Source organism: Pedobacter cryoconitis (genome assembly GCF_001590605.1).
In the GTDB taxonomy this organism is placed as follows: Bacteria; Bacteroidota; Bacteroidia; order Sphingobacteriales; family Sphingobacteriaceae; genus Pedobacter; species Pedobacter cryoconitis_A.
Map to the genome: position 1 here is coordinate 4,036,582 of NZ_CP014504.1, position 461,373 is coordinate 4,497,954.

The 461,373-nt window shown below is 38.8% G+C and carries 407 protein-coding genes, 11 tRNA genes and 1 riboswitch (2 of these 419 cut by a window edge); of the genes, 180 read left to right on the plus strand and 238 right to left on the minus strand.

Annotated elements, in window-relative coordinates; genetic code table 11:
- The 8 genes from AY601_RS16715 to AY601_RS16750 all read left to right on the plus strand — a co-directional run.
- Nucleotides 1-504: the 3' portion of a fumarylacetoacetate hydrolase family protein gene (locus AY601_RS16715; RefSeq protein ID WP_068403117.1), read on the plus strand. It extends 108 nt beyond the left edge of the window; 504 of the gene's 612 nt are visible here — the last part of the coding sequence; the start codon falls outside the window, past its left edge; its stop codon occupies nt 502-504.
- Between the two features lie 5 nt (nt 505-509).
- A complete protein-coding gene (locus AY601_RS16720) occupies nt 510-2,231 on the plus strand; it encodes a M23 family metallopeptidase (protein ID WP_068403119.1) in 1,722 nt (573 codons plus the stop codon).
- Between the two features lie 2 nt (nt 2,232-2,233).
- On the plus strand, nt 2,234-2,698 hold the full coding sequence (gene bcp / locus AY601_RS16725) for a thioredoxin-dependent thiol peroxidase (protein WP_068403121.1): 465 nt from the start codon (nt 2,234-2,236) through the stop codon (nt 2,696-2,698).
- Nucleotides 2,699-2,909: 211 nt separating this feature from the next.
- Entirely contained in the window at nt 2,910-3,755 is an 846-nt protein-coding gene (locus AY601_RS16730) for a transketolase (RefSeq protein ID WP_068403123.1), read from the plus strand.
- A gap of 64 nt (nt 3,756-3,819) precedes the next feature.
- Complete coding sequence (locus AY601_RS16735; protein ID WP_068403125.1) at nt 3,820-4,776, plus strand: transketolase family protein; 957 nt, start codon at nt 3,820-3,822, stop codon at nt 4,774-4,776.
- 3 nt (nt 4,777-4,779) lie between these two features.
- Nucleotides 4,780-5,340 (plus strand): RNA polymerase sigma factor, encoded by a 561-nt coding sequence (locus tag AY601_RS16740; RefSeq protein ID WP_068403127.1) that lies wholly within the window; start codon nt 4,780-4,782, stop codon nt 5,338-5,340.
- 82 nt (nt 5,341-5,422) lie between these two features.
- The gene (locus AY601_RS16745; RefSeq protein ID WP_068403129.1) at nt 5,423-6,229 is read left to right on the plus strand and encodes a hypothetical protein; all 807 of its coding nucleotides are present in this window, start codon (nt 5,423-5,425) and stop codon (nt 6,227-6,229) included.
- 10 nt (nt 6,230-6,239) lie between these two features.
- Nucleotides 6,240-6,683: a hypothetical protein gene (locus tag AY601_RS16750; protein ID WP_068403130.1), complete on the plus strand. Its 444-nt coding sequence runs from the start codon at nt 6,240-6,242 to the stop codon at nt 6,681-6,683.
- Here AY601_RS16750 and AY601_RS16755 read toward each other — a convergent pair whose 3' ends face one another.
- The 3 genes from AY601_RS16755 to AY601_RS16765 all read right to left on the minus strand — a co-directional run bounded on the left by AY601_RS16755 (nt 6,684) and on the right by AY601_RS16765 (nt 12,419).
- Complete coding sequence (locus AY601_RS16755) at nt 6,684-7,604, minus strand: DUF58 domain-containing protein (protein ID WP_068403132.1); 921 nt, start codon at nt 7,602-7,604, stop codon at nt 6,684-6,686. It abuts the gene before it with no gap.
- 118 nt (nt 7,605-7,722) lie between these two features.
- Entirely contained in the window at nt 7,723-9,222 is a 1,500-nt protein-coding gene (locus AY601_RS16760) for a SusD/RagB family nutrient-binding outer membrane lipoprotein (protein ID WP_068403134.1), read from the minus strand.
- A 44-nt stretch (nt 9,223-9,266) separates the two neighbouring features.
- Nucleotides 9,267-12,419, minus strand: a complete 3,153-nt coding sequence (locus tag AY601_RS16765) for a SusC/RagA family TonB-linked outer membrane protein (protein WP_084359323.1) — start codon at nt 12,417-12,419, stop codon at nt 9,267-9,269.
- 216 nt (nt 12,420-12,635) lie between these two features.
- Here AY601_RS16765 and AY601_RS16770 point away from each other — a divergent pair, with 216 nt between their 5' ends.
- A complete protein-coding gene (locus AY601_RS16770) occupies nt 12,636-13,226 on the plus strand; it encodes a TetR family transcriptional regulator (protein ID WP_068403136.1) in 591 nt (196 codons plus the stop codon).
- On the opposite strand, the gene AY601_RS16775 is transcribed toward AY601_RS16770, so the two are convergent.
- The gene (locus AY601_RS16775; RefSeq protein WP_068403137.1) at nt 13,223-13,504 is read right to left on the minus strand and encodes a CBU_0592 family membrane protein; all 282 of its coding nucleotides are present in this window, start codon (nt 13,502-13,504) and stop codon (nt 13,223-13,225) included. The genes AY601_RS16770 and AY601_RS16775 overlap by 4 nt on opposite strands.
- A gap of 78 nt (nt 13,505-13,582) precedes the next feature.
- Between AY601_RS16775 and AY601_RS16780 the strand changes: the two genes are divergently transcribed.
- Entirely contained in the window at nt 13,583-14,074 is a 492-nt protein-coding gene (locus AY601_RS16780; RefSeq protein ID WP_068403139.1) for a hypothetical protein, read from the plus strand.
- A 136-nt stretch (nt 14,075-14,210) separates the two neighbouring features.
- On the opposite strand, the gene trxA is transcribed toward AY601_RS16780, so the two are convergent.
- The 3 genes from trxA to AY601_RS16795 all read right to left on the minus strand — a co-directional run bounded on the left by trxA (nt 14,211) and on the right by AY601_RS16795 (nt 19,639).
- The gene (trxA, locus tag AY601_RS16785) at nt 14,211-14,528 is read right to left on the minus strand and encodes a thioredoxin (protein ID WP_068403141.1); all 318 of its coding nucleotides are present in this window, start codon (nt 14,526-14,528) and stop codon (nt 14,211-14,213) included.
- A 72-nt stretch (nt 14,529-14,600) separates the two neighbouring features.
- Nucleotides 14,601-19,034: a DNA polymerase III subunit alpha gene (gene dnaE, locus AY601_RS16790; protein ID WP_068403143.1), complete on the minus strand. Its 4,434-nt coding sequence runs from the start codon at nt 19,032-19,034 to the stop codon at nt 14,601-14,603.
- 116 nt (nt 19,035-19,150) lie between these two features.
- Nucleotides 19,151-19,639, minus strand: coding sequence for a lipocalin family protein (locus AY601_RS16795; RefSeq protein WP_068403145.1), 489 nt, complete (start codon nt 19,637-19,639; stop codon nt 19,151-19,153).
- A 248-nt stretch (nt 19,640-19,887) separates the two neighbouring features.
- Between AY601_RS16795 and mdh the strand changes: the two genes are divergently transcribed.
- The 6 genes from mdh to AY601_RS16825 all read left to right on the plus strand — a co-directional run bounded on the left by mdh (nt 19,888) and on the right by AY601_RS16825 (nt 24,979).
- Nucleotides 19,888-20,826 carry a malate dehydrogenase gene (gene mdh, locus AY601_RS16800; RefSeq protein WP_068403147.1) on the plus strand — a complete coding sequence of 313 codons (939 nt, stop codon included), beginning with the start codon at nt 19,888-19,890 and terminating at the stop codon, nt 20,824-20,826.
- A complete protein-coding gene (locus AY601_RS16805; RefSeq protein WP_068403149.1) occupies nt 20,826-21,260 on the plus strand; it encodes a retropepsin-like aspartic protease in 435 nt (144 codons plus the stop codon). The genes mdh and AY601_RS16805 overlap by 1 nt, the downstream gene beginning before the upstream one ends.
- 47 nt (nt 21,261-21,307) lie before the next feature.
- Nucleotides 21,308-21,994 (plus strand): response regulator transcription factor, encoded by a 687-nt coding sequence (locus AY601_RS16810; protein WP_068403151.1) that lies wholly within the window; start codon nt 21,308-21,310, stop codon nt 21,992-21,994.
- Entirely contained in the window at nt 21,991-23,355 is a 1,365-nt protein-coding gene (locus AY601_RS16815) for a HAMP domain-containing sensor histidine kinase (RefSeq protein WP_068403153.1), read from the plus strand. Before AY601_RS16810 ends, AY601_RS16815 begins: the two co-directional genes overlap by 4 nt.
- 175 nt (nt 23,356-23,530) lie before the next feature.
- A complete protein-coding gene (locus tag AY601_RS16820; protein ID WP_068403155.1) occupies nt 23,531-24,022 on the plus strand; it encodes a hypothetical protein in 492 nt (163 codons plus the stop codon).
- 24 nt (nt 24,023-24,046) lie between these two features.
- Nucleotides 24,047-24,979, plus strand: coding sequence for a bestrophin family protein (locus AY601_RS16825; RefSeq protein ID WP_068403157.1), 933 nt, complete (start codon nt 24,047-24,049; stop codon nt 24,977-24,979).
- 135 nt (nt 24,980-25,114) lie between these two features.
- On the opposite strand, the gene gyrB is transcribed toward AY601_RS16825, so the two are convergent.
- On the minus strand, nt 25,115-27,073 hold the full coding sequence (gene gyrB / locus AY601_RS16830; RefSeq protein ID WP_068403159.1) for a DNA topoisomerase (ATP-hydrolyzing) subunit B: 1,959 nt from the start codon (nt 27,071-27,073) through the stop codon (nt 25,115-25,117).
- A gap of 228 nt (nt 27,074-27,301) precedes the next feature.
- Between gyrB and AY601_RS16835 the strand changes: the two genes are divergently transcribed.
- Nucleotides 27,302-27,916 (plus strand): OmpH family outer membrane protein, encoded by a 615-nt coding sequence (locus tag AY601_RS16835; protein WP_068403161.1) that lies wholly within the window; start codon nt 27,302-27,304, stop codon nt 27,914-27,916.
- An 80-nt stretch (nt 27,917-27,996) separates the two neighbouring features.
- On the opposite strand, the gene AY601_RS16840 is transcribed toward AY601_RS16835, so the two are convergent.
- Nucleotides 27,997-28,407: an RNA-binding S4 domain-containing protein gene (locus tag AY601_RS16840; RefSeq protein WP_068403163.1), complete on the minus strand. Its 411-nt coding sequence runs from the start codon at nt 28,405-28,407 to the stop codon at nt 27,997-27,999.
- 78 nt (nt 28,408-28,485) lie between these two features.
- On the opposite strand from AY601_RS16840, the gene AY601_RS16845 reads away from it, so the two are divergent.
- The 6 genes from AY601_RS16845 to miaA all read left to right on the plus strand — a co-directional run bounded on the left by AY601_RS16845 (nt 28,486) and on the right by miaA (nt 34,216).
- Complete coding sequence (locus AY601_RS16845; protein WP_198163543.1) at nt 28,486-29,304, plus strand: 2,3,4,5-tetrahydropyridine-2,6-dicarboxylate N-succinyltransferase; 819 nt, start codon at nt 28,486-28,488, stop codon at nt 29,302-29,304.
- Nucleotides 29,304-30,422: a glycosyltransferase family 4 protein gene (locus AY601_RS16850; RefSeq protein ID WP_068403165.1), complete on the plus strand. Its 1,119-nt coding sequence runs from the start codon at nt 29,304-29,306 to the stop codon at nt 30,420-30,422. Before AY601_RS16845 ends, AY601_RS16850 begins: the two co-directional genes overlap by 1 nt.
- Before the next feature lie 41 nt (nt 30,423-30,463).
- Nucleotides 30,464-31,030, plus strand: a complete 567-nt coding sequence (locus AY601_RS16855; protein WP_068403167.1) for an L-threonylcarbamoyladenylate synthase — start codon at nt 30,464-30,466, stop codon at nt 31,028-31,030.
- Between the two features lie 68 nt (nt 31,031-31,098).
- Nucleotides 31,099-32,514 carry a CCA tRNA nucleotidyltransferase gene (locus tag AY601_RS16860; RefSeq protein ID WP_157287980.1) on the plus strand — a complete coding sequence of 472 codons (1,416 nt, stop codon included), beginning with the start codon at nt 31,099-31,101 and terminating at the stop codon, nt 32,512-32,514.
- 130 nt (nt 32,515-32,644) lie between these two features.
- Nucleotides 32,645-33,295, plus strand: a complete 651-nt coding sequence (locus AY601_RS16865; protein ID WP_068403169.1) for an IS1096 element passenger TnpR family protein — start codon at nt 32,645-32,647, stop codon at nt 33,293-33,295.
- A 9-nt stretch (nt 33,296-33,304) separates the two neighbouring features.
- On the plus strand, nt 33,305-34,216 hold the full coding sequence (miaA, locus tag AY601_RS16870) for a tRNA (adenosine(37)-N6)-dimethylallyltransferase MiaA (protein WP_068403170.1): 912 nt from the start codon (nt 33,305-33,307) through the stop codon (nt 34,214-34,216).
- Nucleotides 34,217-34,301: 85 nt separating this feature from the next.
- On the opposite strand, the gene AY601_RS16875 is transcribed toward miaA, so the two are convergent.
- The 21 genes from AY601_RS16875 to AY601_RS16975 form a co-directional block, all read right to left on the minus strand.
- Complete coding sequence (locus AY601_RS16875) at nt 34,302-34,616, minus strand: DUF3467 domain-containing protein (RefSeq protein ID WP_068403172.1); 315 nt, start codon at nt 34,614-34,616, stop codon at nt 34,302-34,304.
- Between the two features lie 102 nt (nt 34,617-34,718).
- Nucleotides 34,719-39,011, minus strand: a complete 4,293-nt coding sequence (rpoC, locus tag AY601_RS16880; RefSeq protein WP_068403174.1) for a DNA-directed RNA polymerase subunit beta' — start codon at nt 39,009-39,011, stop codon at nt 34,719-34,721.
- 87 nt (nt 39,012-39,098) lie between these two features.
- Complete coding sequence (gene rpoB / locus AY601_RS16885) at nt 39,099-42,902, minus strand: DNA-directed RNA polymerase subunit beta (RefSeq protein ID WP_068403176.1); 3,804 nt, start codon at nt 42,900-42,902, stop codon at nt 39,099-39,101.
- Between the two features lie 153 nt (nt 42,903-43,055).
- The gene (gene rplL, locus AY601_RS16890; protein WP_068403178.1) at nt 43,056-43,430 is read right to left on the minus strand and encodes a 50S ribosomal protein L7/L12; all 375 of its coding nucleotides are present in this window, start codon (nt 43,428-43,430) and stop codon (nt 43,056-43,058) included.
- A gap of 67 nt (nt 43,431-43,497) precedes the next feature.
- Nucleotides 43,498-44,019, minus strand: coding sequence for a 50S ribosomal protein L10 (rplJ, locus tag AY601_RS16895; protein WP_068403180.1), 522 nt, complete (start codon nt 44,017-44,019; stop codon nt 43,498-43,500).
- Nucleotides 44,020-44,021: 2 nt separating this feature from the next.
- Nucleotides 44,022-44,720 carry a 50S ribosomal protein L1 gene (gene rplA / locus AY601_RS16900; RefSeq protein WP_068403182.1) on the minus strand — a complete coding sequence of 233 codons (699 nt, stop codon included), beginning with the start codon at nt 44,718-44,720 and terminating at the stop codon, nt 44,022-44,024.
- A gap of 23 nt (nt 44,721-44,743) precedes the next feature.
- Complete coding sequence (rplK, locus tag AY601_RS16905) at nt 44,744-45,187, minus strand: 50S ribosomal protein L11 (RefSeq protein ID WP_037443979.1); 444 nt, start codon at nt 45,185-45,187, stop codon at nt 44,744-44,746.
- Between the two features lie 69 nt (nt 45,188-45,256).
- The gene (gene nusG, locus AY601_RS16910; RefSeq protein WP_041878241.1) at nt 45,257-45,799 is read right to left on the minus strand and encodes a transcription termination/antitermination protein NusG; all 543 of its coding nucleotides are present in this window, start codon (nt 45,797-45,799) and stop codon (nt 45,257-45,259) included.
- Between the two features lie 9 nt (nt 45,800-45,808).
- Entirely contained in the window at nt 45,809-46,006 is a 198-nt protein-coding gene (secE, locus tag AY601_RS16915; protein WP_068403184.1) for a preprotein translocase subunit SecE, read from the minus strand.
- Between the two features lie 13 nt (nt 46,007-46,019).
- Nucleotides 46,020-46,090, minus strand: a tRNA-Trp gene (locus AY601_RS16920).
- A 123-nt stretch (nt 46,091-46,213) separates the two neighbouring features.
- Nucleotides 46,214-47,401 carry an elongation factor Tu gene (tuf, locus tag AY601_RS16925; RefSeq protein WP_068403186.1) on the minus strand — a complete coding sequence of 396 codons (1,188 nt, stop codon included), beginning with the start codon at nt 47,399-47,401 and terminating at the stop codon, nt 46,214-46,216.
- A gap of 127 nt (nt 47,402-47,528) precedes the next feature.
- Nucleotides 47,529-47,600, minus strand: a tRNA-Thr gene (locus AY601_RS16930).
- 80 nt (nt 47,601-47,680) lie between these two features.
- Nucleotides 47,681-47,753 (minus strand) — tRNA-Gly (locus AY601_RS16935).
- 16 nt (nt 47,754-47,769) lie between these two features.
- A tRNA-Tyr gene (locus tag AY601_RS16940) sits at nt 47,770-47,852 on the minus strand.
- 41 nt (nt 47,853-47,893) lie between these two features.
- Nucleotides 47,894-47,966: transfer RNA gene (locus tag AY601_RS16945), tRNA-Thr, on the minus strand.
- A 175-nt stretch (nt 47,967-48,141) separates the two neighbouring features.
- Nucleotides 48,142-48,489 carry a ribosome hibernation-promoting factor, HPF/YfiA family gene (hpf, locus tag AY601_RS16950; RefSeq protein WP_068403188.1) on the minus strand — a complete coding sequence of 116 codons (348 nt, stop codon included), beginning with the start codon at nt 48,487-48,489 and terminating at the stop codon, nt 48,142-48,144.
- A 15-nt stretch (nt 48,490-48,504) separates the two neighbouring features.
- Nucleotides 48,505-49,389: a tyrosine-type recombinase/integrase gene (locus AY601_RS16955; RefSeq protein ID WP_068403189.1), complete on the minus strand. Its 885-nt coding sequence runs from the start codon at nt 49,387-49,389 to the stop codon at nt 48,505-48,507.
- Nucleotides 49,390-49,535: 146 nt separating this feature from the next.
- On the minus strand, nt 49,536-49,730 hold the full coding sequence (rpsU, locus tag AY601_RS16960) for a 30S ribosomal protein S21 (RefSeq protein ID WP_041878250.1): 195 nt from the start codon (nt 49,728-49,730) through the stop codon (nt 49,536-49,538).
- A 172-nt stretch (nt 49,731-49,902) separates the two neighbouring features.
- On the minus strand, nt 49,903-51,075 hold the full coding sequence (locus tag AY601_RS16965; protein WP_068403192.1) for an acyl-CoA dehydrogenase family protein: 1,173 nt from the start codon (nt 51,073-51,075) through the stop codon (nt 49,903-49,905).
- Nucleotides 51,076-51,237: 162 nt separating this feature from the next.
- Nucleotides 51,238-51,768, minus strand: a complete 531-nt coding sequence (locus AY601_RS16970) for an adenine phosphoribosyltransferase (RefSeq protein WP_068403194.1) — start codon at nt 51,766-51,768, stop codon at nt 51,238-51,240.
- A 2-nt stretch (nt 51,769-51,770) separates the two neighbouring features.
- Nucleotides 51,771-52,673, minus strand: coding sequence for a ComEA family DNA-binding protein (locus tag AY601_RS16975; RefSeq protein WP_068403196.1), 903 nt, complete (start codon nt 52,671-52,673; stop codon nt 51,771-51,773).
- A gap of 239 nt (nt 52,674-52,912) precedes the next feature.
- Between AY601_RS16975 and AY601_RS16980 the strand changes: the two genes are divergently transcribed.
- Nucleotides 52,913-54,664 carry a lysophospholipid acyltransferase family protein gene (locus tag AY601_RS16980; protein WP_068403198.1) on the plus strand — a complete coding sequence of 584 codons (1,752 nt, stop codon included), beginning with the start codon at nt 52,913-52,915 and terminating at the stop codon, nt 54,662-54,664.
- Nucleotides 54,665-54,831: 167 nt separating this feature from the next.
- On the opposite strand, the gene AY601_RS16985 is transcribed toward AY601_RS16980, so the two are convergent.
- Nucleotides 54,832-55,971: a redoxin domain-containing protein gene (locus tag AY601_RS16985; RefSeq protein ID WP_068403200.1), complete on the minus strand. Its 1,140-nt coding sequence runs from the start codon at nt 55,969-55,971 to the stop codon at nt 54,832-54,834.
- A gap of 142 nt (nt 55,972-56,113) precedes the next feature.
- On the opposite strand from AY601_RS16985, the gene AY601_RS16990 reads away from it, so the two are divergent.
- On the plus strand, nt 56,114-56,425 hold the full coding sequence (locus tag AY601_RS16990; protein ID WP_068403202.1) for a nucleotidyltransferase family protein: 312 nt from the start codon (nt 56,114-56,116) through the stop codon (nt 56,423-56,425).
- A 163-nt stretch (nt 56,426-56,588) separates the two neighbouring features.
- Here AY601_RS16990 and AY601_RS16995 read toward each other — a convergent pair whose 3' ends face one another.
- The 12 genes from AY601_RS16995 to rpsT all read right to left on the minus strand — a co-directional run bounded on the left by AY601_RS16995 (nt 56,589) and on the right by rpsT (nt 72,926).
- On the minus strand, nt 56,589-57,818 hold the full coding sequence (locus AY601_RS16995; protein ID WP_068403204.1) for a hypothetical protein: 1,230 nt from the start codon (nt 57,816-57,818) through the stop codon (nt 56,589-56,591).
- Nucleotides 57,819-57,820: 2 nt separating this feature from the next.
- Nucleotides 57,821-58,144: a hypothetical protein gene (locus tag AY601_RS17000; RefSeq protein ID WP_068403206.1), complete on the minus strand. Its 324-nt coding sequence runs from the start codon at nt 58,142-58,144 to the stop codon at nt 57,821-57,823.
- A 177-nt stretch (nt 58,145-58,321) separates the two neighbouring features.
- Complete coding sequence (locus tag AY601_RS17005; RefSeq protein ID WP_068403208.1) at nt 58,322-61,633, minus strand: TonB-dependent receptor; 3,312 nt, start codon at nt 61,631-61,633, stop codon at nt 58,322-58,324.
- A gap of 300 nt (nt 61,634-61,933) precedes the next feature.
- Nucleotides 61,934-63,340: a hypothetical protein gene (locus tag AY601_RS17010; RefSeq protein WP_068403210.1), complete on the minus strand. Its 1,407-nt coding sequence runs from the start codon at nt 63,338-63,340 to the stop codon at nt 61,934-61,936.
- A gap of 79 nt (nt 63,341-63,419) precedes the next feature.
- Nucleotides 63,420-66,224 carry a TonB-dependent receptor gene (locus tag AY601_RS17015; protein ID WP_068403212.1) on the minus strand — a complete coding sequence of 935 codons (2,805 nt, stop codon included), beginning with the start codon at nt 66,222-66,224 and terminating at the stop codon, nt 63,420-63,422.
- A gap of 135 nt (nt 66,225-66,359) precedes the next feature.
- Entirely contained in the window at nt 66,360-66,884 is a 525-nt protein-coding gene (locus AY601_RS17020) for a DUF962 domain-containing protein (RefSeq protein ID WP_068403214.1), read from the minus strand.
- Nucleotides 66,885-66,948: 64 nt separating this feature from the next.
- On the minus strand, nt 66,949-68,511 hold the full coding sequence (gene rny, locus AY601_RS17025) for a ribonuclease Y (protein WP_198163544.1): 1,563 nt from the start codon (nt 68,509-68,511) through the stop codon (nt 66,949-66,951).
- A 253-nt stretch (nt 68,512-68,764) separates the two neighbouring features.
- Entirely contained in the window at nt 68,765-69,055 is a 291-nt protein-coding gene (locus AY601_RS17030) for a cell division protein ZapA (protein ID WP_041878266.1), read from the minus strand.
- Nucleotides 69,056-69,086: 31 nt separating this feature from the next.
- A complete protein-coding gene (locus AY601_RS17035; RefSeq protein ID WP_068403216.1) occupies nt 69,087-69,377 on the minus strand; it encodes a hypothetical protein in 291 nt (96 codons plus the stop codon).
- 54 nt (nt 69,378-69,431) lie between these two features.
- Nucleotides 69,432-71,831 (minus strand): phenylalanine--tRNA ligase subunit beta, encoded by a 2,400-nt coding sequence (gene pheT / locus AY601_RS17040; protein ID WP_068403218.1) that lies wholly within the window; start codon nt 71,829-71,831, stop codon nt 69,432-69,434.
- Between the two features lie 83 nt (nt 71,832-71,914).
- Entirely contained in the window at nt 71,915-72,613 is a 699-nt protein-coding gene (radC, locus tag AY601_RS17045; RefSeq protein WP_068403220.1) for a RadC family protein, read from the minus strand.
- Nucleotides 72,614-72,671: 58 nt separating this feature from the next.
- Entirely contained in the window at nt 72,672-72,926 is a 255-nt protein-coding gene (gene rpsT / locus AY601_RS17050; RefSeq protein ID WP_041878275.1) for a 30S ribosomal protein S20, read from the minus strand.
- A 681-nt stretch (nt 72,927-73,607) separates the two neighbouring features.
- Between rpsT and AY601_RS17055 the strand changes: the two genes are divergently transcribed.
- From AY601_RS17055 to rodA, 9 genes are all read left to right on the plus strand, one after another.
- Nucleotides 73,608-74,861: an AAA family ATPase gene (locus tag AY601_RS17055; RefSeq protein WP_068403222.1), complete on the plus strand. Its 1,254-nt coding sequence runs from the start codon at nt 73,608-73,610 to the stop codon at nt 74,859-74,861.
- Entirely contained in the window at nt 74,858-75,439 is a 582-nt protein-coding gene (locus tag AY601_RS17060; RefSeq protein WP_068403224.1) for a DUF4276 family protein, read from the plus strand. The genes AY601_RS17055 and AY601_RS17060 overlap by 4 nt, the downstream gene beginning before the upstream one ends.
- A gap of 266 nt (nt 75,440-75,705) precedes the next feature.
- The gene (purN, locus tag AY601_RS17065; RefSeq protein WP_068403226.1) at nt 75,706-76,284 is read left to right on the plus strand and encodes a phosphoribosylglycinamide formyltransferase; all 579 of its coding nucleotides are present in this window, start codon (nt 75,706-75,708) and stop codon (nt 76,282-76,284) included.
- A gap of 73 nt (nt 76,285-76,357) precedes the next feature.
- On the plus strand, nt 76,358-77,884 hold the full coding sequence (gene purH / locus AY601_RS17070; RefSeq protein ID WP_068403228.1) for a bifunctional phosphoribosylaminoimidazolecarboxamide formyltransferase/IMP cyclohydrolase: 1,527 nt from the start codon (nt 76,358-76,360) through the stop codon (nt 77,882-77,884).
- Between the two features lie 84 nt (nt 77,885-77,968).
- Entirely contained in the window at nt 77,969-78,991 is a 1,023-nt protein-coding gene (locus AY601_RS17075) for a rod shape-determining protein (protein ID WP_068403231.1), read from the plus strand.
- Nucleotides 78,992-79,099: 108 nt separating this feature from the next.
- Nucleotides 79,100-79,939: a rod shape-determining protein MreC gene (gene mreC / locus AY601_RS17080; protein ID WP_068403233.1), complete on the plus strand. Its 840-nt coding sequence runs from the start codon at nt 79,100-79,102 to the stop codon at nt 79,937-79,939.
- The gene (locus AY601_RS17085; protein ID WP_068403235.1) at nt 79,929-80,444 is read left to right on the plus strand and encodes a rod shape-determining protein MreD; all 516 of its coding nucleotides are present in this window, start codon (nt 79,929-79,931) and stop codon (nt 80,442-80,444) included. The genes mreC and AY601_RS17085 overlap by 11 nt, the downstream gene beginning before the upstream one ends.
- Nucleotides 80,444-82,381, plus strand: a complete 1,938-nt coding sequence (gene mrdA / locus AY601_RS17090; RefSeq protein ID WP_068403237.1) for a penicillin-binding protein 2 — start codon at nt 80,444-80,446, stop codon at nt 82,379-82,381. The genes AY601_RS17085 and mrdA overlap by 1 nt, the downstream gene beginning before the upstream one ends.
- A gap of 4 nt (nt 82,382-82,385) precedes the next feature.
- On the plus strand, nt 82,386-83,651 hold the full coding sequence (gene rodA / locus AY601_RS17095; RefSeq protein ID WP_068403240.1) for a rod shape-determining protein RodA: 1,266 nt from the start codon (nt 82,386-82,388) through the stop codon (nt 83,649-83,651).
- Here the strand turns inward: rodA and AY601_RS17100 are convergent.
- On the minus strand, nt 83,644-84,852 hold the full coding sequence (locus tag AY601_RS17100; protein ID WP_157287983.1) for a hypothetical protein: 1,209 nt from the start codon (nt 84,850-84,852) through the stop codon (nt 83,644-83,646). The two genes, rodA and AY601_RS17100, sit on opposite strands and share 8 nt — an antisense overlap.
- A 101-nt stretch (nt 84,853-84,953) precedes the next feature.
- On the opposite strand from AY601_RS17100, the gene AY601_RS17105 reads away from it, so the two are divergent.
- A complete protein-coding gene (locus AY601_RS17105) occupies nt 84,954-85,529 on the plus strand; it encodes a thymidine kinase (protein WP_068403244.1) in 576 nt (191 codons plus the stop codon).
- 15 nt (nt 85,530-85,544) lie between these two features.
- On the opposite strand, the gene AY601_RS17110 is transcribed toward AY601_RS17105, so the two are convergent.
- Nucleotides 85,545-87,071, minus strand: coding sequence for a hypothetical protein (locus AY601_RS17110; protein ID WP_068403247.1), 1,527 nt, complete (start codon nt 87,069-87,071; stop codon nt 85,545-85,547).
- Nucleotides 87,072-87,450: 379 nt separating this feature from the next.
- On the opposite strand from AY601_RS17110, the gene AY601_RS17115 reads away from it, so the two are divergent.
- Nucleotides 87,451-87,717, plus strand: coding sequence for a helix-turn-helix domain-containing protein (locus AY601_RS17115; RefSeq protein WP_068403249.1), 267 nt, complete (start codon nt 87,451-87,453; stop codon nt 87,715-87,717).
- Nucleotides 87,718-87,766: 49 nt separating this feature from the next.
- Here the strand turns inward: AY601_RS17115 and AY601_RS17120 are convergent, their stop codons facing one another.
- Nucleotides 87,767-88,519 (minus strand): hypothetical protein, encoded by a 753-nt coding sequence (locus tag AY601_RS17120; protein ID WP_157287985.1) that lies wholly within the window; start codon nt 88,517-88,519, stop codon nt 87,767-87,769.
- A gap of 166 nt (nt 88,520-88,685) precedes the next feature.
- The gene (locus tag AY601_RS17125) at nt 88,686-89,438 is read right to left on the minus strand and encodes a hypothetical protein (protein WP_068403253.1); all 753 of its coding nucleotides are present in this window, start codon (nt 89,436-89,438) and stop codon (nt 88,686-88,688) included.
- A gap of 562 nt (nt 89,439-90,000) precedes the next feature.
- Between AY601_RS17125 and AY601_RS17130 the strand changes: the two genes are divergently transcribed.
- The 5 genes from AY601_RS17130 (at nt 90,001) to AY601_RS17150 (ending at nt 98,452) form a co-directional block, all read left to right on the plus strand.
- The gene (locus AY601_RS17130) at nt 90,001-90,585 is read left to right on the plus strand and encodes an RNA polymerase sigma factor (RefSeq protein WP_068403255.1); all 585 of its coding nucleotides are present in this window, start codon (nt 90,001-90,003) and stop codon (nt 90,583-90,585) included.
- A gap of 63 nt (nt 90,586-90,648) precedes the next feature.
- Nucleotides 90,649-91,698, plus strand: a complete 1,050-nt coding sequence (locus AY601_RS17135; protein WP_068403257.1) for a FecR family protein — start codon at nt 90,649-90,651, stop codon at nt 91,696-91,698.
- Nucleotides 91,699-91,859: 161 nt separating this feature from the next.
- Entirely contained in the window at nt 91,860-95,423 is a 3,564-nt protein-coding gene (locus AY601_RS17140; protein ID WP_068403259.1) for a TonB-dependent receptor, read from the plus strand.
- Between the two features lie 27 nt (nt 95,424-95,450).
- Nucleotides 95,451-97,238 carry a RagB/SusD family nutrient uptake outer membrane protein gene (locus AY601_RS17145; RefSeq protein WP_068403261.1) on the plus strand — a complete coding sequence of 596 codons (1,788 nt, stop codon included), beginning with the start codon at nt 95,451-95,453 and terminating at the stop codon, nt 97,236-97,238.
- A gap of 74 nt (nt 97,239-97,312) precedes the next feature.
- A complete protein-coding gene (locus AY601_RS17150) occupies nt 97,313-98,452 on the plus strand; it encodes an acyltransferase family protein (RefSeq protein ID WP_068403263.1) in 1,140 nt (379 codons plus the stop codon).
- 72 nt (nt 98,453-98,524) lie between these two features.
- Here the strand turns inward: AY601_RS17150 and AY601_RS17155 are convergent, their stop codons facing one another.
- From AY601_RS17155 to AY601_RS17180, 6 genes are all read right to left on the minus strand, one after another.
- The gene (locus tag AY601_RS17155) at nt 98,525-99,595 is read right to left on the minus strand and encodes a dipeptidase (protein WP_068403265.1); all 1,071 of its coding nucleotides are present in this window, start codon (nt 99,593-99,595) and stop codon (nt 98,525-98,527) included.
- 11 nt (nt 99,596-99,606) lie between these two features.
- Complete coding sequence (locus tag AY601_RS17160; protein ID WP_068403267.1) at nt 99,607-100,719, minus strand: D-TA family PLP-dependent enzyme; 1,113 nt, start codon at nt 100,717-100,719, stop codon at nt 99,607-99,609.
- A gap of 1 nt (nt 100,720) precedes the next feature.
- Nucleotides 100,721-101,194, minus strand: a complete 474-nt coding sequence (locus AY601_RS17165) for a RidA family protein (RefSeq protein WP_068403269.1) — start codon at nt 101,192-101,194, stop codon at nt 100,721-100,723.
- Between the two features lie 10 nt (nt 101,195-101,204).
- Nucleotides 101,205-102,518 (minus strand): gluconate:H+ symporter, encoded by a 1,314-nt coding sequence (locus AY601_RS17170; protein ID WP_068403271.1) that lies wholly within the window; start codon nt 102,516-102,518, stop codon nt 101,205-101,207.
- Between the two features lie 132 nt (nt 102,519-102,650).
- Nucleotides 102,651-103,277 carry a gluconate 2-dehydrogenase subunit 3 family protein gene (locus AY601_RS17175; protein ID WP_068403273.1) on the minus strand — a complete coding sequence of 209 codons (627 nt, stop codon included), beginning with the start codon at nt 103,275-103,277 and terminating at the stop codon, nt 102,651-102,653.
- Nucleotides 103,278-103,288: 11 nt separating this feature from the next.
- Nucleotides 103,289-105,028, minus strand: coding sequence for a GMC family oxidoreductase (locus AY601_RS17180; protein ID WP_068403275.1), 1,740 nt, complete (start codon nt 105,026-105,028; stop codon nt 103,289-103,291).
- Between the two features lie 586 nt (nt 105,029-105,614).
- On the opposite strand from AY601_RS17180, the gene AY601_RS17185 reads away from it, so the two are divergent.
- The 9 genes from AY601_RS17185 (at nt 105,615) to AY601_RS17225 (ending at nt 116,693) form a co-directional block, all read left to right on the plus strand.
- Nucleotides 105,615-107,435, plus strand: coding sequence for a type VI secretion system Vgr family protein (locus tag AY601_RS17185; RefSeq protein WP_068403277.1), 1,821 nt, complete (start codon nt 105,615-105,617; stop codon nt 107,433-107,435).
- Nucleotides 107,436-107,451: 16 nt separating this feature from the next.
- On the plus strand, nt 107,452-108,741 hold the full coding sequence (locus tag AY601_RS17190) for a hypothetical protein (RefSeq protein WP_068403279.1): 1,290 nt from the start codon (nt 107,452-107,454) through the stop codon (nt 108,739-108,741).
- A gap of 12 nt (nt 108,742-108,753) precedes the next feature.
- The gene (locus AY601_RS17195) at nt 108,754-113,331 is read left to right on the plus strand and encodes an RHS repeat-associated core domain-containing protein (RefSeq protein ID WP_068403281.1); all 4,578 of its coding nucleotides are present in this window, start codon (nt 108,754-108,756) and stop codon (nt 113,329-113,331) included.
- 3 nt (nt 113,332-113,334) lie between these two features.
- Nucleotides 113,335-113,772: an SMI1/KNR4 family protein gene (locus AY601_RS17200; RefSeq protein ID WP_068403284.1), complete on the plus strand. Its 438-nt coding sequence runs from the start codon at nt 113,335-113,337 to the stop codon at nt 113,770-113,772.
- A gap of 61 nt (nt 113,773-113,833) precedes the next feature.
- On the plus strand, nt 113,834-114,265 hold the full coding sequence (locus AY601_RS17205; protein WP_068403285.1) for a hypothetical protein: 432 nt from the start codon (nt 113,834-113,836) through the stop codon (nt 114,263-114,265).
- 82 nt (nt 114,266-114,347) lie between these two features.
- On the plus strand, nt 114,348-114,665 hold the full coding sequence (locus tag AY601_RS17210) for an HNH endonuclease (protein WP_068403287.1): 318 nt from the start codon (nt 114,348-114,350) through the stop codon (nt 114,663-114,665).
- A gap of 20 nt (nt 114,666-114,685) precedes the next feature.
- Complete coding sequence (locus AY601_RS17215; RefSeq protein ID WP_068403290.1) at nt 114,686-115,276, plus strand: hypothetical protein; 591 nt, start codon at nt 114,686-114,688, stop codon at nt 115,274-115,276.
- Nucleotides 115,277-115,325: 49 nt separating this feature from the next.
- The gene (locus tag AY601_RS17220) at nt 115,326-115,919 is read left to right on the plus strand and encodes a hypothetical protein (protein ID WP_068403292.1); all 594 of its coding nucleotides are present in this window, start codon (nt 115,326-115,328) and stop codon (nt 115,917-115,919) included.
- 288 nt (nt 115,920-116,207) lie between these two features.
- Nucleotides 116,208-116,693 carry a hypothetical protein gene (locus tag AY601_RS17225; protein ID WP_068403294.1) on the plus strand — a complete coding sequence of 162 codons (486 nt, stop codon included), beginning with the start codon at nt 116,208-116,210 and terminating at the stop codon, nt 116,691-116,693.
- A gap of 221 nt (nt 116,694-116,914) precedes the next feature.
- Here the strand turns inward: AY601_RS17225 and AY601_RS17230 are convergent.
- From AY601_RS17230 to AY601_RS17245, 4 genes are all read right to left on the minus strand, one after another.
- Nucleotides 116,915-116,987 (minus strand) — tRNA-Phe (locus AY601_RS17230).
- Between the two features lie 116 nt (nt 116,988-117,103).
- On the minus strand, nt 117,104-117,484 hold the full coding sequence (locus AY601_RS17235) for a DUF779 domain-containing protein (protein ID WP_068403296.1): 381 nt from the start codon (nt 117,482-117,484) through the stop codon (nt 117,104-117,106).
- A gap of 2 nt (nt 117,485-117,486) precedes the next feature.
- Nucleotides 117,487-118,554: a 2,3-butanediol dehydrogenase gene (locus tag AY601_RS17240; protein ID WP_232324619.1), complete on the minus strand. Its 1,068-nt coding sequence runs from the start codon at nt 118,552-118,554 to the stop codon at nt 117,487-117,489.
- Between the two features lie 37 nt (nt 118,555-118,591).
- Nucleotides 118,592-120,085, minus strand: coding sequence for an aldehyde dehydrogenase family protein (locus AY601_RS17245; protein ID WP_068403298.1), 1,494 nt, complete (start codon nt 120,083-120,085; stop codon nt 118,592-118,594).
- Between the two features lie 171 nt (nt 120,086-120,256).
- Between AY601_RS17245 and AY601_RS17250 the strand changes: the two genes are divergently transcribed.
- The 3 genes from AY601_RS17250 (at nt 120,257) to AY601_RS17260 (ending at nt 123,607) form a co-directional block, all read left to right on the plus strand.
- Nucleotides 120,257-121,177, plus strand: a complete 921-nt coding sequence (locus AY601_RS17250) for an AraC family transcriptional regulator (RefSeq protein ID WP_232324620.1) — start codon at nt 120,257-120,259, stop codon at nt 121,175-121,177.
- A 129-nt stretch (nt 121,178-121,306) separates the two neighbouring features.
- A complete protein-coding gene (locus AY601_RS17255) occupies nt 121,307-122,134 on the plus strand; it encodes a porin family protein (protein ID WP_068403300.1) in 828 nt (275 codons plus the stop codon).
- Nucleotides 122,135-122,179: 45 nt separating this feature from the next.
- Nucleotides 122,180-123,607 carry a hypothetical protein gene (locus tag AY601_RS17260; protein ID WP_157287989.1) on the plus strand — a complete coding sequence of 476 codons (1,428 nt, stop codon included), beginning with the start codon at nt 122,180-122,182 and terminating at the stop codon, nt 123,605-123,607.
- 12 nt (nt 123,608-123,619) lie between these two features.
- Here AY601_RS17260 and AY601_RS17265 read toward each other — a convergent pair whose 3' ends face one another.
- A complete protein-coding gene (locus AY601_RS17265) occupies nt 123,620-124,093 on the minus strand; it encodes a hypothetical protein (protein WP_068403304.1) in 474 nt (157 codons plus the stop codon).
- A 419-nt stretch (nt 124,094-124,512) separates the two neighbouring features.
- Nucleotides 124,513-124,585: transfer RNA gene (locus AY601_RS17270), tRNA-Phe, on the minus strand.
- A gap of 211 nt (nt 124,586-124,796) precedes the next feature.
- On the opposite strand from AY601_RS17270, the gene AY601_RS17275 reads away from it, so the two are divergent.
- The 3 genes from AY601_RS17275 to AY601_RS17285 are packed head-to-tail and all read left to right on the plus strand — an operon-like array spanning nt 124,797 to nt 127,749.
- Nucleotides 124,797-126,092: a 4Fe-4S dicluster domain-containing protein gene (locus tag AY601_RS17275; protein WP_068403306.1), complete on the plus strand. Its 1,296-nt coding sequence runs from the start codon at nt 124,797-124,799 to the stop codon at nt 126,090-126,092.
- 27 nt (nt 126,093-126,119) lie between these two features.
- Nucleotides 126,120-126,920: a (Fe-S)-binding protein gene (locus tag AY601_RS17280; RefSeq protein WP_068403307.1), complete on the plus strand. Its 801-nt coding sequence runs from the start codon at nt 126,120-126,122 to the stop codon at nt 126,918-126,920.
- A complete protein-coding gene (locus AY601_RS17285; protein ID WP_068403309.1) occupies nt 126,910-127,749 on the plus strand; it encodes an MBL fold metallo-hydrolase in 840 nt (279 codons plus the stop codon). The genes AY601_RS17280 and AY601_RS17285 overlap by 11 nt, the downstream gene beginning before the upstream one ends.
- Here AY601_RS17285 and AY601_RS25400 read toward each other — a convergent pair.
- A complete protein-coding gene (locus tag AY601_RS25400; RefSeq protein ID WP_084359325.1) occupies nt 127,673-128,149 on the minus strand; it encodes a hypothetical protein in 477 nt (158 codons plus the stop codon). The genes AY601_RS17285 and AY601_RS25400 overlap by 77 nt on opposite strands.
- Before the next feature lie 51 nt (nt 128,150-128,200).
- Here AY601_RS25400 and AY601_RS17290 point away from each other — a divergent pair, with 51 nt between their 5' ends.
- Nucleotides 128,201-128,680 carry an ABC transporter ATPase gene (locus tag AY601_RS17290; protein ID WP_068403311.1) on the plus strand — a complete coding sequence of 160 codons (480 nt, stop codon included), beginning with the start codon at nt 128,201-128,203 and terminating at the stop codon, nt 128,678-128,680.
- A gap of 28 nt (nt 128,681-128,708) precedes the next feature.
- On the opposite strand, the gene mtgA is transcribed toward AY601_RS17290, so the two are convergent.
- Nucleotides 128,709-129,437 (minus strand): monofunctional biosynthetic peptidoglycan transglycosylase, encoded by a 729-nt coding sequence (gene mtgA, locus AY601_RS17295; RefSeq protein ID WP_068403313.1) that lies wholly within the window; start codon nt 129,435-129,437, stop codon nt 128,709-128,711.
- Between the two features lie 104 nt (nt 129,438-129,541).
- On the opposite strand from mtgA, the gene tal reads away from it, so the two are divergent.
- A complete protein-coding gene (gene tal / locus AY601_RS17300; RefSeq protein WP_068403315.1) occupies nt 129,542-130,639 on the plus strand; it encodes a transaldolase in 1,098 nt (365 codons plus the stop codon).
- Nucleotides 130,640-130,674: 35 nt separating this feature from the next.
- A complete protein-coding gene (locus AY601_RS17305; protein ID WP_068403317.1) occupies nt 130,675-130,968 on the plus strand; it encodes a hypothetical protein in 294 nt (97 codons plus the stop codon).
- 59 nt (nt 130,969-131,027) lie between these two features.
- Here the strand turns inward: AY601_RS17305 and rplI are convergent, their stop codons facing one another.
- The 4 genes from rplI to AY601_RS17325 all read right to left on the minus strand — a co-directional run bounded on the left by rplI (nt 131,028) and on the right by AY601_RS17325 (nt 134,744).
- A complete protein-coding gene (gene rplI, locus AY601_RS17310; RefSeq protein WP_068403319.1) occupies nt 131,028-131,471 on the minus strand; it encodes a 50S ribosomal protein L9 in 444 nt (147 codons plus the stop codon).
- 9 nt (nt 131,472-131,480) lie between these two features.
- Nucleotides 131,481-131,744: a 30S ribosomal protein S18 gene (rpsR, locus tag AY601_RS17315; RefSeq protein WP_008244392.1), complete on the minus strand. Its 264-nt coding sequence runs from the start codon at nt 131,742-131,744 to the stop codon at nt 131,481-131,483.
- Nucleotides 131,744-132,106, minus strand: coding sequence for a 30S ribosomal protein S6 (gene rpsF, locus AY601_RS17320; RefSeq protein ID WP_037444035.1), 363 nt, complete (start codon nt 132,104-132,106; stop codon nt 131,744-131,746). The genes rpsR and rpsF overlap by 1 nt, the downstream gene beginning before the upstream one ends.
- 166 nt (nt 132,107-132,272) lie before the next feature.
- Nucleotides 132,273-134,744 carry a TonB-dependent receptor gene (locus AY601_RS17325; RefSeq protein ID WP_084359327.1) on the minus strand — a complete coding sequence of 824 codons (2,472 nt, stop codon included), beginning with the start codon at nt 134,742-134,744 and terminating at the stop codon, nt 132,273-132,275.
- Nucleotides 134,745-134,943: 199 nt separating this feature from the next.
- On the opposite strand from AY601_RS17325, the gene AY601_RS17330 reads away from it, so the two are divergent.
- Nucleotides 134,944-136,785 (plus strand): DNA polymerase III subunit gamma/tau, encoded by a 1,842-nt coding sequence (locus AY601_RS17330; RefSeq protein ID WP_068403321.1) that lies wholly within the window; start codon nt 134,944-134,946, stop codon nt 136,783-136,785.
- Here the strand turns inward: AY601_RS17330 and AY601_RS17335 are convergent.
- A complete protein-coding gene (locus tag AY601_RS17335; protein WP_068403323.1) occupies nt 136,777-137,202 on the minus strand; it encodes a hypothetical protein in 426 nt (141 codons plus the stop codon). The genes AY601_RS17330 and AY601_RS17335 overlap by 9 nt on opposite strands.
- A 129-nt stretch (nt 137,203-137,331) precedes the next feature.
- Here AY601_RS17335 and AY601_RS17340 point away from each other — a divergent pair, with 129 nt between their 5' ends.
- From AY601_RS17340 to AY601_RS17350, 3 genes are all read left to right on the plus strand, one after another.
- Nucleotides 137,332-138,567, plus strand: coding sequence for an isocitrate dehydrogenase (NADP(+)) (locus AY601_RS17340; protein WP_068403325.1), 1,236 nt, complete (start codon nt 137,332-137,334; stop codon nt 138,565-138,567).
- A 229-nt stretch (nt 138,568-138,796) separates the two neighbouring features.
- A complete protein-coding gene (locus tag AY601_RS17345; RefSeq protein ID WP_068403327.1) occupies nt 138,797-140,110 on the plus strand; it encodes a PQQ-dependent sugar dehydrogenase in 1,314 nt (437 codons plus the stop codon).
- Entirely contained in the window at nt 140,111-142,168 is a 2,058-nt protein-coding gene (locus AY601_RS17350) for a TonB-dependent receptor (protein WP_068403329.1), read from the plus strand. It begins immediately after the preceding gene.
- 45 nt (nt 142,169-142,213) lie between these two features.
- Here the strand turns inward: AY601_RS17350 and AY601_RS17355 are convergent, their stop codons facing one another.
- Nucleotides 142,214-142,555 carry a single-stranded DNA-binding protein gene (locus AY601_RS17355; RefSeq protein WP_068403331.1) on the minus strand — a complete coding sequence of 114 codons (342 nt, stop codon included), beginning with the start codon at nt 142,553-142,555 and terminating at the stop codon, nt 142,214-142,216.
- 223 nt (nt 142,556-142,778) lie between these two features.
- Here AY601_RS17355 and AY601_RS17360 point away from each other — a divergent pair, with 223 nt between their 5' ends.
- From AY601_RS17360 to AY601_RS17375, 4 genes are all read left to right on the plus strand, one after another.
- Nucleotides 142,779-143,141 (plus strand): hypothetical protein, encoded by a 363-nt coding sequence (locus AY601_RS17360; protein ID WP_068403333.1) that lies wholly within the window; start codon nt 142,779-142,781, stop codon nt 143,139-143,141.
- A gap of 119 nt (nt 143,142-143,260) precedes the next feature.
- A complete protein-coding gene (locus tag AY601_RS17365; RefSeq protein WP_068403335.1) occupies nt 143,261-143,974 on the plus strand; it encodes a YqjF family protein in 714 nt (237 codons plus the stop codon).
- Nucleotides 143,975-143,993: 19 nt separating this feature from the next.
- Complete coding sequence (locus AY601_RS17370; protein ID WP_068403337.1) at nt 143,994-144,632, plus strand: hypothetical protein; 639 nt, start codon at nt 143,994-143,996, stop codon at nt 144,630-144,632.
- Nucleotides 144,633-144,674: 42 nt separating this feature from the next.
- Nucleotides 144,675-145,871, plus strand: coding sequence for an MFS transporter (locus AY601_RS17375; protein ID WP_068403339.1), 1,197 nt, complete (start codon nt 144,675-144,677; stop codon nt 145,869-145,871).
- On the opposite strand, the gene lgt is transcribed toward AY601_RS17375, so the two are convergent.
- Nucleotides 145,861-146,718 carry a prolipoprotein diacylglyceryl transferase gene (gene lgt / locus AY601_RS17380; protein WP_084359329.1) on the minus strand — a complete coding sequence of 286 codons (858 nt, stop codon included), beginning with the start codon at nt 146,716-146,718 and terminating at the stop codon, nt 145,861-145,863. The two genes, AY601_RS17375 and lgt, sit on opposite strands and share 11 nt — an antisense overlap.
- Nucleotides 146,719-146,869: 151 nt before the next feature.
- Nucleotides 146,870-147,490: a DUF4254 domain-containing protein gene (locus AY601_RS17385; protein ID WP_068403341.1), complete on the minus strand. Its 621-nt coding sequence runs from the start codon at nt 147,488-147,490 to the stop codon at nt 146,870-146,872.
- A 941-nt stretch (nt 147,491-148,431) separates the two neighbouring features.
- Here AY601_RS17385 and AY601_RS17390 point away from each other — a divergent pair.
- The 12 genes from AY601_RS17390 to AY601_RS17440 all read left to right on the plus strand — a co-directional run bounded on the left by AY601_RS17390 (nt 148,432) and on the right by AY601_RS17440 (nt 162,782).
- A complete protein-coding gene (locus AY601_RS17390) occupies nt 148,432-149,307 on the plus strand; it encodes a UPF0489 family protein (protein ID WP_068403343.1) in 876 nt (291 codons plus the stop codon).
- Nucleotides 149,308-149,321: 14 nt separating this feature from the next.
- A complete protein-coding gene (locus tag AY601_RS17395) occupies nt 149,322-151,154 on the plus strand; it encodes a S41 family peptidase (RefSeq protein ID WP_068403345.1) in 1,833 nt (610 codons plus the stop codon).
- A gap of 168 nt (nt 151,155-151,322) precedes the next feature.
- The gene (locus AY601_RS25765) at nt 151,323-151,496 is read left to right on the plus strand and encodes a hypothetical protein (RefSeq protein WP_157287991.1); all 174 of its coding nucleotides are present in this window, start codon (nt 151,323-151,325) and stop codon (nt 151,494-151,496) included.
- A gap of 410 nt (nt 151,497-151,906) precedes the next feature.
- The gene (locus tag AY601_RS17400) at nt 151,907-153,121 is read left to right on the plus strand and encodes a radical SAM/SPASM domain-containing protein (protein WP_198163545.1); all 1,215 of its coding nucleotides are present in this window, start codon (nt 151,907-151,909) and stop codon (nt 153,119-153,121) included.
- Nucleotides 153,122-153,128: 7 nt separating this feature from the next.
- Nucleotides 153,129-155,027, plus strand: a complete 1,899-nt coding sequence (locus AY601_RS17405) for a S8 family serine peptidase (protein WP_068403349.1) — start codon at nt 153,129-153,131, stop codon at nt 155,025-155,027.
- Between the two features lie 3 nt (nt 155,028-155,030).
- Nucleotides 155,031-155,861 (plus strand): cupin-like domain-containing protein, encoded by an 831-nt coding sequence (locus AY601_RS17410; RefSeq protein WP_068403351.1) that lies wholly within the window; start codon nt 155,031-155,033, stop codon nt 155,859-155,861.
- A gap of 8 nt (nt 155,862-155,869) precedes the next feature.
- Nucleotides 155,870-156,439 (plus strand): 2OG-Fe(II) oxygenase, encoded by a 570-nt coding sequence (locus tag AY601_RS17415; RefSeq protein ID WP_068403353.1) that lies wholly within the window; start codon nt 155,870-155,872, stop codon nt 156,437-156,439.
- Entirely contained in the window at nt 156,426-156,683 is a 258-nt protein-coding gene (locus AY601_RS17420) for a hypothetical protein (RefSeq protein ID WP_068403355.1), read from the plus strand. Before AY601_RS17415 ends, AY601_RS17420 begins: the two co-directional genes overlap by 14 nt.
- A 38-nt stretch (nt 156,684-156,721) precedes the next feature.
- Nucleotides 156,722-158,536, plus strand: coding sequence for a hypothetical protein (locus AY601_RS17425; protein ID WP_068403357.1), 1,815 nt, complete (start codon nt 156,722-156,724; stop codon nt 158,534-158,536).
- A complete protein-coding gene (locus tag AY601_RS17430) occupies nt 158,536-158,907 on the plus strand; it encodes a hypothetical protein (protein WP_157287993.1) in 372 nt (123 codons plus the stop codon). Before AY601_RS17425 ends, AY601_RS17430 begins: the two co-directional genes overlap by 1 nt.
- Before the next feature lie 31 nt (nt 158,908-158,938).
- Complete coding sequence (locus AY601_RS17435) at nt 158,939-161,347, plus strand: outer membrane beta-barrel family protein (protein WP_068403361.1); 2,409 nt, start codon at nt 158,939-158,941, stop codon at nt 161,345-161,347.
- The gene (locus tag AY601_RS17440; RefSeq protein ID WP_068403363.1) at nt 161,322-162,782 is read left to right on the plus strand and encodes a condensation domain-containing protein; all 1,461 of its coding nucleotides are present in this window, start codon (nt 161,322-161,324) and stop codon (nt 162,780-162,782) included. The genes AY601_RS17435 and AY601_RS17440 overlap by 26 nt, the downstream gene beginning before the upstream one ends.
- On the opposite strand, the gene AY601_RS17445 is transcribed toward AY601_RS17440, so the two are convergent.
- The 3 genes from AY601_RS17445 to AY601_RS17455 all read right to left on the minus strand — a co-directional run bounded on the left by AY601_RS17445 (nt 162,751) and on the right by AY601_RS17455 (nt 167,173).
- A complete protein-coding gene (locus AY601_RS17445) occupies nt 162,751-164,589 on the minus strand; it encodes a hypothetical protein (RefSeq protein ID WP_068403365.1) in 1,839 nt (612 codons plus the stop codon). The two genes, AY601_RS17440 and AY601_RS17445, sit on opposite strands and share 32 nt — an antisense overlap.
- Before the next feature lie 8 nt (nt 164,590-164,597).
- Nucleotides 164,598-166,265, minus strand: coding sequence for an ABC transporter ATP-binding protein (locus AY601_RS17450; RefSeq protein WP_068403367.1), 1,668 nt, complete (start codon nt 166,263-166,265; stop codon nt 164,598-164,600).
- A gap of 161 nt (nt 166,266-166,426) precedes the next feature.
- Nucleotides 166,427-167,173 (minus strand): glycosyltransferase family 2 protein, encoded by a 747-nt coding sequence (locus tag AY601_RS17455; protein ID WP_157287995.1) that lies wholly within the window; start codon nt 167,171-167,173, stop codon nt 166,427-166,429.
- 391 nt (nt 167,174-167,564) lie between these two features.
- Between AY601_RS17455 and AY601_RS17460 the strand changes: the two genes are divergently transcribed.
- The 6 genes from AY601_RS17460 (at nt 167,565) to AY601_RS17485 (ending at nt 173,547) form a co-directional block, all read left to right on the plus strand.
- The gene (locus tag AY601_RS17460; RefSeq protein ID WP_068403371.1) at nt 167,565-167,744 is read left to right on the plus strand and encodes a hypothetical protein; all 180 of its coding nucleotides are present in this window, start codon (nt 167,565-167,567) and stop codon (nt 167,742-167,744) included.
- Between the two features lie 17 nt (nt 167,745-167,761).
- Entirely contained in the window at nt 167,762-169,849 is a 2,088-nt protein-coding gene (locus AY601_RS17465; protein WP_068403373.1) for a cysteine peptidase family C39 domain-containing protein, read from the plus strand.
- Nucleotides 169,842-171,182, plus strand: a complete 1,341-nt coding sequence (locus AY601_RS17470; protein WP_068403375.1) for a glycosyltransferase — start codon at nt 169,842-169,844, stop codon at nt 171,180-171,182. The genes AY601_RS17465 and AY601_RS17470 overlap by 8 nt, the downstream gene beginning before the upstream one ends.
- A gap of 25 nt (nt 171,183-171,207) precedes the next feature.
- Nucleotides 171,208-172,515 (plus strand): condensation domain-containing protein, encoded by a 1,308-nt coding sequence (locus AY601_RS17475; protein WP_068403377.1) that lies wholly within the window; start codon nt 171,208-171,210, stop codon nt 172,513-172,515.
- Nucleotides 172,516-172,525: 10 nt separating this feature from the next.
- The gene (locus AY601_RS17480) at nt 172,526-172,960 is read left to right on the plus strand and encodes a cysteine peptidase family C39 domain-containing protein (protein ID WP_068403379.1); all 435 of its coding nucleotides are present in this window, start codon (nt 172,526-172,528) and stop codon (nt 172,958-172,960) included.
- A gap of 125 nt (nt 172,961-173,085) precedes the next feature.
- Entirely contained in the window at nt 173,086-173,547 is a 462-nt protein-coding gene (locus AY601_RS17485; protein WP_068403381.1) for a hypothetical protein, read from the plus strand.
- Nucleotides 173,548-173,563: 16 nt separating this feature from the next.
- On the opposite strand, the gene AY601_RS17490 is transcribed toward AY601_RS17485, so the two are convergent.
- Both AY601_RS17490 and panB read right to left on the minus strand, forming a co-directional pair.
- Nucleotides 173,564-174,250 (minus strand): RluA family pseudouridine synthase, encoded by a 687-nt coding sequence (locus AY601_RS17490; RefSeq protein ID WP_068403383.1) that lies wholly within the window; start codon nt 174,248-174,250, stop codon nt 173,564-173,566.
- A gap of 2 nt (nt 174,251-174,252) precedes the next feature.
- The gene (panB, locus tag AY601_RS17495) at nt 174,253-175,068 is read right to left on the minus strand and encodes a 3-methyl-2-oxobutanoate hydroxymethyltransferase (RefSeq protein WP_068403385.1); all 816 of its coding nucleotides are present in this window, start codon (nt 175,066-175,068) and stop codon (nt 174,253-174,255) included.
- Between the two features lie 260 nt (nt 175,069-175,328).
- Between panB and carA the strand changes: the two genes are divergently transcribed.
- The 5 genes from carA to AY601_RS17520 all read left to right on the plus strand — a co-directional run bounded on the left by carA (nt 175,329) and on the right by AY601_RS17520 (nt 180,196).
- Entirely contained in the window at nt 175,329-176,441 is a 1,113-nt protein-coding gene (carA, locus tag AY601_RS17500) for a glutamine-hydrolyzing carbamoyl-phosphate synthase small subunit (RefSeq protein ID WP_068403387.1), read from the plus strand.
- Between the two features lie 99 nt (nt 176,442-176,540).
- Nucleotides 176,541-177,308, plus strand: a complete 768-nt coding sequence (locus AY601_RS17505) for an ABC transporter ATP-binding protein (RefSeq protein ID WP_068403389.1) — start codon at nt 176,541-176,543, stop codon at nt 177,306-177,308.
- 12 nt (nt 177,309-177,320) lie between these two features.
- Nucleotides 177,321-178,412, plus strand: a complete 1,092-nt coding sequence (locus tag AY601_RS17510; protein ID WP_068407667.1) for an ABC transporter permease — start codon at nt 177,321-177,323, stop codon at nt 178,410-178,412.
- Between the two features lie 110 nt (nt 178,413-178,522).
- Nucleotides 178,523-179,815: a phosphopyruvate hydratase gene (eno, locus tag AY601_RS17515; RefSeq protein WP_068403391.1), complete on the plus strand. Its 1,293-nt coding sequence runs from the start codon at nt 178,523-178,525 to the stop codon at nt 179,813-179,815.
- Nucleotides 179,816-179,896: 81 nt separating this feature from the next.
- On the plus strand, nt 179,897-180,196 hold the full coding sequence (locus AY601_RS17520; protein ID WP_068407670.1) for an FtsB family cell division protein: 300 nt from the start codon (nt 179,897-179,899) through the stop codon (nt 180,194-180,196).
- Between the two features lies 1 nt (nt 180,197).
- Here AY601_RS17520 and AY601_RS17525 read toward each other — a convergent pair whose 3' ends face one another.
- From AY601_RS17525 to AY601_RS17565, 10 genes are all read right to left on the minus strand, one after another.
- Nucleotides 180,198-180,809 (minus strand): trimeric intracellular cation channel family protein, encoded by a 612-nt coding sequence (locus tag AY601_RS17525; RefSeq protein WP_068403394.1) that lies wholly within the window; start codon nt 180,807-180,809, stop codon nt 180,198-180,200.
- A 13-nt stretch (nt 180,810-180,822) separates the two neighbouring features.
- Entirely contained in the window at nt 180,823-182,904 is a 2,082-nt protein-coding gene (locus tag AY601_RS17530; RefSeq protein ID WP_068403396.1) for a hypothetical protein, read from the minus strand.
- Between the two features lie 183 nt (nt 182,905-183,087).
- Entirely contained in the window at nt 183,088-183,831 is a 744-nt protein-coding gene (fabG, locus tag AY601_RS17535; protein ID WP_068403398.1) for a 3-oxoacyl-[acyl-carrier-protein] reductase, read from the minus strand.
- A 135-nt stretch (nt 183,832-183,966) separates the two neighbouring features.
- Nucleotides 183,967-185,022: an agmatine deiminase family protein gene (locus tag AY601_RS17540; protein WP_068403400.1), complete on the minus strand. Its 1,056-nt coding sequence runs from the start codon at nt 185,020-185,022 to the stop codon at nt 183,967-183,969.
- The gene (locus AY601_RS17545) at nt 185,006-185,881 is read right to left on the minus strand and encodes a carbon-nitrogen hydrolase (RefSeq protein WP_068403403.1); all 876 of its coding nucleotides are present in this window, start codon (nt 185,879-185,881) and stop codon (nt 185,006-185,008) included. The genes AY601_RS17540 and AY601_RS17545 overlap by 17 nt, the downstream gene beginning before the upstream one ends.
- Nucleotides 185,882-186,025: 144 nt before the next feature.
- Nucleotides 186,026-186,241: a cysteine-rich CWC family protein gene (locus AY601_RS25405; protein ID WP_084359331.1), complete on the minus strand. Its 216-nt coding sequence runs from the start codon at nt 186,239-186,241 to the stop codon at nt 186,026-186,028.
- 77 nt (nt 186,242-186,318) lie between these two features.
- Entirely contained in the window at nt 186,319-188,697 is a 2,379-nt protein-coding gene (locus AY601_RS17550) for a ribonucleoside-diphosphate reductase subunit alpha (protein ID WP_068403405.1), read from the minus strand.
- A 77-nt stretch (nt 188,698-188,774) separates the two neighbouring features.
- Nucleotides 188,775-189,746, minus strand: coding sequence for a ribonucleoside-diphosphate reductase small subunit (locus AY601_RS17555; protein ID WP_068403407.1), 972 nt, complete (start codon nt 189,744-189,746; stop codon nt 188,775-188,777).
- A gap of 384 nt (nt 189,747-190,130) precedes the next feature.
- On the minus strand, nt 190,131-190,529 hold the full coding sequence (locus tag AY601_RS17560; protein WP_068403408.1) for a septal ring lytic transglycosylase RlpA family protein: 399 nt from the start codon (nt 190,527-190,529) through the stop codon (nt 190,131-190,133).
- A gap of 136 nt (nt 190,530-190,665) precedes the next feature.
- A complete protein-coding gene (locus tag AY601_RS17565) occupies nt 190,666-191,142 on the minus strand; it encodes a methionine-R-sulfoxide reductase (protein ID WP_068403410.1) in 477 nt (158 codons plus the stop codon).
- A 132-nt stretch (nt 191,143-191,274) separates the two neighbouring features.
- On the opposite strand from AY601_RS17565, the gene AY601_RS17570 reads away from it, so the two are divergent.
- Nucleotides 191,275-191,793, plus strand: a complete 519-nt coding sequence (locus AY601_RS17570; RefSeq protein WP_068402976.1) for a helix-turn-helix domain-containing protein — start codon at nt 191,275-191,277, stop codon at nt 191,791-191,793.
- Nucleotides 191,730-192,632: an IS3 family transposase gene (locus AY601_RS17575; RefSeq protein ID WP_157287972.1), complete on the plus strand. Its 903-nt coding sequence runs from the start codon at nt 191,730-191,732 to the stop codon at nt 192,630-192,632. The genes AY601_RS17570 and AY601_RS17575 overlap by 64 nt, the downstream gene beginning before the upstream one ends.
- Before the next feature lie 73 nt (nt 192,633-192,705).
- On the opposite strand, the gene sucD is transcribed toward AY601_RS17575, so the two are convergent.
- The 3 genes from sucD to truA form a co-directional block, all read right to left on the minus strand.
- On the minus strand, nt 192,706-193,578 hold the full coding sequence (gene sucD / locus AY601_RS17580) for a succinate--CoA ligase subunit alpha (protein WP_068403412.1): 873 nt from the start codon (nt 193,576-193,578) through the stop codon (nt 192,706-192,708).
- 844 nt (nt 193,579-194,422) lie between these two features.
- On the minus strand, nt 194,423-196,192 hold the full coding sequence (locus AY601_RS17585; protein ID WP_068403413.1) for an ABC transporter ATP-binding protein: 1,770 nt from the start codon (nt 196,190-196,192) through the stop codon (nt 194,423-194,425).
- Nucleotides 196,193-196,194: 2 nt separating this feature from the next.
- A complete protein-coding gene (gene truA / locus AY601_RS17590; RefSeq protein WP_198163546.1) occupies nt 196,195-196,947 on the minus strand; it encodes a tRNA pseudouridine(38-40) synthase TruA in 753 nt (250 codons plus the stop codon).
- An 84-nt stretch (nt 196,948-197,031) separates the two neighbouring features.
- Here truA and AY601_RS17595 point away from each other — a divergent pair, with 84 nt between their 5' ends.
- A complete protein-coding gene (locus AY601_RS17595; protein WP_068403415.1) occupies nt 197,032-197,490 on the plus strand; it encodes a DUF4293 domain-containing protein in 459 nt (152 codons plus the stop codon).
- Between the two features lie 147 nt (nt 197,491-197,637).
- Entirely contained in the window at nt 197,638-199,539 is a 1,902-nt protein-coding gene (locus tag AY601_RS17600; protein WP_198163547.1) for a DEAD/DEAH box helicase, read from the plus strand.
- Between the two features lie 240 nt (nt 199,540-199,779).
- Here AY601_RS17600 and ggt read toward each other — a convergent pair whose 3' ends face one another.
- The 5 genes from ggt to AY601_RS17625 all read right to left on the minus strand — a co-directional run bounded on the left by ggt (nt 199,780) and on the right by AY601_RS17625 (nt 206,061).
- On the minus strand, nt 199,780-201,483 hold the full coding sequence (gene ggt, locus AY601_RS17605) for a gamma-glutamyltransferase (RefSeq protein ID WP_068403417.1): 1,704 nt from the start codon (nt 201,481-201,483) through the stop codon (nt 199,780-199,782).
- Between the two features lie 328 nt (nt 201,484-201,811).
- Nucleotides 201,812-202,129, minus strand: coding sequence for a hypothetical protein (locus tag AY601_RS17610; RefSeq protein ID WP_068403419.1), 318 nt, complete (start codon nt 202,127-202,129; stop codon nt 201,812-201,814).
- 107 nt (nt 202,130-202,236) lie between these two features.
- Nucleotides 202,237-203,235 (minus strand): NAD(P)H-dependent glycerol-3-phosphate dehydrogenase, encoded by a 999-nt coding sequence (locus AY601_RS17615; RefSeq protein ID WP_198163710.1) that lies wholly within the window; start codon nt 203,233-203,235, stop codon nt 202,237-202,239.
- Between the two features lie 75 nt (nt 203,236-203,310).
- The gene (locus AY601_RS17620; RefSeq protein ID WP_198163548.1) at nt 203,311-204,663 is read right to left on the minus strand and encodes an efflux RND transporter periplasmic adaptor subunit; all 1,353 of its coding nucleotides are present in this window, start codon (nt 204,661-204,663) and stop codon (nt 203,311-203,313) included.
- A gap of 24 nt (nt 204,664-204,687) precedes the next feature.
- On the minus strand, nt 204,688-206,061 hold the full coding sequence (locus AY601_RS17625) for a TolC family protein (RefSeq protein WP_232324621.1): 1,374 nt from the start codon (nt 206,059-206,061) through the stop codon (nt 204,688-204,690).
- 89 nt (nt 206,062-206,150) lie between these two features.
- Between AY601_RS17625 and AY601_RS17630 the strand changes: the two genes are divergently transcribed.
- Nucleotides 206,151-206,768: a polysaccharide deacetylase family protein gene (locus AY601_RS17630; RefSeq protein ID WP_068403425.1), complete on the plus strand. Its 618-nt coding sequence runs from the start codon at nt 206,151-206,153 to the stop codon at nt 206,766-206,768.
- A 284-nt stretch (nt 206,769-207,052) separates the two neighbouring features.
- Complete coding sequence (locus tag AY601_RS17635; protein WP_068403427.1) at nt 207,053-209,320, plus strand: aconitate hydratase; 2,268 nt, start codon at nt 207,053-207,055, stop codon at nt 209,318-209,320.
- A gap of 60 nt (nt 209,321-209,380) precedes the next feature.
- On the opposite strand, the gene AY601_RS17640 is transcribed toward AY601_RS17635, so the two are convergent.
- Both AY601_RS17640 and AY601_RS17645 read right to left on the minus strand, forming a co-directional pair.
- On the minus strand, nt 209,381-210,718 hold the full coding sequence (locus AY601_RS17640) for a GH1 family beta-glucosidase (protein WP_068403429.1): 1,338 nt from the start codon (nt 210,716-210,718) through the stop codon (nt 209,381-209,383).
- A 97-nt stretch (nt 210,719-210,815) separates the two neighbouring features.
- Nucleotides 210,816-212,648, minus strand: coding sequence for a MutS-related protein (locus tag AY601_RS17645; RefSeq protein ID WP_068403431.1), 1,833 nt, complete (start codon nt 212,646-212,648; stop codon nt 210,816-210,818).
- A 108-nt stretch (nt 212,649-212,756) separates the two neighbouring features.
- Between AY601_RS17645 and rlmH the strand changes: the two genes are divergently transcribed.
- Complete coding sequence (rlmH, locus tag AY601_RS17650; RefSeq protein ID WP_068403434.1) at nt 212,757-213,230, plus strand: 23S rRNA (pseudouridine(1915)-N(3))-methyltransferase RlmH; 474 nt, start codon at nt 212,757-212,759, stop codon at nt 213,228-213,230.
- Nucleotides 213,231-213,526: 296 nt separating this feature from the next.
- On the opposite strand, the gene AY601_RS17655 is transcribed toward rlmH, so the two are convergent.
- On the minus strand, nt 213,527-214,060 hold the full coding sequence (locus AY601_RS17655; protein ID WP_068403436.1) for a DUF5606 domain-containing protein: 534 nt from the start codon (nt 214,058-214,060) through the stop codon (nt 213,527-213,529).
- Nucleotides 214,061-214,063: 3 nt separating this feature from the next.
- Nucleotides 214,064-214,525 (minus strand): peptidylprolyl isomerase, encoded by a 462-nt coding sequence (locus AY601_RS17660; protein WP_068403438.1) that lies wholly within the window; start codon nt 214,523-214,525, stop codon nt 214,064-214,066.
- A 227-nt stretch (nt 214,526-214,752) separates the two neighbouring features.
- Here AY601_RS17660 and AY601_RS17665 point away from each other — a divergent pair, with 227 nt between their 5' ends.
- A complete protein-coding gene (locus tag AY601_RS17665) occupies nt 214,753-215,961 on the plus strand; it encodes an asparagine synthetase B (RefSeq protein WP_198163549.1) in 1,209 nt (402 codons plus the stop codon).
- 3 nt (nt 215,962-215,964) lie between these two features.
- On the opposite strand, the gene AY601_RS17670 is transcribed toward AY601_RS17665, so the two are convergent.
- The 3 genes from AY601_RS17670 to lpxK are packed head-to-tail and all read right to left on the minus strand — an operon-like array spanning nt 215,965 to nt 219,993.
- A complete protein-coding gene (locus AY601_RS17670) occupies nt 215,965-218,148 on the minus strand; it encodes a putative porin (RefSeq protein ID WP_068403442.1) in 2,184 nt (727 codons plus the stop codon).
- Nucleotides 218,148-218,963: a purine-nucleoside phosphorylase gene (locus tag AY601_RS17675; RefSeq protein ID WP_068403444.1), complete on the minus strand. Its 816-nt coding sequence runs from the start codon at nt 218,961-218,963 to the stop codon at nt 218,148-218,150. The genes AY601_RS17670 and AY601_RS17675 overlap by 1 nt, the downstream gene beginning before the upstream one ends.
- Complete coding sequence (gene lpxK, locus AY601_RS17680) at nt 218,935-219,993, minus strand: tetraacyldisaccharide 4'-kinase (RefSeq protein WP_068403446.1); 1,059 nt, start codon at nt 219,991-219,993, stop codon at nt 218,935-218,937. The genes AY601_RS17675 and lpxK overlap by 29 nt, the downstream gene beginning before the upstream one ends.
- A gap of 169 nt (nt 219,994-220,162) precedes the next feature.
- On the opposite strand from lpxK, the gene pruA reads away from it, so the two are divergent.
- Nucleotides 220,163-221,791, plus strand: coding sequence for an L-glutamate gamma-semialdehyde dehydrogenase (pruA, locus tag AY601_RS17685; protein WP_068403448.1), 1,629 nt, complete (start codon nt 220,163-220,165; stop codon nt 221,789-221,791).
- A gap of 69 nt (nt 221,792-221,860) precedes the next feature.
- On the opposite strand, the gene can is transcribed toward pruA, so the two are convergent.
- The 3 genes from can to AY601_RS17700 all read right to left on the minus strand — a co-directional run bounded on the left by can (nt 221,861) and on the right by AY601_RS17700 (nt 224,532).
- Nucleotides 221,861-222,574 carry a carbonate dehydratase gene (gene can / locus AY601_RS17690; protein ID WP_068403450.1) on the minus strand — a complete coding sequence of 238 codons (714 nt, stop codon included), beginning with the start codon at nt 222,572-222,574 and terminating at the stop codon, nt 221,861-221,863.
- A 5-nt stretch (nt 222,575-222,579) separates the two neighbouring features.
- Nucleotides 222,580-224,175 carry a SulP family inorganic anion transporter gene (locus AY601_RS17695; RefSeq protein WP_068403452.1) on the minus strand — a complete coding sequence of 532 codons (1,596 nt, stop codon included), beginning with the start codon at nt 224,173-224,175 and terminating at the stop codon, nt 222,580-222,582.
- Nucleotides 224,176-224,253: 78 nt separating this feature from the next.
- A complete protein-coding gene (locus AY601_RS17700; protein ID WP_232324753.1) occupies nt 224,254-224,532 on the minus strand; it encodes a hypothetical protein in 279 nt (92 codons plus the stop codon).
- 256 nt (nt 224,533-224,788) lie between these two features.
- Here AY601_RS17700 and AY601_RS17705 point away from each other — a divergent pair, with 256 nt between their 5' ends.
- The 4 genes from AY601_RS17705 (at nt 224,789) to AY601_RS17720 (ending at nt 229,846) form a co-directional block, all read left to right on the plus strand.
- Nucleotides 224,789-226,021 (plus strand): porin, encoded by a 1,233-nt coding sequence (locus tag AY601_RS17705; RefSeq protein ID WP_068403457.1) that lies wholly within the window; start codon nt 224,789-224,791, stop codon nt 226,019-226,021.
- A 112-nt stretch (nt 226,022-226,133) separates the two neighbouring features.
- Nucleotides 226,134-227,678, plus strand: a complete 1,545-nt coding sequence (locus AY601_RS17710; RefSeq protein ID WP_068403459.1) for an acyl-CoA carboxylase subunit beta — start codon at nt 226,134-226,136, stop codon at nt 227,676-227,678.
- 47 nt (nt 227,679-227,725) lie between these two features.
- The gene (locus tag AY601_RS17715) at nt 227,726-228,841 is read left to right on the plus strand and encodes a M42 family metallopeptidase (protein ID WP_068403461.1); all 1,116 of its coding nucleotides are present in this window, start codon (nt 227,726-227,728) and stop codon (nt 228,839-228,841) included.
- A gap of 105 nt (nt 228,842-228,946) precedes the next feature.
- Nucleotides 228,947-229,846 carry a nucleotidyltransferase family protein gene (locus tag AY601_RS17720; RefSeq protein WP_068403463.1) on the plus strand — a complete coding sequence of 300 codons (900 nt, stop codon included), beginning with the start codon at nt 228,947-228,949 and terminating at the stop codon, nt 229,844-229,846.
- A gap of 163 nt (nt 229,847-230,009) precedes the next feature.
- Here the strand turns inward: AY601_RS17720 and dnaK are convergent, their stop codons facing one another.
- The 33 genes from dnaK to AY601_RS17880 form a co-directional block, all read right to left on the minus strand.
- Complete coding sequence (gene dnaK, locus AY601_RS17725; RefSeq protein WP_068403465.1) at nt 230,010-231,923, minus strand: molecular chaperone DnaK; 1,914 nt, start codon at nt 231,921-231,923, stop codon at nt 230,010-230,012.
- A gap of 184 nt (nt 231,924-232,107) precedes the next feature.
- On the minus strand, nt 232,108-233,292 hold the full coding sequence (locus tag AY601_RS17730) for a class I SAM-dependent methyltransferase (RefSeq protein ID WP_068403467.1): 1,185 nt from the start codon (nt 233,290-233,292) through the stop codon (nt 232,108-232,110).
- A 152-nt stretch (nt 233,293-233,444) separates the two neighbouring features.
- Complete coding sequence (rplQ, locus tag AY601_RS17735) at nt 233,445-233,981, minus strand: 50S ribosomal protein L17 (protein WP_068403469.1); 537 nt, start codon at nt 233,979-233,981, stop codon at nt 233,445-233,447.
- 83 nt (nt 233,982-234,064) lie between these two features.
- Nucleotides 234,065-235,057 carry a DNA-directed RNA polymerase subunit alpha gene (locus AY601_RS17740; protein WP_068403471.1) on the minus strand — a complete coding sequence of 331 codons (993 nt, stop codon included), beginning with the start codon at nt 235,055-235,057 and terminating at the stop codon, nt 234,065-234,067.
- An 80-nt stretch (nt 235,058-235,137) separates the two neighbouring features.
- Entirely contained in the window at nt 235,138-235,746 is a 609-nt protein-coding gene (gene rpsD, locus AY601_RS17745; RefSeq protein WP_068403473.1) for a 30S ribosomal protein S4, read from the minus strand.
- Between the two features lie 65 nt (nt 235,747-235,811).
- Nucleotides 235,812-236,201, minus strand: a complete 390-nt coding sequence (gene rpsK / locus AY601_RS17750) for a 30S ribosomal protein S11 (RefSeq protein WP_041878538.1) — start codon at nt 236,199-236,201, stop codon at nt 235,812-235,814.
- 21 nt (nt 236,202-236,222) lie between these two features.
- The gene (gene rpsM, locus AY601_RS17755; protein WP_068403475.1) at nt 236,223-236,600 is read right to left on the minus strand and encodes a 30S ribosomal protein S13; all 378 of its coding nucleotides are present in this window, start codon (nt 236,598-236,600) and stop codon (nt 236,223-236,225) included.
- Nucleotides 236,601-236,681: 81 nt separating this feature from the next.
- Nucleotides 236,682-236,798: a 50S ribosomal protein L36 gene (rpmJ, locus tag AY601_RS25410; protein ID WP_010599887.1), complete on the minus strand. Its 117-nt coding sequence runs from the start codon at nt 236,796-236,798 to the stop codon at nt 236,682-236,684.
- A 1-nt stretch (nt 236,799) separates the two neighbouring features.
- Nucleotides 236,800-237,018: a translation initiation factor IF-1 gene (gene infA, locus AY601_RS17760; RefSeq protein ID WP_008244555.1), complete on the minus strand. Its 219-nt coding sequence runs from the start codon at nt 237,016-237,018 to the stop codon at nt 236,800-236,802.
- A 71-nt stretch (nt 237,019-237,089) separates the two neighbouring features.
- Nucleotides 237,090-237,875, minus strand: coding sequence for a type I methionyl aminopeptidase (map, locus tag AY601_RS17765; protein WP_068403477.1), 786 nt, complete (start codon nt 237,873-237,875; stop codon nt 237,090-237,092).
- 6 nt (nt 237,876-237,881) lie between these two features.
- Nucleotides 237,882-239,222: a preprotein translocase subunit SecY gene (gene secY, locus AY601_RS17770; protein ID WP_068403479.1), complete on the minus strand. Its 1,341-nt coding sequence runs from the start codon at nt 239,220-239,222 to the stop codon at nt 237,882-237,884.
- A gap of 13 nt (nt 239,223-239,235) precedes the next feature.
- Complete coding sequence (gene rplO, locus AY601_RS17775; protein ID WP_068407681.1) at nt 239,236-239,682, minus strand: 50S ribosomal protein L15; 447 nt, start codon at nt 239,680-239,682, stop codon at nt 239,236-239,238.
- Nucleotides 239,683-239,789: 107 nt separating this feature from the next.
- Entirely contained in the window at nt 239,790-239,969 is a 180-nt protein-coding gene (gene rpmD, locus AY601_RS17780) for a 50S ribosomal protein L30 (RefSeq protein ID WP_068403481.1), read from the minus strand.
- A gap of 4 nt (nt 239,970-239,973) precedes the next feature.
- Nucleotides 239,974-240,492, minus strand: coding sequence for a 30S ribosomal protein S5 (gene rpsE, locus AY601_RS17785; protein WP_068403483.1), 519 nt, complete (start codon nt 240,490-240,492; stop codon nt 239,974-239,976).
- A gap of 17 nt (nt 240,493-240,509) precedes the next feature.
- Nucleotides 240,510-240,872, minus strand: a complete 363-nt coding sequence (gene rplR / locus AY601_RS17790) for a 50S ribosomal protein L18 (protein WP_420480563.1) — start codon at nt 240,870-240,872, stop codon at nt 240,510-240,512.
- Entirely contained in the window at nt 240,869-241,426 is a 558-nt protein-coding gene (rplF, locus tag AY601_RS17795; protein ID WP_068403489.1) for a 50S ribosomal protein L6, read from the minus strand. The genes rplR and rplF overlap by 4 nt, the downstream gene beginning before the upstream one ends.
- A gap of 18 nt (nt 241,427-241,444) precedes the next feature.
- Nucleotides 241,445-241,843: a 30S ribosomal protein S8 gene (gene rpsH / locus AY601_RS17800; RefSeq protein WP_041878531.1), complete on the minus strand. Its 399-nt coding sequence runs from the start codon at nt 241,841-241,843 to the stop codon at nt 241,445-241,447.
- 133 nt (nt 241,844-241,976) lie between these two features.
- Nucleotides 241,977-242,246 carry a 30S ribosomal protein S14 gene (gene rpsN, locus AY601_RS17805; protein ID WP_041878530.1) on the minus strand — a complete coding sequence of 90 codons (270 nt, stop codon included), beginning with the start codon at nt 242,244-242,246 and terminating at the stop codon, nt 241,977-241,979.
- Nucleotides 242,246-242,818: a 50S ribosomal protein L5 gene (gene rplE / locus AY601_RS17810; RefSeq protein ID WP_068403493.1), complete on the minus strand. Its 573-nt coding sequence runs from the start codon at nt 242,816-242,818 to the stop codon at nt 242,246-242,248. Before rplE ends, rpsN begins: the two co-directional genes overlap by 1 nt.
- On the minus strand, nt 242,818-243,159 hold the full coding sequence (rplX, locus tag AY601_RS17815; protein WP_068403495.1) for a 50S ribosomal protein L24: 342 nt from the start codon (nt 243,157-243,159) through the stop codon (nt 242,818-242,820). Before rplX ends, rplE begins: the two co-directional genes overlap by 1 nt.
- A gap of 1 nt (nt 243,160) precedes the next feature.
- Nucleotides 243,161-243,529 (minus strand): 50S ribosomal protein L14, encoded by a 369-nt coding sequence (gene rplN, locus AY601_RS17820; protein WP_041878524.1) that lies wholly within the window; start codon nt 243,527-243,529, stop codon nt 243,161-243,163.
- 1 nt (nt 243,530) lies between these two features.
- Nucleotides 243,531-243,785 carry a 30S ribosomal protein S17 gene (gene rpsQ / locus AY601_RS17825; protein WP_037442595.1) on the minus strand — a complete coding sequence of 85 codons (255 nt, stop codon included), beginning with the start codon at nt 243,783-243,785 and terminating at the stop codon, nt 243,531-243,533.
- Between the two features lie 13 nt (nt 243,786-243,798).
- A complete protein-coding gene (rpmC, locus tag AY601_RS17830) occupies nt 243,799-244,008 on the minus strand; it encodes a 50S ribosomal protein L29 (RefSeq protein WP_068403496.1) in 210 nt (69 codons plus the stop codon).
- Between the two features lie 74 nt (nt 244,009-244,082).
- Entirely contained in the window at nt 244,083-244,505 is a 423-nt protein-coding gene (gene rplP / locus AY601_RS17835; protein WP_068403497.1) for a 50S ribosomal protein L16, read from the minus strand.
- 38 nt (nt 244,506-244,543) lie between these two features.
- Complete coding sequence (gene rpsC, locus AY601_RS17840) at nt 244,544-245,404, minus strand: 30S ribosomal protein S3 (RefSeq protein ID WP_041878513.1); 861 nt, start codon at nt 245,402-245,404, stop codon at nt 244,544-244,546.
- Nucleotides 245,405-245,409: 5 nt separating this feature from the next.
- Entirely contained in the window at nt 245,410-245,772 is a 363-nt protein-coding gene (gene rplV / locus AY601_RS17845) for a 50S ribosomal protein L22 (protein WP_037442604.1), read from the minus strand.
- A gap of 7 nt (nt 245,773-245,779) precedes the next feature.
- Nucleotides 245,780-246,046 (minus strand): 30S ribosomal protein S19, encoded by a 267-nt coding sequence (gene rpsS / locus AY601_RS17850; protein WP_008244581.1) that lies wholly within the window; start codon nt 246,044-246,046, stop codon nt 245,780-245,782.
- A complete protein-coding gene (gene rplB, locus AY601_RS17855; protein WP_068403499.1) occupies nt 246,046-246,870 on the minus strand; it encodes a 50S ribosomal protein L2 in 825 nt (274 codons plus the stop codon). The genes rpsS and rplB overlap by 1 nt, the downstream gene beginning before the upstream one ends.
- 23 nt (nt 246,871-246,893) lie before the next feature.
- Nucleotides 246,894-247,184 carry a 50S ribosomal protein L23 gene (gene rplW / locus AY601_RS17860; protein ID WP_068403500.1) on the minus strand — a complete coding sequence of 97 codons (291 nt, stop codon included), beginning with the start codon at nt 247,182-247,184 and terminating at the stop codon, nt 246,894-246,896.
- 1 nt (nt 247,185) lies between these two features.
- Nucleotides 247,186-247,815 (minus strand): 50S ribosomal protein L4, encoded by a 630-nt coding sequence (rplD, locus tag AY601_RS17865; RefSeq protein WP_068403503.1) that lies wholly within the window; start codon nt 247,813-247,815, stop codon nt 247,186-247,188.
- 4 nt (nt 247,816-247,819) lie between these two features.
- Nucleotides 247,820-248,437 (minus strand): 50S ribosomal protein L3, encoded by a 618-nt coding sequence (rplC, locus tag AY601_RS17870; RefSeq protein WP_068403505.1) that lies wholly within the window; start codon nt 248,435-248,437, stop codon nt 247,820-247,822.
- Nucleotides 248,438-248,620: 183 nt separating this feature from the next.
- Complete coding sequence (locus AY601_RS17875) at nt 248,621-249,007, minus strand: DUF1634 domain-containing protein (protein ID WP_232324622.1); 387 nt, start codon at nt 249,005-249,007, stop codon at nt 248,621-248,623.
- An 8-nt stretch (nt 249,008-249,015) separates the two neighbouring features.
- Nucleotides 249,016-249,852: a sulfite exporter TauE/SafE family protein gene (locus AY601_RS17880; RefSeq protein WP_068403510.1), complete on the minus strand. Its 837-nt coding sequence runs from the start codon at nt 249,850-249,852 to the stop codon at nt 249,016-249,018.
- Nucleotides 249,853-250,023: 171 nt separating this feature from the next.
- On the opposite strand from AY601_RS17880, the gene AY601_RS17885 reads away from it, so the two are divergent.
- Together AY601_RS17885 and AY601_RS17890 are read left to right on the plus strand one after the other, a co-directional pair.
- A complete protein-coding gene (locus AY601_RS17885; RefSeq protein ID WP_068403513.1) occupies nt 250,024-251,379 on the plus strand; it encodes a Fic family protein in 1,356 nt (451 codons plus the stop codon).
- Nucleotides 251,380-251,485: 106 nt separating this feature from the next.
- Nucleotides 251,486-252,109 carry a hypothetical protein gene (locus AY601_RS17890; protein WP_068403516.1) on the plus strand — a complete coding sequence of 208 codons (624 nt, stop codon included), beginning with the start codon at nt 251,486-251,488 and terminating at the stop codon, nt 252,107-252,109.
- A gap of 76 nt (nt 252,110-252,185) precedes the next feature.
- Here AY601_RS17890 and AY601_RS17895 read toward each other — a convergent pair whose 3' ends face one another.
- The 6 genes from AY601_RS17895 to AY601_RS17920 form a co-directional block, all read right to left on the minus strand.
- Entirely contained in the window at nt 252,186-253,508 is a 1,323-nt protein-coding gene (locus AY601_RS17895) for an outer membrane beta-barrel protein (RefSeq protein ID WP_068403519.1), read from the minus strand.
- 297 nt (nt 253,509-253,805) lie between these two features.
- Nucleotides 253,806-254,111 carry a 30S ribosomal protein S10 gene (gene rpsJ, locus AY601_RS17900; RefSeq protein WP_008244591.1) on the minus strand — a complete coding sequence of 102 codons (306 nt, stop codon included), beginning with the start codon at nt 254,109-254,111 and terminating at the stop codon, nt 253,806-253,808.
- Nucleotides 254,112-254,173: 62 nt separating this feature from the next.
- Complete coding sequence (gene fusA, locus AY601_RS17905; protein ID WP_068403523.1) at nt 254,174-256,288, minus strand: elongation factor G; 2,115 nt, start codon at nt 256,286-256,288, stop codon at nt 254,174-254,176.
- Nucleotides 256,289-256,304: 16 nt separating this feature from the next.
- Nucleotides 256,305-256,772, minus strand: coding sequence for a 30S ribosomal protein S7 (gene rpsG, locus AY601_RS17910; protein ID WP_041878496.1), 468 nt, complete (start codon nt 256,770-256,772; stop codon nt 256,305-256,307).
- A 16-nt stretch (nt 256,773-256,788) separates the two neighbouring features.
- Nucleotides 256,789-257,202, minus strand: coding sequence for a 30S ribosomal protein S12 (rpsL, locus tag AY601_RS17915; protein WP_008244597.1), 414 nt, complete (start codon nt 257,200-257,202; stop codon nt 256,789-256,791).
- Nucleotides 257,203-257,422: 220 nt separating this feature from the next.
- Nucleotides 257,423-257,644 (minus strand): VF530 family DNA-binding protein, encoded by a 222-nt coding sequence (locus tag AY601_RS17920; RefSeq protein WP_068403525.1) that lies wholly within the window; start codon nt 257,642-257,644, stop codon nt 257,423-257,425.
- 171 nt (nt 257,645-257,815) lie between these two features.
- Here AY601_RS17920 and AY601_RS17925 point away from each other — a divergent pair, with 171 nt between their 5' ends.
- Nucleotides 257,816-258,460 (plus strand): hypothetical protein, encoded by a 645-nt coding sequence (locus AY601_RS17925; RefSeq protein WP_068403528.1) that lies wholly within the window; start codon nt 257,816-257,818, stop codon nt 258,458-258,460.
- 32 nt (nt 258,461-258,492) lie between these two features.
- Nucleotides 258,493-259,824, plus strand: coding sequence for a mechanosensitive ion channel family protein (locus AY601_RS17930; protein WP_068403531.1), 1,332 nt, complete (start codon nt 258,493-258,495; stop codon nt 259,822-259,824).
- Here the strand turns inward: AY601_RS17930 and AY601_RS17935 are convergent.
- The 8 genes from AY601_RS17935 to AY601_RS17970 form a co-directional block, all read right to left on the minus strand.
- Nucleotides 259,821-261,194: an AMP-binding protein gene (locus tag AY601_RS17935; protein WP_068403534.1), complete on the minus strand. Its 1,374-nt coding sequence runs from the start codon at nt 261,192-261,194 to the stop codon at nt 259,821-259,823. The two genes, AY601_RS17930 and AY601_RS17935, sit on opposite strands and share 4 nt — an antisense overlap.
- 35 nt (nt 261,195-261,229) lie before the next feature.
- Nucleotides 261,230-261,463: an acyl carrier protein gene (locus tag AY601_RS17940; protein WP_198163550.1), complete on the minus strand. Its 234-nt coding sequence runs from the start codon at nt 261,461-261,463 to the stop codon at nt 261,230-261,232.
- Nucleotides 261,464-261,520: 57 nt separating this feature from the next.
- On the minus strand, nt 261,521-262,927 hold the full coding sequence (locus AY601_RS17945) for an MATE family efflux transporter (RefSeq protein ID WP_068403541.1): 1,407 nt from the start codon (nt 262,925-262,927) through the stop codon (nt 261,521-261,523).
- Nucleotides 262,927-264,753: an IucA/IucC family protein gene (locus AY601_RS17950; RefSeq protein WP_068403549.1), complete on the minus strand. Its 1,827-nt coding sequence runs from the start codon at nt 264,751-264,753 to the stop codon at nt 262,927-262,929. The genes AY601_RS17945 and AY601_RS17950 overlap by 1 nt, the downstream gene beginning before the upstream one ends.
- 2 nt (nt 264,754-264,755) lie before the next feature.
- On the minus strand, nt 264,756-267,218 hold the full coding sequence (locus AY601_RS17955; RefSeq protein WP_068403552.1) for a GNAT family N-acetyltransferase: 2,463 nt from the start codon (nt 267,216-267,218) through the stop codon (nt 264,756-264,758).
- A 355-nt stretch (nt 267,219-267,573) separates the two neighbouring features.
- Entirely contained in the window at nt 267,574-269,544 is a 1,971-nt protein-coding gene (locus tag AY601_RS17960) for a M1 family metallopeptidase (RefSeq protein WP_198163551.1), read from the minus strand.
- Between the two features lie 30 nt (nt 269,545-269,574).
- The gene (locus AY601_RS17965) at nt 269,575-270,312 is read right to left on the minus strand and encodes a hypothetical protein (protein WP_157287998.1); all 738 of its coding nucleotides are present in this window, start codon (nt 270,310-270,312) and stop codon (nt 269,575-269,577) included.
- A 140-nt stretch (nt 270,313-270,452) separates the two neighbouring features.
- Nucleotides 270,453-270,800, minus strand: a complete 348-nt coding sequence (locus AY601_RS17970) for an ArsC family reductase (protein WP_068403557.1) — start codon at nt 270,798-270,800, stop codon at nt 270,453-270,455.
- Nucleotides 270,801-270,960: 160 nt separating this feature from the next.
- On the opposite strand from AY601_RS17970, the gene AY601_RS17975 reads away from it, so the two are divergent.
- From AY601_RS17975 to AY601_RS17995, 5 genes are all read left to right on the plus strand, one after another.
- A complete protein-coding gene (locus AY601_RS17975; RefSeq protein ID WP_068403560.1) occupies nt 270,961-272,463 on the plus strand; it encodes a sensor histidine kinase in 1,503 nt (500 codons plus the stop codon).
- Nucleotides 272,464-272,466: 3 nt separating this feature from the next.
- Nucleotides 272,467-273,150 carry a LytR/AlgR family response regulator transcription factor gene (locus tag AY601_RS17980; protein ID WP_068403564.1) on the plus strand — a complete coding sequence of 228 codons (684 nt, stop codon included), beginning with the start codon at nt 272,467-272,469 and terminating at the stop codon, nt 273,148-273,150.
- A 184-nt stretch (nt 273,151-273,334) separates the two neighbouring features.
- Nucleotides 273,335-276,814: a response regulator gene (locus tag AY601_RS17985; protein ID WP_068403567.1), complete on the plus strand. Its 3,480-nt coding sequence runs from the start codon at nt 273,335-273,337 to the stop codon at nt 276,812-276,814.
- Between the two features lies 1 nt (nt 276,815).
- A complete protein-coding gene (locus AY601_RS17990; protein ID WP_068403571.1) occupies nt 276,816-277,652 on the plus strand; it encodes a CheR family methyltransferase in 837 nt (278 codons plus the stop codon).
- Between the two features lie 29 nt (nt 277,653-277,681).
- The gene (locus AY601_RS17995; protein ID WP_068403574.1) at nt 277,682-279,283 is read left to right on the plus strand and encodes a response regulator; all 1,602 of its coding nucleotides are present in this window, start codon (nt 277,682-277,684) and stop codon (nt 279,281-279,283) included.
- Nucleotides 279,284-279,302: 19 nt separating this feature from the next.
- On the opposite strand, the gene pth is transcribed toward AY601_RS17995, so the two are convergent.
- The 4 genes from pth to AY601_RS18015 form a co-directional block, all read right to left on the minus strand.
- Nucleotides 279,303-279,863, minus strand: a complete 561-nt coding sequence (gene pth / locus AY601_RS18000; protein ID WP_068403577.1) for an aminoacyl-tRNA hydrolase — start codon at nt 279,861-279,863, stop codon at nt 279,303-279,305.
- A gap of 143 nt (nt 279,864-280,006) precedes the next feature.
- Complete coding sequence (locus AY601_RS18005; RefSeq protein ID WP_068403580.1) at nt 280,007-280,585, minus strand: 50S ribosomal protein L25/general stress protein Ctc; 579 nt, start codon at nt 280,583-280,585, stop codon at nt 280,007-280,009.
- A gap of 29 nt (nt 280,586-280,614) precedes the next feature.
- A complete protein-coding gene (locus tag AY601_RS18010; RefSeq protein WP_068403583.1) occupies nt 280,615-281,556 on the minus strand; it encodes a ribose-phosphate pyrophosphokinase in 942 nt (313 codons plus the stop codon).
- Between the two features lie 73 nt (nt 281,557-281,629).
- Nucleotides 281,630-281,700 (minus strand) — tRNA-Gln (locus tag AY601_RS18015).
- Nucleotides 281,701-281,931: 231 nt separating this feature from the next.
- Between AY601_RS18015 and AY601_RS18020 the strand changes: the two genes are divergently transcribed.
- Both AY601_RS18020 and AY601_RS18025 read left to right on the plus strand, forming a co-directional pair.
- Nucleotides 281,932-285,000 carry a protein O-mannosyl-transferase family gene (locus AY601_RS18020; RefSeq protein ID WP_068403586.1) on the plus strand — a complete coding sequence of 1,023 codons (3,069 nt, stop codon included), beginning with the start codon at nt 281,932-281,934 and terminating at the stop codon, nt 284,998-285,000.
- A gap of 156 nt (nt 285,001-285,156) precedes the next feature.
- Nucleotides 285,157-286,071, plus strand: coding sequence for an Rpn family recombination-promoting nuclease/putative transposase (locus AY601_RS18025; protein WP_068403589.1), 915 nt, complete (start codon nt 285,157-285,159; stop codon nt 286,069-286,071).
- 66 nt (nt 286,072-286,137) lie between these two features.
- On the opposite strand, the gene AY601_RS18030 is transcribed toward AY601_RS18025, so the two are convergent.
- The 11 genes from AY601_RS18030 to AY601_RS18080 form a co-directional block, all read right to left on the minus strand.
- A complete protein-coding gene (locus tag AY601_RS18030) occupies nt 286,138-287,100 on the minus strand; it encodes an acetyl-CoA carboxylase carboxyltransferase subunit alpha (protein WP_084359333.1) in 963 nt (320 codons plus the stop codon).
- A 126-nt stretch (nt 287,101-287,226) separates the two neighbouring features.
- Nucleotides 287,227-288,774, minus strand: coding sequence for a S10 family peptidase (locus tag AY601_RS18035; RefSeq protein WP_068403592.1), 1,548 nt, complete (start codon nt 288,772-288,774; stop codon nt 287,227-287,229).
- A 128-nt stretch (nt 288,775-288,902) separates the two neighbouring features.
- Nucleotides 288,903-290,252, minus strand: a complete 1,350-nt coding sequence (locus tag AY601_RS18040; protein WP_068403596.1) for an MFS transporter — start codon at nt 290,250-290,252, stop codon at nt 288,903-288,905.
- Nucleotides 290,253-290,301: 49 nt separating this feature from the next.
- A complete protein-coding gene (locus AY601_RS18045; protein ID WP_068403599.1) occupies nt 290,302-292,059 on the minus strand; it encodes an alpha-amylase family protein in 1,758 nt (585 codons plus the stop codon).
- Nucleotides 292,056-294,377: a glycoside hydrolase family 65 protein gene (locus AY601_RS18050; RefSeq protein ID WP_068403602.1), complete on the minus strand. Its 2,322-nt coding sequence runs from the start codon at nt 294,375-294,377 to the stop codon at nt 292,056-292,058. The genes AY601_RS18045 and AY601_RS18050 overlap by 4 nt, the downstream gene beginning before the upstream one ends.
- A 2-nt stretch (nt 294,378-294,379) precedes the next feature.
- A complete protein-coding gene (gene pgmB / locus AY601_RS18055; protein WP_068403605.1) occupies nt 294,380-295,060 on the minus strand; it encodes a beta-phosphoglucomutase in 681 nt (226 codons plus the stop codon).
- A gap of 1 nt (nt 295,061) precedes the next feature.
- The gene (locus tag AY601_RS18060; protein WP_068403608.1) at nt 295,062-296,915 is read right to left on the minus strand and encodes a glycoside hydrolase family 13 protein; all 1,854 of its coding nucleotides are present in this window, start codon (nt 296,913-296,915) and stop codon (nt 295,062-295,064) included.
- A 103-nt stretch (nt 296,916-297,018) separates the two neighbouring features.
- Nucleotides 297,019-298,056 carry a SusE domain-containing protein gene (locus AY601_RS18065; RefSeq protein WP_084359335.1) on the minus strand — a complete coding sequence of 346 codons (1,038 nt, stop codon included), beginning with the start codon at nt 298,054-298,056 and terminating at the stop codon, nt 297,019-297,021.
- Between the two features lie 19 nt (nt 298,057-298,075).
- Nucleotides 298,076-299,656: a RagB/SusD family nutrient uptake outer membrane protein gene (locus AY601_RS18070; RefSeq protein WP_068403614.1), complete on the minus strand. Its 1,581-nt coding sequence runs from the start codon at nt 299,654-299,656 to the stop codon at nt 298,076-298,078.
- Nucleotides 299,657-299,690: 34 nt separating this feature from the next.
- The gene (locus AY601_RS18075) at nt 299,691-302,675 is read right to left on the minus strand and encodes a SusC/RagA family TonB-linked outer membrane protein (protein WP_068403616.1); all 2,985 of its coding nucleotides are present in this window, start codon (nt 302,673-302,675) and stop codon (nt 299,691-299,693) included.
- Nucleotides 302,676-303,097: 422 nt separating this feature from the next.
- On the minus strand, nt 303,098-304,126 hold the full coding sequence (locus AY601_RS18080) for a LacI family DNA-binding transcriptional regulator (RefSeq protein ID WP_068403617.1): 1,029 nt from the start codon (nt 304,124-304,126) through the stop codon (nt 303,098-303,100).
- 387 nt (nt 304,127-304,513) lie between these two features.
- Here AY601_RS18080 and AY601_RS18085 point away from each other — a divergent pair, with 387 nt between their 5' ends.
- On the plus strand, nt 304,514-305,164 hold the full coding sequence (locus AY601_RS18085; protein ID WP_068403620.1) for a DUF6266 family protein: 651 nt from the start codon (nt 304,514-304,516) through the stop codon (nt 305,162-305,164).
- 8 nt (nt 305,165-305,172) lie between these two features.
- Here the strand turns inward: AY601_RS18085 and AY601_RS18090 are convergent, their stop codons facing one another.
- The 9 genes from AY601_RS18090 to AY601_RS18130 form a co-directional block, all read right to left on the minus strand.
- Nucleotides 305,173-305,559 (minus strand): VOC family protein, encoded by a 387-nt coding sequence (locus AY601_RS18090; RefSeq protein ID WP_068403622.1) that lies wholly within the window; start codon nt 305,557-305,559, stop codon nt 305,173-305,175.
- A 342-nt stretch (nt 305,560-305,901) separates the two neighbouring features.
- Entirely contained in the window at nt 305,902-307,353 is a 1,452-nt protein-coding gene (locus AY601_RS18095) for a M20/M25/M40 family metallo-hydrolase (protein WP_068403624.1), read from the minus strand.
- 72 nt (nt 307,354-307,425) lie between these two features.
- Nucleotides 307,426-308,397 (minus strand): polyprenyl synthetase family protein, encoded by a 972-nt coding sequence (locus tag AY601_RS18100; protein ID WP_068403627.1) that lies wholly within the window; start codon nt 308,395-308,397, stop codon nt 307,426-307,428.
- An 80-nt stretch (nt 308,398-308,477) separates the two neighbouring features.
- Nucleotides 308,478-309,446, minus strand: coding sequence for a YpdA family putative bacillithiol disulfide reductase (locus tag AY601_RS18105; protein ID WP_068403629.1), 969 nt, complete (start codon nt 309,444-309,446; stop codon nt 308,478-308,480).
- Nucleotides 309,447-309,453: 7 nt separating this feature from the next.
- On the minus strand, nt 309,454-310,869 hold the full coding sequence (locus tag AY601_RS18110) for an MBL fold metallo-hydrolase (protein WP_068403631.1): 1,416 nt from the start codon (nt 310,867-310,869) through the stop codon (nt 309,454-309,456).
- A gap of 19 nt (nt 310,870-310,888) precedes the next feature.
- Nucleotides 310,889-311,905 carry an asparaginase gene (locus AY601_RS18115; RefSeq protein ID WP_068403633.1) on the minus strand — a complete coding sequence of 339 codons (1,017 nt, stop codon included), beginning with the start codon at nt 311,903-311,905 and terminating at the stop codon, nt 310,889-310,891.
- A gap of 6 nt (nt 311,906-311,911) precedes the next feature.
- The gene (locus AY601_RS18120; RefSeq protein WP_068403635.1) at nt 311,912-312,679 is read right to left on the minus strand and encodes a TatD family hydrolase; all 768 of its coding nucleotides are present in this window, start codon (nt 312,677-312,679) and stop codon (nt 311,912-311,914) included.
- Nucleotides 312,680-312,749: 70 nt separating this feature from the next.
- On the minus strand, nt 312,750-313,742 hold the full coding sequence (locus AY601_RS18125; protein WP_068403637.1) for an FKBP-type peptidyl-prolyl cis-trans isomerase: 993 nt from the start codon (nt 313,740-313,742) through the stop codon (nt 312,750-312,752).
- Between the two features lie 166 nt (nt 313,743-313,908).
- Complete coding sequence (locus tag AY601_RS18130) at nt 313,909-314,919, minus strand: DHH family phosphoesterase (protein ID WP_068403639.1); 1,011 nt, start codon at nt 314,917-314,919, stop codon at nt 313,909-313,911.
- A 149-nt stretch (nt 314,920-315,068) separates the two neighbouring features.
- On the opposite strand from AY601_RS18130, the gene AY601_RS18135 reads away from it, so the two are divergent.
- The 3 genes from AY601_RS18135 to AY601_RS18145 all read left to right on the plus strand — a co-directional run bounded on the left by AY601_RS18135 (nt 315,069) and on the right by AY601_RS18145 (nt 316,535).
- Nucleotides 315,069-315,488, plus strand: coding sequence for a nucleoside-diphosphate kinase (locus AY601_RS18135; protein ID WP_068403641.1), 420 nt, complete (start codon nt 315,069-315,071; stop codon nt 315,486-315,488).
- 82 nt (nt 315,489-315,570) lie between these two features.
- Entirely contained in the window at nt 315,571-316,293 is a 723-nt protein-coding gene (locus tag AY601_RS18140) for an FKBP-type peptidyl-prolyl cis-trans isomerase (RefSeq protein ID WP_068403643.1), read from the plus strand.
- A gap of 56 nt (nt 316,294-316,349) precedes the next feature.
- A complete protein-coding gene (locus AY601_RS18145; RefSeq protein ID WP_068403645.1) occupies nt 316,350-316,535 on the plus strand; it encodes a hypothetical protein in 186 nt (61 codons plus the stop codon).
- 3 nt (nt 316,536-316,538) lie between these two features.
- Here the strand turns inward: AY601_RS18145 and AY601_RS18150 are convergent, their stop codons facing one another.
- Together AY601_RS18150 and recF are read right to left on the minus strand one after the other, a co-directional pair.
- On the minus strand, nt 316,539-316,829 hold the full coding sequence (locus tag AY601_RS18150; RefSeq protein ID WP_041880746.1) for a DUF721 domain-containing protein: 291 nt from the start codon (nt 316,827-316,829) through the stop codon (nt 316,539-316,541).
- Nucleotides 316,822-317,925: a DNA replication/repair protein RecF gene (gene recF, locus AY601_RS18155; RefSeq protein ID WP_068403647.1), complete on the minus strand. Its 1,104-nt coding sequence runs from the start codon at nt 317,923-317,925 to the stop codon at nt 316,822-316,824. Before recF ends, AY601_RS18150 begins: the two co-directional genes overlap by 8 nt.
- Before the next feature lie 199 nt (nt 317,926-318,124).
- Between recF and AY601_RS18165 the strand changes: the two genes are divergently transcribed.
- The 3 genes from AY601_RS18165 to ytxJ all read left to right on the plus strand — a co-directional run bounded on the left by AY601_RS18165 (nt 318,125) and on the right by ytxJ (nt 319,904).
- On the plus strand, nt 318,125-318,796 hold the full coding sequence (locus AY601_RS18165; RefSeq protein ID WP_068403651.1) for a tetratricopeptide repeat protein: 672 nt from the start codon (nt 318,125-318,127) through the stop codon (nt 318,794-318,796).
- 73 nt (nt 318,797-318,869) lie between these two features.
- Complete coding sequence (gene ribH, locus AY601_RS18170; protein ID WP_068403653.1) at nt 318,870-319,361, plus strand: 6,7-dimethyl-8-ribityllumazine synthase; 492 nt, start codon at nt 318,870-318,872, stop codon at nt 319,359-319,361.
- Between the two features lie 210 nt (nt 319,362-319,571).
- Complete coding sequence (ytxJ, locus tag AY601_RS18175) at nt 319,572-319,904, plus strand: bacillithiol system redox-active protein YtxJ (RefSeq protein WP_068403655.1); 333 nt, start codon at nt 319,572-319,574, stop codon at nt 319,902-319,904.
- On the opposite strand, the gene AY601_RS18180 is transcribed toward ytxJ, so the two are convergent.
- Nucleotides 319,894-320,298 carry an OsmC family protein gene (locus AY601_RS18180; RefSeq protein WP_068403657.1) on the minus strand — a complete coding sequence of 135 codons (405 nt, stop codon included), beginning with the start codon at nt 320,296-320,298 and terminating at the stop codon, nt 319,894-319,896. The genes ytxJ and AY601_RS18180 overlap by 11 nt on opposite strands.
- Nucleotides 320,299-320,497: 199 nt before the next feature.
- Here AY601_RS18180 and lipA point away from each other — a divergent pair, with 199 nt between their 5' ends.
- The 3 genes from lipA (at nt 320,498) to AY601_RS18195 (ending at nt 322,875) form a co-directional block, all read left to right on the plus strand.
- Nucleotides 320,498-321,376 carry a lipoyl synthase gene (lipA, locus tag AY601_RS18185; protein ID WP_068403659.1) on the plus strand — a complete coding sequence of 293 codons (879 nt, stop codon included), beginning with the start codon at nt 320,498-320,500 and terminating at the stop codon, nt 321,374-321,376.
- 67 nt (nt 321,377-321,443) lie between these two features.
- The gene (locus AY601_RS18190; protein ID WP_068403660.1) at nt 321,444-321,995 is read left to right on the plus strand and encodes an RNA polymerase sigma factor; all 552 of its coding nucleotides are present in this window, start codon (nt 321,444-321,446) and stop codon (nt 321,993-321,995) included.
- Nucleotide 321,996: 1 nt separating this feature from the next.
- Nucleotides 321,997-322,875, plus strand: a complete 879-nt coding sequence (locus AY601_RS18195) for an anti-sigma factor (RefSeq protein ID WP_068403662.1) — start codon at nt 321,997-321,999, stop codon at nt 322,873-322,875.
- Here AY601_RS18195 and AY601_RS18200 read toward each other — a convergent pair.
- A complete protein-coding gene (locus tag AY601_RS18200; protein WP_232324623.1) occupies nt 322,868-324,364 on the minus strand; it encodes an NAD(P)H-hydrate dehydratase in 1,497 nt (498 codons plus the stop codon). The two genes, AY601_RS18195 and AY601_RS18200, sit on opposite strands and share 8 nt — an antisense overlap.
- Before the next feature lie 12 nt (nt 324,365-324,376).
- Entirely contained in the window at nt 324,377-327,220 is a 2,844-nt protein-coding gene (uvrA, locus tag AY601_RS18205) for an excinuclease ABC subunit UvrA (RefSeq protein WP_068403664.1), read from the minus strand.
- Nucleotides 327,221-327,408: 188 nt separating this feature from the next.
- On the opposite strand from uvrA, the gene AY601_RS18210 reads away from it, so the two are divergent.
- Nucleotides 327,409-327,852, plus strand: coding sequence for a PepSY-like domain-containing protein (locus tag AY601_RS18210; protein WP_068403666.1), 444 nt, complete (start codon nt 327,409-327,411; stop codon nt 327,850-327,852).
- 66 nt (nt 327,853-327,918) lie between these two features.
- Here the strand turns inward: AY601_RS18210 and AY601_RS18215 are convergent, their stop codons facing one another.
- Both AY601_RS18215 and AY601_RS18220 read right to left on the minus strand, forming a co-directional pair.
- Nucleotides 327,919-329,370, minus strand: a complete 1,452-nt coding sequence (locus tag AY601_RS18215; protein ID WP_198163552.1) for a Gfo/Idh/MocA family oxidoreductase — start codon at nt 329,368-329,370, stop codon at nt 327,919-327,921.
- 198 nt (nt 329,371-329,568) lie between these two features.
- On the minus strand, nt 329,569-330,288 hold the full coding sequence (locus AY601_RS18220) for a lytic transglycosylase domain-containing protein (protein ID WP_232324624.1): 720 nt from the start codon (nt 330,286-330,288) through the stop codon (nt 329,569-329,571).
- A 294-nt stretch (nt 330,289-330,582) separates the two neighbouring features.
- Between AY601_RS18220 and AY601_RS18225 the strand changes: the two genes are divergently transcribed.
- Both AY601_RS18225 and AY601_RS18230 read left to right on the plus strand, forming a co-directional pair.
- Nucleotides 330,583-332,019, plus strand: a complete 1,437-nt coding sequence (locus tag AY601_RS18225) for a pseudouridine synthase (RefSeq protein ID WP_068403672.1) — start codon at nt 330,583-330,585, stop codon at nt 332,017-332,019.
- Between the two features lie 13 nt (nt 332,020-332,032).
- Nucleotides 332,033-333,145 (plus strand): lactonase family protein, encoded by a 1,113-nt coding sequence (locus AY601_RS18230; RefSeq protein ID WP_068403675.1) that lies wholly within the window; start codon nt 332,033-332,035, stop codon nt 333,143-333,145.
- Between the two features lie 129 nt (nt 333,146-333,274).
- On the opposite strand, the gene bshA is transcribed toward AY601_RS18230, so the two are convergent.
- The 3 genes from bshA to tilS form a co-directional block, all read right to left on the minus strand.
- Nucleotides 333,275-334,420, minus strand: coding sequence for an N-acetyl-alpha-D-glucosaminyl L-malate synthase BshA (gene bshA, locus AY601_RS18235; RefSeq protein ID WP_068403677.1), 1,146 nt, complete (start codon nt 334,418-334,420; stop codon nt 333,275-333,277).
- A 132-nt stretch (nt 334,421-334,552) separates the two neighbouring features.
- The gene (locus AY601_RS18240) at nt 334,553-335,035 is read right to left on the minus strand and encodes a hypothetical protein (protein WP_068403679.1); all 483 of its coding nucleotides are present in this window, start codon (nt 335,033-335,035) and stop codon (nt 334,553-334,555) included.
- Nucleotides 335,036-336,370: a tRNA lysidine(34) synthetase TilS gene (gene tilS, locus AY601_RS18245; RefSeq protein ID WP_068403681.1), complete on the minus strand. Its 1,335-nt coding sequence runs from the start codon at nt 336,368-336,370 to the stop codon at nt 335,036-335,038.
- 187 nt (nt 336,371-336,557) lie between these two features.
- Between tilS and AY601_RS18250 the strand changes: the two genes are divergently transcribed.
- Nucleotides 336,558-339,212 (plus strand): OstA-like protein, encoded by a 2,655-nt coding sequence (locus AY601_RS18250; RefSeq protein WP_084359337.1) that lies wholly within the window; start codon nt 336,558-336,560, stop codon nt 339,210-339,212.
- Here AY601_RS18250 and rdgB read toward each other — a convergent pair.
- Both rdgB and AY601_RS18260 read right to left on the minus strand, forming a co-directional pair.
- On the minus strand, nt 339,181-339,765 hold the full coding sequence (gene rdgB, locus AY601_RS18255) for an RdgB/HAM1 family non-canonical purine NTP pyrophosphatase (protein ID WP_068403683.1): 585 nt from the start codon (nt 339,763-339,765) through the stop codon (nt 339,181-339,183). The genes AY601_RS18250 and rdgB overlap by 32 nt on opposite strands.
- Nucleotides 339,762-340,445, minus strand: a complete 684-nt coding sequence (locus tag AY601_RS18260) for a hypothetical protein (RefSeq protein WP_068403685.1) — start codon at nt 340,443-340,445, stop codon at nt 339,762-339,764. The genes rdgB and AY601_RS18260 overlap by 4 nt, the downstream gene beginning before the upstream one ends.
- Before the next feature lie 110 nt (nt 340,446-340,555).
- Here AY601_RS18260 and AY601_RS18265 point away from each other — a divergent pair, with 110 nt between their 5' ends.
- Genes AY601_RS18265 through AY601_RS18275 form a run of 3 tightly spaced genes read left to right on the plus strand, consistent with a single transcriptional unit; the run spans nt 340,556 to nt 343,539 of the window.
- Entirely contained in the window at nt 340,556-341,146 is a 591-nt protein-coding gene (locus AY601_RS18265; RefSeq protein ID WP_068403687.1) for a hypothetical protein, read from the plus strand.
- A gap of 60 nt (nt 341,147-341,206) precedes the next feature.
- The gene (locus AY601_RS18270) at nt 341,207-342,574 is read left to right on the plus strand and encodes a peptidylprolyl isomerase (protein WP_068403689.1); all 1,368 of its coding nucleotides are present in this window, start codon (nt 341,207-341,209) and stop codon (nt 342,572-342,574) included.
- Between the two features lie 2 nt (nt 342,575-342,576).
- Nucleotides 342,577-343,539, plus strand: a complete 963-nt coding sequence (locus AY601_RS18275) for an AAA family ATPase (RefSeq protein WP_068403691.1) — start codon at nt 342,577-342,579, stop codon at nt 343,537-343,539.
- Nucleotides 343,540-344,231: 692 nt separating this feature from the next.
- On the opposite strand, the gene AY601_RS18280 is transcribed toward AY601_RS18275, so the two are convergent.
- The 7 genes from AY601_RS18280 to mutL all read right to left on the minus strand — a co-directional run bounded on the left by AY601_RS18280 (nt 344,232) and on the right by mutL (nt 352,342).
- Nucleotides 344,232-345,122 (minus strand): glycerophosphodiester phosphodiesterase family protein, encoded by an 891-nt coding sequence (locus AY601_RS18280; RefSeq protein ID WP_232324625.1) that lies wholly within the window; start codon nt 345,120-345,122, stop codon nt 344,232-344,234.
- A 146-nt stretch (nt 345,123-345,268) separates the two neighbouring features.
- Entirely contained in the window at nt 345,269-346,126 is an 858-nt protein-coding gene (locus tag AY601_RS18285) for a nuclear transport factor 2 family protein (RefSeq protein WP_068403693.1), read from the minus strand.
- Between the two features lie 52 nt (nt 346,127-346,178).
- A complete protein-coding gene (gene cysS, locus AY601_RS18290; protein WP_068403695.1) occupies nt 346,179-347,639 on the minus strand; it encodes a cysteine--tRNA ligase in 1,461 nt (486 codons plus the stop codon).
- 72 nt (nt 347,640-347,711) lie between these two features.
- Entirely contained in the window at nt 347,712-348,821 is a 1,110-nt protein-coding gene (locus tag AY601_RS18295) for an endonuclease/exonuclease/phosphatase family protein (RefSeq protein WP_068403698.1), read from the minus strand.
- A complete protein-coding gene (locus tag AY601_RS18300) occupies nt 348,821-349,687 on the minus strand; it encodes a rhomboid family intramembrane serine protease (protein WP_068403700.1) in 867 nt (288 codons plus the stop codon). The genes AY601_RS18295 and AY601_RS18300 overlap by 1 nt, the downstream gene beginning before the upstream one ends.
- Complete coding sequence (locus tag AY601_RS18305; RefSeq protein WP_198163712.1) at nt 349,680-350,417, minus strand: rhomboid family intramembrane serine protease; 738 nt, start codon at nt 350,415-350,417, stop codon at nt 349,680-349,682. The genes AY601_RS18300 and AY601_RS18305 overlap by 8 nt, the downstream gene beginning before the upstream one ends.
- 2 nt (nt 350,418-350,419) lie before the next feature.
- The gene (gene mutL, locus AY601_RS18310; RefSeq protein ID WP_068403704.1) at nt 350,420-352,342 is read right to left on the minus strand and encodes a DNA mismatch repair endonuclease MutL; all 1,923 of its coding nucleotides are present in this window, start codon (nt 352,340-352,342) and stop codon (nt 350,420-350,422) included.
- Nucleotides 352,343-352,462: 120 nt separating this feature from the next.
- On the opposite strand from mutL, the gene AY601_RS18315 reads away from it, so the two are divergent.
- A complete protein-coding gene (locus AY601_RS18315) occupies nt 352,463-354,298 on the plus strand; it encodes a serine hydrolase domain-containing protein (protein ID WP_232324626.1) in 1,836 nt (611 codons plus the stop codon).
- Nucleotides 354,299-354,436: 138 nt separating this feature from the next.
- Nucleotides 354,437-354,509, plus strand: a tRNA-Thr gene (locus AY601_RS18320).
- 55 nt (nt 354,510-354,564) lie between these two features.
- Here AY601_RS18320 and AY601_RS18325 read toward each other — a convergent pair.
- On the minus strand, nt 354,565-355,527 hold the full coding sequence (locus tag AY601_RS18325; protein WP_068403706.1) for an isopenicillin N synthase family dioxygenase: 963 nt from the start codon (nt 355,525-355,527) through the stop codon (nt 354,565-354,567).
- Between the two features lie 335 nt (nt 355,528-355,862).
- Between AY601_RS18325 and msrA the strand changes: the two genes are divergently transcribed.
- The gene (gene msrA, locus AY601_RS18330) at nt 355,863-356,462 is read left to right on the plus strand and encodes a peptide-methionine (S)-S-oxide reductase MsrA (RefSeq protein ID WP_068403708.1); all 600 of its coding nucleotides are present in this window, start codon (nt 355,863-355,865) and stop codon (nt 356,460-356,462) included.
- A 290-nt stretch (nt 356,463-356,752) separates the two neighbouring features.
- Here msrA and AY601_RS18340 read toward each other — a convergent pair whose 3' ends face one another.
- Nucleotides 356,753-358,072, minus strand: coding sequence for an SGNH/GDSL hydrolase family protein (locus tag AY601_RS18340; protein WP_068407700.1), 1,320 nt, complete (start codon nt 358,070-358,072; stop codon nt 356,753-356,755).
- 20 nt (nt 358,073-358,092) lie between these two features.
- A complete protein-coding gene (locus AY601_RS18345) occupies nt 358,093-359,307 on the minus strand; it encodes an OmpP1/FadL family transporter (RefSeq protein WP_068403711.1) in 1,215 nt (404 codons plus the stop codon).
- A 273-nt stretch (nt 359,308-359,580) separates the two neighbouring features.
- On the opposite strand from AY601_RS18345, the gene AY601_RS18350 reads away from it, so the two are divergent.
- Nucleotides 359,581-360,213, plus strand: coding sequence for an NAD(P)H-dependent oxidoreductase (locus tag AY601_RS18350; protein ID WP_068403713.1), 633 nt, complete (start codon nt 359,581-359,583; stop codon nt 360,211-360,213).
- Between the two features lie 335 nt (nt 360,214-360,548).
- Nucleotides 360,549-363,272 carry a carboxypeptidase-like regulatory domain-containing protein gene (locus AY601_RS18355; RefSeq protein ID WP_068403715.1) on the plus strand — a complete coding sequence of 908 codons (2,724 nt, stop codon included), beginning with the start codon at nt 360,549-360,551 and terminating at the stop codon, nt 363,270-363,272.
- A 12-nt stretch (nt 363,273-363,284) separates the two neighbouring features.
- Here AY601_RS18355 and AY601_RS18360 read toward each other — a convergent pair whose 3' ends face one another.
- The 4 genes from AY601_RS18360 to AY601_RS18375 all read right to left on the minus strand — a co-directional run bounded on the left by AY601_RS18360 (nt 363,285) and on the right by AY601_RS18375 (nt 366,178).
- Nucleotides 363,285-363,713, minus strand: a complete 429-nt coding sequence (locus tag AY601_RS18360; RefSeq protein WP_068403718.1) for a CBS domain-containing protein — start codon at nt 363,711-363,713, stop codon at nt 363,285-363,287.
- 67 nt (nt 363,714-363,780) lie between these two features.
- Nucleotides 363,781-365,370, minus strand: a complete 1,590-nt coding sequence (locus tag AY601_RS18365) for a PspC domain-containing protein (protein ID WP_068403720.1) — start codon at nt 365,368-365,370, stop codon at nt 363,781-363,783.
- Between the two features lie 4 nt (nt 365,371-365,374).
- Nucleotides 365,375-365,710: a PadR family transcriptional regulator gene (locus tag AY601_RS18370; RefSeq protein WP_068403722.1), complete on the minus strand. Its 336-nt coding sequence runs from the start codon at nt 365,708-365,710 to the stop codon at nt 365,375-365,377.
- A 132-nt stretch (nt 365,711-365,842) separates the two neighbouring features.
- Complete coding sequence (locus AY601_RS18375; RefSeq protein ID WP_068403724.1) at nt 365,843-366,178, minus strand: hypothetical protein; 336 nt, start codon at nt 366,176-366,178, stop codon at nt 365,843-365,845.
- 252 nt (nt 366,179-366,430) lie between these two features.
- Here AY601_RS18375 and AY601_RS25960 point away from each other — a divergent pair, with 252 nt between their 5' ends.
- Nucleotides 366,431-366,589, plus strand: a complete 159-nt coding sequence (locus AY601_RS25960) for a hypothetical protein (RefSeq protein ID WP_198163553.1) — start codon at nt 366,431-366,433, stop codon at nt 366,587-366,589.
- Between the two features lie 61 nt (nt 366,590-366,650).
- On the opposite strand, the gene AY601_RS18380 is transcribed toward AY601_RS25960, so the two are convergent.
- The 4 genes from AY601_RS18380 to AY601_RS18395 all read right to left on the minus strand — a co-directional run bounded on the left by AY601_RS18380 (nt 366,651) and on the right by AY601_RS18395 (nt 371,802).
- Nucleotides 366,651-367,793: a putative sensor domain DACNV-containing protein gene (locus AY601_RS18380; protein ID WP_068403726.1), complete on the minus strand. Its 1,143-nt coding sequence runs from the start codon at nt 367,791-367,793 to the stop codon at nt 366,651-366,653.
- Between the two features lie 22 nt (nt 367,794-367,815).
- The gene (gene rlmF / locus AY601_RS18385; protein ID WP_068403728.1) at nt 367,816-368,763 is read right to left on the minus strand and encodes a 23S rRNA (adenine(1618)-N(6))-methyltransferase RlmF; all 948 of its coding nucleotides are present in this window, start codon (nt 368,761-368,763) and stop codon (nt 367,816-367,818) included.
- A gap of 77 nt (nt 368,764-368,840) precedes the next feature.
- Complete coding sequence (locus AY601_RS18390) at nt 368,841-370,250, minus strand: alkaline phosphatase (RefSeq protein ID WP_068403730.1); 1,410 nt, start codon at nt 370,248-370,250, stop codon at nt 368,841-368,843.
- 139 nt (nt 370,251-370,389) lie between these two features.
- The gene (locus tag AY601_RS18395; protein ID WP_068403732.1) at nt 370,390-371,802 is read right to left on the minus strand and encodes a sugar MFS transporter; all 1,413 of its coding nucleotides are present in this window, start codon (nt 371,800-371,802) and stop codon (nt 370,390-370,392) included.
- A 195-nt stretch (nt 371,803-371,997) separates the two neighbouring features.
- Here AY601_RS18395 and AY601_RS18400 point away from each other — a divergent pair, with 195 nt between their 5' ends.
- The 4 genes from AY601_RS18400 (at nt 371,998) to AY601_RS18415 (ending at nt 373,372) form a co-directional block, all read left to right on the plus strand.
- Nucleotides 371,998-372,345, plus strand: coding sequence for a diacylglycerol kinase family protein (locus AY601_RS18400; protein ID WP_068403734.1), 348 nt, complete (start codon nt 371,998-372,000; stop codon nt 372,343-372,345).
- A 1-nt stretch (nt 372,346) separates the two neighbouring features.
- The gene (recO, locus tag AY601_RS18405) at nt 372,347-373,072 is read left to right on the plus strand and encodes a DNA repair protein RecO (protein WP_068403736.1); all 726 of its coding nucleotides are present in this window, start codon (nt 372,347-372,349) and stop codon (nt 373,070-373,072) included.
- Between the two features lie 104 nt (nt 373,073-373,176).
- Nucleotides 373,177-373,254, plus strand: a tRNA-Val gene (locus tag AY601_RS18410).
- Nucleotides 373,255-373,294: 40 nt separating this feature from the next.
- A tRNA-Val gene (locus AY601_RS18415) sits at nt 373,295-373,372 on the plus strand.
- Nucleotides 373,373-373,499: 127 nt separating this feature from the next.
- On the opposite strand, the gene AY601_RS18420 is transcribed toward AY601_RS18415, so the two are convergent.
- The 3 genes from AY601_RS18420 to AY601_RS18425 form a co-directional block, all read right to left on the minus strand.
- A complete protein-coding gene (locus AY601_RS18420; RefSeq protein WP_250636836.1) occupies nt 373,500-374,027 on the minus strand; it encodes a transposase in 528 nt (175 codons plus the stop codon).
- Nucleotides 373,984-374,346: a transposase gene (locus AY601_RS26160; protein ID WP_250636837.1), complete on the minus strand. Its 363-nt coding sequence runs from the start codon at nt 374,344-374,346 to the stop codon at nt 373,984-373,986. Before AY601_RS26160 ends, AY601_RS18420 begins: the two co-directional genes overlap by 44 nt.
- Before the next feature lie 115 nt (nt 374,347-374,461).
- Entirely contained in the window at nt 374,462-374,827 is a 366-nt protein-coding gene (locus AY601_RS18425) for a transposase (RefSeq protein WP_068395501.1), read from the minus strand.
- 575 nt (nt 374,828-375,402) lie between these two features.
- Between AY601_RS18425 and AY601_RS25770 the strand changes: the two genes are divergently transcribed.
- A complete protein-coding gene (locus tag AY601_RS25770) occupies nt 375,403-375,579 on the plus strand; it encodes a hypothetical protein (RefSeq protein WP_157288002.1) in 177 nt (58 codons plus the stop codon).
- A 67-nt stretch (nt 375,580-375,646) separates the two neighbouring features.
- On the opposite strand, the gene AY601_RS18430 is transcribed toward AY601_RS25770, so the two are convergent.
- Nucleotides 375,647-376,378, minus strand: a complete 732-nt coding sequence (locus AY601_RS18430) for an RDD family protein (protein ID WP_068403737.1) — start codon at nt 376,376-376,378, stop codon at nt 375,647-375,649.
- 83 nt (nt 376,379-376,461) lie between these two features.
- Between AY601_RS18430 and AY601_RS18435 the strand changes: the two genes are divergently transcribed.
- The 6 genes from AY601_RS18435 to AY601_RS18460 are packed head-to-tail and all read left to right on the plus strand — an operon-like array spanning nt 376,462 to nt 382,608.
- Nucleotides 376,462-377,421: a stage II sporulation protein M gene (locus AY601_RS18435; RefSeq protein WP_068403739.1), complete on the plus strand. Its 960-nt coding sequence runs from the start codon at nt 376,462-376,464 to the stop codon at nt 377,419-377,421.
- On the plus strand, nt 377,414-378,289 hold the full coding sequence (locus AY601_RS18440) for a hypothetical protein (RefSeq protein ID WP_068403740.1): 876 nt from the start codon (nt 377,414-377,416) through the stop codon (nt 378,287-378,289). The genes AY601_RS18435 and AY601_RS18440 overlap by 8 nt, the downstream gene beginning before the upstream one ends.
- Before the next feature lies 1 nt (nt 378,290).
- Entirely contained in the window at nt 378,291-379,097 is an 807-nt protein-coding gene (locus AY601_RS18445; protein ID WP_068403742.1) for a DUF4129 domain-containing protein, read from the plus strand.
- Nucleotides 379,098-379,102: 5 nt separating this feature from the next.
- Nucleotides 379,103-380,272, plus strand: a complete 1,170-nt coding sequence (locus AY601_RS18450; protein WP_232324627.1) for a DUF4350 domain-containing protein — start codon at nt 379,103-379,105, stop codon at nt 380,270-380,272.
- A 2-nt stretch (nt 380,273-380,274) separates the two neighbouring features.
- A complete protein-coding gene (locus AY601_RS18455) occupies nt 380,275-381,252 on the plus strand; it encodes an AAA family ATPase (protein ID WP_068403746.1) in 978 nt (325 codons plus the stop codon).
- 12 nt (nt 381,253-381,264) lie between these two features.
- Entirely contained in the window at nt 381,265-382,608 is a 1,344-nt protein-coding gene (locus AY601_RS18460) for a DUF58 domain-containing protein (protein WP_068403749.1), read from the plus strand.
- Between the two features lie 16 nt (nt 382,609-382,624).
- On the opposite strand, the gene AY601_RS18465 is transcribed toward AY601_RS18460, so the two are convergent.
- Nucleotides 382,625-383,578 (minus strand): bifunctional helix-turn-helix transcriptional regulator/GNAT family N-acetyltransferase, encoded by a 954-nt coding sequence (locus AY601_RS18465; protein WP_068403751.1) that lies wholly within the window; start codon nt 383,576-383,578, stop codon nt 382,625-382,627.
- Between the two features lie 179 nt (nt 383,579-383,757).
- Here AY601_RS18465 and AY601_RS18470 point away from each other — a divergent pair, with 179 nt between their 5' ends.
- The 5 genes from AY601_RS18470 (at nt 383,758) to AY601_RS18490 (ending at nt 390,724) form a co-directional block, all read left to right on the plus strand.
- Entirely contained in the window at nt 383,758-384,690 is a 933-nt protein-coding gene (locus AY601_RS18470) for a universal stress protein (protein WP_068403753.1), read from the plus strand.
- Nucleotides 384,691-384,907: 217 nt separating this feature from the next.
- A riboswitch (SAM riboswitch) is annotated at nt 384,908-385,016 on the plus strand.
- A 133-nt stretch (nt 385,017-385,149) separates the two neighbouring features.
- Complete coding sequence (locus tag AY601_RS18475; protein WP_068403755.1) at nt 385,150-388,317, plus strand: SusC/RagA family TonB-linked outer membrane protein; 3,168 nt, start codon at nt 385,150-385,152, stop codon at nt 388,315-388,317.
- Between the two features lie 5 nt (nt 388,318-388,322).
- Nucleotides 388,323-389,756 carry a SusD/RagB family nutrient-binding outer membrane lipoprotein gene (locus tag AY601_RS18480; RefSeq protein ID WP_068403758.1) on the plus strand — a complete coding sequence of 478 codons (1,434 nt, stop codon included), beginning with the start codon at nt 388,323-388,325 and terminating at the stop codon, nt 389,754-389,756.
- 106 nt (nt 389,757-389,862) lie between these two features.
- Nucleotides 389,863-390,270, plus strand: coding sequence for a ribonuclease domain-containing protein (locus AY601_RS18485; RefSeq protein WP_068403760.1), 408 nt, complete (start codon nt 389,863-389,865; stop codon nt 390,268-390,270).
- Nucleotides 390,271-390,274: 4 nt separating this feature from the next.
- The gene (locus AY601_RS18490) at nt 390,275-390,724 is read left to right on the plus strand and encodes a barstar family protein (RefSeq protein WP_068403762.1); all 450 of its coding nucleotides are present in this window, start codon (nt 390,275-390,277) and stop codon (nt 390,722-390,724) included.
- A 103-nt stretch (nt 390,725-390,827) separates the two neighbouring features.
- Here the strand turns inward: AY601_RS18490 and AY601_RS18495 are convergent, their stop codons facing one another.
- From AY601_RS18495 to AY601_RS18505, 3 genes are all read right to left on the minus strand, one after another.
- Nucleotides 390,828-393,083 carry a GH92 family glycosyl hydrolase gene (locus tag AY601_RS18495; RefSeq protein WP_068403764.1) on the minus strand — a complete coding sequence of 752 codons (2,256 nt, stop codon included), beginning with the start codon at nt 393,081-393,083 and terminating at the stop codon, nt 390,828-390,830.
- A 92-nt stretch (nt 393,084-393,175) separates the two neighbouring features.
- Entirely contained in the window at nt 393,176-394,786 is a 1,611-nt protein-coding gene (locus tag AY601_RS18500; RefSeq protein ID WP_068403766.1) for a SusD/RagB family nutrient-binding outer membrane lipoprotein, read from the minus strand.
- Between the two features lie 24 nt (nt 394,787-394,810).
- Nucleotides 394,811-397,903, minus strand: coding sequence for a SusC/RagA family TonB-linked outer membrane protein (locus AY601_RS18505; protein WP_068403768.1), 3,093 nt, complete (start codon nt 397,901-397,903; stop codon nt 394,811-394,813).
- 200 nt (nt 397,904-398,103) lie between these two features.
- Between AY601_RS18505 and AY601_RS18510 the strand changes: the two genes are divergently transcribed.
- From AY601_RS18510 to AY601_RS18525, 4 genes are read left to right on the plus strand one after another with little or no spacing between them, the layout of a single operon-like run.
- Nucleotides 398,104-398,736 (plus strand): RNA polymerase sigma-70 factor, encoded by a 633-nt coding sequence (locus tag AY601_RS18510; RefSeq protein ID WP_198163554.1) that lies wholly within the window; start codon nt 398,104-398,106, stop codon nt 398,734-398,736.
- Nucleotides 398,737-398,789: 53 nt separating this feature from the next.
- On the plus strand, nt 398,790-399,857 hold the full coding sequence (locus AY601_RS18515) for a FecR family protein (protein ID WP_068403773.1): 1,068 nt from the start codon (nt 398,790-398,792) through the stop codon (nt 399,855-399,857).
- A 43-nt stretch (nt 399,858-399,900) separates the two neighbouring features.
- Nucleotides 399,901-403,230, plus strand: a complete 3,330-nt coding sequence (locus AY601_RS18520; protein ID WP_068403775.1) for a SusC/RagA family TonB-linked outer membrane protein — start codon at nt 399,901-399,903, stop codon at nt 403,228-403,230.
- The gene (locus tag AY601_RS18525) at nt 403,227-404,825 is read left to right on the plus strand and encodes a SusD/RagB family nutrient-binding outer membrane lipoprotein (RefSeq protein ID WP_068403777.1); all 1,599 of its coding nucleotides are present in this window, start codon (nt 403,227-403,229) and stop codon (nt 404,823-404,825) included. The genes AY601_RS18520 and AY601_RS18525 overlap by 4 nt, the downstream gene beginning before the upstream one ends.
- A gap of 8 nt (nt 404,826-404,833) precedes the next feature.
- Here AY601_RS18525 and nusG (AY601_RS18530) read toward each other — a convergent pair whose 3' ends face one another.
- The 3 genes from nusG (AY601_RS18530) to AY601_RS18540 all read right to left on the minus strand — a co-directional run bounded on the left by nusG (AY601_RS18530) (nt 404,834) and on the right by AY601_RS18540 (nt 408,867).
- The gene (gene nusG, locus AY601_RS18530) at nt 404,834-405,343 is read right to left on the minus strand and encodes a transcription termination/antitermination protein NusG (protein WP_157288005.1); all 510 of its coding nucleotides are present in this window, start codon (nt 405,341-405,343) and stop codon (nt 404,834-404,836) included.
- Between the two features lie 347 nt (nt 405,344-405,690).
- A complete protein-coding gene (gene tkt / locus AY601_RS18535; RefSeq protein ID WP_068403782.1) occupies nt 405,691-407,700 on the minus strand; it encodes a transketolase in 2,010 nt (669 codons plus the stop codon).
- Nucleotides 407,701-407,913: 213 nt separating this feature from the next.
- The gene (locus tag AY601_RS18540; RefSeq protein ID WP_068403784.1) at nt 407,914-408,867 is read right to left on the minus strand and encodes an endo-beta-N-acetylglucosaminidase H; all 954 of its coding nucleotides are present in this window, start codon (nt 408,865-408,867) and stop codon (nt 407,914-407,916) included.
- A gap of 311 nt (nt 408,868-409,178) precedes the next feature.
- On the opposite strand from AY601_RS18540, the gene AY601_RS18545 reads away from it, so the two are divergent.
- Nucleotides 409,179-411,149, plus strand: a complete 1,971-nt coding sequence (locus tag AY601_RS18545) for a glycoside hydrolase family 97 protein (RefSeq protein ID WP_068403786.1) — start codon at nt 409,179-409,181, stop codon at nt 411,147-411,149.
- Here AY601_RS18545 and AY601_RS18550 read toward each other — a convergent pair.
- Nucleotides 411,139-412,491 carry an aminopeptidase P family protein gene (locus AY601_RS18550; RefSeq protein ID WP_068403788.1) on the minus strand — a complete coding sequence of 451 codons (1,353 nt, stop codon included), beginning with the start codon at nt 412,489-412,491 and terminating at the stop codon, nt 411,139-411,141. The genes AY601_RS18545 and AY601_RS18550 overlap by 11 nt on opposite strands.
- Before the next feature lie 303 nt (nt 412,492-412,794).
- Between AY601_RS18550 and AY601_RS18555 the strand changes: the two genes are divergently transcribed.
- The 7 genes from AY601_RS18555 to AY601_RS26170 all read left to right on the plus strand — a co-directional run bounded on the left by AY601_RS18555 (nt 412,795) and on the right by AY601_RS26170 (nt 422,476).
- Nucleotides 412,795-413,337 carry an RNA polymerase sigma-70 factor gene (locus tag AY601_RS18555; RefSeq protein WP_068403790.1) on the plus strand — a complete coding sequence of 181 codons (543 nt, stop codon included), beginning with the start codon at nt 412,795-412,797 and terminating at the stop codon, nt 413,335-413,337.
- 68 nt (nt 413,338-413,405) lie between these two features.
- On the plus strand, nt 413,406-414,362 hold the full coding sequence (locus AY601_RS18560; protein ID WP_068403792.1) for a FecR family protein: 957 nt from the start codon (nt 413,406-413,408) through the stop codon (nt 414,360-414,362).
- A 93-nt stretch (nt 414,363-414,455) separates the two neighbouring features.
- On the plus strand, nt 414,456-417,845 hold the full coding sequence (locus AY601_RS18565; protein ID WP_232324628.1) for a SusC/RagA family TonB-linked outer membrane protein: 3,390 nt from the start codon (nt 414,456-414,458) through the stop codon (nt 417,843-417,845).
- Nucleotides 417,846-417,864: 19 nt separating this feature from the next.
- Complete coding sequence (locus AY601_RS18570) at nt 417,865-419,388, plus strand: RagB/SusD family nutrient uptake outer membrane protein (protein WP_068403794.1); 1,524 nt, start codon at nt 417,865-417,867, stop codon at nt 419,386-419,388.
- A gap of 14 nt (nt 419,389-419,402) precedes the next feature.
- The gene (locus AY601_RS18575) at nt 419,403-421,253 is read left to right on the plus strand and encodes an alkaline phosphatase (RefSeq protein ID WP_232324629.1); all 1,851 of its coding nucleotides are present in this window, start codon (nt 419,403-419,405) and stop codon (nt 421,251-421,253) included.
- A 117-nt stretch (nt 421,254-421,370) separates the two neighbouring features.
- Complete coding sequence (locus AY601_RS26165; protein WP_068403796.1) at nt 421,371-422,264, plus strand: C1 family peptidase; 894 nt, start codon at nt 421,371-421,373, stop codon at nt 422,262-422,264.
- A 29-nt stretch (nt 422,265-422,293) separates the two neighbouring features.
- The gene (locus AY601_RS26170; RefSeq protein ID WP_198163555.1) at nt 422,294-422,476 is read left to right on the plus strand and encodes a C1 family peptidase; all 183 of its coding nucleotides are present in this window, start codon (nt 422,294-422,296) and stop codon (nt 422,474-422,476) included.
- Nucleotides 422,477-422,573: 97 nt separating this feature from the next.
- Here AY601_RS26170 and AY601_RS18590 read toward each other — a convergent pair whose 3' ends face one another.
- On the minus strand, nt 422,574-422,816 hold the full coding sequence (locus tag AY601_RS18590; RefSeq protein ID WP_232324630.1) for an isoleucyl-tRNA synthetase: 243 nt from the start codon (nt 422,814-422,816) through the stop codon (nt 422,574-422,576).
- Between the two features lie 227 nt (nt 422,817-423,043).
- Here AY601_RS18590 and ileS point away from each other — a divergent pair, with 227 nt between their 5' ends.
- From ileS to AY601_RS18605, 3 genes are read left to right on the plus strand one after another with little or no spacing between them, the layout of a single operon-like run.
- Entirely contained in the window at nt 423,044-426,436 is a 3,393-nt protein-coding gene (gene ileS / locus AY601_RS18595; protein ID WP_068403802.1) for an isoleucine--tRNA ligase, read from the plus strand.
- Nucleotides 426,437-426,441: 5 nt separating this feature from the next.
- Nucleotides 426,442-426,825, plus strand: coding sequence for a TraR/DksA family transcriptional regulator (locus AY601_RS18600; RefSeq protein WP_041885291.1), 384 nt, complete (start codon nt 426,442-426,444; stop codon nt 426,823-426,825).
- A complete protein-coding gene (locus tag AY601_RS18605; RefSeq protein WP_068403804.1) occupies nt 426,825-427,427 on the plus strand; it encodes a lipoprotein signal peptidase in 603 nt (200 codons plus the stop codon). The genes AY601_RS18600 and AY601_RS18605 overlap by 1 nt, the downstream gene beginning before the upstream one ends.
- Nucleotides 427,428-427,760: 333 nt before the next feature.
- On the opposite strand, the gene AY601_RS18615 is transcribed toward AY601_RS18605, so the two are convergent.
- Nucleotides 427,761-428,399 carry a hypothetical protein gene (locus AY601_RS18615; protein WP_068403809.1) on the minus strand — a complete coding sequence of 213 codons (639 nt, stop codon included), beginning with the start codon at nt 428,397-428,399 and terminating at the stop codon, nt 427,761-427,763.
- Nucleotides 428,400-428,657: 258 nt separating this feature from the next.
- Between AY601_RS18615 and AY601_RS18620 the strand changes: the two genes are divergently transcribed.
- Nucleotides 428,658-429,359, plus strand: a complete 702-nt coding sequence (locus AY601_RS18620; protein WP_068403811.1) for an SIMPL domain-containing protein — start codon at nt 428,658-428,660, stop codon at nt 429,357-429,359.
- Nucleotides 429,360-429,543: 184 nt separating this feature from the next.
- Nucleotides 429,544-429,852: a hypothetical protein gene (locus tag AY601_RS18625; protein ID WP_068403813.1), complete on the plus strand. Its 309-nt coding sequence runs from the start codon at nt 429,544-429,546 to the stop codon at nt 429,850-429,852.
- Nucleotides 429,853-429,933: 81 nt separating this feature from the next.
- Here AY601_RS18625 and serS read toward each other — a convergent pair whose 3' ends face one another.
- Nucleotides 429,934-431,205: a serine--tRNA ligase gene (serS, locus tag AY601_RS18630; protein WP_068403820.1), complete on the minus strand. Its 1,272-nt coding sequence runs from the start codon at nt 431,203-431,205 to the stop codon at nt 429,934-429,936.
- Nucleotides 431,206-431,249: 44 nt separating this feature from the next.
- On the opposite strand from serS, the gene rsmI reads away from it, so the two are divergent.
- The 3 genes from rsmI (at nt 431,250) to lnt (ending at nt 434,326) form a co-directional block, all read left to right on the plus strand.
- Entirely contained in the window at nt 431,250-431,960 is a 711-nt protein-coding gene (gene rsmI / locus AY601_RS18635) for a 16S rRNA (cytidine(1402)-2'-O)-methyltransferase (protein ID WP_084359343.1), read from the plus strand.
- A 63-nt stretch (nt 431,961-432,023) separates the two neighbouring features.
- Nucleotides 432,024-432,680, plus strand: coding sequence for a PH domain-containing protein (locus AY601_RS18640; RefSeq protein ID WP_068403829.1), 657 nt, complete (start codon nt 432,024-432,026; stop codon nt 432,678-432,680).
- A 17-nt stretch (nt 432,681-432,697) separates the two neighbouring features.
- Nucleotides 432,698-434,326 (plus strand): apolipoprotein N-acyltransferase, encoded by a 1,629-nt coding sequence (gene lnt / locus AY601_RS18645; RefSeq protein WP_068403831.1) that lies wholly within the window; start codon nt 432,698-432,700, stop codon nt 434,324-434,326.
- A gap of 39 nt (nt 434,327-434,365) precedes the next feature.
- Here the strand turns inward: lnt and AY601_RS18650 are convergent, their stop codons facing one another.
- The 3 genes from AY601_RS18650 to AY601_RS18660 form a co-directional block, all read right to left on the minus strand.
- Complete coding sequence (locus AY601_RS18650; RefSeq protein WP_068403836.1) at nt 434,366-435,484, minus strand: hypothetical protein; 1,119 nt, start codon at nt 435,482-435,484, stop codon at nt 434,366-434,368.
- A gap of 310 nt (nt 435,485-435,794) precedes the next feature.
- A complete protein-coding gene (locus tag AY601_RS18655; RefSeq protein ID WP_068403838.1) occupies nt 435,795-437,432 on the minus strand; it encodes an NAD+ synthase in 1,638 nt (545 codons plus the stop codon).
- Nucleotides 437,433-437,438: 6 nt separating this feature from the next.
- Entirely contained in the window at nt 437,439-438,113 is a 675-nt protein-coding gene (locus AY601_RS18660) for a porin family protein (protein WP_068407708.1), read from the minus strand.
- 113 nt (nt 438,114-438,226) lie between these two features.
- On the opposite strand from AY601_RS18660, the gene gldB reads away from it, so the two are divergent.
- Together gldB and AY601_RS18670 are read left to right on the plus strand one after the other, a co-directional pair.
- Nucleotides 438,227-439,258, plus strand: a complete 1,032-nt coding sequence (gene gldB / locus AY601_RS18665; protein WP_068403840.1) for a gliding motility lipoprotein GldB — start codon at nt 438,227-438,229, stop codon at nt 439,256-439,258.
- A 4-nt stretch (nt 439,259-439,262) separates the two neighbouring features.
- On the plus strand, nt 439,263-440,063 hold the full coding sequence (locus AY601_RS18670) for a patatin-like phospholipase family protein (RefSeq protein WP_068403842.1): 801 nt from the start codon (nt 439,263-439,265) through the stop codon (nt 440,061-440,063).
- On the opposite strand, the gene AY601_RS18675 is transcribed toward AY601_RS18670, so the two are convergent.
- The 7 genes from AY601_RS18675 to AY601_RS18705 are packed head-to-tail and all read right to left on the minus strand — an operon-like array spanning nt 440,058 to nt 446,974.
- Nucleotides 440,058-440,780 carry a 2-phosphosulfolactate phosphatase gene (locus AY601_RS18675; RefSeq protein WP_068403844.1) on the minus strand — a complete coding sequence of 241 codons (723 nt, stop codon included), beginning with the start codon at nt 440,778-440,780 and terminating at the stop codon, nt 440,058-440,060. The two genes, AY601_RS18670 and AY601_RS18675, sit on opposite strands and share 6 nt — an antisense overlap.
- A gap of 19 nt (nt 440,781-440,799) precedes the next feature.
- The gene (gene gcvT / locus AY601_RS18680) at nt 440,800-441,879 is read right to left on the minus strand and encodes a glycine cleavage system aminomethyltransferase GcvT (protein WP_068403846.1); all 1,080 of its coding nucleotides are present in this window, start codon (nt 441,877-441,879) and stop codon (nt 440,800-440,802) included.
- Nucleotides 441,880-441,920: 41 nt separating this feature from the next.
- Nucleotides 441,921-443,123 (minus strand): glycosyltransferase family 4 protein, encoded by a 1,203-nt coding sequence (locus tag AY601_RS18685; RefSeq protein ID WP_068403848.1) that lies wholly within the window; start codon nt 443,121-443,123, stop codon nt 441,921-441,923.
- A gap of 17 nt (nt 443,124-443,140) precedes the next feature.
- A complete protein-coding gene (locus AY601_RS18690) occupies nt 443,141-443,752 on the minus strand; it encodes a ribonuclease HII (protein ID WP_068403850.1) in 612 nt (203 codons plus the stop codon).
- A gap of 21 nt (nt 443,753-443,773) precedes the next feature.
- Nucleotides 443,774-444,883 carry an ABC transporter permease gene (locus tag AY601_RS18695; protein ID WP_068403856.1) on the minus strand — a complete coding sequence of 370 codons (1,110 nt, stop codon included), beginning with the start codon at nt 444,881-444,883 and terminating at the stop codon, nt 443,774-443,776.
- Nucleotides 444,883-446,019: a glycosyltransferase family 2 protein gene (locus tag AY601_RS18700; protein WP_068403859.1), complete on the minus strand. Its 1,137-nt coding sequence runs from the start codon at nt 446,017-446,019 to the stop codon at nt 444,883-444,885. Before AY601_RS18700 ends, AY601_RS18695 begins: the two co-directional genes overlap by 1 nt.
- Nucleotides 445,997-446,974, minus strand: coding sequence for a lysylphosphatidylglycerol synthase domain-containing protein (locus tag AY601_RS18705; protein ID WP_068403861.1), 978 nt, complete (start codon nt 446,972-446,974; stop codon nt 445,997-445,999). Before AY601_RS18705 ends, AY601_RS18700 begins: the two co-directional genes overlap by 23 nt.
- Before the next feature lie 45 nt (nt 446,975-447,019).
- On the opposite strand from AY601_RS18705, the gene ruvC reads away from it, so the two are divergent.
- A complete protein-coding gene (gene ruvC, locus AY601_RS18710; protein WP_068403863.1) occupies nt 447,020-447,583 on the plus strand; it encodes a crossover junction endodeoxyribonuclease RuvC in 564 nt (187 codons plus the stop codon).
- Between the two features lie 30 nt (nt 447,584-447,613).
- Entirely contained in the window at nt 447,614-448,258 is a 645-nt protein-coding gene (locus AY601_RS18715) for an FkbM family methyltransferase (protein WP_068403867.1), read from the plus strand.
- A gap of 105 nt (nt 448,259-448,363) precedes the next feature.
- Here the strand turns inward: AY601_RS18715 and AY601_RS25415 are convergent, their stop codons facing one another.
- The 10 genes from AY601_RS25415 to AY601_RS18760 form a co-directional block, all read right to left on the minus strand.
- Nucleotides 448,364-448,579, minus strand: a complete 216-nt coding sequence (locus tag AY601_RS25415) for a hypothetical protein (protein WP_084359345.1) — start codon at nt 448,577-448,579, stop codon at nt 448,364-448,366.
- A gap of 85 nt (nt 448,580-448,664) precedes the next feature.
- Nucleotides 448,665-449,450, minus strand: a complete 786-nt coding sequence (locus AY601_RS18720; RefSeq protein WP_068403869.1) for a 5'-nucleotidase, lipoprotein e(P4) family — start codon at nt 449,448-449,450, stop codon at nt 448,665-448,667.
- A gap of 114 nt (nt 449,451-449,564) precedes the next feature.
- Nucleotides 449,565-450,446, minus strand: coding sequence for an ATP synthase F1 subunit gamma (atpG, locus tag AY601_RS18725; protein WP_068403871.1), 882 nt, complete (start codon nt 450,444-450,446; stop codon nt 449,565-449,567).
- A 56-nt stretch (nt 450,447-450,502) separates the two neighbouring features.
- Nucleotides 450,503-452,077: a F0F1 ATP synthase subunit alpha gene (gene atpA / locus AY601_RS18730; RefSeq protein ID WP_068403873.1), complete on the minus strand. Its 1,575-nt coding sequence runs from the start codon at nt 452,075-452,077 to the stop codon at nt 450,503-450,505.
- A gap of 44 nt (nt 452,078-452,121) precedes the next feature.
- On the minus strand, nt 452,122-452,670 hold the full coding sequence (atpH, locus tag AY601_RS18735; protein WP_068403875.1) for an ATP synthase F1 subunit delta: 549 nt from the start codon (nt 452,668-452,670) through the stop codon (nt 452,122-452,124).
- Nucleotides 452,671-452,695: 25 nt separating this feature from the next.
- A complete protein-coding gene (atpF, locus tag AY601_RS18740) occupies nt 452,696-453,190 on the minus strand; it encodes a F0F1 ATP synthase subunit B (protein ID WP_068403877.1) in 495 nt (164 codons plus the stop codon).
- 82 nt (nt 453,191-453,272) lie between these two features.
- Nucleotides 453,273-453,479, minus strand: coding sequence for an ATP synthase F0 subunit C (gene atpE / locus AY601_RS18745; protein ID WP_041879754.1), 207 nt, complete (start codon nt 453,477-453,479; stop codon nt 453,273-453,275).
- 38 nt (nt 453,480-453,517) lie between these two features.
- Nucleotides 453,518-454,648: a F0F1 ATP synthase subunit A gene (atpB, locus tag AY601_RS18750; RefSeq protein WP_068403878.1), complete on the minus strand. Its 1,131-nt coding sequence runs from the start codon at nt 454,646-454,648 to the stop codon at nt 453,518-453,520.
- 14 nt (nt 454,649-454,662) lie between these two features.
- Nucleotides 454,663-455,052 carry a hypothetical protein gene (locus AY601_RS18755; protein ID WP_068403879.1) on the minus strand — a complete coding sequence of 130 codons (390 nt, stop codon included), beginning with the start codon at nt 455,050-455,052 and terminating at the stop codon, nt 454,663-454,665.
- A 107-nt stretch (nt 455,053-455,159) separates the two neighbouring features.
- Entirely contained in the window at nt 455,160-455,378 is a 219-nt protein-coding gene (locus AY601_RS18760) for an AtpZ/AtpI family protein (protein WP_068403881.1), read from the minus strand.
- 167 nt (nt 455,379-455,545) lie between these two features.
- Between AY601_RS18760 and AY601_RS18765 the strand changes: the two genes are divergently transcribed.
- The 3 genes in view from AY601_RS18765 to uvrC are tightly spaced (at most 2 nt apart) and all read left to right on the plus strand, a layout consistent with a single transcriptional unit that may run on beyond the window.
- The gene (locus tag AY601_RS18765) at nt 455,546-458,569 is read left to right on the plus strand and encodes a tetratricopeptide repeat protein (RefSeq protein ID WP_198163556.1); all 3,024 of its coding nucleotides are present in this window, start codon (nt 455,546-455,548) and stop codon (nt 458,567-458,569) included.
- Nucleotides 458,570-458,571: 2 nt separating this feature from the next.
- On the plus strand, nt 458,572-460,797 hold the full coding sequence (locus tag AY601_RS18770) for a penicillin-binding protein 1A (RefSeq protein WP_068403890.1): 2,226 nt from the start codon (nt 458,572-458,574) through the stop codon (nt 460,795-460,797).
- Nucleotides 460,798-461,373: the 5' portion of an excinuclease ABC subunit UvrC gene (gene uvrC / locus AY601_RS18775; protein ID WP_068403892.1), read on the plus strand. It continues 1,230 nt past the right edge of the window; 576 of the gene's 1,806 nt are visible here — the first part of the coding sequence; the start codon lies at nt 460,798-460,800; its stop codon lies beyond the right edge, outside the window.

Below are 461,373 nucleotides of genomic sequence, written 5' to 3' on the forward strand. Positions count from 1 at the left end.
AAAGACAATAAACCTTTTTATATCCCTGAATTCTCTTCCGATGTACATTATGAACTGGAAGTTGTTTTGAAGATCAATAAAGAAGGAAAACATATTGCAGAGAAATTCGCAGCTAATTATTATGATGAAATTGGTCTGGGTATTGATTTTACAGCGCGCGATCTTCAATCTGCATTGAAAGAAAAAGGATTACCCTGGGAACTGGCTAAAGCTTTCGACAATTCGGCTGCGGTAAGTCATTTTATTCAGAAAACTGAGCTTGCAGATATCAATGCGATACCGTTTGAACTTAAGGTAAATGGAGAAAGCCGTCAAAATGGGAATACAGAAAATATCCTGTTCTCTTTTGATAAAATTATAGCTTTTGTTTCTCAATACATCACGCTGAAAAAAGGAGATTTGATTTTCACAGGAACTCCTGAAGGTGTTGGCCAGGTTCATCCGGGCGACAAACTGGAAGCATGGATGGGCAAGGAACAATTTCTGAATTTCGATATAAAATAAGTTTAATGATCAAAAAAAGTATATTCCTGTTTGTTCTGGTTGTATTTGCAATCAGTACGCAGGCCCAACAAATTTTCAGTAACAATAAATATCCACTGGTAGATTTCCGTACGCCGCTGGATATTGTTCCTCCGGCATTAGCGGGTTCTTTTGGTGAGCTTAGAGGGAACCACTTCCACTCTGGAATAGATTTCCGTACCAATCAGCGTGAAGGCTATCCTGTTCATGCAATTGCTGATGGCTATGTTTCCAGAATGAGAGTTCAGAACAGTGGGTTCGGCCAGGCTATATATCTGGTGCATCCCAATGGATATACTTCTGTTTATGGCCATATATCCCGTTTTGCGCCTAAAATTGCAGAAGCGGTAAAGGCTTTGCAATATCAGAAAAAGACTTTTGAGCTGGACGAGTTTCCTGCGGCAGAATCACTTCCTGTACATAAAGGCGATGTAATCGCTTATTCGGGAAACCGGGGCAGTTCCGGAGGCCCGCACCTTCACTTTGAAATCAGGGATTCTAAAACAGAAAACACGATTAATCCACAGCTTTTCGGAATTCAGATCCCGGATAATATTCCGCCGGTTATTTATGCTTTATACGTTTATAAACTAAATAAAAAACCTTTTAGTGAATATACACCTAAAACTTTTTTGCAGGTAACTGGTGGAGCAGGAAAGTATAGCTTAAGTAAAGCTGAACCATTGAATATCAGTGGTGAAGTTGGATTCGGAATTACTGCTACAGACAGACATAATGGGGCTTCTGGAATTAATGGGGTGTATTCTATTGAGCTGGAAGTAGATGGAAAACCTGTTTTCACGTCTTCTTTAGAGAAGTTTGCTTTTGAAAACAGTAAGGCGATTAATTCGCATATTGATTATACGGCTTTTATGACGACCAAAAGGAGTATTCAGAAAAGTTTTGTAGATCCGGGAAATCCTTTGCAGATCTATAGCAACCTGGTCAATAGTGGCCGGATTGAGTTTAAGGATCAGCAGGTGCATGAGCTGAAATACACGGTAACGGATGCGAAAGGCAATAAAAGTATTTTGCCATTTAGCGTAAAATCTGATGGACAGGCATTAATTTCGACGCCGGACCAGCCTGATGGTATCCCTTTCTTTTATGCGAAAGAGAATGAGTTTGCAGCGGATGGTGTTAAAGTCGTTTTACCGAAAGGGACTTTATACAATGATTTCAATTTAGTTTATAAGGTTAAGCCAGAGCCAGCAAGAGGTGCTTATTCACCGGTTTATCAAATTCACAATAACCTGACTCCTTTGCATATTGGTTTTGATTTATGGATCAAGGCTGATGCCCGTTTAGGTGCATTAAAAGATAAAGCGGTGATTGTCAGTGCTGGTGGTGCATCGCAAGGTGGTTTTTTTGAGAATGGTTACGTGAAGGCAACTCCCCGTAATTTCGGCAGTTTCTACATTGCTGTCGATACAATAGCTCCAACAATTATCCCGGTTAACATCGCTGATGGCAAAAACATGGCGGGCATAGCTAAAATGGTTTTTAAAATACGTGATAACCTTTCTGGTATTAAAAGCTTTAATGGCTATATTGATGGCAATTGGGTTTTGATGGAATTTGACACCAAAACTGCTACCTTATGGCATTCTTTTGATGAGCGCACAGCAACGGGAAAACATCAGTTGAAATTAGTGGTCGAAGACATGAAAGGAAACAGTAAAACGTATTCAATTAATTTTATAAAATAATTATGAGTGAATTAAAAGAAGGTCAGAAAGCCCCTGAGTTTACCGCAGCGGATCAGGATGGAAATACAGTCTCTCTGGACCAGTTTGCAGGTAAAAAAGTGGTTTTATATTTTTACCCAAAAGATGATACTCCTGGCTGTACAGCTGAGGCTTGTGATTTCAGGGATAATTACCAGGGATTAAAAGCGAAAGATATTGTGGTACTGGGTGTAAGTGTTGATGATGAGAAGTCACACCAGAAATTTGCGGCTAAACATAGCCTTCCTTTTACCTTACTGGCTGATACTGATAAAAAGATTGTGGAAGCTTATGGGGTATGGGGAGAAAAGAACATGTATGGTAAAAAATATATGGGCACTAACCGGACTACTTTCGTAATTGATGAGCATGGTGTGATTACACATATCATTAAAAAAGTTGACACCAAAAATTCAACTGCACAAATTCTTGAATTATTAAATAATTAGGAAGCTTTTTTATTTAAAAAAGTTTCAAACGCTGTAAACGCACAATATCACATTTAAATGGTTTTTCAGGGCTTTTACATTCAATAATAAATGATATCAATAAACTATATTTGCTATCAATAGGTAAACAATTTAAATGGAGCGGACAGGATTAAGTAATTATTTTAATCCTGTCCGCTCCATCTGACAAAAGAAGACAATAAATAAATAGATGAAACATACAATCAATGAATTAGAGGACATTGTTTCTCAGGTACGAAGAGATATTGTAAGAATGGTACATGGCTGCCAGTCTGGACACCCGGGTGGATCACTTGGTTGTGCAGAGTTTTTGACAGCTTTATATTTTGAAACCATGAACCATTCCACAGATTTTAAAATGGATGGTGCAGGCGAAGATTTATTCTTCCTTTCTAATGGTCACATTTCTCCGGTATTTTATAGCGTGCTTGCCCGTTCTGGTTATTTCGAAGTTAGCGAACTGGCTACTTTCAGAAAATTAAACTCCCGTGTTCAGGGTCACCCGACTACGCATGAAGGATTACCTGGTATCAGGATTGCTTCAGGATCTTTAGGTCAGGGTATGTCTGTTGCAATCGGCGCAGCTTTAACAAAGAAATTAAATAAGGATCATTCTTTAGTTTTCAGTTTACATGGAGATGGTGAGTTACAGGAAGGACAAAACTGGGAAGCTATTATGTTCGCTCCTCATAATAAAGTTGATAACCTGATCTCTACAATTGATTATAACGGACAACAAATTGATGGTCCTACGGAGAAAATATTATCATTAGAGAACTTACAGACTAAATTCGAAGCTTTCGGATGGCATGTAATCACTTCTAATGGAAATAACATGGAAGATATTGTTAAAGCTTTGGAATATGCTAAATCACTTACGGGTAAAGGCAGACCAATCTTAAACTTAATGAGTACTCAGATGGGTTATGGTGTAGATTTCATGGTAGGTTCACATAAATGGCATGGTACTGCGCCTAATGATGACCAACTTGCTTCTGCTTTAAGTCAGAACAAAGAAACACTAGGGGATTATTAATTCATAACCATTAAACTGCGCCCGTCTTGTTTAGGATAGCGGGCGATAAAAAAGATATCATATAATGAAAAAATATACATATTCAGAAAAAAAAGATACCCGTTCTGGTTTTGGTGCTGGTTTACATGAAGCTGGTCAGAAAAACCCGAATGTGGTTGCACTTTGTGCAGATCTGAAAGGCTCTTTGAAAATGGATGCTTTCGCAGATGAATTTCCTGAAAGATTTATACAGATCGGAATTGCTGAAGCAAATATGATCGGAATTGCTGCAGGTATGACTATTGGTGGAAAAATCCCTTTTACAGGTACTTTCGCTAACTTTTCTACAGGAAGAGTTTATGACCAGATCAGACAATCTGTTGCTTATTCTAATAAAAACGTTAAAATCTGTGCTTCTCATGCTGGTTTAACTTTAGGTGAAGACGGTGCAACCCACCAGATTCTTGAAGATATAGGTTTGATGAAAATGTTACCTGGAATGGTGGTCATCAATCCTTGTGATTATAATCAAACTAAAGCTGCTACTTTAGCTATCGCTGAGTATGAAGGCCCTGTTTATCTGCGTTTCGGCAGACCTAGTATTCCTGTATTTACTGATCCTGATCAAAAATTTGAAATCGGTAAAGCATGGATGGTCAACGAAGGTACTGATGTAACTATCGTTGCAACCGGACATATGGTTTGGAAAGCAATTGAGGCTGGTGAGCAGTTAGCTGCTTTAGGTATTGATGCAGAAATTATAAACATTCATACCATTAAACCGTTAGATGAAGAGGCAATCTTAAAGTCACTTCAGAAAACAGGTTGTGTAGTGACTTGTGAAGAGCACAATAAATTTGGTGGATTAGGTGAAAGTGTTGCGCGTTTATTGTCAACTGAACTTCCTTCTCCACAAGAATTTGTGGCTGTGAATGATAGTTTTGGCGAAAGCGGGACACCGGATCAATTGATGACCAAATATGGACTGGATACAATCAACATTGTTGAAGCAGTACAAAAAGTTATAAAAAGAAAAAAATAATCGATGAAGCAGGTTGAAGATGATGAAATAATAGCGAAATTCTCTGAAGAGCGCACACGCAATGAAGCCTTTAACCTGCTTATCACAAAATACCAGGAAAAAACTTACTGGCATATCCGCCGCCTTGTTATTGACCATGATGATGCGGATGATCTTGTCCAGGAAGTTTTTATCAAAGTCTGGAAGAATCTTTCCAAATTCAGAAGTGACTCTAAATTGTATACCTGGATTTACAGGATCGCAACAAATGATTGCATTACCTTTTTAAATAAGAAAAAACAGCGCAACAATATTCCGCTGGACGATGTTTCTGCTGAATTGTCTGAAAGTCTTGTTGCTTCTTCTTATTTCAATGGAGATAAAATCCAGATGAAGTTGCAACAGGCATTATTGACACTACCAGAGAAACAGCGGCTTATTTTTAATATGAAATACTACGACGAACTCAAGTATGAAGAAATTTCTGATATTCTGGGCACGTCTGTAGGTGCTTTAAAAGCTTCCTTCCATATTGCTGTGAAGAAAATAGAAGTTTTTATGCTAAATGAAGACATTACCTTTTAAACCTTTTGTGATTTTAAGCATCCATATAGCAGGTAAATTCAGGAAGACCTGATGTTAGCCTGCAATAGCTAAATTATTTACAATGAAACACGATATAGAAGACAATGAATGGAAACAAGAGGCACCTTATCTCGCCTCTCTTGAAAAAGAAAATCCGTTCAGCGTTCCACAGGAATATTTGAATACCTTACCTGAGTTGATTCATGGCGCAATTTACGCTGATGAGCTTAAGGAAGCTATTTCTATGTCCGGATTTATCGTACCTGATCAATATTTCAACATTTTACAGGACTCTATTTTTGCCGAAGCAACAGGTAACGGTTTACAAGATCTCCCAAAAGCTGATGGTTTCCATACGCCTGATTTATATTTCCAGAAATTACAGGCCAATGTCCTTGCAAAAACTGCAGACTTAGCGGTTAAATCTAAAGCTATTGAACAGGATCTGCCCGCAGATTTCTCTGAAACCGGCCTTTATGCTAAAACGATTAGGAATAATGCTTCTGCAGAAAACAATACCGCTACCAAGAATGGCCCTAAATTCATTCGTTTATGGAGTAGCGACTTGGTTAAGTATGCTTCAGCAGCTTGTTTTATCCTGGTGACTGCATTCGGGCTTTATCTGAATCAGCAAAATTTTAATACGGAAAGCAAAAGTGCTGAACTGGTTACTGAGCAGGCATTATATGATATAAATGAACAGGATATTATTGATCATATCGAAGGAAATAACGTAGATGTATCAAATGATCATACTGCTGTATCCAACAAAAATACCGCTATATCAAATGACAATACCGCTATATCAAATGACAATACCGCCAACGCGGATCTGGAAACTTATATTCTAAACAATTATTCTCAAAGTGATCTGTCCTCAGCATTATAATTAAGATACCATGAAACACATACTTGCCATTGCCCTTTTATCATGTATTCCTTTTCTAGCATCTGCACAAAGAAGTGAAGGAAAAAGTAAGGAAATACAAGCTTATAAAAATACTTATCTTAAAGAAAAATTAGAGTTGACCCCGGAAGAAGCTAAAATATTCTGGCCAATTTATAGCTCAATGCAAAGTGAGCAATCAGAATTACGTCAGGAGCGCAGAAAAAACATGATCAGCTTCAGAAAGAGTACGGAGATTGAAAACCTTTCAGATACAGAAGTAGAAAGTCTGATTAATAATGAGCTTAATTTTAAACAGAAGGATTTAAATATTGACCGTAAATATTATAATAAACTAAAAAGCAGTTTGCCAATCAAAACTGTGGGTAAATATTACCGTGCAGAGCAGACTTTTAAAAGAGAGCTATTAAGCAGATACAGAGAAGGTAAAAAGTAATTAATTCATTTTTTGCCTTTTGATCAGGTAGGCGGCCAATACGCCTGAAAAGCCTGCCGCTATATCAGCATCAATCAGGTCTATTTTATATTGTGCACATTTTAACGTCAACAGCTGACGATAATCGCCATAGGATTTCAAATAAGCTTCTTTAACGCTAGCTGCATTTGCTTTAAGTAATTCTCCCGTTTCCAGATCTACAAATTGATAAGGTCTGTTCTCAAAATCGAAGTCCACTTCTTTAGCTTTATCACTTACATTGAAAATGATAACTTCATGCTTATTAAATTTCAAGTGCTGCAGCGCGGAGAATAAGTCTTCCTGATTGTCATCTGCCCCATTTGCAGTTAAAAGATCAGTAAAAATAACCACCATAGAGCGCTTGTGAATTGATTCTGCTACTTGGTGCAGACATGTACTTAATTCTGTCCCTACGTTGAGCTTAGGGGCTTTCAGCGCTTCTTCTAAGTGCGTAAATAAATACTTCTGGTGCATAGTTGTCGATCTTGCTAGTGTATTTAAAACCAGCTGATCTGTAAACAGGCTTAAGCCAAAGGCATCTCTTTGTTTTTTGAGGAGTTCAATCAGGGCGGCTACTGCTTGTACGGAAAAGGTAAGTTTAGTGTAATCTCCTTGCGGAAAGTACATAGAGGAAGAAGTATCAATTACAAACTGGCAGCGCAGGTTAGTCTCTTCTTCATATCTTTTGGTATAAAGTTTATCAGTTCTGGCAAATAACTTCCAATCAATATTCCTGACATTATCACCATTGTTATAGGCTCTGTGTTCAGCAAATTCGACAGAAAACCCATGAAAAGGGCTTTTGTGCAATCCCGTAATAAATCCTTCTACAACCTGTTTAGCGAGTAACTCCAGGTTGCTGTTCAATTGATATTCCGACTGGTCTGTATGCATGCCCATTTTGTAAATTTAACAAAAGAAGTGCAAGAGCATATTTAAATTCGTCTTCTAATTTATTTAAAACCAACATTTTTTTGGTGAGCGAGCTATTATAATCAGCCAGCTCACCAAAAATTAATTATTGTAATAACCACATCACTCCATTGATGTCATCTCCACCAGGATACTGACGTTTGATAGCATTATCTACATTTACGCCATTATTATTCAGTTCTGCGGTTGGATACATCCATCTTTTAGGTATTTTTCCACCATTCAGTATACCTGCCCCAGCGGTTTCAAAAGTAGGGAACCCCGTACGCCTTTGTTCATAAAATGATTGCCAGCCTGTATTCATAAAAGTATTGATATACCGTTGCATAATTACTTGAGGTAGTAATGTTCCTGATTGCAGCGTAACAGCAGGCTGTTTCAAATAAGTTTCGATATCATCCAGCGTATAGGCAAGATCTCCCTTGTACCTGGAAAAGAGCATTGCGCTTCTAATTCCACCGGTATAAAATTTGTTAATGTCTCCGGTTATCCAGCCCCTTGCAACTGCCTCTGCCAAGATAAATTGCAGCTCTGGGTAGCCGATTGCAACACTTGGCTCATTCACAGCATCATAAGCATATCTGCGGTTAATAGCTGAGGCATTTCCAGTAGTCATCTTCTGCACATTATCAGCAACCGGAGCACTACCAATCAAACCAGTATAAGCATTAAAATCTTTGGGTGAAAGACCCGCAGTAACCGAGTTAGGGGTTTGGGTGGCGTAAACAAAAAGACGAGGGTCTTTCAGGTCTTTTAACATTTTAACAAATGAATCATCAAGATAATAATCTGTTTTTAAGCTGTTGTTATTGTTATACGGATAACGGTTTCCCACGATATCATAATAGGTAAGCTTCGCATTATCATCATTAGAAGTAAGCAATGGATATTTAGATGGATTAGACACTATATCATTGAACCGTTGTTTGATATTGAGTTTAGTATTCGCTTCTTTTTTTGAAAGGCTCATCAATACCCTTAGAGAAAAGGTATTAATGGCTTTTTTCCATTGTGTGATATCTCCATTGTAAATGATATCATTATTGATAGTTCCTCCTGAAGCAGACAGCGAGTCACTCGCCAATTTTAAGTCATTCAAAACTTGCAAATAGATATCTTCCTGCGCATCGTAAACAGGTCTGAGGGCTCCATCAGAAAAATTGTTATTTAGTGCCTGCATGGCCTGAGCATAGGGAACATCTCCAAAAGTAAGGGTCATCCCTACGATATAATAGGACCTGAAGAATTTCCCCAGGTATTTATAATTCGGCTTGCCGATACGGGCAGCTTCCTGTTCCATTTTAACTACCTGCGCTATATTTTTATAAGAGAAGTCTGCTCTTTGCCAGCCGTAATTCTGTGTCGTACTGGAACTTTGCGCGTAAACCAATTGACGTGTAGCCAAACTTGCCTCCGTGGTAATGGTAGCAAAAGCTGTTTGTTCAATATTCGCTAACTCCAGAGAAGGATCTGCCTGAGTTGGTGTATTAGGGTTTATTTGATAATAATCGAACTTTTTGCAGGATGATAAAGTAATACTCACTAAGAAAATAATACCAGATAGATATAAATAACTTTTTTTCATGATATAAAATGATTGATGACTATTGAATGTCATTGATGAGTGGATTAAAACTTAAAATTAAAGTTGAAGCCAATACTTCGCATAGAAGGTGTTTGCAAATTGTCGCTTTCTGCATCCGGATCTACATTAGGTATTTTGGCCAGAATGAACAAGTTGTTTCCAATAAAAGAAACTGAAGCCGCCTGAAATACTTTTTGCTTTTTTATCCATTTTTGAGGAAGTGTATAGGTCAGCGCTATTTCACGCATCTTTAAATAAGTACCACTGTAGTAGAAATAATTATTTTCTGAGCTGCTTCCCGTCCCCGTGTTGTAAGCAATGTAATTTACCGGGGTTGTATTAGGTGCGTACTGTCTGTCATCGCTGGTGATATTCCCATGGTTGTCATATGTCGCTTTTCCAGAAGTAACCACTACCCCTTTTCCTACATAAGTACTTTTCCCGGCATTGGCATCATCACGGTACTGATTCACAGTACCCGGAGCGGTTCCGCCCCACCACATTTTATAATTAGTAGTGGAGTATATAGAGCCACCGATACGCCCGTCAACAGCAATACTGAGTGAGATATTTTTATATTTAAACGTATTTTGCCAGCCGTAGATCCAGTTTGCATCCGCATAGCCAATACTGCGTTGGTATGGATCATTTAATGGCATTCCATTAGTATCGTAGATGATCTTTCCATCAGGTGTTGTCTGATATAATGAAGTGAAAATCTTATCAGCCCGCTCTCCTGCTTTCAGGTTACCGATATATCCGTCCTGACTAAGGGTAGCTTCTTTAAGCCAGCGGTGGCTGTTACTGAAATTAAAACTACTTTCCCACTCAAATGAGGATGTTTTTACCGGGGTTCCGCTAATCATAAATTCCCACCCTTTTCTTTGGTATACATTTGCATTTTGAAGCAGTGAGCTATAACCGCTGGTCTCTGAAATCGGAACCAGCTGAAAATTATTATATTCTTTGTTCTGGAAATAAGTAACGTCAACATTTAAGCGGTTTTTAAAAAGGCCTAATGCAACACCCGACTCCCATGACAGCACTGTATTCGGAATAAGACCTGGCATTTTGTAACTATCCGGCCAGTTCAGTGAAGAGGTCCCGTTCCATTTATTACCAATATTATAGGTTTGTATTTGCGCATAAAAGTTGTTCGGATCTGTGGTAATCGATCCGCTGTTTACTTTGGCCACAGAGGTACGCACTTTTAAAAATGAAATAGTTTCCGGCAATTTTAACGCATCTGACAAAACTGCTGAGATACTTCCTGACGGATAAAAATAGGCACTGTTGTTTACTGGTAGTGTCGAGGTCTGATCTCTCCTGCCTGTGAATGATAGATAAAGGAAACGGTACATTTCCAAATCGGCCATGGTATACAAACTATTTATTTGTCGTTCCTGAAGGTAATTAGACCCCTTCAATGGATTAGTGGAGTTAGCTAGATTATAGAATCCAGGAATGTTAAGCCCATCTGTAGTTGTGGCGATTCCTTTGGTATTGTTATAAGAGTTTGCCGCCCCCCCGATTACAGATAAATTAAAGTTATCATTAAACTTATGTTTATAGCTTAAAATCAAATCTGTAGTAATATCGAAATGACTGCTTTTGGTATAGGTATAGTCCCCTTTTGAAAGGGTTCCATATCCAATATAACTATATGGATATCTTGAATCTTCATCTGTTCCATACTGGTTAAAACCTGAGCGTATTTTAGCAGAAAAATCACGGGCAATCTGATAATTCAAGGAGAAATTCCCAAAAGAATTATCTTTTCTATAACCATTCAGTTGTTCGTTCGTAATAAAATAGGGATTGTTATACCAGGAAAGATTATAGTTTCTTTGCTGCATACCCTCTTTACCTTTTAACCAGTAGTTCTTAAGATCGCGTATATCCAGATCCGGACCAATCCACAGCAAAAGATTATAAAGGATATTGGTGGGGCCATAACCTGTAGAGGGATAGTTATTAGAGAATTCTCTATTGTAAGTAAGCCTTCCATCCATGGTTAGTTTTGGTGTCAGGTTATAATTTCCAGCTACCGAAAAGGAAGAATTGTTTACTCCAGTATTTGGCATTGTACCTTTTTGATAGATATTTGCAGCTGATACTCTGAAGGAGCCATTCTCACCGCCTGTAGATACTGTTACTGAATTACTGGAAAGCATTCCTGTACGAAAGAAATTTTTAATATTGTCTTTTCCTCTTGAAATCCATGGTAGTGGAACCAATTTGCCAGTTAATGGGTCCGTAGGACTATTGTATTGAGGAGTTTCATAATAACCGCTTGGGGTACCTGGATCTTTCTGATCCAGTTTAGGTCCCCAGATCCATCCACCACCTTCTGTACCTCCGCCAGATCCATCAACATAAGCATATTTTCCATTATTTCCACCGCCATATTGGGTCTGTACTTTTGGTACTACGGTATATCCGGTTTGGAACATGGTAGAAGAGTTAATCTCCACGCTTGTCTTTCCTTTTTTACCTCTTTTAGTGGTATACATAATCGCACCATTGACCCCAATTGAGCCATAGAGTGCCCCCGCAGCTGTACCTTTTAATACAGTGATACTTTCGATATCATCTGCATTAATTTTATAAGGATCAGCAGTGGGATCCGGAATACCATCGATAACAATTAATGGTGTCTGGCCCCTTAGTGAAATGGCGGGTTTTTGAAAAAGGTCGGTTGTATTGGAAATATTTAATCCTGCTACCTTTCCTGCTAATGCACCTATAGCTGTAGGGCTTTTGACCTTTTCCAGGGTTTCACCTTTGACTTCCTGTACAGCATAACCGATAGCTTTCTTTTCTTTCTTGATACCTAATGCAGTGACAACAACCTCTTTCAGATTACCATTATCGAACTTTAGAATTACGTTTAGCTGTGTTTGACCGCGAAGGCTTATTTCTTGCGGTATATATCCAATATAAGAAAATACCAGTATCGCATCAGGATTGATACCAGATAGCGTATAAATACCGTTTGCATTGGTTGCCGATCTTAGCGTTGTACCCTTTATCAGGATATTTACTGCCGGTATTGGTGTTTTGGTTTCTTCATCCAAAACCTGACCCTTTACTGTGATGTTCTGTGCAAAGCTATTCATTGCAGTAAACAAAAGAAACGACAGCAATAAATGAATTTTAATTCTGCTGAAGCTTATAAAAAGTATTTTTTTTCTCATACTGTCCAAGTTTAATTTGCTATAATTTTCATTTTCAAAATGACTATAATTTTCAGCTAAGGTCTCCGTTCAATGTTAGGAAAACAATAACAGCTTATTATTAAATTAACTAAACGTTCGTTTAATCTATTTTCAAAAAACTGTTTTTTAAAGAAGTATATTCATTTCTTTTTATAACTCTTTTTTTAGTAGTTTGCCCATCGAAAATAATTTTACATGGGCAGAAAAAGCATTAAAGAAGTAAGACAATTAGAAATTATAAAAGCTTTTTACAAGCTGGCTAAGAAAGAAGGTTACGAAAACAGTTCGATTGCGAAAATTGCCAATGAAATGGGTGTAAATCCGACCCTGATTATCCACTATTTTAAAACAAAAGAAAGTCTTACCTATGCGTTGTTAGATTATATATTAGACAGGTATCTGTTAATATATAGTATTAAGGAAAAAGGAATGCTTTCCGATCTTCACAAAATCATAGAAGCTCTTTTTTCTAAAAAATGGAACCTGCTATTTGATGATGGATTATTCTATGCATTTTATGCGCTGGCATTCAGGAATAAGAAGATTAAGGCAAAATATAAAATCATCCTGGATTCACTTCGTAAAACGCTGACTTCAATTATTGAACGCTGTAATGAGCAGGGTTTAATCAACGTAGCTGATCCAAAAGTTGCTGCGGACATGATTTTTGTATTGGTTGACGGTTCTTATTTTTACCTTTCATTGGAAGATGATAAAACTATCTATTCAGAAAAGCTAAGTTTTTATAAAAATAAGTCTTATGAGATTCTGGGCATAAAACCTTAATCCTTTTTAATTGACTTTTGAGTTTTCAAATGCCGTCCTAATGCATAGATTGCAATAAACATCCACAGTATATTAGCAGCAGCATTTGGAATATCCTGGCTATCTACTGCCGATGCAACTAAAAAAAGCCCCCCGAAAACATTTAGTAATTGAAAACTGATGGATTCAGCTTGAACAACTTTTGCACTTAAGAGTAAATAACCTAATGTACATAAGGCCATCCCTAACCAACCAATACTTGTTAATATAATATGCAACATCATAGTTTCTTTGGCCATAAAGTTGCTTATTTAAATTAGAATTCAGATTGACTAAATTATCTAAATTTAAACAGGTTTAACTTGCCATTCATAAAAATGAATATCTCCTCAAATCCCATTAAAACTGAGTCACCACTTCACCGCTTATGGTTAAGAGGCATTGTTATCTTCTATTCTTTATTATTCGTCTGCGGATTAATTTCATCGGGCTATTTTTTGGGAGGTATCGTAGAATTAAAGCCTATTCCGATGCTTGGTTTATTAAAGTATATTTTATTATGTATCCTTTTCCTGGTGCTTTTGATTAATGCCTTAAGGGCTATCACATTGAATCCGTCACACCTGGCCAGGCTATCAAGTAGTACTGGAAATTTTAAATGGCTATTCACGCTGGCTGTTGTACTTTGTATTGCTGGAAAGGCAGGTTTATTTGATTTGAGCAGAGCACATCCTGTTGAAATCTCTTATATCCAGATTGGCGTATTAACTGTGATTGCCATTTTCTGCTATTGGAGCGACGGATTGCTAAAGGGAGAGGACGCTACAAGGGAAGAAATTGAGGAAGAGGACTTGCCCGAAGAGCTTTAAAATGCAAATTTCAAAAATATCCTGTAAAAGCATAAATTCTAAAATAGCCTTCAAAAACATAATCCCTAAATAGCCTGTAAAAGCAAAAGCCGTTTCTAAACAAATAGAAACGGCTTTTTCATATATATCGGGTTGACTACAATTGCTTATCCAATTTACCAGCTAATACTGATTTTGGAACTGCACCAACTTGTTTATCAACTACTTCACCATTTTTGAAGAATAACAACGCAGGGATGTTACGGATACCGAACTGAGTAGAAATCTGTGGGTTATTATCCACGTTCACCTTACCCACTACTGCTTTTCCTTCGTATTCTTTTGAGATTTCATCTACTACTGGACCTACCATGCGACATGGACCACACCATTCTGCCCAAAAGTCTACTAAAACGGGTTTATCTGATTTCAACACAACTTCCTCGAAGTTAGCGTCTGTGATTTCTATAGCCATATTTCTTATTTTTATTTATACAAAGATATAATCAATTGTAATGCCACCATATTTTCTAATGCCAAAATGACATTAGTTCAACTTATAACTCACCACATTCAGCGCTTTCAGCTGTTCCAAAAATGCATTATCAGGGTTGATTTTCAACGACTTAGAAGGAAGATCAAGCGAAACATTTTGTTCCCGGTCGTACACAACAAAATTCAATTGACAATTTTGTTGTTCTGTATTTTCCTTATTTTCTTCAATCATCGCCAGAATCTGAGTAATAATCTGATCATTAATTCCCTGAATTGGAATCTGTATGGTGATACATTTAGCCAGTTTATCTCTTAAATCTGATAAAAGGGCTATAGAAGTGATTTTAAACTCCCAGTCACCTTCTTTACGGAAGCGTTCTCCCACACGGCCACGGATTTGCAGGAAATAACCATCGGTCATAAATTGCTTGAATTTCACGAAGTCTTCTCCAAATAAAGCAAGTTCGCAACTGTCGTTATAATCTTCAAACACAATAGTACCAAAAGGTTTACCGGTTTTAGTCATCCGTTGTGCGGAGATTACAACCAGTCCGCCGACTACCAGTTCCCTGTTTTTGAGTTGCTCAAACTCTGCCAATACGTCTTCATTTGTATCTCCCATCCGTATTTTATTGACAACAGACAGGTGACGGACGTTGTGCTGGCAGAATTCTTTCAGCTCTAATTTATAGTTATCAAGCGGGTGCCCGCTCAGGAAAATCCCGATTGCATCCTTCTCGTATTTCAGCCGGTCTATTAAAGTCCATTCTGGAGCAACAGGTAAGGTAGGTTCATTGATCATATCTGCAACCGTACCGCCAAACAGCGAAGATTGTGCAGATGATTCACTGTTCTGGAAATCATTGGAATACTTGATCAGCTTTTCAATACCGTTGAGCTTATCGTTAATCCCTACAAAGAAGAATTGTGCACGGTGGAAACCGAAGCTATCAAAAGCTCCACTATAAACGAAACTCTCATAGGCTTTCTTATTCACTGTACGGGTATTGGAGCGTCTGGCAAAGTCATAAATACTATTGTAGAATCCACCATTCGTGCGTTCTTCAATGATACTTTCTACGGCTTTCTCCCCTACTCCTTTAATTCCGGAAAGACCAAAACGTACTTCTCCCTGGGGGTTTACAGAGAACTTCAAAATGGATTCATTCACATCCGGGCCAAGTACTCTTACGCCCATTTGTTTACATTCTTCCATGAAAAAGGCTACCTGCTTAATATCACTCATATTATTCGTCAGTACCGCAGCCATATATTCTGCCGGGTAATGTGCTTTCAAATAAGCAGTCTGGTAAGCAATCCAGGCGTAACAGGTAGAGTGAGATTTGTTGAAGGCGTAAGACGCGAATGCTTCCCAGTCTTTCCATATTTTCTCCAGTGTAGCCGGTGCATGTCCTTTTTCTGCTGCCTGGGCGACAAATTTAGGTTTCATCTTATCGAGCACATCTTTCTGTTTTTTACCCATTGCCTTCCGCAGTACATCGGCTTCACCTTTAGTAAAACCAGCAAGTTTCTGTGACAAAAGCATCACCTGTTCCTGGTATACTGTAATTCCATAGGTTTCCTTCAGGTATTCTTCGCAGGCGTCCAAATCGTACTTGATTTCTTCCTCTCCGTTTTTCCTGCGGACAAAACTTGGGATATATTCCAGTGGCCCTGGACGATACAATGCATTCATGGCAATCAAATCTCCGAATACGGTAGGCTTTAATTCTTTCATGTATTTTTGCATCCCGGTAGACTCGTACTGGAAGATACCGATGGTTTCTCCACGCTGGAACAACTCATAAGTCCTGACATCGTCAATAGGAAATTCGTCGGGGTCAAGCTGAATACCGGTTCTTAAGCGAACCAGTTTAACGGTATCTTTAATCAGGGTCAGTGTTTTCAGCCCCAAAAAGTCCATTTTCAACAGTCCGGCACTTTCTACCACAGAGTTATCAAACTGGGTGACGTACAGATCGGAATCTTTGGCCATGGCCACAGGCACATAGTTGGTGATATCGTCTGGCGTAATGATTACCCCGCAGGCATGTATACCGGTATTTCTTAATGAACCTTCCAGTATCCTGGCTTGTTGTATCGTTTCGGCACTTAAGCTTTTGGAGTCAGCAATATCTTTCAGCTCTACAACTTTCTCATATTCGTCTGCACGTAAAGCTCCCCGGAGTGATTTCTCATCGAGGTTAAAGATTTTGGCAAGCTTCAGGTTAGGGATAAGCTTCGCTATTTTATCAGCTTCAAAAAGTGGCAGGTCTAATACGCGGGCTGTATCTTTAATAGAGGACTTAGCCGCCATTGTACCATAGGTGATGATCTGCGCCACCTGGTTTGAGCCATATTTCTTGATGACATAGTCCATGACACGGCCCCTGCCCTCATCATCAAAATCGATATCAATATCAGGCATCGATACCCGGTCAGGATTCAGGAAACGCTCGAAAAGGAGGTCATACTTGATCGGGTCAATATTAGTGATCCACAGACAGTAAGCGACTACAGATCCCGCAGCCGAACCACGTCCCGGGCCAACAGATACATCCAGATTTCTGGCTTCCCTGATAAAATCCTGTACAATCAGGAAGTAACCCGGATAGCCTGTTTTCTCAATGGTCTGAAGCTCAAAGTCCAGACGTTCTATAATTTCGGGCGTAAGTTCTCCGTATCTTTTTTCTGCCCCAACAAAAGTAAGGTGGCGTAAATATTTATTCTCTCCTCTTTTACCTGCGTCATCTTCATCTTCCTGCACTAAAAATTGTTCAGGAATATCAAATTTAGGTAAGAGTACCTCTCTGGCAAGTTTGTAGATCGATATTTTGTCTACTATTTCCTGAATATTTAAAATTGCTTCCGGAAGATCCGCAAACAGCTTTTTCATCTCTTCTGAAGATTTGAAATAATATTCCTGGTTAGGTAAGCCGTAACGGTATCCACGTCCCCTGCCTATAGGTGTTGCCTGCTTTTCTGCATCTTTTACGCAGAGTAAAATATCGTGTGCGTTGGCATCTTTTTTATTAATGTAATAGGTATTATTGGTCGCAATTAGCTTAATATCATGCTTTTGAGCTAAGGAGATCAGCGTTTTATTGACTACGGTTTCATCATCCTGGTTATGGCGCATAATCTCCATATAGAAATCGGCACCGAATAGTGATTTCCACCAGATTAATGCTTCTTCAGCCTGGTTTTCACCCATATTCAGGATTTTACTGGCTATTTCACCATACAGGTTTCCGGAAAGCACAATGATGTCTTCTTTATATTGTTCGATGACATTCCGGTCAATCCTCGGGATATAGTAAAATCCCTTCGTATAGGCGATGGAAGACATTTTAGCCAGATTGTGGTAACCTGTTTTATTCTTAGCGAGCAGTACCATTTGATAACCGTTGTCTTTACGGGATTTATCAAGGTGATTTTCACAGACAAAGAATTCGCAGCCTACAATCGGTGTAATGGGTAATTCTGCTGGTTCTTCTCCTTTTTCTATGGCTGCATTATTTCTGGCTTCAACACCTTTATTATGGTTCAGTACCTGGTTCACAAAATGAAAGGCACCCATCATATTGGCGTGATCAGTCATGGCCACGGCAGGCATTTTATCTGCTGCTGCTGCTGCGATCAGGCCTGGAATATTAATGGTAGACTGCAAGACTGAAAACTGCGTATGGTTGTGCAGGTGGACAAATGTTGCGTCTTTAAGTTCTTGCTGGTTGTCTTTTAAGTCTTGTTTTGATAAGCCCGGGCCTTCTGCTTTGGCTTGTCTTTTCCTGATTTCATCAGAGGCCGCTTTAAGGTTAATGTGCTGAATGCCTGCACTTGGTATGACTGCTGGTTGGCTGGCGATAAAGGAACGGATATACTCCTGATCAGCTTGGAGCTGTTCGGGGGTAAAAACCTCCATTTTAACCAATTGAAGGAAACAACGTGTAGTCGCTTCCACATCTGCTGTTGCGTTGTGTGCTTCTGCAAATGGAACGCCAAAAAGGTAGCTGTGTAATTCGGTCAGTGTCGGCAGTTTGAACCTGCCCCCTCTACCACCTGGAATCTTTAATAAGTTGGCGGTAACTTCTGTACAGGTATCCAGAACAGGCATTTGGGCCATGGGGCTTTCTATACCCAACCGGTAAAATTCAGCGCCCATAATATTGACGTCAAAGCCGATATTCTGTCCGACTACAAATTTAGCTTTGGACAGGGCAATGTTGAATTTCTCTACTGCTTCACGGATATCAATACCTTGTTCTGTGGCTAATTCTGTAGAGATACCGTGGATACGTTCTGCATCGTATGGAATGTTAAATCCATCGGGCCTGACCAGAAAGTCCTCATGTTCAACCAGGTTTCCTAATGCATCGTGTAACTGCCAGGCAATTTGAATACACCTTGGCCAATTGTTCGTATCGGATACGGGTGCATTATAATTGGCAGGAAGACCTGTAGTTTCGGTATCAAAAATTAAATACATAGAAGGGTAATTATGAATCGCTGTTCTCTGGTTATTATTCCTCAAACAAAGCGAGGTACAAAATTACGTTTTTTTAAGAAGCGGTTGAAATTTACCTGATAAAATTGTTGCTGGATTCAGGAAGATTGTACCTGACTTCTGGGTGCTGCTGGCTTATGTTCCTGTGAGACAAGCTTTGAAGTCTCATAACCTTTTTGTGTGCACCGGCCGATAATTTCATTCAGCAGTTCATCTGCCATTTCTGGCTTGCGGGAAAGGATGCAAAGGTGTTTAAGTTTGGGATGCCCGACAACAGCGTAAGAATAATCTGCAGCGAGTTCAATGATCCAGTAGTCGACTTTTAATGGCCATACAAACTGTGCTTTAAGTTGTGCGTTGCTGGTTCCCCGGACAACGATCAGTTTGGAACGGACATACTTGGTTCCTTCGTCTGGTGGTAATTTATAGGTCGTAAAAACAGCGTAATAACCGTCAGGATGTATCACATACGTCTCCGTAGTTTCATGCCAGTGCTTGTCCATAAAGGTGGGTATTGAGCATAGTGAATACCATTTACCTGCATAAGACATAATATCAACTTTTTCAACAGGTTTATTCTCTAACATAGCGTTCCCTCATTAATACGGTAAGAATATCTGTTTAGATGCAATGATCAAAATCAATTTACAAATCTAAACAGACGTTAAGCAAATGTAAATTCTTTCTCATAAAACCACGAAGGTCTGATAAAGTTTTAAAAAGCATTTTAAACTTTATCCAAGAATATGTTGAAATTTTCTGATAATGCCTTAAATTTTATAACTTGGGCAAGAAGATCTAATGAAGGTTTTATTACAATTTAAAAATTGAATCCATGAAGATAACAGTTGTTGGTGCAGGAGCAGTTGGTGCTACTTGTGCAGATAATATTGCTAGAAAAGAGTTAGCTGAAGAATTAGTTTTATTAGATATCAAAGAAGGTTTTGCTGAAGGCAAAGCGATAGATATGATGCAAACTGCTGCATTATTAGGTTTTAATACAAAAATAACCGGTGTAACGAATGATTATAGCCAGACTGCAGGTTCTGCTGTTGCTGTAATTACTTCTGGTTTACCACGTAAACCGGGAATGACCCGCGAAGAGCTGATTGGCATCAATGCGGGCATTGTTAAAGGTGTAGCAGAAAATATATTAAAGTTCTCTCCGGATGCGATCATCATCGTGATTAGTAATCCAATGGATACGATGACTTATTTATCACTTAAATCGTTGGGACTGCCTAAAAACAGGATCATTGGTATGGGTGGTACTTTAGATAGTGCAAGGTTTAAATATTACCTGAGTGTAGCGTTAAACTGTAATTCAAATGATTTACAGGGATTTGTGATTGGCGGACATGGGGATACGACAATGATCCCGTTAACGCGTTATGCGACTTACCAGAGTTTACCGGTAACGGATGTTTTATCTGCTGAGGTGTTAGCTAAAGTTGCTGCCGACACAATGGTGGGTGGAGCAACATTAACTGGTTTGTTAGGGACTTCTGCCTGGTATGCGCCTGGCGCTGCTGGTGCTGCGCTGGTAGAGAGCATTGTTCGTGATGAGAAAAAACTATTTACTTGCTGTGTTGCACTGGATGGGGAATATGGACAGACTGACATTTGTTTAGGTGTACCTGTAATTGTTGGTCGTAATGGCTGGGAGAAAATTATAGATTACAACTTGAATGAGGAAGAAAAAGTAGCCTTCAATAAGAGTGCTGATGCGGTGAGAGCAATGAATAACGTGCTTAAAGAAATGAAGCTTATTTAATGCGTACTGTTACAGTCCCTCTTACTTTAATAAACTTAAATGATGACGGTTTCCACCTCCTGGTGGAAATCGTTGTTTTTGGTAAAAAACATTGGGCAGTCGTAGATACCGGGGCTTCAAGGTCAGTATTCAATAAGACTTTTATTGAACAGTATAGCGATGCTGTGGTTGAGCAGGAAGAAGAAACCAATGCGACTACACTGTTTACGACTTCAAGTACGATACAGGCAGTAATCCCGAAATTAAAAATCGGTAAGCTGCTGATTAAATCTTATCATGCGGTAGCATTGGATCTGGAAACGGTAAATGATGCTTATGAATTAATGGGACATCCCCGGATTGTAGCGATTATCGGCAGTGATATCTTCCTGAAATACCAGGCTAAGATTAACTACAAAAAACTGAAAATTCTATTTTCTTCTAAACCAGGCTGATTTCCACCACAATCTGCTTAAATTTGTCTGGATAAAAATACCTGCTTATGAAACTCCTTATTGTTGAAGACGAGCCTAATGTGGTGTCAGTTCTGAAAAGAGGGTTAAGCAGTGAAGGCTTTGAGCTAAGTGTAGCACCTGATGGATTTATTGCGCTGGAAATGGTTTCGGCACATTCTTTTGCGTTGATTATACTGGACATTATGCTTCCGGGAATCAATGGTCTGGATTTGTGTAAACAAATTAAGAAGAATTATCCGCAAATACCTATTATTATGCTGACTGCACTAAGCAGTACGGAGAATATCGTTACAGGGCTTGACAATGGGGCTGATGATTACCTGGTGAAGCCTTTTAAAATTGCTGAACTGAGTGCGAGGATCCGCATGTTGCTGAGACGGCATTCCGGGCTTCAGCAGGCGGATGAAATCATTACTGTTGGTGATTTACAAATTAATATTTCTGGTAAAACGGTAACCAGGGCTGATCAGGAAATTACATTAACGGCAACTGAATATCGTTTGCTCCAGTTTTTTGCCAGGAATAAGAACAAGACCTTATCCAGAATAGATATTTTGGAGAATGTATGGGATATTGATTTTAATATGGGCACAAACGTGGTTGACGTTTACGTCAATTACTTGAGAAAGAAAATAGATAAGGGCTTTAGCACTACGCTGTTGCATACTGTTGTGGGTTTAGGCTACCTGCTTAAAGAAAAATCATCGTCATGAATTTAAATACCCGCATTACTTTCTTATTTGCCGTTTTATCGGCAGTTATTATCTCTTTATTGAGTGGGTTTGTGTGGTATTTTGCAAATGAGTTTGCTTTTGAGGATTTCTACAAGAGATTGGAAGCGCGGGTAAAAATAGCGATTCAGACTAAGGCTGCAGCTGGAACAAATACGGTGGAGTACAATGAGGTACGCCAGAAATATCTGGAACGGCTCCCTCAGGAAGAGGAACAAGTTTTTGCTGCGGATAAAGCCAGTAAAATAGCTTTTGACAAAAAGGTAAATCTCCCTTCCAGTTTTTATAAAAATATTGAATCTGGTATGATGGCCCGTTACCGGAATGAAAACGTATTTTATGCGGGTAAGTACTTTAAAAATGGGCCAAATGGTTATATCGTCATCATTTCTGCAAAAGACCCATATGGGTATAGAGAACTTAAGGATTTACAGAAAATCCTGTTTGCGGGCTTCTTTCTTTCTGTTGCCTTATCGTACTTTGTAGGAAGAAGGTTCTCTGACTTCACTTTTAAACCAATCAGAGAGTTAATTAAAAAGGCGAAGGGGATTAGCGCAGAGAATTTGCACCAGCGCCTGCCTCCTATTAAGGGGAATGATGAAATCTCCGAGATTTCACAGACTTTTAATGATATGCTGGACAGGCTGGAAACTGCTTTTGAGACACAGAATAATTTTATAAGCAATGCTTCTCATGAGTTAAGAACACCTTTGACTATTATTAGCGGGGAAGCTGAATTGACAATTGCCAGGGATGGTCACCGGGATCCTGAGCTTCAGAAATCCCTGGCCACTATACAGGCTGAGTCTGAAAGGCTGGAAAATATACTGACCAGCTTGTTAAGTTTAGCACAGTCTGGTTTTGATGGGGAGAAACAGCGTTGGGAGGAAATAAGGCTGGATGAACTGATCTGGGATGTAAAGGCTTCTATTGACCTGGTTAATCCGGATAATCAAATCCAGGTGGATTTCTCTAAGCTTCCGGAAAACCCGGAGAGTATTAATCTAAATGGAAATCTGAACCTGATTAAACTGGCAGTAACTAATATTGTCAACAATGCGTGCAAGTATTCTGATAACAGAGTGGTTGAAGTCGGTTTATCGGTTACGCGTACTAATATTGTGATTAGTGTGAAGGATCAGGGCATCGGCATTCCTGAGGATGAGTTACAGCATGTTTTTGAGCCTTTTTTCCGTGCTTCTAATACGACTGATTATAATGGATATGGGGTAGGCCTGCCTTTATCATTAAATATTATCCGTTTGCATAAGGGAAGTATTGCGATTAAGACTGTCCAGGAATCCGGGACCGAAATGAACATTTTATTGCCCCGTTCGCGTTAATCGCGATATTCTGTTCTTAAATAAGCTCCTGTTTAACAGAACATTGTCTTCATAAAGTCATTCTGTCTCTCTATCTCGTCTTTCTTGCAATTCTAATCTCGTTCTAATCTCACTCTTATCCGGCTGTAATGTATGGGCTGTACTATTGTATCATTAACTAATCAAAAGATACAATATGAAAACAGTCTTAATTCCTACAGATTTCAATGAAAATTCAGTTTATCTCTCAGAGAACATCCTGAAAAATTTCAAAGATGAGCCAATCAGGATTTTATTCTTTCATGCTTATAAACTGACAGATTCTATCTCTGATTTATTAATGCTTTCCAGAAGAAGTACTGAGTACGGACAAATTCCGGAATCTTTCCACAGGGCGTGTTATGATTTCAAAAAAACACATCAGGCCCAGATAGACACTATCGGTGTAGAATATTTTTATGGCAGCACAATGGCCGCCTTCAGAAATTTTGCTGAAGCAAATGAGGTGGATTTCATCTACTGTCCTGAAACTTATAGCTTCCGTCAGATATCAAAGTATAGTATCAATCCTGATGTATTCTTAAATAAATCTGGTATCCCGATACTTCAGGTTATTCAGGAAGATGAAGCACCTGTAAAAATAAAGAAAGCAATTGTGCTTGAGCATGAAGCTGCTCAGCTTGTCTAGTTATGACCTTTTAAAACACACTATATGTTATTAAAGAAAAATGTCCCGCTAACCTACATATTTGGGAAAATATATAAAGATTTGATTTTAGTAACTGTGTATGCCGTTGGTATCGTCATACTTTATGAAAACTTTCATTTCACCAGAATCTCTATACCAATCGCTGTACCTGCACTTTTGGGTACAGTAATCTCACTTTTACTAGCATTCCGGTCTAACCAGGCTTATGACCGCTGGTGGGAAGCGCGGATTCTCTGGGGTGGAATTGTGAATGATTCAAGATCATTAACCAGACAGGTGCTTTACTTTATTGATGATCCTTATTATTCTGCAGAAATACAGCTGTTTAAGGAGCGCTTTGTGAAAAGACAAATTGCCTGGGCTTATGGTTTAAGTCAATCGCTTAGAAATACGAATCCGATACTTGGACTGGACAAATTTATGAAACCTGATGAACTGGATTTCGTCAGCAGATATAAAAATGTACCGATGTCTATTTTGGAACTGCATGCACGTGATATTAAAATCGCTGTTAAAGAAGGCTGGATCAATACTTATCAGCAGATAGAGATTGACAGGACTTTAACAAATTTATGTGACCGTATGGGTGGTTCTGAACGGATAAAAAACACAGTATTCCCGGTTACCTATAGTAAGTATATCAATATGACGATCTACTTATTTATCATCATGCTGCCATTCGGGTTAATTGAGTTCTTTGGATACATCGAGGTGCCGGTAGTGATCGCAATTGCAGCAGCTTTCTTATTAATTGAGAAAATGGCTATTCATTTGCAGGATCCTTTTGAGAACAAGCCTACGGATACACCTACAACAACTATTTCAAAAACTATTGAAAGAGATTTATCTCAGATGCTGAATGATGCGCATTACCATGAAGATAAAATGAATGCTATGGAGCCTGTTCACAATCCAAAAACCTATTATATTTTGTAGTAGAGCTATAATAAAGGCTGATAATAGCGTCTTATTTCCATAATAAAAAGGGGTGGTTGTGAGCGCCAGTGCTGTGCACTGGCGCTCACAACCACCCCTTTTATCTTTTATGTTTTTTATATTCAGACTAAAAACTTAAGCGTCAATCTTCGCGTATTTAGCGTTTCTTTCGATGAATTCTCTTCTTGGTGCAACTTCATCTCCCATTAACATAGAGAAAGTATGGTCACACTCTGCAGCGTTTTCAATTGTAGCTTGCATTAAGGTACGGTTAGCTGGGTTTAATGTAGTATCCCAAAGCTGTTCTGCGTTCATCTCACCCAAACCTTTATAACGCTGGATGTGAACACTTTCTTCTTTACCTTGCCCTTTTAAGCGTTGTACTGCTGCATCACGCTGTTGATCATTCCAGCAATATTCCTGCTCTTTTCCTTTTTTAACAAGGTAAAGGGGGGGTGCTGCGATGTAAACATAACCGGCTTCAATTAATGCTTTCATGTATCTGAAGAAGAAAGTCAGGATCAGTGTAGTAATGTGTGATCCGTCAATATCCGCATCCGTCATGATCACTATCTTATGGTAACGAAGTTTAGTAATGTTTAAAGCTTTGTCATCTTCAGGAGTACCTATACTTACACCGAGTGCAGTAAACATATTCTTGATCTCGTCGTTTTCGTAGATTTTATGCTCCATTGCTTTTTCCACGTTCAGGATTTTACCTTTTAGCGGAAGAATAGCCTGGAAGTTACGGTCACGGCCTTGTTTTGCAGTTCCACCCGCCGAATCTCCCTCGACAAGGTATAATTCACATTTTTCAGGATCACTGTCTGAACAATCGGCTAGTTTACCTGGTAAGCCAGATCCGCCCATTACACTTTTGCGCTGAACCATCTCACGTGCTTTACGCGCTGCTGCACGTGCTGTAGCTGCCAGAATCACCTTGTTGACAATCATTCTGGCTTCTTTTGGATATTCTTCCAGATAGATACCCAATGCTTCACCAACAGCAATATCCACAGCTCCCATAACCTCAGTATTACCTAGTTTGGTTTTGGTCTGCCCTTCAAATTGCGGCTCTTGTACTTTTACTGAAATTACAGCAGTCAGACCTTCACGAAAGTCATCACCGGTAATCTCAAATTTAACGTTTTTAAGTAAACCAGACTTGTCAGCGTATGCTTTCAGGGTACGGGTTAAACCTCTTCTGAAACCGGCAATGTGTGTACCACCTTCATGTGTATTGATATTATTTACGTAAGAGTGTACGTTTTCAGCGTAGCTGTCATTGTACTGCAAAGCAAGCTCTACCGGTATACCATTTTTAATTCCCTCTACATAAATAGGCTCAGCAATCAGTGAAGGACGACCTCCGTCCAAGAACTGAACAAATTCTTTTAAACCACCTTCAGAAAGGAAAAGTTCAGTCAGGAAATTACCCTGGTCATCCACTTCACGCTCATCTGTTAAGGTTAGGCTGATCCCTTTATTTAAGAAAGATAATTCTCTTAAGCGCGAAGCCAGTGTATCGTAACGATATTCTGTAGTCTGGGTAAAGATCTTGTCATCTGGTGTAAAAGTGATTACAGTACCTCTTTTATCAGTTTCACCTACAGTTTTCACATCGTACTGTGGTTTACCTTCACGGTATTCCTGTACCCAGATTTTTCCTTCACGGTGTACTTCTGCTTTTAAGTGTATAGATAGTGCGTTTACACAACTTACCCCTACACCGTGCAATCCACCGGAAACTTTATAAGTGTCTTTATCGAATTTACCACCGGCATGCAGTACAGTCATTACAACCTCAAGCGCCGATTTTTGTTCTTTTTGCATGATCCCTGTCGGAATACCACGACCGTTATCCTCAACTCTGATAGAATTATCTTTAAGAATATTTACCGTAATCGTATTGGCATGTCCTGCCAGAGCCTCATCAATAGAGTTATCTACTACTTCATAAACCAAATGGTGCAACCCTTTAACACCCGTATCACCTATATACATTGAAGGGCGCTTACGCACCGCTTCTAAACCTTCTAATACCTGTATATTATCTGCCGAATAATTTGACTTTGAATCTTTTTCTTCGCTCATAAATGTTAATAAAAAATAAGATTCAAAAATAACCAATTATGGCCAATTAAAGGCAAATGTGGATAACTATTTGATCAAAAAACTACATTAATGACCCAAAAAAAACAAGTTATTTAGGATACTAAATTGGAAATTTTATATTTGCTAAAATTTACTCCGTCAGTTTAATCCATAAATGGACGCTGAAGCTGGAAAAGAATTAAAAACAACACTATAATACACGCATAAATGAACAGAACATCCTTCAAACTAAGCACACTGGCTACCGCTGTAGCATTAGTTTCAGTATTGGCTTCTTGCCAGAGTAAAGACAACAAAGCTGCGACTGATACTGCGGTTAAAACTGACGTTGCCGGATCAGCAGCAGTTAAAGCTAACGAGCCTATCGTTTATGTAAATTCGGATTCGTTATTAACTAAGTACCAGTACTTTAAAGATCTTAAGACTAAATTAGATGCTAAATCTAAAGCTGCTCAGACTGATCTTGCTTCAAAACAACAGGCTTTTCAACGTGAAGTTGCTCAATATCAGCAAACTCAAAATACATTACCTGCTGACCAAAGAGCGACTACTGAGCAAAGATTAGCACGTAAACAACAGGAATTACAAGCTTATCAGCAAAATGCTGGTGCTGCTTTACAAAATGAGCAAGGTGCTGAGCAAGAAAAATTATACAACAAAATTGCTGATTATCTAAAAATCTATGCCAAGGGTAAAGGTTATAAAATGGTGTTGACTTACCAGAAAGGTAACAGTGCTATTTTATTCGCTGACGCTTCTTTAGATGTTACAAGTGAAGTGATCACTGGTCTTAACGAAGGTTACAAGGCTGATAAAAAATAAGCTGCTATAGCTCCATAAAAAAGCCCTGGTAGTTTTTGAACTATCGGGGCTTTTTTGTGGAAATATATTTTGACACCTTATTATTCGTCTTTTTTGTCTTCGTCGAAAAGGTTACCTTTTAAATCATCAATCTCTCTTCTGTCTCTTTTGGTTGGCCTGCCTGCACCTCTGTCCCGGATTAAAACGGGTGAGTGGAACATGCTTTTATAACCCTGTGTTTCTTCGAGTGGGGTAATGTCTTTATATTTCGTAACCGCGATCTTGGATTCAACTCTGGTATAAAGGAGTTCGACTACCTCGATGATCTTTTTTTCGATTCCTTTAGAGACCTGGTAAATGTCACCTGGTTTCACAACTACAGAGGCTTTCACATTCTGACCGTTAAATTTAACGCGGCCAGCTTTACACGCCTCAGTTGCTAAAGTTCTTGTTTTAAACAATCTTATTGCCCACAAGTATTTATCTATCCTTAATTTTTCCTGCTCTGCCATAAAAAATCAAAAATACATAAGTAAAAGATCGCTCAATACATAAAATTGATTTATTTTGTGAAAAAATAAAAATTGATAATGATTAAAGAATTGAAAAAGTTAATAGAGGCTGCTTGGGAAGACAGAACTTTATTAGAATATACTGAATATTGTGAAGCGATCGAGACTGTTGTGATGCAGCTGGATAAAGGAGAAATCCGCGTTGCTGAGCCAATTCTAAATTCATGGGGCATCAATGAATGGATAAAGAAAGCTGTTATTCTTTATTTCCCTATCAGAGAAATGAAAGAAATTGAAGTTGGCCCTTTCGTATTTCATGATAAAATGAAATTGAAAACCAATTATAAAGAATTAGGAGTGAGAGTTGTGCCTGGTGCAAGTGCACGTTATGGTGCATTTTTAGCTAAAGGAGTAATTTTAATGCCTTCTTATGTGAACATCGGTGCTTATATTGATGAAGGTACAATGGTAGATACCTGGGCTACTGTAGGTTCTTGTGCACAAATCGGAAAACATGTACACTTAAGTGGTGGTGTTGGTATTGGTGGTGTTTTAGAGCCAATTCAGGCTGCTCCGGTTATTATCGAAGATAACTGTTTCATCGGTTCACGGGCTATCGTTGTGGAAGGTGTACGTGTAGAACGTGAAGCTGTTTTAGGTGCAAACGTTGTATTAACCGCTTCTACTAAAATTATTGATGTTACAGGAAGTACTCCTGTTGAATATAAAGGTATCGTTCCTGCAAGATCAGTAGTGATTCCAGGAAGTTATACTAAAAAATTCCCTGCTGGCGATTACCAGGTCCCATGTGCTTTGATCATCGGAAAACGTAAAGAATCTACAGATAAAAAGACTTCACTTAATGATGCATTAAGAGAAAACAATGTAGCTGTCTAATGAATATTGGTTTTGATGGAAAAAGAGCTGCCAATAATTTTACTGGTTTAGGTAATTATAGCAGATCACTTGTTTTACAGTTATCAGAATTTTTCCCTCAAAACCAATATCTTATTTACAGTCCTAAGGTAAAGCGCCATGGGCAGATTTCTTCTTTTTTTGAAAAGCAGAATATCCACCTGGTGTTACCTGAAAAGTCTAAGTTCTTATGGAGGACTTTTGGCGTAAAAAAGCAATTAGTGAAAGATAATATTGCTATTTATCATGGTTTAAGTAATGAAATCCCTGTTTGGATATCTCCGGCTATCCGGACTGTAGTTACTATTCATGATCTTATTTTCTTGCGTTATCCGCAGTATTACAAATTCATAGACCGCACTATTTATAATTTCAAAAGTAAATACGCTTGTAAACATGCGGATCGTATCATTGCGATCAGTGAGCGCACTAAAAATGATATTATTACGTATTACCAAATCGATCCTTCAAAAATAGAAGTGCTTTATCAAACCTGCGACGATTCTTTTAAAAAAATTATTGGTCAGGAGTTTAAAGATTCGATACGCGAAAAGTATCAGCTACCTGAAAAGTATATCCTCAATGTAGGAACAATCGAACCAAGAAAGAATTTACTGGCTGTGGTACAGGCTTTACCTGCTATTGAGCCGGAGTTCAAATTGGTAGTGGTTGGTAAAAAACAGGCTTATGCGGAAAAAGTTATTGCTGAGATTGAAAGGCTGGGTCTTGGAGATCGCGTTATTTTCCTGAAGGATATCCCATTCACAGACCTTCCTGCTATCTATCAGCTCGCTACTGTATTTGTTTATCCATCTTTTTACGAAGGGTTTGGTATCCCGATCATCGAGGCTCTTTATAGCCAGATACCCGTTGTTGCGGCAATTGGTTCTTGTCTGGAAGAAGCGGGCGGACCACATAGTTTGTACATAGATCCGAATGATGCAGCTGCATTAGCAAGGGCAGTAAATTCAGTTTTAACTGATCCAGCGCTGGCCGGCAAGATGAAAGAGGAAGGTTTGAGCTATGCACAGCGATTCAATACTGCTGATTTAGCCCGTCAGCTGATGGATTCTTACAGCAGCATGATCGCTAAAGATTAAGAACGCTCTGAATACCGGAGATTATTTAATAAATTTACGGCATGCTAAAAACGGAAATTGACAAGGCTTTAACGGTCTTGAAAAATGGAGGCGTAATCCTCTATCCTACAGATACAGTATGGGGTATAGGTTGTGATGCGACAAATGAAGCTGCAGTCGAAAAAATTAATGCGATTAAAGGCCGCTCTGCTGCTCAAAGTTTTATTGTCCTGGTGGATAATGATTCGAAAATACAAAGTTATATAGATGAAGTGCCTGAGGTTGCGTACGATCTGATTGAATTTGCGGAACATCCATTAACCATTATCTTTTCGGGGGCAAAGAATTTAGCTAAAAATGTAATCAATACGGATGGTAGTGTGGGCATAAGAGTGGTTAAACATGATTTTGCGCAACAGTTAGTACAACGTTTCAGAAAGCCTGTTGTTTCTACCTCAGCCAATCTTTCAGGTCAGCCTACTCCACAGTTTTTTGATGAGATAAACGAAGAGATTAAAGCTGCTGTGGATTATGTGGTAGACTGGGAGCAGGAACTCAAAGTCAGCAAAAAGGCATCTACAATTATGAAATTAAGTCCATCTGGTCAATTTTCCTTCATAAGAAAGTAAGTTTTAGTACTTTTGCGGACGCTATTGAAAGCATCATGAGTTTACAAGCTCAAAACAATATATAATTAGTGAAAAAAAATCTAGAACATCCTGTTTTTAAGGTAATGGCTGGTATTGCCGATGAAAATCATATCGAAGCCTATGTGATTGGTGGATACGTACGGGATATTTTTCTGAAAAGACCATCAAAGGATATTGATGTAGTCGTACTGGGAAATGGGATCGAATTTGCTGAACTTACCGGAAAACAACTAAAGAGTAAAGTTGCCGTTTTTAAAAACTTTGGTACGGCTATGTTAAAATACCGTGAGCTTGAAGTTGAATTTGTTGGTGCAAGAAAAGAGTCTTACCGTGCTGATTCCCGTAAACCTATCGTCGAAAACGGTACGATTAAGGACGATCAGTTGAGAAGGGATTTTACAATCAATGCTTTGGCAATCTCCTTAAATAAAGAGAATTTCGGGCAGTTGGTAGATCCTTTTAATGGTATAGAGGATTTGAATAATAAATTAATCCGTACTCCACTGGATGCTGAAATTACATTTTCAGACGATCCTTTACGGATGATGCGGGCTATCCGCTTTGCGACGCAGCTGAATTTCAGTATTGATGAACAGGCGTTAGCTGCAATTGCAAAACAAAAAGAAAGGATCAGTATTGTTTCAAAAGAGAGAATTACAGACGAACTGAATAAAATCATCCTCTCCCCTGTTCCTTCAATAGGCTTCAAATACTTATTCGATACAGGCTTGCTTGCTATCATCTTTCCACAAATGGCTAATTTATATGGCGTAGAAATCATTAAAGGAAAAGGGCATAAAGACAATTTTTACCATACCTTGCAGGTACTGGATAATATCTGTGAAGTTACAGAGGACCTTTGGTTACGCTGGGCAGCGATTCTTCATGATATCGCTAAACCACCAACTAAACGTTTTGAAGAGAATCATGGCTGGACTTTTCATGGTCATGAGGATAAGGGAGCGAGAATGGTCCCCCAGATCTTCTCACAGTTGAAGTTGCCCATGAACGAGAAGATGAAGTTTGTTCAGAAGATGGTTCAGCTACATTTGCGCCCTATTGTTCTGGCACAGGAAGTGGTGACGGATTCTGCGGTAAGACGTGTATTATTTGATGCGGGTGAAGATATTGAAAGCCTGATGTTACTCTGCAATGCGGATGTAACTACTAAAAATGAGTATAAAGTAAAAAAATACCGGAATAACTTTGAGCTGGTTAAGCAAAAGCTGAAAGATGTAGAAGAGCGGGATAAAATAAGAAACTGGCAACCTCCTGTTTCAGGAAATGATATCATGGAAGTATTCGGCCTTGCTGCCGGTAAAGAAGTGGGCATGATTAAAAATGCAATCCGCGAAGCAATTCTGGAGGGCGAAATAACAAATTCACCTGGTGACGCGTTAGCGTTTATGTTGCGCAAAGGAAAAGAATTTGGATTAATCCCCGTTACAGAACAACCCAAATAATTAATGTTACCACTGGGGTTATAGTTCTTAGAATTATGGCCCAAAATGGCATCATATCTCATAAAATGAATATGTTCCAAGGAAATACATATTTTATTTTATAATTTTATAATATAGAAATACAGCACAAATGGCAATTTATAGATTCAGACTTAGTTTTGACGATTACGATGAAGTAATCAGAGAGATCGATATCAAATCAACGCAAACTTTTGAAGATTTACATAAAGCACTACACCGTACTACTGGTTATAATGCAGAAAAATCTTCTTCATTTTATGTAAGTTCTGATCATTGGATCAAAGGTGATGAAATCGCCTATCTTCCAACGCAAAAGAAAACCGATCGCGGTGTGAGCTTAATGGAGAAGTCCAAGCTTAGTGCTTTTATTGAAGATCCACATCAGAAATTTTATTATATCTATAATTTTGACCGTCCTTATGAGTTTCATGTAGAGTTGATCAAGATTATTTTGCAGACAGATCCTAATATAGAATATCCTATTCTTTTCAAAAGTATAGGAGAAGCGCCTAAGATCTTTGATGCCAATAATATCCCAACTGAAGTGGTAACGAATAGTCCTGTTTCAAATGATTTCGATTTTCTGAACGAGATGGATTTTGTTCCTGAGGATACAGAAGAAATTGAAGCGATGGATGGCCGTGGTATTACTACCTCAGAAAAAAGTGAAGATGCTGATGAAGACGATTCAGATTCGGATGATTTCTCCGAAGATGAGGATTATCATGAAGATGAATACAATAGCAAAGAAGACTACTAAGCCATATCAATGGCAAAAAATAAAACATTAATTGTAATTGCAGGGCCAACGGCAATAGGTAAAACAGCTTTAGCTATTACGCTGGCCCAACATTTTACAACAGAAATCATCTCTGCTGATTCCAGACAGTTTTTCAAAGAGATGTCTATAGGAACTGCAAAGCCTCATGCAGATGAGCTTGCTGCCGCCAAACATCATTTTATTGACTCCCATTCTATCAATACTTTCTTTAGTACCGGAGATTTCGAGAAACAGGCCTTAGGGTTATTAGATGAAATCTTTACCAGGCACGATCTGGCAATTATGGTTGGAGGATCAGGTCTATACCTGGATGCTGTAACCAAAGGGCTCGACGAATTGCCGGATACGGATATGGAAATCAGAAGTCAGCTGAACAAGCTGTTTGAAACGGAAGGATTGGAACCTATCAAAGCACAGCTTGAAGCAGCAGATCCGGAATATTATGCGAAAGTGGACCAGGCGAATACGCAACGTCTCATCCGCGGACTGGAATTTTTCCTGTCTACAGGAAAAAAGGTGTCTTCATTTTTCACGAACAGCAGGAAAGAGAGATCTTTTAATATTATAAAGATCGGGTTAAACATGGAAAGGCCGCTTTTATATGAGCGTATTAACCATCGGGTAGATATCATGCTTCAGGAAGGCCTTTTAGAAGAGGTCGAATCCCTGAAAGATTACAGAGAACTCAACGCCCTAAAAACTGTGGGTTATGCAGAGCTTTTCGACTACCTGGATGGTACGATTAGTTATGAAGTTGCTGTGGATAAGATCAAACAAAACACCAGGCGGTTTGCAAAGCGTCAGCTGACGTGGTTTAGAAGGGATACACAAATCCATTGGTTCTCCCCTGATCAGCCGGCAGAAGTCATCAATTTCATCGAGGAATCCATAAAAACATAAAATTAAGGAGAAAACAGGCAGAAAATTGTCCTCTCCTTATTTAGTAAAAACGAAGCTCCTTAGTTTAAGAGGAAGCCTTATTCAACTAAGCTTGTGCTGTTGGCCCTCCAAAATTCATTGGAAATCCTGATGGCTCCTCCTGAGTTTTGATCCTCCCATTAATTGATTCGAACTTCTCTATATTATCCTGCATTGCGCTCATTAATCTCTTGGCGTGTTCAGGAGTTAAAATGATTCTTGATTTCACTTTTGCCTTTGGTACTCCTGGCATTACCCTGATAAAATCCAGTACGAACTCCGTATTAGAATGTGTGATTATTGCAAGGTTTGAAAATATACCTTCTGCTATCTCCTCAGAAAGTTCAATGTTAATCTGATTATCGTTGTTCTCGTTTTCCATACTACAAAACTACTTCTTTAATTCCTTAGCATGGTAGCTATATTAAAAAAAAATCCCCCCTGACAAGATCAGGGGGGATTAAAAAAAAATTAACTATTCAAATTATGCTTCTATTTCTTCTTCTTGTTTCGAAGCTAATAATTTGTCATACTCTTCTTGTGAACCAACGATAATACGTTCGTATCCACGAACACCAGTACCTGAAGGAATCAAGTGACCAACGATTACGTTTTCTTTCAATCCAAGCATGTTATCACGTTTACCTGCAATTGCAGCTTCGTTCAATACTTTTGTAGTTTCCTGGAAGGAAGCTGCAGAGATGAATGATTTAGTACCTAATGATGCACGTGTAATACCTTGTAACACAGAACTAGCAGTTGCTGATCTTGCATCACGAACTTCGATCTGTTTCAAGTCTTTACGTTTCAATTGAGAATTTTCGTCTCTTAATTTACGCAGAGAAAGAATCTGACCTGGTTTAACAGTGTTTGAATCACCAGCATCAATAACAACTTTCTTGTCATAGATGTCATCGTTTTCAATCATGAAGTCCCAACGATCTACAGAGTTATTTTCTAAGAATGTAGTATCACCCGGATCTTCAATATGAACTTTCTGCATCATCTGGTGTACAATAACCTCAAAGTGTTTATCATTGATTTTCACCCCTTGTAAACGGTAAACTTCCTGGATACCATTCACTAAGTATTCTTGTACAGCAGCAGGACCTTTAATTGCCAAGATATCCGCAGGAGAAATCGATCCGTCTGATAATGGCATACCAGCTTTCACGAAGTCATTGTCCTGAACCAGGATGTGTTTAGATAATGGTACAAGATATTTCTTGATCTCACCATCTTTTGATTCGATAGTCATCTCACGATTACCACGTTTCACACCACCTAAAGTTACTACACCATCAATCTCAGTTACTACAGCTGGATTAGAAGGGTTACGTGCTTCGAACAATTCTGTTACACGTGGTAAACCACCCGTAATATCTCTTGTTTTTCCTGTAGCACGAGGGATTTTAACTAAGATCTGACCAGTTTTAACTGCTTCTCCATCATCGATAGAAACGTGAGCACCAACAGGAATGTTATACTGTCTGATTAATTCACCTTTTTTATCTACTACTCTTACTGATGGATTTTTAGTTTTATCACGTGTATCGATAATTACTTTCTCACGGTGACCAGTTTGCTCATCTGACTCTTCACGGAAGGTAACACCTTCAATAATTGCATCAAATTCGATTTTACCGGCAAACTCTGAGATAATAACCGCGTTATATGGATCCCATGAACAAATCTTATCTCCTTTTTTAATTTCAGCTCCTTCTTCAACATATAAGAATGAACCGTAAGGGATATTATTGGTCATGATAACTTTACCAGTACCTTTTTCTACGATTTTGAATTCACCTGAACGGCCTAAAACAATTTGTTTCACACCTTGCTCACCTGTATCATTTGCTACAGTACGAACGTTTTCAAATTCTATGATACCATCAAACTTCGCATTGATCTGAGATTCAGCAGCAATGTTCGATGCGGTACCACCCACGTGGAACGTACGTAATGTTAACTGTGTACCCGGCTCACCGATAGACTGTGCAGCAATTACACCGACAGCTTCTCCACGTTGAACACGTTTACCTGTTGCAAGGTTACGGCCGTAACAAAGCGCACAAACACCTCTTTTGTTTTCACATGTCAATACTGAACGTATTTCCACGCCTTCTAAAGGAGACTCTTCGATTGCTTTTGCGATGTCTTCATCAATATCCTGACCAGCACCTACTAATAATGCACCATCCAGAGGATTAAATACATCATGAAGTGAAATACGACCTAAAATTCTGTCATATAATGGTTCAACGATATCTTCGTTATCTTTCAACGCAGTAGTATACATACCTCTTAAAGTACCACAATCAGCAGCGTTCACGATCATATCCTGAGCAACGTCATGTAAACGACGGGTCAGGTAACCAGCATCTGCAGTTTTTAACGCTGTATCCGCCAAACCTTTACGCGCACCGTGGGTAGAGATAAAGTATTCTAATACTGATAGTCCTTCTTTAAAGTTCGAAAGAATCGGATTCTCAATAATTTCACCACCCGAACCTGATTTCTGAGGTTTTGCCATCAGACCACGCATTCCGCAAAGCTGACGAATCTGCTCTTTAGATCCACGTGCTCCAGAGTCAAGCATCATATATACCGAGTTAAATCCTTGGTTATCGCTAGATAACTGAGTCATCACGAATGATGTTAAACGGTTGTTGATACGAGTCCAGATATCGATAATCTGATTATAACGCTCGTTGTTGGTAATGAATCCCATGTTATAGTTATTCCTTACCTCTTCAACTTCAGCAGAAGCTTGCTCTAAAAGAACTTGTTTCTCTGCAGGGATATTTACATCCTGTAAGTTAAACGATAGTCCACCTCTGAATGCCATTTGGAAACCTAATTCTTTGATATCATCCAAGAATCTGGCAGCGCGTGACATACCGGTAACTTTTACTACATCACCGATAATATCTCTCAGTGATTTTTTAGTCAGCAATTCATTGATATAACCAACTTCTTCCGGAACCATTTGATTAAATAGTACACGACCGACAGTAGTTTCAGTTAGTTTATTAACAATATTTCCGTCAGAATCTTTAACATTTACCTTTACTTTGATAAATGCGTGAAGATCGATACGTTTCTCATTGTAAGCAATGATAACTTCTTCCGGAGAATAGAATGAGAAATCCTGTCCGTTAACCACACGGTTTTCGTCAGTTCTGCGGCCTTTAGTAATGTAATAAAGACCCAAAACCATATCCTGAGAAGGTACAGTAATCGGAGTACCGTTTGCAGGGTTCAGAATGTTGTGCGCAGCTAACATCAATACCTGGGCTTCCAAAATAGCAGCATGACCTAAAGGTAAATGCACAGCCATCTGGTCACCGTCAAAATCGGCGTTGAATGCAGTACACACTAACGGGTGTAACTGGATTGCTTTTCCTTCCACCAATTTAGGCTGGAAAGACTGGATACCCAATCTGTGCAGCGTAGGTGCACGATTCAGTAATACAGGGTGACCTTTTAAAACGTTCTCAAGAATGTCCCAAACCAATGGGTCTTTTCTATCTACAATTTTCTTTGCAGATTTAACTGTTTTCACGATTCCACGTTCGATCATCTTACGAATGATAAACGGTTTGAAAAGCTCAGCAGCCATATCTTTAGGTAAACCACATTCGTGTAATTTAAGGTTTGGACCTACAACAATTACCGAACGCGCAGAGTAATCCACACGTTTACCCAATAAATTCTGACGGAAACGACCTTGTTTACCTTTCAGGATATCTGAAAGAGATTTCAAAGCACGGTTACCTTCAGTTTTAACCGCATTTACTTTACGTGAGTTATCGAATAACGAATCTACAGCTTCCTGTAACATACGTTTTTCGTTACGTAAAATAACCTCTGGTGCTTTAATCTCGATCAAACGTTTTAAACGGTTGTTACGGATAATCACACGACGGTACAGATCATTTAAATCTGAAGTAGCGAAACGACCACCTTCAAGAGGTACTAACGGACGTAATTCCGGTGGAATAACAGGAACAATTTTGATAATCATCCATTCTGGATTATTTTCAATACGTGTTCTTGCACCACGGAAAGCTTCCACAACTTGTAAACGTTTTAATGCTTCGTTTTTACGTTGTTGAGAAGTCTCGTTTGCAGCCTGGTGACGTAAGTTATAAGATAAAGTATCTAAGTCAATACGTTTCAATAAATCTTCTAATGCTTCAGCACCCATTTTGGCGATGAATTTATTAGGATCTTTATCGTCTAAGTATTGGTTTTCTTTAGGTAATTTATCAAGAATATCAAGGTACTCTTCCTCAGTAAGGAAATCCATATACTGGATACCTTGTTCTTCCATCAAACCAGATTGAATAACTACATAACGCTCGTAGTAAATAATCAAATCTAATCTTTTGGTAGGAAGGCCTAATAAGTAACCAATTTTGTTTGGCAGTGAACGGAAATACCAGATATGCGCAACAGGAACCACCAAGTTGATGTGACCCATACGCTCTCTACGCACTTTTTTCTCCGTTACCTCAACACCACAACGGTCACAAACAATACCTTTATAACGGATACGTTTGTATTTACCACAGTGACATTCGTAATCTTTTACCGGACCAAAAATACGCTCGCAGAACAAACCATCACGTTCAGGTTTGTAAGTACGATAATTAATAGTCTCAGGTTTTAACACCTCACCACTAGAGCGCTCTAAAATAGCCTCCGGCGATGCCAAACTAATGGTAATCGAGGTGAAATTGCTTTTTAATTTATTATCCTTTTTGTAAGACATAGCTCTGTTGTTTGAATTTGAAAATTTAAAAAGTCAGAATGGGCTCCTGCTTTAACAGGTCCCATTCCGACATTAAAAAATTCAACATTAGTCTAACGTAATATCTAAACCTAATCCGCGCAGCTCATGTACCAGTACATTGAATGATTCCGGTACACCTGGAGTCGGCAGGTTTTCGCCTTTTACAATTGCTTCATAAGTTTTGGCTCTACCGATTACATCATCAGACTTCACAGTCAGGATCTCTTGTAGAATATTAGCCGCACCAAATGCTTCTAATGCCCAAACCTCCATCTCACCAAAACGCTGACCCCCGAATTGAGCTTTACCACCCAATGGTTGTTGTGTAATTAATGAATATGGTCCGATTGAACGGGCGTGCATTTTATCATCAACCATGTGACCCAATTTCAGCATGTAGATAATACCTACTGTAGTTGGCTGGTCGAAACGCTCACCTGTTAAACCATTATGTAAATAGGTTCTTCCTGAAGCAGGAACACCAGCTTTAGCGATCCACGCTTCAACTTCATCATGCTTGGCACCATCAAAGATCGGAGTTGCAAATTTCACACCCAATTCTTTACCGGCCCATGCCAATACAGTTTCGTAGATCTGTCCAAGGTTCATACGTGAAGGTACACCCAGTGGGTTCAACACGATATCAACAGGAGTTCCATCATCAAGGAACGGCATATCTTCATCACGAACGATACGGGCAACAATACCCTTATTACCGTGACGACCAGCCATCTTATCCCCTACTTTTAGTTTACGTTTTTTAGCTACATAAACTTTAGCCATTTGCACAATACCTGAAGGCAATTCATCACCAACACTGATGGCAAATTTATCACGTTTATATGCACCCAGTTCTTCATTTACACGGATACCATAGTTGTGGATTAAAATTTTGATCTGATCATTTTTATCGTCATCAGTAGTCCATTTGTATGGATTAATGTGAGCGAATTCAAGATCAGCTAAACTTTTCTGAGTGAACTTAGCACCTTTAGGGAATAATAATTCCTTGTAAACGTTGAAAATACCCTGAGAAGTTTTACCATTTACAATCTGGAACAATTTGTCAACCAACTCATTTTTAAGATTGGTTGTAGCCAGATTATATCTCTTATCTAATTTCTCTATCGCTGCTTTTTCTTCAGCTTTAGTAGTTTTCTTAGCTCTTGAGAATAATTTAGTATCAATTACAACACCTCTGATCGAAGGAGGGGTTTTCAGGGATGCATCTTTCACATCACCTGCTTTATCTCCAAAGATAGCGCGTAATAATTTCTCTTCCGGTGAAGGATCAGACTCACCTTTTGGTGTAATTTTACCAATCAGGATATCGCCTTCTTTAACCTCAGCACCGATACGAATGATACCGTTTTCATCTAAATCTTTAGTAGCTTCTTCAGAAACGTTAGGGATATCTGGTGTTAATTCCTCTTCTCCACGTTTCGTATCACGTACTTCCAATTCAAACTCTTCAATATGCAATGAAGTAAAGATGTCTTCACGAACAATACGTTCACTGATTACAATCGCATCCTCAAAGTTATATCCCTGCCAAGGCATGAACGCTACTTTAAGGTTCCTGCCTAAAGCAAGTTCACCATTTTCAGTTGCATAACCTTCACAAAGTACCTGCCCTTTAACAACTTTCTGACCTTTTTTAACAATTGGTTTTAAGTTGATACAAGTATTCTGATTGGTTTTCTTGAATTTAATTAATTTATAAGTTTTGCTATCACCTTCAAATGATACTAAACGATCTGCATCGTTTCTTACATATTTGATAGTAATTTCGTTAGCATCTACATATTCAACAACACCATCACCTTCAGCATTGATCAATGTTCTTGAGTCACGTGCAACACGACCTTCCAGACCAGTACCAACAATCGGAGCCTCAGGACGTAACAATGGTACGGCCTGACGTTGCATGTTGGAACCCATCAGGGCCCTGTTCGCATCATCATGCTCAAGGAAAGGAATCAATGAAGCAGCAATCGATGTAATCTGATTAGGTGCCACGTCCATTAAGTCTAATTTCTCAGGCTCAATAATCGGGAAGTCACCCTCGTAACGTGCTTTAACACGTGCAGTGGTGAAATTACCTTTATCATCATAAGCAGCGTTTGCCTGTGCGATAGTTTTACCATCTTCATCTTCTGCAGAAAGATAAATTACATCTTCATCTACAGCAACGATACCGTCTCTTACGATCTTGTATGGCGTTTCTATAAATCCTAATGTATTGATCTTCGCATGTACACAAAGAGATGAAATCAAACCAATGTTTGGTCCCTCTGGTGTTTCAATCGTACACAACCTGCCGTAGTGGGTATAGTGAACGTCACGCACCTCGAAACCAGCTCTTTCACGGGAAAGCCCACCTGGGCCTAATGCTGAAAGACGACGCTTGTGCGTAATCTCTGCAAGAGGATTTGTCTGGTCCATAAACTGTGACAACTGGTTTGTACCAAAGAATGAGTTAATAACCGACGATAAAGTACGGGCATTAATTAAGTCTGTTGGTGTGAAAACCTCATTGTCACGAATGTTCATCCGCTCACGGATTGTACGCGCCATACGCGCCAGACCTACACCAAACTGAGCATATAACTGCTCACCTACTGTACGTACACGACGGTTTGACAAGTGGTCAATATCATCAACCTCTTCTTTGGAGTTGATTAATTTGATCAGGTATTTAACAATTGCAATAATATCTGCTTTTGTTAATACTTTAACATGATCAGGAGTATCCATCTTCAACTTACGGTTGATGCGGTAACGACCTACATCTCCTAAGTCATAACGTTTGTCTGAGAAGAATAAACGCTCAATGATACCTCTTGCAGTTTCCTCATCAGGTGGTTCTGCGTTACGCAAAGCACGATAGATGTTTTCAACAGCCTCTTTTTCAGAGTTTGAAGTATCTTTTTGTAATGTATTATATATAATAGTATAATCAGCCTGACTAGCACCATCATCTTTAGATAAGATAATAGTTTTAACGCCAGCGTCAATGATCATATCAATATGCTCGTCTTCTAAAACAGTATCCCTGTCTAAGATCACTTCGTTACGATCTATCGAAACTACTTCACCAGTATCTTCGTCTACAAAATCTTCAACCCATTTTCTTAAAACTCTCGCAGCAAGCTTACGTCCGATATATTTTTTCAAACCAGATTTGCTAACCTTAACCTCATCAGCCAGGTCAAACAATTCAAGGATGTCTTTATCAGAATCGTAACCAATTGCACGTAAAAGTGTGGTAACCGGGAATTTTTTCTTACGGTCGATATAAGCATACATGACGTTATTTACGTCAGTAGCAAACTCGATCCAGGATCCTTTGAAAGGAATCACACGCGCAGAATAAAGCTTGGTTCCGTTAGTGTGACGGCTCTGGCCGAAGAACACACCTGGAGACCTGTGTAACTGAGAAACAATTACACGCTCTGCACCGTTGATTACGAATGTACCTTTAGGAGTCATATATGGAATAGTACCCAGATATACATCCTGAATGATAGTTTCAAAATCTTCGTGCTCCGCATCATTACAAGACAATTTCAACTTTGCCTTTAAGGGAACACTATAAGTTAACCCACGGTCAATACACTCAGGTATATCATAACGTGGTGGGTCAATAAAATAATCAAGGAATTCCAAAACGAAAATATTTCTGGAATCAGTGATTGGAAAGTTTTCAGCAAATACTTTAAACAAGCCCTCTGTGTGACGGTTGTCTGAAGTAGTTTCTATCTGGAAAAATTCTCTGAATGATTGCAACTGTACATCTAGAAAATCCGGGTAATCTATGATGTGCTTACTACGTGCAAAATTTACTCTTTGGTCGACTTTATTTGCCAAGGTACTAAAGTTAATTTAGTTTAAGAATAAACTATTTGTTTGGTTTGCCGTGAACATCTCACCAACCAAACTTAGATGAAATGTATATAAACAGGTATAGACTCCGACTGTACAGTCGGAGTCTATGTTTAAAGTTATATTAAAATTAAGTGATTACTTAATCTCAACTACAGCTCCAGCTTCTTCTAATTGTTTTTTCAAAGCTTCAGCTTCGTCTTTAGAAACACCAGTTTTTAATTCTTTTGGTGCACCGTCAACTAAGTCTTTAGCTTCTTTCAAACCTAATCCAGTTAAGTCTTTAACCAACTTAACAACTGCTAATTTAGCACCACCAGCTTCTTTCAAGATAACATCGAAAGTAGATTTTTCTTCAGCTGCAGGAGCAGCATCACCAGCAGGACCTGCAACAGCAACTGCAGCAGCAGCTGGTTCGATACCATACTCGTCTTTAAGGATTTGAGCTAATTCGTTAACTTCTTTTACTGTTAAGTTTACTAATTGCTCAGCAAACGCTTTTAAATCTGCCATTTTATAGAGTTTTTAAAATTTGACGTGAAAAATAATTTATAATAATATGAAACTTATAAGGTGTTCCTTAACCTTCTCTTTCCTGAAGAGTTTTAACAATTCCTGCGATTTTACCACCACTAGATTTAAGTGCTGAAATAACATTTTTAGCTGGCGATTGTAGCAAGCCAATGATGTCTCCAATAAGCTCTTCTCTTGATTTCAAGCTTACTAATGCATCTAAATGATTATCTCCAACATAGATTGCTGTGTCAATAAACGCAGCTTTCAACTGTGGTTTGTCAGATCCTTTTCTCAAGGCTTTGATCAGCTTAGCCGGACCATTACCTGTTCTTGAGAATAATATTGCTGACTGGCCTTTTAATGCTTCAAAAATACTTGAATTGTCGCCTTCTAGTCCTTCGATCGCTTTTCTGATCAAAGTATTTTTAGCAACCTGCATTTCAATACCGCTTTCGAAACATTTGCGACGGATGTTGTTAATTTTCTCAACAGATAAGCTTGATGTATCAGCAATATAAAAATTGCCAAAGTCCTGCATCTTCTCTTGAAGAGCCGAAACTACTTCGTGTTTTTCTTCTCTGTTCATAATTAGATCCCTGCTACTGATTTTGTTTCGATTGCGATTCCAGGACTCATTGTAGAAGAAACATGAATGCTCTTAAAATAAGTTCCTTTAGCAGCAGATGGTTTAAGCTTAGAAATTACTTGAAGAACTTCTAATGCATTTTCATATATTTTTTCTGCTGGGAATGATACTTTTCCTACCGAAGCATGAATGATACCACTTTTGTCAACTTTAAAATCAATCTTACCGCCTTTTACGTCAGTTACTGCTTTACCAACTTCGTTAGTTACAGTACCTGATTTTGGGTTTGGCATAAGGTTACGTGGACCTAAAACGCGGCCCAGTTTACCTACTTTAGCCATACAAGCAGGAGTAGTGATAATAATGTCAACATCAGTCCATCCACCTTCAATCTTGGCAACATATTCGTCTAAACCTACGAAATCTGCACCTGCCGCTTTAGCTTCGTCTTCCTTATCAGGATTACAAAGAACTAATACACGTACAGTTTTACCTGTACCGTGTGGTAAAGTAGCGATACCACGGACCATTTGATTCGCTTTACGCGGATCAACACCTAAAGCGATGTCGATATCAACCGAAGCATCAAATTTAGTAGTCGTGATTTCTTTTACCAAAGCAGCCGCATCCTGTAAAGAATACGTTTTACCAGATTCTAGTTTAGCATGTGCCTTTTTTTGATTTTTTGTTAATTTAGCCACTGTTGTAAACTGTTTTTTGTTAATTAATTTGTCCAGGGTGCATCGCCGCTAACGGTGATTCCCATACTGCGTGCTGTACCGGCAACCATACTCATTGCCGACTCGATAGTGAATGCATTTAAATCAGTCATTTTATCTTCAGCAATTGACTTAACCTGATCCCAAGTCACCGAACCAACTTTCTTACGGTTGGGCTCAGCAGAACCACTCGCTAATTTAGTAGCATCCTTTAACTGGATAGCAACCGGCGGGGTTTTGATGATAAATTCGAAAGACTTGTCAGCATAAACAGTAATTACAACAGGTAATACTTTACCAGGCTTATCTTGGGTACGAGCATTAAATTGCTTGCAAAATTCCATGATATTAACACCTTTAGCACCTAATGCAGGTCCTACTGGTGGTGATGGATTTGCAGCTCCTCCTTTGATTTGTAATTTAACAAGCGCACTGACTTCTTTTGCCATTTTCTGATTTGTTAATTGTAATACTCAATGTTAAAATGTTGGAAGCATGTAACATTTAAGATCTTTATTCTATTCTTTTTCTACTTGCATATAGTTAAGCTCCAGTGGAGTTTTTCTTCCGAAAATCTTAACCATTACTTTTAGTTTTTTCTTTTCTTCGTTAACCTCTTCAATCACACCAGTAAAGCCATTGAAAGGACCGTCCATTACTTTAACGTTCTCACCAACATAATAAGCTACATTCATAGTCTCACCCTGCTGACTCATTTCATCTACTTTACCCAGGATACGGTTAACTTCTGCCTGACGCATTGGAACCGGGTTTCCACCTTTATCCCCTAAGAAACCGATTACGCTGTTCACATTTTTGATAATGTGCTCTAACTCACCGTCCAAAGTTGCTTCAATCAAAACATAACCAGGATAAAAGTTGCGCTCTTTTGCAATCTTCTTTCCTTCTTTCATCTGGTAGTATTTTTCCATAGGGATTAATACCTGCGGAACGAGATGAGAAAAACCTAAACGACTGATCTCTGAATCGATGTATTGTTTTACCTTCTTCTCTTTTCCGCTTACCGCCCTAACTACATACCATTTTAGCTGATCGTTCATTTAGTTCTATTAATTAGAAAGTGATTTATAAAAAGTATCTAGCACAAAAGTAGATCCCTTATCCATTGCAAAGATAACCACTGCAATAATAAACGAAGCTACCAAAACCAGCACTGCAGAATTTTGCAATTCTCCCCATGTAGGCCAGGTAACCTTCTGGGTCATTTCCTCATACGATTCTTTAATAAATTGAACTATGCTAGCCATATCTAAGTTTTTGCACGGGAACAAGGATTCGAACCCTGATCAAAGGTTTTGGAGACCTCTATTCTACCGTTGAACTATTCCCGTGTATAAGAATCAACCTCTGAAGGTTAATACAAACATTTGTTAGAACAAAGTACCCAGACTATGACGTCCGGGCACTTTGTATTATTATTTAATTGCTTAGCGACCCGAAGGACGGTTAAGTAATTATTTTACAATTTCAGTTACCTGACCAGCACCTACTGTTCTACCACCTTCACGGATAGCGAAACGAAGTCCTTTTTCCATTGCGATTGCGTTGATCAATTTAACATTGATTGTAACGTTATCACCTGGCATAACCATTTCAGTTCCTTCTTGAAGAGTGATCTCTCCAGTAACGTCTGTGGTACGGAAATAGAATTGCGGACGGTATTTGTTAAAGAATGGAGTGTGACGTCCACCTTCAGCTTTTGATAATACATAGATCTCAGCTTTGAAATCTGTGTGAGGAGTTACAGAACCTGGTTTACAGATAACCATACCACGACGGATATCAGTTTTCTCAATACCACGTAACAATAAACCTACGTTATCACCTGCTTCACCATAATCAAGGATCTTACGGAACATCTCAACACCTGTTACAGTTGATTTAAGATTTTCTGCACCCATACCCAAGATCTCAACAGGATCTCCAGAGTTGATTACACCACGCTCAATACGACCAGTTGCAACAGTACCACGACCAGTGATCGAGAATACATCTTCAACAGGCATTAAGAAAGGAAGTTCAGTCAAACGTGGAGGGATTGGAATGTAGCTATCTACAGCATCCATTAATTCCATGATTTTACCAACCCATTTCTCATCGCCATTCAATCCACCTAAAGCAGAACCTTGAATAACTGGGATATCATCACCTGGGAAATCATAGAAAGATAATAATTCACGAACTTCCATCTCTACTAATTCTAGTAATTCAGGATCATCAACCATATCCACTTTGTTCATGAAAACCACCAATGAAGGTACACCTACCTGACGAGCCAATAGAATGTGCTCACGAGTTTGTGGCATAGGACCATCTGTAGCCGCTACAACGATAATAGCACCATCCATTTGCGCCGCACCTGTAACCATGTTTTTCACGTAATCCGCGTGACCTGGACAGTCAACGTGAGCATAGTGACGGTTAGCAGTTGAATACTCAACGTGTGCAGTGTTAATAGTGATACCTCTTTCTTTTTCCTCTGGAGCAGAGTCAATCGAATCAAATGAACGCGCCTCAGATAAACCAGCATCAGATAACACTTTAGTGATAGCTGCTGTTAAGGTTGTTTTACCGTGGTCAACGTGACCGATAGTGCCGATGTTTAAGTGCGGCTTGCTGCGGTCAAACTTTTCTTTTGCCATGTTTTTATACTTATTAGTAGGTTAACTTTTATTTTTAATTATTGTTTTGATACAATTCAATACAAAAAACCTTGTTCATTCTGAGCATAATGCCAGATTTAACAAAGCTTTTTTATCTTTATTCCTGAGCCAACGATGGGACTTGAACCCATGACCTCTTCCTTACCAAGGAAGTGCTCTACCGCTGAGCTACGTCGGCTTTTTTATTCTCTTCACAATCTTCAATACCGGTCCGGCATTTAAACTGTGACCATTATGCCGACTGCTCTTTGAATCAAGAGCGAAAGACGAGGTTCGAACTCGCGACCTATAGCTTGGAAGGCTATCGCTCTACCAACTGAGCTACTTTCGCTTTTATTATTATAAAGTGGGGGGAGAAGGATTCGAACCTTCGAAGTCTCGCGACAACAGAGTTACAGTCTGTCCCATTTGGCCACTCTGGTATCCCCCCATTCCTCCTAAACCGCCACATCTTAAATGCGGGTTTAAAAGAGCCTCCTATCGGGATCGAACCAATGACCTACTGATTACAAGTCAGTTGCTCTACCAGCTGAGCTAAGGAGGCTTATTATTATTTATTAAACATTCACAGAACAAACCAACTCTTTATGGGTTAACCCCTGTTCCGAATTGGAATGCAAATCTACAAGAATATTTTATAGTTGCAAAACTATTTTGAAAAAAAAACCAGCAGACTGTATTCTGCTGGTTTTATATTTAAAATTTCCAAAAATAGATACCTAATAATCAGACACTTCATCGGCATTTAATACGGCCTTAAACTCAGAAACTTTTATTCTGTTTTTTTCTTTATGTTTTGTTATTTGCTTTTTTAACGACTCAATTGACAAATCTGTCGCTTCTTCGAAAGACTTGCATTGCTCCTTTGCGAATAAAATTCCACCAGGAACCATCAGTTTGATCTCACTTATTTTGTTAGCCTCATCGTCTACATTCTCCAATTTTAAATAAACTTCCCCACTTATGATCTGGTCGTGGAACTGTTCCAGCTTGTCAACTTTCTTTTGAATAAAGTCTAATAATTTGTGATCTGCATTGAAATGGATTGATTGAACTGTAATTTTCATGTTGTCCTCCTTTTTTTATGCCTTTGGATGGGCCTGTTTATATATTGATTTTAATCTTTCTATAGAATTATGCGTGTATACCTGGGTGGCCGCTAAGCTGGCATGTCCAAGTAATTCCTTGATCGCATTTAAATCTGCTCCCCTGTTCAGCAGGCTTGTTGCATACGAGTGCCGTAATACATGGGGACTTTTTTTATCCTGTGTGGATATATATGTCAAATAACTTTTTACAATCTTATAAATAAAGACCGGGTAAACTGCTGTTCCTTTATTAGTAACGAACAAGTCATCCGTTTTGTTATTAAATTTCTGTAACGATTTCAACTCAATATACTCTTTAAGCTGATTAATAAGTTGTTTGGTCACAGGAATAATTCTTTCTTTTTTTCTTTTCCCCAAAACCTTGACAGATTCCTGGTAAAAATCAATGTCTGTTTCTTTCAAACCTAAAAGCTCTGCTAAGCGCATCCCTGTCCCGAAAAGCACTTCAATGACCATTTTATCACGAACAGAAGAAAAAGTCGCGTCAAAGAACTCTCCTGAGTCCAGCAGGTGGTCCAGCTTCTGTTCCTCTATAAACACCGGCAACCGCTCAGGTGTTTTAGGAGCTTTGATTAATGACATTGGACTGGTGGAGATAATTTTCTGGCGATAAAGATATTTATAGAACCCCCGCAAGCTTGATAATTTTCTGCCAATAGAGTTGGACCCAACTTTATCTTCCATCAGGTGAACAATATAGTCCCTTATATGTACATATTTAGCCTCTTCAGGCTGCATCTCATAAGTTTGTTCAATATATTCATTAAACTGTACCAGGTCCGTTCTATAGGCGAGTACAGTGTGTGGAGAATAGCGCTTCTCGTGCTGAAGGTAGTTTAAGTAGGATTCTACTGACATTAATTACAATTATTATCCTTTTAGCGCCTGTTTTAAATTAAAACAGGCGCTATAAAAGTCAATGTACGGAATTACTACCTAAAAAGAAAGCGCCACCGGAAAAATCCAGCGGCGCTTTAAAATATTTAAAATTAAAAGGGGAAGAATTAAATCTTTCCTTCTAAGTGCATATTTTCTTTATAAATCGCGTGCTTAACTAATGTACGACGAGCTACAGATTTTTTCTCGTATGCCTGACGGCTACGTAGTTCTCTCAATACACCAGTTTTTTCAAATTTCTTTTTGAAACGTTTAAGGGCTTTATCAAGTGATTCGCCGTCTTTAATATTAATTATGATCATAACGTTAAAATACCTCCTCTCGTTGTTTTAAGGATTGCAAAGGTAGAACATAAAACCTTATAAAACAAGCACAAAAAAATCCAGTATGCTTTCGCCTACTGGATTGGTAAAATATATTTGGTTAGAATATGTCGTATTGTATTTAAACAGCTTTTTTAGGTTTAGGCTGTTATTATTTATTTAAGATTTCTCTCGCAATTACAATTTTCTGGATCTCCGAAGTCCCCTCCCCGATTGTACATAACTTGCTGTCACGGTAAAACTTCTCTACCGGGAAGTCTTTCGTATACCCATAACCACCAAAGATCTGTACAGCTTCAGTAGCAGCCCTTACAGCAACCTCTGAGGCAAAGTATTTTGCCATAGCAGACTCTTTAGTCATTTTCTGACCACGGTTCTTTAAATCGGCAGATTGTCTGATTAACAATTCAGCTGCTTCAATCTCAGTAGCCATATCAGCCAGTTTAAAACTGATGGCCTGGAAACTTGAAATTGGCTGTCCGAACTGGTGTCTTTCCTGAGCATAGGCCAATGCTGCTTCATAAGCACCTTTAGCAATACCCAATGACAATGCAGCAATAGAAATTCTTCCACCATCCAGCACTTTCATAGCCTGTTTAAAGCCTTCACCTACATTGCCCAATAAATTAGCTACTGGTACACGGCAGTTATCAAATATCATTTCTGTAGTCTCAGATGCACGCATCCCTAACTTATTTTCTTTTTTACCAGCTGAAAAGCCCGGAGTTCCGCGTTCTACCACAATCGCAGAAATACCTTTAGAATCCCCTTTTTCACCTGTTCTTACCATCACTACAGCGATATCGCCTGATTTACCATGGGTAATCCAGTTTTTCGCGCCATTCAACACATAATGATCACCATCCAATGTGGCAGTAGTCATCATTCTCAGTGCATCAGATCCGGTATTCGCTTCTGTTAATCCCCATGCACCAATCCATTCGGCGGTTGCCAGTTTAGGCAGCCACATCATTTTTTGTTCTTCCGTTCCAAATGCAAGGATATGACCTGTACATAAAGAATTGTGTGCAGCAAGCGATAAACCTATAGATCCGCAAACCTTGGCTACTTCGACAATTACGTCTACATATTCCTGGTAACCGAATCCTGATCCACCGTAAATTTCAGGCACGAGTACACCCATCATTCCCAGCTCACCCAATTTCTTGAAAACCTCAACAGGAAAAGTCTGTGCTTCGTCCCATTCCATTACATGAGGACGGATATTCTTTTCCGTGAAATCTTTAACCATGCTTCTGATCATCAACTGATTCTCTGAAGTACTAAAATTGAACCCTGTATTTTGTGCTAACGTTTCTTGCATGTTTTATATTTGAATACGGCAAGTATAGAGAATATAAGCCCAAACAAGCAGTTGAATATTTGCCCGGAAACAGAACGAAACAGTATTTAGTTCATTTTACAGTATAGCATAAGAACTGAAGCCCTAAAACAGCAGCATTTTTTTTTTAACTATTTCAGCAGATTAATAAGAGGCTAATGCGAAATTGTTCTCAGAAAAGGCTTTTAGTCTGTCTTTTCCATTTAAAAAACCGAGTGCAATGATAAACGAGTAACCTGCAACTACCGCATCCAGTTTCTGAATCAGCTTAGAAGCAGCAACCACAGTACCACCCGTAGCTAACAAATCATCATGGATCAGCACATGCTGTCCTGGCAGAATAGCATCTTCATGTACTTCGAGTGTAGCACTGCCATATTCCAGGTCGTAAGACTGCTGAATAGTTTTGTGTGGCAATTTCCCCGCTTTTCTGATCGGTACAAAAGGAACATTCAGCAAATTTGCCAAAGCCATTCCAAACAGAAAACCTCTGCTTTCAATTCCGGCAACCACATCAATCTTAACTGCTGAAAGCTGCATGGCAAGGGCTGTAGTAATTTCGCCGCATAAAACTGCATCTTTTAAAATTGGTGTAATGTCTTTAAAAACGATACCTGGTTTCGGAAAATCGTTTACATCGCGTACAATCTGTTTTATTTTTGTTTCCATTGTCATGATTAAAAAGAAATATAAGGGGCCAGCTTCTCTATAGTTTCAGCAGATAATATTGCCACCTTTCTTAAGTCTGCAATATTACCATAATTTCCGTGTTGTTTTCGAAACTGAATGATTGCATTGACCTGTTTATACTTTAAATAGGGGTGATTTTTCAAATCATCAAACAATGCAGTATTGAGGTTAATTCTGGTCAGTGCCTGATCGTCCAGACTAAGCTGATCTTTAATCTCAGCATACTTTAAACTATCCAGCCCATATACCTCCAGCAGCTGTTCCTTTTTATAAAACCCACCAAGACGCTGCCGGTAATTGAAAATCCTTCTGGCAAATGCCGGTCCAACTCCCCTGACCTCCATCAATTGCAAAGTATCAGCAGTATTCAATGGTATAAATACAAATTTCTGCTGTGCAGGATAACGTTTCGCAGGATATTCAGGATTCTGCCGCTGTTGCTGCCTGTCGTGTTCCGGCCCGATACTTATATAAGGTATAAGCTTTTCATACATTTCCGGACTGATGACATACATCTTCTGCAGATCTTCTTTTTTAAAATACCTGCCTCCCTTCTCTTTATACCTGGTCATTACACCAGCCTGTTTTGCCGATAAACCTAACCGCTGCCAATCATCTGTATCAATCAGATTAGGGTCAAAATTAAAAAGGGCTGATTGAAGTGCCGGAGTTGTCAGCTTCTGCTGTTTGACTGCGTTCTCCTTTTCCGATTTCATCAGGATTAATTTATTGATGGCTGATCTTTCTGTCTCCGGATCTACCTGCTCCGGAAAAAAGAAGATATCAATAACAGGAATCGCCCTGATCAGTAAGATCAGCACAACCATAGCCAGCAAGCCATTATACTCCCGCCTGGAGAAATTGAAATACGAACTTAACCACTTTTTCATCTCCGCTCAATGTACTTCCCTTATTCAGGAACCTGGTTAACTTTCTGAATAAAATTCTTCTTTCGCTTATTTTCCAATAAGATGAGGCAATTATGACGGCAAAAAGGAAGCCTAAACGTGCTATCAGATAAATTTTAAACTTTTCTAAAAATATAAATCTTATTTTTGAGATTGATTCAGGAACATATTTAGCTGTCTATCGCAAATATGCTCTCAATTCTCCCCTTTTAAAAACAAATATGAAGATCATAACAACCAAAGAATTTGCAAAGGCTACTAAAATTGATAAACTCGGTGTTCCGGGACTTGCAGATTTACTGATGGAAGTCATGAAATTGAACGATATTAATAAAGTTTTCTCTCAAAACCAGCATTTCAATGGTTTGGAGTTTGTAGATAAAATACTGGAAACTATAGGGGTGTCAATTGATTTCGATGAAGATGACCTGAGAAATATTCCAAAGACAGGTGGTTTTATTGCGATTGCAAACCATCCATATGGCGGGATAGAAGGACTTGCATTGGTTAAACTATTATGTACTGTGCGCCCGGAAGCTAAAGTAATGGTAAATTTTATCCTTCAGAAAATCCCTAATTTAAATGAGTTTTTTGTTGCCGTTAATCCTTTTGAAAATGTACAGCACTCTTCAAGCATCAGCGGATTAAAAGCAACATTTGATCTATTGCAGAACGGGGTACCTATTGGAATCTTCCCTGCAGGTGAAGTCTCAACCTTTAGCCTGGACAAACAAGAAATTACAGACCGCTTATGGCATCCTGTAGTTGGAAAGCTTATCGCCCGTGCAAAAGTACCAGTAGTCCCAATTTATTTCCATGGCAATAATGGGGTATTGTTCAATATCCTGAGTTTTATTCACCCTACCCTGCGTACGGCGAAATTACCTTCAGAATTCCTGAATAAACAAGGACTGAAAATAAAAGTCAGAATAGGGAAACCCATTCATATCGAAGATATTTCTTACCGCAACAACACTAATAAATTACTTGATTTTTTACGTGCACGTACTTATGCCCTTGGTACAAGTATAGAACAGGAAAAGAAATTGTTCAATCCAATTAATCTTTTCAAAATCAAGAAGACTCCGGAGCCAATTATTGAAGAAACTCCAAGAGCAAGTATTGTGGAGGAAATTGAACAGCTGGAAACATACAGGGTGTGGACGGAGAAAAATTATGAAGTATACATTACCCCTTCAGCTAATATTCCAAATATATTAAGGGAAATAGGCCGATTAAGAGAAATAACTTTCAGAGAAGTCGGCGAAGGTTCTAATAAAAAGATAGACCTTGATAATTATGATATTTATTATCACCACTTATTCATCTGGGATGTAGATCAGAAAAACATCGTTGGTGCTTACCGGATTGGTAAGGGAGACGAGATTCTGAATACTTTAGGCAAAAGAGGATTTTATCTTTCTGAGCTCTTTAAAATAAGAGATCCATTCTATCCTGTATTAAGACAGGGGATTGAACTGGGACGTTCATGGATCCGAAAAGAATATCAGCAAAAAGCATTACCGTTGTTCTTGCTATGGAAAGGTATCTTAAAATATCTTTTAGATAATCCGCAGTACCGTTATATGTTTGGCCCGGTTAGTATCAGCAATAACTTTTCTAAGTTCTCTAAATCATTGATTGTTGATTTCATTACCAAGAATCACTTTGATTATGAGTTGGGACAATATGTAAGACCAAGAAATAAATTCAAGGCAGATTTATCAGCGATTGATAAAGACCTGCTAATTGAAAGTAGTGATTCTTTAAAAGATCTTGATGTCTTGATATCTGATATTGAAAATACGCATATTAAAATCCCTGTGTTGTTAAGACAATACCTTAACCTCAATGCGAAGATTATCTGCTTTAATATAGATCCGAAATTTTCAGATTGTCTGGATGGATTCCTCGTGGTGGATATGCAAAGTATCCCACCAGAGATGCTGGAGAAAATTGGTAAAAACTTTTAAAAACAAATAGCCCGGACATCCACCCGGGCTATTTTGTTATCAACTAAACCTAAACTTGATAAATACTAACCAAATATTTACATCACAAATATAGAGGTGATATGTTAAGTCAGGATTAAGGATTAGTTATTTGTATTAAACATTTCTATACATTAATAACATCTCTGTTATTTCATATATTCAGCCAGCTGATATTGCAATTCGACTCCATTTAAGTCCCTGGTGACGATTATTCCATCAGGATCAATCACAATACTTGCCGGAGTTCCCTGAGTGCCATAAAGCTTTGAAGTAACGAGTGACCCGGATTTTAATCCCCAGACCTGTATCCATGGGAGTTTATTTGCTTTCACTTCTTTTGCCCAGGTTTGTTTTCTCTTTTCAGGATCTAAAGAAATACTGATAATTTTAAATTTCTTCTGCTTATATAATCCGGCAGCTTTAATCATTTTATAGTTTTCTGCTTTGATCAGGTCATTACCTGTAACCCAGAAATACAGAACCACATAATTGCCGCGATAAGAAGACAACTTTACCACTTTGCCGTTCACATCAGATAAAGTAAAGTCTGGCGCAGGCGTGCCGACAGCACCCTGGCTCATGGTCTGAATGCGTCTGCCGATACGCTGCCCTTCTGGTGTATTCCGGAATTTCGCATCAATAGACCTGTAAGCAATACCAGTTTTGCTCATATTCTTTCCATAACCCATATCAATAATATCAGTCAGGGCGTACAGGCTAAAGTAAGATTGAGGGTTTTCATGGATAAACTGTAACTGCTTTTCAAAGCGCGCTGCTTTGAATTGATGCATGTATTCATCAAATTCTTTAAAAAATGGATAGGAACGCCACAAATAAGGAGAAATCCTGTTCCTGTAATTTTTATAAGCAGCAGTGACTGTACCTCCGATAAACTTGTTATACGCCATATACGCGTCATTGATCTTTGAACCGGTAACCTGACCACGTATCAAAGAATCCTGAGCGGTAACTTTAATTTCAGAATTGTCTAAAAACAGACCTAACTCATCCGTATTATTTTCCAGACCAATACTATCTTTTCCAACACCGTATCTGTCTAAACTTAAGTAAGCGAGTCCTGGCTTTTTTGCAATGCCTTTAAATTGAAAGATGCCATTATTTACAACTGCTGAATCCAGTATTTTAGCTTGATAAGAATCCAAATACACTTTTGCAGGTCCATGGAGACCTTTGATTTCTCCCTTGATTGTAAAACCTTTCTGTTGAGCAGCAGCTCCACTTATTCCAACACTAAAAACTAATAACCTTAAAAATATACGCTTCATAAAATGGGTAACTATAACTAAAATGAAATGAATAAATCATCATTTCGGGGCCAATATAGCAGAAACTTACAGAGATTAACTAATTTCCAATACTCCAATATGGGATTTTTATTTAAGTTAAATCTTTTGATTAACTTTGGATATGCAGACGAAGGTTCAAAATAAACAATCCTTATTTTCTTTACTAAAAGCTAACAGCCACAAGTTAAGATCATTTGGCGTGTCTAAATTAAGCGTATTCGGCTCCTTTATTACCGGTAGGCTCCATGCAGATAGTGATGTCGACCTTTTAGTCGAATTTGAACCTGAGCAAAAGACCTATGATAACTTTATGGACTTATCTTTCTTTCTGGAAGATTTATTAGGAAGAAAAGTCGAAGTTGTAACCCCTCAGTCACTTAGTAAGTATATCGGTCCTCATATTCTAAATCAGGCAGAATATGTTCCACTTTAACATCCTAAGCTTAATTTAAATATTTTTATATAACAAAAAATCCTTAACTATTAATTTAGATAAGGATTTTTTGTTATATCTTCCATAAAAGAGATGTTATCCCATTCATTAATGCTATTTTCTATCATCTCATTGAGATCATAAAAATTTCATTTACCAAATGCTAATCATTCCAATTATTAAACATCTCAGAGTAACCAACCTGAGATGGATTTTCAAGTGAAGTAATCTTAAATTGGTAGAAAAAACTATTCCCAGCTGGTATACTATTATCCCCAGGTCTGGTAAAATAACCATTATTTGGAGTAGATTCAGTTAGCCTTTTAACAAGAATACCTGAACCATCATATAAATCAATTGATACATTAGTTGCACTTATTCTATCTGGTAACCAGTTAGCAGTAAGCCTTTCACTATAAGAACCTGAACTATCCGGCCTGAATATCCAAAAAGCATTTGGGAAAGCATTTGGAAAACTACTATCAAAAAGGCCGGCATGATCATTAACAAAGTGAAAAATACCACTTCTTCCAGTTTTATGACCCGATACATCTTCTATTACAATATAGAACCTATACATCGGGATATAAGCGAAAGGCAGATCTAACGAGGAAAAATCAACAGCATAACTACCTGTGTTTGGGATTGTTTTTTTCATCCGAATAGCTGGCTTATCAAGAAATGATGAATATAGAGATATAGTAACTTCATTTGAAGTCAATTTTGAGGCATTCCATTTCAAATTTAACTGTTCAGCAGGTAATTTAATCCCAATAGGATTAAGTTCTATCAAAAGATGATTCACTGACTGATCACCGTTACCTGGCACATCATCACTCAAACGACGCGCCGGATAAGTTATCAGATCAAAGATATCAACTGTAACAGGTGCATAAAATATACCAATCATATTATTTGATAGATACTTCGTCAAAGTTTTCTTCTGATTGCTATCATAATATGTTAACTTAATCATTAGGGAGCCTGTTGTTATTTTCGCTGGTAATTCAGCAGTTAAAGCTTTATCATACTGTAAATATGCATAACCTGAGTCCCAGTCTGTTGCTCCCTGCTTAAAATCCTTATTGGTAATTTGCCTTGGAGCAGAAATCTCCTGATATGTTCCGCATACTCCACAATTAGAATACACCAATGTAACAGTTGAAGTTGGGTCTTCGTAGCTACCATTAGCTAATAGATTCCTACTTAACATGACCTCAAATTTAAAAGCCGTTTTCACATTCGCATCTGTTACTTTCAACTGCCCTGATACTTGGTAAGCTGCCTGAATTTTAAACGAATTCAATGCTACATCAGCTTTTGAGATGAAAGCATTAACAATAACCAAAGCAAACAGAAGAAAGGCTTTTTTAATTAGGTTTAAACTTTTCATAATTATTTCCCGAAAGTTGATTGGTAAACATTTGCAGAAGAATAGTCAGACTTAACCTGATCCCTGGTAAACTTATGTCCTCTTATGATGAACTCGTTGATCGCGCTATCATAACTGATTTCTTTCTTATCTACGTTTAAGGTTATAGACAAAAATTTAATTAAACTTTCATTAGAAACAGAGTTAATTTCTGTCTTTACTTCGGTATTTGTATTCTCTGCTACGGGTTGTTCTGTTTTCTTACAAGACGAGCCAACCACAATAGCTAATATTAACATAAAAGCCACTTTCATTAATGAGAGCTTTAAAATAGATTTATTTTTCATAGTTTATTTTTCTTACAATGTAAAAACATCTTATTAAGGCTTCATTAAGACAAAATTAACATATCAGTAAAAACAACATATTTAACAGAAAACAAAAAAAATTCTAACAAATAGTCTTTACATAAAAAAGGCGTGTTATCTATTGATAACACGCCTTTTTTATGTAAAGACTATTTGTTAGAAGCTGTATCTCAAGCCAAATTGCATTTGGAATCTTGATGCAAAGAAGTCTTTTGAATAACTACTTGCATTATCTTTATTAAATGTATAAGTCGGATAAGTAGTAGCTGTTCCAGCTGTTCCTGGTTTCAAACCTATACTTGCCATTGAGTTATACGTGTTAGGAGAGAAATACTGAACTCCCCAGTCTTTGTTTAATAAGTTTGTTAAGTTAACGATGTCATAAGTGAATGTTAAAGTATGTTTATGCTTTCCGCTTTCTACGATTCTGATATCCTGAGTAAAACGGAAGTCAAGTTGCGTATTCCAAGGTGTACGTGCTGCATTTCTTTCTGTGAAATTACCTCTTCTTGTTTTAAGATATTTATCACCATCGATATAAGAATCAAACGCTGCTGCTTGTGCCACTGCTGAAAATGCCGGAGTTCCTGGTGCTGTAGATGTTGCGGGTACGGCTGCTATATCTTTAAAGAAATTAACAGTTTCACCAGCTTTAGGAATATAAGCCAGACTTACGTTCTGACCAGTTCCATTAATCGTAGTATTCAGGAATCCATAAGAGTAAGGGGAACCTGATTGTGCACTATAGAACAAAGAAAAACTTGATACATATTTATTCGCCTTATCCCATGCAAATCTATAATTAACTGTAGATATGATACGATTACGTACATCAAAGTTAGAAGTCGCTAACTGAGGATTGTTAGGGCTTAAAGCCTGGTTCAACTGCCAGTTAGATTCCATTGAATTTCTGATACCGTTAGTCAAATCTTTAGACTGTCCATAAGTATAAGCCGCCATTACATCTAAACCGAAAGGGAAAGATTTTGAAACCTGACCAGTCACACTGTAACGGTATCCTTTACTTGTATTAGAAAGCAAGTAAGCATTAGTATATAGAGGATTAATTGGAGTCTTTGCATAAATTGGTTGTTGATGTTGCGTATCGTAAACCAAATAAGTAGGGTTATCAGTAATATTGATCTGTTGGAATTTCAAATCATTGATAACTTTAGTATAAATACCTTCTACTGTAAATTTCCATTGGTTCTCAGTTTTATAATCAAAAGCTAAACTGCTTCTCCATGTTTTAGGCATTTTGAAATTGTTATCAATTAAATCTACCTGAGTTGCACCATTTGGATCATTAACATTAATTGGTTTACCATTTTTATCAACTTGTTTAGAAACAAATCCGGCTTCACCATTTCCATTCAAAGCATCTCTGATTGGATCAGTTCCTGCTGTATATGCAATTTTAGTCTTATCGTTATCATATGCACCATAAGTTACCCCGTTATTGTAATAAGCATAACCTAACCATGCAAAAGGAACTCTACCTGTGAATAAACCACTACCACCACGCATAATTAAACTTTGGTCGCCCAATACGTCGAAGTTAAATCCAACACGAGGAGAGATTTGAATCTGACCGAAGAAGCTATTTTTAATCTCGTTCGGTTTTGTATAAGTAAAAGTTGTACCATAGTTAGCATCTACAGGAGAACCAGTAGTTTTTGAACTTAAAGGTTGTTTGTTTGGCATATCAGCTAAATCAAATCTCAAACCATAAGTTAATTTGAAACGATCAGATACTTGCCATTGATCTTCACCATAAACACTATACATATTTAACTTGAACTGTGCTGGTGGATTAGCTATAATGTTATCCCTTGTATTGTCAGCATAATTGTAGTTGGTACGAACACGGTTAGGAATGCCATTCAGGAAATCATTTACACTACTATAAGATACACGACCATTCCAGGCATTCACGAAACCATAAGTGATATTATATAACTCATTGTGCGTACCAAAAGTAAACGTGTGTTTTCCTTTAGTTAAAGTAAAGTTGTCAGTAAATTCAAATGTTTTTTGTTTCATATTGAAAATACTCGCTTCACGGTCTGTACCCAAAAAGATAGTTCCACCATTTGCTCCGCTAATTTCAATCTGCGGCAAAGCAGGATTAGAAGTTGGCGTTCTATAATCATGGATATTTGAATAACCAACTACTAAGCTGTTAGACATTTCATTATTAATTCTGCTTTTTAACTCAGCAACAGTAGAACTTTGATTATTTGTTTGTTTATAATCAATACCACCAAATCTAAAGTTTGACTGATCACGCTCTAAATTCGTCGCTTCAGAAGTAATGGTGTTGTTACGGATAGTCAATTGATTTTTATCATTGATATTCCAGTCTACACGATTGAAGAATTTATTTGATCTGGCATAGATATTATAGTTTCCAAAAGAACCAGCATCAATACCATATTTGTTCTTCATCAGATCAGAGATTTTCTGCGCCTGATCTAAAGTCAGAACTTTCATGTCAGGAGAACCAGCACCTAAGATCACAGGATCCTGACGACGGGTAATCTCCTCATTTGTAAAGAAGAATAATTTATTTTTAATAATAGGGAATCCCAATCTGAAACCAGTCTGGTAATCATGAAAAGCAGAAGGCTCTTTTGAACCATCACCAGCTTTGTTTTTACCAATCAAATCAGCATTACGACCGTAACCATAAACAGATCCCGATACATCATTGGTACCAGAACGCGTTACCGCATTCACACTACCACCAGTAAAGTTACCAATCTTAACATCGTAAGGAGCTAATAACACCTGAACATCCTGAATCGCATCAATCGATACCGGGTTTGTTCTTGTACTGCTACCTGGCATACCAGAACTTCCGCTCTGACCACCTAATGAAGGACTGAAACCAATGGCATCATTATTAATCGCACCATCAATAGTTACGTTATTGTATCTGAAGTTGGTCCCCATGAAAGAGTTATCTTTACTGCCTTGTGGAGTTGTACGGGTTAAATCCGTTAAGCTTCTGCTTACAGTTGGCATATTTTTGATTTGCTGCTCACCAATCTGAGTACCCGAACCAATTTTAGTACCGCCTTTTGTACCTTTAACAGTTACTTCACTCAATTGTTGTCCTTCATCTGTTAAGGTGAAGTCTAAGCGCTGGTCAGTACCCAGACCAAGGCTGTTAATGTCTTTTTCCTGTTTATTATAACCTACATAAGTTACAGTGATTTTGTAAGGTCCACCAGGATTTAAGTTATTGATACGGAAGTATCCATCAGATCCTGTAACCGCACCATATTTAGTTCCGGTTGGAACATGTAAAACTAAAACACTGGCTCCGGGAATAGTCTGTCCCTTTGCATCTTTAATTTTACCGTTAACGCTTGATGTCGTTACCTGAGCATTTACTCCTAACCCCATAAAAAGGAGAAAAGTAAGCATCACGCAGGAGAGATTAATTGTTAGAAATTTTTTCATTTTTCTTGCTTCTGTTTTTTTTGTAAAACTAGGGCAGCAATGTGACGTTAATATTAATTTCACATTAAAGCGACGCAGGTTTAATGTTAAATTAAGATTGGATTAAAACGGGATTAAAAAATGTGATTAAAGGGTCAATAAAACGGTTTATACAGCATATAATCTTAACATGTAAACAACAAGAAGCCTTAAAGTAATATTGTGTTAATATTAAGCTTGTGTTAAGTAGCCCATAAAACGCAAAAAAGAGCTGATCATAATGACCAGCTCTTAGAAAATATTAGTATTAATCTAATTCAATTAGAATGACGCGCCTGTTGAAGCTACAGATCCTGATTTTAAAGTAAAATTAGGAGCAGTAAGACTAAATGGAGCTGACAATAAAGCTGAAGCAGCTGTCTCATCAATTATTGTGTTCGCATTTGCAGTAAGGTAAGTTTTCAATAAATCTACACTTGCAAAAGAACCGTTGTTTGGAAGACCAACTTCCACATCTCTACCTGCAGTATACGATTGATAGATATTAGTTTTAATTAATGATGAACCATCTGTTAATGCATCACTGGTTTCTTTGTTACGAACATCTATACCATATTTGAAACCTATAAAAATAGAATTTGCAAGAATCATTTTCGATCCGCGTCTCCACATATTAGCATATTCATGTTTATCGTCAATTTTACCCACGTTTCCAGGACCAATTAAAGTCAGATTAGAAATAACCGGACGTGTTTTTGGCGCAACAACAAAGTCTTTTTCAGAGTTATCAGATTCAATACCATTAGACTGACCACCCTGGTCTGCTAATGCAGGATCACGCTGACCTGCTAAAAACTGAAGTTTTCCGGAGAAACCATTGTCAAAGTCAAACACATCATCAACGTTAGCGGTCGATATCAGGTGTTTCGCATTTACTGTTCCACCAAACCACTCAAATGAATCATCACCAGAGTAAGCAACCTGTATATAATCAACAGTTGTTGCACTTCCAACAGATCCAAATGTTACACCATTGATTTCATTCGAAGGCTGAAATGCGATACCAGGAAATTCAACACGTACATATTTTAGCACACCTGAATTATCAGCAGCATCAGTACCACCATGATTACCGAATGGAGCAGTTAAACCACCTTCAATTAAACCAGTACCACCTGGTATATTATTTGTCGACTTTCCTAAAACAATTATTCCACCCCAGTCACCAGGAGCTCTTTCACCAACAGCTTTATTAGAAGTAAATACAATTGGTTTAGCAGCGGTACCTTCTGCAATTAGTTTACCACCACGGGTAACAACAAGTGTACCTTTAGAAGTTTGATCTCCTCTGATCACAGTTCCTGCAGGAATTGTTAAGGTAACACCATCTGTTACATACACAAAACCAGATAATAAGTAGACCTTACTTGCGTCCAGTGTTCTGTTCGCAGTAATACTTCCAGCTAACGTCTCTGTTGCAGCACCATAAACCGTAGTTTTTGGTGTGAAATTTGCCCAGCCAGCGGTCCAGTCTGTTGTTCCAAAAGCACCTCTGTAGGTTACTTTTTCAAAAAAAGAATCAGCTAAAAGAGCATTTGATGGACCTGAATTTACTGGTGGGTTAACAATAGGATTAACAGGATTATCAGTACTTTTTGAACAGCCGGTAAAAGTTGCAGTACCAGCCATTAATAAGGCAACTATGCCTAAGTTTAATTTGTTTCTCATTTTTTTCAGTGTGATAATTAGAATTTATAAGGCTATTTTGTTTTCAGTTTAGAGTTATTAGTATTAAATCAGGTTTAGTCTATTTGATTCTATAAGAGAAACCAAGTGTAATAGTCGAACCAAAACGATCAGAAATATTTATATGATCAGTTTTTGCATCAAACCCAGCATTTGGATCTGTTCCTCTTGGCTTTTGATAAAATATGGCTTTGTTATTTAGGATATCGCTATAATTCAATTTGACCTCAGCTCTTGACTTAGCAAACTTTTTTGAAATCTGAAGATCGAGTACGTTTCTTGATTTCTCATAAATATCTGGGTCCTGCACATTCCCTACGGCCCAGATCCGTTTTCCAATTCTGTTATACAACAAGCTAACGCCCATTGAATTTTCTGCTTTTGAATTGTATTGCACACCCGCATTGATTAAATATGGGGATTGACCTTGTAAAGGGCGTTCGCCTGTTTTATTTACTGTTTCAGATACTTTTACTTTCGATTTCATATAAGATGCATTCGTACTGAAAGTAAAATCATTAAATCGTTCACCTATAAAATCCAAAGACCTTCTGAATTCCATTTCTATCCCATACAATGTTGCGGATTCAGAATTGGTATAGCCAAAAGTTCTTCCTGAAGTACCCAGCTGCAAGCTTTGTTCTATAGGAAGGTCAAAGTGTTTATAGAATGCAGATACTGAAAATACCTGACCGGACGAAGGGTAAACAGCGTAGCCAAGGTCCACATTAGTAGTTTTAGACTGTTTCAAATCAGGATTACCAACAACTGAAACGTTTTTATTAAAATCATAAAAACTAAATGGAGCAATCTCTCTAAACTCTGGTCTCCCTACAGTTTGTGAGCCAGATAGACGAATATTAGCCTTCTCCGTCAGGTTATAAATTAAGTTTACGGAAGGCAGCAAGTTGGTGTAAGTAGTATCAACTACTAATGGGGTAAAAGTATTGTCAGCGCTGGTTAACTTTTGATGGTACGATTCTAATCTCGCACCAATACCTAATCTTAGTTTTTCAGTAAGATAACCGTCAAACATCACATAACCCGCATTTAAAAATGAATTCGCATTGTACTGATCAGCACCGTTTGTAATCTCATTCAGTACAAAACCATTCTCTCTGATATTCTCAGGAGCAAAAATCTGATCCTGAGGTAGATTTAGCAAAGAAGTATCAAATGTGCCATTTCGAGAAAATCCAATTACCCTTGCTGCAAAATCACGTTTTCTATACTGTCCAAAATAACCAAACTTGATCTTGTTATTATCCTGGAACCACTTTACCGGCACTGTAATATCAAATGATCCACCATATAAGTTTTCATTCAATTTAGAAGAGAAATTACCACCGAATCTGGGGTCAGCCTGTCCTGAAGAAGGAATACTGGCCCTGGTATAACCTGGCTGTCCATTTTCCTCCTGGTATTCCATTCTTTTAAAACCTGGTTCTTTTCTATCCGTATTTGCAAAATTCAGATTCCAGTCTAATTTAATTTTGCGCTCTTCAGACAACAAGTGATTACCTGTTAACTGATTTGAGATTAATGACCTTTGCAACAGATAATCAGCAGTTCTTAGAAACTTAGTTTGAGAATCATCAAAACCTTCACGAGAAGTGAATTGGTTTTCAAGGACCTTGTTATAGATGTTTTTTAATGCGATTTTATTATTGCCCCATGAATAGGCAAAATTTGCAAGTCCACCGATATTTGTATTATAACTATATACTTTATCATTAAACTGATCACCTAAAGCATCTCCCGCATAAGCTTTTTGCTCACTCTCTTTCAATCTTTCATCATAACGATATGAAAGTGACAATACAGTACCAAACTGGCTATCATCTTTAAATCTTTTTGTTGTACCGTAATTCGCCTGAAATATTGGCCCCAATATTGATTTCACGCCACCGTATCCCCAATTATTCGCGAATTGTTTTGACATGGATACCCTGTCAGCAACAGGCAAATTTAAATAATCTGACCTCGATGGAAATGAAGAAGGAATATTTCTGTCCTTATGATAAGTACCAAAAACTCCGTTTCCACCATTGGTAGTTTTCAAAAAATCTTTAAAAGTTGACTGTGTATTGAAAGATGTCCCTAAAGAAAGGTTAAGGAATTTGTTATCTGGAAAATCTTTAGTGGTTATCTGTACAACGCCTCCTGAAAAATCTCCGGGAATATCGGCAGAAGCAGTTTTATTGACAACAATTGCATCAATTAAATTGGCTGGAAGAATATCAAATGAAAATGCTTTTTTATCAACTTCTGTATTTGGTAGTACAGCATTATTAAGCATAGCTGAATTATATCGGTCCGATAAACCTCTGACGATAATAAATTTGTTATCCTGTATACTTGCGCCACTAACGCGTTTTAACACATCTGACGTATTTCTATCAGGACTCTTTCTGATCAGCTCAGCAGAAATACCACTCGAAATACTCAGGTTAGCTTTCTGATTTGCATATAATGTGCTTACAGATTCCTGACGAGCTTTAGAAGTTATCACGACTTCATTTAAGTCCTGAGAATTTGATTCCTCCATTACGATGTTAATCGTAGTGGCAGAATTTGCGCCAACCGCTATCTCAGTAATTTCTTTTGTGGCATACCCTACATAAGATGCTTGTACAGTATATTTACCTGGAGCCAGGCCTTCGATAATATATCTTCCCTCTACATTTGTGGAAAGACCTTTCGATGTGTTTTTTATTTTAACGGTAACACCAATAAGAGTCTCACCAGTCTTTTTATCAGTTACAGTACCTGCTATTTTACCGGTACTTTGTGCAAATCCTGCCGCACTTATAAATACGCAAAATAACGTAATTATAGCTTCTTTAAGTTTTAGTTGTAATTTCAATTTTGCCTTGATTAGTGTACAGGCAAAAGTATTACCACAATATTAACAGCAAGTAACCTGAAAATTACCATTAGTTAACCATAAGATCAACCCAGCATTAACACCTAGGCTGGCCAGTATTTAAAAACGGTTTATTTAGTATTTTAATCCCATTTTAATGCAGATAAAGTGCAATAACCAAATAGGACCTATTAACAAAAACTTAACATCCTGTAAAAATGAAGGTTTCTTTCCTTCGATTTTATGACCGATGAATTGTCCAATCCAGGAAAGCACAAAAATTACTGCACAAACCAGCCACAGTGCAGGTCCACCAGCCAATTCCCACTTCTCCAGTTGTACAATTATAGCAGCAGCAGCAAAGATTAATAAGATCATCAAATAAGAAAGTACCGGCGACAGACGGTAATAATAATATCCTGAAAAAGCAATCACAAAAGAAGCCCAGTTCACAAAACCATTATACTTTCCAAGGAAAGCCAGATGTGGAAAAGGGATAGCCCAGATCATTCCCAATAAGCTAAATACGATCAAAGGCACACAAACCCAGTGAATCAATTCGTTAGAAGGATTCTGATGACTTTCTGAGTAGGTATCAAATAGAATATCCACTTCCTTTTTACGCTCCAATTTTTCCACCGGGGATTTCTGCTTCTTCATTGTATAAAAATAAAAAAAGCGATAGAATAATCTATCGCTTCGGTAATAATATTTATTGAGCCATTTATTTAGCAAAGGCAACCGAACGGGTTTCTCTGATTACAGTAACTTTAATCTGACCAGGATAAGTCATCTCCGTTTGAATACGGTTAGAAATATCCGCTGCCAGTAATTCTGCCTGCTGATCAGTTACTCTCTCACTCTCAACTACCACTCTCAATTCTCTACCAGCCTGAATAGCAAAAGTTTTCTCTACACCAGGATAAGAAAGAGCCAGCTCTTCTAATTCTTTTAAACGCTTGATATAACTTTCAACAACCTCACGTCTTGCACCAGGGCGGGCACCAGAAATTGCGTCACAAGCTTGTATGATCGGCGAGATCATAGAAGTCATCTCGATTTCATCATGGTGAGCTCCGATTGCATTACAAATTTCAGGATGTTCCTTATATTTTTCTGCAAGCTGCATTCCTAAAATAGCGTGAGGCAATTCAGGGTTATCATCAGGTACTTTACCTATATCATGCAGTAATCCTGCACGTTTAGCCATCTTAGCATTCAAGCCTAATTCTGCTGCCATTGTTGCACAGAAATTAGCAACCTCACGGGAGTGATGCAGTAAATTCTGTCCATAAGAAGAACGGTAACGCATACGTCCAACCATTCTGATTAACTCAGGGTGCAGACCATGAATCCCTAAATCAATAACCGTGCGTTCACCTATTTCTACAATTTCATCTTCAATTTGTTTCTTCGTTTTTGCGACCACCTCTTCAATACGTGCCGGGTGAATACGTCCGTCAGTTACCAGACGGTGTAAAGCTAAACGGGCAATCTCTCTTCTTACCGGGTCAAATCCTGATAAAATAATTGCCTCAGGTGTATCATCGACAATGATCTCAATACCAGTCGCTGCTTCAAGTGCACGGATATTTCTACCTTCACGACCAATTACACGGCCTTTAATCTCATCACTTTCGATATGGAAAATAGAAACTGTATTTTCTATCGCTGCTTCCACAGCTGTACGCTGTATAGTTTGGATCACGACTTTTTTAGCTTCTTTAGTTGCAGTTAACCTCGCTTCATCCACAATATCCTTTACCTGGATCATTGCCTGAGTTCTGGCTTCCTGCTTCATGTTTTCTACCAACTGGTTTTTTGCCTCTTCAGCACTTAATCCGGCGATAGTTTCCAGTTGTTTCACATGCTGGTTTTTCAGCAAGTCAACCTCTTCTTGCTTTTTAAGCGCAATGTCAGTCTGTTTATCCAGGTTTTTCTTGCTGTTATCCAGTTCCTGTTCCTTGCGGTTCATGTTTTCCAAACGCTGGTTCACAGATTGTTCCTTCTGTTTAATCGCGTTTTCTCTTTGATTTACCTGGTTATTTTTTGCATTTACTTCCTGCTCATGTTCAGTTTTCAATTGTAAAAACTTCTCTTTAGCTTCCAGCAACTTGTCTTTCTTTAAGATCTCTGCATTACTTTCTGCTTCTTTCAAGATCTTCTTCACTTTTGACTGTGCAGCAATCTCCTGTTTTTTCAACAGGTTGCGCAGTAAATATCTGCCAACCAGTATTCCAACAACTAAGCTGGCCAGTACATATCCAATTATTCCTATTATTTCCATTTTAATTTATATATATAAACGTGCATAAACATAACCTATGCTCATGCAAGCCTCTCCTTACCTTTCTTAAATTCTGACTTAAAAAAAAACCGTTGTTCAATTTTAAGTTTCCTGCGTTGCCGCTCTAAATACATGCAGTGATTAACAGCAACTGATCCCAGCCACCTGCCTGTATTTAAAGATTACGAAACATGAAACAAAAAATTCAACAACGGTTAAATTCCTTTATACGCTTTGAAATTACGGACCGATCCTATTTGGTAAAGAAATCGTTCAGTAAACTATCTAATTCTTCAACTTTTTCAGCTACTGCAGTATCTTGATCCTGCACTTTATTTTCTACCCTTAACACAGCTGTTGCATAATGCAATACTGCCATAGATAGCAAATCCTGTTTATCTCTGACCGCATAATTTTCCTGATAGTCCTTTATACGCTCATTAATAATTTTGGCTGCCCGCCTTACAATTTCTTCCTCTTCCATATTCACCTTTAAAGGGTAAATGCGGTCCGAGATAGTTATTTTTATCGAGATTTCTCCCATTTCTTAGCTTTGTTTCAATTTCGTGTAATCCCTATTTTTTAAGCAACACTACACATTTATCGATTTCACGCACAAAATCGTTAATTTTTTGCTTTATATCAAGTGTCTTCTCGCTTGTCCCTTCAATACTCTTCGCCAATTTAAGCACCCTCATCTTCTCATCCAAATCTGAGTTCTTAATTTTCGCCGCATTCAAGGCTAACTTAACAGATGAATTCTCCTGCTTCAACAACTCGTTTTCCTCTTGTAATGCATTACAAAGCTCGATAAGCCGGGCCGCTTTATGTAATACTGAATCTAATTGTTCTGCAACCGAAGACATCTTTTATTTAAAAATTGATAGTATTTATATTATTCCTAAAAGTAACAAATAAAATTACTTTCTTATCTCTGCTTTCGCACTTTGGGCTAAGTTAGCGATAATCTTTTGCATAACTGCATCAATTTGCTTGTCAGTCAAAGTCTGCTGATCATCCTGTAAAGTAAAGTTCAATGCATAAGACTTCTTATTTTCCGGTAGTTTATCACCAACATACACATCAAAAATCTGCACATTCTTCAGCAATTTCTTCTCTGTTTTGAAAGCAATTGTTTTCAAAGCTTCAAAGGTGACATCCGTATCTACCAGCATAGAAAGATCTCTTCTTACCGCAGGATATTTAGGAATCTCTTTGCTGATTACTTTATTCTTTCTGACAATATCCAATAATAAAGCCCAGTCAAAATCTGCATAATAAACATCCTTATCTACATCCGTTTGTTTTTTATCTGCTGCAGTTACCGCACCGAAAGAAACAATTGCCTGTGGCCCTCTGAAATACTTCAACCCGAAAGCAAAGTTCTCATCACTAATTTCTTCTGTCTGGTAATTTGTAATTCCCAATCTGCCAATTACCGCATCAACTGCAGCCTTTAAGTTGTAAAAACTCACCGGAGCAGGCTTTTGATTCCACTGCTCTGTTGCATCCGAACCAGAAAGCACCAATAACAATCTTGGGTGCTCTACATATTTTTCATTTATCAAATGATAAGTTTTACCAAATTCATAAAACTTAACATCCCCGTTTTTTCTGTTCTGGTTATAAGCAACGCTCTCCAGTGCCGGCATCAGTAAACTCTGACGCATTACATTCAGGTCTGAACTTAAAGGATTCAGAATCTGTACCACTTCTTCCGTATTTTTAGAATAGGTGCCTTTAGTTAAAGAGTTACACCAGATTTCTAAATAACCGTTAGCCGTTAACATATCTGCAACCACATGTTGTGTCTGCTCTCTGTCTGGCTTGGCAGAGAAGGTAAGTGAAGCATTCACTTTATTTGGGATCTCTATATTATTATAGCCGTAAATTCTCAATACCTCTTCAGTGATATCACACTCACGTGTAACATCTACCTTAAAGCTCGGAACTTTTAAAGATAAGCCTTCAGCTGTTTCTGAAGCAACCGTAATACCTAATGAGGTAATGATCGCTTTAATTTCCTCATCCGGAATAGCTGCACCAATCAGCCTGGTAATATTTTTATAGCTAACCTCTAAATCAAACGGAGCAACCGGCGCTGGATATATATCTGAAACTACAGAAGAAATCTCTCCACCTGCCAGTTCCTGAATCAACAAGGCAGCATATTTTAAAGCTGTAACTGTCATTTCAGGATCAGTACCACGCTCATAACGGAAAGAAGCATCCGTTTTTAAAGTATGCCTTTTCGCTGTTTTACGTACCGATACCGAATTGAAATAAGCACTCTCTAAAAATATATTTTTAGTTTCTGCACTCACTCCAGAATTCTTACCACCATAAACACCTGCAATCGTTACTGGCTTCTCTGCATCACAGATCATCAGATCTTCAGCAGATAACTTACGTTCTACGCCATCTAAAGTAACAAATGGAGTTCCTTCAGCAACCTTTTGTACAATGATCTTTTTTCCTGACAGCTGATCTGCATCAAAAGCATGAAGCGGCTGGCCTAAACCATGCAGCACATAATTGGTAATATCTACTATATTATTAATTGGACGGATGCCGATTACTTTTAATTTATCCTGTAACCAGTCCGGAGAAGTTTTAACCGTTACCCCACTGATCGAAACACTGCTGTATCTCGGGCAGGCAATTGGATCGGCAACTTCAACAGCAACTGTTAAATTCTCATTTGCTGTTTTAAAAGAAACAATAGCTGGCATTTTCAAATCAATTCTCAGGTAAGCCGCTAAATCTCTGGCTACCCCTAAATGTGAAGCTGCATCAGCTCTGTTTGGCGTTAATCCAATTTCAAAAAGGTAATCATCTTCCATTTTGAAATAATCTTTAGCTGGCTGACCGATCAGTGCGTCTTCTGCAAGGACCATAATACCAGCATGAGAACCACCCAGACCAATTTCATCTTCTGCACAAATCATCCCTTCAGAAACTTCGCCTCTGATTTTTGATTTATTGATTTTAAAAGGTTCGCCTTCATTCGGATAAACAGTAGTCCCTACCGTTGCTACAACAACTTTTTGTCCTTCAGCAACATTTGGTGCACCGCATACAACCTGAATCGCTTCTGCAGCCCCAACATTTACCGTAGTAACCCTCAGCTTGTCTGCATTGGAATGTTGAACGCATGTAAGCACATGGCCAATCACTAATCCTTCCAGACCACCCACCACTGGTTGTACTTTTTCAAGGCTTTCCACTTCCAGACCGATATTGGTCAGAATCAATGAAAGCTCCTGTGGATTAAGGTCAGTTTGTATGAATTGTTTAAGCCAGTTGTATGATATCTTCATGTTATATTTTCTTCTAAAATGCAAAGATATAAAATAATGCTTTGCTGTATATTGATTAGCCCATAAACATGGAAGAATTGACACTAAATAATTTCTTCATCTGCCATGCTATAGAACTTTTTATTGGTAATAATGAGGTGATCAAGCACAGGGGTGTCTAATAAAAGACCAGCTTCAACCAGTTTTTTAGTGACTTCAATATCCTCTTTACTAGGCTTACAGTTACCCGAAGGATGATTGTGCGCAAGGATGAGATAAGCCGCCTTCATGGCAATTGCTTTTTCAAAGATGATTTTCGGATCAACAGTTGTACTCGCCTGTCCCCCTTTGCTAATCATGTGTTTGCAGATTACAAAGTTGGCTTTATTTAAAATCAGCATCCAGAACTCTTCATGATCCAGATCTGCCATTACAGGGCGCAATAAATCAAATGCATCATTGGAAGAGTGGATCTGAGGGAATTCCTCATGAGGTTTTTCTTTTCTGCGGCGACCAAGTTCAAGTGCTGCAATAATGGACAATGCTTTAGCCTCTCCTATCCCCTTAAACAAGATTAGTTCCTGGAAGGATGCTTTAGCTAGTAAATCGAGGTCATTCCCATAATTAAGCAGTATCCGCTGACTCACCTCTACGGAGGTTTCCGTTTGATTTCCCGAACTGATCAGGATAGCAATCAGCTCTGCATCCGATAAATGCCTGCGGCCATTCAGAATTAGTTTCTCGCGTGGACGGTCGGCAGGCGCCAATGATTTAATTCCTATTTTCTGTTCATATTTTACCATAAACAAAAAAACGGGATAAGCCAAAGCCTATCCCGTTTACAATATTGTAAAGCTATTACTATTTTAAGCCGTTAACAAATTTAGTTAACTTAGATTTGTTGTTTGCAGCTTTGTTTTTGTGAATAACATTTTTCTTAGCTAAACGATCTAACATAGAAATCACTTTAGGCAATAACTCCTGACCTGATTTTTTATCTACAGATGCACGTAATCTTTTAACAAAAGTACGAGTAGTTTTTGCTTGGTATCTGTTACGTAAACGTTTAGTAGCGTTTGCTCTGATTCTTTTTAAAGATGATTTATGATTTGCCATTTTCTAGTATAATAATATTTTTATATGTAAAGGTCTGATCATTACAACAAACCCTGTTTATCCTTTTTTCGGACTGCAAATATAGAACTTATGTTTTTAATATGCAAAACGATATTACAAATATTTTAAATATTCTTGATTATACTATAATCTGATTATAAGATTCTTAAATATTGATTCACCATATTTTGCAAAAATACAGTATTACATTAGTTGTGATATCACAATCATGCAGTTTATTATATAACAAACTATATAATTATATTATCTGTCTGTGTGATTCATATCAACTACAGTTTCATCTTCCATGACATCAAGTAATCTTACTATAAAACACCTATTGTGCAGGGGTACTGTAGGGGTTGTGTTGTAGGTTGAAGTAGCCTTGAACTAGCATTGAAGTAGTATTGAAGTAGCCTGAGGTACTTCAAGGGTAGTCGAACCCTGCTTCAACCCTACTTCAATGTATACCACAACCCCTACAGTACTATACCAGAATGTCAAGTCAAATCAGGAATAGACATAGACATATCCGTCACAGGAGAAAAAAGATAGGTACTAAAAATTCTGGAAGAATTTATGTGAAGATAGTCAGGCCTGTATTTTTTTAGTTCAAGCATTCACAGCTATAATTAGTAAATTGGGGGACAATATTTTAAATTTGTAGAAAACCTAATATCAATGCCAGAAAACGAAAATCTTCCATCCTTGTTTCTTGACGAATTACATGTCAAAGGTTTTAAATCTATTGAGGATTTAGAGGCTAGGCTAAATCCAGGGTTGAATATTCTTATAGGAAAAAATGGCGCAGGAAAGTCTAATTTTCTAGAATTTCTTGATTCAGCAATAGCTACTATTTATAAAAAAAAAGGATTTTCCTTTCAATCTGCATTTCTGAAACTCAATGACAGAAACAACAATAGATTCGATCTTAACATCAGAAAACCAACTAAGAAAAATCTATTAGGAGAAAGTAACCGAGTCAATGATGAGTTGTATCACCATAGCTTATTCATCAATGACTCCATAGTATTTGACAGTTATGACGAAGAAATCATTGGCAAAGAATTTGATTTTAATGGCAAAAAAATAAAATCAAGCAGAAGCATAAATACTATCCTTTTAAAGCTGGGTCATAGCTTTATATCCCCACTTTATATCCGCTTCAATCTTACAGAGCAACTGGATGGAATTGCAACACCGGGAATTATACAAATCCCCTTGATTTACGATTTTATCGATTGGGAGTTTGGCAAAACTACTCGCTTTTTAACAGATATAATCGATAATGCTTCGTATAGTTTCCAGAATACTTATGAAGATAAACTTATGGCATTACCAGAAGATAGAGATACTTTTGAGAGAGAAAAAATCATTCAGAGCGTAGATGTATCCTGGTTCTTGGAAAATCTGATTATTCCTGAAGAATCTATCGGGAACCTCATACGCTTTTCACCTATTCAGGGATTAAGATTTAATGAAGGTATTAACATTTATAGAGACGAGAAATCCATCACAGCAGAAAACATTAAACTGGAATTCCTTATTAACGAGCGCTGGATTCCCTGGTCACATCTTTCTGATGGAACTAAACGGTTATTCTATTTAATTACGGAAATCACTAACAATAAGACAGGTCTAATCCTCATAGAAGAGCCTGAACTTGGCATTCATCCACATCAGTTTGATCTCCTCATGCAATTTATCAAGGAACAATCCTTACAAAAGCAGATCATCTTATCCACTCACTCGCCAAAAGCGCTGGATCATCTGGAAGAAGACGAACTGGATAAAATTCTCATTGCTGTATACGATCGTGAAAAAGGAACACAACTTCACCATCTCAATCCAGAGCAAATACACAAAGCAAAAACCTATATGAACGAAGTGGGTTACTTAAGTGATTACTGGTCACTTTCAGATCTAGAAGAATGATTAGAGTCGGCTTGGTAGGAGAAGATCCAAATGACACCTCTTCATTGAAGATATTATTGAATAAGAAATATAGTGGCCGCGTACATTTTCAACCTTTATTGAAACGTATCAGAGGTCACCAATTAGACAGCATAAAGACGAAAAGAGCTGTTGGAGCAGAAATGTCATTGAATAAATGCAGTTTCATTTTATTTATTCGGGATTTAGATGGCCTCCATACTCAAAAAGATCTATTACAACTCAAAAACGAATGGTTTTCTTCACTCAATCAGGTTTGTGGAAATCAAAATATCTTTCTACTTAACATCTGGGAACTAGAAGCCATGATCTTTGGCGATATTGAAACATTTAATTCCAAATATGGTACTACGATCAAAGCAGACAAAAACCCTATGATGATTTCGAACCCTAAAGAAGAATTGAAGAGAGCTACCTATAAGGGGCGCAAGCGATTTGAAGAATCTCACTGTCCGGAAATATTTGAGGCTCTTGACTTTGATCGTGTGGTATCTAGATGTGATTTTTTTAGAGATTTCATAATTCAGTTTGAAAGAAGACTGGAAATTAGATCAAAATAATCAGCTACTTAGGTTAAAAAATGAATATATTCTCATTAAACCCTTTCATTCAATACTCAAAATACTATTTTTGACAAAAAACTACTTTATATGGATTCAACGCTATCCCTAATGAAAACCGGCGTAGCCAGCTTGAATACCATTAAATAACAATAAACAACTAATGAAAACCGGCGTAGCCAGCTTGAATACCATTAAAGAACAATAAACAACTAATGAAAACCGGCGTAGCCAGCTTGAATACCATTAAAGAACAATAAATACTAATGAAAAAACGTATAGCAATCTTTGCCTCCGGTTCGGGTTCTAATGCCCAGAAAATTATGGAACTGTTCAAACACAGTCCTGAAGTAGAAATTGCGCTGGTATTGACCAACAACCCTGATGCATACGTTTTACAACGTGCAGATAATTTTGAAATTCCTTCTCACATTTTTGACAGAAAAGAATTCTATCAGACCGAATCTATCATCAATTTATTAAAAAATCTGGATATAGACCTGATTGTTCTGGCTGGTTTTCTCTGGCTGATTCCTCAAAACCTGATTGCAGAATATCCCGGCCGTATTATCAATATCCATCCTGCCATACTCCCTAAATTTGGCGGTAAAGGAATGTATGGTGATCATGTGCATAAAGCAGTACTGGCAGCAGGAGAAACTGAAGGCGGCATCACAATTCATTACGTAAATGAAAATTATGACGAAGGAGAATACATCTATCAGGCCAAATATAAAATTGATAAAGATGACAATTTGGAAATGGTAAAATTCAAGGGGCAACAGCTTGAACACCAACATTATCCCCGTATTGTGGAGAGTATTTTGAAAAAGATAAAAAAATAAGGTACTTTTTATCATTTCTCTCTGAAATTTATCGCTTAAAAATCATAATTTTGCGGCTCAAAAATCACACCCAATGAGTCAACAAATAAAGATCAAAAACGCTTTAATCTCAGTATATTACAAAGACGGTCTAGAACCACTTGTTCGCTTGCTTGCACAGCAAGGTGTTCAGTTGTTTTCTACAGGTGGAACAGAACAGTTCATTAAAGACTTGAATTTACCTGTTACAGCTGTTGAAGATCTGACAGGCTATCCCTCTATTTTAGGCGGAAGGGTTAAAACTTTGCATCCAAAAGTTTTCGGTGGTATCTTAAACCGCAGAAACCTGGCAGCAGACAAAGTACAGATTGAAGCATATGAAATTCCTGAAATCGACCTGGTTATTGTTGATTTATATCCTTTTGAAGAAACACTGAAAGCTGGTGGTTCTGAAGAAGAAATCATTGAAAAAATTGATATTGGCGGTATATCTCTGATCAGGGCTGCTGCAAAAAACTTTAATGATGTAGTGATCCTTGCTTCAAAAGATGACTATGCAACCCTTCAACAACAATTAGAAGAACAAAATGGGGAAACTTCTTTAGCACAGCGTAAAGCTTATGCTAAAAAAGCATTCCACACTTCTTCTCACTACGATACAGCAATCTTCAATTATTTCAATACTGAAGAGCCGCTTACTTTATTCAAACAAAGTATCAATACTGCAAAAACTCTTCGTTACGGAGAAAATCCACATCAGCAAGGTGTTTTTTACGGAAATCTGGATGAAATGTTCACCAAATTAAACGGAAAAGAACTTTCTTACAATAACCTGGTTGACGTTGATGCAGCAGTGAGTTTGATCGATGAATTTATCGAACCTACTTTCGCCATCTTAAAACATACCAACGCCTGCGGGATTGCTTCGAGAGAAACGATCGGACAAGCCTGGGACGATGCTTTAGCCTGTGATCCTGTATCTGCATTTGGTGGTGTACTGATTGCAAACCGTGAAATTGATTTAGCTACAGCGACCGAAATCAACAAATTGTTTTTTGAAGTGCTGATTGCTCCTTCTTACGAATCTGCTGCGGTTGAACTGTTCAAAGCAAAGAAAAACAGGGTAATTCTTCAGCGCAACCCTGTTGAATTGGGTAAAAAACAATTCAAAACTTTATTGAACGGTGTGATTGAGCAGGATAAAGATTTAATTATCGAAGGAACTGATCAAATGGTTACCGTTACAGAGAAATCACCTTCAGCTGCGGAGCTAAAAGATCTTTTTTTCGCAAATAAAATTGTAAAACATACTAAATCCAACACAATTGTGTTTGTAAAGGATAATACTTTACTGGCAAGTGGAGTTGGACAGACCTCAAGAGTTGACGCTTTGAAACAGGCAATTGTAAAAGCAGATGCTTTCAACTTCAGTTTAATCGGATCGGTAATGGCTTCAGACGCCTTTTTCCCATTCCCTGACTGTGTTGAAATCGCTGCCGGAGCAGGTATTACGGCTGTCCTTCAACCAGGTGGTTCAATTAAAGATGCGGATTCCATTAACATGGCGAACGAAAAAGGTATCGCAATGGTTACCACTGGCATCAGACATTTTAAGCACTAATTTTTTAACTGCGAATACAATAAAAAGACGTAGTTTTACATTAAATAGTATATAGAATTTTTAATAATAACTTATCACCTATAAATGGGTTTATTTAACTGGTTCACACAAGAGGTTGCCATCGATTTAGGCACCGCCAACACCCTGATAATACACAATGACAAAGTGGTTGTTGATGAGCCTTCAATAGTTGCTTTTGACAGACAAACAAATAAAATTATCGCAATAGGCCGTCAGGCGATGCAGATGGAGGGTAAAACCCATGATAACATCCGTACCGTAAGGCCACTGAAAGATGGTGTTATCGCCGACTTTAACGCTGCAGAAGCAATGATCAAAGGTATGATCCGTATGCTGAATGGTGGAAAAGGCTGGATGTTCCCATCTTTGAGAATGGTAATCTGTATTCCATCAGGGATTACTGAAGTTGAAAAACGTGCAGTAAGAGATTCGGCAGAAATTGCCGGTGCAAAAGAAGTTTACTTAATTCACGAACCAATGGCAGCTGCTGTAGGTATTGGAATTGACGTAGAAGAACCGATGGGTAATATGATTATCGATATCGGTGGTGGTACTACTGAAATCGCTGTAATTGCACTTTCTGGTATTGTATGCGATCAGTCTATCCGCGTTGCGGGAGATAACTTCGATTCAGATATCGTAAATTATATCCGTCGTCAGCACAATATTATGATTGGTGACCGTACTGCGGAGAAAATCAAAATTGAAGTTGGAGCTGCTTTACCTGAATTATCAGATCCACCAGCAGATTTCGCGGTACAGGGAAGAGATTTAATGACAGGTGTACCGAAACAAATTACGGTTTCCTACACTGAAATTGCACACTGCCTGGATAAGTCAATCTCTAAAATTGAAGAAGCAATTCTGAAAGCATTAGAGATTACCCCACCAGAACTTTCTGCGGATATTTACCAGACTGGTATTTACCTGACAGGTGGAGGAGCGTTATTACGCGGACTGGACAAACGTGTAGCAGCTAAAACTAAACTTCCGGTACACGTAGCAGAAGATCCATTACGTGCGGTTGTCCGTGGTACTGGTATCGCACTGAAAAATATCGGTAGCTATAAATTTTTAATGCAATAAATTAATCATTACATACAGTATAAAAAAATGTGAGCCGCTTGTATAAAGCACTCACATTTTTATCATTAAATAAAATGAGGACTGTATTTCAATACAGAATGAAGAAATATGCGTAACCTTTGGATTTTCATAAATAGATACAACGCATTTTTTCTGTTTGTCATCTTTTTCACCATTGGCATCATCCTTACTGTTCAAAACAATGCTTACCAAAGAAGTGTAACGCTTAATTCTACTAATGAGGTTGTTGGACATGCCTATGATCGGCTTAATGTATTCAAAAAATACATGAACCTGGGCACCGTAAATGATAGCCTTGCCGTTGAAAATGCAAGACTTCATACTGCACTGCTTGCCCTTAAAAATATAGACAGCGCCAAAAATACACTGGTTAAAGATACCGCTACTCACGTGCAGTATACTTATCTGGCAGCCAGAGTGATCAAAAACTCTGTCACCCTGAGAAATAACGTCATTACGATTAATAAAGGGGCTTTAGACGGGATAGAAAGCGGGATGGCTGTCATCTCTGCCGGTAAAGGGGTAGTCGGGATTATCCGCGATGTATCGCCACACCTGGCTACGATAGAATCTTTGCTGAATAAAGACGCGAAAATCAGTGTCAGCATCAAATCAACAAAAGCATTAGGTTCACTGGTATGGGGTGACCGGAATTCTGATTACAGAACAGCGTTTATTAAAGACGTTCCCAACCACTTTAAAGTAAAACTAAAGGATACAGTCATCACTTCTGGTTTTGGCTCCTTCCCTCCTGGCATACAGGTAGGAACGATCAGTAACAGAGGGATCTCTACCGGAGATAATTTCCTGACTATACAGATTAACCTTTTTAATGATTTCAGCACTTTGCAATATGTGTATGTGATCAAAGATAAATTGGCAGAGGAAGAAAAAGCATTAGAATCAAAATTGCCGAATGAACAGTAGAATCATATTAATCAATATCTTAAGGTGGTTCATTCTGCTTTCCATACAGATTCTTTTGTTAAGGAACCTGAGTTTCTATGATCTGGCTACTCCTTTCACCTATATTTTGTTTTTACTGCTGCTACCTTTCGGTATTCCTAACCCTATTCTATATCTCATCGCTTTTGGGACAGGCTTAACACTGGATGCTTTCTACGATACCTTGGGTGTACATACTGCAGCCTGTGTAACGCTGGTCTTTGTGCGGATTCTGTTTATTTCTGTCACGGTAAGCCGCGAGAATTTTGACGAACCCGAACCAACTTTAGGTAACATGGGCTTTAAATGGTTTGGCTTATATGCTTTACTTTGTACCTTTTCGCACCACCTTGTGCTTTTCTTATTAGAAGCTTTTAAATTAACAGAACTCTCGTATACTTTGTTAAGATGCCTGCTTAGCGGTATCTTTACTTTATTTACTGTTATATTGATAGAATTTATCTTCTATAATAGAAAAATGCGCTAATGGAGAATCTTTTCAACCGAAAATATATTATACAAGGTCTGTTTATAGTAGTTGCACTTATTTTATTAGGGCAGCTTTTTTATATACAAGTAGCCAGTGACCGCTATTTTTTATCCGCAAACAGTAATGTATTGCGGAAAAAATATACTTTCCCTGCTCGTGGGGTCATTACAGACCGGAACAATAAAGTATTGGTTCAAAATGAACCGGTATATGATCTGATGGTCACCCCCAGCCTGGTTAAACCCTTTGATACGCTTGCTTTATGCAGGATTATTGGTATTGATATGGCTGGATTTCATAAAAGGTTTAATAAGGCCAGAAACCAATCTAAATACCAGCGTTCTGTATTTGAGAAACAATTATCTGTACAAACCTATGCTGCTTTACAAGAGAGACTCTCCCGGTTTATTGGGTTTGAAACACAAAACAGAACAGTAAGGCATTATCCTGACAGTGTGGCCGGACAATTTTTTGGCTATGTAAAAGAGGTTTCAGACAAAGATATTGAGGAAAGTGACGGCTATTACCGTCCGGGTGATTATATCGGGAAATCGGGTGTAGAACGTCAATATAATGATGTACTCCGCGGAGAACGTGGTGTAGAGAATACGATTTATAATGCCAGGAATGTCCCTCAGGGAAGTTATCTGAATGGTAAATTTGATACACTGGCCATTTCCGGAGAAACATTAGTGTCTTCACTGGACATTGATATTCAGAAGTTAGGAGAACAATTGCTGAAAAATAAGGTGGGAAGTATCGTAGCAATTGAGCCGAGTACTGGTGAAGTGCTGGCTTTTGTCAGCAGCCCTACTTACGACCCCAACCTGATGGTAGGCAGGCAGCAGGGCAATAATTATATGGATATTTTCCGTTCACCTAACAGACCTTTTTTAGTCAGGCCGCTTTCAGGTTATTACTCTCCGGGTTCTTCTTTTAAACCACTCGATGATTTAATTGCGCTGCAGGAAGGTGTAATTGATCCGAATACGACTTTTAACTGTCCTGGGGGCTATTGGGCAGGAAATCACTTTGTAAGTTGCGAACACGTAGATGGGAATATCTCCCTTCGTAAAGGATTGGCAAGATCTTGTAATACTTATGCTTGTTATGTATTTCAAAAGCTGATGACGCAAAAGAAGTACAAAAATAAAATTGAGGCTTATGATTCCTGGTCTGCAAAAGTGCGTAAGTTTGGTCTGGGTTCCAAACTCGATCTGGATATGCCTTTTGAACGTAAAGGACGGATATTTACTTCAGAAGAATATACCAAAAGATTTGGTAAACATTGGGGATATACGACTGTAATCTCCTTGGCAATTGGACAGGGTGAGATGAGTGCTACACCTTTACAGATGGCTAATATCATGGCGATCATTGCGAACCGCGGCTATTATATCAAGCCTCACCTGGTTAAAGGTATCGGAGAAAAGAAGGATGTAAAAAAAGAATACCTGGTTAAAAATTCTGTAGATATTGATGCAGCACACTTCGAACCGGTTATTGATGGGATGCAAGACGCAGTTAATGCATCTTATGGTACAGCGCGGGCTTCAGCGATCCCAAACATTCTTTTCTGTGGAAAGACCGGTACGGTACAGAATCCGCATGGAAAAAATCACTCTGTGTTTGTTGGTTTTGCTCCGCGTGATAATCCAAAAATAGCCATTGCCGTAATTGTAGAGAATGCGGGTTTTGGTGGGGTTTATGCAGCGCCTATCGCCAGTTATATCACAGAAAAATATTTAACAGGCAAGATTTCTGGGGGAAGATTAGCGCAGTCAGAGGCGATGAAGAAACTTGTAGTTTTACCTGACGTACCTAAACCGAAAATTAAATGGGCCCCTAAGGGTGCAGATTCTGCTGCTAAACCGGTGGCATTGCCTGCTTCACCAGAAAATAAAATTGTAAGTACTCAAACAACTATTAACTAAGCAAATGACTACGCAACAAGGCAGCCGCTTTTTCTTCAATGTAGATTGGATCACCATTTTGATTTACACGGCCTTATGTACTATTGGCTTCGTTAATATTTATGCTTCCCTTTATAATCCTGAAACGTCTACATTCTTTAACTTTAGCAGTAACTACGGGAAACAATTAATTTATATCATCACAGGCTTAATGCTGGGATTCTCTATCCTGCTGCTTGATGCCAAATTCTTCAGTGTATTTTCACCCGTAGTTTATGGGATTACGATGTTACTGTTGATGGCCGTGCTGGTTGTTGGCCGTAAAGTGGCAGGTAACCAGGCCTGGATTCCTCTGGGTGCTTTCAGGTTGCAACCTTCTGAGCTGGCTAAATTCGGAACTGCCTTGCTCATTGCCAGATATGTCGGGAATTTCAACCCCAAGTTTACTGATGTCAAATCTATTTTCTTTGCGGGCCTGATTATAGGCTTTCCGTTATTCCTGATTATGCTTCAGCCAGATACGGGCTCTGCATTGGTATTTCTTGCCTTTATGTTTCCTTTGTACAGGGAAGGCCTATCAGGTTATTTCCTGTTGATTTTTCTCGGGATGATCGTGCTGTTTATTGCCGATTTTCTGGTCCCTTCTTATATCCTGATCCCAATCATAGCTGTGGTGGGAGGTTTCTTTATTTATCAGAACAGACGAAAACAGAAGATGATGTTTTCGATGATCCTGACCACGATTGTAGCCATTGCTTATTTATTTCTGGTTAAGGTTGCTTATGAAAAGGTTCTGGAGCCACATCAGCGTACACGGATTGAAATCATGCTCGGTCTTAAAACAGACCCTAAAGGAGCTGGTTATAATGTGATCCAGTCCAAGATCGCCATTGGAGCGGGACAACTAACCGGAAGAGGTTTTCTGGAGGGCACACAAACTAAATATGGCTATGTGCCTGAACAAAGTACTGACTTTATCTTCTCAACAATTGGAGAGGAATGGGGATTTATGGGTTGTGCTGTAGTTATCGGATTGTATATATTTTTACTGCTCAGAGTAATCAACCTGGCAGAAAGGCAGCGCTCTACCTTTTCCAGGGTCTATGGGTATTGTGTAGCCAGCATTATTTTCTTCCACGTTTTTATAAATATAGGGATGACTATTGGTATCATCCCGGTAATCGGTATTCCATTGCCATTTATCAGCTATGGCGGGTCATCGTTATGGAGTTTTACCGTATTACTTTTTATCTTCCTGAAACTGGATTCCAATAGAATGGGCTTTATTTAACAGTAAAGCGCTGGTTTAACAATTCATAAAACTGATCCACTGTTTCTTGTTTCGATGCCCAGTTATTCTTCACTGCATAACTGCTTTGTAAAAATTCGTCCGCGCTTTTAAAATCAGGCATTTTGTTAACCAGATCTATCGCTTCTGCATAGGCAAGGTTATAACCATTAAACAAATCTTTGATGTAACGCATCTTATCATTCAGACTGATGGCTTGTTTCAGGTCTTTAATCTGTACTCTGCTGCTCCCAGAATTAATATTCCTGGCACTGGTATTACCAGACAGGATATCATTTAATGTAGGCTTTGCTATAGGCTTTTCAGGCTCAATTGCTGCCTGGTTTTGCACAGGTGAGAATAATTCTTCCTGAACAGGCTTAGTTTCAAATGTAAAAATTGGTTCTTTAACTGGCTCCGGTTTATCAACTGAAACTGGTTCTTCTATAACCTCTTCTTTGATATGCTCAATAATAGGAACTGGTTCTTCTTTAACAGGTTCTATAACAGGTACAGGCTCTTCTTTTACCGGCTCTTTTACAGGAATAATCTCTTCTTCCGGCTCAGGTTCTGGCTTAGGTACTATTTCGGCAGCAGCCTGTACAACTTCTTCTTCCTTCACCTCCTGATGAAAAACTGGCTCTGCCTCAACTTCCTCTACCTCAGGCGCCAGGAAAGGTTCTGAGACCAGGAATGGCTCAGGCCCTACCTCATCATCTTCTGGCAACTGTATCCCCAGACTATCCATTTCCCTGAGCTTTTGTTTCTGTGCAATAATCAGCTCTTCTTCCTTGCTCAATGGCCTGTCAAATATGGCATCAACTGATTTTTCTTCGAACTCGAATTTATCGGTAGATGGCTTCTCATTTAAGATGAACTCAAAATTCGAAGGTTCGTTATCCAGTTTAAAAATATCATCATCCAGTCTGGGCCTGGCAGGCAGAATTTCATGCGTAGAAGAAAAATCTTCTGCAGGCACCTCTTTTTTGATTTCGGCAGCGCCGGACAATATCCGGGGGGCAGTACCGCTATTTATTTTCTTAATAATATGGACATGGTCAGACAAGAAACTGGCATTTGCCAGGAAAAGTTCAAGCTCCAATTCATTGAGTTCACGGGGATTTTGAGCAAGATATTGGTACTGGTCATTTAACTCATTAAGTATCTGCCCTATCTTTTTGAATATGTCCTCCTGGTTCATCATAGTTGTATAACGTAAGAATTGGTAATTTATGTTGATAACTAAACACTCAAAAGTACTACAAAATTTCGATATTCGCCGGTCATTACACCCCAGAATACAGCATGTTATTTAGCGAACAAAATTACAGCAGAGGAGAATATGGCGGCAGCATTGAAGTAATTTGCGGCTCCATGTTTTCAGGCAAAACGGAAGAACTGATCAGAAGATTAAAGCGCGCAGAGATTGCTAAACTAAAAGTAGAGATCTATAAACCTGCAACAGACACCCGTTACGATGAAACCGCAGTCGTATCCCATAATTACAACTCTATTGAAGCTACTCCTGTAGCACACTCTTCTGCAATCCTATTGCTGAAATCTGACACACAGGTTGTTGGCATTGATGAGGCGCAATTTTTTGATGATGAATTACCTGAGGTTTGTAATAAACTTGCGAATAAAGGGATCAGGGTAATTGTAGCTGGTCTGGATATGGATTTCAGTGGTCAGCCTTTCGGCCCCGTTCCTGCCTTAATGGCCATCGCAGAATTGGTTACAAAGGTAAATGCAGTCTGCGTAAGATGCGGAAGCCCCGCCATGTACTCTTTTCGCAGGGTAGCCAGCGACGCTAAAATCCTGCTCGGAGAAAAAGAAAGTTACGAGCCAAGATGCAGAGCTTGTTTCCATGCAAGAGATTAACCTAAATTTCCAGGCTTAGCGAGCAAGATGCGGTTTCACCAGGTAGATATCCCCGTCTTTGAAACTATATTGCTTCAGTACGTCTGCTCTTTTTCGCAAAGCAGCCAGATTGAGCAGATCAGGATCATTTATGGAGTGGAACCAGATCACATATACAGCATCCCTGGAAAAGAAATCTTTAATATCCTCGTCCTCAATCCAATGTGGCAGTGAGGCAGCTCTTAAACCACCGTTAAAGTATACTGCTTCTGCCGCATTAGCGTATAACTTATGTTCAGGTTTAAAAACTGAAGCATGCTTTCTGAGGAATGCGGCAGTCTGAGACTTTTTCCAGGAGTCGTCTGTATAACCGGAAATACCGTATTCACTGACTTCCTGGTACATCCCATAAAGCTTAACAAGCTCATTGGCCTGAAAAGCTATCAGCACAACGCCTGTACAGCCTAAAGCTATGCGGCGCTTTACCACAGGAAGCCCGATCATTGCTTTTGGTATCCAGCAAGTTAGTGTAATCAGCATTGGAATAAATACTGGAGATATAAACCTGTTATTTATTTGCTCAAAATGTGAAAGCGTCGAAATTCCGATAATAAAAACGGTATAGACTATAAAAAATGCAGCAAAGCAGTTCTCTGCAGTGGTATAAGCTATAGCAAGCCAGGCCCGCTTCAAATATATTGCACAAACTATCATGAACAGGACAATAGCCGTAATCATATAGGAACCTGGGTGCGTATCCAGCGCAGGGAGCCACCAGCAAATCACCTTCCCATAATAGAAAATATTATCTCCTAAAGAGGTAATCCCGGATTCCCTGGGCCCGGTAAGCGATTCTGCCACTATGGTATTGCGGACCAGATTGGCGACCAGCAAAGTGATAGAAAGAAAACCGAATAAGAAACAGTGCAGTATTTTTTTCTTCCATTCCAGCGAACGGTCAAAGACCATCAGCATTAAACCGGTTGCAATAACTGTAATACCTGCATATCTGGTTACACAGGTTATTGCAGCAATGAATGCACAAAAGAGTAAGGCAACTATTGAACGCGTCCTTAAATAGCCTCTAAAGGCTATCAGGAACAAAATTGACAGCAGAATAAATAATGTTTCAGACCAAAACATGCCATAAACATCAAATAGTGATGGGCTGATGGCAATAGACAAGAGTATCACGATTTTATAAATACGGTTTTTCTCCTGAAATGACTCCATCAGGTTACCGGTACAAAAAATGACCAGTGCAAAAAGCAAAGCATTCAACCAGGGGCCCGCAGCAACCGGGTCAATTCCGGAAAGGAAAGCTGCTACACTTAAAAATAAAGGATAAAATACAGGAAAGTCAATTATTGGATTTAAATTGTAATCCAGTAAAGCTCCATATTCAGGGATATTTCTGGCGACACTTACATAAACAATAGAGTCGGGTGAGATTCCAATTCCACCATGTCCGGTATAAATCAAGAGCAGGATAAAGCCAAGCAGCGCAACAAGAAGGCTATCCAGATTTTTAAAAGCTGATAAACCAGCCAGGATCTTATTCATTTAAATAGAGTAAAGCTTTTTTGTAACAAATATAGTGAGAAACGATCAGATATTGTTTTTTTGTATGTGATTAGGCGGCCGGATTAATTATTCTGGAAAAATTTGTAATAATTAGCGGATATTATACAGTTAAAGTTTTTTTCTGTATCTTATCCTCTGTTATTTTACATCACCAGCTGCCTGTTTAGAACTTAAATTGTTTTAGAAAAATTAATCTCCTATGTGCTTAATAATAAGGGTTTACAAATTTTGAAATAGATTAAATTAGGCAACATTATATTGTCAGATTTCAATAATTTAACTTATAAAATAGAAACACGTCATATTTACACTTATTTATGTAAATTATAAATGGGAATATAAATTACTTAGTTGGCAAATGGAAGGAAAGGTAAAACTAGATCTTATTGAACAGCATGTGGTTGATTTCGTCAGAAAATTAAGAGCTGATAAGAAATTAAGACAGGAAGATATTGCCTACATTATTGGGGTTAAAGCATCTTTCATTGGCAACGTGGAAAACAGTGGAAATCCGGCTAAATACAATTTGAAACACATCAATGTATTTGCTGATCATTTCGGATTGTCGCCCAGAGATTTTCTGCCATCTACAGCGCTGCTCGAGAAAAAAGACAAAAAAGTATAGTCCGTCAGTTGAAAGGTTTGATACGTCTCCAAAGATTTTATTAAACCTTTCAATTGATGTTTTTCCGCAAAGAGTTATACCATTCTTTATAGAACGCTCTGTAAACAGCAATACGTTTGTCCAGGTTTTCTTCTTTCTTTAGCCGGTCATCGAGCAGAAGTAACTTTTCGCCATACCGCTTATGAATTTCCTGGTGAATGGGTATGCTGTTCTTTTTGTCGCCAAGGCTTAGCCGAATCATCCCAAAAAGTGACATACAAGAATTCGTTTCCACAAATTCTATCAGATTTATCGCCCTTTCATTGGCCATAGAAATATTATTCATGAAATATTGCAAGACCTGGACTGCTTTAACACCATTCATCCTGCACAGCAGATTAAAATCAAAAGTCAGCGCTAAAGATTGGTCATCATCCAGTGGAAAGTTTCGGGGATAGTTAACCAGCGGTGACATATCAATCTCCCATTCTCTCATCAGGTTAAAACTTTCTTTCATCTTATCGACCGTTGTCAGGTATGGATTCTCATTCAGCTCGCCCAGCATTAAAATATATTTCAGGGATATCCGTTTTACCTTCCTGTCTGTAACTGCTTTTACCTCTGCATTTACCTCTTTTTTACAATCAATTACGATACTCGTGGCCCATAAGGATACCGCTTCCATTTCACCCCCGTTAAACGCATAAAAAGACACCCTGTTTACAAAGTATTGTAAGACATCTTCTAGTTTAAGATTGTTGATGGCACAGGCCACCCTGAAATCTTCAGTGTAGGCTAACGTATCCAGTCCTTTTGAGTCCATATTATTTATTTTATTTTCCTCACAGGCATAAAGATGTCCATGACTCAAGAGTTTTAATTTTGCTGATTTGCTGCGCCGCACAATTGTTCCCTTGTGAGCAGTCAAAGATGTAACTCACTTGTTCCCTGTTCATACAGCCCATCAAGGGAGGAATAACCGGGTTTGATTAATTGATGTTTTGATTTAGTGCATTATACCACGCTAGATAAAATTTATTATAATTTCTTACTTTGTTTTCAAGATTACTTTCCCCCTCTTGCTTTTCGTCCAGTTTCTGTAATTGAGCGGCGTATTTTTTATACAGGTCCTGCTGAGGCAATATTTTGTTTCTGAAACTTTCATGGTTACTGCTCAGCAGCAATAAGAAAGCTGTACTGGGATCAGTCTTAACGACCTGATGAAGATTTAAAGCCCGCTCTCTTGCTAGAGATACCTGGTTGATAAAATACTGAAGCAGCTCTTGTATTTTGGTGCCGTTCATCCTGCACACTAAATTAAAGTCAAATGTAAGCTCAAGCAAGTAACCATCACTGGTTTGTATCTCCAGTTCATAATCTGTAATAGGAAGCATTGCTAAAGACCATTCTTTCATTAAGGAAGCAATCTTGTAATGCGCTATGATTTTGTAAGTTCCACTGCTCATATTTAATGCAGTCAGTTTCTTGATGTATTTTAAACAAATTTCTTGTATTCTATGGTCATTTACTGGCTGCGGTTGCCCGCCATGCACTTCTTTAAAATCAATACATGCAGTCGTAGCCCAGAAGTACATCGGATCCATATTACCACCTATGAATGCATAAAAAGAGACATAACTAATAAAATACTGCAGCAACTCCTCAGGCTTCAGGTTATTTATTTTACAGGCAATTTTAAATTCCTGAGTATAATTGAGTTTAATTTGTCTTTTTGTCTCCATCTTTCTTGTTCATTATGATTTAAACATAAAAACAGGTTTCTTTCTTCCAGGAAGATGAAACTTTATTCGGTCTGCAAAAACCTTCAAAATAGCCTTTTTAAGTTCAAAGGGTAACTTTAACCTCTAAAATAATATTTTTGATTAAAAACACAGAAACTTAGGATATGTTTTTTTCAAATCAAAATATTTTTAACTCTAATTGACAAAAAATTTCCTTAAAAATGTTATTGGATTTCAGCCAATTGTTAAATGATTTTGACAATATTATTTATACTTTGAATTTTCCAGGAAATACCAGCAGTTGATAACTTGTTATTGTTTAGGACATTATTACTGATTAAATTACTAACTTAAGGCCTTGATAATTAAGATTAATTGCTTTTATGGGACGTCTGCTTAGATTAATGCCCAAAACAGCGTTTTTTAAGCATAAAGACAATCATTTTTGCTATTTCTTAATATATTTAGAATAATTTTTAGCAAAAACCGTTAAACAAACACACCAACAGGTGTTTAAGCCAATCAAATGTTTAATTAAATTTTATTGCCAGGTATAATTTAAATGAAATATAAAAGTCTCTCTGATAATTCGTTGGTAGATCTGTTAAAAGATAGCGATGGGCTGGCTTTTAAAGAAATCTATACGCGGTATTGGATGGGGATTTACAAAGCGGCTTATGTCAAGGTATACCATAAAGAATTAGCAGAAGAACTGACGCAGAATCTCTTTGCAGATCTTTGGAGGAGAAGAGAAAGTATTGCGGTTAACGCGCTGGACTGCTATTTATTCGGAAGCCTGAAATACAGTATTATTAATCATTACAAATCGCAGCTGGTTAAAGAAAAGTATCAGGACCATGTGAATGGCCAGCAATCCCCTATTACCAGCAGCACCGAAGATCTCGTGCTGGTCAATGATCTTTCTAAAGCGCTGAACCAGGGAATTGCACTCCTGCCAAAAAAGACAGGGGAAGTATTTAAATTAAGCAGGATTGATAACCGTTCTACCAAAGAGATTTCCCAGCAGTTGAATATTTCAGAAAAAGCAGTGGAATACCACATTACACAATCGCTGAAAAGTATGCGCTTTCATTTAAAGGAGTACCTGTTTTTATTACTCACTTTCGTTTTCTTTCATAAAATTTAAATTTCTTTTATTTTTCTTTAGGGATAGGGCCACTTAAATGTACATATAGTTTAAAGGCACCAAATGAAAAGACAAGCCCTTCATTCATTATTAGAAAAATACCTGGAGAACAAATGTTCTCAGGATGAGTTAATCGTGATTGAAAAATTGTATGGTATGCTGGACCGGGATGACCTGGAAGAGATTTATCCCGATGAGTTACAAACACTTGAACAAAAACTATGGGACAGAATTAACCTGGAAACAGGTAGCAGTGACCAAACTCATCTTTCAACTCCGCATCCGGGCCTTTTAAAACGTATGCCGATGCTAACCTGGTTTGCTGCTGCTGCGCTCGTTGCATTTACCTTAATTACTGGTTATTTATTTCTGAACAATCATCAGGATCCGCAATTTTTAAAGTTCCAGGCGCTAACCAGTATCCTGGAAAAGAAAAACAATACTTCTGCCCCGCTGCGAATCAATCTGGAAGATGGTAGCGTTGTAATCCTGCAACCTTCTTCTTCTTTGACTTATCCAGCGCATTTTTCAGCAAAGACCCGGGAAGTATCTTTAAAGGGAGAAGGCTATTTTCTGATCAGTAAGAACCCACACAGACCTTTCTTTGTCTATAATAAAAATGTAATTACCAGGGTAGTTGGAACCAGTTTCATTATCAAGTCCAATCCGGCTACTGAGGAAACACAGGTGATTGTAAAAACCGGAAAAGTAATGGTTTGCCTCAATAAGGATCAGCATTTAAATCTTAAACATCTTTTTAATCAGCATAAAAAAGTAATCCTGACACCAAATCAAAAGACAACTTATAAAAAGGATGATGATGATTTTGAAACGACTCTGGTGGCCGATCCTCTGCCTATCCTGCCAGCGGGGAGTCAAAGTAAGTCCAAAGCGGCCTATGTCTTTGAAGAAGCTCCGTTAACAGCGGTACTGAATCAATTACAGACTACCTATGGGATTGCATTCATCATTGAAGACCAGGAGCTTTACAACAATACGTTTACAGGAGATATTTCCAGGCAGAATTTATATCAGAAGCTAGACCTGCTGTGCCATACCATAAAGGCACATTATGAAATATCAGGGACCAAAATAATTATTAAAACAAAATAACCGATCAATTAACCTAACCAAAAATCAAAGTAGCCTATGGACCGATTGAAAATCTACTAACTAAATTCCTCAAAAAAAGAGGCTGACAAAGTTCCCCAACATTGCCAGCCAATAATCTCTGTACGAAATTTTCACATTAACGAACAAAAACTTCTAAAGGTATGAAAAAAAAGCGATTTGTTGCTTTAATCAAAACAGCAATGCGGATATCCATGACACAAATTTTTCTTGGCATTTTATTTACCTGCACGTCCTTCGCCAAGAATGTGACGGGGCAGGAAATATTAAATAAGGAAATTTCAATTCATATTAACCAAGGCCAGATCAAGCAGATACTGACCGAAATACAACTGCTCACCAAGGTAAACTTCGTCTACAGTTCCACGATGATCAAAGCGCAGCGTAAGGTAACGGTAACTGCGGTAAACAAGCCTTTAGGGCAAATACTGAACGAGACGCTGAATCCTTTGAATATTTATTATAAAGTGGAAGACAACCAGATTCTGCTTTATGAGAAAGACTTTTCAGCGTTAACAGCTGGTGTGCTGACTAATCAAAACCAGCTCACAGTAAAGGGTAAGGTAACTTCTGATAAAGGGGAACCATTACCAGGGGTAAGTGTCAATGTCAAAGGAACTAAAATAGGCACAACAACCGATGCCAATGGAAGCTATGCGATTGTTGCAACCGCGCCGGATGCCATATTAGTCTTCTCTTATATTGGTTTTACGGCCAAAGAAATGCCTGTAAATGGGCGTACAACCTTAAACGTACAGCTTGCTGAAGAACTTACTTCTTTAGGAGAAGTCGTAGTGGTGGGTTATGGCACGCAAAGAAAGAAAGATCTGACCAGTGCAGTATCTGTAGTGAATGTAGGGTCAATGATTAAACAGCCAACTGCATCGGTCAACAATCTGCTGCAGGGTCAGGCATCTGGTGTAACGGTATTAGGCTCAGGACAACCCGGAGAAGAGCCGCAGGTAAGGATCAGAGGTGTGAATACCTTTGGGAATAATAATCCGCTATATGTAGTGGACGGTGTACCTACGCAAAGCATTGCCGATCTGAACCCGAACGATATTGAGACTATGCAGGTATTGAAAGATGCCGGATCAGCTTCAATTTATGGGTCAAGAGCAGCAAATGGTGTAATTGTTATTACCACTAAAAAGGGTAAGGGTAAAGTAACGGTAACTTATGATGCTTATTATGGTACGCAGCGCCCAAAGGAAGGTAATGTATGGAATATATTAAACCCTCAGGAAATGGCAGATCTTAAGCATATGGCGATGACCAATTCGGGAGCAACAGATTTTGTAGATTCCTTATACGGAAGCGGCCCAACCTATGTACTGCCTGATTATATTTTACCTGCAGGTGCTAAAGAAGGTGATCCAAGAGCCGATCCTTCCCGTTATAAACTAAAACCATTTTACACTTCTGCTGACGAATACAATAACTTTTATCGGATTTCAAGGGCGAATAAAGAAGGAACAGACTGGTATCACGAAATATTCAGACCTGCATCTATTACCAGTCAGAATGTGGCTATTACAGGAGGATCTGATCAGGGGAGTTACCTTTTCTCTGCCAATTATTTCAATCAGCAGGGTACTTTACTGAATACTTACCTGAAAAGATATACGATCCGTTCTAATAGTCAGTATAATGTGAGTAAACATGTCCGTGTGGGTGAAAACCTGGCGTATTCCATTACCAATAATCCGCAGATTGCAGGTTTAAGTGGTGACAATGCTATTGGTCATGCTTTCAGAGAACAGCCTATTATTCCTGTCAGAGATATCATGGGTAACTTTGCCGGATCTTATGGTGGTAACTTGGGTGATGCTTATAATCCGGTAGCGATGCAGGAACGTACTAAGGATAATAAATCCCAACAGAACAGGCTATTCGGGAATATTTTTGCAGAGGCTGATTTAACAGACTTTTTGACGATAAGATCTCAGTTTGGCGGAGAAAACTATTCAGGTGCTACCCGTACATTTGTATATCCGCAGTATGAGAATTCAGAAAACTCAACAACCAATTCGTATTCAGAATCTGCTTTGGATGGGTATAATTATAGCTGGACCAATACATTATCTTTTAATAAGACATTTAATAAACACCGGATTAAAGCGGTAGCAGGAACAGAGTTTTTCAGAGAAAATACACACGTTTCTACAGGTTCTAACCAGGGATATTTTTCTTTTGATCCGGATTACACCAATCTCTCGACCGGAAGCGGACCGATGAAAACAACGAGTGAGCGGACAGCTAATACTTTATTCTCCCTGATTGGAAGAGTAGATTATAGTTATAATGATAAATATCTGATTGGTGCAACGCTACGCCGCGATGGTTCTTCGAAATTTCTTCAGCATGTATATGGCTGGTTCCCTGCGGTAAGTGCGGGATGGAGAATTTCTCAGGAAGGTTTCCTTAAAAATGTAAAATGGATCACTGACCTGAAAATCAGAGGTGGTTATGGCATCATGGGAAATCAGCTGAATGTAAGTGGCGGTAATTCGTTCACAACTTTCGGAAGTAAAGTAGGTACCTCTTATTATGCCATTGGGGGAGGAAACAACATCGTTTCAGGATTCTATCAGAATCAAACTGGTAATCCAAATGCCAAATGGGAGAAAAATATCAATTCAAACTTTGGTTTTGATGCTACGTTATTTGGTGGACATATTGATATCTCCGCTGATTATTACCGCAAAAACATCAAGGATTTGTTGTACAATCCTGAAATGATCGCTACAAGTGGTGCAGCAAAGGTACCTTTTGTCAATATAGCACAAATGAAAAACAATGGTTTTGACATCTCGGTTTCCGGAAATACCCAGGTTAGCAGTTCGGTCAAATTGAATGCTACTGCAACAATCACGACTTACCACAATGAAATCCAGAAGATCTCTGGCGGTTCTGATTATTATGATGTAGATGCGCGTCGTTTTGATGGAAGTAATATTATCCGTAACGCAGTAGGACACCCGATTAGTCAGTTTTTTGGCTATAAAGCAGATGGCTTCTGGAATTCTCAGCAGGAGGTGGATGAGGCGAATAAAAAAGCACAGGCAACTACGGGTAATGCCAATGATGTATACCAGACTGATATAGGTGTGGGCCGTTTTAAATATGCAGATGTGAATGGTGATGGCCGTATTACTGCAGAAGACCGTACCTTTCTGGGCAATGCAAATCCTTCTTATAGTTATGGGTTAAATTTAGGGCTGACTTATAAAAACTGGGACTTTAGTGCATTTTTATATGGTGTTCAGGGCAATTCTATCTGGAATCAGGTTAAATGGTGGACAGATTTTACGCCATCCTTTGGAGGTGCTAAAAGCAAAACAGCTTTATATGATTCCTGGACTCCACAAAATCACAATGCAAAAGCACCAATTCAGGAAACAGCGAATTCATTCAGTACCAATGCGGTTCCGAACTCATACTTCGTAGAAAACGGTTCTTACCTGAGATTAAAAAATGCACAGATTGGTTATTCGTTCAATTCAGCAAGATTGCAGAAAATAGGTGTAAGTAAACTAAGAGTTTACCTGTCGGGAGCAAATTTGTTTACGGTTACCAAATATTCTGGTGTTGATCCGGAAATAGGAACATCGAGTGAAACCGGACAGCAGACAGCTTATGGTGTTGATGATGGCTCTTATCCTAGTCAGCGCACTTTCTTAGTCGGCTTAAACTTATCCTTTTAATCACCTTTTGGTTTAAAAAATATTAAGATGAAAAAATCTACATTTATTTTATTGACTGTACTGGTTTTGACAGGACAATCATTCTATTCCTGTAAAAAGGCTTTACAACAACCTCCGCTAGGTTCAGTTTCTGAAGAACTGGTAGCGAATAAAAACGGAGTAAACTCCTTACTGATTGGCGCATATGCGGCTTTATATGGGATGCAGGGAGAAAACCAGAGTTTAGGTGGCGGCGAAGCCTGGCAAGGCTCACCAAGTAACTGGGTTTTTGGATCAATTGCTGGTGGTGATGCTTCCAAGGGGAGTGATGGCTCTGATCAGCCCGCTATTGACCCTATTGCCAACTTTTATTCTGATGCAAACAATACTTATTATAACGGCAAATGGAAAGCGCTGTATGAAGGTGTTTCCAGGACGAATAATGTGTTAAAGTTTCTGGCAAAAGCGACGGATATCACACCAGAAGAAGGAAAAATCATCGCTGGACAGGCCAGGTTTTTAAGAGCTCACTTTTATTTTGAAATTAAGAAGTTCTGGAACAATGCGCCTTGGATCGATGAAACTATCACCGATTTCAATCAGCCGGTCAGTACTGAGTTATGGGCCAAAATTACAAGTGATTTCAAATTTGCTTATGAAAATCTTCCTGCAACGCAGGGTGAAATAGGCAGAGTCAATAAATGGGCGGCAGGTGCTTATCTGGCCAAGTCTTATTTGTACCAGAAGAAATATGCTGATGCTAAAGCAATATTTGATGTAGTTATTTCATCAGGAGTAACCAGCAGCGGTAAGAAGTATGATTTGAATGCTTCATTCGAGGATAATTTTATGCCTGGCAAAGAAAATAATCCGGAAGAAGTATTCACCATACAGATGGCTGCAAATGCAGATCCGTCCGGGCCATCAAGTGGCAATAATGGAGACATGCTGAATTTTCCTTATGGGGGCAGTCCTTTTGGGTGCTGCGGATTCTTTCAGCCTTCTGTTGATTTGGTAAACAGGTTCCGGACTAATGAAACTACGGGCCTTCCTTATCTTTCCAATTACAATGACTATGCGGTTAAAAACGATATGGGCGTTGGTGGAGGTACAGCTTTTGTACCTGACCAGGGAACTTTAGATCCAAGGATAGACTGGACAGCCGGCAGACGTGGTATTCCTTATCTGGACTGGGGAAATTACCCGGGTGCAGCGTGGATCAGAGATCAGAGTTACGGCGGGCCTTATGGACCCAAGAAAAATATTTACTGGCAAAAAACTGCAGCAACTGATGCAGATAAAACGACCTGGGCACCTGGGTCAGCTATCAATTACCTGGTCATCCGCTTTGCCGATGTTTTGTTACAGGCAGCCGAATGTGAAGCACAGGCAGGAAGTCTGGCTACGGCACAGCAATATGTAAACAGGGTAAGAGCCAGAGCTGCGAATAAAGAGGGTTGGGTTTATAAGTACACAGATGATGCTAATCCGCTTGGAGGATTCTCCGATGTTCCTGCAGCGAATTACAAAGTAAGTGAATATCCTGCCGGCGATTTTGCCAGTCAGGGTCAGGCTTATGCGCTGAGTGCAATTTATTATGAACGCAAAATAGAACTGGCGATGGAAGGACACCGCTTTTTTGACCTGGTACGCTGGGGTATTGCAGAGAAAGAACTGAATGCCTATTTCACTTTCCAGGGCAAGATAACTTCTGATGTACGAAGGGGAAAATTCACGTCCGGAAGAAATGAGTATTACCCTGTACCTCAACGTCAGATTGACCTGAGTATTCAGGGCGGCACAAAAATACTGACACAAAATCCTGGATATAATTAGCCAGAAAATTCATTCAGGAACTCCCTATATTTAAGGAAGTTCCTGTTAAAAAAAGGAATAAATCTATTAAGCCTATGAAACCACTAACCGAGCGTTTTCTTTCCCTGGATGTATTCCGTGGCATGACTTTATGTTTCATGATCATTGTAAATTCTCCCGGAAAAGGCGCAACACCTTTTGGCATACTTGAACATGCCGCGTGGCATGGGTTCACCCCTACCGACCTGGTTTTCCCTTCGTTTCTTTTTGCAGTAGGGAATGCGATGAGTTTTTCTATGAAAAGATTCAGCCAGATGGACAATTCCCAGGTGCTGCTGAAAATATTTAAACGTACTTTTCTAATTTTCCTGATTGGTTTCCTGATCTACTGGTTCCCGTTTTTCAAACATGATAACCATGGACATATCATATTTGCAGACATCAGAGATACCCGTATTCTGGGTGTTTTACAAAGAATAGCGCTATGTTTTGGAATTGCTTCGCTAATGATCCATTACCTGTCAGGAAAAACTGTCATCTGGATGAGCGTTCTCTTTCTGGTAGGCTATTGGGTTTGTTTATTAGTTTTTGGTGATCCTGGTGCTGAACTAACGATGACAGGGAATGCAGGGTATTACCTCGATAAATTCGTGATGGGAACTTCCCATATGTATCATGGTGATCATCTGAATGGGCAACATATTGCCTTTGATCCTGAAGGGATATTAAGTACAATTCCATCTATCGTGAATGTAATTATCGGATACTTTGCCGGTAAATTTATTCAGGAAAAAGGGAAAGGGTATGAAAGTATTGCCAAGCTTTTCCTGGTTGGAAGTTTATTCGTCTTCATTGCGGTGTGCTGGAATTCAGTACTACCTATCAACAAAAAATTATGGACTAGTTCATTTGTACTGGTAACCACCGGACTTGACCTGATGATTATTGGTGTACTGCTCTATATTATTGAGGTGAGACAAGCTACTCAATGGACTAAATTCTTCGTGGTTTTTGGAAAAAACCCGTTGTTCATTTATATCGTTTCAGACTTATTATTGATTATTATCGACTTACTCTTCCCACAATCACATTTTAGCACGTGGATAAATGTTAATTTCTTCCAGGTCATTGCACCAGGGCCTATCGGCTCCTTATTATTTGCAATCAGCTTTATGCTAGCATGTTGGCTGGTAGGGTATATACTGGACAGACGTAAAATCTATATCAAAGTCTAGGCTGTTAATTTCAGCGCTAACAAGTTATCCACATAAAATGTGGATAACTTGTTTATAATTGACCCGGTTCACTTAATGCCATGCTTTTCTGAGGAACCGCAGCCAGTTTCCCTGCATCAGGTTTTTAATATCCTCTGCTGTATACCCTCTTTTTGTTAAAAGCGCTGGTATCTTCTGCAGATCTGCAATACTTTCCACATCATAAGGGCATTGTTCTGTTCCGAATGCACCATCCAGATCTGAACCGACCCCTACGTGCAAAGTATTACCTGCGATCTGGCAGATATGATCTAAATGATTCACCATAACTTCGAGATTACAGTTCATACCTCTTGGGGTTGATTGTCCGCGAACCCAATTTGGTACCATCATCCAGGCATCAAGCGCTAAGCCGATAACTGCACCCCGGGTAATTAAGGCTTTAATTTGTCCATCGCTGTATTGACGGTTGTGATTTACTAAAGCTCTGCAATTGTTATGAGATGCCCATACGTGTCCGTTAAAATGATCCAGTGCCTCCCAGAAACTGTCATCGCATAAATGGGTAGCATCCAGAATGATGTTTAAACGTTCCATCTCTTTGAGCAGCTCATGACCTTTTGGGCCCATAAAGCCTGTGGCATCTGTACCTTGTGCGTATCTTCCGGGACCATAATGTGCCGGGCCAACTGCGCGAAGACCGTTGGCATGGGCGCGTTCCAGCTGTTGAATGGTGATTATGGAATCTGCTCCTTCCAGACTTAAAATATACCCAATAGGTTTTTTCTCGTCATCCTGCCCATTTTCCCACAACTGCACATGCTTTTCAAGAGTCTCCAGGTTATTGATTTGTACCATTTCCCCGGCTTCTTCCATGGCCTTATACCAGGCCAGTTGTCCCTGGGTTTGTGCCCAGGCTTGTTCTGGTGAATGCCAGCCAGGTAAATTATTTCCAGGGGCAACGTAACGTGCAATCTGGGTAGCAACGACCAAACCTATCTTACCTTTTCTAAGCTCCGGTAAAGAGACCACAGCTTTGCCGCGATCGGGTTTGTCTGTGAGCCCTTGTTCTCTGTCATTGATCGCAGAAATTGGTAAACGCAGATCGCGGTTCCATTCCAGCGCATTCATACTTAAATCCAGGTGTGCATCTATAGTAAACATCAGCTTAAAAATTAAATATTAATCTTCCTCTCCCGTGAAATAACCTTCCACTCTCCTGCTAGTTTATGATTGTTAATGAGCGTTGCATTGCCGTAAAGTGCTACTGTAGGACAGATATGCACGGGTAAACCATACAGGACATCCCCGATCTGGAAACCATGGTCTGCTCCTGCTTCCAGTAACAGATGTTCTTCACTCTGGCTTACGGCTTCTGCTGTGGGTGCATTTAAGAAATGAACCCTCTTTTTTAATGGGGTTTCTGCTGCAACAGATTTATGTCCGAGGTCTACGGTAATTTTTGTAGCAGAAGTCAGCGAAATTACCCTGGTGATGACCAGGGCTGCAGGCAGATAGTCTTGTTCTGCAAAAGCATCCTGATATCCTTTATCCCACAGCACAAATGTCCCCGGACTGCATTCTATAAAGTCCAGCTTCGCATAAACCGGAAAAGTAGGTGTTCCTCCGGCTATAATGACCGGTTCTGCCATCCCTTTCCCAACAATCTGTTTGGTTAATTGATCAATAGGCGCTAATATAATTGCTGCCTGCTTTTCTCTTAATACGTAATCTGCGTCATGAATGTGACCATCATAAGCATGAAGCCCTGAGATCTCCACACCTTTTTCGGCTGTTGCAGCTTCATAAAGTGCTAACGCATGCCCATCTGGTCGTATACCAGTTCTGTTCATCCCAACGTTAAGGTCAAGAAAAACACGTATGTTCACTCCTGAAACTATTGCCTTATGGCCAATCTCTTTCAGAGAGAATTCATTATCGATCAGACAGGAGAATACAGTATCCGGATAGGTTTTGATCAATTGAATAAACCGGTCTATCTTCGGTCCTACAGGTTGATAGGCTAACAATACATCCGGTGTTTGACAAAGACCAAGCATCTCTGCCTCAGCAATAGTTGCACATTTAAATTTAGTGATTCCGGCTGTTAGTAATTGTTGCGTGATCTCTATTGTTTTATGGGTTTTAACATGTGGTCTTAACCTGTTTATGTCACTAATGCTTTGCTTTAATAGTTCAATATTTGCAGTTATTCTCTCCTGATAAAATACCAGGGCTGGCGAGTCCAGCTGATCCACTTCATCAATTAAATACCAGTCCGCTGCCATATTACTCCTGTAATTCAAACATTGCTTCAATTTCTACCGGAATATTATCAGGCAATGAGCCAAAGCCTACAGCACTGCGTGTACCTATCCCGTTTTCTTCTCCCCATACTTGTGCAAATAATTCACTGCAGCCGTTGATAATAAAGGGATGTTTTTCGAAGTCTGATGTACAATTGACCATGCCTAAAACTTTGATTACCCTCTTTACCCGGTTCAATGTACCCAGGTTCGTTTTAATGGTGGATAACATGGTCAGCCCAACTTGTCTTGCTGCCAGCTTACCTTCTTCCTGAGTAAGATCAGCACCGATACGGCCAATAATCAGGCTTTTATCATCATTAACAGGCCCGTGTCCGGACAAGTAAAGGTATTTACCATCAATCAAATATGGTTTATAAACTCCAAGAGGTGTAGGTGCCGGTGGCAGCGTTAACCCTAGTTTTGCAAATTGCGCTTCTGCACTTAAGTTTTCCATTGTATATTTTTTAGATAATTTGATTTAATAAAAGTACCCCGATCAGTCCAACTGTTCCAACTATGGATTCCATCAGTGCCCATGATTTAAACGTATTTTTCAGGCTGAGGTTGAAATATTCTTTAAACATCCAGAATCCGGCATCATTTACGTGAGAGAACATCAGGCTTCCTGCTCCTACGGCAAGTACCATCAGATTCGGGTTTGTATTCGTTGCAACCATCAGGGGTAAGATAATGCCTGCAGTAGTTAAGCCAGCTACCGTAGCTGAACCTACACAAAACCTGATAACAGCGGTGATGAGCCACCCAAGGAACAAGGGTTGCATGTGGAGTTCCTTTAACATTACTGCAATTTGTGCACTTACCCCACTATCTACCAGTACCTGTTTTAATGCGCCAGAGCCACCAATAATCAGCAGAATAAGGGCCACATCTTTAATGGCTTCTCCATAGAGCTCCATGATATAGGTCATTTTCTTTCCCTGGAAAATACCAAGCGTCAGTGTTGCGGTAATTAAGGCAATCAACATCACCACATTTGATTCTCCGACAAGTCCCATCAGGTTGTTTAGTCCGGGCGCCTGCTTAGCGGAGAAGGATAATACCGCAGCAACCACGAGTAATAAAACCGGTAAAAGAGCAGTAAAAAAACTATTGAAAGTACCTGGCAGTTCGTGTTCTGGTTTATCAACAGGAACAAAGCTTTTTAATGGAGTGGAAGGAATATTTTTTAGTGTTCTGGCAAAAAGTGGGCCGCCAATCACAATTGCGGGTATGGCTACGATCAGACCGTACAATAAAGTAAGTCCCATGTTTGCTTTGAATTGTATCACTAAAGCAGATGGAGAGGGATGTGGTGGAAGAAATCCATGGGTCACAGAAAGGGCAGCCAGCATGGGGAGACCGATATAAATTGCCGGCAGTTTATATTTATAGACTACGGAAAAGATTAACGGAATCATTAATACGAATCCTATTCCGTAAAAAAGGGGGATACCAATTAAAAATCCAGTGACGACTACACCCCATTGAATGTATTTTTCTCCGCAGATATTCATGATCACAGCAGCAATCCGCTGGGCTGCTCCACTATCGGCAACCAGTTTCCCAAGCATAGCGCCTACGGTAATAATGATAAGTAATGAACCCAGCACATCACCTATTCCTTTTTCGACAGAGCCGGCAATTTTATTTAGCGGAATACCCAGCGCGATGCCGGCAATGATGGAAACGATCAGGAAAGAAAGAAAAGCATTGATCCGCATGACGGACACCATTACAATTAATAACAGGATACAAAGCAGTACAATAATCAGGGTCATTCAGCTCTTTTTAGATCAGATAAGATACAAAGTTTAACTGTAGCAGGAGAGGAAATTCCAATAAAAAAGAGGCTGTTAACACTCCTGAATTTATCCTCAGAAATTTAACAGCCTCCTGAAAATGAGGTTGAATTAAACGTTTTCCATTCCGTACTGCTTCAATACATCGGCAGGCACTCCAGTCCATTTATTGGGTACATTACCTACATATCCTAAATCTTTGACACCCATTTCTGTCGTAAAAAATCCAGAGGCCGTCAAATCTCTCATCAAACTGAAAAATGCTGCTCCCTGTTGCATTCCAGGTTTAACTTTTTTGGGGTAAGCAATATCTTCTACCATTTCAATACGCTGTTTTTCGGATGCGTCTTTGAAGGTTTGCTGAAAACGGTTAAGGCATTGGATATCCAGCCATTTTAATCCGCCACGCATAGGTATCTGGTGACTGGGAATATCTTTAACAATAAATTCAATAAATTCAGGCACTTTAGCATCTGTTGCACTCCCTGATTTCCCATCCTTCGGAATGATAATATCTGAGAGGATTGCAATAGTGGCCATCTCATGTGCATTGAAGAACTTTGCTGCATTTAAAGCATTGTCTCTTTCTACTTCGAAAGCTTCTCTGCCTGGTTGAGCAGCAGCTTTTTCATCTGCTGCTTTATCTATTTTAAGCGCTCCTGGTTTACAAGCTTCCAGCAATACTGCTGAACTTATAGCCGTTAAGCCTAAGGCTTTGAGTGATTCACGTCTGTTCATGTCTATTTTGGTTAGCTCAGGTTTAATTTTTTCTTTTCTGCCAGGATATATTCTGCTGTACGCATCGATAGCGCCAGAATAGTCCAGGTTGCATTTTTATCACCTTGTTGTACAAATGGGGCAGCATCCACAACAAACAGATTCTTACAATCGTGTGCCTGGCACCATTTATTTAAAGCAGATTTCTTTGGGTCATCTCCCATTCTGACCGTACCTACTTCATGGATAATTTTACCCGGAGCCTCCAGTCCATAATTATCTTCAGCGCTATGAACTTTTGAAGTCACAATAGCACCCATGGTATGCATCATTTCCTGGAAGGTTTCTTGCATGTGTTTGGCTTGTTTAACTTCTTCCACAGCCCATTTATAGTTAAAACGTAATACAGGGATACCGTATTTGTCCACTACTTTAGGATCTATTTCACAGTAGTTTGATTCTCTGGCTATCGCTGTTCCACGACCAGCCATACCTACTTGTGTACCGAAGAAGCGTCTGTAATCATCTTTTAAAGCGACACCATATCCACCTGCTTCTTTCATTTTGCCGTCTCTTGCGGGTACAGCGCCGTTCATGTTCTCTATACCACCACCAAAGCCGTAACCTGGCATATGTAATCCACCACCGTATTCAATATGGTAACCACGCGGAAAGTCCAGTTTTTTATTGTCAAGCCACCATGGAGAATAAATATGAACACTACCTACTCCATCTTCGTTATAACGTTTACGGTCCATGAGTTGTGGCAGAAACCCGCTTAAACTCGCACCTGTTGAGTCATGCAGATATTTACCGACTACATTACTATTATTTGCCAGACCGTTAGGGTGAGCGACAGATTTAGAGTTTAGCAACAATCGTGCGGATTCGCATGCACTGGCTCCAAGGATAACTATTTTTCCTCTAACCTGATGTTCTTCCATTGTAGTTTTGTCTACATAAGATACACCAGTAGCCAGACCACCTTTGTCTGTGAGTACTTCACGTACCATTGCATTGGTGATTACAGTCAGATTCCCTGTTTTTACTGCTGGTATAACCAGGCAGGATGAAGAAGAGAAGTCACCGTAAACTTTACAGCTTCTGCCGCATTGACCACAGTAGAAACAAGGTGCACGATCTTTATTATTTGGTAACGCTTCTGTTAATACTGACCCGCGGCCCGGAATAACGGTTACGCCATTCTTTTTAGCTGCTTTTTTAATAAACAGTTCATTTAATCTGGGTTTTGGCGGCGCCATGAAAATACCGTCTGGCTCGCTTTCTATACCTTCTACAGTTCCGTAGATTCCGATTAACCGGTCTACTTTATCGTAAAATGGTTTGATCTCTTCATAAGTAATAGGCCAGTTGTCTGTCAATCCGTCTTTACACTGAAAATCCTCAGGTCCCATTCTCAGAGAGATACGTCCCCAGTGATTGGTTCTTCCACCCAGCATCCTTGAACGGAACCAGGCAAATTCGGAATTGTTCTTTTGTGTGTAAGGTTCTCCGTCAAGTTCCCAACCTCCATAAGCAGCATCAAAATCTCCAAATGGGCGTACAGTTCCTGCACCACGTCTTGGAGATTCCCATGGCCATTTTAGTTGCTGCGCATCCAGACGTGGATCAAAATAAGCACCTGCTTCAAGCATCAGTACTTTTTGACCGGCATTGGCCAGCACATATCCTGCCATACCTCCACCCGCACCGGACCCAACTATTATGGCGTCATATTCGACGTCTGACTTTTTAATTTGAAATTCGTTCATACTACCTGCTTTTATTATTAAATGGTTTTAGCTCGTATTTGGCGTATGTAATTTAGTATTAAAATCTAAATTTTGGAATTTTTATCAAATAAGTTACTGATGATCGATTCTGTCTCCGGATGAAATATTGTTAGTTATATAGTTTGCTGTTGTATAGTAACTTAGTCAATATTAAAAACTCAACATAGCTTAGAAATAAATAATTAAGACATCAAACTGCGTTTGAGACAAATTTTGATCTAAAATCTCACATCACACTGATTACCAAGAAATAATGGCAAGGTATTTGACGTTATTCTGACAAACAACCAAATACATTTAAACCAATAGTTATGGCTTTCAAAGCAACCTCAGACTTTTTGGACAGGAAGTACCATGTACTTCAATTTGCCTGTTTCCTAAATCAGGATAAAGGTTTTTCTGATATCAAGGATCGCATCAGGATGACAATGCATTAACCTCCTACTAAATTTAAATCCTTCTTAAGTGCATTCACATGTGCTGTCGATATTACGAATTACCATCCGCCAGCATGAATCACAATTGAATCAAAAAAACATTAATCATCTTTCCAAACTCAAAGAAAATGGAAAACAAAGTAAAAGTTAATATTAGCATAGAGGGTACGCCTATAACTACCTTCTCGAGTTTTAATTTAAACCAGCGCTTTAATGAGCATCATACTTTTGAATTGCGATTTAATCAGGATCAAATTGAATTGCCAGGTTCATTATCATTAAACCGTTCAAAAGACTTCATCGGTAAAAACCTGGCTATTGAATTTGGTGACATCCCTGGCAAAGAAAATCGGTTCTCTGGCATTATTACCAATGTAAAAATCGCACAAAAACATGGCTTTATGGGAGATATTATTGTAAGTGGTTTCAGCCCGACAATTTTACTTGACCGCGGCCCCGATCTTGGTTCTTACCTGGGTAAGGATTTAAGTGCTATTATTTCTCAGGCAACAAAAGAAGTACCTGCAAATGATCTTCAAATACAGGTAAATCCGAGCCGTAAAGGTCCTATCGATTACCTGATCCAATATAGAGAAAGTGACTTCGATTTCATCAACCGCCTTTCGGCACAGTACCATGAATGGTTTTTCTATAACGGTGCAGCTCTTGTATTTGGAAAACCCGATGATTTCAAAGCAATAGAATTAGTTTATGGCCGGGATCTGAGTAGCATCCAGTATGGAATGCAAATTGCGCCTCTAAAATATAAAAAATTCGCTTATAACCCTAAACAGGATGAGTTGCTTGCAGCAAACGGAGAAGGTCAGAGTTCCGGCCCTCCTGATCTCGCACATGCAATTACAGCTTCCAACTCTGTATATAGTAAAACTTATAATCAACCACTGATTACACGGGCCGATAATAAAATGGAGATTGACAGTTTTGTGAAAAATGAACAGGATTCAATCAAGTCTGGCCTTGTAAATATTAAGTGCGAAGGAGATAATCCCCAGGTTTGTATTGGAGGTATTGCAGACATTAGTATGAGCGTCCGTAAGTTAAATGACTTTTCCTTAGAAGATTTTGGCAAGTTTTTAGTGACCAGTGTTTCTCATTCTATTGATGGTGTTGGCCGTTATAAGAATAATTTTGAGGCTATTCCTTCAGATACTGAGCGAGTGCCGGTCAATCCTCTGCAAAATCCTCAGCCTGATATGCAGCTTGCTAATGTAATAGAAAATAATGACCCTGATGGCCATGGACGTATTAAAGTCAAATTCAAATGGGCTTGTGATTGTAATGATGTCACAGAATGGCTTAGAGTGGTTACACCAGATGCAGGGAGTTCAGAAAAAGTAAGTAAAAACAGGGGATTTGTGTTTATCCCTGAAATTGGTGACCAGGTAGTTATTGCTTTCGAAGAAGGTAATATAGCCCGCCCGATTGTGATGGGAAGTGTATTCCATGGTAAAAGTGGTAGTGGTGGCAGTGGTAGTAATAACAGCAAAAGCTTAACTTCTAAAAGCGGCCATACGATACAACTGGATGACGGTGCAGGAATTACAGTAAAAGATAAAGATCAGAATTTCATTGTGCTGGACGGTGCTGGTAAGGCACACTTTGAAACCAAAGAATCTATTTTAATTCAATGTGGGGAGAGCAGTATTCTGATGGACAAGGCAGGAACCATTATTATTAAAGGTAAAAACATTTTAACATTGGGTGAAAATATAGGGCAGTCTGCCACGGCCAGTATTGGTATTGGTGTTGGGCCTAAAGATGCTACGCCGACTTCAGGAATAGGCATTGAACCAACAACACTTGATATAGGTACTGATACTTTGTCAATGAGTGGAAAAACAGAAGCTAACCTGGCTTCTCCCGCAAAAGTAACGATCGGTGGTCAGGGTGAGACCAATGTAGTTAGCGGAACAATCAACCTTAATTAATTTTATCATAGCTTCCATGAACCCGATACAACTGGAAATGTTAAAGATAGACCGGCAATGGCAACAGGTTGTCAGGCAAAACCCGCTCGAAACACTGTTCCTCTGTCTTGGAGAAAGACATGAGGTGAATTTATTTGAGGCTTATTTTAAATACCAGCTGACTGAAGAAAGCAGAACAAACGATATGTTCCTGATCCATTATCAGGATTTCAATAGTAGTAAAACTTATGGACAAAGCCTTGTTAAAGAATGGAAAGAGGTTTTTGACCTCTGGCAAGAGGATACAAGCAAAGGTATAGTTTGGGAAACTGAACTGACGGAAGAGGCCAAAAAACAGGAAACGGATGCTTATTTACCAGTAATAGCTCTGATTCGTCTTTGTAATCTTTATCCTCATTTGAAGATGAAAAAGATATATGTACAGCTTGCTCCGACTGTAATTAACGATGTGCCTGGTCTTTCTACCTGGGTGAATGAGTGGTGTAAATGTATCCAAGAGGTTAAGAATACACAGATTAAGCTGGTTTATACAGAACATCATCTGCACCGTACATTGAAAAAGCTGAAACAGGGAATAGAATTCAGGCTGAATATTAACATCACTCAGCTGATGCAAAATACAGCGGCCCATAGCAACAGAACGAAAAACGATCCCGAAACCGATTTTCAGCAGCAGATATTAATTGCTAGTAATTACCTGACCGAGGGTAAACATGAACAGGCGAATGCAGTATTGGAAAGAGCGATACAGATTGCCATGAAACAGGGTTTACATGAAGCTGTAGTTACCGCAAGGATTATGTTAGCACAAAGCCTGGCTGTAAAAAAGCATAAGAGCGCGGCGCATGAACAGTATAAATTAGCTATACAAACGGCTGGTGAGGCTACCTTATTAGGTGCACATATCCATATGAGTTATGGTAGTTTTCTGCTCGGCCAGACTGGAAAAGATGAGGCGATAGCATATTTTGAGAAAGCAATTAAAATAGCTGAGGGAATTGGAAATGATTTTATCGCGATGGAATGTACCCGATTGATTGGACAGCTATCAGAAAACAAATTGACGGGTTCGGGAAAAGCAATGGGCTATTACAACAGGTGTCTTGAAATAGGGAGAAAAATGCCGCTTGAAAAAAGAAGGCAGAGTTCGATGGCTTATACAGCAGCCATTATAATTAAAAAATATGGAGAAAATAGTCCTGAAGGCAAAAAGCTGGATCAGGACATGCGAAGAGATATAGGAGAAGATTGGAAATCAATGTCTGAAATGCCAGAAAATCATGCAGACCCATTATCGAAAGGATAAAATTATATTCTGATGAAAAAGATTAAAGCAACTAAACCGGATAAGTCTGCTGACAGATCAATCAGCCTGTCTGCAAGTATAACTAAAGCCGAACCAAAAAGTGACGGCGGAAGTCTAAGCGCGGGCAATTCTACGCCTGCCGTAATAAGCCCTTTAAAGTTGATTAAAGCCGAAAAGGTTGGTGGAAGTAATAAAGCTGTTCAGCATGTCAGCAAACATTTTGATATAGTTTTGGCTGTAGATTTTCATTGGACAACCATCCCTATTCCTCCTTCGTTTGGAATTATTCCATTACCACTACCCCATCCATTTCTGGGGATGGTATTTGATCCCATGGATTATCTGCGTTTTAATATCCCTGTACCTGCATTTGCACAAGGGCTGATTGGTATGCCAAGCATCCCAATGGGTGGTAGTGTTTTTGTACATGGCCGGCATAAAGCAACCACAACGACAACGGTAATGGGCGTACTGTTACCTTTCAGACATATCACTTCTCTTCCTGTTTATTTCATTGTGAATATTGCCGGATCTCCGCATGAGGGAGAGGTTTACTGGGGTTCCACAACGGTAAAAGCACAGGGTTCTGAATTAAGTGGTTCAAATCCGGGCCAGGTACTGACCTGCTGGTGTCCGCCAATGGGCTTAAAACCATTGCCTACTGTACCAGCTAAATTAAAAAAGAATCCACTGGCCTATTTTGCTTTTTACAGTGATTTATTGAGTATGTATGTGCAGATCAATACGGGTAAACCGGTATTGGTTGGAGCAGAATTCAAACCTCATCAGTATACACTCAAAGAATATGTAATGAGATTTGCAGCGATAGGTTTGATGCGGGGGCTAACTAAGATCGGTGGAAAATTGCTGACAGGGCTTAATCATATTCTTCAGAATATGTTCGGTGGCAAGTTCAAAAATAATCCTTTATCCAAAATACTTTGTTTCTATGGTCTGGAACCTGTTAATTTCGTTACAGGAGCTATGTTTTTTGAATGGACAGATTTTGAGCTGCCGGGAGGCCACACTTTACAATGGAACAATGTCTGGCGTAGTGATAAACCTTATGCGGGAATGATGGGCAACCAGGTTTATAACAATTACGATTTGTATATCTATCCTGATGCCGAAGCGGGAGTTGCGGGTTTCAGTCATCCTTCGGAAAACATGGTTATGCCGATGCCCTATATCGAACCTTATTCTGGAAGACAATATGACCGGACGCAGAAAATCTGGATGGAAAGACCGGATGAGCAAACATGGATTTTGACGATTAACCAGGATATTTATACTTATAAAGTATTTAAAAGTGCAGATTATGGTGAAATCTATCGGGTTGACCACATTGCTTATACGAATGGCAGTTCTCTTTCTTTTCAGTATAGAAACGGTTTGTTATCGGTTATCACAGACGATTCGGGCAGAAAGCTTGAAATGGAGCATACTGAAAATGGCGCTGCCATTGCTGCTGTATTTTATAAATACAAAAACACCAACCAGCTAATGGTCCGCTATGCTTATGATGAGCAGGGCAATATGATCAGGGTTTATGATCAGGCTGATCAAAGCATCAATTTTGATTATGATGAAAATAACCGGGTGATCAAAAGGGTTAACCGTAACGGCATGCAGTATTTCTGGCGTTATGATAGCCTTGGCAGGGTTATCCACACCGAAGGGCAAGATGGATTTATGAGTGGTACACTTCGCTATTTCCCTGAAGAAGGTTATAATGAGGTTCATTATCACAGTGGCAAAACGGAGCGTTATTTTTATGACGAGGATGATCTGGTTTATAAAAAAACAGATGCCATGGGCGGTGAAACCTGGTATGAATATAACCGTTATAATGAACGGAAAATGATAGCCAGCCCCGAAGGAAGAGTGATCGGTTATGAGTATGATGAAATGGGAAATATTACTACTTATCATATGCCGGATGGTGAAGCTTATACTTACCAATATGATTTACAACATAATCTTATCTTGCGCAGTGATCCTGCAGGGATGACAGAAACATGGACTTACAATGAACATAATCAGTTGCTGAGACATGTACAAAAAGATGGACGTATGCTGGAATTTTTCTATGTTGAAGGACAGCAATTACCTGTTTCCTGCAAAGATAACTCCGGACTTGAAATTCTTTGGACTTACAACAGACAGCATCAATTGATTGAAGCGGTTACGTCTGACGGGAATAGCCGCCGCTGGGAATATGATGATTATGGCAGATTGATCCGTTTTAGTCCAGACGGGTATAAAACCACCACATGGGAAAGAGATGATATGGGCCGGGTAACGGCAGTGAAATATTTTGGTGAGGAAGCGTTGAAATTCAGATATGATGCCTATGATCTTCCTGTTTATGCCAGTGATGGAAATGAAGAATGGCGTATGGATTACACGCCTATGGGTAGTTTAAAAACTCAAACCCGAAGCAGCCGTTTATCGGGCGAAACAGCTCAGACACTGCGTTTCACTTACGACAAATGGGAAAACTTAAAAGGAATTACGAATGAAAAAGGAGAAATATACAGCTTTTTAAGGGATGCAAATGATGATGTTATACAGGAAAATGGTTTTGATGGACAAGAGCAACGATATGTGCGTAACCGTGATGGGCAGGTTATTAAAACTTTACAACCTGATGGAAAAGCAGTGTATCACAATTATGATCTGGCTGGAAGACTGGTTTACAGCAAGTATGAAGATGATACTTATCAAGCCTTTCAATATGATAAGTTAGGTTTACTGATTGCAGCAGAAAACGAACTTTCTTCTGTTAATTTTAGTCGCAATCCATTAGGGATGGTTACCCAGGAAATTCAGGATGGACATAGTATCAGTTATCAATATGATGTTTTTGGTAATCTGGTAAACCTGAAGAGTTCTCTGGGGGCAGTAGTTGATTATCAGTATGACGCGATGGGTTATCTGAGTAATATGGCAGCTAAATGTGAAGGAGGCCCTGAATGGACTGCTGGAATCAGCAGAAATAAAAAAGGACAGGAAGTCCTCCGTAGTTTAAGCGGTGGTGTGACGGCAACTTTTGATTATGACCATGAAGGCCATCCGATCAGTCAAAAAGTAGAAGCTGCTAAGTCTATTACGTCTTATAAGCAATACGGCTGGGGACCAAATGATAAGCTGAATACTTGTCTGAATAGCATTACCGGTGGTAAGGTAAATTACAGATATGATACGTTTGGCAGTCTTTCTTCGGCAACTTATAGTGATGACGGAAAAGTTGTTTATAAGAATCCTGATGCTACCGGAGATTTGTACAAAACAGCTAACCGTAGTGACAGAAGATATGATAAAGGTGGAAAATTGCTGAAGGATGATCAGTGGTATTACCGTTACGATGCCCATGGAAATCTGGTTCAGAAAAGTAAACGAAATATAAATGGACTGGAAAGATCTGTGGTTACAGAACCGGAAGGGAACAGCTTATTTGAGAAGAAACTGAACTGGGGGATTGTTGATCCGAATAGTCCGGTGGCAGACCAGATTACCGGACTGACTGACGCACCTCCGGGATTACCAGAATGGCAGATTGGTGACTGGGCTTATGCATGGACGGCTGGAGGGATGATGAAGGCAGTGAAAAACCCTAAGGGAGAAGTAATTCATTTTGAATATGATGCACTGGGAAGACGACGAGCGAAGATAGTTGGCGAAAAAATATACCGTTACGTTTGGGATGGTAATTTGTTACTCCACGAATGGAACTATCCGCTGGCAGAAAGGCCAAATCTGGTAGTTAATGAAGATGGATTGCTGAGTTACGATAAGGATGAACCGTTGGGTGAAGAGCTGATTACGTGGGTATATGATCAGAATATATTTACTCCAAGTGCGAAACTGGTTAATGGAGAACGATATTCTATTGTCAGTGATTATCTGGGTACACCAGTCCAGGCTTTTGATGATACAGGTAAAAAAGTATGGGATTGTGAACTGGATATTTTTGGAAAAATACGTAAACTTACGGGGGATAAAGGATTTATTCCCTTCCGGTATCAGGGGCAATATGAAGATCAGGAGACTGGTTTGTATTATAATAGGTTTAGGTATTATGATGCAGAGATAGGAAAGTATATCAGCAAGGATCCGATTGGGCTAAATGGAGGAATGTCTCTATATAGTTATGTACATGATATAAATAGCTGGATTGATGTTTTGGGATTATCAACAAACCCTGGTAGCTTTACAACATTTACTGATAGTAAGGGCTTAACACTTACTGTTAATGGTTATACTGACATAAGTCATTTAAATGATGCTCAACTTAAAGCATTGTATTATGCGAATAAGGGTTCAGGTAGAGGCCTGTCTCCGAAAGATGCAAAGGGCAATGTAATAGTCCTACATCATTACAAACAAAAACCAGAAGGCCCAATTGTTGCTATGCCACAACATCAGCATGACAAACCACACACTAACCCTGGGCAACATCCAAATGGGAAGACTAAAGGTGGTGGCTTAACCGCTGATGAAAGAATTGCATTTAATGATTGGAAAAAGGATTACCACGCTAACCTAGCAGAGACTGAAATGAAATCTAGAGGACTAAAATATAAATAAAATATGAACGAGAACTTAATCAAAAGAATAGAAGATTTTTTATTCGATAAGGATAATTCATTATTCTTAGGCAAACCTGCAGAAGATAAAATAATTACTGATGCAGAGAAAAAACTAAATGTAAAATTTGACAAAGATTATATTCAATTCATTAAATTATTTGGAGGCAGTTTTGTTGGACTTCCTGTATATGCTTTCTCAAATTCAGAGATGCTATCAGGCCAAACAGTAGTCGACCTAACAAATGAATTTAGAGAATCTTATGAAGTTGATGACAGATGCCCAATTATACAATCAAGTTATGTCATTTCTGTTGAAGGCAATGGTGATCCTATAATGATTAATCCTTCGGGAGAAGTTTTAATTTACTACCATGATGATGATTTAGTGGAAACAATAGCCCCTTCATTTGAAAAATTGATAGAGAACAACCTGAATTGATCCTAAGTTCTAGAATTTAAAAATCTGAAGCAAGAAATTAAACGCATTGTAAGTCTAAAATATGTTATCAGATAAAATAAAGAATTTTTGCAAAAGCAAAAATTGGTGGTATGAGGAATTTACACAACAATATTCCAATGTAATATTAGATTTAGAAATCTCTTTAGATTCAGATTTTGCACAGTTCTATTTGCATGCAGAACAGGGGCCAACATTTTATAGCAGGAAAAAGGAACTCTATCAAATTTGTTGGTCTTCAATTAACTCATCGTATATGGATCAAATAAATCATTTACAAAAAGTATTGGCCATACCACATGAATATATTCCTCTTGACAGTTTTGAAGGTGAGGGTGGTTTTTTTTATAATCGAAAAACAGAAGAGGTCATAGAAATAGCATTAGGAGAAAAGTTGAAAGATTTTTTAGATGGTAAATTACTTCCTCAATGGAAAACCATTAATAGTTTCCTTGAGTGGTATTTTGAATTATAGCGAGCTCAATCTGTTTTTCCTACCGTAGCCATTCGATTATTTATGTTAGCTTATAAAAAGAGATAGCAAAATGTAATTAATCATGAAAAATAAACCCCTTAATAAAATGTCTAAATTTCATGATGTAATAAATGAATTTGATGTCCTGCAAAACAATTATGAATTTGACAATTTAACAGGTGGCAAAAAAGATTTTGATTTAGTACATGAAAGATTAAAGGAAAGCGGCGAGTTAAAATCAAAAGCCGAAGCTAAAAGGTTCTTAAAAGAGAATGGTTTAACAGCTCACCATCATCAGGATATGAGAACGATAGAATTGATTCCATCTGACTTACATAATAATGTGCCACATGAAGGGGGCGCATCTAAATTGAGAAAAATTACCGGAGCCTATCATTAAGCTATTAAAGCATAGAATATATGAAAAATAAAATAGAAGAACATTTTGATGAAATTGGAGGAGTTACATTTAATGCATCCAATCAAGTCTCATCTAAAGAATTTGAGCACGAAATAAATATATTGGAAGAATATTTCTCCTCTAAAATTAATAATGTTTTACTTGAAACATGGTTTCAGTATAACGGACAAATTTTTAAAGAGAGTATTGGGATCGAAGTGAAAGAGAATATTCCAATCTTGGGAGATTCGAAATTTATAGACTTTGGACGCTTTTTTTCCATTGTAAATAGAGGTGACAATGTTTTCGGGATGATTAAAAGCAATGATGATATATTTAATAAGCATTTCCTCCCTTTTTCGGAAGCACTAGAGGGTGATTTTTTTGCTTATAACATTATTGATAAAGGAGTATATTATATCCTACATGATTTTAATGAGAATGAAAAACCTAATTACAAAGTCTCTGATAGCGTTGAAAACTTCTTTTTATCCCTAAAGAGAGAGACCCAAGATCAACTAGAAGAAAACAATACTCCAAAATTAGTGAAAGAAAAAGTTTCATCTTCTCTATTGGATAAATTGAAAAAATTCAAAAAAGACAATCCATAGGTGTTTATTAATAATATCCACTAATAAAGAATAGACGTATAAATAATTTATGAAATCTATTAAGCCAAAAGAATCAGCCTTTATATATAATCCAAAAGGTAATGAACTAACCTTAATAGCAGACCTGAGATTTAATTATGATTTAAATTGCCGAAGATTTCTATTAGATGAAAATCCTTACGGTGAACCATCCCTAGTAGAAATATCTGATGTCAAAATCAATGAAGAATCAACAGTATTATCTTTTCATGCATTTTATCGAAAGAAAGAAGTTGATTTTAGATTAGAAAGCACCAATAGTCGTGACAATATAATTTTTCAAACAATTGCAAATTTTGACCTTTCATTTAATGGTAAAGAAGATCTTGATAAAGTTCAATTATTTTTCAAAGGCGGAAAATTCAACGAGTTAGAAACCCTAAAACAATCATCAGATTATGAATTAATTTCATCATTAACAATATTTAATGACAATGATGAAATTGTATTAATTAAACAGAATCCATGGGGTAGGTTTAAAGTAGGTGCTATCGAACTCACAGATAAACAGCAAATAATTTACAAATTGGAAGATGGTTCAAGTGGTATATATCAGGTAGATATTAATCCTGAAGTTTACAGTATCTTCTCTAAATTAATTTAATATTTCTATTGACAGTTTTGAAGGTGGAGGTGGTTTCTTTTACAATCGAAAACAGATAGCCCAATTGTTGCCATGCCACAACATATTGAGAAACTATTTCTCGAATTGAGTGGAGAAATGAAGACCTTCTTTGAGAAATTTGGATTAAAAGAAACTAAGGATAAAGTGTGGGAATTATGGCCATCCCGAAAAATATATACCACTCACTAGCTTGAATAAGAAGACACATGGAAAACATTTAATGAATTTTTAGAATCCACTCCCCCCACTATAGTCATCAGACTAAATATGAAATATAAACTCTTTGCCGAACTAAACGGATTTGTTATTTACAATCCATTACTACTAGAAGATTACTTAGATAAAAATTCTTTAGATAAAAAAGATGTTTTCAAACATTTTACAGAAACTGAACATGGTGACATAATTACCAGAGAAGGAATCGCTATTCCAATAATCGGACTTCCTGATGATTATTATAACTTTCAGATAGGGAATAAAACAACCGTACAAAATAAAATGATTGATTCTTCAGGCTGGATATTCAATGGTCAAAATGGAATAGTTAGAATAATTGGGATTGGTTACTTTAAAGATATGAGCGCTATAAACGAAATCAATAGTCTGAATTTTAGAATGGAAGAAGGTTGGAAAGAATTAAGTATAATAAGTTATTATGACGATGAGCCAGGATTTATACTAGAATTTGAGGCTGCTGACCATAAGCCAGATTTCTCCGGAGATCTCGAAACTAATTATGGATTTGAGTGGTAAGAAACAGATTTATTATTAGAATTATTAAGTCAAAAGGCAATGAGTTAGGTAGATTTCAAATGAAACCGTCCGAAACGTCTGTCAAACAACTATGATCAATTCAACAAAAAAACTGTCGAACTTCCCTGTATTTTATAGTCTGCATTACAAAAAGTGACAGAAAAATACTTTAAAAATCAAAAAAGCCTGTTTTCATTATAAAAACAGGCTTTTTGTAGAAGTGGTGTGGGCCGGGATCGAACCGGCGACACAAGGATTTTCAATCCTTTGCTCTACCGACTGAGCTACCGCACCATCCTTTTATTAACATGATTTCGATCATGCTCCACCTCGGTTGGTGGGCTGCAAATGTAGTTTCTTTTTTTGGATTTCAAAATGGTTAGTGCATTTTATTTAAAAAAAATGCATTTTTATTCATCTGAGTCAGAATTCACAGGCTCCAGTGTCTTCAACTCTTCTTCAGTAAACAGCCTTGAATGTATAATAAATCCAACATCCAGCGTTGATTCAAGGGAGAAACCGGCGGCTCTCCCTTCAATAACATCTACAGTAAGCTGGGTATGTTTCCAGTATTCAAACTGATCTCCAGCCATATAAAACTTACATCCTTCAATTTCTCCAAGGCAAACATCATTAGATCCGATCAGAAAACCTCCTTTTTCAAAACAATGTGGATAGGATCCCTCACAACATCCTCCGCTCTGATGAAAAAACAGCTCACCATATTCAACTTTCAATTGATTGATTACACCTATGGCTTTTTCTGTAACTAAGATTCTCTTGCTGCTCATGATTATTTAGCAATTTTAACCAATATTTTCACCTGTGTAGGATTGTTCAGCAATGCTTCAAACCCTTCTTCTACGATATTTTCAAGCTCAATTCTTGCAGTTACTAGTTTTTCAACAGGCATTCTGCCAGTATGAATCAGCTGAATCACTTCAGGAAAGATGTTCCGGTAAGCTATAGTACCCTTAATGGTAATTTCACGCACAACCAGATCAAAAGCATTCGTGGTGACCGGTTTTCCAAAAAGAGCGACTAATAAAGCAGTACCTCCATTTTTCAAACTAGCAATTCCAGCATCATAAGTTGCCTGCACACCTGCCGCATCAATATAAATATCCGCACCGCCAGCAGTTAATTGCTTAACCTGAGCTGATACATCCTTTTCTTTTCCGTTGATGACCTGGGTAGCACCAATTTCAAGCGCTTTCTCTAAACGTTTTTCGGCAACATCTACAACAATCACGGTTGCAGCACCTGCTGCAATTGCAGCCTGTACACAGAGTAACCCAATCGGCCCGGCTCCAAATATAACACAGGACTGTCCGAGCTTTAATCCACTGCTTTTTACCGCATATACAGCTACCGCAGCTGGTTCAACTAATGCGCCTTGCTCAAAACTCATGTGGTCCGGAATAGGATGTACCATATAATCTTCTACGACAACAAACTTCGCAAAACCACCGTTCGAAGTTAGTCCGATAAAACCCAGAGGTTCTGACAGATTATACTCACCAGTCACAATAAAGGGACTTTCAGGATTTCTAAAAAGAGGCTCTACTACTACACGGTCCCCTATTTTCACTTGCTTAACTTCTTCTCCAACCTCGGTTACCACGCCAGAAAATTCATGGCCTAAAGTGGTTACGCCGATATGTCCGTTTAAAGGATAGGGCACATCTGCAGGAATCAACATCGGCCCGTGCGCATACTCATGCAAATCAGAACCACAAATACCTGCGTACTGCACTTCTATTTTCACTTGTTTACTATCCGTTGAGGGTATAGGGGCATCTTCTACTCTAATATCTTTAGCAGCATACCAACGGGCAGCTTTCATAACAGGAACCGACATATAAAAAAATTGTTTAATAATAATTCAATAAACTAACCTAAAAGAATCCTAATCTGTTCTTGTCATAAGAGATCAGCATATTCTTAACACTTCTGTAATGGTCCAGCATCATTTTATGGTTTTCTCTGCCAAATCCGGATTTTTTATATCCGCCAAATGGTGCATGGGCTGGATAAGAGTGATATTGGTTCACCCATACACGACCAGCCTGGATAGCACGTGGCACCTGATATAACTCATGCGCATCACGTGTCCATACGCCGGCACCTAACCCATATAAAGTATCATTTGCAATTTCAATAGCTTCTTCGACTGTTTTAAAAGTAGTTACGCAAAGCACCGGGCCAAATATTTCTTCCTGAAAGATCCGCATCTTATTGTGCCCTTTAAAAATAGTTGGTTCGATATAATATCCTGTTTCCAACTCACCTGGTAATTTATTGATACCTCCGCCGGTCAAAACTTCCGATCCTTCTTCAATTCCTATTTTGATATAAGATAATATTTTTTGATACTGCTCATTGGAGGTTTGCGCACCCATCATACTTTCTTTATCCAGCGGATTCAGTGTTTTAATGGCTTTTGTACGTTCAATAACGCGGCTGATAAACTTATCATAAAGCCCCTCCTGTATTAATAACCGGGACGGACAGGTACAAACTTCTCCTTGATTCAATGCAAACATCACTGCTCCTTCTACTGCTTTATCAAAGAATTCATCATCCTGGGCGCCTACAGAATCAAAAAATATGTTTGGCGATTTACCGCCTAGCTCCATTGTCGATGGGATAATGTTTTCTGCAGCATACTGCATAATTAAACGGCCGGAAGTGGTACTACCTGTAAAAGCAACTTTAGAAATTCTCGAAGAAGTAGCAAGGGGTTTTCCAACTTCCAGGCCATAGCCATTGACAATGTTTAACACACCGGGAGGAAGAATATCACCAATTAACTCCATTAAAATAATGATAGATACTGGAGTTTGTTCTGCTGGTTTAACGACTGTACAGCAACCCGCAGCTAATGCCGGCGCTATTTTCCAGGTGGCCATTAGTAAAGGGAAATTCCAGGGTATAATCTGTGCTACGACACCTATTGGCTCGTGCAGCACGATACTTACTGTATGTTCATCATGTTCTGCTATAGTGCCTTCTTCACCTCTGATTACTCCTGCAAAATATCTGAAATGATCTACTACCAAAGGCAAATCTGCCGCTAGTGTTTCTCTGATAGCCTTCCCGTTATCAATGGTTTCGACTGTAGCAAGGTATTCTAAGTTATCTTCTATTTTCTGCGCAACTTTCAACAGGATATTACTCCTGTAGGTCGGAGAACTTTTACTCCAGGTTTTAAAAGCTTCATGTGCTGCATCGAGTGCCAGCGCTACGTCTTCTTTACTTGATCTTGCTGCTTTTGTAAATACTTTCCCGTCTATAGGGGATATGTTATCAAAATAGATGCCTTTTACCGGCGGCACAAACTTGCCTCCAATAAAATTATCATAATGGGATTTAAATGCCGGTCTTTCCATGAGGGTATGAATTTATGATTTGGTTAATACAAACGTAATGGCTAATCGGGACCGATGGTAGGACAATTGTTGCAAGTAGTAGCATTATCGTTGCAGAAAGAGTGTGCGAGCGTCTTGAAATAAACTTATATTTGGGTATACGCCCTTATTACTAACCAAATTTTACTGATCATGATGCAGCATAAATTAAATCTTGTGGAGTTGAGTAAGGAAGCGAATTTACAAACCTTGGTAGAAAACAGAACCGCTTATACACTGGAACGCTGTGAACTGAATGTGTTTGAAACTTATTCTGAGTCGTATAAGGTACCTTTGAGCTTTAGTGATTTTGTAATCACAAGCATGCTGCGCGGTAAAAAGATAATGCATCTTTGCGATCGGCAGGGTTTCGATTATTTGCCGGGAGAGACTGTTATTGTCCGCCCTTCACAAATGATGGAAATAGATTTCCCCGAGGCTTCTGGTCAGAATCCTGCACAATGTATTGCGCTGGCCATAGATAATGATCAGATTAAACGGACTATCCGTTATCTGAATGAGTATTTTCCTAAAGCTACTGCCGGTGAGGAGTGGTCGCTAAATTATGAAGAATATCATTTCTACAACAATGAAGAGATTTCTTTTCTGATCAATAAGATTATCAGGATTTGTGCCGAGGGATCTAAAGAAAAGGATGTACTGGCAGACCTGACCTTAAAGGAACTATTGGTCAGGATTATGCAAACTCAAAGTTTAAAAACGATTGGCCGTACTGGCAATGATACGAATCATAATCCTCTGGCTTATGTAATTGGTTACATCAGGGCTAACCTGAGTGAAAAATTAAGTATTCATAGTTTAAGCAGCAAGGCTTGTATGAGCAAAGCCACTTTTTACAGATTATTCAAGCGGGAATTGGGTATCAGTCCAAACGATTTTATTCTGACAGAAAAGATAAACCGCGCAAAACAATTGCTGGCCAGCCCTGGTTCAAAGATTGCTGCAATCAGCTATGAACTTGGTTTCAGTGATGCCAATTACTTTATCCGCGTTTTCAAAAAACTGGAGGGTATCACTCCCGGAAGTTATCAATTGCAATTTTCAGCATTATAATATTGCGGTTCTATTATTATAGGGTTATAGGATAAGATCTCAAAAATTATTTATTACAAACAAAAAGCCACTTTAATAGATAATTCAATACATTTACGGCCTAAGAAAATAAACCACTTAACGCTCAAAATGTTATCTCCTATTAAAATTAAATTTATTGCTCAGGCAATTTTAAAATTACCAGTCCTTTTTCTTTTAACAACAACATTAATATTTTTTCTTACCAATATTGCTTTGGCACAGGAAAGTGAGAAAAATGATAACCCTATCAAATTCCAGGATTCTTTAAAAAACAGACTTGAGGTTGGTATTGCCGCAGGTTTGAGTTTAAACCACTTTAGTAAAGGACAACCTCAAACAGGCTCAAATACAGGCTATACTGCCGGAATTTCAGTTAACTATAAATTAGTCAAAGGAATAAGTCTGCAATTGGAGGTCAATTCGCTACAACAAGGCGGAAGCATGATTCGTTTCAAAGATGACACCAGATTTGATTTACCAGAAAGTTTTGAGACTAAAAATGTTAAAAACAGTTCCTATAAACTAAATAGTATTGAAATCCCTTTTTTAATTAATTACACCTTTAAGATTAAACCGTTATGGAAGCCGTCCATATATGTTGGCGGAAGTTATGCTTACACCTATAATATAAACGAGAGTTATCAAAAAACGGGAAATCTCCTTCCAGGTGAAGATATCATTGCAACGGTCACTGCTTCACAGAATGCGACCAATTTGTTTAACGCTTCAAGATTCAACCTGATAGCCGGTGCAAATTTAAAATTGCCATTAACTTCAAGGCTCCTGCTCCTTATAGATATGAGATATTTAAATGGTTTGTCATCAGCCAGGGATAAATATTCTTATATGGAGAAAGTTGGTTTTGGAACGAATATCAGAACGAACTCCTTCCTTACAAAATTAGGCATCATTATGCCTCTGTCATCTCTTAAATAAGAGTTTCATTTCCTCAAAACTTACTTAAATAAATAAGCGTAATATATGAAGTCAAAATTTACTATTTTAACAGTTATGGCGTTCGCTATTCTGATTGCTGGCTGCAGCAAGGATAAGTTTAACGAGAACGATGCCATCAATGCCCAGAAAGACCTGCTGAATTTAAAATATCAGCATGAACTTGATCTTGAAACACTGAAACAAAAAGGTGCTACTGCTATGCAGCAGTTAATTAATACAGCTGCACTTGAGCAGGTAAAACTTAACGACAGTTTAAAAATAAAGAGTGCTATCGCTGCAAAAAAGCAGGATTATAGTTTAAGAGTTGTAGATGTTATCTCTAATGCTCCATTGTCGGATGCTGATGTTACTGTTTCTTCTGAAGGAAAAATATTCGCAGCAAAAACAAATGCGCAAGGTATAGTTACTTTTACTGCTTTGTATTTATTTCCGTCAAGTACTTTTCTGATTTCAAAATCTGGTTATGCTGCAACCCAGATTTCACTATATCTTGCTGCTGCTGGAAATGTGAAATTGTGGAATACTACGGATTTATCAAATGAGATCACTGGTAGTCTTTATATTGAAACAGACTTAACAAACAATACTTCGGAGAAAGTGGGAGCTAAAGTATTAGTTACAGCTGCTGCTAATATTCCAACGAATTCTTCATCAGAGACTTATACTGTTTATTTTCCAACGTACACTGATGCAACTGGTACTTACAGTATTAAAGTCCCTGCCGCTCCAAATGGATATACACTTTCTTTTGAGCAAATCACTGCTGATCAAAGACTTTATGTGAATGCAACTGAAGACGATGCTATAACCTCATTTCCAAGTAGCTTGCCTAGGTTAACTACAGTAAAGACCTATTTTAATGTAAATAATTTCAATGCTCCAGTTCCAACAGTATATAACTCTTATTACTTTAAAGTTGCAGCTGACAAGACTGGTAAAACATTGTATATTCCAGGAAACACCTATTATAATTATTACAATCAGGTGCTATTATCTTCTGCAGGTGATAAATTTCAAGTAGAAAAACTTAATATCACCAATACACAAAATAATAATAATCCAGATTTTAGTATGTTCACCTACGATGCTAATGCTAAAATTAATGTAGAAATAGTTGACGTAACCGGGAATACTATAACATCAGCCCCTAAATTAATGGCTACCACAGGATCGAATGGAAAGATAGCTTATACTTACTCTCCTGAGGGTGGCAGTGGCTATGTTCATCTTAAAAGAGATGATGCTGGCGTTTTAGTTCCTGGTGCCAAAGGTGTTGTTTTAAAAGCTGTCTCCTATGACTCTTATAACTATGTATTAAGCAATTACAGCAATATAAATAGCGTAACAAACAGAGGGGTAAGCAATACTTATTTGCTAAATAATAAAGGAGATAAAAAAGTTGTCAACTTTTACTACGGTTCTGGCGATAGCAGAGTAAAACAAGTTTACTAGTTAGTAAGACATTTAGTTTAATATAAAAAAAGAGGATGTGTCCTCTTTTTTTATGCTTCGTTTTACAGCAGTAAAAGTTTCTCCTGTTGAACCTGTATAAAACACAAAAAGCCTCTGAAAACAAAAAAGCTCCTGATTACTTTGATAAGAGATCGGCCAACGCTTCAGCGGAATTCTTAGGGGGAGGAAAGATCCTGATTTTTCCAGGCTTGCTACTTTGACGAAAGTTCTCTGATGCCTTTGGGTTTCCATTGCTTGTTTCCTTGTGCCCAGTACAGAACTTTTGAAACAACCTGTACGCCAAACTGCTGCTTTAAAAATGAAATCGTCCAGGATTCCCTTTGAAAATTTACCCGTTAAACTTCCCATAATAAATAAATAAATGCCTTTCCACCAATGTAAGCTATTCGCGTTAAAGATTATCCTGATGCGTAAAAAATGTCCGTAATTGTCCGCAGCTGTCTGCAATTGTCCGCAGTTGTCCATGGGTTAGTCAAAGGGAAAATTATAATTTCATTAATCTTCAACTAGTTATGGTTTGGTTGTGCCTGAGTGGTGGTCGGGATGACACCGGGTTGTAAACAGGCTGTAAGCATGGCAGGTCCATGTTGTTTCAACTAGTTGTTTTGACTTGGACTTGCCATGGACTCAACTTGCTCTTACCTTGGTCTTACCCTAACGAGTACCCGACCAGTACTCAGGCAGTACCCGGACGATACAGCTTTATTATTTAGCTATTTTGAATTTATTTACGAACAGCCCGGCCTTGTTTCCCCTGAGTCATTCCCATGCAAATTGAAAGCTTGATCCGTAAAAGTTTACTTCTGTTGAACCTGTATAAAACACAAAAAACCTTTGAAAACAAAAAAGCTCCATTTCATACGAAATAGAGCTTTTAGAAGAAGTGGTGTGGGCCGGGATCGAACCGGCGACACAAGGATTTTCAATCCTTTGCTCTACCGACTGAGCTACCGCACCATCTTATTTAAACATGTTTGATCATGTTCCCCTCGGTTGGGAGTGCAAATGTAGTTTCTTTTTTCGAATTGCAAAACTTTTTCTGAAAATAATTTAAAAACCCCTCAGAATTATTTAAAACGGCTCTAAATTTGAAATAATTATGCAAGCATAGTATTTTTTCTCTGCTAATTATTTTAACTTAGCATGACTGTAAAAGATTAACCAAATAATGATTTCACAAATTCTATTTATAGCAATCACTTTAGCGGCCATCGCCTTATTCAGTTTCAACCTGAAAAAGGTCATCCGTAACATCAGAATTGGTAAAGCGGCAGACCGTACCGACCAGCCTCAAAAAAGATTGATGACCATGATCAGAGTTGCCCTTGGGCAAAGCAAGATGGTGGTACGTCCGATTCCTGCTGCACTGCATTTTGTAGTCTACATTGGTTTTGTGATTATCAATATCGAAGTACTCGAAATTATGATTGATGGAATGTTTGGCACTCACCGTGTGTTTAATGGGCTGGGCGGCTTGTATAACTTTTTGATAGGCTCATTTGAGATCCTGGCTTTAGGGGTATGGGTTGGTTGTGCTATTTTCCTGATCAGAAGAAATATTTTAAAACTGAAAAGATTAAACAGTCCTGAACTGAAAGGCTGGCCAAAATCTGATGCCAATTATATCCTGATCACAGAAATCCTGTTAATGACAGCATTCCTGTTGATGAATGCGGCAGATGCTAAACTACAAGCTTTAGGTGCACATCATTATATCACTGCTGGTGCTTTTCCTGTGAGTCAGTTTCTGCAAAATCTATTGCCAGGCAGCGAAAGCAGTCTGATCGCTATAGAAAGAGGTTGCTGGTGGTTTCACATTATAGGTATCCTTGCCTTCCTGAACTACTTGCCTTATTCCAAACATTTCCATATCCTGTTTGCCTTTCCCAATACTTATTTCTCTAATTTGGAACCAAAGGGTGAATTTACGAATATGCAGAGTGTAACCAATGAGGTCAAAGCAATGCTGGATCCATCCTTCACTCCTCCTGAGGCTGAAGCAGGCCGGTTCGGTGCAAAAGATGTAAATGACTTATCATGGGTAAACCTGATGAATGCTTATACCTGTACCGAATGCGGACGTTGTACAGCTGTATGTCCTGCCAACATTACAGGCAAACTGCTTTCTCCACGCAAAATCATGATGGATACGCGTGACCGCATGGAAGAAGTAGGTAAAAATATTGATAAAACAGGCACCGGTTTTGAAGATGGAAAGTCACTGATTGATGATTATATCACCAGAGAAGAATTATGGGCTTGTACAAGCTGTAATGCTTGTGTAGAGGCCTGTCCTATCAATATAGATCCGCTGGCAATTATTACAGACCTGAGAAGGTATGCGGTCATGGAAGAATCTCAGGCTCCCGCAAGTATCAATGCAATGCTTGGAAACATTGAAAACAATGGTGCGCCATGGAAATATTCTCCGGCAGATCGATTGAACTGGGCAAAAGAAAGTTAAATTTTAATCTATTACTCAAGCTGAATAATGAGCGAGAAACTAAATATAGAAGTGCCTACCATGGCAGAAATGATTGCCAGGGGCGAAGAACCTGAAATTCTATTCTGGGTAGGTTGTGCAGGTAGTTATGATGAACGCGCACAAAAAACAACACGGGATATTTGTAAAATCCTTCACCATGTAGGTATTAAATATGCCGTATTGGGAACAGAAGAAAGTTGTACAGGCGACCCTGCCAAGCGTGCTGGAAATGAATTCTTATTTCAGATGCAGGCGATGACCAATATCGAGGTATTGAATGGTTACAATATCAAAAAGATCGTAACAGGCTGTCCGCATTGCTTCAATACTATTAAAAATGAGTATCCGGGTTTAGGGGGTAATTATGATATTATTCACCATACCCAGCTGATTCAGGAGCTGATCAATGATGGCAAGCTGAAAGCTGAAGGAGGCGAAAGTTTTAAGGGTAAAAAAATCACCTATCATGATCCTTGTTATTTAGGCCGTGGTAATGGTATATATGAAGCGCCAAGAAAAGCTTTAGAGGTTTTAGATGCACAATTAGTGGAGATGAAACGTTGTAAATCTAATGGTCTTTGTTGTGGTGCCGGTGGCGCTCAGATGTTTAAAGAGCCAGAAAAAGGCAATAAAGATATCAATATCGAGAGAATTGAAGAGGCATTGGAAACAAACCCAAGCATTATTGCAGCAGGCTGTCCTTTCTGTATGACCATGCTAAGTGATGGCGTTAAAATGAAAGATCAGAATCAAAATGTCCAGGTATTAGATATTGCAGAAATTACAGTAAGAGCAAATGGGTTGTAATCCCCTTTTTATTACGTCAATAAATTCAGGCAGCAATGGCAATTGTTATTACGTAGGTAATGCGCAGGAGGCCGTGCTGATTGATGCTGGAATATCCTGCCGCGAAACTGAAAAACGGATGCTGCGGCTGGGTTTATCTATGGGCAAAGTGAAAGCTATTTTCATTTCCCATGAACATGGTGACCACATCCGTGGCTTAACTGTCATGGCGAAGAAATACCGTATCCCGGTTTATATCACTCCGGGAACAATAGGTAATAGTAAACTAGAATTGCCAGAAGATTTAATCAACTCATTTTTTAGCCACCAGGTAGTCCAGATCGGATCGTTGCAAATCACGTGTTTTCCTAAAATTCATGATGCAGCAGAACCGCATAGTTTCATGGTTTCGTGCGGGGAAATTAATGTTGGTGTGTTTACTGATCTTGGTATAGTTTGCGAACAGCTTACCCTCCATTTCAAACAATGTGATGCAGCCTTTCTCGAAGCGAATTATGATGAAGATCTTTTACACCATGGTAATTACCCTTATTACCTTAAAAAAAGGATTAGTGATGGTTTTGGTCACCTGAGTAACAAACAAGCCTTAGAACTATTCACAACATCCCGCCCGGCCAAGCTGACACACTTATTGCTTTCACATTTATCAAAAGATAATAACAACCCAGTTTTAGTAGAGAATCTGTTCAAAGAACATGCACAAGATACAATGATTGTTGTGGCTTCGCGTGATATGGAAACCCCGCTGTTTACTATTGGCGGATCTTCTGGCTCATCTGTTGAAATTTCTCCATTAACTGATTCAACTCCTCTGGTTCAATATTCTTAAGTGGTATGGCCATAAAAGTGGCCATACTATCAATATCATTACCTTTGGTATCATTATAAGTCTGTACAATAACATCATCACCTTTTGTGTGTAAAATTAAGCTTCCGGACTGTGATGTCCCTGCATAATCCAAATCCTTGTATTTTAAAAAGTTAAAAGAGAAATATTCTATCTTTCCATTGTTAAAAAAGCACTTATAACGACAGAAACCACTGTTAGTAATCCGTAGTTCGTACTTCTTTATACTCCCTCCTTTAGCCTCTTTATTGTAGTGATCTTCTAATTTTTGCTGAACATATATAGCTTCTTCTTCTATTGGGCTATAGGATGAAAAGGAAAGAAAAACAGCACATAACAACGTATACGCACTAATTTTTAAGAAGATTGTAAACTTTTTCATCTCAATTGCTATTTGGGTAAATCAATTTAAATAAAATGTTAAATTTGTGATATGAGTTTTTCTCCACAATCAAAAGTTTGGATCTATCAGAGCGATCGTGAATTCAGTGACCAGGAGGTTAGTGCAATTCAGCAACAGTTGGACGGTTTTACTGCACAATGGAAAGCCCATGGCCACCAGTTACAGGCAAAAGCAGAAATCAGGTACAATTATTTTATTATTTTCACAGTAGATGAAGCTACAGCTGGCGCTACAGGATGTTCTATTGATGCATCGGTACGCATCATTAAAGGAATTGAAACCGAATATGGAGCCGATTTATTCAATCGCTTTAATATGGCTTACAAAGTTGACGGGAAAGTAATTGTTGTCAATAAGGAAGATTTCGAAACACTAATCAGTATTAAGCATATAACGCCAGATTCTATTGTGTTTAACAACATGGTTCAGACATTGGAAGATTTCCAGACCAAATGGGAAGTTCCTTTCAAGGATAGCTGGCATAATAAAGTTTTCGCGGACTTACTTTAATCCGCGAAAACTAATATCCAGTAAATGCCTACTTAAATTTTACCGGGCCAAGGTTTCTTATATTTTTCATAATCAGATATTGTTTGTGTCTGATATACAGCGTGGGATGCGAAGGTGTCCAGCGTAACGGGTTAGGGAAACAGGCTACAATTAATGCAGCTTCAGATCTGTTTAGTTGTCTGCATGATTTCCCGTAATAGCTTTGAGAGGCCGCTTCCGCACCATAAATACCATCTCCCATCTCAATTACATTCAGATAAACTTCCAATATCCGCTGTTTGCTCCACATCATTTCAATCAGTACTGTAAAGTAGGCTTCAAAACCTTTACGTACCCAGGATCTGCCTGGCCATAAAAAGACATTCTTGGCTGTTTGCTGGGATATCGTACTTCCGCCTTTAACCTTGGTGCTATCTCCTTTATTAGCACTGTATGCTCTGCCAATAGCTTTCATATCGAAGCCCCAGTGATGCAGAAATTTCTGATCTTCGCCAGCAATAGCTGCACGTTTGATCTGGTCTGACATTTCACTAAGTTTCACCCAGTCCTTCTCTGTTTTAAAGGTTTTACCATCAGATTTACGTTCAATGTTACGCAAGATCATTAAAGACGTAAAAGGAGGGTTAATAAAGCGGTAAGCCAAAACCCAGAGGACCGTACTCAGGAAAAACCATAAAATACATTTCCCTATTAATATGGGTAAATTCCTGAAGTCGAATTTTCTCTTTTTAGTGCTTTTGCCACGTTTTACAGCCATCGCTCAAAGGTAAATAAAAATAGAGATTTGTCATGTCAGTGCATATATTTAAAGCAGAATAAACATTAATACGATTTACTTGTTTTGGATTAAAACAATACAATATGGAAGCGAATAAAGTAAAAAAAATACATGATTATGGTCAGAGTATATGGCTGGACTTTATTGACCGTGATATCATCAAATCTGGTAAGTTAAAAGAATTGATTGAAATTGATGGCGTAAGGGGGCTAACTTCTAACCCAGCCATATTTGAAAAAGCGATTAGCAGCAGTTCAGATTATGATGCAGATATTGCTGAACTTTCAAAAGAGAATATAAGCAACGAAGATATTTTTTACCGTCTTGCAATTAAAGACATCCAGCAGGCAGCAGATCTATTACTGCCAGTGTATAATGAAGAAGTGGAAGGTGCTGATGGTTATGCAAGTCTGGAGGTTTCTCCACTCCTGGCACTTGACACCGAAGGTACAATTAAACAAGCTTTACAGCTTTGGAAGGAAGTAGACCGTAAAAATGTAATGATCAAGATTCCTGGTACACAACCAGGATTAGCAGCCATTAAGAAATCTATTGCTGAAGGACTGAACGTTAATGTGACCTTATTATTTGGTCTGGAACGCTATAAACAGGTTACAGAAGCTTACCTGGAAGGCTTGGAGGAACGTGCAGCGAGAAACGAAAGTATTAAAGAAATTGCGTCGGTCGCTAGCTTCTTTTTAAGCCGGATTGATGTACTGGTTGATCCTATATTGGAAGAAAAGCATTTGGGTGAGTTAAAAGGTGAAGTCGCCATTGCTTCTGCAAAAAAAGCATATGAGATTTACCAGCAGGTTTTCAGTGGAGAAAGATGGGAAAAACTAGCTGCTCTTGGCGCGAAACCTCAACGTTTACTCTGGGCAAGTACAAGTAGTAAAAATCCTGCTTTTAAGGACACTAAATACGTAGAAGCACTGATTGGCCCCAACACGGTAGATACTATTCCTATGGAAACGCTGGAAGCTTACCGTGATCATGGTGACCCTGAAAGCCGCCTTGGCATTGATCTTGATGGCGCTTCTGCTATATTGGCACAACTACGTCATGCAGATATTGATCTTGCTAAACTTACCCAACAACTGGAAGATGAAGGGATAGAAAAATTCAATGCACCTTATGAGAAATTATTAAATGCGATTGAAAAGCAAAAACAATTGGCTTAATAACTAGATTTGCGCTTATATTCAGATCAAAAAAAATGAAGTTTACAGCATCAAGGCTCTCAGAGGGAAACAAGGTTTTTCCAGCAGAAATCTATTTAGAAGAAAACAGTATTGAAATAAAAGTACCGGGCTTATTTAGCGGAGACTCTAAATACCTGAATTACGAAGACATTACTTCAATTGAGGTCGACTCCCCAATGATTGGATTTGCAACTTTACGCTTATTTGTGAATGGCAATAAGGTAGAAATTCACGGTTTCTCTAAAAAAGATATCAAAGAGATCAGGAAAGTAATTGATGAAAACAGATCTAAAAGAAGAAGAGTTTAAAGCATAAAAAAAGCGTTCCGATAATCGGAACGCTTTTTTTATGTTCGTTTAAGATGAGATTACTCAGCTACAACTGCGAAAGGAACTTTAACTTTCACTTCTTTGTGTAAGTTTAAGTTAGCGATATATTCACCAACAAATTTAGGTTCAGTTTCGAAAGTGATACGGCGACGGTCAACATCAAAACCTTGTTGTTTTAATGCATCAGCAATCATAATAGTGTTTACTGCACCAAAGATTTTACCAGTTTCACCAGCTTTAGCACCGATACTCAATTTAACATCAGCTAAACGAGTTGCGATACCTTCAGCATCTTTCTTAATTTTATCTTGTTTAAACGCTGCTTGTTTTAAGTTCTCTGCTAATACTTTTTTAGCAGATGGAGTAGCTAAAGCACCGAATCCTTGTGGGATAAGGTAGTTACGTCCGTAACCTGGCTTTACGTTTACAATATCATCCTTCTCTCCAAGAGATTTGATGTCCTGTTTTAATATAATTTCCATGTTCAGCTCTTATTTTAATTGGTCAGCAACGAAAGGTAACAAACCAATGTGGCGAGAACGTTTAACCGCCTGAGCCACTTTACGTTGAAATTTCAATGAAGTACCGGTTAAGCGGCGAGGTAAAATTTTACCTTGATCATTGATGAATTTTAACAAAAAGTTTGCGTCTTTATAATCAATATATTTAATACCATTCTTTTTGAAACGGCAATATTTTTTTCTGTTATCGTCCACTTTTGGAGCGGTAACATATTGTATCTGATCTTTAGCCATTATGCTGCAGCCTCCTCTTTCTTAGGTTTTTTGTTAAAAGCACCACTGCGTTTCTTCTCATTATAAGCAACCGCGTGACGGTCTAATCTAATGGTAAGGAAACGAAGAACACGCTCATCGCGTTTTAGTTCTAATTCCAATTTGTTAATTAATTCACCTGAAGATTTGTATTCTGTAAGGTGGAAAAATCCGCTTGCTTTTTTTTCAATCGGATACGCTAATTTTCTCAAACCCCAATTGTCCTCTTGAACAATTTCGGCACCGCTGTCAGTGATGATTTTGCTGAATTTCGCTAATGCTTCTTTCGCAACTTCTTCTGACAACAACGGGGTTAGAACGATAACAGTTTCGTACTGATTCATTGTTATGATTATTTTATGTTAAATCCTGTGTTAAACAGGGATGCAAACTTAGGAATAATTTTCTACAATTCAAAACATTTAAAGCTTGCCAAACAGGTAATTAACACCAATCTGGTAGCGCCGCATATTAATGCTCTATTTCGTAACCTTTTTGAAAATTTAATATTTAAAATGAACAAATTACTTTAACACCAATACTCCTTCCCATGCCTTGTATTCCTCTGTATCCATTTGATGACTGCTCGTAATATTCAAAATATTTAAGCCGGCTTAAATTAGATTGATAAGTTTCATTAAATAAATTATTGACTTGTACTTGAACCTGCAGCGGATGTTTTTTTGAATAATTAATTGTCGCTCCGGCAGCTACATTAAAAAGTAAATAGGAAGAGGTAGCAGTTTCTGTATCATTCAATGCCAAATAACGGTTTTGCGCGCCATTATATTCACCTTCTGCCCTAAAATTCATTGCCGGAACCAATTTGGAATTAAGTTTGATATCCTGACTTATACTACTTAATAACCTGACAGGCGGAATAAGTGGTAAATACTCCCCTCCTGCTTTCTTATCTTTGAATATCACTTTTCTATTAAATCCATAAATCATTGAAAATGAATTATCAAATGAAAAGCCTTTCCATGATTCCGGGTGAAGATTAAAAGTAGTCTCAAATCCATAAAGCTGCGCAGACGACTGCTGATATTGATAAGTTTTATCTCCCTGGGCACTGATAATCGGATTTCCTGCAGCATCCAGTAACTGGCTCAGGTAAATATAATTCTGAATATTATTATTGAAAACACTAAACGACATAGATAAATCTTTAAGTGTAATATCTGCACCAATATCTTCCTGCAAAGAGAACTCAGGCTTGAAATCCCGGTTTCCTAAGTAAATAATATGTGCACCAGGATCTAGCCCATTAGAAGCAAATTCCGTAATACTTGGTGCACGGTACCCTCTGGCAATATTAGCTTTCAAACTAACCTGATCATTCAATTGATAAGTCGTTCCTAAACTCAGTGAGATCCCTCCAAAAGATTTATCAAAAGAAGGGAACTGCAAATTTGCATTTGGATCTTCTTCAGGGGAAACATGCTGACCAAAACCTGTTTGTGCATTTGTTGAAGTATAAAAATCATTTGCCTTTAAATAACGGAGATCAGACCTCACACCACCACCGATTGTCCATCTATCATATTTCCATTTTGCAAACACATAGGCTCCTGCATCAAACAAGCTATAGTCTGGGATAGGAAAATCGGTTGCATTCTTATTTAAATTGTTCTGGTACATTCCATTTATACCAAAAGTAAATTCCGTGTTTAATATTTTAGGCGCATTGTATTTTACGCCATAATTTAAGGTATTTAACCTCACAAACATTCCCGCCTGATCTGGCATAGTCGGATGATTATACTCTCTTCGGATGTTTTGCTGGAAAGCTAACATTACATCAATATCCCCTTCACCAAGCGCATAATGGTTATTGTTATAAATACGGTAATGTTGAATATGCTGATGCAAAGGACTAAGCGCATAAGAATTTAATAGTGCATCAGAAACAATGGGACGGTTCTTAATATCATCCAGATCCCCCTCATAGATTTGATGTGTAAATTTCCTGGTCAGCGAATCACGACTGCCGTCAGGAATCCCTTGAATATTATCGTAAAGAGTCAGATTAAGTGTGGAATTACCTTTACTTGTCTGATAACGAACTGTACCAGAAGCATTTGTTTCTCTGAATCCCGTATTGTAAACTCTCCCATCTATAGCATTGCTGTAATTTTTAGCGATACGATAAGAACCCCGCAATGCAAAAGCCCAATGATTTTTCGAATAAAACAGTCCAACACCATTTCCAATCAAACCATTATTACTTTGGTATTCAGACAAGACCTTACCATGCAAAAGACCATCATCAATTCCTGGCATCGAAGACATCAGGCTAACTACACCAGCAAGCGCATCACTGCCGTACATTAAACTGGCCGGCCCTTTAATAACTTCAGAACGCTCAATATTATAGGCGTCTACTTCGATGCCGTGTTCATCACCCCATTGTTGCCCTTCCTGGCGAATTCCATCATATAAGGTTAATACCCTGTTATAGCCAAGCCCCCTGATAAAAGGTTTCGAAATATTAGGCCCTGTTTTCACAGCATTAAGTCCTGGTACATTTCTTACCAAAACATCTATAATATTACTTTCTGAAGACTGCTCTATCTTCTTTTTAGAAACCGATACGATAGGTACCGGATTTTCTTTCGTAAGTGTTGCTCTGGAAACACCTGTTACAACGACCTCATTCAGCGCATCTGACTTTGTATCCAATAATATTTCATAATACTTCTTATTGGTATCAATTGATATAGAGTCTGATTTGTATCCGAGGTAAGAAATTAAAAGTTTTCCAGTATTTTTTTGCTGAGGAACAGCTAATTTGAATCTCCCCTGCCGATCAGCAACAGCAGATCTTTTAGAATTTTTGAGCTTTATAGTACTTCCCCCGATAGCTTCATTGCTATTGACATCTTTAATTACGCCGGAAATTTCTATGTCCTGCGCCATCCCCCTGACAGAAAAAAGCAGAAACAAAATGAGCATGAATCCTTTAAATATTAGTTTTAGCATAATCACAATGTATTTTTAGTTTCAGCAAATCTAATAAATTAGATTTAACTAATTTTAATAATTATGTATTTCTAAAAATAAAATAAAAGAAAGCTAATTCCCACTAAAGTTCCAGATAACTCCCGTAATCATGTCGGGTTCATTTTATTTTGCCCAAAATCCCTTCTGCTCCATAAAAATTTTATAATTTCGCAGTGAAATGGAAAATTTTATTGTCTCGGCCCGTAAGTATCGTCCAGCAACGTTTGAAACTGTTGTAGGACAAAACCACATTACCGGAACTTTAAAAAATGCGATCAAAAATAATCAGCTCGCCCAGGCATTTCTTTTTTGCGGGCCAAGGGGAGTGGGTAAAACAACTTGTGCAAGGATCCTTGCCAAGACAATTAACTGTACTAATTTAACGATTGATGTTGAAGCCTGCGGAACTTGTGAATCATGTGTTTCATTTCAGACTGGTCACTCATTCAACTTTCATGAGCTGGATGCTGCATCTAACAACTCAGTAGACGACATACGCAGCCTGATTGAGCAGGTCCGTATCCCTCCTCAAGCTGGTAAATACAAAATTTATATTATAGATGAGGTTCACATGCTTTCTGCAAATGCATTTAACGCGTTTCTGAAAACATTGGAAGAGCCGCCTTCTTATGCCATATTTATACTGGCAACAACAGAAAAGCATAAAATCTTACCAACTATCCTTTCACGTTGTCAGATTTTTGACTTCAACAGGATCCAGGTAGATGATATTTCCAGTCACCTGAATAAGATTGCTATCCGTGAACAAATTACTGTAGAAGCAGATGGGCTGCATATTATTGCCCAAAAAGCAGATGGTGGTTTACGCGATGCACTCTCTATGTTTGATCAGATTGTAAGTTATACCAATAAGAACCTGACTTATAAAGCTGTAATCGATAATCTGAATATTCTGGATTATGACTACTATTTTAAGCTAACTCAATATCTTAACCATGCAGACGTAAGTTTAGCACTGGTCTTATTCGATGAGATTCTGAACAATGGTTTTGATGGAAACAATTTCATTAATGGGCTGGCAAGTCATCTCCGGAATCTATTAGTCAGCAAAGATCCGCAAACAGTAAAACTACTGGAAGTCAGCGAGAATATTAAACAGAAATATATTACACAAAGTCAGGAAATACAAGTATCGTTTATTCTTACGGCACTTAACCTGGCTAATCAGTGTGATCTTACCTATAAGAACAGCAAAAATCAGCGGCTGCAAGTTGAATTGGCACTGATTAAGATGTGTCATATTCCATCAGTCCTGCAACTCGCACAACTGCCCCATACTGCATCCACAACAGCAACTGACACAGATCAGACTAAAAAAAAAACTGATGTAAAAACTGCACCTGTAGTGAATGTGGAAAGGCCTGAGCCTCTGCCACCTCCTGCAGGAATGTCCGCTAAACCAGTAGAAACGCCTGTTAAACCAGCTCCTTCAATACCTCCGGTTATTCCTGCTGAAGTTAGCCGGGCTTCAGTAACCCCTAATCTGAATTCTGTTAATAAAATTGCTTTAAAGCCGAATCCTTTAGGAAATATGACTGGAGGAACGATGATACCATCTCTTACCTCCCTTACCAACGCAGCCGGTGGTATAGAAAGTAATGAACCAAAATTCGTATTTGGTGAAGAGAAGGAACCATTCACTCATGAAGAGTTAATGGTACTCTGGAAAGAATATATACAAAAGATTAAAGAAGAAAATAAAATCAACTTCTATACTATACTGACTACAAATGATCCGGAGCTAACCAGTCCCGAACAAATCACAGTATGTATTACTAACCTCGCACAGGAAAGTATCCTTCAGAATGAGCTGGTAGAATTTCTGAATTTCCTGAGGACCAGACTAAAGAATTACAGTGTAGGAATCGTTACTAAAAGGGTAGAAAATAAGATTGAAAACCGGTTATACACCAGCATTGAAAAATACCATTACCTTTTAGAAAAGAATCCTAAACTGGAAGACATGCGTAAACGCCTCAATCTGGATCTGTTACCTTAATTCAGGCTCATCATTTTTCGGATAGCCTTCTTCATCCAGATCTGTACGTTCATCTTCTGGTGTTCTGGCTAAAAACTCATCTTCAGCATTGACTTCTACAATATTTCCGTTGTCAATATGCATCCCCTGATTATCCAGCTCAGCTTTTCTCTTTTCTGCCTGGGTCGCGTACTCATCTCCTACATAAGGATTGGCCTCATCGTAATCTGAATTTTCATCCCCGCCATTCTCTGCTGTAGTATCGTATGGAAGCGGATGATCATAATCCTTATCCGGACCTTTTACATCAAGTTCATAACTATTTTTCTCTTTGTCAAAAGATAACTGGTTAAAATCTTTTGTCTCTCCTAAGTCAGAATTATGAAGTTTATCTCCAGATCCTTTACCTTCACCTGCATTATTTGCGTCTGTAACCATAGCTTAATGTTTTATGTCAATATAACGTTACTTAATCTTCATTTGTTTTGGTAATTTACGCGAAAATGAGGCTATAAACTCAAAATTTATATCTTTGTTTTTTTATAAAGTTAAAATTGAAACCATAATATGTCTGTACAAAAAATTAAAGTAGACCAGCCAGTTGTAGAGTTAGATGGTGATGAGATGACCCGTATCATCTGGAAATTCATTAAGGATAAACTGATTTTACCTTATCTTGATCTTGATATCAAATATTATGATCTTGGTATAGAATACCGTGATGAGACTAACGATCAGGTAACTATTGATTCAGCTGAAGCCATTAAAAAATACGGTGTAGGTATTAAATGTGCTACCATTACTCCTGATGAAGACCGCGTAAAAGAATTTAATTTAAAACAAATGTGGAAATCACCAAACGGAACCATCCGTAATATCTTAGATGGTACTGTTTTCCGTGAGCCAATTGTGATGAGCAATGTTCCTCGTTTAGTGCCAAACTGGACTGCACCGATCTGTATCGGCCGTCATGCTTTTGGTGACCAATACCGTGCTACTGATTTAGTAACTAAAGGAAAAGGTAAATTAACTTTGACATTCACTCCTGAAGACGGTGGTGAAGTTCAGTCATTTGATGTATATAATTTCCAAGGTGACGGTGTTGCTTTAGCAATGTACAACACTGATGAGAGTATCCGTGGTTTTGCACATGCTTGTTTCAACCAGGCATTAATCAAAAAATGGCCTTTATACTTATCTACAAAAAACACTATTCTTAAAAAATATGATGGTCGTTTCAAAGATATCTTCCAGGAGATTTATGAAAATGACTTCTTAGCTAAATTTAAAGAAGCAGGCATTACTTATGAGCACCGTTTAATCGATGACATGGTAGCTTCTGCCTTGAAATGGAATGGTAACTTTGTTTGGGCTTGTAAAAACTATGACGGAGACGTTCAGTCAGATACAGTTGCACAAGGATTCGGTTCATTAGGCCTAATGACTTCAGTATTAGTTACACCAGATGGAAAAACTATGGAAGCTGAAGCAGCGCATGGTACAGTGACCCGTCACTACCGTGATCACCAGGCTGGTAAACCAACTTCTACCAACCCTATTGCTTCTATCTTTGCATGGACAAGAGGATTGGAATTCCGAGGTGTATTAGATAACAATCAACCATTAATCAACTTCTGTCACGCTTTAGAGCAAGTTTGTATTGAAACTGTTGAAAGTGGAAAAATGACTAAAGATTTAGCTGTTTGTATCCATGGTAACAAAGTAGAGCATGGTAAACACTACTTATACACTGAAGAATTCTTAGCTGCGATTGATGAGAACTTACAATCGAAACTAGCTTAATTACTGACGTAGTCTAATTTTTATTTTAAAAAGTCCTGTTCTTCATTGAGCAGGACTTTTTTATGCCCCCTATAATAGCTAAAACAACTTTAATACTTAAATTCACAAATCACATTGAAATATATTTTTTTCATAAAACATCCTTTCGATTAACTTGTTAACAAAATAGCTTTAGCAAGCACCTGATTATCATTAATTTAATATATGCACTCTTAAAAACCAGATTCCAATGAAAAGATATCTTCTCCTGCTGAGTACTGTCCCATTCATACTTTCTTGTAATTCGCAAACAAAAACGACAACAAAGACAGATACAGTGCCTACTGATACCACTACAAATGCGCTGAACCTACCGGCGCCAGATACCGGCGCTTCGAAAACCAAATTCAGTAAAGTAATAGGATGGCCAGCAGAAAAAACACCTGTAGCACCTGCAGGGTTTACCGTTACTAAGTTTGCAGGAAATATCAAAAGTCCAAGAAACATTTATGTAGCTCCTAACGGTGATATATTAGTTGTACTTTCTAACTCTGAGCGTAACACCAAAGAGAAAATTGCCAATGCTTTAACTGGCAAAGACAAAGCAGAAGTAAGCGGCTCAAGCGCAAACACCGTAATCTTGTTCAGAGACACTAATAAGGATGGTAAATTTGATTTGCAGACCACGTTTTTGTCTGGACTGGATCAGCCTTACGGTGTTTTGATTATTGGTAACTCATTTTATGTAGCCAATACTGACGGCCTGTATATATATCCTTACAAAACTGGTGACACCAAAATTACGGCAAAAGGCAAAAAAATTGTGGAGCTGCCAGCTGGTGGATATAACAATCACTGGACAAGAAACCTGATTACAAATGCTGATCATTCTAAAATATATATTACAGTAGGATCTGGAAGTAATGCAGGTGAAAATGGCATGGAACACGAAGTACGCCGTGCTAATATTCTGGAAGTCAATCTTGACGGAACTGGTGAAAAAATATATGCAGCAGGATTAAGAAATCCTGTAGGTGTAGCATGGGCACCCGTTACCAATGTATTATGGACTGCAGTGAATGAGCGTGATGGACTTGGAGACGATCTTGTACCTGATTATATCACCAGTGTTAAGCCAGGATGCTTTTACGGCTGGCCATATTCTTATTACGGTCAGAACGAAGATCCGAGATTAAAAGGTCAGCATCCTGAGCTGGTTAAAGCTGCTCTTGTTCCTGATGTCGCAGTGGGTTCACATACCGCATCTTTAGGGCTGACATTTTATACAGCGAAAAAGTTTCCTGAAAAATACCAGAACGGAGCTTTCATTGGTCAGCATGGCTCATGGAACCGCTCCGTATTAGCAGGTTACAAAGTAGCTTTTATTCCTTTTAAAGACGGGAAGCCAGCCGGAAAATTAGAAGATTTCCTAACAGGTTTCATTGCGGATGAAGCTAAAGGTGAAGTTTATGGCCGCCCGGTTGGTGTAGCTGTTGCAAATGATGGTGCACTATTGGTTGCAGATGATGTAAGTGGTGTGGTTTGGAGAGTCGCAGCCAAATAGATGAAGCAATTCATTACGCTCTTGCTTCTGACCTTAACTTTAACGGGCTTTAGTCAAATTAAACCAGATACAACCAAGAAACTTGAAGAAGTCGTTATCCGGCCTTATTTCACAGTACAGCCCTTGTTAAGAACAACAGGGGCTGTTGCTATTTTAGATAGAAAAGTGCTTGATCAGCAACCGAACAGCTCCTTGGTCACTGCTGTAAATACCATACCAGGAGTGCGCATGGAAGAACGTTCTCCGGGAAGCTACAGGTTATCTATAAGAGGAAGCTTGTTACGTTCTCCCTTCGGAATCAGGAATGTGAAGATTTACTTCGATGAATTTCCCCTGACTGATGCAGGTGGCAATAGCTATCTGAATGCACTCGACCTATCCGGCATACAAAATATTCAGGTATTGAAAGGTCCTCAGAGTAGTATTTATGGCGCCAATTCAGGAGGCGTTGTATTAATAGCTCCCAATACGCTGACTACAGACAGCACCCAGTTTTCATTAAATCTTACTGGTGGCTCATTTGGCTTATTCCATGAAAATTTGAATTTAGGTAAAAGATGGAAAAATTACACCCTCAGCATTAACCAGTCTTATCAGAGAAGCGATGGTTTCCGGGACCATAGCAAAATGGAAAGGAAATACTTCCAGATACATCAAAAATTGGACTATGCACCCAAATCAAATCTGACAGCTCTATTATTTTACAGTGACTTGCAATATGAAACCCCGGGAGGGCTAACAGCTGCAGAATATGAATTAAACCCAAAAGCAGCAAGACCGGCATTTGGAAAAACCAGAAGTCCGGCAGAGCAGCAAGCAGGGATTTACAGCAAGACATTTTATGCAGGCGTAACGAACAACTGGCAATTGAATTCAAAGTTTAAACATGTCCTTTCTGCTTTTACTTCTTATACAGATTTCAAGAATCCATTCCTTACAAATTATGAACACCGTAAAGAATTCACAATTGGAATCCGGACATATGTGGAATACTTTAAAAAATCAGAAGATATAACCTGGAGAGCTAATTTAGGTTTAGAAGCTGCAAAAACGGCTTCAAACATCAATAACAGAGATAATGACTACGGAATTCCAGGCAACTTACAAGCTTCAGACCGGTTAAAAGCTGCAACAAATTTTAGTTATGCACATTTAAATGTGGATATCTTTCAGAAACTTTTACTCGAATTCTCAGTCAGCGGAAACTTATATCAGTATAAATATGAACGGATAGCCCCTGTTCCAGCCCCTCAGAAAACCAAGAACTTTGACTTGCAGTTTATGCCAAGAGCAGCACTCTCCTACTTGCTAAATAAAGAGCTATCGTTACGCGGATCCGTTAGCCGGGGTTATTCACCACCAACACTTGCAGAAATAAGGGCATCTGACAATGTGATCAATATCGACCTGCAACCAGAGAGCGGATGGAATTATGAAACAGGGATTAGATACCAGACAGAAAATCGCAGGATATCCCTGGATCTTAATGGTTTTTATTATCAGCTAAAAAACGCGATAGTCCGCAGACTAAACGAAAATGCGACAGAGTTTTTCATTAATGCAGGCGGAACAAAGCAATGGGGACTTGAAGCGTCAGCCTCAGCCTGGTTGATCCTGCCAAATAAAAATACTGCAATAAGAGGACTGTCAATTAAAAGTGCCTATACACTGAGCCGTTTTAAATTCGATCATTATCTGGACCGTACCGTAGACCTTTCCGGGAGAAATCTCACTGGTGTACCCAAAAACATAATTGTTACCTCGATAGACCTTCAGCTGCCAAAAGGATTCTATATTTTCCTCCAGCACAACTATACCTCAAGAATTCCGCTAACCGATGCCAATACCATTTATGCCAGAGACTACCATCTGGTACAAAGTAAAATAGGATGGAAAGGACTACATATCGCAAACACCCAGGTAGAAATCTTTGCTGGTGCAGACAATCTGCTCAATCAAAATTACAGCCTTGGTAACGATCTGAATGCTGCCGGAGGAAGATATTTCAATCCTGCTGCAACAAGAAGTTTCTATGCCGGATTAAATATTCATTTTTGAAAAAACTATTCCCTCCATCTCCATCAGACAGAGGGAATAGTCACCTTATAATTCATACTTGTCAACTACTTCAAGCTTATGGATTATGATTTCGGTTGTGTATCTCTGATCACCATTCTTATCTGTATAAGTCTGAGCACTCAATTTCCCTTCAACCTGCATGGCCATCCCCTTTTTCACGATATTTTCCACAAGTTCCACTTTTTGATTCCAGAAAATCAGATTAAACCATTGAGTTTGATCTACTGCTTCTCCTAAACCATTTTTGAAAAACTCATGTACTCCAATACTTATCCTGGCCATCTTTTTCCCTGTAACAAAACTTACAATTACCGGATCCGTAGCTGCATAACCAGTTAAACGTACATTATTTCTTACTCTATCCATATTTCAATTTTTAAGCAGCAGACACCTCTTGTCCACAATCAGTTCTAAAATCATGGCAACACATGAATATTCTCCACAGTAAAAGAAATCCTCCTGCCATTAAATCAAATATGAGAAGAAGAACATCTATTAGTCGTTCATTAAACGTTTATTATCGGGTAACTAAATATTAAAAAGAGAAATATTTAACCACAAACTAACAAAAACGAATTAATTTGCGTTGATGAAATATTGCCAGGATTGTGGAACTATACTCAAAGGGCGTACAGATAAAAAATTTTGTGATGATTATTGCCGGTGTCATTATAACAATGATATCAATAGGGACCGGGAGCAGGATTTCAAAAAGATCAACAGTATTCTGAGAAAAAACGCCAATATTCTGGAAAAATTAGTTGGACAAGGAATCAGAATCTCAACACCTCATCTGCTTTCTGCAGCTGGTTTCAATTTTACCTTTTTTACACACCAATTAAATGAACAAAATGGAGAAATATGCATTTACTGTTATAATTATGGATATGTTAAAATAAATGAGGGACAATTAGTGATTAAACAAGTCACTCATTCACTGTCTTCTAACTAAAAAAAGTGAAATAATGCCGAAATAGTGAAATTCCAATGACAGGTTATTTCAATGTTAGTACCTCAATATCATTTAGGTTTAGTACTTTGGTCTATCAATCAATTTAGACCAAACCTTTAATGAGCTTTTTAACCGCAGAATGGAGAAAGTTAGCAATTGCTAATTATGCCATCGATCAAGAAATCCTACGCCCTTACTTGCCAGCAGGTACGGAACTGGACATTTGGAATGACACCTGTTATGTAAGTTTAATAGGTTTCCTTTTTAAAAACACTAAACTACTGGGCTTCAGCGTTCCTTTTCATGCCAATTTTGAAGAAGTTAACCTGCGTTTCTACGTGAAGTACACAGAAGGCGACACCGTCAAACGCGGCGTAGTCTTCATTAAGGAAATAGTCCCTAAATTTGCACTTTCCGTAGTAGCTAATACCGTTTATCATGAACATTATGAAGCCATGCCGATGACCCACAAGTGGTCTGAAACTGAGGATGAGCGGGAAGTAGAATATAGCTGGCGGTGTAAAAATGAATGGCAGGTCTTCTCTGTAAAAGCGAACAAAGCCTTGTCTGAAATTTTACCGGACAGTGAAGCCGAATTCATTACCGGACATTATTGGGGTTATACCAAATGTAATGAAACACAAACTAATGAATACGAAGTAAAACACCCTAAATGGGCACAATATAAAGTTAAAGAATTTAAAATTGCAGTAGATTTTGCACATACTTATGGTCCGCAATTTGACTGTCTGAACCATCAGCAACCAGTTTCAGTGATGCTGGCAGAAGGATCAGATATCTCTGTGGAGGGCAAAAAAGGAATTCAGGGTTAGAAACCCTATTTAAATATTTATGATCAATACATCAGACCTTCAATTGTTGCCAGACAACAAAAAACTACAATCCGCCTGCAAAGCTATGGCCGTATTGGATGCCATACTTTGTCAGGACTGGACTTACCGTTACTACTCTTATAATAGTCAATGGAGCGAGGATGAGGAATTTTTTGAAATGCGCAACGGAGAAGGTGATCAGCTACTGGTTTTATTCAGAAATGAAGGAGCCGTAATTAATGGTTATTTCTCTGAAACAGCACAAGGGGAAAAAGACAAATTAACTGATCAGCTTCCTGAAGTATTCCATGAATTCATTTTTGGGGAACCTGTAAATTCCGCCGGAACAACATTTTCAGTATGGCAACTAAACGGTCAGCCCTGGAAAACAGGGATCCCTGCCGAAAACGACGACCATTCAGCAGAACTGCTTAGCCCGCTGGACGCAAAACCTGCTACTTATGTTAAATGGGCAGCTGATTATTTTAAAGGAAGTTATGTAGAAAGTGGAATTCCCCTAGATACCGTAACCAGGATTTTTAACCAGGAACCACTAACTAAAGAGATGGTTTGTTCTTTGGTTAACGACCTCGAAGACTGGGATCAGCTGATAGAAGATCTGATAGAAATTTCATATCCATATCATATAAATCTGTAAACCAATGCAATTGGCCCTAACAATCTTATCTTTGCGGCCAATATGAAATTACTGAAGTTAATTACTAACACAAAAATAAGCCTGATCACACTTTGCCTGGGTGGTATCAGCCTGGGAATGACAGAATTCATGATGATGGGGGTTTTGCCGGATGTCGCTAAAACCCTCAGCATTAGTATTCCCTCAGCAGGGAACTTAATCTCTATTTATGCACTGGGTGTGATTATCGGAGCTCCGGTAATGGTTGCCGTCCTTGGCAAATATCCTCCTAAAAAGGTTTTGATCGGACTGATGATTACCGTAGCCAGCGGTAACATCTTGTTCAGCTTTGCTCCTACTTACGGGCTTCTGCTTGCAGCACGCTTCCTGGTTGGCTTACCACATGGTGCATTTTTTGGTATCGGCGCGGTAGTCGCCAGCAGATTAGCAGATCCGGGAAGCGAAGCCAAATCAGTATCGGTTATGTTTGCCGGTCTTACGATAGCCAATATAATTGGTGTACCTCTGGGTACATTTATCGGCCATAATGTGAGCTGGAGGATCTCCTTCCTTTTAGTCTCTGTCATTGCCCTGATCACCGCAGCAAGTATCAAATTATGGTTACCAGTACTCCCATCACAATCAGAAACCAAATTTTCAGACAGTCTTAAAGTATTTAAAAAACCAGAACTCTGGATCATTATCGGAATTTCTGCAATAGGAACAGGAGGCTTATTTGCCTGGATCAGTTATATCGCACCACTAATGACCGAAGTCGCACATTTCAGCAGCAATATGATCACTCCAATCATGGTCATTGCAGGTTTAGGAATGGCGGTTGGGAACTTCATTGGAGGCCGTCTGGCAGACAAGTTTTCACCACTCAAAACAACCAGCTATTTATTACTGGCTATGATCGTTACCCTTATTCTTGTTGCCTTATTGAGTCACATTAAAATTGCAGCCATCTTATTGACCTTCATTACAGGAGCACTAGCCTTCGCAGTTATTGCCCCCATGCAAATGCTCATGATCGGTGCAGCAAAAGGAGCAGAAATGTTAGCCTCTTCTTCTATGCAGGCAAGTGCAAATACAGGAAATGCTTTAGGCGCATTTTTAGGCGGTATGCCAATTGCAGCCTATGGTTTTACCTCTCCACAATATGTAGGTGCAGGATTAGCCTTCGGCGGATTTTTACTGTGTATGTTACTCACCTCATTGTTTAATAACAGAACGAAATTGAAAACTGCTATTGCTTAGCAGTTTTCAATTTCGTTACTTCTTCTTTCATCGGCCTCTGCTCTTCTTCTCCCCTTTTAAGGTACATAATAACCATACCCGTTAAAATGAATGGAATACTCAGCAACTGGCCCATATTCAAAAGCATGCCTGCTTCAAAAGCAGATTGATCTTCTTTGATAAATTCAATCGCAATCCTGAAACAGAAGATCAAAAAGATGACCATTCCAAAATAAAACCCATAAGCTCTCGGATATTTCTTCATCATCAGGTAAACAAAGCCAAAGATTAACAAATAAGCGATAGCTTCATATAATTGTGCTGGATGGCGTGGAATATTATCATCTCTGAGAAAAACAAAAGCCCAGCTCACCTCAGTTGGCTTGCCAATAATCTCTGAATTCATTAAATTACCCAACCGGATAAAAGTACCAGCCAGTGGTACTACCAATGCTACCTGATCCAACAGAAACCACAATTTCACTTTGAACTTTCTGCTAAACAAGATTAAGCTCAACATAATTCCTATTCCACCACCATGACTCGCCAGCCCAAGGAAACCTGTAATACGGAAATGTGGCGTAAACGTAACAGGAAGAACTGCTTCTAATGGATGCTGAGAAAAATAAGCAAAATCATAAAACAGAACATGACCGAGGCGTGCGCCGATAAGCGTTCCTAAAACAACATATATGGTTAAAGAATCCATGAGTTCAACATCAATTCCATATTTAATAAATTGTTTCTTCAATACAATATAGCTGGAAACAAATGCAAGAAGGAAAAACAAAGAATAATACTTTAATGCAAAAAATCCTAAATCTATTATTGAATCACCGGGATTCCATATAACGGTAGCTATGCTCATATCTGCTCAATTTTTTTGTTAACGCCTGCAAATATAGACCATATAATGACATATGCAATAACGTTGCAGAATAGCAATCAAATCAACGCGAACTCCATTATAAGATTATATCCCTCTATGCAATTAGCTTGAATAAATTCAGAATTCCAGTTCATACTCCTCTTTTGTATAGAATAGGGTTTAGATCAGCATCGTTATACATCTTCATTTGCTTATAAACTTTCATAATCTTCCTTCCCTCCTCAATATCATTTAATAATTCATTTAGACTATGGCAAAGATCAACGTCTTGGACTAATAAAATACGTAGTTTTTCCTCACAATTAAACACATGTTGTTCTGTTGCATCTATTCTTATTGCTTCTTCTTTCATGTGATAGATTTTCAAAGAAAGAATGGATAATCTGTCAATCGCCCAAGCCGGGCTTTCTGTATTGATTCTGGCGTTTCCTTTAGGATTGATTTGAAAATATTTAGAATAAAAATAATCATCAATTTCCTCTACAAGGTTTGTTCTTTTTTGATTGGAAGCATCAATTTTGCGTTTCCAATCTAAGCCTAAAGCTGGATCTATCAATGGGTTACGAACTTCATCTTCCATATGCCATTGAACCAAGTCTATCCAGCACTTGAGGTACAACAAGTGCTCAAGAGTATGAATAGGATAAGGGTTTTCCACTGACTGGTCAATTTCATTTTTGTAGTGATAGTCTTGAATTGCACTAATGAAGATATTTTTACAGAGATCACTTATTCTGGTATTTAATTTCATTTAAGTTATTTTTAATTCACCTACAATATAACAATAAGATTAACAGATATACAAATACTTACCACAGAAATCAGCTTCTATATTATTGTTTTAAACAGCCATTCACCCTAATAATATTTACTTATAATACAATATTATTGGAATTAGCTTATAAAATCAAGTTTTTATTGCCCTTATAGATAATTACAATTGAAAATACAGATAGAGATCTTTGGTAATTCTCATTCATTTCCTATCCAAATATTTCTCTTCCCCAGATTAAGTGCATCTAAATATTAGTCTTACAAAATTTGATTTATATTTTTTCTTATTTATAAGTTTATCATAAACACACCAATATAAATATATTTTTCATTTACTCAAAATATACTTGCTCAAAATGATATTTATCGGGAAACAGATAATACAAATACTTCAATTATTTGTTTGGTTTCCCATGAAACAAGATTGATCTATAAGATTTAAAAGAAAAATAAAAAAAAACATAACATATTAGAAAATAATAAATCAAAAAAACAATATTTTTTGTCACAAAAATCAACAGTAAGATGGTTGGTATATCAAAAAGCTACATTCAGATAAAACTCCTATCAATATTGCATCTCCTATAGACATTGTATATACAATTCTAATCCGTAAGACACAGATTTACTGCTATAAGCAAAATAAAAAAATATTAAACATCAGCTTTACAAAGACAAATAAAAGCAATAAAAAAAGCTTTTATTTGACATAAGGAAATCTTTTTGTTTAATTTAAGAAATAATAATTTATTATATTAAATTAACTATCATAATTAAAAGATATATTTTATATAATCAGAAATCAATGTAATAATATAATAATAAACGTAATGCTATTATTACATTATGATTAAAAATATTATTTGTATAACTAACTTATTTTTTTTAAACTTGTGATAGACAACCATCTATAAGCCAATGAAAATACCTACAATTATCCTTGAAGAACATCATGAGGCTTTTATTGCATGGACGCTCGCTACTAAAAAAGGAATTATTTCTAAAAGGAATACATTGTTGCATTTTGACGATCATTCAGACCTTAGAACTCCACTCTTAAATACTGCTGCGACAGACATCTTGGCTAAAGACGAGGCTGAGATTAAAGCATTCGCCTACCAGGAATTGAATATTGATACTTTTATTATCCCAGCTATCTATCTTGACATTATTGACAATTTTATTTGGGTAAGAAGAGATATGCCAAAGATTGGAAATTTTGAAATGTATATAAGGTCTTATAATGATCAGGCGAAAAAATTCATCTCAGATAAATACACCCCCACCGCCTCAAGTAGCACTTTTAAAACATATAATTACTCCAAGTTTGATTTCACTGGCTTCAAAAACTCAAAATTTGACAAACAAGCTGACATCTTATTAGATATTGATTTAGATTATTTTTCCTGTTGTGAATCTCCTAACAAAGAAGTGGTAATGGAAACAACTAAACAGGAATATGATGACTTTACATCCAACAAATACCATACTCTAAATTTCACAAGCTCAACAGTAAATGCGGTTCAGTATAAAGGAAGTCATTTTTTCATCTTTAATAAAACCGACTACCACTATCCCAGCTCACGGGAACTAAACGAAGTGGAAATCAACGAACAAATAAAAGATCTAGTAGGGGCATTAGAGCTGTCCCGGATAAAGCCCAGGTTAATTACCATTTGCAGATCCAGACATAGCGGTTTCACACCTGCTCATCAGTGGCAAATGATTGAAAACAATCTGCTAAAGGAGCTTGATCAGCTCTATGATATGAAAAAAATGGGTATAGACTTTTAAAATCAGGAATATCTATGTGTAAGCAGAAAAACTTATTAGCCATCATCTTTCTTCTTTTCGGAACTGTTCAGCTTTGCTTTTCGCAGACTTATGCCTATTATAAAACCAGGAAATACATAAAAAATTATACTTGGTTACCTGATTTCAAACTAAAAGCTTCAGGCCTGCAATTTCCTGTTTTTGATGATATGGAGAGTCTTGGTCAAAGTTTTCTTCTCCCAAATCAGTCTATACTTAATTTCAAAACAAAGTCCGATACACCAGAAAAAATCTCCTCACTAAATCTTGTCCTCCGTTTTTTTGTACAGAATGTAAGTATCGCAGAGTTTAAAATAACCGATAATCAATCTCATGAATTAAAGAGGACCGTTAAATTTATCAGTCAGGGCTACCAACCACCGCTTTTCCTAAATTTCGACTCATTATCAGCCTTTGACAAAAAAAACCTGAAAATTGCAATCACCTTTCAAAATCTGAACACTAAAAACTTAGCTAGATTTATAGTTGGCGATGCCTGGCTTGGAGATAGTAAAATCGAAAAACACCTTTCTCCATCCAAAACCTTTATGGATTTGCCTTACAGCAACCCCAGGAGCACCTCATCTGTTCAACTTACTCCCTTTGAATCAACCGGGCAATACCTACATTTCCCAACTGATCAATACGAGGAACACTATAAATCAAACGTCTTTATTGAAGATTCCTTACGTAAACCTGAAGAGATTCTAAATGACGTATTTTTTTCTCTGCTCAGAAGTTATCCATTTTATAACGAAAGAAATTTAGACAAAAATCAAATACTTACTAAAGCAGAGGCACTGCTCAGGGAAAAATCATCACTCTGCGATAAAGTTGCTAAAATCAGCCACTTCTTAAATACAGAACTTAAGGATCCACATTTCTCTATCCAGTCAAAATGTTCTTTACAATCGGATAAACCATTGATTACCCCCATATATTGTTACAATTTCAATGACAGAGCTATTGTTTCGGCTATCCTAGATACAGAGTTAGAAGAAAAAATCCCCCTTGGGAGTGAAATACTAGAGATTAACGGCAAAAGGATCAGCTTAAGCAAAGAGTTTACAGTTGACCATCTGCATCAGTTATTAAAGAAAACCCCCGGCGAAAAAATGATAGTTAAACTCATTAATCCCGCAGGCATAACAGATGAAGTAAATTATAGCTTAAAACCTATGTATAGTACCTCAAAAAAATATAGCGGAAACAAGGGTGATACCTATACCTTTTTAAATGATTCAACTACATATTATAAAATCAACAGTATCAATGATCAGACTATCAATACTTTCATTTCTAATCTGGATAGCATAAATACTAAAAAGAACTTAATTCTTGACTTCAGGAATTGTGGCGGAGGTGATTTCCTTGCCGGAGCAAGATTTTTATCTTCTTTTATTCAGAAACCATTTAAATACTTTGATTTTGAAAAACTGAATTCAAACAAATTAGACTCTGTTATAGTAAACAGAAATCTTTCTCCTTCAAATTTCAGAGAGAATGGTAGAATAGCGGTAATTATCAATAAAAATAGTGCTTGTGTTGCAGAATTACTTGCTGGTTGTTTAAAGAAGGAAAGAGCTAATGCCAAGATTTTTGGCAGTGAAAGTTCAATTGGTGCACTGGCATTTACTTACCAAGTAGTCTTACCAAATGAAGAAATCTCATTTACTACAAATGCCATTAGCTATGGGAAAATTTTAATTAATGGAAAGTCGATAGAAACAAAGGGAATTGTTCCTGATGTACTGGTAAAACTGGAGAAAGTAGAGGACTTGGCTCCATATGAGGACAAGGTTTTGCGTGCTGCAGTAAATGGGATCTAATCAAAAAACTACTTAGTAAATACTGTTACCCCTATTCTTAGGAAAAAAGGCACATAAAAAACAAATTATTTCTTGTATAACATTTTTAATACAAGGAAAAAAAATAATTAAATAGATTAAAAATATTACCTTTAATTAACCAATTTTTCAACCTTTAATCCTTAAATCATGGACAAAGAACAATTAAAAGCAGAATTACTAAGAAAAGAATTAGTAAAACCTAATTCGACAGAAGAAAGACTAGCAATGGAAGTAGAATCACTTTGTGAAACCTTCGACTGCACAGGAAACTTTGGAAGAGCCGATGGAAATATCGGCAGTGATAATGATATCTTATTTTAAGATTCATTAGCGAATACAATAGCATTTAATATGCTATTGTATTCATTCATTGCGACCATTTCACTGTAGTGTTTATTCATATTTAAAACTGTGACTATTGTTTCTTTATAATTCTTAATAAAGAATTCAGATAAATAGTAATCATTAACTTTTGATATCAACTAATCAAATTAATTATGCAACTTCTTAAATCCAGCCCATATAATGTTCTGATCCCAGTCGATGACAGGGAAGAGTTTTTAATCTTTAATACACTTACAGGAGGTATCGAAATATTGAATGCTGAAGAGGGGAAACTGATGTCAGAGATCTCTTGCTTACCCTATTTTCAAAAAGAAGTTTATACTGATCATCTACTGCTACTGGAATACTTATTCTCCAAAGAATATATCATTGATTCTGAAAAAAATATGATTGAAATCTTTGAAAAAAACAGCAACGATTACCAGTTCAAAAATGCCGGAACAATCTATCTCACTATCGGCACAACAATTTCATGCAATATGGGATGCTCCTATTGCTTTGAATTTGTTAAGCCTAACCATACCCTGAAAGATGATAAAGTTAAGAAACAAACTATCATCTATATTGATGAAATTATACGGAAAGCGGAACAAAAAATCCATACCCTTTCAATCACGTGGTATGGTGGAGAACCACTACTTAATGTAAAGGCCATTGAAGATATGTCTGTTGGGCTAATTGAACTGGCTAAAAAACACAACCTGATATATAATGCAAAAATAATAACAAACGGGATTTATTTAACAGAAACTAATGTCCAAAAGCTGATTGACAATAAAGTTCAATTAATGCAGGTAACAATAGATGGAGCAAGAGCAATTCATGATAAAAAAAGACCGCTTAAACAAAAAAACGCAAAAAATTACTACAGAATATTAGAAAATCTTTCTCAAATACCAGAAGGTATTAATGTATTAGTGAGAATTAATGTTGATAACGAAGTGGCTGACTCAACCCCCGACATGTTAGATGATTTTCAAAGTTTTGGTATTTGGCCTGATAAGTATAAACAATTTAGTTTTGATCCCGCTTGGCTCAGATCCTATGAGGAAATCACCTTAAATGAAGAAGAAAAAGACAATAGGATGCATGTTGACGCCTTTTTTGATTTTAAACAAAATTTCCGTTTGAATTTACTCGAACGCTTTAACCGCTGGGCTAACCAGAACCAGGTTAAAGCTGCTAAATTGAAATGGGATCTTCCATCCTATCAATCTACCTGTGCAACATGGGCTTCTCCAATCAGTCTTGTTGTTGACCCAAATGGTTTCATTCATAAATGCTGGGAAACTATTCACGATGATAAACAGGCTCCAAGTTCTGTTTTTGATGCTTATGACCCCAATATCTTTGCTAAATACAGTGCTTTTAATCGCTACTCACATAATGATGTCTGCAGAAACTGTAAATATTTACCAGTTTGTGATAAGATTTCCTGCTCATATGAGGCGATTAAAAACACAGTACCTCAGTGTACTGAATGGAAATATAAAACGGAAAGTTATATCAGGGAGCAATATCTTAGAATGATCAACAATCCAGAGTCAATCAATGCTCCTACCGCAGCAGCAGCAGTAAATACCGGTCACTCAAATAAATAAGAATTAATTGAAAATTGGAATAATTGATACGGGAGTAGATCATACTCACAAACGGTTTAATCATCATCATATTACCGGAATAACTCTGTCCGAAAATCTTAGGAAAGAGATTAAACTGGTAAAAAACAGCTTTAAGGATATCAAAGGGCATGGTACAGGTATTTTGTCAATAATTGTGCAACATGCACCCTATGTGGAGACTGAAGTAGTAAAACTGGAAGCAGAAAACGGACGGATTAGTGAGAATTTACTGGTGCAGGCCATTAACTATCTCTTAAACAATAAGGAGATAGAACTGATTAATATCAGCATGGGCATCAAGACTAACAATCCTTCCAAAGAATTGAGGCTAGCCTGTGACAGAGCATCAAAACAAGGAGTGATTCTGGTTGCAGCAGTTCACTACTTACATGATAAGTTATGTTATCCCGCTCATTTTAGTTCAGTACTTGGCGTAGGGCAAGGAATTGTGGAGACTAAACACAAATTCAGAAAGCTTGATAACAAATCAGCAGACATTCTGGCCAAAGGTGGGTTCCAAAGAGTGGCTTATCCGGAAAATGCCTTTAGATTCAGTGTAGGTACGAGCCTTGCCACTGCTCACTTTTCTGGAATAATCTGCAAAGCTAAGTTAGAAAACCAATGGAATGACCTGGACTCTTTAAATAGCTGGATTAAACGAAATTCGGATAATTCGATTATCAGTCTGACTAAACACGACTCTAAAATAAGAAAATTAAATAAAACTGAGACGCCAGTATTCTCTGCGGAAGAAATTTATAATTCTTTAAAACCAGCTGCAGGAATTTTAAATATAGCTATCTATCCATTTGAAGAGAAAGAAATGCAGTCTATTTTAGAATTCCCTCAACTATTCCCATATCAGCTTACACTAGCAGTCGGAAATTTAAGATCGATCAAACTAAATCAAAGCATAAGTCTGCTGGAGAACCTGGGTGTCCCCTACACTTTTGGAGAATTAGAAGATGCGGCTTATAACACATTTGATACTGTTATAATAGGCTATTTCCTGGATAAACTACTTGATCAGAACTCTTATCAGGGTTATTCATTGATTAAAGAATGTGTAAAGAGAAATAAAAATTTCATTGTTTGGGACCTGGCAATCAAAGACTTAATCCACTCAGTAATCTCAGATTCGGGCGGGGAGTATACCGGGAGTATTTTTGTTACTGCCTTTCGGAGACAGGACCAGGAGAACCTCTGTGCTTCGATGGAGCACCAGGTTTTAAAATCTCCTTCAATCTGCGTAGTTGGAACAAATAAAAAGCAAGGTAAATTTACTACCCAGTTAATCTTAAAAGAACTTCTCAGGGAAAATGGCTATAAGGTATCTCATCTATCTACAGAACCACAGGGAATAGTATTAGGAGCCGATTTCGTCTTTCCGATTGGCCACAAAAGCACAGTTGATGTGGACATCAGGGAGTGGAATAAATCTTTACGCTTTTTAACCCAGGTAATCGAAGAACATACTAAGCCAGATATCATTATTACAGGGAGCCAGGGTTCTATTTTACCTAAATACCCTATGAATGATTCTAATGCAGCAGAGATGCTAAGTTATGTTAAAGCATTTTATCCAGATACACTCATTTGCACAATCAGTCCTAATGATACTCTCGACTATATCAAAAAAACTACCGATGTAATTAAAGCTTTTGTCGATTGCGAGGTTCTGTTCTATGTTTTAACTCCATTTGAATATACAATTCATTTCAACAACCAGGTCCGTGTTTCATATAGAATGCTTGACGAAGATGAATATCAAAGTAAGCTTAAATATTTCAATGAAAATTTGAATGCCCCAGCATTCAACATCAAGGACAGGAATAACAGTCAAAAAATAATAGACATTATTATAAACAAATTTTCAAAAGGGTAAAAGATGCAGAATTTAATAGATTTATTAAGAAAAACGACTTCGGTAGCAACTGATGATGTTGCTCAATTAACCAAGAAAAACTTCAATGATAATTACGGATATGCTGGTAAACCTGTCAATTTTACAAATGCCTTTCAGGATATGCCAATTAAAATTAAGTGGACCCATGAATATCTGTCAAAGACCTTGGTTAAGCAGGAAAAAATAGAAAATACAAATGATGAGTCAGCTCCTTTATATATATCCTATGCCGATTATCTAAATATTTCTGAGCCTCATTTATATTTTAAAACCAGCGGTCTGCTAAGCGCTGAAATTAAAGAAGATTACCATATTCCCGAAGCATTTAATTGTTGGTACTCCAATACAAAATTAGGAGCACCCAAGACAAATCTGAGTTGGATCTATGCTGGTAATGCAGGAACCGGGAGCCAGATCCACCGGGATATCTGGTGGAGCAGTGCATGGAACTATCTTTTAAAAGGTAAAAAATTATGGTTGATTTATCCTGCTATTTACTCAGAGGCTATCAAAAAAAATATTTCAGAATATCAGATTAATCCCAACCTGGAAGATTGGAGCGAGGTAATTAATCTCCCTTACAAACCTTTAACTTGTATCCAAAATGCAGGTGACATGATATTTGTACCTGGAGATTGTTATCATCAGGTAATTAACCTGGAATGGACACTATCACTGACTGAGAACTTTATCAATGAAACAAATTATGACCTGGTAAGGACCTATTTCAGAAACAGCGGCAACCGGGATAATTTAAGTAAAATTGAAATGATCGTCAGAAAAGGATTTGAACAATTAGAAGCACAAAAATAAATACCGTTATGCAAAAGAAGATTGAAATAATTGACGGCAAAGAAATACACATAATCGACGATATATTTTCAGTCGCAGAAATTGAAGCTTTTTATGAATATGTAAACAGTCTTTCCTTTAGAAAACGGGAGAAGAGTTTATCATACGATGAGTTTCCAATTTTTAGCACAGATTTTATCCCGGCTACATTCGAAACCGAGACCTTTATTGGAAAAAAATCGAGAGAAATCTTAAACCAGATTAATAGTGCCGGCAAAGATTATGAGATGTGTCGTTCCTATATTAATCTGTGTGCATATGGAGATGTAGAGTATCCGCATTTTGACTGTGATCCTGATCAATCGGATATTACTGTTCTCTATTACGTAAACAAATTCTGGGATTATAAATATGGTGGAGAAACCATCTTTTATGAAAATAAACAATCACGTCTTGCCATCTTACCAACTCCCGGCAGGATTGTCATCTTCCCCGGCAATATAGAGCACATGGGAACCATACCTACACGAATCTGTAAATTGTCAAGATATAGTCTGGCAATGAAATTTAGAAAAAAAAAGAATCATGATAAAAACTAGAGATAGAGTAGTTACCATATTAAATGAAGTAATCGAGAGTGATTACGCTGAATTAAACAAACTGGAAATTAGCGATGACGAAAAACTAAGAGCAATAACTTCAGAATCTATGGTTGCCCTGATTTTTGTAACCACACTCGAAGATGAATTCTCCATAGAATTTAACGATGATGAAATAGACATCGCCTTTTTCAACAGCATTGATTATTTAGCAGAAACAGTCGACGGCCATTTAAACCAATAAATTTAAACAAATACCTTCTTCTTCCATCCCATAAATCTATGATAAGAACAACATCCTTAAAAATTTCTTCTTTTTGCATTGTAACTAAGACTATAAATGAACATAAAACCCCGTCATTTATATTTTTTAATTGCAAACTAAAGAAATGGGTTGTTCTTGATCCTTTAAACAAAGAACTGATTGAAACAGGTCAGTTCGGGAAACTTAACGAAGGTTTACTCTATGAGCTGATTTCCAGTGGAATCCTGATCCATGAGAGCCAGGAGGAGAAAAGCAGTCTGATTGAAAGATTGAAAGTATTTGATAGATTAACCATTCTTGTTGACGAGAATTTAGATGAACAATTTATCAACGATCTGAATGCTTTTACAGTCCTGCAAGGAATAACGCAGCTGGCTTTTCTATTTACCCGTGGAGGCGATGAAACTACAGAAACCGTCTCTATTATTAAACAAGCTTTTAATCAGAATGAACGATTAAAAAAAATACGCTATTTCACTCTTGAATTAAGCTGCCATGATCATCAATACATCAACTTAAGTGAATATAAGGATGATATAAATCCGGTTCCTGAAAGAGTTCATCTGCAGCAAATAATAACTAAAAGATCCTCGGAAGCTGGCTTTGAAAAAAGTGACATTACACAATATTCCTGTTATACTTACAATGAGGGTTTCTTTTCGGATAATTTTTCAAAAATAAATTTCATCAGAAATACTTACTCACTGTCATTAATAAATTCCAGTTGTAGCTATCTAAAGGAGCTACCCTTCTCCGGCCTGGTGTGTGACAGTTCACGCCTCAAAACGATAACTAAACAAATTGAGATTCATCCTGACTGCAAAAATTGTCAATTATTGGTAGGTTGTGGGGGCTACGCTACTGATCAGAACATTGTATGTCCTTCTTACAAAAACACAATCCAACATTCTATCAATAATTTTGTTCATATCGATAATCAGCCTGCAGATGAGGAATCTCCATATTTTGGGGTAAGGAACAGAGTTCACATCAAACAACAAGTAGATCTTTTATTGGAGAATCTCATTAAAACGAATACTGCTGAATTAAATAAACCATACATCAACGTCATCATAGAGGAATATAATCAGGCATTTCAATTGTCAAAAAACAATTTGACGAATCTATCAGTTTCTTGTGCCACGGAAGCCGACAAAATGGCTTCAATATTCAAGGAAGGATCTTTCGAACAGGATTTTATTCAAACCTCCTGTACCTCTGCTAAATCTTATTTAGAATATAGAAAAAAAAAATATGCCGAAAGTACTCAGATCATCGAAAAGGGGCTAAACCATGCTGTGAATTTATTATTATACCCAAATTCAGAGATTGCATTTCTGGTTATATATCAGATGTTAACTAACAAAGCTAAAGTAGCCCTTATTAATAAGGATTTTTATAACTGGAAAAAATACGTACTGGAATGTATTCATTTAATACTGAATAAGGAACAACCAGCCTCCTGTCCTGCAATAGACTTTTCTTCATTTAGTTCATTATCAACCCCTGTACTGAATGCTATAGTAATGGAAACCATTGAAAGAATACTTTTGATGAATATAAAAGATCCGGAATTTAAACATGGACCAGAATTAATCTTAAGTATTGCAGTAAATAATCAGGACAATCTGTTAAACATTCAAATTTCATCATGGGTTAGCATAATGAGAGATTTTGTTAATATAAATGAAATATATTTCTCTGATAATTTCCATATATTTATGTCATCTGCTAATGAATTAATTAGCATCAAGCCACTAAAACTTTATTTAAAAAGTTATCTGAAGAAACGCAACCCGGAACTGCTTAAAAAACTTAATACAACTCGATAATGATAAATCTTAAATACTACATCATGTGCGGAGTTTTGCTGCTGCAATTCCCAAATTACACTAAAAAATGGAATGGCAGCGATCTGCCTGGCCATAGTTACGCAACTTTTGAGGATTTCAATGGTAAGCAGGACTTTAAAATTAAGTTTGACAAGGATGACAGTTTTATTCTTAAGTATACAACAGATTTGAAAAAAGGCCAGCTTAATCTCGAAATTAAGTCATCGAACAAAACTATTTTCAATAAAGATCTTACGGGATCACAATCAGGTGAATTGAGAATTGAGAATATTAAAGGTGACAAGTACAAATTCATCTTTAAAGCTAAACATGCCGACGGCAGTTATGATATCACCTATAAAAAACTTTAATACTTAATAGCCCGTATCTGACCAATAATCAATGAAGAGCCTTTACTTTCTATTTTTTTTTATTTGCTTCTCCTGTACGTTATCTGCACAAAGCTTTAATTTATCAGGCCAGGTTATCAGTAATGGAACTCCCGTCAGGCAGGCTACTGTAATCCTTAGAAATGCTAAAGACAGCACATTAATTAAGGGGATAAACAGTAATCAAGATGGAAGATTTAGTTTCCAGAATCTCCAGAAAAATGATTTTATCCTAATTATTTCCAGTTCAGGATTCAGATCTCAAAACAAAAGAATCTCTTTGTCAGGTGATTTGACTTATAATTTTAACCTTCAAGCTGATACTTTAGTATTAAAGGAGGTGAAAATTGTTTCAAAAAAACCATTTATGACCAAAAGCCTTGATAAAACAATTATAAATATTGAGAATAGTGTTTACCAACATGCAGAAAATGGATATAGCCTGTTTAATGTGATCCCTGGTGTGGTGACAGACAAAATGGGCATAAATTATGGTGGTCAGCGATCGGTTTTAGTATATATTGACGATAGAAAACTCTACTTGCAAGGTGACGACTTAATGCGTTATCTTAAATCTATACCATCTGAAGACATTAAAACCTATGAAATCAGAACTGTTTCAGGTGCAGAATATGAAGGAAACAGCACTGGAGTAATCATCAACATTACTTTAAAAAAGAATACAAAATATGGATTAACTTCAACACTTACATCAGGTTTTGAACAAACACGATACGGACAGTTTAACAATGGCATCCTGCTAAACTACAAGACAGGGAAGTTCAATTTAAAATTGAATTATAATTATTTCACAGGAAAAAGCTTTTCCGATGACAATCAGGATCAGTTATATTACGATACCGGTATACGTTCAGTACAATCAAACAAATATTTAGATAACTATGTTCATTTAAATAATTTCACTTTTGGGATTGACTATGTACTTTCTAAAAATCAGCTGATTTCAGTAGATTATCAATCAATGATTATTAATGCCTCTTCTATTACCAATGCTATAAATGACACCTATTCTTCTATTAAATCGAATACCGTAGATTCATTTTTTCTTACCAAAAACAATAAATACATCTTATTAAAAAATCGACAGGCAAATTTTTTATACCGCATCAATTTAGATTCGCTTGGAAGTAAAATCGATATGACTTATAGTTATGTGGGCTACAGGAATATAATGACTTCAGACCTAGCCAATACTTTTTTTTATGGGAACAATACTGAAATCAGAGAGCCACAATATTTAAAATTCATTAATCCTACCGAGATAGACCTGTCAACAGGAAGCATCAGCATCATAAAGACACTAAAAAAAGATATAAGTTTACAATTAGGTGCTAAATACAATTATTCTCACACTGATAATCAGATCACCTACTATGATGGTAGTCCTCCTGGTCAAATCTTAAATGAGCAAAGATCAAATGCTTTCGTTTATAATGAAAAAATATTTGGCTTATTTGGGACCTTTTCCAAAACTTTAAAAATCTGGAGTTACAAATTAGGTTTGCGGGGTGAGTACACCAGCTATAATGGAAAAAGCACTGCACCTAACAGTAGCATTGGTGCACTAAAGTTTCTGGATAATAAACGATGGGACTTCTTTCCCTCTCTATTTGTACAGGCAAAACCAAGTCAGGAGCATGTATTTTCATTTGCCTACTCCAGGAAAATTGTCAGACCTTCTTACAATACGCTGAATCCTTTCGAAGATGTATCCGATCCTTATAATGTTTCCAGGGGTAACCCTTATTTAGTACCCTATTTTACACATACCTTCGAGTTTAATTATATCAAAAATTCAATTCATAATTTCACCTTATTTTATACCAATACAAGGAATATTATTAATACTTCTTATTCTGCCGAAAACAGGGTTATCATAGAATCTTATGCCAATCTAAATAATGAGCAGAAATTAGGGTTATCATATAGTACCACCATAAAGCCAACCTCCTGGTGGGAGATTGCACCTTATGGCAGCATAACTTATACCTGTATCTATGTAAAAAATCAGGAAAAATCTTATGCAAAACTTTCTCCTAATATATTTATCACTAATAGATTCTCACTGAAGAATGGATATTATGCTGAAGTTAATGGCAATTATGTCTACAACAATTTCTTTAGTATCTATGACTTATTACCTCAAGGCAAAATAAATTTTGCATTCAAAAAATCTTTTTTGAATGACAAGCTATCCGTCAATTTAAATCTGAATGATCCATTTAATCTGACAAGAATTGGATATGATGTAAATGAAACAACATTTCGAAGAAATATACGAAGAACACTCTCAACAAGATCTATAGCCATTGGCATCTCCTACACTTTCTCCAGGGGAAAAAAGAAGATTACGGAAATCTCAAAAGAACTAAATAATGACGAAGAAAAAAGCAGGCTATAATGACATATTAACCGAATCAAGACAATCGATCATGAAAGAAGAAGTATACGAAGCATCAGATGCTCAGTTACAATCCTGGTTAATTCAACACAAGAACAAAACGATAGGCAAAGCAACAGAACACTTAGCCCTCAAATTTGTAAAACAGGGAATCAACATCCCCGCTCTTGAAAAATCTATCGCCTCAATTATCAAAAGACATGAAAGTCTGCGTACTTCTTTCGGGCTCTGCGGGGATCAGCTGATTCAAAAAATTGCGCCTTATGATGAGGACAATTTTAAAATTGAAATTCATGAGATAAAAAGACTTGAAAGTCAAGACCATACGATCAATTCAATTACGGAAAAGGGCAACAAATGTCTGGATGATCTTCATACAGTTCCCTTACTGAAAATGTATATTTTTCATTTACCTGATGAAACTTATCTATTTAAATTATTTCTCAACCATATCATAGCAGATGTTCCATCATTAAGCTTGTTAAAAGATGAGATTAATTCATTTTACAAGTCATATGTAAGTAATCAGGAATTACAGCTACAAGACTTAAAAATCCAGCTTAAGGATTATATTAAACATCAGAACAGAATTTTCACCAGTAAAAAGGAAAGTTATAAGAAATTTTGGAACGACAGGATAGGCAGTTTATCCAGAGTAATTGATTGGGGTTTCGCTTTCGATAAATATACGCGTTCTACAGGACATACAATTAACTGTCCTAAAATCAAAGATAATATATCCATTTTCGATGCACTCGAAAATGGTTTAACAGCAGAATTTGGCCTGTACCTGGACAAAGTCTTTTATGACGGCTTAGAAAATATTTCCTTACATTATCAAACAGGTATCAGCTCCTCATTGTATACCTCATTGTTCATTCTCTTTTATCTTATTGATAACCAGGAAAGAGTACTCATAGCTTCGCCTGTATCTTTAAGAGCATCCACTCCCGGAATTTCTTCTGTAATTGCCAATTTCGATGCGGGAATTTACCTCAGAAGTGAGTTAAATGAAGATCAGCAATTCTCTAAATTTTTAACCAGAACGTATACTGATTTCATTAAATCCTATCGCCATGCAATTACGAATTACGAAAGTCTTGATCTCAACGCACAGCTCCTAAGAACTAATTGTACTGCCTATTTAAACTTCCAGCATAAAGGCATTATTGGGAAACCAAATAAAACTGCTTTTTCAGAAGGACATCGCATCAATGGGAGTTCACTTTATATGTTAACCTATGAGGTAACACAAACCGAAGATGGATATAATTGCACCTGGTATTATAATACGTCTATTTTCCCTTCCGGGTTTATAGAATGGATGGCTTTAGTTCATAAAAAAATCCTGACAGCAGTAATCCAAAATCCGGATATAACTATCAGAGAACTTAAAAGTCATTTTAATTTCTCTGATTCAGAAAGCCTTCTGTGAACAACCCAGAACTTAATTCAGGATAATTTTTCTTCAGAAATCCAAACAGGTGCTGAACAGACATTTGCTTTAAAGGTTGAGATATTGAATTGTATTCAGCATATCCAGAAGGAACTTTATTGAGTTTTACCAGCTCAAAACCATCATCAGATTTCACCAGAACAGCACATTTAACTTGCGAATTAAACCACCAATTATTCGGGTGATAGGCAATGTCAAAATCCATAAAATTACCGGTATATACAAGCATCAATGGAATGTTTTTTTTTTCTATAATCTTGTTTTTTCTCAAATAACGGAATATGCCATTTGCCAGATGCATCATCCCGGTACAAGGACTAATAATTGCAATAACAGCGTCATCACATAATAAACTCATATCCATCCGGATTCCGGTTTGAGTTGCAACAACAATTTTATCCATTGCTACGCTGGATAACCTGTTTTTTAATGTTTCCATCAAGCCAACACCCTTTTCATCGAAAAGAAGAATTTTGGCGACTGTATGAAGTGCCATATTATTGATCAGATCAATCTGTATTTCAGGATTGAGCATCTTATAGGGGGAACTGCTATTAAAAATTAAGACAACTATCTTCTCTCCTTTTTTAACGCTATGTGACCTAAGCCATAGCGCAGCATTCAATCTTTCTTGTTTCTGTATCTTAATTTCGGACTCACTGCTAGACTTTGCTGCTTTTATATTACTGATTAAGTCTGTTCTGGGTTGTCTATTCTCAAAAAACAACTTATAATGTAAATCTGAATACCATTCTATTTCATTGCCATTTTTATTAGAATAATTAAACATTGGAGTACCTTCAAATTTACTTTCATAATTCTCTTTCACATAAGACAAAAAACGAATAGTCAAATCACTATCATAAAGAATAATATCGTAATCACGGAAGTTAACATCGTCCCACTTTGCATATTTAAAACTTAAGTTCTCATCGAGGGAGAGTCCGAAAATCTTATTAAAAAAATTGATCTTTCTTTGATCTCTGCAAATCACCGTAATTGATCCATCCGGAAAAACCTTTTTAATATTGATATTGATGTTTTGAAGCCAAAAACACGAATCTCCGATGTAAAAGCTCCTTTTATGATCATCAATCAATAAAATCCTATTAAAAGTATGACCCGGATGATTGATGTTAGTAATAGAAATATTTTTAATAAGGTCAACAAATTTTTCTTCTTGTTTAGGCAAATCAAAACCAGTATAATCTGTATTAACTGCTTTTTTAAACTTCGCTATTCCCTCTAATTTATTCCTATCAAATGATGGGTAAAGCGCATCAATGAGCGAAGTTACATAAGGCAAAAAAACAGGGATCAGATCAGTTGAAGAAGTATCAACTAAAGAGAACAATCTGGGAAAGTTATTTCCATTCAAAAACTCAAACAAATAATTTTCCTGAATATGATCCAGCACAACCTTTTCATATAATGGATGACAAAGAATAAAATCATATACAGTAAAGTCAACATTTTCCCATGACTCTTCATAGATAAACTCATCAATAAAGCCCGGAAGTTGAGAATCTGTCTTCCACATCGAACTATAATTAAAGCTCTCTGCACTGCACAGATGTATTTTATACTGCTGGTTAGTATCAATCGAATTTTTAAAAACATAACAGATCATATAGATCTGACTGATCATTTTATGCTCAATATTTTCATTGACAATTTGATCAAGAAGGTTATTAATAATCAAAAGATTAAAATTACCGAATTTAATTTTGCTAAAATCCTGATCCTTTAAACATTGGAAAGCTGAAATGTCGTTGATTTGTTCCATTGATCTTTTTAATTAATGTATAACTCTTTTGAGATATCATAAACATGATCAAAAGACTTAACTGATGAAAGACGATGAGTAATAATAATAATAATTGAATCCTTATAGTACAGTTTTAATTTCTCTATAATTTCCATCTCTAATTTTGAATCCAGGCTTGAAGTCGCTTCATCAAAAATAATCAATGACGGTCTTTTCAGAAGAGCTCTTACAATAGAAATACGTTGCTTTTGTCCGTCAGAAAGAATTGAGCCATTATCATTAATAAGCGTATTTTCTCCTAACTCTAAATCTTCCAGCACTCCCTTAAACCTTCCGCATTCTATTGCAAAATCAATGTCCTCTCTCGAAGCAGAAAAATTTCCATAAAGTAAGTTCTCCAGGATATTCCCACTAAATAACTGGTTTTCCTTTTCAATTAATCCCACATGTGAAGTCCAATCCCGAATCTCTTTTATTTTAACAGTTTGATTTACAACAATTTCACCTTCATTTGGTTCAAGAAATCCACAAAGCAAATTGATAATTGAACTCTTCCCAGATCCACTTGGGCCAATTATCCCATAGATCTTACCTATTTCAAAGGTCATATCAACATTTTCAAGCACCTTTTTTCCTTCAAAATTTAATGAAAGATTATTTAAAGTTAGCGTTTCAAGTTTTTCTAAACTATTTGCTTCAACTTTCCCTGCCTCAATTGTCTTTTGTTCTACACCTATATACTCTATTACTCTTTCCATAGACACCAGGGCTTTAGTCAATTGATCATAACTTTTCATAATATTGATTGTAGGCGCGTATAATCGATTCAAATATTGAATGAAAGCAATTAATGCCCCAATGGTCATTGCTCCTTTAAATACGTCCTTTCCTCCCATAATCAAGACTATAATAGGCCCTATGGCAACAAAAAAAGTAATGATATTACTATTCAGACTTGAAACTTTAACACTTGTTAAATAAGCACCAAGTAACCCTGATTGAATTTTCGATAGTTTCTGAAGCTCATAAAATAAAGTATTGAAGCTTTTAATCACACGAATGTTCTTAATACGCTCAATAAAAAAAACATTTAACTTTTCTTCCATGTGCTGTACTTTCATGAAACTTGCCTGAAGGAGAGGTGTGAATTTTTTTAAACTATATAAAATTACCGGAAGACATAACAGACTAATCAGCGTTAGTTTTAGATTAAGAATTCCCAGCATCACTACTATTCCGATTAACGTTAAACCATCATTCAAAAGCAGTATAATCAGTGACGATAGTGCATTTTGAATGTTTTGTACATCATTCATGAAAATGTATAAAATTTCCCCCGAATTAACATGTTTGTAAAAGTTTACAGGTCTGTTGAATAAATTATGCAGCATGTCATGCCTGATATCTGATACAATTTTCTGACTTATTTTGACTTGAATAATATCACTAAAGATGGTTGAAACAATCCTGATTATATAAATCCCCACTAATACAGAAAGTAATACAACTAAATCATCCAGATTACCATGAGGAAAGATGTCATCAATAATTATTTTTAAGGCATAAGGTGTTGCCAGAGAACCTATGCTACTGATGATTAACAACAATATCAAAGAAATTTCCCAAGCTATATAAGGTCTGAAATATTTAGAGAACTTTTTTATTAAATTTCGGGAAGTCATTTGCTTATTCATGCTAATCAATTGATTTTACAGGCTGAATTTTAATGCAAAACCATAGAAACACTCGAATAGCGCTATAGTCTGCTGGTCAATCAAATACCTGGTACAACAATACATTTCAATATATGACAATTCTTATCACAAGAATTTCACAAAACATTCCTGGTCGATGTCTACCAGTTCATTGGCTTCCATCCCCGGTTTTCAATCCAATACTTAAAAAGATTCTCCCGCTCTTCTATAAAACCCTTCTTTTTCCAGGTAGCAAAATCATCATAGCCATAATGTTTCCTTATATTTCCAGAAACATTTATTACATCCTGTAAAGGAACCATAGTTTTAATTCCACCCAATAAAAGGCAAGAAACGGAAAGATGTATATCTTCTCCCGTAGTCGTTGTAAAGGGTCTGATACCCCAAAAATAAGTGAGCCATTCTGACTTAAAAAACCAACTGTTACAGCCAAAATCCACATTAGTATTGGCTACAGAATAATTCTCAGCATATTCGTCATAATTATCTCCAACAAAATATTTCCGAATGTATTGCTTTTTCCGGCCTTTGGGTCTTTCAGGTTTAAAATTGTCTTTGGGAACAATTCTTCCCGTAGCCGAGATGATACTATTCTTTGCCAAACATAACTTCATGCAGTTCTCCAGCCAGCCGGCAGATGGAATCACATCATCGTCTAAAATGTATACATAAGGAGTCTTTACATGAAGCGCCAGGCTAAATCTCCCAAAATATCCAAGGTCATCTGTATTCATCTGGTATTTGACTAGAGGAAACTTGTCACATAAAGTGAAATCGGGCAATACATTAGATTCACAATGGTAAATCCAGATAGCAGTTGGAACAATTGTCTGAGATAAGAGCGCGCGAATTTGCTCTTCTATATTATTACGCCTCCAAATTGTCATAATAACTGTAATCATTTTTTAAATCTGTATATAACTTTTAAAACCTAGTTCAAGTTTAAGAAAATATTTTTACATTAGACTATTGATATTTAAATAAAATATCCTTAAAAATTAAATATTTTAAAACAATATAACATATCAAAACTTTATAAAATTAATTTGAATTAAAATTAACCAGCAGGACAATCAAAATGGTAAAGTCAATAAGAGTTCAATTTCATCTAATCTGATTTTCAGTTTTAACTACTCTTAAGGCTGAAATAACCAATTTAGTCACTAAAATAATACACTTAAAATTGTTTCTTAAAAGCAGTCAATTGATTACCTTAACAACAACCTGATTTAGTCTGAACAGATACCAGATAAACAACTAAATATAAACTAAGTTAATATGGAAGATTTAAAAATTAAATTATCGCTAGAAGACTTTAAAGAGTTAATTCAGAATACAGAAGATATGAAGGAAGACAAGAAACTACTGAACATTAATGAAATAGTTCTACAGAATAGAATTGTTGATGAAGACACAATAGACTGGAGTCCTTGGTTTAAAGCTATTTATGGAAGATGATTTATTTAAGGACTTAAATGGCTCGAATCAAAAGAAAATGGAAAAGAATAAGTTTTGTCGTAAAAAATAAGTCAGAAGCTGGAGATGCCTGTATTTTATGGCTCTTACGTTACTATAATGGCTTTGCTAGTCAACAAAGATTTGTCACTAATGCTAACCGTCAAAAAGATTCAGATTCTATAAAAGACCTGTTAAGGCTGGCCAAAACCACAGGTTTTGATGTAGAGTGCTGGCAGGCTGGTTTTGATGCCCTGGATTCAATTCTTCATCCTGTTATCCTTGTCGTCAATGAACCAGAGCTTGGTGATAACAGTTACATGGTGTTATGTAAAGTTATTTCGCATAAAACCGGTATTTCTTATATGCTCTATCACCCTATGAAAGGAATGCTTTCTCTTCCCAAAGCAGAGCTCGAACAATTATGGCTTTCTAAAATCTTTTTGTCAATGGATCTGGTCAGCCGGTCATCAGCTGCTCTGGAAAGAAAAAAAACATGGAAATGGATACTGGATTCCATAACAGGTAAATGGCCATTGTTTATTTTGTCAGTTCTGGCAAATGTGATTAAGGTTGCAGCGGGGATTATACTATTTTTCATTGTCATATCTCTCATTGATCTTTGGCCACATAACAATGCGCTACCTATCAAAACTTTAATTACAATTTCCGCACTGATGCTGACTATTCTGTTTTCAGAGATACTTCATAAGAATCTAAAAAATGTAACCACCCATCTGCATTTCAGCAATCAACTCAATAATTTCACTGCAAATATTTTCAATTCTTCAACAGGCATTTTAAGAGAGAGAGTTAATGAAAGTTTATTAAGTAGATACTTAGATATCACAGCCAGCAAAATTCAGCTTTTCACCTTGCTGCATCTCTCCTTTTCTGCTACAGTAATACTTCTTATCATCAGCTCTTATTTATCCCTTATTTCGTTGCAAACAGTAAGTTGTCTATTCGCATTAACATTGATTATCTATCTTATAACAGATAAAATGAAAGGTGGTATTACAAATAAACAGCTCAAACTTTCTATGCATAGGGCTGCACTGGTCAGCAGTTTTAATACCATGCTCGAAAGCATGAGTACTATCAAGACTTCAAATCGTGAAAGTGAATTTCTTCTCAAAGCAAATAAAAGAAATTATGATTACCTGGATCAGCTTTATAATTTGAAAAAGTTACAGAATAAATTTGACATCATTAAAGGGCTCGCATTTTTCTCTGTATTATTCTCCATTCTTATTATAAATCTATTGTATTTACAGAGTGGTGAACTCTTGCCAGGTCAGTTTTTAGCATTAATGGCATTAGCACTGCTATTTTCTTTTACACTAAACAACCTATCCTCAGGCCTTTTAAAATACCATGAAATAAAAACAGCTCATTTTAACGCCAATTTCGATCTGCAAGCCCCACCGGTTAAAGCTCAAAAAAAGAGCCCTTCTCTCCATTTACAAGATCTGGAGTCCGTCGAAATCTATACACTTGGAAACGACACCCATTATTTTAAAGCACTAAAAGGAAAAGTAAATTATTTTCATTTTGATGATATGGCTCAAAGATTGGATTTAGTGAGTGCTTTTGACCAATTTAAAACATCAGAAAATTTTGAGATTATCGTTAATAATGTGGTCAGATATCAGGAAATCGAATTAGATATCAGAAAAAAATCTATTGCAGTAGTGCTTTCCGAACCCTTTATTTTTAATGATTCTATAGCTGGTAATATTGCTTTCAGTGATGTGAACCACATTCAGGAAGCAGTATTAAATTTTATATTTAAATATGGTTTAGATAATTATGTCAAGCGATTTCCAGAGTCTCTGGCAACTATTATTGGTACTTCGGGGTATGAATTAGAGATCCGGGATAAAATCATCATTGCCATCGCCAGAGCGCTCTACCGGGGTGCCGGGTTACTGATCATAGACGAGGTGTTTTTAGGAATAGAAGAGTACAATCAGGATGCATTAAATGACTTCTTAGACAGAATAAAGGATGATATAATTGTAATTGTATTAGCCAAAATTAACCCTGATACAACATTCTGCCTGAAAGAAAACTCAGAAAAAAATAAGCCAGGCAGTTATGAATAAAGTACTGATCATACAATACCCTTCCCTGAGCCACCTCAATGCTTCATTTAAAATTGCTAAGATCCTGAAGAATAACGGCTATGAGGTATTTTATTTTATGCCGAAGGACTTTTATAGTCATGTCAACAACAACAATTTCCACTTTTACAGTTCAGATACCTTTCCATTTGGTGTCGATGCCGATATTTCCTTTGCCAAACAGATGGAAATTGATTATGATTATTTCGATAAACTTAAAAACAAATGCAGTACTTTATTTTATGACCTTAGAAAAGGTGAATTAAATACTGCTGTTGATACAATTAAGCCAAACGTAATCATTGCTGATACCTTTGCAGGTACTGACTTCCTCTTATTATATCAGAAAATAAGAATGTTACGCATCAAATTTTTTTACCTGGAAACCATGCTATCCAGCATCGGAAGCGCCAACCACCCTTATTTAAACAGCAGATCAATGCCAGATCAGAAAATCAGTGTCCGTTTCGAACATTTTCTGAGGGTAGCATCCAAAAACATGAGACAGATTTTCGATAAGATTTTATATCTCGGACAGGATGAATACTCTGTTTTAAATAGAAAAATAAAAGCTGAAGGGCTGCCTGCCCATTATCAGATAGACAAATCAAATTTCTTTGACATTATCTTCAAGAATATTCCCAGCTTATTAACTTCACCTATTGAGCTGGAGTACTTTAAAATTCCTCAATATGAGAACCATCATTATCTCGGACTTTTTGTAGATAAAAGCCGCGTTGATATGTGTATTGACGATCGTTTAAAAGCTATTGTCTCAAAGGAAAGACCCGTCATATATATATCATTCGGTACTGTATTTGGTGAACACCGCTCACGTGACATATTTTCTCTGATGAAAAAACTTAATGCAGTAGCAGCACAACTACCTGATTTTGATTTTATTTTTTCTTTAGGAAAAAAGAAATGGGAGGAGGAACACTTGAAACAACTATCAAATATCCACATCTTTTCCTATGTTCCTCAATTGTGGATGCTGGAAAATTCAAAGGTATTCATCACTCATGGTGGTCTGAATTCTGTTAAAGAAAGTATTGCTATTGGCATCCCGCTTCTGGTTTACCCAGTAGACATTGATCAGATCGGAAATGCGAGAAAGATCATGACCAAAAAGATTGGACTTTATGGAGAACTAAAAAAAGATTCTGTTAAAATGATCAAAAATAAAATCGAGAGACTGCTTGGCACAAATGATTACAGAAATAACATGGAAATTATCAGGTTCAACATCGACAACAAATACAATGAAGAAGAATTAATCTTAAATCTAATTGATCAATATGATCCTATCGTATAATGAGCATAAGAATAATTAAAAATCTATGAGCAATGCAAATCATTTAGTAAGTCCAAAACAAATTGCTGCATTTGAGCTTTACGACCGGCTGGGCAGCGAGTATTTACATATAGGTATTGGAATAAGAAATAAAGATCGTCTCAGAGTGGAGAAGGCCTGGCATTCCTTAATACACCAAAGAGAAATTCTACGCTCTTTGCTTATTTATCAGGATAGTTGTTTATATAGAAATGTGCTTCCTATGGATAAAGAACAGTTTCAGCTTGAATTTGAAATTGTTGAGCAAGGAGATGAATTAGAGAGAATAGTTACGCAAAGAATAAGGGTATTGAATAAATATCCTGTAAATAACAAAAGACTGTTTTATGGAGTTGTTTATGAATTTGAAGACAATTACGTAATTATCCTGTTTATCAACCATATTATCGGTAACACCGCAGCTCTTGGCATATTAAAAGAGGATTTCATAACACTATACAAAGATAATTCTGCTATTATCCAGCTACATTCTTTTGAAGATTATGTATTAAATCAAGTATCGAGATTACGCAAAGGCTTTTTAGCTGAATATGATTTTCATAAAAATAAACTTAATGCAATTATACCTGGAATGGTTAAAGCAAACGGGTTAGCTGTCGACCTGAGAGATAATCAGTCTTTTATCAATTCTATAACGGTTAAGACTTTTGACCACAGAAAATACTTTCTACACACGCCTAAAAAAAAACCTGAAGGATCTGTATTTTGCCAGCTGTCATCTTATTTGATGATTCCAAACTATAGGGGAATCAAATGTCATAAGTTTAGTTTATATACTGTGGTTGTAGCTTCCTATTTAAAAGCCATGAATGAGTTTTATACAAACGGCTATTATTTCCAATTTTTAATGGATTATAAAAACAGTAAATATGCATTACGGCAAATCGGTGATTTCTCAGGAGATTTTTATATGACCAACATACTTTCTGTTTTAGAAGGAGCTGATCTTCTTTCAAAAGTGCAGATGGAATTATTTAAAACGTATAAAGCACATGCTATTTACAATTATCAAATGTTTGATATCGATGTCGGTGGTTTATTCTCAAATTGCAATATGCTGGTAAATTACACTCCTTTAAATGTTGTAAATGAAGATGATCCCGTAGAAGACCTTGTGGAAATCAGTTATGATTATGTGAGGGCACATAATGCAAATTTCGAACTTAGTGTAGACACAAATGGTTTTATGAGCTATAGAATTTTATTTAACGAACAAGTACATACCAAAAGTTTTATTGATGATTTCAATACCTTGTGGAGATTAAATATGCAAAGTTTTTTAACACTCTTCTAAGCATCTGTCTATGTATAAAAATGCGACTCCCCTTCCTTACCCTTTCTATAAACAACAACAAGACAATGAATGCGCTTTGTCCTGTTTAAAAATGGTCTCCGAATTTTATGGAAAACAAATCACCTTTGAGTACTTAAGAGAACTTGTGCAAATGGATCCCGAAGGGATTTCCATTTACAATGTCGTTAAATCCCTTAATTTACTGAATTTCAAATCACTGGTAGTAAGTGCAACCTATTTTTCTTTATTAGAAAAAGCAATTCTCCCTTGTATCATGCTATGGAAAAGTAATCATTATGTAGTCATTTACAATATAACTGATGGCTATGTCAATTTTGCAGATCCAAATACGGGATTATTAATGATGGATATAAAAGATTTTTCCGGACTGTATAAAGACTCAGAAAAGGAAGAATGGATCATACTTTTAGAACCAAGATCTTAACCATTATTGAGTTTAACATCACTAACTGTAAAAGAAGCATTAACTAAGCTGCATTACAAAATTTATTCAATACTCGTGATTTTGCAGGAAGAAATCGTAATTTTATAAAATATACCTATACTGCCATGAAAAAAATATGTTTATTATTAACAATATTAACGGGTTTTATGGCTGCTTGCACGAATAAAACTACAGCACAAAAAGTAGATAGCCTGGCCACAACCCCAGATACCAATGCTTCCAAAGCAAAAGTATGCTATGCCTATATTAAAAATAAAGACACTGTTTCTCTTTCCTTAATTACCACAGGAAATGCAGTAGCAGGCAATTTAAACTATAATTTTTATGAGAAAGATAAAAATGCCGGCACTATCACAGGAATAATTAAAGGAGATACCATCATTGCAGATTATACTTTTCAATCTGAAGGATCAACCTCTTATAGACAAATCGCTTTCGTCAAAAAAGGAGACCAGTTGTTAGAAGGTTACGGCCCAACGCAGGAAGCAGATGGCAGAACAGTATTTACCAATTTAGCGGGCTTAAAATACGGGGATATTACCTTATCACCAGTAGCCTGTAAATAAGAAACGTTTTGAATCCTTAAAAAGACTCAAAACGCTCCCAAAATCCGTCTACAGGAAGTTTGGCAAAGATATTTACCGGTTCTTTTTTAACCGGGTGAAGGAATTGCAATCTTCTGGCGTGTAAACAAATACTTCCTTTACGGCTGCCACGGGGGTAGCCGTATTTATTATCCCCAACAATCGGGCAGCCTAAAGTCGAAAGCTGAACCCTGATTTGATGGGAGCGTCCTGTTAAAGGATCAACCTCAATCAGATAATATCCGCCCAGTTCACCAAGCAGCCTGTAACTTAATTCAGCACGCTGACTTCCGGGAACTTCGGTATTATGCGGCGTAACCACATTTGTTTTTGGGTTTTTAACCAGCCAGTGGACCAGCGTTCCCGAAATATTTGCCGGACGATTGCGTACAACCGCCCAATAAGTTTTCTTGACCTCCCTGTTTTTAAAAATGGCATTCATTCTTTCCAGCGCCTTACTTGTTTTTGCAAATAAGATCACTCCGCTTACCGGACGGTCCAAACGATGTACCACACCTAAAAATGCACTGTTAGGCTTATTATATTTTTTGGCGATGTACCTTTTCACCATATCTTCCAATGGCTCATCCCGAGTTTCATCGACCTGAACAATATCACCTGCACGTTTACAAATCGCAATCAGGTGATTATCTTCGAAAAGTACATCTTTATCAGTTACCGACATTTTTAGTATTGCTCTTTTTCATTTGGAAAGTCATTCGCTTTCACATCCTTAATATATGCTTTTGCAGCACCTAAAATTCCGTCATATAAATTAATATACTGACGTAAAAAACGTGGTTTAAAGCCTTTAGTTAAACCGATCATATCGTTTACCACTAAAACCTGTCCATCACAATGTGGTCCTGCACCTATACCGATAACCGGAATATGAAGGCTCTCAGCTACTTCTTTAGCCAGGGCAGCAGGTATTTTTTCCAATACAATTGCAAAACAGCCAGCATCCTGTAAAGCCTGCGCATCAAGTTTCAGCTTTTCAGCTTCTTCTTCACCTTTAGCTCTTACAGTATACGTCCCGAATTTATAGATGGATTGTGGAGTTAAACCTAAATGGCCCATTACAGGAATTCCTGCAGTGATAATTCTTGAAATAGAATCTACCACTTCAGTACCACCTTCCAGCTTTACACCATGGGCACCTGATTCTTTCATGATCCTGATCGCAGAGCTCAAAGCCTCTTTTGAATTACCCTGGTAAGAACCGAAAGGAAGATCCACTACGACAAAAGCGCGTGTTGCACCTCTAACGACACCCTGAGCATGATAAATCATCTGGTCCAGTGTAATCGGCAAAGTTGTTTCATGGCCCGCCATTACGTTTGAAGCTGAATCACCAACCAATAAAACATCAAGTCCTGCATCATCCAGAACCGTAGCCATGGAATAATCATACGCAGTTAACATCGATATCTTTTCACCACTCTGTTTCATCTCTTGCAGAATGTGGGTCGTAATACGCTTTACTTCTTTGTGTATAGACATAAATTTATGCTTTTAGGGGAGCAAAATTAGGCTATTCAATTGAGAAAATTACCCTAAAACCAATTATATAAGGGATATCTAACGTAACAATTCAATCCTGATAAAAAAAATATGGATTTAAAAGATGAAAAAGCTATCTTTGTATCCCGAAATGAACGGGTTAAACAACAGCACATTTGTTAATCAATATAGCGACCTCAAAACCGCAAATCTTCATTCATTAATCCCTTTTTTAAACTTTATTTTTCATTTTAATTACGATGACTAACTACACCAAGTTACCTGCTATCCTGTTATTGGCTGACGGTACTGTTTACCACGGTAAAGCTGCCGGAAAGATTGGTACAACGACAGGAGAGATTTGTTTCAATACAGGAATGACGGGTTATCAGGAAATTTTCACTGATCCATCTTATTTCGGACAAATCATGGTCACTACGAATGCCCATATTGGTAATTATGGAATTCATAAAGAAGAAATCGAATCTGATTCGATTAAGATTGCAGGTCTGGTTTGCAAGAATTACAACATCGGCTATAGCCGTAAAGAGGCAAATGAATCTATACAGGATTATTTCCAGGATGAAAACATCGTTGGGATTTCTGATATCGATACCCGTGCTTTAGTAAGGAAAATCAGAGATCAGGGAGCAATGAATGCGATTATCTCTTCTGAAATTACTGACATTGAAGAATTGAAAGCTAAATTAGCGCAAGTGCCTTCTATGGACGGACTTGAATTATCTTCACAAGTTTCTACTAAAGAACCTTATTTCTACGGCTCACCAGATGCGACTTATAAAGTAGCAACCCTGGATTTCGGAATCAAGAAAAACACATTACGTAACTTCGACGAAAGAGATTTATACGTACAGGTTTTCCCTGCAAAAACGACTTTTGAAGAAATGGACAAATGGGGAGCTGATGCTTACTTCGTGTCTAACGGCCCTGGCGATCCATCGGCAATGCCTTACGCTATTGAAACTGTGAAACAAATTCTGGCTTCGGACAAACCACTTTTCGGTATCTGTTTAGGTCACCAGTTATTAGCACAAGCTAACGGAATTGGTACTATGAAAATGTTTAACGGCCACAGGGGATTAAACCACCCGGTAAAAAATATTATTAAAAACCATTGCGAAGTAACTTCTCAAAATCATGGTTTCGGTGTAATACCGGAAGAAGTAAGAAGTTCTGACAAAGTGGAAATTACCCATATCAACTTAAATGATCAGTCGATCGAAGGAATCCGTGTGAAAGGCAAAAAAGCATTCTCGGTACAATATCACCCGGAATCTTCACCTGGACCGCATGATTCACGTTATCTGTTTGATGACTTTGTGAAGCTGATCAAAGGCGAAATAAGCTGGTAGACTGGTAATCACCGGTTCTAACCATCATTTTACCGACATTTTAAAAAAGGATTGAGTCACATCAATCCTTTTTACATTAAACCTTGTTACATTTATCTTATGGATAAAACGAATACCATTATCAGTGTCCGTAATCTGGTAAAAAACTATGCTGACTTCACAGCAGTCAAAGGGATTAGTTTCGACGTCTATGAAAATGAGATTTTCGGACTGCTTGGCCCTAATGGTGCAGGAAAAACGACTACATTAGAAATTATCGAGACGCTGCGGGAAAAAACTTCCGGAGAAATCACAGTAGATGGATTTTCTGTAGATAAAGATGCCAATGAAATCAAAAGGATTATTGGTGTACAATTACAGGCCGCAGGTTATTACCCAAACCTGAACCTGGTGGAACTCATGGAACTCTTTGCTGGTCTTTATGGAGTAAACATCAAACCTATGGAGATGCTGGAGAAAGTAAACCTTCAGGATAAAGCCAAAGCAAAATTCAAAGCCCTTTCAGGCGGACAAAAACAACGCTTCTCTATTGCAACAACTTTACTGAATTCCCCGAAGATTATCTTCCTGGATGAGCCAACAACGGGACTTGACCCCCAGGCACGCCGTAATCTGTGGGACCTTATTATTGATATCAGGAACAATGGGACTACAGTTGTGCTGACCACCCATTATATGGATGAGGCAGAGCAATTGTGTGACCGTGTCGCTTTTGTAGAACATGGAGAAATCATTGCCCTTGACACGCCTGATAACCTGATTGATCAGTTAATCAGCAGCGGGTTCGAAAGAAAGAAAGAAGTTAAAAAAGCTAACCTCGAAGATGTATTTATCAATCTTACAGGCCAGGAATGGCGTGAAGGCTAAATGAGCTCAAAAATGAACAAATCATATAACAATACTAAAGCGACACTGGCCCTTGCCAAAGCAAGTTTCAGGTCTATTACCCGCAGCCCTTCGGCTGTAGTTTTCACCCTTGCCTTTCCACTGATTTTTATCCTGGTATTTGGTTTCCTTGGCGGCGGCGGAGTTAAACTAGATCTTGCCATAGCTCCAGGATCGGATATGCAAAACCCAGTGATTATCGCCCTGCAACATACTTCTGTAATCCATTTAATTACTGATAAAAGCGAAGTTGAGCTTCAGCAGCGGTTAGAAAAAGGAACGGTTGCCGGGGTAATTGATGTCCATAAAAACATCGTGGATCAACCAGCCTATCTGGCAAACGTAAAATATACTTCTGCATCGATGGATAAAGGAAATATCCTGAAGTCGATCCTGAATAACCTGATGTATACTTTAAATACGAAAGATTTGAAGCCATCAGTCGCAGAGCTGAAAGAGAGTACTGTTCATGGCAGAACTTACCGTACCATAGATTTCATCCTTCCGGGTCAGCTTGGCTTTTCTTTGCTGAGTACAGGTGTTTTCGGAACAGCTTTCGTTTTCTTCAGCTTAAGACAAACCCTGGTGATCAAACGCTTTTTTGCCACCCCGGTAAAAAGATCGAGTATTATCCTTGGTGAAGGCCTCGCCAGAATAGGTTTCGCCTTAATTGGTGCATTGTTTATTATCCTGATCGGCCATTTCTTTTTCCACTTCACACTCATCCACGGGGTCACGACAGTGATTAATATGCTCCTGCTTTCCACCATTGGTGTCATTGTGTTTATGGGCTTCGGTTTTGTCGTATCCGGTATCGCAAAAAGTGAAAGCACGATCCCTCCTATCTCAAATATTATTACCTTACCACAATTTTTATTATCTGGTACGTTCTTCTCTATAGAGAACTTCCCAAACTGGCTGCAACCAATTAGCAGGGCCTTACCACTCACCTATCTGAATGATGCGATGAGACAGGTTGCTTTTGAAGGCGCCGGACTATGGGATGTGAAACAACAGATTTTAATCATGGTAATCTGGGGAATAGGAATATACGCGGTAGCGGTGAAGGTATTCAAGTGGGAATAAAATTATAGGGAAATCAATCCTGATAATTTATAATTTTATTTTAACTTTGATCATCACCTGGTAATTGTATTATTTACACTAAGGAGATAAAAACACTTAAAACAACTAAAATGAGTTTAATTATTGATGTTCATGCAAGGCAAATCCTCGATTCTAGAGGTAACCCTACTGTTGAAGTAGAAGTAATCACTGAAAATGGCCAAATGGGCCGTGCTGCTGTACCATCTGGTGCAAGTACTGGTAAACACGAGGCTGTTGAGCTAAGAGACGGAGATAAGAAAGTTTACATGGGCAAAGGTGTATTAAAAGCCGTTGAGAACGTGAACAAGAAAATAGCTAAAGAACTTCAGGGTATCGATGTTTTTGAGCAAAATCTGATTGACAAGGCAATGATTGACCTTGATGGTTCAGAAAACAAAGGAAATTTAGGAGCTAATGCAATCTTAGGCGTTTCTTTAGCAGTAGCTAAAGCAGCAGCTGCAGAAAGCAGACAACCATTATACCGTTATATCGGTGGTGTAAATGCAAATACATTACCAATTCCAATGATGAACATCTTAAACGGTGGTGCACATGCGGATAACAAAATCGACTTCCAGGAATTCATGATTATGCCATTGGGAGCCAGCAGTTTCTCTGAAGCATTACAAATGGGAACTCAGGTATTTCACCACCTGAAAGACGTATTAAAGAAAAAAGGTTATTCAACAAATGTTGGTGATGAAGGTGGTTTCGCACCAAACATCGGTTCAAACGTTGAGGCAATTGAAACTGTTTTAACAGCGATTGAAACTGCTGGTTTCACTCCTGGTAAAGATATCTGGATTGCTATGGATGCAGCTGCATCTGAAATGTACGATTCAAAAACTAAAACTTACAACTTCCATAAATCATCTGGTGAGAAATTAACTTCTGACGAAATGGTTAAGTATTGGGTAGATTGGGCTAATAAATACCCAATTATCTCTATTGAAGATGGTTTAGATGAAGATGACTGGGATGCATGGGAAGCTTTAACTTTAGCTATCGGTAACAAAGTACAGTTAGTAGGTGATGATTTATTTGTAACTAACGTTAAACGTTTACAACAAGGAATCGATAAAAGCATTGCAAACTCTATCTTAGTTAAAGTAAACCAGATCGGTACTTTGACTGAAACTATCAACGCAGTATCATTGGCTCAAAACAGTGGTTACACGTCGGTCATGAGTCACCGTTCAGGAGAAACTGAAGATACAACCATCGCTGATTTAGCAGTAGCTTTAAACTGTGGTCAGATCAAAACTGGTTCAGCTTCACGTTCTGACAGGATAGCTAAATACAACCAATTATTACGTATTGAAGAAGAATTAGGTTCTGCAGCACGTTTCATTGGAAAAGATTTCAAATTCTTGAAAAAATAAGCTGATTTTTCAGTTTGAATAGAAAAAGCATAGTCGGAAACGGCTATGCTTTTTTATTTTATAATTTATATCTTTGTTTATATGAACAGATTACTGGAAATCTTTCGCAACAAATACTTTCTCTCTACCGCGGCATTCGCAGTATGGATGTTATTCTTTGATAAGAATGATATGCTTTCGCAATATGAGTACCGCGCAGAAGTACACAAGCTGCAGGAAGAAAAAGATTTCTACGAAAAGCAAACTGCTCAGGTGAAGAAAGATCTGAACGAACTGAATACCAATCTGAATACTGCTGAAAAATTTGCAAGAGAAAAATACTTCATGAAAAAAGACAATGAAGATGTTTTTGTGATCATTAAAGCAACCCCTAAAGACTAAACTAATAGCCAAATCTCGGCAGCGAAAGCTTATAACGAACGACCACCACCCTGAGTGCGAAAATAAAACCGATCACCAATACTTTCGCTACATCTGCTTTCAGGTTAAAGAACAATAAGGTAAAATATAAGATCCCACCCAGAATACAGGCAGTCGCATAAATCTCTTTTTTAAAGATCAGAGGAATCGTATTCAGCAAGGTATCTCTGATTACCCCACCAAAACAGCCTGTAATTGTACCCAGTGCGATACAAATCCCCGGACTCAAACCAAAGGCTATCCCCTTTTGAATCCCAAGGATAGTAAATAAACCCAGTCCCATGGAGTCAAACAAAAATAAGGTTACAGTAAAACGCTTCCGATGTCTTTTCAAAACTATGGTGAGTAATGAAGTGACCAAAATCAGCAAACAATAATTTACATCTCTCATCCATTTAACCGGGGTATCGCCCAAAAGTAAATCCCTGACTGTACCACCACCAATAGAAGTTACAAAAGCGATAATCAGTACCCCAAAAGGATCAAGGCGCCGCTGTATAGCAGAAAACGAACCCGAGATCGCAAAAGCGATGGTCCCTAAAATTTCTATAACCTGAGAGGTCGTGAATTCCATAAATTAACCTTTATTACAGCGCCGAATTTCTTTTACGTACAAACCATTCTATGCTGAGCAGGGCCATAATCAGCACAAACAGACTTTTAAAGTTAATCAGTTCCTCATACTTACGATCCTCATAACTCAGCGTTTTCAACTGATTACTTTGAAGCAAGTCATCCTTAATTTTTAAAAGCTGGTCTGGAAGATACAATTTTCCATTGGTCTGGTTAGCTAACTGATACAATAATTGATGATTTGCCAGGGTCTGCTGGAATTCGGCAGTTAATGTATTGACAAAAAAAGAGCCTTTATCCTGATAGTGCTGATTGCCCAATGTTGTACTCGCAGTATAACTGTAATTCCCCGGAGGCAATACACCCGCATCCAGCTGATAAGAGGATTCATACCTGGAAAAAGTAAAATTATAAGTCTTGCCTTTTTCATCTTTTAATAACAAATTAACATCAGGTGTATTGACTGGCTGATAGCTATCATTGTATAATGACGCATTCAACAATACACGATCATTCTCTTCAAAAGTATTTTTAACCGGCCTGATTTTGAATTTTCTCTTGTCATCCTTCACAGAAAGATATTGCACGACTTTACCTATCAGCTCATTGAATACCGGAGTTTGTGGATTTTCACGGGCTTCTGATAGCTTCCACTTCCATAAACCTTCTCCAATCAGATACCCTGTCTTACGACCGTTATCATTCATGAAAAATAATTGCGGACGATCAGTTTTTACTTTTCCATTCCGCTGATCCAGTACAACCTGCTGCGTTCCTAAAATCTTATACATACCAGACGGTGACTGTAAAGGATCAAAATTTTCAATGACCTGACGAGAAACAGGGTCCAGATCGAATATAGAAAGGTTTTGATCAATAGCACTATATTGATATTGAGGGGTAGCATTTCCAGAAAAGCTAACCTGCTGCTGCACCTGATTAAATCTGCCCGGATTACTTTGCATCCCCACCACATACCAGATCGGAACTTTCTCTGTCTTTATTTTCGCCAGAAAGCTGCCAGCGTCAAATTGATTATCCGGCAATTGATAAAGAATAACCAATCCGTAAGCCTTCGGATCAATCTTCAACAGCGCATCATTCAAGACCACCGAAACCTCATGATGTTTATTTAAGCCAATCGCCTGCTTTAAAGCTGCCAGATCCGGATGCGGGCCTGCCGCAGCAATCAATATCTTTTGACGCGCATCAATCACCTCAACTAAAGTCTGATAAACATTATTTTTAATGGAAATTTCACTGGTAACAGGGGCCAATGCAATGGTATATTTGTGCTGACCAATTTTTGAAGCCTTTAAATTAACCGGAATGTTTTTCGAAAATTGAGACGAAGTTACCTGGATACTCTTTTCGTATACCTTTTTCCCGTCTTCCAGCACTGTCAGCTGAATTGGGATCCCTTCACATTGGAATGCCTGCACTTGTACCTCCATCATGAAATCATTATCCAGGTAAACGAGTTCATTAACATTTACTGAACTGATCAATATATCTTTCTTAGGTATGGTATCTCCCAAAGCAATCGTATAGACAGGTGCTTTCAATAAAGTTAACTCCTGTGCCGGATTCCCCCCCCGGTTAAAAATCCCATCAGTAGCTATAATTACTGCGCCAACATTTTTATTGAGAAGTTCATCATTGAGTTTATTAATTAACTGTGCAGCGTTAGTAAGTTTACCCTTATAGCTAAAATCAAGCCCGCTAACCACACGATCACTAAAACTATAGGTCCTAACCTCATATTTTTTAGAAAGTTCAGTCTGAAGCTGCTGAAGAGATTTCCTGTATTTCAGACTATCAAATCCCGCTGGTTTAAAAGCAGTAATAGATGCTGAGTTATCCTGTGCAATAATTACAATTGGTTTTTCCAGCGTGTAACTTGTCTGTTTAATCAATGGGGAAAATAAAAGCCACAGGATCAAGGTGAATGTCACGGCCCTGATAATTGCTAAACCTATCCTCACCAGACGGGTCAGATTCTGGTTCTTTCCATAAAGCAACCATGCAAAAAATAAACCGGCTGTCAGACAGCCAGAAAATGCAAGGAAACTATAGAAATTAAAAGTATCGTTCATAGGTCAGGCTAAAGATGCTGAATTTTTAAAAACTGGCTGCATAATTCTTTAGAAAAATCAGTTTCATCTACCTGTTTTACCAGCATTTAACCTAATTTCATCTCAATAAAAAAGGGTAAAACCTCTTCCTGTAACAGAAAAGTCTTTACCCCCTTTAAATAATTTTAATTGCTTAACCTGCGCTTATAACATACCGCCGCAAACAGACAATACCTGCCCGGTTACGTATGCACTCATATCAGAAGCAAGGAATACGCAAACATTTGCCACATCTTCTGGCTCACCTGCGCGTTTCAATGGAATACCTTCTTCCCAGCCTTGCACAACTTTAGGATCCAGTATGTCAGTCATCTCTGTCCTGATAAATCCTGGAGCAACAACGTTAGTACGTATATTTCTTGAGCCCAATTCTTTCGCAACCGATTTAGAGAAACCAATAATACCAGCTTTAGAGGCTGCATAATTAGCCTGACCAGCATTTCCCTGCACACCGACTACCGAGCTCAGGTTAATGAAAGATCCTTTACGGGCCTTCATCATCACTTTTGAAGCTGCTTTAGTAACATTAAATACAGACTTTAAGTTTACATTGATCACATCGTCCCAGTTTTGTTCACTCATGCGCATCAACAAGCCATCTTTAGTAATCCCAGCGTTGTTCACAACGATGTCAAGCGTACCAAATTCAGCAACGATATCACTAATTAGTTTTTCTGCTTCATCAAATTTAGAAGCATCAGAACGGTATCCTTTGATTTTAGTACCGAAAGATTGTAATTCCTGCTCTAAAGCTTCTCCTTTTTCTACTGAAGACAGATAAGTGAAAGCAACATTCGCACCCTGTTCTGCAAACTTCTCCGCTATTTTGCGGCCTATTCCTTTTGAAGCACCAGTAATTAATGCTGTTTTTCCTTCTAATAGTTTCATCTTGGTTGTATATTGATTTTTGTAAGATGGAGCCTTTGATGATTAAAATAATTATTGCCCTGCGGGTTTAATAATTATTTTAATTATGTCGGGTTCATCTAATTGTATATTGTTTTTTTGTAAAATTTAAGCTTTTTAAACTGCTGGTTCCTGCTGGCTTAAGCAATGGAAACTACCTAACCCCCAGATAATATCTGTAGAATCAATCCCCACTACTTTGCGGTCAGGGAAAGCTCCTCTGATAATATCCAATGCAATTTCATCATTTACATCCCTGAAAGTAGGTACAATTACCGCAGCATTTGCAATGTAAAAATTAGCATAAGAAGCTGGTAAACGGGTATCTTCATGAATCACTGGTGATGGCATTGGTAACTGGATGATATTTAAAGGCTCACCATTCAATAGACGCATCGCTTTCAGCTCTTCCAGATTTTCCTTTAAAAGGATATAATTCTCATCCAATGGATTTGACTCTACTACAGTTAATACCGTATTTGCATTCACAAAGCGGGTAATATCATCAATATGGCCATCTGTATCATCACCTACAATACCATCTCCAACCCACAAAACCTGTTCTGCGCCATAACATTCTTTCAGATACTCTTCAATCTGTTCCTGGTTCAAATGTGGATTTCTGTTTGGATTTAACAGACAAGCTCTGGAAGTTAAAATCGTTCCTGCACCGTTAAACTCCACAGACCCACCTTCCATTACAATACCCGGGTTGAATACCGGCAAACTAAAATGATCTGCAATACGGGTAGGTATAACGTCATCTAACTCGTAGGGAGGATATTTCCCGCCCCATGCATTATAACCCCAGTCAATCACTACTTTTTGCTGCTCCGCTTTTGGGTTCAACAAAAAAGCAGGCCCATGATCGCGGCACCAGGCATCATTGCTCGGATTGAAATAAAATTCGATCTGCGCTAAATCCGCACCCTCTTCCTGCAATTTTGAAATCGCGAAAGCTTTAGTTGCTTCATCATTGACATTGATTCTTACTTTTTCTCCCTGAGCTACGATTTTGATAAACTCACAATAAGGTGCGTAAATCATATCAATTTTGCCAGGCCATGAAGCCTCTTTATGCGGCCATGTTAACCAGGTAGCCTCATGTTTAGCCCATTCAGCAGGAAAGCTATATCCGGCTTTCTTCGGAGAATTATCAAATAGACTCGTCATCTATATATCTTTTGGTAATTGGTGAATAAGTATCAATTCTTCTGTCACGTAAAAATGGCCAGTGTGTTCTGTAACGGTCAGATTTAGACAAGTCAAGCTCTACTACTTTCAATTCTTCCTGATCATGTGTTGCCTGGTATAAAAGTGAACCAAAAGGATTGGATACAAATGACCCTCCCCAGAAAGATACACCAGCTTCTTCACCAACACGGTTAATGCTGACTACTGGTACACCATTCGCGATAGCATGTGAACGCTGAATGGTCTGCCATGCATTGTATTGTTCTTTATTCGTTTCTTCATCCTGTGTAGTTGCCCATCCTATTGCAGTTGGGTAAACTAAGAAATCAGCACCCATCAGTGCAGTGATTCTTGCAGCTTCAGGATACCATTGATCCCAGCAGATCAGGACACCAATTTTCGCATATTTGGTTTTGAATACTTTATAACCTAAATCACCAGGGGTGAAATAGAATTTTTCATAAAACCCAGGATCATCCGGGATATGCATTTTACGATATTTACCTAAATAGGCCCCATCTGCATCCAGAACAGCAGTCGTATTATGATATAATCCTTCCGCTCTTTTTTCAAACAGAGAAGCAACAATGACTACATTTAATTCTTTGGCAACGGCCGATAAAACATCGGTAGACGGGCCAGGGATAGTTTCTGCTAATTTGAAGTTCTCATACTCTTCAACATCACAGAAATATAGGGAGGTAAAAAGCTCCTGCAGGCAAACCACCTGGGCGCCCTGGGCCGCTACTTCACGGATCTTTACAATTGCTTTATCTAAATTTTCTTGTTTGCTACTGGTGCAGGTCATCTGCACCAATCCAACTTGTACTTTAGCCATTCTTTGAATTTTTGTGACTGCAAAGTTAACAGAAAAAAAATTCTGTACTTCATTATTCTGAAAAGGGATTCTCAGACAGCACTAAGCACTAAAAATAAGCCTTTTGGCAAAGGCTCCCCAGGCCATTCCGGGCAGGAAGATATTTTAAGTAGCTGGATTTGAAGTTAGTGAATCCCTGTATTCCTGTTGTAATTCAAACAGGCATTTAGCACAAAGACAACTGTCATAATGTTCACTGATATACTGTACTTCATTCAGATCAAGATATACCACACTGCACTGACATTTAGTGTAAGAGTTAGCCTTGCACTCAATTGGCACACCGCAACGTTCGCATGGTATAATTTCGTGTTTAGCCATTAAAAAGGGTCTTATACAACAAAAGTACGGTAATTTGACTTACCGTACTTTATGCCTTTCATTTTATGAGATTTAGATTATCCTGAGCAGCTGATGCAGCCTTCTTCCATAGAACAAACAGGACCGTCAGTAATTTCTTCCACTACCTGGTCAATATGTGCCGGAATTACAGGTTCCATATTTTTACCCGCCTGGTTTTCTACAGTGAATTTCACCGCTTGTGACGCAGCCTGAGTACGCAAATAATACATTCCTGTTTTTAAACCTTTTTTCCATGCATAGAAGTGCATTGAAGTCAGTTTAGAAGTATTAGGTGCATTGATAAACAAGTTTAGAGATTGCGACTGGCAGATATAAGCACCACGATCGGCAGCCATATCAATGATACTGCGCATTTTAATCTCCCAAACTGTTTTATACAATTCTTTGATATAATCAGGGATTTCAGCGATGTCCTGAATAGAACCGTTAGCTAAAATAATTCTGTCTTTCATTGCTGGTGTCCATAAACCCAAAGCAACTAAATCTTTCAATAAGTGTTTGTTAACCACGATGAATTCGCCGCTCAATACACGTCTTGTATAGATGTTTGAAGTATAAGGTTCAAAACATTCATTGTTCCCTAAAATCTGAGAAGTTGAAGCTGTAGGCATTGGCGCAACCAGTAAAGAGTTACGTACACCATCTTTAACTACTTGTTTACGCAACGATTCCCAATCCCAGCGGTTACTTGATGGCGTTACATTCCAAAGATCAAACTGGAATTTACCCTGTGATAAAGGAGAACCTTTGAAAGTTTCATAAGCTCCGTCTTTAACAGCAAGATCGTGCGAAGCGGTCATTGCAGCAAAGTAAATAGTTTCAAAGATTTCTTTGTTCAGTTCTCTTGCACCTTCACTTTCGAAAGGTAAACGCATTAAGATAAACGCATCTGCAAGCCCCTGTACCCCTAAACCGATAGGTCTGTGGCGCATATTAGAGTTTCTTGCTTCTTCTACCGGGTAAAAGTTATAATCAATGATTTTATTCAGGTTTAAAGTAGCCTGATAAGTTACATCATATAATTTCTGGTGGTCAAATTCTCCATTGATTACATATCTTGGTAAAGCCAGTGAAGCTAAGTTACATACCGCAACTTCGTCTTTAGAAGTATACTCAATAATCTCCGTACACAAGTTAGAACTTTTGATAGTTCCTAAGTTCTGCTGGTTAGATTTACCGTTTGCGGCATCTTTATATAACAAGTAAGGTGTACCGGTTTCAATTTGTGAATCCAGGATAGCGAACCATAATTCCTGTGCTTTGATCGTTTTACGGGCGCGGCCTTCTTTTTCGTAACGTGTATACAACGCGTTAAATTCTTCTCCCCAGCATTCTGCAAGACCTGGTGCTTCATGTGGACAGAAAAGGCTCCATTCGCCATTTTCTTCAACACGCTGCATAAATAAATCGCAAACCCAAAGTGCATAGAACAAGTCACGTGCACGCATTTCTTCTTTACCGTGGTTTTTACGCAAATCAAGGAAAGCGAATACGTCAGCATGCCATGGCTCTAAATAGATAGCGAAAGCACCTTTACGCTTACCTCCACCCTGATCTACATAACGTGCAGTATCATTGAATACTTTTAACATCGGTACGATACCATTACTGGTTCCGTTTGTTCCGCTGATATAAGAACCTGTAGCTCTTACGTTGTGGATACTCAACCCGATACCACCTGCGCTTTGTGAAATTTTAGCAGTTTGTTTTAAAGTATCATAAATTCCTTCGATACTATCATCCTGCATGGATAATAAGAAGCAAGATGACATTTGAGGTTTAGGTGTCGCTGCATTAAACAAGGTTGGTGTCGCATGGGTAAACCAGCGCTCACTCATCAGGTTATAAGTAGCAATTACACTGTCAATATCACCTTTGTGGATCCCTACAGAAACACGCATAAATAAATGCTGTGGACGTTCTACAATTTCACCATTAATTTTTAACAGGTACGATTTTTCAAGGGTCTTGAAACCAAAGTAATCGAAACCAAAGTCACGGTCATAAATGATTGTGCTGTCCAATAAATCAGCATGCTCCTGGATAACTTCCCAAACGTCTTCAGCGATTAAAGATGCTGATTTTTCAGTTTTAGGATCTATATAGCGATATAACATTTCCATCGTCTTTGAAAACGACTTTATGGTATTCTTATGTAAATTTGACACGGCTATTCTAGAGGCTAATAAAGCATAGTCCGGGTGTTTAGTGGTTAAAGAGGCAGCAGTCTCAGCAGCAAGATTATCTAATTCTGAGGTTGTAACACCATCATACAATCCTTCAATTACTTTCTTGGCTACATCTATAGGATCAACAAGTTCTACATTAAAGCCGTAACATAACTTTTCGATCCGGGCAGTGATCTTATCAAACCGCACCGCTTCTTTGCGACCATCTCTTTTTTCTACAAACATATATTATTAGGTTTTATGCTGCTTATTCTCGTTGTTCAAAGCAATTCCGAACATAGGCAACAGTTTATATTCTTTGATTAAAAATCATCATCCAGAGAGAAAGCCGAAGCTTTGTCTTCTGAAGACGTTAACACACCGCTTTTCTGGTAATCTCCAACACGTTTTTCAAAGAAGTTGGTTTTTCCCTGCAAGGAGATCATCTCCATAAAATCAAACGGATTAGTAGCGTTATATATTTTATCATATCCCAATTCACTTGACCATCTGTCGGCCACGAATTCAATATACTGAGACATTAATTTGGCATTCATTCCGATCAGTGCAACTGGCAGTGCATCTGTCACAAATTCTTTTTCTATTTCAACGGCATCTTTGATGATCCCATGAACGGCTTCCTGAGAAAGTCTGTTTTTTAACATTTTGTAAAGCAGGCAGGCAAATTCACAGTGCATACCTTCATCTCTGGAGATCAGCTCATTGCTAAAGGTAAGACCTGGCATTAAACCGCGTTTCTTCAACCAGAAAATTGAGCAAAAACTTCCGCTGAAAAAGATACCTTCTACCGCTGCAAAAGCGACCAGACGTTCTGCGAAGTTTCCTCCGTCAATCCAGCGCAATGCCCATTCTGCTTTTCTCTTTACACAAGGTACAGTATCAATAGCATGGAACAGTCTGTCTTTCTCCGCTTCATCTTTGATATAAGTATCAATTAATAAGGCATAAGTTTCAGAGTGGATATTTTCCATCATAATCTGGAAACCATAAAAGCAACGCGCTTCTGGTAACTGGACTTCACTCATAAAGTTGACTGCAAGGTTCTCATTCACAATTCCGTCGCTGGCTGAGAAAAATGCCAGGATGTGAGAGATAAAGTGGCGCTCTCCATCATTAAGATTATCCCAGTGTTTTTGATCATCAGACAGATCAATCTCTTCGGCCGTCCAAAAACTAGCTTCACTCTTTTTGTACATTTCCCAGATTGCCGGATATTTAATCGGCAAAAGTACAAAGCGATCTTTGTTCTCTTTCAGTAATACTTCTTCTTCCATGGATATATTATAAGGGTAATAAACGATTGTCAATAGGTATTAGTCTTCTTCATTAGTCTTTTCAGCAGACTAGCTTCAATAAATCAAAAGTTTCACCTAAAATCAGGTCTGATATTTTAGCATAAAATATTAACTACTAAACCTTTATCTAACAAAATATTGATAATAATGTCAGAATTTTTGTTAAAACAAATATAAACTTTGAGGCTTTTAAACGTTAGCAATAGTTCTTAACAAGCGGACGTAGTTATCCACACTGCGAGACAAAAATTACAGTTAATTTACTTTATAAAGTTGTTATTGTTTTCTGTTGTTATCAATGAGGATTAGAAAAACTGTTGATAACATTCGCAATTCTGACCATTGCTGCCTGATATTCAGGATTTAAGAGGATTTATCGTAGCTGATTTTAACTTTGGACTGTCCTTTTCTGAAAAAACCGAGGTCTTTGGCAGCTTGTTCCGAGACATCGATAATATATCTTTTTGTAAAAGGGCCTCTGTCATTGATTTCCACATCTACTGATTTTCCTGTCTCAACGTTGGTGACCGTGACTATCGTACCGAATGGAAGTGAGCGGTGAGCGGCTGTTAATTTACTTCGCCGGTATTTAGCGCCGCTTGTAGTTCTTTTACCTTCAAACTTCCTGTGATAATAGGTTGCCATTCCTGTTTTTATTCGCGTTGAACCGTCTAAAGCTGTACTGTCCAGCGCTGTAGTATCTCCCTGTGCGTCAACTTGCAAGAACAAGAATATACTCAATAAAAGCAAACAATATCTCATATTTAATTTTGTTGGTGAACTTTCAAAGGTAAGTAAAAAAAGTACATACCACCAAACTAAAAATGCCCAATGAGCTGATCATCGGGCATTTACGCAAATTAATAAGTCTATTTACAGGTTTAAATACCTTTAAAAGCTATTTATCAGGAACAAAATTCATTGAAATGGAGTTCACGCAGTTTCTTGTGTTTTTTGCAGTAAATCCTTCTCCCATGAACACGTGTCCAAGGTGTGCTTTACAATTTGCACATACAATTTCGGTACGTGATCCATCTGCATCAGGAATCCTGATTACAGCACCTTTGATCTCGTCATCAAAGCTCGGCCACCCACAAGAAGATTCAAATTTTGATTCAGAACGGTAAAGAGGTGCATCACAGCGTTTGCAAGTATAGGTACCTTTTGCCGTGTTTTTTAAAAGCGTCCCTGTCCCCGGATATTCTGTGCCTTTATGCACAATTACATCTTCTTCTTCTGCGGTTAATTTATTCCATTCCATTTTTCCGTTGGTTTTTGAAGGTGATTCTTTTTGTTGTTTCTGCGCACAGGCCATTAAACTGCAAATGCAGACAAGCCCGGCTACTAATATCGATTTACTGATGATCGTTTTCATACTTTATATACGTTTAACGGCCTGCTTCAGTTTTTAGCACAAAAATAATGCAAGCTGACAAATACGTGATAAAAAAAAGAGGCTCGTTTTACACTGCCCCCAAAAAGTTAGACACTATTTGGGGGCATTTTTATGGCTAAATACAGAAAACACGAATCGGCTTTTAAACTGAAGCTTGTTAACGCTCATCAGCGTGGGGCTTCGATTCATACATTATCGACTAAATGGACAGTATCCACGTCCCAAATCAGAAAATGGATTGATCATTATAAAACAGCAGGCCTCTCAGGGTTATTGAGAAAATCCAATCAAGAATACAGTAAGGAATTTAAGTTAAAGGTTATTCAATCGTATCTGGAGAAAGGATTATCTTTGCGGGACTGCTGTCTACATTATCAGATTCCTTCTATTGGAATAGTAAGCTCCTGGGTAAAAATACATAAGCACTTGGGTGATGACGGCTTAACTGCTCAACAGAAAGGCCGTAAAATTATGAAAGGAAATAAGCCTCAGAAAAAAACCGAAAAGGCATTAACCAGGCTGGAAGAGCTTGAAAAGGAGAATCTATATTTAAAAGCGGAGAATGAATTGCTAAAAAAGCTCGAAGCCTTAACTCAGAAAAAAGAAGCCCCGCAAAAGAAGCAGCGTTAGCCATTGAAGAGTTAAGGCATAAATATCCACTAGCACTATTACTGGATATATTTAAAATGGCCAGGAGCAGTTTCTATTACCACTTAAAAACCAAATCAATATTGAGAAAGCATGATACTGCCCAAGATCAAATTAAAAAGATCTATCATCGTCACAAAGGAAGGTATGGTTATAGAAGGATCACTTTAGAAATGAAAAATAAGGGGTGCATTATCAATCATAAAACAGTCTCAAAATTGATGGGTAGGCTAGAGCTGAAATCACTGATTAGAAGAAAGAAATATAGATCTTATAAGGGTGAGGTAGGTAAAATCGCACCCAATTTATTGAATCGCAATTTCTCATCATCACAGCCTTGTCAAAAGTGGGCAACTGATATTACAGAGTTCAAGGTAGGTGATAAAAAACTATACTTATCTCCGATTATAGAGTTATTTAATGGGGAAATTATTAGCTATAACTTATCTGAATCTCCAAATTTTGAGCAGGTATCACTGATGATGAAAGATGCATTTAAAAAAATTGATAGCAACACAAATCTGATTTTACACTCAGATCAGGGATGGCAATACCAGATGAAAAAATATCAGCAAATGTTGAAGAAGAAAGGCATTAGACAGAGTATGTCCAGAAAAGGTAACTGCCTGGATAATGCTGTTATTGAAAACTTTTTTGGCATCATAAAATCTGAACTTTTCTATCTCAAAAAGTATAACAAGATAAATGATCTTAAACAAGATATTGAAGAATACATTGAATATTATAATAACGATCGAATAAAACTCAATCTAAAAGGAATGAGCCCGATAAAATATCGAGCTCATTATATTAATAACTAATTTTTAACTTTGTCCAACTTTTTGGGGTCAGTTCATTTTGACACGAACCTCTTTCATATTAATTTTAGAAGGATTATTTCTTCAGTAATTCTGCCATAGCTTCACCGATTTCAGCAGGACTTTCTACTACACGGATTCCACATTCTGCCATAATTTTCATTTTAGCAGCAGCAGTATCATCAACACCACCAACGATAGCACCAGCATGGCCCATTTTACGTCCCGCAGGAGCAGTTTGGCCAGCGATAAATCCTACTACTGGTTTTGTACCATGTTCTTTGATCCAAAGCGCAGCTTCAGCTTCCATACCACCACCAATTTCACCGATCATGATGATACCTTCAGTTTCAGGATCATTCATTAACAATTCAACAGCTTCTTTAGTCGTTGTACCGATAATCGGATCTCCACCAATACCGATTGCTGTAGTGATCCCTAAACCTGCTTTCACTACCTGGTCAACTGCTTCATAAGTTAATGTTCCTGATTTAGAAACAACACCTACTGTACCTTTTTTGAAGATAAAACCTGGCATGATACCAACTTTAGCTTCATCAGCAGTAATAACACCCGGGCAGTTAGGACCGATTAAACGGCAATCTCTTCCAGTAATATATTCTTTAACCTGAATCATATCCTTTGTAGGGATACCTTCAGTAATACATACAATAACTTTTATTCCAGCTTCAGCAGCTTCCATAATGGCATCTGCAGCAAATGCAGGTGGAACAAAAATAATAGATACATTAGCTCCAGCTTGATCAACCGCATCTTTAACCGTGTTAAAAACCGGTCTGTCTAAATGAGTTTGTCCGCCTTTACCAGGTGTAACCCCGCCAACTACGTCAGTTCCGTATTCTATCATTTGTGAAGCATGGTAAGTACCTTCATTTCCGGTAAAACCTTGTACAATTACTTTTGAATCTTTATTTACTAAAACACTCATGTATCTATAATTTTTTATGCAAATCTAAGATTATTGAATGGAATGGCAAATGCATTTGGAATTATAATGAAAAGAAAGTGTTGGGGAGAGTGCGTGGGAGGGGAAACAATAAAAACCGACAACATATTTTCCGCCTTACGTTCCCCGAAGAGGGGATCCGAGGCCGGGAAACACGTTATCGGTTTTTTATTGTTTTTCTCACTTAACTGTAGGGGGAAGTTGGATTGTTGTTGCAAAAATAATTTAGTTAACTGGTTAGTTGATTAATTAAGACAGACTTGTTGGATTGCTTTCAGGATTGCTATTAGCGTTACTCGTCCGATCGTTTCTTACCCGCTAGAAATAACTTTTTCCCAATTCTGGTTCCACAAAAAACATCTTTTATATTCCTTTAATCATAAAATACTTTGTCTTTATGCCTGTTTACGGGCATTCAGGTGTGTTTCTGGACTATTCAGGTACTGGTCTGCATTGTTTTAACGCTGATTTTAAGTTGGTTACTGGCTATATTCTCCAGCAGTTTGAAGCGGGTTTGATACGGGTTTGAAGCGGGTTTGATACGGGTCGAGGCGTTTCAAACCCGTATCAAACCCGTATCAAACCCGTATCAAACTGCAACCAGACTCTACCAGTCACCTTGTTAAAAGGTAATTGTTTTACAATCAAACTAACTGTCTGTCAGGCTAGTACACAAACCAACTATGTATCTGAAAATAAGGCCTATAGTAATATTTATTAAACAAAATCAGGCTTCTTTATTAAATAATAACATGGCACCAAACAGTAACACCAACAAAGAATGGAGCGCCGTAAGGGTTAGACAATCACTATCCGTTGGAAAACCTTATTTAGCGATACCAACGGAGTGGAACTGCAAATCGTACAGCTTTTTGTAATACCCATCAAGTTTCAGCAACTCCTGGTGATTACCAATTTCTTTAATCTCTCCTTTATCAAGCACGATAATCTGATCTGCTTTTTGTATCGTTGATAAACGGTGTGCAATTACGATGGAAGTACGGCCTTTCATCAGTTTATCAATTGCAGTCTGAATTAGCATTTCGGTTTCTGTATCTACGGATGAAGTGGCTTCATCGAGCACAAGAATAGAAGGATTATAAACCAATGCCCTGATGAACGAAATCAGCTGTGCTTGTCCGGCAGAAAGTGTGGCCCCGCGCTCCATCACATTGTACTGATAGCCTCCTGGAAGCCTTTCAATGAAGTCATGTGCACCTACTTTCTGAGCAGCATCAACCACTTCATCCATCGTGATGGCAGGATTATTTAAAGTAATATTATTGAAGATCGTATCGGAGAACAGGAAAACATCTTGTAATACAGTAGCGATATTGTTTCTTAAATAGTTTAATTCGTAGTCGTTGATACTTACACCATCAACTTTGATCTCACCTTTCTGGATCTCATAAAAGCGGTTCAGGATATTTATAGTAGACGATTTACCTGCACCGGTTGCGCCAACCATCGCCACAGTCTGCCCTGCTTTTACCTCAAAGGAGATGTTTTTTAAGACATAATTTTCATCGTTATAGGCAAACCAAACTTTATCAAACTTAATATTACCGGCCATTTTCTCTGGCTTGTAAGTCCCGTTGTTTGTGGTCAGTTCTTTGGTATCTAAAACTTTAAATACGCGCTCTGCTCCTACCATTCCCATTTGAAGCGTGTTGAATTTATCCGCAAGCTCGCGGATTGGCCTGAACAGCATACTGATATAGAGGATAAACTCGGCAATTGTACCAGGCGTAACATCAAGGGGTTTGGCTAGAATACTTTTTGCACCATACCAGACTAAAAGGCCAAGTGACATTGCTGAGATAATTTCTACAACCGGGAAAAAGATGGAGTAATACCAGTTGGAGCGAATGTTTGCATCACGGTAACGTGCATTGATTTTCCTGAATTTACGGAATTCCTGGTCTTCTCTTGCAAAGTATTGAATGATAGAAATACCAGTAATATGTTCTTGCAAATAGGTATTTAAATTGGATACTTCAGTCCTGATTTCCTGGAAAGCCGATTTGATAGATTTCTGGAATACAGAAGTCGCCATAATCAAAAGAGGCATGGGTAAAAGCACAATTACCGTTAATTCCCAGTCAGCATAAAACATAACAGCAATAATCGCAATGACCTGCAGAATATCACCGATGATCACAATCAGTCCTTCTGAGAAAATATCAGAGATGGTTTCCAGATCTGAAACGGTACGGGTTATCAATTGTCCTATCGGCGTTTTATCAAAGTATTGCAGCCTGAGTTTAGTGATATGATTGAATACATTGATTCTCAGATCACGGATGGCCGACTGCCCCAGCGTATTGGTCAGCAAGGTATGACTGTACTGAATGACACTTTGTACAACCAGTAAAAAGAGCATCAGCATGGTCATCATCACCAGGCCGCTGTGCTCCCCTTTCAGAATATAATTATCCAGGGTATATTTGATCAGGAAAGGTCTTACTGGTGCAATTAATGCAAGTAGTATCGTTAAAATAACTGACCAGATAAATATGCTGCGGTATGGTTTAACGTACTGAAAAACTCTTCTCAATAAGCCTACGTTTAACGCATCACCTGTAATTTTCGACATAATTAGTTTACAAAAGGATAAATGACATTAACCAGGTAAAGTCCACAGGCAGGTACTGACTGCCCGGCATTACTCCGGTTTTTACTTCCTATAATTTCTTCCAGCTGCGCCAGACTGATTTCTTTTTTTCCAATCAGAATTAAGGTACCTACAATAGCCCGCACCATATTTCTAAGGAAACGATTCGCAGAGATCGTAAATATAAGACCACCATCGATTTCACGAAAGTAAGCCTCGGTAATTTTACAATTATTTGTAGCTGTAGAGGTATTGGATTTACTAAAGCTGGTAAAATCTGTATAGTTCAGGAGTTGGGCAGCAGCAATATTCATGGCTTCGATATCCAGTTTACCTTTGTATAACCAGGAACGGTTCAATTTAAAGGGGTCTTTATGAAAATGAAAATGGTACTCATAAGATCTTGCTGTGGCATCAAAACGTGCGTGTGCAGTTTCTGATACTTTAAAGATTCTTTTAATAGCAATGGGATATGGTAAAAGGGAATTTACACTTCCCACGGCATTCGCAGCTGCTTCTTCTGTTACATTTTGTAAATCTGCATGTGCAAAAAACTTACTGGCATGAACGCCGGCATCTGTCCTGCCACAGCCCAGTGTTTCAACAGGTTGCCTGAAGAAAACGGTTAATGCCCTGTCCAGTTCCTGCTGAACGGTTATTGCGTTTGGCTGCGTCTGCCATCCATGGTAAGCTGTTCCATCGTAGGCTAATTCTATAAAAAAACGTTGTATATTCAATGTAATGCAAAAATACTTTTTTCCGCTTAACAAGACAGTCGTTTAATGTCTTTTAATATATTTGTTGGAAATTATTAAATTGATATGATACAAAGGGTTCAATCCATCTGGTTATTTTTAGCAGCACTTACGTTGTTTTTAGTACTAATTCTTCCTGTTTTAATTATACATGGCGCTCCGGGAGATTTAACATTCCAGATTGGTGGCATTTATGAGAAAGTAAACAATATCAGCCAGAAAACGGAATCCTTTACTGCCCTTTTTGGTGCAACAATCGCTGTCGGCCTGATTTGCCTGGCAAACATTTTCACTTTCAAAAACAGAACCTTACAGAAACGGATTATCTTGCTGACTATAGTTTTAATTCTCGCTTTAGCAGCATGGACTGCAAGTTACGCAATGCAGATTCCCCGGCTTTCAGCAGGATTTACCTTAAGTGCGGGTGCTTATTTACCTGTTCTTTCGCTTATTTTTTGTGCCCTGGCTATCAGAGGTATCAATAAAGATGATCAATTAATACGCTCGGCAGATAGATTGAGATAGTCTTTTTATAAGTTATTTTTTTACTTAAAGGTCAAACAACCTAACCATTAACAATCAAAAAGTTAGACTTATAATTATTATTTGGTTATGTACCAAACAAATACCGAAAATTAAGCTTACCTTTGCGGCTTAATAAATAAAGTTAAAATGATAAACCCATTTAAATTATTGGGGATAAGTGATGACGTTGTTAATGCCGTAAAGGATTTAGGTTTCGAAAATCCAACACCTATTCAGGAGCAAGCTATTCCTGTGCTGTTAGAGGGCAATAATGATTTTGTTGGTTTGGCCCAAACAGGAACAGGAAAAACAGCAGCATTTGGTTTGCCGCTGATTGAACTGATTGACTTCAAGATGAATAAGCCTCAGGCTTTAATTCTATGCCCTACCCGGGAGCTTTGCTTGCAAATTGCCAGCGACATCAAAAATTACTCAAAAAACACGCCTGGTGCTAGTGTTGTTGCCGTTTACGGTGGCGCGAACATTGTGCAGCAATTGCGTGAAATTAGAAACGGTGTACAAGTAGTTGTAGCTACACCGGGTCGTATGTTAGACATTATCGGTCGTAAGGCTATAGATTTCAGTAGTGTGAAATATGTAGTTCTTGATGAGGCTGACGAAATGCTGAACATGGGCTTCCAGGAAGACATTAATGATATCTTGTCTACTACACCTGACGACAAAAAAACCTGGTTGTTTTCAGCTACTATGCCTCCTGAGGTTAGAAGAATAGCTAAAAACTACATGGACAACCCTACTGAGTTGACTATGGGGACCAAAAACACTGGTAACGTAAATATTGAGCATGAGTACTATGTAGTACGTGCCAGAGATAAATATGCTGCCTTAAAACGTATTGTAGATTTCAACCCTGAAATTTTCGCAGTAGTTTTCTGTAAAACCAAAATGGATACACAGGATGTTGCTGAGAACCTGATTAAGGATGGTTACAATGCTGATGCTTTGCATGGTGACTTATCACAACAACAACGTGATAAAGTTATGCAACGCTTCCGTGACCGTAACATGCAGTTATTAATTGCTACAGATGTTGCAGCACGTGGTATCGATGTAAATAACGTAACTCACGTTGTTAACTATTCATTACCTGATGAAATTGAAAGTTATACCCACAGAAGTGGTCGTACAGGAAGAGCTGGTAAATCTGGTATTTCTATCTGTATCATCAACTCTAAGGAAACTGGAAAAATCCGTCAGATTGAAAGAATCATCGGTAAAGCATTTACTAAAGCTGAATTACCTACAGGATTTGATGTTTGCGAAAAACAACTTTTCTCATTGGTTCACAAAGTTCACAACGTTGAAGTAAATGAAGCACAAATTGAGCAGTACATTCCAAGAATCATGGATGAATTTGCTGAATTAAGCAAAGAAGAAGTGATCAAACGTTTTGCATCTTTAGAGTTTAACCGCTTTTTAGAGTATTACAAAAATGCACCTGATTTAAATGCAGCTGCTACTGATGAGCGTGGTGAACGTTCTGAGCGTGGTGCAAGAGGTGCTAGAAACAGTGATTTTACCCGTTTGTTTATCAACGTAGGTTCGGTAGATGAATTTACAAGAGGTGATTTATTATCTTTTGTTTGTAACAATGGTAAAATCAGTGGAAAAAACATTGGTAAAATTGACCTTAAAGGTGTGTATTCATTCTTTGAAGTTGAAAATGCTATTGTTGATTCATTGTTCGCAAATTTCAAAGACATCCAGTTCAATAACAGAAGTGTTAGAATTGAAAAATCTGGCGACGCTCCTGAAGGTGGCGAAAGAAGATCTGGTGGTGGAGAAAGAAGAAGCTATAGCGGTGGTGGCGACAGAAGAAGTTCTGGCGGCGGAGAAAGAAAAAGCTATGGTGGTGGTGAAAGAAAGAGTTATGGCGGTGGCGGTGGCGAAAGAAAAAGCTACGGTGGCGGTAATTCTGGTGGAAGCGGAAGACGTGAAGGTGGAAGCAGTGCTGGAGGTTTCAGAGATTTCTCTGGTAAACCACGCGAAGGTGGAAGCGGAACGGGCGAAAGAAGACGCAGATCTTAATCACAACCCAAATATAAAATTTAGCAGCCCGATTTATCGGGCTGTTTTTTTTTGCGGGGTTTTTCTGGGGGAAATAAAAAAAGCTTTGCTACATGCCGACGGCGCTACTTGCCTGAAGGGGCAAGATAACGCCGTCGGCACGTTAGCATAGACTTTTCTTTATTTCTCACCGGCTACTAGTCAGCCCAAATAAATAACCCCGCTATTCGCAAGAATAGCGGGGTTATTTATTTGGGCTGACTAGTAGCCGAGGCCTTTGTCGTTACCTCTTGGGTCTGCTCCTGTTTCCAAGGTTCCGTCTGATTTAATCAGGATGGCGTCAACACGTCCCATTGGTTCACGTTCTGTGATTTTATAGCCTTTGTATTCTAATTTAATTCTTGTAGCATCATCGATAGCACCTTTTTCCACGAAAACTTCATCTGGCAACCATTGATGGTGAAATCTTGGAGCTGCAACTGCCTGCTGCATGTTTTGCCCGAATGCCAATACATTTAGGATCGTTTGGAAAACTGAAGTGATGATGGTTGATCCGCCGGGTGTACCGACTACCATTCTTAATTTCCCATCTTCTTCAATAATGGTAGGCGTCATTGAGCTCAGCATTCTTTTGCCGGGAACAATAGAATTTGCTTCTCCACCAACTAAACCGTACATGTTTGGAGTACCTGGTTTAACGGAGAAGTCATCCATTTCATTGTTCATGATGAAGCCTCCACCATCCACAATAACAAGCGAGCCATAAGATCCGTTTAAGGTCGTTGTAGCTGATACCGCATTACCTTCATTGTCTACGATGGAATAATGGGTAGTTTGCTCGCTTTCTTTTAAAGGAAGGGTCCCGGGTTTAACCTCGGAACTTGGGGTAGCTTTGTTAAAGTTGATTCCCTTGGTTCTTGAATGGATGTAATTGGCACTTAAAAGGGCAGTCTGAGGGACTTTAAAGAAGTCCGGATCGCCTAAGTAAGTTGCACGGTCTGCATAGGCTCTGCGTTCTACTTCAATCATTAACTGAACTGTAGAATCTCTTTGAAAGCCCCATTTGCTTAAGGGGTAATCACTTACTTGTTTGAGCATTGTAATTAATGCAATACCACCACTGGATGGTGGAGGCATAGAGATTACTGTATAATTTTTGTATTTGCCTGAGACGGTTTTTCTCCATACGGACTGGTACTCTTTTAAGTCTTTTGTGGTGATTACTCCATTGGTGTTTTGCATTGAGGCTACAATTGCAGCTGCCACTGGTCCTTCATAAAAGCCTTTTCTGCCGTTATCTCTGATTAGTTTCAGTGTTTTTGCCAACTGTGGTTGCCTCAATAAGTCACCGGCTTTCCATAAATCATTTTTCACGAAGGCCACTGGTTTCTTGTTGTATTTTAAGAATCTTTCTTTATGACTGTTTAATTCTGAAGCTTGCTGCGCAGTGATCTGGAATCCATTCTGTGCCAGGTCTATGGCAGGCTGAATATCTTTTTTCCAGCTTAATTTACCGTATTTGTTATAGGCCTTTACCATTCCGTCAACAGTCCCGGGAATTCCTGAAGCTAAGGTACCATACAGGCTTTTATCTGTAATTGCGTTACCCTGAGCATCCAGGTACATATCTCTGGAAGCTTTTTCAGGGGCTTTTTCTCTATAATCCAACGCATCTGAATCTCCACCTTTACCCCTGTAAACCAGGAATCCTCCGCCACCAATATTTCCCGCATTCGGATAAACTACAGCCAAAGCGAATTGTACGGCTATTGCTGCGTCAATTGCATTTCCACCACGCTTAATAATCGCAACGCCGACTTTAGAGGCTTCGGGATGCGCTGTAACAACCGCAGCATGTTTGAATTGGTTTAATTCCTGCCCGCTTGCGTTTGCCGTCAGGGAAACTATGAGTCCCAGACAAAGAGGGGCCAGCAGCAGGTTTGATATTGATGTTTTTGATTTCATGGTTAGCATAAATTATAAAAAATCCTGCCGGTGGGCCTTTAGCCTGTTTAAACTGAAACAGGCTCTCCTGCAGGAAAACGTATTAAATTTAAAGAATTATATCGGAATTAAAAGTTAAGGGAGAGCCTGGTCAATACATATCTGCCCAGAAAACCGAATTGAGGAGCCTGGTTAGGGTATACTATACCTGAAGTTCCCTGAGTGCATTCAGTAAAGAATAGTTGATTGTTTAATGAATAGTTGATAAAAAAGAGACAAAAAAAATCCGGACCTGACGGTCCGGATTGAAGTTATTTTATAGTCTGACTTATTTGCCAGTTGGTTTGTCTTATTTGCCAGCTGGTTTATCTTTGATTTGTGAGGCTTTAAGATAAACTTTAGCTCCTTTTTTATTGATGTAATATTTACGGTTTTTTCCGTTGATATAAACATCTGAACCATCTGGTGCAATTTTACCTTTATAAGTTTTGTCGCCTACTTTTGAAACGCCTTTTACCGCTACTTCTGCTGTTTTATTACCAACCGATGAAGCTGTATGTTCGATTTTCTCCCCAACTGTTTTCTTTTTTTCCTGCGCCTGAGTAGAAAGAGAAATTGTACCCACCAATGCCAGGGTTAATAAACCCACTAGATATTTCTTGTTCATATGATATGATTATTTTAAGTTTTCCATTTGTAGTTAACTAGCTTCCCCTTTGGTCGCTGAAAAACACACAAGTATAATCCATATAACAATCTGATAATTATATTGTTTTAATTTAGTTGCTCGGTCAGTAAAGCCATTTCAATTTGCGGAGAATGACGCTCATAGAGTATCGCATATACTGCACGGCAGATTGGCATTTCAACTTTATATTTTTTGTTGACCACATGCATACAGCTTGCTGCATAATAGCCTTCAGCAATCATATTCATCTCCAATTGCGCAGATTTAACAGTATAGCCCTTCCCTATCATATTACCGAATGTCCGGTTACGGCTGAATTGAGAATAGGCAGTTACCAGCAGATCACCCAGGTAAGCAGACTCTTTGATATCACGGCTTATAGGATGTACAGCCTCTACAAACCGGTTGATCTCACGAATTGCATTAGAGATCAAAACAGCCTGAAAGTTATCACCGTAGCCTATTCCATGACAAATCCCACTGGCTACTGCATAAATATTTTTCAATACTGCAGCATATTCAGTACCGAAAATATCATCTGATATGTTGGTTTTGATATATCTTGTATTCAATAATTTAGAAAAGCTGCCGGCAGTTTCCAGGTTAATGGATGCTATAGTCAAATAAGATAATTTTTCCAATGCAACTTCTTCTGCATGACATGGCCCGCTGATCACCAGAATATCATCCAAAGGAACATTAAATTTATCATTCATAAACTCACCGATAATCTGGTTTTCATCAGGAACGATTCCTTTGATGGCTGAAACAATCTTTTTACCTGCCAGCATTTCCGGGGTAACCCCACTCAGCGATTCTTTAAGAAAAGCAGCCGGTACATTCAGAATGATATAATCTGCTTGTTTAATAATATGGCAGATATCATTAGAGATATTATCTTCTGGTATTCTAAGCTCAACAGAACTCAGGTATTTTGGATTGTGTTTGTACTGCTTCAGGTGTGCAATTGATGCGGTATCACGCAGCCACCAATAGATCTCTTTTTCGGTAAGATTATCTGAAAGCATTTTTATGACCGCAGTTGCCCAACTACCGCCACCAATCATTGCGACTCTTGGTATCATCATATATAAATAAAAAATCCCGGCTTAATGTTTTAAACCGGGACAAATTACTTAATTTATTGCGAACAGCCTGTCTTACTTCTTCTCAGATTTAGAAACTGACTGATCTTTAACATCTTTTTCTACTTTCATTCCGTCTTTCAATTTGTTCTGAACGGTTGAGTATGGCCCACTTACAATCTCAGTTCCTTCTTTCAATCCGCTTTTAACCTGGATATATTTATCGTCCTGGATACCAGTTGTCACCTCGACTTTTTTCACTTTACCATCAGCATAGGTATATACATATTGTTTAATGGCTTTGTCGTTCAGCTTACTTTTCTGTTTCCCGTCAGCAGGATCTTCCTCTTTGTCTTCTTTACCAACATCTTTTTTAAGGCCTTCTACAAAGACAGCCATGATAGGGACTGATAAACTTTTTACGGAAGAGCTTTCGATATCAACTGTCGCTGATAAACCTGGTCTGAATGGAGATGGAAGATCTTTTGCCCCACCTTTAATTCCTGTATAGGAATCTGCCGAGATACGGACTTTTACTACGAAATTAGTCACCTGATCAACTGTTGTTGTGGCTACGGCAATATCTTTAGAAGAACTGGCTATTTCAGTAACTACACCTTTAAACTTCTTATCATCAAAAGCATCAACCTGAATTGCTGCATTGTCACCCACATTTACCCGGTTAATATCATTTTCATTCACATCAACATTGACCTCCATTGTACTCAGGTTAGAGATTCTCATCAACTCTGTACCAGCAAACTGAGCCGTTCCCAATACCCTGTCCCCAAGTTCTACAGATAATTTAGAGATCACACCGTCAACTGGTGAAAATACAGTAGCTTTTGCCAGGTTGGCACTCGCTTCCTGAACTCCTGCGCCTGTTTGTGCCAGGTTATACTTCGCAGCAATCAAAGATTGCTTTGCACCGTCCAAATTCGTTTTACCCGTCACATAAGCCGCTTTAGCAGCATCAAATTCTGAAACTGAAATCACTTTCTTTTTGAACAATTCTACATTACGCTTGTAGATAGCTTCCTGATTGACAAAATTAGCCTCAGCTTGTTTGAGCTGCTGCGCTGCCGATCCTACAGAAGCTTTCTGTGCGCTAAAAGTTGCACTGGCTCTATCCAAGCCAGATTTCAATACGTCTGGTCTGATTCTAAACAAAAGCTGACCTTTTTTAACGATATCTCCTTCTTTAACACGCAATTCCACAACCTCACCTGATACCTCAGAACTTACTTTAACCTCTGTTTCCGGTTTAATTTTACCACTTGCAGTAACGGTTTCAATGATATTTCTGGTTTTCGCTTTTTCTATCGTAACTTTTTCAGCTTTATCACCGCCTATCAATCCGGTCAATTTACCGGCAATTAATAAGACAATAAGCGCTCCTACGGCGATGAGTATGTATTTTAGTTTCATTTCTATTTTATTTATGGTCTGAGCTTAAAAGGTTATCTGTTTGCCTAAGTAATAATCTATAACTTTTGATTTAAACAGTAAGTCGTATTTTGACTGGATAAAATCAACTTCTGCTTTATTTCTGTTTGTTCTTGAAGTATTGTAATCTAATGAATTTACCAAACCTACTGCATAACGTTGTTCAATTACGTTAAAAGCATCTTTTTGGGCATTAAAAGTATTTTCGTTTGACTTATATCTGCTGTCGGCAGCTCTTAAATCGGCCACTGCCTGAGCAATCACCTTATTCAAATTGTTCTTGGCAAGCTGCTCACTGATTTTACTCGTTTCGTAAGAGATCTTTGCTCTTTTCACATTTGATCTCACGGTATAGCCATTGAAGATTGGAATAGAAAGTGAAAAGCCAACATTCTGATAAAAGTTATTGCTGATCTGGTCATTTAAATGTGAATCGGCAGGAAATCCTACTGTTTTTGTACCCAGTGTGTAAGAATATCTTGATCCAAGGCCAGCACCTACTGCAAGTTTAGGATAATAAGATCCTTTAGCCACATCGACTGCTTTTTCAGCAGCTCTTCTGTTTAATTCTGCCAGTTTAATATCCGGAAAAAATGACAATGAAGTATTGTAAACATCATTCACGTCATAGATTTTTTGCGCTTCTGCGATATCTTTAATCGTTGGCTTAACTACGGTATAATTCTGAGAGTCAGGGCGCATTTCCATTAACTGAGAAAGTGTCAGGTATGAAATAGTTAACTGGTTTTGCGCATTGGTTACATTCAGTTCGGCTGTGGCTGTCTGTGCCTTTGCCTGTGAAATATCTGCCAGCGTTTTATTTCCGGCTTCCAGCAAAGATTGCTCGCGTCTTTGTGTTTCTTGTGCAACCAGCAGTTGTTCTTTGGAAGCTTTTAATAAATCAGTGTTAAATACTACTTGAAAATAAGAAGTTACCACTTGTAAAACAAGATCATTCTTAATTTTGTCCAGGTTACTGTTTCCTGCTTCCAGTAAGATTTTGTTCTGACGGATCTGATTAACCTTACTAAAACCGGCAAATACATCTACCTGCGCACTCAGGCTTCCGTCTCCGGAATAGAAATTCTGTGTAATTAACTGATTCGTTGCAGGGTTCAGACTTCTACCGTAATTCAGCGTATTGTTTATGGCGCCGTTCAAACTTGGATAAAGCGCTGCTTTTGACTGTTCCAGATTTACAGCTGCAGTAGACACATTTAATGATGATTGTTTAATATTCAGGTTATTCTCCAGCATACGATCAATCGCATCCTGAATGGTTAGCGTCTCCTGTGCGTGCAGGTTAGCAGACATACCTATCGTCACCAAACTAAAAGTAACAGCGAAGGTTAATTTTGACAGCATATTTTTAGTAAACATTTTCATTGGTTTTGTATTTTTCTTAAATAAACAACTTATCGATTTTATCAATTTCTTTACAACCATTTGTAATTTCTTACATTTGATCAATGTATCTGGTTAAATCACCTCTTTTATTAAAATGGTATTATCCATCCTTAGTCTGGAACAAAAGCCGGTCTGACAAAGTCGTTTATTTAACCTTTGACGACGGACCTATACCTGTTGTTACAGACTTTGTTTTAAATACTTTAAAAAGCTTCAATTGCAAGGCTACTTTCTTCTGTATTGGTGACAATATAAACAAACATGCCCAAATTTTTGAACAAGTTAAAAGCGAAGGCCATGCGATAGGAAATCACACCTTTAACCACTTAAAAGGCTGGAAAACTGAGGATAACATTTATATTCAGAATTTCGAATCCTGTCAGCAGCTCACCAATACGCATTTGTTTCGTCCGCCTTACGGGAGAATAAAAAAATCTCAGATCAAAGCATTGCGCAAAATTAACCCACAGCTTAATATCATTATGTGGGATGTACTGAGCGGAGACTTTGATGTGAATCTTTCTCCTGAAAAATGTTATGAAAACGTGATCAAAAACACGACGAACGGCTCTATAATCGTATTCCATGACAGCCTGAAAGCATTTGACAGGTTAAAGGTTGCTTTACCGGCCACCTTAAAATTTTTAACCGCTCAAGGTTATAAGTTCCATACGCTTTAATTTTCCTTAGGCTTTACGAAGTTCAGGCCAAAAGCGGAAAAGGGTTAAAAAGACATTCAAACAGCTATTTGAAACTTAGCTGTTCCTATTGTTGTCCATAAATGAACATTATCGTCCGTTAATGGACAGCCTTCAGCGAATGGAGCCAGAGGGAGAAGCATTCATTTTATTTAGAACATGTATAAATAATATAATGAACTTACATAGGTTAGCCTCAGCCTGTTTTTTTTTGTAAATTCGCTACAAATAATTTAAATTATATTACCTTTTAACACATATTATCAATGGCTTTTGATATAGAAATGATCAAAAAGGTGTATGCAAACTTTGGTCCCCGAGTTGAGGCGGCCCGTAAATTAGTAGGCAGACCTTTAACACTCTCAGAAAAAATCTTATATACTCACCTTTGGGATGAAAAAACAAATACTTCTTACGTAAGGGGTACTGATTATGTAGATTTTGCTCCTGACCGTGTAGCTATGCAGGATGCAACTGCCCAAATGGCATTATTGCAGTTTATGCAGGCTGGCAGACCGAAAGTTGCTGTGCCTTCAACGGTACACTGTGATCACTTGATCACTGCAAAATTTGGCGCAGAGCAGGATCTTCCTGCTGCAAATACAGAAAGTAAGGAAGTTTTTGATTTTCTTGCTTCGGTATCCAATAAATATGGTATCGGTTTCTGGAAACCAGGTGCAGGTATTATTCACCAGGTTGTATTGGAAAATTATGCATTTCCAGGTGGAATGATGATCGGAACAGATTCACATACTGTGAATGCTGGCGGTTTAGGTATGGTTGCAATTGGTGTTGGTGGTGCTGATGCTTGTGATGTAATGGCAGGCTTACCATGGGAGCTTAAGTTCCCTAAATTAATTGGTGTAAAGTTAACCGGTAAATTAAGCGGCTGGTCTTCACCTAAAGATGTAATCTTAAAAGTGGCTGGTATCCTGACTGTAAAAGGTGGTACTGGTGCTATTGTTGAATATTTTGGCGAAGGTGCAACGAATATGAGCTGTACTGGTAAAGGTACCATTTGTAATATGGGTGCTGAAATCGGTGCAACGACTTCAACTTTCGGTTATGATGAGAGCATGGAACGTTATTTACGTGCAACCAACAGAGCTGATGTTGCTGATGCTGCCAACGCTGTGAAAGAACACTTAACTGGTGATGCTGAAGTTTATGCTGATCCTGCTAAATATTTTGACCAGGTAATTGAAATTGACTTATCTACACTTGAACCTTATCTGAACGGTCCGTTTACTCCGGATTTAGCGACTCCTATTTCAAAAATGAAAGAGGTTGCTTTAGCTAACGGATGGCCGATGAAAATTGACGTAGGTTTGATCGGATCTTGTACAAACTCTTCTTACGAAGATATTTCAAGAGCGGTAAGTGTAGCAAGACAAGTTGCGGAAAAAGGCTTAACAGCTAAATCTGAATATTGTATTAACCCTGGATCTGAACAAATCCGTTTCACGATACAACGTGATGGATTTATGGAAGTATTCAAACAAATAGGTGCTAAAGTATTTACAAATGCTTGCGGGCCTTGTATTGGAATGTGGGACAGAGTAGGTTCGGAGAAACAAGAGAAAAACACAATCGTTCACTCTTTCAACCGTAACTTCGCTAAACGTGCGGATGGTAACCCGAATACTTTTGCTTTTGTTGGTTCTCCGGAATTGGTAACTGCTTTAGCTATTGCTGGTGACTTAAGCTTCAACCCATTGACAGATACTTTAACCAATGCAAATGGTGAGCAGGTAAAACTGGATGAGCCTACTGGATTTGAATTGCCTCCAAGAGGTTTTGCTGTTGATGACGCAGGTTATCAGGAACCAGCAGCTGATGGAAGCGGTGTTCAGATTTTAGTTTCGCCAACTTCTCACAGGTTGCAATTGCTTGATCCTTTTACTCCATGGGAAGGTAAAGACCTTACAGGTTTAAGATTACTGATCAAAGCGAAAGGAAAATGTACAACTGACCATATTTCTATGGCTGGCCCATGGTTAAAATTCCGTGGTCACCTGGACAATATCTCTAATAACATGCTGATCGGTGCAGTAAATTATTTCAATGATAAAACTGATACCGTTAAAAACTTGTTAACTGGTGAATATGGTCCTGTTCCTGCAACACAACGTGCTTATAAAGCAGATCATATCGGAACTATTGTAGTTGGAGATGAAAACTACGGTGAAGGTTCTTCACGTGAGCATGCGGCCATGGAGCCTCGTCACCTTGGTGTTCGTGCTGTATTGGTTAAATCTTTTGCACGTATCCATGAAACTAACTTGAAAAAACAAGGAATGTTAGGTTTAACATTCGCGAACAAGGAAGATTATGATTTGATCCGTGAGGATGACGTAATTGATATTGTAGGTTTAACAACTTTCACTCCTGATGTACCTTTAACCATTGTGTTAAACCATGCAGATGGCACGAAAGAAGACTTCAAAGTTAACCATAGTTATAATGCGCAGCAGATTGACTGGTTCAAAGCTGGTGGTGCGTTGAATATTATTCGTAAGCAAGTAGCTCAATAATACACTATAACATTATAAAAAAAACCTCCCGTCTTATGGCGGGAGGTTTTTTTTATAATGTTATTTTCCCAGAAATTCCTGCCACCAGTACCCTGATGATTTGATAGTCCTTTGCTGTGTTTTAAAATCATTATGGACTAAACCGAACCTGGCATTAAAGCCCTCTGCCCATTCAAAGTTATCGAGCAGTGTCCAGGCCATATAACCAGTAATGTTGATGCCTTCCTTTTTAGCGCGCAGAACAGCCAGCAGATATAGCCTGAAGTATTCAATTCTTTCGGTGTCATCTATTGCACCTCCTGTTAGCTTATCATTGAAGGCAGCTCCATTTTCTGTAATGACCAGGTTTTTGACCGAAGGATAAGAAGCAAACTGTTTGATTATATTATAAAAGCTATCTCCGTTAATTTCCCAGCCCATGGCGGTATGTGGCTTCTTCCTGTTTTTAGCTTTCACTTCCCACGCTTGTACAACCGGTATAAACGCGTTGTATTTAATCGTCAGCGGAAAATAGTTTTGTAATCCAATAAAATCAAAATCAAATGTCAGACGTTCAGTATGCCGCCAGGTAGAATGTGAAATTGCAAATTTTTCCATGACCTCCCAATCTTGTCCTGGATACCCCATTCCTAATGCAGGCTCTATAAATAACCGGTTCATCAGGCAATCTACCCTGGAGGCTGCCAGAATATCGGCATCACTTTGTGTATAAGGAATGATTTCTGAACAGGAATAGGTAGTTCCGATATTTGCACCGGACACTTCTGCCCTTAAGATCCGTCCTCCATCTGCCTGTGCAATTGCAGTATGATGTACGGCAGAGAAAAAGTTAGTCAACCCTGTTTTTCCTGGTGCATGTACCCCGAGCATATATCCCAAAGAAGTAAAGCCAAAAGGTTCATTTAATACAATCCAGTTTTTCACTTTATCTCCATAAGTTCGTGCACAAAGTGTAACAAAAGCATTAAATGCCGTATTAATGCTAAATGCGGTCCATCCGCCTTCTTCTTCTAAAGCTTCGGGCAGATCCCAGTGGTAAAGTGTGATGTAAGGAGTGATGCCTTGTTCCAGACATTCATCTATTACATTATGGTAGAACCTGATCCCTTCTTCATTAACAATTCCTTTCCCAAATGGAAGCACCCTTGGCCAGGAGATAGAAAACCGGAAGACTGAAAATCCAAGCAATTTAACCAGTGCAATATCTTCATGATAGCGGTGATAAAAATCACAAGCCATTGCCGGACTATGTCCTTTTTTGATTTTACCTGATCTTTTAGCAAAGTTATCCCATATAGACGGTCCTTTCCCATACATGTCTGCAGCGCCTTCAATTTGTAAAGCGGCAGTAGCCACGCCCCACGAAAAATCATCACCGAAATCGGATGCTTTAATCATATGTGAATTCTATAACAGGCAATATGAGAATTTGATGTTAACTTCATGTTATATTTACAGTAAAGTTATCAGCTGATTAATTTTACCGCCCTGGCTTTTAAGCCTCCACCTCGTCAGGATTGAAACTTAACCCTATTTCCTTTAAGAGTAAAGCAGCGTTAAATGTTTTACAGGCTCCTTCTTTTAATTTGTAATCAAAGTTCATCTCCCCTTCTGCCAGCTGAATATCAAAATGATAGTTTCTTACCAGGCCAGCATACTTTTCAATCATTTCCGATAATTGAAGATCATGTGTAGCAAATAGTGCCGGCGTTTTTCTGAGGATCATTTGCTGAATAAAAACTTTTGATCCCAGGTATTTATCTTTACTGTTTGTTCCTCTCAGCATCTCATCGATCAGTACTAATGGGTGTGCTAATGAGGTCACTCCTTCCAGGATCATTTTCAGTCTGTTCAACTCTGCTTTAAAAGTTGAAGTCTGGTCATTGAGTGAATCTTTAATCCGCATATAAGTTAAGATTTCAAAGATGGAGACCTTCATGTATTTAGCACACACAGGAGCGCCCGAAAATGCCAATACCATATTGATACCAGCCGTGCGCAGAAACGTGCTCTTACCTGCCATATTTGAGCCGGTGATGATATCAACTGTTGGCTGGTTATTAAAACTATAAGTGTTAACTATCCGCTTATTTTCTGCAATAAGCGGATGCCCCAGTTCTTTGGCCTCAAAATGAAAAGCGTCTGAGATTACCGGAAAAGTAAGCTCTGGTTCGTTGTAATTGAAAGTAGCAAAGGAAATCAATTCTTCAAACTGACTGATAGTATACAGTCCTTTGATCAATTGATCTGAAGAATTAACAAACCATTTGTCCAGCTGGATGGCACATCTGAAATCCCACAATAGGAATACATTAAAAATAGTGCCGACAACCATATTTAACCGCACGTCAAATGAATTGATAATGCTTGATAGTTTTTTGATTTGCGCACTTAGTGGTACAGCTACTGTAAGCTCAGTAAAGAAACCTTTAATATATTTACTTTCCCATTTGAGTTCTTCTGTCCATTTCACTGTTCCTGAAATTGCATTGAGTAAACTTGCGCTACCACTAAATCCGGAATGAACCAGGTTGATCTTTTTACTGAAGTAAAAGCATAAAACAACATTAACAAAAGCGTATAGTCCTAATCCCTCCCAATAGAAGCCACCATATAAAGAGCCGAGAATAATCAATCCAGCAGATATAAAAGGTACTATCATTGTATATAGTCTCAACAAAGGACGCTGTGTAAATTTCAACTGATCCGGCATCTGGTGTTCCAGTTTATGACCGATTATTTCAAGCTGTTCCGGTTTATGATTCTGAAGTCCTGCTCTAAAGTGGAAAGTCTGATCAATATGCCTGGTTAATTCAATAATTGCCTCCTGACGCTCCATAATAAGTGCTGGCGTGGCAGGTTTATTCAAACTATCTGCTAATAATTTCATCCCATTCACTGTGTTTGAACGGTTGATAAATGCATATAAAGAGGAATGCCCATAAATATCCAGGTCTGAAGCATAAGGGTGATATTCGTCTTCAAAGTGCTTGCCTTCTTTGTACTTATTTTTACCTGTCAGGATGAGATTGACTTCATTCTGAAATACAAAAAGCATTTTCTCTGCATAATTCAGCTCTTGCTCTTTAGCAGTCTGGCGCTTCACAATTGCCATAAAACATAATACAGGAATACACATCAGGATACCAATCAACCAATGATAGCCGAAATAGATCGTAATACTAACTAAAAGTATTTCAATTATAAATAATCCTAATCTGGATAACGATATGTTATTGAGTGCTTTATTGATTGCTTTAATTTGTTCTTCCTGAGTTGCAACGTTATTTTGATAGTCCTTTAAAATACTATCTTTAGATTTTACCATATCTTTGAGTCCTGTTTTTATTAGAAGCGCTTAATTTTCAGCACCTCATGGTTCCTTAATCCGACCGCTTCTAATATAGGGATTACTACATTAGCACATTAATTTTGAATGAAAATAACTTTACTCGTTGTCGGAAAAACAGAGGATAAATATCTGATCGAGGGTATTGAAAAATATCTTAACCGGTTAAAACATTACATTGGTTTCAGCCTCGTTGTGATCCCTGATGTGAAGAACACCAAGAATTTAACAGAAGCGCAGCAGAAGGGCAAGGAAGCCGAGTTGATCCTGAAACAAATCAGCAATCTGGATACTGTTATTTTAATGGATGAAAAAGGAAAAAAATATACTTCCGTTCAGTTTTCAAATTATCTGAACAAACAAATGATCGGGAGTGTTCAGCATATGATATTTGTGATTGGCGGGCCTTATGGTTTTGACGAAAGTGTCTATAAAAGAGCAAATGGAAGTATCTCTCTATCAGACATGACATTTTCACATCAAATGGTCCGTTTATTTTTTGTTGAACAGTTATATAGAGCATTTAGTATCTTAAAGGGCGAACCTTACCACCATGAGTAGCAACGCCTGTTTATTCTGAAGGGGCTTTATGGAATATTTCATTTTTTGCATCATCATCATAAGCTATTTAAACTAAGAAAGGAATTTTATGCAACCAGGAGATTTTAAAAGAAAATACAGATTCAGAAGCAGGGGTAATGGTAACCGGTGGGGATTTACAATTGCCATCATCATCTCTATACTTGCATTTCTGCTGATCGTATATTATTTGTAAGCAATAGTTAGCGTGCACAGCGAAATTTTGCACATAAAAAAACCGGATGTTAAACATCCGGTTTTTTTATGATATGGAATTCTTAAACTCCTTTTTTACTTGTCATGCTAGCTTTTTTAGCTGGCTGAGATGTTTTAACCGGAGCTTTAGCATTTGAAGGTTTAGGCGTAGCCTTAACTTTCTTATCATCTGCAGCTTTAACCGCCTCACCACCTTCAACAGCTCCGGGAGCAGTTTCAGTGAACAAAGGAAGATCCTTCAATAAGTGGTACCAGGTAACGATTTTCTTCATATCTGAAGTATAAACTTTCTCCTGATCGTGTGTAGGTGCAACCTCAACGAATAATGCTCTTAAAACAGCAGCATCCGCTTTAGCGTCAGCAACTTCACCTTTTAATGCAGCAATATTTGCTAAAACGTCAACTAGTTTCAAATCTTCATCTTCACCATAGATAGTAATATCCTCTAATGAAGCCAGTTTAGTAGAAGAGATACTAGTTACAATTTTAACTTTCTGAGCATCTAAGCTTTCCAGTACATAACCTGCTTTATTTTGTCCAACAAGTTTAAATAAACCTGGTCTGCCAGATACGGCTACAATTCCTCTTAAATTCATATCTTAATCTTCTATCACTTCTATACCTAAAATCTTATCTCCTTGTTTGAGATCATCAACAATGTCTACATTTTCAACCACTTTACCAAAGCAAGTATGGTTTCTATCTAAATGCGCAGTGTTTGATCTGCTGTGACAAATGAAGAATTGTGAACCTCCAGTGTTTCTGCCAGCATGTGCCATAGATAATACACCGCGTTCGTGATGTTGATTTCCACCATCAAGCTCACAGTCAATTTTGTAACCAGGGCCACCAGTTCCAGCTAAATGAGCTGTAGCAGCGTCTTTGGAATTTGGACATCCTGCTTGTACTACGAAATCAGGAATTACACGGTGAAAAGTGATTCCATCATAAAACCCTTCATTTGCCAGCTTTTTAAAGTTTGCAACTGTGTTAGGGGCATCTGTGTCATAAAACTCGACAGTCATGTCGCCTTTTTCTGTTTTTATTATTGCTTTGCTCATATTCTTTTTTGTAATGGTCAAATTTAGTAAATTGAAACGACTAGATAAACTAAAGGTTCAAAAACCTATTCAACCTATAAATGTATATATAATGATTCATTTTAACGTTTAATAGTCGTAAAAATTTTAAATCAGCTATCTAAAGTTTAGATTAGTACCTGGCCTGCTAACTTATGATTTTAAAAAAGAGTTTCCTTCTGTTGTTATTGTTGACTTTAACCCTGGTAATGAGAGCTTCATCGATTCTGATTAATATGGATGAAGATCAGAAAAACCATCTCAAAGCTTATGGTATTGCTTACTGGAGTATTAAACAGCAGGCAGATGTAAGTTGGTTATTGAATTACAGGGGCGGCAGTTTTCTGATTAAATATAACAAACTGATAGAAGATGAATGTAAAACCAGGGGAGTTTCTTACCAGGTCATCGCCGATGGCAAGGTTACGGCTATACTGAACGAGATCAGTGATCCTGCTGTAAATATGGAAATGGTTAAGCTGGAAAAAGCACCAAAAATTGCCGTCTACTCTCCCAAAAGTAAATTGCCCTGGGACGATGCCGTAACGATGGTTCTCACCTATGCAGAGATTCCGTACGACGTTGTGTATGATGACGAAGTATTAAAAGATAAGTTAACTGGTTATGACTGGCTGCACTTACACCACGAAGATTTTACCGGACAGTACGGTCGCTTCTGGAGTGCCTTTCAGAATGCAACCTGGTATAAAGAAGATGTCAGAAATCAGGAAGCAACAGCTAAAAGAAACGGGTTTAGTAAAGTATCTCTGATGAAACTCTCTGTAGCCAGGAAAATGACTGAATTCTGTGCAGGCGGAGGTTTTCTTTTTGCCATGTGCTCTGCTACAGACAGTTTTGATATCGCCCTGTCTGCAGCGGGTGTAGATATTTGTGCCGCTATGTTTGATGGGGATGCAGAAGATCCAAATGCACAATCCAGGCTCGATTTCAATAAGACACTCGCCTTTAAAGATTTCAGACTGGATCCGAATCCTGCAAACTACGAGTTTTCTGATATTGATGTCACACAGACCAGAAGCCTGAATCAGCAAAATGATTATTTCACTTTATTTGAATTTTCAGCAAAGTCAGATCTCGTGCCGACTATGCTGACCCAAAACCATGACCGCGTAATTAAAGGGTTTATGGGCCAGACTACAGCTTTTAGAAAGAGCCTGATTAAACCCAATATTACTGTTTTGGGAGAAAATAAAGGGGCAGCAGAAGTCCGTTACCTGCATGGTGATATTGGAAAAGGACAGTTTACTTTTTACGGAGGACACGATCCCGAAGATTATCAACATGCTGTGGGTGATCCACCCACAGACTTAAACTTGCATCCCAATTCACCGGGATATCGTTTGATTCTAAATAATGTCCTGTTTCCTGCGGCAAAGAAAAAGCATCAGAAAACCTGATCATTAATCGTAGAAGTTCCAGCTTAACCCTACCTGAAGTGACTTGTCTTGCATCGGGTACCTGTTCACCGTATAATATCCTTTAGACTGGATTCCCTGGTTAAGGTATGCGTATTTAACAAAGATATTAGCTTTTCTTAAGCTCGCTCTTACCCAGATATCAACAATTGGATAACTATCAAATTTGACTGGTTTATAGGGAATAGCGGCATCGGGAGCTGACTGGCGAATATAAAACTGGCTCACCGATGGGGAATAGGAGTAATTTACATATTTTGTATTATACCTTACGTCAACTCCAAACTCTGTATTTAGAACCTTAAATACCTTCGCCTTCATATACAAACTATTGAAAGTATAAAAATCTGGTGTTGGCATAATATCTGGTTTACTTGTTTTCTGATAAACAACATAGCTATCCAGGTTGAACCTGCCGAAGGTGAATTTCTTTCCTACCGTTACTTTTAACACACTGATACTTCCTGATTCTTGTGCCGGCAGAATAGTCAGGGAGTCAACAGTTGTATTTTTCTGTACAAAATACAGGTAGTTATTAATCATATAATATTCTGCACCAGCATCCAGTCCCAGCTTCTCATTGATATATTTAAAAGACAGATTCACTGTTTTCGTTCTGTTAAAAGGGCTGGCCAGTATCACAATATTGGGCGAAGCTAAAGGGTTAGCAGCTTTAAGCTCAGCGAGTTTCGGATCAACAGCTGCATTGGTCCAGCCGAAGTGGTTTCCATAATGGGTATCGTAAATTTCTTCTGGTGATTTGTTCTGAATATATCCTCCTAAAACTATCCTGCCCAGGTTATGGCTAACCAGTACATTACTTTTGGCTTCATACATAAAGTCTCCGGCCTGTCTGCCTTGAAAGATTTGCTGTACATCAAAGTTCAGATCTATCCGGTTGCTGAATCTATAACCTGCAGACCCCAAAAGTGTCACATTCTGGAATGTTTTGGCATAGTTGGAGAAGTACTTATTGTCAATTGTTACCGTTTCTGAGGTAACGACTCCAGCTGCATTGGTAAAATTATAAGTATTTGTCTGCGGGAGCACCCCTACTATTTGTGAATAGTTATAAAAATCGTGGCGGATACCTGCGTCTAGTTTCAATTCATTTTTGATAACAGAACTGGATTTTCCACGCAGAAAGAAACTGTAGATAAACTCATTTTGTATATGTTTTACAGTAGTACTATCATTGGTATAGGAAAGGTCACGCATACCTGAGGGTAAAACAGTGTGGTCATCTGCTTCCCTTTTCTGAAAAGCATAAGAATCCTTATCATATTTGATCGTATAGGTAATCTTATTGGTAGGAAGTACTTTTTTAGAGATTTCCTGATCCAGGCTATCAATACGGCCAACAAAATAGGTTTGTCTCAGAAAGAATGTATTCTTCCTGTAGATTTGCCTGGCAGAACTCAACCTCACCGACTGAGACATCCGGTCTATGGAAAGGTTATTAGTGCCAAAGATATTATCATTGATAATTGAACCGTTTTCATAAGCCTTCAGCGTATTAAAGATAGCATTTGCATAAAGTGTATATCTTTTATTTGGCGAAGTATACCAGCTAAAAAATGTACCATTCAGTACATCTCCTCTTTGCCTTTGATACAACCCATTAGCCCCTATCCGGTTATAACTCGCACCAACATTAAAATTCTTTTTAATGTTTTGAGTGTGCATTACCCTAAAAAGCTGCTCTGCCTCACCACTATATTGTCCGGCAAAATAAATATTACTAAAAGGGGAACGTGCCTGATAATATCTAATGTCATCGTTTCCCATCGCATACCAGTCAAGCGAGTGGAATCCCGGATTAAAACCAATCGTTTTGATCGGCTCAAATAAAAGATCTTTAGCGGCAAGACCTATATTTCCAGTATTGATGGTCGGTCTTCTGGGCTGAGCAATCGAACTGAAATTCTGCATTCCTCTTAAACTTGTATCCAGCGCAAGTGTCTGAATACTGTCTTTAGTTAGTTTAAGCGTAGTATAACGAACAAAACGCGAGGTAAAAATAACAGAGTCTTTACTGTTTTCCAGTTTACTTCTTAAGGAATCTAATTCTTTATTTTGATTCACTGAAGTCTTAAGGTCCTGAGCAAAAGATTGCTTTGCCCCAAACAAGACACAGCTTAAAAGAAATAAAACAATGGTTTTATACATTATAAAGAAAGAATTAGCTGGCTTAATATTTTCGTCATTTTAGGTTCAGCTGCGCGTGCTGTTTCCAGTATTTCTTCCAGGCTTACCGGAACTAAAACATCACCAAAACCTTCATCAGTCAGTACAGAAATTGCAAAAACCGGAATGCTCATATGGTTCGCAACAATAACTTCTGGAACAGTACTCATTCCTACGGCATCACCACCTATAATGCGCAAATAATTATATTCTGCTTTTGTTTCCAGATTTGGCCCTGTTACTGAAACATAAACGCCCTGGTGACAAGTAATCTTTTCTGCTGCTGCAATTTCCATTGCACGTTTAATAAAGTCTTTTTGATAAGGCTGGCTCATATCAGGAAACCTTGGTCCCATGTCACTATCATTTCTTCCACGTAGCGGACTTTCAGGTTGTAAGTTGATATGATCATTAATAATCATCAAATCACCTTTTTTAAAATCAGCATTCAGTGAACCAGCTGCATTCGAGATAAACAGGTGCTGAATTCCAAGGGCTTTCATCACTCTGATTGGAAAAGTAATCTGCTGCATGGAATATCCTTCATAATAGTGTAATCTGCCTTGCATAGCAATGACCTTTTTACCATTAAGATTTCCAAAAATTAGTTTTCCAGAGTGGAATTCTAAAGTCGAAATAGGGAAATTAGGAATATTAGAATACATCAGACTGAATTCTACATCGATCTCGTTCACCAGACCACCTAATCCGGTACCCAGTATTATTCCGATTTCCGGCTGGAAATTATTGCATTTTAACTTGATGTATTCAACGGTCTCGTGTAGTGTCTGAAACATATTTTAGGATCTTTTGGTCAAATGTTTTTTTGTGGGCCGCCTCAATATTTATATGAATAGGCAAATAAAATACAGGCAAATTTAATAGTAATTCTTTGATTGTAACATCAAATAAACGTTGTGCATCCTTTTCTGTTGTGATAATAATTTTTTCTTTCGCAGAATCATGATGAAATGCCTCTGCCAATTTACGCAAATTCCCTAAACTGAATGCGTGATGGTCGGGATAATCATGATGTTCAATGGCAGAAGAAAAACCTGACAGATAATCAAATAGTGGCTTTGGATTGGCAATACCAGTCAGTAAGAAAATTTTTTTACCCTGCAGCGATTCCACATTTAAGACCGTAGTAGTGAAAAGACCTGTCAGGCTTTTATAGTTTATAGCAGAGAAAAAAAGATGAGCGGCTGCTCCCTTATCAAAATGCGCTGCACATTGTTTTTTCTGCTGTTCGGTGATCTTCAGAGGTGATTTAGTAACCAATAAAATATCTGCGCGTTTATATCCCCAAAAAGGCTCTCTCATATTACCTGCTGGCAATAAGAATTGCGTGCTCAATAATTTCTGAAATTCGAAAAGCAGGATACTGAACCCAGGATTTAACCTCCTGTGCTGAAAGGCATCATCCAGTATAATTACGTCATGTGCGTCTTTCAATTGCTTTATTCCTTTTACCCTATCCTCACATACTGCGACGGTTACTTGTGGAAACTTGTGATAAAACTGTAAAGGCTCGTCTCCTATTGATTTTGCAGTGGCTGTCTGATCTGCATATAAAAATCCTTTCGTTTCCCGCCCATATCCTCTGCTTAAAATAGCAATTTTATAATCGCCAAGCAAGTGTACCAGGTATTCGGTGACCGGACTTTTTCCAGAACCACCTACAACCAGGTTACCTACACAGATAACAGGAATATTGAACCGGGTAGATTTGAAAAGCCCCCAATCATAGAGCTTATTTCTAAAAATAACCACTACGCCATAAAGAACAGAAAAAGGAAGTAATAATAACCGGACGTATTTTATCATGCTATAGATTCAGAAGCGGCCTGAATGAGTATGCTAAATTGAAACCGCCTTTCAAAAATAAGAATTATTTTCTCCGCGCTATGGTCTGTTAGCAGAATATCATATAGTAGAATGGATTGACAGGCAATAAAATAAAAAACTATCTTTGTGCAAACAACAATATTATATCATGCTCAAAGGATTTTTTAACGTACCAACACCTGAGAACGAACCTATTTTAGGTTACGCACCAGGAAGTAAAGAACGTGAATTATTGAAAGCTGCTTTAGCTGAAGCACGTTCAAAAAAAGGTGACATCCCAATGTATATCGGGGGCAAAGCAGTCCACACTGATAAAAAAGGAACAGTTACTCCACCGCACGATCACCAACACGTTTTAGCACAATATAGCATAGGCGACAAAACTCATGTACAACAGGCAATTGATGCGGCATTAGCTGCAAAGCCTCAATGGGAAAACTTGCCATGGGAACAACGTGCAGCTATATTTTTAAAGATCGCTGAGTTAATCTCAGGCCCGTATCGTTATAAATTAAATGCAGCAACAATGCTTGGTCAATCAAAAAATGCTTACCAGGCAGAAATTGATGCAGCTTGCGAGCTGATAGATTTCTTACGTTTCAACGTAAGTTATATGGCTGACATTTATAAACAACAACCTCCGGTTTCACCAAAAGGTGTTTGGAACAGAGTTGAACAACGTCCTTTAGAAGGTTTTGTTTTCGCTTTAACCCCTTTCAACTTTACTGCTATTGCGGCAAACCTGCCAACATCAGCAGCATTGATGGGTAACGTTGTTGTTTGGAAACCTGCCGATACTCAGGTTTATGCAGCTAACTTATTGATGGAGATTTTCAGAGAAGCAGGCCTGCCTGATGGAGTAATCAACTTAGTTTATGTAGATGGTCCGGAAGCTGGAGAAGTAATCTTCAATAGTCCTGATTTTGCTGGTATTCACTTTACAGGCTCAACTGCTGTATTCCAGAACATCTGGAAAACTATCGGTACTAATATTCATAAATACAAAACATACCCTCGTATTGTAGGTGAAACTGGTGGTAAAGATTTTATCCTGGTTCATGGTTCTGCAGATGCTGAGGTTTCAAGTACAGCGATTATACGTGGTGCTTTTGAATACCAGGGACAGAAATGTTCTGCTGCTTCAAGAACTTATATCGCGAAAAGTTTATGGCCAAAAATTAAAGAATTGATGCTGCGTGATCTTGCTACCTTCAAAATGGGTGGAACTGAAGATTTCAGCAATTTTATCAATGCAGTGATTGACGATCGTTCTTTCACTAAACTGGCAAAATATATTGATCAGGCAAAAGCTGACAAAGGTGTAGAAATCATTGCTGGTGGAAACTACGATAAATCTAAAGGTTACTTTATTGAGCCAACAGTTTTAGTGGTTGATGATCCTAAATATACAACCATGAGCGAAGAGTTATTCGGTCCTGTATTGACTGTATATGTATATGATGATGCAGATTTTGATCAGGTATTAACGCTAATTGACACGACTTCGGGTTATGCTTTAACTGGTGCTGTGATTGCTCAGGATCGTTATGCTATTGATAAAGCATCTTATGCTTTACGTAATGCAGCTGGTAATTTCTATATCAATGATAAATGTACTGGTGCTGTAGTTGGTCAGCAGCCATTTGGCGGTGCCAGAGGTTCAGGTACAAATGATAAAGCGGGTTCAATGATTAACTTATTACGCTGGGCTTCTCCACGTACCATCAAAGAAACATTCGATCCACCAAAGGATTACCGTTACCCATTCATGGGCTAATCAAAATAAAAAAAGCCGGTAATTAATTTAACCGGCTTTTTTTATAATATTAAATCTCGTTCGAACTATCTATTTAGATTCAACAGGAGATTTTACAAGAGCTTCAACTTTAGGCTTAATCAGACCATCTACCTTAAATACTGCAGAAATATGGTCATTGGATTCTGTAGTTACCCCCAAATCTTTGATTAATCCGGTTTCCAAACTGTAAACCCAGCCGTGGATACCTAATTTTTTTCCATCTCCCCATCTGTTCTGAACAATAGATGTTTTGGTCAGGTTAAATACACCTTCTATAACATTCAGCTCTACGAGTCTGTCTGTACGTTTTTTATCATCTGAAATCCTGTCCAGTTCATGATAATGTAAACGATAAGTATCTTTTATATTTCTTAACCAGTTGTCAATAATTCCGAATTGCTTGTTGCTTAATGCGGCGGCAACACCACCACATCCGTAGTGACCGCAAACGATAACATGTTCTACTTCTAAAACATTTACAGCATAATCCAATACACTTAGCATATTCATATCTGTATGTACCACCACGTTTGCAATGTTGCGGTGAACAAAGATATCGCCAGGATTGGTATTGGTAATCTGGTTAGCAGGCACCCTGCTGTCTGAACAGCCGATCCATAAAATTGGCGGCTTCTGTCCGGAAGATAAACGGTCAAAAAAAGCAGGATCTTCAGCTAAAGTTTTCGCTACCCAGTCTTTATTACCTTGTAATAGTCCTTCGTAAGTTATATTGTGATTGTGGGATTCTAATTTTGCACACATAATATTTATATTTTATGAATATCTTCAATAATTTTGTCAGTTATTTTTGGTACTATATAATGCTCTTTGATCTCAACTAAGGTAACTATAATCCCCTTTGTATAAGCATTATGTTTGAAATTGTAAATGGTTTCCAGTACATCCGGATGGATATATCTGGAGTTGCTTCCATCAATAATAACATTGGTTTCCTGAGGGATTTTTGTCAATACAACTTGTATGGCTGCTTTGTTCAGAAATGAAACTTCTTCAGACAGTTTAATTCTCAGATTTTTCTTGTTCCCTTCTTCATGAATCTTGTAAAAGAATGGATTACGCATATTGGTCCGCAGTAAATAAAATACAGACAACAACATACCGATGGCCACCCCTTTTAATAAGTCAGTTAATAAAACGGCAACGACTGTAATCACAAATGGAATAAATTGATCCCATCCTTTGTGATACATATGTTTAAACAGGCTTATTCTTGTTAGTTTATAACCAGTTACTAAAAGGATCGCTGCCAGACAGGCAAGCGGAATCATATTAATCAATCCTGGTATAAAAAGGAAGGACAACAGTAACCAGCAACCATGTAAAATGGCAGACATTTTTGTCTTTCCACCAGCATTTACGTTTGCAGAACTTCTTACAATTACAGAGGTCATAGGTAAACCGCCAAACATACCGCTTGTCATATTTCCTATTCCCTGCGCAATCAGCTCTCTGTTGGTTGGTGAAACCCTTTTTACAGGATCAATCTTATCCACAGCTTCGATACTCAGCAAGGTTTCTAAACTTGCCACAACAGCTATCGTTAAAGCAACAATCCAGACTTCCTTATTTGTAATTGCAGAGAAATCCGGCATGGTAAACAGGTTCGAAAATTCACCCCATCCTCTTACAACTGGAATATTAACCATTTGCTCTGCTCTTAAAGCAAATCCTGTTTGCTGAAAAAACAGAGTCATTCCTATACCTAGTATAACAACCAGTAAAGGAGCCGGTACAGCACTCAGCTTTTTGAATTTTGGCCAGAAAATCAGAATAGCAATTGAAAGCACGGTAATGATCATTGCTGCCGGATTGAGCATTTTTAGCGCCTGTCCTACAATATTAAACATAGAACCACTGCTTAAGCTTTCATCCAGAAAATCTTTATCTACACCTAATGCGTGTGGCAGTTGCTTTAAAATCAGTATCAGTCCAATTGCAGCAAGCATTCCTTCAATTACACTCGAAGGAAAATAGTTTCCGATTGTACCCGCTTTAATTAAACCGAGCACTATCTGCATTAATCCTGCCAGCATAACTGCAAGTAAAAACACCTGATAACTGCCCAGATGAGCTATAGCGCCAAGTACGATGACGGTCAAACCAGCAGCAGGGCCACTCACGCTTAATTGAGATCCACTGAAACTAGCAACAACGATTCCCCCTATAATACCAGTAATCAGACCGGCAAACAATGGTGCGCCCGAAGCCAGGGCTATGCCCAGACACAAGGGCAGGGCCACTAAAAACACGACTATACTCGCCGGGAAATCGCGCTTTAAATTCTTTTTTAAGATATATTTCTTCAATCCAGCCTTTGAGGAGATTGAGTTTCCATTCTGCATAACATTAATGCTAATTATTACTTATAATTATTTAACTACGGTTACTCCCAGTGGGTTTAACCGTTTAATCAATAAAAATTAGCAAAAGTTAGGCGGCGGAGTGGGTACCGAGGGATGATAGGGATCTACATACCGTTTGAAGTGATCAATATAACAGTTCCTGATTCCAAAATCTATCAATAATGGGACGTAGGTATACGTGTTATGAAAATCAATCGGTTTGTAGTCGATAAATTTGAGTAAAGACTTTCCTGAATCACCATCAGAACTATGTTCCTGCTCTAATTGCAGAATAACACTTTTGATAGTATTCTTATCTATATGACCAATAAATACTGGTGCAGCAGAAATAATCATCTTCACTGTGAAGATGCTTATGAAGGCTATAACAATATGTAATCGATACTTATAAAAGGACATTCTGTGTGTTTTCAGCTTTTTTTACTTTCCAAATGTAATACCCAGGAGCACTTATTATCAAAAAAATATGTAAAAAAAATGTAATTAAGTTTTCAGGAGCATTTTTCAAGCTCAAAATTCCCAGATTCCCTGTGGATTAATTTAGCATTAACTGTATTTTCGCAGTTCCTAAACCTGATCCCAATATATACTTATGAAAAGATATCTGCTAACCCTGGTTTTATTTTATCCGCTGTTAGTCCTCAGTCAAAGCAATAATGCACCTTCTTCTTATGATATCCATGATATTAAGATCACTGGTTATCTTCAGACACAGTTTCAAAAAACACAATCCCCGGGGATTTCTTCTTTTTCGGGTGGAGATTTTGCAGAAAACTCAGACAATCGGTTTATTATCCGCAGAGGTCGTCTTAAAATTGACCGGGTTGATAAATATTCCAGTATAGTCTTTCAAATCGATGCAACACAAAATGGCGTGCAATTGATGGATGCCTTTATTCAACTGCACCAACCCGACAATAAGCGTTTTCAACTAACCGCTGGTCTTTTTAACAGACCTTTTGGCTATTCAATTGTCTATTCTTCTGGCTATAGAGATTTCCCTGAGCGTTCCAGAGTTTTTCAGACCATTATGCCACGTGAACGTGATATTGGTGCAATGTTATCGTATCAGCCAATTAAAGAACTTCGCTTTTTGAACATAGACGTCGCTGTAGTTAATGGAAGCGGTCTTTTTGCAAGGGACTATGACTCTAAAAAAGATGTAATTGGTAATCTTTCATTCAAGTTTGACAGTCTGGCCAATAAAAAACTTCATATTGGTTTTGGCGGATCAATTTATAAAGGTTCAGTACGCAACGGCACCGAGTCTTACTATACGGATAATGGAAATGGATTTACTAAAAATACAGATCCATCCTACAAAGGCGCTAATTTAAAAAGGAATTATTATGGTGGAAATGTGCAGATCCAATACGATAATACCTTTGGAACAACCAGTCTGAAAGCTGAATATGTTGCCGGCGTACAACCAGGAGTAGCTGCTTCAAGCTCCATTAGTGGTGCACTGGCCAGTCAGAGTTTTTCTACTCAGCCAGCTACAGACCTTTACCTGCGTAATTTCACAGGCTGTTATATTTGGCTTACACAGCAAATCTTAAAAAGTAAGTTTAGCGCTTTGCTTGCTTATGATGTATATGATCCGAACAGCAAGATGAATGAAGATCAGATTGGCCTGGATAACAATACGACTGCGGGTGATATTAAATTCAGTACCCTGGGTTATGGAATGACTTATTTATTCAGTTCACGTTTAAAACTTACAGTTTATAATGAGCGGGTGATCAACTCCCCTACACAATTGACAAATTATAATAAAGATATCAGGGATGATGTCTTTACCACACGCTTACAATATCGCTGGTAATCCGGCCTCCATTTAAAATCCGTCTTGTTTCAATAGAAAATAAGTGATAAACAATTTTAATTTATAAATTTAAAAACGTTCCTATACATTTATAAAAACTGAGTTTAATTCCATGGATAATAAGATAAAATTACTACAGGATAAAATAGAACAGGCACATGCAGGCGGAGGCCCGCAAAGAATAGATAGTCAGCATAAAAAAGGTAAACTAACCGCAAGAGAACGTATCCATTTTCTAATGGATGAGGGTTCTTTTGAAGAGATCGGGATGTTTGTGACCCATAGAAGTACAGACTTTGGTATGGAGACAGAAAAGTACCCTGGTGACGGTGTAGTAACCGGTTATGGAAATATCAATGGCAGACTAGTTTACATCTTTTCCCAGGACTTTACCATCTTCGGAGGGTCACTTTCCGAAACTCACGCAGAAAAAATATGTAAGATTATGGAGATGGCCCTGAAAACAGGAGCTCCTTTAATCGGATTAAATGATAGTGGTGGTGCACGTATTCAGGAAGGCGTGGTATCATTAGGTGGATATGCTGATATCTTTTACCGGAATGTACAAGCATCAGGGGTGATCCCTCAACTTTCAGCAATTATGGGCCCCTGTGCCGGAGGTGCTGTTTACTCTCCAGCAATTACCGATTTTACCTTGATGGTAGAAAACACTTCTTATATGTTTGTAACCGGCCCTAATGTGGTTAAAACAGTTACACACGAAGAAGTAAGCTCAGAAGAACTGGGCGGGGCAAGCACACATGCTACAAAATCAGGAGTTACTCATTTTTCTTGTGTAAATGAGCTTGACGCCATTAACCATATTAAACAACTACTGAGTTATATGCCACAAAATTGTGAGGAAACTCCCGCAATTTTAGCTTATAAACCAGATCAGGATGAATCCAGAGCATCCTTAAATAAAATTATCCCTGACAATGCCAACCAACCTTATGATGTAAGGGGTGTCATTGATCAGCTCAGTGATTCCGGAAGTTTCCTGGAAGTACATAAAGATTATGCAGAAAATATTGTAGTCGGTTTTGGCCGTCTTGCAGGCAGAAGCATTGGAATTGTAGCCAACCAGCCAGCCTATCTTGCGGGGGTATTAGATAACAATGCCTCAGTCAAAGCAGCACGTTTTGTCCGGTTCTGTGATTGCTTTAACATTCCGCTATTGGTACTGGAAGACGTTCCTGGTTTCCTTCCAGGTACAGATCAGGAATGGAATGGTATTATCAAAAACGGCGCGAAATTATTGTATGCATTCAGTGAAGCTACAGTACCAAGAATTACAGTAATTATCAGAAAAGCATACGGCGGTGCCTATGATGTCATGAACTCCAAACACATTGGTGCAGACATGAACTATGCATGGCCAACAGCCGAGATTGCTGTAATGGGTGCAAAAGGTGCAGCGGAGATTATTTTTAAGAAAGAAATAACCAGTGCAGCTGATCCAGCTGCTAAATTATTGGAGAAAGAAAAGCTATATGCCGAAATCTTCGCTAATCCATACCGGGCAGCAGAACGCGGCTTTATAGACGAAGTGATTGAACCTGCAGACACGAGGATCAAATTAATCAAGGCATTTAAAATGCTGGAAAATAAAGTAGTGAATAACCCACGTAAAAAACACGGAAATATTCCGTTATAAATAGAACTCTATTATAATAAGTTAAAGTTGATCATAAATATATAAAGATGGCTAAAAAGAAAGACGAGAAGCAGAAACATGTATCTGTCGTAACTAAGAAATCACTCCAGTTTTTTGAAGAATATATTAATAACCCATCCCCTACGGGATTTGAATACCCAGGTCAGAAACTTTGGTTAGATTACCTGAAACCTTATATCGATGAAAGTTTTATCGATAACTACGGAACTGCTGTTGGCGTAATCAACCCAAAAGCAGAATATAGAGTGGTCATTGAAGCTCATGCTGATGAAATTTCATGGTTTGTAAACTATATCACGAATGACGGATTAATTTATGTGATCAGAAATGGAGGTTCAGATCATCAGATTGCCCCATCTAAGCGTGTAAATATCCACACCGATAATGGATTAGTCAAAGCAGTATTCGGCTGGCCAGCGATCCACACACGTGGTGCAGGAGAAAAAGAGGAAGCACCTGCTTTAAAGAACATTTTCCTGGATTGTGGTTGCACTACTAAAGAAGAAGTTGAAGCGCTAGGTGTACATGTAGGTTGTGTAATTACTTATGAAGATGAATTCATGGTATTGAATGACCGTTATTATGTAGGCCGTGCTTTAGATAACCGTGCAGGTGGATTTATGATTGCAGAAGTAGCACGCTTACTGAAAGAGAATAAGCAGAAATTACCCTTCGCTTTATACATTGTAAATTCTGTACAGGAAGAAATAGGTTTAAGAGGCGCAGAAATGATTGCACACCGCATTAAGCCTCATGTAGCTATCGTTACCGATGTTACCCATGATACCTCTACACCAATGATCAATAAAATAACTCAGGGAGATTTAGCCTGCGGTAAAGGCCCTGTTGTATCTTACGCACCAGCTGTACAAACAAACCTGAATAAATTACTGATTGAAACAGCGGAGAAAAATGACATTCCATTCCAACGCCAGGCTTCATCACGTTCTACAGGAACTGACACTGATGCTTTCGCTTATTCAAATGGTGGTGTACCTTCAGCACTAATTTCGCTGCCATTGCGTTATATGCATACCACTGTTGAAATGATTCATAAAGAAGATGTAGATAATGTGATCAGCCTGATCTACCATTCTTTATTGAATATAAAGAAAGACCACGATTTTAAATACAATAAATAAGATTTATCTTCACAGCCTATTCAGCGTGTTTGATTTTTCAGACACGCTTTTTTATGGCAGCCCCTATATACAGGGGCACCTTTTTGAACTAAAAAATAAGAATCAATGAAACCTACGTTATTAATACTCGCAGCCGGTATGGCAAGTCGCTATGGCAGCATGAAACAAATTGATGGTTTTGGTCCGAACGGAGAGACCATAATTGACTATTCTATCTATGATGCTATCAAAGCTGGCTTTGGTAAAGTAGTGTTTATTATCAAAGAAGAATATGTAGAAAACTTCAAAGCTATATTTGATACTAAGCTTGAAGGTAAAATAGAAACGGATTATGTGTTTCAGAATTTCGATCTTAAACAATATGGAATTGATATTGAAATAGAAAGAAGTAAACCATGGGGAACAGCGCATGCCGTTCTTGCAGCAAGACATGCTATAAAAGAGCCATTCTGCGTAATCAATGCAGATGATTTTTATGGACTGGATGCCTATGAGAAAATGGTTAAGTTTTTAACTACCGAAGTTACCGGCAGCAACTACTCCATGATTGGTTATGAAATTGGTAAAACTTTATCAGATTACGGATCAGTATCCCGTGGCGTATGTAAAGTAAGCGCAGACGGTTACCTGGAAGAAATCATAGAACGCACAAAAGTACTTCGTGAGGGAGAAGCTATCGTTTACGAAGAAGACGAAAAACAATATCCTTTATCATTAGATACCCGTGTATCCATGAACTTCTGGGGATTCACACCTGAAATGTTTAAAATATCCGAAGAACTTTTCAGAGACTTTGCACATGCGAACAAAGACAACCCTAAAGCAGAATTTTTCATTCCATTGGTAGCTGATAGCTTATTAAGCTCAGAGACTGCAGATTTTAAAGTTGTTCCTACAGATAGCAAATGGTTTGGTGTAACTTATAAGGAAGATAAACCGATTGTACAGGCTTCTATAGATCAACTCGTTAAAGACGGTGTGTATCCTGAAAACCTGTGGAAATAATATACCGCGCTTTATAACAATAAAGCTATCAGAAGCCCTTAAATTAAGTTTTAAGGGCTTTTATTTTGCCGTATATTATTCTTATTGGTGTAAAAAAAACACAAGACATAAAAAAAGAGGATAACCTTTCAGTTACCCTCTTTTTTATATAATTACGATTAGATTATTTCTTATCGTCTTTTACTTCTTCGAAGTCAACATCAGTAACGTTGTCAGCAGCATCAGCTGTTTGACCGTTTGACTGAGCACCACCTTCAGCAGGTGCACCACCGTCCTGACCAGCTTTGTACATCTCTTCAGATGCTTCATTCCAGGCTGCTTGTAACTCTTCCTGAGCTGCATCAATATCAGCGAAACTTCTTGCAGCATGTGCCGCTTGTAATTTAGCTAAACCAGCTTCAATCGGAGCTTTTTTATCAGCAGAGATTTTATCACCGAATTCTTTCAATTGTTTCTCAGTAGAGAAAATTAAAGCATCAGCACTGTTGATTTTATCAGCTTCTTCTTTAGCGATTTTATCAGCATCAGCATTTTGCTCAGCTTCTTCTCTCATTCTTTTGATTTCTTCTTCAGTTAAACCTGATGAAGCCTCAATACGAATTTTTTGCTCTTTACCAGTAGCTTTATCTTTTGCACTTACGTGTAAGATACCATTCGCATCAATGTCAAAAGCAACTTCAACCTGAGGAACACCACGTGGAGATGGAGGTATACCGTCTAAGATAAAACGGCCAATCGTACGGTTCTGAGCAGCCATTGGACGCTCACCTTGTAAGATGTGGATTTCTACCGAAGGCTGGTTATCTGCAGCTGTAGAGAAAGTTTCTGCTTTTTTAGAAGGAATAGTAGTATTCGCTTCAATTAATTTAGTCATTACACCACCCATAGTCTCAATACCTAAAGAAAGAGGAGTTACGTCTAATAACAATACATCTTTAACCTCACCAGTTAAAACACCACCTTGAATTGCAGCACCGATAGCTACAACCTCATCAGGGTTTACACCTTTAGAAGGATCTTTACCGAAGAATGCTTTTACTGCTTCCTGAATAGCTGGAATACGAGTAGAACCACCTACTAAAATGATTTCATCGATATCAGAAGTTTTTAAACCAGCATTTTTCAATGCAGATTTACAAGGCTCGATAGTACGTTTGATCAAATCAGCAGCCAATTGCTCAAATTTAGCACGGCTTAAAGTTCTAACCAAGTGTTTTGGTCCGCTTGCATCAGCAGTGATATATGGTAAGTTAACTTCTGTAGAAGTAGTGCTTGAAAGCTCAATTTTAGCTTTTTCAGCAGCTTCTTTCAAACGTTGTAATGCCATTGGATCCTGATTAAGGTCCATACCATTCTCAGTTTTGAATTCAGCAGCTAACCAGTCAATAATAATGTGGTCAAAGTCATCACCACCTAAGTGCGTATCACCGTCAGTAGATTTTACTTCAAATACACCATCACCTAATTCTAATACAGAAACGTCATGAGTACCACCACCACAGTCAAACACAACAATTTTCATGTCTTTATGTGCTTTGTCCAAACCGTAAGCTAAAGCAGCTGCAGTTGGCTCGTTGATGATACGTTTAACTGTTAAACCAGCGATTTCACCAGCTTCTTTAGTAGCCTGACGTTGAGCATCGTTGAAATAAGCAGGAACAGTAATAACTGCTTCTGTTACTTCATGACCTAAAAAGTCTTCCGCAGTTTTTTTCATTTTTTGCAAGATCATTGCAGAAATTTCCTGTGGAGTGTATTTACGGTCATCAATTTCAACACGTGGAGTATTGTTGTCACCCTTAACAACTTTGTAAGGTACGCGGCCAGTTTCTTTAGCAACCTCAGCAAAGCTGCTGCCCATGAAACGCTTGATTGAATAAATTGTTTTTGTTGGGTTAGTGATTGCCTGGCGTTTTGCAGAATCACCTACTTTACGTTCACCATTTTCTGCAAAAGCAACAATGGATGGCGTTGTACGTTTCCCCTCACTGTTGGCTATAACTACAGGTTCGTTACCTTCCATTACGGCTACGCAAGAGTTTGTTGTTCCTAAGTCTATACCAATAATTTTTGACATGCTATTTTATCTTTGTTTATGTTATGAATTCTTATTTCCTAATTCTATTTAACAAGCAATGTGCCAATTGGCATTTGTCAGTTAAACAGGCACTGCTTTTTAGATTTTGGTTAAAATGTAAATGAAAACCTTTTACAATTCTGACAGGTTGTCATAATTGACATTTTTCATGGCTGCAAATGCATCAAAACTTGACTAATGTTTCAAGATGATGATACTCAATGCCAAAATATTCTTTTATCCGTTTAATCTTCTCCAGAATCTCTTCTTTATCCACCGCTTGTTCTTTGTTTTTCACCCCTACAACCAGTACATTTTTTGGGGTATGTGCATCTGAAATAAATTCAAATACCTTCGTCTTGTATCCAAAATATTCCAGGATCAATGCCCTGATACCATCAGTTACCATTTCTGCCTGACGTTCTAAAAAGATACCATACTTCGTTAAAAAGTCCAGTTCATTTATAGCCTTTCCTTTTTCTATCTGTCTTCTGATTTGCTTATGGCAGCAAGGTGCAACAACAATAAGTTCTGCATTCCCTTTGATGCCTTTATAGATTGCATCATCAGTAGCCGTATCGCAGGCATGTAAAGCAATTAACAGGTTGATCTCTTCAGCTGCATAATCTTCTATAGTACCCTGAACAAAATCCAGTCCCTTAAAATTTGACTTCGAAGCTATTTTATTACACAGATCCACCAGGTCCTGACGATATTCCACACCAGTTACCTGCGCTTCGATCTTTAAAACATTAACCAGGTAATCATATAAAGCAAAAGTAAGATAACCTTTACCCGATCCCATATCTACTACCTTTTTAAACTTGCCGGCAGGCAAAGTCCGGATCAGCGGATCCAATAAAGCTACATACTGATTAATCTGTTTATACTTATCCTGTGCATTCTTATAAACAGTACCTGTTGCATCAGTGATATTTAACTCCTGCAAATAATTTTTACCAGCAGGCTGAATCAATCTTTTCTTCTCTTTATCATGAGTGAGTACAACCGGAGCTGCAGTCTTGATCAGCCTTTCTCTAACCGTGATCACACCCTTTTTATCATGTTCAACAATTACTTCTTTCTCCGTGCTAAAAAAAGTACAAATTCTAAAATCATTGCTGATAAAATGACTGATTCTGGTTAAGCCATCTTCGATCGAGAAGTTCTTTACAATATCCCTGGTTTTATTCCGGTAAGTAAAAGAAAGCATTTCTACTTTTTTAATCTTTATCCGGCGTACATATACATTCTTTAATTCCTTGTCATTGCCCTGGTAATTGCCAAGAGAAATCTTTATAAATGAATTAGCCGGGATACTGTCCGCTAACTGCTTATGGAACTCCTGAAGAATAGATTGATTGGACATAAATTATAGATTTAGAGCCTATTTAAATTTAGGCATACTTATAGTAATCACACACATATAGATGGTACATAGATCATATACATATGTAAATATAAAAAGAAAAGCCCTGTCCAACTAAGAACAGGGCTTTCTGTATTTGATGAGGAAGAATATTATTCTCCTTTATCTTCTTTTGTTTCTTCAGCTGCAGGAGCCTCAACAACAGCTTCATCAGCAGCAACTTCTGCTTGAGCAGGAGCTTCAGTAGCGTCAGCTTTCTTAGTAGTAGCTTTACTTCTGCCACGACGTGTTGTTTTCTTCTCTTCAGTAGCAACTTCTTTACCGTAAACTTCGTTGTAATCAACAAGTTCGATGAATGCCATCTCAGCATTATCACCTAAACGATTGTTTAACTTGATAATTCTGGTATAACCACCCGGACGGTTAGCAACTTTAGCAGCTATATCACGGAACAATTCAGTAACTGAATCTTTGTCCTGTAAATAACTAAAAACTGTACGACGAGAGTGTGTAGTATCGTTTTTAGATTTAGTGATCAAAGGCTCAACATACATACGCAAAGCTTTTGCTTTTGCTAAAGTAGTAGAGATTCTTTTGTGTTTGATCAATGATGAGGCCATGTTAGCCAACATCGCTTTACGATGGGACTTAGTTCTGCCTAAGTGATTGTGTTTTTTACCGTGTCTCATTTTTTTTCTATTCAGTGTGCACCGTCTCTTCTGAATTAAAGAGGGAATTACACACTATTAACAATATTGTTATTTGTCTGTTGTTATTCTTCGTCCAGTTTGTATTTACCTAAATTCATACCGAATGATAAGCTTTTAGATTTTACTAATTCCTGGATTTCAGTTAATGATTTCTTACCGAAGTTTCTGAATTTTAACATATCAGCTACATCATAAGAAACTAAATCAGCCAATGTACGGATATCCGCTGCTTTTAAGCAGTTTAATGCACGAACTGATAAATCAAGATCAACTAATTCAGTTTTAAGGATTTTACGCATATGTAAAATTTCCTCATCAACTTCTTTAGTTTCTTCTTTAGCCTGAGACTCTAATACTAAGTTCTCATCAGAGAACAACATGAAATGCTGAATTAGAATTTTAGCTGCTTCTTTTAATGCTTCTTCAGGATGAATAGATCCATCAGTAGAAATATCTAAAATTAATTTTTCATAATCTGTTTTTTGTTCAACACGATAATTTTCAATCGTGTATTTTACATTTTTCATTGGCGTAAAGATCGAATCAATCGCGATTACACCAACTACAGCATCATTAATTTTATTTTCTTCAGCCGGAACATAACCACGTCCTTTATTGATAGTTAATTCTACCTCTAAAGTAACCGATTTCTCCATATTACAAATTACGAATTCCGGATTAAGGACTTCAAAGTTGTTAGAGAACTTAGTTATATCGCCTGCTAGAAATTGATCCTGGCCATTAACTACAATAAAGACTTTTTCAGATTCACCTGAATCACCAGCTTTTTTAAAACGAACTTGTTTCAAATTAAGGATAATTTCAGTTAAATCTTCTACAACACCTTTCATTGTAGAAAATTCATGTGATACGCCAGAAAAACGAATACTTGTAATGGCATACCCCTCTAAAGAAGAAAGTAAAATTCTTCTTAAGGCATTACCAATTGTTACACCGAAACCGGGTTCTAAAGGACGAAATTCAAATATACCATCGAAATCCGTTGATTTCTGCATGATGACCTTATCGGGTTTCTGAAATGCTAAAATTGCCATTTATAATGTTTTTAGATCGTTATTAAAATTATGTAACGTAAAATAGTTAAAGCCTGTATAAAAGGCTTTAACTAAATTTATTACTTAGAGTACAACTCTATAATAAGGTTTTCTTTGATATTTTCTGGAATCTCGTCGCGATTCGGATAAGTTAAGAACTTACCGCTTAATTCCGATGCATTCCAATCTAACCAATTAAACTTATTGATTACTCTTCCTGCTACTGAATTAGTGATGCTTTCAAGAGTTTTAGATTTCTCACGAACTGCAATAACGTCACCAGCTTTCAATTGATAAGAAGGGATATTTACTACTTCACCGTTCACTGTTACGTGTTTATGGCTAACTAACTGACGAGCAGCAGAACGAGTAGTTGCAATACCTAATCTATAAACTGTATTATCTAAACGAGCTTCTAATAATTGTAATAAGTTATCACCTGTGATGCCCTGACGGGAAGATGCTTTAGTAAACAAGTTACGGAACTGACGTTCTAATACACCATAAGTATATTTAACTTTTTGTTTCTCCATTAACTGTACTGAATATTCAGACTGTTTACCTCTTCTTTTAGACGCACCGTGCTGTCCAGGAGGATAGTTTTTTCTATCTAATACTTTATCAGGACCAAAAATTGGTTCTCTGAATTTACGCGCGATTTTGGATTTTGGTCCTGTATATCTTGCCATTTCTTTTTGTTTTAAAGTATCATACAGCCTTAAACTGTAGACTCTTAGCTTTAAAAATTAATAAATTAAACTCTTCTCTTCTTAGGAGGACGACATCCATTGTGTGGAAGCGGTGTAATATCTTTGATTGAGGTTACTTCGATACCAGAGATTTGCAATGTTCTAATTGCAGACTCACGACCTGAACCTGGACCTTTAACAAATACTTCTACTTTACGCAGACCTAAATCAAAAGCTACTTTACCACAATCAGATGCAGCTTGTCCGGCAGCGTATGGAGTGTTCTTTTTAGAACCCTTGAAGCCCATTTTACCAGCTGAAGACCATGAAATAGTTTGACCGTTATTATTTGTCAGGGTAACAATGATATTATTAAAAGTCGCATTGATATGTGCTTGACCTACTGGTTCAATAACAACAATACGCTTTTTGGTTACTTTTTTACTCTTAGCCATAATTATTATTCGTTACTAATTTTATTTAGTAGCTTTTTTCTTGTTAGCAACTGTTTTTCTCTTGCCTTTACGAGTACGAGAATTGTTCTTAGTACGTTGTCCACGTACCGGTAAACCTTTTCTGTGACGTAATCCGCGGTAACAACCAATATCCATTAAACGTTTAATGTTTAACTGAACTTCAGAACGTAAAGCACCTTCTACTTTAATTCCGTCGTTAATGATTGTACGTATCGCTGATAACTCTTCATCAGACCAGTCTTGTACTTTTTTGCTAAAATCGATACCTGCCTCAGTTAATATACGCTGAGCAGTTGATCTGCCTACACCAAAGATGTAAGTTAGTCCAATTTCGCCTCTTTTGTTTCTTGGTAAATCTATACCTGATATCCTTGCCATATTTGTACTAAATGTTTGATTAATTGACGACAGATTGAGTAACCTGTACATTCAATCTAATCATACCTCAATAATTTTTTCTTAACCTTGACGCTGCTTGTACTTAGGATTTTTCTTGTTGATTACGTAAAGTTTACCTTTACGACGAATAATCTTGCAATCAGCGCTGCGTTTTTTAATTGATGACCTAACTTTCATTTTATTTATATCTATAAGTAATCCTGCCCTTTGACAAATCGTAAGGCGACATCTCTAATTTTACTTTGTCCCCAGGTAATATCTTAATGTAGTGCATCCTCATTTTACCTGAGATATGAGCAATAATCTCGTGACCATTCTCCAGCTCAACGCGGAACATGGCATTTGATAATGCTTCTCTTATTACACCGTCTTGTTCAATCGAGGCTTGTTTAGCCATATAATATTGATTTTTACTTGATTAGCTGCTATTAAACAGGGTTGCAAAATTAAATAAAAATATTTAATTATTTACCTTTTTTCTTTTAAAACTTCTTCAATAAATGAAAAGGTCGATAAAACGTCTGCTTTGCCCTTTTTAACAGCAATTGTGTGCTCAAAATGTGCTGACGGTGAATTATCACGACTGGTAACAGTCCATCCATCAGACCAAAACTTTACATTAGCAGTACCGGCGTTAATCATTGGCTCTATGGCAATTACCATTCCTTCCTCTAATTTCATCCCTGTGCCCCGTTTACCATAGTTTGGTACTTCGGGCTTCTCATGTAATTTAACGCCAACACCATGACCAACAAGCTCTCTCACCACACCAAAACCGTTCTCCTCTGCTAAAGACTGTACCGCGAACCCTACATCACCGATACGGGATCCGACAATAGCTTTATCAATGGCACGTTTTAAACATTCCTGAGTGATATCAACCAGCTTCTGACGCTCAGGGCTAATCTCTCCGATAGAGAAAGTATAAGCCGAATCACCAAAGAAGTTGTTTTTAATAACACCACAATCGACAGAAATTAAATCGCCTTCCTGTATCACATAATCACCTGGAAATCCATGAACAACCTGCTCATTTGGAGAAATACAAAGTGAATACGGAAATCCGTTATAGTTTAGAAATGCAGGGATTGCTCCGTTATCTTGTATATAAGTCTCCGCGAGTTTATTTAACTGCATTGTTGTAACCCCTGGTGCAATGATCTTTGCGACTTCTGCAAGCGTCTTAGACACCAATAATGAGCTTTCCCTGATTAGCTCAACTTCTTCGGGAGACTTATAATAAACCTTAGACATTCAATATTAAATTACAGCATTGCTACTGCTTGTATTTGCAGCGGCTACACCTGTACGACCTGTTACTCTTCCTGTTTTCATTAATCCATCATAATGACGCATTAATAAATAACTTTCAATCTGCTGCAAAGTATCCAGCACAACACCCACTAAGATCAGCAGTGATGTACCACCATAGAAATGCGCGAATTCAGATTTGATACCGAATTTTACTGCAATCGATGGAAGGATAGCGATAATAGCTAAGAATACTGAACCTGGAAAGGTGATCTTAGAAATTACATCATCAATATAAGATGAAGTTGCCAGCCCTGGTTTGATGCCAGGAATGAAACCGCCATTTTTCTTCATATCATCAGACATCTGTACCGGATTAACAGTAATCGCAGTATAGAAGAATGTGAAAGCAATGATTAAAAATGCAAACGTTAAGCTGTAAGCCAGTGAAGTAGGATCACTAAACTGGATTAACCAGGTATTCTGCAATTTAGGAAAGAACTGGGTTACTGTGGTTGGGATAAACATCAATGCCTGAGCAAAGATGATTGGCATTACACCAGCAGCATTCACTTTCAATGGAATATATTGTCTTACGCCACCGAATTGTCTGTTACCAACAATACGTTTTGCATATTGAACAGGAACCTTACGGACACCCTGAACAATAAGGATAGTAAACATTACCACAGCAAACAATGCAACGATTTCCAGAACAAGCGCGATTAAGCCACCATCTCCAACAAATCTTGAACTGATCTCCTGTTGTAAAGCTATCGGAAGACGTGCGATAATACCAACCATAATGATTAGTGAAATACCATTTCCTATACCTTTATCAGTAATTTTCTCCCCTAACCACATCACAAACAAAGTACCGGCAGATAAAACAAATGTTGCAAGCACAAAGAATAAAGTGTGGTCAATCAGAATTGCTTCTGGTGGGACCTGAGTCTTTACATAACCAACAGCCTGAACAGCTGTAATAGCTACAGTTAAGTAACGGGTAATCTGATTTAGTTTATTTCTGCCACTCTCTCCTTCTTTTTGCATTTTCTGGAAAGAAGGAACAGCGATACCTAATAACTGAACTACAATTGATGCAGAAATGTAAGGCATTACCCCAAGAGCAAGAACAGATACGCGGGAGAATGAACCTCCAGCAAACATATCAAGCAGACCAAGGATACCAGATTTCTGATTATCGCCTAAAGCTGTTGCATCCACACCTGGTAAAACCACGTGAGAAACGAACCTGTAGACCAAAAGAATTACGAGCGTAAATACGATACGCTCTTTTAATTCTTGAATTTTCCAAATATTACTTAAAGTAGTAAAGAGCTTCTTCATTAATTATAATTAATTACAATTTTTCTATTGAGCCTCCAACAGCTTCAATAGCTTTCTGTGCAGTTGCAGAAAAAGCATGTGCTTTAACTTCGATTTTAGATTTTACTTCACCACGACCCAAGATCTTGATCAGATCATTTTTGTGTGCTAAACCATGATCCTGCAAAGTAGCGAAATCAATAGTCGTTAAGCTGAATCTTTCTGCTAAACCTTGTAATACGTCTAAGTTAACGCCTACATATTCAACACGGTTAATTGGTTTGAAACCAACCTTAGGTACACGACGTTGTAATGGCATTTGACCACCTTCAAAACCGATTTTAGTTTTGTGACCAGAACGCGATCCAGCACCTTTATGACCACGAGTGGAAGTACCACCACGACCAGAACCAGTACCACGACCTATTCTTTTACTATTTTTAGTAGAACCTGATGCAGGTTTTAAATTACTTAAGTTCATTTTGAAACTTATTGTGCTGCCCTTCGCTTTCACTAATCAGGGCAACGGTTAAACATATACAAAGGTTGCAAATTAGCAAAATTAAACTAATTTACAACCTCTGCGAATTATATACTTTCGATAGCTACTAAGTGATTCACTTTTCTTATCATTCCAATGATAGCAGCATTAGCCTCAACTTCTACAGAATGGTTTATTTTTCTTAAACCTAATGCCTGAATAGTTCTTTTTTGACGCTCGCTTCTGTCAATGATACTTTTTACCTGGGTTATTTTGATCTTAGCCATGTTCTTATCCGTTAAAAACTTTGTTTAAATCAACACCACGTTGCTGAGCGATGGTATAAGCATCACGCATTTTTGTTAAAGCATCTACTGTTGCTTTTACCACGTTGTGAGGATTTGATGAACCTTTTGATTTTGCTAATACGTTGTGTACACCAGCACTCTCTAAAACAGCACGCATTGCACCACCCGCGATAACACCTGTACCTACTGCAGCTGGTTTGATTAATACAAAACCACCTGAGAATTTACCGATTTGTTCGTGAGGAACAGTACCGTTTAACAAAGGAACTTTTACCAAGTTCTTTTTAGCATCATCGATACCTTTAGCAATTGCTTCAGTTACCTCTTTTGCTTTACCTAAACCATAACCTACGATTCCGTTTTCATCTCCAACAACTACGATAGCTGAGAAACTGAAAGTACGTCCACCTTTGGTTACTTTGGCAACACGTTGTATACTAACTAAACGGTCTTTTAATTCGACCTCGCTAGTCTTAACTCTTTTTATATTGATAGTTGACATTCTTATCTATTTTCAGATTAAAATACTAAACCAGCTTCACGGGCACCTTCTGCCAACGATTTTACGCGACCATGGTATAAATAGCCATTTCTATCGAAAACAACTTCTTTAATGCCAGCTGCGATTGCTTTTTCAGCTACTAATTTACCTACAGCTACAGATTGCTCTGATTTGTTACCATTACTAGAAAAATCTTTAGATAATGATGATGCTGATACGATTGTGCTTCCAGTTACGTCGTTAATGATTTGAGCATAAATTCCTTTATTGCTTCTATAAACTGATAAACGTGGACGGCTTTCAGAACCGGTAAGTCTTTTTCTGATTCCTTTTTTTATACGATCTCTACGAGATAATTTTTTCCCTGCCATGATGATTATTTTTTAGAAGCTGATTTACCTGCTTTTCTTCTTAACACTTCGCCTACAAACTTGATACCTTTACCTTTATATGGCTCTGGTGCACGTAACGAGCGTATTTTCGCTGCTACCTGACCGATCAGTTGTTTGTCAATACTTTCTAAAATGATTTTAGGAGTCTGACCTTTTTCTGAAGTCGTAGTAACTTTAATCTCTTCCGGCAATTGGAATACATAATGGTGAGAGAAACCTAAAACAAGATCAAGTGTATTACCTGTGTTAGTTGCGCGGTAACCCACACCAACTAATTCCTGAGAGATTTTGTAACCTTCTGTTACACCAATAACCATATTGTTTAACAATGAACGGTATAAACCATGCAATGCTTTGTGTCTTTTTTGTTCAGTCGGGCGAGTTACAGTAACTACACCGTCTTCCTGAGAAACAGTGATGTCTACATCAACTGCTTGTGTTAATTCACCTTTTGGGCCTTTTACAGTTACTAAATTGTCTTTATCAACTGTAATTGTTACTCCAGCAGGTACACTAATTGGGGCTTTTCCTATTCTTGACATTTTGCTATCCTCCTTTAATTAATAAACGTGACACAAAACTTCGCCACCAATGTTTAGTCTGGCCGCTTCTTTATCTGTCATCACTCCTTTAGAAGTAGACAAGATAGCGATACCTAAACCGTTCAATACTCTCGGCATATTATCAACGCCTGCATACTGCCTTAAACCTGGCTTGCTGATACGCATCAATGTGCGGATAGCAGGGATTTTAGTTATAGGATTGTATTTCAAAGCGATTTTAATCGTTCCCTGAACTGTTGTTTCCTCAAACTTGTAGTTGGCAATGTAACCTTTGTCAAAAAGTACTTTAGTAATTTCCTTTTTAAGATTTGATGCAGGAATTTCTACAATTCTGTGATTTGCCTTAATGGCATTTCTTACTCTTGTAAGATAATCTGCTATTGGATCTGTATTCATCTTTGTTGATTTGTGATAGTGGTTTCCTTTCCGAACAATTCGGAGCGACCTTCCATCGGTTAATTTTTCTATTTAAACGCATAACGTTAGAAGTTAAACGCATATGCGTAAAACTCTCTAACGTAAAACGATTTTACCAGCTTGCTTTGGTAACTCCAGGAATTTTTCCTGCTAATGCCATATCACGGAATGTAACCCTTGATATACCGAAAGTACGCATGTAACCACGTGGACGGCCAGTTAATTTACAACGGTTGTGTAAACGTACTGGTGATGAGTTTTTTGGTAACTTATCTAATCCTTCGAAATCACCTGCAGCTTTTAATTCTGCACGTTTATCTGCATATTTAGCTACCAATCTCTGGCGCTTAATTTCGCGAGCTTTTACACCTTCTTTTGCCATTATTGATCTGTATTAAGGGTTTGGTTTTTAAACGGTAATCCAAATTGCTTTAAAAGTTCCAATGCTTCAACATCAGTTGTTGCTGAAGTTACAAAGGTAATATCCATACCTAAAATCTTAGAGATTTTGTCGATGTTGATCTCAGGGAAGATGATTTGTTCAGTAATACCTAATGTGTAATTACCTTTTCCATCAAATCCTTTATCATTGATACCTTTGAAATCACGGATACGCGGTAAAGCTACGGAAATTAAACGATCTAAAAACTCAAACATGTTATTGTCACGTAAAGTTACACGTACACCTACTGGCATACCTTTACGTAATTTAAAGTTTGAGATATCTTTTTTAGATTTCGCTCCAACTGCTTGCTGACCTGTGATTGTGCTCATTTCTAAAATAGAACTGTCCATAATCTTTTTGTCAGTTACAGAGAAACGACCAACACCCTGGTTGACAGCTATTTTCTCTAACTTAGGAACTTGCATTACGCTTTTGTAATTGAACTTCTCTTTAAGAGCAGCTACAATTTCCTCTTTGTATTTAGTCTTTAATCTTGGTATGTAAGTCATTATTTGATCTCCTCTCCTGATTTTTTAGATACCCTAACTAATTTCCCATCAGCATTAAGCTTTCTGCCAACACGCGTAGTTTTTCCTGATTTAGGATCAATTAACGCAACGTTAGAAATATGAAGAGCAGCCTCTTTTTTAATGATACCTCCGTTAGGATTAGCAGCATTCGGTTTTGTATGTTTAGACACAAGGTTAACACCTTCTATCAGTATCCTGCTTTTAGTAATTAATACTGAAAGCACTTTACCTTCCTGGCCTCTTGAATCACCAGCGATAACCTTTACTAAATCTCCTTTACGGATTTTAATTTTTGGTTGAACAGTTACTTTATTTTTCATTTTATAATACCTCCGGTGCTAATGATACAATCTTCATGAATTGTTTCTCACGCAGTTCTCTCGCTACCGGGCCAAAAATACGTGTTCCACGCGGCTCATCTTGTGCATTTAATAAGACTGCTGCATTATCGTCGAAACGGATGTAAGAACCATCTTTACGTCTGATCTCTTTCTTTGTTCTTACAACAACTGCTTTAGAAACGGTTCCTTTTTTAATGTTACCTGAAGGCAATGCACTTTTAACGGTAACAACGATTTTGTCACCAATAGAAGCGTATCTCTTTCCGGTTCCACCAAGTACACGGATAACCAATACTTGTTTTGCGCCGCTATTGTCGGCTACGTTTAATCTTGATTCCTGTTGTACCATGTTATTTAGCCCTCTCTAAAATTTCCACTAATCTCCAGTTCTTGTTTTTACTCAGCGGACGAGTCTCCATGATAAGTACTGTATCACCAATACCACAATCGTTTTTCTCGTCATGAGCCATAAATTTGGTAGTTTTCTTAACAAACTTACCATAGATCGGGTGTTTCACTTTACGTTCTACCGCTACAACAACAGATTTATCCATTTTGTTGCTTACCACCAACCCGGTTCTTGTTTTTCTTAATTGTCTTTCCATTTCGACTCTAAAGTTATTTAGTTTCACTAGCTGACTCAGCATTACGCTTAGTCATTTCAGTATTTAATCGGGCGATGTCTTTTCTTACCTTAGTGATACGGGTAGGATTCTCTATAGCCGAAATTGTATGTGCAAATTTTAACTTAACTAAGTTTTCTTTTTCTTCTGCAATCCTGACTACTAGTTCTTCTTTTGAAAGCCCTGTGATTTCTGAGTTCTTCATTTTATTAATTTTTATGTTCTGGGTCTAGCGGTTATAAAAACAAGTTACTTACAACATTGACCCCAAAACTCTTTTTATGCTTCTACGTAATCTCTACGTACTACAAACTTGGTTTGGATAGGTAATTTTTGAGCAGCTAATCTCATTGCTTCTTTAGCAACTTCTAACGATACACCTTCAGCTTCAAAAATGATGCGTCCTGGTCTAACAACAGCTACCCAGTACTCTGGAGCACCTTTACCTTTACCCATACGTACTTCAGCTGGTTTCTTAGTAACCGGTTTGTCCGGGAAAATTCTAATCCACACTTGGCCTTCACGTTTCATGAAACGAGTTACCGCAATACGGGCTGCCTCTATCTGACGACTTGTAATCCAGGTCGCCTCTAAAGATTTAATCCCGAAAGACCCGAATGATAATTCAGCTCCACGTGTAGCTAAACCCTTCATTCTGCCCTTTTGCATCTTTCTGAACTTCGTTCTTTTTGGCTGTAACATTTTATCTTAATATTATCGTAAAACGATCTGTTAACTAATTATTTACGAGGACCTCTGTTAGGAGTATTTCCGCCTCTATTATCTCTACCTGGACCGCCTTGACCTGGACCACCCTGACCTGGACCTCTTCCACGACCACCTTTGTTGTCGTTTCTTCTGTCACCACCGCCACGGTTATCTCTGTCTCTGCCACCTGCACCAAAAGCACCTTCAGGTCTGCCACCTTTACCAGGAGCGTTACTTACTGCACCAATGTTTGGAGAAAGATCACGTTTACCATAAACTTCGCCTTTACAGATCCATACTTTAACACCAATCTTACCATAGGTAGTTAATGCTTCAGCTAATGCATAGTCAATATCAGCACGGAAAGTATGCAAAGGAATTCTTCCCTCTTTATACTGCTCGTTACGAGCCATCTCTGCTCCGCCTAAACGACCTGAAGTCATTATTTTGATACCTTCAGCACCCATACGCATTGTTGATGCGATAGTTGACTTCATGGCTCTACGGAAAGAGATCCTTGCCTCTAATTGTTTTGCTACACCTTCTGCTACCAGTTGTGCATCAAGCTCAGGACGTTTGATCTCAAAAATGTTAATTTGAATTTCCTTTTTAGTCAATTTCTTTAACTCTTCTTTGATCTTATCAACCTCAGCTCCTGCTTTACCGATCACGATACCCGGACGTGCAGTGTGGATAGTTACAGTGATACGTTTTAACGTACGTTCGATAACTACTTTAGCTACTCCTCCTTTTGCGATACGCACAGAAAGATATTTTCTTATTTTTTCGTCCTCAACTAATTTGTCAGCATAGTTGTTGCCACCGAACCAGTTAGAATCCCAACCTCTGATGATTCCTAACCTGTTTCCTATTGGATGTGCTTTTTGTCCCATTTCTACTAATTAGTTTGAGTTTCAACGTTTTTACTATCTACTATCAAAGTTACATGGTTAGAACGCTTACGTATTCTGTAACCACGACCTTGAGGTGCTGGTCTCAGTCTTTTCAACTGACGGCCGCCACCAACCATTATCGTTTTCACGTATAATTGGTTTTCTTCAGGGCGAGAACCTTCATTTTTAGTTTCCCAGTTTTTGATTGCTGATAACAAAAGTTTTTCAACTCTTATTGCCGCTTCTTTATTGGTAAATTTTAAAATATGTAATGCTTTCTCAACACGCTCACCTCTGATAAGATCTACAACCAAACGCATCTTACGTGGTGAGGTTGGACAATTGTTTAATTTCGCTACTGCTTCCATCTCTTAATTATTTTTTCTTTTCAGAGTGACCCCTAAATGTTCTGGTTGGAGCAAACTCTCCCAGCTTGTGACCAACCATGTTTTCTGTTACGTATACCGGTATAAATTTATTACCGTTATGCACTGCAAATGTATGACCCACAAAATCTGGTGAGATCATTGATCTGCGTGACCAAGTTTTAATGACAGACTTTTTGCCTGAATCATTCATAGATACTACTTTCTTCTCTACGTTATGGTCAATATAAGGTCCTTTTTTAATCGAACGAGCCATTATTTCTTCCTTTTCTCTATGATGAAACGATTTGAGTATTTTTTAAGTTGACGGGTCTTGAAGCCTTTAGAATACATACCATTCCTTGATCTTGGCTGACCACCTGATGAACGACCTTCACCACCACCCATTGGGTGATCGACAGGGTTCATCGCAACCGGACGTGTTCTAGGACGACGTCCTAACCAACGTTTACGACCTGCTTTACCTAATACTTCATTTGCGTGATCTGAATTTGAAACAGATCCGATAGTTGCTAAACAAGTAGTCAAGATTAATCTTGTCTCACCTGATGGCATTTTCAATGTAGCATATTTACCATCACGCGCAGCTAATTGTGCATAAGCACCAGCACTACGAGCCAATTGAGCACCACGACCCGGATGAATCTCCACGTTGTGTACAATTGATCCCAAAGGGATATTTGATAATTTTAAAGCGTTTCCAACTTCTGGAGTCGCTGTATCACCTGATAATACTTTTTGCCCAACTTGTAAGCCTTCTGGTGAAATAATGTAACGCTTCTCACCATCAGCATAATGTAATAATGCGATACGTGCAGTACGGTTTGGATCGTATTCAACAGTAGCAACTGTTGCAGGAATATCAAACTTATCACGTTTAAAATCAATTAAACGGTAAGATTTTTTGTGACCACCACCCATGTAGCGCATAGTCATCTTTCCTGTATTGTTACGTCCTCCCGATTTCTTAGAAGAAACAACCAATGATTTTTCGGGCTTGGTTGCTGTAATCTCCGAAAAACTGGCCCCAACTCTAAAGCGGGTACCCGGAGTGACTGGTTTAAATTTTCTTAAGCCCATAGTTATAAAATATTCAATTCTTATTAAATGTTCGCGTAATAATCAATTGTTTCACCTGCTGCCAGAGTAACAATCGCTTTTTTGTATTTCGGGCTACGACCCGTAACTAAACCACCTTTTGTATTTCTTGATTTTAACTTTCCGTTTACAATCATAGTATTGATTGCAAGGATGTTAACACCATACATTTTTTCGATAGCTTGTTTAATTTGCAATTTGTTTGCTTTGTGTTCAACCTGGAAAGTAAAGCGGCTTGACTTTTCTGTAAGTGCAGAAGCTTTTTCGGTTAGTATTGGTTTTTTTAAAAATTCCATATTACTTGGCAAATGCCTCCTCCAATGTTTTAACAGTGTTTGCAGTTAATAAAAGTTTACCACAGTTTAATACATCATATGTATTGATCTGATCAACAGTAATTACTTTTACTTTCTGGATGTTTCTGCTTGATAAATAAATATTGTTATCCTGAACAGGTAAAACCAACAAAGTTTTCTCACCAGTTAAGCTTAACGCATTAACTAAAGCGATGTAATTTTTAGTTTTGATTGAATCAAAAGTAAAATCTTCTAAAACAAGGATGTTTGAATCCTGAGCTTTATATGACAACGCAGATTTACGTGCCAGTGATTTTAATTTTTTATTCAGTTTAAAACTGTAATCACGTGGTTGAGGACCGAATACACGACCACCACCATTAAACAATGGAGATTTGATACTACCCGCACGAGCACCACCAGTTCCTTTTTGTTTATACAATTTACGTGTTGAACCAGCGATTTCATTACGTTGTTTAGACTTGTGAGTACCCTGACGTTGATTAGCCAAATACTGTTTAACATCTAAATAAATTGCATGATCGCTAGGTGTTACACCAAATACCGACTCAGGAAGTTGCACCTTGGCACCTGTCTCTTTTCCTGAAATGTTTACTACATTTAATTCCATCTGCTTACTTGTCTAAGATTACGTAAGAACCTTTAGCTCCTGGAATGGAACCACTAACTACAACAAGATTTTGATCTGCATAAACTTTCAAAACCTGTAAGTTCTGAACCTTCACTCTATCTCCACCCATTCTACCTGCCATACGCATACCTTTAAATACACGTGCTGGATACGAAGCCGCACCCAATGAACCTGGCGCACGCATTCTGTTATGCTGACCGTGAGTTTGTCCACCCACACCCGCAAATCCATGGCGTTTCACAACACCTTGAAAACCTTTACCTTTTGAAGTACCAACTACATCAACAAAATCGCCTTCAGCAAAAATGCTAACCGTAACAGTATCGCCTAAATTCAACGATTCCTCAAACGGTTCAAATTCTACCAACTTACGTTTTGGAGTTGTGCTTGCTTTCGCAAAGTGGCCTTTTAAAGGCTTGGTGGTGTTCTTTTCTTTAGCTTCATCGAAGCCTAACTGAACTGAAACGTAACCGTCTTTCTCTGCGGTCTTAACCTGTGTAACTACACAAGGCCCAGCTTCGATCACCGTACATGGAATGTTTTTTCCATCGGCGTCGAAAATGCTGGTCATTCCTACTTTTTTTCCAATAATACCTGACATTTTCTTTTTTAAATTTAACACCCATCGAAGCAGTAGGGCTTCGTTCAAGGTGGATACACATCCCCATTAAGGGAGGGCAAAAATAGGAAATAAATCTTAATGATCAAATAGTTAGCGAATTTATTTTGTAAATAAATGCTATTATTTTTGGAGAGATCGGATAAAACGCAGTTAAGCCATTAATTATCCTACCAGCTTGTTACTCAAACTGATCAGAATTACGCACAATACAAACACGCCAATCAGCACATACAAATAATCGCGCTCGATCAGGAAGCCGAAAATCGAAAAAACGACCCGTGTAACCGGCGTAAAAATCAGGAGTAAAGTTCCGGATTGTATGATGGCCTTTCCATCTAAAACACTTAAGCCCTGAAAGATAGCCAGAATTGAAGAATATTTTGTCTTCGAAGGATTAAAAACACTGTAATCAATGATTTCACGGCTATATCCGCTCAAATAGATCACTCCGCCAATGAAAACCACCAGCATTGAAGCAATCACCCCTACCCTGAGCAAAGTACCCAGAATAACTTGTATATCTTTATCCGCGAAATAATGTTTACCCATTTGCTTCATTACAGTTTTCCCGCTAATCCATTGTAAATCATTTGCAGCGCCAGGAAAGTGACCACGACGGCAAATATAACTTTAAGTTTATCAGTATTGGTCTTCACCAATAATTTAGACCCCACTGTAGCCCCTGTAAGCACGCCTAAAGTAACCGGCATTGCTATCCCCGGATCAATCTGTCCCCGGTGCAAATAAACGATTGCACTCGCAGCAGCGGTTACGCCCATCATGAAATTACTGGTAGTTGTAGATACTTTAAATGGTAAACGCATAATATTATCCATTGCCACCACTTTTAAAGCCCCTGAACCAATCCCAAGCAGTCCGGAAATAATTCCGGCAACAAACATCATAACAAAGCCGCCTACCACATTATGTACCCCGTATTTAACCGTACCACCGGCCGTAGGATAACTTCCGTTTAACTTAAAGAAATTGGCCAGTACACCTGTTGTTCTGTCATCTGAATGATCTACCTTTTTACGCACCATCATTGCCGCAGAAAAGAGGAGAATACAACCGAAGATCACTGCAATATAACTTGGATTGATATAAACTGTGATTACCGCCCCTATCACCGCACTGATTGTTGTTGCAATTTCCAGGAACATCCCAATCCGGATATTGGTAATCCCTTCTTTAACATAAGCTGCTGCCGAGCCCGAAGAAGTCGCAATTACGGAAACAATAGAAGCCCCGATCGCATAGTGGATATCAACTCCTAAAACCAGTGTTAATAAGGGAATTATAATAACCCCACCACCCAAGCCAGTTAAAGAACCCACCAGTCCTGCTAAAAAAGCACCAGCCAAAACAATAATTGTAAATAGTAATACCGACATTGAGACAAATATACTATCTGGAAGCAATTATCCTTAAATATATCTCATTTAGCCAGTGTTTAAATTTCACGGCCAATTTATAAACAGGCTCTTAGAATAATTAGTTAATTTTGAGAAACAGCACGGCTAAATTAGCCGAAAAAACATCCTCATTCATAAAACGAATTCACCATGTCCTATTCTTTAACTAAAGTTGACGATTTAACTGCCCAATTAAGATCATTAGCGTCAATCAGTACAGAGAACTTAAAAAAGCTGAACAAGAAATTTCGTATGGAATTCAACTACAACTCTAATCATATGGAAGGGAATACACTATCCTATGGAGAAACTGAGTTACTATTAATGTTTGATGATACCAAAGGAAATCATCAATTCAGAGAATATGAAGAAATGAAAGCCCATGATGTTGCTTATCAAATGATAGAAACCTGGGCATCAGCTACAGAACGTCCATTAACAGAACAGAATGTAAAAGAGCTGAACAGGATCATATTGATACGTCCTTTCTGGAAAGAAGAGCAAACAGCAGACGGACAGGAAACACGCAGAGAAATAAAGGTTGGTAATTATAAAGCATATCCTAATTCTGTATGCCTATCCAATGGTGAGTTATTCGAATATGCTTCACCGACCGATACGCCTATACTCATGCATGAGCTGATGGATTGGTATAGAACAGAAGAAGACGGCCTGCATCCTATTACCCTGGCAGCTATGTTTCATTATAAGTTCGTTCGCATTCATCCCTTCGATGATGGCAATGGTAGAATTGCCCGCTTATTAATGAATTATGTATTATTAAGAAATGGCTTACCACCTGTGATCATCAAATCAGAAGATAAGGCTGGCTACCTGCGCGCTTTGCATTTTGCTGATATAGGTGACTACGAACCTTTCATAGCGTACATCGCTGACCAAGCCGTATGGTCATTAGGGATTTCGATAAAAGCAGCGAAAGGCGAAGATATTGAGGAGACAAGTGATTTACAAAAAGAAATAGCCCTTTTAAACAGAAGACTTACTGTAGAAAATAAACCGAGCAAGCATCCTATCGCTGTTTATGAAGTTTTCAAATGGTTTTCTAAGGAAGTATGGCCAGCTATACAGGAATCACTTGAACAGTTCGATAGTTTATTCGCAGAAAAAAAGTCCTATTATTATACGAATCAAGTTGAGGAAACTTACGAAAAGAAAAATATATTGGAATCTCCCTTGTTAAGATCAACAGCCCCTCCTAAAGTTAAAATATTTGGATTAGATATTTACAAAGAAGAGGTCTGTCAAATTGATTGGAAAACCATCTTATACGGTATAAAGGGAGCATCAGCAAATCCTGAAATAGAAATAAAAGCAGTCATAGAATTCAAAACAGCTCACTACGAGCTCAATATCAAACTTGATAATAATACCATATCAAACACAAGTTACCACTATAATGACCGGATGCTTAAAAGTGATATTCAAAAACTTCAAACCTCATTAACTAAACAAATACTCGAAGAAATAAAAGCAAGGATACAGTAATTAATGTATATTAAAGGATGATGAGAATTCATATATGATCCATTTCAATAGCTAAAACACAATAAAATTAAAATCTCATTGTTAAATTATAAATAATCTATTCCAAATGAACAAATTCCTATTCCCGCTCCTTACCCTTGTGATGATTAACCTATCATTTATGCAAAGCAATGCACAGGTAAAACTACCTGTTGATAGTGCAAAAGCAGACCCAAGCCTAAGAGGTCAGTATGAATTGATGCTTGCAAAATCAAAAACAGTCAGTACTTATAAATTGATCAACCCCTACAGACTTTCTACTTTTTATAAAAGCGTGACTGATTCTATCCGGAAAGAACGCAATACTTATAAAACAGCAAATGCGAAAGTAGCTGAACAAGCTAAAACAATCACTGAACTGAATAACCAGATTAAAGGAAATGAGAACTCTCTTGCCACTTCAAATTCAAAAGTGAATGAGATCAACTTTCTAGGGATTTCTTTTGCCAAAGGGACTTATAACACGATTGTATGGACACTGATTATTGTACTGGCATTAGGCTTTGCTTTTGTGACTATCAGGTCTGCTAAAAACACCCATGAAGCCAAATACAGAACCGGTCTGTACGAAGAAATTTCACAAGAATATCAGGCTTATAAAGTGAAAGCAAATGAAAAAGAAAAGAAACTAGCCAGAGAATTACAAGACGAACGTAATAAACTGGATGAATACAGAGGCCGGGGTCTTTAATCCCCTCCGCTTCTTTAACATAAAAATGCCGCTGAAAAAACCAGCGGCATTTTTATTGAATTGAAATTAATAACACTTAAAATCTTGCAATTATATCCATTGCAGCCGTATACTGATCCTTTTTAACTCCATTATCATAAGGGGTTATGCCATCTTTATAAGCATGCTCATACCTGATTTCAGGACGAATCATAATCAAACTGTTAAAGTGGTGTACAAAGCCTATCGTATGATCTGAATATTGAGTTGCATAGCCTGTTCTGTTTCCTTGTGGATCACTCAAATAACCATTACGGACTGACAGGTAATCTTTAGCAGAAAGTTTGACCTGGAAATAATTGACCGCACCAACAGCCTTTGAAGTTCCAGGTATTAAACTTCCTGCACCCACTCCAGTATAAAAATCTTGTGGAGGACCATCTATCACAGTACCCCCTACCAGGGCATCCTTTTGCCACATATAATAAACTTCGGTCATCATATGCACCGTTCCATTAAAGCGGTGGCCCCAGGTAGCAACCAACATCTGCAGGTTATCATGGTTATTTTTATACTTACCTGATCCCAGAGAGTTAATTCCTCCAAAAAGAGAGTTGTTATTATCAGCAGATACCCAACGCGCCATCAGCAAACCATTTAAACTTGCAGAATTACTCCAGGGAGCCATGTCATTACCAGCATGCGCACCTGCCATTAACTGCCAGTGTGCGCCTAATTTGAAAGTCGCTTGTACACCAGTGAAAGTATAAGGATCGACCGTGAACATCAATGAGTGTGAGTATAAATAATTATCAGGAGCCCATTGTGCTTCAATATCAGCAGGAGAAATAAAACGGCCAATTTTCAAAATCAGACCATCGGCAACTTTAGGAAAGTAAAGCAAACCATAAATCTCAGCCGGGTCATAACCATATTTATTATTATGTTTCAGCAGCTGATCACTGAAGTAACCTTTACCTGTGGTATACCGGTAATCCGTTCCGAATATATTAGTCAATAGAAATCCGTAGTCGAAGTGTTTTGTTTGTACCGTATTCGGTTGTCTTTCTATCTTGATGATGGCTTGATCCAATCCGGCCCCATTAGGTACAATATCATAAGATTCAGGCGCATTTGAATGTTTCGATGAACTTATATTCCCGCCGAAATCAAGCCAGCCATATATCTTGAAACGCCCCTTCAGGCCCAGTAATTTTTGTAAAGGATAATTTGGTGCTTCAGAATTTACACCAATTAAAGGAGCTCCATCCCACTCCGAACTTGGAAAAGGGGGCGAGTCAATAGGTGAAGGCAGTGAACGGGCCACTGTATCTTTTTTTACTTTTAAAGTGTCTTGTTGTGCGTATCCATTGAACGCAAGAGCTGTCATCGCGATGATTGCCAGTAGTAGTTTTTTCATTATGACTCAGTGTGTTTATTTTAATACTTACTACCTCTTCCAAGCAAATGCCACAAATAAGATCAAAAACACAAAATACTCATAAACAATGTATTGCATCAAAAAACACTCAGTACATTCTATTTTAACCAAAAAATACCATCCCAAAATGGAAAGGTATTTTTTCATAATGAAACATGAATCTAACACGTAAAATCAAGGATTTTTTCCAGTAGTCCAACAACAGGAAAACCTCCTTACAAAGAAAAAGGCCTCCGGAAATTCCGAAGGCCTTTTTCTTTGTAAGCTAAAAAAGCATTAAACTTTGATTTCTACTTCAACACCGCTAGGTAATTCAAGTTTCATCAACGCATCAACAGTTTTAGAGTTAGAGCTATAAATATCTAACAAACGTTTGTATGCACATAATTGAAACTGCTCACGTGCTTTTTTGTTCACGTGTGGTGAACGTAAAACAGTGAAGATTTTCTTTTCTGTTGGCAATGGAATTGGTCCACTAACAACTGCACCCGTAGGTTTTACAGTCTTAACGATTTTCTCAGCAGATTTATCTACTAAGTTGTAATCGTAAGATTTTAATTTAATTCTGATTCTTTGGCTCATCTTATTTTTATTTAAAGCCGCCTGTTAGAGCTATTAATAACAGGCAGCTGATTTATTTTTTATTAATCAGCAGATTTGATTCTGCCTTTTGATTTAGCAACTACTTCTTCCATTACGTTTCTTGGAGCTGGTTCGTAGTGATCAAACTCCATAGTAGACGTTGCACGACCTGAAGTGATTGTACGTAACTGAGTTACATAACCAAACATTTCAGAAAGTGGTACAGTTGCTTTAATTACCTGAGAACCATTACGTGTATCCATACCTAATAGCTGACCACGACGACGGTTCATGTCACCGATAACATCACCCATGTTTTCTTCAGGGGTTAAGATTTCGATTTTCATGATTGGCTCCATCAATACTGGGCTACATTTAGGTAATGCTTCACGATATGCCATTTTAGCAGCAAGTTCGAAAGATAAGGCATCTGAATCGACTGCGTGGAATGAACCATCAATTAAACGAACTTTCATATCTGGAAGTGGGTATCCAGCTAAAACTCCGTTAGACATTGAAGCAGCAAATCCTTTCTCCACTGAAGGAATAAATTCACGAGGAATAGAACCACCTGAAATTTCGTTTACAAATTGTAAACCACCTTTTTCATAATCAGCATCGATTGGCGAAATAACAACTTGAATGTCCGCGAATTTACCACGACCACCAGATTGTTTTTTATACGTCTCACGGTGTTGAACAGTACCAGTGATTGCTTCTTTGTAAGAAACCTGTGGCGCTCCCTGGTTAACCTCTACTTTAAACTCACGTTTTAAGCGGTCAATCAGGATATCCAAGTGAAGCTCACCCATACCAGAGATAATTGTCTGACCAGAATCCTCATCAGTTTGTACTCTGAACGTAGGATCTTCTTCAGCTAATTTAGAAAGTCCGATACCTAATTTATCAACATCAGCTTGAGTTTTAGGCTCAATAGCTAATCCGATAACCGGCTCAGGGAAGTTCATTGACTCCAGAATGATTGGGTTTTTCTCATCACAAAGTGTATCACCTGTTTTGATATCTTTAAAGCCTACAACCGCAGCAATATCACCAGCTCCAACATTTGGAATAGGATTTTGCTTGTTTGCATGCATTTGGAAGATACGGGAGATACGCTCTTTGTTCTCAGAACGCGCATTGTATACGTATGAACCAGCCTCTAAGTTACCCGAGTAAACACGGATAAAACATAAACGACCTACGAAAGGATCTGTTGCAATTTTAAATGCTAAAGCTGCAAAAGGCTCTGACTCACTTGGTTTACGTAAAACTTCTTCACCTGTATTTGGATTAGTTCCAATTACACCTTCCTGATCCATTGGTGAAGGCAATAATTCCATCACGTAATCAAGCATGGTCTGAACACCTTTGTTTTTGAAAGATGAACCACAAACCATAGGTACAATTTTAGCATCCAATACTGCCTGGCGTAATGCATCCAAAACTTCACGTTCAGTGATAGTTTCAGGAGCTTCGAAGAATTTCTCCATCAAAGACTCATCATACTCAGCAACAGATTCTAATAATTTTTCTCTCCATTCAGCAACTTCATCCAGCATATCTTCTGGAATTGGCACTTCAGTAAAGGTCATCCCTTTATCATGCTCATTCCAAACGATACCACGGTTGTTGATTAAATCAACAACACCTTTAAAGCCTTCTTCAGCACCGATAGGTAATTGTAAAGGAACTGCATTACTGCCTAACATGCTTTTAACCTGTCCAACAACTTTCAAGAAATCAGCACCATTACGGTCCATCTTGTTAACGAAGCCGATACGGGCAACATTGTAGTTGTTAGCTAAACGCCAGTTAGTTTCAGATTGAGGCTCAACACCATCAACTGCAGAAAATAAGAATACCAATCCATCCAATACACGAAGTGAACGGTTTACCTCAACGGTAAAATCCACGTGACCCGGTGTATCGATGATGTTAATATGGTAATCTTGTCCTCTATATTTCCAGCCAACAGTAGTAGCAGCAGAAGTAATAGTGATACCACGTTCCTGTTCCTGTGCCATCCAGTCCATTGTTGCAGCACCTTCGTGCACTTCACCAATTTTGTGACTAACACCAGCATAATAAAGGATACGCTCTGTAGTAGTGGTTTTACCAGCATCAATGTGCGCAGCAATACCAATGTTTCTTGTGAATTTTAAATCTCTTGACATCTTATGTTTTCAGTAATTAAAAACGGAAATGTGAGAACGCTTTGTTGGCTTCAGCCATTTTATGCGTATCTTCTTTCTTCTTAACTGCAGCACCTTCACCTTTAGCAGCTGAAACGATTTCTCCTGCTAATTTTTCTTTCATGGTTTTTTCACCACGTCTGCGTGCATAAGAAATTAACCATTTCATGCCTAAAGCAATTTTACGGTCTGGACGAACTTCAGTAGGAACCTGGAAGTTAGCACCACCAACACGGCGTGACTTAACCTCAACTGCAGGCATTACATTTGTTAGAGCACGTTTCCATACTTCTAATCCATTTTCACCAGCTTTTTTCTCAGCTAATTCTACTGCATCATAAAAAATAGAGTAAGCGATAGATTTTTTTCCATCGTACATCATATTGTTTACAAATCTCGTCACCTGAACATCGTTAAATTTCGGATCAGGAAGGATAATTCTCTTTTTTGGTTTTGACTTTCTCATTTTCTGTTCCTCCTAATTATTTCTTTTTACCTTTTGTTGGTGCGGCAGCTACCTGACCTGGTTTAGGACGTTTAGTACCGTATTTTGAACGACGTTGGTTACGACCAGCAACTCCTGAAGTATCTAAAGCTCCACGGATGATGTGATAACGTACACCTGGTAAATCTTTAACACGACCACCACGGATCAATACAATGGAGTGCTCTTGTAAGTTGTGACCTTCTCCAGGAATATAAGCGTTAACTTCTTTTCCATTGGTCAAACGTACACGTGCAACTTTACGCATTGCTGAGTTTGGTTTTTTAGGGGTAGTGGTATATACACGTGTACATACACCTCTTCGCTGTGGACAGCTGTCCAACGCAGGAGACTTACTCTTGAACTCCAGTGCTACTCTACCTTTTCTAACTAATTGTTGAATGGTTGGCATTGTTTTTTGTTTTTTCTATATTGTTATTAAAAACTTTACCCCTCAATAAGGGACTGCAAAGGTAAGACAATACAATTTATAAATCAAGGGGTTAACTATAATTTAATCCTTTTCAAACATAAAAAAACGAAAACACAGACTTACAGGGTATTTACGGGTTACAGAATGTGTAGTTTACCCGCAGGGGAAGGAAAAATACTTTGCCGTCAGGGCAAAGTATTTAATGAAATGTATCCAGGTAAAGTTTCTCTACTTTCTTACGTGCCCACTCCGTCTTTCTTAAAAAAGTCAGACTTGATTTTAAACTTGGGTCATTGTTAAAACAAGCAATTTTTATCATTGCACCCATTTCGGGCCATCCATAATGCCACACCAGTTGTTTAAGAATAAACTCCAATGTTTTCCCATGTAATGGGTTATTAACCTGTTTCTCTTCTGCCATAAAATTTCTTTCGATGGCCAAAGATAAAAAACTTGTCGCATATACTACTCCCACCGCTTCGAAATGAGAGGAAAGATACACAACACATTCAATCCCTCTTCCCTCCAATTTATTCTATATAATTCCTTAGGTTTGTATGAATAGCATAACTATTCAATAAAAAACAATCATATGAACTTCAACTTAGGTGATTTCGTACGTTTCGTAGACGAAAATATAGAAGGGTACATCACCCGCATCATTGACAAAGACACTATCGGTGTCACAGACGCTAATGATTTTGAAATTCCGGTACAGGCCTCTAAAGTAACTTTAGTACATGGTGAAATTCCAGATGAGAATACCGTAGTCACTAATCGCCAGGCAGTAGTTGTTCCAGTGGCAGAATTTATCAAAGAAGGCGTTTATCTGGGTTTGGTTACCGATCAGCACAGTGCAGCAGTGGCACATTTTAACCTGATCAATGAAACTTCTTTCCAGCTATTAGCTACCTTAACCACAGAAAAAGGTGGGAATTTTAAAGGTGAATTTGCAGCAGTGATCCCGGCACACAGTGCTAAAAAGATTTTTTCTGCCAACCTTGGTGACATCCAGTTATGGCCAAAATTCAATATTGAAGTTTTGTTCTCTACCGGCACTAATGTTGAACCACCCGCTCCATTGATTTATCGCGAAAGCATCAAAGGAAAAGACCTATCTGTAGCTAAAGTAGAGATCGCATTGCTGAAACAAAAAGGCTGGTTAATCAGACTTGATGCACCAGAACCATTAATTGATGCACAAAAATTAAAAGAGAGCTTTTTTAAAGCCCGCTAAATAAGGCTTTCCAGCCTTGCTGAGGAACATGAATGAGAGAATTTAGATTTACCCACACTTTAAATACAAGCAGCCGATGGACTTATAACCTGCTGGTCAAATGGGGAATGCCCGAAGACCTCGCAGCCTTTGTCAATCTTTTCCTGCTGATGTTTGCACTGCTCATTGTTATCTATATCTTTCACCATACCGTGAGAAGGATATTAAGGATCATTCTGATCCGGGCCAGCAAACGTTCTAAATTTAAATTCTTTCATCATTTACTCAACAACAGGTTTCCCCATTTCTTAGCCCAATGCGCACCGCTCATCCTGGTCAATGCACTCATTCCAATCCTTTTTTTGGATTTCCCGGATATGATCAAACCTATGAATGCCATTACAGATGTATACATGGTATTTATTGTGATCTGGATTGCAATGACACTAATCAAAGCCAGTGGCGATGATCTCCGGACGAAATCAACGTTCCGTGAAAAACCTATAGACAGTTATATCCAGGTTGTGCGGATGATCCTTTACCTGATTGGTGCAGTAGTCATTTTCTCTCACCTTACCGGACAATCCCCTATTGCCTTTTTTACAGCAATGGGTGCGATATCAGCGGTCTTGTTATTAATGTTTAAGGATACTATTATGGGCTTTGTAGCCAGTATTCAGGTCACTGCCAACGACACAGTAAGGATCGGTGACTGGATCACCATGACTAAATATGGAGCAGACGGTGACGTTGTTGCGATTAATCTGACCACAGTAAAAGTGCAGAACTTTGATAAAACGATCACGACCATTCCTACCTATTCCCTGATCTCAGATTCCTTTCAGAACTGGCGTGGAATGAGTGAAGCAGGTGGCAGAAGGATCAAAAGAGCAATCCTGATCAAGCAAGCTACGATCAGGTTTATTACTGCTGAGGAAGTCGAAGAGTTCAAGAAAATACAATCTCTCACCAGTTATATCGAACATCGTCAAAAAGACATCGATAAGAACAACGAGCGCTTAGGAATCGACAAATCCCTTTTAATCAACGGAAGAAATCTGACGAATGCCGGATTGTACAGAAAATACATTGACAATTATCTGAACAACCACTCAGGAACGCATAAAAAGATGACCATGATGGTCCGGCATCTTGCGCCTACACCGAACGGATTGCCGATAGAACTTTACGCTTTTACCAGCACCACTAAATGGGCTGACTATGAATATATTATGGCCGATATTTTCGATCACCTGATAGCTGCTGCCCGTTACTTCGATCTTCAGATTTATGAAACAGAAGCTTCTGGCGATACCACCAGTATTAGTTTTAATGATCCCCTGACCGTCAGCCGTCCGCCGGCCTCCCGTCAGGAAAATCTTTAGTCAATCAACTGAATTGCTGTGCCGTAATCGATCTTGCCATTTGGTGTTAAAGGAACGGATTCCACAAATTTCACTTTAACCATACTCGGGTGCACATTTAACTTTTCTTTAAGTATTCGTTTAACCTGTTCAGGCGCCAGCTCTTCATTTAAATGCAATACCAAGATGGATTTGTCTTCAATTCCCATACAGACAAAAGTCTCTCCACCCATCGCATTCTTCAAGATCAGTTCTACCTCATCCAGGTTCATCCGCGTACCAAACAACTTCACAATCCTTTTGATCCTTCCGGTAATATAATAATAACCGTCTTCATCTTTTCTGCCTATATCGCCCGTTTGCAGACGTTCAGACTGTTGAAATGTAGCCAGATCTTCCAGCTTTCGGGCATAGCCTCCAAAAATATTAGGGCCAAGATAAATCAGTTCACTGCTATCGGCATCAATCTCGAAACTTCCGTTTTTAATCGGTATCCCAATAGAAGTATTTTTAGTAAAAAGATCGTCAGGTGGCAGGTAAGCCATCCGTCCGGCAGCTTCAGTCTGTCCATACATGACAAAAAACTGCGTCTGCTGCCTTTTTCCATGTTCAGCGAGTACCTGAACCAAAGTATGGTTCAGAATCCCGCCTGTTTGCGTCATATATCTTAATGAAGGATACTCTTTTTTGAAAAAACCAATCCTGTTCAGCATTTCATAAACATAAGGGACACCCCCGATAGAGGTACAAGCATAGTGGTCAAAATCTGCCCAGAAGTCCTGCTGTAAAATATCCCTGTTCGTACAAATCATTTTTCCACCTGCAATACAATTGCTGGTGAAAATAGAAAGTCCGTAAACAAAAATGATGGGTACATTTAAAGGGGTTACATCTGTTGACAGGATCGGAAGAAATTCCAAAATGGAATACGCATTCTGTACCAGGTTTTCATCTGATAGCTTCACAAACTTTGGAGAACCCGTAGTTCCTGAAGTGCTCAATAATAACTTGATCTGCTCATGAACGGGATAATCCGGCTCAGACAGGTTTTTAAACAATTGAATCCTGGAAGACGCTTCGTAAAGCTCAAATCCATCAATTACTGCTCTGGAAGGATCGTAAATATAATAAGGCTGATAGGCCTGCTCCAACTCCAGCTTAAACTGGATATCCAGTTGCGGACTCAATAATGTAACGGTAAAACGGCTCTGCAAGAAGTTTAGAAACACTTCTACCGAACCTATCCTGTTATCTGTATATAAGAAAACCACCGCTTTCCGGTCATCAACCGTAATGGATTGATGAAATTCATTGACCCCATACGACGTATCGGTTAAGGCATCAACATAAACCAGGTTTTTATTCCTTAAAATTAAATCGTAAAGTTTCATGCTGTTCTATATTTTAGTCAAAAGGAGCGGTTTAATTAAATTTCGACCCCGTACTTTTGTAATCCTGAGATCACATTGGGTACGCTGTTCATTTCCAGCAGGTCTTCTGTTTCAATCGCAATAGCGTAGCTGGATTCCAATTCTGAAATCAAGATCATATGTGACATGGAATCCCATTCAGGAACACTTTGATAGGCTAAATCAGCTGTGATCTGATCTGAAGAGATTGCTAAGGCAGTAGCAAAAATCTCTTGTAATTTCGGTGACATGTTCATGTTGTTTTTGTTTTATAGGTTAGGATGAAGCGCTGACCGGATCAGCTGTTTTTAAACTTTTGTTTTCTTCCAGTCCCCTCTTCTAAAGATGACAATACAAGCAATAGCAAGTACCAGTTCGGAAGTGAGAATCGCAATGAATACTCCTTTTGTTCCCCAGTCCAGGCTAATCCCAAGGAACCAGGCCAAAGGAAGCTGAGTGATATAAAACATCAGGATATAGAGCATGGTTAACTGCTTTACATTCCCAGCAGCATTCAATGCTCTGGAAATTACCATCGTATAACCCAGCAAGACATAGGCGATAGACAGGTATTGAATATACATGACCCCATTTTGAAGGATACCCGGTACATTGGTAAAAATGCCGATCACATCCTTCGCAAAAAACAGCCAGAATATGGCTACCAGGCTTAGAAAACACATGTTAAACCAACCTGCCCTCCAGACGGTCTGTTCTGCACGTTCAGGCTGGTTGGCTCCCATATTTTGTCCGGTTAAAACACCTGCTGCATTTCCAATACCCCAAGCTGGCATCGTAGCGACTGAAGCTACGCGCTGTGCAATAATATAACCGGCAAAAGCATCGGCTCCAAAATGAGTAATGATTTTAGTCATGATCAACCAGCTCGAAGAAGGTATCAAGTATTGAAAAGTACCCGCAAAACCTAAGCGTAAAATGCTTTTTACAATTTCCGGTACAAAAGCAAGCTGTGCCTTTTTGATTACAATGATAGTTTTTCCCTGAATCAAATACCAGAATTGATAAATGACACCAATCACCCTGGCAATTACTGTAGCCAGTGCAACTCCGGTCAGTCCAAAAGCAGGAATAAAGCCCCAGCCAAAAATCAGGACCGGACAGAGGATGATATTAATCAGGTTAGAAACCCATAAGTTACGCATCGCCATGGCCGCATCTCCGGCACCCCTGAAGATTCCGTTTAACAGCATCCTGAGGATCAGTAAAAAGACACTGCCCAGCATCAGTTGAGAAAAGACATGCCCTTGTACAATTAAAACATCCGCAGCACCAACTGCATGTAAAACCTGAGTAGAGAAAATACACAATAAAAGTGCGATCGTCCCACCTATACTCACGCCGACATAAATGGCCTGCATGGCAGTAGAACCAGCACTTTCGAATTTAGCTTCTCCTATACGCCTGGCAATAATTGTAGATGCAGCAATACTTAATCCCATGGCTACAGAATAAGCAACAGCCGTAATAGATTGTGTAATCCCTACGATCAGAATTGCTCCTGCGCCAAGTTTGCTGACAAAGAAGATATTGACAAAAACAAAAAGCGACTCCATTGTCAGCTCCAGCACCATAGGTACAGATAGCAATACAATGGCCCGGTTAATTCCACCAGTAGTGAATTTCTTTTCCGTGCCTTGAACTGCCTGACGAAGCAAAAGCAATACTGACCGCGTTTGCAAAATAAGTGTCTTCATTAATTCTCTTTTAAAGATGCGGTTCCAGCAGTTCTGAACAAGGTCAGTGGATTGCTTAATTGCCCGCTTTTAAATGATCTCGCAAAACCGGTCGTCTCTTTATAGCCATTAAACAGTCGCTGACTATTGATATTTAAACGCTTAAAGTGTGGTACAAATAAATTATACCTTTCAAATTTTGCATTCAGCTCCGGGTGCGTTTCCTGGTAAACTTCAATCACGTTATAGACACATTTCCAGAATGATTTTTCAGGATAACCGACAGTAGTATGGAAGAGATCTCCTAAGTACCTGAAATAAGCTTCAAATACTCCGATCAAAATTACCAGTGGCACATTTTCCGGGTTAGAAGAAAGGATCATATTCTCAGAGAAGTCTTTCGGTAACTTGGCCTGAGCTTCCTCATTCAGTAAGATGTCACCTGCAAAATCTTTCAGTACAATACGGACAGGAACGTAGTTTTCCATGATCAGTATTACATTTTCCCCATGCGGGTTTACACAAACAGCATGTTGGTAATAAATATGCAGCAACGGTTTCAGGTAGGCATTCAGATAGGTCATTAACCATTCTTCAGCACGCAGACCTGATCTTTCAATGAGTTCCTGTATAAGGCTTTTTCCAGTATCATCTACATATAAAAGGGAAGCCATGGTCATTAGCTTCTCTCCCGGCCTTAAGAATTTCCCAGGACTTTCTCTCCACAATACCCCCAGGTATTCATTATATTGAAATGGTGGATCTATAATCCCGGTATAGTTCGGATGTAAATAACCTATAGTAGCTACTTCACCTAAAAGTACCAGCCCCAGATCTTGTAAATAGGCATCAGTCAGTAAAACACTTTTAAGCCATGCTGTTAAACGTGGGGCAATAGCGAGTTGCTTTGGTGGTAAACCTCTTACCGTTCCAGTGTTTAAGATAGAAATAGCCGTTTTTACATAATGTTTATCGGGATGGCTCAGGTTATAAAAAGTACGGATACTTTGCTGAGGGGAATAAAGGTCATCGCCAAATTCTAAGGGAACCAGCAATTGACCAGCAATATCTGCAGCAAATAAGATCAGCAATTTATTATTCCACTGCCATTCGTGTACGGGCATGAAAAGATAGTCTGAAGGCACTAAACCCTTAGCAGATAAATAATTGTTGAATGTAATGATTTTCTCTTTACCTAATTCATCTTCAAAGAATTCCTGCTCATTAATCTCTTCTACCGCTTTAAAAGCCGCGCGGCTTTGATGTACCGCGATCCACATTAACCGGGTATTTTGTTTCGCTTCTGGCGCATAATTCAGATAATCATCCTGATTGAAGTCCAGTCTTCCTTTATTGACAATAATCCAGGGATGTCCTTCCATCTGATGTTCAATGGTCTGATAATCTGCCTCGGCCAAAATACCCACCGCCATCCGTCCTTTGGACTGAATAAAGGCGTCTGCGTATAAGGTATGCAGGATTTCTTCTATATAATGGGCGAGTGTAAAGGAGTTGAGACCAAATGTTTGTTGTACTTCGGTAAAGAAAGCCGGTACATCTGTTGCTGGTTTTACTATTCCATTTTCATGCTTCTGGATTGAGGGCTTTAAAATATGCCAGTAATCCAGCAAACGCGGGTAAGCTGAAAAGGTATAATAGATGTTTCCATGATCAGTGGTCAGCCTGAAATGAATCAGCCCGTCTGCATCTTCACTGCTAATTTGTGGAAGCGCAACTTGCTCATGCATCAATTCTGCTAATGTTTTGGCAAAAAGATCTGTATTCACTTTTTCCCATATCGTGAGCTGAAGAGGTGTTATGCTCTCCAGTAAATTTGTCGTTGTCATTTTTAAGATGTTTTAGGCTTAAGTGCTGAAACCAGTTCATTCCGGAAATCTTTGGCTGCCGGGAATTTTGCCCAGTACCACTCGCGGTAACAGAAATTCAGATTAGCTTTTTTGTCCGGTAGTTCGATAACCTTTTCGATTTTGAAGCCCACATGTGCTTTATTCATAATCGAGGCCATAGAATCTACAGCGCCCTCTCCTACCATTTTCCCAACCTTTGGCTCTGCAAACACAAAATCCAGTATCGATTGCGTAGATGGAGAAGCAAATTTTAATTTAGGATCAACCGGTGCAATAAACTGGTGTGTACCATAATCTGTTGGTAAAGCATCATAATATTTGCCAACTAAATCCCGGCACGCCCAATACACTTCAAAGTTAAAAGTAGGGACACCGTTTGCCTCACCGATATAACTGTTCACTACATTTCCCGCAAGCAGCGTACGGTAAAATGTTTCCAGTTCACGGATTGGCCAGTTCATTTTCCAGATCTTTAAGGCGTGCTCACGGTGAAACCACTCATGCAGCATTTCCAGATCGCGGTCCAGGTCTAGCGGACGAATCGTAATTTCAACATCTTCTTTTGCAAAGTAACGGCTGAATACTACATCTTTACCTTTAGGGTTAATCAGTTCTTTAGAGAAGACCTTTTTATTTAACGGATTAGGGAACTCTTTATAAATTGCAGGATGTGTTCTGGGCGCACTGGCCTCGTCCATATTGTTCAGGTTGGTTAGTAAGTTCCCTTTAATAGTCAGGATCGTACTGTTTAATAAATGCGCAACCAGCCCCGTAGTGTCAGCTTCTTCCTCTGCCCAATAGGCGTCATATAATAAGCTGATCAGAACTTGTTCATCTGCAAGGCCGCTTCTGCCTAAAGCATTTACGATCCCTAACAAATGATTGACCAGCAGGTAATAGCTGTGGAAATTGATCAACCTTGGTTCTCCGATAAATGATCTGCTGTCAATTCCAAAATCAGGAATAACGGTATAAAGTTCTTCTACTTTGCCCTGACGGAAAAAATATCCCTGATTATCTCTGAAGTGTAACCTGGCAGGGAAAAGGTTATTATCAAATTCAACCAGCATGTTCTGCTGATGGTATTCCCCACCCAATCCATATTTATTAAAGAGACCGACTAAAGGTTTAATGGTAATTTTAAGATACTGTGTAAACCAGGCTAAAGCAACTTCCTGAGCAGGTTTCCCCTGGCGGCTGGCGGCTTCTGTAATCAGGTTCAGCATCCTTGGTGCTTGTCCTAAAATTCCATCCTGAGTTAATGAGGCAACCATACCTACATTCTTTTTCGCGGCGGCTCCGGAAAAAGGATTTTGCCGGATACTTGTACTAAAGCCATCAATCACCTTCCCCTGGTAACTCACCATAATAAAGGCTGGATCTGTTATCAGGTTTATTTCCGGGAAATCCTTCCCGATTCCCTGGCCCCAGGTTGTTTTCAACAAAACACTGGCATCATATCCACGGTGCAGTTCATGCGGATAGTTGACCCGGAAAGAGTTGGTAATTTTCACATGCAAAGAAAATTTATACATCCATTCGCTCTCTGCATTGTACACGGTACGAACCGATGAAGTTGCGGTAAACAAAGGACCAAATTCCCCCAGACTATGTAAAAGTCCTTTCGCTTGCATCTCCTTTACCTCTGGCAGTGCTACTAAATATTTAGCCTCCCACGGATGTACCGGAATAACTTTCCAGTCTGGATATTGCGTTAATATATTTTTTAAAGTTTCGTCCCCGCCAGCCAGCAAGTCATTTCTGAGCTGTACGGTAGTCAGTACTTCTTCAGAACTCTTTTCAATGATATTATCCGGGTGAACCAGGAAATAACTTAACTGAAATTGTCCGCCTGTTTCCGGAGAATACTTAGCCAGCTCAACTTCGGTAAAACCTGCTCTGCTTTTTGGCAGCGGATGCACACTGTGACCTAATATCAGAGATTGCTCTGCCTCGATAAAAGACATTTCAGGTTGATTGGCTTTACGGTTATTTGCCTGAAAATCGAATAAATAACCTCTTAAATTGTGAATACTATTTTCAAGCCGCCCTAATGTGATCGCTGCATCAACATCCGGATAAGCATCCTTAGCAAATGCTGCAATCAATTCTACAAACCGCTTCGGGTCTATACCATGGATCACATCTGTTTCGCAATTGCGTTCTACCACGGGATAAAAGAAAGAGTGAACACCACTCTCAGAAAAATAATCGAGGGGTACAAAAACCTCTATGCCTATACTGGTAAAATCAAATCTTAAAAATGAAGTGTAACCGCTTGACTGCATATAATCAGCCAAAGCCACATCATATTTTGGAATACCTTCATATCGGCTCCAATTATCAAACTCCCGGCAACAGCAATTAATCAGTGATTTAAAATTAACTTGTTCTGACTGCGTATGCAGTTCAGCTAAGTCGAAAGTAGTACTTTTTGTTTTCATGTAATAGCAGATGTAGGGTTCATAATACATCAATCAGTAATTATTCTTATTTAGAACAATTAAAATTAACAAAGGTAAACGTATTTATAATTATTATAAATAGCAAATAAAACTTCAGGTAAAGAAAGAAATAGTGAAATCGTATTTCTTATTAAGATTTTAGAGAAACTTGTAAGAAACAGCTTTAAACCCCGGCAGACGCGGAGTTCCGGTTAAAAGGGCTGATGTAATGTTAGGGGATAACGGGAGGAAATCTGCGTTCGATTACGCTTAATCAGGAATATCAGCAGAGATAGACTTGCTGAAAAAATAAACAGGCAAGCTTTAAGTTAAGCTTGCCTGTTTATTGGAGTTGTTATTTAAACCAGGTATTGTTGGCGACATCTACGTCCGGTAAAACTTTTTCCGGGTCTAATTCTGCAGAGAGTAACTCTACTGTAGTTGGATAATTAATTGTCCAGCTCTTATTTCGCATCCAAACATCAACTGGTACTTTAATGTTCCCCACTTTACCATTTTTATCTTTCACTTGCAGGATAATAGGCATTGGCATTTGTTCCAGGTTCGTGATCACAATATTATAGCTTTCCAGCTGACCACCATTTTTTACTGGTGTTACACTGGTAATTGCCTGATCCATGATCCAGTTATCCAGGAACCAGCCTTTCCAGAACCAGGAAAGGTCCTCTCCTGCGCCATTTTCCATCGATCTGAAAAAGTCGGTCGGTGTAGGATGCTTAAATGCCCAGGCTTTGATATAATTTCTGAATGCGTAATCAAAACGATCAGTACCTAATACTTCATTTCTTAAGAGTTGAAGACCCATTGCTGGTTTAAAATACAAGTTCTGGCCAATGTTGGTCTCTCCCATGGCATCCGGAGTCAATAAAATAAACTCTTTATCTGGTTTTGACATTGCCTTGGCTGCCGCTTGTATGTTCTGCTTCGAATTTTTATATTCTCCTTTATTAAATGCTTCAGAAGATAATCCATTGATGAAAGTATTGAAACCTTCGTCCATCCAGCCATATTTACGTTCATTGCTTCCAACAATCATCGGGAACCAGCTATGTCCAAATTCATGGTCTATAACACCCCAGGTTTCATCAGTCTTCGCTTTCCAGCCGCAGAAAACAATCCCCGGATATTCCATACCGCTAATGTTGGAAGCAATGTTTACTGCCATTGGATAAGGGTATTCAAACCATTTATCAGAATAATGCTCAATACTTGCTTTCACATACTCTACTCCTCGTCCGTAACCGTCTTTTCCATTGCTTTCTACAGGTTGCGCAGAAACTGCCAGAGATTTTTTACCGCTTGGCAAATTAATCTTAGCGGCATCCAGTACAAAAGCTTTGGAAGAAGCAAAAGCCACATCTCTTGTATTCGACATTCTGTATTTCCAGGTTAGCTGGTTTTTTGCAGGACGCGATTTAGGATCGGTCACTTCATCAGCCGTGCGGATAGCTATAGTCTGATCACTTAATTTTGCCGCATTCCATCTTTTCAATTGAACTGCTGTAAATACTTCTTCAGGATTTAACAATTCACCTGAGCCCATTAAGAGATGACTGGCAGGTGCAGTAATGCTATAGTTAACATCTCCATATTCACAATAAAACTCTCCTGCTCCCCAATATGGCAGCGTATTCCACCCTAACACATCGTCATAAACACATAATCTTGGAAACCATTGTGCAATAGAATAGATCTCTCCATTTTGCGTGGTCAAATGTCCCATACGGTCTGATCCGTTTATTGGAATTACAAAAGAGTAATTCATTTTAATGGTTATGGTTTCGCCGCTTCCTGCCAGAGGTTTATCCAAACGGATCTGCATCCTGGTATCCTCTACCATTGAAGTAAATTTTACGCCTTGTGCTTTTTGAGAAACAGCAAGGTCAGTAATCTGGTATCCACCTTTTACCTTTTCGCCTCTTGCGCCATAACGGCTGCCAGGTTTGATCACACCGTTACCTCTGGAATGCTCTTCAAAAAGATTCTGGTCTAATTGCAGCCAGATATAGGGCAGCTGATCCGGACTGTTATTTTTATAAGTAATCGTTACTGTACCCGTTACTGTATTTTTTTGATCATCCAATGTAGCAGAAATGTTATAATCTGCGCGGTTTTGCCAGTATTTAGCGCCCGGATATCCACTTGCTGAGCGGAATTCATTTCCATTCTGTGTATAAAATGAGGGGCCAAAAGCCAGATGTGGATCATAATTACTATCGGCAGCTGTTTTTTGCGCCTGCAAATTGGTACTAAAAGCAAAAAACACTACAAAAAGGAGTGTTCTCTGGATAAATTTATAATTCATTATATTGGGTTTTATGATTGTAAAAAGGGGTTACTGCCCTGTTAACTTCTTCATATTTGGCAATTTCCTCTGTTCCGGAGGTAATTTTAACCAAGTCTGATAAGCAACAGCAATATAGTAATCATAATTGAAAGGATCATCTGCCTTAACTCTTTCTACCGTTGGTCTGTATAGCTCAATAAACTCCTTAAGCTCTTGTCCCTGCAGCTTGATTAAGCTGTTGACGTGCTCTTCATTAAAGTACTTACTAATTTCGGCTTCATAGGCACCCCGTTCTTCCAGTGCTCTTTCTTTCGCTTTTTCTCTTCTTACTTTTCCAGAACCAAAAGCCAGGCCTATCCCTCCTGCACGCTGAACATTTTGCGTTGGGGAAATTCCATGAACACGTTCAAATCCTTTTGCATTCGGGTTTTTCAGGTTCAGATCTTTGGAAAGCCTCGCACTCTGAATGTCAACTTGTTTCAGGTTGGTGGATGAAGCAGGAAGATAAATGGTTTTGGATAACATATTAGTCAGATACAAAGTATCGGTATGGAAACCCGGCAGGGAAAATTCCAGTAAGTCACCTTTTTTCGCTTTAATCATGAATTGTCCGGCTGCACCTGTTGAGGTGGTCTCGTGCGTATTCAAATTCTTTACCGTTACCTTTTGCAGCGGGAAGCTCTTGTTATCATAGTCAAATACACCTCCGGTAATTCCGGTCTGTGCAAATGTATAGAGTGGTATTATCAGGAACAATACGAGGATCAGTTGTTTAAAAGTTTTCATGGTATTTCTTTTTCGTCAGCCCTGTAGCCCCCCTTTCGGGAAACTCAGAAAAAACGTGGTTTACAGGCGATAACTCCAAATATAATTTAGTTTAATGTTCCACCTTATTTTTTAACAAAAATTAACAGGCAATGGTTTCCCTATTTCAATAATTTGCTATATAATTCCTCATCGAAGCTGATCAGGATTGCTTTTCCGTGTTGTTCTACCACAGGGCGTTTAATTGCACTGGTATTGTTCAATAAAACTTCAATTGCCGATTTTTCATCTTTAACTGCCAGCTGCTGTTCGGGGGCCAGCTTTTTCCAGGTAGTCCCCTTTTTGTTTAAAACTACTTCCCAGCCAAAGGCTGCACACCACTGCTCAAGTTTTTCTGCAGTAATCCCCTGCTTTTTAAAATCATGAAATTCATAATCAATGCCGTTGTCTGTCAACCACGTTCTTGCTTTTTTAACTGTATTACAATTCGGAATCCCGTAAACTATCATCTGTATAAAATAAACGTAAATATACCTATATTTCCCTATTCGTCACATTTTTTGAGGCGTTCATCACATTTTGACGCCCTAAACAAAAACCCTTTGTAGTATTGTAGAGGAATCAGTTTAAAACAGATCTGGTCCCAGCGCTTTACAAGAAAACCATCACATGAAGATTAACATCAAAGACCTCAGCAAAATAGAATTCTGGACCGCAAGTATCATGTATGGCTTTGCCATCATGATGATCATTTCAAATGGTTCAACTAATCATATTTCCACTCCTTACAATTTCCAGGAGGCTAAAGTCAGCTTTAGCTATCTTTCCAATTATTTTTTGCCGGGATTGTTTAAATATTCTATTCTTTATTTCAGTTTTCTCCTGCTCAATTTCTGCTGTCTTCCTCCTTTATACCAAAAGAAAAATACGGGGATAAATCTTTCCATTTTATTTGGTGTTTACTTATTCTCCGGATTGGTTTTGAGTATTGCACAGACTTATAGCCAAGCTTATACGCTGGTTAAATATGATGAGCTGGATGAGGCTTATAATTACATTTTCTTTCAGGGTTTTACTTATGCGGGCTGGGTTGTTGTACTCACAGCAATTTATGTAGCGCTCAAAAAGCTAATCATCTATCTGATGGAGAGTAAAGAAGAAGAGAGTAATCAAAAAATGAAATTGGAAATTGCATTTGCTTCTGCTTTCTGGTTCCTGGGAATATTAGTCTGGGTGGTTATAGCGGTAGACTTCAGGGTAATTCTGGCCTGGACTTTAGTGGTTGGATCTTGTACTTTCCTCACGATCTATGGGATTTATTACCTGATTCCAAATACAATAGCGCAAGGAAAGAAGTTCCGCAACTATTTAGGTAAGAACATGTTATTAGCGCTGATTTTCTGTATCCCTCTGGGTTTAATAGCTGCCGCAATTACCGGTGATGGTGAGATGTTCCCAATCGTAAATATCTTTCATCTGATAGCCCAATTAATGATCAGTACCCCATTGGCCTGGTATATCTATAAAACAAGAAATGCAACAGAAGAACAAATATTTGCACTTAAAAAAGAGCTTGGAAAATCTGATGCGAACCTTGGATTCCTGAAGTCTCAGATTAACCCGCATTTTCTCTTCAATGCATTAAATACGCTTTATGGCACTGCCTTACAGGAGAAAGCCGAGCGCACTGGAGAAGGGATACAAAAACTAGGAGATATGATGCGTTTTATGCTGCACGAAAACATGCAGGACAAGATATCGCTGGTCAGAGATATTGATTATCTGAATAACTATATAGAATTACAGAAATTGAGGACTTCTACTACGGTAGATATCAATATCAAAACTGAAATTGAAGAACAACTAATGGATCTGAAGATCTCACCGATGTTATTAATCCCATTTGTTGAAAATGCTTTTAAACATGGGATCAGCTTACAATCCCCTTCACATATCAAAGTAACTTTACAAACCAAAGCAAACATGCTTTATTTTGATGTCAACAACAGTATTCACCTGAAGGCTGATGGAGATCCTGAAAAAGTCAATAGTGGCATAGGTTTAGAAAATGTAAAACAGCGCTTAAGTCTATTGTATCCGAAAAAACATGAACTGATCATCAGAGAAAGTGCAAAAGAGTTTTTCGTACATTTAACGCTGAATCTAGATTAAAAAATGATTGCCATAGCGATAGATGATGAGCCCATAGCGTTGGATATAGTAAAATCCCATGCCTCCAAAGTTTCTTTTATTACACTTCAGGCGGTATTTACCAATGCTTTTGATGCGATCGCCTATTTGCAGCAAAATGAAGTAGACCTGATCTTTCTGGATATTAAAATGCCGGATATCAATGGAATAGATTTTCTAAACAGCCTGAGCAATCCTCCGCTGGTTATTTTCACAACTGCTTATGCAGAACATGCAGTAAAAGGATTTGAATTGAATGCGCTGGATTATTTGCTGAAGCCTTTCTCGCTGGCCCGTTTTTTAAAAGCTTGTAATAAGGCAGAAGAATTGCATAGTTTACGCAAAAAAGCTGTGGCCACCAGTCAACCTGCCTATATATTTATTAAAGATGGTTATGAGCAGATTAAAGTCGCTATTGATGATATTCTGTTTATTGAAGCCGCAGGAAATTATACGCAGATCAGTCTGCTGAACAATCCTTCCCTGAGTACCAGAATGCCAATCAGTGAAATGCAGGCACTGCTTCCTGCACAGAAATTCATCCGGACACACCGCGCATTTATAGTCGCTAAAGGTGCAGTAACTAAATTTGACAGGAACCAGATCTGGATCGGCGAAAAAATCATTCCTATCGGCCCTACTTATGCCCAGTGTTTGCTGGAACTCTAAGAATTTGTGTAAATTTTTAACGCCTGCTTAAAATTAGCAGTCAATTTTCAGCCTTACTCCCGGGGATGGGTATTTATCAGTATAATTGTCTTGTATTCAATAGTGTCAGTTCATGTTTATCTTTTTAGATTGAGCATAAATCCTGAATACTAAAGATCTTAATTATCCGAATTTCTAACTACATATGTTCAAATTAACATTTAAACAACAGGTATTGACAGGGTTTGTTATTTCCCTGCTATTTGTTCTGCTTTCTGCAGTTACTTCTTATTACAGCATCAAGCTGATGGACGAAGATTCAAGATGGGAAAACCATACTTATGATGTCATTGATGTTGCACAGGATATTGAATTGAAAGTTCTGAATGCTGAGACCTCTTTAAGAGGTTATATCATTACCCAGCGTAGCCAGTACCTGGAATTTTATAATAAAAACATTAATCAGATCCTGCCTAAAATTAAGAAAATGCAGAAGCTGACAGCTGATAACCCAATCCAGCAGCAAAGGCTCGACTCCCTTGAATTTTACGCCGTTCAAAAGATCAGGGATATGGAAGACATCCTTCAGGCCAATAACACGATGGGTAAAGAAGCAGCAGTTCAAATAGTCCTGACTGATAAGGGAAAACTATTTAAAACAAATATGCTCAGGCTGAATAATACAGCTATTCATGCAGAGCATGAACTTCTTGCTATAAGAAAAGAAAAAAGGGAGAAGAGTACATTACAGTCTACCTTTATTGTCGTAGTCAGTTCAGTTATTATTTTTGGATTGATCTTATACCTGTTCAGCTTCATTAAAAGAACATTTGATGAACAGAGTTTAACAGAGATCACTATCCGGGAAAACAATGCCAAGCTGGAGACACTATCCGAAGAGAATCAACAGAAGAATTGGTTATTGTCCAGTGCATCCGCAATCAATGAATCTATGCGGGGAGAACAGGAAACTGATGAATTGTCCACACATATCATTACTGAACTGTGTACTTATTTAGCTGCTTCTGTAGGTGCACTGTATCTTTTCAATCCGAAAAAAGAAACCTTACAACTGAGTGGAGCGTATGCTTACCAGGAGAAAAAAGGAAAGCTCAAAGAAATTGCGCTTGGCGAAGGTTTAGTTGGCCAGGTTGCCTTAGAAAAACGGATTAAACAACTCAACGATATTCCTGCAGATTACCTGAAAATATCTTCAGGTCTGGGGGACACTGCGCCAAAAAATATTATCATCATACCTGTTATTTTTGAAGAGGAAACTATCGCAGTCATAGAATTGGGGTTTTCTGCTGAACCAGATGAAATCGTGATCCTTTTATTAAATATGATTACCGAAAGTATAGGTGTCGGTATCAATAGTGCTGTAGCAAGGGCACAATTACGCGACCTGTTCCTGCAAACACAACAACAGGCAGAGGAATTGGAAAGCCAGCAGGAAGAGTTACGCACAACCAATGAAGAGCTGATTCATAAATCTGAAGAACTGCAAGCTTCTGAAGAAGAACTTAGGGTACAACAGGAAGAGCTGCGTCAAACCAATGCCGAACTCGAAGAAAAAGCAAGCCTGCTGGAAGAACGCAATATCTCTGTAAATGAGGCGAGGGAAGCCATGAGTTTAAAGGCTGAAGAGTTAGAAGTATCCAGCAAATACAAATCAGAGTTCCTGGCCAATATGAGCCATGAATTAAGGACCCCGCTAAACAGTATTCTGATCCTGGCAAGAATATTAAAAGAAAACAGACCTGAGAACTTAAATGAAGAACAGCTTAAATATGCCGGGGTCATTCATAATGCAGGAAGTGATCTGCTAACCTTGATCAATGATATTCTTGACCTTTCTAAAATCGAATCCGGAAAAGTTGAGCTGGATATTGAGCCGGTGAGGCCGCAAGAGATCAAACAAAATATGGAATCTCTCTTTACAGAGATTGCCAAAAGCAAAAAGATAGCTTACCAGATTACGCTTGGTCAGGGGCTGCCGGAGCGGATCATGACTGATTTATCAAGAGCAGAGCAAATCATCAAGAACCTCTTATCAAATGCCTTTAAGTTTACTCCTGAAAACGGAGAGGTTAAACTGGAAATCGGTCTGGCGGATGATCAGCTCAAATATTATTCAGAACATCTTAAAAACAGCAATCAGCAGCTCATTTCCTTCAGTGTTAAAGACTCTGGAATAGGTATTCCTGAGGACAAACAGAAACTGATCTTTGAAGCCTTTAAACAGGCAGATGGTACCACCAGCAGAAAATACGGAGGGACTGGCCTTGGCCTTTCTATCAGTAAAGAGCTTGCTAATATTTTAGGTGGGGAGATTCAGGTCAACAGTGGACAGGGTATTGGAAGTTGTTTCACGCTTTATCTGCCAGTAACACACCAAAATCAATTTGATGTGCCTGAACCGGCACCCCATCCTGAACCAGTTATCATGCCGTTTATTTCGGAAGAACCAGTGCTGTCTCCTCTGAATAAAAACAGGAAACAGACCTTGTTAATTGTTGAAGACGACCTTGTCTTTGCAGATGTTCTGAAAGATTATGCGACTGAAAAAGGCTTTGAGCCTTTACTTGCGCACAGTGGTGATGTAGGTTTGGAAATGGCCATAAGAGAGCTTCCGGATGCAATTATACTGGATGTTATGTTACCGGTAATGGACGGATGGAGCATTCTGAAAAGGTTGAAAGACAATCCGCAAACTAAGCACATCCCAATCCATATGATGTCAGCTGGTGAAGCCAAAGGAGAAAGAGCTTTAAAAGAAGGTGCAATTGGCTTCCTGAAAAAGCCGATTGAACAGGACCAGTTAGCGCATGCTTTCTCTGTGTTGAACTCTGGCCATATTTTATACAACTTCCAGACCGTGCTGATCATTGAAGATCATGAACTGCAGAGCCTTGCTGTTAAAGAGCAGCTGGTAGAAAAAGGAATTGAGGTTGCACAGGCCTTTACGGGTAAGGAAGCATTGAAAATGCTTGAGGATCAAACGTTCGACTGTATTATCCTGGATTTAAATCTTCCTGATACATCTGGTTTTGATTTACTTGATGAGATCAAAACACAGGACCGGTTTACGCATATCCCGGTTATTATCAATACAGCGATGGAGCTTGATCAGGATAAGATTGCACATATCATGAAATATTCTGAGGCGATGGTCTTGAAGTCGAACAAGTCTAATGACAGGCTGATTGATGAGGTAAGCCTGTTTATGAATAAATTGAAGAAACAAGATACCTTTCAAACTACTGCCAAAGGTTCTTCGAAAAATAAAACTGTTTCCACGATAGAGAAAGTATTGAAAGACAAAACGATCTTGATTACCGATGATGATATGCGGAATATCTTTGCTTTATCAAGTGCTTTGCAAGTTTATGATATCAATATTGTGATTGCTAACAATGGTAGGGAAGCCATAGAAAAACTGGAAGAAACAGCAAATATTGACTTGGTATTGATGGATATTATGATGCCTGAAATGGATGGTTATGAAGCTATGCGGATGATCAGAGAAAAGCGGGAATATAAGAAACTTCCAATTATTGCTTTAACCGCTAAGGCGATGAAGAACGACCGGGAAAAATGTATTGAAGCTGGGGCAAATGATTATATAGCTAAACCTGTTGATATTGATCAACTGTTGTCAATGTTAAGAGTATGGTTAAGTTAAGATGAGTGTCTCTGCAGAAAACCCGGAAGATGTAATTAGCTATGAAGAACTGGAAAGCCTCACAAGTTTCATCTATAATATACATGGTTTCGACTTTAGTGATTATTCTGCTGCTTCACTTAAGAGAAGGGTAACAAGAATTATGCAATTACAACAACTAAGCTTGTTTGAATTACGTACCTTATTAACAAATGACCATGACTACTTTGAATATTTTCTGATTGAAGTTACAGTGAACGTAACCGAAATGTTCAGGGACCCGGTTTTTTATAAATCAGTTGCTGAACATGTTATTCCCTATTTAAGATCTTATCAGAGGATAAAAGTATGGAATGCAGGTTGTTCAACCGGAGAGGAACTTTATTCGTTTGCGATTCTGTTTGCTGAACAGCATCTCTATGAACGGAGTTTTTTTTATGGAACTGATATCAATGCTGATGTTTTAGAGTTTGCCAAAAATGGGATATACGATTTGCAGAAGATGAAACATTATTCAGAAAACTATCAAAAAACGGGTGCTTTACATACCCTTTCAGACTATTATACGGCACGTTATGGAGCTGCATCAATTAATCACTCTTTAAAAAAGAATATGTTATTCTCAGCACACAATCTCGCTTCTGACGGAGTCTTTAATGAGTTTCAATTGATTTCGTGCCGCAATGTGCTGATTTACTTCAATACGGCCCTTCAAAAAAAGGTGATTGACCTTTTTTACAATAGTTTAGCTAACTTTGGCTTTCTTTGTTTAGGCTCCAAAGAGACGCTGAGAAGTTCAGAAATCGGGCGCTTTAAGATCGTGGATAAAAAAAATAATATTTACCAAAAAATAGCATAATCTTTTCAAAGAAGATTCCCCTTAAAATTATGGAAAAGATTAATATTCTTATTGTTGACGACAGACCCGAAAACATAATTGCATTGGAAGCTTTGCTGGAAAGAGACGATGTAAATCTGATTTCTACCACACTGCCTAATGAAGCATTAAGATTAGCCTGGGAGATGGACATTGCCATTGCATTAGTGGATGTTCAGATGCCGGAGATGGATGGTTTTGAACTGGTAGAAATACTAAAAAGCAATCCCAGGACAAAAGATATCCTTGTCATCTTTGTAACTGCTATTTCAACAGATGCCAAATATGCAGTAAAAGGTTTGAACACGGGAGCAGTTGATTACCTGTACAAGCCTTTGAACCCTTATGTGACTTCTGCGAAAGTAGATTCTTTTTTACAATTTGTAAGAACACAAAGGGATATTGTTAAAAAGAACAAAGAACTCGAAGCTTACCAAAAAGAACTGATTAAAGCGAAAGAACTCGCTGAACAGGGAAAGAAAATAAAAGAGAACTTTCTGGCCAACATGAGCCATGAAATCCGCACGCCGATCAATGGTATTATTGGCCTGGCCAATTTACTGGAGAAAACAACGCTTACTGCTGAGCAGAACGAGATGATTTCTCTGCTGCAAATCTCATCCAACTCCTTGTTGGGCGTCATTAATGATATTTTGGATTTATCGAAGATTGATGCGGGTATGTTCAAAATTAACCGGACTGCAACCGACCTGGAGGAAGTTTGTCACGCGGTAATCAATCTGTTAAGTATAAGGGCAAAAGAAAAAGATTTAGAGTTAATTACATCTTTCGATCCGGACCTGCCTAAAAATGTATCTGCTGACTCCTTAAGGCTGAATCAGATTCTGATGAACCTGATTGGCAATGCGATCAAATTCACCAATAAAGGCAGTGTAACGCTGAAAGTAGAGATAATGGACCGCAAGGGAAATAACTTGCAAATCAGATTTTCCATTACCGATACGGGCATCGGTATCCCTACCGATAAGATTGAGAAGATTTTTGAAACCTTTGAACAGGCGGATGAGAGTACTACGATGAACTTTGGGGGTACAGGCCTGGGCCTTTCTATTGTTAAAAATCTGGCCCGTCTGAAAGGTGGTGTATTGACAGTTGACAGTTGTGAAGGACAAGGCAGTACTTTCTGTTTCGTCAACTGGTACGAAGTTTTACAAGATCTTCCTGAGACAAAAGAGAAACACCTCGATAAATTATTACCTTTTACTAATGTAAGGATCCTGGTTGCGGAAGATAATCCTATCAATAAATTCCTGATCGTTAAGATTATGAAAGATTGGGAGGTAATTGCCGATTTCGCCGATAACGGACAGGAAGCACTGGATAAGCTCAGAGATAACAATTATGATCTGATCCTGATGGATACCTTTATGCCGGTAATGAACGGGCTGGAGGCTACAAGATTGATCAGAACTGATCATATACCGGGTAAAAAAGATATTCCTATCATCACTTTCTCAGCAGCTGTGATGGAAAATGATAAAAAAGCAGCTATTGATGCGGGTGCAAATGATGTATTAAGCAAACCATTTGAACTCCGCTTATTACATGAAAAAATAACGCAGTTTATTAATAAGCAAGCCTTAATGCTTTAAGGCAGATAAATATATCCTGTTATTTATTAAAAGCAGTCATGGTATGCGCTGGTCCGACAGTTACGAAACTCTGGATCAGTGCTACACTTTTTTCAATCAGTGCAGGCAATTCAGGCAATTCATCTTTATCAAATCCGTCCAGTACATAATCCGCTTGTCTGCCCTTGGCAAAGTGATCACTTACCCCAAAACGTAATCTTGGATAATCCTGGCTCCCGCAACTGGCTTCTATACTTTTAAGCCCGTTATGCCCGGCGCTGCTTCCTTTCAATTTAAGTCTTAGTTTCCCCAGCGGAAGTGCAATATCATCTACAATAACCAATACATTCTCCAATGGGATATTTAATTCCTGCATCCAGTAATTCACTGCCCTCCCACTCAAATTCATATAAGTAGTCGGTTTGATGACATGAAGCTTTCTGCCTTTCCAGGATACTTCAGAATAATAGGCTAATCTTATATTGGAAAAAGAACCTCCAAGCTGTTTAACCAGTTCATCTGCAATTTCAAATCCTATATTATGCCTGGTACCCATGTACTCTGATCCTATATTTCCCAGACCAACTATCAAATATTTCATGTATCAATTTTCTTTGCCGCAAAGATAACAGTTTCTATGAAACGTAAACGCAGATAGTCAGAAACTTGCTATTGGCAGGAAATTAAGGTACAAAAAAAGCAGTACTGAAAATTCAGTACTGCTTTCTGTAAAGCTATATCAGCTTATTTTTTACCTGCTTGTTGTTCAGCTTGTTTAAGAGCTCTTGACATACCAACAGAAACGATTGTATCTTCTGGAGTGTTAGTAATTGTGTATGCTGCTTTTGCAAGGTCACGTACACGGAATAAATTACCTACTTCTAGTTTAGCAATGCTAACGTCAACAACCTGTGGCATATCTTTCGGGAAAGATTTAACACGAAGTTTACGTAATTTCTGAACTAATTTACCACCCATTTTAACACCTGGAGAAGTTCCTTCTAATCTTACAGGAATTTCCATAACGATTTCTTTGTCATCAAATAACTGAAGAAAATCTACGTGTAATAATACGTCTGTTAATGGGTGAAATTGTAATTCTTTTATGATTGCTTTGGTTTTTGTACCATTGATATCAATTTCTAAAAAGTTTGCTTCAGGAGTGTAAATAGCATCTTTTAATTCTGTAATGACTACAGCAAAATGTGCTTGTTCTTTACCACCATACAATACTGCAGGAACTTTACCTTCATAGCGAAGCTCTTTAGCATCGCGTTTCCCTACGTTCTCTCTTGGAGAACCGCTAATTGCGATTATTTTCATCTTATATTTATTTTATTTGTTTCTAATAATTAAACTCTAAACAGGTCACTGATTGATCCATGCTCATTTACATTGGCAATTGCCTTCGCAAATAAACTTGCTGTGCTCAGTACTCTGATTTTTGGACTTTCCTGTTTTAAAGGGATAGTATCCGTTACAATCAATTCGGTAAGCATAGAATTCTCCACAGTTTCATAGGCTTTACCAGATAATACAGGGTGTGTACAAACCGCTCTTACACTTTTCGCACCTTTCTCCATGATTAAAGCCGCAGCTTTAGCCAATGTTCCTGCAGTATCGCAAATATCGTCAATCAAAACAATATCCATTCCCGTTACATCTCCAATGATTGACATCGATTCAATCTCGTTGGCACGTTTACGGCGTTTATCACAAATTACAACCTCTGCATTAAAAAACTTTGCAAAAGTACGTGCTCTGTATGACCCTCCCATATCCGGAGAAGCAATAGTCAGATTTTCCAGCCCTAAACTTTTGATATAAGGAACGAAAATTACTGATCCATCCAGGTGATCTACAGGAATATCGAAGAAACCTTGTATCTGAGCTGCGTGCAAGTCCATCGTCATAATACGGTGGATACCAGCAGATTTCAACAGATTAGCTACTAATTTTGCGCCTATAGCAACTCTTGGCTTATCTTTTCTATCTTGTCTGGCCAAACCATAATAAGGAACAACAGCAGTGATATAATGCGCAGAAGCTCTCTTTGCGGCATCAATCATCAACAAAAGTTCCATTAAATTATCAGAAGGCTGGTAGGTAGACTGGATAAGGAAAACATCGCATCCTCTTACTGTTTCATCATAAGAAGGCTGAAACTCACCATCGCTAAACCTGCTTAAGGTTACATTACCGAGTGGTTTGCCGTAACTTTCGGCAATTTTGTGTGCTAATGCTTTTGTACCGGTTCCGGCAAAAAGTTTAACTGGATTAAATTGCAAGGGCATGATTAGACGGGTATCAATGCTGGGTTACGAAAAAATCGGATTGTGATGACTCACAATCCGATATATTGTTTAGTTGCCCGACCAGGATTCGAACCTAGACAAACGGTACCAAAAACCGTTGTACTACCTTTATACTATCGGGCAATCTTCCGTAGAAACAACCATGAGTTGTTTCGTTTGGGAATGCAAATATACGCAGCTTTTTGATAAATGCAAATCTTCCGCAAGAAAAAATAAAATATTTTTAAAAACAGCCTTTAAACACCCTTAACACATTAAAATTTGTTAATGTAGTTGTATATATGTACTATTATCAATCTATTTGATTATTTTCGGCTGCATTTTTAAAAGCCACATTTTATATTTAAGAAAGAAATGAATTATACTAAAATTAATAACCTTACAGGATGGATGTGCTTTATCCTGGCGGCCCTCACCTATATACTCACCTTAGAACCTTCTGTAAGTTTCTGGGACTGTGGGGAGTTTATAGCTTCTGCACTTAAAATGCAGGTTGTTCACCAACCAGGTGCGCCTTTGTTCTTAATGATTCAACGCTTCTTCTCGATCTTTGCATTTGGCGATATTCATAAAATAGCTTATTTCATGAATGTGGGTTCTGCCCTTGCAAGTGCGGCTACGATCCTGTTTTTATTCTGGACAATTACTGCTCTGGCTAAAAAGATGGTCATTAAAACTGAAGCAGACCTGACTATCGGAAACCTGATCACTGTAATGGGTGCTGGGGTTGTAGGTGCAATGGCCTATACCTTCTCAGACAGTTTCTGGTTCTCTGCAGTAGAATCAGAAGTATATGCGCTTTCTTCTCTGTTTACAGCAATCGTATTCTGGGGTATCCTGAAATGGGAAGCACATGCTGATGAGCCACGTGCAGACAGATGGTTATTATTTATTGCTTATATCATGGGCTTATCCATTGGTATTCACTTATTGAACTTATTAACTATCCCGGCGATAGCTTTTGTATATTACTTCAAGAAAACACCAAAACCAACAAACTTCGGTATTATTAAAACCTTTATCGTAGGGGTGCTGATCCTGGCCTTTGTTCAATATGGTATTATTCAGTATGTGGTTTCTTTCGGTGCTTACTTCGATTTATTCTTCGTCAACACCTTAGGAATGGGATTTGGAACAGGTGTGGTCTTTTTCGCTGCCATTTTAATCGGCGCGCTGACCTGGGGAATTATGTATTCCATTAAACACCGCAACAAGTTTTTAAACCTGGCTTTACTTTCCACAGTACTGATTATTTTCGGTTACTGTTCTTTTGCAATGATCATTATCAGAGCTAAAGCCAGCCCTAACCTGAACAATAGTAACCCTGACAATGCCTTCTCATTTTTAAGTTATTTAAACAGAGAGCAATATGGAGACCGGCCATTATTATTTGGCCCTAACTATAACTCTGAAAAAGTTAGTTTAAAAGAAGGTAAAAACATTTACAGAAAAGGAGATACCAAATACGAAGTTGCCGGTAAAAAAACTGACTATGAGTATGACAGAACAACTCCTTTCCCAAGGATGTACAGTGATGATCCAAGACACGTACAGGAATACAAAAGCTTAATGGGCTTTGATGATTCACACTTCGCTGGTATTTTCGACAACGTTTCGTACTTGTTTAAATACCAGATCGGCAACATGTACATGCGTTATTTCATGTGGAACTTTGTTGGCCGTCAGAACGACGATCAGGGTGCTGGTATTTACCAGGGCCAGTTTTTAAGTGGTATTAAACCTATTGATGCAATGATGCTGGGCGATCAGAGTAACCTGCCTCCTTCTATTGTAGAAAGCAGTGCTTATACCCGCTTTTTCTTCCTTCCATTGATCTTAGGATTATTAGGTGCAGTATGGCACTTCAAACGCAATGAAAAAGATGCTGGTATTGTAGGTTTGTTATTTTTCTTTACAGGTCTTGCCATTGTATTATATCTGAACCAGAAACCATTAGAGCCAAGGGAACGTGATTATGCGTATGCAGGATCTTTCTATGCCTTTGCCATCTGGATCGGTTTTGGGGTACTCGCCTTAAGGGAATGGGTATTTAGTAAAATTACACCGAAAAATGGTGCTATCGCAGCAACAACGATTTCTTTATTTGCAGGCCCGGTAATTATGGGTGCACAGGGATGGAAAGCACACAACCGTTCAGAGAAGATGGTTGCGCACGATATTGCAGTCGATTATCTGGAATCATGTGCGCCAAATGCGATCTTGTTTACTTATGGTGATAATGATACTTACCCGCTTTGGTATATCCAGGAGGTTGAAAATGTAAGACCGGATGTAAGACTGGTCAACCTGAGTCTATTTGATACAGACTGGTACATTGACGGAATGAAGCGCAAGCAAAATGAATCTGCGCCACTTCCAATCAGCATGAAACCTTCTCAATATGTACAAGGGGTCAGAGATGTGATGTACTACCAGGATTATAAACTTGCAGGTTCAGTAGAATTGAAAAACATTCTTGATGTCTTGTTATCTGACGATGATGATGATAAAATCCCATTGCAAAATGGAACTAAAGAGAATTTCATTCCTACTAAAAACTTCAAGCTGACGATTAATCCTGAAGATGTAATTAAAACAGGAACAGTTAAAGCAGCAGATGCTTCAAAAATCACTCCTGTAATGGAATGGAAATTCAATAAGAGTTATGTAACCAAAGGTACACTGGCTATGCTGGACATCCTGGTTCATAACAACTGGAAAAGACCTATCTATTTTGCAAGTACAGTTCCTTCAGACCAGTTTAATGGTTTAGACAACTATTTATATACTGAAGGTCTGGCGATGCGCTTATTACCACTTAAAACGGATTCAGCATCAAGCAGAGGAGATTTAGTGAATACTGATATCCTTTACCATAATATGTATACCAAATTCAAATGGGGTAATGTTAAAAACGCGAGTTACCTTGATCCGCAATCATCGGATGATATCTCCATCTTTAACAATGTGTTTAATACCACAATATCCGGATTGATTAAAGAAGGAAAAATTGCTGATGCCAAAAAAGTGGTTGCCCGTTATTTTGAGGTAATGCCAGAGCGTTTCTATGGTATGCGCTCTATGATGGGTGTTTATTTCCTTGCAGAAAACCTATATACTTTAGGAGATACGAACAAGGCAAATATGCTGATTGAAAAATCTGCTGATTATATCCAGAAAGAACTGACTTATCTGGCAGATGTATCCAAAAGCAAAAACAGATTCGTTGGCGGACAGAATGTTCAGTTAGGTCTTCAGTTCCTGAATCAGATGGTTAAAACCACAGCAGAGAAAAAGCAAATGAAGCTTTCTCAGAAACTTGCGCAGCAGTTCCAGGGTCTTGAATCAAGATTCTCAGTTTACTTTGCTCAGCAAGCTCAGGAAGAGCAACAGGCACCTGCACCACAGGCTCCAGAAGAATAATAGCAAAAGCTTATTGTAAAGGGTTGTATCATTAATTAGGGTATGACCCTTTTTTTGTAACGAATAATTCCTAATTAAACTATTTATTCACAATAGAGATATTTATTACCTTTTAAATATAAAACGGGAGTAGTTTGACCTAAATCATAAAGAATTATGTCAGCTAGTACAAATAAATACATTGATCCATTATCAGATTTTGGATTCAAACATCTTTTTGGAGGTGAACCGAACAAAGAGATCATGATTGCTTTTCTAAACGCACTGTTTGAGGGAGAAAAACGCATTACCGATCTTGTCTACAACCCAACTGAACTTGCCGGGGATGACAGGGAACATAAAAAAGTCAGTTTCGATTTGCTGTGTACGGGGGACAACGGAGAACAGTTCATTGTAGAAATGCAGCGGGCAGATCATGATAATTTCGAGGACCGCTGCATTTTTTACCTCAGCAGGCTGATCCATCAGCAAAAGTTAAAGAGTAACCGGCACTGGGAAGTTAAGATGAAAGAGGTTTTCCTGATTGCGATCCTGGATTTCAACATGAAAAATTGCCTGAGTGACCATTATTTACAAAGCATTTCCCTGGTCAATACCGGTACAGGTGAAATATTCCACAATGGACTGGGATTTAAATTTTTGGAACTGCCTAAATTTGGGAAGAAAGAAGATGAACTGGAAAATGAACTTGACAAATGGGTTTACCTCCTTAAACACATGCACAGCCTGGATCAGATTCCTAAATATCTGGATAAACGCGTTTTTGAAAAAATATTTAATATCGCCGAAATGAAGAAATTATCACCAGAACAACAATTTGTATACGACTCGATTTTACAGCGGGAAGAAGATGATTACAGCCGGCTTAAATCTGCCGAACGGAGAGGAATGAGAGAAGGAATAGAAAAGGGAAAGGAAGAAGGGATAGAACAAGGGGTAGAGCGGGGAATGGAGCGAGGAAAACATGAAACTGCACTGGCCATTGCAAGAAAAATGAAAGAAGAAAATTTTGATCCCGTTAAAATTGCCGGGTTTACTGCACTTTCAATTGAAGAAATAGAAAGGCTTTAATATAAAAGGCTCAGCTCCTTTATTTCATGTAGCTGAGCCTTTTGCTCTATAACAGGAGGAATGAATTTATTCTACGACTACCCCCATTGCACAGAACTTATCAATTCTGTTAGCGATCATCTTTTCAGTTTTCTCTTTTCCTAATGCTTTGATATCTTTCAGGATCTGCGTTTTTAACGTTTCGCCCATTTCTGCAGGGTTCTGATGTGCACCTCCCAGCGGTTCTTTAATTACACCGTCGATCAGTTTATTCTTTAACATATCTTTTGAAGTCAATTTCAGGCATTCTGCTGCTTTCTCTTTGAAATCCCAGCTGCGCCATAAAATTGAAGAACACGATTCCGGAGAAATTACCGAATACCATGTATGCTCCAGCATGTATACTTTATCACCGATACCGATGCCTAATGCACCACCTGATGCACCTTCACCAATAATCAAACAAATGATAGGCACTTTCAATACAGACATTTCCATCAGGTTTCTGGCAATAGCCTCTCCCTGTCCACGCTCTTCAGCCTCAATACCCGGGTAAGCACCCATCGTATCAATGAAAGAGATAACTGGTTTATTGAATTTCTCTGCAAGACGCATTAACCTTAAAGCCTTGCGGTATCCTTCCGGATTTGCCATCCCGAAATTGCGGTACTGACGTTCCTTAGTATTTTTACCTTTCTGATGACCGATTACCATAACAGTTTCACCGCCGATAGTAGCAAAACCACCAATAATCGCTTTATCATCTTTTACTGTACGGTCACCGTGCAATTCGATAAAATCATCACAGATCATTCCAATATAGTCCAGTGTTTGCGGTCTTTCCGGATGACGTGATAACTGTACTTCCTGCCAGCCTGTTAGGCTTGCATAAAGTGCATTCTGCGTTTTAGACAGCTTATCTTCAAGCTCAATCAGTGTAGCAGACATATCTACTTTTGTTTTATCAGCAACCTGTTTAACCTTTTCAATTTGCTGCATCAGTTCAGCAATAGGTTTTTCAAAATCAAATGACGTTTTTATCTGTTCCATAAGTGGGCGGTAAAAATAGGTATTTTATTTTGAGTCTGTTTAAATTTAGATGATAAAATTGTTTAACGCTAAAAAGAAGCACAAACAATTTTATCATCTAAATTCTAAACAGGCGCTTATAAAAGACTAAAACTTTGAAGCTACTCCGGCTTTAGGTAAAGACTTACTGATAAAATCTCTCAAATCCTGATTTCCCTTCTCCAGATCAGCACTTCTTAAATACATCATATGGCCACTTTCATAACCTTTCCAGCTCATTCTGTCTTTTAATTTACCTCCCGGATCCATTTGCCAAAGATTATATTTTGCATTAAAATAATCACATGCCCCATCAAAATAACCGGACTGTACCATTAAGTGAAGCGAAGGATTCTGCGCCATGGCATCCCGTAAATTCTCAGCAGTACGGTTTCCGGTATTGTCCCAGGGATAAACCGAGCCGAACATATTATACTTTAAATCAGTTTTATAGTTGAGTTCATTGCGGATATACATATTGATGGCAGGCGTAAAAGAATGTAACCAGGAACTCAGCTCCGCATTATAATCAGGACCTTCACCTGCATCCTGCTTATCTATCCCACGGTATCTGGAATCCAGACGGCCAATCGTAAAACCCTGATCACGGAGTAATTCTTTCCAAAAATAATCGGCAGGAACATCCAGGTTGTGCTGCAGAATTATTTTTTCACTCAAACCTGAAAATGCGGCCATCTTTGCAGCGATTACCTTTTTTTGTTCGTCTCCAAGCTGGCTTCCTTTTGCCAGGGCCGGAATGAGTTCGTTCATTGTAAACTGCTCCACTTCAGGTAACAAAGTACTTAAAGTCTTTCCTTGTAAGTCTGATTTTAAGGCTTTGTGATACCAGGCTGTAGCGGCGAAATAGGGTAAACGTAAAGCAGCCGATAAAGCCTCACCTCTTTCTATCCCTAAAGTAGTTGGAGAAACCAGTACGACTCCATTCAGGTACATCCATTGTGAATTTTGAAGCTCCAGTGCCAGCCCCGAAACCCGGGTGGTACCATAACTCTCTCCAATCAGGAACTTAGGAGAACCCCAGCGGTTATTCCGGGTTACAAAAGTATTGATCCATTCGGCGAGGTATTTAATATCTGCATTGACCCCAAAGAATTTGCTGCCTGGTATATCTTTATTGATTGCTCTGGAATATCCCGTATTCACCGGATCGATGTAAACGATGTCGGCAACATCAAGAATAGAAGATTTATTCTCCTTGTAGCCGTAAGGTTGAACTGGGTAACCTTCATCATCAATATTCAGCAATACTGGACCTGTATAAGCAATATGCATCCACACTGATGCAGAACCCGGACCACCATTAAAGGAGATAACCAGCGGTCTGTTGCTTCGGTCTTTAACATCAGATCTTTCATAATAAGTATAAAACAAACCCGCGATAGCTTTGCCAGTTTCATCCCAGACCGGTAGCGTACCAGTCACTGCTTTATAAGGGATGCGCTGACCTTTAATGTTCACCTGATGTTGGGTAACAACCGTACTTTCAGTGACGATCTTTCGTGAATTGACTTCAGTATTTACTGAGGTATCGCTTTTTTTAGTATCGGAAATTGCTTTGGCAGGCTGCATTTTTTGTGCGTTTGCCGTTTGACAAACACACCATCCAGCCAGGAATAACGTATAAAAGAGTTTCATTTTAAAGAGATGGTTTAGGTCCCTTAAATATCAAAATAAGATTAGTATAATCGGTAATAACTTAAAAATGTTACGCTTCGGATTTCAGCTCATTACCCTTTCGGATTTCAACCTTTTAGCTGCCATTATTATTTTTCTTTACTTCCGCGGATATACAATACTGAGATCGCACCCAAAATCATAAATATGCCTGCAATTACAATGGCATAAATCGCTTCACCATTGTAAAACCGCTTCACAATCAGTCCGCCGAAAATACCATTTACAATTTGCGGCATCGTGATAAAGAAGTTAAAGATCCCCATGTAAACTCCCATTTTGCGTGCTGGGATTGCACTCGACAAAATCGCATAAGGCATAGAAAGAATACTTCCCCAGGCCAGACCGACACCAATCATCGCATAGATCAGGTGATCCGGATTCGTGATAAAATAAATAGAAATCAGCCCCGCGCCTCCTGCAAGCAGAGAAAAAGCATGTGCCATTTTACGGCTTGTTGCCTTGGCAATAGCGGGTAATATCAATGCATAAATAGCCGAAACCCCATTGTAAACGCCAAAAAGAATACCAACCCAATTGCCCGCATCCGCGAATTTAACAGAAGACGTATCTCCTGGCAGCACTTTATAAATATGCTGTGCAATTGCCGGTGTCGTAAACACCCACATGGAGAATAAAGCAAACCACGAGAAAAACTGAACCAATCCCAATTGTTTCATCGTTAACGGCATATTAGAGAAATCCGTCAAAATAGATAATAACCCTTTTTGCTCTTCAACTTCCGGCTCCCCAGTATGGTATAAAGCCATTTCTTCTGGTGGATATTCTTTGGTAGTTAATACGGTCCATAGAATGGTCAGTATTAAAATTGCTGCACCTGCATAAAAAGAGTAAATCACATTGTGAGGGATCTGCCCCGCAGCCGCAACCTTCGATGCCCCCAGATATTCGGAAAAGATATACGGCAACCATGAACCAGAAATCGCACCTGCCCCTATTAAAAAGGTTTGCATAGAGAATCCAAAACTCCTCTGGCTTTCCGGTAATTTATCAGCAACCAATGCTCTGAAGGGCTCCATTGCCACATTAATAGAAGCATCCATAATCATCAGCATTCCTGCCCCGATGATAATAGGTGGCAGAAAACTAGCCATCGCCCCCGAATTAGGCATCAGTATCAATGCGATAGCCGTTAAAATAGCCCCGATCAGGAAATAAGGTCTTCTTCTGCCAAAACGATTCCAGGTCTTATCACTGTAATAGCCGATAATTGGCTGTACAATCATTCCGGTTAAAGGTGCTGCCAGCCAGAAAAGTGAAAGATGTTCCACATCTGCACCAAAAGTTTGCAGGATTCTGGAAGCATTTCCATTTTGCAGGGCGAAACCAAACTGTATCCCGAAAAACCCAACACTCATATTAAATATCTGTGCATTGGATAATCTTGGTTTGGAGGCAGCGGCTCTATTTTGTTCCATAAGGATCTATTTGGTTTGGAGGTTCAGGAATTGTTTAAAATTTCAATAATTAGAAGGCTATAATCTGCGCCTGCATTGGCAATACCCAGATTGGTATGGTGTTATCTTTAAGCTCAGTTAATTTCAAATCTGATAGTTGATCCGCAGCAGTCGTTAAAGGACGGTTTTGTAAAATCTCCGCCGGAATCTGTACCTGGCTTTCCATCCTGTAATGACGGTCAAAATTCACCAGGATCAACAAACGCTGATTGGCCGTATAACGAACATAACCATACATCCTTTTATTCATATTACCACCAGCCGGGATTTCCCACAACTGTCCACTGGCTACAGCTTCAGCTCCGCCAGCAAACTGCAACAGTCTTTTATAATAATTGCGAAGTTCCTTTTGCTGAGCACCCAATTGTCCGCCATCAAAAGCACCATTATTCATCCATTTCTGATGTTCCGGAATTCCCCAGTAATCAAAAATAGTAGTCCGGTTGTCTTCTCCGCCAAAGCCTTCAGCACCTCTTCCTGGCTCACCTACTTCCTGACCAAAGTATGTCATCACAGGCCCACCAGATAATGTTGCCGAAACGACCATTGCAGGAAGCGCCAATTCTGCCTGCCCGGCAAAACCCGCAGAAGCAATCCGCTCCTCATCATGGTTTTCCAGGAAACGCAGCATCTGATCTCCAAAGCCAGCACTTTCCTGTTGCCATACCTTTCTGATATCATTCACATCTGCCTGTTCTTCACTTCTGATCAGTTTTTTCAATCCATCATACAAACCAACCTTATCATATAAATAATCAAATTTGCCGGTAGTCAGGAATGATTTATAAGTAGCGGGATCATAAGCCTCTCCAATAAAAATAAGCCCGGGCTTTACTTTTTTCACTTCCGGGATTACCCAGTTCCAAAATGCAAGCGGAACCATCTCTGCCATATCACAGCGAAAACCATCTACTCCTTTAGAAGTCCAGAAAACCAGGATATCTCTCATTTTAATCCAGACCACAGGAGTCGGTGTAAAATACTGCTTCGCTCCGTTCTGCTCATCTACCCCATAGTTCAATTTGACAGTTTCATACCAATCATCTACCGAAGGGCTTGCTGAAAAAACATTGTTCCCTGTAGCTTTTGCAGGTGACTCTGCATAATGTACCTGCTGTAAAACAGAAAGTGGGGTATGCTGACCGGACTTCGGAGCCGGCACAACAAAATCCTGTCCCGGCACATAATAGTAATCATTAGCCGGGCTAAAAGCCACCTTTACATCATCACCCTCTCCAAAATCTTTAATACCCGAAGGCTTCATCCTGGACTGATACTGACGGGCAACGTGGTTAGGCACAAAGTCAATAATCACTTTAAGCCCTTTCTCATGTGTCCTTTTTATCAATGCTTCAAACTCTGCCATCCGGTGGTCAACATCCACCGATAAATCAGGATCTACATCATAATAATCCCTGACTGCATAAGGGGAACCAGCCCTGCCTTTCACTACCTGTGCATTGTTAGCCGGTAATCCAGCCTGACTGTAATCTGTTAATGTAGCATGTGAAATTACACCGGTATACCAAACATAAGTAGTCCCGAGTTCTTTAATTCCATCCAATGCCTGGTCAGTGATGTCATTAAATTTACCACTGCCATTTTGTGCAATAGTTCCATAAGGAATGTTGCTTTGTTGCTTATTGCCAAATAACCTTGGCAAAAGCTGATAGATCATTATTTTTTCCTGCTGTTGCGCCATACTTCTATTTATAAATCCTGAAAACAGTAAAACAAATACAGTTAAAGTCCGGTAATGGTTTTTCATACCAATAGTCCTCTGTAATTAATTACAGTTTCACCTGCCTGCACAGGCTGTAACTTATTAAATATATTGATGTGCAGCAACTCTTTGGTGGTTGTATTGATCATGATCTCGTCCTTCGTCACTTTTATTGTGAACTGATTTCCGCGGAAACCAATTGTAAACGCGAATGATGTCCATTGTTCAGGAAGAAATGGATTGAAACACAGCGTATCATTTTTTACGCGCATTCCGCCGAAACCTTCCACAATACTCATCCAGGTACCTGCCATAGAAGTAATATGCAGGCCATCTTCTGTATCATTGTTATAATCATCCAGGTCTAAACGCGCAGTACGCAGGTAAAACTCGTATGCCCGGTCGCCATCATTCAGTTTCGCAGCTAATATACTATGTACACAAGGCGACAAAGAACTTTCATGAACCGTACGTGACTCATAAAAATCAAAATTCCTTCTTAACGATTCCAGGTCATAATCATCTTCAAAGAAATACATCCCCTGTAAAACATCTGCTTGTTTGATATAACAAGAACGTAGAATTCTGTCCCAGCTCCATTTCTGATTTAACGGACGTTCTGATGCCGGAAGATCTTTCACCAGAATCTGCTCTTTGTCCAGGTATCCATCCTGTTGAAGGAATACACCCTGTTCTTCATCATAAGGAAGATAAATGTTTGCTGAAATTTCCTTCCAGTCTGCAAATTCTTTTTCTTCTGCTAAAGATGTTTTAGCTACAATCTGCTGATATTGCTCCGGATCTTCTTCCTTCACGATTTCAGCAGCTTCCATTGCATATTTCAAACACCAGCCAGCCAATGTATTTGTATACCAGTTGTTATTGATATTATTTTCGTACTCGTTAGGCCCGGTTACCCCTAACATCACATATTGCTTTTTATCCGCACTCCAGTTTACCCTTTGTTTCCAGAAACGTGCAATACCGATCAGTACTTCCAAGCCATATTCTTTTAAATAAGAAGCATCGCCCGTATACCTGATATAGTTAAAAATTGCAAAAGCGATTGCTCCATTTCTATGAATCTCTTCAAAGGTAATTTCCCACTCATTGTGGCACTCTTCTCCATTCATAGTCACCATAGGATACAAAGCAGCTCCTTTAGTAAAGCCTAACTTCTCTGCATTTTCAATTGCTTTTCCCAAATGCTTGTATCGGTAAACTAACAAGTTTTTAGAAACTTCCTGTGGCGCAGTCGACAAGTAGAAGGGAATACAATAAGCTTCCGTATCCCAATACGTAGAGCCTCCGTATTTTTCACCAGTAAAGCCTTTCGGGCCAATATTTAAGCGTGCATCTTTACCAGTGTAGGTCTGGTTTAACTGGAAGATGTTGAAACGGATTGCTTGCTGTGCAGCCACATCTCCCTCGATAATAATATCACCTTCCTGCCATTTGTTTGCCCATGCCGCAGCTTGTTCCTTTAACAATTCGTCAAAGCCTTTCGCCATAGCAGCCTGAACTGTCTTTTTGGCTTGTGCTAATAAATCAGCAGTCGCATAATTTTGTGAAGATAGGTTCGTTGCTATTTTATAAATATCAATCCCTTCATTTCGTGTCAGTTCTACTGATCCGCTCTCTGAAAGAAATTTTTCACGAGGTAGTTTATCCAAGGTAAGCTGAACCGTTTTACTATTTTGTAGCACTACCGTTTTAACACCTGTAATTACATCAAAGGCTGTTTTTTTAGTCCGTAATGTTAAGTAAGAACCACTTTCATCCTGCGTTCTGCTTACTTCATCCCAAAACTTCTCTTCATAATTGGAATCCTGATTTTTCACATCTCCATTAATGAAAGCTGTCAAATCCAGTTTCCCCGAAAAGTTAAGTGGTATCAATTGATAGTGCAGAGCTGCAATTTCATCATTGGCGATGCTAAAGAACCGCCTGGCCTTTACCTGTACTTGTTTACCTGAAGCTAGTTCTGCAGTGAATGTGCGTTCCAGATAGCCTTCCTTCATATGGAGCACTCTTTGAAATGCCGTTACCTTACATAAACTTAAATCCAGCAATTCTCCATCCAGCTTCAGTTCCAGCCCCATCCAATCTGCCGCATTCAATACTTTGGCAAAATATTCAGGATATCCGTTTTTCCACCAGCCAACGCGGGTTTTATCCGGATAATAAACGCCTGCAACATAATTTCCCTGTAAAGATTCGCCACTGTAAGTTTCTTCAAAATTTGCACGCTGACCCATCCGGCCATTACCAAGGCTAAATATACTTTCCGATATCTTATTCAAATGAGGATCAAAACCACTCTCTATGATATTCCACTCTTCTGCTTGTATGTAATTCTTCATGTTTACCCTTTTACGCTATGCTTTTCTTTAACCAGATTAATCAATTCTTGGACGGTAACCGTTGAAAGGTCTTTATGGAACTCATCCGCTCCCGGTAAATTCTCTTCCGTTCCAATACCTATTACAGTCATTTTTGCTGCAATTGCTGCCTGCACCCCTGCTGCTGCATCTTCAAAAACGATACAATCAGCCGCTGCTGCATTTAATAACTCCGCTCCTTTAATGAAAACTTCAGGATCAGGTTTAGAAGTTGTTACCGCATTTCCATCCACAATGGCATCAAAGAAATGTCCCAGCTCCGTTCTTTCCAGGATTAAGCCTGAGTTCTTACTTGCCGAACCCAATGCTATTTTAATACCCTGAGCTTTCAGTGCTTTTAATAAATCCAAAGATCCAGGCAAGACCTCCGAAACTGACATCTTGTTAATCATCGCTACATACCAGCTATTTTTCAAAGTCGCCAGTTCTTCTTTTTCTGCTGTAGTTTTGGTTACTCCTCCCCAGTTTAAGATCATATCCAGAGAACGCATTCTATTCACACCTTTCAGCTGTTCATTCTGCGCCTCCGTAAAATCAAAACCCAATGAGTTAGCCAGTTTTTTCCATGCCTGATAATGGTAAACAGCCGTATCTACCAATACGCCATCCAAATCAAAAATGCACGCTATAGTTGTATCTTTCATATTAATTCAATTCTAGTACCAGTGTTGTTTTAGCAGGGACACTGATCGTCTTCGCTGTATTTACTTTTTCTCCGCTGATCACGTTGACCGCCGAGCTTGTATTTTTCATTCTTTCTGCAAACCTTGAAACCTCAAGCTTTTTAGCTTTATCCTCGCTATTTAAGATTACCATCACGTCTTTACCTTGCTTTCCTTCAGTAATATACCTGAAATAAACATACAGACCATCTTCCGGAACAAATTGCATCATTTTTCCAGTTTGCAGCGCTTCACTTTTGCCGCGGTAAACAGCCAGTTTACTTACATAATCCCAAGCTTCATTTTCCTTAGCTGTACGGCCCGCAGCCGTAAATTTATCTTCTTTATCACCTTTCCAACCACCAGGAAAATCAGAACGGACTAAACCATCCGGATCAGAAAAATTCTTCATCAGGATCTCTGTTCCATAATATAACTGGGGAATCCCGCGCATAGTCAGTAAAATCGCCATACCAGATTTATACTTGTCTATATCTTCTTTGATAACCGAATAAAAACGGCTCATATCATGATTATCCCAATAAATAACGTTGCGGGTTGGATCCTGATATAGGAAATCTTGCGAAACCACATTATACAGCCTGAAGATACCATCTGTCCAGCCAGTTTTTCCATTCAATGCTTCATAAACAGCACTTTTCATCATATTATCAGTCACCCCCGGTAAATTCGTATCAAATCCTCTGTTTACTGTATTTCCTTGTGTGAAATAAGCTTGTGAGGCCACCGAATTTACTAAAGTCTCTCCGAAAATAGATAAAGAAGGAAACTCAGCTTTCAATTTTAAAGCCCAGTCGGCCATATATTCCGGATCATTATAAGCATAAGTGTCTAACCTTAATCCATCAATCCCGGCATACTCGATCCACCAGATATGGTTTTGAGTCAGGTAATTTTGCACATAAGGATTCCTTTCATTCAAATCGGGCATAGAAGGTACAAACCAGCCATCCAATTGTCTTTTCTTATCCAAAGCTGAGGAATGCGGATCCATTACAGGCTCATCGCGGTAGCTTGTTTGTGTATAAACCGGCCACTGGTTCACCCAGTCTTTCATTGGCATATCTTTAAAGATCCAGTGTCCTGTACCTATATGATTGTGCACGATATCTTTAATAATTTTCATGCCTTTTGCATGCACCTTTTCTACATAAGTTTTATATAAAGCGTTTGTTCCATAACGTGGATCAATTTTGTAATGATCAGTTACAGCATAACCATGATAAGACGCTGAAGCCATATCATTTTCTATCTCTGGTGTCATCCAGATGGTGGTTACTCCTGTTGCTTTTAAATAATCCAGGTGATTGATTACGCCCTGAATATCTCCACCGTGACGGTAATACATAGAATCACGGTTCATTTTAGTTTCTGCCAGTCCTTTAACTACGTCATTTGATGGATCTCCATTCGAAAAACGGTCAGGCATCAGCAAATAAATAAAGTCTTTATTCGTTACGCCCTGAATCCTTGAAGCAGACTGATCCCTATTTTTCAGCTCATAACTATACTCCGATATTTTCTTTCCTTTATCCATAAAAGAGATGGGGAATTTACCTGCCTTAGCTGCTGCAGTAATTTCCAGATCAACGAACAGATAATTTGGATTCTCCACTTGATGAACTTCTATTAATTTTACCCCTGGATAATCCAACTGTACACTATAGTCAGTTATATTTTTTCCATGAACCAATAGCTGAAGCTTTGGGTTTTTCATTCCTGCCCACCAGAACATGGGTTCTACATGATCCAGTTTTACCTGTGCCCATGCATTTGCAGTAAACAGAACAAATAGTACAATTAATAGTTTCTTCATTTTTAAGGAGTTGAGGATCGAATTTGCAAATTGGAATTAACGAAGGAAAAAATTGGGATTAACGGACGAAATGCCCGGAATTATCATCAGGGCATTTCGTTTTTTATTGTTTAGTAATCGTATAAGTATAGCTACCCGGCACACTCAGGTTCAAAGTGATCTTGTAATTGCCCGCAAGAGCTACAGGAATGTTATCACCTCCATATTCTAAATGGCCATCGGCAGGTTTATTATCGCCGAAATTAATCGTGTAGCTACCATTCGCTCTGAACTTAAGCTCACCAGCTGATAATACTTTAGTCACTGTCCAGACCTTGTTGGCGGCATCGTAAGTCATCGGGGTTTCATTGTCCCATGATCCGGTTGCATCACCAATAACTGCCCAGACCGTTTTAGTAGCTGTCCAGGTTAATTCTTTTGTATCCGCTTTTAGCAAATAATAACCAGCACCTGGAACTTTAAGGTTATCACCCGACCCGGCGATAAACGTACCAGGACTTAGCGTACCATAATTGATATGGTTGAAATCAGGAGCAGAAGTAAATTTAAACTCATTACTGGCATCCGGCAAATTGATATAACCTTCATATTGCTGATCTTCTTTAACCGAAGCAATTGTTACTGCAGTTGCACCTGACCAGTTGGAATAGGCACCAATCACATACAATACCGGGGTCAGTTTGATAACCTGGTATGGCGTAACTACAATCGGAGTGACATTAGAATAAGCAGGCGCATAAGCATCACCGATACTTGCTTTAACCCTGATTTCAAGTTGACCAGCAACATCAGGCTTGAAGCCTAATTGAACTAATATATTATTCAATTCTAAAACTGTAAATGTTTTGGTCAAACCTTGCGCCAAAGCAACCTCTACAGGTTTCGCGAATTTTTTCCCTGCACTATCCAGCTGTACCGCATAAGATACGCCTGCACTGTAACCAAATGAAGAGGCGGTCCAGTTCAATACTGTTGCTGGTTGTGCAGAATTAGCCACAGCTAAAACCAGGTTATTTTGTGAAGACGTTAAAACTGGTATAGTACCGGTACTGGCAACAGTTTTAGTTTCATCCTTTTTACATGACACAAACAATAGCAGAAACAAACTATAGGCCATGCTTTTTATGAATAATGATCTCATCTCTATAATAGATTTTAAATTAATAACCAGGATTTTGAGTCAGATTAGGATTGGAGATTAAATCTGCCGATGGCAATGGGAAAATACTCCGTGTAGCTTCTGTACCACGTCCAGCTTTAACACCACCTTTATACGGCCATAGATAAGAAGCATCAGTAAATTTGCCAAAACGTACCAGATCTGTACGTCTGTAACCTTCCCAGAAGAATTCTTTAGCTCTTTCAGCTAAAACACCATCTAAAGTCAAGGAAGTTACATTTCCTGAATCATTGCCATAAGCACGTTGACGCAGCAGATTAACATAAGTAACAGCCTGACTCAATGAACCACTACCACCACGCAAAACAGCTTCAGCGTAATTCAAATAAGCTTCAGGTAAACGGAATAAAGGGAAATCTACAGAACAGAAGGTACCATTGTTTGAAGGTGCAGTAACATTTGCCCTGGTTACATTTCTGAATTTCACCGCACGTAAACCGTCTGTAAACACACCTACGTCATCATTTGTAGCTTTATCTCCAAAGAACATTGCTCTGGAATCCGGATTAGAGGTGAAAGCACCATTAATACCGAAAATAGCAGGCAGCGTTGAGCGCGTACGAATACCACCCCAGCCACCGCTGGGAACACCAAAAAGAGCAGGGTTCATATCACCGTTGATAGAAGCATTAGTCAGGAAAGTTGTCCCTCCAAAATTCTGAGTCAGCAAACCATCATAGTTGATAGACAGGATCACTTCAGGATTATTCAGGTTATTATCAGCAAGAAAAAGATTTTTGTAAACAGGGTTTAATGAATAACCAGCTCCGATTACTTTACTCGCATAAGCAGCTGCCTCAGTATTTTTAGCTGTACCTGTATAAACCGAAGCATTCAGATATACGCGGGACAGTAACATCTGGTCTGCTCCTTTGGTTACTCTTCCATAATCATTCGTACCTGGTAATTCTGATTCTATCGCTAACAACTCACTTTCCACATATTTAAATAAGTCAGCACGTTTGATTTGCTGAGGGGCTACTTTACCAATCTCATTTGCTTCTGTAATAAATGGAGGATTACCATATAAATCCATCAGTACCCAGTATTGGTAAGCCCGTAAAAATCTGGCCTCTGCTCTGTAAGCTGTAATATTTGTAGCAGCTGTTCCTGTGATATTGCGGGAAGCCAATTTATCAGGCGTACTTTCCCGTAAAAATTCATTGATCACAGTGATCTGGTATAAACTTCTTGTATATAAACCACGCAGGATTACGTTATCTGAAGTATAAGTCTGGAAATTTAAGTCATAAACTCCAGGATCGTTCCAAACACAGATACCCTCATCAGAAGTCAGCTCCTGGGCATTCCAGTATAAACGAATAAAATCTGAAGCCCCGGCATCGATACCACCAAGATCGCTGCTTCCTGAACCACCGCCTCCTGTGGTCGCAAAACTACCGTAGATCTTGGCCAGAACCTGTTTGTAACCATCCGGAGTAGAATAAGCTACATCCGAAATGATGTCATTAGTTGGCTTTAAGTTCAGGTCTTTTTTACAAGACGAGAAGGTGGCCAGTAATACGGCAGTTGCCGCAAATATTTTGAATAGATTTTTCATGCGTATGAAATTTTATTTTATCGGTGATGAACTATTAAAACCCTACGTTCAGACCTAAACTATAAGTTCTTGGTCTTGGATATAAATTATAATCTATACCAGTAGTGCTCTCCGGATCAATCCCTTTATACTTAGAGATTATAAATACATTCTGAACATTTGCTGTAATACGCAGATTTGCTTTTGAATTTGGTGACAAGCGGCCAAAATTATAAGCAAGACCAGCATTATCCATTTTCAGGAAAGAAGCATTGTGGATATAATAATCACTCAGGTATTGGTTATTTGAAAAATTCGTATCGAAAAATGTGCTGCTTGCATTATTAATTAATCCGCTAGGGCTCAATACATTTCTATTCACACCAAGATTAGAAGAAACATTATCGTAGATATAATTACCGATATTACCACGTAACACCGTACTCAATGTTAATTTTTTATAACTGAATGAAGTCGTGAAGCCTAAAATAAATTTAGGTGCAGGAGATTTGTAAAAATATCTGTCCTGATCATTCACTATGCCGTCGTTATTCAAATCAGCATATACACCTTCAACAGGTTTTCCCTGTGTATTATAAACCTGCTTGTAAACAAAGAAAGAACCAGGGTTGTAATTCGCAGCATTCCATTTCAGCGTAGTACCAGTTGCACCGGTAATATCTCCGGCACCAACTTTAAAGTTAGGGTCCGGGTTCAGGCTCAGGTTGGTTACTTTATTCTTATTGTAAGTAAAGTTAAAGCCCATATCCCACTTCACATCATCCGTTTTAATGATACCGACGTTTACACTGGCTTCAATACCTTTATTTTCCATGTTACCTACATTGGTTAACAATTGATTGCTAAAGTTCGTTCCAACTGCAATAGGTACAAGACTTAATAAATCTTTAGTTTTTTTGTAGTATACATCTACACTACCATAAACCCTTCCACCAAATAATCCATAATCAATCCCTGCGTTATAAGTTGTAGACGTTTCCCATTTCAGGTCTTTATCATACTGTATTGGGGTAAACATATGGTAAAACTGATTTCCGATCTGGTACTGTGCTTCATTCACACTTGTGTAATAATTAGGCAGATAAGTATAATTACCAAAACCATCCTGCTGCCCCGTAACACCGTAACTTAAACGCACTTTCAAATCAGAAAAGACTTTACTGTCTTTCAGGAATGATTCATCGATTGCTCTCCAGGTAAATCCTGCTGATGGAAAATAGCCCCATCTTCCAGCTTCACTAAATTTCGAAGACCCATCAGCACGCATGGTTCCTGATAAGATATACTTATCAGCAAAAGTGTATACTAAACGTCCATAATAGGATAACAATCGATTTTGCTGTCTATCAAAAGGAAACACTGGTACTTTTTGTACATTGCCAACTGCATTATAGTCAGTAAAATTATAAGTCGTAGTTGAGTTCTCATAGAAGCCATACCCAGCAGTTGCATTAATATTACTTCTGATGTCTTTCAAATCTTTAACGTAGCTAAAGAAAGCTTCAGCCACTTTGTTATGCTGAACTGCCTCATATTGTGTCGCCGTTCCTAAAGTTGCATTACTTTGTGCAGCATAGGCAGGAACTCTTACCGTTCCGTATCCTTTAGAAACATCGTACCCACCATTTACATTGAAATGCAATTCAGGTAAGAAATGGAAAGAGTAGTCTAGTCTTAAATTACCGAAACTTCTGTCTGCTTTACCATTATTCTCTTTTTCTTCAATTAATCCCAGCGGATTCTTAGGTGCATTAGGATTCAATTGCCCTGTAGAGCCTATCCATTCATAATATCCACCATAGGCATTGTTTACATACACTGGTTGTGTAGGATCAAACGAAATTGCATTAGATACAGCATCTGTATTTGCAAAACGTGTTTCGCTTAATGATCCTTTTAAATTTAAATCAACTTTCAGATGGTTGTCAAAGAAAGTAGGATTCAACGTAATTCCCGCAGTAGCTCTTGTCATACGATCGGTACGCAATAAACCCTTCTGATCAAGGTAACCACCAGATATCCTGTAAGGGACTTTTTTAAAGCTTCCGGAAATACTTAAATTATTATCTGTAGTAAATGCATTGTTATAAATTACATTCTGCCAGTCTGTATTGGCTGTTCCCAACAAGGCTTTCTGAGCAGCAGTACCATTTGTATTTACATAATCACGAATCTGATCTGCACTTAATACGCTGACCTTCTTAGCTACAGTCGCATAAGAATTCACGGTACTGAAATCAATTGAAAGTTCTCCTGATTTACCTTTTTTAGTAGTGATCAGAATAACCCCGTTAGAAGCCCTTGATCCATATATCGCAGTTGCATTTGCATCCTTCAATACGGTAAAAGTTTCAATATCATTCGGATTAATTAAGCTTAAAGGATTACTTACACCAGCTATTACATTACCACTTAACGCACCTACGGTCATATTGTTACCAAAAGGAACACCGTCAATAACGATCAAAGGATCATTACTTGCAGTCAGAGACGCGCCACCACGAATACGGATCACACTTCCTGATCCTGGCTGCCCTCCATTGGAAACGATAGACACACCAGCAACTTTACCTGCAATCAACTGCTCAGGAGAAGTAATATTTCCTGCCTGGAAGTCTTTGGAGCTTACGGTAGTAATTGATCCTGTCAGATCTTTTTTCTGTGTAGTACCATACCCGATCACGACTACTTCATTTAAGTTCTGTGCATCTGGCTTAAGAGAGAAGTTTGCGACTGTATTTCCCTTTACCGTAACGTCAAGATCAAGGGAGCTGTAACCAATATAGCTTGCTGTTAAGGTAACCGGACCATTAGGTACACCAACGATTTTGAAGTTCCCGGCTGCATCCGTACTAGCGCTTCTGCCCTGGCCTTTCACCAGTACCGAAGCTCCCGGAAGTCCAAGACCGGTTTCATCAATAATTTTACCAGTTATTGCACCGGTCTGTGCTTGTACTGCCAATGCTGAGATGGTTAAAACCAATAGCAGACAGTACCTCATCACGTAAAATACTTTCATATTTAATAACTTATTTAGGTTATATATTTGGATAATATAGACTGTGTATCACACACATCGTAAATTTACATTTGAGGATCATATTTCAAAATTTAATATCAAATAATTTTTTAACACAATATTTAATATCACAAAAAGGCAAAAACGCCTTAATAAATTCTACGTGTTTTTTCAATGCCACACTGCTATATGACTGTTCAAAAAACTGTAAATCAATAATTTAGATCAAATTTACACCCAATAAAAGTGTTTTTTTTACACTAAGTCTTTTTCAGACAGATTTCCGGGAACGATACCGGGAACGTTCCCGAAGAAAGAGAAGCTTATTAACAATAGCGACAGGAAAAAAAACTTAAATTCTGCGTATTTCAGGAGAACCCGGAAAATTTATGCTTAAAAAGCCTCGATTTAGTAACTGGAATTTAACGTTTTTTTAACGTCATCACAGCGGTAGAATTCCGCTTCATTAACTTAGAGTCAAGTACAATTTTTTCATTGACATTTACCGACTCCGGATGTTCCAGCATCTTGAATAAAAGCGAAGCTGCCTCCATCCCAATCGCTGTCGCTGGCTGAGTTACCGTCGTTAGGGACGGGTTTAAAAGCGGTGCAATTTCCAGGCTTGAAAAGCCTACAACCTTCACCTGATCGGGTATAGTAATTTCCAGATCATGACAAGCATAATAGGTGGCAAATGCCAAACGTTCAACCGAAGTAAAGACCCCATCGGGCTTTAGCTTTTTGAACATATCTTTCAGAATTACATTATTCCGTTTATAACTATTTGTACAATCCACAATGAGCCGGTCATCAAAAGGGATGTTATATTTTTCCAGTGCATCCAGATAACCCTGCATCCTGGTTTTACCAATGGACAAATTCTTATTGATAACCAGACATGCAATACGTTTACATCCCTGCTTAATCAAATGCTGAACGGCAGAAAAGCTACTATCATAATCATTGGTAATCACTCTTGGCGTAATAATATCCTCATAAACCCTATCAAAGAAAACCAGCGGTAACCTCTGCTGATTCAGCTCATTCAGGTAATTATGATCATTCGCCTCTCCCGATACCGACATAATAATCCCATCCGCACGTCCATTGTGTAAATGCCTGATAAAAGAAACTTCTTTCTCATAATCATCATCCGTTGCATAAATGAGGATATGGTATCCCCTGGCTCTGGCTACCCCTTCAATCCCATGAATTACTTGTGAAAAGAAATGATTGGCCAGCTCGGGTACAATAACTGCAATAGTTTTACTGCGCTGCTCCCTTAAATTACTCGCATAATGATTCGGCTGATAATTCAGCGCTTTGGCCGCAGCCAGAATCTTATCCTTAGTTTCCTTGCTAATATCACTATTATCCCGAAAGGCCCTGGATACAGTTGAAGTCGATAAATTAAGCGCTTTCGCCAGTTCTTTTATATTGATATTACGCATCTACGCCTCTGCAATTATTTTTTACAAGGTAAATATAACCGAAAATCGTTAACCTCTCCTAATTTAAATAGAGTTCCCCTTCCTGAGCCCTTTCTTTTTTAGAAGACAGAGCCCCAGTCCATTAGCTAACGATATAGCAGCCACAAATCAACCGAAAATAAGCCGAAAAAGAGCACAGAAACTCCCACTGTAACCCATTGACGATCAATGCACTAGGCCTACCTTGTTCAGACGTCATTCGGAGAGCTTTCACAGGCCCTAAACTTCATACCCAATCGCTATCGAACAACAACCAAACTTAAGGTGAATTATTTTTTTAAATAAAAAATAATTACTATACTATTACTTAATATTTACGTATATTGTTGAAACTAACCAGACAAGATTATGGTAATTTTACAGGAAGGATCTTTATTAGCAGGTATCAGAGGAAGAATAGGAAACATTGTGATCTATCAATGGAAGAATAAGGTATGTGCCCGCACATTACCTGCAAAGCCCCATAAAAAGAAGGTCAGAACGATTCCTCAGCAGGCACAAAATGGTAAAATGAAGGTATTGACTCCTTTTTTAAAAAATGTAAAGCCATTCCTGAGAACAGGATTTAAACATATAGCACAAGAACGGAACATTACTGCAAACAATGCCGCCAAATCTGTTAATCTGTTGCATGCGGTTAAGGGGGAATTCCCTAATCAGGAAATGAACTGGGATACTGTGTTAGTGGCAGACGGAGGGCTCCTTAAGCCCGAAAATGTAAAGGTTGTTCTAACCGAAAATGCCTTTAATTTCACTTGGGACGAGGATATTACAGCCACAGGCAATCCAAACGACAGAGCTATTATTTTATTGTATAACAAAAATTTCGGGCGTGTACATGCCAATTACAGCGGTGCACAAAGAGAGGAACTCAAACACACTTTTCCTATGAAACCCGGTTACATTAAGAATAACACTTATGAAGTATTCATCGCCTTTAAAGACATAATGAGCGATGAAGTTTCCAAAAGTGTGTATTGTGGGAGATTTACGAATTAAAAAATAGCCTATTTAGCGTCATCTATCGGTTCCCAAAGCTCAATCACGTTCCCTTCAGGATCGATTACATGGACAAATTTGCCATAATCATACTCCGCGATTTCATCAACAATCGTGACGTTCTCTTTTTTCAGTTCAGCTACCAGCTCAACGAGATTTTCCACCCTATAATTAATCATAAAGGGCTTGGTTGACGGATTGAAATATTTCGTATCCTGCGGAAACGTACTCCAGGTAGTCGAACCCTTTTTTGACGGATCATCAGCATCCCGCCACTCAAACGTTGTTCCGTATTCACCCGTAGCCAATCCCAGATTTTTGGCGTACCATTCATTCATCCCTTTCGGATCATCACATTTAAAAAATACCCCACCAAAGCCCGTTACTTTTTTCATAGCTAAGAATGTTTACGCTTAAAGAAATGATATAAAAATCAAAAAACTGTCTATTAAACTCCTTATAAACAACTTTCCATTAATTTCCATCTATTTCCGGACATTACCAAATCTATTTTTTTACCCCGCAATCCAGCAATAACTATCCCTACCTAACCATCCTGCAATAATTACCCCTACCTAACCATCCTGCAATAATTACCCCTACCTAACCCCACCCCAAATATGGAGATACCAGAAAAAAAACAATATACCAATGTGAGGACATTCGTTCCGAGCCCTCTTCGGGCGACGGCAATGTCGGCCAAACATTGGTATGTTGTTTTTTTTCGGAGGAACGACTTATTTATCCCACTTCCACTCCCCTGCAATCCTCAGCGGCTCCTCCAACTTATTCGCTCTCAAAAACCCCTTCAAATCCTCATCAGACTGCTTTCCAACCGGAAGGACCCCTGTATTAGCCAGCCCATAAGTTAACATTGCACTAAACCTTACCGTATTCTTTAAACCCTGCTCGTCCACTAACTTGAAACTATCCCCATCAGAATGATAAAACTGTCCGGAATGATTAGGCAGTTCCCCACCAGCACCACCACCCGTAGGAATCCCTTCTAACATAAACGGCTGATGATCACTATGCAACCACGCCCCAAAAACAAAAACATTCTTGAATCCTGTATCAATCTTTACAATCTCTTCACCCCAGCTTGTAAACAATCCCTTCATCTCTGCCCTGCTCGTTGCAAAACCCTTAGGATCGTTTGTCATATCATAATTCAGCATAAACTTCACCTTTCCTAAATCCCCCTTCTTCTCTGCCTGTGCGATATAAGCCTTAGAACCTAACAACCCCTGCTCTTCGCCCATAAACAAAATAAACTCTACAGTTCTTTTCGTTTTCAACTTCAGCGCCTTAAAAGACCTTGCCATATCCATCACTGCAAAAGAACCAATTCCATTATCGATTGCACCCGTAGCAAGATCCCAGCTATCCAGGTGCCCGCCAACTAAAATCTTTTCATCTGGTAAAGAATCACCCTTTAAAGTCGCAATTACATTTCTCGCTTTGATCATGCCCGAGAAATTCGTCATAGTCAAACTCGCAAACTGAGGTTTGGACTTCAACTCCTCCTTTAAACGCATTCCATCCTCCAGACCAATACAAACCGCAGGAATAGAAATCAACTTGCCAGTTACCGAAGCTGTTCCCGTCAATAACACTCCACCTTTAACACCGTTGATAATAATAATTCCAACAGCACCGTGGCTAATTGCAAGCGCCGTCTTCTCAGAACGGTGTAAAGAAGCAGTTCCCGCTGGCGATCCCGGTAATACCCCCAGATAAACCAAGGCAATCTTACCCTTCACTAAACCTGCATCTTTCGCATAATCACTCTCCAGACCATTACCCAAATCAACTAAACCTGCCGAAACAGCAGACTTAACCGGAGAATGTGCCAACGCTACAGAAGGAACAACTTTTAAAGAACCAGCCCCATTCCCTACTTTAGTCTCATTGCTGATCCTGCTCCAGCTCTCTACCTCGAAAGGCTGATAACGCACATCATATCCATAAGATTTAAATAAATTAAAAGCATATGCTTCTGCTTTGGCTCCATTTGCGGAACCAGTTAAACGGTGACCAATTGTTTCTGTAGCAGATTTCAAAGTGCCATAAGCCTTTGAATGTTCCTGTACATCCGCATTAATCTGACTAAAAGCTTTACCGAAATTATCCTGAGCATGTACAGAAACTGCAAGCCCGGCGAAAAAGAGAGAAAAAAGTATCTTCATGGAAATATATTTCGATTAAAATAAGCTTTTAATTAAAATATATCAGGACAAAAAGATACTGTATGGGAATTGTTACTTTTTACGCTCCGTAGTATAACGGACCAATTGTTCAAGGCCTGTTCTGGCTTCACTCTCTTCAAAAGTATATAAGATATCAAACGCTTCCTGCTGATACTGTGCCATTTTCTCATTGGCATAATGCACCCCCTGTTTCTCATTCACAAAATCAATGATCTGCTGTATTTTAGCAGGCTCATCATTGTGATTTTTTACCAGGTTGATCATTTTCTTTTTCTCCGTCTTATCCGCACGGTTTAAAGCATAAATTAAAGGGAGCGTAACTTTCTTTTCCTTAATATCTATCCCTAAAGGCTTACCCACATCGTCCGTTCCGAAGTCAAACGTATCATCCTTGATCTGGAAAGCAATACCGACCTTCTCTCCGAATAAACGCATTTTTTCGATCGTCTCATCGTCTGCACCAGCCGAAGCAGCACCACAAGCACAACAAGATGCAATCAGTGAAGCTGTCTTCTGACGGATCACATCAAAATAAAGCTCTTCCCCGATGTCCATTCTCCGCACTTTCTCAATCTGTAATAATTCACCCTCACTCATTTGCTTAACCGCTTCAGAAACGATTTGCAAAAGACGGAACTCATTGTTATTCACAGAAAGCAAAAGCCCTTTGGCCAGCAAATAATCACCAACCAAAACAGCAATCTTATTTTTCCATAAAGCATTGATAGAAAAGAAGCCCCTGCGCTCGTAAGCATTATCAACTACATCATCATGGACAAGCGTCGCAGTGTGTAATAATTCAACCAGGGCAGCACCACGATGTGTCGACTCAATAATCCCTCCGCAAAGTTTAGCGGCAAAGAAAACAAACATAGGTCTGATCTGCTTACCTTTTCTCTTGACGATATAGTGAGTGATCCTATCTAATAATGGAGCATCACTGTGCATGGAGGCCTTGAATTTTTCTTCAAAGACTGCTATATCTGCGGCTATGGGTTTCTTAATCTGATTTATTCCCGGCATTCAGGTTTGAAAATATTTGCAAACTTAACTAAATTCAGTTAATTCTGCTTGAATGAAATTTTAAAATTGAATTAATACGTTTAATGTCTTAAAGCAATGTGCTGAAAGATCTGTTCTGCATGAACCCTGGAATTCTCAATAAACCATTTATGCGTATCCATACCCCCGCAAACTACTCCTGCAAGGTATAAACCCGGCAAATTCGTTTCCATCGTTTCAGGATTATAAGCCGGAGCAGTACCGTATTCACCATCCAGCTTTACACCTAGTTTTTTCAGCATTCCAAAATCAGGCTGGTAACCAGTCATCGCAATCACCCAATCATTCTCCACCGTAATCGTTTCTTCAGGAGTTTTAATAGTCACACTATCTTCAGTAATCGCAAGCACTTCTGAATTGAAATAAGCTTTGATTTCTCCTTCTTTAATCCTGTTTTCGATATCCGGGCGCACCCAGTATTTCACATAAGAGCCGATTTCAGCACCACGGATAACCAAAGTAACCTTTGCGCCTTTCCGGTAAGTTTCCAATGCGGCATCAATACCAGAATTATTTGCACCGATAACTACAACATTCTGAAAAGCGTATAAATGGGGATCTTTATAGTAATGTGCAACCTTAGGCAGATTCTCACCTGGAATATCCATCAAAAGAGGCACATCATAAAAACCTGTCGAAATAATCACATTTTTGGCCCGGTAAGCTCTTTTAGAGGTCTGAACCTCAAATTCACCATTTCCAATTTTACGCACTCCCTCTACCTTTTCAAAAAGATTGATTTGCAAATCAAATTTCTCTGCCACCCGGCGATAATATTCAACCGCTTCGTTCCGGTTTGGCTTAGGGTTGATGCTTACAAATGGCACTTCTCCAATCTCCAGCTTTTGAGAAGTAGAGAAAAAGGTCATAAAAACAGGGTAGTTGTACAGGCTGTTCACCAGTGCACCCTTTTCTACAATAATATATTTAAGTCCCGCCTTTTGGGCTGCTATCCCACAAGCCATCCCAATCGGGCCGGCACCAATGATCAGCACATCATATTCTTCCATCAACAAATCAGGATTTAAGTTCTTTAGCTGGCGCAGAATTATCTGTGCGTTTCAGCCCCGTTGAACGGATTGCAGCATAACCGCCTTTGATATCTACTACGTTCTCTACACCTCTTGCTTTAAGGATGGAAGCAGCGATCATTGACCGGTAACCTCCTGCACAGTGGATATAATAAGTTTCCGAAGGATTGATCTCATTTGTCCAGTCATTGATATAGTCCAGAGGACGGGTCAGCGTGCATTCCAAATGTCCGGCTTCATATTCTCCGGGCTTACGGACATCGAGTACTTTTAAATCCGGATGTGTATGCATCATCTCTTCAAATTCAGCAACAGATACCGAGCCAATAGTCTCTACATCTTTACCCGCAGCAACCCAGGCAGCAATTCCGCCTTCGAGAAAACCAATAGTATGGTCGTAACCCACTCTTGCCAAACGGGTAATAGCCTCTTCCGCTTTTCCTTTTTCTACGATGAGTAATAGCGGTTGCTTCAAATCAGTAATCAATGCGCCTACCCAGGGGGCAAACTGCCCGTTCAGCCCGATATTAATTGAAGATGGGATGAAAGCACTGGCAAAATCCTGCGGATCTCTGGTGTCCAGGATTAATGCACCCATATGATTTACCGTAGCTTCAAATTCTTCTGGCTCCATCGGGATCAATCCCTTTTCCTTAACCTGAGCAAAACTTTCGTAACCATTTTTATTGATAGCTGCGTTCTTCGCAAAATATTGTGGCGGAGGTAAAGTACCTTCCGTTACTTGTTGAATGAAATCATCGCGGTCAGCAGTTTTAAGTGCATAATTAACTTCTTTCTGATGTCCTAAAGTATCAAACGTTTCTTTACTCATATGTTTACCACAGGCAGAACCGGCACCATGAGCCGGATAAACCAGTACGTCATCCGGTAAAGAAAGAATTTTCGCTTGTAGGGAATCATATAAGATGCCAGCCATTTCCTCTGCTGTCTGTGCCCCTTTTTGTACCAGGTCCGGTCTGCCAACATCACCAATAAACAGCGTATCACCTGTAAAAATACAGTAAGGCTTGCCGTCTTTATCACTTAACAAATAAGTAGTAGATTCAGGCGTATGGCCTGGTGTGTGTAAAGTCGTGATCGTTAAATCCCCGATTTTAAATGTTTCCCCGTCCTTAGCGATATGGGAGTCAAAAGTTGTTTGTGCAGTAGGCCCGTAAATAATTTTCGCACCCGAATGCAGGGCAAGATCGACGTGCCCTGAAACGAAATCAGCATGAAAATGTGTTTCAAATATATATTTGATGGTCGCACCGGCCAACTTAGCTTTTTTAAGATAGGGTTGAACTTCCCTTAAAGGATCAATAATTGCCGCCTCACCATTGCTCTCAATATAATAAGCTGCCTCGGCCAGACAGCCTGTATAAATTTGCTCTATTTTCATCCAGAATATGTTTTTTATATTATGCTGTTAACTCACCGCGCAAAGATTGCTCCATTAGGCTTGCAATTTCAGTATTTGTAAGATTTTGACCCATCAAGTACATTAGTTTGGTTACGGTCGCCTCAAATGTCATATCAAAACCGCTGATAATACCCATTTGCTGTAGTTTTTTACTGGTTTCATACTTTCCAAGCTCCACTGACCCACCCTGACATTGTGAGATATCAACAATCAGTTTACCTTGGTCTATGGCAGCTTGCAAACTATCAATAAACCATTGTGCGGTTGTTGTATTACCAGATCCGAAGGTTTCCAGCACGATCGCATCTACTGAAGATGTCGTAATCGCCTGAACAGCTTGCGGGGTAATGCCAGGATATAATTTCAGCACCCCGATATTGGCATTGAAATTTGACTGCACCACTAATGGTTCTTGTGGAAGATCATGAATATAATTCGTATAAAAAGAAAGGCTCACTCCTGCTTCTGCCAGAATGTGATAGTTTGGAGACTGAAAAGCTTCGAATTTCTCTGAATTATATTTGATGGAACGATTTCCGCGGAACAATTGGTAATCGAAATAAATACAAACTTCAGGTACCATTGCTACCCCGTTATTTTTAGTGGCGACAATTTCAAGAGCAGTGATCAGGTTTTCCTTGGCATCTGTCCGGATTTCTCCAATAGGCAGCTGCGAACCGGTCAGCACGACTGGTTTCGACAGGTTTTTCAGCATAAAGCTCAGTGCAGAGGCCGTGTAAGCCATCGTATCAGAGCCATGCAATACAACAAATCCATCATAATCCGCATAGGTATCTTCAATAATCCTTGCCAGCTCCGCCCAGATAATAGGGTCCATATTGGAAGAATCCAGAATGGGATCAAAAGAGTGTACCGACAAATGATAGTTCAAACGGGCCAGTTCAGGTACATTCTGCTGGATTTGTTCGAAGTCAAAAGGAATTAATGAACCCGTCAGCGGGTTGTTGACCATACCGATAGTTCCACCTGTATAGATAATGAGAATTTTTGTCATGTAAAGCTAGACGTTAAATATTTTGATAGAATTAGCTGTAGTTACTTCTGCTACTTTTTCCACAGGGATATGATAAATGTCAGCAACTTTCTGTGCAATGTACACCAGGTAACTGCTTTCATTCGGTTTGCCTCTGTAAGGTACCGGTGCAAGGTATGGCGAATCGGTTTCCAGTACCAGGTGTTCCAGGTCAATATGCGAAAGCACTTCGTCCAGACCAGCCTTTTTATAGGTAACCACACCACCTATCCCTAAATAGAAACCTAATTCAATTGTTCTTTGTGCTTGTTCCAGGTTACCAGTAAAACAATGAAGAATCCCTCTCAGATCCTCTCCTTTTTCTGCTTCCAGTACTTCAAAGACTTCATCGAAAGCTTCCCGGCAATGAATCACAATCGGAAGCTTTAATGCCTTAGCCCATTTGATTTGTTCATAGAAAGCATCTTGCTGTATACCTAAGGTAGTTTTATCCCAGTAAAGGTCAATACCGATCTCGCCAATCGCGTAAATCTTTCTGCCTGCTATACTTTGATGAATTTCTTTCAATACTTCCTTGTATCCTTCTTTGACTTCGCAAGGATGCAGCCCTGCCATTGCAAAACAGTTATCAGGATACTTCCGCACCAGGTCATCGATCTTTGCGATGGAAGAGATATCAACATTAGGAAGGAATAAACGGTCTATATTATTTTCGAAACAGCGCTGAAAAAGCAGCGCCTGTTTTTCTTCCTCCGTTTCGTAATACAAATGTGTATGCGTATCGGTTAAAAACATAAAACAAAGTTAATAAAAAAACCCTGTCCGGATTACCGGACAGGGTTTATACGTTTGATTAAAATCAAAATTATTTTTTAGCAGCAGGAGCCATAACCGGCGCTGCAGCTGCAGGCGCACCTGTAGGTTTTTTGATATCAGTAATTTCTACATCAAAAGCCAATGGAGAGAATGGAGTAATACCGCCTTGTGGCATTCCACCTTCACCGTAAGCTAATTTTGAAGGAATGATCAAAGTGATCTTTCCACCTTTACCAATTAACTTCAAGCCTTCGTCAAATCCTGGAATTGCTCTCCCGATAGTAAATGGACGTGGGCCATATTGTGCCATTGCATTGAATTTACCTGATTCTTTAGCTACTTTTTCGACACTTGTATCAAAAACGCTTTCTTTACCATCAGATTTTTTAGTCAGTAATTTACCAGTGTAATTTACCATTAAAGTATCTGTAGGTGTAGCTCTTTGTGCATCACCAGGAGCTGTAATTACATATTGTAAACCAGAAGCAGTAGTTTGTACTTTTAATTTATTGTCTTCGATAAAGTTTTTGATTTTACCTGCTTCAGCAGCTTTATGTTTAGCAACTGTAGCCTGGAAATCTTTCTGGAAAAACTCAGTCGCTTTTTTCTGGAAAGTTGAATCAGCTTCACCTTTAGCTTTATGCATTACTTTTTCGATCTTCACAGTGAAAACCATGTATTTATCTTTTTGAGTGGCTGGTTTTGGCTGGTTTGAATATTTAGCCATTGAATCCAGGTCAATTTTGAAAGTAGCACTATCGCCTTCTGCTAATAACATTAAAGCGTCAGAGATATCTCCTGCCCATTGTTTTTTAGATACAGGGAATACAGCTGGTTGCTGAATATCATAAGTACTGCTGGTTACTGAATCTTTCTCAGTTTTCTGAATTGCATTGATTTTGATAATATCACCTTCAACGATTTTATCTTTTCCTTCGGTCTTGTGGATGGTGTACATCAGGCCTCCCGGACCTTTTTTGAAGTTGTTACAAGCTGCTAAACCAAGTGTAGCGGCAAAAAGAATTACTAATGTTTTTTTCATTTTAGATTTATTGTGTTTTATTTTAATTTCATGAGGTACGTTTCAACTATCCTGCAATTTATACAATCTCCGCCTGACGTTCCATTTTATTTGTTTGTTTTTTCTTTTAGAGTCTAAATTTAAACAGACGCTTACAAAAAGCAAGTTTAAGCAAACTTTAAATTAATTACTGCAATAATTGTGTTTTATACTCTGGTAAAATAGATTTAAAGTGTGCAATGGTGTCTTCCAGGTTCAAATCAGAATACCCGCCTGCTGCATTTCTATGCCCGCCACCGTTGAAAAACTTCTTACAAATCTCATTCGCAGGAAAATCACCTGTTGAGCGCAAAGATAATTTAACTTTATCCGTTCTTTCAATGATGAAGGCAGCTAATTTGATTCCATTGATAGATAGTGCATAGTTTACAATACCTTCTGTATCACCAGTAACGATGCTGAAACGCTTAAGTTCTTCGGCAGTAACTGAAATAATAGCAGTATTAAATTCTCTGATGATTTCCAGTTTATTGGTCAGACAGTTCCCCAGAAAACGCAAACGGTTTTCTGTAGCATTGTCATACACTAATTGATGGATACGCCAGTGCTCTGCACCTGCATCAATCAGATCAGCACCAATACGGTAAACTGTAGAAGTTGCAGAAGGGAAACGGAATGAGCCTGAATCGGTCATAATACCAGTATATAAACAGGTAGCAATGTCTTTGTTCATCATTTCACCATCGTTCAGTTCATTGACAATAAAGTCATAAACCAATTGGGCCGCTGCACAAGCATTGATACTCCAGTGTCTGTAATCGTCAAAATCTTCGGGATCAAGGTGATGATCAATCATGATTTTATAGGCAGATGAATTCCTGATTACTTCTCCCAGCTCGTTGATACGGCTCAGGGTATTGAAGTCCAGACAGAAGACCAATGCAGCATCAGCAACTAATTGCTCCGCTTCTTCTTTGGCTTCTGTATAAATCATTACATCAGAGTTATTGGGTAACCAGTGTAAGAAATACGGATAATCTGTTGGGGTAATTACGGTTACATGATGTCCTTTCTGGATCAAATATGCATATAAGCCCAAAGAAGAGCCCATAGCATCGCCATCAGGTTTATGGTGTGTAGTAATTACAATTTTCTGCGGCGTTGCCAGCAATGTTTTGAGTTGGGAAAGGGATAGCATAGTTTTCGCTGCAAATCTAATAATTTAATAAATAGGATGCTGTTTAATTTTAATCAGATGTACCTGAACATTTTTCTAAAGCCTTCTTTTATTTAGCGCTTTAATATTAACTATAGAAAATGTAATTTTGCAAAATAAATAATACAAAGATGACTACAAACAGAACATTTACAATGATTAAGCCAGATGCAGTTGCAAATGGACATATCGGAGCAATTATCAATGACATTACTGCTGCTGGTTTCAAAATCATTGCTTTAAAATACACTCAATTAACAGCTGAAACTGCTGGTAAATTCTATGAAGTACACAAAGATCGTCCATTTTATGGTGATTTAGTTAGCTTCATGTCTTCAGGACCTATCGTAGCTGCTATTCTTGAAAAAGATAACGCAATTGAAGATTTCAGAAAATTAATCGGTGCTACTAACCCTGCTGATGCAGCAGAAGGTACTATCCGTCAAAAATATGCTAAATCTATCGATGCGAATGCTGTTCACGGATCTGATTCGGATGAGAATGCTGCAATCGAAGGAGATTTCTTCTTCACTGCTGCTGAACGTTTCTAGTTTTTGCCTGAATAAAATTATAAAATAAGCACTCTTATGGGGTGCTTATTTTCGTTACGACAACATTGAACCAATTCTAAAGATGAAGAAATTAATCATTACCCTTTTGATTCCTTTTTGCGGTTATGCGGTAACTGCACAAACTAAACGTAAACCTGCAACTAAAAAAGCACCTGTAAAATCAGCTGTTGCTCCAGCAAAAATGATCAGCCTTGCAGATTCAGCAAGTTATGCCTTCGGTATTTCTATGGGTTCCGGCTTAAAAACGAATGGTCTTAAAACATTAAACTACGATTTACTGATTAAAGGCTTGAAAGCTGCTTTTCAGGGACAAACACCCTTATTAAACGAGCAGGCTTCTCAAAAAGCAATTGGAGACCTTTTTAAAATAATTACTATGGAAAAATATGCACCGCAGATAGCCAAAGAAAAAAGCTTTCTGGAAGGCAATCTGAAACAAATCAATGTTAGAAATACGCCAAGTGGCTTACAATATATTGTAATCACACCTGGAGAAGGGCCAAAACCAACCGCTACAGACAATGTACTGGTCAACTATAAAGGTACTTTACTAGACGGTAAACAATTTGACAGTTCTTATGATAGAAAAGAACCGCTTTCGATTGCAGTCAACAGAGTAATTCCAGGATGGACAGAAGGTTTACAATTGATGTCTCCGGGTGCGAAGTATAAATTCTTCATCCCTTACAACTTAGCTTACGGTGAACGTGCGATGGGAAAAGACATTCCTGCCTACAGTATGCTGATTTTTGAAGTTGAATTATTAAAAATAAACGGTAAATAATATTTTTAAAAACCATTTCATAGCCGATTTGTTGTGACTAAATAAATTAACACACTATGGAAATTAAAAGATATTTACCACTCGCATTAGTAGCTTTAGTTATGACAACTTTAAGTAGCTGTCAACTTATAGAGGGGATATTCAAGGCCGGAGTCTGGTCCGGTATAATTGTAGTTGTAGTAGTGCTTGCCCTTATTATATGGGTAGTCAGCAAAATATTTGGTGGCGGAAGTAAAGGCTAATCACTATAAGAATACAATTTCATTGATGACCTCTGAACCGGCACGTTCATTCAGTTTCTGGATGATGCCGGTTCTAACCATTAAGAGCTCATTTTTAATAACTGAAGATTCTATCCGGACAAATAACTTCTTATGCGCAATATAAATTTGTGTAGTCCGGTTCCCAATTGCAGTTCCCATAATTTCGGGCCACATGGCCACTACGCCTGTTTCATCGAACTTCCCCTTTAACCTATAGACAGACAGCATTTTTGAAATGGCATCTTTCAAGGTCATATCATTAGGTTTACGCATGTTGTATCCCTCCGTTTATTACTTCAAATAAAGTTACGGGAACTTTGATCTTATCGAAAATATTCAGGACTCTTTCTTTCCCCGTATCGGTAATAAAAATCTGTCCGAAGTCATGGTGAGAAACCATTTCCATCAGTTTATGCATCCGGCGTTCGTCGAGCTTATCAAAAATATCATCTAATAACAATAAAGGTTTGAAGCCTTTATATTTTTCCACATAAGCATACTGTGCGAGTTTTAATGCGATCAGGAAAGATTTCTGTTGTCCTTGTGAGCCAAATTTCTTTAAGGGCATATCAAGGATGGTGAAAATCAGATCATCTTTATGGATTCCGGTAGTTGTTCTTTCGAGTACTTTATCTTTTTCTACAGTTTGCAGCAGTAAAGTTTCAAATGGAGTATCATTTAACTGAGATTGATAAGTTAAACAAACCTGTTCTGCATCTTCTGTCAGATATTGATAGTACTTATTAAACAGTTCTATATAATCTACCATAAATTGTTTGCGCTTCGCAAAAATCTTCTCTCCGCAACCAATCAGCTGTTCATTAAAGATTTCAAGCAAAGCTGGGTCATAACGGCGTGTAGTAGCGATCTGCTTTAGTAAAGCATTTCTGTTAAGCAGATGCCTGTTGTATAACATCAGTTCGTCCAGGTATTGTGAATCGGTCTGAGAGATCACATTGTCCATAAACTTACGGCGCTCTTCGCTCCCATCCATAATGATCGTGACATCATAAGGCGAAATCATGACCAATGGAAACAGGCCGATATGACTGGCCAGTTTATCGTATTCTTTTTTATTCCGCTTAAATTGCTTTTTCTGATTCTTCTTGACACCACAGGTGATCTTCTCGTTTTTTTCCTGACGGTCGAAATCGCCCTGGATCATAAAAAGTTCTTCTGCAGTTTTGATCTGCTGACTATCAATCGGATTGAAATAGCTCTTGCAAAGGCACAGGTAGTGGATCGCATCGAGTAAATTGGTCTTCCCGGCACCATTATTCCCAATAAATGCGTTCACCGTTTTTGAAAACCGTAAATCAGCATCAGAATAATTCTTGAAGTTGAGCAGAGTAATGTTTTTTAACCACATAGTATGAGATTGCAAAGTTACCGTTTAGCTTTGTTAAAAGAAGCTGATCTACAGATTTGTTTCATCATTATCCTATTCACATCTAATTCAGGAAGTTCGAAAAACAGTTATGATGAAAATTTTTATTTAAATACTGAAAAAGAGGTTGATACTTTAACCGAAAAATGTATTTTTGCAATCCTTAATTTTTTTAAATAAAATGTCCACAACAGAAAAAGAAGTAAATCATAACGTTAGAAAAGGTTCATTCTTAGAGGAAAACTCTAAAAGCCTTTTATTCATTGCCGCAGCGGTAATCGTATTAGTGATCATATACTTTTGGTATCAGAATGTATATTTAAAGGACAGAGCTGAAGAGGCTTCTGCAAAAATGTACAAAGCAGAACAATATGTTGGGGTAGATTCTCTGGCCAATAAAGCGATCACCGGAGATGCAGGTTATCCTGGATTTGAAAAAATCGCTGAAGAATATAACAATACTAAATCAGCGAACTTAGCAAATCTTTACCTTGGTGGGATTTATTTACGTAAGGGGGAATACAAAAAAGCAACTGAAGTTCTAGGCAAATATTCAGAAACAGGAAGTCCTGTTGCGGATCCACTGGCATTAGGAATGTTAGGTGATGCTTACAGTGAGCTGAAAGATTACAGCCAGGCAATCACTTATTACAAGAAAGCAGCTGACAAATCAAGTAACAAGTTTACTTCTCCATTGTTCCTTAAAAAACTAGGATTAGTTTACGAATCACAAAAAGACTATAAAAATGCAGAAGACGCCTACAACAAAATCAAAAATGAGTTCCCTGCAAGTCAGGAAGCTACCATGATTGATGAGTACATTGCGCGTGTTACTGCTGCACAAGGAAAATAAAATTTAAAAATTTTTGACAAAGGCCTGCATTTTATGCGGGCCTTTTTTTTGTTTTAATACTTACATTTGCACCATGGCATCACAATTAAAAAATCTATCTGACTTTTCTCATACTACTGTTCCTGATGGCGCAGCTTATAAAATCGCTATTGCAGTTGCTGAATGGAATGCAGAAGTAACTGGCAGCTTGTATAAAGGTGCTTTAGAAACACTTTTAAAACATGGCGTTAAAGAAGAGAATATTATTTCTTTAGCTGTTCCGGGAAGTTTTGAATTGACTGGCGCAGCAGAGATCCTGTTGAAGAAACATGCAGATCTTGATGCAGTAATCTGCCTTGGCTGTGTAATACAGGGAGAGACCAGACATTTTGATTTCATCTGTGATGCGATAGGTAACGGGATCACTCAGGTAGGGATTAAATATAGTAAACCAGTTATTTTTGGTGTATTGACAACCAATGATTTACAACAAGCTTTAGACAGATCTGGTGGCAAGCACGGTAACAAAGGTGATGAGGCTGCTTTCACAGCAATAAAAATGGCTCATTTCTTGCATACAGCATAATAAGGAATTGCTTTTTTTTCTGGAATAGTGTAGATTAGCGAAAGAATAATCAAAATCTACGCTCATGAAGAAATTAGCAATAGTGTTACTGGGAGTATTCTTTGCAATAACAGTTTTAGAGTCTTGCTCTAACCGTATCTGCCCGGCATACAGTTCGTATCCAAAAGGCAACCGGAGAAAGTAAGCCGGACAAATTAAAATAGAAATTAGATGGAGTGGAAGAACATAACTGATCCAGAACAGATCAGTGGGATAAAAACGCAGGAAGGCTATAGTTTAATTTTTAAACACAGCACCCGTTGTTCAGTGAGTATGATGGCAAAAAAACGTTTTGAACTGGACTGGGACATTATCCCTGAAGGGACAAAGCTATATTTTCTTGACCTGATCAGCCATCGTGCAATTTCTGCACAGATAGCTGAAACATTTCAAGTTCACCATGAGTCTCCTCAGATCTTATTGATTAAGGATGGCGATTGTGTACTGGATGCCTCTCATAGTGATATCTCGGCCGATGAAGTAGCCGAACTGATTAATAATTAAAAGAAATAGTTTTCTTTAAGTCAGGGTGAAGGCTGTAAAATACCGGACAGGTATTTGCAGACCTTTCAATAATCTTTTTGTCTTTATCAGAATAGTTATTTGCAGGGAACTGGAGGACAGCTATAATTTCAGCTACTCTTCTAGGGCCTTCTGCCATAATTTTCGTGATTTCGCAGGTAGCTCCGTCAATATTAAAGCCATGTTCTGCTGCTGCAATCCCAACAATAGTGATCATACAGTTTCCCAATGAGGTAGCTAGCAGGTCTGTCGGTGAAAACGCCTCTCCTTTACCTTTATTGTCTACAGGTGCATCAGTAATGATTTCATTGCCCGAACGTAAGTGAACAGAGGTAGTTCTCAATCCTCCGTTATAAGTTATTTTTGAAGTTGCCATATCAGGTTGTTTTTTAGGTCAGCTTAAATTCTGGTTAAGCCTGCTTTACAAGATTAACATAAATTATTTACGAAATCAATATGCTTAGCACGTGTATTTGCCGTAGTTTGTCATAATTTAATCGTTTTTAAGCATAACATTACACCTTACATACATTCCATGTTTATAACAATTCAAACCTATTGCTTAACTTTGCTGCATGATCGAACTTCCGGTTGTTTCAGCAAACCCAGTACAACGTAAACCAGATTGGCTTAGAGTTAAGCTTCCTGTAGGTAAAGAGTATGCGCAGGTGCGCAGTCTTGTAGATACCCATAAATTACATACCATTTGTGAAAGTGGCAATTGTCCGAACATGGGCGAATGCTGGGGTGCAGGCACGGCAACATTCATGATCCTTGGTAACATCTGTACCCGCTCCTGCTCTTTTTGTGCAGTGGCAACAGGCAGACCAAAAGCTGTGGATACAGATGAGCCTAACCGGGTTGCAAATTCAGTGAAATTAATGCAGGTTAAACATTGCGTAATTACTTCGGTAGACCGCGATGATTTAAAAGATGGCGGCTCTATTATCTGGGCAGAAACTTTACAGGCTATCCGCAGAGAAAGCCCTTCGACAACTTTAGAAACGCTTATTCCTGATTTCAGAGGTATTTGGGACAACCTTTACCGTGTATTGGAAGAACGTCCTGAAGTGATGTCTCATAACATCGAAACTGTACGCCGTTTAACGAAACAAGTACGTGTTCAGGCAAAGTATGACAGAAGTCTGGAGTGCCTGAAAAGAATCTCAGAATTCGGTTTGAGAACTAAAACGGGAATTATGCTTGGCTTAGGGGAAACTGAGGATGATGTATTGGAAGCAATGGATGATTTGGTGGCAAATGGGGTACATATCCTGACTTTAGGCCAGTACTTACAACCTACACGGAACCATCACCCGGTTGTAGACTGGATCCATCCTGATCAATTTGCAAAATATAAGGAAATTGGAATGCAAAAAGGTTTAAGGTATGTAGAAAGTGGTCCGTTGGTCCGTTCTTCTTATCATGCAGAAAAACACCTTTTTGATTTTTAATCCGTAGCAAACAAGTTCAAACAAAAAGACCTTTGAACTTGTTAAACATTCTGTATATTAGCAAACATTGGCACCGAATAAAAAAATATCCCTTACAGAAGAAGACCTGGTGCGTGCACTGAAAGGTCAGGAGACAATCGCTATTCAGGCTTTATATGATATGTATTCAGCAGCATTGCTGGGGGTAATTTTCAGGATTGTACAACATTCGGAAATAGCTGAAGATTTATTACAAGACACTTTCATTAAGATCTGGCATTCGGCAGCAGGTTACGACAGTAGCAAAGGCCGTTTATTTACCTGGATGATTAATATTGCCCGTAATCTGGCAATAGATAAAATAAGATCCAAGGACTTTAAAAATGCCAGTAAAAACCAAGACCTTGAAAATAACGTAGATTTCATTGACCTGCAAAGAAAGGTAACTTTCAACGCAGATACATTGGGAATCAAAGACATGGTTACTGCACTTAAACCAGAATTTAATAGTGTATTAGACATGGTTTATTTTAAAGGTTATACCCATGTAGAGGCAGCAGAAGAACTGAATTTACCATTAGGTACGGTTAAAACCCGGATCAGGATGGCTATTATGGAATTAAGAAAGCATTTTAATTAAAGTGGAAGACGCAAAAGCATATATCGAAACAGGCATACTTGAACTTTACGTTCTCGGGCATCTCAATGCTCAGGAACAACGTGAAGCAGAGGAAATGGCGGCAAAGTATCCTGCGATAAAAGAGGAGATTACCGCTATTGAAATTGCTATGGAACAATATGCGGTTAAACATGCTATTGAACCGACTAAAGGACTGGATAAACAAATATTCGAAAAATTAGGCATACCTGATGATGTGGTGCCTTTTCATGAAGTACCTGTTCCAAAGGAAACTCCGGCACCAAGTCACGAAGCTAAAATCATTCCTTTAGTAGCAGATCATGCAGCTTCGACCATCAGAACATTAAGATATTCATTAGTGGCCTGTGTTGGACTATTAGTTGTGAGTGTGGCTGCACTTTATGCGACGCACGATAAGTTAACTATTGCCAATCAGCAGATCATTGCGATGAATATTGACAAACAAAAGTTTGCAAGCACTGTAAGTTTCATGAAAGATGAAAACAAAGATTTACAGGAAATTGCAGCAATTTCTGCAGACCCAGCCTGGACATCGGTAAAGCTTGCAGGAACAAAAATCTCTCCGCAAGCGAACATGATGGTTTACTGGCATAAAAAGGGACAGCATGTCATGGTAGATAATACTAAAATGGCTCTTCCTCAAAATGATGCTGCACACCAATATCAGTTATGGGCTATGGTAGATGGTAAACCAGTAGATCTGGGTGTATTTGATGCCAAATCAGGACCTGGGAAATTATTACTGACAATGAAAGAGGTTGGCCATGCACAGGCTTTTGCTGTTACGCTTGAAAAACGTGGTGGCAGTCCAAGCCCGACTATGGAAAAGATGATTGCTATGGGCGGCGTCTCTATCTAGTTAATCCTTTTACCACTTCAGGAAGGTGTTCAGCAACTGCTGATGCTTTGACAGAAACCCTGGTCACAGCAAGTAGATCTCCAGACGTTCCATGTATAAAACAAGCCGCATAAGCTGCTTCAATAGCTTTATAACCTTGTGCAGCGAGTGAGGCAATTAAGCCCGTCAATACGTCTCCCATCCCCCCTTGTCCCATTGCAGGATTACCAGTTGGATTAATCCTAACTTTTCCCTGCTGATCAATTATAAAAGTATACTGATTTTTAAGTACGATCACACATTTTAATTCCACAGCTTTTTCTCTTGCAGTTTCTAAACGTGCCCACCAGGATTCATGCGCACCGAAAAGGTGATCAAATTCCTTCATATGAGGGGTTAAAACAGAACCTTCGGTCAATTGCTTCATTAAGCTTTCGTCATTTCCTAAAAGATGCAGCGCATCTGCATCAATGATCAGGGGACGTTTTAACATCAACAGACTTTTCAACAGTTCAATAATGGCAGCATCTGTGCCCAAACCTGGCCCAATAGCGATGATTTTGAATTTATCCAATACGGATGCTGTACTTGTGAGTTCTTTCCGGTCGAGATACATCACTTCAGGAAGCGTTGTATTTAACGCCGTCAAACCACTTTCAGGAATGGAAAGCGTTGTTAAACCTGCTCCACCATACAAACATCCCTTGGCGGCAAGAATTGCTGCGCCCATAGTTTCCTTTTGGCCAGCAATGATCAGGGCATGCCCATAAGTTCCTTTATGGGTAAAAGGTTTACGGGGTTGAATCAGGTCTTTGATATCATGCTGTTCCAAAAGCTGATAAGGAGAAGCTTGCTTTTCGATAAATTCTTCATCCAGACCAATTGACACTACACGGAAACGGTTTAAGGCCGCTGCCGATTCAGGGAAAAAGAAGTTGATTTTTGGCCGCTGAAAACAGATGACCAGATCTGCTTTAATAAAGTGGTCAGTTTTTGCAATTACACCTTCTGCAGGAAACCCAGTAGGGATATCAACTGCAATTACCTGGAGGTTTAAGCTGTTGATAAATGTAGCGAGTTCTGCATAAGCACCACTCAAAGGCTTGTTTAAGCCCGACCCTAAAACGGCATCAATAATGACCCCGTCTTTCATGTTTTTAAGATCTTCTAAAGTTTTAACCGTGGTTAAAGGAAACCACAAATCCTTTAACCGGTTGAGGTTCGTTTGATATTCTGCAGTTTCCTTCTCAGAAAAATCAATCAGGTAAACTGCAACTGAGCTATATCCTTTATCCTGCAGTATTCTTGCAATAGCTAATCCATCTGCGCCATTATTACCCTTACCGCATAAAATATTGACAGGGGTTTCTATAGCCTTTATTTCCTGCACAAACTCATTTACAAATGCCATAGAGGCAGTTTCCATCAATTCTATGGAAGATATATCCAGATTCTTAATTGTAAATACGTCTGCCGAACGCATCTGCTGCTGATTGATTAGCTTCTGCATGTCATGTATAGGTTAGTGTTTCATTTCTTTTTTCAGGAACTTTCCTGTCAGACTGATTGGATTTTGGATCAGACCTTCGGGTGTACCTTCAAAAATGATTCTTCCACCACCAGCACCGCCTTCTTCTCCCAAATCAATTACCCAGTCGGCCACTTTGACTACGTCCAGGTTATGTTCAATGACTAATACGGTATTTCCTTTATCTACCAACTCATTTAATACGCCCAGCAATACATTGATATCTTCAAAGTGAAGGCCGGTTGTCGGCTCATCCAGGATATAAAAAGTTTTCCCGGTATCCTTTTTGGATAATTCAGTAGCCAACTTAACCCGCTGTGCCTCTCCGCCTGATAAGGTAGTGGAAGATTGTCCTAAAGTGATATAACCTAAACCAACGTCCTTTAAAGTCTTTATCTTACGGTAAATCACTGGCATGTTCTCAAAGAATGCACAAGCATCTTCAATACTCATATCCAGCACATCACTAATCGACTTACCACGGTAACGTACTTCCAGTGTTTCTCTGTTGTATCTTCTGCCGCCGCATTCTTCACAAGGCACGTGCACATCAGGCAGGAAATTCATTTCGATAACCTTCATTCCGGCACCCTGACAGGTTTCACATCTTCCGCCTTTTACATTGAAAGAGAAACGACCAGGTTTATAACCTCGTATTTTGGCTTCTGGTAATTGCACATACAAGTTCCTGATATCAGAGAAAACCCCGGTATAAGTAGATGGATTTGATCTTGGTGTTCTGCCAATCGGCGCCTGATCAATTTCAATAACTTTATCTATTTCCTTAATCCCATTGATCTTTTCATAAGGTAAAGGATGTTTTTTCGCTCTGAAGAAATAATGGTTTAATATTGGATATAAAGTCTCCGTGATCAAACTTGACTTACCACTCCCGGAAACCCCGGTAACTGCAATAAATTTTCCTAACGGAAAGTCTACAGAAACTTCCTTCAGGTTATGACCAGTGGCTTTAATGATAGATAATTTATGTCCGTTTCCTTTTCTTCTTTTAGCAGGAACAGTGATTTCTTTCTTTCCATTCAGATAGGCCGCAGTCAGCGTTCCTGATTTCAAAATCTCTTTTGGTGTTCCCTGGGCAACAATCTGTCCTCCGCGTAAACCTGCCGCCGGACCAACGTCAATAACGTAATCGGCTTCCAGGATCATGTCTTTATCATGTTCCACAACCAATACCGTATTTCCAAGGTCACGCAGATTTTTCAGTGCACCAATTAAACGTTCATTATCACGCTGGTGAAGTCCGATACTTGGTTCATCCAGAATATACATGACATTCATCAATTGTGAGCCGATTTGTGTAGCCAGGCGGATCCTTTGTGCTTCACCTCCTGACAGGGTTCTTGCTGTTCTGTCCAACGACAGATAATTTAATCCCACATCGGTCAAAAAGCCCAGTCTGGTTCTGATTTCTTTCAGGATTTCTTTAGCAATTGTATTTTGTCTTTCATTTAAACGGCTTTCCAAATCATTAAACCAACCTTTAAGGCTATTAATGTCCATTTCTGCCAGTTCAAAGATATTCTTGCCGTCTACTTTAAAGTGAAGACTTTCTTTTTTCAGCCTTGCGCCATTACAAGAAGGACAGGTTTTAAGTTTACGGAACGTTTCCATATCATCAACAGCCCCCTCTCCTTTTTTCTCATTCTGTTCTTCCAGTAATTTTATAATCCCATCAAACGTAATCTGATAGTTCTGCACATTCCACTTGTTATATTCAACAGCTACCGACAGTAAGTCAGGGCTACCATTCAACAGAATATTTATGTTTTCTTCTCCTAATTTCTCAATTGGAGTGGAAAGAGAGAAATTGTATTTTTTGGCCAGTGCTTTAATCACCTGGAACATCCAGATATCACGGTATTCACCCAATGGGGCCAATCCACCGCTCATGATACTTAATTTAGGATTAGGCATCACCGATTCTCTGTCTACCACGAAGATATAACCTAAACCATCACATCTTTCACAAGCTCCATAAGGTGAATTGAAAGAAAAGCTGTTTGGCTGTGGTTCATCATAAGAAATCCCTGTAGTAGGGCACATCAGAAACTTGCTAAAATGAGAAACATTATTCTCCTTATCGCTGATTTTAATAATTCCTTTGCCCACACGCATAGCCGTCTGAACAGAATCGATTAATCGTTTATGATCTTTCCTGTCTACCAGCAACCGGTCTACAACAATCTCTATATCGTGGATTTTGTACCTGTCAACCTGCATTTTTGGAGCCATATCCTGTATTTCTCCATCAATACGGACTTTAACATATCCTTGTTTACGGATTTGTTCGAATAACTCACGATAATGTCCTTTCCGGCCTTTAACTACAGGCGCGAGGATATTAACCGCAATGCCCTCATATTTATTGTAAATATTATTCAGAATCTGATCCTCACTCATCCTTTCCATTTTCTCCCCTGTATTGTAAGAGAAGGCATCGGCAGTACGGGCGTACAGCAGACGCATGAAATCATAGATTTCTGTGATCGTACCCACAGTTGATCTTGGATTCTTACTGGTAGTTTTCTGTTCAATGGCAATTACAGGACTCAGCCCTGATACTTTATCTACATCAGGTCTTTCCATGCCTCCCATAAATTGACGGGAATAGGCGCTGAAAGTTTCCATGTAGCGACGTTGTCCTTCGGCATAAATTGTATCAAATGCCAGTGATGATTTACCACTGCCACTTAAACCAGTTATCACAACCAGTTGGTTACGCGGAAAAGAAATATCTATGTTTTTAAGGTTGTGAACCCTTGCACCGTATACTTCAACATCTTTTTGTTCACCCAGATCGATGGTATTTTTGCTCATATATATTTAAAAAATGCGATTGAAATCTTTGAAATAAAGAAAGCAAATTTGCAGCCACAAAAGTACCCATTTTTCTTTGAATAGCCTATCGCGTTTTATTTATTGTAAACCTTGAAATCCCTGTTCTTTTCAAATTAAAAGGGTTCCTTAATAGCAAACAATTATTTGACGTTAATGTTACTTTAAATATGAATTACAAAAGCACAATTTTGGCATTATTCTTCCTGATTGGGGGAATGGCCAGTAGTAAAGCTCAGGATATCCCTAAAAAAGATGTTCCGGATGCAGTGAAAACAGTTTTCATTAAGGCTTACCCAAAAGCAACTGATATAGATTGGAAAATGAAAGGCTCCAACTATGAAGCAAAGTTTGATTTGGGAAAAGTGGATCATAAAGCAACTTACAATGCTTTGGGTAAAACAATATCTGTTGAAAAAGATATTCCCAATTCGCAACTTCCGGCCGCAATAGCAAAAAGTATCCGGATCAAGTATCCTAAAGGACGAATTGATGATGTGGACTGGATTAATACCGGCGGTAAAATCACTTACAAGATTGACATTGAAGGTACGCCAGACGTCAATGTCTGGTACAGCGCTGATGGTAAGTTTATCAAAGAAGTTGCCGACTAAGACCGGAATAAAGAACTAGAGCCATTGAAAAATATTCAATGGCTTTTTCGTTCATGAAAAACAGGACTAAATATTCGCCACAAGATTTCCGGCTGCCTTCTGCTGAATATGCGAAAGGTAAGCTGCCGACATCATTTTCACACTATTCAAATGGCTGTCAATATTTGATTTTAAATCTTTTTTATCCAGATCCCCCTGGATGAAACCCAGAAATTCTGCAATTACAGCTGTTTTGGCTTGTTCGGTTAACAACTTGGAGTCGTCAAATTTATGCAGCGCTGACAGGTCTTTCATGGTAATCACTTCTAAAGGATGTTTTCCTCCCAGCATTCCTATATTCCGGAAGATATAGATATCAAAATGATTATTCCCACCAACTTTATAATCTTTCTTGTTGTTATGCTGGTGTTTATCTTTTGCCTGATAAGAGTGAATCTGGATATTTTGAAAAGGGCCTTGCTGAATATTATGATATTCATGTTTTACCCTTCCATTCCCTTTATAAAGATCTGCCCCGGGAATTACCCAATCTCTTCTGCTAAAGCTGTTGTGCAATAGATTAATAGTAATATTTGCCATGTTCACCCCATCTTTTAACAGACGTACCAGTACCGTTGCGTCAATTTCTCCGTAATCTTCAAATATATTCACCAACTGCGCGTCATCGTATATTTTCACCTGCTTATAATCACCTTTAAAGTAAGTTTCATAATCCTGCTCATTGAGTTGTTTGATAAATCCCTCAGGCAAAACTAAAGAACTGATTACTTCCATGTCATCCGGAGTTTTCTCCGCTATTGCAGAAGCATCATAAAACTGGCTGACAATATCAAATATATGATACCCACTATGCGACATCTTTCCATGGCCTTTATTATAGGAATGATAATCTTGCAGTACTATTTCTGTGGGCAAACGCCACTGCCCATCGCTATGACTGGAATGAATTGCTGTTACCGGGCAATTGGTCGCTGCCCCCACCTCCTTGATCCTTTCCATGACATACTGGAAACCAGGGTGATATCTGCGCTGCACATTGATGGAAAAAATAGTAGATTTTTCTTGTTGAAAGTCATTATAAAGCTGTAGCAACTGCTGATAATCATCAAGTATCCCATTGGCCTGTGCAGGATCTGAAACTGCATTTTCCCTGGTACTGACAGGCTTATCCATCAGGATATGCAATTTTAAGCTCAATGCCCATGCTGCATAGGCATGATGAACTGATGGTTCAGTGGCAATAATTACTGCATTTATATTATTCTCTTCAACAAATTGATTTAGATCAGCCCTTAAAGCTTCTGGTAATTGTCCTGTAAATGGATCAATAAATAGAGTCTTGATTTGATAATCATGTTTTTCAAAGTAATGTGTAATCTTTGCAGCTTCTGGTTTAACATCAATTGCGAGTGAAATTTCGACTTCGAATTTTTGCTTCAGCTGAGTAAGTGCAGGGAGATATACGCGTTTTGAATGGGGACCGATACCCACTAAAATTATTCGTGTAATAAATTTCATCAGGAGCATATTTTTTAAACTCACTAAATATATAAGTTTTCAATTATACTAATATCCTTTCTAAATTAAAATAAAGTAAACGAATCGTAACCCGCAAGAAGAAATTTTCCAGGTAGCCAAATCGCTATTCATGGAAGAGATTGCATAAAAAAAAGCCGGCTACTATTGCCGGCTCTTAATTTCATATCAGTATTAGTTTTACTCCCTGTTTGTACCGGTGCCGCTATGCATCGCCAATACGCCTTTGGACTCGCGGTAACCATACCGGGAAGGATCCCTGATGATTTCTTTCATCGAGATCAGTTTGTAAACATAACCGGCTGTTTCCCGATTGAGTTTCATTTTGAAATAATTATCTTGATTTTGTCTGTTGATCTGCTTTCTCATGTGGTTGTCACCCACATTATAGGCCGCAGCGACTAAGGTCCAGCTATCAAAAACACCATACAATTCTTTGATGTATTTGCAGGCGGCTATAGTAGATTTACGCAAGTTCTTACGTTCGTCAACTTCTGAATTTACTGTCAGTCCGTAAGTACGTGCTGTACCCGGCATAAATTGCCAGAATCCATTAGCTCCTTTTGGAGACATTCCTCCTTGTAAACCAGACTCTACAAGAGGCATGTATTTAAAATCATTTGGAATCCCATAAGCAGCAAGAATCGGCTCGATAATCGGGAACCATTCTGCAGCCATTCTGTGCAAACGATTTGTCTGGAGGTTACTGTAATTATACCCCGCAAGAGTTTTCTTCATTTTTTTCTGTACCCTGATGTCACCCAGAGGTAAAGTTTCTTCTGCGAAGTTCAGCTGAGCTATTTGATTTACAGGCTCTTCTGTGATAATAGTGGTAGTCGTGGTAATGCTTTTTGTCGTGTTGTCAAGTCCCTTTTTTGAACTTTTAAATGCTTGGGGCATGTTGTAAGCAAACACTTTTGCCATAACCAATAATCCTAAAATTATTGAACATGTTATTATGTGTTTCTTTATCATTTTCCTCCTTTTTTTGGTGAACAATTATAAAACGCCTGCAAATGTACCTTATATTTATCTAATAATCAACATTTTACAGAAATAAGCAATAAAATCAAGGTTTAAACACCAATAGGCCACGATTTTATTTTTAATAGACATCCTGAAAATATAAATGACTAATTGCCCGATTTTTATTAAATTTGCACCCCGCATTAATTATGTGGTTAACAGCGTATCATGACAAATAACAACAACAGGAACAGTCGGGATGACAAGTCCAAACCGGGAAACCGAAGCACAACAGGTAAAGGCCGTAGTGGAGCAGATAATGCTTACAAGGGTAAAAGCAAGTTTGGGGATAAAGAGGGGAACGAGAAGAGTAAATTTGGTGCTGGTAAAGATAACTACAGACCAAGAGCCAGTAAAGATGGTGATGATTTTAAAGCAAGACCTCCAAGAGACGGTGATAGTAGTTTCAGACCAAGACCAGACAGAGATGGTGAGGCAAAAAGTTTCTCATCAAGACCTCCAAGAGATGGTGACAGACCAAGAGCAGGCAGAGATGGCGATGCAAAAAGCTTCTCGTCAAGCCCCCCAAGAGATGGTGACAGACCAAGAGCAGGCAGAGATGGCGATGCAAAAAGCTTCTCGTCAAGAGGTGGTGCTGGCGGCAAAACATTCAAACCACGTGCATTTAAAGAAGGCAGCTCTAAAGAGATGCCAAGAAATGAAGGCCGTAGTTATATAAAGAAAGACAATTTCAGTACTGATGGCGAAAGACCATTCAGAACTTTTGATGATAAAAAGAGCACTTCCAGAAGTACAGATAGCAGACCATTCAGAAAAAGAGAAGAAGGTGCTCCGGCAAAACCATATTCTGGTGCGCCAAGACCTTTTGCTGAAAAAGCACCTGTTATGCGTAGCAGAAAGGAAAGCAGCTATAATACTGTAGACGACGGAAAAATCCGTTTGAACCGTTACATTGCCAACTCTGGTATCTGTTCACGCCGTAAGGCAGATGAGCTGATTGCTGCAGGTGTGGTTTCTGTAAATGGTGTACCGGTTTCTGAACTGGGACATAAAGTAGATCCGGGTAAAGACGAAGTACGTTACAATGGCGAATTGCTGAAACGTGAAAAGAAAGTTTACGTGATCTTAAATAAACCTAAAGACTATATTACAACTACCGATGATCCTCAGGAACGCCGCACGGTAATGTCCTTAGTAGAAAAAGCAAGCAGAGAACGTATTTATCCGGTTGGTCGTTTAGACCGCAATACAACAGGTCTTTTATTAATGACAAATGATGGTGATTTAGCAGATAAGTTATCGCATCCAAAAAATGGAATTACTAAAATCTACCATGTTGAGTTAAGCAAAAGTTTAAGTCAGGGTGACCTGAACAAAATTCAGTTCGGATTAGAATTAGAAGATGGTATTATTAAACCAGATTCTGTATCTTACGTAGCTGGAGGTTCTAAACGTGAAGTAGGTATCCAGATCCACAGTGGAAAAAACAGGATTGTCCGCAGAATATTCGAACACCTGGGTTATGAGGTTGTTAAATTAGACCGGGTGGTTTATGGTAACCTGACCAAAAAAGATCTTCCACGAGGCAGATGGCGCTTTTTAGAAGAACATGAACTGATTCAGATCAAACATCTGATCCAGTAACTATAAATGATTTATGAGAAAACTATTTTGTCTGTTAACAGCTACCGTTTCTTTTTTTTCTGCTAAAGCACAACAGGCAGATTATCACCTGGTCATCGGAACTTATACAGCTCCGGGCAAAAGTGAAGGAATTTATGTTTATGATTTTAACACGCCTGATGCCGCTGCTAAGTTTAAGTCTGTAGAGAAGAACGTGATTAATCCAAGCTTCCTTACCGTTACACCGGATCGCAAATTTGTATATGCGGTGAACGAGGATGGTGAGAAAAGTATGGTAAGCGCCTTTAGCTTTGATGCAGTTGCAGGAAAATTAGGTTTTCTAAATAAACAACCTTCCAAAGGTGCAGATCCTTGTTATCTGATCGCAGATGACAAAAATGTATTGATTGCTAACTATAGCGGAGGCACTATCGGTGTTTTTGGCAGAACAGCAGACGGTTCATTGACTCCGGCGAAACAGGTTGTTAAACATATAGGGTCAAGCGTTAACAAAGGCAGACAAAGCAGTGCTCATGTTCACATGGTACGTTTTACGCCTGATCACCGTTATGTGATCGCAAATGATTTAGGAAAAGATAAAGTTTATACTTACGCTTATGCTAAAGGTTCAGCGCATAACGTTCTTGTTTTAAAAGATAGTATCGCTATCAAACCTGGCAGCGGGCCAAGACATATTACCTTTAGCAGCAATGGCAAGTTTGCCTACCTGATCCAGGAAATGATAGCACAGGTAACCGTATTCAGTTATGCTGATGGCGTGTTCAAAAAGATCCAGGAAGTATCTATTGTAGCTAAAGATTTTAAAGGCGAAAATGGAGGTTCTGATATTCAGCTTACTGCTGATGGAAAGTTCTTATATGCAAGTAACAGAGGTACCGCCAATACAATCACCACTTTTGCTGTTGAAAGTAACGGTCAGCTGACTAATAAAGGTCAGACCAGTACTTTAGGCAATGGTCCGAGAGCTTTTGTGATTGACCCAAGTGGTAATTGGTTATTAGTTGGACATCAGTACACCAATAACGTTGTGATTTTCAAACGTGATAAGGTTACTGGCGCATTAAAAGACAGCGGCAAAAGAATTGATATAGGTGCGCCTGTTTGTTTTGAGTTTGTAGCTAAATAAACAGCATTGGGTAGCAAGATATAATCAAAATCTTATTCCAAAAAATCTTATTCCAAAAAAAAGAGGCTTCAATATTGAAACCTCTTTTTTTTGGAATAAGATTTTTTGGAATAAGAATTAACCCAGTTATTAAGCAGGTTGTAAAGCAAGGTTTTTAGCGATAATATCATTGTAATAGTCTACATACAGTGGTAATATCTTTTTCAGATCAAAGTCCTGTGCTCTTTTGAATGCATTTTCTTTAAACGTGTTCAGCACTTCATCATTCTCCAGGATCATGATGGCTTTTTTCGCCATATCATCCACATCACCTACATTGCTCATATAGCCACAGAAACCATTTACATTCAATTCTGGTAAACCACCAGCATTAGACGTAATAATAGGCACCTTGCAAGCCATAGCCTCTAATGCAGCCAATCCAAAACTTTCTGTCTCAGAGGGCATCAGAAATAAATCAGCCACTGAAAGGATTTCTTCTACAGCATCTTGTTTCCCTAAAAAGCGTACATGATCACAAATACCAAGATCCCGGCATAACTGTTCGTTATTCGCACGGTCAGGCCCATCTCCTACCATCAGTAACTTAGATGGGATTTTATTCAGGATCAATCTGAACATCTTAATCACATCTGCCGTTCTTTTCACTTTCCGGAAATTCGAAGTATGAATCAAAATCCGCTCATTGTTAGGCGCAATAGCCTTTTTAAAATGATCTTTTGGTTTCAGGCTGAATCTGCTGAAATCTATAAAGTTAGGAATCACCCTGATCTCATTTGTGATATCAAAGTGGTTGTTCGTATCTTCTTTCAGGTCATTTGAAACCGTAGTAACTCCGTCAGATTTATTAATCGAGAAGGTAACCACTGGTTTATAAGTTGGGTCTTTTCCAACTAAAGTAATATCAGTTCCATGGAGCGTAGTTACAAACGGAATGAAAATACCGTAGGTTTCCAGGATCTGTTTCGCCATAAAGGCAGCAGAAGCATGTGGAATTGCATAATGTACATGCAGAATATCCAGCTTCTCAAATCTCACAACGTCTACCAGTTTACTGGCCAATGCAGACTCATAAGGCGCGTAGTCAAACAATGGATAATCCCGGACTGATACTTCATGGTAATAAAGGTTAGCAGAGAAAAAGTCTAACCTTGCAGGTTGGCTATAGGTGATGAAATGGACCTGATGTCCTTCATCGGCCAATGCCTTTCCCAATTCTGTAGCGACAACACCACTACCGCCAAATGTAGGGTAACAAACAATACCTATCTTCATCAATTATAGATTATCTATAACAGTTTTAACTAAACTGTTTCACCCGCAAATTACAGTACTAAAAATGAGCTTTGTGTTAAACAATTGCAATTATTTGATTTGTGACAGAATAACTTCTTCTGCACCACAGGATTATTTCTTCATTTCGGCCTGAATGACCAAAAGCATCTCATTTGGTCTTTGTGTACCGATAAAATATTCCAGCCCATCGCGGTCTGTCAACACGACTGCATCTTTCCCGGAAGAGTAAAAACGGATACTCCCTTTACGGTGCAGATTGTATACCGGATTATTAAAAAGATAGCTGCTATAAGTATCCTTTCTGACATCAGTGATACTATTTAAATCAATCTTTACCTTTTTTGCGGTCCACAAGCCATCAATGATCAGACTTTTATTGTGGATGATAGTTTTATACTGAATCAGAAATAATAAGGCAATAGAAATACCAATGATCCCAAAACCCACCACAAGAAATAAGTCTTGTGTATTGTCGCGATCTCTTTCATATACATATGCACCAAAACAGAAAGCGGCCATTAACAAACGGATACATATCCTGATGTAATCACGACCTATATATTGTTTCTCCAGAAAAGCGTACTTATTGCTCATTTAATTTAATTTCTGTTCGAATATAACGACTTTTTTTGTTGTAGCTGTTACTTTATATCTATTGTCCTGCCGTAAGCCTGCTACCCACACTACATCTCCGTTCCCATTAACAAGAATTGGAATACTATCTTTTTGGGGCAGAGGTATTTTCTGATCAATAAAGAAATCACTTAGCTTTTTATAGTTTCTCATTCCGATCGGCATAAAACGATCCCCCTCCTGCCATGTTCTGACCACTATCGGAAATATCAGCCGGTCTGCATCGACAAATGCCTTCTGCGGATTATTCTCAAAAGATAACAGCTCAGTGTAAGAAATTTCAATAACCCCGTTGCCAAAAGTGATTGCTGTATCCGAAGGATGGATGATCTTGTTCGTATAAACTTCTTCAGCTGTAATGGTGGTCAGGATCAGTTGATCCCGGTTCAGCGTAATCCGGTGACTTGCACTATAAAATGAAGTCCCGCTTTGCTTATTTAAAGAACCAAGCAGCTCTTCCACTACAGTTTCAGTAAAATTATAAACCTTTAACAGTTCAAACAAAAGAAGCCTTTTAGGGTTCAGCGCTTTAATTTTCTCCAGCGAAAGATAAACACCATCTTTTCTCTCCTCCAGCAATGTTGTCCTGAGCCCGGCAACAGTTTGCTGCAAAACCAATTCAGTTTCTGCGAAACGAAGAATATTATGTTCAAAAGTCTGCTCCAGATTAGGATTGATCTCCTTAAGTAACGGTATTACGCCCAGTCTTAGTTTATTCCTCGCATAAGCAGTACTTGCATTAGAACTATCTTCTACGAAATCATACCCTTTTCGCTGAATGACCTCCTCTATTCCTGCACGGGATAAGAAGAGCAGCGGCCTGATTAAGTTATCCCTTTTAGGCAGGATACCATGTAAGCCTGCAATACCTGTCCCTCTGACTAAATTCAGCAATACTGTTTCTATCGCATCATCCTGATGATGTGCAACAGCGATATAATTATAATTTTCCTGTATTCTTAATTCTTCAAACCAACTATACCTCAAATCCCTGGCAGCCATCTGAGTAGATATTTTACGTTCAGCTGCATACGCTTTAGTGGCGAAATGTGTAACATATAACGGTACTTCAAGCTGTGAAGCCAGCGCACTCACAAAGCGTTCATCTCTTTGTGACTCTTCTGCCCGCAGTCCAAAATTACAATGTGCAATTCCAAACTTAAATCCTCCCTGTTTAAAAAGATGGGCCATAAGTACAGAATCTTTTCCTCCGCTAACCGCTAAAAGAATCCGCTGGTCTGGATGGAATAAGGTATTGAGCCTGATGTAATCCAGAAAATTGTGCAAGAGTAACATCTGTCAAAAATAACGATTTGCTGCCAAAAGAAGCAGGAAGAGGTTTTTAAATTCACCGGACAAACAAAATATCAGATAAATTTTAAACAGGCACCTATAATGGTCATCAAAAACCTAACTTTGTAAGGTGCGAAAAATTCACATTTCAAGTAAAATAAATACGCTTTTTAACGTTTATGATACAATCATGAACGCTATATATAGTAATCTAACTTTAAGGATTGCAGGGATTCTCCTGTTTTTCTTGTTACCCTTGTCTCTTTCGGCACAGCAGAATGCAGTTCAAACGGCACAACAAAAAACTAAAATTATCCTTCAAAGTTCAGAAAGAAGTAAGATTATTACAAAAACTGACATCACTTATTTAAGAAAACCAGTCTTTAAACAGGACAATGCTATTCTTACCTGCGATAGCGCCGTCTTTTATACGTCCAAGAATTATTTCGAAGCGTTTAATAATGTGCACATCAATCAGGCAGATACCATCAATATTTATTCAGATTTCCTGACTTATGATGGAAATGCGAAACTTGCCCATTTAACAAGTAATGTTCGTTTGCTGGACAGAACTTCCGTATTAACAACCAATGTACTGGATTATGCCATGGCTTCTAAAGTGGGTACTTATGTGAGTGGTGGTAAAATCGTGAACAAAGATGCCACCATCACCAGTAAAAATGGTTATTATTTTGCCAATAGCAGGGATGCTTATTTCCGTTATAATGTGCTGGTGGTTACCGAGCAAAGTACAATTAAATCTGATACGTTAAGGTATAATACGCTGACCAACTGGGCTTATTTTTACGGCCCCACCAATATCAGGGAGAAAGATGGCGGTAATCTTTATACAGAAAACGGTGCATACAATACGAAAACTACTTATGCCTATTTTGGAAAAAACAACCTGTATACCTCGGGCAGTAAGTCTCTCAAAGGAGATAGTTTGTACTATGATGGCCGTGCTGGTTATGGTAAGGCAGTAAGAAATATTGTATTTAAAGATACTATTGATAAAATGCTGATGCATGGTCAGCTAGGCTATTATTACAAAAAGGACCAGCGGACGTTGGTTACTAAAAATGCTTATGCAGGTATGGGTACCAGTGATTCTATTTTAGTCAAAGAAGTGAAGCGTCCGGATAGCTTATGGCTGGGGGCTGATACATTAGAAACACAAATGGTCCTGCAGAAAACCTTAAAACTGATTAAAGGCCCTGTCATTAAAAAAGACAATGAATTAGGGGAAGAAAGCAGAGAAGGAAGCAAGGTTGGCAGTAAAAAGGCTAAACCGGGAGATCCGAAAAAACCTGTTGTTCCTGCAGCTGGAAATGGTAAAAATCCTAAGGTACCACCTTTAAAAGTCATTTTAACTGCAAAGGATAGTGTAAAAAGGGACAGTATGCTGAAGGCAAAAGTCCCTATTCAGAAAATTGATTCTATCTTCAGGAAAGCAGCGGAACTGAGGGCACTGGATACCTTGCAAAAAAAGGCAGCGATTGCAAAAATTGATGCCGTCATTAAAAAGGGTATTCCTGTTTTAAGTAAAGAAACCTTAAAGGCAGACAGTTTAAAATCAGGTTTAAAAGCTGATCCAACTGTAAAACAGGCTGCTCCACCAAAGATTACGCCCGATGTTAAAACAACTGACCCTGCGTTAAAAACTGATACTGCAAAGCTCAAAACAGCCGTTACAAAAGACAAAACTGATACCTCAAAGGTGAAACCGGACGCTATAAAGGTTAAAACCGATACCGCTAAACTCAAAACCAAGATTAAGCCATTGCTTAAAAAAACAACTAAAGATAGTTTGCCATTTAATCCGGCAGATACTGTGCTTACCCGTATTATCAAAGCTTATCACCATGTGAATGTCTTTAAGTCTAATATGCAGGCTAAAGCAGATTCCTTGTTTTATACCAGTGCGGATTCGACTTTACGCTGGTACAAAAACCCAATTATCTGGTCACAAAATTCTCAGCAGACCGGGGATACTATTTATCTGCAACTAAGGAATAAAAAGATAAACTCTGTACAGGTAATCAGCAGTGCATTTGCCGTTAACGTTGATCCGGTAGATTCTGCCAAATTCAATCAGATTAAAGGTAAAATGATTACTGGTTTCTTTAAAGACGGAACATTAAACAGCATGTACGTGGATGGTAATGCAGAAAGTGTTTATTTCACGAAGACTGACGATGGTAAAAAATATGATAAGATGAATCAGACGATCAGCAGCCGGATTAAAGTTAATTTCCGGAAAAATGAAATCTCAGATGTCGTTCCTATCAAGGATGTCGAGGGGGCAACTACACCTGTTGCCGACATCAAACAGGATGTAATTTTAACAGGTTTTATCTGGAAACCAGAATTAAGGCCGCGTTCCAAAAGAGATATTACCAATCCAAAACAAGTGGCCAAACCAAAAGCTGTGGCAAAAGCAACAGGCAAGCCGGCTGTCAAAGCAGGTGTTAAACCAGGTGTAAAAACAACAGGGAAACCAGCGACAAAAGACTTGAAGGAAGCAGCTATTGATGCCATTTCTGATCAGTTACCGGGCGGGGCAGGCAGTATCCTTAAAAAGGCCGCTAAAGATATTGATCCTCAAATTCTGAAAAAAGCAGCTGATTCTCTGAACCTGAGGAATACGGATATCCCAGGGTTGAAAAAGAGTGCTGATTCCTTGAAGAACAAAGTAGATTCCCTAAAAAAGAAGATTAACCCCTTAGAAGTTATACAAAAAGTACCACCAAAAATTGCCGATACGATTCAGAAAACAGTGCCTCCTTTAGTAAAGAAAATAGATTCTTTAACTACACAGCCTGTTCCTTCAAAAAAGCAATAAGCTTGCGCATAGCAATTGCGCGGTGACTGATTTTATTCTTCTCTGCCATGTCCATTTCAGCAAAAGTTACCTGGTAACCGTCTGGCTGAAAAATCGGATCATAACCGAAGCCATGCTCACCGGTGCGGCTTTCGCGGAGCGTACCCTGGATTGACCCTTCGAACAGAAATTCTTCACCATTTTGAATTAAAGAGACTACCGTTTTGAAACGTGCAGCGCGGTTCTGCTGTCCTTCCATCTTTTTCAAAACCAATTCAAGATTTGCAGCATCCCCTCTCTCACCAGCATAACGGGCAGAATATATTCCGGGTTCATTGTTTAAAGCTTCAACTTCCAGACCACTATCATCTGCAAAGCAGTCTAACTGATAATTTTCGACCACAAACCGGCTCTTTAAACCTGCATTGCCTGCAAAACTATCTGCTGTCTCTGGAATATCGGTCATACAACCAATATCTTTCAGGTTCAGGACTTCGTACTGGCCAGCTAATAAAGAGCTGACTTCTTTTGTTTTATTTATATTATTGGTAGCAAAGACTAATTGTCTGATCATATGGACAGTTTTTTAAGGCTGCCCCACAATGCTTTCTTTCCCGCCTGGTCATCAGCAAGCTGATCCAGGTTTACGGAAAAAATAAGTTGTGCAGCACCTTGCATAATAATTTCGTTTACAGGCTGTTCTCCCAAACCAAGGTGTAAAGGCGTAACGCCAAAAGCAAAGACCAGGTTACTCTTAAAGAAGTTTCTGAATTCTTCAAAACCTGTATTTGCGTAGGCCGCATAATTGAGTAAAGCAAAGTCATTGGCAGTTAGCTGAAGAGCTTTCACAATATTCCGCAATAACTCTTTTCCTTTATCAGTGCTGACCTCATTTTCGGTATCATTGACCAGGATTAGAATATTTTTCTGATTTTTACCCAGATACTTAAATACTACCCCTTCTGCAGCAGGAGTTTTAACTTCAGGAACGGCAACCTTAATTTCAGGAACCAGCTGCACGACAACAGGAACCACTACTTCAACAACGGGATCAGCAGTTACATGAACAGCATTGGCAGCCACATGAACAGGGTTTTCAAGTACAGGAACAGGATTTTCGAGCACAGGAACAGGAGCCGGTTTTAGCTCAGGTTGTGCTGCACCAAGTATTTTATCATCACTATTGACCAGGTAAATATCCTCTGTAAAAAATAAACGGAGCGCCTCTGCACTGGTAGTTAACTGTTCACCCATGAATTATGCCTTTTTTGGGAAAAATTTTTTGTGTTAAAATTAGTTAAATATCTTATTATAGTGCCTTAATTTATTACTTTTATACCTTAAAAATACCATTTAGACCTTTTGTGAGAAAAATCTGTTTTATTCTTGTTCTCTGTTTTTTCTATTTCAGTACTGTCGCACAAAGCGTAGCTGTAATCAACGGCAACCCTGTAAGTCAGAAAGAATTCGTATGGGTATATCAGAAGCATCGTCCGGGGAATACCAAACCAACATTAACTGATCTGATTTCTTTTTTAAACATATATATTGATTTTAAGCTGAAAGTCCAGGATGCCCTGGAAGCCGGATTGGATAAAGACAGTACTTATATTGCTGAAACCAGGAATTATGAGCAGGCATTATTAGCTTCAGCACCACCAGAAGCTAAGGGCGCAGACTTTTCGCTGGTTATTAACGAATTTAAAGAAGCACTTTTACTTTTCAATATTTCCGGGAAGAAAATCTGGGATGGCCTGGAGAATAACGATAAGCAGATACATGAGTATTATAATGCACATGCCGCGTCCTATCCCTCTATGTCATATGAAGACAGTAAAAGTGAGGTAGCAGAGGACTATCAGAAGCAACTGGACTGTAAATGGATCACTGCGCTACGCAACAAATATAAAATAACCATCGATCAGCATACCTTAAGCAAACTGATCAGAGAATAGCACAGACAAATCATTGAATAATAGTAAATTTGCAAATAGAATATAATTGAAAATAGTATAATGAAGAAAATTTTATTGATGGCAAGCGGATTGCTCTTCTTGTTTTTAAACGTACAATCCCAGACAAAAAGCGTAGATAAGGTGATTGCGGTACTGGGAAGCGATGTAATCCTATTGTCGGAATTAAACCAGCAATACGTAATGTACCTGAATTCAGGGAATCCGGTGGATGAGAAAGTAAAGTGTTACATCCTTCAACAAATGCTGGTTCAACATTTATTAAAACAACAAGCAAATATTGACTCCGTAATGGTGGATGATAAACAGGTGGATGATGAACTGGACAAAAGAATGCGTTACCAGATTCAGCGTGCAGGTGGCCAGGATAAACTGGAAGAATTCCTGAACCGTTCGGTATTACAATATAAAGATGAGCTGAGACCTGACGTTAAAGATCAGCTTCAGGCGAATAAAATGCAGGGGACTATCACTGAGAAAGTGAGTATTACTCCTGTAGAAGTAAGAAAATACTACGATTCTTACAAAAAAGACAGTTTACCAGATATCCCTGCTGAATATGAAGTTGGAGAAATCGTAATTAACCCGGAACTGACTAAATCAGAAAAACAACGTTTCTTTGATAAGCTTGATGCGATAAGATTACGTGTTAAAAGTGGAGAAGACTTCGGATTTTTAGCGAAGACTTATTCTGAAGATCCGGGTTCAGCACCAGAAGGTGGTGATTTAGGATTCTTTGACCGTACCATGATGGCAAAAGAATTTACAGCTTATGCCTTTAAACTAAAACCAGGAGAAATTTCACCCGTATTTGAAACAGACTTTGGATTCCACGTGCTACAGGTTGTAGAACGCAGAGGAGAGCAGGTCCACGCCCGCCACATTCTGATCCGTCCGCAAACTACCCCGCAAAGTTTAGACCGTGCAAAACTACATGCAGACAGTGTTTACAATAATGTAATTGCGAACAAACTAAGCTTCTCAGCAGCAGCATCCCTTTACTCTTCAAACAAAGAATCCAAATACAACGGAGGTATGCTTTTATTTGCAGATAACGTTACTGCGAGAACTACATTCATTCCTGCTGACAAGCTAGATCCAAAAGTGTTCCTTGTGGTAGATACAATGAAAGTAGGTGAAATATCAAGACCAGTACCATTTACAGCAGCTGATGGAAAAGAAGGCTACAAAATTATCCTTTTAAAATCCAAGATCGCACCACACAAAGGTAACCTCGAACAAGATTACGCTAAGTTCAAAGAAAAGGCCCAGCAACAAAAAATGGATCGTGTAATGAGTGAATGGTTTGAAAAAAGAAGAAAAAGCACCTATATTAGAATCGATCCTGACTACTCTACCTGTGATGAGTTAAAGATCTGGACTAAACCATTACCAGCAGAAACGAAATAATTATGCAGTACACTAACGACAAAGCGGCAGTTGATGCCCTTCACCAATTTTACAAGGATATAAAGAATGAAATTGGTAAAGTCGTTATTGGACAGGATGAAGCTGTTAAATCGGTACTCATCTCCATCCTAAGCAATGGACATTGCTTATTGGTAGGGGTTCCGGGTCTTGCAAAGACACTACTGGTACAAACCGTAGCAGACGTACTGGACCTTAACTTTAACAGAATACAATTTACCCCCGATCTGATGCCAGGGGATATCATTGGCTCAGAAATCTTAGGAGAAGACAGGAACTTTAAGTTCATTAAAGGTCCTGTCTTCTCTAATATTGTTCTCGCTGACGAAATCAACAGAACCCCTCCAAAAACCCAGGCCGCCCTTCTGGAAGCCATGCAGGAGAAATCAGTTACCGCAGCAGGCCACAAACACATTTTACCCAAACCCTTTTTCGTTCTTGCTACCCAGAACCCTATTGAACAAGAAGGTACTTATCCACTTCCCGAAGCACAACTCGACCGCTTCATGTTCAACGTACTGCTTACCTACCCAACCTTCCAGGAAGAACTCACTATCGTTAAAAACTCTACCGGCAACAACCCCGTTACCCTTAAAAAACTAATCAACGCCGAGCAGATTGAATACTTCCAGCAATTGATCCGTACCATTCCCGTAACCGACAACGTACTGGAATACGCTGTAAAACTAACCGGAAAAACCCGTCCCGGAACCCCATTGGCCACCCCTGAAATTAACCAGTACGTAAACTGGGGAGCAGGCCCCCGAGCCTCCCAATTCCTTATCCTCGGAGCCAAATGCCACGCCGCCATCTCCGGAAAATACTCACCAGACATCGAAGACGTACAAGCCGTCGCAGAAGCCATTCTCCGCCACCGTATCGTAAGAAACTACCGTGCCGAAGCCGAAGGCCTCTCCATAGAGAAAATCATCAAGAACCTGCTATAACAAGCCCTTTCATCACTCTATATCTAAAAGTATCTTTTAATAAAAAAAACCGTCAGGAAACCTGGCCAAGCATTGCTATTGATAAAAAATTTCCCGACAACTCTTGTAAAACACAATAACAAAAATTAACTATATTCAAAACTTACTTAAGCCCTCCCCAGCCGGAGCTTCCCCTGATTCTCCTCACTATTTCTCCACCTAGTCTGCTCCTCTTGTTTCTCCAACCATGTTCTCCTCCTTATTTCAACTCTCCGCTTCATCAATTAATCTTTCACTTTATTTCTCCAACCAGATTCTCCTCCTTATTTCACCTCTCCTCTTCACCAACTAGTCTTTCACTTTATTTCTCCAAACAGGTTCTCCTCTTATTTCACCTCTCCGCTTCACCAACTAGTTTTTCTTTCTTTCTTTCTTTCTTTCTTTCTTTCTTTCTTTCTTTCTTTCTTTCTTTCTTTCTTTCTTTCTTTCTTTCTTCCCAACTGAAGAACTGTTATCCATATTTTTCACAATCGCGGATTTCCGGCGAGCTAGTCTTTCCGGTTAAAGAAGCGGGTTATCGACACAGGCGGCAAAAAAACAGGGTGTGCTGTTTTCCTGACCTTCGGCTCCTCTTCAGGAGGCGACCAGTCTGAAAATAGCACACCCTGTTTTTTTGATCCCCTCAGAAAATCCCCTCCCTTTAACCGAAAAAACTACTTGACAGGCAACTCCAGCTGCCCGAATAAATTGGGATAATCAGTGATGATACCATCGACCCCCAACCCCACCATATACTCCATATCCTTCAAACTATTCACCGTCCACGGAACAATCTTTATCCCCGCCTCATGGCACCTATCCACTAACCCCTTCCCAACCAATACCGCATACGGGCTATAAAACGTCGGACTGAACCCTAAATCCTTAATATTATTCTCAAAATCCTCCTTCTCATCAATCATCAACGCAGTTCTAACCTTTGGATAATGCGCATGCACATACTGCAAACACCTGAGATCAAAAGCCTGTATGATTGCCCTCTTGACCATCTTTTTCTTCACAACAACATCCATTACCAATTGTGAAAACTCTGCCGGCTCAGGATGAAACTCCAAATCACCCTTACGGATCGTTTTGACCTCAATCGCATAATTAGGCTTAGGCAACTTATGCAACTTTACATAAGCCTCTACCGAATCTATCACCTCACTCAACAGCGGCTTATAAGCCTTATACTTCTGCTGACCAGGATACCGCTTATGAAACTTACTCCCTACATCATACTTACGGATCTGGTCATAATCCATCTCATACATATTATACTTCTTCTCGTCCTTCAGCGGAATATCCTTGCCCTCCGGCGTAAGGCTGATCTCATTGTTAAAATAAGGCTCATGAGAAAGCACTACCTGCTTATCTTTTGATATTACTACATTCATTCCCAAAGTCGTAACCCCGAGATCCAGAGCCCTCAGCATACCACCAATAGTATTCTCAGGCATTAAACCCCTGGCTCCCCTTTGCCCCTGCTTATCAAAACTCTGACTATAACCCTGTATAAAACATAACACAGCAACTCCAAACAGTAAGTATTTCTTCATCATTCTTTTCTTTAATCATTTAACGGCTAAACAGCCTTTATCATACAATACAAAACCTTAAACCCCGCAAATACAAAAAAAGGGCCTCTTAACATCAGTTTAAAATTAAACCGATACTAAGAAACCCTTTTTATTTGAAAACAAGAAACTTAACGTTCCGCAGGAACGTAAATCTGTTGAATCAGATTCCAGTTAAAATCAGGCTGACGCTCATAAATGAACACATAATTAAAGCTCTCTCTTAAATCTGTTCTGTAGTCAATAGTAGCGACCCCGTAGGTATAAGCTAAATCCCCACCAGCTGCCTTATCTGCACCAACAGTTCTCAAGCTCATTTTATCAACCATGCTATTATAAAAAGCGATGATCTTATCTTTTCCGATTACAGGCTCATAACCAGGGAATACAACCCTGGCATCCGGATTAAGGAAACCACCATAAGCAGCAATCCCATAAGATTTCAAAGTCATGTTCAACGTCTTTTCAGTTGTTAAAATAATATCTTTCCCTGCAGCAGCCTGTTTTGGCCCACCGAATTTTGGTTTAAAATAATCCTTAGGCTCTACAAAATGAGTAGCTACCGGGTTTAAAGGCTTGTGATGTTCCGCTCCTAAATCCAGCACCAATTGCCATTTACCATTGATGGCTTTCCAAACAGAAAGATACTCACCATAAGCCTTAGTCTCGCCATCTACCGTATAACCACCAGAAGTAAAACCCCAGTCCCCACTGCGGGAAACCCTCGCATAATCAGGTGCCCAGCTTAGATTTTTATCATTAGGCTGATTTGCATAGAAAGTTTTCGCATCTACCGGATTAGGTCTGAAAACCAATGCACCTTTCGCACTGTAATCATTAAATGCAGATTTAATACCATCCTTTGCAGCAGCTGCTGCAAATTCCTCTTCCGCCTTTACTAATGATTTAGTAGTGCCATCAGTATGCTGAGCAGATGCCCCTAAAGTAAAAGTTGCAGCCATTAGGGTGCAGATAATTTTGTTGATCATGGTTTAGTTTATAGTATTATAATATAAGGTGTTTTGATTATAGAACTTCCGGTTATAATTTATTCCAGGTAGTCCCCTCTTTACTATCTTTTAATTGGATGCCAATATCCTGAAGACCAATACGTATCTTATCAGAAGTAGCATAATCCTTGTTTTCTTTCGCGCTCTTTCTGATATCAATCACCATATCCAACACATCATTCAGCTCCGTATTTGAACTTTCCTCATCTTTTAATCCGAAGATATCATACACGAAATCCTGCATCAGCTGTTTCAGCTTCTCCAGTTCAGCAGCAGAAATACTACCCTTACCATCATAAACAGTATTGATAATTCTTGCTGCCTCAAACAATTCTGCAATAACTACAGGACTATTAAAATCATCATTCATTGCTTTTACACAGTTCAACCTGATCGGCTCGATTTCAAAATCTCCCGTTGCAGCAGGTGTCAGTTTTTCAAGCAGGTTTAGAGAATTCATCAGTCTTCTGAATCCTTTTTCTGAAGCATCCAATGCATCATTTGAAAAATCCAGCGTACTCCGATAATGCGCCTGAAGCATAAAGAACTTAACCGTCATCGGGCTGTACCCCTTAGATAACAAAGGATGATCACCAGAAAACAACTGTAGCGGCATAAAACCATTACCAGCAGTTTTAGACATTCTCGCTCCATTAACTGTTAACATGTTGGTATGCATCCAGTATTTTGCAGGATGTTTATGATAACAAGCCTCCGACTGTGCAATTTCATTGGTATGGTGCGTAGCCGCCAAATCCATACCACCACCATGAATATCAAACTCCTCACCCAGATATTTTGCGCTCATTGCAGAGCACTCAATATGCCAGCCCGGGAATCCAACACCCCATGGAGACTGCCAGCGCATTAATGTTTCAGGCTTCGCCTTAATCCATAAAGCAAAATCCAGTCTGCCACGTTTCTCATCCTGCCCACCTAATTCTCTTGTATTAGCCATCATATCATCCAGATTACGATTAGTTAATACGGTATAATTATAAGTCTGGCTATATTTCTCTACATCAAAATATACAGTTCCATTAGTTTCATAAGCATAACCATTGGCGATGATATCTTTGATCATCTCAATCTGCTCGATAATGTGACCAGTTGCTGTTGGCTCGATGCTTGGTGGAAGCGTATTGAACATGCGCAGTACATCATGGAAACCCAATGTATATTTCTGTACAATCTCCATGGGTTCCAGCTGCTCCAGCTTTGCTCTTTTCGCAAACTTATCATCACCTTCATCACGATCACCTTCCAAATGGCCGGCATCAGTTATATTACGCACATAACGGACCTTGAAACCCATATACTTCAGATATCTGAAGATTAAATCAAAAGAAATGAAAGTACGGCAATTACCCAAATGCACATCACTGTAAACAGTAGGCCCGCAAACGTACATTCCAACATGATGGCCGTTTAAGGGTTCAAAATTCTCTTTTTTGCGCGTAAGGGTATTGTATAGCTGTAAACCGTTCTCCATTAGTATATATATTTATTTTAGTCCGGGAATATGCAGGACTGAAGATAACAAAGATAAAAATTTGTAAGTATATTAATTGATTCTTAAGTCACTTCTTACAGGGAAATGATCAGATAATCTCGCTTGTATAATCCGGTGATTAATTACCTTGATACTCCTTGTAGCTGAGATATAGTCTATCTGGAAATTGGGGAATTTTCCATTATAAGTACGGCCAAGGCCAGTTCCCTGTTCTACAAAGGTATTATGAAGCGATTTTGTCAATTGTGTTACCGCATAAGAAGCAGGTGTATCGTTAAAATCACCCGCAATCAGGAAAGGTGTTTTACAGGATCTCATGTGATCTTTCATGATATCAACCTGTCCGCTCCGTTTCAAAAAAGCGGTTTTCAACATACTTACGATTCTTTTTGCCGGTAAAATCTCCGTGTCTATTTTCTGCGTTACTTTATCCAGGTAATTATAATCCTGCTTATCAAAAGAGATCGACTGCAAATGAACATTATAAACTCTTACCTTCTCTTTATTGATCATCACATCTACGTAGATACTTGCATTGCCTCCATGATTCGTACTAAACAGGATATTGCCTTTATTCACGATCGGATATCTTGAAAAGATAGCCAGCCCGGCAGATTCATAATCATTACCAGAAGAAGGTATAAAATAATAGTTGGAAGTTTTCAGGATACGCTTTAGACTATCAGTGATTGCAAATGTTCCTTTGCGGCGGGTATAATACTCCTGGAAACAGATAATATCAGGATTTTCATCTTTCACGACAGCCAGCATCTGCTGTTTAACAGATTCATTGCTCGCTTCTCCATAAGGTTTAAAGCTATGCACATTATAGGTCATCATTCTCACCAGCTCAGGATTCGATTTTGGGCCATCACCAGATTCTCCGACAAAACCAACTGTAGCAATCAACGGATGCCAGCCTATGGCGATGATTGCAGCAGTACCTAAAGCAAACACTATTCTGCCTCTTAGTATCCACCAGATAATAAAACATACATTTAAAAGCAGCACAAAAGGATAAGCCAGCCCAAAAAAAGCAATGAGCTCATGTTCACGCGGATCAAGATTACCAGCCAGTATCCCTAACAAAAGAGCAAAAGCCGTAACCATCCCAACCAGCAAGGTGATCTTCCCTAAAAATGTAAGCTTTTTTTTCTTCATTAATCCTTACTCGCCTTGAATAAAATTTCCTTTTCTTCTCTGCTTAACTTATCATAACCTGACTTGGAAACTTTATCCAGTACGGCGTCAACCTCTTTTTGGTTAACCTTATTACTTTTATTTCTTGCACCAGCCCCAGGCTTATCATTCTTAACCACCTTTAAGGTTGGCTTACGCTCAAACCAGGCGCTTAAATCGTTTCCGCCTTGTAAAAGCTTAATATAAACAAAACCAAACAATGCGCCACCAAGATGTGCAAAACTGCCACCTGGATTTTGAGAAGCAATGCTGATCAGATCAATCACAATATAAGCCATCAGCAAATATTTTAGTTTCACATTTCCGATAAACATCAGGTTCATGGAATAATCCGGAACTAAAGTAGCAGTAGCCACTGCAATAGCCATGACCGAAGCTGATGAACCAATGATTATAGCCGCAGGAATATAAGGTGCAAAAACAGGGAAAATATTATAAGCAAGCGCATAAACGACTGCCCCCATTACGCCACCAGCAAGATATACCAAATGGAACTGGCGGGGTTTCAGGAAATCTAAAAAGATCCTGCCCATCCAGAACAACCATAACATATTAAACAGAATGTGAAAAATATCATTATGAAAAAACTGATAAGTCAGTATCGTATAAAAGCGAAAAGGGAGCTTAGGTAACGCTGCAGGAAAAGCAACGTACTCACTCACATAATCTAAAAACCGGACATTCGTATTCCCGGCCAGAAAGTAGGTAACCCCAAAAAGAGCCACAGCAACATATACAATCGTGTTGATCCCAATGTAAAAAAACACCGGGTTTCCAGACTGGAAAACTTTATATTTCAGTTCCTCAAACAGATTCTTCTTAGTCATAATAATCGTAAAATGTATTTTTCTCTTTCCATAACTTCACGAGTATAAACCCGAGCAATGCACCACCCAGGTGTGCATAATGCGCAACTGAATCTCCCTGAACACTCGCTACTCCCAAACTCAGTTCTATCAGAATATAAACAGGAATGATATACTTGGCTTTAACAGGTACAGGAATAAACATGATATAGAGTTCGGCATTCGGGTAAAGCATTCCAAAAGCAACCAGCAAACCAAATATAGCGCCCGAAGCACCAACCATAGGGCCAGAATAAATGCTTAATAACGTTTGCCCCTGGTCAGGACTTAACCCCCTTAAATTCAAAGAAGCCATTCCCTTTACAATATCAATCGTTACAGCCCCTGGATTAACCGGAGAACCTGTCATTTGATAAACTTCAAAAGCCTGCACACCCCATTGTAAGGCCAGTGCCCCCAAACCAGTGATCAGGTAAAAATTGATAAACCGCTTAGTGCCCCACCTGGTTTCCAGTACAGAACCAAATGAGAACAGCGCAAACATATTGAATAAAATATGGGTAAAGTTCCCATGCATAAACATATACGTAATTGGCTGCCAGATTTTAAACAGCGGAGAATCAAAGTAAAAAGCGCCCAGGTAATACCCAAGGTCAATTCCTTTAGATTCAAAAACATATTTCGCCGCAAAAAACAACACATTGATGATCAACAGGTTTTTAACAACTGGAGGTATATGAATATTATTCATCATTACTTATCAAATTTTCTATCAATTTCTGTCAGCGACATCGTCTGGATTACAGGTCTGCCACTGATACTAAAGTTTGGTGCCTTACAGGCAAACAACTGCTCAATCAGCATATTCATCTCTTGCTGACCTAAAACAACACCACTTTTAATCGCACTATTTTTAGCCATACTCCTTGCCAGCGCATCCCTTTTATCCAGCTTTAACTCTTGCTGAGAATTCTTAAACCCTTCTATTAAATGTTCAAAAAGCTGAGTTTCATTAATCTGGTTACTCCCTAAATCAACAGGAATCCCCTCAATGACCAAAGTATTTTTCCCAAACTCTCTGACCTCAAAGCCCAGGCTCTTGATATCATCCAGTAAACTTTTGGCTAATTCATAATCATTTGGGCTCAGGGTAACCGTTTGCGGAAATAAACTTTGCTGAGAAGCACCCTTACGGTCTTCCAGATTAATGCTAAAACGCTCGTATAATATCCTTTCGTGTGCCGCCTGCTGATCAATCAGCATTAAACCAGACTTGATCTGCGAAATAATATATTTATTATGCAACTGCATCAGCTGTTTTTGTAGCGGCGCATATTTATCATCAGGTCCATTTCCAGGCAATTCCATTTTTACCTGTTCGGCTGGCTTGTCCTTAGAAATTTCATACAATGAACCCCAGTTTTTAGCTACAGGCTGATGACCGCTGCCACCCGAATTTCTGAATCCTGTTTCTGCACTTCTAAAACCAGTCTCCGAACTACCAAAACCAGTTTCTGAACCTCTGAAGCCAGAAGAACCAGAACCTTTCTCAGTACTTTTTTCATCCGCAAAAGGGTTAAAATCAGGATTAAAACTAATACTCGGAGGAATAATTTCATCCAGGTTCTTAGGACTGATCATTCCACTGAAAGCTGTTTCCTGATCAAAATCAATTGTCGGACTGATATTAAACCTTCCCAAAGAACGTTTAACCGCAGAATGGATAATTGCGTAAATAGATTTCTCATCCAGGTATTTAATCTCCGTTTTGGTAGGATGTACATTCACATCAATCTTAGCCGGGTCAATATCTATAAAAAGCACATAGAACGGGAAGTTATCATCTGATAACAAATCTTCATAAGCTTTATTGATCGCGTGATTCAGGTAATTATCCCTGATGAAACGATTGTTCACAAAAAAGAACTGCTCCCCTCTTGTTTTCTTTGCAAACTGAGGCTTGCCTATAAACCCTTTCAGGTTGATAATCGTGGTATCTTCCTCTACAGGAATCAGCCTTTCGTTATAATTATTTCCAAACAAATGTACTATCCGTTGTTTTAACGCAGAAGAAGGAAGCCTGAAAATCTCCATTCCATCATGATGCAAACTGAAAGAGATTGCAGGATTAGCCAATGAAACTCTTTGGAATTCATCGATAATATGTCTCATTTCAGCAGGATTGCTCTTCAGAAAATTGCGTCTGGCTGGTGTATTAAAGAATAGGTTTTTGATACATATACTGGTTCCCTGCGGCGTAGCTACAGGCTCCTGTTTAGTTATCGTTGCCCCTTCAATTTCGATCAGCGTACCCAGTTCATCTTCATAACGGCGGGTTTTCATTTCAACCTGTGCAATCGCAGCAATAGATGCCATAGCCTCCCCACGGAAACCCATGGTACGGATAGCAAATAAATCTTCTGCTTTGCGCACTTTTGAAGTTGCATGACGTTCAAAACTCATACGTGCATCAGAAACGCTCATCCCACATCCATTATCGATCACCTGAATAAGTACCTTTCCGGCATCTTTCAAGATCAATTGTATCTTATTCGCCCCCGCATCAATGGCATTTTCCATCAACTCTTTCACTGCCGATGCAGGTCGCTGAACTACCTCTCCGGCAGCAATTTGATTCGCAACACTCTCGGGTAAAAGTTGTATTATATCTGACATTTAGTTCCTTGGTAAAGGTCGCTAATTTAACGAAAATAAGCCTTATACATAAATCTTTTGATTATAAATACCATTTAATGACGAACACGGTACAAGCTTTTTATATCTTTAGCGTTCTGAATGAACTATAAGCTTTTTATGTACAAAAACAATCTTGTTCAAACTATCACCGTTTGTCTTCTTGCGATATCAACCTTCAGTGCCTGTGCACAAGATCATCAAAGAAATGAAGACCTGCTGAAAGTCAACACCAACATCCTTCAGCATACCGTTTTACTGAATAACCAGCAGAATATTATTCCCTTAACGTCCTTAGAGAAGAAAAACATAGCCTCAGTTAGTCTGGGTTTTACTTTTCAGAATACTTCGGACAGTTTGCTGAATAAATATGCGAAAGTTACCCCTTTCAGCTCCGCAAAATATGACAACTTACCCGAACTCCTAAAGCTCGAGGACGACCTGAAATTCTTCAATACCATTATCATTTCCATTCAGGATCTCGAAACAACGAAGCCGAAATATATCAATTTCATCAACGCACTCGCCAAAACCAAATCCGTTATCATTGCCCTTTACGGTCAGCAAACCAACCTGGTTCCCTTTGACTCCCTGAGTGCCCCTATAGTCTGGGCTCAGGACAAAAGCATACAATCAGCCGCACTCATCCCACAAATAATTTTCGGAGGAATAGCTGCAGGCAACAAACTACCCCGGAACATCTCAGGGAAATACCTTGCAGGATCGGGCTTTACCACTACCGTTACCCGCTTACGTTATACTGTTCCCGAAGATGCTGGTGTCAACAGTGATAACCTGCGGGAAATTGATAGAATTACAGCCGAAGCGATTGCCGCGAGAGCCGCACCAGGCATGGTCGTATTAGTCGCAAAAGACGGTAAAGTAATCTTTAATAAAGCTTACGGAACCCACACCTATGGTGGTCCCGCAGATAAAGTCACCGATATATTTGACCTCGCTTCCATCACTAAAATAACAGCGACCACGCCTATGGTCATGCGTTTGGTAGAGCAAAACAAATTAAAACTAGATACCAATATTGGTGCATACATTGCCTTGGCAAGACCAACCGCAATGAACGAAATTCCGGTGCGCGAAGTCATGCTGCACCAGGCAGGTTTCATCCCTTACATCGCCTTCCACGACGGCGTTAAAGCAACCGACCATAGTCCGGACTCATCCGCAGCTTACCCTACAAAAGTTGCTGACGGATATTTCATCAGAAAAGACTACTTCAAAGACGTCATGTGGCCTCAAATGCTGAATGCCCCAATCAGAACCAGGGGTAAATACGTATACAGCGACATCAGTATGTATGTGATGAAAGATATCGTGGAGCAAATCAGCGGAGAGCCTCTAAACGTCTATACAGCCGAAAACTTTTATGCGCCCCTTGGAATGCAAACTGCCGGATTCCTGCCAAGAAACAGATTCAGCAGAGATCAGATTATCCCTACAGAGGACGATACCTATTTCAGAAAAACATTACTGGTAGGTTACGTTCATGATCAGGGAGCAGCTTTAGTCGGTGGTGTTTCAGGACATGCAGGCCTCTTTGCCAGCACCAATGATATGGCCATTATGTACCAGATGTTTCTGAATAAAGGGACCTACGGTGGCCAGACCTATTTCAAGCCGGGCACAGTAGAAACCTTCACCGCTCAACAATCCAACGTGAGCAGAAGAGGACTGGGATTTGACCGCTGGGACCCAAATCTCTCTAAGAAATACCCCTCTTCAACAGCCTCCTCACAAACCTATGGCCACACTGGTTATACCGGCACAGCAGTCTGGGTGGACCCATCAAGAGGCCTGGTTTACGTATTTTTATCTAACCGTGTTAACCCATCAGTCACCAATAAGCTGGTCAGCATGGGTATCCGTTCCCGGATCCAGGACGTCATTAATCAGGCAATCGACAAAGGAATGGATAAATAAATCAAAAGACTGCAAAAAATAAAATCCCTATAAAACAGGGAGATATAAAAATAAACCGATTTTTTTAAAGAAGAGATTTTGTATTCAGGATCAATTTTTCTATAATTGCACCCGGTTAGCGAATAACCGGACATTAAAGCCTTCTTAGCTCAGCTGGTAGAGCAACTGACTTGTAATCAGTAGGTCATTGGTTCGATCCCGATAGAAGGCTCGGAATAACAAAAAAGGGTTCATGAAAATGAACCCTTTTTTATGCTTAAGATTTCTTACTTCTTCAAGCCTATTTCTCTCAGACGTTCATCCAGATACTCTCCAGCCGTCATATCAGTATATTGTTTTGGATGCGCCTCATCCACACAAGAATCAAGACTAGTTAAGTCCATATCAGAACGTGGGTGCAAGAAGAAAGGCACTGAAAAACGTGAAGTCTTCATCAACTCTCTCGGTGGATTAACCACCCTATGCGTAGTAGAACGAAGCTTATTGTTGGTTAAACGCTGCAACATATCACCAACATTCACAACGATATCAGAATGATGCGCCTTAATCGGCAACCACTCATTACTGCGGGTCAGCACCTCTAAACCATCAGCACTAGCGCCGATTAGTAAAGTAATCAAATTAATATCCTCATGCGCACCAGCACGGACAGCATCATCAGGTAACGCTTCAGGATTCTCAATCGGGAAATAATGGATACCTCTCAAAATAGAATTTCCATTATGCACATGCTGATCAAAATAATCAATAGGCAAACCCAGATAAGTAGCAATCGCTCTCAACAAATGCTTCCCATTACTTTCCAGCTTCTGATAAACCTCATTCGTTACCTCGTTGAATCCCGGAATCTCTTCCAGATACTCATTATCAGGATACTCATATTTAATTGCGTCCCCATCAACTACCGTCTGACCAATTTGCCAGAACTCTTTAAGATCTGCTGTTTTAGCACCCTTAGCTGTCTCTTTACCCGGGCTTGTGTAACCACGTTGTCCCGCAAGCTCAGGCTTTTCGTATTTTGCCTTCTGATCAGCCGTCAAACGGAAAACCCCTTGAATATTCTGATATAACTTATCAATCAACTCCTGACTTAAGCCATGATTAGTAATCGTTACAAAGCCCGAATCATTGAAAGCTCTGCCCAGTTCGTCAGAAAATTTTTTACGATCGTGTTCCGTTCCGTCAATATAAGAACCAAGATCTAAGGTTGGAATATAAGGTGTAGACATAATATTTCTTTAATGTTTGATTCAAAACTATAAAACAATTGTTAATAAACTCGCTTAATATGAATTATACCACAGCATTACACTAATTTACAACATTTTAAGTTATTAACACTCACCAACACACCCTCAATTTAACTAAGAATATCAGTTAGCCCTACCCATACCAACACCCAGCGACCGACTAATGTTTTTTTAGACAAAACTTCCCCACACCCATTCAACAACCAAATTTTATCAGCACACTGTCAATTTAGAACACCAATAAAACCACAACCCCTTCACCCACGTATTTCTAATCATAAATCCATTAAATTTATATTCTAAACACACACAAAATGAAATACCTCGCAATCATAATACTCCTGTTTGTATCCATAAACGGAGCAAACGCACAGCAGAAAAAACTACAAAAAGCCACTTTCGGAATGGGCTGCTTCTGGTGCTCAGAAGCCCTCTTCCAGAAACTAGATGGAGTAACCGCAGTCAGATCAGGCTTTGAAGGAGGCTCCTACCCCAATCCAACCTACGAAGAAGTTTGCTCAGGCACAACCGGACACGCAGAAGTTATTGAATTCAACTACGACCCAGCAAAAATCTCCTATGATGAACTGCTCGAAGTATTCTGGAAAAGCCATGACCCAACAACCCTAAACCGTCAGGGAGCAGATGTCGGCACCCAATACCGTTCAGTAGTTTTCTATAGTACTCCTGAGCAAAAAGCAGCAGCAGAACACTACAAAGCACAACTCAATAAAACAAACGCCTATGGCAAACCAGTAGTCACTGAAATCACAAAAGCAGAAACCTTTTACAAAGCCGAAGGATACCATCAGGACTACTTCAATAAAAACTCAGACCAGCCCTACTGCAGACTAGTTATCTTACCAAAATTAGAGAAACTGGAAAAAGTATTCAAAGCAAAGCTGAAACACTAATCAACACCTCTGGTAATCATCCTTCAAAATTAGAAAACCTGTGAAACAGCAAAAAATCAAAGGACCTGTTTTCAGTACCTGATTCATTCTGTAAAATTGGAAAACCTGTTGAAACAGCAAAAAAATTAAAGGACCTGTTTTCAGTACCTAATTCATTCTTCATGAATTCCAGTACGAAAACAGGTCCTTCGATTTTTTTGCTGTCCCAATTTATAATTAACAAAAAACGGCAACCTCCTGATTGGGAGATCGCCGTCTTTTATGGGGGCATTCATTAAGAAATTAAAAAATTAAGGAAATTTAACCCCTCTGTACTTCGTTACATCAACAGTTGGAATACTAGAACCATACTGTGAATTGATAGACTTAATAAACTCATTCGCTACAATCGCATAACCAAACGGAGTAAGGTGAATCCCATCTAAAGAGAAAAGATTTCCAGTAATATAAGCCCCGCTAACCGCAGCACCATTCACCACCTTACCAGCCCCATAAACCTTAAGCAAAGCATTGGCATCTACCAAAGCAAGCCCATTTGCCGCCGCCACACTTTTGATCGTTGCATTATAAGAATTTGTATAATCGGCAACCACAGCAGCCTCCGCTTTATCCAGCACATATTTACTTTCAACCGGATTTCCAGGATGTAAACCATAAGGCAAACCTGCCCCATTAGGCTTTCCAATCAAATTTGCAGCCTTTAAAGGAAGTAAGAAATAATCTTCTGCTGTAGCAGGTCTCGGAGCTCCCGTACCAGGCTGAATAAAAATAGCCTGCACAGTTGGTGCAGAAGCCTGAACCGCTGTTAACAATGCTTTTAAAGTAACTGTTGTGAAATAAGGCGTACTTAAAACATCAGGGATAGTAGCCACTACACCCTTAGCACCAGTACCACCTGCTCCACCCTTGATCATTGTACTTGCAGCAAGATTATACAATTGCGTAAATAATGCTTTATCAGTAGGAAAATCTGCTGCGACAGCAGCCCCACCAGTTGCATAACCTAAAACGTCATTGTTACCTAACCACATACTAAAGAAAGTAAAAGGCTTAGCATTGACAAAACTCAGGTAAGACGTTGTATTCGCCGGTGAAGTATTCGGCAACAAACGTTCAAAATAAGGATTTAAATTCCCGTAATAAGTAAGCGTAATATTGTTTAACCTGATGCCCGGTACACCATAATTGTTCAGATCACCCGCATATTTTGTGAAAAGAGGAACTGTTCCGAAACCCGGAACATTTGCCGTGCCGATCGCTGCCTGCGCAGGTACATCTACAATTACAGGATCTCCTGTAGCCGTGAAGCTTGATAGTTTTTTATAGCCTGATCCATCAGCCTGGTTTGCATTAAAAAAAGGCATACTGAAAGTACCACCACCGACAGTTTGCATTTGCGTACCGATCATCAATGGAAATGCATTCTGCTGACCTTCCAGATATAATCCGCCATCAGCGAAACCTGAAGTTAAAGAGTTTCCGACTGCAATATATCTTGTAAAATCCGCACTCCCTTTACTGGGCGTTATTGTTTTTAGTTCTGGCTTGCACGATGCAGCTGTAACAACAGCTACTGCAAGAATACTTCTGAATATAAATTTCGAGTTCATAATGTTTTGCTGAAAGGTGATTACCATTTATAAGATAAAGCAATGCCAGGGATATAAGCAACGGTTTTGAAATCCCCGCTTAAATTGGTTTCTATATTCGTCTCATTTCTTGATTTAATATTTTCATACAAGAAAGATAAATCAATACTGAAACGCTCAGATGCTTTGTAACCTAAACCTGCACTTAGCAGAATACGGTTAGCATCCGGAACCTCTGGTGTTACATATCCCTTTCCAACAGGTGTAAATGCATAGGCAGCTCCTAATCTTAAAGCTAAACGCTCGGTCGCCATATTCTGAATACCTACACGTACAGCACCCCCATCATGGTAATTTCTTGGAGAACTCGTGTTTGGAATTCTTGAATTGTTGTTATAGTCAAAAGCTAATACTTTGTATTTACTCCAGTGAACCCAGTTTGCATCCACCGCAATAATAGTTTTTGAAGATGGGTAAAACCCTAAACCAATAGAAGATGTTGCTGGTAAAGGCAGATTGGCATTAAACTTTGTAGGAAAACCATCTTGTAATGCTTGTGGAACCTTAAATATAGCGTCCCCATCTTTTACCTGTGCAGTCACTTGTGAACGGTGCGTTACACCGATAGTTACGCCAGATATAGTCTCTACGTAAATACCAGCATTCCAGCCAAAATCATGTGAATGACCTTTAAGCTGCGCAGTCGCTGATGTACCATCATTTAAAGTAAGCGGAATGCCTCTTTTTAAATCAACCTTTCCATTGGAATAAACAAAACCAGCACCGATACCAATATGATCAGTAATTTTATAACTTAAAGTAGGCTGAACAAAAATCGCCTGCAGATCCAGTGAAGTCACTGTATATTTACCAGTCCAGTTTGGGTCCCAGTGTACAGCACCACCGAATGGTACATAAACACCCAGTCCAAAACGAAGTCTGTTATTCGGATTACCAAATACTGCATAAGCAGCTGGTGGTACAGTTAATTTATCTTTTGTGTATTCTGTGATATTAGAACCATTCTCCTTGAAAGCTGCTTTCAAAAAAATTGCACTTCCACCAGCCTGTACCCCATTTTTTTTAAGGAAAGACACCGCGCCAGGGTTAAAAAACACAGCTGCTTCATCTAAAGCAACCCCTGTACCTGCACCGCCCATTGCGGTTTGCTTTTGTCCCTGAAGGTTAACCTGGTAGGATTGGGAGTAGCCCAGAATAGGCACTGCCAGTAAAAAACTTAGTAAAATCTTTTTCATATTTGGTTGGTATTAAATTGACGTTTTGCTTGTTGCTGTTAAAAATCGGATTGCTCATTTATCTATGCAAGCATAACAATTAACGATTTTACTAAAAAAACAAAACTTATCCAAATCTTAAGGGAGATTTCTTTTTATTCATTTAGTTCAATATCATACAAAAGTAAAATCCATCGTAGTTTTGATCAAACCTTAATAACATGCTTACATTTGTTAACACTGTTATTAATTAGATGTCACAACAGATATATATATACTTTAAAATAAAAAATTATGAGCTTAATAGATGCACTTAAATGGCGGTATGCAACAAAAAAAATGAATGGAGAAAAGGTCCCTCAAGCTAAGGTTGACCAGATTGTTGAAGCTGCACGTCTTGCACCAACTTCATCTGGCCTTCAGCCATTTAAAGTAATTGTGGTAACAAACGAGGAATTAAAAGCAAAAATTCAGACTATTGCTTTTGGACAGTCTCAAATTGTTGATTCTTCACACCTGCTTATTTTTGCAGCATGGGAAAACTATACGGAACAAAATATCAGAGCCGTTTTTGCCCGCACCAATGCTGAACGCGGTCTTCCTGATGAAACTCCATCAGACTATGAAATCCAGTTAAGTTCAAACTATACGACAAGACCTGAAGAAGTGAATTTTAACCACGCTGCCAAACAGGCATATATTGGTTTTGGTGTAGCACTTACAGAAGCTGCGTTGTTAAAAGTAGATGCCACTCCAATGGAAGGATTTAATCCTGCAGAGCTGGACGAATTATTAAGTTTAAGACAAAAAGGCCTTCGCAGTGTTACCTTGTTACCATTAGGTTACAGAAGCGAAAGCGAAGACTGGTTGGTGAACTTGAAAAAAGTACGTACACCAAAAAATGAATTCGTTATTGAATATAACTAAAATAATACCTGTTTAAATTCAAGCAGTAAATGGAAAGGAGCCCGGGAAACCAGGCTCCTTTTTTTGGGGGATAAAAATTCAGGTTCCCAGTACAATGACTTCTATTGCTCGCTAGGCAGAGGTACCTATGCGTCCACCTTTCCCGTAAATACGTAGACTCACTTTCGCTCAGCGCAGGGCGGATATGGATTCATACCTAACTTACCCAGAACACTACATAGCCTTCCTGTTAACCTTCCTTAAATGTCAAAATATGTTAAAGGTTTCCGAAGGTGATGGAAGCTCTTGCATAATTCAATATATTAGCGAGATTAATCTTGTATCACCCGCAATTCATGAACTACTTTAAAATATCATTTGCATTATCTATACTTTGCTTTTCTTTAGGATTCCAGGCATCAGCACAACAGGATACCGTTATGCTCAGCAATATTCTTAATAAGTCAAAGATCATTGCAGAACAGCATCCTGTAGAAAAGGTCTATCTCCATTTTGATAAACCATACTACAGCGTCGCGGATACCATGTTCTTCAAAGCCTACCTTACCTCCGAACAGAATATTCCTTCGCCATTGAGCAAAGTAGTTTATGTAGATGTGATCAACAGCCAGGATTCACTGGTCAAATCGATGAAACTTCCAGTAACCAACAGTGCAGCTTACGGAAGTCTGGAGCTGGACATGGTTAACTTTAAACAAGGCAATTATTATATCAGAGCCTATACCGTCTGGATGTTTAATTCCAGCCCTGAATATTTCTTCACTAAAACTATTCCGATTGGAGAAGCTATAGACAAGAAACTGATTACCCATTTAACCTATAACAATATACAAACTGATAAAAGTCAGGTCATCAATGCACAGATACAGTTTAAGAATCTCGACAAGGCCATTCTTGCCAATAAACCAGTTAACTGGAGCGTTATGTCAAATTATGAGGTAGTCAGTAAAGGGAGGGGAGTTACGGACCAGAACGGGATTTTAAAAATAAGTATCACTCCAAAGAAAAATGAATTCATCACCAAAGGAGACCTGACTACAGAACTCAACATGGGGAACCAGGAAGTCCTGAATTCTTCTTTTGTACTTAAACCAAAAGCCGGAAGCACTGATATTCAATTCTTCCCTGAAGGTGGAGAACTTGTGAAGGGTATACCGACACAAATTGCCTTTAAAGCTATTAAACAAGACGGGCTTGGTATTGAAGTTAAAGGGACTATTGCAGATAGCGATGGCAACCAGATTACCGCATTCAGCTCTACCCACCTTGGCATGGGGGCATTCTATCTGAACGCAGAAGGTGGTAAAACTTACAAAGCAACAGTCACTTTCAGTGATGGTTCTAAAAAAGTAATAGACCTGCCAAAACCTGTTGAATCAGGAATTTCAGTTCAGGCGAATACCACGAATCCCGAGATGATTAATTTCAAGATCGTAGCCAGTGATACCTATTTCCAGCAAAACCAGGGTAAAAGTGTTTATTTAATCGCACAAAATGCCGGTCAGGTATATTATGCAGCACAAACCAAATTACAGACACAAGTTACCGCAGCAAAAATACCGACTGATAAATTTCCTTCGGGAATTGTTCAGCTTACACTTTTCTCTGCAACAGGAGAACCAATCAGTGAACGTTTAGCCTTCGTGCTGCACAAAAATGCGATGAACCTGACTTTAAAATCAGATCTTCCTGCTTATAAAGTCAGACAAAAAGTAAGAATGACTATTTCTGCTAAAGATTCTACACAGCGCTTAGTAGGGAATTTCTCACTTAGCGTAACCGATCAGCAGAAAGTCCCGGTAGATGAAACTACAGAAACAACAATATTGAGTTCTTTATTACTGACTTCGGATCTGCAAGGCTTTGTAGAACGTCCAAACTACTACTTCGTGAAAAACGATGAGAAAAAACGTGCAGAACTTGATATTTTAATGCTGACCCAGGGTTACCGCCGCTTCTCTTACAAAGAAATTATGGCCGGCAGGTTCCCTGCAAATACTTACCTTCCTGAGCAGGGAATGAGTATCACGGGTATTTTGAGAGACAGAACAGGAATGCCGGTCAGAAAAGGAGCTTTACGTTTAACCAGCCCCGGAAGAACGCTTTCTTCAGAAACACTGACTACAAATTCCGGCCTTTTCGCTTTCCCTAACCTGGTTTTTGAAGATGGTGCAGAATTACTGATCAACGCAAAATATAATGCAGCAGGAAGCAATATGATGATTGTCCTGGATAATCCTCCTTTCCCTGACGTCACCAGCAATCCTTATCCAGCAACTGAAGTTGCCAATATCGACAGTACGCTCTCATCTTACCTGGATAACAGTAAAAAACAATACAGTAATCTGCGTACCCTTAAAGAGGTGAAAATTACCGGAGCAACGGTTAAAAAACCAAGCCACACGGATTATACAGCTTTAACAGGATTGAGTATGATGCCAGACCATATGATTGATGGAGAAAGATTAAGTGGTTGTAATGACCTTTTAACCTGCCTTAAATCTATGGCAATGGGACTTACCTTTGATACAGACAGGTTCTTCATTACCCGCGATTATATGCAGGGAAATAAAAGTACGCCGGTACAGGTATTCATTAATGGAAATGCAGTGGATGCAATTAACCTGGGCAGTATTCAGCCTGCGGATGTAGAGTCTATTGAAATTTTCTTAAAGGATCAGCTGGGCCTTGTTTTCAAGAATTACAACTGTAATGGTGTATTGGTGGTGAACACGAAAAAGGTCCCTAAGTCAAACATGAGCCTGGCCGACTTAAAGAAAATGATGCCACAAAGCAACATGCTTAAGTTTACCCCTAAAGGATATACGAAAACAAGAGAGTTTTATGCCCCTAAATACCTGACGCAAACCAGCTCTTATACAGGGAACGATTTAAGGACCACAATTTACTGGAACCCTAAAATCGTGACCAATGCAACTGGAGATACCGTGCTTGAGTTTTATAATGCAGACGGTAAAGGAACCTACAGAGCAGTGATTGAGGGCGTCGATGCAAATGGTAATGTTGGCCGTTATGTATACCGCTATACTGTTAAATAAGTAGTTGGAATACTAGCTGTTGATATAACCTTCCAATTGGGAAATGGTCTGCTTTTGATCCTCGATGATGAATTTAACCACATCGCCAATCGAGACCATCCCAATAATCTGGTGGTCAGCTAATACTGGTAAGTGACGGATATGTTTATCGGTCATAATTTCCATGCAGCGGTCCAGACTGTCATTTGGAGAAACTGTAATTGGACTGCCGGTCATGACTTCACTTAAAGGTGTATCTGCAGAAGTTTTTCCCTGAAGGACAATTTTCCTGGCATAGTCTCTTTCAGTAAATATTCCTGATAACTGAGTGCCTTCCAGGATGAGCAGCGCACTGATGTTTTTCTCCATCATTACGCTAAGGGCATCCAGAACAGATGTTTCTGCCGTAACCGAAAAGATCTGTGCTGATTTAGTGCTGAGTAGTTGTTTTACGGTTTTCATAACATGTTAAGAGTTAGCTAATTAAATTTACTAAAAAAAATTCAGAAGCTAACTCTTTATTATTTACCTATTTTTTCTCCAGCTGGCACTTCAAACCATCTTCAGTCATTACCCCTTCATACCTGTCCTCTACGAAATTTTCATCATCACATTCCCAAAGAGAATAGCCATTCAGGTAACGGTCCAGGTTTTTACCGATCCGCAGTTTAGTTCCTACAGGTAGTTTAATCAGCAATTCAACCCGTTGGTCTCTCCAGTATTCTTGTTTTTTCAAATGTACTTCAGGACCAAATTTCAATAAGGAGTCCTGCTGTGCAAAATCATAGCGGATATTCTTTGCATGGTTCAGTGCCATAGCGAAATCCCTTCCTTGTGCGCTGTAAGTTTGGATCAGTACAGGCACGTTTCCTTCACTTTTCTCTATTCTGATCGATACATTTCTAGGGGCAGCCGATGATCTTTCAGGGTCTTTTTGAATAATCTTTCCGATAAAGTCGGATGAATTTAAGCGGTACTGCAAGCTGTCCTCTTTACTGAAAAACATAGTTTTATCCATTTCCAGTGTGTAAACCGGGTAAGTCTTTAAGGGTAAGGTTTGTGTAAAAGTAGCTTCCTCTTTAAATTCAGTACCCGTTTTTGCGATAAAGAAAATACCAACCGAAAGTGCACATAACCAGATTAAGAGCAGAGCGTAAGATAACATCTGGTGAATAGGACGACTATTAAAAGCAACTCTTATAGAAAGCAGGATCATACCTAGCAAAGGGATCGCTATGGTGAAGAAAGCGGCTACACTAAAAATGGTCAGGTAAGATCCGTTTACAATGTTAAAGGGGAATACCTGTGCGGCTCCAGAATACCATATCCCAAGAATGGAAGCCAGCGCCACAATATCACTCAATAGAAATACGGAACCAATCAGCAATAAGATAATGGCGATGAACTTAAAAATAATTTTCCCGGAGCCTTGTAAAAATGTTCCCAGAACAGTAATGAATTCGGTAATGAAGTTACCGGAATGTTTCACAAAAGGACGTAAATGTTCGTTCGCATTTTTCAGGTTATCTTTTAAATTGGATAATTCTTCTTCAAAACTTCTCTTAAAACCCTGCAGGTTTGCAGCCTCTCCTTTCATGGCCATACGTTCTGCCCTGGTAGAGGCTTTAGGGATCGCAATCCATAAAACCAGGTAAGCGATCAAACCTGACCCACCTAACATCACCGATAAAGCGGCAACGATCCGGATAATACTGACATCCATTTTAAGGTAATGGCTCAAGCCAGCACAAACACCTGCAACCATAGCTTCATCGGTATCTCTATAGATTTTCCGTTCTGCAAAGGCAGAAGAATATGCGTTATTGTAATCTGCTGCCGGATCTTCTTCAGATTGTTCTTCAAAATCCTGGACAGAGCCCATTAAGCCAATGACAACCTGCACATCTTCCAGCTCAATCACTTGTTTCTGCTGCGTGTGCAAAATCTCAGTAAACATTTCTGCAATCCGGTTCTCAATGTCAGAAACGATTTCAAAGTCATCAGCGCTTTTCCCGAAATGTTGTTTAACCTCAATCAGGTATGTGGTGAGTAGTTCGTAGGCGTCTTCCTCAATGTGAATGATGGAGTTGCCAATATTTATGTTTAGTGTCTTCTTCATGAGTTTAAGGGTTGGTTTGGTTCTTTGATTTTGCAATAGCGAATGACAACTCTTGCCAGGTTCCGTCTAGCTGGGCCAGCATTGCAGTCCCTAAAGGTGTGAGTGTGTAATATTTACGGGGCGGCCCCGAAGTTGATTCTACCCAGTTATAATTCAGTAGCCCATTATTTTTTAACCGGGTCAATAACGGATAGAGTGTCCCCTCTACAACCAGTAGTTTGGCTGACTTTAATTCAGCGATGATATCAGAGGCATAAATCTCTCCTCTTGATATAATCAGGAGCACACAATATTCCAGTATGCCCTTTCGCATTTGCGTTTGTGTATTTTCTGCTATCATAATTCAAAGTTATGTGTTTTATATAGTAATATGCAATACATAGTACTGTATAAAATACATAATGAATCATAACACACTGATTTAAAGATGAATAATTTTAATAAAATAATTTTCAGGAATGATTTCTGGAGGCTAAACGCGTCCGCCAGCCAGGTTACTGATAAATAACCACCAGATAATAATGGAGGGAATCAGTACAATTGCTACACCAACCAGCCAGATCCATCTTCGGGAAGCAATGGCAATCAGCACGCAAACAACAAGGTAAAGACCTATCAGAATAGTTTCTGCAACACTACTAAACCATAGCGCAGCTGCTATACCTACAACAATAAGAATTGCATTGAGCTTAAGCACATCCCTGGTTGCCATAGCCGGCTGATCGGCTCCTTTAAACACATAGGGATAGGCAATGGCACAGCCAATCAGAAAGACAATTAAAAAAATAATAACCGGTATTGAGATCATAAAATAGCAGATTGTTATATCAAATATACGGCTAAATCGAAACCAAAGATTTCAAGACAAAGAATGTTTGCTAATTAGTACACACACAAATAGTTGCACGAACAACAATCCTGCAAAAACACCTGCTGGTTATAAAATAAAAATGCCTTGTCAACAGAAAGAAATAATTATCAACATTTTAACACAATTCAGTTTTTTGGCGCAGGGTTTGTTTTAGGTTAAACATCATTGCATCATTAAATACCTCTGCTTATGCTAATTAAATTAAATCTGATTACTCATGCCTTTGCCAGGTCAGAGCGCGAGAAACAAGAAAAAGCACTTACCCAGCAACAATGGGTTACAGTTGACAGAATAGTGATGTTAATTTTGTTCCTTGGCGTAATTGCGGGCGCAATTATATTCTCTTAAATAAGAATCTAAATAATATATTAATTTTTAGCGTTCATTGCTATGAACGCTTTTTTTATGGCTATAACAGTAGCGTATCAATGCGGTGTGCCATTACTCTTTCCTGTATTGGTGACCAGGAATAAATAGTAAAATGTCCATCCTGCGAAGCTACTAACGCAATTGCATCGTTCTGATCCTGTATAAACTGTGCAGCAGAAAGGTGACGTGTCCCCCCTACTTTAGCAGGATGCATCACAACAGCCCCACCGCCAGCAATGGGTTCTATAAAGGATAATTCTTCAATCAGCTCTTTACCTTTTGCGCGCCCTATTTTAGCGCCAAAAGCCAGAAGCTCATAATCATCACTGATCACAGTTGCTCCGTCTATAGCTGTTAAACCAGCCAGATGCTCTACTTCTCTTTTCAGCACCGTTTGCCAGAAGATCTGGCTCGCCTGTTTCCGGTCTTGCTTTAATAGATTTGATAATCCACAAAATGCAGGTTGTATTCCATATTGAATTGGCTTGATAATAGATTGCAGCCAATTTTTAGTTCCGTTGGGAACAACCAGCAGCGTTCCTCCACGCTGATGAGAACGCATGGATACAGCTAGTTGAATCAGCACATTAACCGTATCATTCCAGTAAGAAGGTGCCGTAAGATCCAGCAAGGACAATAACATAGGCGGACAATCCGGATGCCTTGCACTGTTCACATCAACAATCTTAATCTGATCTCCTTTAAGGACGGCTATATTGGTAAATTTTCCAAATCCATAGATCCTGCGGTGTTTAATTACCAGCAGTGCGGGTTCAGAGACGTCTAATACAAAACAAAAATTAGGGATACTGGTTGTAGTCCCCCAGATATAGAGCTCACCATCTTCCTGCCATACGCCGATATGAATACCTGGACGTTCAACACCCGGTGCAATCTTGGTTAAGATAGTTGGGTTAAGCGGTAAACGATTTTTAAAAAGTAAAGGGCTGCCACCTTGTGCGGGTGGCAAAAAAGCCAGTGATATTTTCGGTGAATGACCTTCTTCCTTTCGGATACTCGCCCAAAAAGTGGCATCAATAATCGCCTCTACAATCTCTGCCGAAGGCAAAGGCGCAAGATCTTCCTCTCCACTCTCCCTTGCTGCAGCAAGATGCTGCGCAAAAATGGCTTCAACTTTAGGAGCGATAATTTGAGCTGCCTGATAAGTGGGTTTATAGATCATGGCTTAAAGTTAAGATATTAAATTATTTTTTCCATCGCTTTTTACTCCATTCCGCCTGCTCTTCTGCTGATAAAAAAGTCCAGGCTACAAAACGACTTTGTTTCTGCCCCTGAGCCATTTCTACAGTCCTGACGCCTTTAACGCCTACTTTATCCAAGGCATAATAAACCGTTGATAAGTGGGCACTTTTAGACACTAATGTAGTAAACCAGACGCATTGTTTAGCAATCTGCGCGCTTTCTTCGATCATTCTCCGGATAAACTCTACTTCACCACCTTTGCACCATAATTCAGAGCTCTGACCACCAAAATTAAGTACGATTTCTCTTCCTTTCTGCTTGCCCAGGTTACGCACTTTACGCTGACTGCCCATTTGCGCTTCTTCTGCAGAAGCATGAAAAGGTGGATTACATAAAGTGAGGTCAAAAAGCTCTCCCGGTTTTACGACTCCCTTGAATATACTGGAAGCGGAATTCTGCATTCTGAAAGTTAAATCATTGGCTAACGGAGGGTTAATTGCAGCAATATTTTCTGCTGAACTAATGGCGCGTTTATCTACGTCTGAACCAACAAATGACCAGCCATATTCCTGATGTCCGATAATCGGATAAACACAGTTTGCGCCCACCCCGATATCCAGCACTTTTACCGAATTTCCTTTAGGGATTTCATTTCCATTAGCAGACGCCAGTAAATCTGCCAGGTAATGGATATAATCGGCTCTGCCCGGAATTGGCGGACATAAGTAGTTTTCAGGAATATCCCAATCAGACAATCCATAAAAATAGATCAATAAGGCTTTATTTAACGTTTTTACCGCTTCAGGATTTGAAAAATCAACAGATTGATCACCATAAGGGTTGATAAAGACAAATTGCTCCAGTTGCGGACAACTGTTAATTAATTGTGGAAAATCATACCTTGAACGGTGTAGATTTCGGGGATGCAGTACTAATTTTTCAACGGACATAATTTAACGCTTACCTCAAAGGTAAGCGTTAATTGATATATATAGGGGATCTCCCTTGGTAAAAGCTTAAATAACTGCTAAGATTTAACTACCGGCGCCAGGAATTCTGAAGAAAGTGCAGCTGCGTTTAACATGAAATTATGCAGCTCATAGTTTTTAATGAATGGCTTTAACGCTTCACTTCCAGGGCCGAACATAGTCAGTTCTACATAGTCTGCGGTATGGTTCATTCCTGCCCACTGTACCAGCGTATATTTTGCCTGAATTTTTGCAAGCTCGTTAAAAGGCAGGTTAGCAGCATTGTATAACTGTCCGGGAATGATATCAGAAAAGTGTGCGAGTAATTGTTTCGCCTCGGCAGCTGTAACTCCAATACCCGTTCCTGCTTCAATTAATTCAGCCACATTTTTTTCGCTTGATGAATTGTTCAGCTGATTTAAAATCCACTCATTGCTATGTTTGAAATGTTGAATCCGGTCAAAGTCTTTGTTACTGTCTCCATAGAATAAACCAGGATTTGCATTGCCATGGTCTGTAGTGATAATGACAAGTGTCTCCCCGTCTTTCTCTGCAAATTCAATAGCCTGACCTACAGCTTCATCAAAAGCCAACTGATCAAAGATCAAACCTCCGGTATCATTACCGTGCGCTGCCCAATCTACTTTTCCTCCTTCTACTTGTAAAGCAAATCCTTTCGGGTTATCTTTCATCAGGGAAATAGCTTTGCTCATCATTTCGGCCAGTGAAGGTGTACTTTTCATCAGCTCAGGAGAGTTTTTACGGTCCAGTTCATAAGGCAAACCATCTGGTGCAAAAATACCGAGTACCGGCCCAGCATTTGTAAGGTGCATCATCTCTTCTCTGTTCTGCGCAACTTTAAAGCCCTGAGCCTGGAATTGAGGGATAATGGTCCCGTCTTTTCTTTTGGCATCGAAGTGCATTGAGCCACCACCCAGCATCACATCGAACTTTAGTTTCAAGTACATTTCCGCGATTTCATCTTGTCCGTCACGACTGTCTATATTGACACAGAATCCTGCTGGTGTAGCGTGGGTGATAGGTACTGTAGTTACACAGCCTACTTTTTTACCACTATGTTTAAATTTCTGTAAAATTGGCTGTGGTGTTTCCCCCTTCGGGCCTACGTTTAAAGATCCGTTTTTAACACGCATCCCTCCACCCCACGAGGAGCTCGCAGCTGCAGAATCCGTAACCAAAGAACTTGCTGAGGCCGTATCCATTAGTGCACGGGTAACTTTTGAGTCTTTATAAAGTTGTATCCAGTTTGTGCTTTTACCAAAAGTCCGGTTTGCATAAAGGTCAGCCATGTTTAAAGTGCCAATACTCATTCCATCGCTAACCAGCATAATAATATTCTTCGCTTTTTTAGCCAATGGTTTGGATTGAGCCAGCAAATCTGCTGGTGATAAAAAGGGTAAACCAATTCCGGCTAATAAACCTCCTTTTAATAATGATCTTCTGTTCATGTGTGTGTGCGATTAGTAACCGCAAAAATATCCTTCGGCTATGCGCTTAACTTGAACCTGGCATTACCATATTGTTAATAAAAACAAAAAACCGTCTGTTTTTGAAAAAACAGACGGTTTCAAGTATAATACAGGCGAATTAATGATTGGTCCTGACGGCGCCACCTTCTGCACCATGACCACGTTTGGCACAGTACAATCCGAAAATCAGGATGTATAAATAACATAATGCTGGCAGGATAAATGAAGTTTGTATACCTAATGAATCGGCAATACTACCTTGAACCAATGGTAATAAAGCACCTCCTAATATCGCCATCACCAGTAAAGAAGAACCTTGGCTCACATATTTTCCTAATCCTGAAATCGATAGGGTATAAATGTTGGAGAACATAATCGAGTTAAACAACCCGATTCCCAAAATAGGGTACAAAGCCATGCTGCCTTTGCTAAAAATAGAAACCAGTAATAAAGCAATATTCACTGCTGCAAAGATTACCAGTGTACGTGCCGGAGCAGATTTACCGATTACAAAAGCCACAATATTCAACACAATAAACACGATAAAGAAGCTGGTTTGTGCAAAGGTCAGGTCAACGATACTGAAGACTAATAAATAGACAGCAGCAGCGGCAAGAACCATATAAATAAACTTCTTGGTTTGTGGTAATTCACTTAAGGAGATTGCGCCTAAGAACCTTCCAATCATCGCTCCACCCCAGTACAGGGCAAGATAATTTTTACTGACCACTTCTGTCAGGTTAGTTACATCCGGTTGTTCCATAAAGGCAATCAGTAAACTTCCGATACCTACTTCGGCACCTACATAACAAAAGATCCCAAAGATTCCGAGTTTTAATTGTGGGAATTTCAAAGCGCCTAAGCCTCTTTCTACAGTTTCTTCGCTGCTGAAAGATGGAAGTTTAACCCGGCTGATGATCAGTGCAAGCACGACAAGGATACCTGCAAAAATCAAGTAAGGGATACGCGTAGAATCTGCTGAAGCGGCACCATTTTTTTCCAGGAACAGGGTAAATATTAAATGACCTCCAAGAATTGGGGCGATGGTTGTTCCGAAAGAGTTAAAGGCTTGGGTCAGGTTTAAACGACTCGAAGCACTTTCTTCTGGCCCTAATAAAGTCACATAGGCATTGGCAGTAATCTGCAGGATTGTGAATCCTAAGCCCAGTACAAATAAGGCAGCCAGAAACACACCGTAAATAGAGAGGGTTGCTGCGGGATAGAATAAGCAGCAGCCGACAGCCGAAAGCAATACCCCTGCAATAATTCCTTTTTTATAACCGACTTTATTAACTGGGTCTCCGTTAAAATATGAAATCAGAAAGTAGATTAATGATCCGATAAAATAAGCACCGAAAAAGGCAAACTGTACCAGCATTGACTGTTGAAAGTTTAAGTTAAACTGCACTTTTAAGTGCGGGATTAAAATATCATTCATGCAAGTAATAAATCCCCACATAAAGAAAAGGAGCGTCATTGTAACAAGCGGGATAATAGAACTATTTTTTTTAACGGGAGTAGTGGTTTCCATGTTTGATTAAAATATCTGAATTTGTTAAAGCGAAAAGGTGTTGTTTAAATAGCGCCTAAATCGAATAAGCAAATAAAGGAAAATAAACTGTTTCCTGAATAAGAAATTGTGTTGATTAGGTAAAAATAACGATGTAAGCGGGTATTAAAGTCAAATATTAGTTTTTCTTTATAAGTTTGATGATAAGCTGATGCTATGCGAAGATTAATCAAGAGTTTTGGATATGCGTTATCCGGGATCGCTTATACGGTAAAAACGCAAATGAACTTTCAAATTCACCTGGTGGCAACTATATTGGTTGGAATTGCAGGCTGGTATTTGCAATTATCTGGCAATGAGTGGCTATGGATTGTTTTAGCGATTGGTCTTGTCCTGGTTGCTGAACTTTTAAATACGGCAATTGAGTTATTGGTTGACTTGGTTTCACCAGAGTTTAATGTTAAGGCAGGAAAAGTCAAGGACGTGGCTGCGGGTGCTGTTATTGTTGCGGCTTTTATTTCTGTAATTATAGCCGCTATTATTTTTATCCCAAAATTGATCTGATATGCTCCACAAAACCCGTGGAATAGTTTTAAAAACGACCTTATACAGCGAAAGCAGTGTAGTGGTACAAATTTTTACAGCGAAATTTGGCATTCAGTCTTATATGGTAAACGGGGTCAAGAGACCAAAAGCTAAGATCCGGATGAATATGCTGCAGGCACTTCACCTGGTCGACATGGTTGTTTACCACAAGACAAATTCCAGTATCCAGCGGATTTCTGAGCTCAGGCCTTCTCCGGTATTCCGGACCATCCCTTATGATATTATCAAAAGTACGATCATTATGTTCCTGAATGAAGTGCTTTATAAAAGTATCCGTCAGCAGCATGCGGATGAGAATATTTTTGATTACATTTTTAATGCGGTTTCCTGGTTTGATGAAACAGATCAGGGAGGTGCAAACTTTCACCTTGCTTTTTTGCTGAAGTTGTCCAGGTTTTTAGGTTTTGCACCAAGTACAGAGACTAAAAGTGATCAGAGTTATTTCGATTTACAGGAGGGTGAATTCAAGTCTTTAACTCCCGTTCATCCTTATTTTATAGAAAAAACAGCAGCAGAATTATTTATTTCTTTATTTACGACTCCTTTTGAAAAATTAAATGAAATAAAAATGGACAATGCGACCAGAAGACTCATTCTTGATAAAATACTGATATACTACACCTTACATACGGCTTCTTTTGGAGAAATAAAATCTCACCAGGTATTGGAAGAGATCTTATCTTAAAAATATTAAAAAAGTTTTGGAGTTTTAGTTTAGAGGTGTATATTTGCACTCCCAACAACGAAGAAGGTTATTCAAATAGCAGAAACGACGATGGAAGAACCAAGGGGAGATTAGCTCAGCTGGTTCAGAGCACCTGCCTTACAAGCAGGGGGTCACTGGTTCGAACCCAGTATCTCCCACCAATAAAAAAGCCCGCCAGGCTATTACATGGCAAGAACCAAAGGGAGATTAGCTCAGCTGGTTCAGAGCACCTGCCTTACAAGCAGGGGGTCACTGGTTCGAACCCAGTATCTCCCACCACTAATAGTTTAAAAAAGCCGTTCTTAAAGAAAGAACGGCTTTTTTATTTGAGCTATTTCCTTACTTCTCCGGGATCAATGCGGATCAAGTCATGGATCAATACCAAAACTTGTGGGGCTGAATTAAATTAGGCGTAAATCCGAGATAGTCTGAACAAGAAAAAATCGATATTTCTCACCCCCCTGAATTGGGATCTAAAAGCTTTGAGTTTGGCATTAAAAGATTCTGCAGAAGCATTGGTAGATCTGTTGTCGAAATAATTCAAGATCGTTTGATAGTGATTTTCAATGGTTCTTGAAATGGTATTAAAAGCTTTAAATCCCGCTTGCCTTACCTTTTCGTGCCATCTGGCCAGCCTGGCCAAACCATACACTTTATCGGTAGTTTTTTCAAAGATATTGCTGAGGTTCATACTTAAATCATAGGCCTGCTTCAGATCCGGATAACGCTCAAATAACAGATCTGCTCTTTCTTTTTGACTTTGAGTCCAATATTCAGCACGTTTATACAAAACGTATCTGCTTCTGGCCAGTAATTGCTTGAGGGTATCCCCATTAGGGAGAAAGCTGGACTGGAAATCATAGTTCCCTTTTTTCGCCTTTTCTATCGCTTCATTTTCGGCATCTAATGCTGCCCATCGGTGCTTGATTCGCATTTCCTGCAAGGCTTCTGTGGCCAGTTGCTACATGAAACCTGTCGGTTACCCTGACCGCAACAGGAAATGCTCTTTTGGCAATCAGTTCCATATTACCAGCCATATCCAACGTAATTTCTTTCACCTTCCGCCTTTTATTCAATGGAATTTTTCTAAGCACTTCAATGACAGTTTCTGCTTTTACACCTGCAACAATTGCTACAATTGCCCCTTTTTTACCTCTGGCAGCTTTATTAGTGACAATGGTATAAAGCTCGCCATGGGACACGCTGGTCTCATCTATGGAAAGTTGTGTACCCAGATTGTCTGGATAAAGCAACCATTTACTGGCATGTTCTTTTTGATCCCAACTCTTAAAACCACTTAAAAAATCCTTGTACTGACGCCCAAGATTTCTGCCTTTTACTCCATAAAAGTTCCCGATCGTTTGAATATCATTCGGGGCGGTACTGACTGAGTTGTTTTAAAAAAGCCGCGAATTCCCCTGTCATTCGCGTTCCCTTAGCAACCAGGCTCCAGTCTCGGTAAGCCACTTTTCCTGTGGTATGGTTCAGCCATCTGCGTCGTTTGATATGAAAAAAGACCTGATGTCCGCGCATGGGGAAATCCTGGACGGTGATGGTAGGAAAGAAACCTTTGGACTCCAGTTTATCCTTTTCAAATGCCACTGGAATAGAATTCACCTCTTCCAGAGCAATATGTAAAATATCATGCTCTTTACGAGCAGATTTCAACTCAAAATTCTCTAATATAAAATCGGGTAATAATAAACGTAGGAGCTCTTGGTAACTTGATAACATCTGTAAAATTCAAAGCCCAAAACTAAAAATTTTCACGCTTCCCCACAAGTTTTGGTATTGATCCCAAGTCATAAACTTGTGGAGCAGGCTCTTTTTTAAGCATAAATTTTGACATGCTCAACAGAAAGTCTTTGCTGTCACGGATGCTCTTATGCCTCTGGAAGTTGCGCTGAAAGCTTTCAATTTATAGGGGAATGACTCAGCCGAAACAAGGCCGGGCTGTTCGTAAATAAATTCAAAATAGCTAAATAATAAAGCTATATCGGCCGGATACTGTCCGGGTACTGCCTGAGTACTGGTCGGGTACTCGTTAGGGTAAGAGCAGTGCTAAAGTAACGCGAGAGCATGGCAAGTCCAAGTCAAAACAACTAGTTGAAATGACTTGGACTTGCCATAGTTAAAGCCCGTTCTCAACCTGTTGTCATCCCGACCACCACTCAGGCACAACCAAACCATAACTAGTTGAAGATTAATGAAATTATAATTTCCCCTTTGACTAACGCACGGACAACTGCGGACAATTGCAGACATTTTTTACGCATCAGGATAATCTTCAACGCGAATAGCTTACATTGGTGGAAAAGCAATTATTTATTATGGGAAGTTTAACGGGTAAATTTCAAAGGGAATTCTGGACGATTTCATTTTTAAAGCAGCAGTTTGGCGTACAGGTTGTTTCAAAAGTTCTGTACTGGGCAAAAGGAAACAAGCAATGGAAACCCAAAGGCATCAGAGAACTTTCGTCAAAGTAGCAAGCCTGGAAAAATCCTATTTCTATTCCATATTTATTGAATAAAGCGGAATTTTTCTAATCCATATTTATTGCACAACAGAAGTTACGTGATTATAATCTTTGATAATGGTATTTAAGAAATCCAGTTCATGCATCCCTGCTGGTAAACTCACCCCTAAACGTGCCTTGATTTTATCGGCCATTGCATAAACCAGTTCGTAATGTGCGGTCTTATAATAAGTAGTCAGCACTTCATGGATCAGCTCAACTTCCTGATCATTGAGCAGGTGAACATTGGTAAAAACAGGTATATATTCTTCCGCTTCGGGTACGAAGGCAATTTGATCGAGTGTGGTCCGTCCAATAGTTTTGATGACTGTAGTACCTGCAACCAGGTCTCCGATCCTTTGTTTATGTTCAGATAGGGTTACACAAAGTAAGCCTCCTATTTGCCCGGTGAGCCAAAAATCGACCAGCCTGAATAACCAGCGGATAAAGTATTGGCCTATACTGGCCTGTCCGCCATCCAGGTTGATAACTTTAATTTTCATTAACTTTTTTCCGGGACTCTGGCCATTGAAGAAGATCTCAAAAATCAAATGGTAAAAGACGAAGACAATACCATAAAAAACAAACAGACCGATAAATATCCCATTCCACCTGGGAATAGAAATAACACCAATAAAAAAAACAATCAATAAAAGTACTGCGATCAGCAGACCAAAATCTATCATTCTTGCCGCTATACGTTCGCCTAAACCAGCAACAGGATAGTCAATATCCACATGCTGAGTGGTGTTCACCTTTATTGTTTCCATAAAAAACAAATATAATATTGATATTTAATTAATTATTGCAAAATCACTTTTTGTCAGTATTTTAACCGAAAATTAGATTCGCTATGAGGGAGGCCTTGTTCGTTAAACAGAATTCCGAAAAATGGAGGGCCTATGAGCATTCATCTGCTACTCATCCGGATGAAATCGCAGACCGTTTTATCGAGATCACCAATGATCTTTCTTATGCCAGGACCTTCTATCCCAAATCTAAAACGACCAGTTACCTGAATGGTTTAGCTTCCACACTGCACCAATCCATTTATAAGAATAAGAAAGAAGACAAAAACAGGTTTGTAAATTTCTGGAAATATGAATTGCCTGTACTTTTCTATACTTACCGGATGCAGTTGTTATATGCTTTCTTGTTTTTTATAATTTCAGCTTCCATAGGGGTGCTGTCAGCAAAATATGATGATCAGTTTATCAGACTGATCCTGGGTGATAGTTATGTCAATATGACCAATGAGAACATTAATAAAGGTGATCCTTTTGGGGTATACAAGCAAACTTCCGAATTCCCGATGTTCTTTTCTATCGCAGCAAATAATATTTATGTATCCCTTTTGATGTTTGTAAGCGGTATATTTTTATCCATCGCCCCGATTTTCTACCTGTTGCAAAACGGTGTCATGCTGGGTTCTTTTGAATATTATTTCTTTAGCAGAGGCCTGGGTATAGAGTCTATCCTGGTCATCTGGATTCATGGAACTTTAGAGATTTCGGCCATTATTATTGCTGGAGCTGCAGGACTGGTTCTTGGACATGGCCTGCTTTTCCCAAAAACATATACACGCTTTCAAGCCTTTAAGCAAAGTGCTAAAGATGGGACCAAGATCGCATTGGGCATTGTCCCGATCCTGTTGGTTGCTGCCTTTTTTGAAGGCTTTATTACCCGGCACACAGAAATGCCGGTATGGCTCAGCACTGCTATTTTAGCCTTGTCGCTTATTTTTATTATCTGGTATGTCATTCTATATCCATTAACCCTCTCCAAACGTAATCACGCCCACAAAAATGTCTGAAAAAGTAGAATTCAAAAAGCTCCGTGAGTTCGGAGAGATTATTAACGATACCATCCGGTTCTTCAAAGAGAATTTCAAACCCTTGTTAAAAGTGTTCGTCTATTTTTGCGGTGTATTTATTGTAGCTGGAATGGTTGCAACAATTTTCCAGCAGATGGGCATGCAGCATGCAATCAGAAATTTCGGTTCAGTGAGTACGTATGCCAGGTTAACCGGCCTGCTATCTGTCACTTATTTTTTTGTCGTGCTGATCGGAATGTTTGGATATACAGCTTTAAATGTTTCCATCTTCAGCTTCGTAGCACTATATATAGAGAAAGGAAATGTCGCTCCTACGGTTGAAGAGGTATGGGGTTATTTCAAGTATTATTTTCTCCGGGTTTTTGGCAGTAACGTCGTTCTTGGTTTATTACTGATAGCTGGGTTTTGCTTGTGTTTAATTCCTGGCTTCTACTTATTCCCGATTATATCATTAATGATCCCCATTATGATTTTTGAGAATGCAAGTCTGGGTTATTCATTTAGCCATGCCTTCAAATTATTAAGAGAACAGTGGTGGAATACTGCAGCAACGTTATTTGTGCTTTGGATCATTACTTATGCAAGTTCCTCTTTTGCTTCTTTACCTGCGATTATTTTAACCATGGTGAGCGCAATGACCAATGGGCCAAAAGGATTAGGCACGAGTGTAATCATCATTTCTACAGTTATTCAGTATCTCTGCCAGGTTTTTATGATCATTCCTATTATCGGTCTCTCTCTTTGTTATTTTAATCTTTCTGAACGCCAGAACAGTACTGGTTTGATGGACCGTATTCAAAAAATGGGACAAGAGCAAAACACCTTCCCTAACCAAGAAGAATATTAAAATGCCGAAATACCTGGTCTCTTTTCTTTTGCTATTATTCACTGTACAGTGCTTTTCTGTTCAGGCGGTTCAGCCTGTCCGGAGCACTAAAGCTTCCGGGGCAGATCAGCTTATCCGGAAAGATCAGGTTATCCAGGGAAAAATTAGTCAAAAAACTATCCCCGCAAAATCAAAATTGCTCCGGATTGATAGCAGTGAAATACAACTCAGAAATTTTGATTCGCAAAGACTGAAGTCTTATAGCCAGCAAACAGCTTTTAAATATGACCAGACTGCAACGGTTGATGACACCTTATGGAATCAATTCTGGGCATGGTTCTGGAGAAAGCTTACAGGTATTACAAGAATCAATTATTCTGGAAATTTTTTCAGATATCTGATCATCTCAGCTTTCATTGTATTCATTGTCTTTGTGGTCATTAAATTTACAGGTGTCGATTTTAAACTTTTTATGGGGAAATCGAAAGCGGTAGTTATCCCTTATGCAGCGTCCACTGATAATATCCATGAGATAGATTTTAATACGGAAATAGATCAGGCAATTCAAAGTGCCAACTACAGGCTTGCGGTAAGATTGATGTATTTGCTTTCGCTGAAAAAGCTGAATAGCAGAAACCTGATTAACTGGCAGCCGGAAAAGACAAATCAGGCTTATATCAGAGAAATTACTGATCCGCAGCAAAGGGAACAGTTCAGCTTGCTGACTACGCAGTTTGAATATATCTGGTATGGTGAATTCTTTATTGATCAGGAGAATTTTAAGCAAGTACGAAATAGTTATGACCAGTTTAATACAGCGCTGAGATGAAAGGGATGAGATTATATCTTATTGGTAGCGCCACGGTATTAATTTTATACCTGGTTGCACAATATTATAAGCCAAAACCAACGGACTGGAGCCCCACTTATCTCAAAGAAGATAGGATCCCTTACGGGCTTTATGTTTTAAATCAGGAAAAGGAAACTATTTTTCCAGGTGTACAGCTCAAAACAAGCCGATTGCCTGCATACAATACTTTAAAGGATCAGCATTATCAAAAGACAAATTATCTTTTCATAGCCAGCAGTTTAAAATTTGATAAGCTCGACTATCAGGAGCTGGTGAAATTTATGAACGCAGGAAATCAGGTCTTCATTGCGGCCTTTAATCTAGGAAAGATGCTGAGCGACACCCTTAAACTGGAAACAAGCACGAATTTTTCTGCCCGGATAAAACCTTATTCCATCAACTTCGTGAACCCTGCACTGAAAGCAAAAAACGGTTATGTTTTTGACAAAGGATTAGGGGATCAATTTTTTACAGCTATTGATACTTCCCGCTGTACGGTTTTAGGAAAAAACAACAATGGGGATGTGAATTTTGTAAAATATACTTTTGGCAAGGGAGCATTATATGTATTACCTGATCCACAGTTATTAACTAATTATAGCTTATTAAATCCTGCGGGTGCAGCCTATGCCTCCAAAGCACTCTCTTATTTGCAGCCTGCTAAAACACTGCTCTGGGATGAAAACAGCACCAGAGGCCCTGAAGAAAGCGGATCTATCTTAAGAGTCTTTTTCAAACATGATCAGCTGCGCTGGGCTTATTGTCTGACACTGGCCGGTCTGTTGGTCTTTGTCTTATTTGAGATGAAACGCAGACAACGGATCATCCCTGTTTTACTCCCTTTAAAAAATTCCTCCGCTGAGTTTATAACAGTCGTTGGAAAAGTATATTACCAGCAGCGTGACAATAGCGATATCGCTCAAAAGAAGATCAATTATTTTTTAGAATATATCCGGTTAACCTACCGCCTTAAAACTTTAAAAACAGACGAAGAGTTCGTTTCTTCTCTGGTACTGATATCGGGTGCACAGGAAGAAACAACCAGACAGTTATTTACAGTCATCAATACCGTTCATCATGGAAGTAAAGTTACCGACGGCCTGCTGATCGAACTGAATAAATTAATAGAGAAATTTTATAATCAAGCGAAATAATAATGGAAGCGGAAACAGCTAATCAAAGAGCCGACCTTACACAGCTTAATTCGGCAGTTGAACAGATCAGAGCATCAATCGGGCATATCATTGTAGGGCAAAAAGATACCATTGATTTCCTGATTGCAGGCATTCTGGCCGATGGGCATCTTTTGCTGGAAGGGGTTCCGGGAGTCGCTAAAACACTCAGCGCCAAACTCATTGCAAAAAGTATTGATGCTGTCTTTTCAAGAATTCAGTTTACACCCGATCTGATGCCTTCAGACGTTTTGGGAACTTCTGTTTTCGACCCGAGAACAGCGTCTTTTGAGTATAGAAAGGGGCCGGTTTTCGGAAACATCATACTGATTGACGAAATCAACCGTGCACCCGCAAAAACACAGTCTGCGCTGTTTGAAGTCATGGAAGAACGTCAGATCACTGTAGATGGACATACTTATCCAATGGACGAACCTTTTATGGTACTGGCGACACAAAACCCAGTGGAACATGAAGGAACTTACCGGTTGCCCGAAGCACAATTAGACCGGTTTTTATTTAAGATAGAGATTAAATATCCTACGCTTGAAGAAGAGATCATCATCTTGTCCAGACAACATCAGCATAAGCTGGAAGATGGCCTGAAAGAAGTTAAAGCCGTTTTAAGTATAGACCAGATCAAGACTTGCCGCGCGCTGATCAAAGCCTTACATGTAGAGCCTAAATTAATTGAATATGCGGCAAAGATTGTCCATGAAACCAGGAATAACAAGTCACTCTACCTGGGTGCTTCACCGCGTGCTTCTTTAGCACTGATTAATGGAGCAAAAGCTATAGCTGCTATGCAGGGCCGTGACTTTGTGACCCCCGAAGATATTATCAAGGTAGCAGCTCCTGTACTTGCGCACCGCATCATGCTCAGTCCTGATAAAGAAATGGAGGGCTTGACTCCCAGCGATATTGTTGCTCAGATTATTCAAAAAATAGAGATCCCAAGGTAAACCGCAAAAAGATTGAAACACTTATTCATCAAATATTATATAGACCTTTTTCTGGGTAAAAGATTGTTTGCTGGTTTAGGCTTAATTATCAGCTTATTCCTGTTTGCTTTCTTTTTGCCGTGGTTAGGTGATTTGCCATATATCTGCTTCTGGGCATTCCTGCTGTTGGTCTTTATTGACCTGGTCTTATTATTTAGCGGTAAAGGAGTGTTTTTACGCCGCGATCTTCCCGAAAGACTAAGTAATGGAGATGACAATGAGCTTCATATTTATGTAGAGAGTTTTTTCAACTTCCCTATAAAGATTGGGATTATAGAGGAGATCCCTTTTCAATTTCAAAAGAGAGATTTATGGTTCAAAAGCAGGTTAAAGCCTGGAGAACATCAAACAATCACTTATACCTTAAGGCCAGTCAAAAGGGGTGAATATGAGTTTGGGGAGACGCGCCTGTATGTCCAGTCACCGCTGGGTTTGATTTCTCGCAGGTTTAATTTTGGAAAGGCCCATACTGTTCCCGTTTATCCTTCTTTTTTGCAGTTGCGTAAATACGAGCTGATGGCTATCTCAAACAGACTGACTGAGATAGGCATTAAGAAAATAAGGCGTGTTGGACACAGTATGGAATTCGACCAGGTGAAAAATTACGTGCAGGGTGATGATTACCGCACGGTAAACTGGAAAGCAACCGCCAGAAAAGGTGAACTGATGGTGAATTCTTTTGTAGAGGAAAAAGCACAGCACATCTACTGTATCATTGATAAGTCGAGAGTGATGAAAATGCCCTTTGATGGGTTAAGTTTAATGGATTACGCAATTAATGCAAGCTTGGTCCTGTCCAATGTAGCCTTATTAAAAGATGACAAAGCAGGATTGATCACCATGTCGGAAAAGATAGGGAGTATAGTCCCCGCAGACCGCAGACCTGGACAACTGGGTAAAATAATGGAGGTTTTATATAAAGAAAAGACCCAATACCTGGAAAGTAATATTGAAGCGCTGCACCTGGCTATCCGCAGTGTAATCAAGCAGCGGAGCCTGATTTTGTTTTTCACGAATTATGAAAGCATGTCTGCTTTACACAGACAGCTTCCTTTTTTAAAACATATCGCTAAATTTCATTTGCTGATGATCGTCTTTTTCGAAAATACAGCTGTCAAATCCATGCATGATTTACCCGCCCGGGATGTGGAAGGGATTTATATTAAAACCATTGCAGAAAAGTTTGTCTACGAAAAGCGGCTCATGGTCAAAGAATTGGCAAAACATGGTATTCTCAGTATCCTGACTTCACCAGAAAATTTAACAGTCAATGTAGTTAACCGTTATCTGGCTATTAAAGCACAACAGAAAATCTAACTTAACACCAGTTCCTCTAGCTTAATACGAGTTCCATTTGTATATTACAACGTTCATATGGAGTAATCCGTCCAGCTACTTTCACAAAACCTAATTTATGGTATAAATTAATAGCCGGTTTGAGAATCGTATTGCTTTCCAGGTATATTTTCTGAGCACCCAGTTCTTTTGCCTTCTGAGCGATCGCACTCCCCAATAACCAGCCAATACTTTTTCCCTGTACAGCCGGTGACACAGCCATTTTAGCCAGCTCATAATCATAATCCGGATCATTCATTTTGATCAGCGCACACACGCCCACAGGCTCGCCTTCGTAAAGCGCAACCAATATATAACCACCCTTATCCAGGATATAACCCTGAGGATCATCAAGTGCGTTATAGTCTGCTTGCTCCATTTTAAACCAGTTGGAAATCCATTGCTCATTTAAGGCCCTGAATGCCTGCTGATATTCTGGTATATAATTCACAATAGTGACTTCTTTGCTTTCCCGTTCTTTTTTAATTTCCTGCACGCGGCGTAAAAGTGTTTTCTGTCCTAATAAGAACTCCCACTCTTCCATGGCTTTCCATAAATCGTTTCTGGATTGTGCCGCGATATCTGCTACTGCCTTATCCAGATCAGCGTATTGATTTTGTATTTTTACGGTGATCTCGTCTCCTTTTGGGGAAAGGCTGACCATATTTCTTCTACCGTCGGTTTCATCTTTTTTCTCGTCAACCAAACCTTTTTTTGCCATCTCTCCAATAATCTTACTGACCGAAGGATGGGAATGACCAATTTCTTTAGCGATCGCAGTAATGGTCATCGCCTCTCCCTGTGAAAGCACATAGAAAACCGGAAACCATTTCGGCTGCATATCAATATCATAACACTGATAAATCTGAGCTGCATCTTCTGTGATCTTCTCTGTCAACATCCGCAACCTGCTTCCTATTGCCTTTTTACCTACCTGATTGAAAAACTCCATGGTGTATACCTATTTACGTAACTGATTACGTAAATATAGTAAGTATTTCTATAATTCAAAATACACCTCGTATTTTTTGTGATCCTGGTGACGAATATCATTGGATAATATGACAGGCATCACAGCTAAACAGCCTGTTTATCACCACTTTTACTTTAGTGAAATAAACATCCTTTGCTATGAACACGATAACCGTACTGACCGATTTTTCCGACAATGCAGAAAATGCCGCACGCTATGCTTTATGCCTGGCACAACATCTTCATGCAAATCTTACACTTCATAATTCCTTTTTAGTACCCATGGCCGAACCTTTAGGAGGGCAAGTTTACTGGTCAATGGAAGATTACAATATTTTACAAAAAGATAGTGAAGAAAAATTACGTGCGCTGGGTACAAAACTAGCAGAAGAACTCTCCACTTTGCCGATTAATGCCTACAGACCTGTTATAGACTTTAAATGTCAGGAAGGGCCTTTATACCGGTCTATCAATAAATTATCAGCAGACAGAGATTTAATGTTATTGGTGATGGGTACACATCGCAAGGGCTTGGGTTCATTAATTATGGGTAATCATATGCGCGAAATTATAGGTGCTGTGCCCCTGCCTGTGCTGATCGTACCAGAAAACCAAAGTTTTAAGAAGCTGGACAAGTTTGTTTTTGCAACAGATATGGAGGATAGCGATCTGAATATCATTCAGGCGCTTGCCGAATTTGCAAAACCATCTCATGCAGAGATTACATTGGCGCATATACAACATCCGGATACGCCAGAGGCAGATACTAAAAAATTAGTTACTGGTTTTCTGGAAGATGTAGCCAATAAAATAAACTACCCCAAAATTTATTACCGGGCAGTAGAACATACGCCTGTTAAAGCAGGTTTAAAATGGCTTGCAGAAAATGTGACTTGTAATGTATTCGTAATGGTACATCGCCATAAAACTTTTCTGGAACAGCTTTTTAATTTAAGCAATACACAAAAGATGGCGGCAAATACCAATTTACCGCTGCTGATCTTCCCCTGTGCAGAAAATGTTGCGCTGGGATTGAACGCAAACCTGGAATCTGGCTATCAGGAAAATATAATCGCTTCGGTGATCGGTTAGCCTGATATTTAAAAAAAGTTATAGCATAAGCAAATTTTCAATCCCAAATCAAAAGGCCATTCTTTAATCAAGGAATGGCTTTTTTTGCTGATTCATCTTTTCAAAATAGCAACCAATTGTCTGCCAAATCTCAAAATATCCTACTAATAAAATATATACTATAGATTTAGTAGTTTATTTATATATTTGCCCGACAATTAGCTGTTCATTGATTTCTAACTTATCAAGAAAGACCGAGGGAAAGGCCCTGTGAAGTCTTAGCAACCTATACACCCAAATTGTAAAAGGTGCTAACTCCTATCCACTTTAAGCGGAAAAGATAAGTGACAGATATACCCGAAAATAAATTGGTTGCTGTCATCTATTCCCTTAATTATTCCTGATAAATAGAGTTGTTCAAAGAACGTTATGCGTAATAAATTGAATTAAACACACCAATTATATAACTAGACCATTAATATGTATAAAACTTACAAATACTTATTTGGGATCCTGCTATCCTTTATAATCGTACAGACTGCTGCGGCACAAACCGCTAAAATTACCGGGGTGGTCACCGAGAAATCTAACGGGCAACCTATCCCTGGCGTGAGCGTTTCTGTTAAAGGAACAAATACTGGTACACAAACTGATGGAAATGGTAAATTCTCTATCACCGCCAAACCAAATGATATCTTAAAAATTATATCTATTGGCTATGCGGCTCAAGAACTCAAAGTAACTTCAGCAAACGCGATAGCTATACAATTAGATGAATCTTCTAATGAACTCAGTGAAGTTGTGGTTACAGCTTTGAACATCCCTAAAGAGAAAAAATCATTAGGTTATTCGGTACAGGAGTTAAAATCAAAAGATATCTCCGAAGCGAAAGAAACCAATCTGTTAAATTCCATATCTGGTAAGGTAGCAGGGGTACAGATCACCAATAGCCAGGGAGATATGGGTTCGTCCAGGATTATTATCCGTGGGGAAACTTCTATATCAGGAAACAATCAGCCACTATTTGTGATTGATGGAGTGCCAGTAGATAATTCACAAAACTTACGCTCAGACGGCTCACGTGATTTTGCGAATACGATTTCAGACATCAATTCGGAAGATATTGAATCGATGAGCGTACTGAAAGGCCCTAACGCGGCTGCCCTGTATGGCTCCCGTGCAGCGGCAGGTGTAGTATTGATTACCACTAAAAAAGGTAAAAATGCTCAAGGTTTAGGTATCAGCGTGAATTCCAATGCCACCTTTTCTACTTTGTTAACTATTCCATCTTATCAGAATTCATTCGGACAAGGTGCCAATGGCCAATTCAGTTATGTAGATGGTAAAGGCGGAGGCCTGAATGATGGCGTAGATGAAAGCTGGGGCCCAAGATTAGATGGTCATTTAATCCCACAATTCAACTCTAACGGAGTACCAGTGCCTTTTATCGCACATCCGGACAATGTACGTGACTTCTTTAAAACGGGTTACACTTTGAATAATGGAATTGCAATTTCAGGTTCAGGAGATAAATATGATTTACGTTTCTCTTACAATAACCTGGATCAGAAAGGTGTTATTCCGAACTCTTCTCAATCAAAAAACTCATTCCTGCTAAATACGACTTATAAAATAACACCAAAGCTGACTTTCAATGCCTCAGCTAATTATGTAAACACAAGTGCAAACTTACCTGGTTCAGGTGGAAAAAGAGCAAGCAGCACGATGTTGCAGTTTACCTGGTTTGGCCGTCAGGTTGATGTAGAACAACTCAAGACCTACAAAGATGCCAATGGAAAAGATATCAACTGGAACAATAGTTATTATAGTAATCCATATTTTGTTGCCTACGAAAACACAGTTGGTCAGGTTCGTAACAGACTCATTGGAAGCGCAGAACTGAACTACAAAATAATAGATGGTTTATCAGCAAACTTCAGAACAGGTAATGATTATTATACTGAACGCAGAAAAATAAAAATTGCTTATGGAACGAATGGTACTCCATTCGGTTCTTATGAAGAAGATGCTTATACTTTCAACGAGAACAATACGGAAGGAAGACTGGATTTCACCAAAAAATTAAATGCTGATTTCAACCTTGATCTCTTATTGGGTGGAAACATAAGAACAACTACTTTTGAAAACAACGACCAGAAAGCTCCTAAATTAGCGATCAATAACCTGTATACGCTTATTAATTCACGTGATCCGCTGATCTCGTCTAACATCTATAATAAACAAAGGGTATACAGTACATTTGGTTCTGCGCAACTGGGCTTCAGAAATTATGCCTATCTGAATCTTACAGCCAGAAATGACTGGTCATCAACCCTGCCCGCTCAAAATCGCTCTTATTTCTATCCTTCGGTCAATGCGAGTTTAATCCTTACCGAAGCATTTGATATCAAAAATGACGTGCTGAACTTTGCCAAACTTCGTGGTGGATGGTCTCAGGTTGGTAAAGATGCCACTCCTTATCAATTGATTAATAATTATTCTTTCACCGCTCCGTTTGATAGTAACCCGCAACAAAATTTAAGTGATACAGATCTGAATCCGAATTTGAAACCAGAGATGACCAAATCTGCCGAAGCAGGTTTTGAGCTTGGCCTTTTCAAGAACAGAGTCCGTTTTGATTTCAGTGTATACAATAGCAACAGTGTGAATCAGATCTTGAGCCTGGATGTAAGCCCGACTACAGGTTTCTTAAAGAAACTGGTTAATGGGGGTACGATTAACAACAAAGGAATTGAAGCGCAACTTGGGGTAACACCTGTCAAAACAAAAAACTTTACCTGGGATATCAATGTGAATTATTCCATGAACCGTAGTAAAGTAAAAGATCTTTATCAGGGTGTACAGAGTTACCAGCTGGGCGTTGATGGATCAGTGCAGATTCTGGCTACTGTCGGACAACCTTATGGTAGCATTTTCGGAACTGCTTATGCCCGGAATCCTGCCGGAGATATTATTGTTGGCGCAGACGGGACACCACAGGCAAGTCCTTCTAAAAAAGTCCTTGGAAAATATACACCAGACTGGTTAGGCGGGATTACCAATAGTTTCACTTACAAAAGAATTAATTTAAGCGTGTTGGTTGATGCACATGTTGGCGGTAAAATTTATTCAGGGACCAATGCGACCGGAACTTATACAGGCGTACTGGCCTCTACCCTTCCGGGTCGTGGCGCTGAAAATGGTGGATTAACTTATTATAAGAATGCTGCTGGTAAAGCTGTACAAATTACCTCTGGTGTTGCAGCTCCTGCAGGTGCAACAACCTATGATGACGGTATGGTTTTCAGAGGCTCTTTAGCAGATGGCTCATCAAACAATACGATTATCTCTGCCAGTCAATATTATAAATCATTGAATAATATTGATGAAGCATCTGTTTACAGTGCAACTTATATCAAACTGAGAGAAATCAAATTAGGTTATACTTTACCCGACCAATGGATAAAATCTATTGGCTTGCAAAGCGCAACGATTTCAGCTGTTGGCAGAAACTTATTTATCCTGCATAAAAATGTACCTAACATAGATCCTGAATCTGCGTTCAACACAGGTAATGGACAAGGTCTTGAAGATCTTGGACTGCCCACTGTCCGTACTATCGGTTTCAATCTTAATTTCAAATTCTAATTCCCATGAAGACAAAATATATACCTCTTTTATTATCCGGTTTATTGCTGATTGCTGCCACTTCTTGCAAAAAAGATCTGACAGACACCAATGTAGATCCCAATGCATCAAAAGATGCGCAACCCGAATTCCTGTTAACGGCTGCAATTAAGAATACATCCGACACTTATTGGGGCACAACCAATAATATGAATTCAAGTTTGCTGTTTGTACAACACTGGGCAAAAATCCAGTATACAGATCCGGACAGATATATTTTCAGTAATACCGCTTTTCAGGATTTATGGACAATTGGTTACCGCCAGGGAATTGTAAACCTGAACCAGTTGATTAAACTGGCAGATGCCCAGGGAAACACCAACTATAAAGGTGTTGCTCTTGTATTGAGATCATGGATATTCGCTTTGGAAACTGATGCCTATGGTGATGTTCCTTACTCACAAGCTGGTGATATCACTCAATTCCTGACGCCAAAATATGATGCACAAAGAGACGTATATCTGGGCATATTAAGTGATTTAAAAGCTGCACAAGCAAGTTTAGATCCTGCTGGAAAAGCAATTCTGGGCGACGTTATTTATGCCAATTCAATTGCGAACTGGAAAAAGTTTGCCAACTCCCTGCGTTTAAGAATTGCTTTACGGATTGCTGACCGCGAACCGGCATTAGCGAAACAGGTTATTGCAGATATACAGACAGAAGGTGGAACTTATATCAGTTCAAATGCTGAGAATGCACAATTGAACTATAAGGCATCTCCAAATCAAAATCCAATCAGCAACCTGTTTGACACCCGTGATGATTACAGGATCAGCAAGACTATAGTGGATCAGTTAACTGCTTTAAACGACCCTCGCCTGCCTGTATATGCAAGCAAGGCAGTAAAGACACAACTTTATACCGGCGTGCCTAATGGCTTGCTTACAGGTGATGCTGCGGCATTGGGTTTAACAAGTACTTCAAAGCCGGGTGCTTATTTTATTGCACCTACTGCCCCTGCAGTAATTATCAGTTATGCAGAGCTATTATTTGACCGTGCAGAAGCTGCTGCCAGAGGATTTACGGGCGAGAATGCAGCTGCACTTTATAGTCAGGCCATAGAGGCTTCTTTATTACAATATGGTATCTCTACGACTGATATTGCGACTTATAAAGCAAGAGCAGATGTTCAATATGATGCTTCAAATTATAAAAAATCAATTGGAAACCAGAAGTGGATTGCCTTGTTTGGTCAGGGTTTAGAAGCTTTCGCAGAATGGAGAAGATTGGACTATCCTGTACTTACTCCGCCTGTTGCAGGTGCATTGAATGGTAAGATACCGGTAAGGTTCATTTACCCGGGTAACGAACAGTCTTTAAATCCTGAGGGTTATAAAGCGGCAGTGGCACATCAGGGAACAGATGCCTTAACCACAAAACTTTGGTTTGATGTAAATTAAGGATCACATTTATAAATGTTTTATTGGGATTATCATTTTATTAATTCTTCAGAATCTTATAAATTTATCATATAAATCATTGATATTTAAGGAGACCGTTTAAATTATGAGAATTCTACTTGCTTTAATTACTTGTTGTCTCCTGCTTTTTTCCTGCAAAGGATCTTCTGCGGTAACTGATCAGACCACAACCCAACAGGAGAAAACTGCCCTTGATAGTTCATCATCAACTGATGCAGATGCTGAAGAGAATGTGAAGGTAGCTGGTGTTCCGCAAAAGGCTTATACTGTTGCTGCATATGTAGCTAAAAACAACAAAGCTCCACAGGGTTATGTTGGCGGCACAGTCTTCAAGAACCGCGAAGGGCTATTACCGCAGGGGGTAGCATATAAGGAGTATGATGTGAACCCCAAAGTCAAAGGGCAGAACAGAGGGACTGAACGAATTATAATTGGAGCAGATGGCACCCGGTATTATACCGGAGATCATTATAAAACATTTACAAAATTTTAAAGACATGAATGGATTTTGCCTCTTTGAAGCTGGAAAAGAAAAGGATTTGATTAAAGACAATGCACGTACCGTCAATATTAATGGACGTGAAATTGTTACTGTGGATGAATTTATTCACGAATTAGCCAGACAACTTGACTTTCCTGATTATTATAGCAGCAGCCTGGATTCACTGGAAGAGTTACTGAATGATTTAAGCTGGCTGGAAGAAACCCGGTTTGCTATTGTAGTCCGTAATTATTCCTTTTTCTTATGCGAGGAAAAGAACCCGGCCAGAAAGACAAATTTACTGGGTTTATTAAATGATGTAGCTGAACAATGGGACAATGTGCCTAACTATCCCGGAGAAGAAGACTTTAGAAATAAAGCAGCCTTTAACATCTATATAGAAAGAGGAGCTAATGCAGCTGAAGAACTGGAGAAACTAAATATCAACTATAACGAGGTGAAATAGCCAGATAATATTATTTAATACAAAAAGCGGCCCTTTACAGTGCCCCCAAAAAGTTAGACACTTTCTGGGGGCACTGTAAAGGGCCGCTTTTTTATGCTTGAACTTATTTAGCTCCGGCAGATTTAGGCCGGTCTTCTAAATTTACCCCCCAGGTAGCGGAAGGCTGATCGCCCATGTATAAGGTCAGCTCCCCTCCTGCAACAATAGCTGCATGTCTGAGATAGTTCTTAGTATAAGGTTTGCCATTTAAAATGGCCTTCTGGATGTATTTATTTTTAGGACTGTTTCCAATCACTTTAAGTTCGAATTTCTTTGCACCCGGCAGATTAATCACTGCATGATCTACCAGTGGAGAACCAAATACATATTCTCCGTTAGCTGGGTTCACCGGATAAAACCCTAAAGCAGAAAAGACATACCAGGATGACATCTGTCCTAAATCTTCGTTACCGCAAAGGCCGTCAGGTTTAGAAGTATACAATGAATCCGTGATCTGACGTACTACCTGCGCTGTTTTCCATGGTTTTCCAGCATAAGCATATAGATACGGGGTGTGGTGATTTGGTTCGTTTCCTTGTGCGTACTGACCAATTAAACCACTGATATCAGGTGAGCCACCTGCCTCTACAACAGAACTGATGCTGAATAAAGAATCTAATTTCCTGGTAAAACCAGCTTCGCCACCAAACAGGTGAATTAAACCTTCAGGATCTTGTGGAACCAACCAGGTATACTGCCAGGCATTTCCTTCAGTATAATCATCTTCGCGGTGTTTAGAAGCTACCGGATCAAAAGGTTTGCGCCAGCTGCCATCTGCCAGTTTACCACGCATAAATTCTACTTGCGGATCAAAATATTCAGCATATAACTTAGCTCTTTTGCTGAAATACACATAATCTTCTTCTTTGTGCATTGCTTTTGCCATACGGGCGATACACCAGTCATCAATTGCATATTCCAGTCCTTTTGCAACCGCTTCATTGACTTTATCAGCAGGGATATATTTCAACTTTTGCGCATATTCTATCCCGTCTTCTTTTTGCATTGCAGAATTTTTGATTGCCTGGTAAGCAAGCTCAACATCATAATTTCTGTAACCTTTCAAATAAGCATCTGCAATAATCGGTACCGCGTGATAGCCAATCATTGTATTGGTTTCATTTCCCATTAAGTGCCATACAGGTAATTTGCCTTGTTGTTTATAAATAGCCAGGAATGAACTGATAATGTCTGATACTTTATCCGGATGAATAATGGTATACAAAGGATGAAAAGCACGGTAGGTATCCCACAGTGAGAAGGTAGTATAGTTATCAAATCCGGGCTTATGATAAACTTTCTTATCAGTTCCGCGGTAATCACCATTCGCGTCATTAAATAGCGTTGGAGCGATCATTGTATGATACAAAGCAGTATAAAAAACCTTTTTAGTCTCTTTACTTCCTTCGATCTGAATTTTAGCCAGTTCTTTATTCCATTTGACATCGGCCGATGCCACAACTTTCGCGAAATCCCATGCTGGAATCTCTGCAGTTATATTGGCCAGTGCATTTTCATAACTTACTGGTGAAATACCAACTTTCATTTGCAACACATTTTGCGCAATAGCTTTAAAGTTTAGTACAGCTTTCATCTTTCTGCCTTTTCCTTCCATACCTTTAGTTACTTGCGTGCTATCGTAAAGTGACATACTGCTTAAAGGTTGTGACAGTTTAACGGCAAAATATAAGCGCTGATCTTTAGCCCAGCCGGTTGATAAACGGTAACCAACCAAAGTAGTACTGTTTACTTGTTTGATATAGGTTTCCACAGGTTTATCCCAGCCGATCCCGTCACTTAAATCCAGCATTACATGTGGATTATCTTGTTTTGCAGGAAAAGTGTAACGGTGGAAGCCAACTCTTTCTGAAGCAGTAAGCTCTGCTTTAATTTTATATTTATCCAGAATAACACTATAATATCCCGGTTTAGCAATTTCATTGGCATGAGAGAAAGTAGAAACATATCCATTCTTCTGGTCAGTTTTAGTCCCTTTATCCAATTGCACTTTGCCTGTAGCAGGCATAACCAGCACATCGTTCAGGTCACCAATTCCGGTACCACTCAAATGTGTGTGGGTAAAACCTACGATTGTATTGCTGGAATAATGATAACCACTGCACCAGTCCCAACCTTCAAAAATGTTGGTGGGGCCTAACTGAACTGCTCCGAAGGGAACATTCGCACCAACAAATACATGTCCATGTGCATCCGAACCAATAATCGGATCTACGTACTGACTTAATTTATTCTGCGCGCTCAGATTAAGACTAAAAATGAAACTGCAAATAAAGATCAGACCTGTTTTTTTTCTACTCATTTTACTCATATAATTTGTAAAAATAAAAAAACACCGGTCTTTCTATGCCTGAAACAGACGATAAAAAGACCGGTGTGTGTAATTTAATTGTGTTAGAAATTACCTTTGGCTAAATCCCACCATACTCTCACGCCACCATTATCTTGTCCACCAATTGATTGTACAGCTTTTGCAAGCTCCACACCATTTGAGGTCTTCTCATTCGAAGGATAAGGCAAACGGCGGATCTGAATTTGTGTATCGATCAATCCGTTACTTGTGTTGTTCACTACAGGGAATAATTTTGGATAGCCAGTACGACGGAATTCTGTCCATGCTTCTTGTCCTTCAGGAAAAACAGCCAGCCATTTCTGCGTCATGATACGTTCTAATTTCACTTCATTAGCAGCAGCATCATCCCATTTAATGGTCATCGTAGAAACCGCCTTAATGTTATTTACAGCATTTTTTGGATCTACATAATCAGCTTGTTTACTGGTTGCATCATTGATATACGCAGTTGCATCAGTAACGCCCCATTGTGACATAGATACTGTAATACCTTTTTCATAGTTTGTTTTTGGATCTCCTGCATTAGCCCAGCCTCTTAAACCAGCTTCTGCTTTTAAGAACCAGATCTCAGCAGCTGTCATTATTTGCTGAGGAGCTGTATTTTTAAACGTTTTAACTACATTCAAACTTGCATAATTGACATAGGCACTTTTAGATGGAAGGTTAGAACCTATCCTGATCCCAATATACTGGCCAGCAAAAGCAGGATCCGTTGCCGGAGTTGCAAACGATGATAATCTTGGATCATTATATCCAACAAGATACGTAGCAAGTGTTGCACCTAAACGGTTATCACTATAATCGTTAGTCAATTGAAACAGATCATTAACGGCCCCTGGAGCAACTGCAATAGCTGCATTGTCAGTAGCATCTGTTAATAGACCACCCGCAGCACTCATTGCTTTCTCAGCCTGTAACTTCGCAGTTGCAGGATCAGCTTTAACAATATGCATCGCTAAACGCAATCTCAAAGAGTTTGCAAACTTGATCCATTTGGAGTAATCTCCGTTATAAATCCTGTCATAAGCGGTGAAAGGCTTTGCACCAGGGTTTGCAGCCTGAAAAGTTTGCAGATTGTTAACCGCAGTATCCAGCTCATTGAAGAACTGATTGTATACACTTTGCTGACTGTCATAAGGCGTATTGGTTAATGTTTTACCAACAGCACTGTATGGAATCGGGCCAAATTTATCCGTAACTCTATGCATCGCTTCTACCTTGATGATTAAGGCAATAGCCCATAAATCAGGATTAGCAGTTCTCAGGCCTAATCTTGCCATTTTGTTAACAGGCGCCATTACATAAGTATACTGGTCATTAAATCCTGCTTTATCCCAACCATCAAATGGAGAATAATTCAGGTCGTAATTCGCCATGAAAGGAGTTGGAGACATCATGTATCCCGAGAAACCATCTGCACTTAAATTTTGTGCAATCTGGTAGTTTCTGAAGATAGAAGATTGTAATGGTGGAAGTAGCGTAGGCAATTTAATTTCACTGTCAGGAATACCTGTTCCGTCAGTTGCATTTTTTTCAAAATTCTTTTTACAGCCTACTGCAGTAAGCAATAATAACCCAGATAAAATGACCGCACCAGAACGGGCAAATTTGGTCAGGCTGCTGTTATTTATTAATTTATGACTCGTGTTCATTTGTTTAAATTTTAATAAGGGTTCTTAGAAAGTAACATTAAGGTTAAAACCAAGACTGCGGATAGCTGGCTGATTAAATACATCAACACCTGAAAGTCCGTTTCCAGTAGAAAGTGTAAGTTCAGGATCATATGGAGCTTTCTTGTAGAAATACAATAGGTTTCTTCCTGTTACTGCAAATTTCAAGTTTTTAACAAACTTGTCTTTGATTGGGAAGGTATAACCTAAAGATGCCTCACGCAAACGTACTACCGTAGCGCTGTACATATATTCACCTGTTACACCATTTCTTCCACCGATGGTTTTATACCATACCTGAGGATCGATCTGAGTAACTGCTTTTCCATTTGGATCCACACCATTGATGGAAACAAAACCACGGTCACGCGCTTCACCACTTACTTTTGAAACACCATATTCATCCAGCATTGCCTGAGTGATCGACATCACCTGGCCACCAAATTTTCCATCAACAAGAAGGCTCAGGCTGAAATTTTTGTAGTTAAAATTGTTACTCCATCCCAATTGGAATTTAGGATTAGAATTACCTACATAATTAAAATCACCATTCGTGATCGGCGTACCATTTGAACCAATTAAAATACGGCCCTGGTCATCACGTTTTAACGTCTTTCCATAAATATCGCCATAAGAACCACCAGTAGTAATGTGAGACTCATAACCATTGTTATAATTTCCGGTCATTATAAATTCATTGATCCCTTCTTTAGAAGCCACATCAATAATCACGTTTTTATTTCTCGAACCATTGAAAGATGTATTCCATTCAAAATCAGAGGTTTTAATCGCATTATAACCTAACATAAATTCAAAACCAGTGTTCTGTACGTTACCCGCATTTACATAACCAATAGAATAACCTGTAGCTACCGAAGGTGCAATCTGGATAAACTGGTTGTAAGTATTTGACTTGTAATAACTGAAGCTTAAGCTTAATTTATTCTCGAAAAATCTCATGTCCGTACCAAATTCCCATGATTTAGTCTTTTCAGGCTTCAATTTTGGGAAAGGAGCTACTGTACTTACTACAATTGAACCACTGTCATCAGTATAGTTAACCGGGTTAGTCACATATTGCGGAACACTGTTACCAACCTCTGCATAACTACCTCTTACTTTAGCATAAGAAATTACGTCTGGCAGATGGAACATCTGGTTTAAGATGAATGTAAGACCAACAGATGGGTAGAAATAAGATCCGTTCGGAGTAAATGCAAGGTTTGAAGACCAGTCATTTCTACCAGTTACGGTTAAAAACGCCCAATCCTTATAAGAAAGGTTGGCATTTCCGAAGATAGATTGCAATTGGTTACCATTTGCAGGTAAAGTTTTTGCATTACTCACTGTTGAATTCAACACCGTATTTTGCGTGATAAATAGGTTTGGTGTATTTAACCCTTGTCCAGCTCCGATAGTAACGCCAGTGGTACGAATGTCTTTAATACTTGTACCCAAAATTCCGTCAAGCTTAAAGTCACCCATTTTAGGCGCTGTTAAAGTAGCCAGGAAATCACCATATTTTTGTTCTACAGTCTGGTTATTCAAGATCATCTGTCCATTCTCTTTAGAAAGAACGCCAGTGGTACCTGAGTAAAGATCCTGTTCGTAACTATCAGCAGTTCTGTCTAAGTTTCCTCTTACTTGTAAACTTAACCAGTTGTTTACATCATATTTAACACTACCGTTTAATAAAATACGGTTTCTGTTACTGAAGTTTAAGTTGCGGTTGGTGATCCACCATGGATTTTGCTGAACATCATTCTTCTGTACAAACCAACTCTGTCTGTTGTAACCTTGCTGGTCACCAAGCTCGTATTGATTTTTATAAGGAGTGATATCATTTCCTCTAGGGAAAAGGTATAAACCTGTAAGTGGATTGAAATATAGTCCAAGACCAGGAGTGTTATCAATTTTTTGTGCGATATAATTGATATTTCCGTCAACAGTCAATTTATTATCCAGGAAACGTGCTGTTTCGCGCATATTAAAGTTATGTCTGCTTAACTTATTTCCAGGCTGAATTCCTCTGGCAGCTGTATTTGCATAAGATACATACGTCTGCGCATTTTCAGTCCCTCCAGATAAGTTGATCGAATTCGTGAAGTTTGTTCCAGTCTGAAAAAACTGTTTCAGGTTATCCTGATTTCCATTAGAAATCTTCGGGCCATAACTATCAGTTGATCCTGCTGAAGTTTGTCCATAGTTATTTTGAAACTCTGGCTTGAAAGAAGCGTTGTCTACTTGTAAAGAGCTGGAGTAATTGATAATTGCTTTTCCAGCTTTTCCTTTTTTAGTCGTAATCACAATTACACCGTTTGCGGCATCACTTCCGTATAAAGCAGAAGCAGAAGCACCTTTTAGTACACTCATGCTCTCAATATCATCAGGATTCAGATTGGAGATCCCGTCACCACCGTCTACGTTGGTATTTCCACCCATTGTATTGGTTGGCTGACTGTTACTGTTGGAACCATTAGACATAGGTACACCATCAATCACATATAAAGGTTGATTGTTCCCAGCGATTGATCTGTTTCCACGCAAAATTACTTTTGCAGAACCACCCACACCAGAAGCACTTGGTGAAATTGCCACACCAGCAATTTTTCCGTTTAATGAATTCATTAAGTTATCACTTTTTACCGTTGTCAAATCTTTATTAGAGATCTGCTGGGTAGCATAAGTAAGTGACTTTTCTGATTTCTTAACCCCTAAAGCTGTTACGACTACTGTATTTAATTCCTGGGCACTTGATTTCATCACGATATCAACAGTCGCCTGGGTGCCAACTGTGACTTCTTGTTTATCATAGCCTATATAAGAGAAAACGATGATATCGCCCGCTTTAGCAGTGATACCATATTGTCCGGACGCATTGGTTTGCGTAACCAGCTTAGTCCCTTTGACCTGCACTGATACCCCTGGTAAAGTTGTTCCGGTTGCATCACGCACTGTTCCCTTTACCTCATCGGCAGCAGAGAAACCTGGAATGTTCATTAAAGGAGTTAATAGTTTAGGATGATCTGACTTTACCGTTGCAAATGCATGCGACGAAGCGTAAAGTAGTAAACACGTCAATTGTAATGTTTTTTTCATTTTGCTGATTACAGTTAAATATTTTGGTTAGCTCTTTGCCTTCAATAATCCGTGAGGACAAACCCGGTATTTTAATAAAAAAAATACGCGTTAAGGTAGAGACCCCTTTTTAACAGGAATTGCCTACAAGAAAATTGTTTTTATTATTTAACTTGCCCCTTCTTATTACTATTCTATTAATCAATTAACTGTTAAAAGCTTTGAAACCTGATTTATCTCCTTTATGGACAAAGGTTTGCGTGGAGGATGATGTTAAAGCTTTTGAAGTTTTATATTATCTTTTATTTAACAAGCTGATTAAATTCTGCATCTATTATGTAGGCAGAAAAGAAGTAGCCGAAGAGATTATCTCCGACATCTTTGTGAGATGCTGGGAAAACAGAAAAGCAGAAACAGTTATTCTGAACCTGGAGACCTATCTTTTTACAGCTGTCAGGAACCAATCCCTGAAGTATATTAAGAAAAATGCCAACATTCATTTAGTAGAAATTGAACCTGCTAATGAATTCCAGTTGATGGACAACACCAATCCTGAAAAACAGTTGGAAAATAAAGAATTGCACCATAAATTAGATGAGGCAATTGACAAGCTTCCGCAGCAGGCCCGGATCATCTTTAAGCTCATTAAAGAAAACGGGATGAAATACAAAGAAGTTGCGGAAATTCTGGAGATTTCACCAAGAACAGTACAAACACAATTATTCAGGGCAATAGATAAATTAAGGATAAGTCTTAAAGCTTATCAGCATATTTATACAAAAAATAAACCTGACAATAATACAATCGATTTAACAGTTTTAATATTTTTTTTACATATTTTTCATTTCTTGTAAGCAATTTTAACAAAAAAGGGTACTTACTCTATACAAAGCATAAATAACGTCCAATGACTGATCAAAAATTCACTGAATTACTTAGCGAAAAATTATCGGGTGAAATCTCCGCCGATGATGATCAGGGTTTTATGGCGATGCTTGCAGCAAACGAAGATTACAGACGTGAATATGAATCTTTAAGTGCCTATTTCCAAAGGAAGGAACAGCCTTATGAGAACATAGATATCGTATTTCAACAGCTCAAAGAACGGATCAATGTTGTTGGTTCAGACCCTAAACCGATTTTCACTCCGGCAACTGCCAAACGTTCATTTCAGCAATGGTACCGTATTGCAGCCATTTTTATTTTCGGCCTTTGTACTTTTTTAGCTTACCAGTTTTTCAAGGCAAAAGATGCAGCTAATCTTCCTGTAACTATGGCCTGGAAGAAATCAGCTAACCCGGGCAGGCAAACTTCTACACTTTTACTTGCCGATGGCAGTAAGATTACTTTAAACGCTGCGAGTGAAATTAAATATCCCGTATCATTTAAAGGCAAGACCAGAGAAGTCTATTTAACCGGTGAAGCATTTTTCGATGTCGCCAAAGATCACCAGCATCCATTCATCGTACATACCAAAAACATTAGCGTTAAAGTACTCGGTACAGCCTTTGATGTGAAATCTTATCCTAACGAAAGTACCACTGAAACTATCCTGCTAAGAGGAAAAGTAGAAATCACACTGAACAAAAGACCTGAAAAACATCTGCTGTTAAACCCTGCAGAGAAATTCACGTTAAAGCATGCAGCTGATCCAGGCGTTGAACATTTGAACGGAGACATTTACAGCATTACACCGATCACTTATTACAAAGAGGATAAGAATGCAATTCTGGAGACCTCATGGATGAATAACAAACTCCTTTTCAGAAATGAAACGTTCGCTGAACTGAGCTTGCGTTTATCGAGGTGGTATGGCGTAGATTTCGTCTTTGAGTCAGCTAAACTGAAGGATTATAGGTTTACCGGAGAATTTGAAAAAGAAAGTTTAGCAGAGGCTTTAAAAGCGTTACAGTTCATTACGCCCTTCGACTATAAAATACAAGGAAAAACTATCTATCTTTACCCTGTGAAATAATATCGTTAAACCGATATAGCCAACAGAAGCGTAAATGTTATAGATGAAGACCGTAGTCAAACTGCTGATTTTTTTTGCGCTGCAGGTTACCCTGAATGCCTATTCACAGATTAAGGTAACACTAAAATTGAAATCTGCTGGTTTTGAACAGGTTATTGATGCCATACAAAATCAAACTCCCTATCATTTTATTTATAGCGAAACACAGATCCCAACTCAGAAAATTACGCTGAAAGTTCGCGGGAAGGAAGTCTTTGCCGCGCTAAATCAACTCTTGAAAGGCACCGGTTTTACCTACAAATTACTGGAAAATAACCTGATTGCAATCAGGCCACTCACAGAAACCGTGGTCAGCACGCTGATCAGAGGAAGAGTCACTGATGAGAATTCGGCCCCTATCGCACGGACTTCCGTTAAAGTAAAAGGCACAGTGCTAAGTACTCAAACAGACCAGAATGGGGGATTTTCTATCCTTACTGTCCCAAATTCAGTATTGATATTCAGCCAGGTCGGTTATCAGTACCGCGAGTTCCCCCTCAAAGACCTGACCTCAGTACAGATTTCAATGCGTCCATTACAAAATGATCTTGATGAAGTAATGATTACTGCTTTAAATATCCCGAAAGAAGAACGAAAAATCGGCTATGCCATTTCTGCTATTAGCGGCTATTCTTTAACAAAAGCAAGAGAATCAAATATTGTCAACGCGCTGGAAGGACAAATTGCCGGCCTGAATATCAGCGGTGTAAATGGCGGTCCCAGTTCATCTGCAAGAATATTACTCCGTGGAGCAGCAAGTATGACTGCCGGCTCTCCTTTATTTGTAGTGAACGGGGTTCCAATTGACAATACACAGAGAGGGAGCGCCAATGAATATGGAGGGCCAGATTATGGAGATGGGATCAGCAATATCAATCCAGACGATGTGGAAACGATAACCGTTTTAAAAGGCTCGGCAGCCTCAGCACTTTATGGAGCGCGTGCAGCAAATGGTGTAATCCTGATTACGATTAAAAGTGCAAAGAAAAACGCTGGAGCTGCCATAGAATATAATACCAATCTATCTTTTGATAAAGTCATTAACAATACAGACTTTCAATACATTTATGGACAGGGTACACAAAATAAGCGGCCCGGAACTGTTGCTGCTGCCGTGGCATCCGGTTTATACAGCTGGGGGGAAAAACTGGATGGCCAGCCAACCATTCAGTTTGACGGCAATATGCATCCTTATTCCGCAGTAAAAGATAATATTCAAAAATTCTACCGGATAGCGCCGGCTTTTACCAATACCATTTCAATAAATCATGGTGGCCAGAATGGTTCTGTTCACTTGTCAGCTTCCAATCTTAACCAGCAAGCTACGATCAGAAATAGCAGTTTAGACCGAAAAACAGTTAACCTTTATACTACACATGACCTGACCCGAAATTTAAGTTTCACTTTTAACGGAAATTATATCCGCGAGTATAATAAAAACAGGTCTTATCTGAGTGACGGTCCTTTGAATGCAAATTATGGTATTGCTGCACTGGCAACAAACATAAACCAAGCAACGCTGTCCCCCGGATATAACCTGAAAACGGGTGCTGAAACTCCATGGAATGACGATGAATATAAAACCAATCCTTATTTCATCCTTAACCGACAGGCGGATTATTCAAGCCGCAACCGCTTTATCTCCTCTGCTTCTGCTCAATATAAATTCAACGACTGGATTTACCTGCAAGCCAGATTGGGATATGATAAAAGTAATGATGATATCCTGAGTGTTATTCCAACAGGAGCCGCCTTTTCTGTGAATGGAGAAGGAGGCATCAACTCGTTGAAAAAATCCAGTATTTCTGAATTAAACAGCGACTTTTTACTGGCAGCGAACAGAAATCTGAGCCAGGATCTTAAACTGGATGTTTCTGTAGGAACCAATTTCCGGAAAAGGGAAGTCGAATCGGCAAGCTTAATGGGTTCCAGGTTCATTGTTCCTTATCTGTATACCGCTTCCAATCTGATTACTGTCATTAACAATAATACCTATGCGAAGATAGTTACAGAATCGGCCTATTATACAGCAGATTTAAATTATAAAAACTACCTGAATTTATCCGCAACAGGCAGATATGATGTTTATTCTACCCTCCCCCGTAATAACAGAGGCATATTCGTTCCAGGTGTTTCGGCAAGTTTCGTTTTTTCTGACCTGCTGAAATTAAAGGGACTGAATTATGGTAAATTAAGAGCGAGTTTTGCAAAAACCAGTGGAGAGCCCATACAACCTTATACCACACAAACTTATTATTCAACCACCAGTGATATCAACGGAGTTCCATTAGGTAATTTTTCCAGAGATCTGCCTAACTATAACCTCCGTCCTTTCACCTTGAATGAATTTGAAACCGGGATTAATCTAAAAATGCTGAATAACCGTTTGTTCTTTGATTTCAATTATTTCCACCGGATTACAAATAACGAGATTATCAATGCCAAACAATCTGTAACCTCGGGCTTCACTTCTGCCTATGTCAATTTAGGGACAACCCGTAATACCGGAGTTGAAATACTTTTACAGGGAATTGTGATTGACCACAAAGATTTCAAATGGAGAACAGGCTTTAATATAAGTCATATTGATAACCGTCTGCTATCAATTGATGGTACGAGTAAGTATGCTTTAGCTGGTACTTACAGGCCATTAAATGCGTATACAGCCATGGTTGTTGGAAAACCAATTACACAGATTATGGCTTACGATTATCTGCGTGATGCCAAAGGAAATATAAGCATTGGTTCTGATGGTATACCCATGCGCGGGGATCTGAAAGCGATGGGCAGCACCCTTCCCAACGTTTATGGCGGTTTCAGTAATAATATTTATTATAAGAATTTCAACTTCTCCATGCTGATTGATTTTAAATACGGAAATAAGATTTTGTCAGCAACAGAAAATTATTCTTACGTATTTGGGTTGAATAAAGCAACGCTCGAAGGAAGAGAAACAGGTATTATAGCGCCCGGTGTGCATCCTGATGGTACAGTGAATACAACAAATGTTCCTGCCTATAGTTATTATCCGCAGCTGGCTACAAATATCTCCGCATTATCAGTGCTGAATGGTAGTTTTATCAAGGTCAGACAAGTTACGCTCGGTTATACAATCCCTGCAAACAGTTTGAGAAGAACACCTTTCAGTACGATTTCCATTGACTTGGTTGCAAGAAACTTATTTACACTAGTCAAATACACTAAAAATATCGACCCTGAGTCTGAGTTCTCTTCCAGCTTGAACTATGCTGGTATTGAGGGGGCTTCTTTTCCCGCTACCCGGACTTTCGGTATCAATGTCAATTTCAAATTTCAACAAGGAAAAAAACCATGAAGAAGTATACTATTTTCCTGCTAAGTTTTTTAATCGCTACCCAGTTTAGCTGCAGTAAGGCGCAGCTGGATAAAATCAATACTGACCCGACAAAATTACCTGGTGAATTGTATAATCCTGATGCACTGCTTTCGACTGCTCAATTCAAATCTTCTAATAAAGGATACTATCAATTGCTCTATCAAAGTACAATGATGCAGCTATTAGCCTCTACTTATGTTTATTATAACAATGGGGATAAGTATGTGAATGCGGGTAGTTTTACAGATTATCAGGGTAGAATCTTTGAAGAAGGTTATGCAGATGCTTCTACCATCAGGGAAATGCAGCGTCTTGCTAAAGAGAAAGATCCTGTGGCCTATTCCAATCTGATTCATATCGGTGATATCATGTTTGTCCTGATTTTACAACGGATTACTGATACTTACGGTGATGTACCCTATTCGCAGGCTTCAAAAGCAAGAGAAGGGATTAAATACCCGGTATACGACCGGCAAGAGGATGTTTATAAAGCTATGCTGGCCGACCTCGATCAAGCGATTAATGGTTTAGATCCGGCGAAACCGAAACCAACAGCAGATCTGTTTTATCAGGGAGATATTACCAAATGGAAGAAATTTGGTTATTCGCTGATGTTAAGAGTGGCCATGCGTTTAACAAAGGTTGCGCCTGATTTGGCAAGACCCTGGGTAGAGAAAGCGGCAGCAGGAACATTTTCTGATAGTCATGACAATGCGATAGTCATCACTGATGAGTCCAATCTTGATGGTCAGAACGGAACATCCCTGGCTTTACGCACAGTGTCTGATTATAGAGAGGTACGCTGGAGCAAAACACTGATCGATGAGCTGAGAAAGAACAATGATCCCAGATTGGGGGTGATTGCTGAGGTCCCACAAAATGGTCTGGCGAATAATATCAATGAAAATCTTGCGGGGAATACTGATGTAGCGGTCCAAACTGGTTTACCCAATGGTTATGATTTGTCTGGTGGCAGGTTTGACATCAGCAATTATGCAGGATATCCTGGTGGGACTGGAACAGGTGCTGATTTCGCCCCGCTTGGAAAGTATTCAAGACCCCGCACGGCAGTTTACTTAAAGTTGGGAGGGCCGAATTTTGTCATGACTTATGCAGAGGTTGAGTTATTGAAGGCCGAAGCAAAGCTAAGAGGCTGGAATATTTCAGGGACTGCAGCCGGACATTACGCAAATGGTTTAAGGGGAGGATTAGAGGCAATGGCACAGCTGGATCAGGTTGCGGCAATTCCGGATGCAGTAATTAGTGCGTATGTAGCGGATCACCCGCTGGATGAATCGAGCCAGGCAAAGTCTTTTGAAATGATCAATACGCAGTATTGGGTGAGCACAGGTACTTGTTTTAATTTTATAGAGAGCTGGTTGAACTGGAAAAGATCAGGTTATCCTGTACTTGCCCCAGTTAATTATCCAAGCAATGTGACGAACGCAACGATTCCAAGAAGATTGATTTATTTATCTACAGAAATATTAAATAATACTGATAATTATAAGGAAGCCGTGAGCAGATTACCAGGGGGGGATTTACTGACTTCAAGAATTTGGTGGGATAGATAATCACCTGATTAATTGCTGTAAATATAGTGATCCTGAATATAGGGAATGATTATATTTCTCTCTATCACACCACCCCGGACCAACATCTTTTTTCTTCCCATTATTTGAATGATTTCACAAGACAAACCTTTAAGTGGCCCCTGCTGGATATTTATTTTCTGGCCTGGTTTAAAATACATATCCGATACTTCTATATCAGTTTCATTTTTCAAGACTAATTTTAAATCCATAATTACATTTTCACAAACTTTTACTGGTTCCTTTCCCATTCTTACATAGGATAAAACACCCGTTATATTTTGTGCGCGGAATAAGTCCATTTTATCGTTCAGATATATAAATACATAGGAAGGAAAAAGTGGTGTATCAACATACTTTTTCCGGTCGCTCCATATTTTAAGCTTTTTAGTTACCGGCAGAAAGAATTGGATGTTCAGGCTTTCAAGAGAATCGCACACCTTTTTTTCATAGCGAGATTGTGTGTAGATGACATACCAACCATTGGTAAAATTTTTCATAAGGTTGTTCTTTCTGATAATTATCTGTAGCACAGATTGATTTGAGTATTTCTGATAAAAAGATAAAAAAATACTTCCCAAAACTAATTTATTACACAAAAAGCAACATAACCTACGCCAAATGACATTTTATAAGGATAATTATATATCAAACAATAATTATCAATTACATAAACACCTTATTTAATAATAATAATTTAATATATAGTTAACAATAAAAAAAACCAAATACTTAAATACAAAAATCACTTAACGCTAATCGTTTTTTCTATAGTTATCCATAGATCATATCCAAAAAAAAAGCTATTTAACTGACGTTAAATAGCTTTTTTAATTAAATACTATTTTTATTTACCTAACAGCGCTTTTGCTTTAGTCACTACATTATCAATCGTAAAACCGAATACTTTGTAAAGTTCTTCTGCAGGAGCAGATTCTCCGAAAGTATGCATTGCAATGATATCTCCTTCGTCGGTTACATATTTATGCCAGCCTAATGGCGAACCAGTCTCTACCGCTAAACGTTTACGAATAGCTTTCGGGAACACTTTTTCCTGATAGGCGGCATCTTGCTTTTCAAAGAGCTCCCAGGATGGCATACTGACAACACGGGCAGCAATTCCTTCTTCTTTTAATTTTGCCTGTGCGTCCAGAATTAAAGCAACTTCCGAACCAGTTGCGATCAGGATAAGCTCCGCTGTACCTTCAGCTTCAGAAAGAATGTATGCTCCTTTTTCAAGGTTTTCTGCTTTACCATATTTCTCCTGGTCTAACACAGGTAAACCTTGTCTGGTAAATACCAGCGCAACTGGACCATCCTTATGTTCAAGCGCTACTCTCCATGCCTGAGCTGTTTCATTTGCATCTGCCGGACGGATTAAAGTTATGTTTGGGATTGACCTTAAGGATATTAATTGCTCCACAGGCTGATGTGTAGTTCCATCTTCTCCCAAACCAATACTATCATGAGTATATACAAAGATAGGTCTGATTTTCATGATGGCTGCCAAACGGATCGGCGGACGCATATACTCCGAGAACATCAGGAAGGTTGCCCCAAAAGGAATCACACCTCTGGTTAAGGCCATTCCCACTAAAGCAGAACCCATCGCATGTTCACGGATACCGAAATGGAAATTACGTCCGGTACGGTCTTCTGGTGTGAAGGAAGTATATTCTTTAAGATTTGTATCCGTAGATGGGGCTAAATCTGCCGATCCACCTATTAATCCAGGTAAACTGGCAGCAATTGCATTCAGGACTTTTCCCGAAGCCTGACGGGTTGCCATTTTATCTTTCGAGGGCGCAAATACAGGTAAGGATTTTTTCCAGTCTTTTGGCAATTCACCTTTAAAGGCCTGTTCATAAGCTTCCGCAAGCTCAGGATGCGCCACTTTATACTGAGCAAATAACTCATCCCATTTTTCGTTCGCCTCAGTTCCTTTTTTACCCGCAGCCTGGTAGAACTCATCAACCTCTGCCGGAACAAAAAATGATTTTTCAGGATCAAAACCAAAAAACTCTTTAACCAGCTTAATTTCATCTGCCCCTAGCGGAGAGCCATGAGAGCCTGAAGTATTTGCTTTATTCGGGCTACCATAAGCAATTTGTGTACGCACTTTAATTAATGACGGACGATGAACTTCCGCTTTAGCATTTCTTACCGCATTGATAATTGCGGTAATATCATTTCCATCACTTATTTCCTGTACATGCCAGTTATAAGCTTCAAAACGTTTGGTCACATCTTCTGTAAAGGCAATATCAGTATCCCCTTCGATAGAGATATGATTATCATCATATAAATAAATCAAATTACCCAGTTCCAGATGTCCCGCTAAAGAAGCAGCCTCAGAAGTTACCCCTTCCATCATATCACCATCACTACAGATGGCGTAAATTTTATAATCAAATAAATCAAATCCAGGTCTGTTAAACCTTGCTGCAAGGTGCCTTTGTGCGATTGCGAAACCTACACCATTCGCAAATCCTTGTCCCAATGGCCCGGTAGTGACATCAACACCATCAATTAAACCATATTCAGGGTGACCAGCAGTTTTACTGTTCAGCTGCCGGAAATTTTTAAGATCATCAATAGTTACATTAAAACCGGTAAGGTGCAATAAACTGTACTGTAACATACAACCATGCCCTGCCGAGAGAATAAACCTGTCCCTGTTAGCCCAATCCGGGTTTTTAGGATTATACTTCATATAATGCGCATACAATACATGGCCCATTGGCGCAGCACCCATAGGCATACCCGGGTGTCCGGAGTTCGCTTTCTGTACAGCATCAATTGATAAGGTACGTACAGTATTAATTGCTAATTCTTCAATGTTAAGATTCGAATCCATTTTTAAGTATTTATTGTGATACTTTTACTACGATCAAATGCCCGATTTGTTTTAAACAAATGGATTTTTTACAGAATACCGATAAACAAACAGTCCACTGATTCTTAATTAATAATCCTCAAAAACTTAAACAGAAAACCTTAAAAATTTAAACAAAAAAAAGAGCGCTATCAGCGCCCCTCTTTCATTTTTGGTGTGTGTGTTACAGAAATACTATGGAGTATAGGTTGTACCCTGACCACCGTATAGTGCTTTTGATATACTTGATAAGTAAGTGCTTTTATTCGTACCTGTCAGATTATAGTATAGATAAACACCATAGCCCTCGTTTACAGTTCTGGTTGCATTTGTAGTTGCAGTAGTTACGCTGGTTGCCTGGATATCAGTCGCAGCAGGGCCTAACTGGCTTTTAGTCAAACCTGGAATATTAGGAACAGCATAAGTACTGTAATATGGGTTCCATGCATAGTTCACTTTAGAACCAACCGTTACGCCATTGTAAGATAAGTTAGCAGCTGAAGGCCCGATATTATAAAATGATATAATTTTATTTGGCATTAACTGACGAAGTGCAGTAACCAGGTATACAAAAGAACTTGAATTTGGTTGTCCCGTTCCATTTTTACCATATTCTGAATATTCATCATCAAAGTCAATTCCGTCTAAACCATAAGTAGTCACAGCATTACTCAATTGTTGCGCAAATGCCTGTGCAGCTGCCTGGTTAGGGAAGTTAGCAAAACCAGCCCCCTGGTGATTACCTAAAACAGAAAGCATTACTTTGATGCCTTTATCTTGAAGCGGCTTAATTTTGGTAGCTCTGTTATTTAATACACTGGTAACTTGAGGGTTAAAAAACAACTCCGCTTTTTGTGTAGTCGTGTTATAATTAATGTTGGCAGCGAAAATTATTCCGATATCAAATAACTGTTTGCCATTTGCCAGTTTGTACTTACCAACCTCTAGCATGTCATTGCTGTTTACTTCTACATAACAAACCCCAACAGGTCCGGCCTGGCCTATGGCATTCGTTTGATTGGAAGAAAGATTCTGATCAGGAGTTTGATTGACTGGTTGGTCCTTTTTACAGGCTGAAGCCATTAAAAGGACAAGACTTACCGAAGTAATTGCAGTCTTCTTTAAGATTGCATTGAATTTTTTGTTCATACGAATTAATTTGGTAGATGATTAATTGTTTTTTAAATATTTGGTTATTGTTGACTAAAGTCTGCCTGAACGTTTAAGTAGATAAAACGTTTAAGCATAGCTAAGTTAGTAGATTGATTTGAACAAACCAATAGTCCGGATTTCTTTTATCACAAGAACTAGACCAGCAGTAAAAAAGACCAGCAAACAACTGCTTTAAAACATTTCTGACCTTCAAATAAATAATTATATTTAGCTAATAATCAATAGGATAAACTAATATGTTTTAGTAACACCTAACTATTTTACGGATCTCAACAATCAACTCTGCTATGTCAAAAACAATTCAATTATTATGCTTTGCGCTGCTCTTTCAAACAGCAGCATTCTCTAAAGACTATATTTTACGGTCACCAGATAAAAAAATCACCATCAATATTTCAGTTGGTAAAAACATTACCTGGTCAGTGCTCAAAGATCAGGAACTACTGATTAAACCCAGTGCAATGCGCATGATTTTAAAAGATGGAATAAACCCTGGCATTATACCTGTGGTGTCTAAAACCATCAGTAAAGCTGTGAATCAAACTATTGTCTCTGTTATACCGGTTCGCAACAAGCTCATCCCCGAAGTCTATAATGAACTGAGGCTCCAGATGAAGGGCAACTATGCAATTGAATTCAGAGCTTATAATGATGGTGTTGCCTATCGTTTTGTAACTAACCTGGGCCCGCAGCCCATTGAGGTCAATGACGAAAAAGTAGCTTTCAACTTCCATGAGAATTGCCAGATCTATCTTCCTAAAGAAGATAACGCCGAATTGCAATCCCATTATGAAGGTGATTTTAAGCCTTCAAAACTTCAGGAAATTCCCGCTGAACACTATGGATATCTGCCTTTGTACGTGGCGACACCGGCAGGAACTAAAATGGTCATTACAGAGGCCGATCTTCATGATTACCCCAATCTATTTTTGTATGGAACCGGTACAAAAACATTAACTGGCCGTTTTCCTAAAGTGATTCTGGAGGCCAGTCCAAAACCAAACTCAGATCGTGCAGAAGTGATCGGCAGAAAAGCAAATTACCATGCAAAAACGACCGGAAACAGGACTTTCCCCTGGAGAACAATCATCATCACTTCTTCTGATAAGGAACTACTGGAAAATGAAATGGTTTACAAGCTCGCCAGACCAAACATACTGGCCAATACCGATTGGATCAAACCGGGCAAAGTAGCCTGGGACTGGTGGAATGACAACAATATTTACGGTGTAAACTTTAAATCAGGTATAAATACTGAAACCTATAAATACTATATAGATTTTGCCTCAGCTTATGGCCTGGAATATATTATTCTCGATGAAGGCTGGTCAAAATCAACCACCGACCTGCTTGCGCCAAACCCACAGCTGGATATTGAAGGCTTGGTTAAATATGCCACCACCAAAAATGTAGGGGTAATTTTATGGGCATTATGGAAACCGCTCGATCAGCATATGGAGGCTATCCTGGATCAATATGTGAAATGGGGCGTTAAGGGAGTGAAAGTAGATTTCATGGCAAGAGCAGATCAGTATATGGTCAATTTTTATGAGAGAGCAGCTCAGGAAACCGCTAAACGGAAACTCTTGCTGGATTTGCATGGAGCTTATAAACCAGTAGGGCTCAACCGGGAGTACCCTAATGTGATTAATTATGAAGGGGTCAAAGGCATGGAAAACAATAAGTGGGAAGAAACCATCACCCCGGTTCATAATACAACACTGCCCTTTACAAGAATGGTTGCCGGGCCAATGGATTATACACCAGGGGCAATGCTAAACTCGAATAAAGATGAATTTCATGTGAGCATGACTTCTCCGATGAGCAGAGGAACCAGGGCACACCAAACTTCGATGTATGTTTTGTATGACAGCCCATTGCAGATGTTATGTGACAACCCTTCCAATTATTTAAGAGAGCCTGTTTATACCCATTACATTGCCCGTTTCCCTACTGTGTGGGATAAAACAATTGCATTGGAAGGTAAAATATCGGAGTATGCAGTTGTAGCCCGCAAAAATGGGAACAACTGGTATATCGGCGGGATGACCAACTGGGATGCCAGGGGCTTTGATATCCCCCTGACTTTCCTGGATGGTAAAAAGTATAAAATTGAAATCCTTCAGGATGGAATTAATGTCGGCAAACATGCTGCCGACTATCAAATCATCAGTAAAGAAGTAGTTGCCGGAGAAATCCTGCACATCGATATGGCAGCAGGTGGCGGATATGCCGCTATCCTGACTCCTATCGGTTAGCATGCAATTCTGCAACAGTTTTGATCAGCGGGGAGCCTAAAAGACGGCTTCCCGTTGCTGTAATCAGGAAATCATCTTCAATTCTTATTCCACCAAAATCTCTGAACTGCTTCACTTTATCATAATTGATAAATTGAGCATGCTTGTTTTCTGCAGCCCATGAATCTATTAATACGGGTATAAAATATAATCCTGGTTCAACGGTAACGACAAAACCCGGTTCAAGCGCTTTACCTAAACGCAGCGACTTTAATCCAAAATCCTTACTTTTTTTCAGTTCAGCTGTATAGCCAATATATTCTTCTCCCAGATTTTCCATATCATGAACATCAAGCCCCATCATATGCCCCAGACCACATTGGAAGAATAAAGTATGTGCTCCTGCTGCAACTGCCAGTTTAGGGTCACCTTTCATCAGGCCTAAATCAGTGAGTCCGCGTACTAAATGTTCACTTGCCAGCAAATGCACCTCTTTATAAAGTACACCAGGCTGAAGCGCTTCAATAGCTTTTAACTGTGCATTCAGCACAATATTATAAACATCCTGCTGCAATGGGGTGAAAGCTTTACCTACCGGAAAAGTACGTGTTAAATCTCCGGCATAAAACATCTCGTTCTCTGCGCCACAATCACACAAAACCATTTGTCCATCTTTCAAAATAGTATTACCCGCATGGTTATGCAGAATTTCACCATTTACGGTAAGAATACTTGGGAAAGAAAGTTGACCGCCATTCGCAATAGCTACTGCCTGTAATTGGGCTGCAACTGCATTTTCAGTAACCCCGGGACGCGCAATCTCCTGTGCCTTCAGCTGCATCAGGGTACTGATATGAATAGCCTTTTCTATTTCTTGTATTTCCTGCTCACTTTTGATGGAACGTTGTGCTACAATTGCTTTAATTAAGGGTACAGAAGCCTCACCTGTTAATCCCCAATCCATCAATTTCAAAGAAGTTTCCGCTCTGTAAACCGGAAGAAAATGGACTTTCCTGTTGCCAGCCAAAGCATTAATAACCTCAGTCTTCTTTCTCGTAAAGGCAATACTTGCTTTTTCTGCCTGAGCTTCTATAGTTTCAAGCGCCCCCGTCCATACGATATCATCTACTGTAAGTTCATCCCCGAATAAAATCTCCTGATCGTTATCAATATCAATGATCAGGCACAAATCCGGCCTGCTGATCCCTGTAAAATAAAGGAAACAACTATCCTGGCGAAAATGATAAGTATTGTCCCTGAAATTCATCCCGCTTTCCCCATTCCCAGGCAAAAGGATAATTCCTTCTCCTATTGCTGATTTAAGCTTATTTCTTCTTTCCTGGTAGACTTCTTTAGCGAACATATCTGATTGTTTTTATAAGATCAAATTTATCAAATAAAAGTTAATGTTTCGTTATCCGCTTGTTACCTCAGCTTTTGATAAATTCCAGAAAGCGATCAGAGATGCGCTCTGATTCTATTACAGTACAGATACGTTAAGTACGCTCCGTATCAAACTACAACACAACCTAGCCAGAACCCTATCAGAATATAAATTAGTCATAGCGTTAAAATTGTCTGTTATCAGGCCTGGTCAGAAACTCTTGTTTTTAACCTAACATTAAGACAACACTCCACGGATATCTTTGCGAAAAAATCACAACCAATGGATCTGATGACTTCCTTAAAACAAGGCGATCAAACCGCAATGGACACCATTTACAAAACACACTGGGAGCAAGTATTTGATGCCACCTACAAACGTGTTGGTACAGAAGACATCGCACAAGACATCACCCAGGATATCTTCATCTCCCTCTGGGAAAAGCGCGAAACGCTGGAAATCAGAGAAACCCTTTCCGCTTACCTGTTAACGTCCGTAAAATACCGTGTCATTAACTACTTCAAAGCGAACCTGACTAAAGAAAAATACACAGAAGACCTTTACGCCCTGATCGGTAACACTTCTCCCCTGCACCCCACGAATGAACTGGCAGTCAAAGAAATCCACAAAGAACTCGATCAGGCAATAGCCGAATTGCCAGAGCGTATGCGCCAGATCTTTTCTATGAGCAGAAAACAGGAGAAATCGAACAATGAGATCTCCACAGAACTCAACCTCTCCCTACAGACTGTTAAAAATCAACTCACCGCAGCACTAAAGATTATCAGAAAAAGACTGGCCTATCTGACCGTGTTCTTCTTTTAACAAAACCGTAACCTAACCTTAACACCCTAAACCGGTACCACTGCCCGCTTAAGCTGACTTGTTGGTAGATGGAAGACAAAAAGCTTGCAGAGCAGCTGCTCAAAAAATATTCAGATGCCAAAGCGACCCCTAAAGAAATTGAACAGGTCGAAAACTGGTACAATTCCTATGAAGGAAAAAACAGGGTATTAAGTCAACACCAGAAAGCTATAATAGAACGCCGGATGCGCATTAACCTGCAACAGCATATCCAGCAAAAGCCTGAAATTAAAACAGCCTTACTCCGCAACAACTCATTTCTTCAAATTGCCGCCTCAATAATACTGGTTTGCAGCATTGGTTTAGCCTGGTGGAAAATTGGATCTCACCCGCAGCAAAAGCTACAACCAACTTTGCTCACTTCTAGTACTCAGGTCAACGAGAAGAAAACAATCATCCTGACTGACGGTTCAGAAATTACATTGAGTCCATCCAGCAGGCTGTCTTATCCTGCAAAATTTGCTACCTCATTCAGAGAGATCGTTTTAGAAGAAGGAGAAGCATTTTTTAAAATTGCGCATGAGGAGAAACGTCCGTTCAACGTACAGTTACCAGGAAAGCTTTATACAAAAGTGCTTGGTACATCTTTTACTATCCGCGCATTTAAAGCTTCCAATTCCCTGAATATTTCAGTTAGCACAGGTAAAGTGGCTGTAGGAAATAAAAGCCAGGTATTTGGTACGCTGACCAAAGGCCAGCAAATCACTTACGATAAAAACAAAGGAACAGCGATCATCAGCCAGACACCTGTTCCAGATACCAGGATCGCATTTGAAAGCATTAACCTACGGCAGGCGCTGCAAAAACTGGAATATATTTACTCCATAAAAATCGAACTGGCCCCAGCTTCCCTGGGGGATCTTGGCTGCACGGCAACCTTCCACAGCAAACAAAAACCAGAAGAAATTCTGACCATCATTTGCAGCCTGTACAATCTTAAATATGAAAGCAATCCAGCGCATCAATCCTTTAAAATCTATAAATAATGAAACACTGATACAAACCTGTCAACGGCAATGTTCAATACAGCCCCCTCAAAATCAATCATTCAATCAACGCGCTAACAATCAATTAACAACATGAAAACACCCTCCTATAAGAGGTTAACAGCCCTTTATAAAGCCATGAAGTATTCTTTATTAATTTTCACGGTCATTTGCACATTTTGCGGAACGCTTTTCGCTTCTGTCACCATGGCTCAGAAATTAGACCGTGCCCTGGTATCGCTAACGATCACCAAAGACAAATCACAGCAGGCCATCCTGAAAGAAATAGAAGCGAAAACAGGTCTTCATTTCGTTTACAATCAGGATCAGTTGTCGACCAACAAAACAGCATTGAATGAAACCTTTAAGCAAGAAAAAGTAGAGACAGTCTTACATAAACTAGGATTTGAATGCCTGGAAAAAGGAGACTATGTGATTCTCAAAAAAATACCAGCGCCTGTAAAAAAAGCGGACCGTACAGTTTCCGGAACAGTAAAAGATTCCACCGGTTTAGCGATGCCGGGCGTATCGGTAAAAGTATCTGGCACAACTTTAGGAACCACAACTAATGCGGATGGGAAATTCAGTATTTCAGCACCCGAAGAAGCTACGCTGATTTTCTCGATGATTGGTTATAAATCTCAACAAGTAAAAATTGAAGGAAAAGGTACGATCAACATTGTTTTAACAGAAGATAATTCACAGTTGAACGAGGTTATAGTAGTCGGTTACGGTACACAAAAGAAAATCACCATTTCTGGCGCAGTAGCAGAAGTATCTCTCGATAAATTAAACTCAAGATCGGTCAATGATATCGGTAGTATTTTACAAGGAAAAGCTCCGGGTGTGGTTGTAGTCACTGAAAGCGGGGATCCTACTGCCACCGCAAAAGTAAACATCCGCGGACAAGGTGGGATCAACGGAGAGAACCCTTTATACGTAATTGACGGTTCATTATTTTATGGTACTCCTGTACTGAATCCGAATGATATCGAATCAATTTCCGTACTGAAAGATGGAGCAGCTGCAATTTATGGCGCAAGGGCTTCTGGAGGAGTTATCCTGATCACGACTAAAAAAGGGGCTAACCAGAAGTTGAATATCACTTTTGATACTAAAGCAGGTACACAAACTGCTTGGAAAAAGTTAAAATCCTTAAACGCGAAAGAATTTGCAGATGTCTCAAACCTGGCTGCCGATAATGCAGGTATACCAAGAAAAGACGCTTTCGATGCGGTAAAATATCCCGATGGACAAATTACCCGTGCAGATTGGGTAGATGAAATTTTCAGAACAGGACTAATCCAGGACTATAATATGGGTATCACTGGCGGAAATGACAAATCAAGCTTTTACCTGAGTTTCAATTACCGTAAAGCAGAAGGAACTTTATTAAACACCTATGGAAACCGTTATAATTTCAGGATTAACTCTGAACACCGCATCAATTCGTGGATGAAATTTGGAGAGAACTTATTCTACGATTATACCAATGGAAACGGGTCCAACTCCACTGCCCCTAACATCAACGGTGCGAATACAAAAAGTGCCTATACAGGAACGATTATTTCCGCTATCTTCTATCCTTCGAATGTTGCACCATACACTTCAACAGGCGGATTTTCAGGTTTACCATTAGCTTATGCAGGTGCTTATGGAGATATTATCAATCCTGTAGCCTATCTGAAAAGATTAGATGTAAACAATCCTGTAAATACAATTGTAGCAAATCCTTATGCAGAACTTGATTTAGCAAAAGGGCTTAAGTTCCGTTCCAATTTGTCTTTTACTAAAAGGATTAACGACTCCAAAACCTTCCAGACAAAGGTTCCTGAGATTGGTAAAATTTTCGACTTTAATCAGCTGACACAAACGTCCAACACGACCAATGATCTGTTAGCAGAACAGGTGCTGACTTACGATAAATATTTCGGTTCACACCACCTGAACGTAATTGGTGGTTTCTCTTATCAAAACACGCATAATGAGTACCTGTCTGTTTTTGCACAAGGCTTTGATGACGAATCTCCAAAGTACCGTTACATGGTGAATGCGACTAAACCTTTTTTACCTGAAAGTAATGTATCCAGCGAAACACTAACTTCATTCTTTGCCCGTGCAAATTATGATTACAAAAGCAAATACCTGCTTTCGCTCATTGGCAGAAGAGATGGGACTTCTTTGGTCGCACCGAAAAATCGTTTTGCTAATTATTACTCTGCTTCAGCAGGATGGGTAATTAACAGGGAGGATTTTCTGAACAAAGTGGATTGGATCAGTAATTTAAAAATCAGAGGTAGTTATGGTCTTTTGGGTAACCTGGCCAGTGTAACCAGCCAGGCAGTGAACCCTACCCTTTCTAAAACCACCATCTATATGGGTCAGAACCCAGCGCAGCTTTTAGGTTATTATGAAAATGTATTGTCTAACCCTGATTTAACGTGGGCAAAATCTAAACAAACCAATATTGGTCTGGACCTTGGCCTATTTAAAAACAGGTTAAACCTGGTTGCTGATTATTTCATTAAGGATACGAAAGACATGTTGATCTATCAGCCCTTATCCGGAACTACAGGTGTGGACGGACAATGGAAAAATGGTGGTTTATCAAGAGATAAAGGAGTTGAAGTTGGGCTGAATTATAACAATCAGCCAGAGGCAGCATTCCAGTACAGCATCAATGCAACCTTCACTAAGATGAATAACAAACTGGTTTCTTTGCCAGGAGGTTTAACAAGTCAGGCGGTAAATTTTAATGTACGCGGTACACTGACCCCCGTTCTTTTACAAGTTGGAGAGCCTTTATATTCTTACTATGTAGTACAGACAGCAGGAATTTTCCAGTCGGATGCAGAAGCTAAAAATTACAAGAATGCGAGTGGAAATATGATTCAGCCGAATGCTAAAGCTGGAGATTTCCGTTTCGTCGATAGTAACAATGATGGTAAAATTGACAACAATGACCGTGTATTCAGAGGCAGTGCTTATCCTGATTTCTCTTATGGATTTAGCTTTAATGCCAGTTACAAAGGATTCGATCTGAATTTATTTGCACAAGGTGTAAAAGGCAACAAGTTATTTAATGCTTTGAAATATACAGGACTGAACGCAGGTAGTGGTCAGAATTACAACTTGCTGAAAGGTGTATTAGATGCATGGAGCCCAACCAATACAGGAAGCGGCCTTCCGCGCATATCAGCAAGTGATGCCAATGGGAACTTCTCTACCACGTCAGATTTCTACCTGGAAAGTGGTTCTTATTTAAGATTAAAGAGTGCAACCATAGGTTATACTTTCCCAAAAACCCTTTTAAAAGCAGCCAAAATAAGTAACCTGCGTCTTTACGTGACTTCTAATAACCTGTTTACAATTACTAAATATTCGGGTTTCGATCCTGAAGTAGGCATGGATCAGTATGGTGTAGATGTAGGCCGTTACCCACAAGCAAGAACATTCCTGTTTGGTGCAAGTCTGAATTTTTAATGCGTATTAATCAACAAAAATGAAAAAGAATTTACTCTACATATTAATAGCTGCTTTAACTATCGTTATCATCAGCTCTTGTAAAAAACAATTAGACATTACCCCTGAAGGGGCTCCTTCAAAAGGAAACTTCTGGAAAACCAGTACTGATGCGGTGAAAGGTGCCAATTCTATGTACGAACTGTATGACGATGAAAACTTTTACGGACGCGGTTTTTTCTGGTTTATTAACGCCAGTGATGACATGATTACCGGACGTGTAAAAGCTCAGGGCGATAACGTAAGAGACTTCAACTCTGCTTATATTGGTGGAGATTATACGGAAGGACAATGGAAAATGAGGTATGCGACTATTAAAAGAGCAAATGATGTGATTCGTTATGTGCCTTCAATTGATATGGATGCCACTTTAAAAAAGAGATTGATTGGCGAGGCCTATTTTACAAGTGGTTATATGTATTTTCAGCTAGCGTCCAATTATGGTAACGCTAAAGCCGGAGTACCTATTGTAACCAGGACAAATATGGATGATCCTAATCCGACACCAAGAGCAGCCAATGTAAACCTGAACTATGATTACCTGATCAGTGAATTACAACAGGCAGCAAATTATCTTCCTTATTTTGATCAGCTGGGCGCTGCAGATTATGGCCGTCCGCATAAAGTAGCTGCATGGGCAGTATTGTCTAAAGCCTTTTTGTATAAAAAGGATTACCCGAATGCAGAGAAATATGCTGATTCAGTAATCAATTTTGGTAAACGTGACCTGATGCCAAATTTTGCTGATGTATTTAAAGCACCAAATAACTGGGGACCTGAATATATCTGGTCGGCGGTCTCTACGCCTGCTGGTGCTGGTGGCTGGGGAAGTATTCTGCCGGGTGTGATGCTTGAAAATAAAGGTTGGGGAAAATACAATGGCTGGGGCTATTACGTTCCAACTAAAGAACTATATGATTCTTATCAGCCAGGTGATATCCGCCGGGAGGCAACGATCTTAAAACCGGGAGATCATTTTATGTTCTTTGGGGCAGACAATGTTTATGCGTCGGTGAATAGTTTATCTGGTTTCCAGTTCAGAAAATATATGGATCCGTTCAGTTTTGCAGATCCGGTAGGGAAACACATCAGTCCAAACGGTGATCACCCGACAACAGATTTAAATCTTCCATTATTGCGTTTTGCAGAAGTATTATTGATTAAAGCAGAAGCGGCAATTATGCAGCGTGGTGCGGGCGCGGGTGACACGGAGCTAAACAGAATCCGGGTAAGGGCAAAACTAGCAGCTGCAAGCGGAATGACACTGGCAGACCTGAAAAGAGAACGTCGTAGTGAACTGGCTGGTGAATGGGCAGACAGGCACCGCGATATGGTCCGCTGGGGTGATGCAGCAGCTGCTTATGCACAACCGGCTCACGGATTCAGCGGAGCAACAGTATGGCCTGCCAGAAAATTTAATCCTCAGGTACATGATGTATGGGCAGTTCCACAAAAAGAAATTGACAATAGTGGCGGCGTAATTAAACAAAACGCTGGCTGGTAAATAAATTTAAACTTATGAAGAAACTATTTTGCGCTACTGCATTTACCTTGTTTGCATTGGCGGCTCTTGCACAGTCACCGCAACCACTGTCATTTAATTCAGGACATAGCCACAATGATTACAAACAAAACATCCCTTTACTGCGTGCTTATTACGCAGGAATGGGTTCTATTGAAGCTGACGTTTTCCTGAAGGATGGCCAGCTATTTGTGGCTCATGAATTAAAGGAGATTAAGCCTGGAGCGACACTTTTGAAACAATACCTGGAGCCTTTGTATCAATTGTATAAAGAAAACGGAAATCATCCTTACGCTAATCATCAGTTAAGGTTGCAATTGGTGATTGATATTAAAGAAGATTACCAGCATGTTTTACCGCAGTTGCTGAAAGAGCTGAAACCTTTCCAGGACATGGTGAACAAGCCGGTTAATCCGGATGCGGTAAGTATTGTAATTAGCGGAGATGTACCAGCACCTGAAAATTTTAAAAACTATCCAGCGCTAATTTCTTTTGATGGCCGCCCGGCTAAGGTTTATACCGAAGAGCAATTAAAGCGTGTCGCGATGATCAGTGATGATATCAAAAATTACACGGTTTGGAATGGTAAAGGAACGCCAACAAAAATTGATGAGGATAAACTTCTAAAGGTGATTCATGCGGCACATCAGCAAAATAAACCTTTCCGTTTCTGGGCCACGCAAGACAGTCCGAATACCTGGCTGGAGCTGGAGAAATTCGGGGTAGACTGGATCAATACGGATGCTCCTGAGAAGTTGCGTGATTTTTATTTACGGAAAGATAAACTGACTTATACCAATCCTGTCCCTTATCCTGTTTATCAGCCAACTTATCAAGCTGATGGTGCAGTTAAAAAAGTGAAAAATGTGATTCTGCTGATTGGTGATGGAATGGGTTTAGCTCAGATTCATGCAGGATGGATTGCGAATCATGGAAACCTGAATATCACGATGATCCGCAACAGTGGTTTTTCTCAGACTGCTGCCTCTAATTCCGGGAATACGGATTCTGCAGCTGGCGGATCTGCAATTGCCATGGGCGAAAAAACAAATAACCGCTATATCGGTATGGGAACTGATGACAAGAAACGCACAAACCTGGCAGATACTTTAGCTGGTTATGGTTTAAAAAGCGGGATTATCAGTGTTGGCGATATCACGGACGCTACTCCTGCTGTATTTTATGCGCATCAGTTAGACCGTTCGTACAATGAGGCGATAGCGAAGGATTTCCTGGACAGTCATGTAGATATTTTAGTAGGTTCTAATCAAAAGAGCTTCCTCCAAAATCCGGATGCTGATTTAATAAAAAAGCTGGAAGCTAAAGGTTATACTTTGAATAAATCGATAGCAGATTTCAAACAGAAAAGCAGTGGTAAGCAATTGGTTTTATTACCAGATTCTGCCACCCGTCCGGTAAAAGATGGCAGAGGAGATATGCTTGCACAATCTTTAAAACAGACTATCAAGTTATTGTCAGCTAATAAGAAGGGATTTTTTATCATGACTGAAGGTGCTCAGATTGATTACGGAGGTCATGTAAATGATTTAAAGTATGTGGTTACTGAATTGCATGATTTCGATAAAACGGTGGCTGAGGCTTTACGTTTTGCTGATCAGGATGGAGAGACATTGGTTCTGGTTACCGCGGATCATGAAACGGGAGGTTTAACTTTACTGGATGCTTCGGCTGCGGATGGCAGGGTTCAGGGAGAGTTTAGTACCAATGACCATACCAATATCATGGTGCCTATTTATGCTTATGGCCCGCATTCAGGAGATTTTACGGGAACTTATCCGAACAATGAAATCTTCAAAAAGATTATGAAATTGTTTACTGGTAAGTAAGGCGGTTTCATTTACTATAAAAAGCGGCTGTATCTTAAATGATACGGCCGCTTTTATGCTTAAGATTTTTCATATTTTAGCATCCACAAAAAGATTAATCAAAAACCTATAATTGATATGTTGAAAAGAATTCTCTTTCTTACTATTGGAATTGGCGCCGGCTTATGCGCACAGGCTCAACAAAGCCCTTTAAAAACGATTAAGGATAATGCTGCAACAGCTGTTAAAAGCCAGGGGAAAACAGGGACCTGCTGGAATTACTCTGCAACCTCACTGGTAGAATCAGAAAGCCTGCGCAAAGGTCTGGGCGAATTTAACCTCTCAGAAATGTACATTGCGCGCAATATCTATGTAGAAAAGGCGAAGAACTACATTTTGCGTCAGGGTAAAGCACAATTCAGTGAAGGTGGCCTTGGTCATGACCTGATTCGCGGTATTTCACTTTATGGCGCTATGCCACAAGAAGCTTTTCAAGGCGTTACTGGTGAAATCCCTAACCACACTGGTTTAATGGATACGCTGAAAACATACCTTGATGATGTCCTTAAAAAACGTCCGGTTGCAGCGGACTGGCAACAAGGGTTTGAGAAAATCCTGAACGAGAAATTAGGTAATCCACCAGCTAATTTCGATTATAAAGGAAAGAACTATACTGCGAAGACTTTCGCTAAAGACGTACTGAAATTTGATGCCAATGATTATGTAAGTGTGACTTCATTTACGCACCATCCTTATTATTCACAGTTTATTTTAGAAGCTCCCGATAACTTTGCAAACGGTTCTTTTTATAACCTGCCTTTACAAGAAATGATTGGACTGACCAAAACAGCTTTAAAAGATGGGTATACAGTGATGTGGGATGCCGATGTAAGCAGCAGGAATTTTCAGCAGAAAAAGGTTATGCGATTTTATTCGCTGATACCGCTGATGCAACAGCAGCTGTTCTTAACCCAACGGTTAAGGAACAAGCCTATACGCCAGAATTACGCCAGCAATTATATGAGAACTTAACGACAGAAGATGACCATTTGATGCACCTGATGGGTTTAGAACAGGCAGCGGATGGAAAGTCCTTCTTTAAAGTTAAAAATTCATGGGGTGAAGTTGGTCCTTTTAAAGGCTATATCGAAGTCTCAGAACCTTATTTCGCGATTAATACAGTCAGTTTAGTGTTGCCAAAAGCAGCATTGACTAAAGAATTGAAGAAAAAACTGGGCTTATAGCCTCTCCTGAAAAAGCGGCTGTATCGTAAAAATGCACTGCCCCCAGAAAGTGTCTGACTTTTTGGGGGCAGTGCATTTTTTGATATAGCATAAATCCCTATTCTTTCACAGGTTCTGCCGTTTCCACTGGTGCTTCCGGATCTAACTCTACACATCCTTCTTTATCTTTTCTTGCAAAAAGTATAGGGTAAAGAAAAAGAAGAGCACTCAGCATCAGGAATAATCCCGAAGCTTCCAATATATATTTGCTCCATTCTACCTCATCGGAACCTAGGATCAGGTAAGTGACAAGGGCAATTATGGCTAGGATCAAGGCAATTACTGCCTTCTGAAGTTTCATTACTTTTATCATGACCGTTGAGATTGTTGTGGTTAATTTATGCGATTAGCAAGCTAAAAATCCGTCCGATATTTTTTTATTCTCCGGATTAAAATCGTTTTACAATATAAGCAACAAAAACCAAACCAATTTAAGTTTTTGAAGATCAATGTATTTCCTGAATACCTACCTTTTTTTAATTCTTAATCCTTAACTTTGCATCCTCATTTTTTTAAGATACTGGATTGATGTATAGGGAATTTAAACAATTAGAACTACCTAAGATAGGCGAAGAGATATTACAGTTTTGGAAGGAAGAAAATATATTTGAAAAAAGTATTTCTACCCGTTCAAAAGCTAACCCATTTACTTTTTATGAAGGCCCGCCTTCAGCTAATGGCATGCCTGGTATTCACCACGTAATGGCTCGTGCTATTAAAGATATTTTCTGTCGTTATAAAACTCTCAAAGGTTTCCAGGTGAAGCGTAAAGGTGGTTGGGATACGCATGGTTTGCCTATTGAGCTTGCTGTAGAGAAGAAACTGGGTATCACGAAAGTTGATATCGGTGTTAAAATTACAGTAGAGGAATACAATGCAGCCTGCCGTGAAGAAGTAATGCGTTATACCGATATCTGGAATGACCTTACCGAGAAAATGGGCTATTGGGTAGATCTGGAGAAACCTTATATCACTTACGAAAATGAATATATTGAGTCTCTTTGGTGGATCCTGAAAACCTTTTATGATAAAGGGCTTTTATATAAAGGATATACCGTACAGCCTTACTCTCCTGCTGCAGGAACAGGTTTAAGCTCTCATGAGCTGAACCAACCGGGTACTTATAAAATGTTGAAAGATACTTCGATCACTGCACAGTTCGCTATCAAAAGAGAACAGCAGCATCCGGCATTGTCTTCCATATTTGAAAACGATACAGAAGATACGTCTTTTATCGCGTGGACAACTACGCCATGGACTTTACCGTCTAATGGTGCACTGGCAGTTGGCGCAAAGATCAATTATGTAAAAGTTAAAACTTTCAATCAATATACTTTCTTACCGGTCAGTGTAATATTGGCGAAGGATTTAGTTGGCAAACACTTCAAAGCTGAAGCAAAAGATAGCTCTTTTGAAGACTATAAAGGTGGTGATAAACTGATTCCGTGGACAATCACAGCTGAGTTTACTGGTAAAGACCTGGTTGGTGTGGTTTATCATCAGCTGATGCCTTACGTAACCAATGCTGAATTAGAAGCCAAAGCTTTCCGCGTTATCCCTGCTGACTATGTAACGACTGAAGATGGTACGGGTATCGTACACCTTGCAGCTGTATTTGGAGCAGACGATTTTCGTGTTGTAAAAGAGAACGACATGCCTTATGTGATGGTGAAGGATGAACAAGGCAATGAACTTCCTTTAGTGAACAAGCAGGGGAAATTCGTTGACGAGGTTACTGATTTCGCTGGTTATTATGTGAAAGAAGAGTATTATAGTGATGAAGAACGTAAAGCGCCTGATTTCAAGCCTACAGACGTCTTGATCGCGATTAAACTGAAGGAAGACAATAAAGCGTTCGACGTTAAAAAATACGAACACAGTTATCCGCATTGCTGGAGAACTGACAAACCTATTTTATACTACCCTCTGGATAGCTGGTTTATTAAAACTACTGCTGTAAAAGATAAAATGGTAGCACTGAACAAAACCATTAACTGGAAACCGGAAGCTACAGGAACAGGCCGTTTTGGTAACTGGCTGGAAAACCTGGTGGACTGGAATTTATCGCGCTCCCGTTATTGGGGAACTCCTTTACCAATCTGGAGAACTCAGGATGGTACGGAAGAAAAATGTATTGGTTCTATTGCAGAGCTGAATGCGGAGATCAAAAAGTCTGTAGAAGCTGGTTTTATGGAAGCTGCTTTTGAATTGAAAGATATGCACCGTCCTTTTGTGGATGATGTGATCCTGACTTCTTCAAAAGGCGAAAAAATGACCCGTGAACTGGATCTGATCGATGTATGGTTTGATAGTGGTGCAATGCCTTATGCACAATGGCATTACCCTTTTGAAAACCAGGAAGAGTTTGAGAATGCCTATCCTGCAGATTTTATCGCTGAAGGTGTGGACCAGACCCGCGGATGGTTCTTTACTTTACATGCGATTGCTGTCATGCTGAGTGAAACCAGCGAGGAGATCAAAGCAGTAAATGAGCGTATTGGCAACCAAGGTATTGCTTATAAAAATGTAGTTTCCAATGGATTGGTACTGGATAAGAACGGGAACAAAATGTCTAAGCGTTTGGGCAATGGAGTTGATCCTTTCCATACGATTGATACTTACAGTGCTGATGCAACCAGATGGTATATGATCAGTAATGCTTCTCCATGGGATAACCTGAAGTTCAGTACTGAAGGCCTGGATGAGGTAAGACGTAAGTTTTTTGGAACATTATACAATACTTATGCTTTCTTCGCTTTATATGCGAACATTGATCAATTTGAGATTGATGAAAATAACGAGACACCTGTAAAGGACCGTTCTGAATTAGACAGATGGATTTTATCGCTGTTACAGAACCTGATCAACGAGGTGGATGAGAGTTATAATACTTATGAGCCTACTAAAGCAGCGAGAGCTATTCAGACTTTTGTAGATGAGCATTTAAGTAACTGGTATATTCGTTTATCACGCCGCCGCTTCTGGAAGGGTGAAATGACTGCGGATAAAAAGGCTGCTTATGAGACTTTATATACTTGTTTGATGAGCGTATCTCAGTTAATGTCTCCGGTTGCACCTTTCTTCGCGGATTGGTTATACCAGAACTTATCAGTTAATAAAAAAACTGCTGAACAGTCGGTCCATTTGAGCTTGTGGAAAGAGGGTGATACCTCACTGATCGACATAGAATTGAATGAGCGTATGGAGCTTGCCCAGAATATTTCTTCTATGGCACTTTCCTTAAGGAAGAAATCAAGCATCAATGTGCGTCAGCCGCTAGCTAAGATCTTATTGCCTGTACTGGACAAAACGTTCCAGGAAAGAGTGGAACTTGTGAAGGAAATTATCTTATCTGAGACTAACATCAAGGATATTGAATATATCACTGATACTGCTGGTTTCATCAAGAAAAAGATCAAACCGAATTTCAAAGCGCTCGGACCAAAGGTTGGTAAGGACATGAAATCGGTAGCAGAAACAATTAGTGGGATGAGTGCTGAAGATTTAAGCAAGTTTGAGGCGGAAGGTTCTTATCTTGTTCCGGGTACCAGCTATGTAATTTTGCTGGAGGATGTAGAAATCATCGCTGAGGACATACCTGGATGGCAGGTAACAAATATCGGAAAGCTTACGGTTGCTTTGGATGTTACGATAACCGATGTGTTGAAAGAGGAAGGTTTATCACGTGAATTGATCAACAGAATCCAGAATTTAAGAAAGGAGCTTAATTTCGAAGTGACTGATCGCATTACCGTGAGTTTACAAAACGATAATTTAATCGCCACAGCAGTAGCACAGAATAAAACATACATTTGCGCTGAAATATTAGCGGATGATATTAATTTGATAACTAATTTAGATAAAGGAAACACAATCGTAATTGATGAGGTTGAATTACTGATTTCAATTGCAAAACAATAATTAACATGGAAAAACCTACAAAAACCCGTTACTCAGATAACGAGCTACAAGAATTTAAAGAACTAATCCAGGATAAACTGCGCATGGCGAGAGAGGAATTCCTCAACTTAACGAATTCTTTGAGCAGCCCGAATTCTAATGGTACAGAAGATACTTCTGGTACTTACAAGACTTTGGAAGATGGTTCGGCCACTTTGGAGAAAGAGCAATTAAATCAATTAGCTGCACGTCAGAAAAAATTCATTGAGAATTTAGAAGCTGCTTTGGTACGTATTGAGAACAAAACTTATGGTATTTGCCGAGAAACTGGTAAATTGATCCAAAAAGAACGTTTACGTGCTGTACCTCATGCAACTTTAAGCATGGAAGCCAAATTGAAACAAGCATAATGAAAGGCTATTCTAAACCTTTGCTGGTTATCTTCCTGGTCCTTTTAGTGGATCAGGTGTTGAAGACCTGGATTAAAACTAATATGTATGTGGGTCAGGAGTTCAAAATTATTGGCAACTGGTTCATTATACATTTTACGGAGAACAATGGAATGGCCTTCGGAATGGAGTTTGGTGGTGAATTCGGAAAACTGGCTTTATCGTTATTCAGAATTGCTGCGGTGGCGGCAATTGGTTATGGTTTACATTACCTGATCCAGCATAAGTACCATAGAGGGCTGGTCCTGAATGTGGCCTTGATTTTCGCAGGTGCATTGGGTAATATCATTGACTCTGTAGCTTATGGCAAGATATATGGCTATTCTACATTGTTTCATGGCCGTGTAGTGGATATGTTTTACTTTCCGATACTGGAAGGTATCTTTCCTAAATGGGTGCCTATATGGGGCGGAGAAGACTATATTTTCTTCAGACCGGTGTTCAACGTTGCAGATGCTGCCATATCTGTTGGGGTAATCGCTATTCTGATCTTCCAGAAAAAGTATTTTAAGGAAGAGGTGAAGGAAGAGATTGGACCGAACAATGAGGTGGTTGAAGATTAAATACTTTTAAACTAATTGAAAGGCTTTCCTGAAGGGGGAAGCCTTTTTTTTTTTGGGGGGGGCGGGTATGTAAGGAGGAAATCAAAAACAGGGAACATAGTTTTGCGGCCGCGCGTTCCCTCTGCGAGGATCCTAATGCCCGCAAAACTATGTTCCCTGTTTTTGATTTATCACCATGTTGGGAGGTTAAAAAAAGGCATTTCCATTGTGAAAGATGGAATTAGTTTGAAAAGGTATTTTGTTTGGTGGTTGGTTGGGAAGAAGAATAGAAGGAAGAAAGAGAAGAAAAAACAGAAAGAAAGATCAGGTGAATAGCTGGATGCTTTAGAGGTGTTAAAAAAGACGTTTATGGATTTCGTCCAGGTCTTCGGGGTTTGAGGCTTTTGGGTGTTGTTTCCAATAGTCCAGGCCTTTTTGCAATGCTTGGAGGGATTTTTCGGGATTACCGGCAAGCTGAAAAAAATCACTGGCTTTGTGGTGGTCGCTGTTTTTTGAGAGTAAATTATTTGCAGCATTTTCCCAGTTAGAGAAATGGTTCAGGGTAAGTATTCCAATGTTAAGGATGTTGTTCTTCAGGATTGTCAATACTTCTGGCCTTTGCGTTTCTTCTATGATTTGGAAATGATATTCTTGTTTGTTATTGATGACCGGGAACTCCCAATTTTCGATATTCCAATCCGGTTCGGTAAATATGTGGTCATTGAGGGGCTTGGTTCCGTATTTGACTTTGTACCATTTTGAGTATGCTTTTGAAGTTATGCTCCATATTGTCCGGAATTCTGCCGATATACCGGTTTCATTATAGCGGTTAAGCTGAAAGGTAATGTTCTGGGTGAAGTCACCGGAGTTTCTTTTGAAGGTTAAGGAACTTTTGGAAAATGTAAATCCTGATTGAATTAAGGGTTCCAGCAGGGTTTCTGTTATGCTTGTTGTAATTAATTCTCTGGGGGTTGGTTGTCTGGTATTTTCCAATTTTATTCCTGTATTTATTGATTCAAGGTAAAGAATAATAATTAATTGTGAATCTTTTGCCGGAGTATGGAATCAGCAAAAGCAGCTTGTGATGATATAATGGGTCTGATTTACAGCGGATTTTTATGAACAAAATAAATAAAGGCTGGCCAGGAGAATATTCTTAATTTGCAGGAAATTAAAATTCCTCAATTATTGTTATGGAATCGGCATGGTTTTTACATCTAATCTGTAAATACACACAAATAGAAAATTATTATGAGAAAGTTATTCGTCTTTGCATTTGCTACCTTAATCAGTATTAGTGCTATGGCACAACAAGTAGATTTACGCAAAAAGATCACCGTTAGCGGAACAGCTGAAATGGAAGTTACCCCGGATATTATTTATTTAAGCATTTCGCTGAAAGAGTATCTGAAGGATGGTAATAGCAAGAAAAAAGTGGAGATTACAGATTTGGAGAATCAGTTATATAAAGCTATTCAGGCGGCAGGTATTCCTAAGGAGAATTTAATGATCAATAGTTTATCCAGTTTCAATACTGCTCCGGAGAAAAAGAAAAATCCTGATTTCTTAGTAAGCAAACAATATCGTTTAAAGGTTACTGACCTGAACAAGTGGAATGAGATCATTGGTTCGGTTGATCCTAAAGGAGTAGCTTATACAAATGTGGATAGTTATGATTATTCTAAGATTGAGGCTTTAAAGAAAGATTTAAAAATTAAAGCTTTACAGGCTGCTAAAGTGAAAGCTACTTACCTGGTTGAGGCTTTAGGTGAGCAATTGGGTGGTGTAATTGATATTCAGGAGCAAGGGAATGAGAATTATCCTGTTTACCGTGCAAGTGGAATGATGATGAAGTCTGCTATGGTTGATGACAATGGTGGTTCGGCTCCGGAGATCGACTTCAAGAAAATTAAATTAAGCTATGTAATGAATACAGTTTTCCAAATTAAATAGTGACTATTACTGTATACAGTATCTTTAAATTTGACTACCTATTTATTGTTTTTTGATCATTATCGATTTAGATAATACATTAATAATCATCTATTCAGGAACAGACGGGAAACCTACCAACATTTTGGTAGGTTTTTTGTTATAGCATGAGTCTGTCAATAACCACACAATTTAAATTATAACCATGAAAAAATTAATCTACTCATTCTTGTTAATCTTCGTTGTAGGATTAAGTGTTAACACAGTATCTGCTGCCACAGTTAAGGACAAAGTTGAAATGACTACTGAGCAAAAAGTTCAGTTAGAAAGAATCACAAACCGTGTGGAAGAAATCAAAGCTATGGACAAATCTAATTTGTCAAGAGCTGAGAAAAAAGAGTTGCGCAAAGAGTTAAGAACAATGAAAAAAGAAGCCCGTGCTATGGGTGGAGGTGTTTATCTTTCTGTTGGTGCAATCATCATCATTATCTTATTATTGATCCTGATTTTATAATCAAGTCAAGGTTAACTTAAATAAAAGCGGGTGTTTCTTAATTGAAATACCCGCTTTTTAAGTTTAATGCTTTAAGAAGAATTAATCTATACGGTCGAATCCAGTATATTTCACTAAAACTTCTGGAATGATAATACCATCTTCTGTTTGATAGTTTTCAAGGATAGCAGCTACAATACGTGGTAAAGCCAAAGCACTACCATTTAAGGTGTGTGCCAACTGAGTTTTTCCGCCGTTTCCTTTAAATCTTAATTTCAAACGGTTCGTCTGGAAAGATTCGAAGTTAGAAACAGAAGAAACTTCCAGCCAGCGTTGTTGTGCCGCACTCCATACCTCCATATCGTAAGTCATGGCTGAAGTAAAGCCCATGTCGCCACCGCATAAACGCAATACGCGGAAGTGTAAGCCTAAATCTTTCAGTAAAGACTGTACATAAGCGCTCATTTCTTCCAGTACTTCGTAAGATTTATCCGGATGTACCACCTGTACCAATTCCACTTTATCAAACTGGTGCAATCTGTTTAAGCCACGTACATGTGCGCCGTATGATCCTGCCTCACGACGGAAACAAGGAGTATATGCAGTATTTTTAACAGGCAGTTCTTCCTCTTTTAAAATTACATCACGGTAAAGGTTAGTGACAGGGACTTCAGCAGTAGGGATCAGGAAAAGATTATCTACTGTAGAATGATACATCTGTCCTTCTTTATCTGGTAGCTGACCTGTTCCAAAACCAGAGGCTTCGTTAATCATCAAAGGCACCTGCATCTCTCTATACCCCTGTTCTGTTGCACGGTCCAGGAAGAAGTTGATCAATGCGCGCTGTAAACGGGCTCCTTTACCTTTGTAAACAGGAAAACCTGCACCGGTAATTTTAGTACCCAGTTCAAAGTCTATAATGTCGTATTTGGTAGTCAGTTCCCAATGTGGCAGTGCTTTCCCATGCAATTCTGCCGGAGCACCATGCGTAAGTACGACCTCATTTTCTTCTGGTGTAGCGCCCGCAGGAACCAGTTCACCAGGTAAGTTCGGTAATTGTACCAATGCATTGTATAAATGCTGTTCTACCACATTCAATTGATCTGAAAGGGTCTTGATATGTTCTTTGTTAGAAGTCGTCTCGGCTTTAATTGCTTCAGCTTCCTCTTTTTTACCACTGCGCATCAGTTCACCAACCTGTTTAGCATTGGCATTTGCAATAGCAGATAAGTTATCCAGCGAGGTTTGAGTCTGTCTGCGTTCTTCATCTAATTTGATAATTTCATCAACCAGTTCAGGTTGTTTGAAATTACGGACGCCTAAGCGTTCTAAAACTTTCTCTCTATTTTCGCGGATATAGTTAACTTGCAGCATTATTTAATTTTTTTAACAAATATAACAAGAGTTTGGAGAATACTATGGGCGGTAAACTATTTCTGGTTCCTACACCAATCGGTAATCTGGAAGATATGACTTTCAGGGCTGTCCGCGTTCTAAAGGAAGCAGATGTTATCCTGGCTGAGGATACCCGTACAAGTGCGCCTTTATTGAAGCATTTCGGCATTGATAAAAAAGCTTATTCGCATCACCAGCATAATGAGCATAAGGCAACTTCAGAAATCATCAGGTTTCTGAAGGAAGGTAAAAATGTAGCCCTGATTTCGGATGCCGGAACACCAGCGATCTCTGATCCGGGCTTCTTTCTGGTCAGAGAAGTGTTAAAAAATGATTTACCGGTAGAATGTTTACCGGGTGCAACAGCTTTTGTACCTGCATTGGTCAACTCTGGTTTACCTACAGATTCATTTGTCTTTGAAGGGTTCCTGCCAGTTAAAAAAGGCAGACAAACCCGTTTAAAGAAGCTGGCTGACGAGGAGAGAACAATCATCCTTTATGAAAGTCCACACCGTTTATTGAAGACACTGGAAGAATTCGCACAGTTTTTTGGGGAAGAAAGACAAGCTTCAGTAAGCAGGGAACTGACTAAAATGTATGAAGAAACCGTTAGAGGTACACTGGTAGAAATAAAATCTTACTTCGAAAACAATATTTTAAAAGGTGAGTTCGTAATTTGTGTGGCTGGTAAAGAAGAAACTAAAAAAGAAAAACGCTCTTACGAAAAGGATTAACCCCCAAAGAGCCCCTTTAATTATAGACTAAAACAGGCTCATGAGAGCTTAAAATAAAATAATATGATTTTAATAGATAGATTTTTGAGCGATGAGCAAGATCCTAAAGCTGTTGAAAAAGTTTTAGGTAAGCTGAACGATATGCTGACTACCAATGAGGAACTGATCTACCTTGCGGTACAAAAAAGACCTGCAGTAAATCTTCTTCCTGATTGCATCGTAGTGAGTAATAAACGCATTTTTTATTGTGAGCCAGCTAACTTCGGCATCACAATGAACTTCAAGGATATCTCCTGGAAAAGCATCAAAGAAATCTCTTTCAAAGAAGAAATTTTCGGTTCTAAATTCATCTGTGTTCCGCAGCATGGGGAGAACATCATTACAGAATATATCCCTAAGGTACAGGCCAGAAAACTTTATCAGGCTGCTTATGAACAACTGGAAGCTTTTAAAGAGCAACAAAGACAAACTGAACTGGAAGAGAAAAGAGCACAGCAGCCAGCATCGGCAGCCCCTATTGCTCCAGTAGCAGACCTCCCTGTTCAGGAAAACATTCCTGCCGAAGAGCCTGTGGAAGTTTATGCAGCTCCTGTAATTGTGGAAGAACCAGAAGATGAAACGACCTTGAAATTAAGGAAACTTAAGACCCTATATGACAAACAATTAATTACCCAGGCTGAATACGAGGCTAAAAAAGCCGATATACTAGATACTTTTTAAAGCGCACATCCCAATCCATGAAAGCGACACAAACCTACCTGCTTGCCTTATTAAGTGCATTTTTATTATGGCTGGCATGGCCGCCGCATACTTTTGCAGCTCCCCTTTTATTAGTCGGTCTTGTGCCACTCTTTATTGCACTTGATCAGTTAATAGCCAAAAGAGAGCCAAAAACAGGCAAAAAGGTTTTCCTGACTGCGGGCCTGACTTTCCTGGTCTGGAATACAGCTTGCATTTATTGGGTATACAATGCGATCAGTGCCTATAATAATCCGGCTGTCGCTTTGGTCATCTCTCTGATTCCTTATGGACTCGGAGCTTTACTAATGACTTTCGCCTTCTGGCTTTATTACCGTTTCAGAACTGTAGTCAGCAACAAACGTATTGCCTACCTGGCCCTGGTTAGCTTTTGGGTAGGTATGGAATATTTGCATGCCACCTGGGACCTTGCTTTCCCCTGGATGACATTGGGTAACGGACTTGCCGGAATGCATCAGCTTGCGCAATGGTACGAGACTACCGGCGTATATGGTGGGTCAATCTGGATACTGGTCAGTAATATCCTTGCTTTTGAGGCCTATAAAGCCTTTAAAGCAAACACTGGTTATCTCAAAATCAGACCTGCCCTTGGCTGGCTGATCTTTCTGATCGTACCTGCCGGGATTTCCCTGATCAAGTACTATGGGTATAAAGAAAAAACTTTGCCCATTAACGTAGTGGTGGTACAACCAAACATCGATCCTTATGAGAAAATGGGCGGCATTACTCCTGCAGAACAACTCAAAACCCTTGTTCATCTTTCGGATTCTGTAGCGCAAGTCAATACCGAATATTTTATCTGGCCTGAAACCGCTATTCCGAGTTATGCGAACGAAGACCGTATCCGCAGCACCACGGAGTACATGGCTGCACAATCTTTCCTGAACAAATACAAAAACGGGACGCTGATCACCGGAATAGAGAGTCTTAAATTCTACAACGATAAAAGCACGCTCTCTGCTAAATTCGATCCGGACAATAATCAATACTACGACAATTTTAATTCTGCGATGCAGGTGGAGAACTCCGCAAACGTTCAGTTCTACCATAAATCCAAACTCGTACCCGGCGTAGAAAAAATGCCTTTCCCAAAAACCCTATCCTTCCTTGCTCCGGTATTTGCTGGTCTTGGAGGTACAGTTTCTGGCTGGGGATGGCAGGAAAACCCCGGTGTATTTTACTCTCAGAATGGTGTAGGCGTAGCTCCGGTAATCTGTTATGAATCCCTGTGGGGAGGCTGGATTGGAGAGTCCGTTAAAAATGGTGCACAGCTCATCGCGATCATCACCAATGATGGCTGGTGGGGAAATACTTCGGGTAAAGATCAGCACTTCCTTTATGCTAAACTTCGTGCCATAGAAACCCGCAGATGGGTAGTACGCTCAGCCAATACTGGAATTTCGGGCTTCATTAACCAACGTGGAGACATCGTTAAACAATCCGCATGGTGGACACGTGATGCCTTGAAAAGGGATGTAAACTTAAACGATCAACTTACATTTTATGTAAAAAGCGGAGATATCATCCCGCAGATCCTGAGCCTGATTGGCATTGTACTGGCCTTATTCATTCCTTATCAAACTTACTTCAAAAAGAAAAAAGCATAAGCAGAGCAGTCACACAAAGAAAACGATCTGATTTTCCTGCTATAAAGACGGAACAGGTCTTATACCGATAATGTGACTGGCATAATTCAACATAAAAGAATTTTCTAAAAAGAAGTTAATCCCTATAATAGACACCGATTTACTCTTGCGTGAATCGAGTGTCGTTTTATAATTGCTATTGTTAGCAGCATAATCATAAATAGTACCCTCATCACTCACAAACCGGATAACGATACCAGCATTCATTCTTCCTTTTTTAGCTGCATCCGGCTCATAAATCACCCCTCCTGCAGGATTCCCAGAATCAAATAAAACATAAGACGGTGAAATCACCAAACCATTATAACTGATAATTCCCCTTACATAAGGATAAAAGCGGCCATTCTGCAATAGCTGCCGATGCAATACAAATCCTTCCTTTGCCTGTTCGGTTATGCCCACCGTCAATAAAGGCACTGCTGATTTCCCTTCCATAGAAGAAACCCCTTCCCATTTTACCTGATCAAGCGGCGCAAGGATAAACCCAGCCTCCACACGGTTGCCAAAACTCAAATAATTAAAAGGGCTAACTACATTCTCCCTTTTCATGACCAGTCCCGCTTTAAGCTCTCCACCAGAATTCACGCCAGCAATCCCATCACAATGCTGGTCTACCTGAGCAGGCTTCCCAGTCTGGTCATAAACACCATGATAAACTAAAATAAAAGGCATTCTCTTCGTTCTCACCTGGCCCATCTTATCCCCGATCACAATCGAAGCATAAGCGATATTCCCATCATACGAACGCGTACCACCATAACGCGACTTCGTTTTATTCCGCGTCACAGTGATCCCATCCAACACTAAAGAATCCTTGTCCCCAATTACAATTCCAGTGTCTGCCACCAATGAAGCCGGCAGTAATCGCTTAGCATCCAGAATAAGCCCCTGAGAGCCCGTATCAAATACTACTCTAAGCTTTACCTTAGCTGCCCCAATATATCGGATAGGAAGATATAACCTTCTTCCAAGCGTTTTCATATTTTGTCCCGGCATTAAATTAATCCTCACCGGACTAACAATACTTGCCACAGAATCCATAGGGTCAGAAATCCCAAAAGCCATAGACTCCACAGTAAAAAAACACAAAACAACAATAACACCGAATAATCTGTTCATCACAAAACATTAACACAACTACCACCAGGCAATCCAAAAAACCAACCACAAATCAAGCCAAAAGCCCCGCTAACAAGCAATCCTGAAAGCCAAACCAACAGGCAATCCTGAGAGCCGAACCAAAAAGCAATCCAACAACTCTGGTTATACTATTTAGCTTACACCCTGTCATGGTGGAAAAAAACTGTGAAATTAAAAAAACACCCTGTAGTGTATTACTGGCATTAGGATCCTCGAAGAGGGAACGCGCGCCAGTAATACACTACAGGGTGTTTTTTTAATCCGGGTGGAAAACCCCACCCTTTCACCCTTAAGCTAAATACTTCCCAACAATTGGCATTCTCCTCCCACTCCCAAAAGCCTTTGGAGAAACCCTTAAAATAGGCGGAGTCTGATACCTTTTAAACTCCGCCCCATTCACCATTTTAATAATCCTTCTCACTAACCCCTCCTCATAACCCATCGCAATAATATCCTTAGAACTCTTCTTCAACTCAATAAACTGAAAAAGGATCGTATCCAGCGTATCATAATCAGGCAGCGAATCAGAATCCTTCTGGCCCGGTCTTAACTCCGCTGAAGGCGGCTTAACAATCGTATTCACGGGAATAACGACCTCATCCTTATTTATATATGCTGCCAGCTCATAAATCTGAGTCTTATAAACATCACCAATCACCCCAATCGCACCACACATATCGCCATACAAAGTACCATACCCTACTGCACACTCACTCTTATTTGAAGTATTCAGTAAAATATAACCAAACTTATTAGACATTGCCATCACCACAATTCCCCTGCTTCTCGCCTGAATGTTCTCTTCCGTCAAATTAAAAGGCAAACCCTTAAAAGCACCTGCCATCATACTATCAAAAGCATCCGCAGCTTCCGCAATAGAAATAACCTCGTGCATACACCCAAAATTCTCCACTAAATCCAGTGCGTCTTTAATAGAATGATCCGAAGAATACTTGCTCGGCATCAAGACCGCCATTACATTCTCCGCACCCAGTGCCCGGCAAGCCAACGCACATACAATCGCAGAATCAATCCCACCAGACAAACCTAATACCGCTTTAGAAAACCCGGACTTCACAAAATAATCCTTGATCCCTAACACCAATGCATCATGAATCTGAGCGATATCAGACATCGGCTGATGCACAAAAACATCACCCTCAATCTTTCCATCAGCAAAAGTATAGGTCTTCAGCTGCTCCTTGAAATAATCCATTTCATCCAGCATATTCCCATCCTGATCAAAGACCATAGAACCACCATCAAAAATGATTTCCGTCTGTGCGCCAACCTGGTTTACATACAACAAAGGCAAATTATATTTCTTCGCATTATCTGCTAATACAACCCTGCGCTCATCATCATGCTGATAAGAAAACGGAGAAGCGGCAATATTAATCATCACATCTGGATTCTCTTTAATCAGTTCATCCATCGGATTAGAAACATATAATGGATTATTATTAATATTCCAAAGATCCTCACAAATCGTCAATGCAATTTTAACTCCTTTAAAATCAATACACTCAAAAGAAGTAGCAGGCTCAAAATAACGATACTCATCAAAAACATCATAATTAGGCAACAACGCCTTCCGCGCAATAGATTTAATCTGTTTTTCTTCTATAAAATAAGCCGCATTGTACAAATCTTTACCCGCTGCCTGTTCATTTCTGACCGGCAACCCGACAATACAGGCAATCCCCGTACAATGTTCAGCAATCTCTTTTCCCGCTTCTTCACAAAGAGAAATAAACTCTTCGAACTCCAGGAAATCACGCGGAGGATAACCACAAACGGCAAGTTCTGCGAATACAACCAGGTCAGCCCCATCAGCTTTAGCCAACTGGATATGCGCTATTATTTTTTTTATGTTCAGCTCAAAATTACCAATATGGTAATTCAGCTGCGCTAATGCTATCTTCATAATCTGCTAAAAGAATACCCCGAAATTTAAACCCACATAATGATTACGTACACTTCGGCCCGGAGCAGAAGAAATATCAGTAAATCCATTATTAAATGTTAATCCTGTAGTAACACTTGTATTTCTTGCGACATCATATTCCAGTCCGGCACCAATAATCAGCCCCGCACGGTAAAAGTTTGTATTCTTCTTGATATGATCATCTTCTACAATGCTTTTTCCGGCAATTGATACATCTTGTCTTGCTCCGATATTAAAACCATTAGAGAGACCGAACTGTCCATACCAACGTACATCTCCTATCTTTTCAGTTTTCAACTTTAAAGTCAAAGGAACCTCCAGGTACTGCAACTTATACTTCAGATCGTAAGGTGTTGGGTTCGGATAAGCCGCAGCATCATAATAAGGACTTGGATTAATCTCTGTGGTTTTACCATTAATGGTTGTAATCGTCAATCCTGTTGAAAGACTATAGTTTTCTGCGAAGTTCAGGTCAGCCAGCAAACCATAAGAAAAACCCATACTAAAACCATTGCCTTTACCATTTTCAGGTTTAGCCCAGCCAAAAGTAGGATGTGCTGTTAAGCCAAGTCTGAAACCATAATAAGGATCAGCTCCTTGTTGTGCAAAAGCAGTAGTTGTTAAAAATGTCAGTAAAAGTCCGGCCAATATTTGTTTCATTTGTATCATATTTAATTGTAATGAGTGCTGGAGCAGCGTAAAGATAGTTTCAATCTTTTTTTGAAGCCGGCCTTTGCTGGTTTCCTCCCGTGATCTGTTTATATTTGTTATCAATGAACTATAACGTTAAACATCTTCAAATCTATCTAATTTTTCTGTGTGTCGCCACATTTTTTTCCTGTAAACAGGCAGGGAAGCCCAACGTGGATGATATAAAGCTCGATATTAAGGTCGAAAGGTTCGATCAGGATTTGTATGCGGGAAAGAACAAAAAATTAGCAGAGGCAGATTTAATGCTGCGTAAAAAGTACAATTACTTTTACGATGACTATATCCACAGGATGGTCGGTGACAGAAGTTATAGCGATGCTGAGATCTTAACAACACTATATAAAGATCAGGCTTATACCGATCTGAATCAGGAAGCAGACAGTGTATTCCGGGATATAAAACCTATAGAAAAGGACTTGACCCAGACCTTCAAATACATTAAATATTACTACCCTAAAACCAGGATTCCCCGGTTTATCTCTTTTGTTTCCGGTTTTGCCGTTCAAACCCCTATTGGAGACGGTTATATGGGAATCGGCCTGGACATGTTTTTAGGTAAAAACAGCAAATTTTACAGCGCGATTGTAAAAAGCGTTCCTTTATATTTATCACAGCGGTTCACGCCTGATTATGTGGTACCACGGATCACGGAGACTTTTGCCAGAGAAGAACTCTTCCCTCAAAAAGATGAAGACCATTCTCTTTTAGCCAAAATGGTAGAGAATGGAAAGATTTTGTATTTCATGGACAAAGTACTGGATGACAAAACTCCGGACACCCTTAAAATAGGGTATACAGCAAAGCAACTGGAATGGTGTAAAACCTTTGAAGGAAATATCTGGGCATACCTGATTGAAAACAAACTATTGTTTGAAACCGACAATCAGAAAATACAAATGTATGTGAGTGAAGCTCCTTTTACCCCTGGTTTAGGGGTGAAAAATGAATCTGCTCCCAAACTGGGCGTATGGATAGGCTGGCAGATGGTCAGAAAATACATGGCTGAAAATCCAAGGGTTACTTTGCAGGAACTGATGAAAGAGCCAGATCCGCAAAAGATATTAAATGGGGCAAAATACAAACCCAAAATTTAAAATTATGAGGAAGAAAGTAGGACTTGTTTTATCGGGAGGCGGAATCAGAGGGATTGCTCACCTTGGTGTTTTAAAAGCATTAAAGAATGCAGGAGTTACCTTTAGCCATATTAGCGGAACAAGTGCGGGTGCGATAGTAGGTGCGTTTTATGCTGCCGGAATTGATCCGGAACATGCATTGGATATCTTTATTAAAACCAGGTTGTTGCGATTTGTAAGGCCATCTTTAGGTGCATTGGGCTTGGTGAGTATTGAACATACCGAGCAATTGCTGATGGAATATTTTCCGGATAATAAGATAGAGAACCTCAAGATCCCGCTCACTATTGCGGCAACGAATTTTAGTGAAGGCAAACTGGTCTATTTTACAGCAGGACATTTAATCAAAGCTGTGCAGGCTTCCTCTTGTATTCCGGGGATCTTCAAGCCGATTATGATTGATGGAAAGATGTATGTAGACGGTGGAATTCTGAATAACTTCCCAATTGAGCCTTTGCTGAATAACTGTGATTTTATTATCGGGTCTTCTTGTAATCACTTAAAGCCTGTAGACGTAATGACAAATATTACCGCTTTAATGTCCAGAGCAGGATTAATGTCTGTCAATAAGGATATGGAACAAAAATCAGCTTTCTGTAACCTCTTGATTGAGCCTAAGGGAATGGGTGAAATTGGTACATTTGATATGAAGAAAGCTGAAACCATTTACTGGCTGGCTTATGAGGAAACACTGAAAACTATTCAGCACAATGAAGCTTTTAAAGAGTTAATCAAAGAGATTAACACGCCTGACGAAGACTTATAAACTTGTTTTTAAAGCAACCAGCTGGTCACCTTCCAATACAGGGATTGTCTGGCAGATATTAGTCTGTAAACAGAACTTCACATCTTCCTCAATATTCAGTGCAACCATGCGGTGGCTGTGAGATGATTTGTGGATATAGGCCCTTAGATCGTCCTTAGCCAGCAAATAAAGATCTTCTGCTGCTACACTTGCGTCATCATAATGCGTAAATCCACTGCGAAGCTGGTTCACTACTGCGCCTGCAAAGATGGTATCTTCCAGGTTAAACTGGTCCTTCCAGCCTGCGCAAAGCAATAAAACATCTTTTTCCTGAGTTTTAAGCCATTCACATAAAGCTTCTAAATTCAGGAAAGAACCGATCACTACCTGACTGGCACGCTTTCTTGCTAAATGAAGCGCTTTTGTACCGTTCGTAGTCGTGAGCACAATTGTTTTTCCAGCCACTTTTTCGGCGGTATAAGAAAACGGGGAATTACCGAAGTCATAGCCTTCAACTACTTCCCCGTTTCGCTCTGCTGCCAGCAAATAACCTTTACCTGCATAGTTCATGCATTCTTCGACCTGCGCTACCGGGATAATCGCCTGTGCACCATTGTCAATTCCATAAACCATGGAAGAAGTTGCTCTTAAAATATCAATCACTACGACAATACTATTTTCAATAGCGTATAAATCAATAAGGGCAGGTGTCAAACAGACTTCTATCTTTCTTTGCATGGTCAGGGAGGGCGGCAGCTTATTTATAAAATGGGAACTTTACTACTTTTGCTTTAATGGAGGTATTACGGATGCTGATATAGATCTCATTTCCTTCTTTAGCATGTTCTTTCGTTACATAACCAATTCCTATTGCTTTTTGTAATGATGGGGATTGTGTACCTGAAGTTACTTTTCCGATTACGTTTCCTGCTGCATCAACGATTTCATAATCATGACGGGGAATACCACGGTCTATCATTTCAAAACCAATCAGACGACGTTTAACACCAGCTTCTTTCTCTGCAAGCAAGGCTTCTGAATTGGTGAATGTTTTAGTGAATTTAGTCACCCATCCTAAACCAGCTTCAATTGGAGAAGTCGTATCATCGATGTCATTTCCATATAAACAGAAACCCATTTCCAAACGTAAAGTATCACGTGCACCTAAACCAATTGGTTTAATATTAAAAGCTGCACCTGCTTCGAAAACGGCATTCCAGACAGTTTCTGCATGCTCATTGTCGCAATACAACTCAAAACCACCTGCACCAGTATAACCAGTTGCAGAAACGATCACGTTAGCTACACCAGCAAACATCCCTTTAGTAAATGTATAGTATTCCATAGAAGCCAGGTCAATATCAGTTAAGCTTTGTAAAGCTTCTGCTGCTTTTGGTCCCTGAACTGCTAATAGAGAAGTTTTATCAGAGATATTGTGCATTTCTACACCCTGTGTATTGAATTTTTGAATCCAGTTCCAGTCTTTTTCTATGTTTGAAGCGTTAACAACCAACATATAAGTTTTTTCGTCAATTCTGTAGATCAGTAAATCATCTACAATACCACCATCTTCATTTGGAAGATAAGCATACTGAACTTTACCATCATATAATTTTGAAGCATCATTGCTGCTTACACGTTGAATCAGGTCCAGTGCATTTTCACCCTTCAGGATGAATTCACCCATGTGGCTTACGTCAAAAACGCCTACGGCTTTTCTAACTGTAGCATGTTCTGCATTAATGCCTTCGTATTGAACGGGCATATTGTATCCTGCAAATGGAACCATTTTGGCTCCTAATGAAATATGTTTCTCTGTTAATGCGGTATTATTCATGCGCTATTGCTCTTAAAATTGAGGGCAAAAGTACATAAAAATTATCCATTTACTAATCGCTGATAGACATTCAGCATCCTTTGTGAAATAGTGGCCAGGTTATGATCTCTTTCTGCTGTCTTGCGGGCATTCCCGCCGATTTCGCGCCACCGGTTCGGATGGGTGATACATTGCAGAATACAACGGTAAAACTCATCAGCGGTGTCCGCAATCAGGATATCTTTTCCATTTTCACAGTTCAGTCCTTCTGCGGCATAGGTTGTGGCAATAATACATTTCTTCATTGCCATGCCTTCAATAATCTTCACCCGCATCCCGCTTCCCGAAAGTAAAGGCACAATCATGATCGCCTTGGAATTCATAAAATCAATCGCATCGAACACTTCTCCTTCTACCACCAGGTTATCGAAGTCATATTCATAAAAATGCTGCGGCATACTTTTACCGGCTACATAAAACCGGAGCTCAGAGCTGAGTTTTTCTATATCGGGCCAGATTTCTTCTATAAACCATTCCAGTCCTTCTTTATTGGGCCGCCAATCCATCGCACCCAGGTGAAATAAAGTTGGGAAGCTTGTTTTGGACAGGTCAATCGTATATTTCTCAAAATCCAGGGCTACAGGAAATACTTCTATTCCTACTTCACAGCCAAAAGAGAGGATGCTCTGCCTGTCGGGATTACTGATGGCAAAAATCTGGTGAAAGCGGTTCATCTGCCCGGTCTCATAGATTTTTAGCCGGCGTGCTAAAAACTGCAGGTATTTACGCCTTGGGGTAAACCGTTCAGAAGTTGCCAGGCGTTCCCATACATCAAAAACAATATTGTGTGCCCGGTAAATCAGCTTAGCTTTACTATAGCTTTTAACTACTTCCAGATAGGGTACTACAAATAACCCCTCGAACTGAATAATATCGAACTCATTTTCCCGGAGGATATTCTCCAGCAATTTTGCCGCATCGTCATCATAAAACCTGGAAACGTTGTAAGACTCATTGGAGAAGATATTGAAAAAAGCACCCCACAAATTAACCTCTGTATCCAGATCAAAAGAATGAAATTTGATCTGGTCATAAACCGGATCATAGATATCATCCACATCCACCCGGTGTTTATTGGTGTTGATACTGAACAAAGTAATTTCCACACCCAGGTTCAGCAATCCTTTCATCGTATTATAGACTACAATCGGATAACCACTGTTGGGAGGAAATGGGACTCTGTTGCTAAGTATAAGTGTTTTCAATAAGGTGAAAATACGAATTATCCCGCATTATCTACAACGAGAATTCTTTCCGGATCACTTATTGCAAAAGTTTTACGGTGATAGGGAGTCAGCCCATGCACTAAAGCAGCAGAGCGGTGAACTTTAGTCGGATAACCTTTGTTGTTCTTCCATTGGTAAACAGGATATTCATCTGCCAGATTATCCATGTATTCATCCCGGTGTGTTTTTGCCAGGATAGACGCAGCAGCAATATTTAAATATTTACCATCCCCTTTGATGACACAGCTATGCGCAATACCTGGATAAATTTTAAACCGGTTTCCATCGATACTTAAAAAGCCAGGCTGCACAGTCAGTTTTTCAATCGCCCTGTGCATTGCCAGAAATGAAGCGTTCAGGATATTTATTTCATCAATTTCATGGTTATCTACAAAGCCGACAGCCCATGCAATTGCTTCTTTCTCTATAATTGCTCTTAGCGCTACCCGCTGTTTATGCGTTAGTTTTTTCGAGTCATTCAGTTCTCCGGCAACAAAATCCAGCGGTAAAATTACTGCGGCTGCGTAAACAGGCCCGGCTAAACAACCTCTGCCAGCTTCATCGCAACCCGCTTCTAAAAATTCTTGTTGAAAACAGTTTAATAACATCCTGTAAAGTTAAGGGATTTTTTAAACCAGTGTACCTGGAGATTTAACTTTAAAGGCATCACTTAATCCGATAGCCATTAAATTAAAAGCATATACAGTCAGCATAATCGCCATCCCAGGCAGAATCGCCAGGTAAGCTGCATCCATCACAATATAGCCGTAGTTTTCTTTGATCATCCCTCCCCAGCTGGGCATAGGTGGCTGTGCGCCGAATCCAAGAAAACTCAGGCCGGTTTCCAGTAAGATGGCAGAAGCAAAATTGGCAGAGGCGATCACCAGTACAGGGCCTGCAATGTTGGGTAAAATATGACGCGTAAGAATACGGAAAGTTGGAAAACCTAATGCCCTGGCCGCTTCTACAAACTCAGCTTCTTTAAGCGCCATTACCTGTCCGCGGACTAACCTGGATACGTCTACCCAGGTAGATAAGCCTACTGCAATAAAGATCTGCCAGAATCCTTTTCCTAAAGCAAATGAAATAGCAATTACTAGTAACAGCGAGGGTAAGGACCAGATTACATTCATCAGCCAGCTAACTACTGAATCTGTCATGCCCCCGAAATAACCGGCCATTGCCCCCAGACTTAAACCGATACTCATAGAGATGAGTACGGCCAGTAAACCTACTGATAAAGAAACCCGGATACCCAGAATGAGGCGGCTCAGTAAATCTCTTCCATAGCCGTCTGTACCTAACCAGAAGGTTTGCTGGTAAAGATGTTGCTTTAAATAGGATTGATGATTAACAGGAAGCCGGATACTGCTTTCAGCAGCTTCTTCGTCATCGCCAATATATTCTTTGATCCACAAATGGTTTCCTGCGATTCTGTAGCCTGTAATCGGGATGCTTTTGAATTCAGCTTCTTGCCCGTATAGCATTTTCTCCAGGAAATTTACTTTTCTGAAATCCGGGTTCTGACTAATGACCAGAAACTGAAATGATCTGCCCGGTTTTTTATTGCTTAATTGTAAGTGCATGGTATTGGCCATTGGTGTCTGGTCGGGCGTAATCAAATAGCCCAGTATACCCATCACCAAAAGCAAGAGAATAAACAGGAGTCCTCCAACGGCAGGTTTATTTCTTTTAAACCTGCCCCATATTCTTTCTGAGGGACTCTTACTATTCTCCATTATTTAACCATTCTACCCTTCCAGTTGTATTTACCCGAGTTACCTGCAATACCAATATAGATGATATACAATACATGCAGCACATTCAATACAGGTAATAATACCATCAGGCTTCTTCTTTTAGCGAATTTAGTGACATCAAGCAGGAATATAAACTCTATAATTATTTTCAGCAGTAATTGTATCAGTGCAATTTTCAGGAAGCCAAAGAAGAACAAGCCAATAAGCAGGTTCAACAAAATACTGACATTGAAAAACCAGATAAATACACCCAGTACAATGATAGATTTATTTTTATAGCGTGTGCTTTTGGAAGCCCAGCGTTTACGTTGTTGTAAAAACTCTCCAAGGTTAGGCTTTGCATGGGTGTAAACCATGGCATCCCGACTTCTCAGAAACCCAATATGATTGTCATAACGGGCCGCAATTTTATGTAAAAGCAGCTCATCATCTCCAGAAGCCAGATCATCTATTCCCTGGAAACCACCAACTTCATAAAAAGCTGCTTTTTCATAGGCTAAATTGGCCCCATTACAGGTAGAAGGTTTTTTATTCCCTATTGTGGAGGCTCCCAAACCTATCAGGTAAAGGAATTCTAAGGACTGTGCTCTTTCAAAAAAGCTTTTCTCTTCATCATAAGCCACAGGCGATGAAATCATTTTATAGCGTTTCTCTTCGTAAAAGGCAATGATTGTAGTGAGCCAGGCTGTTCCCATCCGGCAATCTGCATCTGTGGTGATGATCAAATCTCCAGTCGATTGTCCAATCGCCGTCTGAATAGCTTTTTTCTTATAAGAATTTAAAGCCTGGCTTTCTTTCAGGGAGATCAGCTTTACACCCGATGCAGCGTATGACCTGACAATTTCGGCTGTATTGTCTGTGGAGTGATCATCAATAAAAATGATTTCTGTCAATGCTTTATTATAGTCCTGTGCCAGTAATGCTTCCAGGGTACGGTGAATATTATCGGCCTCATTACGTGCCGCAACGATGATAGAAACAGCAGTAGAACCCTTAGTTTGCTTATACTTAAAGGGGATCAATTTATGCCAGCCACGAATAAATCCGGCAACAACAAGAAGATAAATGAGGGTTAAAAATGCGGATAGGTAACTAACGACGATTAAGACTTCCAAAAAAATTTAATTTAAAAACAAAATATGAACCTAATATAGCAGGAATAATAATATTTATGAGCCAGATGCTTGCGGTACATGCAATCACGGCAACATCCTGTTTGGTTACAAAGCTAAAAAAATAAGACGCAGTTGCGCTTCTTATCCCAATATCAAATAAATCCAGAGAGGGCAGCGTAGATTGTACAAAAAAGAGGATACAAACCATCATCAGGATGTCCAGGTAATGAATGTCAGCAATCAGCCAGTAAAACATAATGAAGTATTGTGTACTAAACACGATATAACGTGCCAGGCAAAACATCAGAATCTGAAAAAGTTCTTTTTTCTGGTAACGCCCAAGGATACTGTAGAACTTCTTATATTTCCTGGTAAAGCGCATGGATAGCAATAAGCCATTTAACCAGCGGATGTTAAAGAAGAACGTTAAGAAAAACAGGCAGAACATGGCTGCAAGTACTATAATCGCATAGTTGAGCCGGTAATCTAAATGCAGGAAACGCAGCAGAAAAATGCTAAGCGCAATTGCTCCGAAAATATTAGTCAGAACCATTTGGCCAATATTACCTACTGCCATAGCTACAACGCCGATAATCCTGCGTTTTGGGGAAAGAAAAAACACTCTCCCGCCGTACTCTCCCAACCTGTTCGGTGTAAAGATAGCCAGTGTTAAACCACAAAATACGGACTCAATAGATTGCCATAAACTCAGCTTCTCTATCTTACGCAACAGTCTTTTCCATTTGAGTGCTTCCAGCCCCCAGTTCACCAGCATTAACAACAATACTAAGGAAATTACAGCCATGATTTCTGTACGCGGGATCGTAGATATGATCTTCCTGAAACTTTCAAGGTTCGCATTTGAAGTGAGTTTATGATAGATAAACCAGAATGCAAAAGCAACTATAGTTACTTTTATAGCATAGGAAAATATACGTTTATAGTCAGATCTCAAATTATCGTTTCTTTTATATTGTGCAAATATGCTTAATATTGTTCTATGTTGGCTGAAAAAAAGGAGCGGGTAATCATGGGTATCGACCCCGGAACCGCAGTGATGGGTTACGGTGTAATCCTGGAGAAAGGGAGTAAGATTGAACTGATTGCGATGGGCATTGTGAAGATGAATCATCTGGATGATCATTTTTTAAAATTACAGCGTATTTTCGCCAAAACGGTAGGTTTAGTAGAGCAGTATAAACCAGATGTAATGGCATTGGAAGCTCCGTTTTATGGAAAGAATATACAAGTTATGCTTAAACTGGGCAGAGCACAGGGAATTTGTATGGCGGCAGCATTATCCAAAGATATACCTATCACGGAGTATGCGCCAAGAAAAATTAAACAAGCGATTACAGGAAATGGAAGTGCCGGAAAAGAGCAGGTTGCCGCTATGCTGCAGCAATTACTGAAGTTCAGAGAGACACCTGAATTCCTGGATGCGACCGATGGGTTAGCTGTTGCGGTGTGCCATTCTTTCCAAAGGATACCAACTGGTGGCAGTGGTAAATCTTATTCCGGATGGGATGCTTTTGCGAAAGACAATCAGAAAAGAGTGAAATAGTAGTACATTTGAATTTAATCAATTTCAATTTTGGATAATAACATATCAAAACTAAGCTTATTTAATCCCAGCAAATTACGCACGTTATTGTCACTTGGGTTTAAGGGATATTTAGCAGATCAAGGCTGGTTTAAGGCCCGTGAAACAAAATCAGCAGTAGATCAGAATGGGGAAGCAATTCCTTGGGTAACTTATGCTTTTATTGACTTTATTAAAGACAGGATCACCAAACAGCATGACATATTTGAATTTGGCTGTGGAAACTCCACGATCTTTTACGCAAAAAACGCCAATTCTGTAACTGCCGTAGAACATGATAAAGCATGGTATGAAAGAAATGCAGCAATCAAAATACCAAATGTAGAAATGATTTATTGCGAGCTGGTCCGTGGAGGCGCTTATTCTAAAAGTGCAGTGACGACCAATAAAAAGTTCAATATTATCATTGTAGATGGCAGAGACCGCGTCAACTGCTGCAGAGAATCTGTATTGTCTTTAACAGAGGATGGAGTAATTGTACTGGACAACTCAGAACGTCCGGATTATGCAGAAGCCTTTACTTTTTTTAAAGCCAAAGGATTTAAACACTTACCTTTTACAGGGATGAGCCCTGGAGTTACGACTTCAAACTGTACTTCGGTATTTTATAAAAGCAATAACTGTTTAGGGATTTAATCAGACGGGAAATTGTAGAATCCCTCAAACTATAAACGCATAAAAAAGCCTTCTGCAATACATGTTACAGAAGGCTTTCTATTTAAAAGCTTATATTTTCTGGAATTATGAACCTAGTATTTTGAATACTGCTTTACAGCAAATAAATGCACCAAGGAATAATACGATCCATGATACCAGAGATAAAGTAGTTGAGTCAAATGCGAAACGCAGATAAACTCCTAACATGCTCACAACTATACCCGCAACCAATAATTTATATATTGATGTTTGATTTGCATTTTGCATGCTTTTAGTATTGTGTTTTGGCGTTTGCTCCATTTTTTTATTTTTTAATTCTGCTGCAAAATTAATATTATTCCAGCAAAAAAAGCATGTTCAACTAAGAATTTATTGAATAATGTTCCTAATAGCTTTTTAAGCCCTTGATTCTTTGCTTTGACCTTTCAGTTTCGCTCAGATGGCCACCTTTATACAATAGTTTTTCCCAATCGCCGTACATTGGATTAGGCAATACAATGAAGTGATTCCCAAATTCTTGCTGTGCTTTATCCACTTCTTCTTTCGTATTCTTTCCTTCCCTGTAAAAGACATTGGAAAAGTCACTTAAATTATCTCCGCAAAGCAGCAATATATTATATTTTCCCAATACCTGTTGTCTTCGTGCTTCTTTGTCAGAAGTTTCTTGTTTAACCATTAAATGCGCCTCGTCAGCATAAGGAAATCCTAAACGCTGTAAGTTAGTCAGGGTAGCTTTATAATCCACCTGATCGCGGTTAGTGATATAAAATGTCTCTACTTTTTGAGTATGTGCATATTTTAAAAACCCCAATGCTCCAGGTACCGTATCTGCCGCTGCTTTAGCTGTCCATTCCGACCAGTCTTTAGGTGCATAACTTAAACCCTTTTGAATTTCATGCCCCTGAAAAGGAGAATTGTCCAGAACAGTTTCATCAATATCCACCACCACACAACTTGGCTTGGTCGTATCCGCACCTTTTAAGCGTTCCTGTAAAGAAAGTTTAGCGAAGTTATAAGCCTGAAAAGACAGTGCCCTGTATTCTCCTGAATGTTGTTGCCAGGCTACAGCAATGGTATAGTCTTTGGCGGCCTGTACTGTTGGATTGGTTTGCGCCATTAAACCTAAAGGAAGCAATAAAGCTAAGGCCACCGGAAAAGAGATTTTGATCATGATAGAAATGTTTACGCAAAAATAATTATTCACAACCCGCAAAAAGTTATTTATATGTAAAAAGGCCGTTATCAATTGACAACGGCCCTTTTATTATAGTTTTTAATGTGAGTATTATCCGTTCAATGCAGCAGCACCACTTACAATCTCTGTAAGCTCTGTGGTAATTGCAGCCTGACGTGCCTGGTTGTATGAAAGTTTTAAGGCTTTCAACAGGTCACCCGCGTTTTCTGTTGCTTTATCCATTGAAGTCATCCTTGCTCCGTGTTCTGAAGCATGAGAATCCAATACCGCTTTGAATAACTGAATCTTAATCGACTTAGGAATTAATTCTTTAACAATTTCTTCTTTTGAAGGCTCAAGAATATAATCTACCTGGTGCTGATGAGTTTCTTCTGCTTTTTCATTTTGTGGTAAAGGCAATAATTGCTCAGTAGTCAAAATTTGTACAGCAGCATTTTTGAAGCGGTTATAAACCAATTCTACTTTATCGTAATCACCGTTTTTAAAGCCGGCCATTATTGAATCAGTAATTTTAGTTACGTTTTCAAATGTTAATGCAGTATAAACCTCGTTGTTGTTTCCAATAACGTTGTAGTTTCTCTTTTCGTAGAAATCCTGAGACTTCTTACCAATAGCTAAAATACTTACATTACCATTTTTATACTGCTCACTGTATTTCTCAGCGATCAGGTTATTAGTTGCCTTGATTACATTCATGTTGAATGCACCAGCTAAACCACGGTTTGAAGAAACCACTACGATTAACACCTTGTTAGGCTCGCGTTCCTCAGTATATGGTGATGAAGATCCTTCCAGGTTGGCAGAAAGATTCCCTAAGATCTCTTTTAGCTTCGTAGCATACGGACGTAACTGTATAATAGCATTAGTTGCACGCTTCAGCTTAGCTGCCGAAACCATTTTCATGGCTTTGGTGATCTGCTGCGTAGACTGCACTGATGATATACGAATTCTTACTTCTTTTAAATTAGCCATTCTTTTTTAATCTTCTTTAAGCCTGTTTAAAAATTAAACAGGCTCTTTTATTTTATTTAGTATTTACCTGCTAATTCTTTAGCTACAGTTTCTAATACAGATGTAATTGCATCATCCAGTTTACCAGCTTTTAAAGCAGCTAATGTTTGTGGGTGACGTAATTCCAATTGTTGTAAATATTCAGCTTCAAATGCTCTGATTTTATTTACAGGAACTGAACGCATCAGGTTTTTAGTACCAATATAAATGATCGCCACTTGTTTCTCAACAGTCATTGGAGAGAACTGACCTTGCTTTAAAATCTCAACGTTTCTTGAACCTTTATCCAATACAGATTTTGTTGCTGCATCTAAATCAGATCCGAATTTAGAGAAGGCCTCTAATTCACGGTATTGAGCCTGGTCTAATTTCAAAGTACCAGCTACCTTTTTCATTGATTTAATTTGTGCGTTACCACCAACACGTGATACCGAGATACCTACGTTGATCGCCGGACGTACACCTGCGTTAAACAAGTTAGATTCCAGGAAGATCTGTCCGTCAGTAATCGAAATTACGTTAGTTGGGATATAAGCAGAAACGTCACCAGCCTGAGTTTCGATAATAGGTAAAGCAGTTAATGAACCACCACCTTTAACGATACCTTTCAGAGATTCAGGTAAATCATTCATCGCTTGTGCGATCTCATCGTTAGCGTTGATTTTAGCCGCACGTTCTAATAAACGACTGTGCAGGTAAAACACGTCTCCAGGATAAGCCTCACGTCCCGGTGGACGACGAAGTAATAAAGATACCTCACGGTAAGCTACTGCCTGTTTAGATAAATCATCATAAACGATCAGTGCCGGACGACCTGTATCACGGAAGTACTCACCAATTGCTGCACCAGAGAACGGAGCATAAAACTGCAATGGAGCAGGATCAGCAGCCGAAGCAGAAACAACAACTGTATAAGCCATTGCACCGTTTTCTTCAAGCGTACGCACAACGTTTGCTACAGTACTTGCTTTCTGACCACAAGCAACATATATACATAAAACAGGGTTACCTGCTTCATAAAATTCTTTTTGATTGATGATGGTATCAATACAAACAGCACTCTTACCTGTCTGACGGTCACCAATAACCAGCTCACGCTGACCACGACCGATAGGAATCATCGCGTCAATAGCTTTGATACCTGTTTGAAGAGGCTCATTAACAGGCTGACGGTAGATTACACCAGGAGCTTTACGTTCGATTGGCATTTCGTAAGTCTGACCAATGATTGGTCCCTTACCGTCGATAGGTTCACCTAATGTATTCACTACACGGCCTAACATACCTTCACCAACTTTAATAGAGGCAATTTTTTTAGTACGTTTAATTGTATCGCCTTCTTTGATCGTGCTCGATGGGCCTAATAAAACCACACCAACATTATCTTCTTCAAGGTTCAAAACAATACCTTGCAAGCCTGTTTCAAATTCAACTAGCTCACCTGATTGAACTTTAGTCAAACCATAAACACGGGCAATACCATCACCCACTTGTAATACGGTACCAACTTCTTCAAGTTCGGCTTCTGATTTAAAGCCCGACAATTGTTGCCTGATAATTGCCGATACTTCGTCTGGTCTTACCTCTACCATAATTTTATATTATTTCTTTTGTAATTCTGTATATTGTTATCGGACTAAACCACGCCGTGGGCCAATTCCTTTTTTAATTTGTTTAGACTACCAGCAATACTGGCATCAAATTGTTTGTCTCCAACTTTAAGAATGAAACCACCGATTAGTTTATCGCTGATCTTTTCTTTGATGATCACTTCATTTGCACCAATCTCTCTTTTAACAACGCTGATAATCTCTGCTTTATTCGCATCAGTCAATGCTATAGCTGATAATACTTCTGCAGTTACAATACCTTTAATCGTATTATATTGTCTGACAAATGCTTTCGTAGTATCAAATAAAATAGCAGCACGACCTTTACTGACAAGCAATTTCAGATAAGATATAGTAATTGCGTGAACGCTCTTACTGAAGATCCCTTCCAAAATAGAATATTTTTTATCCAGAGGAATCACAGGATTCTGAAGAATAGCCTCTAGCTCACTGTTTTGATCAATAACCTGCTCAATAAGAACCATATCATTTTTCATCTCTTCCAAAGCATTTTGCTCCGTAGAAAGATCAATTAATGATTTGGCGTATCTTGATGCTGCTTTATTTTCTGACATGTTATTTTAATTTGTAGGCAAGGAATTAATTCAATTCAATATCTTTCAATAAATCAGCAACGAAATCCTGTTGCTTAGCTTTATCAGCTAACTGATTGCGCAATACGCGTTCAGCAATATCAATTGATAATGATGAAACCTGATCTTTCAATTCAGCTAAAGCAGCTTTCTTTTGATTTTCAATTTCAATTCTTGCTTTTTCAATTAATTTAGCGCCTTCAGTCTGTGCCTGATGTTTCGCTTCATTAACGATTGAATCTTTTAACGTTTTCGCTTCTTTCAGCATCAAGTCTCTTTCTGCACGGGCTTCTTTCATCAATTCCTCGTTCTGTGCAGCTAAGCGTACCATTTCCTGTTTCGCTAACTCAGCTTTGTTTAAAGCTTCATCAATATTATGCTCACGTTCTTTGATAGCCGCTAATACAGGTTTCCATGCAAACTTGGCCAAAACAAACATCAACAATAGAAATGCTATTGTCTGAAAAACAACTAAACCAATTTCCGGTACTAATAATTCCATCTAAGTATATATATTAAATCTTTATTTCTTAAATCATAGTATGTACTTTGCAGCAATCCTGCAAAGTACATGACCATTTTTTTTAGTTGGCAATTAATGCAACAACTACTGCGAAAAGAGCAACCGCTTCAACGAAAGCAGCAGCGATTAACATCGCAGTTTGAATTTTAGAGGCTGCTTCTGGTTGACGAGCAATACCTTCCATAGCTGAACTACCGATTTTTCCGATACCTACTCCAGCGCCAATAGCAGCTAAACCAGCACCAATTGCAGCAATACTTCCTGTAATCATGATTATATATATTAATTGTTGTTAAAAAATTCTAATTAATGGTGTTCTTCTATCGCCATTCCAATGAATAACGCAGATAACATTGTAAAAATAAACGCTTGTATAAAGGCAACCAGCAATTCAATTGCTCCGATAAACAATGCAAATGGAACCGATACAAGGGAAACATAAACAGAGTTGAATACGAAGATCAAACCAATCAGTGATAACATTAAAATGTGACCAGCGGTGATGTTTGCAAATAAACGTATGGCAAGTGCAATAGGTTTAGTGAATACACCAATGATCTCAACTGGTACCAATACGATATATAACCACCATGGTACATCAGGTGTAAAGATGTGTTTCCAGTAATATTTATTACCGTTGGTTACCACAATGATTAAAGTGATTACTGACAATACCGCAGTAACTGCAATATTCCCTGTTAAGTTAGCTCCTCCCGGAAGGAATGGAACCAGACCCAGCATGTTGTTGATCCAGATAAAGAAAAACACAGTTAGCAGGTATGGCATGAAACGCTCATACTTGTGTCCTAAGTTTGGTCTTGCAATATCATCACGTACAAACAGGATAAGTGGCTCAACCCAGGATTGTAATCCTTTTGGAGATTTACCCGCTCTCTTTTTGTAACCGTTAGCGACATTAAGAAATACTAAAAGCATGACAACGACCGAAAGTATTAAAGTACATACGTTCTTAGTAATAGAGAAATCAAGAGGACGTGCATTTGTTGCGTGGTGATCAGCACCAAGTTCTACATACTCTCCTTCTGCATTTGCAGTTTCAGAAGCATAATAAATCTTTTCGTGCAATTTCACAAAACGCTGGCCGGCACGCTCGATTACTAATTTAGCTTCATCGTCTCCGTGAAACTCATTAGAATTGAACATCACCAATCCACCTTGCGAATACAAAATGACAGGCAGGCCAATAAAGGTATCCCCGATTACATGCCAGCTATGCGAATCCGCAATGTGGTGTAAGGCGAACTTACCTAAATTGAACTTTTTCTCAGCCTCTGGTTCGGCGTGAGCGGTTACGGTTGCTTTCGATGTGTCTTCCTGTGCATATAACAGGGGTGTTACAAAGAATAACGCTAAAAAAAGCGTAAAAACAAGGGTTAACCTATTAACTTTAAAATCAAAAACGTGGCTACAATCCATTTACTGGCAGATTTTTACTTATTATTTTGGTGGCGCAAGTTACATAACAGCGAGTATATTTCAAAGAAGCTGAACAATAAATATAAAGAAAAAAAGTTGAGCGCGAAAACTAACCCCTTTTCTTTAGTGTTCAGGCTGTAAATCAGTACAAAAGCCATAGAAAATATCATTTTCAAAACAATTGACCCCATAATCGCTATAATACCCGTCTCCGGATCCATTTTTATCCCCAGATAAGCCATTATATAAGCTATATAGGTGAGCCCGCCTATAAAACCAAATAGTAACCAGAACTTATTAACGAGTAAGGTAACATTTGGAAATAATACAGGTAAGGCAAAGGCAGCTCCGGCAAGGAGCAGCGAATAAATCAGATAGTACAATGTAAACTTTAAAACACTCAAAATACTTAATTTTTGACAAAAGTATGAGAATCTGTTTGAATTCAGATAATAAAATTATTTATTAGTTCATTTTAAACAGTTTCTGCAATTAACACAGATTACGAGAATTAGTCTTTACTATTCAGTTGTCTGATAACCTGATATAAGGAAATAATCACACCTAAAAGGCCGAGCAATGCCGCATAAATCATTTGAGCATTATTTCTATATTGGTCAATTTTATAACCTGCGAAAGCAAATACACCGATGGTCGCCAGCATCTGGAAACCCATCCCGGTATACTTTACAAAATTTGCTGATTTTTTTTCTTTTGGCTCGTCATTCATGAGGTTAATATATTTAGCGGCTATAAAAACAGATAGAGGTAATAAATTTATAACAGCTTCTTAAACGGGCTCTTATAAAAAATTAATAATTTGCACAGAAATATTGATGAATAAAATATTTTTGCATACATTCTAGTCTATTTTAAATGTTGACTCAAACTACTTATTTGAAGAATCTCCAACGCTCCAGTTTGAAATTGTTATTATTTTACCTGGGAAGCTCTTTATTAGTGGCTTGTAGTACGCCTAAAGATACGGCAACAAGCAGGGCTATGCAAAATTTAACTGCACGTTATAACTATATTTATAACGCGAATGTTATTCTCAATAATTACGAAGAAGAGTCGTATAATTCCTATATCGACAACTACAGTGACGTTTTACCAATCTATACTGATCCTGAAAAATTCAGTTCAGAAAGTGTTCTTCATGCACCAGCCAATGACAGAGCACTGGACGCCATCGTCAAAAAATCAAGAGCCATTATTGCCGATAAAGCTTTCAGTAATTATATAGATGATGCCTACCTGCTATTGGGTAAAGCTTATTACCTTAAAACCAATTATTTCGTAGCCGAAGAATACTTCGATTATACCGCCAAAACCTATACCAAAGATATGAACGTGCTGATTACAGCACAAAACTGGAAAGCAAGAAGTTTGATGCAGCTCAACAATATGGAGGACGCTGCAATCATCCTGGATACTGTTTATGACAACCTGGAACTGGTGAAGAAGAAAAGGTCTGAGCCTTACGCAACTATTGCGCAGTCCTACATTTATCAGAACAGGTACAACGATGCCATTCCCATCCTGGAAAAAGCAGTCAAAGAAAGTCAATTGCACCGTAACAGTATCCGCTGGACTTTTATCCTTGCCCAATTATATGAGCGTCAGAAGAAATACAAAGAAGCTTTGGCGCTTTACACCAAAGTACAAAAAAGTAATGCTGGCTTTGAGTTGTATTTCAATGCAAACCTGAACAGGATCAAAGTTACCGGTATCCTCAATGGAGAACACCTGAGCCGGAAGAAGGAATTACAAGCCTTGTTGAAAGATGACAAGAACCTGGACTACCATGATCAGATTTATTATCAGATTGCAGAAGACTATGCTGAAGAAGATAATATTACCGAAGCAGAAAAGTTTTACAAATTATCTATCAGGAACAGCACCAAGAACAATTATCAGAAAGGATTGTCCTATTTAAAGATGGCCGATCTGAATTTTAACAAACACAAAGATTTCCTGAAAGCAAAAGCGTACTATGATAGTACGGTAACCGTATTGCCTAAAAACTATCCGGGTTATGCACAGATCGTAAAAAAGAGCCAGAACCTGGAATATATTACTGACAGGTATGCTGTTATTGCTTACCAGGACACCCTGCAAATGCTGGCTGAACTCCCTGAGACAGACCGTATCGCTAAGATTAAAAAACTAACGAAAATTAAAGCAGCCTCTGTGGCCACGAATAACGGAACTTTCAGAAATGATCTTTTTCCTGAAGCTGGGAGGCGTAACAATACCGGTACACCAATTACAGGTTCGTTCTATTTTAGTAATCCAGCGGCTTTGAGCAGGGGTTATACAGACTTTCTGACTAAATGGGGTAACAGGAAACAAGAGGATAACTGGAGACAAAGTATTAAATCATCTTTACAAACCACTTCCGAAAGCATTGCCAAAGTAGAGAATGATGGCTATCCGACAGACAAATTAGGGATAGAGAAAACTATTGCTGATAAAGATACGACAGGTAAAAAATACATGGCAGCCGTTCCCCTGACTGCTGAGGCCGTTAAAGCTTCAAATGTAAAAATCATTGACGCTTATTATGAAATTGCAAGTTTCTATCAGCAGGAGCTGGATGATCAGCCTGAGGCTATCCGGATCTATCAATTGATATTAAGCAGGTTTCCTGATAACAATCACCTGGGTTCTGTTTATTATAGCTTATACCTTGCCTATCAAAAAACAGACCCTGCGAATGCAGCCAGGTATAAAGCACTGGTGCTGGATAAATTTTCGGCAAGTGTTTATGCCAAAACTATCCTTGACCCCTACTATTCTATGAAACAGTCTGACCTGGAAGCTGCAGGTATTAAAAGATATAACCAGGTATTCGAATTGTATGAAGGAAAAGCATTCCCGTCAGTGATTACTGAAGTGAATACTACTATTCAGCAATATCCGGCTGGTTCAATCAATCCTCAATTAAGTTATCTGAGAGCTATAGCAATTGGAAGAACACAGCAAATTGATAGTCTGACAGCAGCCTTTAAAGCAATTACCAATATATATCCGGACGATAAATTAATCGTTCCATTGGTGAAAGAACACCTGGCTTACATTGCTACACATCAGGGTGAATTCCGCAAAAGAAGAGTTGCTTTACCAGACTTTGATCCGGCAGAGCCTCGTTTCTTTACTTCAGCTCCTGTAACCGAAAAGGTTGTTCAACCGAATACACAACCAGATCTTCAGTCTATTGCACAACCAGCAAAAGAGAATCAGACTGCAGTTGTTAAACCACAAGCTGTTCCACCAGCAGTTATGAAGGAACAAACTGCTATTACCAAACAGATTCCGTTTGTTGAACCTGTAACCACTAAAGACGTTCCGGTTAACCAGCCACAGGTAGCTGTCGCAACTCCTGTTACCCCACCCGTTAAAATTGATGTGCCACCTGTTGGAACAGTTGTGCCGCCAGTTACTCCGCCTGTTCAGGTTGAAACGCCTGTCGCAGCTGTTGTCACTCCGGAAGTTACGCTGCCTGTTCCAGTAAAAACAGCTGAAGTTCCAGCTCCCCGCCCGGTTATTAAAGACAAAACCTTCAGTACAGAAATAGCTAAAGTTTATTATTTTGTGATTGACGTGGCAGATGCCAGCCTGACCCTAAGTTCCTCGCGATTTGGGATCGGTCAATTTAATCGTGGAAACTTCCCTGGAGGAGGTTTGAAACACCAATTAACAGAATTTGACAATGATCAACTGATATATGTTGGGAACTTTCTTAGTTTTGCAGAAGCAAAAAGTTACGCTGACGGAATAACTCCTCAATTAAAACAGATCATGAAAGTCCCTGCTGGCACGTACAGCAGCTTTATTATCAGTAAGGAGAATTTCGAAAAGCTCCGGAGCAAGGATCTGGTAACTAAATATTTAGATTTCTACAAAAACAACTACTAAAAATGACCAAAAATATTTCGGCTGCAGAGATAAAAAGCTATAACATTACGCTCTGGAAGTTACTGATAGGTGCCATGATCCTGTTTGCAATCTTTATTGTTGCAATCGGTTTTGGGCTATTTGGTACCCTGCCATCCTTCAGAGATATTGAACACCCTAAAAGCAATCAGGCTACTGAAATATTAACTGAAGACAAAAGGGTATTAGGTACCTATTTTGTACAAAACCGCTCTAATGTAACTTACCCTGAGATCTCTCCAAATGTAATCAATGCCCTGATCTCTACAGAAGACACCAGGTTTAAAGAACATTCAGGGATTGACTTTAAACGTACATTCACCATTATCTTCTACAATTTAGTGGGTAAAAAACAAGGGGCAAGTACCATCACTCAGCAGCTGGCTCTTAACCTTTTCTCAGAAGAAGGCCGTCAAAAGAACTTCTTCAAACGTTTAATGCAAAAATTCCAGGAATGGATTGTTGCGGTAAAACTGGAACGTAACTTTACCAAAGAAGAAATTATTACCATGTACCTGAATACCGTAGATTTTGGTAACCAGGCTTATGGAATTAAATCTGCAGCAAGAGTTTATTTCAATACAACGCCAGATCAGCTTACCGTTGCACAAGCTGCAACATTGGTTGGACTGCAAAAAGGAATTACCCGCTACTCTCCTACCCGTAACCCGGAAAGATCATTAGCCAGACGAAATACAGTCATGTCAAATATGGTCAAAGAAGATTTGCTGACCCAACAACAATATGACGAAGAAAAAGCAAAACCATTAGCTCTTAAGTTCAGTGCAGCAACTGTAAATGATGGAATTGCTCCATATTTCAGAGCAGTGCTGAAAAATGATATTAAGAAAATCTTCCAGGAACGTTCTATCTTAAAAGCAGATGGTACACCATACGATCTGGACAGAGATGGCCTGAAGATTATCACGACCATCAATTACGACATGCAGGTTTATGCCGAAGAAGCGCAAAAAGATGCCATGCGGGTATTACAAGCCCAATTTACAAAAGGCTGGAAAGGCAGAAACCCATTCAAGGATAAAGAACTGCAAATTGAGCAGGGTATTAAAAGATCTGACCGTTATAAAGCTTTGCAGCTGGAAGGAAAATCAGAATCAGAAATTAAAGCAGATTTCAATACCCCGGCCGAAATGAGCATTTTTACGTGGAAAGGAAATCTGGATACGCTGATGAAGCCTATAGATTCTGTAAAATATTATAAATTATTGTTAAGAAATGCCATGATGGCGATGGATCCGAAAACCGGCTATGTTAAAGCGTGGGTTGGTGGTATTAACTACGAACATTTCAAATACGACCAGGTAAAAATGGGAACCAGGCAAGTAGGTTCAACAGCTAAACCTTTTACCTATTCGGTAGCGATAGAAAATGGTTACTCACCATGTTATCAGGTCTTGAATGAGCCGGTAACGATTGAAGTTCCGGGCAGTGCGCCATGGACGCCAAAGTCTGGCGGTACCTTACCGGGTTACATTACTTTGCAGAAAGCCCTTGCCTTTTCTCAGAATTACATTGCTGCTTACCTGATGAAACAAGTAGGCCCTACAGCAGTCGCTACACTGGCCAAAAGAATGGGGATCACTTCTAATGTACCTGCATATCCATCTATCGCATTAGGCTCTTTTGATGCCTCTGTATTTGATATGGTAGGTGCTTACAGTGTATTTGCCAATAAAGGAGTGTGGACACAGCCAACTTATATTTTAAGGATTGAAGATAAAAACGGTGTGGTCCTGTTCTCTCAAACACCACAAAAACACCCTGCAATGAACGAAGACGTCGCTTATGTGATGACACGTATGCTGGAAGGTGTAGTGAAAAACGGTTATGGCTATGGTCTGATCGGTAAATACGGACTAAAGAACCCTATTGGTGGTAAAACCGGAACAACACAGAATAATTCTGATGGATGGTTTGTAGGGATTACCCCTGATCTTGTTGCTGGGGTATGGACAGGTTGTGAAGACCGCGCATTTCACTTTATCAATACCAGAGAAGGTGAGGGTTCAAAAACAGCTATGCCTATTTTTGGTGGCTTCTTCAAGAAAGTATATGCCAATCCTAAATTAAAAATAAGTAAAGGCGACTTTGAAGTACCGAAAAGCGGTGTATCTATCACTTACGATTGTAACCAATATCAACAGCAACAAACTGATACCACAGAACTGGACAAGAAGCTGGGTTTTTAAATGAGCATTTTTGATTATAAAAAGGCGTTAGCCGATATTCCGCACAAACCCGGTGTTTATCAATACTGGGACCAGGAAGATACGCTTATTTATATTGGCAAGGCCAAAGATTTAAGAAACCGTGTCGGCTCTTATTTCAACCAGGATAACCAGATGAATGGTAAAACACGGGTATTGGTTTCCAAAATCCGCAAGATTACTTTTACTATTGTTGATACCGAAATTGATGCCTGGCTGCTGGAAAACAGCCTGATTAAAAAACATCAGCCAAGGTATAATATCATGCTGAAAGATGATAAGACCTATCCATGGATTATTATCAAAAAAGAACCCTTTCCACGCTTGTACTGGACACGGAAAATGATCAAAGACGGATCTACCTATTTTGGTCCTTATGCCTCTGTAGGGATGATGCACACCATACTTGACCTGATTAAAGAAACTTATCCGCTGCGTACCTGTAACCTTCCGCTTACGGACGAGAACATCCACGCCGGAAAATTCAAGGTTTGCCTTGAATATCAGATTGGCAATTGTAAAGGTCCTTGTCAGGCTTATCAATCGGACGAAGATTAT

Excerpts from the sequence above, each read along its gene's own strand:
- AY601_RS16720 (WP_068403119.1), top strand. The coding sequence starts at position 510 with ATGATCAAAAAAAGTATATTCCTGTTTGTTCTGGTTGTATTTGCAATC.
- bcp (WP_068403121.1), top strand. The coding sequence starts at position 2,234 with ATGAGTGAATTAAAAGAAGGTCAGAAAGCCCCTGAGTTTACCGCAGCG.
- AY601_RS16730 (WP_068403123.1), top strand. The coding sequence starts at position 2,910 with ATGAAACATACAATCAATGAATTAGAGGACATTGTTTCTCAGGTACGA.
- AY601_RS16735 (WP_068403125.1), top strand. The coding sequence starts at position 3,820 with ATGAAAAAATATACATATTCAGAAAAAAAAGATACCCGTTCTGGTTTT.
- AY601_RS16740 (WP_068403127.1), top strand. The coding sequence starts at position 4,780 with ATGAAGCAGGTTGAAGATGATGAAATAATAGCGAAATTCTCTGAAGAG.
- AY601_RS16745 (WP_068403129.1), top strand. The coding sequence starts at position 5,423 with ATGAAACACGATATAGAAGACAATGAATGGAAACAAGAGGCACCTTAT.
- AY601_RS16750 (WP_068403130.1), top strand. The coding sequence starts at position 6,240 with ATGAAACACATACTTGCCATTGCCCTTTTATCATGTATTCCTTTTCTA.
- AY601_RS16755 (WP_068403132.1), bottom strand. The coding sequence starts at position 7,604 with ATGGGCATGCATACAGACCAGTCGGAATATCAATTGAACAGCAACCTG.
- AY601_RS16760 (WP_068403134.1), bottom strand. The coding sequence starts at position 9,222 with ATGAAAAAAAGTTATTTATATCTATCTGGTATTATTTTCTTAGTGAGT.
- AY601_RS16765 (WP_084359323.1), bottom strand. The coding sequence starts at position 12,419 with ATGAGAAAAAAAATACTTTTTATAAGCTTCAGCAGAATTAAAATTCAT.
- AY601_RS16770 (WP_068403136.1), top strand. The coding sequence starts at position 12,636 with ATGGGCAGAAAAAGCATTAAAGAAGTAAGACAATTAGAAATTATAAAA.
- AY601_RS16775 (WP_068403137.1), bottom strand. The coding sequence starts at position 13,504 with ATGGCCAAAGAAACTATGATGTTGCATATTATATTAACAAGTATTGGT.
- AY601_RS16780 (WP_068403139.1), top strand. The coding sequence starts at position 13,583 with ATGAATATCTCCTCAAATCCCATTAAAACTGAGTCACCACTTCACCGC.
- trxA (WP_068403141.1), bottom strand. The coding sequence starts at position 14,528 with ATGGCTATAGAAATCACAGACGCTAACTTCGAGGAAGTTGTGTTGAAA.
- dnaE (WP_068403143.1), bottom strand. The coding sequence starts at position 19,034 with ATGTATTTAATTTTTGATACCGAAACTACAGGTCTTCCTGCCAATTAT.
- AY601_RS16795 (WP_068403145.1), bottom strand. The coding sequence starts at position 19,639 with ATGTTAGAGAATAAACCTGTTGAAAAAGTTGATATTATGTCTTATGCA.
- mdh (WP_068403147.1), top strand. The coding sequence starts at position 19,888 with ATGAAGATAACAGTTGTTGGTGCAGGAGCAGTTGGTGCTACTTGTGCA.
- AY601_RS16805 (WP_068403149.1), top strand. The coding sequence starts at position 20,826 with ATGCGTACTGTTACAGTCCCTCTTACTTTAATAAACTTAAATGATGAC.
- AY601_RS16810 (WP_068403151.1), top strand. The coding sequence starts at position 21,308 with ATGAAACTCCTTATTGTTGAAGACGAGCCTAATGTGGTGTCAGTTCTG.
- AY601_RS16815 (WP_068403153.1), top strand. The coding sequence starts at position 21,991 with ATGAATTTAAATACCCGCATTACTTTCTTATTTGCCGTTTTATCGGCA.
- AY601_RS16820 (WP_068403155.1), top strand. The coding sequence starts at position 23,531 with ATGAAAACAGTCTTAATTCCTACAGATTTCAATGAAAATTCAGTTTAT.
- AY601_RS16825 (WP_068403157.1), top strand. The coding sequence starts at position 24,047 with ATGTTATTAAAGAAAAATGTCCCGCTAACCTACATATTTGGGAAAATA.
- gyrB (WP_068403159.1), bottom strand. The coding sequence starts at position 27,073 with ATGAGCGAAGAAAAAGATTCAAAGTCAAATTATTCGGCAGATAATATA.
- AY601_RS16835 (WP_068403161.1), top strand. The coding sequence starts at position 27,302 with ATGAACAGAACATCCTTCAAACTAAGCACACTGGCTACCGCTGTAGCA.
- AY601_RS16840 (WP_068403163.1), bottom strand. The coding sequence starts at position 28,407 with ATGGCAGAGCAGGAAAAATTAAGGATAGATAAATACTTGTGGGCAATA.
- AY601_RS16845 (WP_198163543.1), top strand. The coding sequence starts at position 28,486 with ATGATTAAAGAATTGAAAAAGTTAATAGAGGCTGCTTGGGAAGACAGA.
- AY601_RS16850 (WP_068403165.1), top strand. The coding sequence starts at position 29,304 with ATGAATATTGGTTTTGATGGAAAAAGAGCTGCCAATAATTTTACTGGT.
- AY601_RS16855 (WP_068403167.1), top strand. The coding sequence starts at position 30,464 with ATGCTAAAAACGGAAATTGACAAGGCTTTAACGGTCTTGAAAAATGGA.
- AY601_RS16865 (WP_068403169.1), top strand. The coding sequence starts at position 32,645 with ATGGCAATTTATAGATTCAGACTTAGTTTTGACGATTACGATGAAGTA.
- miaA (WP_068403170.1), top strand. The coding sequence starts at position 33,305 with ATGGCAAAAAATAAAACATTAATTGTAATTGCAGGGCCAACGGCAATA.
- AY601_RS16875 (WP_068403172.1), bottom strand. The coding sequence starts at position 34,616 with ATGGAAAACGAGAACAACGATAATCAGATTAACATTGAACTTTCTGAG.
- rpoC (WP_068403174.1), bottom strand. The coding sequence starts at position 39,011 with ATGTCTTACAAAAAGGATAATAAATTAAAAAGCAATTTCACCTCGATT.
- rplL (WP_068403178.1), bottom strand. The coding sequence starts at position 43,430 with ATGGCAGATTTAAAAGCGTTTGCTGAGCAATTAGTAAACTTAACAGTA.
- rplJ (WP_068403180.1), bottom strand. The coding sequence starts at position 44,019 with ATGAACAGAGAAGAAAAACACGAAGTAGTTTCGGCTCTTCAAGAGAAG.
- rplK (WP_037443979.1), bottom strand. The coding sequence starts at position 45,187 with ATGGCAAAAGAAGTCAGTGCGCTTGTTAAATTACAAATCAAAGGAGGA.
- nusG (WP_041878241.1), bottom strand. The coding sequence starts at position 45,799 with ATGAACGATCAGCTAAAATGGTATGTAGTTAGGGCGGTAAGCGGAAAA.
- secE (WP_068403184.1), bottom strand. The coding sequence starts at position 46,006 with ATGGCTAGCATAGTTCAATTTATTAAAGAATCGTATGAGGAAATGACC.
- tuf (WP_068403186.1), bottom strand. The coding sequence starts at position 47,401 with ATGGCAAAAGAAAAGTTTGACCGCAGCAAGCCGCACTTAAACATCGGC.
- hpf (WP_068403188.1), bottom strand. The coding sequence starts at position 48,489 with ATGAAAATTACAGTTCAATCAATCCATTTCAATGCAGATCACAAATTA.
- AY601_RS16955 (WP_068403189.1), bottom strand. The coding sequence starts at position 49,389 with ATGTCAGTAGAATCCTACTTAAACTACCTTCAGCACGAGAAGCGCTAT.
- rpsU (WP_041878250.1), bottom strand. The coding sequence starts at position 49,730 with ATGATCATAATTAATATTAAAGACGGCGAATCACTTGATAAAGCCCTT.
- AY601_RS16965 (WP_068403192.1), bottom strand. The coding sequence starts at position 51,075 with ATGCAAGAAACGTTAGCACAAAATACAGGGTTCAATTTTAGTACTTCA.
- AY601_RS16970 (WP_068403194.1), bottom strand. The coding sequence starts at position 51,768 with ATGACAATGGAAACAAAAATAAAACAGATTGTACGCGATGTAAACGAT.
- AY601_RS16975 (WP_068403196.1), bottom strand. The coding sequence starts at position 52,673 with ATGAAAAAGTGGTTAAGTTCGTATTTCAATTTCTCCAGGCGGGAGTAT.
- AY601_RS16980 (WP_068403198.1), top strand. The coding sequence starts at position 52,913 with ATGAAGATCATAACAACCAAAGAATTTGCAAAGGCTACTAAAATTGAT.
- AY601_RS16985 (WP_068403200.1), bottom strand. The coding sequence starts at position 55,971 with ATGAAGCGTATATTTTTAAGGTTATTAGTTTTTAGTGTTGGAATAAGT.
- AY601_RS16990 (WP_068403202.1), top strand. The coding sequence starts at position 56,114 with ATGCAGACGAAGGTTCAAAATAAACAATCCTTATTTTCTTTACTAAAA.
- AY601_RS16995 (WP_068403204.1), bottom strand. The coding sequence starts at position 57,818 with ATGAAAAGTTTAAACCTAATTAAAAAAGCCTTTCTTCTGTTTGCTTTG.
- AY601_RS17000 (WP_068403206.1), bottom strand. The coding sequence starts at position 58,144 with ATGAAAAATAAATCTATTTTAAAGCTCTCATTAATGAAAGTGGCTTTT.
- AY601_RS17005 (WP_068403208.1), bottom strand. The coding sequence starts at position 61,633 with ATGAAAAAATTTCTAACAATTAATCTCTCCTGCGTGATGCTTACTTTT.
- AY601_RS17010 (WP_068403210.1), bottom strand. The coding sequence starts at position 63,340 with ATGAGAAACAAATTAAACTTAGGCATAGTTGCCTTATTAATGGCTGGT.
- AY601_RS17020 (WP_068403214.1), bottom strand. The coding sequence starts at position 66,884 with ATGAAGAAGCAGAAATCCCCGGTGGAAAAATTGGAGCGTAAAAAGGAA.
- rny (WP_198163544.1), bottom strand. The coding sequence starts at position 68,511 with ATGGAAATAATAGGAATAATTGGATATGTACTGGCCAGCTTAGTTGTT.
- AY601_RS17030 (WP_041878266.1), bottom strand. The coding sequence starts at position 69,055 with ATGGGAGAAATCTCGATAAAAATAACTATCTCGGACCGCATTTACCCT.
- AY601_RS17035 (WP_068403216.1), bottom strand. The coding sequence starts at position 69,377 with ATGTCTTCGGTTGCAGAACAATTAGATTCAGTATTACATAAAGCGGCC.
- pheT (WP_068403218.1), bottom strand. The coding sequence starts at position 71,831 with ATGAAGATATCATACAACTGGCTTAAACAATTCATACAAACTGACCTT.
- radC (WP_068403220.1), bottom strand. The coding sequence starts at position 72,613 with ATGGTAAAATATGAACAGAAAATAGGAATTAAATCATTGGCGCCTGCC.
- rpsT (WP_041878275.1), bottom strand. The coding sequence starts at position 72,926 with ATGGCAAATCATAAATCATCTTTAAAAAGAATCAGAGCAAACGCTACT.
- AY601_RS17055 (WP_068403222.1), top strand. The coding sequence starts at position 73,608 with ATGCCAGAAAACGAAAATCTTCCATCCTTGTTTCTTGACGAATTACAT.
- AY601_RS17060 (WP_068403224.1), top strand. The coding sequence starts at position 74,858 with ATGATTAGAGTCGGCTTGGTAGGAGAAGATCCAAATGACACCTCTTCA.
- purN (WP_068403226.1), top strand. The coding sequence starts at position 75,706 with ATGAAAAAACGTATAGCAATCTTTGCCTCCGGTTCGGGTTCTAATGCC.
- purH (WP_068403228.1), top strand. The coding sequence starts at position 76,358 with ATGAGTCAACAAATAAAGATCAAAAACGCTTTAATCTCAGTATATTAC.
- AY601_RS17075 (WP_068403231.1), top strand. The coding sequence starts at position 77,969 with ATGGGTTTATTTAACTGGTTCACACAAGAGGTTGCCATCGATTTAGGC.
- mreC (WP_068403233.1), top strand. The coding sequence starts at position 79,100 with ATGCGTAACCTTTGGATTTTCATAAATAGATACAACGCATTTTTTCTG.
- AY601_RS17085 (WP_068403235.1), top strand. The coding sequence starts at position 79,929 with ATGAACAGTAGAATCATATTAATCAATATCTTAAGGTGGTTCATTCTG.
- mrdA (WP_068403237.1), top strand. The coding sequence starts at position 80,444 with ATGGAGAATCTTTTCAACCGAAAATATATTATACAAGGTCTGTTTATA.
- rodA (WP_068403240.1), top strand. The coding sequence starts at position 82,386 with ATGACTACGCAACAAGGCAGCCGCTTTTTCTTCAATGTAGATTGGATC.
- AY601_RS17100 (WP_157287983.1), bottom strand. The coding sequence starts at position 84,852 with ATGATGAACCAGGAGGACATATTCAAAAAGATAGGGCAGATACTTAAT.
- AY601_RS17105 (WP_068403244.1), top strand. The coding sequence starts at position 84,954 with ATGTTATTTAGCGAACAAAATTACAGCAGAGGAGAATATGGCGGCAGC.
- AY601_RS17110 (WP_068403247.1), bottom strand. The coding sequence starts at position 87,071 with ATGAATAAGATCCTGGCTGGTTTATCAGCTTTTAAAAATCTGGATAGC.
- AY601_RS17115 (WP_068403249.1), top strand. The coding sequence starts at position 87,451 with ATGGAAGGAAAGGTAAAACTAGATCTTATTGAACAGCATGTGGTTGAT.
- AY601_RS17120 (WP_157287985.1), bottom strand. The coding sequence starts at position 88,519 with ATGGACTCAAAAGGACTGGATACGTTAGCCTACACTGAAGATTTCAGG.
- AY601_RS17125 (WP_068403253.1), bottom strand. The coding sequence starts at position 89,438 with ATGGAGACAAAAAGACAAATTAAACTCAATTATACTCAGGAATTTAAA.
- AY601_RS17130 (WP_068403255.1), top strand. The coding sequence starts at position 90,001 with ATGAAATATAAAAGTCTCTCTGATAATTCGTTGGTAGATCTGTTAAAA.
- AY601_RS17135 (WP_068403257.1), top strand. The coding sequence starts at position 90,649 with ATGAAAAGACAAGCCCTTCATTCATTATTAGAAAAATACCTGGAGAAC.
- AY601_RS17140 (WP_068403259.1), top strand. The coding sequence starts at position 91,860 with ATGAAAAAAAAGCGATTTGTTGCTTTAATCAAAACAGCAATGCGGATA.
- AY601_RS17145 (WP_068403261.1), top strand. The coding sequence starts at position 95,451 with ATGAAAAAATCTACATTTATTTTATTGACTGTACTGGTTTTGACAGGA.
- AY601_RS17150 (WP_068403263.1), top strand. The coding sequence starts at position 97,313 with ATGAAACCACTAACCGAGCGTTTTCTTTCCCTGGATGTATTCCGTGGC.
- AY601_RS17155 (WP_068403265.1), bottom strand. The coding sequence starts at position 99,595 with ATGTTTACTATAGATGCACACCTGGATTTAAGTATGAATGCGCTGGAA.
- AY601_RS17160 (WP_068403267.1), bottom strand. The coding sequence starts at position 100,719 with ATGGCAGCGGACTGGTATTTAATTGATGAAGTGGATCAGCTGGACTCG.
- AY601_RS17165 (WP_068403269.1), bottom strand. The coding sequence starts at position 101,194 with ATGGAAAACTTAAGTGCAGAAGCGCAATTTGCAAAACTAGGGTTAACG.
- AY601_RS17170 (WP_068403271.1), bottom strand. The coding sequence starts at position 102,518 with ATGACCCTGATTATTGTACTGCTTTGTATCCTGTTATTAATTGTAATG.
- AY601_RS17175 (WP_068403273.1), bottom strand. The coding sequence starts at position 103,277 with ATGAACAGACGTGAATCACTCAAAGCCTTAGGCTTAACGGCTATAAGT.
- AY601_RS17180 (WP_068403275.1), bottom strand. The coding sequence starts at position 105,028 with ATGAACGAATTTCAAATTAAAAAGTCAGACGTCGAATATGACGCCATA.
- AY601_RS17185 (WP_068403277.1), top strand. The coding sequence starts at position 105,615 with ATGGAAAACAAAGTAAAAGTTAATATTAGCATAGAGGGTACGCCTATA.
- AY601_RS17190 (WP_068403279.1), top strand. The coding sequence starts at position 107,452 with ATGAACCCGATACAACTGGAAATGTTAAAGATAGACCGGCAATGGCAA.
- AY601_RS17195 (WP_068403281.1), top strand. The coding sequence starts at position 108,754 with ATGAAAAAGATTAAAGCAACTAAACCGGATAAGTCTGCTGACAGATCA.
- AY601_RS17200 (WP_068403284.1), top strand. The coding sequence starts at position 113,335 with ATGAACGAGAACTTAATCAAAAGAATAGAAGATTTTTTATTCGATAAG.
- AY601_RS17205 (WP_068403285.1), top strand. The coding sequence starts at position 113,834 with ATGTTATCAGATAAAATAAAGAATTTTTGCAAAAGCAAAAATTGGTGG.
- AY601_RS17210 (WP_068403287.1), top strand. The coding sequence starts at position 114,348 with ATGAAAAATAAACCCCTTAATAAAATGTCTAAATTTCATGATGTAATA.
- AY601_RS17215 (WP_068403290.1), top strand. The coding sequence starts at position 114,686 with ATGAAAAATAAAATAGAAGAACATTTTGATGAAATTGGAGGAGTTACA.
- AY601_RS17220 (WP_068403292.1), top strand. The coding sequence starts at position 115,326 with ATGAAATCTATTAAGCCAAAAGAATCAGCCTTTATATATAATCCAAAA.
- AY601_RS17225 (WP_068403294.1), top strand. The coding sequence starts at position 116,208 with ATGAAATATAAACTCTTTGCCGAACTAAACGGATTTGTTATTTACAAT.
- AY601_RS17235 (WP_068403296.1), bottom strand. The coding sequence starts at position 117,484 with ATGAGCAGCAAGAGAATCTTAGTTACAGAAAAAGCCATAGGTGTAATC.
- AY601_RS17240 (WP_232324619.1), bottom strand. The coding sequence starts at position 118,554 with ATGTCGGTTCCTGTTATGAAAGCTGCCCGTTGGTATGCTGCTAAAGAT.
- AY601_RS17245 (WP_068403298.1), bottom strand. The coding sequence starts at position 120,085 with ATGGAAAGACCGGCATTTAAATCCCATTATGATAATTTTATTGGAGGC.
- AY601_RS17250 (WP_232324620.1), top strand. The coding sequence starts at position 120,257 with ATGATGCAGCATAAATTAAATCTTGTGGAGTTGAGTAAGGAAGCGAAT.
- AY601_RS17255 (WP_068403300.1), top strand. The coding sequence starts at position 121,307 with ATGTTATCTCCTATTAAAATTAAATTTATTGCTCAGGCAATTTTAAAA.
- AY601_RS17260 (WP_157287989.1), top strand. The coding sequence starts at position 122,180 with ATGAAGTCAAAATTTACTATTTTAACAGTTATGGCGTTCGCTATTCTG.
- AY601_RS17265 (WP_068403304.1), bottom strand. The coding sequence starts at position 124,093 with ATGGACAACTGCGGACAATTGCAGACAGCTGCGGACAATTACGGACAT.
- AY601_RS17275 (WP_068403306.1), top strand. The coding sequence starts at position 124,797 with ATGATTTCACAAATTCTATTTATAGCAATCACTTTAGCGGCCATCGCC.
- AY601_RS17280 (WP_068403307.1), top strand. The coding sequence starts at position 126,120 with ATGAGCGAGAAACTAAATATAGAAGTGCCTACCATGGCAGAAATGATT.
- AY601_RS17285 (WP_068403309.1), top strand. The coding sequence starts at position 126,910 with ATGGGTTGTAATCCCCTTTTTATTACGTCAATAAATTCAGGCAGCAAT.
- AY601_RS25400 (WP_084359325.1), bottom strand. The coding sequence starts at position 128,149 with ATGAAAAAGTTTACAATCTTCTTAAAAATTAGTGCGTATACGTTGTTA.
- AY601_RS17290 (WP_068403311.1), top strand. The coding sequence starts at position 128,201 with ATGAGTTTTTCTCCACAATCAAAAGTTTGGATCTATCAGAGCGATCGT.
- mtgA (WP_068403313.1), bottom strand. The coding sequence starts at position 129,437 with ATGGCTGTAAAACGTGGCAAAAGCACTAAAAAGAGAAAATTCGACTTC.
- tal (WP_068403315.1), top strand. The coding sequence starts at position 129,542 with ATGGAAGCGAATAAAGTAAAAAAAATACATGATTATGGTCAGAGTATA.
- AY601_RS17305 (WP_068403317.1), top strand. The coding sequence starts at position 130,675 with ATGAAGTTTACAGCATCAAGGCTCTCAGAGGGAAACAAGGTTTTTCCA.
- rplI (WP_068403319.1), bottom strand. The coding sequence starts at position 131,471 with ATGGAAATTATATTAAAACAGGACATCAAATCTCTTGGAGAGAAGGAT.
- rpsR (WP_008244392.1), bottom strand. The coding sequence starts at position 131,744 with ATGGCTAAAGATCAGATACAATATGTTACCGCTCCAAAAGTGGACGAT.
- rpsF (WP_037444035.1), bottom strand. The coding sequence starts at position 132,106 with ATGAATCAGTACGAAACTGTTATCGTTCTAACCCCGTTGTTGTCAGAA.
- AY601_RS17325 (WP_084359327.1), bottom strand. The coding sequence starts at position 134,744 with ATGCTAAAACTAATATTTAAAGGATTCATGCTCATTTTGTTTCTGCTT.
- AY601_RS17330 (WP_068403321.1), top strand. The coding sequence starts at position 134,944 with ATGGAAAATTTTATTGTCTCGGCCCGTAAGTATCGTCCAGCAACGTTT.
- AY601_RS17335 (WP_068403323.1), bottom strand. The coding sequence starts at position 137,202 with ATGGTTACAGACGCAAATAATGCAGGTGAAGGTAAAGGATCTGGAGAT.
- AY601_RS17340 (WP_068403325.1), top strand. The coding sequence starts at position 137,332 with ATGTCTGTACAAAAAATTAAAGTAGACCAGCCAGTTGTAGAGTTAGAT.
- AY601_RS17345 (WP_068403327.1), top strand. The coding sequence starts at position 138,797 with ATGAAAAGATATCTTCTCCTGCTGAGTACTGTCCCATTCATACTTTCT.
- AY601_RS17350 (WP_068403329.1), top strand. The coding sequence starts at position 140,111 with ATGAAGCAATTCATTACGCTCTTGCTTCTGACCTTAACTTTAACGGGC.
- AY601_RS17355 (WP_068403331.1), bottom strand. The coding sequence starts at position 142,555 with ATGGATAGAGTAAGAAATAATGTACGTTTAACTGGTTATGCAGCTACG.
- AY601_RS17360 (WP_068403333.1), top strand. The coding sequence starts at position 142,779 with ATGAAATATTGCCAGGATTGTGGAACTATACTCAAAGGGCGTACAGAT.
- AY601_RS17365 (WP_068403335.1), top strand. The coding sequence starts at position 143,261 with ATGAGCTTTTTAACCGCAGAATGGAGAAAGTTAGCAATTGCTAATTAT.
- AY601_RS17370 (WP_068403337.1), top strand. The coding sequence starts at position 143,994 with ATGATCAATACATCAGACCTTCAATTGTTGCCAGACAACAAAAAACTA.
- AY601_RS17375 (WP_068403339.1), top strand. The coding sequence starts at position 144,675 with ATGAAATTACTGAAGTTAATTACTAACACAAAAATAAGCCTGATCACA.
- lgt (WP_084359329.1), bottom strand. The coding sequence starts at position 146,718 with ATGAGCATAGCTACCGTTATATGGAATCCCGGTGATTCAATAATAGAT.
- AY601_RS17385 (WP_068403341.1), bottom strand. The coding sequence starts at position 147,490 with ATGAAATTAAATACCAGAATAAGTGATCTCTGTAAAAATATCTTCATT.
- AY601_RS17390 (WP_068403343.1), top strand. The coding sequence starts at position 148,432 with ATGAAAATACCTACAATTATCCTTGAAGAACATCATGAGGCTTTTATT.
- AY601_RS17395 (WP_068403345.1), top strand. The coding sequence starts at position 149,322 with ATGTGTAAGCAGAAAAACTTATTAGCCATCATCTTTCTTCTTTTCGGA.
- AY601_RS25765 (WP_157287991.1), top strand. The coding sequence starts at position 151,323 with ATGGACAAAGAACAATTAAAAGCAGAATTACTAAGAAAAGAATTAGTA.
- AY601_RS17400 (WP_198163545.1), top strand. The coding sequence starts at position 151,907 with ATGATTGAAATCTTTGAAAAAAACAGCAACGATTACCAGTTCAAAAAT.
- AY601_RS17410 (WP_068403351.1), top strand. The coding sequence starts at position 155,031 with ATGCAGAATTTAATAGATTTATTAAGAAAAACGACTTCGGTAGCAACT.
- AY601_RS17415 (WP_068403353.1), top strand. The coding sequence starts at position 155,870 with ATGCAAAAGAAGATTGAAATAATTGACGGCAAAGAAATACACATAATC.
- AY601_RS17420 (WP_068403355.1), top strand. The coding sequence starts at position 156,426 with ATGATAAAAACTAGAGATAGAGTAGTTACCATATTAAATGAAGTAATC.
- AY601_RS17425 (WP_068403357.1), top strand. The coding sequence starts at position 156,722 with ATGATAAGAACAACATCCTTAAAAATTTCTTCTTTTTGCATTGTAACT.
- AY601_RS17430 (WP_157287993.1), top strand. The coding sequence starts at position 158,536 with ATGATAAATCTTAAATACTACATCATGTGCGGAGTTTTGCTGCTGCAA.
- AY601_RS17435 (WP_068403361.1), top strand. The coding sequence starts at position 158,939 with ATGAAGAGCCTTTACTTTCTATTTTTTTTTATTTGCTTCTCCTGTACG.
- AY601_RS17440 (WP_068403363.1), top strand. The coding sequence starts at position 161,322 with ATGACGAAGAAAAAAGCAGGCTATAATGACATATTAACCGAATCAAGA.
- AY601_RS17445 (WP_068403365.1), bottom strand. The coding sequence starts at position 164,589 with ATGGAACAAATCAACGACATTTCAGCTTTCCAATGTTTAAAGGATCAG.
- AY601_RS17450 (WP_068403367.1), bottom strand. The coding sequence starts at position 166,265 with ATGAATAAGCAAATGACTTCCCGAAATTTAATAAAAAAGTTCTCTAAA.
- AY601_RS17455 (WP_157287995.1), bottom strand. The coding sequence starts at position 167,173 with ATGACAATTTGGAGGCGTAATAATATAGAAGAGCAAATTCGCGCGCTC.
- AY601_RS17460 (WP_068403371.1), top strand. The coding sequence starts at position 167,565 with ATGGAAGATTTAAAAATTAAATTATCGCTAGAAGACTTTAAAGAGTTA.
- AY601_RS17465 (WP_068403373.1), top strand. The coding sequence starts at position 167,762 with ATGGCTCGAATCAAAAGAAAATGGAAAAGAATAAGTTTTGTCGTAAAA.
- AY601_RS17470 (WP_068403375.1), top strand. The coding sequence starts at position 169,842 with ATGAATAAAGTACTGATCATACAATACCCTTCCCTGAGCCACCTCAAT.
- AY601_RS17475 (WP_068403377.1), top strand. The coding sequence starts at position 171,208 with ATGAGCAATGCAAATCATTTAGTAAGTCCAAAACAAATTGCTGCATTT.
- AY601_RS17480 (WP_068403379.1), top strand. The coding sequence starts at position 172,526 with ATGTATAAAAATGCGACTCCCCTTCCTTACCCTTTCTATAAACAACAA.
- AY601_RS17485 (WP_068403381.1), top strand. The coding sequence starts at position 173,086 with ATGAAAAAAATATGTTTATTATTAACAATATTAACGGGTTTTATGGCT.
- AY601_RS17490 (WP_068403383.1), bottom strand. The coding sequence starts at position 174,250 with ATGTCGGTAACTGATAAAGATGTACTTTTCGAAGATAATCACCTGATT.
- panB (WP_068403385.1), bottom strand. The coding sequence starts at position 175,068 with ATGTCTATACACAAAGAAGTAAAGCGTATTACGACCCACATTCTGCAA.
- carA (WP_068403387.1), top strand. The coding sequence starts at position 175,329 with ATGACTAACTACACCAAGTTACCTGCTATCCTGTTATTGGCTGACGGT.
- AY601_RS17505 (WP_068403389.1), top strand. The coding sequence starts at position 176,541 with ATGGATAAAACGAATACCATTATCAGTGTCCGTAATCTGGTAAAAAAC.
- AY601_RS17510 (WP_068407667.1), top strand. The coding sequence starts at position 177,321 with ATGAACAAATCATATAACAATACTAAAGCGACACTGGCCCTTGCCAAA.
- eno (WP_068403391.1), top strand. The coding sequence starts at position 178,523 with ATGAGTTTAATTATTGATGTTCATGCAAGGCAAATCCTCGATTCTAGA.
- AY601_RS17520 (WP_068407670.1), top strand. The coding sequence starts at position 179,897 with ATGAACAGATTACTGGAAATCTTTCGCAACAAATACTTTCTCTCTACC.
- AY601_RS17525 (WP_068403394.1), bottom strand. The coding sequence starts at position 180,809 with ATGGAATTCACGACCTCTCAGGTTATAGAAATTTTAGGGACCATCGCT.
- AY601_RS17530 (WP_068403396.1), bottom strand. The coding sequence starts at position 182,904 with ATGAACGATACTTTTAATTTCTATAGTTTCCTTGCATTTTCTGGCTGT.
- fabG (WP_068403398.1), bottom strand. The coding sequence starts at position 183,831 with ATGAAACTATTAGAAGGAAAAACAGCATTAATTACTGGTGCTTCAAAA.
- AY601_RS17540 (WP_068403400.1), bottom strand. The coding sequence starts at position 185,022 with ATGACGAGTCTATTTGATAATTCTCCGAAGAAAGCCGGATATAGCTTT.
- AY601_RS17545 (WP_068403403.1), bottom strand. The coding sequence starts at position 185,881 with ATGGCTAAAGTACAAGTTGGATTGGTGCAGATGACCTGCACCAGTAGC.
- AY601_RS25405 (WP_084359331.1), bottom strand. The coding sequence starts at position 186,241 with ATGGCTAAACACGAAATTATACCATGCGAACGTTGCGGTGTGCCAATT.
- AY601_RS17550 (WP_068403405.1), bottom strand. The coding sequence starts at position 188,697 with ATGTTTGTAGAAAAAAGAGATGGTCGCAAAGAAGCGGTGCGGTTTGAT.
- AY601_RS17555 (WP_068403407.1), bottom strand. The coding sequence starts at position 189,746 with ATGGAAGAAGAAGTATTACTGAAAGAGAACAAAGATCGCTTTGTACTT.
- AY601_RS17560 (WP_068403408.1), bottom strand. The coding sequence starts at position 190,529 with ATGAGATATTGTTTGCTTTTATTGAGTATATTCTTGTTCTTGCAAGTT.
- AY601_RS17565 (WP_068403410.1), bottom strand. The coding sequence starts at position 191,142 with ATGAAAACGATCATCAGTAAATCGATATTAGTAGCCGGGCTTGTCTGC.
- AY601_RS17570 (WP_068402976.1), top strand. The coding sequence starts at position 191,275 with ATGGCTAAATACAGAAAACACGAATCGGCTTTTAAACTGAAGCTTGTT.
- sucD (WP_068403412.1), bottom strand. The coding sequence starts at position 193,578 with ATGAGTGTTTTAGTAAATAAAGATTCAAAAGTAATTGTACAAGGTTTT.
- AY601_RS17585 (WP_068403413.1), bottom strand. The coding sequence starts at position 196,192 with ATGTCGAAAATTACAGGTGATGCGTTAAACGTAGGCTTATTGAGAAGA.
- AY601_RS17595 (WP_068403415.1), top strand. The coding sequence starts at position 197,032 with ATGATACAAAGGGTTCAATCCATCTGGTTATTTTTAGCAGCACTTACG.
- AY601_RS17600 (WP_198163547.1), top strand. The coding sequence starts at position 197,638 with ATGATAAACCCATTTAAATTATTGGGGATAAGTGATGACGTTGTTAAT.
- ggt (WP_068403417.1), bottom strand. The coding sequence starts at position 201,483 with ATGAAATCAAAAACATCAATATCAAACCTGCTGCTGGCCCCTCTTTGT.
- AY601_RS17610 (WP_068403419.1), bottom strand. The coding sequence starts at position 202,129 with ATGAACAAGAAATATCTAGTGGGTTTATTAACCCTGGCATTGGTGGGT.
- AY601_RS17615 (WP_198163710.1), bottom strand. The coding sequence starts at position 203,235 with ATGATACCAAGAGTCGCAATGATTGGTGGCGGTAGTTGGGCAACTGCG.
- AY601_RS17620 (WP_198163548.1), bottom strand. The coding sequence starts at position 204,663 with ATGAAACTAAAATACATACTCATCGCCGTAGGAGCGCTTATTGTCTTA.
- AY601_RS17625 (WP_232324621.1), bottom strand. The coding sequence starts at position 206,061 with ATGTTTACTAAAAATATGCTGTCAAAATTAACCTTCGCTGTTACTTTT.
- AY601_RS17630 (WP_068403425.1), top strand. The coding sequence starts at position 206,151 with ATGTATCTGGTTAAATCACCTCTTTTATTAAAATGGTATTATCCATCC.
- AY601_RS17635 (WP_068403427.1), top strand. The coding sequence starts at position 207,053 with ATGGCTTTTGATATAGAAATGATCAAAAAGGTGTATGCAAACTTTGGT.
- AY601_RS17640 (WP_068403429.1), bottom strand. The coding sequence starts at position 210,718 with ATGATTAAAGCATCCGATTTCGGTGATGATTTTTCGTGGGGCGTGGCT.
- AY601_RS17645 (WP_068403431.1), bottom strand. The coding sequence starts at position 212,648 with ATGGTAAAATCTAAAGATAGTATTTTAAAGGACTATCAAAATAACGTT.
- rlmH (WP_068403434.1), top strand. The coding sequence starts at position 212,757 with ATGAAAATAACTTTACTCGTTGTCGGAAAAACAGAGGATAAATATCTG.
- AY601_RS17655 (WP_068403436.1), bottom strand. The coding sequence starts at position 214,060 with ATGAATTTAAGAGGAATTGTAGCCGTATCTGGCAGACCAGGTTTATTT.
- AY601_RS17660 (WP_068403438.1), bottom strand. The coding sequence starts at position 214,525 with ATGAGCAAAGCAATAATAAAAACAGAAAAAGGCGACATGACTGTCGAG.
- AY601_RS17665 (WP_198163549.1), top strand. The coding sequence starts at position 214,753 with ATGAGAGCTTCATCGATTCTGATTAATATGGATGAAGATCAGAAAAAC.
- AY601_RS17670 (WP_068403442.1), bottom strand. The coding sequence starts at position 218,148 with ATGTATAAAACCATTGTTTTATTTCTTTTAAGCTGTGTCTTGTTTGGG.
- AY601_RS17675 (WP_068403444.1), bottom strand. The coding sequence starts at position 218,963 with ATGTTTCAGACACTACACGAGACCGTTGAATACATCAAGTTAAAATGC.
- lpxK (WP_068403446.1), bottom strand. The coding sequence starts at position 219,993 with ATGATAAAATACGTCCGGTTATTATTACTTCCTTTTTCTGTTCTTTAT.
- pruA (WP_068403448.1), top strand. The coding sequence starts at position 220,163 with ATGCTCAAAGGATTTTTTAACGTACCAACACCTGAGAACGAACCTATT.
- can (WP_068403450.1), bottom strand. The coding sequence starts at position 222,574 with ATGTGTGCAAAATTAGAATCCCACAATCACAATATAACTTACGAAGGA.
- AY601_RS17695 (WP_068403452.1), bottom strand. The coding sequence starts at position 224,175 with ATGCAGAATGGAAACTCAATCTCCTCAAAGGCTGGATTGAAGAAATAT.
- AY601_RS17700 (WP_232324753.1), bottom strand. The coding sequence starts at position 224,532 with ATGATTATTTCTGCTGCACCAGTATTTATTGGTCATATAGATAAGAAT.
- AY601_RS17705 (WP_068403457.1), top strand. The coding sequence starts at position 224,789 with ATGAAAAGATATCTGCTAACCCTGGTTTTATTTTATCCGCTGTTAGTC.
- AY601_RS17710 (WP_068403459.1), top strand. The coding sequence starts at position 226,134 with ATGGATAATAAGATAAAATTACTACAGGATAAAATAGAACAGGCACAT.
- AY601_RS17715 (WP_068403461.1), top strand. The coding sequence starts at position 227,726 with ATGGCTAAAAAGAAAGACGAGAAGCAGAAACATGTATCTGTCGTAACT.
- AY601_RS17720 (WP_068403463.1), top strand. The coding sequence starts at position 228,947 with ATGAAACCTACGTTATTAATACTCGCAGCCGGTATGGCAAGTCGCTAT.
- dnaK (WP_068403465.1), bottom strand. The coding sequence starts at position 231,923 with ATGTCAAAAATTATTGGTATAGACTTAGGAACAACAAACTCTTGCGTA.
- AY601_RS17730 (WP_068403467.1), bottom strand. The coding sequence starts at position 233,292 with ATGTCCAATCAATCTATTCTTCAGGAGTTCCATAAGCAGTTAGCGGAC.
- rplQ (WP_068403469.1), bottom strand. The coding sequence starts at position 233,981 with ATGAGACACGGTAAAAAACACAATCACTTAGGCAGAACTAAGTCCCAT.
- AY601_RS17740 (WP_068403471.1), bottom strand. The coding sequence starts at position 235,057 with ATGGCAATTTTAGCATTTCAGAAACCCGATAAGGTCATCATGCAGAAA.
- rpsD (WP_068403473.1), bottom strand. The coding sequence starts at position 235,746 with ATGGCAAGATATACAGGACCAAAATCCAAAATCGCGCGTAAATTCAGA.
- rpsK (WP_041878538.1), bottom strand. The coding sequence starts at position 236,201 with ATGGCTAAGAGTAAAAAAGTAACCAAAAAGCGTATTGTTGTTATTGAA.
- rpsM (WP_068403475.1), bottom strand. The coding sequence starts at position 236,600 with ATGGCAAGGATATCAGGTATAGATTTACCAAGAAACAAAAGAGGCGAA.
- rpmJ (WP_010599887.1), bottom strand. The coding sequence starts at position 236,798 with ATGAAAGTTAGGTCATCAATTAAAAAACGCAGCGCTGATTGCAAGATT.
- infA (WP_008244555.1), bottom strand. The coding sequence starts at position 237,018 with ATGGCTAAACAAGCCTCGATTGAACAAGACGGTGTAATAAGAGAAGCA.
- map (WP_068403477.1), bottom strand. The coding sequence starts at position 237,875 with ATGTCTAAGGTTTATTATAAGTCTCCCGAAGAAGTTGAGCTAATCAGG.
- secY (WP_068403479.1), bottom strand. The coding sequence starts at position 239,222 with ATGAAGAAGCTCTTTACTACTTTAAGTAATATTTGGAAAATTCAAGAA.
- rplO (WP_068407681.1), bottom strand. The coding sequence starts at position 239,682 with ATGAACTTAAGTAATTTAAAACCTGCATCAGGTTCTACTAAAAATAGT.
- rpmD (WP_068403481.1), bottom strand. The coding sequence starts at position 239,969 with ATGGCTAAGATCAAAATAACCCAGGTAAAAAGTATCATTGACAGAAGC.
- rpsE (WP_068403483.1), bottom strand. The coding sequence starts at position 240,492 with ATGTCAACTATCAATATAAAAAGAGTTAAGACTAGCGAGGTCGAATTA.
- rplF (WP_068403489.1), bottom strand. The coding sequence starts at position 241,426 with ATGTCAAGAATAGGAAAAGCCCCAATTAGTGTACCTGCTGGAGTAACA.
- rpsH (WP_041878531.1), bottom strand. The coding sequence starts at position 241,843 with ATGAATACAGATCCAATAGCAGATTATCTTACAAGAGTAAGAAATGCC.
- rpsN (WP_041878530.1), bottom strand. The coding sequence starts at position 242,246 with ATGGCAAAAGAAGGTGTAAAAGCTCGCGAAATTAAGCGCCAGAGATTG.
- rplE (WP_068403493.1), bottom strand. The coding sequence starts at position 242,818 with ATGACTTACATACCAAGATTAAAGACTAAATACAAAGAGGAAATTGTA.
- rplX (WP_068403495.1), bottom strand. The coding sequence starts at position 243,159 with ATGAAAAATAAAGTAACTGTTCAACCAAAAATTAAAATCCGTAAAGGA.
- rplN (WP_041878524.1), bottom strand. The coding sequence starts at position 243,529 with ATGGTACAACAGGAATCAAGATTAAACGTAGCCGACAATAGCGGCGCA.
- rpsQ (WP_037442595.1), bottom strand. The coding sequence starts at position 243,785 with ATGGAAAGACAATTAAGAAAAACAAGAACCGGGTTGGTGGTAAGCAAC.
- rpmC (WP_068403496.1), bottom strand. The coding sequence starts at position 244,008 with ATGAAGAACTCAGAAATCACAGGGCTTTCAAAAGAAGAACTAGTAGTC.
- rplP (WP_068403497.1), bottom strand. The coding sequence starts at position 244,505 with ATGTTACAGCCAAAAAGAACGAAGTTCAGAAAGATGCAAAAGGGCAGA.
- rpsC (WP_041878513.1), bottom strand. The coding sequence starts at position 245,404 with ATGGGACAAAAAGCACATCCAATAGGAAACAGGTTAGGAATCATCAGA.
- rplV (WP_037442604.1), bottom strand. The coding sequence starts at position 245,772 with ATGGAAGCAGTAGCGAAATTAAACAATTGTCCAACCTCACCACGTAAG.
- rpsS (WP_008244581.1), bottom strand. The coding sequence starts at position 246,046 with ATGGCTCGTTCGATTAAAAAAGGACCTTATATTGACCATAACGTAGAG.
- rplB (WP_068403499.1), bottom strand. The coding sequence starts at position 246,870 with ATGGGCTTAAGAAAATTTAAACCAGTCACTCCGGGTACCCGCTTTAGA.
- rplW (WP_068403500.1), bottom strand. The coding sequence starts at position 247,184 with ATGGAATTTTTAAAAAAACCAATACTAACCGAAAAAGCTTCTGCACTT.
- rplD (WP_068403503.1), bottom strand. The coding sequence starts at position 247,815 with ATGGAATTAAATGTAGTAAACATTTCAGGAAAAGAGACAGGTGCCAAG.
- rplC (WP_068403505.1), bottom strand. The coding sequence starts at position 248,437 with ATGTCAGGTATTATTGGAAAAAAAGTAGGAATGACCAGCATTTTCGAC.
- AY601_RS17875 (WP_232324622.1), bottom strand. The coding sequence starts at position 249,007 with ATGGGTAAACATTATTTCGCGGATAAAGATATACAAGTTATTCTGGGT.
- AY601_RS17880 (WP_068403510.1), bottom strand. The coding sequence starts at position 249,852 with ATGTCGGTATTACTATTTACAATTATTGTTTTGGCTGGTGCTTTTTTA.
- AY601_RS17885 (WP_068403513.1), top strand. The coding sequence starts at position 250,024 with ATGTCCTATTCTTTAACTAAAGTTGACGATTTAACTGCCCAATTAAGA.
- AY601_RS17890 (WP_068403516.1), top strand. The coding sequence starts at position 251,486 with ATGAACAAATTCCTATTCCCGCTCCTTACCCTTGTGATGATTAACCTA.
- AY601_RS17895 (WP_068403519.1), bottom strand. The coding sequence starts at position 253,508 with ATGAAAAAACTACTACTGGCAATCATCGCGATGACAGCTCTTGCGTTC.
- rpsJ (WP_008244591.1), bottom strand. The coding sequence starts at position 254,111 with ATGAGCCAAAGAATCAGAATTAAATTAAAATCTTACGATTACAACTTA.
- fusA (WP_068403523.1), bottom strand. The coding sequence starts at position 256,288 with ATGTCAAGAGATTTAAAATTCACAAGAAACATTGGTATTGCTGCGCAC.
- rpsG (WP_041878496.1), bottom strand. The coding sequence starts at position 256,772 with ATGAGAAAGTCAAAACCAAAAAAGAGAATTATCCTTCCTGATCCGAAA.
- rpsL (WP_008244597.1), bottom strand. The coding sequence starts at position 257,202 with ATGCCAACCATTCAACAATTAGTTAGAAAAGGTAGAGTAGCACTGGAG.
- AY601_RS17920 (WP_068403525.1), bottom strand. The coding sequence starts at position 257,644 with ATGGCAGAAGAGAAACAGGTTAATAACCCATTACATGGGAAAACATTG.
- AY601_RS17925 (WP_068403528.1), top strand. The coding sequence starts at position 257,816 with ATGAACTTCAACTTAGGTGATTTCGTACGTTTCGTAGACGAAAATATA.
- AY601_RS17930 (WP_068403531.1), top strand. The coding sequence starts at position 258,493 with ATGAGAGAATTTAGATTTACCCACACTTTAAATACAAGCAGCCGATGG.
- AY601_RS17935 (WP_068403534.1), bottom strand. The coding sequence starts at position 261,194 with ATGAAACTTTACGATTTAATTTTAAGGAATAAAAACCTGGTTTATGTT.
- AY601_RS17940 (WP_198163550.1), bottom strand. The coding sequence starts at position 261,463 with ATGTCACCGAAATTACAAGAGATTTTTGCTACTGCCTTAGCAATCTCT.
- AY601_RS17945 (WP_068403541.1), bottom strand. The coding sequence starts at position 262,927 with ATGAAGACACTTATTTTGCAAACGCGGTCAGTATTGCTTTTGCTTCGT.
- AY601_RS17950 (WP_068403549.1), bottom strand. The coding sequence starts at position 264,753 with ATGACAACGACAAATTTACTGGAGAGCATAACACCTCTTCAGCTCACG.
- AY601_RS17955 (WP_068403552.1), bottom strand. The coding sequence starts at position 267,218 with ATGAAAACAAAAAGTACTACTTTCGACTTAGCTGAACTGCATACGCAG.
- AY601_RS17960 (WP_198163551.1), bottom strand. The coding sequence starts at position 269,544 with ATGAATTATAAATTTATCCAGAGAACACTCCTTTTTGTAGTGTTTTTT.
- AY601_RS17965 (WP_157287998.1), bottom strand. The coding sequence starts at position 270,312 with ATGAAAACTTTTAAACAACTGATCCTCGTATTGTTCCTGATAATACCA.
- AY601_RS17970 (WP_068403557.1), bottom strand. The coding sequence starts at position 270,800 with ATGATAGTTTACGGGATTCCGAATTGTAATACAGTTAAAAAAGCAAGA.
- AY601_RS17975 (WP_068403560.1), top strand. The coding sequence starts at position 270,961 with ATGAAGATTAACATCAAAGACCTCAGCAAAATAGAATTCTGGACCGCA.
- AY601_RS17980 (WP_068403564.1), top strand. The coding sequence starts at position 272,467 with ATGATTGCCATAGCGATAGATGATGAGCCCATAGCGTTGGATATAGTA.
- AY601_RS17985 (WP_068403567.1), top strand. The coding sequence starts at position 273,335 with ATGTTCAAATTAACATTTAAACAACAGGTATTGACAGGGTTTGTTATT.
- AY601_RS17990 (WP_068403571.1), top strand. The coding sequence starts at position 276,816 with ATGAGTGTCTCTGCAGAAAACCCGGAAGATGTAATTAGCTATGAAGAA.
- AY601_RS17995 (WP_068403574.1), top strand. The coding sequence starts at position 277,682 with ATGGAAAAGATTAATATTCTTATTGTTGACGACAGACCCGAAAACATA.
- pth (WP_068403577.1), bottom strand. The coding sequence starts at position 279,863 with ATGAAATATTTGATAGTTGGTCTGGGAAATATAGGATCAGAGTACATG.
- AY601_RS18005 (WP_068403580.1), bottom strand. The coding sequence starts at position 280,585 with ATGAAAATAATCGCAATTAGCGGTTCTCCAAGAGAGAACGTAGGGAAA.
- AY601_RS18010 (WP_068403583.1), bottom strand. The coding sequence starts at position 281,556 with ATGCCCTTGCAATTTAATCCAGTTAAACTTTTTGCCGGAACCGGTACA.
- AY601_RS18020 (WP_068403586.1), top strand. The coding sequence starts at position 281,932 with ATGAATTATACTAAAATTAATAACCTTACAGGATGGATGTGCTTTATC.
- AY601_RS18025 (WP_068403589.1), top strand. The coding sequence starts at position 285,157 with ATGTCAGCTAGTACAAATAAATACATTGATCCATTATCAGATTTTGGA.
- AY601_RS18030 (WP_084359333.1), bottom strand. The coding sequence starts at position 287,100 with ATGGAACAGATAAAAACGTCATTTGATTTTGAAAAACCTATTGCTGAA.
- AY601_RS18035 (WP_068403592.1), bottom strand. The coding sequence starts at position 288,774 with ATGAAACTCTTTTATACGTTATTCCTGGCTGGATGGTGTGTTTGTCAA.
- AY601_RS18040 (WP_068403596.1), bottom strand. The coding sequence starts at position 290,252 with ATGGAACAAAATAGAGCCGCTGCCTCCAAACCAAGATTATCCAATGCA.
- AY601_RS18045 (WP_068403599.1), bottom strand. The coding sequence starts at position 292,059 with ATGAAAAACCATTACCGGACTTTAACTGTATTTGTTTTACTGTTTTCA.
- AY601_RS18050 (WP_068403602.1), bottom strand. The coding sequence starts at position 294,377 with ATGAAGAATTACATACAAGCAGAAGAGTGGAATATCATAGAGAGTGGT.
- pgmB (WP_068403605.1), bottom strand. The coding sequence starts at position 295,060 with ATGAAAGATACAACTATAGCGTGCATTTTTGATTTGGATGGCGTATTG.
- AY601_RS18060 (WP_068403608.1), bottom strand. The coding sequence starts at position 296,915 with ATGAAGAAACTATTAATTGTACTATTTGTTCTGTTTACTGCAAATGCA.
- AY601_RS18065 (WP_084359335.1), bottom strand. The coding sequence starts at position 298,056 with ATGAGATCATTATTCATAAAAAGCATGGCCTATAGTTTGTTTCTGCTA.
- AY601_RS18070 (WP_068403614.1), bottom strand. The coding sequence starts at position 299,656 with ATGAAAAATCTATTCAAAATATTTGCGGCAACTGCCGTATTACTGGCC.
- AY601_RS18075 (WP_068403616.1), bottom strand. The coding sequence starts at position 302,675 with ATGAAAGTATTTTACGTGATGAGGTACTGTCTGCTATTGGTTTTAACC.
- AY601_RS18080 (WP_068403617.1), bottom strand. The coding sequence starts at position 304,126 with ATGCGTAATATCAATATAAAAGAACTGGCGAAAGCGCTTAATTTATCG.
- AY601_RS18085 (WP_068403620.1), top strand. The coding sequence starts at position 304,514 with ATGGTAATTTTACAGGAAGGATCTTTATTAGCAGGTATCAGAGGAAGA.
- AY601_RS18090 (WP_068403622.1), bottom strand. The coding sequence starts at position 305,559 with ATGAAAAAAGTAACGGGCTTTGGTGGGGTATTTTTTAAATGTGATGAT.
- AY601_RS18095 (WP_068403624.1), bottom strand. The coding sequence starts at position 307,353 with ATGAAGATACTTTTTTCTCTCTTTTTCGCCGGGCTTGCAGTTTCTGTA.
- AY601_RS18100 (WP_068403627.1), bottom strand. The coding sequence starts at position 308,397 with ATGCCGGGAATAAATCAGATTAAGAAACCCATAGCCGCAGATATAGCA.
- AY601_RS18105 (WP_068403629.1), bottom strand. The coding sequence starts at position 309,446 with ATGGAAGAATATGATGTGCTGATCATTGGTGCCGGCCCGATTGGGATG.
- AY601_RS18110 (WP_068403631.1), bottom strand. The coding sequence starts at position 310,869 with ATGAAAATAGAGCAAATTTATACAGGCTGTCTGGCCGAGGCAGCTTAT.
- AY601_RS18115 (WP_068403633.1), bottom strand. The coding sequence starts at position 311,905 with ATGACAAAAATTCTCATTATCTATACAGGTGGAACTATCGGTATGGTC.
- AY601_RS18120 (WP_068403635.1), bottom strand. The coding sequence starts at position 312,679 with ATGTTTTTAACCGATACGCATACACATTTGTATTACGAAACGGAGGAA.
- AY601_RS18125 (WP_068403637.1), bottom strand. The coding sequence starts at position 313,742 with ATGAAAAAAACATTAGTAATTCTTTTTGCCGCTACACTTGGTTTAGCA.
- AY601_RS18130 (WP_068403639.1), bottom strand. The coding sequence starts at position 314,919 with ATGCTATCCCTTTCCCAACTCAAAACATTGCTGGCAACGCCGCAGAAA.
- AY601_RS18135 (WP_068403641.1), top strand. The coding sequence starts at position 315,069 with ATGACTACAAACAGAACATTTACAATGATTAAGCCAGATGCAGTTGCA.
- AY601_RS18140 (WP_068403643.1), top strand. The coding sequence starts at position 315,571 with ATGAAGAAATTAATCATTACCCTTTTGATTCCTTTTTGCGGTTATGCG.
- AY601_RS18145 (WP_068403645.1), top strand. The coding sequence starts at position 316,350 with ATGGAAATTAAAAGATATTTACCACTCGCATTAGTAGCTTTAGTTATG.
- AY601_RS18150 (WP_041880746.1), bottom strand. The coding sequence starts at position 316,829 with ATGCGTAAACCTAATGATATGACCTTGAAAGATGCCATTTCAAAAATG.
- recF (WP_068403647.1), bottom strand. The coding sequence starts at position 317,925 with ATGTGGTTAAAAAACATTACTCTGCTCAACTTCAAGAATTATTCTGAT.
- AY601_RS18165 (WP_068403651.1), top strand. The coding sequence starts at position 318,125 with ATGTCCACAACAGAAAAAGAAGTAAATCATAACGTTAGAAAAGGTTCA.
- ribH (WP_068403653.1), top strand. The coding sequence starts at position 318,870 with ATGGCATCACAATTAAAAAATCTATCTGACTTTTCTCATACTACTGTT.
- ytxJ (WP_068403655.1), top strand. The coding sequence starts at position 319,572 with ATGGAGTGGAAGAACATAACTGATCCAGAACAGATCAGTGGGATAAAA.
- AY601_RS18180 (WP_068403657.1), bottom strand. The coding sequence starts at position 320,298 with ATGGCAACTTCAAAAATAACTTATAACGGAGGATTGAGAACTACCTCT.
- lipA (WP_068403659.1), top strand. The coding sequence starts at position 320,498 with ATGATCGAACTTCCGGTTGTTTCAGCAAACCCAGTACAACGTAAACCA.
- AY601_RS18200 (WP_232324623.1), bottom strand. The coding sequence starts at position 324,364 with ATGCAGAAGCTAATCAATCAGCAGCAGATGCGTTCGGCAGACGTATTT.
- uvrA (WP_068403664.1), bottom strand. The coding sequence starts at position 327,220 with ATGAGCAAAAATACCATCGATCTGGGTGAACAAAAAGATGTTGAAGTA.
- AY601_RS18210 (WP_068403666.1), top strand. The coding sequence starts at position 327,409 with ATGAATTACAAAAGCACAATTTTGGCATTATTCTTCCTGATTGGGGGA.
- AY601_RS18215 (WP_198163552.1), bottom strand. The coding sequence starts at position 329,370 with ATGAAATTTATTACACGAATAATTTTAGTGGGTATCGGTCCCCATTCA.
- AY601_RS18220 (WP_232324624.1), bottom strand. The coding sequence starts at position 330,288 with ATGCCCCAAGCATTTAAAAGTTCAAAAAAGGGACTTGACAACACGACA.
- AY601_RS18225 (WP_068403672.1), top strand. The coding sequence starts at position 330,583 with ATGACAAATAACAACAACAGGAACAGTCGGGATGACAAGTCCAAACCG.
- AY601_RS18230 (WP_068403675.1), top strand. The coding sequence starts at position 332,033 with ATGAGAAAACTATTTTGTCTGTTAACAGCTACCGTTTCTTTTTTTTCT.
- bshA (WP_068403677.1), bottom strand. The coding sequence starts at position 334,420 with ATGAAGATAGGTATTGTTTGTTACCCTACATTTGGCGGTAGTGGTGTT.
- AY601_RS18240 (WP_068403679.1), bottom strand. The coding sequence starts at position 335,035 with ATGAGCAATAAGTACGCTTTTCTGGAGAAACAATATATAGGTCGTGAT.
- tilS (WP_068403681.1), bottom strand. The coding sequence starts at position 336,370 with ATGTTACTCTTGCACAATTTTCTGGATTACATCAGGCTCAATACCTTA.
- AY601_RS18250 (WP_084359337.1), top strand. The coding sequence starts at position 336,558 with ATGAACGCTATATATAGTAATCTAACTTTAAGGATTGCAGGGATTCTC.
- rdgB (WP_068403683.1), bottom strand. The coding sequence starts at position 339,765 with ATGATCAGACAATTAGTCTTTGCTACCAATAATATAAATAAAACAAAA.
- AY601_RS18260 (WP_068403685.1), bottom strand. The coding sequence starts at position 340,445 with ATGGGTGAACAGTTAACTACCAGTGCAGAGGCGCTCCGTTTATTTTTT.
- AY601_RS18270 (WP_068403689.1), top strand. The coding sequence starts at position 341,207 with ATGAAGAAAATTTTATTGATGGCAAGCGGATTGCTCTTCTTGTTTTTA.
- AY601_RS18275 (WP_068403691.1), top strand. The coding sequence starts at position 342,577 with ATGCAGTACACTAACGACAAAGCGGCAGTTGATGCCCTTCACCAATTT.
- AY601_RS18280 (WP_232324625.1), bottom strand. The coding sequence starts at position 345,122 with ATGATGAAGAAATACTTACTGTTTGGAGTTGCTGTGTTATGTTTTATA.
- AY601_RS18285 (WP_068403693.1), bottom strand. The coding sequence starts at position 346,126 with ATGATCAACAAAATTATCTGCACCCTAATGGCTGCAACTTTTACTTTA.
- cysS (WP_068403695.1), bottom strand. The coding sequence starts at position 347,639 with ATGGAGAACGGTTTACAGCTATACAATACCCTTACGCGCAAAAAAGAG.
- AY601_RS18295 (WP_068403698.1), bottom strand. The coding sequence starts at position 348,821 with ATGAAGAAAAAAAAGCTTACATTTTTAGGGAAGATCACCTTGCTGGTT.
- AY601_RS18300 (WP_068403700.1), bottom strand. The coding sequence starts at position 349,687 with ATGACTAAGAAGAATCTGTTTGAGGAACTGAAATATAAAGTTTTCCAG.
- AY601_RS18305 (WP_198163712.1), bottom strand. The coding sequence starts at position 350,417 with ATGAATAATATTCATATACCTCCAGTTGTTAAAAACCTGTTGATCATC.
- mutL (WP_068403704.1), bottom strand. The coding sequence starts at position 352,342 with ATGTCAGATATAATACAACTTTTACCCGAGAGTGTTGCGAATCAAATT.
- AY601_RS18315 (WP_232324626.1), top strand. The coding sequence starts at position 352,463 with ATGAACTATAAGCTTTTTATGTACAAAAACAATCTTGTTCAAACTATC.
- AY601_RS18325 (WP_068403706.1), bottom strand. The coding sequence starts at position 355,527 with ATGTCTACACCTTATATTCCAACCTTAGATCTTGGTTCTTATATTGAC.
- msrA (WP_068403708.1), top strand. The coding sequence starts at position 355,863 with ATGAAATACCTCGCAATCATAATACTCCTGTTTGTATCCATAAACGGA.
- AY601_RS18340 (WP_068407700.1), bottom strand. The coding sequence starts at position 358,072 with ATGAACTCGAAATTTATATTCAGAAGTATTCTTGCAGTAGCTGTTGTT.
- AY601_RS18345 (WP_068403711.1), bottom strand. The coding sequence starts at position 359,307 with ATGAAAAAGATTTTACTAAGTTTTTTACTGGCAGTGCCTATTCTGGGC.
- AY601_RS18350 (WP_068403713.1), top strand. The coding sequence starts at position 359,581 with ATGAGCTTAATAGATGCACTTAAATGGCGGTATGCAACAAAAAAAATG.
- AY601_RS18355 (WP_068403715.1), top strand. The coding sequence starts at position 360,549 with ATGAACTACTTTAAAATATCATTTGCATTATCTATACTTTGCTTTTCT.
- AY601_RS18360 (WP_068403718.1), bottom strand. The coding sequence starts at position 363,713 with ATGAAAACCGTAAAACAACTACTCAGCACTAAATCAGCACAGATCTTT.
- AY601_RS18365 (WP_068403720.1), bottom strand. The coding sequence starts at position 365,370 with ATGAAGAAGACACTAAACATAAATATTGGCAACTCCATCATTCACATT.
- AY601_RS18370 (WP_068403722.1), bottom strand. The coding sequence starts at position 365,710 with ATGATAGCAGAAAATACACAAACGCAAATGCGAAAGGGCATACTGGAA.
- AY601_RS18375 (WP_068403724.1), bottom strand. The coding sequence starts at position 366,178 with ATGATCTCAATACCGGTTATTATTTTTTTAATTGTCTTTCTGATTGGC.
- AY601_RS25960 (WP_198163553.1), top strand. The coding sequence starts at position 366,431 with ATGCTAATTAAATTAAATCTGATTACTCATGCCTTTGCCAGGTCAGAG.
- AY601_RS18380 (WP_068403726.1), bottom strand. The coding sequence starts at position 367,793 with ATGATCTATAAACCCACTTATCAGGCAGCTCAAATTATCGCTCCTAAA.
- rlmF (WP_068403728.1), bottom strand. The coding sequence starts at position 368,763 with ATGTCCGTTGAAAAATTAGTACTGCATCCCCGAAATCTACACCGTTCA.
- AY601_RS18390 (WP_068403730.1), bottom strand. The coding sequence starts at position 370,250 with ATGAACAGAAGATCATTATTAAAAGGAGGTTTATTAGCCGGAATTGGT.
- AY601_RS18395 (WP_068403732.1), bottom strand. The coding sequence starts at position 371,802 with ATGGAAACCACTACTCCCGTTAAAAAAAATAGTTCTATTATCCCGCTT.
- AY601_RS18400 (WP_068403734.1), top strand. The coding sequence starts at position 371,998 with ATGCGAAGATTAATCAAGAGTTTTGGATATGCGTTATCCGGGATCGCT.
- recO (WP_068403736.1), top strand. The coding sequence starts at position 372,347 with ATGCTCCACAAAACCCGTGGAATAGTTTTAAAAACGACCTTATACAGC.
- AY601_RS18420 (WP_250636836.1), bottom strand. The coding sequence starts at position 374,027 with ATGCGAATCAAGCACCGATGGGCAGCATTAGATGCCGAAAATGAAGCG.
- AY601_RS18425 (WP_068395501.1), bottom strand. The coding sequence starts at position 374,827 with ATGTTATCAAGTTACCAAGAGCTCCTACGTTTATTATTACCCGATTTT.
- AY601_RS18430 (WP_068403737.1), bottom strand. The coding sequence starts at position 376,378 with ATGGAAACAATAAAGGTGAACACCACTCAGCATGTGGATATTGACTAT.
- AY601_RS18435 (WP_068403739.1), top strand. The coding sequence starts at position 376,462 with ATGAGGGAGGCCTTGTTCGTTAAACAGAATTCCGAAAAATGGAGGGCC.
- AY601_RS18440 (WP_068403740.1), top strand. The coding sequence starts at position 377,414 with ATGTCTGAAAAAGTAGAATTCAAAAAGCTCCGTGAGTTCGGAGAGATT.
- AY601_RS18445 (WP_068403742.1), top strand. The coding sequence starts at position 378,291 with ATGCCGAAATACCTGGTCTCTTTTCTTTTGCTATTATTCACTGTACAG.
- AY601_RS18450 (WP_232324627.1), top strand. The coding sequence starts at position 379,103 with ATGAGATTATATCTTATTGGTAGCGCCACGGTATTAATTTTATACCTG.
- AY601_RS18455 (WP_068403746.1), top strand. The coding sequence starts at position 380,275 with ATGGAAGCGGAAACAGCTAATCAAAGAGCCGACCTTACACAGCTTAAT.
- AY601_RS18465 (WP_068403751.1), bottom strand. The coding sequence starts at position 383,578 with ATGGAGTTTTTCAATCAGGTAGGTAAAAAGGCAATAGGAAGCAGGTTG.
- AY601_RS18470 (WP_068403753.1), top strand. The coding sequence starts at position 383,758 with ATGAACACGATAACCGTACTGACCGATTTTTCCGACAATGCAGAAAAT.
- AY601_RS18475 (WP_068403755.1), top strand. The coding sequence starts at position 385,150 with ATGTATAAAACTTACAAATACTTATTTGGGATCCTGCTATCCTTTATA.
- AY601_RS18480 (WP_068403758.1), top strand. The coding sequence starts at position 388,323 with ATGAAGACAAAATATATACCTCTTTTATTATCCGGTTTATTGCTGATT.
- AY601_RS18485 (WP_068403760.1), top strand. The coding sequence starts at position 389,863 with ATGAGAATTCTACTTGCTTTAATTACTTGTTGTCTCCTGCTTTTTTCC.
- AY601_RS18490 (WP_068403762.1), top strand. The coding sequence starts at position 390,275 with ATGAATGGATTTTGCCTCTTTGAAGCTGGAAAAGAAAAGGATTTGATT.
- AY601_RS18495 (WP_068403764.1), bottom strand. The coding sequence starts at position 393,083 with ATGAGTAGAAAAAAAACAGGTCTGATCTTTATTTGCAGTTTCATTTTT.
- AY601_RS18500 (WP_068403766.1), bottom strand. The coding sequence starts at position 394,786 with ATGAACACGAGTCATAAATTAATAAATAACAGCAGCCTGACCAAATTT.
- AY601_RS18505 (WP_068403768.1), bottom strand. The coding sequence starts at position 397,903 with ATGAAAAAAACATTACAATTGACGTGTTTACTACTTTACGCTTCGTCG.
- AY601_RS18515 (WP_068403773.1), top strand. The coding sequence starts at position 398,790 with ATGACTGATCAAAAATTCACTGAATTACTTAGCGAAAAATTATCGGGT.
- AY601_RS18520 (WP_068403775.1), top strand. The coding sequence starts at position 399,901 with ATGAAGACCGTAGTCAAACTGCTGATTTTTTTTGCGCTGCAGGTTACC.
- AY601_RS18525 (WP_068403777.1), top strand. The coding sequence starts at position 403,227 with ATGAAGAAGTATACTATTTTCCTGCTAAGTTTTTTAATCGCTACCCAG.
- nusG (WP_157288005.1), bottom strand. The coding sequence starts at position 405,343 with ATGAAAAATTTTACCAATGGTTGGTATGTCATCTACACACAATCTCGC.
- tkt (WP_068403782.1), bottom strand. The coding sequence starts at position 407,700 with ATGGATTCGAATCTTAACATTGAAGAATTAGCAATTAATACTGTACGT.
- AY601_RS18540 (WP_068403784.1), bottom strand. The coding sequence starts at position 408,867 with ATGAACAAAAAATTCAATGCAATCTTAAAGAAGACTGCAATTACTTCG.
- AY601_RS18545 (WP_068403786.1), top strand. The coding sequence starts at position 409,179 with ATGTCAAAAACAATTCAATTATTATGCTTTGCGCTGCTCTTTCAAACA.
- AY601_RS18550 (WP_068403788.1), bottom strand. The coding sequence starts at position 412,491 with ATGTTCGCTAAAGAAGTCTACCAGGAAAGAAGAAATAAGCTTAAATCA.
- AY601_RS18555 (WP_068403790.1), top strand. The coding sequence starts at position 412,795 with ATGGATCTGATGACTTCCTTAAAACAAGGCGATCAAACCGCAATGGAC.
- AY601_RS18560 (WP_068403792.1), top strand. The coding sequence starts at position 413,406 with ATGGAAGACAAAAAGCTTGCAGAGCAGCTGCTCAAAAAATATTCAGAT.
- AY601_RS18565 (WP_232324628.1), top strand. The coding sequence starts at position 414,456 with ATGAAAACACCCTCCTATAAGAGGTTAACAGCCCTTTATAAAGCCATG.
- AY601_RS18570 (WP_068403794.1), top strand. The coding sequence starts at position 417,865 with ATGAAAAAGAATTTACTCTACATATTAATAGCTGCTTTAACTATCGTT.
- AY601_RS18575 (WP_232324629.1), top strand. The coding sequence starts at position 419,403 with ATGAAGAAACTATTTTGCGCTACTGCATTTACCTTGTTTGCATTGGCG.
- AY601_RS26165 (WP_068403796.1), top strand. The coding sequence starts at position 421,371 with ATGTTGAAAAGAATTCTCTTTCTTACTATTGGAATTGGCGCCGGCTTA.
- AY601_RS26170 (WP_198163555.1), top strand. The coding sequence starts at position 422,294 with ATGGGTTTAGAACAGGCAGCGGATGGAAAGTCCTTCTTTAAAGTTAAA.
- AY601_RS18590 (WP_232324630.1), bottom strand. The coding sequence starts at position 422,816 with ATGAAACTTCAGAAGGCAGTAATTGCCTTGATCCTAGCCATAATTGCC.
- ileS (WP_068403802.1), top strand. The coding sequence starts at position 423,044 with ATGTATAGGGAATTTAAACAATTAGAACTACCTAAGATAGGCGAAGAG.
- AY601_RS18600 (WP_041885291.1), top strand. The coding sequence starts at position 426,442 with ATGGAAAAACCTACAAAAACCCGTTACTCAGATAACGAGCTACAAGAA.
- AY601_RS18605 (WP_068403804.1), top strand. The coding sequence starts at position 426,825 with ATGAAAGGCTATTCTAAACCTTTGCTGGTTATCTTCCTGGTCCTTTTA.
- AY601_RS18620 (WP_068403811.1), top strand. The coding sequence starts at position 428,658 with ATGAGAAAGTTATTCGTCTTTGCATTTGCTACCTTAATCAGTATTAGT.
- AY601_RS18625 (WP_068403813.1), top strand. The coding sequence starts at position 429,544 with ATGAAAAAATTAATCTACTCATTCTTGTTAATCTTCGTTGTAGGATTA.
- serS (WP_068403820.1), bottom strand. The coding sequence starts at position 431,205 with ATGCTGCAAGTTAACTATATCCGCGAAAATAGAGAGAAAGTTTTAGAA.
- rsmI (WP_084359343.1), top strand. The coding sequence starts at position 431,250 with ATGGGCGGTAAACTATTTCTGGTTCCTACACCAATCGGTAATCTGGAA.
- AY601_RS18640 (WP_068403829.1), top strand. The coding sequence starts at position 432,024 with ATGATTTTAATAGATAGATTTTTGAGCGATGAGCAAGATCCTAAAGCT.
- lnt (WP_068403831.1), top strand. The coding sequence starts at position 432,698 with ATGAAAGCGACACAAACCTACCTGCTTGCCTTATTAAGTGCATTTTTA.
- AY601_RS18650 (WP_068403836.1), bottom strand. The coding sequence starts at position 435,484 with ATGAACAGATTATTCGGTGTTATTGTTGTTTTGTGTTTTTTTACTGTG.
- AY601_RS18655 (WP_068403838.1), bottom strand. The coding sequence starts at position 437,432 with ATGAAGATAGCATTAGCGCAGCTGAATTACCATATTGGTAATTTTGAG.
- AY601_RS18660 (WP_068407708.1), bottom strand. The coding sequence starts at position 438,113 with ATGAAACAAATATTGGCCGGACTTTTACTGACATTTTTAACAACTACT.
- gldB (WP_068403840.1), top strand. The coding sequence starts at position 438,227 with ATGAACTATAACGTTAAACATCTTCAAATCTATCTAATTTTTCTGTGT.
- AY601_RS18670 (WP_068403842.1), top strand. The coding sequence starts at position 439,263 with ATGAGGAAGAAAGTAGGACTTGTTTTATCGGGAGGCGGAATCAGAGGG.
- AY601_RS18675 (WP_068403844.1), bottom strand. The coding sequence starts at position 440,780 with ATGCAAAGAAAGATAGAAGTCTGTTTGACACCTGCCCTTATTGATTTA.
- gcvT (WP_068403846.1), bottom strand. The coding sequence starts at position 441,879 with ATGAATAATACCGCATTAACAGAGAAACATATTTCATTAGGAGCCAAA.
- AY601_RS18690 (WP_068403850.1), bottom strand. The coding sequence starts at position 443,752 with ATGTTATTAAACTGTTTTCAACAAGAATTTTTAGAAGCGGGTTGCGAT.
- AY601_RS18695 (WP_068403856.1), bottom strand. The coding sequence starts at position 444,883 with ATGGAGAATAGTAAGAGTCCCTCAGAAAGAATATGGGGCAGGTTTAAA.
- ruvC (WP_068403863.1), top strand. The coding sequence starts at position 447,020 with ATGTTGGCTGAAAAAAAGGAGCGGGTAATCATGGGTATCGACCCCGGA.
- AY601_RS25415 (WP_084359345.1), bottom strand. The coding sequence starts at position 448,579 with ATGGAGCAAACGCCAAAACACAATACTAAAAGCATGCAAAATGCAAAT.
- AY601_RS18720 (WP_068403869.1), bottom strand. The coding sequence starts at position 449,450 with ATGATCAAAATCTCTTTTCCGGTGGCCTTAGCTTTATTGCTTCCTTTA.
- atpG (WP_068403871.1), bottom strand. The coding sequence starts at position 450,446 with ATGGCTAATTTAAAAGAAGTAAGAATTCGTATATCATCAGTGCAGTCT.
- atpA (WP_068403873.1), bottom strand. The coding sequence starts at position 452,077 with ATGGTAGAGGTAAGACCAGACGAAGTATCGGCAATTATCAGGCAACAA.
- atpH (WP_068403875.1), bottom strand. The coding sequence starts at position 452,670 with ATGTCAGAAAATAAAGCAGCATCAAGATACGCCAAATCATTAATTGAT.
- atpF (WP_068403877.1), bottom strand. The coding sequence starts at position 453,190 with ATGGAATTATTAGTACCGGAAATTGGTTTAGTTGTTTTTCAGACAATA.
- atpB (WP_068403878.1), bottom strand. The coding sequence starts at position 454,648 with ATGGATTGTAGCCACGTTTTTGATTTTAAAGTTAATAGGTTAACCCTT.
- AY601_RS18760 (WP_068403881.1), bottom strand. The coding sequence starts at position 455,378 with ATGAATGACGAGCCAAAAGAAAAAAAATCAGCAAATTTTGTAAAGTAT.
- AY601_RS18770 (WP_068403890.1), top strand. The coding sequence starts at position 458,572 with ATGACCAAAAATATTTCGGCTGCAGAGATAAAAAGCTATAACATTACG.